The 366,957-nt window shown below is 65.7% G+C and carries 299 protein-coding genes, 14 pseudogenes and 2 riboswitches; of the genes and pseudogenes, 123 read left to right on the top strand and 190 right to left on the bottom strand.

Annotated elements, in window-relative coordinates:
* From AC3WLY_RS13480 to AC3WLY_RS13500, 5 genes are all read left to right on the top strand, one after another.
* The coding region (locus tag AC3WLY_RS13480; RefSeq protein WP_492332676.1) for a thioesterase domain-containing protein at window positions 1-1,176 on the top strand (1,176 nt) is incomplete at its 5' end.
* Complete coding sequence (locus tag AC3WLY_RS13485) at window positions 1,173-1,829, top strand: glycosyltransferase family 25 protein (RefSeq protein ID WP_492332677.1); 657 nt, start codon at window positions 1,173-1,175, stop codon at window positions 1,827-1,829. The genes AC3WLY_RS13480 and AC3WLY_RS13485, both read left to right, overlap by 4 nt.
* 63 nt (window positions 1,830-1,892) lie before the next feature.
* Window positions 1,893-2,372 carry a hypothetical protein gene (locus AC3WLY_RS13490; protein WP_492310761.1) on the top strand — a complete coding sequence of 160 codons (480 nt, stop codon included), beginning with the start codon at window positions 1,893-1,895 and terminating at the stop codon, window positions 2,370-2,372.
* A gap of 16 nt (window positions 2,373-2,388) precedes the next feature.
* Window positions 2,389-4,089, top strand: coding sequence for a cyclic peptide export ABC transporter (locus AC3WLY_RS13495; protein WP_492310762.1), 1,701 nt, complete (start codon window positions 2,389-2,391; stop codon window positions 4,087-4,089).
* 390 nt (window positions 4,090-4,479) lie between these two features.
* On the top strand, window positions 4,480-5,382 hold the full coding sequence (locus AC3WLY_RS13500; RefSeq protein ID WP_492310763.1) for a helix-turn-helix transcriptional regulator: 903 nt from the start codon (window positions 4,480-4,482) through the stop codon (window positions 5,380-5,382).
* 312 nt (window positions 5,383-5,694) lie between these two features.
* Here AC3WLY_RS13500 and AC3WLY_RS13505 read toward each other — a convergent pair whose 3' ends face one another.
* Both AC3WLY_RS13505 and AC3WLY_RS13510 read right to left on the bottom strand, forming a co-directional pair.
* Entirely contained in the window at window positions 5,695-6,507 is an 813-nt protein-coding gene (locus tag AC3WLY_RS13505; protein ID WP_425130880.1) for a helix-turn-helix transcriptional regulator, read from the bottom strand.
* A 176-nt stretch (window positions 6,508-6,683) separates the two neighbouring features.
* Window positions 6,684-6,878 (bottom strand): hypothetical protein, encoded by a 195-nt coding sequence (locus AC3WLY_RS13510; RefSeq protein WP_175962965.1) that lies wholly within the window; start codon window positions 6,876-6,878, stop codon window positions 6,684-6,686.
* Between the two features lie 213 nt (window positions 6,879-7,091).
* Between AC3WLY_RS13510 and AC3WLY_RS13515 the strand changes: the two genes are divergently transcribed.
* The 5 genes from AC3WLY_RS13515 to AC3WLY_RS13535 all read left to right on the top strand — a co-directional run bounded on the left by AC3WLY_RS13515 (window position 7,092) and on the right by AC3WLY_RS13535 (window position 15,851).
* Entirely contained in the window at window positions 7,092-7,394 is a 303-nt protein-coding gene (locus AC3WLY_RS13515; protein WP_492310764.1) for a hypothetical protein, read from the top strand.
* A gap of 465 nt (window positions 7,395-7,859) precedes the next feature.
* A complete protein-coding gene (locus AC3WLY_RS13520) occupies window positions 7,860-9,608 on the top strand; it encodes a cholesterol oxidase substrate-binding domain-containing protein (RefSeq protein ID WP_492310765.1) in 1,749 nt (582 codons plus the stop codon).
* 464 nt (window positions 9,609-10,072) lie between these two features.
* Complete coding sequence (locus tag AC3WLY_RS13525) at window positions 10,073-11,272, top strand: efflux RND transporter periplasmic adaptor subunit (protein WP_492310766.1); 1,200 nt, start codon at window positions 10,073-10,075, stop codon at window positions 11,270-11,272.
* On the top strand, window positions 11,269-14,460 hold the full coding sequence (locus tag AC3WLY_RS13530) for an efflux RND transporter permease subunit (RefSeq protein WP_492310767.1): 3,192 nt from the start codon (window positions 11,269-11,271) through the stop codon (window positions 14,458-14,460). Before AC3WLY_RS13525 ends, AC3WLY_RS13530 begins: the two co-directional genes overlap by 4 nt.
* Window positions 14,457-15,851 carry an efflux transporter outer membrane subunit gene (locus tag AC3WLY_RS13535; protein WP_492310768.1) on the top strand — a complete coding sequence of 465 codons (1,395 nt, stop codon included), beginning with the start codon at window positions 14,457-14,459 and terminating at the stop codon, window positions 15,849-15,851. Before AC3WLY_RS13530 ends, AC3WLY_RS13535 begins: the two co-directional genes overlap by 4 nt.
* A 123-nt stretch (window positions 15,852-15,974) precedes the next feature.
* Here AC3WLY_RS13535 and AC3WLY_RS13540 read toward each other — a convergent pair whose 3' ends face one another.
* From AC3WLY_RS13540 to AC3WLY_RS13555, 4 genes and pseudogenes are all read right to left on the bottom strand, one after another.
* Window positions 15,975-16,877 carry a LysR substrate-binding domain-containing protein gene (locus AC3WLY_RS13540; protein WP_310136518.1) on the bottom strand — a complete coding sequence of 301 codons (903 nt, stop codon included), beginning with the start codon at window positions 16,875-16,877 and terminating at the stop codon, window positions 15,975-15,977.
* Between the two features lie 261 nt (window positions 16,878-17,138).
* A pseudogene (locus AC3WLY_RS13545) lies at window positions 17,139-17,269 on the bottom strand (IS3-like element IS407 family transposase); the annotation flags it as partial.
* Window positions 17,270-17,306: 37 nt separating this feature from the next.
* Complete coding sequence (locus AC3WLY_RS13550) at window positions 17,307-18,512, bottom strand: MFS transporter (protein ID WP_492332678.1); 1,206 nt, start codon at window positions 18,510-18,512, stop codon at window positions 17,307-17,309.
* 159 nt (window positions 18,513-18,671) lie between these two features.
* On the bottom strand, window positions 18,672-19,391 hold the full coding sequence (locus AC3WLY_RS13555; protein WP_425130885.1) for an autoinducer binding domain-containing protein: 720 nt from the start codon (window positions 19,389-19,391) through the stop codon (window positions 18,672-18,674).
* A 10-nt stretch (window positions 19,392-19,401) separates the two neighbouring features.
* Between AC3WLY_RS13555 and AC3WLY_RS13560 the strand changes: the two are divergent.
* Window positions 19,402-19,569: pseudogene (locus AC3WLY_RS13560) on the top strand (IS110 family transposase); the annotation flags it as partial.
* A 254-nt stretch (window positions 19,570-19,823) separates the two neighbouring features.
* Window positions 19,824-21,101 carry an alpha-hydroxyketone-type quorum-sensing autoinducer synthase gene (gene cqsA, locus AC3WLY_RS13565; RefSeq protein WP_175962973.1) on the top strand — a complete coding sequence of 426 codons (1,278 nt, stop codon included), beginning with the start codon at window positions 19,824-19,826 and terminating at the stop codon, window positions 21,099-21,101.
* A gap of 43 nt (window positions 21,102-21,144) precedes the next feature.
* Here the strand turns inward: cqsA and AC3WLY_RS13570 are convergent, their stop codons facing one another.
* The 3 genes and pseudogenes from AC3WLY_RS13570 to AC3WLY_RS13580 form a co-directional block, all read right to left on the bottom strand.
* Window positions 21,145-22,170 carry a response regulator gene (locus tag AC3WLY_RS13570; RefSeq protein WP_492310771.1) on the bottom strand — a complete coding sequence of 342 codons (1,026 nt, stop codon included), beginning with the start codon at window positions 22,168-22,170 and terminating at the stop codon, window positions 21,145-21,147.
* Complete coding sequence (locus tag AC3WLY_RS13575) at window positions 22,170-23,540, bottom strand: sensor histidine kinase (protein WP_244137389.1); 1,371 nt, start codon at window positions 23,538-23,540, stop codon at window positions 22,170-22,172. The genes AC3WLY_RS13570 and AC3WLY_RS13575 overlap by 1 nt, the downstream gene beginning before the upstream one ends.
* Window positions 23,541-24,043: 503 nt before the next feature.
* A pseudogene (locus tag AC3WLY_RS13580) lies at window positions 24,044-24,275 on the bottom strand (ISNCY family transposase); the annotation flags it as partial.
* A 473-nt stretch (window positions 24,276-24,748) separates the two neighbouring features.
* Here AC3WLY_RS13580 and AC3WLY_RS13585 point away from each other — a divergent pair.
* The 5 genes from AC3WLY_RS13585 (at window position 24,749) to AC3WLY_RS13605 (ending at window position 31,349) form a co-directional block, all read left to right on the top strand.
* A complete protein-coding gene (locus AC3WLY_RS13585; RefSeq protein ID WP_175962975.1) occupies window positions 24,749-26,446 on the top strand; it encodes a M4 family metallopeptidase in 1,698 nt (565 codons plus the stop codon).
* A gap of 38 nt (window positions 26,447-26,484) precedes the next feature.
* Entirely contained in the window at window positions 26,485-26,763 is a 279-nt protein-coding gene (locus AC3WLY_RS13590; RefSeq protein ID WP_492332679.1) for a hypothetical protein, read from the top strand.
* 243 nt (window positions 26,764-27,006) lie between these two features.
* Window positions 27,007-28,497 carry an L-asparagine permease gene (gene ansP, locus AC3WLY_RS13595; protein ID WP_310136449.1) on the top strand — a complete coding sequence of 497 codons (1,491 nt, stop codon included), beginning with the start codon at window positions 27,007-27,009 and terminating at the stop codon, window positions 28,495-28,497.
* A 318-nt stretch (window positions 28,498-28,815) separates the two neighbouring features.
* Window positions 28,816-30,171 (top strand): nitrate- and nitrite sensing domain-containing protein, encoded by a 1,356-nt coding sequence (locus AC3WLY_RS13600; protein ID WP_492309548.1) that lies wholly within the window; start codon window positions 28,816-28,818, stop codon window positions 30,169-30,171.
* Window positions 30,172-30,506: 335 nt separating this feature from the next.
* Window positions 30,507-31,349: a formate/nitrite transporter family protein gene (locus AC3WLY_RS13605; protein ID WP_072439687.1), complete on the top strand. Its 843-nt coding sequence runs from the start codon at window positions 30,507-30,509 to the stop codon at window positions 31,347-31,349.
* A 63-nt stretch (window positions 31,350-31,412) separates the two neighbouring features.
* Here AC3WLY_RS13605 and AC3WLY_RS13610 read toward each other — a convergent pair whose 3' ends face one another.
* The 6 genes from AC3WLY_RS13610 to AC3WLY_RS13635 all read right to left on the bottom strand — a co-directional run bounded on the left by AC3WLY_RS13610 (window position 31,413) and on the right by AC3WLY_RS13635 (window position 40,438).
* Window positions 31,413-32,327, bottom strand: a complete 915-nt coding sequence (locus AC3WLY_RS13610; protein ID WP_175963040.1) for an ABC transporter ATP-binding protein — start codon at window positions 32,325-32,327, stop codon at window positions 31,413-31,415.
* Between the two features lie 45 nt (window positions 32,328-32,372).
* Window positions 32,373-33,347 carry an ABC transporter permease gene (locus AC3WLY_RS13615; RefSeq protein ID WP_425130890.1) on the bottom strand — a complete coding sequence of 325 codons (975 nt, stop codon included), beginning with the start codon at window positions 33,345-33,347 and terminating at the stop codon, window positions 32,373-32,375.
* Between the two features lie 48 nt (window positions 33,348-33,395).
* Complete coding sequence (atzF, locus tag AC3WLY_RS13620) at window positions 33,396-35,342, bottom strand: allophanate hydrolase (RefSeq protein WP_492309547.1); 1,947 nt, start codon at window positions 35,340-35,342, stop codon at window positions 33,396-33,398.
* A complete protein-coding gene (gene uca / locus AC3WLY_RS13625; RefSeq protein ID WP_492309546.1) occupies window positions 35,339-38,935 on the bottom strand; it encodes an urea carboxylase in 3,597 nt (1,198 codons plus the stop codon). Before uca ends, atzF begins: the two co-directional genes overlap by 4 nt.
* 82 nt (window positions 38,936-39,017) lie before the next feature.
* A complete protein-coding gene (locus AC3WLY_RS13630; protein WP_492309545.1) occupies window positions 39,018-39,671 on the bottom strand; it encodes an urea amidolyase associated protein UAAP2 in 654 nt (217 codons plus the stop codon).
* A gap of 11 nt (window positions 39,672-39,682) precedes the next feature.
* A complete protein-coding gene (locus AC3WLY_RS13635; protein ID WP_131946307.1) occupies window positions 39,683-40,438 on the bottom strand; it encodes an urea amidolyase associated protein UAAP1 in 756 nt (251 codons plus the stop codon).
* A 58-nt stretch (window positions 40,439-40,496) separates the two neighbouring features.
* Window positions 40,497-40,632: riboswitch (guanidine-I (ykkC/yxkD leader) on the bottom strand.
* Window positions 40,633-41,089: 457 nt separating this feature from the next.
* Window positions 41,090-41,212, top strand: a riboswitch (guanidine-I (ykkC/yxkD leader).
* A 136-nt stretch (window positions 41,213-41,348) separates the two neighbouring features.
* On the opposite strand from AC3WLY_RS13635, the gene AC3WLY_RS13640 reads away from it, so the two are divergent.
* The gene (locus AC3WLY_RS13640) at window positions 41,349-42,380 is read left to right on the top strand and encodes an ABC transporter substrate-binding protein (protein WP_175962985.1); all 1,032 of its coding nucleotides are present in this window, start codon (window positions 41,349-41,351) and stop codon (window positions 42,378-42,380) included.
* 301 nt (window positions 42,381-42,681) lie between these two features.
* Here AC3WLY_RS13640 and AC3WLY_RS13645 read toward each other — a convergent pair whose 3' ends face one another.
* Both AC3WLY_RS13645 and AC3WLY_RS13650 read right to left on the bottom strand, forming a co-directional pair.
* On the bottom strand, window positions 42,682-42,870 hold the full coding sequence (locus tag AC3WLY_RS13645) for a CsbD family protein (protein ID WP_310136426.1): 189 nt from the start codon (window positions 42,868-42,870) through the stop codon (window positions 42,682-42,684).
* 177 nt (window positions 42,871-43,047) lie between these two features.
* Complete coding sequence (locus AC3WLY_RS13650; RefSeq protein WP_492309544.1) at window positions 43,048-43,473, bottom strand: PRC-barrel domain-containing protein; 426 nt, start codon at window positions 43,471-43,473, stop codon at window positions 43,048-43,050.
* Window positions 43,474-44,389: 916 nt separating this feature from the next.
* Between AC3WLY_RS13650 and AC3WLY_RS13655 the strand changes: the two genes are divergently transcribed.
* The 5 genes from AC3WLY_RS13655 to AC3WLY_RS13675 all read left to right on the top strand — a co-directional run bounded on the left by AC3WLY_RS13655 (window position 44,390) and on the right by AC3WLY_RS13675 (window position 51,878).
* Window positions 44,390-44,941 (top strand): DUF1003 domain-containing protein, encoded by a 552-nt coding sequence (locus AC3WLY_RS13655; protein ID WP_492309543.1) that lies wholly within the window; start codon window positions 44,390-44,392, stop codon window positions 44,939-44,941.
* Between the two features lie 593 nt (window positions 44,942-45,534).
* Entirely contained in the window at window positions 45,535-46,254 is a 720-nt protein-coding gene (locus tag AC3WLY_RS13660; RefSeq protein WP_175962989.1) for a Crp/Fnr family transcriptional regulator, read from the top strand.
* Between the two features lie 912 nt (window positions 46,255-47,166).
* Entirely contained in the window at window positions 47,167-47,952 is a 786-nt protein-coding gene (locus AC3WLY_RS13665; RefSeq protein ID WP_006755498.1) for a PRC-barrel domain-containing protein, read from the top strand.
* Window positions 47,953-48,045: 93 nt separating this feature from the next.
* On the top strand, window positions 48,046-50,121 hold the full coding sequence (tkt, locus tag AC3WLY_RS13670; protein ID WP_492309542.1) for a transketolase: 2,076 nt from the start codon (window positions 48,046-48,048) through the stop codon (window positions 50,119-50,121).
* Between the two features lie 467 nt (window positions 50,122-50,588).
* Window positions 50,589-51,878 carry a cation:proton antiporter gene (locus AC3WLY_RS13675; RefSeq protein WP_492309541.1) on the top strand — a complete coding sequence of 430 codons (1,290 nt, stop codon included), beginning with the start codon at window positions 50,589-50,591 and terminating at the stop codon, window positions 51,876-51,878.
* A 127-nt stretch (window positions 51,879-52,005) separates the two neighbouring features.
* On the opposite strand, the gene AC3WLY_RS13680 is transcribed toward AC3WLY_RS13675, so the two are convergent.
* On the bottom strand, window positions 52,006-52,164 hold the full coding sequence (locus AC3WLY_RS13680) for a DUF3309 family protein (protein WP_089448652.1): 159 nt from the start codon (window positions 52,162-52,164) through the stop codon (window positions 52,006-52,008).
* Between the two features lie 494 nt (window positions 52,165-52,658).
* Between AC3WLY_RS13680 and AC3WLY_RS13685 the strand changes: the two genes are divergently transcribed.
* Complete coding sequence (locus AC3WLY_RS13685; RefSeq protein ID WP_175962993.1) at window positions 52,659-52,838, top strand: hypothetical protein; 180 nt, start codon at window positions 52,659-52,661, stop codon at window positions 52,836-52,838.
* A gap of 302 nt (window positions 52,839-53,140) precedes the next feature.
* Here the strand turns inward: AC3WLY_RS13685 and AC3WLY_RS13690 are convergent, their stop codons facing one another.
* Both AC3WLY_RS13690 and AC3WLY_RS13695 read right to left on the bottom strand, forming a co-directional pair.
* Window positions 53,141-53,287: a DUF3096 domain-containing protein gene (locus AC3WLY_RS13690; RefSeq protein ID WP_072439647.1), complete on the bottom strand. Its 147-nt coding sequence runs from the start codon at window positions 53,285-53,287 to the stop codon at window positions 53,141-53,143.
* A gap of 202 nt (window positions 53,288-53,489) precedes the next feature.
* Window positions 53,490-53,732: a lipid-binding SYLF domain-containing protein gene (locus tag AC3WLY_RS13695; protein ID WP_425130900.1), complete on the bottom strand. Its 243-nt coding sequence runs from the start codon at window positions 53,730-53,732 to the stop codon at window positions 53,490-53,492.
* A gap of 271 nt (window positions 53,733-54,003) precedes the next feature.
* Here AC3WLY_RS13695 and AC3WLY_RS13700 point away from each other — a divergent pair, with 271 nt between their 5' ends.
* A complete protein-coding gene (locus AC3WLY_RS13700; protein ID WP_175962994.1) occupies window positions 54,004-54,180 on the top strand; it encodes a CsbD family protein in 177 nt (58 codons plus the stop codon).
* Between the two features lie 113 nt (window positions 54,181-54,293).
* Here AC3WLY_RS13700 and AC3WLY_RS13705 read toward each other — a convergent pair whose 3' ends face one another.
* On the bottom strand, window positions 54,294-54,629 hold the full coding sequence (locus AC3WLY_RS13705) for a hypothetical protein (protein ID WP_492309540.1): 336 nt from the start codon (window positions 54,627-54,629) through the stop codon (window positions 54,294-54,296).
* Window positions 54,630-55,173: 544 nt separating this feature from the next.
* Between AC3WLY_RS13705 and AC3WLY_RS13710 the strand changes: the two genes are divergently transcribed.
* Together AC3WLY_RS13710 and AC3WLY_RS13715 are read left to right on the top strand one after the other, a co-directional pair.
* Window positions 55,174-55,446, top strand: a complete 273-nt coding sequence (locus AC3WLY_RS13710) for a hypothetical protein (RefSeq protein ID WP_347063624.1) — start codon at window positions 55,174-55,176, stop codon at window positions 55,444-55,446.
* 66 nt (window positions 55,447-55,512) lie between these two features.
* Window positions 55,513-55,692, top strand: coding sequence for a hypothetical protein (locus AC3WLY_RS13715; protein WP_492309539.1), 180 nt, complete (start codon window positions 55,513-55,515; stop codon window positions 55,690-55,692).
* A gap of 64 nt (window positions 55,693-55,756) precedes the next feature.
* Here AC3WLY_RS13715 and AC3WLY_RS13720 read toward each other — a convergent pair whose 3' ends face one another.
* From AC3WLY_RS13720 to AC3WLY_RS13735, 4 genes are all read right to left on the bottom strand, one after another.
* On the bottom strand, window positions 55,757-56,938 hold the full coding sequence (locus tag AC3WLY_RS13720) for a DesA family fatty acid desaturase (RefSeq protein WP_175962996.1): 1,182 nt from the start codon (window positions 56,936-56,938) through the stop codon (window positions 55,757-55,759).
* Between the two features lie 88 nt (window positions 56,939-57,026).
* The gene (locus AC3WLY_RS13725; RefSeq protein ID WP_072439846.1) at window positions 57,027-57,245 is read right to left on the bottom strand and encodes a YMGG-like glycine zipper-containing protein; all 219 of its coding nucleotides are present in this window, start codon (window positions 57,243-57,245) and stop codon (window positions 57,027-57,029) included.
* A gap of 161 nt (window positions 57,246-57,406) precedes the next feature.
* Window positions 57,407-66,040 (bottom strand): GH36-type glycosyl hydrolase domain-containing protein, encoded by an 8,634-nt coding sequence (locus AC3WLY_RS13730; protein WP_492309538.1) that lies wholly within the window; start codon window positions 66,038-66,040, stop codon window positions 57,407-57,409.
* Window positions 66,041-66,090: 50 nt separating this feature from the next.
* On the bottom strand, window positions 66,091-66,543 hold the full coding sequence (locus AC3WLY_RS13735) for a type II toxin-antitoxin system HicB family antitoxin (RefSeq protein ID WP_492309537.1): 453 nt from the start codon (window positions 66,541-66,543) through the stop codon (window positions 66,091-66,093).
* Between the two features lie 569 nt (window positions 66,544-67,112).
* Between AC3WLY_RS13735 and AC3WLY_RS13740 the strand changes: the two genes are divergently transcribed.
* Window positions 67,113-68,483 carry an MFS transporter gene (locus AC3WLY_RS13740; protein ID WP_310136382.1) on the top strand — a complete coding sequence of 457 codons (1,371 nt, stop codon included), beginning with the start codon at window positions 67,113-67,115 and terminating at the stop codon, window positions 68,481-68,483.
* A gap of 169 nt (window positions 68,484-68,652) precedes the next feature.
* On the opposite strand, the gene AC3WLY_RS13745 is transcribed toward AC3WLY_RS13740, so the two are convergent.
* On the bottom strand, window positions 68,653-71,412 hold the full coding sequence (locus AC3WLY_RS13745; protein ID WP_492309536.1) for a UPF0182 family membrane protein: 2,760 nt from the start codon (window positions 71,410-71,412) through the stop codon (window positions 68,653-68,655).
* A 326-nt stretch (window positions 71,413-71,738) separates the two neighbouring features.
* Between AC3WLY_RS13745 and AC3WLY_RS13750 the strand changes: the two genes are divergently transcribed.
* Window positions 71,739-72,158 (top strand): DUF1810 domain-containing protein, encoded by a 420-nt coding sequence (locus AC3WLY_RS13750; protein ID WP_175963000.1) that lies wholly within the window; start codon window positions 71,739-71,741, stop codon window positions 72,156-72,158.
* A 228-nt stretch (window positions 72,159-72,386) separates the two neighbouring features.
* Here AC3WLY_RS13750 and AC3WLY_RS13755 read toward each other — a convergent pair whose 3' ends face one another.
* Complete coding sequence (locus AC3WLY_RS13755; RefSeq protein ID WP_175963001.1) at window positions 72,387-75,980, bottom strand: YadA-like family protein; 3,594 nt, start codon at window positions 75,978-75,980, stop codon at window positions 72,387-72,389.
* A 1,145-nt stretch (window positions 75,981-77,125) separates the two neighbouring features.
* On the opposite strand from AC3WLY_RS13755, the gene AC3WLY_RS13760 reads away from it, so the two are divergent.
* Window positions 77,126-77,932 (top strand): response regulator transcription factor, encoded by an 807-nt coding sequence (locus AC3WLY_RS13760; protein WP_175963044.1) that lies wholly within the window; start codon window positions 77,126-77,128, stop codon window positions 77,930-77,932.
* A gap of 21 nt (window positions 77,933-77,953) precedes the next feature.
* Here AC3WLY_RS13760 and AC3WLY_RS13765 read toward each other — a convergent pair whose 3' ends face one another.
* From AC3WLY_RS13765 to AC3WLY_RS13775, 3 genes and pseudogenes are all read right to left on the bottom strand, one after another.
* Window positions 77,954-80,146, bottom strand: a complete 2,193-nt coding sequence (locus AC3WLY_RS13765) for a TonB-dependent siderophore receptor (protein WP_175963002.1) — start codon at window positions 80,144-80,146, stop codon at window positions 77,954-77,956.
* A gap of 449 nt (window positions 80,147-80,595) precedes the next feature.
* Window positions 80,596-80,808 carry a hypothetical protein gene (locus tag AC3WLY_RS13770; protein ID WP_492309535.1) on the bottom strand — a complete coding sequence of 71 codons (213 nt, stop codon included), beginning with the start codon at window positions 80,806-80,808 and terminating at the stop codon, window positions 80,596-80,598.
* Window positions 80,809-81,815: 1,007 nt separating this feature from the next.
* Window positions 81,816-81,929, bottom strand: a pseudogene (locus tag AC3WLY_RS13775) (autotransporter outer membrane beta-barrel domain-containing protein); the annotation flags it as partial.
* A gap of 97 nt (window positions 81,930-82,026) precedes the next feature.
* On the opposite strand from AC3WLY_RS13775, the pseudogene AC3WLY_RS13780 reads away from it, so the two are divergent.
* Window positions 82,027-82,317: pseudogene (locus tag AC3WLY_RS13780) on the top strand (xanthine dehydrogenase family protein molybdopterin-binding subunit); the annotation flags it as partial.
* Window positions 82,318-82,679: 362 nt separating this feature from the next.
* Here the strand turns inward: AC3WLY_RS13780 and AC3WLY_RS13785 are convergent.
* The 15 genes from AC3WLY_RS13785 to AC3WLY_RS13855 all read right to left on the bottom strand — a co-directional run bounded on the left by AC3WLY_RS13785 (window position 82,680) and on the right by AC3WLY_RS13855 (window position 95,662).
* A complete protein-coding gene (locus AC3WLY_RS13785) occupies window positions 82,680-83,654 on the bottom strand; it encodes a type II secretion system F family protein (protein ID WP_492309534.1) in 975 nt (324 codons plus the stop codon).
* Window positions 83,655-83,691: 37 nt separating this feature from the next.
* On the bottom strand, window positions 83,692-84,669 hold the full coding sequence (locus AC3WLY_RS13790) for a type II secretion system F family protein (RefSeq protein WP_175963006.1): 978 nt from the start codon (window positions 84,667-84,669) through the stop codon (window positions 83,692-83,694).
* Between the two features lie 33 nt (window positions 84,670-84,702).
* Window positions 84,703-86,070, bottom strand: a complete 1,368-nt coding sequence (locus AC3WLY_RS13795) for a TadA family conjugal transfer-associated ATPase (protein ID WP_175963007.1) — start codon at window positions 86,068-86,070, stop codon at window positions 84,703-84,705.
* 18 nt (window positions 86,071-86,088) lie between these two features.
* Window positions 86,089-87,297, bottom strand: a complete 1,209-nt coding sequence (locus tag AC3WLY_RS13800; protein ID WP_492309533.1) for a CpaE/TadZ family protein — start codon at window positions 87,295-87,297, stop codon at window positions 86,089-86,091.
* Between the two features lie 22 nt (window positions 87,298-87,319).
* Entirely contained in the window at window positions 87,320-87,763 is a 444-nt protein-coding gene (locus AC3WLY_RS13805) for a TadE/TadG family type IV pilus assembly protein (protein WP_175963009.1), read from the bottom strand.
* Window positions 87,760-88,293, bottom strand: coding sequence for a TadE/TadG family type IV pilus assembly protein (locus AC3WLY_RS13810; protein WP_175963010.1), 534 nt, complete (start codon window positions 88,291-88,293; stop codon window positions 87,760-87,762). Before AC3WLY_RS13810 ends, AC3WLY_RS13805 begins: the two co-directional genes overlap by 4 nt.
* Window positions 88,294-88,305: 12 nt before the next feature.
* Window positions 88,306-89,571 (bottom strand): pilus assembly protein TadG-related protein, encoded by a 1,266-nt coding sequence (locus AC3WLY_RS13815; protein ID WP_175963011.1) that lies wholly within the window; start codon window positions 89,569-89,571, stop codon window positions 88,306-88,308.
* Window positions 89,572-89,596: 25 nt separating this feature from the next.
* The gene (locus AC3WLY_RS13820) at window positions 89,597-89,899 is read right to left on the bottom strand and encodes a hypothetical protein (RefSeq protein ID WP_175963012.1); all 303 of its coding nucleotides are present in this window, start codon (window positions 89,897-89,899) and stop codon (window positions 89,597-89,599) included.
* A 21-nt stretch (window positions 89,900-89,920) separates the two neighbouring features.
* Window positions 89,921-91,861 carry a type II and III secretion system protein family protein gene (locus tag AC3WLY_RS13825; protein ID WP_492309532.1) on the bottom strand — a complete coding sequence of 647 codons (1,941 nt, stop codon included), beginning with the start codon at window positions 91,859-91,861 and terminating at the stop codon, window positions 89,921-89,923.
* A gap of 104 nt (window positions 91,862-91,965) precedes the next feature.
* Window positions 91,966-92,811: a Flp pilus assembly protein CpaB gene (gene cpaB, locus AC3WLY_RS13830; protein ID WP_492309531.1), complete on the bottom strand. Its 846-nt coding sequence runs from the start codon at window positions 92,809-92,811 to the stop codon at window positions 91,966-91,968.
* 35 nt (window positions 92,812-92,846) lie between these two features.
* Window positions 92,847-94,247, bottom strand: a complete 1,401-nt coding sequence (locus tag AC3WLY_RS13835) for a DUF8689 domain-containing protein (RefSeq protein ID WP_175963015.1) — start codon at window positions 94,245-94,247, stop codon at window positions 92,847-92,849.
* A 32-nt stretch (window positions 94,248-94,279) separates the two neighbouring features.
* Entirely contained in the window at window positions 94,280-94,819 is a 540-nt protein-coding gene (locus AC3WLY_RS13840; RefSeq protein ID WP_175963016.1) for an A24 family peptidase, read from the bottom strand.
* Between the two features lie 28 nt (window positions 94,820-94,847).
* Entirely contained in the window at window positions 94,848-95,057 is a 210-nt protein-coding gene (locus tag AC3WLY_RS13845; RefSeq protein WP_105390944.1) for a Flp family type IVb pilin, read from the bottom strand.
* A gap of 80 nt (window positions 95,058-95,137) precedes the next feature.
* Window positions 95,138-95,329, bottom strand: a complete 192-nt coding sequence (locus AC3WLY_RS13850) for a Flp family type IVb pilin (RefSeq protein WP_492309530.1) — start codon at window positions 95,327-95,329, stop codon at window positions 95,138-95,140.
* Between the two features lie 141 nt (window positions 95,330-95,470).
* Entirely contained in the window at window positions 95,471-95,662 is a 192-nt protein-coding gene (locus tag AC3WLY_RS13855) for a Flp family type IVb pilin (protein WP_175963017.1), read from the bottom strand.
* Window positions 95,663-96,708: 1,046 nt separating this feature from the next.
* Between AC3WLY_RS13855 and AC3WLY_RS13860 the strand changes: the two genes are divergently transcribed.
* The 5 genes from AC3WLY_RS13860 to AC3WLY_RS13880 are packed head-to-tail and all read left to right on the top strand — an operon-like array spanning window position 96,709 to window position 101,152.
* A complete protein-coding gene (locus AC3WLY_RS13860; RefSeq protein ID WP_492309529.1) occupies window positions 96,709-97,947 on the top strand; it encodes a glycosyltransferase family 87 protein in 1,239 nt (412 codons plus the stop codon).
* The gene (locus AC3WLY_RS13865; protein WP_492309528.1) at window positions 97,944-99,323 is read left to right on the top strand and encodes a glycosyltransferase family 87 protein; all 1,380 of its coding nucleotides are present in this window, start codon (window positions 97,944-97,946) and stop codon (window positions 99,321-99,323) included. Before AC3WLY_RS13860 ends, AC3WLY_RS13865 begins: the two co-directional genes overlap by 4 nt.
* 24 nt (window positions 99,324-99,347) lie before the next feature.
* Window positions 99,348-100,394 carry a glycosyltransferase family 2 protein gene (locus AC3WLY_RS13870; RefSeq protein WP_175963020.1) on the top strand — a complete coding sequence of 349 codons (1,047 nt, stop codon included), beginning with the start codon at window positions 99,348-99,350 and terminating at the stop codon, window positions 100,392-100,394.
* Between the two features lie 16 nt (window positions 100,395-100,410).
* Entirely contained in the window at window positions 100,411-100,794 is a 384-nt protein-coding gene (locus tag AC3WLY_RS13875) for a GtrA family protein (RefSeq protein WP_175963021.1), read from the top strand.
* Between the two features lie 43 nt (window positions 100,795-100,837).
* Window positions 100,838-101,152: a fucose-binding lectin II gene (locus tag AC3WLY_RS13880; RefSeq protein WP_492309550.1), complete on the top strand. Its 315-nt coding sequence runs from the start codon at window positions 100,838-100,840 to the stop codon at window positions 101,150-101,152.
* A gap of 34 nt (window positions 101,153-101,186) precedes the next feature.
* Here the strand turns inward: AC3WLY_RS13880 and AC3WLY_RS13885 are convergent, their stop codons facing one another.
* Both AC3WLY_RS13885 and AC3WLY_RS13890 read right to left on the bottom strand, forming a co-directional pair.
* Window positions 101,187-102,125, bottom strand: coding sequence for an ABC transporter substrate-binding protein (locus tag AC3WLY_RS13885; protein WP_492309527.1), 939 nt, complete (start codon window positions 102,123-102,125; stop codon window positions 101,187-101,189).
* A 110-nt stretch (window positions 102,126-102,235) separates the two neighbouring features.
* Entirely contained in the window at window positions 102,236-103,357 is a 1,122-nt protein-coding gene (locus AC3WLY_RS13890; RefSeq protein WP_425130913.1) for a TauD/TfdA family dioxygenase, read from the bottom strand.
* A 461-nt stretch (window positions 103,358-103,818) separates the two neighbouring features.
* Here AC3WLY_RS13890 and AC3WLY_RS13895 point away from each other — a divergent pair, with 461 nt between their 5' ends.
* Both AC3WLY_RS13895 and AC3WLY_RS13900 read left to right on the top strand, forming a co-directional pair.
* The gene (locus AC3WLY_RS13895; RefSeq protein ID WP_492309526.1) at window positions 103,819-105,252 is read left to right on the top strand and encodes an MFS transporter; all 1,434 of its coding nucleotides are present in this window, start codon (window positions 103,819-103,821) and stop codon (window positions 105,250-105,252) included.
* 52 nt (window positions 105,253-105,304) lie between these two features.
* A complete protein-coding gene (locus AC3WLY_RS13900) occupies window positions 105,305-106,573 on the top strand; it encodes an ATP-grasp domain-containing protein (protein WP_175963025.1) in 1,269 nt (422 codons plus the stop codon).
* 40 nt (window positions 106,574-106,613) lie between these two features.
* Here the strand turns inward: AC3WLY_RS13900 and AC3WLY_RS13905 are convergent, their stop codons facing one another.
* Entirely contained in the window at window positions 106,614-107,489 is an 876-nt protein-coding gene (locus AC3WLY_RS13905) for a LysR family transcriptional regulator (RefSeq protein ID WP_492309525.1), read from the bottom strand.
* Window positions 107,490-107,656: 167 nt separating this feature from the next.
* Between AC3WLY_RS13905 and AC3WLY_RS13910 the strand changes: the two genes are divergently transcribed.
* Together AC3WLY_RS13910 and AC3WLY_RS13915 are read left to right on the top strand one after the other, a co-directional pair.
* On the top strand, window positions 107,657-108,601 hold the full coding sequence (locus AC3WLY_RS13910) for a hypothetical protein (protein ID WP_175963027.1): 945 nt from the start codon (window positions 107,657-107,659) through the stop codon (window positions 108,599-108,601).
* A 42-nt stretch (window positions 108,602-108,643) separates the two neighbouring features.
* Complete coding sequence (locus tag AC3WLY_RS13915; RefSeq protein ID WP_310136303.1) at window positions 108,644-109,852, top strand: ATP-grasp domain-containing protein; 1,209 nt, start codon at window positions 108,644-108,646, stop codon at window positions 109,850-109,852.
* Between the two features lie 220 nt (window positions 109,853-110,072).
* Here AC3WLY_RS13915 and AC3WLY_RS13920 read toward each other — a convergent pair whose 3' ends face one another.
* Window positions 110,073-111,842, bottom strand: coding sequence for a histidine kinase (locus tag AC3WLY_RS13920; protein ID WP_492309524.1), 1,770 nt, complete (start codon window positions 111,840-111,842; stop codon window positions 110,073-110,075).
* Window positions 111,843-111,924: 82 nt separating this feature from the next.
* Complete coding sequence (gene nosR, locus AC3WLY_RS13925) at window positions 111,925-113,337, bottom strand: response regulator c-di-GMP phosphodiesterase, NosR family (protein ID WP_175963030.1); 1,413 nt, start codon at window positions 113,335-113,337, stop codon at window positions 111,925-111,927.
* A 463-nt stretch (window positions 113,338-113,800) separates the two neighbouring features.
* Between nosR and AC3WLY_RS13930 the strand changes: the two genes are divergently transcribed.
* A complete protein-coding gene (locus AC3WLY_RS13930; protein WP_492309523.1) occupies window positions 113,801-115,333 on the top strand; it encodes an FAD-dependent monooxygenase in 1,533 nt (510 codons plus the stop codon).
* Window positions 115,334-115,452: 119 nt separating this feature from the next.
* Here AC3WLY_RS13930 and AC3WLY_RS13935 read toward each other — a convergent pair whose 3' ends face one another.
* Together AC3WLY_RS13935 and AC3WLY_RS13940 are read right to left on the bottom strand one after the other, a co-directional pair.
* Window positions 115,453-116,508 carry an aldo/keto reductase gene (locus tag AC3WLY_RS13935; protein WP_492309522.1) on the bottom strand — a complete coding sequence of 352 codons (1,056 nt, stop codon included), beginning with the start codon at window positions 116,506-116,508 and terminating at the stop codon, window positions 115,453-115,455.
* Between the two features lie 72 nt (window positions 116,509-116,580).
* A complete protein-coding gene (locus AC3WLY_RS13940) occupies window positions 116,581-117,171 on the bottom strand; it encodes a flavodoxin family protein (RefSeq protein WP_310136291.1) in 591 nt (196 codons plus the stop codon).
* 118 nt (window positions 117,172-117,289) lie between these two features.
* Between AC3WLY_RS13940 and AC3WLY_RS13945 the strand changes: the two genes are divergently transcribed.
* Window positions 117,290-118,195: a LysR family transcriptional regulator gene (locus AC3WLY_RS13945; protein WP_492309521.1), complete on the top strand. Its 906-nt coding sequence runs from the start codon at window positions 117,290-117,292 to the stop codon at window positions 118,193-118,195.
* 225 nt (window positions 118,196-118,420) lie between these two features.
* Here AC3WLY_RS13945 and AC3WLY_RS13950 read toward each other — a convergent pair whose 3' ends face one another.
* Window positions 118,421-118,633 (bottom strand): DUF1059 domain-containing protein, encoded by a 213-nt coding sequence (locus AC3WLY_RS13950; RefSeq protein WP_072439835.1) that lies wholly within the window; start codon window positions 118,631-118,633, stop codon window positions 118,421-118,423.
* Window positions 118,634-118,987: 354 nt separating this feature from the next.
* On the opposite strand from AC3WLY_RS13950, the pseudogene AC3WLY_RS13955 reads away from it, so the two are divergent.
* The 3 genes and pseudogenes from AC3WLY_RS13955 to AC3WLY_RS13965 form a co-directional block, all read left to right on the top strand.
* A pseudogene (locus AC3WLY_RS13955) lies at window positions 118,988-119,200 on the top strand (aldo/keto reductase); the annotation flags it as partial.
* 89 nt (window positions 119,201-119,289) lie between these two features.
* A complete protein-coding gene (locus AC3WLY_RS13960; RefSeq protein ID WP_175963476.1) occupies window positions 119,290-120,195 on the top strand; it encodes a helix-turn-helix transcriptional regulator in 906 nt (301 codons plus the stop codon).
* A gap of 243 nt (window positions 120,196-120,438) precedes the next feature.
* Entirely contained in the window at window positions 120,439-121,596 is a 1,158-nt protein-coding gene (locus AC3WLY_RS13965) for a DUF4382 domain-containing protein (RefSeq protein ID WP_492309520.1), read from the top strand.
* Between the two features lie 658 nt (window positions 121,597-122,254).
* Here AC3WLY_RS13965 and AC3WLY_RS13970 read toward each other — a convergent pair.
* The 4 genes from AC3WLY_RS13970 to AC3WLY_RS13985 all read right to left on the bottom strand — a co-directional run bounded on the left by AC3WLY_RS13970 (window position 122,255) and on the right by AC3WLY_RS13985 (window position 124,951).
* Window positions 122,255-122,716 carry a MarR family winged helix-turn-helix transcriptional regulator gene (locus tag AC3WLY_RS13970; protein ID WP_175963474.1) on the bottom strand — a complete coding sequence of 154 codons (462 nt, stop codon included), beginning with the start codon at window positions 122,714-122,716 and terminating at the stop codon, window positions 122,255-122,257.
* Between the two features lie 162 nt (window positions 122,717-122,878).
* Window positions 122,879-123,592 carry an SDR family oxidoreductase gene (locus AC3WLY_RS13975; RefSeq protein WP_425132481.1) on the bottom strand — a complete coding sequence of 238 codons (714 nt, stop codon included), beginning with the start codon at window positions 123,590-123,592 and terminating at the stop codon, window positions 122,879-122,881.
* Window positions 123,593-123,664: 72 nt separating this feature from the next.
* The gene (locus AC3WLY_RS13980; RefSeq protein WP_492309519.1) at window positions 123,665-124,039 is read right to left on the bottom strand and encodes a hypothetical protein; all 375 of its coding nucleotides are present in this window, start codon (window positions 124,037-124,039) and stop codon (window positions 123,665-123,667) included.
* Window positions 124,040-124,069: 30 nt separating this feature from the next.
* Entirely contained in the window at window positions 124,070-124,951 is an 882-nt protein-coding gene (locus tag AC3WLY_RS13985; RefSeq protein WP_492309518.1) for an NmrA family NAD(P)-binding protein, read from the bottom strand.
* Window positions 124,952-125,358: 407 nt separating this feature from the next.
* On the opposite strand from AC3WLY_RS13985, the gene AC3WLY_RS13990 reads away from it, so the two are divergent.
* Window positions 125,359-126,282, top strand: coding sequence for a recombination-associated protein RdgC (locus tag AC3WLY_RS13990; protein ID WP_492309517.1), 924 nt, complete (start codon window positions 125,359-125,361; stop codon window positions 126,280-126,282).
* 447 nt (window positions 126,283-126,729) lie between these two features.
* On the opposite strand, the gene AC3WLY_RS13995 is transcribed toward AC3WLY_RS13990, so the two are convergent.
* A complete protein-coding gene (locus AC3WLY_RS13995) occupies window positions 126,730-127,683 on the bottom strand; it encodes a DUF1176 domain-containing protein (protein WP_492332680.1) in 954 nt (317 codons plus the stop codon).
* 279 nt (window positions 127,684-127,962) lie between these two features.
* On the opposite strand from AC3WLY_RS13995, the gene AC3WLY_RS14000 reads away from it, so the two are divergent.
* The gene (locus tag AC3WLY_RS14000) at window positions 127,963-128,655 is read left to right on the top strand and encodes a formylglycine-generating enzyme family protein (RefSeq protein ID WP_076476802.1); all 693 of its coding nucleotides are present in this window, start codon (window positions 127,963-127,965) and stop codon (window positions 128,653-128,655) included.
* Window positions 128,656-128,976: 321 nt separating this feature from the next.
* Window positions 128,977-129,066: pseudogene (locus AC3WLY_RS14005) on the top strand (class II aldolase/adducin family protein); the annotation flags it as partial.
* 57 nt (window positions 129,067-129,123) lie between these two features.
* Here the strand turns inward: AC3WLY_RS14005 and AC3WLY_RS14010 are convergent.
* From AC3WLY_RS14010 to AC3WLY_RS14045, 8 genes and pseudogenes are all read right to left on the bottom strand, one after another.
* Window positions 129,124-130,443 (bottom strand): MFS transporter, encoded by a 1,320-nt coding sequence (locus AC3WLY_RS14010; RefSeq protein WP_072439550.1) that lies wholly within the window; start codon window positions 130,441-130,443, stop codon window positions 129,124-129,126.
* 55 nt (window positions 130,444-130,498) lie between these two features.
* Window positions 130,499-131,707: a tricarballylate utilization 4Fe-4S protein TcuB gene (gene tcuB, locus AC3WLY_RS14015; RefSeq protein ID WP_492309515.1), complete on the bottom strand. Its 1,209-nt coding sequence runs from the start codon at window positions 131,705-131,707 to the stop codon at window positions 130,499-130,501.
* The gene (tcuA, locus tag AC3WLY_RS14020; protein ID WP_425132486.1) at window positions 131,694-133,103 is read right to left on the bottom strand and encodes an FAD-dependent tricarballylate dehydrogenase TcuA; all 1,410 of its coding nucleotides are present in this window, start codon (window positions 133,101-133,103) and stop codon (window positions 131,694-131,696) included. Before tcuA ends, tcuB begins: the two co-directional genes overlap by 14 nt.
* Before the next feature lie 63 nt (window positions 133,104-133,166).
* Window positions 133,167-134,120, bottom strand: coding sequence for a LysR family transcriptional regulator (locus AC3WLY_RS14025; RefSeq protein ID WP_310136269.1), 954 nt, complete (start codon window positions 134,118-134,120; stop codon window positions 133,167-133,169).
* 634 nt (window positions 134,121-134,754) lie between these two features.
* A pseudogene (locus AC3WLY_RS14030) lies at window positions 134,755-135,128 on the bottom strand (IS3 family transposase); the annotation flags it as partial.
* Window positions 135,129-135,287: 159 nt separating this feature from the next.
* Window positions 135,288-136,601, bottom strand: coding sequence for a dicarboxylate/amino acid:cation symporter (locus tag AC3WLY_RS14035; RefSeq protein WP_492309514.1), 1,314 nt, complete (start codon window positions 136,599-136,601; stop codon window positions 135,288-135,290).
* A 46-nt stretch (window positions 136,602-136,647) separates the two neighbouring features.
* A complete protein-coding gene (locus AC3WLY_RS14040) occupies window positions 136,648-137,529 on the bottom strand; it encodes an ornithine cyclodeaminase family protein (protein ID WP_256260677.1) in 882 nt (293 codons plus the stop codon).
* Window positions 137,530-137,558: 29 nt separating this feature from the next.
* Complete coding sequence (locus AC3WLY_RS14045; RefSeq protein WP_492309513.1) at window positions 137,559-138,497, bottom strand: PhzF family phenazine biosynthesis protein; 939 nt, start codon at window positions 138,495-138,497, stop codon at window positions 137,559-137,561.
* Window positions 138,498-138,791: 294 nt separating this feature from the next.
* Between AC3WLY_RS14045 and AC3WLY_RS14050 the strand changes: the two genes are divergently transcribed.
* On the top strand, window positions 138,792-139,616 hold the full coding sequence (locus AC3WLY_RS14050; protein ID WP_244096983.1) for an AraC family transcriptional regulator: 825 nt from the start codon (window positions 138,792-138,794) through the stop codon (window positions 139,614-139,616).
* 496 nt (window positions 139,617-140,112) lie between these two features.
* Window positions 140,113-140,379 (top strand): hypothetical protein, encoded by a 267-nt coding sequence (locus AC3WLY_RS14055; RefSeq protein ID WP_492309512.1) that lies wholly within the window; start codon window positions 140,113-140,115, stop codon window positions 140,377-140,379.
* Window positions 140,380-140,544: 165 nt separating this feature from the next.
* Here AC3WLY_RS14055 and AC3WLY_RS14060 read toward each other — a convergent pair whose 3' ends face one another.
* The 8 genes and pseudogenes from AC3WLY_RS14060 to AC3WLY_RS14095 all read right to left on the bottom strand — a co-directional run bounded on the left by AC3WLY_RS14060 (window position 140,545) and on the right by AC3WLY_RS14095 (window position 148,041).
* Window positions 140,545-141,528: an aKG-HExxH-type peptide beta-hydroxylase gene (locus AC3WLY_RS14060; protein ID WP_492309511.1), complete on the bottom strand. Its 984-nt coding sequence runs from the start codon at window positions 141,526-141,528 to the stop codon at window positions 140,545-140,547.
* Window positions 141,525-142,832, bottom strand: coding sequence for an MFS transporter (locus AC3WLY_RS14065; RefSeq protein ID WP_492309510.1), 1,308 nt, complete (start codon window positions 142,830-142,832; stop codon window positions 141,525-141,527). The genes AC3WLY_RS14060 and AC3WLY_RS14065 overlap by 4 nt, the downstream gene beginning before the upstream one ends.
* 1 nt (window position 142,833) lies before the next feature.
* Entirely contained in the window at window positions 142,834-143,211 is a 378-nt protein-coding gene (locus tag AC3WLY_RS14070) for a carboxymuconolactone decarboxylase family protein (RefSeq protein WP_310133246.1), read from the bottom strand.
* A 367-nt stretch (window positions 143,212-143,578) separates the two neighbouring features.
* Window positions 143,579-144,282 (bottom strand): annotated as a pseudogene (locus AC3WLY_RS14075) (IS66 family transposase); the annotation flags it as partial.
* 27 nt (window positions 144,283-144,309) lie between these two features.
* Window positions 144,310-144,495, bottom strand: a pseudogene (locus AC3WLY_RS14080) (transposase domain-containing protein); the annotation flags it as partial.
* Between the two features lie 40 nt (window positions 144,496-144,535).
* The gene (locus AC3WLY_RS14085; protein WP_492309509.1) at window positions 144,536-145,795 is read right to left on the bottom strand and encodes an IS256 family transposase; all 1,260 of its coding nucleotides are present in this window, start codon (window positions 145,793-145,795) and stop codon (window positions 144,536-144,538) included.
* A gap of 56 nt (window positions 145,796-145,851) precedes the next feature.
* Window positions 145,852-146,829: pseudogene (locus AC3WLY_RS14090) on the bottom strand (IS30 family transposase); the annotation flags it as partial.
* A gap of 321 nt (window positions 146,830-147,150) precedes the next feature.
* Window positions 147,151-148,041: a hypothetical protein gene (locus tag AC3WLY_RS14095; RefSeq protein WP_244137414.1), complete on the bottom strand. Its 891-nt coding sequence runs from the start codon at window positions 148,039-148,041 to the stop codon at window positions 147,151-147,153.
* A 195-nt stretch (window positions 148,042-148,236) separates the two neighbouring features.
* Here AC3WLY_RS14095 and AC3WLY_RS14100 point away from each other — a divergent pair, with 195 nt between their 5' ends.
* Complete coding sequence (locus AC3WLY_RS14100; RefSeq protein WP_492309508.1) at window positions 148,237-148,941, top strand: Crp/Fnr family transcriptional regulator; 705 nt, start codon at window positions 148,237-148,239, stop codon at window positions 148,939-148,941.
* 162 nt (window positions 148,942-149,103) lie between these two features.
* Here the strand turns inward: AC3WLY_RS14100 and AC3WLY_RS14105 are convergent, their stop codons facing one another.
* From AC3WLY_RS14105 to AC3WLY_RS14115, 3 genes are all read right to left on the bottom strand, one after another.
* Window positions 149,104-149,841 carry a transporter substrate-binding domain-containing protein gene (locus AC3WLY_RS14105; RefSeq protein ID WP_175963465.1) on the bottom strand — a complete coding sequence of 246 codons (738 nt, stop codon included), beginning with the start codon at window positions 149,839-149,841 and terminating at the stop codon, window positions 149,104-149,106.
* Between the two features lie 238 nt (window positions 149,842-150,079).
* Entirely contained in the window at window positions 150,080-151,108 is a 1,029-nt protein-coding gene (locus AC3WLY_RS14110) for a hypothetical protein (RefSeq protein WP_310136258.1), read from the bottom strand.
* A 1,097-nt stretch (window positions 151,109-152,205) separates the two neighbouring features.
* The gene (locus tag AC3WLY_RS14115; RefSeq protein ID WP_175963463.1) at window positions 152,206-153,114 is read right to left on the bottom strand and encodes a LysR family transcriptional regulator; all 909 of its coding nucleotides are present in this window, start codon (window positions 153,112-153,114) and stop codon (window positions 152,206-152,208) included.
* Window positions 153,115-153,235: 121 nt separating this feature from the next.
* Between AC3WLY_RS14115 and AC3WLY_RS14120 the strand changes: the two genes are divergently transcribed.
* The 3 genes from AC3WLY_RS14120 to AC3WLY_RS14130 are packed head-to-tail and all read left to right on the top strand — an operon-like array spanning window position 153,236 to window position 155,660.
* Window positions 153,236-153,949: a type 1 glutamine amidotransferase domain-containing protein gene (locus tag AC3WLY_RS14120; RefSeq protein ID WP_204421081.1), complete on the top strand. Its 714-nt coding sequence runs from the start codon at window positions 153,236-153,238 to the stop codon at window positions 153,947-153,949.
* Between the two features lie 20 nt (window positions 153,950-153,969).
* Window positions 153,970-154,812 carry a type 1 glutamine amidotransferase domain-containing protein gene (locus tag AC3WLY_RS14125; protein ID WP_310136254.1) on the top strand — a complete coding sequence of 281 codons (843 nt, stop codon included), beginning with the start codon at window positions 153,970-153,972 and terminating at the stop codon, window positions 154,810-154,812.
* Window positions 154,813-154,868: 56 nt separating this feature from the next.
* Complete coding sequence (locus AC3WLY_RS14130) at window positions 154,869-155,660, top strand: SDR family NAD(P)-dependent oxidoreductase (protein WP_175963461.1); 792 nt, start codon at window positions 154,869-154,871, stop codon at window positions 155,658-155,660.
* A 257-nt stretch (window positions 155,661-155,917) separates the two neighbouring features.
* Here AC3WLY_RS14130 and AC3WLY_RS14135 read toward each other — a convergent pair whose 3' ends face one another.
* Window positions 155,918-156,082 carry an FmdB family zinc ribbon protein gene (locus AC3WLY_RS14135; RefSeq protein ID WP_175963460.1) on the bottom strand — a complete coding sequence of 55 codons (165 nt, stop codon included), beginning with the start codon at window positions 156,080-156,082 and terminating at the stop codon, window positions 155,918-155,920.
* Window positions 156,083-156,281: 199 nt separating this feature from the next.
* On the opposite strand from AC3WLY_RS14135, the gene AC3WLY_RS14140 reads away from it, so the two are divergent.
* A complete protein-coding gene (locus tag AC3WLY_RS14140; RefSeq protein WP_492308734.1) occupies window positions 156,282-157,016 on the top strand; it encodes an ABC transporter substrate-binding protein in 735 nt (244 codons plus the stop codon).
* Window positions 157,017-157,091: 75 nt separating this feature from the next.
* Here AC3WLY_RS14140 and uvrA read toward each other — a convergent pair whose 3' ends face one another.
* The 3 genes from uvrA to AC3WLY_RS14155 all read right to left on the bottom strand — a co-directional run bounded on the left by uvrA (window position 157,092) and on the right by AC3WLY_RS14155 (window position 167,919).
* A complete protein-coding gene (uvrA, locus tag AC3WLY_RS14145; RefSeq protein ID WP_492308726.1) occupies window positions 157,092-162,995 on the bottom strand; it encodes an excinuclease ABC subunit UvrA in 5,904 nt (1,967 codons plus the stop codon).
* A 251-nt stretch (window positions 162,996-163,246) separates the two neighbouring features.
* On the bottom strand, window positions 163,247-163,909 hold the full coding sequence (locus tag AC3WLY_RS14150; protein ID WP_492308725.1) for an OmpA family protein: 663 nt from the start codon (window positions 163,907-163,909) through the stop codon (window positions 163,247-163,249).
* Between the two features lie 89 nt (window positions 163,910-163,998).
* Window positions 163,999-167,919, bottom strand: a complete 3,921-nt coding sequence (locus AC3WLY_RS14155; protein ID WP_492308724.1) for a YadA-like family protein — start codon at window positions 167,917-167,919, stop codon at window positions 163,999-164,001.
* Between the two features lie 1,467 nt (window positions 167,920-169,386).
* Here AC3WLY_RS14155 and AC3WLY_RS14160 point away from each other — a divergent pair.
* Window positions 169,387-170,220 (top strand): response regulator transcription factor, encoded by an 834-nt coding sequence (locus tag AC3WLY_RS14160; RefSeq protein ID WP_175963455.1) that lies wholly within the window; start codon window positions 169,387-169,389, stop codon window positions 170,218-170,220.
* Window positions 170,213-172,558 (top strand): sensor histidine kinase, encoded by a 2,346-nt coding sequence (locus AC3WLY_RS14165; RefSeq protein ID WP_492308723.1) that lies wholly within the window; start codon window positions 170,213-170,215, stop codon window positions 172,556-172,558. The genes AC3WLY_RS14160 and AC3WLY_RS14165 overlap by 8 nt, the downstream gene beginning before the upstream one ends.
* A 213-nt stretch (window positions 172,559-172,771) precedes the next feature.
* Here the strand turns inward: AC3WLY_RS14165 and AC3WLY_RS14170 are convergent, their stop codons facing one another.
* The 12 genes from AC3WLY_RS14170 to AC3WLY_RS14225 form a co-directional block, all read right to left on the bottom strand.
* On the bottom strand, window positions 172,772-174,049 hold the full coding sequence (locus AC3WLY_RS14170; protein ID WP_492308722.1) for an NAD(P)/FAD-dependent oxidoreductase: 1,278 nt from the start codon (window positions 174,047-174,049) through the stop codon (window positions 172,772-172,774).
* Window positions 174,050-174,451: 402 nt separating this feature from the next.
* Window positions 174,452-175,354 (bottom strand): GNAT family N-acetyltransferase, encoded by a 903-nt coding sequence (locus AC3WLY_RS14175; protein ID WP_492308721.1) that lies wholly within the window; start codon window positions 175,352-175,354, stop codon window positions 174,452-174,454.
* 373 nt (window positions 175,355-175,727) lie between these two features.
* A complete protein-coding gene (locus AC3WLY_RS14180) occupies window positions 175,728-176,912 on the bottom strand; it encodes a M20 aminoacylase family protein (RefSeq protein WP_492308720.1) in 1,185 nt (394 codons plus the stop codon).
* Window positions 176,913-176,981: 69 nt separating this feature from the next.
* Window positions 176,982-178,439 carry an aldehyde dehydrogenase family protein gene (locus AC3WLY_RS14185; RefSeq protein WP_492308719.1) on the bottom strand — a complete coding sequence of 486 codons (1,458 nt, stop codon included), beginning with the start codon at window positions 178,437-178,439 and terminating at the stop codon, window positions 176,982-176,984.
* Entirely contained in the window at window positions 178,436-179,713 is a 1,278-nt protein-coding gene (locus AC3WLY_RS14190; RefSeq protein ID WP_310136230.1) for an FAD-dependent oxidoreductase, read from the bottom strand. Before AC3WLY_RS14190 ends, AC3WLY_RS14185 begins: the two co-directional genes overlap by 4 nt.
* A gap of 133 nt (window positions 179,714-179,846) precedes the next feature.
* A complete protein-coding gene (locus tag AC3WLY_RS14195) occupies window positions 179,847-181,172 on the bottom strand; it encodes an NAD(P)/FAD-dependent oxidoreductase (RefSeq protein WP_492308733.1) in 1,326 nt (441 codons plus the stop codon).
* 2 nt (window positions 181,173-181,174) lie between these two features.
* Window positions 181,175-181,909, bottom strand: a complete 735-nt coding sequence (locus AC3WLY_RS14200) for a cupin domain-containing protein (RefSeq protein WP_492308732.1) — start codon at window positions 181,907-181,909, stop codon at window positions 181,175-181,177.
* Window positions 181,910-182,217: 308 nt separating this feature from the next.
* Complete coding sequence (locus tag AC3WLY_RS14205) at window positions 182,218-182,673, bottom strand: helix-turn-helix domain-containing protein (RefSeq protein WP_310136225.1); 456 nt, start codon at window positions 182,671-182,673, stop codon at window positions 182,218-182,220.
* Window positions 182,674-183,141: 468 nt separating this feature from the next.
* Window positions 183,142-185,013, bottom strand: coding sequence for an ABC transporter ATP-binding protein (locus AC3WLY_RS14210; RefSeq protein ID WP_492308718.1), 1,872 nt, complete (start codon window positions 185,011-185,013; stop codon window positions 183,142-183,144).
* Window positions 185,013-185,969, bottom strand: a complete 957-nt coding sequence (locus AC3WLY_RS14215) for an ABC transporter permease (protein ID WP_072440664.1) — start codon at window positions 185,967-185,969, stop codon at window positions 185,013-185,015. Before AC3WLY_RS14215 ends, AC3WLY_RS14210 begins: the two co-directional genes overlap by 1 nt.
* 30 nt (window positions 185,970-185,999) lie before the next feature.
* Window positions 186,000-186,953, bottom strand: a complete 954-nt coding sequence (locus tag AC3WLY_RS14220; RefSeq protein WP_425131547.1) for an ABC transporter permease — start codon at window positions 186,951-186,953, stop codon at window positions 186,000-186,002.
* Window positions 186,954-187,032: 79 nt separating this feature from the next.
* On the bottom strand, window positions 187,033-188,619 hold the full coding sequence (locus tag AC3WLY_RS14225; RefSeq protein ID WP_175963444.1) for an ABC transporter substrate-binding protein: 1,587 nt from the start codon (window positions 188,617-188,619) through the stop codon (window positions 187,033-187,035).
* 496 nt (window positions 188,620-189,115) lie between these two features.
* Here AC3WLY_RS14225 and AC3WLY_RS14230 point away from each other — a divergent pair, with 496 nt between their 5' ends.
* Window positions 189,116-189,460: a cupin domain-containing protein gene (locus tag AC3WLY_RS14230; RefSeq protein ID WP_492308717.1), complete on the top strand. Its 345-nt coding sequence runs from the start codon at window positions 189,116-189,118 to the stop codon at window positions 189,458-189,460.
* Between the two features lie 54 nt (window positions 189,461-189,514).
* On the opposite strand, the gene AC3WLY_RS14235 is transcribed toward AC3WLY_RS14230, so the two are convergent.
* Window positions 189,515-191,053 carry a methyl-accepting chemotaxis protein gene (locus AC3WLY_RS14235; protein ID WP_175963492.1) on the bottom strand — a complete coding sequence of 513 codons (1,539 nt, stop codon included), beginning with the start codon at window positions 191,051-191,053 and terminating at the stop codon, window positions 189,515-189,517.
* Window positions 191,054-191,262: 209 nt separating this feature from the next.
* Entirely contained in the window at window positions 191,263-191,931 is a 669-nt protein-coding gene (locus AC3WLY_RS14240) for a haloacid dehalogenase type II (protein ID WP_492308716.1), read from the bottom strand.
* A 444-nt stretch (window positions 191,932-192,375) separates the two neighbouring features.
* Between AC3WLY_RS14240 and AC3WLY_RS14245 the strand changes: the two genes are divergently transcribed.
* The 7 genes from AC3WLY_RS14245 to AC3WLY_RS14275 all read left to right on the top strand — a co-directional run bounded on the left by AC3WLY_RS14245 (window position 192,376) and on the right by AC3WLY_RS14275 (window position 202,133).
* Window positions 192,376-193,236: a GNAT family N-acetyltransferase gene (locus tag AC3WLY_RS14245; protein ID WP_175963442.1), complete on the top strand. Its 861-nt coding sequence runs from the start codon at window positions 192,376-192,378 to the stop codon at window positions 193,234-193,236.
* 12 nt (window positions 193,237-193,248) lie between these two features.
* On the top strand, window positions 193,249-194,175 hold the full coding sequence (locus AC3WLY_RS14250) for a 2-hydroxyacid dehydrogenase (protein WP_175963441.1): 927 nt from the start codon (window positions 193,249-193,251) through the stop codon (window positions 194,173-194,175).
* A gap of 160 nt (window positions 194,176-194,335) precedes the next feature.
* Entirely contained in the window at window positions 194,336-195,736 is a 1,401-nt protein-coding gene (locus AC3WLY_RS14255; RefSeq protein ID WP_175963440.1) for an aspartate aminotransferase family protein, read from the top strand.
* Window positions 195,737-195,833: 97 nt separating this feature from the next.
* Window positions 195,834-196,325: an Lrp/AsnC family transcriptional regulator gene (locus AC3WLY_RS14260; RefSeq protein ID WP_034182400.1), complete on the top strand. Its 492-nt coding sequence runs from the start codon at window positions 195,834-195,836 to the stop codon at window positions 196,323-196,325.
* A gap of 88 nt (window positions 196,326-196,413) precedes the next feature.
* On the top strand, window positions 196,414-197,886 hold the full coding sequence (locus AC3WLY_RS14265; RefSeq protein WP_492308715.1) for an NAD-dependent succinate-semialdehyde dehydrogenase: 1,473 nt from the start codon (window positions 196,414-196,416) through the stop codon (window positions 197,884-197,886).
* A gap of 448 nt (window positions 197,887-198,334) precedes the next feature.
* The gene (locus tag AC3WLY_RS14270) at window positions 198,335-199,855 is read left to right on the top strand and encodes a sensor domain-containing diguanylate cyclase (protein ID WP_492308714.1); all 1,521 of its coding nucleotides are present in this window, start codon (window positions 198,335-198,337) and stop codon (window positions 199,853-199,855) included.
* Between the two features lie 319 nt (window positions 199,856-200,174).
* Window positions 200,175-202,133 carry an autotransporter-associated beta strand repeat-containing protein gene (locus tag AC3WLY_RS14275; protein ID WP_492308713.1) on the top strand — a complete coding sequence of 653 codons (1,959 nt, stop codon included), beginning with the start codon at window positions 200,175-200,177 and terminating at the stop codon, window positions 202,131-202,133.
* A 186-nt stretch (window positions 202,134-202,319) separates the two neighbouring features.
* Here the strand turns inward: AC3WLY_RS14275 and AC3WLY_RS14280 are convergent, their stop codons facing one another.
* The 5 genes from AC3WLY_RS14280 to AC3WLY_RS14300 all read right to left on the bottom strand — a co-directional run bounded on the left by AC3WLY_RS14280 (window position 202,320) and on the right by AC3WLY_RS14300 (window position 207,836).
* On the bottom strand, window positions 202,320-203,195 hold the full coding sequence (locus tag AC3WLY_RS14280; protein WP_425131540.1) for an amidohydrolase family protein: 876 nt from the start codon (window positions 203,193-203,195) through the stop codon (window positions 202,320-202,322).
* The gene (locus tag AC3WLY_RS14285) at window positions 203,192-204,208 is read right to left on the bottom strand and encodes an aldo/keto reductase (RefSeq protein ID WP_492308712.1); all 1,017 of its coding nucleotides are present in this window, start codon (window positions 204,206-204,208) and stop codon (window positions 203,192-203,194) included. The genes AC3WLY_RS14280 and AC3WLY_RS14285 overlap by 4 nt, the downstream gene beginning before the upstream one ends.
* Before the next feature lie 73 nt (window positions 204,209-204,281).
* Window positions 204,282-205,229, bottom strand: coding sequence for an ABC transporter substrate-binding protein (locus AC3WLY_RS14290; RefSeq protein WP_175749198.1), 948 nt, complete (start codon window positions 205,227-205,229; stop codon window positions 204,282-204,284).
* Between the two features lie 38 nt (window positions 205,230-205,267).
* Window positions 205,268-206,299 carry an ABC transporter permease gene (locus AC3WLY_RS14295; protein ID WP_072440573.1) on the bottom strand — a complete coding sequence of 344 codons (1,032 nt, stop codon included), beginning with the start codon at window positions 206,297-206,299 and terminating at the stop codon, window positions 205,268-205,270.
* Complete coding sequence (locus AC3WLY_RS14300; RefSeq protein WP_492308711.1) at window positions 206,292-207,836, bottom strand: sugar ABC transporter ATP-binding protein; 1,545 nt, start codon at window positions 207,834-207,836, stop codon at window positions 206,292-206,294. The genes AC3WLY_RS14295 and AC3WLY_RS14300 overlap by 8 nt, the downstream gene beginning before the upstream one ends.
* 233 nt (window positions 207,837-208,069) lie before the next feature.
* Here AC3WLY_RS14300 and AC3WLY_RS14305 point away from each other — a divergent pair, with 233 nt between their 5' ends.
* The gene (locus AC3WLY_RS14305) at window positions 208,070-208,771 is read left to right on the top strand and encodes an FCD domain-containing protein (protein WP_310136510.1); all 702 of its coding nucleotides are present in this window, start codon (window positions 208,070-208,072) and stop codon (window positions 208,769-208,771) included.
* A 71-nt stretch (window positions 208,772-208,842) separates the two neighbouring features.
* Here AC3WLY_RS14305 and AC3WLY_RS14310 read toward each other — a convergent pair.
* Window positions 208,843-209,109: pseudogene (locus AC3WLY_RS14310) on the bottom strand (bifunctional 3-(3-hydroxy-phenyl)propionate/3-hydroxycinnamic acid hydroxylase); the annotation flags it as partial.
* Window positions 209,110-209,424: 315 nt separating this feature from the next.
* Between AC3WLY_RS14310 and AC3WLY_RS14315 the strand changes: the two are divergent.
* Window positions 209,425-211,530, top strand: a complete 2,106-nt coding sequence (locus AC3WLY_RS14315) for a TonB-dependent siderophore receptor (RefSeq protein ID WP_492308710.1) — start codon at window positions 209,425-209,427, stop codon at window positions 211,528-211,530.
* 190 nt (window positions 211,531-211,720) lie between these two features.
* Here the strand turns inward: AC3WLY_RS14315 and AC3WLY_RS14320 are convergent, their stop codons facing one another.
* The 3 genes from AC3WLY_RS14320 to AC3WLY_RS14330 all read right to left on the bottom strand — a co-directional run bounded on the left by AC3WLY_RS14320 (window position 211,721) and on the right by AC3WLY_RS14330 (window position 214,877).
* Window positions 211,721-213,136, bottom strand: a complete 1,416-nt coding sequence (locus AC3WLY_RS14320; RefSeq protein WP_492308709.1) for a sensor histidine kinase — start codon at window positions 213,134-213,136, stop codon at window positions 211,721-211,723.
* Between the two features lie 192 nt (window positions 213,137-213,328).
* Window positions 213,329-214,021: a response regulator transcription factor gene (locus AC3WLY_RS14325; protein WP_492308708.1), complete on the bottom strand. Its 693-nt coding sequence runs from the start codon at window positions 214,019-214,021 to the stop codon at window positions 213,329-213,331.
* A gap of 10 nt (window positions 214,022-214,031) precedes the next feature.
* Window positions 214,032-214,877, bottom strand: coding sequence for a MipA/OmpV family protein (locus AC3WLY_RS14330; RefSeq protein ID WP_492308707.1), 846 nt, complete (start codon window positions 214,875-214,877; stop codon window positions 214,032-214,034).
* A 250-nt stretch (window positions 214,878-215,127) separates the two neighbouring features.
* On the opposite strand from AC3WLY_RS14330, the gene AC3WLY_RS14335 reads away from it, so the two are divergent.
* Both AC3WLY_RS14335 and AC3WLY_RS14340 read left to right on the top strand, forming a co-directional pair.
* Complete coding sequence (locus AC3WLY_RS14335; protein ID WP_492308706.1) at window positions 215,128-216,039, top strand: DUF72 domain-containing protein; 912 nt, start codon at window positions 215,128-215,130, stop codon at window positions 216,037-216,039.
* Window positions 216,040-216,098: 59 nt separating this feature from the next.
* Window positions 216,099-216,269 (top strand): hypothetical protein, encoded by a 171-nt coding sequence (locus AC3WLY_RS14340; protein WP_175963431.1) that lies wholly within the window; start codon window positions 216,099-216,101, stop codon window positions 216,267-216,269.
* Between the two features lie 50 nt (window positions 216,270-216,319).
* Here the strand turns inward: AC3WLY_RS14340 and AC3WLY_RS14345 are convergent, their stop codons facing one another.
* From AC3WLY_RS14345 to xylA, 5 genes are all read right to left on the bottom strand, one after another.
* Window positions 216,320-217,528 carry a sugar ABC transporter permease gene (locus tag AC3WLY_RS14345; protein ID WP_175963430.1) on the bottom strand — a complete coding sequence of 403 codons (1,209 nt, stop codon included), beginning with the start codon at window positions 217,526-217,528 and terminating at the stop codon, window positions 216,320-216,322.
* A complete protein-coding gene (gene xylG / locus AC3WLY_RS14350; protein ID WP_310136187.1) occupies window positions 217,525-219,084 on the bottom strand; it encodes a D-xylose ABC transporter ATP-binding protein in 1,560 nt (519 codons plus the stop codon). Before xylG ends, AC3WLY_RS14345 begins: the two co-directional genes overlap by 4 nt.
* A gap of 60 nt (window positions 219,085-219,144) precedes the next feature.
* Window positions 219,145-220,173: a D-xylose ABC transporter substrate-binding protein gene (xylF, locus tag AC3WLY_RS14355; RefSeq protein ID WP_072440550.1), complete on the bottom strand. Its 1,029-nt coding sequence runs from the start codon at window positions 220,171-220,173 to the stop codon at window positions 219,145-219,147.
* A gap of 93 nt (window positions 220,174-220,266) precedes the next feature.
* Window positions 220,267-221,757 carry a xylulokinase gene (xylB, locus tag AC3WLY_RS14360; protein ID WP_492308705.1) on the bottom strand — a complete coding sequence of 497 codons (1,491 nt, stop codon included), beginning with the start codon at window positions 221,755-221,757 and terminating at the stop codon, window positions 220,267-220,269.
* A gap of 4 nt (window positions 221,758-221,761) precedes the next feature.
* Window positions 221,762-223,084, bottom strand: coding sequence for a xylose isomerase (xylA, locus tag AC3WLY_RS14365; protein WP_492308704.1), 1,323 nt, complete (start codon window positions 223,082-223,084; stop codon window positions 221,762-221,764).
* Window positions 223,085-223,357: 273 nt separating this feature from the next.
* Between xylA and AC3WLY_RS14370 the strand changes: the two genes are divergently transcribed.
* Both AC3WLY_RS14370 and AC3WLY_RS14375 read left to right on the top strand, forming a co-directional pair.
* Entirely contained in the window at window positions 223,358-224,551 is a 1,194-nt protein-coding gene (locus AC3WLY_RS14370) for a XylR family transcriptional regulator (RefSeq protein ID WP_425131528.1), read from the top strand.
* 27 nt (window positions 224,552-224,578) lie between these two features.
* Complete coding sequence (locus AC3WLY_RS14375; RefSeq protein ID WP_492308703.1) at window positions 224,579-225,667, top strand: aldose epimerase family protein; 1,089 nt, start codon at window positions 224,579-224,581, stop codon at window positions 225,665-225,667.
* Between the two features lie 119 nt (window positions 225,668-225,786).
* Here the strand turns inward: AC3WLY_RS14375 and yjfF are convergent, their stop codons facing one another.
* The 6 genes from yjfF to AC3WLY_RS14405 all read right to left on the bottom strand — a co-directional run bounded on the left by yjfF (window position 225,787) and on the right by AC3WLY_RS14405 (window position 231,238).
* A complete protein-coding gene (gene yjfF / locus AC3WLY_RS14380; protein ID WP_492308702.1) occupies window positions 225,787-226,875 on the bottom strand; it encodes a galactofuranose ABC transporter, permease protein YjfF in 1,089 nt (362 codons plus the stop codon).
* Window positions 226,872-227,912, bottom strand: a complete 1,041-nt coding sequence (locus tag AC3WLY_RS14385; RefSeq protein ID WP_105393297.1) for an ABC transporter permease — start codon at window positions 227,910-227,912, stop codon at window positions 226,872-226,874. Before AC3WLY_RS14385 ends, yjfF begins: the two co-directional genes overlap by 4 nt.
* Window positions 227,909-229,423 (bottom strand): sugar ABC transporter ATP-binding protein, encoded by a 1,515-nt coding sequence (locus AC3WLY_RS14390; protein ID WP_492308701.1) that lies wholly within the window; start codon window positions 229,421-229,423, stop codon window positions 227,909-227,911. The genes AC3WLY_RS14385 and AC3WLY_RS14390 overlap by 4 nt, the downstream gene beginning before the upstream one ends.
* A gap of 52 nt (window positions 229,424-229,475) precedes the next feature.
* Window positions 229,476-230,438 (bottom strand): ABC transporter substrate-binding protein, encoded by a 963-nt coding sequence (locus AC3WLY_RS14395; RefSeq protein ID WP_034182440.1) that lies wholly within the window; start codon window positions 230,436-230,438, stop codon window positions 229,476-229,478.
* Between the two features lie 296 nt (window positions 230,439-230,734).
* Window positions 230,735-230,944, bottom strand: coding sequence for a hypothetical protein (locus tag AC3WLY_RS14400; protein WP_492308700.1), 210 nt, complete (start codon window positions 230,942-230,944; stop codon window positions 230,735-230,737).
* A 15-nt stretch (window positions 230,945-230,959) separates the two neighbouring features.
* Entirely contained in the window at window positions 230,960-231,238 is a 279-nt protein-coding gene (locus tag AC3WLY_RS14405; RefSeq protein WP_492308699.1) for a DUF4148 domain-containing protein, read from the bottom strand.
* Window positions 231,239-231,509: 271 nt separating this feature from the next.
* Here AC3WLY_RS14405 and AC3WLY_RS14410 point away from each other — a divergent pair, with 271 nt between their 5' ends.
* From AC3WLY_RS14410 to AC3WLY_RS14420, 3 genes are read left to right on the top strand one after another with little or no spacing between them, the layout of a single operon-like run.
* The gene (locus AC3WLY_RS14410) at window positions 231,510-234,740 is read left to right on the top strand and encodes an efflux RND transporter permease subunit (RefSeq protein WP_492308698.1); all 3,231 of its coding nucleotides are present in this window, start codon (window positions 231,510-231,512) and stop codon (window positions 234,738-234,740) included.
* Between the two features lie 49 nt (window positions 234,741-234,789).
* The gene (locus AC3WLY_RS14415; RefSeq protein WP_175963421.1) at window positions 234,790-236,151 is read left to right on the top strand and encodes an efflux RND transporter periplasmic adaptor subunit; all 1,362 of its coding nucleotides are present in this window, start codon (window positions 234,790-234,792) and stop codon (window positions 236,149-236,151) included.
* A gap of 31 nt (window positions 236,152-236,182) precedes the next feature.
* Window positions 236,183-237,733, top strand: coding sequence for an efflux transporter outer membrane subunit (locus tag AC3WLY_RS14420; protein WP_492308697.1), 1,551 nt, complete (start codon window positions 236,183-236,185; stop codon window positions 237,731-237,733).
* Here AC3WLY_RS14420 and AC3WLY_RS14425 read toward each other — a convergent pair.
* A complete protein-coding gene (locus AC3WLY_RS14425; RefSeq protein WP_425130670.1) occupies window positions 237,714-239,195 on the bottom strand; it encodes a heavy metal sensor histidine kinase in 1,482 nt (493 codons plus the stop codon). The genes AC3WLY_RS14420 and AC3WLY_RS14425 overlap by 20 nt on opposite strands.
* The gene (locus AC3WLY_RS14430) at window positions 239,192-239,869 is read right to left on the bottom strand and encodes a heavy metal response regulator transcription factor (protein WP_175963418.1); all 678 of its coding nucleotides are present in this window, start codon (window positions 239,867-239,869) and stop codon (window positions 239,192-239,194) included. The genes AC3WLY_RS14425 and AC3WLY_RS14430 overlap by 4 nt, the downstream gene beginning before the upstream one ends.
* 200 nt (window positions 239,870-240,069) lie before the next feature.
* On the opposite strand from AC3WLY_RS14430, the gene AC3WLY_RS14435 reads away from it, so the two are divergent.
* The 4 genes and pseudogenes from AC3WLY_RS14435 (at window position 240,070) to AC3WLY_RS14450 (ending at window position 242,044) form a co-directional block, all read left to right on the top strand.
* Entirely contained in the window at window positions 240,070-240,327 is a 258-nt protein-coding gene (locus AC3WLY_RS14435; RefSeq protein ID WP_072440524.1) for a DUF4148 domain-containing protein, read from the top strand.
* A gap of 196 nt (window positions 240,328-240,523) precedes the next feature.
* Window positions 240,524-240,754 (top strand): annotated as a pseudogene (locus AC3WLY_RS14440) (ABC transporter permease); the annotation flags it as partial.
* Between the two features lie 304 nt (window positions 240,755-241,058).
* Window positions 241,059-241,754 (top strand): annotated as a pseudogene (locus tag AC3WLY_RS14445) (FAD-linked oxidase C-terminal domain-containing protein); the annotation flags it as partial.
* Between the two features lie 32 nt (window positions 241,755-241,786).
* Window positions 241,787-242,044 (top strand): hypothetical protein, encoded by a 258-nt coding sequence (locus AC3WLY_RS14450; RefSeq protein ID WP_175963416.1) that lies wholly within the window; start codon window positions 241,787-241,789, stop codon window positions 242,042-242,044.
* Window positions 242,045-242,190: 146 nt separating this feature from the next.
* Here the strand turns inward: AC3WLY_RS14450 and AC3WLY_RS14455 are convergent, their stop codons facing one another.
* From AC3WLY_RS14455 to AC3WLY_RS14470, 4 genes are all read right to left on the bottom strand, one after another.
* The gene (locus AC3WLY_RS14455) at window positions 242,191-243,543 is read right to left on the bottom strand and encodes a TRAP transporter large permease (protein WP_072440514.1); all 1,353 of its coding nucleotides are present in this window, start codon (window positions 243,541-243,543) and stop codon (window positions 242,191-242,193) included.
* A gap of 4 nt (window positions 243,544-243,547) precedes the next feature.
* On the bottom strand, window positions 243,548-244,120 hold the full coding sequence (locus AC3WLY_RS14460) for a TRAP transporter small permease (RefSeq protein ID WP_310136152.1): 573 nt from the start codon (window positions 244,118-244,120) through the stop codon (window positions 243,548-243,550).
* On the bottom strand, window positions 244,117-245,103 hold the full coding sequence (locus tag AC3WLY_RS14465; RefSeq protein ID WP_175963414.1) for a TRAP transporter substrate-binding protein: 987 nt from the start codon (window positions 245,101-245,103) through the stop codon (window positions 244,117-244,119). The genes AC3WLY_RS14460 and AC3WLY_RS14465 overlap by 4 nt, the downstream gene beginning before the upstream one ends.
* Window positions 245,104-245,562: 459 nt before the next feature.
* Window positions 245,563-246,537 carry a helix-turn-helix transcriptional regulator gene (locus AC3WLY_RS14470; RefSeq protein ID WP_244137411.1) on the bottom strand — a complete coding sequence of 325 codons (975 nt, stop codon included), beginning with the start codon at window positions 246,535-246,537 and terminating at the stop codon, window positions 245,563-245,565.
* A 92-nt stretch (window positions 246,538-246,629) separates the two neighbouring features.
* Here AC3WLY_RS14470 and AC3WLY_RS14475 point away from each other — a divergent pair, with 92 nt between their 5' ends.
* Both AC3WLY_RS14475 and AC3WLY_RS14480 read left to right on the top strand, forming a co-directional pair.
* Window positions 246,630-247,016, top strand: a complete 387-nt coding sequence (locus tag AC3WLY_RS14475) for a hypothetical protein (RefSeq protein ID WP_492308696.1) — start codon at window positions 246,630-246,632, stop codon at window positions 247,014-247,016.
* A gap of 122 nt (window positions 247,017-247,138) precedes the next feature.
* Window positions 247,139-248,296 carry a histidinol-phosphate transaminase gene (locus tag AC3WLY_RS14480; protein ID WP_492308695.1) on the top strand — a complete coding sequence of 386 codons (1,158 nt, stop codon included), beginning with the start codon at window positions 247,139-247,141 and terminating at the stop codon, window positions 248,294-248,296.
* A 97-nt stretch (window positions 248,297-248,393) separates the two neighbouring features.
* Here AC3WLY_RS14480 and AC3WLY_RS14485 read toward each other — a convergent pair whose 3' ends face one another.
* The 3 genes from AC3WLY_RS14485 to AC3WLY_RS14495 form a co-directional block, all read right to left on the bottom strand.
* The gene (locus AC3WLY_RS14485) at window positions 248,394-248,645 is read right to left on the bottom strand and encodes a hypothetical protein (RefSeq protein ID WP_425130679.1); all 252 of its coding nucleotides are present in this window, start codon (window positions 248,643-248,645) and stop codon (window positions 248,394-248,396) included.
* Window positions 248,646-249,117: 472 nt separating this feature from the next.
* Entirely contained in the window at window positions 249,118-250,170 is a 1,053-nt protein-coding gene (locus AC3WLY_RS14490) for an ankyrin repeat domain-containing protein (RefSeq protein WP_492308694.1), read from the bottom strand.
* 96 nt (window positions 250,171-250,266) lie between these two features.
* Complete coding sequence (locus AC3WLY_RS14495; protein WP_175963486.1) at window positions 250,267-250,755, bottom strand: RidA family protein; 489 nt, start codon at window positions 250,753-250,755, stop codon at window positions 250,267-250,269.
* A 281-nt stretch (window positions 250,756-251,036) separates the two neighbouring features.
* Here AC3WLY_RS14495 and AC3WLY_RS14500 point away from each other — a divergent pair, with 281 nt between their 5' ends.
* On the top strand, window positions 251,037-251,336 hold the full coding sequence (locus AC3WLY_RS14500) for an H-NS histone family protein (RefSeq protein ID WP_034182467.1): 300 nt from the start codon (window positions 251,037-251,039) through the stop codon (window positions 251,334-251,336).
* Window positions 251,337-251,499: 163 nt separating this feature from the next.
* On the opposite strand, the gene AC3WLY_RS14505 is transcribed toward AC3WLY_RS14500, so the two are convergent.
* The 6 genes from AC3WLY_RS14505 to AC3WLY_RS14530 all read right to left on the bottom strand — a co-directional run bounded on the left by AC3WLY_RS14505 (window position 251,500) and on the right by AC3WLY_RS14530 (window position 256,382).
* A complete protein-coding gene (locus tag AC3WLY_RS14505; protein ID WP_175963409.1) occupies window positions 251,500-251,832 on the bottom strand; it encodes a cupin domain-containing protein in 333 nt (110 codons plus the stop codon).
* Window positions 251,833-251,892: 60 nt separating this feature from the next.
* Window positions 251,893-252,210 (bottom strand): hypothetical protein, encoded by a 318-nt coding sequence (locus tag AC3WLY_RS14510; RefSeq protein WP_492332681.1) that lies wholly within the window; start codon window positions 252,208-252,210, stop codon window positions 251,893-251,895.
* 245 nt (window positions 252,211-252,455) lie between these two features.
* Window positions 252,456-252,944 carry a MipA/OmpV family protein gene (locus tag AC3WLY_RS14515; RefSeq protein ID WP_492332685.1) on the bottom strand — a complete coding sequence of 163 codons (489 nt, stop codon included), beginning with the start codon at window positions 252,942-252,944 and terminating at the stop codon, window positions 252,456-252,458.
* 171 nt (window positions 252,945-253,115) lie between these two features.
* A complete protein-coding gene (locus AC3WLY_RS14520; protein ID WP_310136138.1) occupies window positions 253,116-253,973 on the bottom strand; it encodes an alpha/beta fold hydrolase in 858 nt (285 codons plus the stop codon).
* 53 nt (window positions 253,974-254,026) lie between these two features.
* On the bottom strand, window positions 254,027-255,049 hold the full coding sequence (locus AC3WLY_RS14525; RefSeq protein WP_492308692.1) for a MerR family transcriptional regulator: 1,023 nt from the start codon (window positions 255,047-255,049) through the stop codon (window positions 254,027-254,029).
* 409 nt (window positions 255,050-255,458) lie between these two features.
* A complete protein-coding gene (locus tag AC3WLY_RS14530; RefSeq protein WP_175963406.1) occupies window positions 255,459-256,382 on the bottom strand; it encodes a LysR family transcriptional regulator in 924 nt (307 codons plus the stop codon).
* Between the two features lie 67 nt (window positions 256,383-256,449).
* On the opposite strand from AC3WLY_RS14530, the gene AC3WLY_RS14535 reads away from it, so the two are divergent.
* A complete protein-coding gene (locus AC3WLY_RS14535; RefSeq protein ID WP_492308691.1) occupies window positions 256,450-257,067 on the top strand; it encodes a LysE family translocator in 618 nt (205 codons plus the stop codon).
* A gap of 81 nt (window positions 257,068-257,148) precedes the next feature.
* Here AC3WLY_RS14535 and AC3WLY_RS14540 read toward each other — a convergent pair whose 3' ends face one another.
* A complete protein-coding gene (locus AC3WLY_RS14540; protein WP_492308690.1) occupies window positions 257,149-257,781 on the bottom strand; it encodes an FMN-dependent NADH-azoreductase in 633 nt (210 codons plus the stop codon).
* Window positions 257,782-257,913: 132 nt separating this feature from the next.
* On the opposite strand from AC3WLY_RS14540, the gene AC3WLY_RS14545 reads away from it, so the two are divergent.
* Window positions 257,914-258,792 (top strand): LysR substrate-binding domain-containing protein, encoded by an 879-nt coding sequence (locus tag AC3WLY_RS14545; protein ID WP_492308689.1) that lies wholly within the window; start codon window positions 257,914-257,916, stop codon window positions 258,790-258,792.
* A 252-nt stretch (window positions 258,793-259,044) separates the two neighbouring features.
* On the opposite strand, the gene AC3WLY_RS14550 is transcribed toward AC3WLY_RS14545, so the two are convergent.
* Together AC3WLY_RS14550 and AC3WLY_RS14555 are read right to left on the bottom strand one after the other, a co-directional pair.
* Window positions 259,045-260,289 (bottom strand): saccharopine dehydrogenase family protein, encoded by a 1,245-nt coding sequence (locus tag AC3WLY_RS14550; RefSeq protein WP_492308688.1) that lies wholly within the window; start codon window positions 260,287-260,289, stop codon window positions 259,045-259,047.
* A gap of 120 nt (window positions 260,290-260,409) precedes the next feature.
* Complete coding sequence (locus tag AC3WLY_RS14555; RefSeq protein ID WP_310136508.1) at window positions 260,410-261,087, bottom strand: glutathione S-transferase family protein; 678 nt, start codon at window positions 261,085-261,087, stop codon at window positions 260,410-260,412.
* Window positions 261,088-261,226: 139 nt separating this feature from the next.
* On the opposite strand from AC3WLY_RS14555, the gene AC3WLY_RS14560 reads away from it, so the two are divergent.
* Window positions 261,227-262,207: a helix-turn-helix transcriptional regulator gene (locus AC3WLY_RS14560; protein ID WP_492308687.1), complete on the top strand. Its 981-nt coding sequence runs from the start codon at window positions 261,227-261,229 to the stop codon at window positions 262,205-262,207.
* A 90-nt stretch (window positions 262,208-262,297) separates the two neighbouring features.
* Here the strand turns inward: AC3WLY_RS14560 and AC3WLY_RS14565 are convergent, their stop codons facing one another.
* The gene (locus AC3WLY_RS14565) at window positions 262,298-262,942 is read right to left on the bottom strand and encodes an HD domain-containing protein (RefSeq protein WP_492308686.1); all 645 of its coding nucleotides are present in this window, start codon (window positions 262,940-262,942) and stop codon (window positions 262,298-262,300) included.
* Window positions 262,943-263,097: 155 nt separating this feature from the next.
* On the opposite strand from AC3WLY_RS14565, the gene AC3WLY_RS14570 reads away from it, so the two are divergent.
* Window positions 263,098-263,505: a DUF3224 domain-containing protein gene (locus AC3WLY_RS14570; protein WP_175963400.1), complete on the top strand. Its 408-nt coding sequence runs from the start codon at window positions 263,098-263,100 to the stop codon at window positions 263,503-263,505.
* A gap of 140 nt (window positions 263,506-263,645) precedes the next feature.
* Here the strand turns inward: AC3WLY_RS14570 and AC3WLY_RS14575 are convergent, their stop codons facing one another.
* Window positions 263,646-265,211: a methyl-accepting chemotaxis protein gene (locus AC3WLY_RS14575; RefSeq protein WP_492308685.1), complete on the bottom strand. Its 1,566-nt coding sequence runs from the start codon at window positions 265,209-265,211 to the stop codon at window positions 263,646-263,648.
* A 183-nt stretch (window positions 265,212-265,394) separates the two neighbouring features.
* Here AC3WLY_RS14575 and AC3WLY_RS14580 point away from each other — a divergent pair, with 183 nt between their 5' ends.
* From AC3WLY_RS14580 to AC3WLY_RS14595, 4 genes are all read left to right on the top strand, one after another.
* Entirely contained in the window at window positions 265,395-265,640 is a 246-nt protein-coding gene (locus tag AC3WLY_RS14580) for a hypothetical protein (RefSeq protein WP_492308684.1), read from the top strand.
* Between the two features lie 68 nt (window positions 265,641-265,708).
* On the top strand, window positions 265,709-267,154 hold the full coding sequence (locus AC3WLY_RS14585) for a DEAD/DEAH box helicase (protein ID WP_492308683.1): 1,446 nt from the start codon (window positions 265,709-265,711) through the stop codon (window positions 267,152-267,154).
* Between the two features lie 559 nt (window positions 267,155-267,713).
* Entirely contained in the window at window positions 267,714-267,917 is a 204-nt protein-coding gene (locus AC3WLY_RS14590) for a cold-shock protein (protein WP_105392005.1), read from the top strand.
* 282 nt (window positions 267,918-268,199) lie between these two features.
* Window positions 268,200-268,424 carry a hypothetical protein gene (locus AC3WLY_RS14595; RefSeq protein ID WP_034182480.1) on the top strand — a complete coding sequence of 75 codons (225 nt, stop codon included), beginning with the start codon at window positions 268,200-268,202 and terminating at the stop codon, window positions 268,422-268,424.
* Window positions 268,425-268,522: 98 nt separating this feature from the next.
* On the opposite strand, the gene AC3WLY_RS14600 is transcribed toward AC3WLY_RS14595, so the two are convergent.
* From AC3WLY_RS14600 to AC3WLY_RS14610, 3 genes are all read right to left on the bottom strand, one after another.
* The gene (locus AC3WLY_RS14600) at window positions 268,523-269,650 is read right to left on the bottom strand and encodes an aminotransferase class V-fold PLP-dependent enzyme (protein WP_492308730.1); all 1,128 of its coding nucleotides are present in this window, start codon (window positions 269,648-269,650) and stop codon (window positions 268,523-268,525) included.
* A gap of 106 nt (window positions 269,651-269,756) precedes the next feature.
* Window positions 269,757-270,248, bottom strand: a complete 492-nt coding sequence (locus tag AC3WLY_RS14605) for an AAA family ATPase (RefSeq protein ID WP_310136120.1) — start codon at window positions 270,246-270,248, stop codon at window positions 269,757-269,759.
* 48 nt (window positions 270,249-270,296) lie between these two features.
* Window positions 270,297-271,001: a TetR/AcrR family transcriptional regulator gene (locus tag AC3WLY_RS14610; protein WP_492308729.1), complete on the bottom strand. Its 705-nt coding sequence runs from the start codon at window positions 270,999-271,001 to the stop codon at window positions 270,297-270,299.
* 53 nt (window positions 271,002-271,054) lie between these two features.
* On the opposite strand from AC3WLY_RS14610, the gene shc reads away from it, so the two are divergent.
* On the top strand, window positions 271,055-273,109 hold the full coding sequence (shc, locus tag AC3WLY_RS14615) for a squalene--hopene cyclase (protein ID WP_492308682.1): 2,055 nt from the start codon (window positions 271,055-271,057) through the stop codon (window positions 273,107-273,109).
* 54 nt (window positions 273,110-273,163) lie between these two features.
* Complete coding sequence (locus AC3WLY_RS14620) at window positions 273,164-273,535, top strand: cupin domain-containing protein (RefSeq protein ID WP_096476259.1); 372 nt, start codon at window positions 273,164-273,166, stop codon at window positions 273,533-273,535.
* Window positions 273,536-273,565: 30 nt separating this feature from the next.
* On the opposite strand, the gene ampC is transcribed toward AC3WLY_RS14620, so the two are convergent.
* Window positions 273,566-274,735: a class C beta-lactamase gene (gene ampC, locus AC3WLY_RS14625; RefSeq protein ID WP_492308681.1), complete on the bottom strand. Its 1,170-nt coding sequence runs from the start codon at window positions 274,733-274,735 to the stop codon at window positions 273,566-273,568.
* Between the two features lie 593 nt (window positions 274,736-275,328).
* On the opposite strand from ampC, the gene AC3WLY_RS14630 reads away from it, so the two are divergent.
* The 3 genes from AC3WLY_RS14630 to AC3WLY_RS14640 are packed head-to-tail and all read left to right on the top strand — an operon-like array spanning window position 275,329 to window position 279,385.
* On the top strand, window positions 275,329-276,606 hold the full coding sequence (locus tag AC3WLY_RS14630; RefSeq protein WP_492308680.1) for a hypothetical protein: 1,278 nt from the start codon (window positions 275,329-275,331) through the stop codon (window positions 276,604-276,606).
* On the top strand, window positions 276,600-277,382 hold the full coding sequence (locus AC3WLY_RS14635; protein ID WP_425130650.1) for a DUF1266 domain-containing protein: 783 nt from the start codon (window positions 276,600-276,602) through the stop codon (window positions 277,380-277,382). Before AC3WLY_RS14630 ends, AC3WLY_RS14635 begins: the two co-directional genes overlap by 7 nt.
* A 14-nt stretch (window positions 277,383-277,396) precedes the next feature.
* Window positions 277,397-279,385 (top strand): DUF4034 domain-containing protein, encoded by a 1,989-nt coding sequence (locus AC3WLY_RS14640; protein ID WP_492308679.1) that lies wholly within the window; start codon window positions 277,397-277,399, stop codon window positions 279,383-279,385.
* 55 nt (window positions 279,386-279,440) lie between these two features.
* Here the strand turns inward: AC3WLY_RS14640 and AC3WLY_RS14645 are convergent, their stop codons facing one another.
* Together AC3WLY_RS14645 and AC3WLY_RS14650 are read right to left on the bottom strand one after the other, a co-directional pair.
* The gene (locus tag AC3WLY_RS14645) at window positions 279,441-280,253 is read right to left on the bottom strand and encodes an alpha/beta fold hydrolase (RefSeq protein ID WP_492332682.1); all 813 of its coding nucleotides are present in this window, start codon (window positions 280,251-280,253) and stop codon (window positions 279,441-279,443) included.
* 89 nt (window positions 280,254-280,342) lie between these two features.
* Window positions 280,343-280,786: a hypothetical protein gene (locus AC3WLY_RS14650; RefSeq protein WP_310136105.1), complete on the bottom strand. Its 444-nt coding sequence runs from the start codon at window positions 280,784-280,786 to the stop codon at window positions 280,343-280,345.
* 401 nt (window positions 280,787-281,187) lie between these two features.
* On the opposite strand from AC3WLY_RS14650, the gene AC3WLY_RS14655 reads away from it, so the two are divergent.
* A complete protein-coding gene (locus tag AC3WLY_RS14655) occupies window positions 281,188-281,322 on the top strand; it encodes a hypothetical protein (protein WP_492308678.1) in 135 nt (44 codons plus the stop codon).
* Between the two features lie 75 nt (window positions 281,323-281,397).
* Here the strand turns inward: AC3WLY_RS14655 and AC3WLY_RS14660 are convergent, their stop codons facing one another.
* The 8 genes from AC3WLY_RS14660 to AC3WLY_RS14695 form a co-directional block, all read right to left on the bottom strand.
* Window positions 281,398-282,585, bottom strand: coding sequence for a YncE family protein (locus AC3WLY_RS14660; protein WP_492308677.1), 1,188 nt, complete (start codon window positions 282,583-282,585; stop codon window positions 281,398-281,400).
* 122 nt (window positions 282,586-282,707) lie between these two features.
* Window positions 282,708-284,216: a M81 family metallopeptidase gene (locus AC3WLY_RS14665; RefSeq protein ID WP_492308676.1), complete on the bottom strand. Its 1,509-nt coding sequence runs from the start codon at window positions 284,214-284,216 to the stop codon at window positions 282,708-282,710.
* On the bottom strand, window positions 284,213-285,511 hold the full coding sequence (locus tag AC3WLY_RS14670) for a Zn-dependent hydrolase (RefSeq protein WP_492308675.1): 1,299 nt from the start codon (window positions 285,509-285,511) through the stop codon (window positions 284,213-284,215). The genes AC3WLY_RS14665 and AC3WLY_RS14670 overlap by 4 nt, the downstream gene beginning before the upstream one ends.
* A 34-nt stretch (window positions 285,512-285,545) precedes the next feature.
* Window positions 285,546-286,247 (bottom strand): ABC transporter ATP-binding protein, encoded by a 702-nt coding sequence (locus AC3WLY_RS14675; RefSeq protein ID WP_425130645.1) that lies wholly within the window; start codon window positions 286,245-286,247, stop codon window positions 285,546-285,548.
* The gene (locus AC3WLY_RS14680) at window positions 286,244-287,011 is read right to left on the bottom strand and encodes an ABC transporter ATP-binding protein (RefSeq protein ID WP_072440446.1); all 768 of its coding nucleotides are present in this window, start codon (window positions 287,009-287,011) and stop codon (window positions 286,244-286,246) included. The genes AC3WLY_RS14675 and AC3WLY_RS14680 overlap by 4 nt, the downstream gene beginning before the upstream one ends.
* Window positions 287,008-288,051, bottom strand: a complete 1,044-nt coding sequence (locus AC3WLY_RS14685; protein ID WP_425130644.1) for a branched-chain amino acid ABC transporter permease — start codon at window positions 288,049-288,051, stop codon at window positions 287,008-287,010. Before AC3WLY_RS14685 ends, AC3WLY_RS14680 begins: the two co-directional genes overlap by 4 nt.
* A complete protein-coding gene (locus tag AC3WLY_RS14690; protein WP_072440443.1) occupies window positions 288,048-288,908 on the bottom strand; it encodes a branched-chain amino acid ABC transporter permease in 861 nt (286 codons plus the stop codon). Before AC3WLY_RS14690 ends, AC3WLY_RS14685 begins: the two co-directional genes overlap by 4 nt.
* A 69-nt stretch (window positions 288,909-288,977) precedes the next feature.
* Window positions 288,978-290,186: an ABC transporter substrate-binding protein gene (locus AC3WLY_RS14695; protein ID WP_492308674.1), complete on the bottom strand. Its 1,209-nt coding sequence runs from the start codon at window positions 290,184-290,186 to the stop codon at window positions 288,978-288,980.
* A gap of 229 nt (window positions 290,187-290,415) precedes the next feature.
* Here AC3WLY_RS14695 and AC3WLY_RS14700 point away from each other — a divergent pair, with 229 nt between their 5' ends.
* Window positions 290,416-291,270 (top strand): FadR/GntR family transcriptional regulator, encoded by an 855-nt coding sequence (locus AC3WLY_RS14700; protein WP_425130643.1) that lies wholly within the window; start codon window positions 290,416-290,418, stop codon window positions 291,268-291,270.
* Window positions 291,271-291,289: 19 nt separating this feature from the next.
* Here AC3WLY_RS14700 and AC3WLY_RS14705 read toward each other — a convergent pair whose 3' ends face one another.
* From AC3WLY_RS14705 to AC3WLY_RS14715, 3 genes are read right to left on the bottom strand one after another with little or no spacing between them, the layout of a single operon-like run.
* Window positions 291,290-292,729 (bottom strand): aldehyde dehydrogenase family protein, encoded by a 1,440-nt coding sequence (locus AC3WLY_RS14705; protein WP_492308673.1) that lies wholly within the window; start codon window positions 292,727-292,729, stop codon window positions 291,290-291,292.
* 29 nt (window positions 292,730-292,758) lie between these two features.
* Window positions 292,759-294,156, bottom strand: a complete 1,398-nt coding sequence (locus tag AC3WLY_RS14710) for an aspartate aminotransferase family protein (RefSeq protein ID WP_175963383.1) — start codon at window positions 294,154-294,156, stop codon at window positions 292,759-292,761.
* Window positions 294,157-294,206: 50 nt separating this feature from the next.
* On the bottom strand, window positions 294,207-295,598 hold the full coding sequence (locus tag AC3WLY_RS14715) for an APC family permease (RefSeq protein WP_492308672.1): 1,392 nt from the start codon (window positions 295,596-295,598) through the stop codon (window positions 294,207-294,209).
* Between the two features lie 252 nt (window positions 295,599-295,850).
* On the opposite strand from AC3WLY_RS14715, the gene AC3WLY_RS14720 reads away from it, so the two are divergent.
* Window positions 295,851-296,999: an AraC family transcriptional regulator gene (locus AC3WLY_RS14720; RefSeq protein WP_425130641.1), complete on the top strand. Its 1,149-nt coding sequence runs from the start codon at window positions 295,851-295,853 to the stop codon at window positions 296,997-296,999.
* Between the two features lie 207 nt (window positions 297,000-297,206).
* Here the strand turns inward: AC3WLY_RS14720 and AC3WLY_RS14725 are convergent, their stop codons facing one another.
* On the bottom strand, window positions 297,207-297,581 hold the full coding sequence (locus AC3WLY_RS14725; protein ID WP_492308671.1) for a sugar ABC transporter ATPase: 375 nt from the start codon (window positions 297,579-297,581) through the stop codon (window positions 297,207-297,209).
* A gap of 335 nt (window positions 297,582-297,916) precedes the next feature.
* Here AC3WLY_RS14725 and AC3WLY_RS14730 point away from each other — a divergent pair, with 335 nt between their 5' ends.
* Window positions 297,917-298,897, top strand: coding sequence for a bifunctional helix-turn-helix transcriptional regulator/GNAT family N-acetyltransferase (locus tag AC3WLY_RS14730; protein WP_492308670.1), 981 nt, complete (start codon window positions 297,917-297,919; stop codon window positions 298,895-298,897).
* Window positions 298,898-298,900: 3 nt separating this feature from the next.
* Here AC3WLY_RS14730 and AC3WLY_RS14735 read toward each other — a convergent pair whose 3' ends face one another.
* The 9 genes from AC3WLY_RS14735 to AC3WLY_RS14775 form a co-directional block, all read right to left on the bottom strand.
* Window positions 298,901-299,524, bottom strand: coding sequence for an SLOG cluster 4 domain-containing protein (locus tag AC3WLY_RS14735; protein WP_492308669.1), 624 nt, complete (start codon window positions 299,522-299,524; stop codon window positions 298,901-298,903).
* Window positions 299,525-299,602: 78 nt separating this feature from the next.
* Entirely contained in the window at window positions 299,603-300,850 is a 1,248-nt protein-coding gene (locus AC3WLY_RS14740; protein ID WP_072440423.1) for an MFS transporter, read from the bottom strand.
* A gap of 336 nt (window positions 300,851-301,186) precedes the next feature.
* Window positions 301,187-301,516, bottom strand: a complete 330-nt coding sequence (locus AC3WLY_RS14745) for an H-NS histone family protein (RefSeq protein ID WP_072440422.1) — start codon at window positions 301,514-301,516, stop codon at window positions 301,187-301,189.
* A gap of 1,029 nt (window positions 301,517-302,545) precedes the next feature.
* A complete protein-coding gene (gene cuyB, locus AC3WLY_RS14750) occupies window positions 302,546-304,045 on the bottom strand; it encodes a cysteate racemase (RefSeq protein ID WP_492308668.1) in 1,500 nt (499 codons plus the stop codon).
* Entirely contained in the window at window positions 304,042-305,331 is a 1,290-nt protein-coding gene (locus AC3WLY_RS14755) for a dicarboxylate/amino acid:cation symporter (protein WP_175963912.1), read from the bottom strand. The genes cuyB and AC3WLY_RS14755 overlap by 4 nt, the downstream gene beginning before the upstream one ends.
* A gap of 180 nt (window positions 305,332-305,511) precedes the next feature.
* Window positions 305,512-306,426 (bottom strand): LysR substrate-binding domain-containing protein, encoded by a 915-nt coding sequence (locus tag AC3WLY_RS14760; protein ID WP_175963913.1) that lies wholly within the window; start codon window positions 306,424-306,426, stop codon window positions 305,512-305,514.
* 223 nt (window positions 306,427-306,649) lie between these two features.
* Window positions 306,650-307,999, bottom strand: a complete 1,350-nt coding sequence (locus tag AC3WLY_RS14765; RefSeq protein ID WP_492308667.1) for a reverse transcriptase family protein — start codon at window positions 307,997-307,999, stop codon at window positions 306,650-306,652.
* 399 nt (window positions 308,000-308,398) lie between these two features.
* Complete coding sequence (locus AC3WLY_RS14770; RefSeq protein WP_492308666.1) at window positions 308,399-309,364, bottom strand: dTDP-4-dehydrorhamnose reductase family protein; 966 nt, start codon at window positions 309,362-309,364, stop codon at window positions 308,399-308,401.
* 251 nt (window positions 309,365-309,615) lie between these two features.
* Window positions 309,616-310,029 (bottom strand): DoxX family protein, encoded by a 414-nt coding sequence (locus AC3WLY_RS14775; RefSeq protein ID WP_175963915.1) that lies wholly within the window; start codon window positions 310,027-310,029, stop codon window positions 309,616-309,618.
* A gap of 1,078 nt (window positions 310,030-311,107) precedes the next feature.
* Here AC3WLY_RS14775 and fliD point away from each other — a divergent pair.
* Window positions 311,108-312,619, top strand: a complete 1,512-nt coding sequence (gene fliD / locus AC3WLY_RS14780; protein WP_492308665.1) for a flagellar filament capping protein FliD — start codon at window positions 311,108-311,110, stop codon at window positions 312,617-312,619.
* A gap of 68 nt (window positions 312,620-312,687) precedes the next feature.
* On the opposite strand, the gene AC3WLY_RS14785 is transcribed toward fliD, so the two are convergent.
* From AC3WLY_RS14785 to rbsK, 4 genes are all read right to left on the bottom strand, one after another.
* Window positions 312,688-313,335, bottom strand: a complete 648-nt coding sequence (locus tag AC3WLY_RS14785; RefSeq protein WP_492308664.1) for a hypothetical protein — start codon at window positions 313,333-313,335, stop codon at window positions 312,688-312,690.
* Between the two features lie 474 nt (window positions 313,336-313,809).
* Complete coding sequence (locus tag AC3WLY_RS14790; RefSeq protein WP_204420979.1) at window positions 313,810-314,757, bottom strand: dihydrodipicolinate synthase family protein; 948 nt, start codon at window positions 314,755-314,757, stop codon at window positions 313,810-313,812.
* A 42-nt stretch (window positions 314,758-314,799) separates the two neighbouring features.
* Window positions 314,800-316,119: an MFS transporter gene (locus AC3WLY_RS14795; protein WP_492308663.1), complete on the bottom strand. Its 1,320-nt coding sequence runs from the start codon at window positions 316,117-316,119 to the stop codon at window positions 314,800-314,802.
* Window positions 316,120-316,179: 60 nt separating this feature from the next.
* Complete coding sequence (gene rbsK, locus AC3WLY_RS14800) at window positions 316,180-317,106, bottom strand: ribokinase (RefSeq protein ID WP_492308662.1); 927 nt, start codon at window positions 317,104-317,106, stop codon at window positions 316,180-316,182.
* A 241-nt stretch (window positions 317,107-317,347) separates the two neighbouring features.
* On the opposite strand from rbsK, the gene AC3WLY_RS14805 reads away from it, so the two are divergent.
* Window positions 317,348-318,433 (top strand): LacI family DNA-binding transcriptional regulator, encoded by a 1,086-nt coding sequence (locus AC3WLY_RS14805; protein WP_492308661.1) that lies wholly within the window; start codon window positions 317,348-317,350, stop codon window positions 318,431-318,433.
* 34 nt (window positions 318,434-318,467) lie between these two features.
* Here the strand turns inward: AC3WLY_RS14805 and AC3WLY_RS14810 are convergent, their stop codons facing one another.
* From AC3WLY_RS14810 to AC3WLY_RS14820, 3 genes are all read right to left on the bottom strand, one after another.
* Window positions 318,468-319,538, bottom strand: coding sequence for a lysozyme inhibitor LprI family protein (locus AC3WLY_RS14810; RefSeq protein ID WP_492308660.1), 1,071 nt, complete (start codon window positions 319,536-319,538; stop codon window positions 318,468-318,470).
* Window positions 319,539-319,834: 296 nt separating this feature from the next.
* Window positions 319,835-320,956: a Fic family protein gene (locus tag AC3WLY_RS14815; RefSeq protein WP_425130674.1), complete on the bottom strand. Its 1,122-nt coding sequence runs from the start codon at window positions 320,954-320,956 to the stop codon at window positions 319,835-319,837.
* 93 nt (window positions 320,957-321,049) lie between these two features.
* The gene (locus AC3WLY_RS14820) at window positions 321,050-321,967 is read right to left on the bottom strand and encodes a LysR family transcriptional regulator (RefSeq protein WP_425130629.1); all 918 of its coding nucleotides are present in this window, start codon (window positions 321,965-321,967) and stop codon (window positions 321,050-321,052) included.
* A 128-nt stretch (window positions 321,968-322,095) separates the two neighbouring features.
* Here AC3WLY_RS14820 and AC3WLY_RS14825 point away from each other — a divergent pair, with 128 nt between their 5' ends.
* A complete protein-coding gene (locus tag AC3WLY_RS14825; protein ID WP_175963925.1) occupies window positions 322,096-322,821 on the top strand; it encodes a pirin family protein in 726 nt (241 codons plus the stop codon).
* Between the two features lie 61 nt (window positions 322,822-322,882).
* On the top strand, window positions 322,883-323,485 hold the full coding sequence (gene wrbA / locus AC3WLY_RS14830) for an NAD(P)H:quinone oxidoreductase (protein WP_175963926.1): 603 nt from the start codon (window positions 322,883-322,885) through the stop codon (window positions 323,483-323,485).
* Window positions 323,486-323,605: 120 nt separating this feature from the next.
* Here the strand turns inward: wrbA and AC3WLY_RS14835 are convergent, their stop codons facing one another.
* The 6 genes from AC3WLY_RS14835 to AC3WLY_RS14860 form a co-directional block, all read right to left on the bottom strand.
* Window positions 323,606-323,911 carry a hypothetical protein gene (locus tag AC3WLY_RS14835; protein WP_175963927.1) on the bottom strand — a complete coding sequence of 102 codons (306 nt, stop codon included), beginning with the start codon at window positions 323,909-323,911 and terminating at the stop codon, window positions 323,606-323,608.
* A 226-nt stretch (window positions 323,912-324,137) separates the two neighbouring features.
* A complete protein-coding gene (locus AC3WLY_RS14840; protein WP_034182521.1) occupies window positions 324,138-324,872 on the bottom strand; it encodes an LrgB family protein in 735 nt (244 codons plus the stop codon).
* Window positions 324,869-325,240 (bottom strand): CidA/LrgA family protein, encoded by a 372-nt coding sequence (locus AC3WLY_RS14845; RefSeq protein WP_034182620.1) that lies wholly within the window; start codon window positions 325,238-325,240, stop codon window positions 324,869-324,871. Before AC3WLY_RS14845 ends, AC3WLY_RS14840 begins: the two co-directional genes overlap by 4 nt.
* Before the next feature lie 350 nt (window positions 325,241-325,590).
* Complete coding sequence (locus AC3WLY_RS14850; protein WP_492308659.1) at window positions 325,591-326,625, bottom strand: alpha/beta hydrolase; 1,035 nt, start codon at window positions 326,623-326,625, stop codon at window positions 325,591-325,593.
* A 57-nt stretch (window positions 326,626-326,682) separates the two neighbouring features.
* Window positions 326,683-327,108: an organic hydroperoxide resistance protein gene (locus AC3WLY_RS14855; RefSeq protein ID WP_034182523.1), complete on the bottom strand. Its 426-nt coding sequence runs from the start codon at window positions 327,106-327,108 to the stop codon at window positions 326,683-326,685.
* 223 nt (window positions 327,109-327,331) lie between these two features.
* Window positions 327,332-327,898, bottom strand: a complete 567-nt coding sequence (locus AC3WLY_RS14860; RefSeq protein WP_072440392.1) for a TetR/AcrR family transcriptional regulator — start codon at window positions 327,896-327,898, stop codon at window positions 327,332-327,334.
* Window positions 327,899-328,188: 290 nt separating this feature from the next.
* Here AC3WLY_RS14860 and AC3WLY_RS14865 point away from each other — a divergent pair, with 290 nt between their 5' ends.
* Window positions 328,189-330,045: an ABC transporter ATP-binding protein gene (locus tag AC3WLY_RS14865; RefSeq protein WP_492308658.1), complete on the top strand. Its 1,857-nt coding sequence runs from the start codon at window positions 328,189-328,191 to the stop codon at window positions 330,043-330,045.
* A gap of 214 nt (window positions 330,046-330,259) precedes the next feature.
* Entirely contained in the window at window positions 330,260-331,432 is a 1,173-nt protein-coding gene (locus AC3WLY_RS14870) for a porin (RefSeq protein ID WP_492308657.1), read from the top strand.
* Window positions 331,433-331,566: 134 nt separating this feature from the next.
* Here AC3WLY_RS14870 and AC3WLY_RS14875 read toward each other — a convergent pair whose 3' ends face one another.
* The 4 genes from AC3WLY_RS14875 to AC3WLY_RS14890 form a co-directional block, all read right to left on the bottom strand.
* Window positions 331,567-332,058: a hypothetical protein gene (locus tag AC3WLY_RS14875; protein WP_492308728.1), complete on the bottom strand. Its 492-nt coding sequence runs from the start codon at window positions 332,056-332,058 to the stop codon at window positions 331,567-331,569.
* Between the two features lie 223 nt (window positions 332,059-332,281).
* A complete protein-coding gene (locus tag AC3WLY_RS14880; protein ID WP_175963932.1) occupies window positions 332,282-332,743 on the bottom strand; it encodes a sodium:proline symporter in 462 nt (153 codons plus the stop codon).
* A 112-nt stretch (window positions 332,744-332,855) separates the two neighbouring features.
* Window positions 332,856-333,518 carry a nitroreductase gene (locus AC3WLY_RS14885; protein WP_175963933.1) on the bottom strand — a complete coding sequence of 221 codons (663 nt, stop codon included), beginning with the start codon at window positions 333,516-333,518 and terminating at the stop codon, window positions 332,856-332,858.
* 169 nt (window positions 333,519-333,687) lie between these two features.
* Entirely contained in the window at window positions 333,688-334,674 is a 987-nt protein-coding gene (locus AC3WLY_RS14890; protein ID WP_492308656.1) for a LysR substrate-binding domain-containing protein, read from the bottom strand.
* Between the two features lie 57 nt (window positions 334,675-334,731).
* Between AC3WLY_RS14890 and AC3WLY_RS14895 the strand changes: the two genes are divergently transcribed.
* The 3 genes from AC3WLY_RS14895 to AC3WLY_RS14905 all read left to right on the top strand — a co-directional run bounded on the left by AC3WLY_RS14895 (window position 334,732) and on the right by AC3WLY_RS14905 (window position 337,812).
* Window positions 334,732-335,631, top strand: coding sequence for a DMT family transporter (locus tag AC3WLY_RS14895; RefSeq protein ID WP_175963935.1), 900 nt, complete (start codon window positions 334,732-334,734; stop codon window positions 335,629-335,631).
* A gap of 636 nt (window positions 335,632-336,267) precedes the next feature.
* On the top strand, window positions 336,268-337,422 hold the full coding sequence (locus AC3WLY_RS14900) for a branched-chain amino acid ABC transporter substrate-binding protein (protein ID WP_175963936.1): 1,155 nt from the start codon (window positions 336,268-336,270) through the stop codon (window positions 337,420-337,422).
* 87 nt (window positions 337,423-337,509) lie between these two features.
* Window positions 337,510-337,812 carry an XRE family transcriptional regulator gene (locus AC3WLY_RS14905; protein WP_175963937.1) on the top strand — a complete coding sequence of 101 codons (303 nt, stop codon included), beginning with the start codon at window positions 337,510-337,512 and terminating at the stop codon, window positions 337,810-337,812.
* Window positions 337,813-337,905: 93 nt separating this feature from the next.
* Here AC3WLY_RS14905 and ydiJ read toward each other — a convergent pair whose 3' ends face one another.
* Window positions 337,906-340,956 carry a D-2-hydroxyglutarate dehydrogenase YdiJ gene (gene ydiJ, locus AC3WLY_RS14910; protein ID WP_175963938.1) on the bottom strand — a complete coding sequence of 1,017 codons (3,051 nt, stop codon included), beginning with the start codon at window positions 340,954-340,956 and terminating at the stop codon, window positions 337,906-337,908.
* A 152-nt stretch (window positions 340,957-341,108) separates the two neighbouring features.
* Here ydiJ and AC3WLY_RS14915 point away from each other — a divergent pair, with 152 nt between their 5' ends.
* Window positions 341,109-341,999, top strand: a complete 891-nt coding sequence (locus AC3WLY_RS14915; RefSeq protein ID WP_492308655.1) for a LysR substrate-binding domain-containing protein — start codon at window positions 341,109-341,111, stop codon at window positions 341,997-341,999.
* A gap of 22 nt (window positions 342,000-342,021) precedes the next feature.
* Here AC3WLY_RS14915 and AC3WLY_RS14920 read toward each other — a convergent pair whose 3' ends face one another.
* Window positions 342,022-342,873 (bottom strand): LysR substrate-binding domain-containing protein, encoded by an 852-nt coding sequence (locus tag AC3WLY_RS14920; protein ID WP_175963940.1) that lies wholly within the window; start codon window positions 342,871-342,873, stop codon window positions 342,022-342,024.
* 106 nt (window positions 342,874-342,979) lie between these two features.
* Here AC3WLY_RS14920 and AC3WLY_RS14925 point away from each other — a divergent pair, with 106 nt between their 5' ends.
* Window positions 342,980-343,627: a LysE family translocator gene (locus AC3WLY_RS14925; RefSeq protein WP_310135972.1), complete on the top strand. Its 648-nt coding sequence runs from the start codon at window positions 342,980-342,982 to the stop codon at window positions 343,625-343,627.
* A 60-nt stretch (window positions 343,628-343,687) separates the two neighbouring features.
* Here the strand turns inward: AC3WLY_RS14925 and sfnG are convergent, their stop codons facing one another.
* The gene (sfnG, locus tag AC3WLY_RS14930) at window positions 343,688-344,791 is read right to left on the bottom strand and encodes a dimethylsulfone monooxygenase SfnG (RefSeq protein WP_492308654.1); all 1,104 of its coding nucleotides are present in this window, start codon (window positions 344,789-344,791) and stop codon (window positions 343,688-343,690) included.
* A 35-nt stretch (window positions 344,792-344,826) separates the two neighbouring features.
* A complete protein-coding gene (gene msuE, locus AC3WLY_RS14935; protein WP_310135966.1) occupies window positions 344,827-345,387 on the bottom strand; it encodes an FMN reductase in 561 nt (186 codons plus the stop codon).
* Window positions 345,388-345,616: 229 nt separating this feature from the next.
* Between msuE and AC3WLY_RS14940 the strand changes: the two genes are divergently transcribed.
* The 3 genes from AC3WLY_RS14940 to AC3WLY_RS14950 all read left to right on the top strand — a co-directional run bounded on the left by AC3WLY_RS14940 (window position 345,617) and on the right by AC3WLY_RS14950 (window position 349,070).
* Entirely contained in the window at window positions 345,617-345,895 is a 279-nt protein-coding gene (locus tag AC3WLY_RS14940) for a hypothetical protein (protein ID WP_492308653.1), read from the top strand.
* An 85-nt stretch (window positions 345,896-345,980) separates the two neighbouring features.
* Window positions 345,981-347,138 carry a sigma-54 interaction domain-containing protein gene (locus tag AC3WLY_RS14945; protein WP_492308652.1) on the top strand — a complete coding sequence of 386 codons (1,158 nt, stop codon included), beginning with the start codon at window positions 345,981-345,983 and terminating at the stop codon, window positions 347,136-347,138.
* 231 nt (window positions 347,139-347,369) lie between these two features.
* The gene (locus tag AC3WLY_RS14950) at window positions 347,370-349,070 is read left to right on the top strand and encodes a dihydroxyacetone kinase family protein (protein ID WP_492308651.1); all 1,701 of its coding nucleotides are present in this window, start codon (window positions 347,370-347,372) and stop codon (window positions 349,068-349,070) included.
* Window positions 349,071-349,258: 188 nt separating this feature from the next.
* Here AC3WLY_RS14950 and AC3WLY_RS14955 read toward each other — a convergent pair whose 3' ends face one another.
* Window positions 349,259-349,546 (bottom strand): DUF1330 domain-containing protein, encoded by a 288-nt coding sequence (locus AC3WLY_RS14955; protein WP_175963947.1) that lies wholly within the window; start codon window positions 349,544-349,546, stop codon window positions 349,259-349,261.
* Between the two features lie 372 nt (window positions 349,547-349,918).
* Here AC3WLY_RS14955 and AC3WLY_RS14960 point away from each other — a divergent pair, with 372 nt between their 5' ends.
* Window positions 349,919-350,851 (top strand): MBL fold metallo-hydrolase, encoded by a 933-nt coding sequence (locus AC3WLY_RS14960; RefSeq protein WP_492308650.1) that lies wholly within the window; start codon window positions 349,919-349,921, stop codon window positions 350,849-350,851.
* Between the two features lie 101 nt (window positions 350,852-350,952).
* Here AC3WLY_RS14960 and AC3WLY_RS14965 read toward each other — a convergent pair whose 3' ends face one another.
* The gene (locus AC3WLY_RS14965) at window positions 350,953-351,813 is read right to left on the bottom strand and encodes an HTD2 family dehydratase (RefSeq protein WP_175963949.1); all 861 of its coding nucleotides are present in this window, start codon (window positions 351,811-351,813) and stop codon (window positions 350,953-350,955) included.
* Window positions 351,814-352,132: 319 nt separating this feature from the next.
* Here AC3WLY_RS14965 and AC3WLY_RS14970 point away from each other — a divergent pair, with 319 nt between their 5' ends.
* The 8 genes from AC3WLY_RS14970 (at window position 352,133) to AC3WLY_RS15005 (ending at window position 359,181) form a co-directional block, all read left to right on the top strand.
* On the top strand, window positions 352,133-352,612 hold the full coding sequence (locus tag AC3WLY_RS14970; RefSeq protein ID WP_175963950.1) for a MarR family winged helix-turn-helix transcriptional regulator: 480 nt from the start codon (window positions 352,133-352,135) through the stop codon (window positions 352,610-352,612).
* Window positions 352,609-354,732 carry an FUSC family protein gene (locus tag AC3WLY_RS14975; RefSeq protein ID WP_175963951.1) on the top strand — a complete coding sequence of 708 codons (2,124 nt, stop codon included), beginning with the start codon at window positions 352,609-352,611 and terminating at the stop codon, window positions 354,730-354,732. The genes AC3WLY_RS14970 and AC3WLY_RS14975 overlap by 4 nt, the downstream gene beginning before the upstream one ends.
* 34 nt (window positions 354,733-354,766) lie before the next feature.
* The gene (locus AC3WLY_RS14980; protein WP_175963952.1) at window positions 354,767-354,979 is read left to right on the top strand and encodes a DUF1656 domain-containing protein; all 213 of its coding nucleotides are present in this window, start codon (window positions 354,767-354,769) and stop codon (window positions 354,977-354,979) included.
* Window position 354,980: 1 nt separating this feature from the next.
* Window positions 354,981-355,958, top strand: coding sequence for an efflux RND transporter periplasmic adaptor subunit (locus AC3WLY_RS14985; protein ID WP_492308649.1), 978 nt, complete (start codon window positions 354,981-354,983; stop codon window positions 355,956-355,958).
* Window positions 355,955-357,454 carry an efflux transporter outer membrane subunit gene (locus AC3WLY_RS14990; protein ID WP_175963954.1) on the top strand — a complete coding sequence of 500 codons (1,500 nt, stop codon included), beginning with the start codon at window positions 355,955-355,957 and terminating at the stop codon, window positions 357,452-357,454. The genes AC3WLY_RS14985 and AC3WLY_RS14990 overlap by 4 nt, the downstream gene beginning before the upstream one ends.
* Before the next feature lie 189 nt (window positions 357,455-357,643).
* A complete protein-coding gene (locus AC3WLY_RS14995; protein ID WP_175963955.1) occupies window positions 357,644-358,069 on the top strand; it encodes a TOBE domain-containing protein in 426 nt (141 codons plus the stop codon).
* Window positions 358,070-358,153: 84 nt separating this feature from the next.
* Window positions 358,154-358,756, top strand: a complete 603-nt coding sequence (locus AC3WLY_RS15000; RefSeq protein WP_175963956.1) for a nitrogen fixation protein NifQ — start codon at window positions 358,154-358,156, stop codon at window positions 358,754-358,756.
* Window positions 358,757-358,815: 59 nt separating this feature from the next.
* A complete protein-coding gene (locus tag AC3WLY_RS15005; RefSeq protein WP_175963957.1) occupies window positions 358,816-359,181 on the top strand; it encodes a bleomycin resistance protein in 366 nt (121 codons plus the stop codon).
* Between the two features lie 132 nt (window positions 359,182-359,313).
* Here AC3WLY_RS15005 and AC3WLY_RS15010 read toward each other — a convergent pair whose 3' ends face one another.
* Window positions 359,314-360,375 (bottom strand): DMT family transporter, encoded by a 1,062-nt coding sequence (locus AC3WLY_RS15010; RefSeq protein ID WP_175963958.1) that lies wholly within the window; start codon window positions 360,373-360,375, stop codon window positions 359,314-359,316.
* Between the two features lie 501 nt (window positions 360,376-360,876).
* Complete coding sequence (locus AC3WLY_RS15015; protein ID WP_175963980.1) at window positions 360,877-361,539, bottom strand: ProQ/FinO family protein; 663 nt, start codon at window positions 361,537-361,539, stop codon at window positions 360,877-360,879.
* A gap of 764 nt (window positions 361,540-362,303) precedes the next feature.
* On the opposite strand from AC3WLY_RS15015, the gene AC3WLY_RS15020 reads away from it, so the two are divergent.
* Window positions 362,304-362,888, top strand: a complete 585-nt coding sequence (locus tag AC3WLY_RS15020) for a DUF2889 domain-containing protein (RefSeq protein WP_492308648.1) — start codon at window positions 362,304-362,306, stop codon at window positions 362,886-362,888.
* A gap of 99 nt (window positions 362,889-362,987) precedes the next feature.
* Here AC3WLY_RS15020 and AC3WLY_RS15025 read toward each other — a convergent pair whose 3' ends face one another.
* Both AC3WLY_RS15025 and AC3WLY_RS15030 read right to left on the bottom strand, forming a co-directional pair.
* The gene (locus tag AC3WLY_RS15025) at window positions 362,988-363,479 is read right to left on the bottom strand and encodes a flavodoxin family protein (protein WP_175963960.1); all 492 of its coding nucleotides are present in this window, start codon (window positions 363,477-363,479) and stop codon (window positions 362,988-362,990) included.
* A 198-nt stretch (window positions 363,480-363,677) separates the two neighbouring features.
* Complete coding sequence (locus AC3WLY_RS15030) at window positions 363,678-364,331, bottom strand: TetR/AcrR family transcriptional regulator (protein WP_175963961.1); 654 nt, start codon at window positions 364,329-364,331, stop codon at window positions 363,678-363,680.
* Between the two features lie 83 nt (window positions 364,332-364,414).
* On the opposite strand from AC3WLY_RS15030, the gene AC3WLY_RS15035 reads away from it, so the two are divergent.
* Entirely contained in the window at window positions 364,415-365,542 is a 1,128-nt protein-coding gene (locus AC3WLY_RS15035) for an MBL fold metallo-hydrolase (RefSeq protein WP_492308647.1), read from the top strand.
* Window positions 365,543-366,731: 1,189 nt separating this feature from the next.
* On the opposite strand, the gene AC3WLY_RS15040 is transcribed toward AC3WLY_RS15035, so the two are convergent.
* The coding region (locus AC3WLY_RS15040) for a hypothetical protein (protein ID WP_492332683.1) at window positions 366,732-366,957 on the bottom strand (226 nt) is incomplete at its 5' end.

The raw sequence follows: 366,957 nt of genomic DNA on the forward strand, positions 1-366,957 counted from the left end.
GCGGCGGCCGCGCCGCGCGGCGCGGCCGCCGCTGGCGTCGAACCCGCCGCCGGTGCGGCCACGACGGCCCGCACCGGCGCGCCGACGGCGGACGAAAGCACGTTGCTGGAGATCTGGCAGCGGATCTTCAAAAGAAACGACATCGCGGTCAGCGACAATTATTTCGACCTCGGCGGACACTCGATCATCGCGATCCAGCTGATGGCCAATGTCGAAAAAGCGTTCGATCGCCGGCTGCCCATTTCCTGTCTGTTCGAGAATCCGACCGTCGAGAAACTGGCGGCGGCATTGGCCGGGAAAGCGCCGGCCGCCCCCGCCGGCGGACTCGTGCCGATCCGGGACGGCGGTCCCGCCGCGCCGCTTTTCCTCCTTCCGGGCGCCGGCGGGAACGTGGTCTACTTCCACCCGCTCGCGAACCACCTGAGCGAAGCTCACGCGGTGCACGGCCTGGAAGCGCTCGGCCTCGACGGCTCCTGCCTGCCGCTCACCCGCGTGGAAGACATCGCGGCCCGTCATATCGAATCCATCTGGCCGCTGGTGGGCGCCGGTCCGTACTACCTGGCGGGCCACTCGTTCGGTGCGCAGGTGGCGCTCGAAATGAGCCGGCAGCTCGTCGCCAAGGGCGCGGTCGTCGAACTGCTGGCGATCTTCGACGCTTCCGCGCCCATCGACAGCCCGGCCGCAACCTACTGGCAAGACTGGGACGACACCGAATGGCTGGTCGCGATCGCCCACGAAATCGGCACCTTCCTCGGGGCCGACCTTCAGGTGACGCGAGAAGACCTCGTCCAGCTCGACCCCGACGGCCAGGCCGGCTTGATCCTCGCCAGAATCGGCGACCGTGGCAACTGGTTTGCGGATGCCGGATCCGACCGCCTGCGCGCCTATCTGCGTGTCTATCAGGCCAACTTCAAATCGCGCTACGCGCCGCAAGCCGACCCGCTTCCCGTGCCGATCGCCTTGTTCCGCAGCACCGAGCGGGATCCCGGCGACTACGATCCGTCGCCCGAGATCGCGCAGCTCCGCCTCGACCCGACCTGGGGGTGGTCCCGCTTCTCGGCGCTGCCCGTCGAGGTGATGGACGTACCCGGCGACCACCTGACCATGCTGCTCGACCCGCACGTCGCCATCCTCGCTACCCGCGTCAATCAGTTTCTGGAAAAAAAACGCTCATGAAATCAGCACAGACGATCGACAACGCTTTCGCCCGCAAGGTCTGCATCAATCTGGACCGGCGCCCCGACCGCTGGGAAGCGATGCAAAGAAAATTCGCCGAACAGAACATCCTCACGGTGGAACGACTGCCCGCCGTCGATGCAAGGCTGGTGACCGTGCCGCCATCCTTGAGCCATATGCGTCCGCAGGACTACGGCTGCACGATGAGCCATCTTGCCGCCGTGAAGCAGGCCAAGGCCGCGGGCGCGAGCGAAGTCCTGATCTTCGAAGACGACGCCTTCTTCGACCCCGACTTCGCCGCGCGCTTCCCCGAGTTCATCGCGCAAGTGCCGAATGACTGGCACATGCTGTTTCTGGGCGCCTATCACTTCACGCCCCCCATTCCCGTCGCGCCGAACATCGTCAAGGCCGTGGAGACGCTCACCGCGCACGCCTACGTCGTCAGGGACTCGCTTTACGACGCATTCATTGCGATCAACGAAAACCCGCCGGCGATCAACGACCGCAACAACCTCATGCTGCAGCAGAAGTTCAATTGCTACTGCTTCGAACCCAATCTGGTCGGACAGGAGTCCGGCTACTCCGACATCATGGACGAAGTCATGCCGGAAAAGCCGCTGACCTATTCCTTTCCGATTCCGGATGGCTGGTAACGCCTGCGGCCGGCGCGCGCTGCGATCCCTTGCGGTCCCTATCTCAACAGGCCATTGAAGCTCATGAAAACCATCACCGTTGACCTCGAAACGGAGTTCGTAAAGTCCGCGCTCGATTCGCTCCACCGGGACTGCAAGCTCGGCGAGGCAATTTCGCTGGCTTATGGGAAATGCGAATCGATCGACGACGTGATCGATCTGATTTTTCCGTTGATCACGAAGACACGGCGGGTTGATTACATCCTGATGTACAGCATAGAAAGGAATCCCCGCATCCTCCTGCAGTTTCTTCGACTGATCGAAGCGCGGTTGACACGGAACGATAGCTGGACAGTCGCGTCGGTCGAGGCTGCGTTGCGTAGCGTGGCCGATTCATCGGGCCTCGGTTGGGACCGTGCGCAGCGCTTGCTGAAGTGCTGCATCCTGTTTTCCGACTCGCCGCTGGAAATCGTGGAAAGCATCGCGTTCCTCGGCAAGCACGAAACCTCGTCGAGATTGAGATCAGCGGCACAAAACGTCGAACTCAGCCACCTGATCAACTGAACGATATTGGCGACTCATGGATTCCGCTCAAAGTAAATCGCCGCCGTGGCATTCGGCCGTCACCCTGATGTGGCGCAGTCATCCCTGGTTGACCCTGGGCACGGTCCTTACGGGCCTCGTCAGCGGCATTGCGTCGATCGTGGGCGTCGGATTGATCAGCAGGGTGCTGCATGACCAGGACGACCGACAGACGCTGCTGACGATATTCATTGCGGTGAACGTCATCGCGGTTTTCTGCAGGAGCAGCGCCGCCGTGATGCCCTCCTATGCCTGCATGAAAGTCATGACGAGACTGCGCGTCAATCTATGCAAAAGGATTCTGGCGACCCCACTGGATGAAATTGACAGACGCGGCGCCCCGAATATCCTGACCATGCTGACGCAGGACATTCCGCAGTTGAGCCAGACCCTGCTCACCATCCCGACGATCATCGTTCAGTCCGTCGTCCTGGTATGCAGCATCGCGTATCTCGCCTATCTGTCGTGGATCGTTTTCGCTTCGACAATCACCCTGACAATCGTTGGCCTGGCGCTTTATCTGTTTTTCTATCGAAAGGCGGTCAATTTCACGGAAAGAGTTCGCGATGAATTTGTCCAGTTCAATGAATATACCCATGGCCTCGTGTTCGGAATCAAGGAACTCAAGCTCAACAGGACCAGACGACGTTGGTTTACCAGGGCTGCGATCGAATTATCATCGAAGCGCGTGGCAGGATTCAATTACATAGAACGCTTCTGGTTCATGAGCGGCGACAGCATTGGCCAGATCACGGTAGCGGTCCTGCTCGGATTTTTGCTTTTCGGCGTACCTTCGTTCGGCGTCGTGGACCCCTCCGTACTCACGGCGAGCATTCTGGCCGTTCTCTACATGATGGGGCCTTTGACCATGCTGATCAGTATTCTGCCGATCGTGGCCGAAGGCAAAACCGCGCTCGCCCGGCTGGCGGAATTCGGTTTCTTGATCGATGACAGCGAGGATTCGCGCAAGGAACCGCCCCATCCGCGCACCAGGGAATCCTCGGCGAATCCATGGCAACTCATTGAGCTGAAAGATGTGACGATGAACTATCGTGACAACGATTCGTCGGTCGATTTCGTGCTCGGCCCCATCAATATGTCGATTCATGCCGGAGAGCTCGTCTATGTCATCGGTGGAAACGGCAGCGGCAAAAGCACGTTGGGCAAAGTCCTCAGCGGCCTCTATGTGCCTACCGAAGGCCATATTGCCCTTGATGGAAAAGTCGTTGACGACGATGCCAGGGAACGGTACCGCAATCTGTTTTCCGCCGTCTTTACCGATTTCCATTTGTTCAATCGCATCATAGGGCCGGACCGCGAAAATTCAAGCATCGAGCTTGCCCGCAAATATCTTGAAACACTGAAATTGGCGGACAAAATAGAGATTGATGGCAAGAATTACTCGACAACCCGGGCCTTATCGACAGGGCAACGCAAGCGATTGGCGTTGCTTTGCGCCTATATCGAGGATCGTCCGATTTACATCCTGGACGAATGGGCTGCCGATCAGGATCCGGTGTTCAAGAGATTTTTCTATGAAGTGCTGGTTCCCGATCTGAAATCCCGCGGGAAATGCGTCATTATCATTACCCACGACGATCAGTACTTCAAGCTCGCAGATCGGGTCATTCGCCTGGATAGCGGCCGCATCTTCTCCGATACGGCCATGTGTGCCGTCCGGGCCGAAGTTGCAGGATGAGCAGCGATCCGGATGCAGTGCGCGCGTTGCAGCTCCGCGCAGATCCGATCCGCCGCACCGTCCCGCGACCGAATGGCCGGCGTTCATCGATCCCGGGCAACTCGATCTGCAATCGCGACGCCGGCCGATCGCTCTTCGCATTATTTAAAGAATCGGCATCAATACCAAAATAATTCAATCAATCAGGGTCAACCGATTTTCCTTTCATCAAGCGGCATTCAGCCACTGCCGAGATCTCGCCGCGCGTCGACAGCGCGGCGAGCTCGCGAACGCCACCGCAATTCGCCTGTCCCGGCTATCCGTTACAGACGCGTTCGCCACCGGGTGTTTAAATCATGTCGGTAACCATGCGCACAAGCGCAGCTTCAACGTCTCACCAGGAATCCGTTCATGGAGTTCAGCAGATTGTTCGCACACGTCGGCGAAGCGATCTCAAGCAGCGGGAGCCGACGCTTTCCCCGAGTGATGTACAGCCTGATCTCTGCGGCCGTCCCCGTCGACGAGATCCGCATTTCGGAGCTCGCGGTCGACGCGACGCCTGACGGCGATCTCGCGGTGCGCAGCCTCGGCGCGGTCGGCGCGGCGCTCGCGAAGGCCGGCCCGGCAGCCGCCTGTTACGGGCCGCAGATGCCGCCGCGCTCGGGCGCGAGCTGCGTGCACGTCGATGACACGCTCGCGGGCCACGGCCCGACCCACGCGCTGCTCCATCGCTTCGTCCTCATGCAGGCTGCGATCGTGCCGCCGCGTTGCGCGCAGTTCCATCTCTTGACCCGCAAGCGGGGCCACTATTACCTGATCTCGCTGTATCGCACGAACACGTTCGACGACTTTTCGTCGCGGGAGCAGGCCGTCCTCAAGGAGCTCTCGCACGTGCTGTTTCCAATCGTCGAGACCCATGTCGCGGCGCTCGATTCGGCTCCGCCGCCCGCCCACGCGGCCGCCGCCGCGCCGCCGGCGACCCAATCGGGCCGGGAGCGCGTGGCGCGGCGGTTCGCCGACCGTCTGCGGCAAGCCGGCGTCAAGCTGTCGACGCGCGAGATCGAGGCATGCACGGCGCTGCTGGCCGGCGACACGGTGCCCGCCATCGCCGTGCGTTTCGCGCTGCGCGAAAGCACCGTCGAGACCTACCTGAAGCGGGCAGCCGTCAAGCTCGGCTTCGGCGGGCGCCATGGTCTCACGCGCTGGATGCTCGACGAGGCGGCAGGGGCCGCGGGCGAGGTCGCGACTGAAGCACGCCGAGACGGCACGAGAAGCGTGCGGCGCGACTGCGCGTCGCCATACATCGGCACCTGAAGCGTCGGCACCCGAAGGCTAGCGGTCCGAAAGCGCGTGCCGGTGCCGCGGCGCGCCAGGAGCTGCAGCCCGCGCGACGCCGACGCGGGCTGCGTGCAAAACAGCATCGGATAGCTGCCGCCGGCCACCACCTCGAGCCGCACGTCGGCAATCAGGCCGACGACGAAGGCCGAGCCGCCGCACCCGGTGACATCGTCGTCATCGCCCGCGACGAGAGCGCCGGCGCGCGCACGCGCGCCAGCAATCCCGGCACGCCGGCCGGCGGCGCTGGTTGCGCGTCGGGTATCGGCGCCCGCGCCCGGCGTGACGGCATCACGCCGCCGACGCGCACGGCACGTAATCGTCGATCATCCATTTCGTGAGCCCGTGCCGGCCGCTGATGCCGAGCTTCACCGCGGCGCGCTTGATGTACGTCTCGACCGTACTCTCCTTCACACCGAGCTCGCCGGCCAGTTCTCGCAGCATCTTGCCCGCGAGCAGGCCGAGGCACACTTCGCTTTCGCGCGCCGACAGCACGACCGCCGCGCGCGCAAGCCGCGATTCGAACTCCTGGCGCAGCGCCTCGACGGCGGGCATCGTCGTGCCTTCGAGGTCGCCGTGCCGGCGCGTCGACGCATGCCACTCGACGAGCGGCAGCAGCGTATCGGCGAAATTCTTCAGGAACGACATCTCGTGCAACGAGAAGTCGCAATGCGACGCTGTTCGATGCAGCGAGATCACGTAGCGGCGATTCGCCTTGCACGACACGAGATGGCACTGAAATCCCCCTTCCGGTCCACGCGGCGGCGCGACTTCGCGGTCATTGCCGCTCCGCATCAGCGGATTGATGTGAATGAGCTGCCGGTCGCAAGCGGCCACGATCCGGTTCAACAGCGAATGCGCTGCCGGCGGCCGCTCGCCATGCGCGGCCGGCCCGCTGCCGCGGCCGTCGTCACCCGGCGCGCCGAACGCGCCGAGCGATTGCACGTGGACGACTTCGCCCGCCGGCTCGTCGAGCGTCCATTCAGTCATCCGGGTGATCGCGAGCGGAATCGATTCGACCAGCAATGCATGCATGTCGGATGCGAACCGCTCACTGCCGGCGCTCGAAATCACCTTCCCGAGCTTCGAGAACATCGCGAACATCTGACTCTCCTTGTTTCCTTGTTGTGCGTGCTTGAGGACGGCGGCGCAACGCCGGCGCGGGCGCGCCGGCGCGGTTTGCGCGGCGCGCGTTTCGGCACGCGCCGTCATGCGTTCTCGCGTTGCGGTGCGCGCCGATGTGTTCGGCTCACGCGAAACGGCGGCGCGCCGTGCTCTGTTCAGTTCGATGCGAGATCGCCCCCGCGAGAAGCTGAAACGTCCATTTCAGTCATCGAGCGTTGCTGATTGAAAATGGGCTGCCGCCGGACGCGCTGAAGGCCTGAATCGGAAAACCCGGCGCCGGCCAGGAGCGGGTGCGTTCCCGATGAACTCAACGAAAAATCATGAACAAAAAGCGAGATGATCCTTTCCATTGAATTTGATCCATGAATATCCCAGCCGCGTATGATAGCGACGATTTAAAATATCTGCAGTTATCGTGGCATTCGTTTTCTTAAATCGCCCCGCTTGCAGACCAAAAATCGATCAACTTGCAAGCCGCTCATGAGCAAAATTATGGTAGATCAATATAAATCGATATTTATTTACCACGAAATTTTGTAATAGTCGCCCGGAAACCGCCTACCATGGATTTTCGTCCAACAGGTCTTGTTCGAGAGAAGAATCGGCGAATTTCATCACATCGCTCCCGCTCGCCACGCAGCCCCAAGCACTTTTCTCCGGATATTGTTTCGATTCGATCAACGATCGATTCAATCTGCGCGACGGAAAAGCATAATTATTTTGCTGCCTACTTGCGGCAGCGCCGTCGATTACACCTTCAGGCGATAAAAATCGCCGCAATCAACATATACAGCGCCGCCGATACGGGCGTTGCAAAATATCAACAAATCGCGAAATCATCGTCCGTCACAAAATATCCATATTGAATCGCACGTAATTTACCCACCCCACCGCTTGCCGCCCGACAGATAAATTGCTACGCTTTTCCGGCGAAATAAACGACAAACCGTCGCCCGATTTTGAACTACAAGCGGGTTTATTTAAAAAAATGAAACATGAAAATTAATATGCACGTTCAATCATCTTTTATCGATCGTCGCGGCTAGCGTTTCGTCACACGCTATTCAGTCGAATCTCCATATCCACCTGCCGGCAGGACAGGCCGAGACGGCCAGTTGCAAAAGTCGTCGGCGGTTTTTCGATTCCCTTCCAGACGTCCGTGATGACGCGCGGCCGCGCATTGTCAAACGCACCGTCCTCTTTTCAATCCCGGCCCGCCAACGCGCAACGCTTCCCGCGCGTCACGCCTGCTTGAATCACCACACTGGCCTCAACGCGTCATTTGTCGTCTTTCCAATCTGTCAAACAATTCCGAGAAATTGGAGCACACCATGAGTCACGACTTTCGAGACGAACCTGCGCCGCGTCGCGCCTTCCTGGCCAACATGGCGAAACTCGCGGCGGCCGGCGTCGTCACCGGCTGGACACCGGTCTACCAGATTGCGGCGCACGCGCTGACGGCCGGCGCGACACCGCCCGGCTTCCCGGCCGACATCCCGCTTTACAAGCAGGCATTCCAGAACTGGAGCGGCGAGATCGCCGTGCAGGACGTATGGACCGCCGCGCCACGCTCCGCCGACGACGTCGTTGCGACGGTCAACTGGGCCCGCGCGAACGGCTATCGGGTACGTCCGCGCGGCTACATGCACAACTGGTCGCCCCTGACGCTGGACCCAAGCGCCGGCGCCGCGAACCTCGTGCTGCTCGATACGACGAAGTCGTTGACGGCCGTCTCCGTCGACACGTCGGCGAGCCCGGCGCGCGTCACCGCGCAAACGGGCGTCTCGCTGGAGTCGCTGCTCGCGACGCTCGAGCAATCTGGCCTCGGCATGGTCGCCGTGCCTGCGCCGGGCGGCATCACGCTCGGCGGTGCGCTTGCGATCGACGCGCACGGCACCGCCGTACCGGCGGCCGGTGAAACCTTGCAACCGGGCCACACCTACGGCTCGCTAAGCAATCTCGTGGTCGCGCTGACCGCCATCGTGTTCGATCCGGCCCGGCAGCAATACGTGCTGCGCCGGTTCGAGCGCAGCGATCCCGAGATCGGCGCGCTCCTCGCGCACATCGGGATGGCGTTCGTCGTCGAAGTTACGCTGACGGCAGGCCCGAACCAGCGGCTGCGCTGCCAGAGCTTCGTCGACATTCCGTCTTCCGAACTATTTGCGCCGGCCGGCACGCCCGGCCGAACGATCGCGTCGTTTCTCGATCGAGCGGGCCGGATGGAAGCGATCTGGTTCCCGTTCACGACGTGCCCGTGGCTCAAGGTCTGGACGCCGACGCCCAGCAAGCCGTTCCTGTCGCGCACCGTCACGCAGCCGTACAACTATCCGTTCTCCGATTCGATCTCGCAGTCCATCTCGGATCTCGTCAAGCGGATCGTGATCAACGGCGAAGGCGCATTGACGCCGTTGTTCGGCCAGACGCAGCTGGCGATCACGACCGCCGGCCTCGCGCTCACGCTCAGCGGGGACATCTGGGGCTGGTCGCGCACCGTACTGCAGTACATTCGGCCGACGACGCTGCGCGTCACCGCGAACGGCTACGCGGTACTGGCGCGACGTGCCGACGTGCAACGCGTGATCAGCGAATTCGTGCAGTTCTATCAGAATCGCATCGACGCATACAAGGCGCGCGGCGAGTACCCGATCAACGGTCCCGTCGAGATCCGGGTCACCGGTCTCGACAAGCCGGCCGATGCCGGCGCCGGCGCGGTCGTTCCCACGCTGTCCGCGCTCAAGCCGCGCCCCGATCATCCGGAATGGGACATCGCCGTATGGTTCGATATCCTGACGTTACCGGGCACGCCTGGCGCCGATCGCTTCTATCGCGAGATCGAGCAATGGATGCTCGCGAACTACACCGGTTCGTATGCAACGCTGCGTCCCGAATGGTCGAAGGGCTGGGGCTATACCGACACGGCCGCCTGGCAGGATGGCACTATGCTCGCCACCACGATCCCGAACCTGCATCGTGAAGGCCAGCCGCCGTCGAGCAGCTGGGATGCGGCGCGCGCGACCCTCGAACGCTACGACCCGCACCGGATCTTCCGGTCGCCGCTGCTCGATCGGTTGATGCCGTAGCAATCCCTACGGAAGCCGGCGCGGCGCGCTGCCATGTGCGCAGCGCGCGAGAACTCTTTTGAACATGGCGGGAAGATTCCGGGCCCCTCTCGACCGGTTCAGGTATCTGTCGGTGCATCGTTTCCGCCCCTACCGGGGTTGCACCGATTCTTTCCGTACCTGTCTTCGCCTTCCCGCAGCAGGCGGACCATCAGCCGCCTCTTCTTCACTTCCTCCAAACCGGCAGCCCGAATTGCCTGAGCAGGCATCCGGGCCGCTCGCCGCAGCAGCACGCCCCCGCGCACCGCCATTTCCTGCCGAACCCGCTCACACACCGCCGACAAACGGCGATTCGTGACTGCGGAGTACAAGTTCTTATGCCGTTTTGTCCGTTTATCGGCCGCTCGCCACACACGATACTGCGCACCATCCGGCGCGTGGCGCCTCACTCGACAATTCGCACGAATATGAACCGATACCCAGGATTGAAGCGCGTCGCTCGACGGGCCGCGCTTGCGGCCGTTCCGATGGCCGCGCTCGTCGCGTTGTCCGGCTGCCAGTCGGACGACAAGGCGGCGGCCGCGACGCCGAGCGTGATCGTCAGCCCGCCCGTCGCCCGCGACGTCAACGACGTCGACGTCTATACCGGACGCTTCGAAGCCGTCGATACCGTCGACGTGCGCCCGCGGGTGAGCGGCTATCTCGACAAGGTAGCGTTCCAGGACGGTGCGAACGTTCGGAAGGGCGACCTTCTGTTCGTCATCGATCCGCGCCCGTATCAGACGGCCGTCACGGCCGCGCAAGGCGCCCTCGAACGCGCGCAGTCGCAACTGAAGCTGAGCCGGCAAGATTTCGAACGGGCCAGCGTCCTGATCAAGACCGACACGATCGCACAGAGCCTCTACGACCAACGCCGCCAGGCCGTGCAAAGCGCACAGGCTGAGGTAACGAGCGCACAAGGCGCGCTCGAGCGCGCACGGCTCGACCTGTCCTTCACGCGCATCGTCGCACCCATGTCCGGCCGCATCAGCCGCAAGCTCGTCAGCGAAGGCAACCTCGTGAAAGGCGGCGACAGCGACGCGACCGTGCTGACGACGATCGTGTCGCAGGATCCGATCGATATCTATTTCGACGTCGATGAAGAAAGCTACCTGCGCTACACGCGCGAAGCGCAGAAAAGCGGTAGCAATGCGTCGTCGCGGCGCGTTGCGATCGCACTGCCGGGCGACGCACAACCGTCGCTGACGGGCACGATGGATTTCGTCGACAACCGCCTCGACAACTCGACCGGCACGCTGCGGCAACGCGCGCGCGTCTCGAACCCGGACCGGCGCCTGAGCCCCGGCCAGTTCGGCCGCGTCTACCTGGCGAGCCGCGTCGCGCATCATGCGCTGCTGGTACCCGATTCGGCCGTCGCGACCGACGCGACGAATCGCGTGCTGTATTTCGTCGACGCGAAGGGCACCGTCGCGATCCGCCCGGTGACCCCCGGCCGCCTGCACGGCAACCTGCGCGAAATCGACGCCGGGCTGAACGCCGGCGACCGCGTGATCGTCGACGGCTTCCAGCGCGTGCAGGCCGGCGACAAGGTCAAGGCCGTGCCGCGCGCGATCGATGCAACGAATACAGCCACGTTGGCCCAGACAACCGACAAGGCCAGCGGCACGACCGGGAGCGCGCAATGAACCTCGGCCGCTTGTCCGTCCAGCAGCCGGTGCTCGCGATCGTCCTGTCGATCGTACTGACGATCGCCGGTGCGTTGGCCTATTTCTCGCTCGCGGTGTCCGAGTACCCGGACATCGCGCCGCCGACTGTCGTCATCCAGGCAACCTATCCCGGCGCGTCTGCGGAAACCGTGTCGCAAACGGTATCGACACCGATCGAGCTCGAAGTGAACGGTGTCGAGGACATGCTGTACATGTACAGTCAGGCGACGTCGGACGGCAGCCTCAACATCACCGCGACGTTCAAGCCAGGCACGGATGTCGACAAGGCGCAGGTGCTCGTGCAGAACCGCGTCGCGCTGGCGACGCCGCGCCTGCCGGAGCCGGTGCAGCGTAGCGGCGTGTCGGTGCGAAAATCGTCGCCGACGCAGCTCGGCACGATCTTCCTGTACTCGCCGGACCAGCGCTACGACCCGCTGTACGTGTCGAACTACGCAATCCGCAACGTCGCGGACGTGCTGAAGCGTATCGACGGCGTCGGCGACATCAACCCGCTCGGCGCGCGCGAATACTCGATGCGCATCTGGCTCGATCCCGAGCGCGTCGCGTCGTTCGGCCTGAGCCCGAGCGACCTGATCGCCGCGGTGCGCGCGCAAAACACTCAACTCGCGGGCGGCGTGGTCGCCCAGGCGCCGATCACGAACCAGGCGTTCCAGCCGAACCTGATCTTCGAAGGGCGGCTCAAGCGCCCCGAGGACTTCAGCAGCATCGTCGTCAAGCAAGGCAAGGACGGGCGGCTCGTGCGGCTGAAGGACGTCGCGCGCGTGGAAGTCGGCGCACTCGCATACGCGACCGACAGCTACATGCTGCGCCACCCGACGATCGCGCTGCAAGTGCTGCAGCAGCCCGGCGCGAACGCGGTCGCGACGATGGACGCGGTCGAGAAGAAGATGGCGGAACTGAGCAAGGACTTCCCCAAGGGCATCGTCTACAACATCGGCTACAACCCGACCGCGTTCATCGGCGACAGCATCCACGAACTGGTCAAGACCATCTACGAGGCCGTCGTGCTCGTCGTATTCGTCGTGCTGCTGTTCCTGCAGGGCTGGCGGCCGTCCATCATCCCGATCCTGTCGATTCCGGTGTCGCTCGTCGGCACATTCGCGGCAATGGCCGCGCTCGGTTATTCGATCAACAACCTGACGCTGTTCGGCCTCGTGCTCGCGGTGGGGATCGTCGTCGACAATGCGATCGTCGTCGTCGAGAACGTCGAGCGACACCTGTCGACCGGTGCAGGGCCGCGCGACGCGACATTGTTGACGATGAAGGAAGTCGGCGGCGCCCTGTTCGCGATCACGCTCGTGCTTTGCGCGGTGTTCGTGCCGACCTCGTTCATTCCCGGCATCTCGGGCCAGTTCTTCCGCCAGTTCGGCGTGACGATCGCCGTGTCGACAGCGATCTCGTTCTTCACATCGGTGACGCTCGCGCCTGCGCTATCGGCCATGATCCTGAAAGCGCATGCCGACGAACACGATTCGGCCGCGCCCGTGTCGCGGATTGCCGCGTTGTTCGCGCCTGCAATGCGCGTCGTGCAGCGCTTCGCGAACGCGTTCAATCGCGTGTTCCAGCGCCTGTCCGATGCGTATGGCAGGCTGGTCCGGAAAGTTGTGCGAATTATCCCTGCGATGGCCGCACTGTACGTCGTCCTGATCGCCGCGACCGGCTATCTGCTCGTATCGAGCCCGAAGGGCTTCATTCCGGCGCAGGATCGCGGCTACCTGGTCGTGCTCGTGCGGATGCCCGACGGTGCGACGCTCGAACGCACGAGCGCGGTCGCGCGCAAGATCGAGGACATCGCACTGTCAGTGCCGGGGGTCGCCCGCGTGCCGGTTTTTTCCGGCGTCAATGCGGCGACCGGCACGAATTCGTCGAACAGTGCCGGGTTGTTCCCGGTATTCAAGCCGTGGCCGGAACGCAAGACGCAGGGACTGACGATCGAGAAGATTGCAGCCGAGATGCGTCAACGGCTGGCAAGCGTCACGGAAGCGTCGATCGTCGTCGCGATGCCGCCGCCGGTGCAGGGCCTCGGCAGCACAGGCGGCTTCGCGATGCGACTCGAAGACCGCAACGGCCTCGGCACCGCCGCGCTCGCCAAGGCGACGCAGGAGCTCGTCGCCGCCGCCAACCGCACGCCCGGCATGGTCGGCGTCTATACGCCCTACTCCGCAACGAGCCCGCAGGTGCATGTCGAACTCGATCGCGAGAAGGCCGAGATGCTCGGCGTGCCGAGCCAGGAAATCAACGACGCGGTCGAAACGTATTTCGGCTCGACCTACGTCAACGACTTCAACATCGTCGGGCGCACCTATCGCGTCACCGCGCAGGCCGACCTGCCATTCCGCGTCGACGCATCCGATCTCGCTCGGCTGAAGGTGCGGAACCGCGACGGCGACATGGTGCCGATCGGCAGCGTGACACGCATCGACGATACGCTCGGCGTCGATCGCGCGCCGCGCTACAACCTGTACCCCGCCACGGAAATCAATGGCGATACGGCACCGGGCCTCGGCTCCGGCTTCGCGATCAAGACGATGGAGACGCTCGCCAGACAGGTGCTGCCGCCCGGCATCTCGTTCGAATGGACCGATCTGTCGTACCAGGAGACCACGGCCGGCAACACGGGGCTGCTCGTGTTTCCGCTGTGCGTGCTGCTCGTGTATCTGGTGCTCGCCGCGCAGTACGGCAGCTGGAGCCTGCCCGCATCGATCCTGCTGATCGTGCCGATGTGCCTGCTTGCCGCATCGCTCGGCGTGCGCGGGCTCGGCCAGGACGTGAACATCCTCACGCAGATCGGCTTCATCGTGCTGGTCGGGCTTGCCGCCAAGAACGCAATCCTGATCGTCGAGGTCGCGCGGCAGCTGGAAGCCGACGGCATCGAACTCGTCGACGCCATCGTCGAAGCGTGCGTGCAGCGGCTGCGCCCGATCGTGATGACGTCGCTTGCGTTCATTCTCGGCGTCCTGCCGCTCGTGATATCCGAAGGCGCCGGCGCAGAAATGCGGCAGGCGGTCGGCGCGGCCGTGTTCTTCGGCATGATCGGCGTGACGTTCTTCGGGCTGCTGTTTACGCCCGTCTTCTATGTAATGGTTCGCCGGCTCGCGATGCGCAAGACCGCTGTCGCGGCCGTCGCGACGGAGGTGGTGCAATGAAGTTCATTCGACTTGTGGCCGTGCTGTCCGCGGCGGCCGTCCTGACCGCGTGCACCAGCGCGCCGGTCGCCGACGTCACACCGCCGCCGCTGGCTTCGACGTATGCGAATGCGGATCTGTCGGCCGGCGGCCCGGCGGCCGACACCGTCGCATGGTGGCACGGTTTTCACGATCCGATTCTCGACCGGCTGGTCGACATGGCGCTCGCGAACAACCTTGACCTGAAGGCCGCGGTCGCGCGCATTGACGCGGCGCGCGCGGTACGGATCGGCGCGGCGTCGCAGTGGCTCCCGTCACTCGACCTGAATGCGAGCGCCGGCCGCCAGCGGCAATCGGCATCGCAAGCGTTCCCGACCGATACGCCGACGACCGGCAACGCGTTCGATCTCAATGCAAGCCTTGCATGGGACATCGATATCTTCGGGCGCATCCGTCAGGGTGTGTCGGCCGCCGACGCGGACATCGCGTCCGCGCAGAACGATGCGGCGGCCGTGCGGATCGCGACGATCGACGAGACCGTGCGTACCTACGTGACGGTGCGCGGCCTCGAGCAGCGCCTGGCACTGGTCGAGGCCAACGCGCTGAGCCAGCGCAGCACCGAGGAATCGACGCGGCGCCTGTTCGACGCGGGCGTCGTACCGATTGCCGACGTCGACCGCGCCGCCGCGCAGACGGAGACGACGCTGGCCGAACTGCCCTCGCTGCAACTGCAGCGACAGGCAGCGATCCACCGGCTGTCGATCATCAGCGCATCGACGGTGCAGGACACCTACGCGCAACTCGATCCGCCCGCGCCATGGCCGGCATGGTCGGCCCCCGCGCCGGGCATCGGCACGCCAGCCGATCTGCTGCGCCGGCGACCGGACGTCCGCGCAGCCGAGGCGCGCGTCGTCGCGGCCTATGCGCGGATCGGCGTGGCGGAGGCCGACTTGAAACCGCACTTGCAACTGATCGGCGTGATCGGTGCGGCAATCGATGGCTTCTCGGGCGCCACGCTCGCGCGTTCGCTGGCATGGATGGCCGGCGCCGGCGCCAGCGCGCCGCTGTTCGACGGCGGGCGGCGGCGAAGCGTGGTCGCGTTGCGCCGCGCAGAGGCCGATCAAGCGGTCGCCGCCTATCGCACGGCGGTGCTGACGGCAGTCAGCGACGTCGAGACGTCCGTCGCGGCGACCGCCCGCAATCACGGTCGCACCGAACGCCTCGAACGCGCGGTGGCGAATGCGCGCGGTGCGTATACGCAGATCAACCGGTCGTGGCGCAGCGGTGAATCGGCGTTCATCGATACGCTGGAAGTGCAGCGCTCGCTGCTCACGGCCGAGGATGCGCTCGCGCAGGCACGGACCGACGAAATGCTCAGCAGGGTCAGGCTGATGGGCGCGCTGGGGCAATAAGTGTATGCGGCAGGATCGATCGATGCCGCACATTGACCGGTATACGCAAAGGGCGACGGATTCGATCGAAGCCGAACCCGTCACCCTTTATTTCCTGCGTGACCGATCACGCACGGGCCATGCTCAGTCGATGTCGCCGACGCCCTTCAACTCCGCGCTGACGTAGTCGAGAAAGCTGACGATCCGCGACGATAGCGTCGCGTTGCGATAGAAGACTGCATGGATCGGCTGGCGGAATTCGATGGTGTCGTCGACGAGCAATTCGACGAGGCTGCCGTCGCGACGATGGGCGCCTGTCATGTAGTCTGCCAGGCACACGATACCGGTGCCGTTAAGCGCCAGCGTCAGCAGCGTCTCTCCGCTCGACGCCTGCAACGCCGGCTGAATTCGATACACGTCGCCGTCCGCGTTACGCAACGGCCAGTGGTTCAGCGCCTCCGGCTGCACGAAACCGAGCACGGTATGGTTCGCGAGGTCAGCCACGCCGGCAGGCACGCCGGCCTTCTCCAGATAGCCCGGGCTGGCGAGAATGCGTAACCGGCTGCCGCCGAGCTTACGCGCGTGCAGCGTCGAATCGCGCAACTCTCCGATCCGGATCGCGACATCAGTGCGCTGTTCGAGCAGGTCGATGATCTCGTCGCTGGTATGAAGTTCAACCTCGATCGCCGGATACGCGTCGCGAAACCCCGGCATCATCGGTGCGATCACATGCTGCATGAATGGCATCGCAGCATTGATCCGCAGACGGCCCGCCGGCATTTCGTGCTGCCGCGCGATTTGGTCCTCGGCAAACTCGACCGATGCAATGATGTCTCGCGCATAGTCGAGAAAAACGTTGCCCTCTTCCGTCAATTCCAGCCGGCGTGTCGTGCGTCTGATCAGCGTCGTATCCAGTTTATCTTCGAGACGCCGCAAAACGCGGCTCATCACAGAGGTCGGCTGATGCAATCGGTCCGCTGCACCGGTCAGCGAACCAATGTCCGCGATCGTCACGAACGCGAGCATTTCGTCTAGTGTGGTCTTCATGGGAGGAGAATCAGGCACCAATCGTAAACCACTACGATAGTGTGGCTTTGTTCCGCTGATAACCATAAATTGGAGCGAATCACATTTGATTTCCAGTCAACAAACTCGATGAAACCCGGATGTCCGAGGTGTATGGAGTTTGTGATCGACGTGCATGCCTTCGCGTTCCGCCAGGGCGTCCAGGCGGAGCTAGCCGTACCGACGACGCTCGTGCGCCAGCGCCACCAGACGCGGCGCCAGCAATTCGTTCTCGTGGTCCGGCTGCTTGTTGTCGTGCAATACGCGGCGAGAAAGCCCGGCGGGCCGGCGGCGCGGCGCTCGGAGATGTCGACCTTCTCCCGAATCGCCGCGACCGCCTCCCCTTTGACCTGCGGGCTCAGTGCTTTCCCTTGACGACTCCGGCTGGCCCTGTTTGCCGGGGCCAGGTCACTAGGCGTCCAGCCCCTTCTGTACGTACCGCGATAACGGGAGTGTCAGCAGCAGGATTGACGCCAAGGCGAGCAGCGCGGTTGGGACACCCGCAATGTCACCCAGACGGCCGAACAGGACCGGCGACAGAGCGCCACCGCCGATAGTGCCCGTATAGAACAACGCGAACGCCTGCTCGCGCTTGCCGGCACCCGCCAGCTCAGGCACGACCCCGTAGAGCACCGACGACGTCCCGTTCAGCGCGAGTCCCAGCAGCGGCAGAATCGCCATCATTGCGAAGAGTGGCGAGAACACCGCGACCACGATCAGCAGCGACGTGGCAGACTCCGTGAGCCACACTGTCTTCATCATCCCGATCCGCACGCCCAGATAGCCGCAGAACAGCTTTCCGAATGCACCGCCCACGAACAGCAACGTCAGCGCGAGACCGATACCGGCGGTGCCGGCACCCTTGCTTTTCAGCAGGAACGGCAGGAACGTCAGAAAGCCCATCCGCACGGCACTGTCGAGGGTGCCGGTCGCGAGCAGCGCGCGCAAGCCGCCGGACGAACCGCTGCCGATGGCCGCTTTCGGTATCGTCTCGCGCGCCGCATGCGGCGCGCCGCGCGACGGAATCAGCCACCACAGCAGGCCTGCCGAAACCACGCCAAGCACACCGATCAGCGTCGCGCCCGTGCGCCACGTCACGACCGTCAACAGAAGGCCGATCAGGCCTGGTATCAGCGTCTTGCCGATGTCGCCGGAGAAGTTGTACTGGGCCAGCGCCTCCTTCACGCCCCCGCCTGCCTCGTAAGAATCGGTGACCATCGAGGACGCGAGCGGGTGCTGCGTGCTCGCGCCCAGTCCGCCCAGTACCAGTGCGACCAGCAGCACCGCCAGCCCGGCGGCCTGACCGGCGATCAGGTAGGCAACGCCTGCGAGCGCGGTCCCCGCCACCAGCATGCGCTCCCGCCCCCATCGCCGCGCTGCCCGACTCGCGAGCAACTGAAAACCCGCCATCGTGCCGGAATAGAGCCCGCGTAATAGGCCGATCTGCGCGTAATTGATAGCGAACTGCACTTGCCAGATGGGCAGCAGCACGTAGATGACGTCCGTCAATCCGTCGTGTACGGCGTGCGCGACGCATGCGGCCACCAGCGAGCGGCGACGGGACGCATCGGGGTGATGCTGGGTCCCAAGAAAGGCTTCGCTTTTCAAATCGCTCATTTCGTCTATTGTTGTGCGGAATGTCGGTTGCAGTGCGCTGTAACTCGTGGGGGTGATCTGCTTGAACAATACTGCTGCTTGAACGGGTCGGGCGTCAGGTATGACGGACTCGAATGCGGTCGGACGGCATTGCAGTGACACCCAGGCGCCTCGCCTCCATCAGAGCATATCGATGAGCCCCGCCGAGACCGCCTTGACGACCGCCTGCACCTTGTTGGTCGCGCCAAGTTTCACGAGGATGTTGTTGATGTGAAAGGTCACCGTCCGCTCCGCGATGCTGAGGATCTGACCGATCTCGCATGCCGTCTTGCCTTCGGCGGTCCAGCACAGCACTTCGCGTTCCCGCGCCGTCAGGACGACGCTTGCCGCTGGCGCGAGCTTCGGCACCATGAAGCCGCTCATCAGCGAATGTGACAGGTTCGCGAGCCAGTGGGTCTGCAGCGTGAGCATGTCGATTTCGGCAGGCGTGAGGCGATCCGCATGGCGCGCGAGGCTCAGCAGGCCGAACGCGCCGCGCGCGGCCCAGCTCGACTGCGCGATGCCGACCGACAACCCGGCCTCGCGCGCATCTTCCCACAAAGGGGATGGCGCGACCTCGTCAACGTCCGGCCAGACGATCATGTTGGTGGTGAGGGCGCCATCGCGGACCGTCGAATCGATCTTGATATAGTCCTGCGCCTGATAGTGCGCCATCCAGCCGTCCGGATAGGTGTCGAAGATCGCGACGGCCGACTTCGACACGGGCAGCGGCACCCGGATTCCGTAACAGCAGTACTCGAAGCCCAGGCGCTTCGAATACGCGGCGATCCGCTGGAAGAGCTGCTGCTCGTTCTCCGCGTCGCTGAATTGATGGTAGGCGTCCTGCCAGCGCAGCTCCATTCGTTCTCCGGCTAACTCGCCCATCCGAGGCGAACATCCATCCCGACGCGGCAATAAGGTGCTCAAACGCGCCCTGCTCCTCTCCACCTACCCAGCCTTGCGAGACCCCGTCTCATGGGCTAATTGCACGCGCGAGATCCAGCAAGGGCAACGCCACACCAAGCGCTCATCGGCAATTATCGCCGAATCCGGCGCGGCGATCGCCAGGCCCGACTGCCTCACATAGATATTCCAGATATCTCGGCGAACGATATTTACCAGCCCATCACTTTCTTACAAAAAAAATGAAAAATCCTTTATTGGTATAAATTTTACGATACGGAAAGGATAGACGGCATCTCTCTGTCAAGATTATCGCGATTTTTTTATAACAAGCAGGTGGCTCATTATGCAGCGCTGCACAACCGTGCAGTTGACCATAAGGAGCTTAAAGTGTACGAACATTACGAAGGAAAATCCAAGTCGAACGTTGGCGAAGTCTCGCTTCCGGCATTCGTTGCCGAACGTGTCACACGCTATTATCGCGAACGCGTTCAAGGGAACTGGAACGGTGGCCATATTATGCGAGGACGTTTGCCTGGCCCCGACGCGTTGCATTTGTCGAGCAACGATTATTTGTCGATCGCCCGACACCCCGATATCCTCGAATCGATGTGCGCAAGCATAAAGTCGGAGGGCAATGGGATGCTGATGTCTGGCATATTTCTGCACGGTGCATGTCCGTTGCTTGAGCTCGAAGACAGGTTCGCCCGCTTCATGGGCTCGGAATCAGCCATTCTTTGTCAATCCGGCTATGCAGCGAATACCGGCTTGCTGCAGTCAATCGCTTCCGCCGAAACGCCCGTCTACCTCGACATGATGGCCCATATGTCGCTATGGGAAGGCGTGCAAAGCTCAGGCGCGAAAGCTGTCGCCTTTGCCCATAACGATGCTGACCATCTCGCGCGGCAAATCCGTCGTCATGGACCTGGCATCGTAGTCGTCGACTCGATCTACAGCACGAACGGCAGCGTTTGTCCGTTGGCCGACGTCGTCGACGTGGCAACAACGGCCGGCTGCGTGCTAGTCGTCGACGAATCCCATTCGCTCGGCACGCATGGGCCGGATGGCGCAGGGCTCGTCGTCGAGTTGGGGCTGACCGATCGTGTGCACTTCCGCACGGCGAGTCTCGCAAAAGCGTTCGCTGGCCGCGCGGGCGTGATCAGTTGCTCGAGCCGATTTCAGGAGTATTTCAAGTTCGAATCGCGTCCGGCGATCTTTAGCTCGACATTGCTTCCGCATGAAGCCGCCGCCTTGGAGGCCACGATCCTCGTGATCGAAAAGGAAGCGTGGCGGCGCACGCAGGTCGCAGAAAATGCACGGTACCTGCGCGAGCAACTCACGCGACTCGGTTATAACCTTAACGGGAGTGAAACTCAAATCATCGCACTCGAGTCCGGCACGGAGCAACGGACGATCAAACTACGCGACGCGCTCGAGTCGCATGGCATTTTCGGCTCGGTCTTCTGCGCGCCTGCCACGGCGAAAAACCGCGCGCTAATCCGGCTCTCCGTTCATGCGGCACTTACTCACGACGAGTTGCGGCGGATCGTCCAGGTCTGCGAAGCGATTCGCGATGAGGTCGAGCTCGATGACTGGCCGTCAACACAGCGGATGTACGCCAGCGCACGCGCGATCGACCGGATAGCGGCCATCAGGCAAGCAGTGTAAGCAACATGAACGCCTAAGCGTCAATCACATTGATGCGGGGGATTCACGCCAGTGAATCCCCTTTTTCATCTATCTGTCGATCAAGACGGTCGAGATAGTCGTCGTAGGAAACGACGGAACCCAGCTCGAGGCCAGGCGGATTCTTGATGACGCTGCACGTATAGACTTGCTGGCCTCGCACGACCGTCGCGGAATGCATGTACGGCTGCCACGACGTGCACCCGATCGGATAGTATCCCTCCGAATCCGGAAAGTAAGGCGCACGATGGCCATTGTCCAGCTCGGCGAGAAACGCGGCGGGCGCGCCGCGCTCGACGGCGATTTCGCGGGTCGCGCGCAGCGCATCCTCGGTGTGCACGAGAAGCAGATAAGGTGCGCCTGCACTATCGAGCATCACGAGCCCCGTCGGGCGCGTTGACAGGTAGTGCTCGACAATGCCGAGCTCGCGAAAGATCTCCGTCGCCTTCGCGGCGAATGCTGGATCAACCAGAAACCGGTACTCGGACAAGCCGAGCGCTTCGATGACCGTGCGTTGCGTCTGGTGCAGATACGCGCGCTTCAGCTCGTCGATCGCTTCATTGAGGACGGGAACGACGTGAACATCCTGTTTGCGAATGAACCGGTCAATGAGGCCTTCGTTGAAGCTCTTAACGGCCAGCTGTTCATTGGCCTTCCCGGTAAGAATGATCTTCTTGATGGCCGGATTGACGATGCGTCGGCAGACCTCCAGGCCGTTCATGCCCGGCATGTCATAGTCGACGACGACAACCGACGTCCTCTCGAATCGCCGCGCGTTGTGCATTTGGCGTCGGATCGCGTCGATCCGAATTGCGATCACCTCGTGGGCGTCACTCTGTTCCGTCCGATCGTGATAGCGGCAGAGGAAGTCTTCGGCGGCGAGCGGCTGGATCGCTTCGTCGTTGATAATGCTGATCGCGCGCTTTGCCGAATGGAAGAAGCGAAATGCCAATTGTGTGTCGAGCTGCAAGCTCAGATTGGCGAGAAAGGATGCACTGTCGTCAATGAAGCCGACCGTGGTCGGGAATGCGAAGGGTTCGATCATGATCATTAGGGCAACGGAAAGGTCAGTACAAACTGGGTGTACGCGTTCTTTGTCGACGTGCACTCGATCGTCCCACCGATTGCCCGCATGACATCGCGACAGAAGGCCAATCCGATCCCGGCACCGAGCGAGACATCATCGTTGATCACCGAAGAGGTGCAAAAACGCGTAAAGATGTGAGGCAGCGCGTCGGGCTCGATTCCTGACCCGTTGTCGCGAAACACAAGACGGTTCGCTCGCTCCGAGGGGTGGAGCCGAATCGAAATGTTGCCATTGTCGATGCCGCTCAACGAGCGCAGCGCATTTTTGATGAGATTGAACAGCACGTGTACTATCAGCGTCTCCGAACCTTGAAACTCGAAGTCGTCAACGAGATCACAGCGGATTTGGTCGCGCTCGACTCCGCGGAACGGGTAGCGATGCAGGGTCGTTTCAACACAGCGCGCGATTGAGCAGCGCTCGGCCCCTTGATTGAAGCCGCCGGTAAAACGCGCATTGACGAGTAACATGTCGATCACCGAATTCGACAGCAAAGCCTCTTGTTCGATCCGTTCAAGCACGCCGTGCATCGACGACAGATGCGCGAAGCGGATTTTCGGAATGTGAAGGCCGCTGCGCTGCGCGAGGTCGTAGCTGGCGAGAAGCTGAGGCAGAAAGCGGCTTAGTCCCGCTGCGCCGGCACGGATCGCCAGGAGCGGCGTGCGAAGCTCATGCGCGACGCTGCCCGCGGTGGCGACCATCGCGCGCTCTTGCTCGAATCGAATGCGTGCCGTGTCGTAGTTGGCTACGGCACCGATGATGATCGCGAACGCAAGGATAGCGAGATGCGCGAAATATGGCGTATCGAGATGAACCGGCGTCGTAGTTAGGCAATAGGCGACGACGGCCAAGCCGACGCCCGCGACGAAGCTAAGCAGCAGCATGAGCCAGTCAAGCAGCAGCACCGCCACGAACGCGGCGATCAAGCTGCTCTCGACCCAAACCTGCGAGCCATCATTTTTCAACAACATGAACGTGAAGAAAAATGGTAGCGCATAGAGAATAATGGCGTACCAATAGTAGGGCAGAAACCCGCGCACGGCAGCCGGCCAGCGATGATGAAACAAGACGGGCAGAAAGAGTATCGATCCGATGAGCCGCAGCGATAGGTTCTCGTAGCGTTGCGGAAAGACTTCGTGCCAGATGTAGTAATAGAGCGGGAAGCCGATAATGGCGACGATCGCGAACGGACGCAGGCGCCCCTCGACATATTGCATATTGCGCAATGCCGGTTCAAACGCTTTATGGATGCTGCGCTGCATCGAATTGCTTCGGCGCTGAACATGCATGCTGCTTCTCTCTCCAAATTTGTGTTTTTGATATGCCTTCAGCCCCATTCGTCCCTCGTCGAAATTTGAAGAATTCAGGCATTGGCAAATACACTAGCTTCCTGCAGTTCTCTCGCCAGCATGCTATCAGCAAAACCTCGCCACAAACGCCCCTCGCGGCTGATTGGTCTGGGCCGGCAGAGCTTCTGCTTTGGCCGACGAGTGTTGTTGCCGATTGATTTTAGAAGCCAGCGGCGCTTTTACCCTTCGACCCATTTTAGCGTGGGTATCTCGATGGCCTACAGGTTACGCCACGGTCCCGGCGAATGCCAAGCTGCGTGAGGATTAATTGACACACTCGTATTGACTCAGATCGGCAGCTTCGCGGCCAGGCTTGCCACATGTGGCCACGATGGCGCTACCCGGTCAGCTTCGTTTCCTTGTCCGCATGCTCGCCCGACAGGCAGGCGTCGCCGCGTTGCGCTTGCCAGTGCGCATGTCCGCGATCGTCTGCAGGCGCTCATGAGTATGCGAAGCTTCGCATATTGCAGAGGTTTTTTTGGTTAGCGGTCGCGGCAACACTCGAAGTCGCTGAAGGTCGATTCGGTCTGCGTGAAGTGCAGCATCATCAGTCGGATCGTCGCATCGTCCACATACACCAGCAGCGTGCAGGCCGGCGTCCGTTCCTCGAACCATCGATGATCGCTGCCAGTCGATCTGGCTCAACTCGCCCAAGCATGCCCGGCGCGCCCTCGGCTGGTAAACCTTGGATGGACGCTGCCGGCGCGGAATCCACAGGCCGGAAGCCATCACCAGCGTACGAATCGATCATTGCGCATCCAAAGACACTCGCCGTCACAAATGATAAACACATCGCCATTAATCAACGGCATTACAACAGCAGCGACAGCAACAATCAAGTCGAGTATTTAATAAATTAAATTATTGCCGTCGTTGTCGCTCCGCTCCACATCGCCCGTTCCGCTCGAGCGGCGCCCCGCCCCGCCGTGTCACCCGCCCCCTCTCCCCAAGCGCACTTCGCCAGCGCGATGTCACCGATGCCGCCCAATCGACCGACAAGATCATTTCATATTTCTCACCAAATCCCGACTTGATTAACATCGAAATAATAAAAAATTAATCCATCAGAAAATATCTTGTAATTACAAAAACGACCTTCTAGCATGCCCCTGCGGTTCGCGACATGTCTCATATCAAAGTTTGTCCTTGATGCATTCCTCGAAAATCACGCTTTTATTCATAATCTGGGGGATTACATGAAGAAACTGTCTCGTCTGCTGTCCATCACCGCGATTACCCTCGCCAGTCTCAGCGCTTTTGCCCAAGCCGGCGACCAGCCGGCCGCGGTCGACAGGGCGCTGCAACTGATTCAGCAGAACCCGTCCGCCTTCAGCCTGGCTACCGGCAGCGCCGCTCGCACCTTGAAGTTCGCGGCGCCGCAGGCGAGCGCGCCGACGGACGGCGACCAGTTCCAGGTACGCGACGTGATCGTCGATCCTGACGGCACCGAACACGTGCGCTTCGACCGCTTCTACGCGGGTCTGCCGGTGATCGGCGGCGACGTCGTCGTCCATTCGAACCAGGGGCAGCTGAAACAAGCGAGCCTGACCCAGCCCGCGCCGATCGATCTCGCCGGCAAGATCGGCAAGGTCGGCGACCGCTTCGTGGTGCGCAACGCGCCCGACGTGGGCGCGACCAGGGTCAAGCGCATCGCGGCCGCGCGTTTCAACTCGGACGTGCGCCGCATCGATGACGCGGAGCTCGTCGTGTTCGCGCGCGACGTCACGCCGACGCTGGCCTACGCGGTGCGCGTATACGGCAAGGCGACCGACGCGCACGGCGACGCCGTGCTGTACTACGTCGACGCGCGCACGGGCACCGTGCTCGACGCACAGGACCTGATCAAGACCGCCGCCGCGACCGGCACCGGCCGCTCGCTGTACTACGGCAACCTGACGCTGACCACCGACCAGACCGGCACGAACGCGTACCGGATGCTCGATCCGACCCGCGGCAGCGGCTCCGTCTACGACGGCCGCGGGCTGATCGCGGAGGACGTCGAGCAAGCGACCGACCTGCCGATCTTCACGAGCAGCACGAACGTGTGGGGCAACAGTTCGACCACCGACCGGCAAACCGTCGCCGCCGACATCGATTACGGCCTCGCGTTGACTTGGGACTACTACAGGACCACGCACAACCGTAACGGCATCTTCAACGACGGGCGCGGCGTGAAGAGTTTCGCGCACGTGGTGTTCGACACCGGCAGCGGCACGACCGGCGCGAACGCGGCATGGATGCCGTCGCACATCATGGTGTACGGCGACGGCCAGTCGGGCACGCGCCTGCCGAAGCCGGTCGTATCGGTCGACGTGGCCGGGCACGAGATGAGCCACGGCGTGACCGAGGCCACCGCCAACCTGAACTATTCGAGCGACGCGGGCGGCCTGAACGAATCGACGTCCGACATCTTCGGCACGCTCGTGAAGTTCTACGCGAACAATCCGAACGATCCCGGCAACTACGTGATCGGCGCACGCGTGGTGAGCGGCGGCCTGCGCAAGATGTACAAGCAGGACCTCGATGGCCGCTCGTTCAGCTGCTATCCGTCCGGCGGTTTCTCGTGGTCGAATCCGCGTCACGATCCGCACTTCACGTCGGGCGTGGGCAACCGCTTCTTCTACCTGCTGTCGGAAGGCCCGGCGGTGCCGTCGACCGACACCGGCCTGTCGAGGACGCAGCTGGTCTGCAACGGCGACACGACCTTCAGCGGCCTGGGCCGCGAGAAGGCCGGCAAGATCTGGTACCGGACGCTGACCGTGTACCTGAACGCCAACTCGAGCTACCCGAGCGCGCGGCGTGCGTCGATCCAGGCGGCGAACGACCTGTATGGCGCGAACTCGGCCGAGAGCGCAACGGTCGCGCGCGCGTGGAGTGCGGTCGGGGTGAATTGATCGCGCTTGGGTGGGCGTATTGAACGCCGGAAGGTCGCGTGGCGGTCCTTCGCTTCGGAGGAAAGCGAACCGATCGAGCTCACGCGGCGCTCGGGCATGAGAAAGGCAAGTGTCGATCGGCCGCCTGCGATTGCAGGCGGCCGATTGGCTTCGGACTCGGCCCGACGCTGATTGCGCTCGTCGCCGATCGCGTGTTCGGCCATCCGATGATGATCGCGGCCGCGCTCGCCATCGAAGTTGCGGTTGACGAAATTCGGCGCACAAGCCGAAATGGTGCACCGTCGAAGTCAACGCACCCAAAACGGGAAGCCATATGACGAAAAGCTTTCCATCAAACCCTATGCACGGATTCGAACAGGTTCAGTCCAAATTTGCATGCTGTTTGTGAGCGGAATTACGGCTGAATACTTTCGTGTCTGACCGTGCCCCTCGCTGTTGCCGGCGAGCCGCGACCAGGATGCCCGACGTGTCTCTACGCGTCGTGGTCGCAGGTGCCGGTGGGTCCTGATCGTCACGCGATCCGGATGAAAGCGATCACGCAAATGCAAGAGGGTGCAGCCATGGCATCGATTCCTGAACCGTCGCCGACCGGCGAAACCAACAAACGCAGCTGGCTCGAATCCCACGAGGCCGGCTATCACAAGACGCTCGGCAATCGACAGGTACAGATGATCGCGATCGGCGGTGCGATCGGCACGGGGCTTTTCCTCGGGGCCGGCGCGCGACTGCAGGCTGCGGGGCCGTCGCTCGCTATCGTCTACCTGGTGTGCGGCGTGTTTTCGTTCCTGATCCTGCGTGCGCTCGGCGAGCTGGTGATGCACCGGCCGAGCAGCGGCAGCTTCGTGTCGTACGCACGCGAATTCCTCGGCGAAAAAGCGTCTTTCGTCGCGGGCTGGATGTATTTCCTGAACTGGGCAATGACCGGCATCGTCGACATCACCGCGGTCGCGCTCTACATGCATTACTGGACGCCGTTCGCCGGTATTCCGCAATGGATCTTCGCGTTGATCGCGCTGTGCATCGTCGCCACCATGAATCTGATCGGCGTGAAGTGGTTCGCCGAAATGGAGTTCTGGTTTGCGTTGATCAAGGTCGCTGCGATCGTGCTGTTTCTCGGCATCGGTTCCGTGATCCTGGGCACCGGCGGACACGTCGCGGGCCATGACACGGGCATGCACCTGATCACCGACAACGGCGGTTTCTTCCCGCACGGACTGATGCCGGCGCTCGTGCTGGTGCAGGGCGTGGTGTTCGCGTTCGCGGGCGTCGAACTGGTCGGCACGGCCGCAGGCGAATGCAAGGATGCGCGCAAGGTGCTGCCGCGCGCGATCAACAGCGTGATTTGGCGCATTGCGATCTTTTACGTCGCGTCGGTCGTCCTGCTCGTCTGCCTGCTGCCCTGGAGCGCGTATAAGGCAGGGCAAAGCCCGTTCGTCACGTTCTTCGGCGCGCTCGGCGTTCCCGGTATCGGCTCGATGATGAATCTGGTGGTTCTGACGGCGGCGCTGTCGAGTCTCAACTCGGGGTTGTATTCGACCGGGCGCGTGCTGCGTTCGCTGTCGATGGGCGGCTCGGCGCCTGCGTTCCTCGGGCGGATGAGCGCGCAATCCGTGCCGTACGCGGGCATTCTCGTGACGGTCGCGATCTACGTGATCGGCGTGCTGCTCAACTATCTCGTGCCGTCGAGCGTGTTCGAGATCGTGCTGAACATCGCGTCGCTCGGCATCATCAGCACGTGGGGGTTCATCATCGTCTGCCAGATGAAATTCCGGGCGGCCGTCAAACGCGGCGAAGTGGGCGACGTGCCGTTCAGGATGCCCGGCGCGCCGGTGACATCGTGGCTCACGCTGCTGTTCCTGCTCGGCGTGCTGGTCCTGATGGCATTCGACTACCCGAACGGCACGTGGACGATCGCGTCGATTCCGCTGGTCGCACTGCTGCTCGTCGCCGGCTGGAAGTGGTTAAGCGGCCGCGCGCGCCGTGCGTCGCTCAAACCGACGATTCCGTCGGTCACGCTCACGCAGAGCGTCCTCGAAAAGGGCGACGACTAGGCGACGCCCGATAGCGGGTGGCGACGGGCCCGAGGGCGGCGGCCACCCCGCACGGCTCAGGGCAATCCCACGACACCGTTTGACGAAATGCTGGCGGGGGCGCAGGTTCGCCCGCGCGACTCGCAAGTCAAGACCTGGCTCGACACGCAGAATCCCGCGAGCCTCGCCCGGAAAGCCCACGACGGGGAGGACGTGTTCCGCGAGGCGGAACCCAAACTCGTCGGTGGAGCCCGGCACAGCGACTCCGCCCTCCCACGACACCAACATTTATTGTCCGCACTACACTGCACTTAGCCCCTGCCGCCGTTCAACGCCGCCATGTCCGCCACCGCCCTGCAATTCGCGCTGCTCGCCAAGCAGCAGGAAATCGCGTCGCTGCGCCGCGTGGCCGAACAGATCGAGCTGATCGACCTGCTCGGCCGCCTGATCCACGCGCTGCAGCGCGAGCGCGGCGCGACCAGCATCTATCTGGCGTCGCTCGGCAAGCGTTTTGTCGCGGAACGCGCGGCGGCACGCGACGAATCCGCACCGCTCGTCGCGCAGCTGCGCGAGCGCCTGGATCTGGAACTCGCGCCCGCGCGCGGCTCGACCTCGCGCCTGCTGTCGCTGATCGCATGGGTGCTGCTCGACCTGGAATCGCTGGATGCGCTGCGGGAACGGATCGACCGCATCGCGCTGTCCGCGCCGGACTCCGTCCAGGCGTTCAGCACCGTGATCGGGGGCCTGGTGGAGCTGATTTTCCAGCTCGCCGACAGCGCGGCGGATCCGTCGGTATCGCGCATGCTGATCGCGCTCGTCCACGTCGTCGAAGGCAAGGAGGAAGCGGGGCAGGAACGCGCCGTCGGCGCGCACATGTTCGCGGCGGGCGCGTTTTCGGCGGACCAGCAGCAGCGCCTGCTGTATCTGATCGCGGCGCAGGAGCGCAGTCTCGAAGTCTTTGCGAATTTCGCGAGCGCCGAGCAAAACGCATGGCGGGAGACGCGCATGACGGGGCCGCACGTGGCGGCGCTCGAGAAGCTGCGACGCATACTGTGCACGGCGCAGGCCGGCGACACGCTCGATGCGGGCCTGAGCGAAGCCTGGTTCGACGCCGCAAGCGCCCGCATCGACGATCTCTGGCACCTTCAGATCGCGCTGACGCTGCAGGTGCAGGAAACGTGCGACGCGCGGATCGACGACGCGCATCGGACGCTGCGCGACTCCGAGCGCCTGATGGCGCAATTGCGGAACAACCCGCCGCCGCATATCCAGGCGCTCGCCCATTTCTTCGCCGGCGATCCGCTGTCGGCGCGCGCGGCGGTTCACGAACTGCCGGAGCGCCTCTCCGGCGCCGATCCGTCGACGCTCGCCAGCCTCAAATCCCTGCTGGAATCGCAATCGGCGCGACTGGCCGGCGCGGAGGTCGAACTCGACGCCGCACGTCGCGCACTTTACGAACGCAAGCTCGTGCAGCGCGCGAAAAACACGCTGATGACGCGCTTCAAGCTGCGGGAGGACGAGGCGTACCGGATGCTGCAGAAAGCGTCGATGGACCGCAACCGGCCGCTTGCCGATATCGCGGAAGACGCGCTGACGTCGCCCGAGCGATTCGTCGACGAGCACGCGCAGCCCGCCGCGCGGCGACGTGCGCAGCGAAGCGCGCCGAAGGCACCGCGCGACGACGGCACGACCTGACCTGTCCGGAGCGCGCGCCGCGCCACGCACCGCGGTAGCGCCCACAGCGCGTGCAGGAGGCGCGAATTGCACCGCGCGAGTGCGATTCGCGGCGATCGGCTCGCGAGCGCTGCCCCCGGCATGTCGCGCCCGGCCTGCCTGCAGCGCGATTCCCCCGCCACTGGTATGAAAGTTGCGAACAACACATTCGTCGGGCTAATGGCGGCCTGACGGTCGCGCCATGTCGAACCATGGCGGACGATCACGTGGATAACAGCGTCCGCGCCGGGCACTCGCATGTCGAGCGAGTGCCCGGCGCGGTTTTTTTTGCCCGCCCAACCTTACGAGCGCACACCATGGCCTACCTCACGCCCAACGAGTTCGTCACCAAGATGGTCGACGCCGGCGAATCGAAACTGTCGATGTCGACCCGCGATACGCTGATCCGCGCGTACATGGCGGGCGCGATCCTCGCGCTCGCGGCCGCGTTCGCGGTCAGCATCACGATCAACACCGGCAACGCGCTGGTCGGTTCGCTGCTGTTTCCGGTCGGATTCTGCATGCTGTACCTGCTCGGCTTCGACCTGCTTACCGGCGTCTTCACGCTCGCGCCGCTCGCGGTGATCGACCGCCGGCCCGGCGCGACCTGGGGCGGCGTGTTCCGCAACTGGACGCTGGTGTTCTTCGGTAATTTCGCGGGCGCGCTGACGGTCGCGCTGTTCATGGCGATCATCTTCACGTTCGGTTTTTCGGAGGCGCCGAACGCGATCGGACAGAAGATCGGCGGCATCGGCGAAGCGCGCACGCTAGGCTATGCGGCGCATGGCGCCGCCGGCATGCTCACGCTGTTCGTGCGCGGCGTGATGTGCAACTGGATGGTGTCGACCGGCGTGGTCGCCGCGATGATGTCGACGTCCGTTCCCGGCAAGGTGATCGCGATGTGGATGCCGATCCTCGTGTTCTTCTACATGGGCTTCGAGCATTCGGTCGTGAACATGTTCCTGTTCCCGTCCGGCCTGATGCTCGGCGCCCACTTCACGATCGTCGACTATCTGCTGTGGAACGAGATCCCGACGGTGCTCGGCAACCTGGTCGGCGGGCTGCTGTTCGTCGGCGCGGCGCTGTACAGCACCCACTACAAGACCGCGCCGAAACGCGTGCCCGCTTCGCCGGTGGGTGTCGTCGCGCGCAAGGCCTGATCGACCCGGGCAAGCCGCAACAGTCCGCCCCGGTGCCGTGGTCGCGCACCGGGGCGGCATTCGTCATTCGACGTTGTCCGTCACGTCCGTCATCCGGATCATGTGCGGACGCACCGCGTCTTCGTCCGACGCGTCGCCCGTCGGCTCCGGATGGATCAGCGCTTCGAGCCGCGCCTTGGTCGCGATGAATTCCGGCGTGTTGAACTGCGAATAACCGCGCGGGCGCGGCACCGGCACCTCGATCAGCTCCTGCACGTTGCCCGGATTGGCCTTCAGCACGAGAATCCGGTCCGCGAGCAAAATCGCCTCGTCGAGATCGTGCGTGATGAACAGCACCGTCACGTCGATGTTGCGCCAGATGTCGAGCAGGTGCGCCTGCATCTTCGCGCGGGTCTGCGCATCGAGCGCGCCGAACGGTTCGTCCATCAGCAGGATGCGCGGCCGGTTCGCGAGCGCGCGGGCAATCGCGACGCGCTGCTTCATGCCGCCCGACAACTGGTGCGGATACACGTCCGCGAAGCGCGTGAGCCCGACGAGGTCGAGCCACTGCAGCGCCTCGCGCTCCGCCTCGCCGCTGCTGCTGCCGTTGCGCTTCAGGCCGAACATCACGTTCTTCTTCACGGTCAGCCACGGAAACAGCGTATAGCCCTGGAACACCATCCCGCGATCGGCGCCGGGGCCCTGCACGGGCTTGCCGTCGAGCAGCACGTCGCCGCTCGTCTGGGACTCGAGCCCGGCCAGGATGCGGATCAGCGTCGACTTGCCGCAACCGGACGGCCCGATCACGCAGACGAACTCGCGCCGGTGCGTGCGGAAGCTGATGTCGTCGAGCGCGACCACTTCGCCCTGCGGCGACCGGAAGCGCTTGCCGAGATGGCGCACGTCGAGGATCACGTCGCGCGCCTTCAGGCGTGCGAAGCGTTCGCTCACGGCGTCTGACTGAAGCAGGTAGTCGGGAAGGCTGTGCGGATTCTGCATGATCGTTTCTTCCGAAAGGATGCGGTAGGTCATCGTCTTCAGCCGTCACGCCTTCAGCGTGCGGTCCCATGGAAACAGCCGGCGGCCGAGCAGCGCGAGCACGATGTCGGTCCCGAGGCCGATGATCCCGATCATCAGGATCGCTGCATAGACGTTGTCGAAATGCTGGTAGCGCGCCTGCTGGCTGATGTACCACGTGATGCCCGAACTGGTGCCGACCAGCTCGGCGACGATCAGGTAGGTCCACGCCCAGCCGAGCAGGATCCGCTGGTCGCGATACAGGTCGGGCAGGATGCCCGGCACGACGACGTGCGCGATCAGCCCCGGCTTCTTCGTACCGAGCGTCAGCGCCGCCTCGAACAGCCCGTACTCGAGCTTGCGCGTGGTGTTCGCGACGATCAGCACCTGCTGGAAGAACGTCCCGATCACGATGATCGCGATCTTCGGCGCATCGTAGATGCCGAGGATCGCCACCATCAGCGCGCCGAACGCCGGTGCGGGCAGATAGCGGAAGAACTCGAAAAACGGCTCCTGCAGCCGCGCGAGCGCGCTGAAGGTGCCGCACACGATGCCGACCGGCACGCCGATCGCCGACGAGATCACGAAGCCCCAGAAGATGATGCGGATGCTGTGCCACAGGCTTTCATGAAGCCATACGCCGTCGCGCGATGCCGGCGGCGTCGTGAACGCCGTATAGAACGCGCGCAGCACCTGATGCGGCGCGGGCAGGTACACGGGGTTCGCGCGCTCGCCTTCGGGCACGGCCGCATGCGTCGCTCGCGCATGCGCGAGTTCGTCGTCGAACACGTCGCGGTCGATCTGCATGCCGGGCTGGAAATAATCGACGCTGCCGGGGTTCGTGATGCGCACCTGCGGATGCCAGACGAACGGCACGTAGCTGAGCACGCACCAGACGGCGAGCGGCAGCAGGAAGGACGCGACGCCGAGCGTCCACTTGCCGCGGGTCGACAGCTCGCGGCGCACCGCGAGCCAGTCGGTCGTATTGCGGGTCACTGACATGGTGAATCTCCGTATCGTGTTGCTTGCCGGTCGCGGGCGACCGGGCGTTCAGCGCGGCGCGCCGTTCGCACGGTAGGCACGCCAGCCGCCGAAGCGCGTGATGTCCACGGCGCCGTCGAGCGCGGCGGGTTCGCAGAGAAAGCCCTGCACCTGCGCGCCGTCCGCGAGCGTCAGCGTGCCGATGCCGAGCGGCGCGCCGATGCCGGCGACGAAGCCGCCGTAGGCCGCGACCGGCATCTCCCAGATCTCGACCGCGATCGCCGCGCCGTCCTCCGGCACGCGCACGAGGCCGGGCTTCGCGACGCCGCCCGACACGGCCTCGCTCAGCTCGTAGAGGCGGTAGGCGGGCGCGGTGGTCGTCGCGACGACGAAGCGCGCGCCGCGCTGCGTGAGCTGCCCGTTCAGCGGCTCGCCGCGCAGATGCGCGCCGACCACGGCCACGTGCACGACGCCCGCCGGCGCGGCGAGCGGGAGCGCGATCGCACCGGAACGCTTGTCGCGCACGGCGGCATGACGTTCGTTCGCACCTGCGTTTGCATGATCGTCTGCCTCTGCATTGGCGTTGCAAGCGCCCTCGCCCGCCACGGCATCGCCGTGCTGCGCAGCGCCCCACGCGTCGGCCAGATCGAGCAGCATCGCGTCATCGTGCGCGCGGCCGACGAACGTGATGCCGAACGGCAAACCCGCATGCGGCCCGGTTTCGCAGACGCCCGCCGGCACCGCGATCGCGGACAGGTCGAGCAGGTTCACGAAGTTCGTGTAATAGCCGAAGCGCGCGTTGACGCCGATCGGATCGGCTTCCAGTTCGTCGACGGTCGCGGTCGTCGCCGACGTCGGCATCACGATCGCGTCGATATCGTCCCAGGCGCGGGCCGCGTCGACGCGCAGCGCCGCGAGCCGGTCGAACGCCGCGAACGCGTCGGCGGCGCTGAACCGCGCCGCGCCGCCGACGATCTCGCGTATCACCGGATGCAGCGCGTCGGGCTGTTCCGCGAAGAACGCGCCGATCGCGGCGCGCCGCTCGGCGACCCACGGCCCTTCGTACAGCAGCCGCGCGGTCGCGAGGAACGCGCTGAAATCGATCTCGACGATTCGTGCGCCGGTCGCCCGCAGGCGTTCGACGGCCGTCTGCCACGCGGCCCGATACGACGCGTCGCCGAAGAACTCGAGCTGATCGGCGCGCGGCATGCCGAAGCGCATGCCGGCGAGCGGCCGAGCGTGCCGCGCATGACGGCCGCTCGCATCGAGCAACGGCTGCCACGCGCGGCCGTACGGATCGCCGTCCGTCACGCCGTGCGCAACGGCGAACACCGCGCGCGCGTCGCCCGGCGCATGCGCGAACACCGACACGCAGTCGAGCGACCGGCAGGCCGGCACCACGCCGAGCGTACTCAGCACGCCCTTGGTCGGCTTGAGCCCGACGAGCCCGTGAAACGCGGCCGGCACGCGGCCCGATCCGGCCGTGTCGGTGCCGAGCGCGAACGCGGCGACGCCGAGCGCGACGGCCACGGCCGATCCCGAACTCGATCCGCCCGACGCATAACGCGGATCGAGCGCATTGCGGCACGCGCCGTACGGCGAGCGCTGCCCGGACAGCCCCGTCGCGAACTGGTCGAGATTGGTCTTGCCGATCGGGATCGCGCCGGCGGCGATCAATCGCTCGACGACCGGCGCGCTGCGCGACGGCACATACGCGTAAGCAGGACACGCCGCCGTCGTCGGGATGCCGGCCAGGTCGATGTTGTCCTTGATCGCGAACGGCACGCCATACAGCGGCAGCGCGGCGATGTCGCGTCCGGCCAGCGCATCCGCGTAGCGCGTCATTTCGTCGTGCGTCAGCGGCCGGATCCACGCATGGTGCGGATCGCCCGCGTCGAAGTGCGCGGCGATCGCGTCGACGAGCGCATGCGGCGTCAGGCTGCCGGCCTCGTACCGCGCGCGCAGCGCGGCGATCGAGCGCAGCTCGGGTAGCGGATGACGATCGAAGGGCTTCATGCGACCTCCTCGGCCGCGCCGGCCTTCATCACCATCAGCCGCTGCCCGGCGACAACCGCCGCGCCCGGCACGCAATCGACCGTCTCGATCACGCCGTCTTCCATCGCCACCACGGACACCTCCATCTTCATCGATTCGAGAATCACGACGACCTGCCCCTCGGTCACCCGCGCACCGGTTTCGACCAGCACCTTCCATACGCTGCCCGACACGTCGGCGGTAATGCCGCGCTGTGCGTCGGCGAGCGTGTCGCCGGCCGCCGCCGTACCGGCACCGGCATCGCCCTGCCCGGCTTCGCCTGCAAATTCGGCGTGGCCGGCGGCCCGCCAGCGCTCGCGCTCGTCATCGAACGCGGCCTGCTGCATCGCCTTGAACGCGGCGATCGAGTCGGCTTCGTCGCGCAGGAAGCGGTTGTACGCGCCGAGATCGAACACGGATTCCTCGATCTTCAGCCCGGCACGGCCCGCGATGAAATCCGCGCGCAGTTCGGCCAGCTCGGCTTCGCCGACCTCGTAGAAACGGATTTCGTCGAAGAACCGCAGCAGCCACGGCTTGCCGGGCTCGAATGCGCGCGTCGTCCGGTGACGGTTCCACATCTGCACCGTGCGGCCGACGAACTGATAGCCGCCGGGCCCTTCCATCCCGTACACGCACAGGTACGCGCCGCCGATGCCGACCGCGTTCTCCGGCGTCCACGTGCGCGCCGGGTTGTACTTGGTCGTCACGAGCCGGTGCCGCGGATCGAGCGGCGTCGCGACCGGCGCGCCGAGATAGACGTCGCCGAGCCCCATCACCAGATAACGCGCGTCGAACACGATGCGCTTGACGTCGTCGATGCTGTCGAGGCCGTTGATCCGGCGGATGAACTCGATATTGCTCGGGCACCACGGCGCATCCGGCCGCACCGACTGCATGTAGCGCTCGATCGCGACGCGCGTCGACGGATCGTCCCACGACAGCGGCAGATGCACGATCCGGTTCGGCACGCGCATGTCGGCGACGTCGGGCAGCTCGCGCTCGGCCGCCTGCAGATGCGCGAGCAGCGCATCGAGCGGTAGCGCGTGCGCATCGAAATGCACCTGCAGCGAACGAATGCCGGGCGTGAGGTCGAGCATGCCGGGCAGCCGGTGCGCATCGAGCCAGCACATCAGCGCATGCACGCGAAAACGCAGGTTCAGGTCGAGCACGAGCGGGCCGTATTCGATCAGCACGTTGCGGTCGCCCGAGCGCCGGTAGACGACGCCGATGCCGTTGCCGGCCGAGGGATCGCGGTACAGCACGCAGTCGTCCGGCGCAGCCGTGTTCGACCAGGAAGCCGGTGCCGACGATGCGCGCTCGGGAGCCGCGGCCACGCGCGCGAACTGCACGGTGTCGCCCGGCCGCAACTGCCCGAGCTTCCACAGCTCGTCGCGCACGACCGTCACCGGGCACACGAAGCCGCCGAGGCTCGGCCCGTCGGGCCCGAGTATCACCGGCATGTCGCCGGTGAAATCGACCGCGCCGATCGCATACGCGTTGTCGTGGATGTTCGACGGATGCAGGCCCGCCTCGCCGCCGTCCGCGCGCGCCCATTGCGGCTTCGGGCCGATCAGCCGCACGCCCGTGCGGCTCGAGTTGTAATGGACCGTCCAGCGCGTGTCGTACAGCATCGCGATGTCGTCCGCGGTGAAGAAATCCGGCGCGCCGTGCGGGCCGTCGAGCACGCCTAGCGTCCATGCGTGCATCAGCGCGGGCCGGTCGGCTTCGGCCAGCGTCTTGCCGGCTTCGCCGCGCCCCGCATCCGCATGCAGGTGCAGCACGTCGCCCTTGCGCAGCGCGCGGCCCGCGTGGCCGCCGAACTGGCCGAGCGTGAAGGTCGCCTTGCTGCCCAGATAGTCGGGCACCTGCAGCCCGCCCTTCACCGCAAGACACGCGCGCACGCCGGCGCCCGTCACGCCGCCCAGCTTCAGCACCGCGCCGGGCGCCGCGTGCAGCACCTGCCAGAACGGTGCGGATGCGCCGTCGAGCGTCGCGGCGAGCGGCGCGCCGCCGAGCACGAACAGCGTGTCGGTGTTGAAGCGCAGCGTCGCGCCGACCATCGTGAACTCGAGGCCGGCGGCGTCATGCGGATTGCCGAGCAGCGCATTCGCGAGATCGAACGCGCGGTCGTCCATCGGCCCGGACGGCGGCACGCCGACGGCCCAGTAGCCGACGCGGCCCGGCGTCTGCTGCACGGTCGTCTGCACGCCGCCGTCGAGCACGTCGATCGTGTGCGGTGCGAATGCGAAACGCGACAGGAACGCGGTCGTTTGCGCACCGCGCGCGAACGTGTCGGAACCGGCGATCGCGCGCAGGTAGTCGAGATTGGTCTCGATCCCGTACAGCTCGGTGGCGGCCAGAGCGTCGCGCAATGCCGCGAGCGCATCGCGGCGCGTGTCGCCGCGCACGATCAGTTTCGCGAGCAGCGGATCGTAATGGGCGCTGACCTCGGTGCCCGCATCGATCCACGTATCGACGCGCACCGCGTCCGGAAACGCGACATGCGTGAGCACGCCCGCGCTCGGCCGGAACTGCTGGTGCGGGTCTTCCGCATAGAGCCGCACCTGGATGCTCGCGCCGCGCGGCGCGACGGCGAGCGTATCGAGCGGCGGCAGGTCGCCTTCGGCCTGCAGGATCATCCATTCGACGAGATCGATGCCGGTCACGGCTTCCGTCACGCAATGCTCGACCTGCAGCCGCGTATTCACCTCGAGAAAATAGCAGCGGCGCTCGCGCGCATCGAACACGAACTCGACCGTGCCGGCCGACGCATAGGCGACCGCGCGCGCGAGCCGCACCGCGCTCGCGTGCAGCGCGGCGCGCTCGCCGTCGGCGAGATCCGGCGCGGGCGTTTCCTCGATCACCTTCTGGTTGCGCCGCTGCACCGAGCAGTCGCGCTCGCCGAGCGCGATCACGCCGCCGCGCCCGTCGCCGAAGATCTGCACCTCGATGTGCCGCGCGTGCTCGACGAACTTCTCGAGATAGACGCCCGCATGCGCGAAGTTCGCGCTGCCGAGCCGCACGACGGATTCGAACGCCGCCGCGAGCTGCGCGGCGTCGCGGCACAGCGACATGCCGATGCCGCCGCCGCCCGCCGTGCTCTTCAGCATCACCGGATAGCCGATCGCATCGGCTTCGGCGAGCGCCGTCGCGACATCCGCGAGCAGCCCGGTGCCCGGCAGCAGCGCGACGTCGTGCTCGCGTGCCAGTTCGCGCGCGGTGTGCTTGAGGCCGAACGCGCGCATCTGCGCGCCGCTCGGCCCGATGAATCGCAGGCCGGCGGCCTCGCATGCGTCGGCGAACTCGGCGTTCTCCGACAGAAAGCCGTAGCCGGGATGCACCGCCTGCGCACCGGTCGCGCGCGCCGCAGCGAGGATCGCGGCGACGTTCAGGTAGCTGTCGGCCGCCGGCGCGGCGCCGACGCAGACGGCTTCGTCGGCGAGCGTCACGTGGCGCGCATCGCGATCGGCTTCCGAGTAGATCGCGACCGACGCGATGCCGAGCCGCTTCAGCGTGCGGATCACGCGGCAGGCGATTTCGCCGCGGTTCGCGACGAGGACTTTTGCGAATCTCATGTTGCCTCCCGCTGGGCCGCCCCGAGGCAGGCAACCGCCCTCTTGGAGGGCAGCGAAAAACAGTAAGCGTGGGGGTCGTTCATCATGCCTCCCAGATCGTCAGCCGCACCGGCGTCGGGTTGTAGCCGTTGCACGGGTTGTTGAGCTGCGGGCAGTTCGAGATCAGCACCGTGACGTCCATCTCCGCGCGCATCTCGACATACTTGCCGGGCGCGGAAATGCCGTCCTCGAACGTCAGCCCGCCGAGCGGCGTGACCGGCACGTTCATGAAGAAATTGACGTTGCCGACGAGATCGCGCTTGGTCAGCCGCGCGCCGGCGCCGCATGCGCAGTGCGCGATCGCGTTGAGGAAGCTGTCGCGGCAGTTGTGCATGTGGCGCTTGTCGAGCGCGTAGCGCACCGTGTTGCTCTCGGCCGCGCACGCGCCGCCGAGCGTGTCGTGGCGGCCGCAGGTGTCCGCAACGATCGTCACCATCGGATTGCCGAGACTGGACAGCAGCACGCTGCCCGCGCTCAGGTACAGGTTGCGCTGCTCGCGGATCGTGTCCTGCGCGCTATAGCGCTCGTCGGGCGCATCGGTGCGATAGAACAGCGTATCGACGGCCTGGTTGCCTTCGAGATCGAGGATGCGCAGCACCTGCCCGCGCTTCACGTCGTGCAGCCACGGTTCGCCGGCGTTCAGCGTGGTGTCGTAGATCGCGTGCCGCGGGTCGAGGCGGCTTTCGATGATCGGCATGTCGGGGCTCCTTACGCGAACAGTCGGTCGGTGTTGACGAAGCCGCGCGTGTTCTCCGCGCACGCGGTGCGGCACGGATCGTCGTCCGGCGCGGCGCCGTCGGCGGGATACGCGCGGTATGCGATCAGCTTCACGGGTTTCGGCGCATAGGCCGGCTGCGGATCGAGCGGATGCGGCGCGGTCGAGAACGCGGCGAGCGTATTCATCTCGAAGCGCAGGTCGAACGCGCTGCCGGCCGGCGAGTGGCCCGCGACGAAGTCGAACGACCCATCGTCGCGCGGCGCGAGCTTGCTGAAGAAATTGACGTTCGCGACGAGATCGCGCGCGGACAGTCCGTATTTCGCGAGTTCGAGCACGAGGCTGTCGCGGCCGTTGCGGATCATCGCGTTGCGATCGGCCTGATACGACGACGGGCCGTACTTGCGCGCGAACAGCCGCGCATCGCCGATGCCGCCGAGCGGATCGTGCCAGCCGAGCGTGTCGGCCGTGATCGATGCGATCACGCGGCCCATGTCCGTATACAGCGCGTGGCCGCGCGTCAGGTGCGCGGTGTGTTGCGCCTTCAGCGTATCGGCCATGTTGTAGCGTTCGAGCGGATCTTCGTGACGATGAAACACGGCGGACAGGTTCGCGCCGCCGTCGAGATCGACGACGCGCAGCGCGAGGCCGCGGCGCAGGATGCCGGACCAGTGGGTTCCGGCGGGAACGACCGTTTCCCACACGACGTGCGGCAACGGGGCAAGCGGGGCTTGGGGGCTCGGCGACATGGCGGCTCCTCGGATCGGTTGGACAAAAGGCGTGAGAGGGCGACCGAACGACATCGCGACCTCCCGGGCTTTTGTCCCTCCGTGGAGCCTCGCCGGATCCTCGCAACAAGGCAGGCGGCAAGACCGGATTGCTCTCGGACCAGGCATCGCACGGCGTGTGACGCCGCGCGACCGGAACCCTAGCGATCCTGAAGATGATGCAAATTGCTTCGCACCTCTCGGACGGTGAATAAGCGAGTTGCATGCCAGCGCGTGCATCCGGGCACGCGCGGCCCCGTTCGACGGGGCATGGGAGGGCGAACGGCACGCCATGCACGCGCATCGACCCGCCCTCCCGTTGGGCAGCGTGCGCACCACTCGAACGCGGCCGGCACCAGCGCGGGGCAGCGATACGCACGCGCACCGCGTGCGATCGCAATGGCACGGCCATTGCTGAATACGCACACCGTCACTCTGTCCACCGATCGCTCATGAACAAACTCGACCTGCTTCGGCGCGCGCTGGCCGCGCTCTTCTCCGCGCGTTTCATCGAACTGCAGCGTGCCGCGCGCGGTCGCTGAGCGGCGCGTTTCCGACACGCGTCAGCCGCCGGTTCACACCGCTGGCATGCTTCTCGCTCGCTCCGATGCCGAGAGGTGCGGCGGTGTCGCATCTTAGGGATGCTAGGGTTCCGGTTCGTCGAACGTCTGGTCCGAGAGCAGCCCGGCGTCGGTGCGTACGGTCGTCGGACCGCGCGCGCATGGCGCTACACGGCGGGACAAAAGCCCGGGAGATTGGCGATGGCGACGGCCGTCGCGCCTCTCCGTGGCCGGTCGTTCGTCCCGCATCCGCAGGAACCGGTCACGCGGCCGGATCGCGCATGGGCGCGACCCGTGCCGACGATCCCGATCCCGGTCTCCTGGAGAAAACGATGACCCGCCTCGCCTCGCCGTTCCGCCGCCTGCTGTCCTCCCGGCACCTCCGTTCCGTCCGCCATGCGCTCGCCGCCGTCGCCGTCACGACGTCGCTGTTCGCCGCGCCCGCCGCGCATGCGGCCCCGCCGCTGAAAATCGGCTACAGCGACTGGCCCGGCTGGGTCGCGTTCCAGGTCGCGCTCGACAAGGGCTGGTTCAAGGAAGCCGGCGTCGACGTCGATTTCGAATGGTTCGATTACTCGGCGTCGCTCGACGCGTTCTCCGCCGGCAAGCTCGACGCGGTCGCGGTCACCAACGGCGATGCGCTCGTCACGGGCGCATCCGGCGCGAAGAACGTGATGATCCTGCTCACCGACTATTCGGCGGGCAACGACATGATCATCGCGAAGCCGCCGCTGCGGACCGTCGAAGGCCTGAAGGGCAGGAAGGTCGGCGTCGAGCTCGGGCTCGTCGATCACCTGCTGCTCGAAACCGCGCTGCAGAAGCACGGGCTGAAGGACGGCGACGTCACGCTCGTCAACGCGAAGACCAACGAACTGCCGCAGGTGCTCGGCGCGTCGTCCGACATCGCGGCGGTCGCGGCGTGGCAGCCGAATGCCGGCGAGGCGCTGAAACGCGCGCCGGGTGCGCGCGCGATCTTCACGTCGGCGGATGCGCCGGGGCTGATCTACGACGCGATCACGGTGACGCCGACCAGCCTCGCCGCGCGCCGGGCCGACTGGGCGAAGGTCGTCAAGGTCTGGTATCGCTGCGTGGCCTACATCAACGATCCGAAGACGCAGGCCGACGCGGTGAAGATCATGTCTGCCCGCGTGGGCCTCACGCCGGCGCAATATCTGCCGCTGCTGAAGGGCACGCACCTGCTCGATGCCGCGGCAGCGAAGCAGGCGTTCCACAAGGGCGACGGCCTCGATTCGATCTACGGATCGACCCGCAACGCGAATGCATTCAACGTGCGCAACGCGGTCTACAAGCAGTCGCAGGATATCGACGCGTATATCGACCCGCGTCTCGTCGAATCGCACTGACGGCGGCGGGCGGGGGGCCGCCCGGAACGATGTCGTTTGTCGATATCGAGCGGCAGCCGCCGGGGTTCGAAAGATGTCGAGGATCCCGGCGGAAGCATGAAGGCGGTGTTCATGCTTGAAAGTGGCTTCCGGCTGAATGACGACACGCTTGTCGCGACGATTCAACGCCCAATGCTTGCGCGTCGACAACGGATTCACCGGATTGAATATCTGCGATACGGGTAACGATGGACACCGGCAAGTGCGCCGCGATCGGATGCCGCACCATCGCGGCATCCCTCTGTCGAGACTGACGCGGAGATCAATGCCCCTTCTTCGCCTGCTTCTTGACCGCTTCCTTGGCGTCACCGTATTTCTTCTGTACTTCGCCGGCTACCTGCTGGGCATCGCCTTTGATTTCCTGCTTCACGTTACCCGTGGCCCGGCCAATCACCTCGTTGACCTTGCCCTTTGCCTTTTTCGCGACACCCTTGACTTGATCCTTGTTCATGATGAATGCTCCGGTCACACCTGCTGGCTGGATAACCTGCCGCCCGTCGAGATCAGCGCGTTGACCGATGCACGCGATACGGCAGAATCTGAAAAAGCAGCAATCGCTCACCGCATTCCGCAGTCACGCTGACGCGTGCATGGCGGAAAACCGGCCGAGCCTCCTGCTGACGTGTCACTACATCGGCGGCGTGTTACCCAAATGAAGCGTGCCGCCCCATTGCGAATCCGCCATCGCAGGCCAATGGTCCTTGTCGAATCCGGAGGCGCTCTTCATCCGCTCTTCCGTTGCGTCGAGCCGGAAGCATTTCTCGTCGGTATCCAGGGTGAACGCTCCCCAAGGCACGGCAAAAAGTTTGTCGCCCATCCCGAGAAAGCCGCCACACGACAGCACGACGTACGCAATCCGGCCGCTGCATACGTCCAGCATGATGTCGATAACCTTTCCGATCTCCTTGCCATCGGACGATAGAACCTTGTCGCCAGTCAGCGTGGTGGCCGCCATGACGTTGGGGCCGGCCCCGCCTGTGCTGGTTGCGTGACCGATGATCCGGGCGCCGCTGCTATTGCTCGGCGGCTGATTGCCGGGAGAAACGAGTGTCATGACCTGCTCCTGCGTTCATTGCGAGAAATGCCGGCGAGCGTCGCCGGCCAACGTGACGGTGCGAAGCGCGCGCCGATCCGGCTCTGTTCCGGGCAAGCGCGCCGCGCGCTTCGCCTGCAATCGCCCGCCGTCATGCGGGCCGAAAGACATGCTCGATTCGAGTGTTTCGTGCTGGCATGCGCGCTCGTTGACGCGACATGCGTTCCAATCAGGCCAACTCACGCTACGCGCGACCAGCCGGGAAGTCGGTACGCTGCCGTACCCATGAGGGAACGGGTGTGAGGCGGGTCGCATCGCGTCGCCAGTGTGCCCTCGGCACGACTCACGGCTCGATTTGAATCGCGGTCAGGCCGTCGCCGCGCTGACGAAAAGGGGGGACCTTCCGAAGCCGGGTACGGCACCGTACCGACTTCGATCCAGACTGCGAACATCGTATGCCGTACGCTCGAAGTGCCTGTTTTAGCGCGTTCGATACGCACCGGTCCGAAAGCACCACCAGAATGGACGATATCGCGGGCATTAGCCGTCATGTTCGATTTCAAGGAATCGCGCCCCGCGAGACCACCACCGGCATCAGTGGGATCACGGCAATCGGCAGGCTTATCGACATCCGGGCAATGACTATCGTCGCGGCGACTACTACGACAATCAGGACTATGTGTATGCGCCACCACCCGTGGTCTATGCCCCTCAGTCGACGCCAGGCATCAACCTGTTCATACCGCTTCAGTTCCGATAGGGTGCGAGATCGCACGGGGCTTTGTCCGCTGGGTCGGATGGCAACGAAACCGGGAGAGGCCGCTGTTCGGGCTGTTTCGGTTTCTTTGCTTCGCGATTGTTGCGCAACCAGCCTTTTGTCATGGCCTTACCGAGGTTCTATTCTGTTCCGATTGTGCGACCGCGCGCGGAGGGCAACATGCATAAACCTGCGGAGCTTGCCGAAAAATTCTTTGGCATACCCTATGAATCATTGGACGAGCGCGCGAAGAATGTTGCACGTCTCATCTCGGAACGAAAGCACATAGCGAGAGACGCCACGAAAGAGCTGGATGCAACGGCGACGCGCGGCCAGCGCGCAGCAGATGCCGTTGCCGCCTTCGGCGGGTCGTGGATATTCATCACGTGCTTCATGGTCGTCATGGTCGTCTGGGTCAGCCTGAATTCGCTGATTCTGGCAACGTACAGCAAAGCCTTTGATCCTTACCCGTATATCTTGCTCAACCTGTTTCTCTCGATGCTGGCAGCTATCCAGGCACCCATTATCCTGATGGCGCAGAACCGGCAGTCATACAAGGATCGGGTCTCTGCCGAGCACGACTACGAAATCAATCTGAAGGCCGAACTCGAAATCATGTTGCTCCATGAAAAGCTGGACGGGTTGCGCGAGGAGCAATGGAATGAATTGCTGAACATGCAGAAGGAACAGATGGCGGCGCTGAAGAACCTGCTCGAGTCTGGCAGGACGTAAGCAACGGGGCATCAGGGTCGCCAGCTTCGCGAAACGACGCGATCGAATCACGACGACACGTGCCGGAAGGACGCTGACCGGCCATTTTCAAGTGATGACCGTAGCCGACTTACCATCCTTCCCGTTGCCCCGGCCTATGCGCCCCCTGGTCATCGGGATGCCAGGAACGATTCATGTGATCGCGGGACGTGTCGCCTCGATTCCATCCGCTTTCGTGACCACCGCCATACGCGCCGCCATACCGCCGTTTCGTGCTTCGCTGGATCGACCGGAGACGAATGACGGAATCATTCACCACTGATGTGAACCACGTCGATGTTCGTCAATAGCGCCGTGAAATATCGGCTCCGTATCGAGCGCGCGTGATTGCGCACACCTTGATGAGACATGTGCCGGCACTATAATTTTTGAAGGGTGATTCGCATTCGAACGGTCATTCCGAACTCGGCTGGAAAAAGGGGCATATTGCCGTCACCATCCCGTCCGGTCGTCGGATCGGTAAGGTATGATGGTTGACCCTCTCGCCGATTCCCGCTGCGCCCACATCGGCCGGATTCTCCATCGTCAGCCGAGCGCAAGCGTAGGAGCCATGCATGCAGGACAACCCGCCCCTTACCGAAAATCACCTGCTTGCCGCGCTGCCGGAAAACGAACGCGCGCACGTCGCTGCGCACCTGACGCTCGTCGAGATGCCGCTGGGAAAAGTGCTGTACGAGTCGGGCGGCCAGCTTCATCACGTCTATTTTCCGACCACGTCGATCGTTTCCCTGCTTTATGTGATGGAGGACGGCTCGTCCGCTGAAATCGCGATCGTCGGGCATGAAGGCATGATCGGCGTATCGCTGTTCATGGGCGGCGAGACGACACCGAGTCGGGCCGTCGTGCAAAGCGCGGGGCATGCCTACCGGCTCGACGCGAGCATCCTGAAAGAGGAATTCCGACGCGGCAACGCGATGCAGCGCCTGTTGTTGCGCTATACCCAGGCGCTGATCACGCAGATGGCTCAAACCGCGGTGTGCAACCGGCATCACTCGATCGATCAGCAACTGTGCCGCTGGCTGCTGCTCAGCCTCGACCGCCTGCCTTCGAACCAGCTGCGCATGACGCAGGAGTTGATCGCCAACATGCTGGGCGTGCGCCGATCGGGCGTGACGGAAGCGGCATTGAAGCTGCAGGACGCGGGCCTCATCCGCTACAACTACGGCCATATCGAGGTGCTGGACCGGCCGGGGCTCGAAAAACGCGTGTGCGAATGCTACAGCGTGGTCAAACTTGAATTCGATCGCCTGCTTCCCGATCTGAAGCGGCTCTAGCCGCTACCGCGCCGCGCAATTTGCGTTAACGGTGCTTGATGTGCGACGACTTCCGGTGATGCTTTCGGTGGGCCGGTCTGGAAATCATCCTGGTGACACCGCCGATCGACGGCGGATCGCTGGCGGGGAACGTCCCCTCCACCGCGTCGTCGACATTGCGCTCGCTCTTGCCGCCGTTCGTATGCTGCTCTCGATACCTGCTGCGCATAACCGCCTCCATGGAGCTGATGATCGGACCGGGCCGGCCCGGATTCGACTGTCCGGCGTGTGTACGGCACGCCAGCGTGTAAGGCCGTCGGTCACGACCAGCATAGACCCGATCCGGACACCCCGCCGGGCACGAGCGTGATTCGCCGCAAAACGCCGGACATCGCGCGACGAGCCCGCCGATGACGTCGAAATCAAGGTCGGGACCAGGGCAATCACGCGCGCATGACGCATCAGGGCGGTCGCCACTACGACCATCACCAGTATGGAAGCAAACGGCTATTGCGGTGGCGAGGAGGATGCCTATGGCGCGCCTCCGATGGTGTACGCACCGGTGCCGGACCTGTCGCTGTTCATACCACTGCGACTGCGTCGAGGCGCGAACCGAATCCGGCCGCCCCGTTTACCCGGCAGCCCGTCGACAGGGGCGATCCACACTGCTTCGCGATCCTGATGACGATGCTCGGGAGGATGTCTCGCGACATGCCGGGAGGGAGCCGCCCGATCGCCCCCTTGCGCGCTTTGTACGGTTTCGTACCGCATCGGCCGTTCGTCGCGTGTAGCGTCTCAAACATGCCGGCCATCCGAGGGGACGCGATCGGCAGGAATCGTTCCGCATCGGCGGACGAACGGCTGGATGCCACCGCACGGCAGGCATGTCAGCAGAATCACCGACGTGCCGGGCATGGATCTGGCGAGGACATCATGTTGCGAAGCATCCGCAGGTTGCATGGAGACACGGTTCGAGCGAAGGACGGCGATATCGGGCGCATCCATCAGGCTTACTTCGACGACGACAACTGGTGCATCCGTTACCTCGTCGTCGAGACGGGGGACTGGCTGCACGACAGGCAGGTACTGATCTCGCCGTATTCCGTCACGCATGCCGATCCCGAAACGCGCACGCTATACGTCAGCCTCACGCAACAGCAGGTGAGGGACAGCCCGAATCTGGACACGCACAAGCCGGTATCGCGCCAGCACGAGATCGAGTACCTGCGTTACTACAACTACCCGACTTACTGGGGCGGCCCGAACCTTTGGGGGATGGGCGCTTACCCGGCTTTCGATCCCGCGGGGCCGTCGCAGGATCCTGAAGCAGGCGACCCGCTTTTCTCGCACACCGCGCCGGCCAGCGCACCGGCGGATACGCATCTGCGCAGCACCGGCGAGGTCGACGGATATCGGCTCGAAGCCACGGACGGCCATATCGGTCACGTGTCCGACTTCATTTACGACGATCAAGCGTGGGTGATCCGCTATCTGGCGATCGACACGTCGAGCTGGTGGTCGACCGGCAAGGAAGTGCTGATCGCGACTCACTGGCTCGACCAGGTGGACTGGTCGACGAAAACGGTATCGACCACGCTCGCGCGCGATGCAATCCGCCGGAGCCCTCTATACGACGACTCGCAGCTCGTTCATCGAAGCTACGAAATCGAGTTGCATGAGTTCTACGGCAAGCACGGATATTGGAACGGAGACCGATAACGGAGACCGATAACGCAGCCCCGCGCAATCGGCAGCCAACGCAACCCGATCCCGTGCGGGATATGGCGTGACCGGACGCCAAGGAGCATCCGCATGACCTCAATCTGTTTCCCGTCGACCGAAGATTCGACACTCGATGCGCTCTGTGTCAATACGCTGCGCTTCCTGTCGATCGATGCCGTGCAGAAAGCGGCGAGCGGCCATCCGGGCTTGCCGCTCGGCGCCGCGCCGATGGCCTACGCGTTATGGACGCGCCATCTCAAGCATCACCCCGCCAATCCGGCATGGCTCGATCGCGATCGCTTCATCCTGTCGGCCGGACATGGTTCGATGCTGCTGTACAGCCTGCTTCACCTGACTGGCTACGATCTGGCACTCGACCAGATCGAGCGCTTCCGACAATCGGGCAGCCTCACGCCCGGTCATCCGGAGCGCGGCCTCACGCCGGGTGTCGAGACGACGACCGGCCCGCTCGGCCAGGGCTTCGCCAACGCCGTCGGCATGGCGATAGCGGAAGCGCAGCTCGCCGCGCGCTACAACCGTCCCGGCTTCGAGATCGTGGATCACCACACCTATGCACTCGTCAGCGATGGCGACCTGATGGAAGGCGTCGCAGCGGAGGCGGCATCGCTTGCCGGCCATCTCCAGCTCGGCAAGCTGATCTGCCTGTACGACGACAATCGAGTCACGCTGTCCGCCGGCACCGCGATCACCTTTACCGAAGATCGCGCGCGACGGTTCGACGCCTACGGATGGCATACCGAAACGGTCGACGACGGCAACGACCTGGCCGCCATCGACGCGGCGCTGGTCAATGCACGTGCCGAGCAGTTGCGTCCATCGTTGATCCTCGTGCGCACGCATCTCGGCTATGGCTCGCCCAACCGGCAAGACACGTACCAGGCACACGGATCGCCGCTCGGCGACGCCGAGGTGCGCCTGACCAAGCATAACCTCGGCTGGCCGCCCGACCCCGCGTTTCATATCCCCGCACCGGCGCTCGCGCATTTTCGTCGCGCGCTGACGGAGGGACGAGTACGGGAAGAGCACTGGAACGCGCGGTTCGCAGCCTATGCGCGCGCGTTTCCCGAGCTGGCGGAGATGCTGCTGAATACGGCGCGCGGCAAGCTGCCCGACAGGTGGGACCGCGATATCCCGGTCTTTCCGGCCGATCCGAAAGGCATGGCGACGCGAGTCGCATCCGGCAAGGTGCTGAATGCCCTCGCCTCCCGCGTACCTTCGCTGGTCGGCGGATCCGCCGATCTGAATCCATCCACCTTCACCGCACTGACCGGGCTCGGCGATTTCGAGGCCGCCGGCATGAACGCGCTTGACCGGCAGGGCTCCGAAGGCGGCGGCTGGAGCCGCAGCGGCCGCAATCTGCATTTCGGCGCGCGCGAGCATGCGATGGGCGCGATCCTGAACGGCCTGGCGACCCACGGCGGCATCCTGCCGTTCGGCGCGACCTTCCTGATCTTTTCCGACTACATGCGTCCGCCGATCCGGCTTGCCGCGTTGATGCGCCTGCAGGTGATCTATGTGTTCACGCACGACAGCCTCGCGGTCGGCGAGGACGGTGCGACGCATCAGCCGGTAGAGCAGCTCGCCGGCCTGCGCGCAATCCCGGGCCTGCTGGTGATTCGACCGGCGGATGCCAACGAGACAGCCGTCGCGTGGCGTGTGGCGCTCGAAGCCCGCGAGCGGCCGACCGCGCTGGTCCTGACTCGCCAGGACGTGCCGACCATCGATCGCCTCCGGTTCGCGCCGGCCGAAGGCTTGCAGCGCGGCGGCTACGTGCTGGCCGATGCCCCCGATGGACGCCCCACGCTGATCCTGATCGCGACGGGCTCGGAAGTCGGGCTCGCGCTGGCGGCGCACGCCGAGCTGCTCGCGCGCGGCGTGGCGGTTCGGGTCGTGTCGCTGCCCTGCTGGAGATTATTCGACGCTCAGCCGCAGCCGTATCAGGATGCCGTGCTGCCGCCGTCGGTCGGTGCGCGGCTGGCGATCGAAGCGGGCGTGTCGCAGGGCTGGCACCGCTATGTCGGCGATCGTGGCGACGTGCTCGGCGTCGCATGCTTCGGTGCGTCGTCCCCGGGCACCGAGCTGATGCGCGATTTCGGCTTCACCGTCGAGAACGTCTGCGACCGCGCGCTGAAACTGCACGCGTGATCCGCGGGCGGCCGGTGCGCATATCAGGCGCTCGGGCCGCCGCCGGCACGGCGCATACCGGCTTCGAGCACCGCGTCGACCATCGACTGCGCATCGGACACGATGCGCGCCATGTGATCCTCTCCGGCGAATCCCGGCGTGCCGTCGAGTAATCCGCCGACGAACCACTTGAACCCGACAGGCACATCGTGGACTTCGCGATCGCGCGCGCGGGCCACTTCGACCGATGTGCAGACAGATAATCGACGAGCACCGCGAGACAGTGATTTTTTTCGGCTCGCGGCGAACGTGATGCGACCGACGTATCGCCATCCCGTGACGCCCCTCGCCGACCGCCGCCGGTACGCGCCACCCTGCCAGGGACGATCGGCGCGATACTAGGCGATGAGTGCAGGGGCGTCGACGCCACATGGCGACCTGCGCTCGACGCGCGGCGAGCGCGACGTTATCCATGCAAGGGATTCAACGTGACCGAAACCATCGGATGCCTCATCTTCGGAGCCCTGCTGATTTTCATGGGACTCATCGGATCGTCGCTCGAGCGCCTGCCGCTTAGCGCGGCCATGGTGTATCTCGGGATCGGCTTTCTGATCGGACCGGCCGGTACCGGTTTCCTGTCGATGACATTGCCGGACGACGTCACGCGCTTGCGCATCGCCGCCGAAATCGGCTTGCTGATCTCGCTGTTCGCGATCGGCCTGAAGCTGCGTGTCCCGCCCGCCGATCCCCGCTGGATGCTGCCGCTGCGGCTTGGCGTCGTCGCGATGATCTTCACCGTCGCGTCGATCGCCGCGCTCGGCGTGCTGGTGTTGCATTTGAGTCTCGGCGTCGCGGTACTGCTGGGCGCGATGATCGCGCCGACGGACCCGGTACTTGCTCATGACGTCGGCGTGCGCGACGCGGGCGATGTCGAGCTGGTGCGTTTTTCGTTGTCCGGCGAAGGCGGGATCAATGACGGCACGGCCTACCCGTGCGCGGTGCTCGGCCTGCTTTTGTGCGGCTCCGGCACGACGTCGGCGCTTCACTGGAGCATGGTCGGCGGCATTGCATGGGGCATCGCATCCGGCGTGGGCACCGGCTGGCTGTTCGGCTTCGCCACCGCCCGGCTCGTCGCATTCCTGCGCAGCCGTCACGGACAGGCGCTCGGCTTCGAAGGGTTCTTCGCGCTGGGCCTGATCATGCTGTCGTACGGCGTGACGCTCGCCATTCATGGCTACGGGTTCCTGGCCGTATTCGCCGCGGGCGTCGCGATGCGGCGCGTCGAGCATCGAACGAGCGGCCGGAAGACGCCGAAGGAGACGGTCGGCGTCGTGGACAGCGAGGATGTCGAGGCCACCGCCACCGATCCCGACAAAGCCCATGCGTTCGTCGCGGAATCGGTCATGGGATTCACGATCGAGCTGGAACACATCGCCGAAGCCGTGCTGATCCTGCTGATCGGCGCGCTCGTCTCCCGCTATTGGGCCGATATGCTCACCTGGACGGGCGCGGCCGTGGTCGCGACACTGCTGTTCGTCATCCGGCCGGCCGCCATCCAGCTCGCGCTGATCGGGTCCCGCGCGTCGCACCGCCAGCGCCGGTTGATCAGCTGGTTCGGCATTCGCGGCGTGGGCTCCCTGTATTACCTGATGCTCGCGCTCGAGCAAGGGCCGCGCGCGGAACTGTTGCCGCTGGTTCCGTGGGTACTGGCCATCATCGCCGTGTCGATCGTGCTGCACGGCATTTCAGCGGCGCCGCTCATGCGTCGTTATGCGTGAGATCCATCGCGGGCGCAGTGGCACGATGCGTGCCTCGGTCGAACGGTTTGGCGCGATGCCACCCCCGACACGCAAGGTGCCGGGCGGCCGTCTTTCCATGAACCTGCAGCATCGATGATGTCCCGCGTCACAGCCTGCCCAGCAGCATCAGGATGAGCAACACGACCAATACCAAGCCCAGTAATCCGCTTGGTCCATAACCCCAGCCGTTGCTGTAGCGCCAGGTCGGGATCACCCCGACCATCAACAGCACGACAACGATCAGTAGAAGAAGTCCCAATGACATGTTGTCTCTCCTCAATCAATCCGGCCGGCCATGTCGCGATGCGTCCGCACCGATGGCCGCCGAATGCAATCGAACCGATGTTTCCGTCGATACGCTCCCGTGCGCTCACGCCTCGACGCGCGCACGCGCCGTTCGTCGCCTGTCGCGTCGAATTGGCGGTTCCGCATCTCGAATGCCGGAGTAGCCGGGACGTCAGTCGTCCTGCTCCTTCATGCAGGACGCGTGCTCGATGCACCCGGTTCGGAACGTGCATCGGCTCTTTCGATATCAAGGTAGACGGACGCGGGCGTGGAGTCTGTCCGGCAACGTACCGGACGCACGCGGGCCCTCGCGGACATCGCCGCACATCACCTGCCTGCCGATCTGGAGTGACGCCAACCGCCACTGCACGGCATCGTACCGACTTCCCCCTTTCGCTCGCCCATTCTGTGTCGGCACGCATTCGCGGCAGTGGTCGATATCGATACGCAGTACGCTCCAGATCAGGAGGATCTATGAAACATCATTCAGGCACAACACTTGATCAACGCGATCAGGCTACTTGGCAAAAGCAACGGGAAGATCTCGCCCGCGCCGACATCGAACGGTCCGAAAAGCGCATCCGCGACGCCGCCGGCATCAACTCCAATGCGAGCAAGTGGCGTTATTCGCGTCCCGACAATCGGGCGAGATAAGCGGCGCGCGGCGCAACGCGCCTCACGGCCTCCACGAGGCCAGGCCGGCGTTCAGCCGCCATATCGCGAACGGTGCGTGGCCAGTGGGCTAGCTCGTCACGTTGTGCAGCACGTTGCCGCCCGCCACAATCGCCGACGACCACGAGAACGGGGTTACCTGGAACATTGCCGCAGATATGCGACGGACTCCGCGGCAAAATAGGACGAACAGCACCGCGCCACCGATCGACCTGTCAACGGGCCGATGATCGCGGGTGCTGCGTGAAATGTTCGCCACCCTGCTTTTTCGTGAGGATCCCGGTTCAGTGGAGATGTCCTCCGAACAGCCCGAGCAACCCGATGACGATCAGGTAGATCGCAACGATGTAATTCAACAGACGCGGCACCACCAGAATCAGAATGCCGGCAATCAGCGAAACCAGCGGGCCCGCGCTCGTGAGAATGTTCATACGCCCTCCGCAAGATTGAAAACAACACACGAATACAAAACCGCCCGGCCTCCGCCGCTGATTACGGCGACCTGAGCCGGGTGACCTTCGTGCCTTCGAGCGTCACGCCGGCCATTCACCCGTTGTGCGTCAGCCCGATCGAACCGGTCGTGGTGCTGTCTTACCCTACGGTACTGCCGCCGACGCGCAGCGAGCCTTCACCCTACCGGCCGCCGACGAAAAGACCGGCCGCGATGACTGATGGGAATACCAGCACGTTGCGTGCCTTGCCGGCGAGTTCGCACGAGTCTTTGGCTGTCGTGTAAAGGCGAGCAAGGGTCGATGCGACGCCTGCATCAATGGTGCGACGTTCGTCGATCTGGTGGCCACGGGCGTCGGATGCGTCGCCGGTCAGACCGATAGCCAGGAACGATCCCGGCGTACATCCCATAGAAATATTCGTCACACCATGATTCGCCCCAGGTGGTTCGTGAATACCCTGATGCCGTACATGGGCGAATACGGGACGAAAGCGTCCCAAGCGTGTAAAAAAGACAATATGTACAACCCATCTTCGCGGCGATTCGCGTACGGCATCGTACCGACTTCCGTCACGATGGCGCGCAGTGTGTCTTCGGGCACCCTGATTTTCCGGCGCTAAAGCGCCCGATACGAAGCTTCGATGGTTCCGGGTTTCGTACCGGTGAAACAGGCGACCAATGTCAAGGAGCAGTGTCATGAACAGGGATCAGGTGAGAGGCCGCATCGCGGAAGCAAAAGGCAAACTGAGGGAAGTGGTCGGCAAGGTCATCGGAAATCGAGTGACCAGAATGCAGGGCAAGGTCCAGCAGGTCGTCGGAAAGACACAAGCGTCGTTCGGCGACGCGAAAGAGCAATTCAAGAAGCGGCCGTAGGGTATTCGCGCGAACCGCTCCGAAGCGCCGCGCGATCGAGCAAGGTGCCGCGGACTCGCCGGGTGTTGATGGCGCACGTACGCGTCCGGCGAGATCCGTTTCCCAGCCGACCGTCACGATCCTTCATTGGGTCGGGTGTCGTCGCCGTGCGCGGCGGCAAGTGGTTTGTGCTGCTCTGCTCCCACGCCGGGAAAGAACGCATCCCACGCATCCCGGACACCTTTCGCTGCGGTCGCATCCGCGGCAATCGTCTCCTGGTCGGCCGACTTGGCCGGATCGGAGCGCAAGCCTCGCCAATGCGTAAAGGTGAGCACCGGCTTTTCCGCCCATTCGCCGGCGCCAAACTTCGCAAATGCCGTGTCTCCGCTCACCAGTCGCACCTCATACCATCCGTCGCGAACAGGCGCATATCGGTTCAGCGTAAACCATCGTGTAGATTGGATTTTCATCATTGCCTCCATTGCCTCACTTGTCCATGGAGCGTTGTACGCGACAAAACTCCCGTCTCGTCCGGTCGACGCGTGCGCGCTTCTTAATAATCGGCGCACCGATTCAGCCACAGCCGGCCTGCGGCCGTCATATTGATCGAACCGCCGGTGCGCGACTCGTATGCGAGCCCGTGATTCAACAGTTCATTGGCTATGGCGCGTGGTATATCGGCTTGGGAATCCGGAATTCGATCAAGCGATTTGAGGGTCTCGACGACCTCGGGTGAAAGTGGGATGCACATGGCGGCCTCCTCGGTATCGAGTTCATCCTGAACCGGACGACACGCGCGGGTCTGTACGGTATCGACTATTTGGAAGTCTCACTCTTCAGAAACCGCATTGCAGCCGGGCCATTTTCCCGCATCGAAAATATGATTCGGTATCCGATGTTTTGATTGCGTAGCCGGTATCGGACGCGCACACTACAGATACATGCCCGTCTTTTTCGAAGCATCGGCGCCCTTGAATCCTTCGGCGCCAACGATTGCTCTGTCAGGAGCAAATCATGACCATCCCCACTCTCGAATATCGCGGACGTGAACTGCGTGTCTATTCGCAAATCCTGTTCCCGCCGTTCGGCGATCCCCACGCCCCCGGTCCGAAGCGCTTCGGTTCGATCGTGCGCATCGATACGATCCCGGCGACCTCGGCAACGGCGCCGCGTTACTCGACCATTTTCGAGCATGGCGCTCCGCAGACGGCGGCGCTGGCACTCGACCTGGCGATGCAATTCGGCAAGGACATCGTGGACGGCAAGATCGCTCCCGCAGCGATCTGATTCGTCCGCCGCATCCGGCTCGACGCCGCGTCTCGCGACGCGAGCACACCTCACTCCGGAGGATCCATGAAATATCATTCAGCCACCTCGATCGATCGGCGCGATGACGCGACCCGGCAAAAGCAGCGGGACGATCTGGCCCGTGCCGACGTCGAACGCGCCGAGAAGCGCATCCGCCAGAATGCCGGCATCAATTCCAATGCGAGCAAGTGGCGTTATTCGCGTCCAGACAATCGGGCGAGATGAGCGGCAGATGCACCGAGCACTGTTGCACGTCGGTCGCGCATGACAGGCCACCGGCGTGCCGGGATCACGCATACCGGCGCAGGCGCATCGAGAAATCGGCGATCGCCTTGATGCCGCTCTGCTCCGCGCAACGGCACCAATCCTGCAACTGAACCAGCAATTGCTCGTGCGACGCGTGCGACCACGTCCATAGCTCGAGCAATGTCTCGTACATATCCACGTACACGCGTATTCGCCGGTTCGCATTGGGGCTCGTCAGCGCCCGCAGATCGGGCTTGTCCCGATGGCCCCAGGCCTGGCGCAGCCAGCGTTTCATGCCGAGTGCGAACGCGCGCTTGTCGTCGCGGCTCATGTCCTTGATGCGGCGCAGCTCCCGCCGGCAGGCGGGCTCGAGCATGCGCGCATAGGCGGCCAACACTGCATGCCGGTTGCGGATGACCGCTTGCAGCGTCGCGTCGTCGGCCACTGCCTTGTTCGGGAGCAGCCGCGGCTTCGTCGCGACTCGCCGAATCGTCGCGAGTCTCAACGTCGCCAGCAGGCGGATGTACAGCCAGCCGATGTCGAACTCGAACCAGCGGTTCGACAGCCTGGCGGACGTCACGTATGCGTGGTGATTGTTATGCAGCTCTTCTCCGCCGATCAGGATGCCCAGCGGGAATAGGTTGGTGCTCGCATCGGGCGTCGCGAAATTCCGGTAACCGCTGAAGTGGCCGCAACCGTTGACCACGCCGCCGGCCCAGAACGGAATCCACATCATCTGGACCGCCCACGCCGCCACACCGGGCAGCCCGAACAGCCCGACGTCGAGCACGGCCAGCAGCCCGACGCCGAGATTCGGATAGCGGGCATACACGTGGCGTTCGAGCCAGTCGTCCGGCGTGCCCGATCCGTATCGGCGCAACGTTTCCTCGTTCCGCACTTCCGCGCGGTACAGTTCCGCGCCGCGCAGCAGCACGGTCGCGAGGCCGCGGGTGCGCGGGCTATGCGGATCTTCCGGGGTCTCGCTTCTTGCGTGATGCTTGCGATGCACCGCGACCCACTGCGTGGTCTGCATGCCGGTCGTCAACCACAGCCAGAACCGGAAGAAGTGACTGACGCACGGGTGCAGTTCCAGCGCCCGGTGCGCCTGGCAGCGATGCAGGTACACCGTCACGCTGATGATCGTGACATGCGTGAGCGCGAGCACGACCCACGCAAGCTGCCACCAGGACAGCCTCAGCTCACCGTTCAGGAGAAATGCCGACATACCGGTCGCGCTCCGGGTCACGCTCGTATCCGCACGCGCTTCGTCGTGACGGCGCGTGCGCGTGCCGATTCCCTGCCCTTCGGCCGGCCTATTTCCCGACCTGATTGCCGACCACCCCGCCGACGGCCGCGCCGCCCACCGTGCCCAGCGCACTGCCGCCCGTCAGGACCGCACCGGCGACGCCGCCGACACCCGCCCCGATCACCGTATCCGTTCCGCGGCGAGACATACCGCCGCAACCCGCCAGCACGACAATCGCCATCGTGACTATCGCCATCTCGACTGCCACTGAATGTAGCTTTCTCATGATCATCTCCTCGGGTTGCCGCTGCGCCGTCCGATCCGGCCCGACGCATGGAAGCCCATGCGCTGACGTCTCGATGGAATTCGAAACATCGGTTCATGATCGGACGTAATTCGCGCGCAGTCCGTCCGCTAACGTACCGGCCCGAGCGCCAGCCTGCCGCCTCACGGCAGCACCGCCTGCGCGGCCCCCAGCGTCACGACCACGCTGTGACGCCGACCGTCGTCCACGAGCCGCACCGCCGCTTCGCCGGTGGCGAGCCGCACGCCATCCACGACGAGGCGCGACACGCCGCCGCTGACGTCGTCCGGATTCTCGACGACGATGTCGTAGTGCGACGCCCCGTGGCGCAGCGTTGCCCTGAAGCCCGGCCAGGATCGCGGGATGCACGGTTGAATGGACAGCATGTCGCCATGCCTGCGCAGGCCGAGCAAGCCTTCGACGCCCGCGCGATACAGCCAGCCCGCCGAGCCGGTGTACCAGGTCCATCCGCCGCGACCGACATGCGGCGCGACCGAATAGACGTCGGCCGCGACCACGTACGGCTCCACCCGATAGCGATTCGCGCCGCTGCGCGTGCGACTGCGATTGACCGGATTGAGCAGCGCGAACAGCTTCGCGGCGCGATCGCCGTCGCCCATTTGCGCGAACGCGAGCACCGACCACGTGGCCGCATGCGTATACTGGCCGCCGTTTTCCCGGATGCCCGGCGGATAACCCTTGATATAGCCGGGATCGACCGGCGAACGATCGAACGGCGGCGCGAACAGCAGCGCCAGGCCATCGTCGCGGCGGATCAGCCGCGCGTCCAGCGCGTCCATCGCCTGCGCGGCGCGCGCCGGGTCCGCCGCGCCCGACAGCACGCTCCACGACTGCGCGATCGCGTCGATCGAACATTCGGCGTTGCCGGCCGAGCCGAGCGGCGTACCGTCGTCGAAGTAGCCGCGCCGATACCACTCGCCATCCCATCCCGCATCGGCGAGCGCGTCGCGCAACGCGCCGGCGCGCGTCGACCAGCGCGCCGCCAGTTCGCCCAAGCCGCGCGCCGTGGCGAGCGGCGCGAACGCCGTGAGCGTCGCATGCAGGAACCACCCGAGCCACACGCTTTCGCCCCGCCCGGCCTCGCCGACCCGGTTCATGCCGTCGTTCCAGTCGCCGGTGCCGATCAGCGGCAGGCCATGCTCGCCGAAATGCGCCAGACTGGACTCCAACCCGCGCGCGCAATGCTCGAACAGCGAGGCGCTCGTTTCCGAGATGCGCGGAATGAAGAACGCGTCCTGCTCGTCGGCGCCCAGCGCCCGCCCGTCGATGAACGGGATCGACGCATCGAGAATCGCCCGGTCGCCGCTGACGTCGACGTAGTGCGCAGCCGCATGGGCGAGCCAGACGCGATCGTCGGAGATTCGCGTGCGTACGCCGCTGCCGCTTTCCGACAGCCACCAGTGCTGCATGTCGCCCTCCGGAAACTGGCGCGCCGCCGCCCGCAGCAGATGCTCGCGCGTCAGCGCCGGGCGGGCGGCCGCGAGCGCCATGCCGTCCTGCAGCTGGTCGCGAAAGCCGTACGCGCCGCTGGCCTGATAGAAGCCCGCACGCGCCCAGATCCGGCACGACAGCGTCTGGTACAGCAGCCAGCGGTTCAGCATCAGATCCATCGCGCGGTCCGGCGTCTCGACCTGGAGCGCGCCGAGCGTCTCGTCCCAGAACGCCGTCACGGCGGCGAATATCGCGTCGAGATCCGCCTGACGGTATTGCGCGATCAACTGTCGCGCCGTTGCCGCATCGGCGCCTTCGCCGAGCAGCAAGACGATTTCGACGCTACCGCCGGGTTCGAGACCGACCGTGGTCTGCAACGCGGCACACGGGTCGAGCCCGGCGCCGACGCGGCCCGACAGCGGCGACGCGCCGACGCGGCCCGGGAAACCGGCGGGATCGCCCAGGACGCCATTGCGGCCGATGAACTCGCGCCGGTCCGCGCTCCAGGAAGTTTGCAGGCCGCACAGATCGGCGAACGCCACCCTGCCGCGATACGCCTGGCTCCAGTCGTTGCGGGCAAACAGCGCGCCGGTGGGCGGATCGATCTCGCTCGCGGTGTGCGGCGCCGCGACGCTGCGCGACGCGCCCAGCGCCCACTCCGCATAGGTTGCGACGGACAGCCGGCGGGGCCGGTCCGACAGGTTGCGCAAGGTCAGGCGGGAAATCTTGACGGGATCGGCCAGCGGCACGAACTGCAGCAATTCGACGGCGACCTCGGCGGCGGTATGCGCAAACCGGCTGTAGCCCTGGCCGTGACTCGCGACGAAAGCGGTCGCACCCGGCGCGTCGTCGCCGATCGAGTTCGCCTGCGGCCCCCAGCGCATGCCGGTCTCGTCGTCGCGGACATAGAACACCTCGCCGGGCGGATCGGTGACCGGGTCGTTCGACCATGGCGTCAGCGGATGCTCGCGGCTGTTCGTCACCCAGGTATAGCCGCCCCCTTCCGCCGAGCTCAGGAAGCCGCACGACGGGTTCGCGACGACGTTGACCCACGGCATCGGCGTGCATTGACCGGGCTGCAGGGTCACCACGTATTCGCGGCCGCCGCGCGCGAAACCGCCGATGCCGTTGAAGTATTCGAGACCGGCGCCGGCCTGCGCCCCCTTCGGCGGCAGTAACGCGGGCAGCGGCAGCGGCGGGCGCGCGGCATCCGCGCGGGCGGGCAGCGGTGAACCCGCGAGCCGTCGCAACTGGTCCACCAGCCGGCCGTTGCGCGCGGCGAGCACGGCTCGCGCGACCGACGGAAACAGCGCGCGCGCCGCCGCCGCCATCAGGTCGTCGCGCAGCACGAAAATACTGCCGCGCCCGGCTTCGCCCGGCTGCTGCCGGGCCCGCACCAGCCCCTCGAGCGCCGCCTGCAAATCCTGCACATACGACGCCGCGCGCTCGTTGACGATGACCAGGTCGACCTCGAGCCGCTTCGTCCGCCAATACTCGTGCGCGCGGATCAGCTGCCGCACCATGGCGATGTGCTCGATGTCGTCGATCCGCACCAGCAGGATCGGCAGATCCCCCGATACGCCGTGCGTCCATAGCGGCGACGCGCCCACGCCGCCCGCCGCCGACACCGCCGCCGCATGGCGCAGCAGTGCGGCGGAACCCGGCCGCATCGACGCATCGCTGTAGAGCATGTATCCGGCCAGCTGCTGGAACAACGCGGCCTCGTCGAGGCTCACCGCGCTATGCCGCAGTTGCACCTGCGCCTGGGTCCACGCGAGCATCGCCGCACGCGCGAACGATTCGCCGTCGCGATGCTTGTCGACCAGGTCGAGCAGCTGCGCGCGCGAATCCGCGACGATGGTCCAGTAGGCGATGCTCGCCTTCGCGCCCGGCTCGATGCGCAGCCGCCGCCGCAACGTGAACGCCGCGTCCAGCACCGCGCCTTCGCAAGCGCCCAGCGCACGCCGTTCGGTCAGCGCGAGCGGCAGTCGAACGCCGCGCCCGCGCCCGATGAAGCGCAATCGATCGGTGTCGAATTCTTCCGCGCCGACGGTTTCGCCGGCGGTCACCGCCAGATGGGCGGCCCAGACCTCCGCCTCGTTCGGCGCGCGCTTGCGCCGCGTCGCCAGAATCGCGCCGGACGCCGGCACGTACTCGGTCTCGATGAACAGTTTCGAGAACGCGGGATGGGCGTGATCGGCGGCGGGCGGCGCGAGCACGATTTCCGCGTAGGACGTGAATTCGATCACGCGGGCCCGGGCGCCCGCATTGGCCACCGACACCCGCCGCACCTCCGCGTCGTCCTCGGCGGATACCACCACCTCGAGCGACGTCGTCAAGGTGCCGTCGCGCCGCACGAACTCGGCGCGATCCTCGGTGAACGTCACTTCGTAGCTGTCCGGCACCGCGCCGGTGGGCTGCCATGCGGCCGACCAGACGTCGCCGCTGTCGACGTCGCGCAGATACAGATAGCTGCCCCAATCGTCGCGCGTCGCGTCTTCCCGCCAACGCGTGACGGCCAGATCGTCGCGGCGGCTGTAGCCGGAACCCGCGGCCGTGAGCATCACGGCGTAGCGGCCGTTGGACAGTAGATGCGTGACGGGCGCGGGATCGTCCGCCGACAGCACGCGCCGCGCGACGCCGGCATCGATGCCATGCATTCTGCCGGCCGGGCTCGCGTCGCCCCGCGGCCGCCCGGCCGCGACCCGGCCCGGTACCCGCTCCTGCAACAGCAGCTCGGTGGCGCGGACGGCCGGCTCGCCGTGGAAGAACGCGCGAATGCGCCCGCCCAGCAGCGCATTGGCGATCGACACGATCGACATGCCCTGGTGATGCGCCATGAACGCGCGCACGATGGCCACCGGCATGCCTTCCGGCACGCGCGCGGGCGTGTAGTCGAGCGCTTCGTAGAAGCCGAAGCGCCCGCACGCGCCGGCCGCGCGCAGCCGCTCGAAGTTGCGTGCGGCGGCGTCCGGCGCGACCATCGCCGCGAGTGCGGTCGCATAGGGCGCGACCACCAGGTTCTGGTCGAGATCGCGCTTGAGCCCCAACTCCGGCACGCCGAAGCTCGAATACTGATAGGTCAGCTCGATGTCGCGCGTGTTGTACGCCGATTCCGACATGCCCCACGGCAGGCGCAGCCCGTCGCCATAGGCGATCTGCCGCCGCACCACCAGGTGATTGGTACGCGCGAGCAGGCTGCTGTCCGGCGCGCGCATCACCAGCGACGGCATCAGGTATTCGAACATCGATCCCGACCACGAGATCAGCGCCGCGCCGTGCCCGATCGGCGTCGCCAGGCGGCCGAGCCGGAACCAGTGCCGCGCCGGGATATCGCCCTTCGCGATCGCGACGAAACTCGCCAGGCGAGCCTCCGACGCCAGCAGATCGTAGTTGCCCGGATCGAGCCGTCCGTCGGCCACCGCATAACCGATCGACAGCAGATTGCGCACCGGGTCGAGCAGAAAGCCGAACTCCATCGCATAGGCCATCTGCAACGCGGTATCGGCCAGCGCATGAAGACGCTTGTTCAACACGTCCGCTTCGTCCGGCGTGCGCGTTGCGTCGCGGCAATGCCCTTGCACCGCGTGCTCCAGCGCCTGCGCCCAGAACAGCACGTCGTCGACGTCGCCGCCCCGCACCCGGCCGACCTCGTCCATCAGCGCGCGCGCGACATCGGCGACCGTCGCGGCGAGGACCGTAATCGCGGGCCATTCCGGCGCGGCGCGGCCGTCCGGTGCGCCGTCGTCCCCGGCCGGCGCGGCGAGCGCCTCCTCCAGCTCGGTCGCGGCTCGCTCGAATTCGCCGTGCAAGGCCGTCCGGGCGTCGCCTTCCCGGCACACGGCGTTGTGCAACAGCGCGAGCGTATCGCCGATCCCTTCATACGCGGCCTGCCGCCCCACGCCGGCGGGCTGATTCGCCCACGCGCGGCAACCGTTGCCGAGCGCGATCAGGTGGCCGGCGAGATTGCCGCTGTCGACCGACGACACATACCGCGGCTCGAGCGGCCGCAGGTCGCGCGTGTCGTACCAGTTATAGAAATGGCCGCGATAGCGCGACATCAGCCGCATCGTCGCAAGGGTCGCCTCCAGCCGCGACACCGCGTCCAGCGTGCCGAGCCAGCCGAACTCGCGGGCGCTGACGGCGGACAACAGGTACAGCCCGATATTGGTGGGCGAAGTCCGGTGCGCGCCAACGGGCTTCGGGTCCTCCTGGAAATTGTCCAGCGGCAGCATCTGATCGTCGGCCGTCACGAAGGTCTCGAAATAACGCCAGGTCCGGCGCGCGTCGCGCCGCAGCTGGCGCGCATCGTGCGGCGCCACCGCCAGCTCGCCAGCCGGCCGCGGTGCGCGGCTCAGCCAGTAGGCGATCGCGGGCGCCGCGAGCCAGACCAGCGCGAACGGAGCGGCCAGCCAGCCCGCATGACGATCGAAGCGCCAGCCCGCCAGCAGGCTGGCGGCCGCGGCAAGCAGCGCGAGCGTCACGCCGCCGCGCATTTGCAGATAGGTGAGCGCGAGGGTCCGCCGGTCGCGCGCGCCGGCTTCGGCCGCCGTGGTCCATTCGAGCAGATGGCGACGGCTGATCCCCACGCGAAACAGCGTGCGCGCGATCGCGTCGCCCATCGACCATGTCTGCTGCGGCAGCATGACGATCGACAGGCCGAACCGCGTCAACGCGAACTGCAGCTCCGTCGACCACGCATGGAGCACGCTGCGCGTGGTCATCTTCACATGCGTGCGCCGCCAGCGTGGCACCAGCCCGCTCAACACGGGCAACAGGAACGGCAGCGCGATCGTCACCAGCACGAACGCGCTCCACGCGAGCGACACGGGCAGCGGCAGCACCCATCCGGCCAGCAGCGCGACCAGCATGGCGGGCGCAGTGAGCGTGCGGCGCAGGTTGTCCAGCATCTTCCAGCGGCCGACCGCCGTCAGCGGTTCGCGGCCGAATATCAACCACGGCAGGAGTTGCCAGTCGCCGCGCGCCCATCGGTGCAGGCGTCCCGCCGCGACGTCGTAGCGGGACGGCGATGCTTCGACGACCTCGATATCCGACGCCAGCCCGGCCCGCGCGAATATGCCTTCGAACAGATCGTGACTGAGCACCGTGTTCTCCGGCACGCGGCCGGCGAGCACCGCCTCGAACGCATCGACGTCGTAGATGCCCTTGCCCGCATACGAGCCTTCGTCGAACAGGTCCTGATAGACATCCGATACGGCCGACACGTAAGGATCGATGCCGTGCGCGCTCGACGACACGCGCTGGAACAGCGAGCCCTCGTCGCCGCTCGCGAGGGACGAAGTCACGCGCGGCTGGAGCACGCCGTAGCCCTCGACGATGCGCCGGCTCGCCGAGTCGAATACCGGCCGGTTGAGCGGGTGCGCCATCTTGCCGACCAGGCGGCGCACCGTATCGCGCAGCAGCCGCGTATCGGCATCGAGCGTGATCACGTAGCGCACGTCCGGCGGCACGTGCGGCGGCCGGCCTTCCGGTGCGATGAACGACGTGTCCGACGCCCCGCGCAGCAAGCGGTTCAGCTCGTGCAGCTTGCCGCGCTTGCGCTCCCAACCCATCCAGCACCGTTCGCCGTCGTTCCACACGCGCTTGCGGTGCAGCAGCAGAAAACGCTCGCCTTCGCCCGGCGCCGCCGGATAGAGGCCATTCAACCGGTCGATGCCCGCCGCCGCGGACGCCAGCAGCCCGTCGTCGCTGTCGGCGTGCGGAGTGGGCGCGTCCACCCAGTCGGAGAGCAATGCGAAGTACAGCGCGCCGTTGGGGCTCGCCAGATGATGAATTTCCAGTTGCTCGATCTGCTCGGCGAGCGCCGCTTCCGTCGTCAGCAGCACCGGCACGGCGACCATCGTGCGCAGGCCCGGCGGGATGCCGTCGAGCAGCGCGAGGCCGGGCAGGATGCTTGCGCCGATATCCCTCATTACCGCGCGATTGACGAGCGCGAGCGCGGCATCGAGCGCGGGCAGCAGGCCGGCCAGACCGAGCCAGATCAGCCAGTGGCCGGGCGGTTCGACGCGCGCGAGCCACGCCATCATGCCCGCCAGCAGCAGTGCGGCGATCAGCCCGGTACGGCCGAGATAACCGCCGAGACCGGCGTGGCGGGTCAGGCGCCGCAACCACAGCGCAACGGGCGGCCGATAGCCGATCTCGGCTTCGAGCGCGGCGCGGCCGTCGGCCAGCAGGTAGTAACCGGGGTCGGTCTCGCGGCCCGGTACCGCGCCGGCGGCCGGTGCGCGGGCTGCCGCATCGGCGACGACGCGCCGCGCAATCTCGAGCTCGCTGACCGGCGCGCCGCGCGCAAGCGCTTCGACCGCGTCGCGATACAGGTTGCGCGTGGGGAAATCCATCTCCGCGAAGCCCGGGTGGCTGCGCAGCACCTGATCGACCAGGCTGATGCGCTCGAACAGATCGGTCCAGTCCACCTCCGAAATCAGCCGCATGCTGGTGATCACGTTGCGCACGGTCAGGCTGGCGGCGCCCTGCTGATGGTTGACGGACGCAACGATCTGGTCCGGCGTCGCGCCGCGCGCCGCCAGGTGCCGATGCAGCCACGCCAGTGCCGGCGCGACGGCCGGATCGGGATCATGCAGCCGCTGAATCAGCTGCACCGCGAACGCATCGTGCAATACGGCCTGCTCATAACGGGCGACGAGCGGCGCCGTCTCCAGCCGCGCCTGCCCGCCTTCGCCGAGCAGGCGATCCGCGAGCGCGTCGGCATCGAGCCGCGCGCGCCGGTCGTCGATGATCTGATCCGCGAGCCGCCGCAGGTTTTCGATCAGCACGATCCGCAGCGTGATCGCCACCGCCCACAGTTCGCCGATCGTCAGCGGTTCCACGGCCTGATAGGCCAGCATGAAACGGCATAGCGCATCGGGATCGAAACGACTGTCGGTATGGGCTACGAATGACCAGTTGATCCCGAACACGCGCGGATAACCGGCGAACGGGCCGTTGCTCAGTTTGGGCAGTTGCCGGTAATAGCGAGGGGAAAGATCGTCGCGGATCTGCCGCACCTGTTCCGCGACAAGATAGTAGTTGTCGAGCAGCCACTCCGCCGCGGGCGTGATTTCTTCTCCGCGCGCGTCCGCGGCCACCGTGTTCCGGTAGGCCTTCAGCAGATGATCCGCGTTGTCCTTCAGCCGTGCGGCCAGCGAGGGGCCCGACGCCGCACCGGGCAACACCTTCTGCGCGCGAGCCAGGCTGCCCGCGTGCTGCGCGAGTCGCTCGTCGCCGAAGAACTCCTCGCGAATCGGCCGGGCATTGCTCCATGGCGAGGTCCGGCGTCGCGAAACACGCGCGACATGAATCTTCAACAGACGTCCTCCCAGATGGCCGCACCGCTCGGCCACGCGTGCCCGGGCCGTCAAACCGCTTCCGACAGCGATGTCGCGACGGGTTCGCCACGCAAGCCGCCGTGCTGCGCGGACCGGTCGGCGGCGTGCTCGCACGCCATCGACACGAACGCATCGCGAGTCGTATGCAGCGCGCCCGCCGTCCGATCGATGTCGTGCACGATGCGCTTCGGCAGGCACAGCTCGATCCGCACGGAACTCGACGTCACCTGGGTCAGGTCGATGTCGAAGAAGCGCCAGATCCCGTCGCCGGCATCGACCGCCGACGCCTGCAATACCGACATGTCCGTGGTCGGCGGCGGAACGAGACGCGCGGACCGGTCATAACGGGCCATGACCCGTTGCGCGACGGCCGCCTGCAGCTCGCCATACGAGTCGCCCTCCACGTCGACTTCGGGAAAATCCGCAAGCGCGCCGCGATAGCGGGGATTCCCGTGCCGCGTGATATAGATCGGATATTTCATGAACCGCTCCAGACAGAAGAATGCGACGAACGTCATCGTGCATCGCGACGGCCCGATGAGTCGGTACGCTGAAGAACAGTCTTCGGAGCAGGTTTCGTGGTGACTTGCCCGCCTTGCACGCACCGGAGCCCCGCGAATGCAACGCGATCGATCCACGTACGGCACCGTACCGATGATTTGCACGGTAATCGAGCGCGTTGCTCGCATCAGGCGCGCCGGCCTCCTCTGTTGCCGGCACGCCCGGGACGCCCCGGGATGCGGCGCGTTTCATCACACATGCGCCAGGTCGTTGCCATCGAAGCGGGGCGTCACCGTGAATCCCGTCACACTCGTTCGATCTGCCGCGCTCATCCTCGCGGCATTGCCGTCGGCGCGTGGGGCTGTCTGTATCTCGCCCCCTACGCGTCATCGTCGTGGTCCTCGTCGCGCTCGTGCTGTCCACGCGGGTCGCCAACGTCCGGCATAAGTTCGCAATCCTTCTGATTGGAAAGCTGCAGAGCGACTTGCCGGAACCAATCGCGGGGCGTATGGTTTATTTCTCTGTCGCCCTTTTTTCGGGAGATATCAAAATGGCTGCCATGCAATCCGCGGCCACGCCCCTCTCCGACGAGGAAGCCCGGCGCCAGTTGCGCCGCGCCGTCATAGCCAGCACGATCGGCACCACGATCGAATGGTATGACTTTTTCCTCTACAGCACGGTCACCGGCCTGGTCTTCGCAAAGCTGTATTTCCCGCAGTCCCACCCTCTCGTCGGCACGCTGCAGGCATTCCTGATCTATGCCGTCGGCTTTGTCGCGCGGCCGGTCGGCGCCGCGATCTTCGGCCATTACGGCGACCGCATCGGACGCAAGGCCACCCTGATCGTGACCCTGCTGCTGATGGGGCTCGCCACGTTCGCCGTGGCCTTCGTCCCGACTTACGCGACGATCGGCATCTGGGGCGCCGTTTTCCTCACGGTGCTGCGCTTCATCCAGGGCGTCGGCGTCGGCGGCGAATGGGGCGGCTCGGTCCTGATGTCGATGGAGTGGGCGCGCACCAATGCGCATCGCGGCTTCGTCGCGTCGTGGCCGCAGTTCGGCGTGCCGGCGGGATTGTTCCTCGCCAACCTCGCCGTGCTCGCCATGAGCTGGTTGTCCGGCAGCGGTTTCCTCGCGTGGGGCTGGCGCGTGCCGTTTTTCCTCAGCATCCTGCTGGTCGCGATCGGGCTCTATATCCGCCTGAATATTCTCGAGACGCCGATCTTCGCGAAGCTGCTGGCCGAGCGCCGGATCGAGAAGACGCCGATGCTCGAAGTGCTGCGCAAGCAGCCGAGGGATATCGTGCTGTCGGCGTTTGCGCGGATGGCCGAGCAGGCGCCGTTCTATATCTTTACGGCGTTCGTGTTCACTTACGGGATCACGGCGCTCGGCGTCACGCGCGAACTGTTGCTGACGGCGGTGCTGGTTGCATCCGTGGTCGAATTCGTCACCATCCCGCTGTTCGGGCACGTGTCGGATCTGATCGGACGGCGGCGGATGTACATGATCGGTGCGGCTGCCGTCGGTGTGTTCGGATTCCTCTACTTCGCGATGGTCGACAGCCGGAATCCGGTATGGATCTTCGCGGCCATCGTGCTGTCGCTGGTCCCGCATTCGATGATGTACGGGCCGCAGGCTGCGTTGATTGCCGAGTCGTTTACCGGGCGGTTGCGATACAGCGGTGCGTCGATGGGTTATCAGCTCGCTTCGGTCATCGCAGGCGGCCCGGCACCGCTGATCGCGACGGCGCTGTTTGCCTACTACCATTCGGGGTATGCGATCGCGGTGTACGTGCTGGTATGTGCGGTGCTGAGCCTGGTCGCCGCATCGAAGCTCGGCGACTACACGAACAAGGATATTTCGCGGGAATACGACGAAGCGCGGGATCTGGGGGATCATGGGCACGCGCCGCCGGTGACCTGACGGGTTGGCCGGCGATCGCGCCATCGACGATGCATAGGGCGACGAGGCGGCTGCCGGCCCGATTTCCGCACCCGGTCTCGGTTCAGGACCATCCATGCGCGCGCTCGGAAAACGCGACGACTTCTCGATGACGGGCAGTCGAGCTCACACCCGTTCCGCCGCGCGCCATTCACTTCTTGTTGTCCGCGCGAACGGCGCCCAGCGCTTCGAGCAACGGCCGGAGCGCATCGAGTTCCGCGCCGAAGCCGGCCCAGTCCCCCGCCTTCATCCGCTCGATCGCGCGGTCGTAATGGGCCAGCGCTTCGCGGGCGCGCGCATCCGCCGCGCCGCGGGCCGGCGCCGCCACCGGCCCCGGCCCCGTCTCCTTGAAGAGCGCTGCGAGTGCTTCGCTCAGGTTTTCCTCCATCACGACGCGATCGCCGTAGGCCGCAATCACCCGCTTCAGCTCGGGCAATTGGCCCGACGCCGCACGCAGATAAAGCGGCGACACGTAAAGAATCGAATTCTCGATCGGCACGACCACGAGATGGCCGCGGATCACGCGTGAGCCCATCTGGTTCCACAGCGAGATCTGCTGCGAGATTTCCGTGCTCTGCTGGATGCGCGCCTCGATCTGGTACGGCCCATAGATCAGCTTGTCCTTGGGGAACGCGTAGACGATCAGCTTGCCGTACCCGGGCGGATCGCAACGCGCGGCCAGCCACGCGATCATGTTCTCGCGCTGGCTCGGCACCATCGGCAGCATCAGCACGAAGCCGGCCTGCGCATCGCCGGGCAGCCTCATGATCGTGTAGTACGGCGCCATCTGCGCGTTCGCTGCGTCGCCCCCGTCGATATCGCCCAGCGCGCGAGGAAACTGCCAGAGGTCCTCGCGGTTATAGAACACTTCCGGCGCATCCATGTGATAGGCGCGGTAGAGGTTCGCCTGGATCAGGAACAGATCCTCGGGGTAGCGGATATGCTGTCGAAGATCCGGCGGCATCGCGTCGAGCGGCTTGAACATGCCGGGGAAGATGCGCGCGTAAGTCCGCACCAGCGGATCGGAAGGATCGCTGACGTAGAAGTCGACCGTGCCGTGGTACGCGTCGACCACCACTTTCACTGCGTTGCGAATGTAGTTGGCGCCGTCGCCGACACCGGGCGGCGCATACGGAAACCAGCGGCTGGTCGTATAGGCGTCCTGCATCCAGAACAGGCGTCCGTTGCTTGCCACGACATACGGGTCGTGGTCGAGCGCGAGAAACGGCGCAATCGTGCGTATCCGGTCCCGGATGTTGCGGTGAAACAGGATCCTGCTGTCGTCCGTGATGTAGTGCGTCAGCAGGATGTTGGGATCGCTGAACTGCCATGCGAAGAGGCTGCGCCGCGCCGCGCCGCCGATCGCGACACCGTCGCGCCCGCTGTAGGACGTGTAGACGTTGCTGTCGCCCTTCGGGTAGTCGAATTCGGGCACGCTGCCCTTCACGATCGCATAACCCTGCCCGCCTTCGCCGAAGTAGATGCGCGGTTCGTGGATCGCCGGCCCGCCGTCCGCGGCAGGCGGAATGTCGCGCAGATAGAGCGACGGCAGGCCTTCCGTGGATTTCTCGGTGACCGGCGACATCACGACGCCGTTGCCGTGGGTAAACAGCAGATGCAGGTTCACCCAGGTTCGGGCGTTCTCCGGCAGCATCGTCTGCTCCAGTTCGCGCGCCGACAGCATGACCTGCCGGTAGCCGGAGTCGAGCCGGTAGCGATCGATATCCACGGAGAAGAACTTGTAGTACGTCCTGATCTCCTGCAACTGCGCATAGGTATCCATCAGCGGCTGCACATCCCACAGCCGGATGTTGTCGACGGTCGCGCGATTGGCCTGCAGCGCCGCGAGATTCAGGCCCTGCCCGGCCGCAAACGGCTTGACCTCGATCTGCGCAAGACCGTAAGCCAGCCTCGTCAACGCGATGTTGTGCTGGATATAGGGCGTCTCGAGCTGCAGCTCGCTCGGCTTGACGTAGAAGCGCTGGAACAGCGCGGGATAGACGATACCGAGCGCAAACGAAGTACCGAACACCAGCAGCACCGCAGCGGCCGGCAGCCGATAGCCGGGCCGGCGCAGGTTGACCAGCATCGCAACGGCCGACGCAACGGCGAGGCCGACGAGCAGCCACAGCACCGGCAGCATCACGTGGACGTCCGTATAGCCGGCGCCGACCACGACACCGTTGTTGTCGTAGAGCAGCAGAAAGCGTTCGAGCCACCAGGACCAGGCTTTCAGCAGGAAGAACAGCGCCAGCAGCGCCGAACCGTGAACGGCGGCAGCCGACGAAAGCCCCTTCGGCGGGCGCAGCATGATGTCGCCGCGCAGCCAGTAGACGCTGCCTGCGACGATCGCGCAGCAGACGACCACTTGCAGCAGCAGGTTCTTCAGTACGATCCAGACGGGCAGCGCGAACAGATAGAAACCGATGTCCTTGCCGAAGATCGGATCGCGCACGCCGAACGGCACCCGATGCAGAAAGCGCAGCGCAACATCCCAGCTCGACATCGCACCGGCGGCGATCGCAAGCCCGAGGAAGACGGCACCCGCGGCGATGACCGCGCGCCATGGAACGCGCGATGCGACCTCCGCTGCGAGCGCCCGAAGGACATCCTCCGCACGCGTCGACGAAGCTTCCTCTACCTGCCAGACATCGACGGACCTTGCAAAACGATGCGCGAGCAACCCCGACGCACCGATCGCGGCCGCCGACACGGCGAGCACCGCGACGAACAGCAGCACCCTCGCGGACAGGATCGTCCAGAACACGCCGGCATAGCCGATCGACGAGAACCAAAGCCAGTCGACCAGGATACCGGTGATGCGCCCGGTGACGATCAGGCACGCGACGACGACCGCAGCCATGATCCCATAGCGCCTCAGGCGCGAGACGGACGTTGCTTGCGAGCGCATCGAGGCTCCTTTGCCGGGCCGTCATGCGAGGCCGGCTGCGGCCGGATCGGGGTGTGCCGCCAATCCGTCGGTCGGGATCGCGGCCGGCCGCATGTCTGAATGCTACGCTCGTTGCCGGCACGTCGCCATCCAACGGCATGCGCGACGTCACTTGCGGGCGATCGATCGCAGTGCACTGCACTGCAGCAAATCCGATCGCTCCCACTCGCGGGACGCGATGCGAAGCCGGGTGAGCACACGGTCGACGGGGCGTTTGCACACCATCCGGGTCACGCTCACAATGAGTGCTCGGGTGGCTTGCCGCACCGGAACGGACGGAGGGCGAAATGGACGATCCCCATGATCTTCAGCGTTTTGTCGACGCACAGGATTCGGTGTATGCGCAGGTATGCGACGAGCTGAAGAACGGACACAAGCGAAGCCACTGGATGTGGTTCGTGTTTCCGCAGATCGAAGGGCTTGGCGACAGCGCGATGGCGCAACGGTATGCGATCACGACACTGGCCGAAGCCGTCGCGTATCTTCAGCATCCGCTGCTCGGCGAAAGGCTGCGGGAATGCACACGGCTGGTCAATCAGGTCGAAGGCAGTTCGATCCAGACGATTTTCGGGTATCCGGATTACCTGAAATTCCGGTCGTCGGTCACGTTGTTCGCGCATGCGACTGCCGATAACGCGGTGTTCGTGGAGGCGCTCGAGAAATATTTCGGCGGTGAGGCCGATCACAGCACGCTCGCGAGAATCTAGGCGGGGGCGGGCCGAATAAACCTCCACGTCAAGACGGGTCGTTGGTCTTCCGCCCACGTGTATCCGTTGAGGAGATTCGACATGTCCTGATGCGTTGATTTCAGGCAACGCGTCGAACAACGATGGCCCGGGATCAACCGACAGACCCCGGGCCACGGATTTCCCGCTGTACCCGGCATCACCACCATTGCCAGGCACCACCGGTTGCTCGACGCGTCGCGAACTACATCAGAACTGATACCCCGCGCCCACCACCGCGCCGAAGTCCGACCGGCTGTTGCCCGTCACCGACGCCTTGACGACCCAGCGATTGCTCTCCGTCACGTACGAGTAGCCGGCGGCAAACCCCTGCTGACCGTGATAGTTCGCGGTCGCCGCCGACACCATCGAGCGGCCCGCACCCGTCGGCTGCGGCAGGCCGGCCACCGCCATCGCCGACGCGACGCCGCCGTACATGTCCTTCTTCAGGTCGTTGAACGAGTTGTACACCTGCCCGATGCGCTGGTCGGTGTAGCTCTTCGCCTGCGTCGAAGCGGCCGTGAGGTTGTCGTTCAACTGCTGCACGTTCACCGCGTCGGTCGGCGCCGTTCCGGCCGCGACGTTCGTGATCTGGCGCTCGCTGCCCTTCGCGCCGACCGAGAACGAATTGTCGCGATCGGCGACGGAGCCCTGGCCGACCGCCACCGCGTTCTTGCCGGTCGCGGTCGCCGTCGATCCGATCGAACCCGCATCGGCACGCGCGATCCACGTCGTGTTCGCATCGGTCGCCGCCGTGCGGATCCTGTCGTTGGCCGCCACGCTCTTCATCGCGTTGTTGAACTGGCCGACGTTGACCGCATCGTTGTCGTTCACGCCCGCCGCGACACCGGTCAGCGTGCGGTCGCCCGCCGTGCCGGAGAAGTTCACGCTGGTGCCGCCCGAGTCCTTCCCGACCGTGATCGCGCCGTTCGGGTCCTGCTGCTGCACGAGGCCGGCCTTGCCGTTCGCGATGTTGGTCACGCTGCCCTGCAGGTTCGAGATATCGGTCGTGTTCTTCGACACCTGCTGGTTGGTCGCATAGAGCTGCGAGCCGTTCACCGCATCCGTGCTGGTGGCACTGAGCGTGCCGGCCTGCACGTTGGTGATGCGCGTGCCGCCGGCGCCGCCGAGCGTGATCGTGCTCTTCGAGCTGTCGTCGTACTGCACCGCGAGTGCGCCGAGCTGGTTGAGATTCGACTGCACGTCCTTCAGTTGCTTCACGTTCACCGCGTCGGTATCGCTGGTGCCCGCCGCGACGTTCTTGAGCACGACGGCCGAGTTCGTGTCGCCGCCGACGAGAGAAACCGAATTCAGCCGGTTGCCGTTCGCGTCGACATCGTATTTGACGACGTTCTTCACCGCCTCGCCGGTCTGATTGGACACCTGCGTGATCTGCTGTTCGAGAGCGGATTTCACGCCCGACAGCTGGCCGCCGTTCACCGCGTCGGTACTGCCCGCGGCGACGTTGCCGTCGGCCACGTTCGTCAGCTTCGTCGGAGCACCGCCGCGCGCCGCGCTGTAGGCACCGAGTTTCGGGTCGAACTGCAGCGCGTCCTGCTGCAGCCCGGCAATCGCGGCCGTATTGCCGGCGATGTTCGTTTCGGCATTGCCGAGGCGCGTTTCGTGATTCTCGAGCGTCGTCGTGTTGCTGCCGACGCGGCCGTCGAGGTTCGTGAGCGCGTCGCCGACATTGTTGAACGAGCCGCCGCCAACCTTGTAGGCCGGCGCGGTGATCGAGCCGTCCGGGTTCGCCGTGGCGCCGCCGCCGAGCGCGGCCGCGGTGCCGTCGATCGCGCGGCGCAACTGCGCACCGTTCACCGCGTCCGTGCTGCCGGACGCCACGTTGCCTTCCGCGACGTTGGTCACGCGCACCGGGCTGCCGCCGTTGCCCGCGCCGAGCGAAACCTGCCGCTTGCTCGCATCGTCGTACTTCACGGCCAGCGCATCGAGCTGGCTCGTGCCGTCGTGAATCGCTGCGGTCAACTGATCGACGTTGACCGCGTCGGTTCCGTTCTTGCCGGCCGCGACGTTGCTGATGAGTTGCGGGCCGTTGCCGCCGTGGCTCGCATCGTACGCGCCGAGGCCCGCGTTCCACTGGAGCGCATCCTGCTGGAGCGCGGCGATGTTGCCCGTGTTCGTCGTCACCTGGTTGCCGACGGTCGCGATCGACTGATTGAGCGTGTCGGTCGCCTTGCCGAGCTGGCCGACGTTCACCGCGTCGCCCGCGGCAATGCCGTCCGCGACGTTGTGCAGGCCGACCGGCGCCTGCGCGCCCTTCCCGCCGAGCGTGACGCCGCCGTGCGCGTCGTCGTCGTACTGCACGGCGTTCTTCGTCGCAGCGCCGATCTGGCTGGTGATCGACGTGCTCAGGTTGCCGAGCGTCGTGCTGAGGCTGTTCGTCACGCTCGTGCTGAGCGATGCGAGGCCGCCGTTCAGTTGGCCGACGTTGACGGCGTCGTGCATGTCCTTGCCGTCCGCGACGTTGTGCAGCGTGGTGCCGTTGGTGCCGGCGAACGTCACCGAATCGAACCCGCTCGCGCCGTCGTACTTCACGTTGCGCGTATCGGCCGCCTGCAGGTTGCCGATGTTCGAGGCGGCCGTGCTCAGCGACGTGTTGATGCCGGAGACGCTGTTCTGCAGGTTCGCGATGTTCGAAGCTGCCGTCGAAATGGACGTTTGCAGCGGCGCGACGCTGCCCTTCAACTGGCCGACGTTCACCGCGTCGGTATCGGCCACGCCGGCCGCGACGCCGCCGATCGTGGTGCCGTTGCTGCCGTCGAGCGCGATCGCCGCATGCGAATCGTCCGTGTATTTCACGACGTTCTGCGTTGCCGACACGATGCTCGTGCTGAGGCTGTTGCCCACATTGGTCACACGCTGGTCGACGTTCGTGATTGAAGTCGACAACGAATTGCCGACCGACGTCACGCGTGCGTCGACGTTGCCGATGCCCGTGCTGAGCGTGCTGTTCACGTTCTTCAACTGCTGGACGTTGACGGCGTCCGTATCGGCCGCGCCTGCCGCGACGTTCCTGAGCTGGCGTTCGTTGCCGAGCGCGCCGAACGACACCGCGCCGCCGACCGGCGCGGCCGTGCCGCCGAATACCGGCGTGCCGCCGTTGTTCGCGCCGACGCTGCCCGAGCCGATCGCCACCTGGTTGTTGTCGTTCGTCTGCGCGCCCGCACCGATCGCCACGGATTGCGTGCCGCCGGCGCGCGTCTGCGTCGCCGCGTCGTACGCGGCGCCGTTCGATACGCCGTCGCTCGACGTCGGGTTGGCGCCGCCGATCGCGATCGAGCGATCGCCGCTGGCCAGCGCCGAGTGGCCGAGCGCGATCGAGCTCGTGCCGTGCGCATCGGCGACGTTGCCGAGCGCCATCGAGAAATCGCCGATTGCGGCCGACTGGCGGCCGACCGCGAGCGACGTATTGCCTTGCGCGACCGCCACCGTGCCGATCGCCGTGGCCGAGTTCGCCAGCGCCTGCGAGCCGACGCCGATCGCAATCGCGCCGCCGCTGCCGCTGCCGCCCTTGCTGCTCGCATTCGACTGGTCGCCGATCGCGATACCGCTGGCACCGGCCTTCGCATTCGTGCCCTGCGTAACGTTCGTGGTGCTCACCGCGACGAAACTCCCGCTTTTCGTCGCCACGCAAAGCGGGTTGGTCCCGTCGATGCACTGGCCGTTCAGCGCGTTGTCCGGGTTGCCGCGGTCGACGAAATTGTCCGCGTGCGCGACGCCCGCGATCAGCACACCTGCACCCGTGAACATGGCGGCGGCAAGCGCCGAAATCTGATTCCTCTTCATGCTGTTCTGCTCCGTTTTGTAGCGTCTGGTTTGAATATGGACTACTTACTTTTATTGACAGCTTCGACTTCGACTGCGATTGCGACTTCAGTGCGGAACCTGTTCCCGATGCCCGGCCCGGGCGTGTCGAACGCGACACGCACCGACCGCTCAAATCGACAGGGCGTCCGATAGCCTGGGCACGCCGTCTCTTTGCGGCCCGTTCCGTTAATCCGTTACCTACATTAGGAATACGTAGTGTTATTTATGGACGAGCTCTCCCCCGACTGAATCCGGAGATTCAACCCGTCTTTATAACTACCCCGAATCCGACGTCGCGCCGACCGCGACCAACCTCGTCTCTTTTATTTCATCTCCGGCAACCGGATTTCCGCTTCGATGCTCGGGACATCCGCTCAGACATGCATCGACTGATGCTTCGGACTCGAATCGCGCAACGTCCGTCGCGGTTCGCCGAGCCTTCGGTTGTTCCGTGCTATCCGGCGCTCAAAGTTCGGACGAATTATGAGACACGATCGAAGATTATCAAAGGCGACATTGTTTATAGATTGCAAAATTCAATATATTCAATGAGTTACTTAAAATATCGCCGTCTCGCAAACGATTGCGCCTCATTGCGATTAATGGAAATGTTTTTTGCGGCAGATAAATACTTTGCCGAAGCGGATTTGAATTAAATGCAATCGAACGACTCGCGACCGCGGAGTCGACTCGACCGAGCCATTACGTGCCGGACACACATGGAGTCCGCGCACTTTGACGAACATCAACATGGCGACACTGCAGGCGAAAACCGCAGCACATCCTTAAAATGCGTAAAACGACATGACGCGAATATCGACGAGCCATCTGGCGGGATTCGAAATATGCTCCTACAATTCCGCTCGCATCGATACCGGCGGCCGCGACCATTCACGACGCGACCACGGCAATCCTCCGCGCCTTTACCGGCTCAGCGATCAAAACAACGAACGCCGGGTATTGCGCCGAGCGGTTGCCTAACGCGCAGTCCGGCCCAATCCGATTGTCGATGCGAGCGTGCGATGCGTTTTGCGCGTCGTCATAGAGCGGCTTCCGACGATTCCCCGCACCGGGCAGGCCACCCGCGGGATCACAGCCAGCCGCCTTTCCAGAACAGGTGCACGATGCCCCCATCGATCTCCGCATTGAGCGACGCCCATCTCCTGATCGTCGACGATCAGCCCGACCAGCTGCGTTTGCTGATCGACATCCTGCGCAGCACCGGCTGCCGGATCAGCATCGCATTCGACGGGGCGCAGGCGTGCGAGCGCGCGCAGGCGCTGATACCCGACCTGATCCTGATGGATGTCCGCATGCCGCGCATGGACGGTTTTACCGCGTGCCGGCTGCTGGCCGCCGATCCGCTGACGAGCGCGATTCCGGTCATCTTCCTGACCGTGGCAAGTGAATTGCACGAGCGCCTAGAGGGGCTCGAAATCGGCGGCGTCGACTACGTGGTGAAGCCGTTCGAGCCTGCCGAAGTGCTCGCGCGAATTCGCGTGCAGCTCGCACGGACCCGGCGTGAGCGGCCTGTCGACACGGAGAGTCCGTTACCGGACGGCAAGGACGACGACATCATCGTGCGCGCGGCCATTCGCCACCTGTCGCGCACATTGAACGATCCGCCGACGGTCGAGCAACTGGCGCGCGCGGTCGGCACGCATGAAAAGCGGCTGTCACGCGCGTTTCGCGACAATCTCGGCCAGACGGTGTTCGAGTATCTGCGGCACGAGCGGCTGCGGATCGCGCAGGACCTGCTGGATTCGACGTCGCTCAGCATCGCCAGCATCGCGAAGGAAATCGGCTTTTCCACGCCGGCGAACTTCGCGACCGCCTTCCGCGAACGTTTCGGCATCACGCCGACCGAATGGCGGCGCCAGCGCCACGCGGGCCGGCGCGCGGCGACCCGCGAACCGCAACGCGGCGCATAGGCCGGGGCGGCGCGAGCGCGATTACCAGTTGTATTTCGCGCTGGCCAGCACGGTCCGCTCGTTGCCGAACACGCACACCGTGTACGACGTGCAGCCGCTGACGTAACGCCGGTCGAACAGGTTCGCGACGTTCAGCGCGAACCGCCAGTGGCGCATCTCGTAGTGCATCGCCAGGTCGTACAGCGTCGTGCTCGGCACCGTCAGCGAGTTGTCGGGTGCACCGGCCGACGCGCTCTGGTAGCGCACGCCGGCGCCGATCCCGAGGCCCGACAGCGCGCCCGTATGCCAGGTCCAGTCGGCCCACATCGACGCCATCTGCCGCGGCAGCGGCACGGACACCGGCCAGTGGTTCAACGACGCGTCGTTCGCCTGCACGTTCTTGACGTCCTGATACATATACGACGCGACGACCGACAACTCGCGGGTCACCTTGCCGACCGCGCTCAGCTCGATGCCGCGCGAGCGCACCTTGCCGGTCTGCACGGATGTCGTGCCGGTGGGATCGAGATTCAGCGGTGCCGGGGTCACGACGTTGGTCTGGTCGATCTGATAAATGGCCGCGTTCAGCATCAGGTTCTGGCCGGGCGGTTGCCAGCGCAGCCCGGCTTCCGTCTGCGTGCCGCGCGTCGGCTTCGGCAAGCCGCCGCCGGCCATCCGCACGCCGATGACCGGATCGAACGACGTCGAATAACCCACATACGGCGACAGCCCCGCATCGCCCTGATAGGTGAGCCCGACGCGCCCGGAGAACGCACTGACGTCCTGCCGCGTCTGCGTACCGGCCGTCCGGTTGTCGAACCGCGCATTCACGCGGTCCTCGCGGCCGCCGAGCGTCAGCGTCCAGCGCTGCCAGCGGATCTGGTCCTGCGCGTACACGCCGACCGCGTTCATCGCCGTGTACTGGTCGACGTGGCCGAGCGACGTCGGGCCGGAGAAGATCGCGGCCGTCACGGGCCGATAGACGGGGTGGTACAGGTTCAGCGACGGCGCCAGCGCGAGCCACACGCTGTTGGTCGTCGTCTGCCGGTCGAACTGCAGGCCGAACAGCAGCGTGTGTTCGAACGGCCCCGTGCCGAAGCGCGCCTGCGCGCGGTTGTCGATATCGAGCCGGCTGTAGTTGAGCTGGAACAGCCCCGCGAAACGCATCATGTTGGTCGTGCTGCGGGGCGCCAGGCCGATGCCGAACACCGTCGCGTCGTCGAGCGACAGGTGCGACCAGCGCACGTCCTGGTGCAGCGTCCAGATCGCATTCACGCGATGCTCCAGCGCGTAGCCGAGCGACCATTGCTTCTTCCGGTAGTCGTTGAACGCAGGGTCGCCCATGTAGATGTCCTGCGACAGGCGACCGTTCGGGTTCGGCAGCACCGTGCCCGACGCGGGCAGGAAGTTCGACGAGATGTCGCCGCTGTCCTGCAGGAACGACGCGGAGAACGTCAGCGACGTATCGGCGTTCGGCCGCCATCGGAACGACGGCGCCAGCGCGACGCGCCGGTCGCCGTTCGGGCCGGTCACCGCATTGCCGTCGCGCGCAACGCCGACGAAGCGATACGCATACCGGCCGTCCGGGTCGAGCCGGTCGCCGACGTCGAACATGAACTGCTTGCGCGCATCGTTGCCGATCTGCACGCCGGCTTCGCGCACGCGCTCGCCGTCGGCGAGTTTCGTGTGCGCGTCGACGATCGCGCCGGGCTCGCCCGCGCCGTACAGCACCGACGTCGGCCCGCGCAGCACCGCGATCGAGTCGATCGTGTACGGGTCGACGCGCCAGTTCGCGATCACGGCCGTATTCGGCGTCGGCACGCCGTCGACGTACAGCGTCGGCGTGAAGCCGCGCAGCGCCGCATACCAGTCGGTCCGGCTGTCGGCGCCGAACGTCGCGAAACCCGGCACGTAGCGCAGCGCCTGGTTCAGGTCGGCCGCGCCGGTCATCTCGATCTGTTGCGCGGTCACGATGTTGGTCGTCTGCGGGATCTCGGCCACCGGCGTGTCGGTCTTCGTGCCGGCCGTGGTGCGCAGCCCGACGAGCCCGACGGACGATCCGCCGGCCGTTCCTGTCACGCCGATCGGCGGCAGCACGGCCGCTGCCGTGCCGGCCTGCTGCGGCGCCGCTGCGTTCGACGCCTGCGCGTGCGCACCGCCCGCTGCGGCCACGCACAACGCTCCCCCGGCGGCGATCGCCCATGCGCGCCGCACCGCCCCTGTCTCCGTCAACATTGTTTCAATACTCCATCATGCTGTCTCGGCCCGTTCGGCCCCGGCGACGAGCGGTGCGTCGCCGGCGGCCGTCCTGTGTTGTCGTGCTCGTGATGTCGGTTGCGCGCGGGTCGACATGCACCGGCCTGCACTGACCAATGGCGCCGTTCGCGAGCGCAGCGATCATACCGGTCGAACGTGGCGCGGTCTTTAAAAAAATAAACGGGCGTTCGAAAGTACGCACGCTTCGAGTCATGCCGTCGCCGATCGCGGCATGACGTCATGCGAGGCCGTATATCGCGAACGTTCCGAGCCAATTGAAAATGCGCATCGAAACCGATCCGCCGTCACGCGCCGGCACCTGGAATGCCGCGCAGCCGAAAGCGTAACGGGCCCGTTCGACGGAGAACATGCCAAACGGGCGGCGGGTGCGCCACGCCATCGCCGGCGTGGCGTGCATGCCGGCCGGATCACATCGACGAAGTCGGCGCGACGGATTTCAGCGCCGTGAATGCGGCGCTGCAGTCGTGCCGCGTGGACGTGCCCGGCGTGCCGGTGACCGTCACGTCGTTCGCGTTCGACGTGACGACCGAGCCGGAGAGCGTGACCTTTCCGCCGCCGAATTTCGCGCTGCCGACGTCGTGAAAGTCCTGGACCGCGATGTTCGCGAAATCCGGATACAACGTGCCGGTCGATGTGCTGTAGAACCTACCGCGTGTCGCGCGAATCCATCGTCAAGGACTGCGATCCTGCTCGTCATCGTGTCATTCTCCGGTTTTTTCATACGTCGAGCGACGCCGGCGTTGCTGCGCCGGCATGAAGTCGTATCGGCCCGCGAACCGACATGAGATACACAGAACATCGCTAGTTGTCAGTTGTATGACAACACTAAAAATAGTGCACCTCCATCGATCCGCACACGTGAAGCGCCTCCTGCTCGCGGAGCCGGCGACGATAATATCTCTCAAACGTATCAATCGCCACTTATTCTCATTTTTATTAGCATGTTAAGCAATTGACCTGTAGCAATCACTATCCGATCGACGAGTTGTTTCGTGACAACTTTTTATTCCGAAACAGTGACGCGCCCGCTACACTCCGCTTCATTATGCGATGACTGACTTCTACCGCGCTCAAGATGACGCTCGGCGGTCGGTCGCCCACAGCAGCCAGAGCGCCGCGGGGGCCCGCGTCGGTTCGCTGATTTTCATGCGTATCTCCGGCAATCGAGGATCCGCCATTCGTCCTAGCGCCGCGACGCGCGCCGATGGCCAGTTTCCCTATGAGCCGAGGCGGCATCGTCCGGATTCCTGGCGCTCTATCCGGCCTCGTATCGAGGCCTGAAATTTAGGCGCTTAAAAATTTGAAGCCGACGGCCCCATGCCCGACGGGGTCCATCGCATGGAGGATGACGACGAACAGACGATGAACCCCGCCGACCGAACGACGGCGAGAATCGTTTGCGGATTGCCCGAATCGGACGCAGAGAACGAATGAATTGCCCGATTTAAAAATGCGTTGGAACAGGCTGAAACGCGCCGGTCCGGCAAGACGCGTCGCATGACGCGACATCGCTCATTCGATTCGCATCACGAATCTTTCGAAATGCAAACCAGTCAATCATCTCCATCGGACCATCGATCGGCGATCGGTCGCTCGCGACAACCGCAACGCCCCCCCCCGACTCCCCTTAGAACTTCCACAACAGATTCGCGTACAGCGCATGGTCGCTGAGACTTCCGCCGAGCTGGCCGCTATACGACAACCCGAGCGACAGGTTCTTCGTGACGGCCGCATCGACGCTCCGCACTGCCGGGAGCCCGGCGAACACCGACGCTCCAAACCCCGTCGCCGGAGCCGGTTCCCCGGCGCTGGATCGGCGCGGCTTCCTGAAACTCACGATGGCCGCGGGCGGCTGCCTCGCACTGGGTATCGCGCCGAAACAAGCCCGGGCCGACGCCAACCGCCCCGTTCCGAGCTCGCCACCTCAAGCATTCCTGATCATCTCGCCGGACAACACGGTGACGGTTGCCGTGAACCGGACGGAATCCGGCCAGGGCGTCAGCACGGCGCTGCCGATGGCGCTGGCCGACGAACTGGATGCCGACTGGCGCAACATGCGCACCGTGCTCGCGCCGGCCGGCGAGCCGTACAAGGATCCGGTGACGGGGATTCAGATGACGGGCGGCACGCTGTTCGGCCTCGCGATGACGAAGCCGGGCTTCGTGATCGACGTCGAGCATGGCGCGGCCCGCAACGCCGGTTTCGCCGACTATCCGCCCGTGCGCATGCAGGAGGCGCCGCCGGCGCAATGCCGGCAACGGGGCCTTCAGGGTTAGCAGTAGGGGGCAGCCGATGAGGGCGGTGGACTACGGCTTGCTCCATGGCCGACCATGGGTCCGGGTTGCATTGACGCCGCTATGGTCGACCTGTCTCGCGGCGCCGCCTGGGGAGGGAGCCTCCATGAAGCCTGTTGCCGTGCCGGCCGGCGCGTGTGTCGGGGCCGGCACGCAAAACCTTTAGCTGCACTGGCGAAGCCGCACGTGCCCGCCGCTCACGGTGCGATGCTGACGAACGTCGGCAGCAGCACGCGATAGACGTGAATCATCGCCGGCCCGAGCAGCACCAGCATCAGCGCGGGAAAGATGCAGAAGATCAGCGGGAACAGCAGCTTCAGCGCGATCTTCGCCGCACGCTCTTCCGCGCGCATCCGCCGCCGCGTGCGCAGCATGTCCGACAGCACGCGCAGCGATTCGCTGATGCTCGTGCCGAAGCGATCGGCCTGGATCAGCATCGCGCAGAACGACTCGATGTCCTCGACGCCGGTGCGCAGCGCGAAATTGCGCAGCGCCGTCTCCTTCGTGAAGCCGGAGCGCATCTCGAGCAGCAGCAGGTCGAGTTCGTTCGCGACCACGTCGCTGCGAAACCGCAGTTCCTCGCTCACCCGCATCAGCGCCGCGTCGAGCCCGAGCCCCGCTTCGACGCACACCGTCAGCAGGTCGAGCGCGTCCGGAAAATCCTCGAAGATCGTCCGCTGTCGCACCTTGACCCGCTGCGACAGCACGATGTTCGGGATGTAGTAGCCGATTCCGGCGAGCGCCACGAGGATGGCCGACAACAGCGCGCGCTCGTCGCCGAGCTTGGTCGTGACCAACCCCAGCAGCGCCGCGCACGGCAACGCGAGCGCCAGCACCGTCTTCGCGGTGAAATACAGCGCGGCCGCGCTCTGGTTGCGCCATCCGGCATTCATGAGCCGGATGCGCAACGGCGAATTCTCCCAGCCCTCCTTCGGCACCGACAGCTTCGAGATCGGGGTGGACAGATCGACCAGCTTCGCGACCCAGCGCGACGCCAGGTCGTCCCCGTCGCCCGGGCCCGCGACGGCACCCGCACCGGCCCCGCCGGCCTGCTGGAGCCGGCGCTGGATGCTGCGCGGCGCGAACAGCAGCATCGCGACGAGCACGCCGCCGGCCACGAATACGAACAAGCCGCCCAGCATCACGACCTGGACCACGTTCAGATTTTGCATGACAGCCTCGCAAACGGTTCGTTATTCGACTCGCGCGTCAGACGCGAATGCGGACAATGCGGCGGATCCAGAACAGGCCGAAGAGCATCGACACCAGCATCCCGCCGACCATCCTGATCCCTGCCGGATCCTCCCAGAGCACCGACAGGAACTCGCGGTTCAGCAGCGCCATCGCCGCGGCGGTGCCGAACGGCAGCAGCCCGAGAATCCACGCCGACAGCCGCCCTTCCGCCGACAGCACGCGCACCTTGTCGAACAGCTTGAAGCGCTCGCGGATCAGCGCGGCGATGCTGTCGAGCAGCTCGGCCAGGTTGCCGCCCGTCTCGCGCTGGATCAGCACCGCGATCACGAAGTAGCGCAGGTCCTGCACCGGCACGCGCGTCGCGAGGTTCATCAGCGCGTCGTGCAGCGACACGCCGTAGTTGACTTCGTCGAACGTGATCCGGAACTCGCCGCCCATCGGATCGGGAAACTCTTCGCCGACCATCCCGAGCGTGCCCGTGAACGAATGACCGGAGCGCAGCGCGCGCGCGATCATGTCGCAGATGTCCGGCAACTGCCGCTCGAGCTTGAGCATCCGGCGCGCACGGCGGCGCATCACGTACATCGTCGGCAGGCACGCGGCAAACAGCGTGCCTGGCAGCGCGGCCAGTTGCGGCAACGTGGCGAGGCTCAGCGCGAGCCAAGTGAACGCCGCGAACACAGCGCTGAGCACGATCAGCTTCGGCAGCGTCCAGTCGAGGCCCGATTGCTGGATCACGAGATCGAGCGAGTGCACGCGCGGCAAGCGCAACAGCAGCCGGTCGAACGGCTTCGAATCGTCGAGCATCCGCTTCTTCAGGATCGACAGCCGCTCCTGCTGCACGTTGCCGCCGGCCGACATCGCGCGAATGCGCGCTTCGATCCGGCGCGCGGCGGCGCCGTGCCGCGCGTTCCACCATTGATAGGCGCCTTCGATCGCGAGCACGACCGCGACGAAGGTGAGAATCACAAAACCGTAAAAGATCGTGTTCATGAAGCCTCCCCGAATGCAAGCGCCGACAGGCCGTCAGTTCGTCTCGTAACGCTGGGACGGGTCGTACAGCGAATCCGGCAGGTTGATGCCGAATGCCTGCAGCCGCTCCACGAACTTCGGCCGTACGCCGGTCGCGCAGAAGTGGCCGCGTACCGTGCCGTCGCGATCCACGCCGGTGCGCTTGAACGTGAAGATCTCCTGCATGTTGATGATGTCGCCTTCCATCCCGGTCAGCTCCTGGATGCTGACGATCTTGCGCTTGCCGTCCGTCAGCCGCGCCGCCTGCACGACCACCGAGATCGCCGACGCGATCTGCTGGCGCATCGTCTTCGGCGGCAGCGACAGGCCGGAGACGCTGATCATGTTCTCGAGCCGCGTCAGCGCATCGCGCGGCGTGTTCGCGTGGATCGTCGCGAGCGAGCCTTCGTGGCCGGTGTTCATCGCGTTGAGCATGTCGAGCGCTTCGGCGCCGCGCACTTCGCCGAGGATGATCCGGTCCGGCCGCATCCGCAGTGCGTTGCGCACCAGCGTGCGCTGCGTGATCTCGCCCTTGCCCTCGATGTTCGGCGGGCGCGTCTCGAGCCGCAGCACGTGCGGCTGCTGGAGCTGCAGCTCGGCGGCGTCCTCGATCGTCACGATCCGCTCGTTGCGCGGAATGTAGCCGGACAGGATGTTGAGCAGCGTCGTCTTGCCGCTGCCCGTGCCGCCCGACACGAGCACGTTCACCTTCGCGCGCGACAGCGCGTCGAGCAAATCGGCCATCGGCGGCGTCAGGCTCTGGTAGCGCACCAGGTCGTCCATCTTCAGCGGGTTGACCGCGAAGCGCCGGATCGACATCAGCGGCCCGTCGATCGCCGACGGCGGGATGATCGCGTTCACGCGCGAGCCGTCCGGCAGCCGCGCATCGACCATCGGGCTCGATTCGTCGATGCGGCGCCCGACACGCGACACGATCTTCTCGATCACCTTCATCAGGTGCGCGTCGTCGTAGAACGTCACGTCGGTCAGTTCGAGCTGGCCGAAGCGTTCGACATAAACCTGCCGGTACGTGTTCACGAGGATGTCGGAGATGCTCGGGTCGCGCAGCAGCGCCTCGAGCGGGCCGAAGCCGAACATCTCGTCGTACACGTCGATCGCGAGCTGCCGCCGCTCGATGTCGTTCGCTGGCGTCCGCTCGTCGTCGAGGATGCGCGAGATCAGCGAGGAGATTTCCTGGCGGACCTGCTCCTGCGGCATCCGCGACAGGCGCTCCAGCTCGACGCGTTCGAGCACGGTCTGGTGAATTTCGCGGCGCAGCTTCTGGTATGCGTCGCGTACCGACGAATGCGCCGGGCCGGCCGGCTCGCTGCCCGCCGCCATCGGCTGGGCCCGGTGCAAGGACATCTGTTCGCGCAATGACATGACGGTTCCCCGAGAGATTTACATGGACTTGAGCTTCGGCGTGGCCTTGCGGCCAAACAGCCGGGACATCAGCGGTTCGCTGCGCGTCGCGCTGCGTCCGGCGCGCACTTCGCCTTCGACGACTTGCTTCGCGCAGCCCTGCAATGCACGCGCGACTGCGGTACCGCGCGCGAGCCGCGATACCGGATGCCCCTGGTTGATCGCTTCGAGCACGGTGTCGGCGTCGTCGGGAATCATGCAGGCGGCCTGCAGGCCGAGCACTTCCTCGAGCGCGGTGCGGGTCCGGTCGCTCGCGCGCGTCGCGCGGTTCACGATCAGACGCATCTGATCGGTCGAGTAGCCGAGCGACACGAGGATCTCCAGCAGCCGGCGGCCGGCGCGCACGTGCGGCATCGCGGGCTGCAGCACGATCTGGATCTGGTCGCTGCGATCGAGCGCGACCATCGACAGCGGATTGATGCCGACGCCGATGTCGAAGATCACGAAGTCGTAGCGCGGCGCGGCGACGCCGAGAATCCACTCGAGCGCGTCCTCGCGCATCTCGGCGGCCTTGACCGGGTCGCCCGCGCCCGCGAGCACGTGGAAGTTCTCGGTCACGTGCGCGACGCTCGCGTCGAGGAACGCGCTGTCGAGCCGCTCGATCTGCGCGCAAAGCTGCGGCAGCGTCGACGGCGGGGTTTCGTCGCTGACCAGGAACGCCGCGTCGGCGAACTGCTGGTTCAGGTCGATCAGCAGCACGCGGCGCTTGAAGCCTTCGGCGATCTCGAACGCGACGTTGCTGGCGACGAAGCTCGTGCCGGCGCCGCCCTTGCACGACATGAACGACACGATCCGCGTATCGTCGGTGTCGCTCCGCGTGCTTTGCGCGGCGGCACGCTCGAGCGCGTTGCCGAGCGCCTGCCGATCGAGCGGCCACTGCAGCACGTCTCGTGCGCCCGCGCGCATCGCGTCCAGCAGCAGTTGCGGGGACGCGTCAGCCGTCACGAGGATGCAGGTCAGGCCCGCGTGAGCGCGGCAGATTCGCTCGATCGCCGACAGTTCCGACGGGTCGAACGACGAGCCGTCGACCAGCAGGATGTCGAACGCGTCGAGCCCGTCGGTGCGATGCTCGATCTGCGAAGGGCGGCCGGTTGCGCGCGTTGCGCGATAGCGTCCGCAGTCGGTGACGAGTCGCGCGATCTGCGTGAGCCGCGCGGTATCGTCGGAAGCTACGAGGATATTGATCATGTCGTGTGCCTCGTCTGTTCGATTAATTGCAGGCAGTGCCGCCGGTCGCGGAAGTCAGGCTTTCGCGCGGCAGCGTTGTCGTGAACGGCGGCATCTTGATCGTCACGTTCACGAACGGGATCATCGTCTTGACCGTGACGTTCTTGACGCTCACGGTCACGAACGAGCAGGTGGTCACGTCGCAGCTCGCCGGCGAGTAGTCCACCGACACGTTCGCGCTCGACAGCAGCGGCAGCAGCTTCGTCACGCGCTTCGCGACGCCGGCGGCATCCACGTCGCAGACCACCGCCGTGCGCGCGCCGAGACGCACGGCCTCGCTCGCGGTGTTCCAGTAAAACAGCACGCGGCCGAATTCGAAGATGCCGATCAGCAGCATGATCAGCACCGACGCGATGAGCGCGAACTCGACGATCGTCGAACCGCGCTCGCCGCGCCGGCGCGACAGCGGAAAATGGCGCGCATTCATGACACTTGCCTCATCACGGTGACGATGTTGCCGAAGGTGATCGACTTCAGCCCCGGGTACGCGGGGATCGGTTGGTACTGGTAGCCCTTGATCTTCACTTCGACGACGTTGATGCTGCCCGTCGCCGTGCCGCTCGCCGCGTTGTTGTCCGCGTCGTAGGTCGGCAGGTTCGAGAACTGCGCCGGGTCGGACGCATCGCCGCAGCCGGTCGTATGCGACGCATCGCAGATGGTCACCATCGACGTGGTGAGCCCCGGCACCAGCTCGGTGCCGGCCGAGCCGCACGTCGTGCTGCCGTACACGACGAGACACTGCGCCGCCGCCACCGGATACGCGCTGTCGGTCGGCAGCCAGATCGACAGGTAGCGCGCCGCGTCGCGCGTCGCCTTGGTCAGCGTCTCGTACTGGTAGATCGCGCGGCCGAACTCGGCCACGCCGGTCGCGAGCATGATCATCGGCATCAGTACGAGCGCGAACTCGACGGCGGCCACGCCACGGGTGCGCGAACGGCGAAACGGGGACCTTTTCATGATCGCCTCTCCCTATTGAACGAGCATCGGCACCTGGACCCCGGACGCGCTGCCGTCGCCAGGCAACCCGTGCGTCGCGCACGGACTGTTGCCGGACACCGACGAGCCGAGGTATTCGAGGTGCGCCACGACACCGCCTTTGCCGGGGCTGAACGGCAACGGATCGAGCATCAGCACGCAATCCCATTGCGTGATGTGCACCTTGCCGCTGCTGCCGCTCAGCGCCGAACAGTCGCCTTCCGGCGCGAGCGCGACACGGCGGTCGCCGCCAAAGGTCTGGTAGTTGCTCGCCGTCGCGGTGCCGTTGGTTGAGATCCCGCTGCCCGCCGGCGGCGCGCCGTCGCCCTGGTAGGACTTGAAGGTCGTGCGGTCGGTCACGAACTGCGTGTATGCGTCGCCCTTGATGCCCGGCGTTCCGGGCGGCCCGTAGTTCGGGCCGACATACGCGTAGCCGGTGAAGTCGGGCTGGCCGCTGGACCCGTTCGCGCCGCTCGTATAGATGCCGAAGCGCGTATTCCAGGCGCGCAGCGACGCCGACTTCAGGCCGGTGCTGCCGAGGTCGGGCGGGCTCTTGATATTGCAGGTATTGCCCGACAGCTCGCCCGCGATGGTCGTTTCGTTCGTCGAGCCGTCGAGCGCCGCCCAGCCGAAGTTGCCGGGCCCGTAGGTCGAACCGGACGGCGACGTGATCCAGTCGCCGACGTTGTAGGGCGGCGCGCCCGTCGCGCGGCACACGAACACCGGGATCGCGCAGGTGGTCTGCCCGCCGCCGACCGTCGCGATCGCGCTCGCCGACACTTCGGCCGCGTTCGCGAGCTTGGTGCCCGGCAGCACGTTCAGCACCTCGATGAACCAGTGTGCAATGTTGCTCAGCGACGCGACGCACTTCACGTACTTGATGTTCGCCGGCGTCGTGACCGAGTTCTTCGTCAGGAACGGATTGGACAGCGAGTCGCTGAACGTGATGTTCGAATTCGTCAGCATCTGCACCGACTGGTTCTGGAAGAACACGAAATTCAGGTGGCCGGCAGCGATGCCGTTCGCCTCGGCGACCGACAGGCTGATGGCCGAAGTCAGGTCGCGCGCAGCCGACAGCGCGCACGCATCGGCGCTGTTCTGCAGTTCGCTGCGCGTGACGTACAGCTTGCCGAGGTCCAGCGCGAGACCGACGAACCCGATCATCACCGCCAGTGCGAGACCGACGATGATCGCGACGGCGCCGCGCTGGCGATGGAGGCCGCGACGCGTGACTTTCGGATAGCGAGCTGCGCTGGACATGGCGTTCTCCCTGAGCGTGCCGTTGTTATTGGGTCGCCTTGCCGATGCCGATCACGAACGCATTGGCAGGCGGCTGGATCTGCTTGAACGACTTGTCGTAGTTGTCGAGCGCAGCCGCGGCGGCGCCGCCGTCGATGCCCGACGCCGACGCCGATGCCGCGTGTTCGGCGGCATGCGGGTCGATGATCTGGGCCTGCATCACGGTGCGGACCGAATCGCCGAAGCGGCTGTCCCACACCGGGGTCGACGACATGCAGCCGGCAAGCGCGAACGCGAGCGGTGCGGCGAGCGCCGCGCGGCGCACGAATACGAGGTAGGCGGATTTCATGGAGCTTCCCCTTGGATAGCTTCAACGATCGGTGGAATGGGGTTCCGAGCGCGCAACCTGCGCCCGGGCAACCGCGGGCACTCGTTGCTTCGGTCGCGCCGCCGGCTGGGCCGGCGTGCCGGGGCCGGCTGCCGCGAGGCGCGCGGCGGCGGCTTCGATACGCGCGACCCGGGCTGCATTTGCCGCGTTTGCCGCGTCTGGCTGCGGCGCGGTGGCCGCTACCGGTGCGGGCGTCTTCTGTGGCTCGGCCGGCACCGGCGGCTGTGCGTCCGTGCCCTGCGGCGCGCGCGGCGCGGGCAGTGCGGCGGCCGCAGCGGCGGGCGCTTCCGATTGCGGTGCAGGTGCAGGTGCCTGAGCCGGTGCCTGGGCCGGTGCCTCCTGAGGTGCAGCAGCCGCGCCGCTCGCGGGTTGCGCGCCCGGCTTGCGGACCCCGCGGCGGCCTTCCATGTTGCCCGTCGCGTACACGTCGAGTTCGTGCGGCTTCGAGAAGCTGTCGGTCGGCAGCGGCACGTCCGCGGTCTGCAGCGGCTTCACGAGGTGCGGCGTGATCAGGAAGATCAGCTCGGTGCGATCCTGCTGGAACGACGTGCTGCGGAACAGCGCGCCGAGCACCGGCACTTCGCCGACGCCCGGGATCGCCTTCAGCGCGCCGCTCGCGTTGTCCTTGATCAGCCCGCCGATCGCGAACGATTCGCCGTCGCTCATCTGGACCGTCGTCGAAGCACGCCGCGTCGTGATCAGCGGCAGGATCGACGTGCCGCCGATGTTGGACGCACTCAGCGTGACGCCCGTCTGCGACAGCTCCGATACTTCCGGTGCGACCTTCAGGCTGATCCGGCCGTTCGCCAGCACCGTCGGCGTGAACTTCAGCGCGACGCCGAACTCCTCTTCCTGCAGCGTGATCGACGAGATGCCGTTGCCGCTGCTCTGCGGGATCGGGATGAAGATCTTGCCGCCGGCGAGGAACGTCGCTTCCTGGCCGCTGATCGTCACGAGATTCGGCTCCGCGAGGATCTTGACGAGGTTGTCGGTGTTCTGCGCGTCGGCCGCGATGCTGAACGGCTTGTTGTTCGCCTTGTTGAAGATGGCCCCGCTCGCGACGCCCGCGAGCAGGTTGCTGACCAGCGCGCCGCTCCACGAACCGAACCCGCCCTGGATGTTGAACGCGCTGCCCATCTGGTTGATCAGCGTCTTCGACACCTCGGCCACCTTCACCTCGAGCATCACCTGCTGAGGCGACGTGACGCTCAGCATGTTCAGCACGCCGCCGCCCTGCTTGCCGCCCCCGGCGGGGTCGCCGGCGCTGTCGCCGTACGCGCGTGCGATCTGCATGGCCTGCTGCGCGGCCTGCGAGTTCGACACGCTGCCCGCCAGCACGATCGTGCCGGCGGCTGTCGACACATGGATGTCGCGTTCTCCCGGCAGCAGTTGCTGCAGCGATACCTGCAGGCCGGCGGCATCCGCTCCGACCGCGACGTCGATCACGCGGCATGCGCCGCTCTTGCCCTGCACGATCATGTTGGTCGTGCCGACCGACAGCCCGAGGATGTACAGCGTCTGCGGCGACACCATCGTCGCCTGCGCGACGGCCGGGTTGCCGATCGTCCGATTGCGGACCGGCTCCGGCATCGGCACCAGCAGCGACTTGCCGAGCGGCACGCTGACGCTGGTCGACTCGCGCACGGCACCGACGCAGTTCGGCCCGCGCAGCGGCCCCGCCGCAGCGGCGGCCGCGGCGACCGGCGCCGGCGCCATGCTGATCGTCATCTGCACGGGCCCCTTGCCGACCGCGGCCGGCGCGCTGGCGCCGCCCTTCGTCAGCACGCCCGCCTCGATGCCTTCCTGGGCCAGTGCGCCATAAACGGTCAGCCATCCCGAACAAAGGATCGCGGCCATCATCGTGCCCCGTGCCACGCGCGTCCGCAGTGGGCCGGTACCTGTGCATTGCGGTTTGAGCTTCATTTTGTCTGATCCCCCGAGAGACCGGCGCCGTGCCGGTTGTCGACTTCCGAGGCCGCTGTGTCCTGCTGGCGGCCGATCTGTTTATCTGGCTGTGTTGATCTGCTTCAGAAACATTCGACGCTGCCCTTCACGCCCGCCAGCACGCCGACGCAGTCGCGCCGTGCTGCCGGCGCCGCGTGCGACGCGGTGTGCACGCGCACCGTCCGCACTTGTGCGGGAGCGGGAAGCGGCGGCAAATCGGGTACGGGCAGCTTGCCGAGCAGCGTCATCTTGGTCGCGCCATCCGTGTTCATCGTCTTCTGGTCGACCTGGTTGCGCAGCACGAGCGACAGCGTGCCGACGCTGCGCGCGAGGTCGAGCCGTTCGGCCTGCTCGGGCGTGACTTCCAGCGTGACCGCGTTGACGACCTTCGGTGCGGTGTCGTCGCGGCTGACCTGCTGCGCGACGGCGAGCACGAGGATGTGCTCGAGCACGATCTTGGAGATGCTCTGGCCGTCGGTCTTGCCCTGCTGCTCCTGCGTGTTGACGATCACGTCGACGTAGGTGCCCGGCAGCGCGAAGCCCGCAACGCCGACCACGTCGTTCACGCGCACCGTGATCGCGCGGCTGCCGTCGGCGATCACCGCGGACAGCCCGCCCTTCGTGCCGAGCGGCGCCAGCTTCGACTCGATCACCGGCTCGCCGCGCGCGAGGCTGGTGCGCACCACCCGCCCTTCGAGCACCTTCGTATCGGTGAACGCGCCGGGCGGCACGCTGCTCGACGGCCAGCTCACCATGTGGATCTGGTTCGCCCCGAGCGGCTCGCCCAGGTTCAGGTCGGCGGCCGCTACCGCGACGGGCGTGACCGAGTTCGTGGATGTCTGCACCAGCCAGTGGGACGCGAACACGACCGCGGCAAGACCCGCGACCATCGCGACGGCCAGCATCATGAGCGCTCGACTGTTTTTCATGGCAATGCTCCTCGACGATTCGTGAAAGAAACGGCTCAACCGGTGATGAACGTACGTCCGCCTCGCTCGATGGGCGGCGGATGGCTGCCGTCCCGTTCGGGTGCTGCGCCGAAATAGCTCGCCCATGCGTCGTACAGTGCGTCGTGCGTCACCTCGAGCGGATCGCCGCGGTAACGCGCGCCGGCGGCCACGAGGCGCAACAGGTCCGCCGGAAAGCACGCGAGAAACGCCTTGCCGGTCGGCAGATGCAGCCGGTGCAGCAGGAACTCGAACGCATCGTGCGCCGATACGAGACCGAGCGATGCGCAGGCCGCGTCGTACACGGCACGGTAGTCGTCGATCGACAACGCGCCGACGTGAAGCTTCGAGCCGAGGCGACGCATGAACGCGTCGTCGCAGAACTGCTCCGGCGCGAGGTTGCTCGAGAACACCGGCCACACGTCGAACGGCAGCACGAAGCGGTTGCCGGATTCGAGCGTCAGGAAATCGACGCCGCGATCGAGCGGGCGCAGCCAGCGATTGAGCAGGTCGCGCGGCTCGACGCGCTGGCGGCCGAGATCGTCGACGACATACATGCCCATGTTCGCCTTCATGTGCGGCGGCGCCTGGTAGAAGCCGGCCGCCTCGTCGCGGCGCAGATCGAGCTCGTCGAGCGTCAGTTCGCCGCCGGACGTCACGACCGGCCGCTTGCACAGGCGCCAGCGGCGATCGACCGACTGGCCGCCGGATTGCGGTTCCGCGTCGACATGCACGAGCGGGTCGTAGATCTGGATCACTTCACCGGCCGCGCAGATCGCGTGCGGCACCGGCACGCGGCCGTGCATCAGCGCGCCGAGCCGCTCGGCGAGGAAGGTCTTGCCGCTGCCGGCCGGGCCGTAGATCAGCAGCGGACGGCCCGCGTTCAGCGCCGCGGCCGCCGCGTCGAGGACCGACGTGTCGATCACGAAGCCTTCGAACGCGGCCCACACATCGCCCTGGCCGATGTGCAGCTTGCGCACCGAATGCGCGCTCACGCATTCGAGATACGCGTCGAGCGTGACCGGCGCGGGCCCGCTGTAGCCGCTGCGCGCGCGTTCCTCGAACGCGAGCACGCGGCCCGCGTCGGTCAGGCGGAACGTCACGTCGAGATCGGTCGCGCCGCGATGGGTGAGCTCGACGAGATGCTCGCGCACCAGGAACGCGAAGACATCGTCGAGCACCGCGAGCGGCAGGCAGTGCCGCTCGACCAGGTCGCCGTACGACGGGCGGCCGAGCATCAGCGTCGACTTCAGCACGAGCCCGGCGACGAACGTCATGCTCAGCCCGGTTTCGTCGAGCGAGCGCGGCGCCGCCGGCAACTGCGCGCCCGGCTTCGTATTGGCCTCCCGCGACGGCAACGGATCGGGCAGTTTGGATACCTGCGCGTCGCGTCTCGGTTCGGTGTGGTTCGTGTTCATGATGGTTCCATCCTCGTTGCGGGCTCGTCGCGCTATGCGCACGACGCGAACAGCATGCCCAGCGTGCCGGCCGCGATCGCCACGCCGTACGGCAGCGTGCCGACCGACGCGATCTCCGCGGGGCCGTCGGCTGCCCCTGCGCGCGCCCCTTGCGAACGGCGCGCGATCAGCGCGCGGACGTTCGCCCACATCTGGCGCATCCGCCCGCGCAACAGCGCGAACGCGATGGCGCCGATCCCGCCGGCCACGAAGGTGGCCAGCACGATGTAAAACGTCATTTCCGCACCGACCCATGCGCCGATCGCGAGCATCAGCTTCACGTCGCCGGCCGCCATCCCGCGCAACAGGTAGAACGGCAGCAGCAGGCCGAAGCCGGTCGCTGCTCCCGCGAGCCATCCGAGTGCGCCTGCCAGGACGCCGTGCAGCATGCACTGGGCCACCAGCGCACCGACGAGGCCGACCGCGACGAGGCGGTTCGGAATGCGGCGGGCCGCGATGTCCGTGCTTGCCGCGGCGACCGCGAGCAGCGTCACGCACAACGGAACCGGGTAAGGCGGCGCAACGAGTAACATGGCGAACCTCGCGGAGCGAATCGATGGATCAGGAAACCATGGCCAGCGCGGTGGTCACGGCCGCCGTCACGGCTGTTGCGATCACCTCGTACGTATCGGCCAGCGAGCCTCTCAGCGTGACGACGCTGCCCAGAACCGCGACGGCGAACATCGCCCCGAGCAACGCATATTCGATCGACGTCACGCCCTGCTCGTCGCCGATCCAGCGGCGACATACGGCACGCACCCTGGCTTGCATGATGGTCTCCAGTTCCGGTTGATCAGATGACCGGGACGGCTCGAGCACTGCACCAGCCGAGCCGTCCGCGGTACGGTCCATCAGAGGCCTGCCACCGCCGAATCCAGGTCGGCCGCGATCGTGCTGAACACGGTCTTGAGGTCCTTCCCGATCGTCGACAGCGCGAGGATGATGCCTACCGCGATCAGTGCGGCGATCAGGCCGTATTCGATGGCGGTCACGCCGTCTTCATCGCGGACGAAGCGGCTGGCTTGTTGAACGAACTTGGACATGGTTATCTCCTTGCGTGATGACTTTCAAAGCCCTCGCGTACCGGCTGGATCGATCGATCTGGCATCGATACGTCGAGGAAAGTTGTTAATGCCGTGTGGTGCCGGCGAACGATTCGGACGAGCCGCCCGCCGTACCGTCCATCAAAGACCTGCTACCGCCGAGTCCAGATCCGCGGCGATCGTGCTGAACACGGTCTTCAGATCCGTACCGACCGTCGCCAACGCGGCGACGATGCCGATCGCGATCAGTGCGGCGATCAGGCCGTATTCAATGGCCGTCACGCCGCGCTGATCCCGAGTGAACCAGGCGATCTTTTCGATGACTCTTGACATGAGTACTCTCCTTTCGGACTGCTATTAAATTCCCTTCGTCGATCATGACGTCGGGGACGGGCACCACCGGCACTACAAGAAAATCGAAACGTGACGCTCAGCTGCGGGGACAGGGATGCGCACACCTGTCCGTGAGAACGGATTTCAGTGAGAAGGAACGCGAGAGATGCGCGTACGGTTCGATCAGCCGGATAAACCGGGCTGGACGATCGACCTGAACGGCGTGACTGCCGTTCGACGCATGGAATCCAGTTGAACGGGAGACAAACTCCCGGCGGTGCGGTAATTCGTTTTCAACGCGGCCAGCCGGCCGCGAAGTGCTGTGGTCTTTCATTTTTATTCCCCATGTGCTGCGATGCCGATCTTCTTGTTGCCCTGACGCTATCGGGTCTCATCGGTCGATCGGCGACGATTCTCGCGGTTCATCGACCTGGAGCTGCGTGTTCCCCGACGCGCTCCGGCCCTCTTCTCCGCAGGTGATTCCGAAGCCGGTTCCGTCTGTTCCCGGAACAGCCCGGTCGTCACTTCGCCGACTGCCGTGCCAACGCTGACGCAAAGAGCAGGCCACCTCGAGCGAAATCCAGGCGTATCAAGGGTTCCGGCGATCCACGGGTTCTCGCGCCAATGGTGCGACGAACGAAATGTTTCAACTTTGATATATGCATTCCCGCGAGCGAGGTACGCCGGAACGCTCGCCGCCGCGCTGCACAAAGGATCCAAAATTTTTTCTCGGGATTTTCCCGGACGCGGGCAGCCGGTTGCATTTCATGGGATCGGAGGGACGCGACACCGCTCAAAAACACGGAATGTTTCAAGCCAGCAACATGAAACCCGACCGGGTCGTTTTCTCATACCAAAAAACGCGGTTTTCACGCCTGTCACTGATTAATCGGGATCCCGGCTTCCAGTGCGCGGTTTGCAACATGCGATTTTTTCTTCAACAATGCATTCACCGGACAACGCCATTCAGAGCGATTCGATCCGGTGGCACGACAACATGAAACGGCTGCGACAGACCAAGCAGCCTCCACCACAAACGGGGCATCATGTACACAGCCAATCGTGGAACGCGCGATCGCGCAATACGCTGTGCTCAATGGTTGACAGCGGACCGGATCGTTCCGTACAGCTGCATCATGCTGATGCTCTTCGCCGCGCTGCTCGCCGTCTGGGGCATCGTGACGGACGGCTTCACGTCGAATGCCACCGCCCGCCCGGGCGCCGACTTCTCGGTCTTCTGGACCGCATCGAACCTCGTATTGCAAGGCCATGCCGCAGCGGCCTACGACTCTTCGTCATTCCTGCAGGCCGAGTTCGCGCACTTCGGTGCGTATCTGCAGCACCGGCCGCTTCCCTGGCTCTATCCGCCGACGATGTTGCTGTTCATCGCGCCCGTTGCCCTTGTGCCTTTCCTGCCCGCATATTTCCTCTTTTTCGCGGGCAGTCTTTTATGCTACGCGTTCGCCGTCTCGCGGTTGTCGGGATTGCGCGCGCATCTTCCGCACCCGCGCGCCGCGGCGCTCGTCGCGGCCGCGTATTCGGCGGTGTGCATGTCCGCGCTGTTCGGCCAGAACAGCATCCTGACCGCCGGCATCGCCGCGCTCGCGCTGCATCTGCTCGGCAAGCGTCCGGTTGCGGCCGGCGTGCTGATCGGGCTGCTCGCGATCAAGCCGCAACTCGCCGTCGTGTTCCCGTTCGTGCTGATCGCGGCGCGGGCGTGGCGCACGTTCGCGGCGGCGGCGATCAGCGCAACGCTGTTCGCGGCGGCCGGCATCGCGCTGGCCGGGCCCGGCGCGATGCACGGCTTGAGCCACGCCATGTCGACGGTACGCGACCAGCATTTCATGCTCGCGTCGTACTGGCTCGCGTCGCCGACACCGTTCGCCGCGTTGCGGCTCGCGGGTGCGCCGGTGGCTGCCGCGCTGGCCGCGCAAGCGGCGGTCGCGCTGCTGGCGATCGCCGCGGCCGTCGACGTGTGGCGCCGCACGCGCGACATGCGCCTGCGCGCCGCGGTGCTGGCCGTCGCCACGCTGCTTACGACGCCGTATCTGTGGAACTACGAACTGACCTGGCTCGGCATTGCGATCTTCTGCCTGATCGCACACGGCCTCGACGAAGGCTGGCTTCCCGGCGACCAGGGCATCCTCGTGCTCGCGTGGCTGCTGCCGATCTTCGAGATGTTCAACCGGCTGATGAAGCTGCCACAGATCGGGCCGGTCGTGCTGCTCGCGGTGCTGTTCGTCGTCGTGCGCCGCACGGCGCTCGCGTCACGGAGCAAGCAATGAAAGCGCCTTCGTTCGCCCGCCAAGCGCATTCCGCCGTCGATCTGCATCCGGAACTCCCGATCGCAGGCCCGCGCCGCTATCCGCACTGGCTCAATCGCGATCGCGTGCGCCTCTATGCGGCCGCCGTGCTGCTGACGGAACTGCTGTTCATCGTCATCTACGTGACCCGCGTGCTCCTGTCGCACAACGGTGCACTGGAACAGTTGTCGCAGGATTTCTCGCCGATCTGGAGCGCCGCGCGGCTCGCCGCGCACGGGCACGGTGCCGACGCGTGGCATTTCCCCGCGCTGTTCGCGGTCCAGAAGCTGGCAGTCCCGACGATGACGCTCGCGGACGGCGCGCTGCCGTGGCTCTATCCGCCGACGATGCTGCTGCTCGTGCTGCCGCTCGGCTGGCTGCCGTACATGCTGGCACTCGTGCTGTGGCTCGGCGTCACGTATGTGATGTTCGCCGCGACGATCCGCGCGACCGTGCAGCGCGATGCCGCGTGGCTGTGCGCGCTCGCGTTCCCCGGCGCGTTTCTCACCGTGATCGTCGGTCAAACCAGCCTCTTTACCGCGATGCTCGCGGGCATCGGCCTGCTCGCGCTGAACCGCCGCCCCATCTGCGCCGGGATCTGCTTCGGCTTGCTGACGATGAAGCCGCAGCTCGCGGTGCTGTTCCCGCTCGCGCTGCTGTGCGCGGGCCAGTGGCGCGCGCTGGCCGCGTGGGCCGCGACGATCGCCGGCTGCGCCGCGCTCGCGACGCTCGCGTTCGGTGTCGGCCCGTGGGTCACGTTCGCGCATGTGATCGGCAACGTCTACGCGATCGTCGGCACCGGTCACGCCAAGCTCGCCCGCATGCCGACCGTGTTCGCGCTCGCGACGATGGCCGGCTGGCCCGCGATCGTCGCGCGCGGCCTTCAGCTGCTGTCGGCCGCGGCCGCCGCGATCGCCGTCGTCTACGCGTGGCGCGGCGCATGTTCCTATGCGCTGCGCGCCGCGACCCTCGCATGCGCATGCCTGCTCGTCAGCCCTTATCTGTACGACTACGACCTGACCTGGTACGGCATCGTGATCGCGTGGTACGCGCGCTATGCATGGACGCACGGCTGGCGGCGCTTCGATCGCGAATGGCTGATGCTGCTGTGGACGATGCCGCTCGCGGGCCTCGCGGTCGTCTCGCATCTGTCGTTCCAGTTCATGCCGCTCGTGACGCTCGCATCGCTCGCGCTGCTCGTCAGCCGGATCGCGCAGGAAAGACACGACGTGCCGTCAATGCCCGACGCACGCGACGACTCGACCGAGACCGGCTTCGCACATCCGGTTCGACCGCACCACCGCCCGGCGCTCGGAATGCGCCGCACCGGCCGCCCGACGCTCGGCGCCGGCCGGTGAAGCGACATCACAAGGGGAATCATCATGCGGGAACCACTCTACACGCCGCTCGTTTCGCTGGTCGTGCCGTTCTATAACGAAGGCGAGGCCGTCGAGCGCTTCTTCGACGTCGTGATTCCGCTGCTGACGGCCATCGACGCGATCCGCTTCGAGATCGTCTGCGTGAACGACGGCAGCCGCGACGACACGCTCGAACGCCTGATCCGGATCAGCACCGGCGAGCGGCGCGTGCGCGTGATCGATCTCACCCGCAACTTCGGCAAGGAAGCGGCGCTGACGGCCGGCCTCGACGAAGCCGCCGGCGACGCGGTGATCCCGCTCGACGCCGACCTGCAGGATCCGCCGAGCCTGATTCCGGTGATGATCGAACACTGGCGCGCCGGCGCGGAAGTCGTCGCGGCGAAGCGCAGCAACCGCGCATGCGATTCGTTCGCGAAGCGCACCGCGGCCGCGATCTACTACCGCGTGCACAACCTGCTGTCGGATGTGAAGCTGCCGGAGAACGTCGGCGATTTCCGGCTGATGGACCGCAAGGTCGTGAACGCGCTGCGCAACCTGCCCGAGCGGCATCGCTTTATGAAGGGGCTGTTCGCGTGGGTCGGCTTCAAGACCGTGATCGTCGAATATCAGCGCGACCCGCGTAGCGCCGGGCACTCGAAGTTCTCCGGCTGGAAGCTGTGGAATTTCGCGCTGGAAGGGATCACCAGCTTCAGCACGGTGCCGCTGCGCAGCTGGACCTACATCGGCGTCGGCATCGCCGCGCTCGCGTTCCTGTACGGCTCGTTCATCATCTTCCGCACGCTGCTGTTCGGCAATCCGGTGCTCGGTTACGCGTCGCTGATCTCGGTCACGCTGTTCATCGGCGGCATCGAACTGATCGGGATCGGTGTCATCGGCGAATACATCGGGCGGATCTACGACGAGTCGAAACAACGGCCCGTCTACCTGATCCGCCGCCGCTACCAGGCGCACGGCAAGGTGATCGAACTTCCGGTCGCGCGCGATGCGCGCCGCCAGATCGCACGTCGGCGCGTGCAGTTGCCGAACCGTGCGCGGATCGACGTACGCTGAACGCGCGCAGACGGCCATGATCGACCTGCTCCATGCCGAGCGCACGCGGCTCGTGCGCTTCGGCTTGTCCGGGCTCGGCTCGACCGCGCTCCATACGCTGGTCGCGTCCGCGCTGTTCGCGCTGTTCGATGCGACGCTGGTCGCCGCGAACGCGGTCGCGTTTCTCTGCGCGACGGCGTTCTCGTATCTCGCGAATACGCTGTGGAGCTTCTCGTCGACGGTACGCACGCGCAACGCGCTGCGTTTTCTCGTCGTTACGCTGGCCGGCTTCATCGAAACGCTGCTGCTCGCGCGTGCCGCCGAAATGCTCGACGTGTCGCGCGCGATGAGCATCGTCGCGATCGCACTGCTGATCCCGCCGACGACGTTCGTGCTGCATCGGCTCTGGACCTACCGGTAAGCATTGGATAGCCGGCCGCCCGGCGGCCCGATAGCAGTCGCGAATCGCGCCCTTCCCGCTCCCGAAACGTCATGCCGCCGGCCGGCAGGACCTGAAGCTGTTCATCGACGATGCGCCCGAACCGGCCGCGTCGTTCGCCGGCAACGGCAACGACGACGTCAGGCAGTTCACGCTGAACTCGAAAGGCGGCAAGATCCGGATCGACGCATCGGCCAACGGCAGGAAGTCCGCGACCGATGCGCGCCTCGCGCCGCTGTTCGCGGGCGATCAAGTGTGGCTCGGCTGGCTCGGCGCCGAGGACGGCGCCGACCGCGACTACAACGACGGGATCGTCATTCTTCAGTGGCCGATCACCTGAGCGGCGCCGCGTTCGCACGCGCGCCGTACCGCGCTCAGGTACGCGGCAGCCCCGGCGGATTAGTCCGCGACCGGTCGATCGCTTCGGCATCGAGGCTCCAGCGGCCGAGCACTTTCCGGTAGCTGCCGTTCGCGATCAGCGCATTGATCGCGAGCGTCAGCGGCTCGGCGAGGCCGCTGCCCTTGCGCGTGGTGATCGCGATGTCCGCGGTGCGCGGCCAGCCGCCGCTCACGGTGCCGATGAGCTTCGCATCGCCGCGCAGCGACGCCTGGTACGCGAGCATCGAATTCACGCTGAAGATCGTGTCGACACGGCCCGACTGCAGCGCGACCCAGCGCTCCGCCGCATCGGCGTAGTACTGGATCTCGACCGGCGCGAGGCCGCGCGCGACGTTCTGCCGGTTCCATTCGAGCAGGATCTTTTCCTGGTTCGTGCCCGAATCGGTCACGACGCGCAGCCCGGCCACGTCCTTCGGCTCGCGGATCGCGGCAATCCGGCTGCTGGTCTTCACGTAAAAGCCGAGCTGATCCTTCCGGTAGGTCGAGAAGTCGAACTTCTCCTTGCGCTGCTCGGTGACCGTCACGTTCGAGATCACCGCGTCGACCTTGCCGGACTGCAGCGCGAGCGGCCAGTCGGCCCACGCGAGCGGCACGATCTTCAGCTTGCGCCCGACGCTGTCCGCGATGAGCTGCGCGAGATCGGGATCGAAGCCGACCACCGTCCGCGCATCGGTCGCATACGTGCTGAGCGGCGGCAGGTTCGGCGCGATGCCGATCGTCAGCGCGTTCGCTTCGGCAAACCTGAAGCCGCCCGGCAATGCCTGCTCGACCGCCGGGTTCGCGGTGCCGCGCTGCCGGCCGGGTTGCTCGGGGCTCAGGTCGAACGTCGCGGCCTGCGCGGCGAAGCTGCCGCCGATCAGCACCGCGGCCAGCATGCGAACGACACGCGCAACGGGGAATGCTGTTCTTGTCATGTTTTCCGGATTCCTTCCTGTTCGATGACGCATGGGGCGAACGCAAGCGCGGGCAGCGCGATGGTCGGCGCTGGAATACGTCGGTGCGCCGCGCTGCGTTCCCGGCACGCTCAAGCGGGCGTCGCTTCGAGTTCGGCTGCGGCAGTGCGCCGAGGCGCCGGCTGCGCGACAGGCGACGGGCGATTCGCCTGCGACGATTCGCCCGCATACAGCGCCTTCGGATCGAACACACGTGCCTGCAGCGGCGTGAACGCGCGGAAATTCCACAGGCTGCGCGCGACGAACACACGCTGCACCCAGCGAAACGCGCGGTCGTTCTCGTCGTATTGCGGATCGAAGCGGTCGCGCGAATGCAACGTGAAATGGTTGTTGATCAGCACCAGCTTGCCCGGCGACACCTGCACCCCGAACGACACCTCGCGCACCGCGCGATACAGGTTCGCCAGCGCTTCCTGCGCGCGCGTGTTGACCGCCAGCACCATGTCCGGATAGAACGCGACCGTCACGCGCGGCGCGTCGAGCGGCCCCGACAGCACGGCGCTCAGGTCGGTGTTGTCGCGCGGCGTCGGCGTGGCGCCGCGCCACCGGTACGGCACGCGGATGATGTAGTGCTCGCCGTAGAGCTGCGCGATATCGTCCGGCGACAGCAATTGCAGCGCACGGCGCGCATCCGCGAGCCGCGTATACGGGCCGCCGCCGGCTTCGCTGCGCACGCCGAGCAGCAGCAGCGCGAACGGCGACGTGTCGCCTTCCGGCATGTGCGCCTGCGCGGCGTTCTCGATATGGAAATCCAGCTCGACCTCGGAGCCGAGGCCCGTGTATTCGCGCGCGGTCGTCTTGTGCGGCGTCAGGTTGTTCACGAGCTCGCGGCCTTCGTGCGCGATCGAATACGGCTCGCCGGCCAGCGTGCTCAGCGCGACCAGCACGTTCTCGCTCAGCACGCCAGCCTTGAACGAGCGGCCGGTTTCCTCGAACCTCGGGCTGCCGTTCACGTCGTCGTCGATCGGCAGGTTGTCGATCTCGATCGACCCGTGCGCGTCCGCGGTCGGCGCCTTCGCGCGGTCGAACGCGTCGACGATCCGGTCGGGAAATGCGTTGTAGGCGAGCTTGCGTACTGCGCTGATATAGCCGGCGCCGCCAGCGGGATCGTAGGCCAGCGCGCCGAGCGTCTTCCGGATGTGACCGGACTCCACTGCCGTCAAGACGATGCGTTCATCTGCGAGATAGGTCATAGGTCTCTCGTATAAAGATCTTGGGTCGAAGAGCGGTATGGCACCACCGCTGCGCTTTGCCTTCCTCGGTGCGAAGCGCTCGACAAGACTAGAAGACCGTCGTTGCATTGCGAAATGATATTAAATCGATTGCAAACAAAAATTGTCGATATAAGTTCAGCAACGCGGCTAGCGTCGGGCCGCATCGATTGCGCCGGTCTTTAACACTAATTCTTGTTAAAAAATCGCTGGTTATTATTTGTATTCGCTGGCGGGTCGATGCTAGTTTTCTGTCGGATTCGACGATGCGGCCGGCTCTCGACCGGCAGCCGCCCCATCACCCGCCACACGGAAAACCGCCAGATGAACCGATACCCACTGCTGCGCTGCTTGTTCGGATACTTCGGATACTTCGGATACGCCGGATGCGACGCTTCGTCGCCGACGGGCCGCCTCGCGACCTACGCGGCACGGGGGCAGCGATGAGCGAACGCGCTCCGGCGCTCGACTGCGCGCTAACCGCCGCCGCGCCGCCGCACCGCACGTCGCTGCGCGCGATCTTCCCGGCCATCGCGGCCGCGAGCCTCGGCTTCGCGATCGTCCAGCTCGACGTGACCGTCGTCAACGTCGCGATTCCTAGCCTCGGCCACTCATTCGGATCGAGCGTCCACGGGCTGCAGTGGATCGTCGACGCGTACACGCTGTCGTTCGCCGCGCTGCTGCTGACGTCCGGCACGCTGGCCGACCGCTTCGGCAGCCGCCGGCTGTTCGCGTACGGCCTCGCGCTGTTCCTGCTCGCGTCGCTCGGCTGCGCGCTCGCGCCGTCGCTCGCGGCGCTGATCGCCGCGCGTGTCGCGCAGGGCGTCGGCGCGGCGATGATCCTGCCCACGTCGCTCGCGCTCATCACGCATGCTTGCGCGAACGACGCCGCCGCGCGCGTGAAGGCCGTCGCATGGTGGAGCGCGACCGGCGGCGCGATCAGCGCGGCCGGGCCGACGCTCGGCGGGCTGCTGATCGATTCGCTCGGCTGGCGCGCGATCTTCTTCATCAACCTGCCGATCTGCGCGGCCGGGCTGTGGCTCACGCTGCGCCGCGTGCAGGATTCGGCCGCCGCGCGCACGCGGCTGTTCGATCCGGCCGGGCAGATCGTCGCGGTGCTCGTGCTCGGTCTGCTGACGGGCGGCATCATCCGGGCCGGCGCGCACGGGCCGGGCGACCCGTATGCGGCCGGCGCGCTGATCGCATCGGTCGTGCTCGGCGCGCTGTTTGTCGCGATCGAGCGGCGCGTGGCGGCACCGATGCTGCAGCTCGCGTTCTTCAGGATCGCGCGCGTACCGGGCGTTCTCGCGATCGGTGCGATCACGAACGCCGCGTTCTACGGGCTGATCTTCTCGCTCAGCCTCTATTTCCAGAACGCGCGCGGCTTCACCGCGACCGAATCGGGGCTCGCGCTCGCGCCGCTCACGATCATCATGCTCGCCAACATCGCGAGTGCGCGCCTCGCCGTCCGCTACGGATTCCGCGCGACCGTCATCGTCGGCCTTGCCGTATCGCTCGCGGGCTACGTGTGGCTGTGGCAAACGCTCGCCGCGCACACGCCATACGCGCTGCTGGTGCCGGGGCTCGCGGCGATGGCGATCGGCGGCGGCATCGCGATTCCCGCGCTGACGTCGACGATGCTCGGCAGTGTCGACGCTGGCCGCTCGGCCACCGCGTCCGCGATCCTCAATACCGCGCGCCAGGTGGGTGCCGCCGTCGGCGTCGCGGCGCTCGGCGCGCTGGTCGCGGGCCAGCGCGCAGCGATCGTGGCCGGCACGTCGCGCGCGTTTGCCGTCGCGGCCGCGCTCGTCGCCGTCTGCATCGTGCTGGCCGCGCGCTGGCCCGGCGGCGCACCGGATGCCGTCGCGCGGGCCTGAGCACGTGCCGCCCGACTCCCTTCAACCGATCCCATAGCCGAGCGAGGAATCCATGCAGCATCGCTTCATCGATACCGTCCTGATCGTCGACGGTGCGTCGACGGCCGCCTATCTGGCGCCCGCGTTTCGCGCGTACGGCATCCGTTGCGCGCACGTGGTCAGCGACCCCGATTTGCCGGAAATCTACCGGAACCAGTTCGTCCCGTCCGACTACGTCCGCCAGGTCCAGCATCGCGGCGACATCGACGCGACGCTCGCGCAACTGAGCGACCTGCGGATCGGCGCGGTGCTGCACGGCCTCGACGCGGCGCTCGAACTCGCCGACACGCTGGCCGAACGGCTCGACGTGCCGTATCGCAATCCGCTCGCGACGTCGGCCGCGCGGCGCGACAAATTCGTGATGAACGAGCGCATCCGCCAGGCCGGCCTGCGCGCACCGGCGCATTTTCACAGCACGTCGGTCGACGAAGCGCTCGCGTGGGCGCGCGCGCACGGCACGCTGCCGCTCGTGGTGAAGCCGGCTCGCAGCGCAGGCGTGGCAGGCGTGAAGATCTGCCGGACGCTCGCGCAGGTCGAGGCCGCCGCGCGCGACGTGCTGGCCACCCGTTCGCTGTATAACCAGCCGAACGACGACATCGTGATCCAGAGCTATTCCGAGGGGCAGGAATACATCGTCGATTCGGTGTCGTTCGAGGGCCGCCATCGCGTGGTCAGCCTGTGGGAAGTGCATCGCGACCGCACGCACGCGCCGCGGCTCGACAAGATGCTGGTGCTGAACCATGCCGACCCGCGCTACGCGCCGCTGCTCGACTACGCGGCCGACGTGCTCGACGCGCTCGAAGTACGCTTCGGGCCGACCCATCTCGAACTGTTCGACACGGCCGACGGCCCGACGATCGTCGAGCTGAACGCGCGGCTGCACGGCAGTCTCGATCCACGCTTGACGAGCGCGGTCAGCGGCGAAAATCACGTGTCGGCCGCCGTCGAAGCCGTGCTGCATCCGGAGCGGCTGTTCGGCGAAGCAGCCGCGCCGACGGATTTTCGCGGCTACTGCGGGCACGTGCTGCTGCTGTCGTCGCGCAACGGCGTGCTCGCGCAGGACTTCACATGGCAAGCGATCCAGGCGCTGCCGTCGTTCGTCGGGCTCAAGCAGTGGATCAAGGTGGGCGACACGCTGCGCGTGACCACCGACCTGCAGACGGCGCTCGGCACGGTCGGCCTCTACAGCCCGACGTTCGAGCGGCTGCTCGACGATTGCCGGCGCATCCGCGAAATCGAGGCCGATTTCTTCGCGGACGAACGCGCTGTCGCGCCGGCATAGCGTTATTGGCACCGCGCGCTCGCGCTCCGGCTCTCCGGCACTAGCGTGCGAGCAGCGCACCCGCCTGCCGGCCCAGCACCGCGCGCAATGCATCGAGTTCGGGCAGCGCGGGCACTTCCTCGGGCGTGACGAGGTAGGTCGTCACGCTGTCGAGATCGTCGAACGCGTGCGTGCGCAGTTCCTTGCGCGCCACGTGCTCGGTCGTGATCCGCTTCGGCAGGATCGCAACGCCCATGCCGGCCGCCACGCATCCGAGGATCGCGCCGAACGTGCCGAACGACGACACCGATTCGATCGCGAAGCCGCGCGCCTTCAGCCAGTGCTCGGCGACCGCCCGATACGGGCAGCCGTCGCGAAACGCCAGCAGCCGCACCGTGTTGTCGGCCAGCAATTGCCGGCGCGTGACCGTGACCGCGCTCGCCAGCACCATGTCCTCGGCAAACGCAGGCTCGTAACGCAGCCCCGGCCGGACGACCGCGCGTGCGGTGAGCGCGGCGTCGATCCGGCCGCGCAGCAGCGCGTCGGCCAGTTCCGGCTCGCTGCCGATCTGCACCGCGAGGCCCAGCGCCGGATCGTGCGCCTTCAATGCGGCGGCGAGCGCAGGCAGCCGCGTGGCCGCCGTGCTTTCCATCGAACCGAGCCGGAAGCTGCGCGCGACCGGCGTCTCGCGCACCACCTGCGTCGCTTCGTCGACGAGCCGCAGGATCCGGTCGCAATACGGGATCAGCCGGCGCCCGGCGTCGTTCAGCACCAGCCGCTTGCCGTGCCGGTCGAACAGCGGCGCGTCGAGCGACTCTTCGAGCTGGCGCAGCCGCGCGGTCACGTTCGACTGCGTGCAGCCGAGCCGTTCGGCTGCGCGCAACGCGCTGCCTTCCTGCACGACGGCCCGGAAGGTTTCGAGCAGAGGTATGTTCATATCACTTTCTCTTGTTACTGATCCAGTTTATATCATTTTACTTCGCACATCATCGGGATTAGCCTGACGGATATCCCGACCCGGCCGGCCCGCTTACGAGGAATCCGCATGCCATCCGCTGTCTGTTCCGGCTTCACCTCCGCTCGCCGTCGGCGCGCGGCTCGCCCGTGCGCGCGCTGATCGCCGCGCTGGTGCGGCGCGGCCCGACCGTGCTCGCGTGCGGCGTCGGCCTCGGGCTGCTGGTGCCGCCGCTCGCGGATATGGCGCGGCCGCTGATGCCAGTCACTGTGTTCCTGTTCGTACTCGGTACGCTGCTGCGCGTCGAGCCCAGCGCCGTGCGCGCGGTCGCGCGGCGGCCGGCCGTGTCGCTGCTGCTGCCTGCAGTGACGATGATCGTGTGCCCGGTCGCGCTCGGCATCGCGACGCGGCTCGCGGGCATGCCGTACGACTGGGTCGTCGCGCTGGTGATCGCGTACTGCGCGCCGCCGTCGAGCGGCACGTCGACGATCGCGCGGATGCTGTCGCTCGACGCGAGCGTCGCGCTCGTCGCGACCCTTGCATCGATGGCGTTCGTTCCGCTTACCGCGCCGCTGCTGACAGCCTGGTTCAGCCACGATGCGGCCGTGTCGATCTCGCCCGTGACGCTCGCATTGCGGCTTGCGCTGCTGATCGGCAGCGCCGAAGGCGTCGCGCTGCTCGTGCGGCGGTTTGCCGGTGCCCGGCTCGATCGCTATGCGACACCCATCGACGCGATCGTCGTCGTCGCGCTGCTGGTATTCGCGCTCGGCACGATGGCCGGCATGCAGCAGTCGATCATCGACGCGCCGCACCGCGCGTTGACCTCGATCGCACTCGCGTTCGCCGTCAACGCCGGCTTCCAGATCGTCGCGTACGGTCTCACGCCCGGCGACGTCCGCACGCGGCTCAATGTCGCGCTGATCGTCGCCAATCGCAACGTCGGCCTGATGTGGGCCGCGCTCGGGCTCGCGGCCACGCCGACCATGGCGCTCGTGTTCACGTGTGCTCAATTGCCTATCTACACGCTGCCGCGCGTCGTCCAGCACCTGCTGCCGCGCCTCGAAGCGCAGCGCCTGCGCAGGCGCGCACGCTAGCCGGCACCGCCCCGCTCTCCCGTCCTCGATCAAGGATCCAGCATGAAGCGACTCATCGTGATCGGCGCACGCGCCACCGGCAGCAGCCTCGCGCTCGTGCGCGCCGCGCTCGCGCGCCAGGTGGCCGTGACCGTCGTCACCGCGCCCGGCCATCGTCTCGCCGGCGCGTTTCCCGACGGTGTCGAGACGATCAACCTCGAACCCGACGCCGGCCAGCTCGCCGGCTGGCTGCGCGCGCGTTTTCCGGACGAGATCGACACGCTGCGCGTGACGACCGCTCACGACACCTATGCGCGCACCGCCGCGTGGGTCGCCGACGCGCTCGGCCTGCCCGGCCCCGATGCGCGGCACGTCGCGCACGCGGTGTCGAAGTCGAACCAGAAGGCATTGCTCGCCGCGCACGGCATCCCGGCCGCGCAATTCGTCACGGGCACGCTGGGCGCGCCGGCGGCACTCGCCGCCGCGGCCGACCCGTTGCGTTTTCCGGTCGTCGTCAAGCCGTCGGAGGGATCGGCGAGTGACGGCGTCCGACGCTGCGAGACTATCGCCGAAGTGCGCGCGCAGCTCGACGCGCTCGCCGCCGCGCGAGTCGATGCGCAGTCGCTCGCGATCGAGCGCGTCGTCGTCGAGGAATTCCTGAGCGGCAGCGAATACTGCGTCGAGTATTTCGACGGCCGCTACATCGGCGCGCTGCGCAAGCTGAAGCGGCATGGCGCCGGCTTTCTCGAACGCGGCTATACGTCCGAACTCGATCTCGATGCCGACACGCTGCGCGCGCTGATCGACGTCGGCACGCGCGCGACCGCGGCCGCCGGGCTCACGTGGGGGCCCGTGCATCTCGACTGCATCGTGCACGACGGCGTGCCGCACGTGATCGAACTGAATCCGCGCATCGCGGGCAGCTTCATTTGCGACATCGTGCGCGACGGCTATGGCTTCAACGTGGTCGACGCGTTGCTCGACAAGCTCGACGGACGGACGGTGACGATTCCCGAACTGTTCGAGCCGCACGCGTATGCGCGCGCCGAATTCCTGCTCGACAGCGATCCGGGCGCGTGGCGTTTCGCGCAGGCCGGCGAGATCGACGACGGCAAGGTCGCGATCAGCTACGGGCCGCAAGTGCTGCCCGATCGCGAACGGCGTGCGTTTCTTTATGTGCGTGTCGCGTTGCCTGTCGCGGATGATGCGGCGGAGAAGCCGGGTTCGTCGACCGATAGCCGCGACGTCGCGCAGCCGACGCCGACCGGATAGCGCGTCGGACAGCGTGTCGTGACGGGAACGGCGCGTGCCCTCCCGTCGCGGCGACGGCGTTCCCTGCCGGCGGCGTGCAGCCGGTTCATCAGCCGTGTGGTCGAGCACCTGAACGAGCTGCCGGGCACGACGCTCAGCGCGTCGAGCGATACGTTGCTGGATCGGCGGGTGCGACGGTCTGAGTCGCGCTCATCTTTTTGCCGAACCCGGTTCGCGCACCTCATGCCCGCTGTTCCAGCTCCGCCACGTCCGCGTTGTCGCGGGCCCGCCGGACCGGCAGCCGCACACAGAACGTCGTGCCGCGCCCGGGTTCGCTCGTCACGTCGATTGTGCCGCGATGGCGCTCGACGATGCCGTGCGATACCGACAAGCCAAGCCCGGTCCCCTGCCCGACCGGCTTCGTCGTGAAGAACGGATCGAAGATCCGCCGGACGACGTCGGGCGTCATGCCCGTTCCGGTATCGCTGATCGCGATCGACACCTGCTCGCCATCGCTCGACGTGCGGATCGTGATCACGCCGCGCTCGGGAATCGCCTGCGCCGCGTTGACCAGCAGGTTCATGAACACCTGGTTCAACTGCGACGGCAGGCATTCGACCTGCGGCAGGTCGCCGTAATCGCGCACGATGTCGGCCTTGTACTTCAGTTCGTTATGGACGACGTTGAGCGTGCTCTCGAGGCCCGCATGGAGATCGACCACGCTCCACTCGTCGCTGACCGGGCGCGAGAAATCGCGCAGGTCCTGCACGATGCGCCGCACCCGCACCGCGCCATCGATCGATTCGTCGATCAGCGTCACGATCTCGTCGCGGACGTAGTCCAGATCCACGGCGCGGCCCATCGCCGTCAGCGCGTCGCGCGCGGCCGGGTCGAGCTGCGGCAGCGCCGCTTCATGCGCCGCGACCACATCGAGCAGGCTTCGCACCCATGTCTTCAACGTATTGAGGTTCGCACTGACGAAGCCGATCGGATTGTTGATCTCGTGCGCGACGCCCGCCGCGAGCTGGCCGATCGACGCGAGCTTTTCCGACTGCAGCAACTGCACGTGGGTTTCCTCGAGCACATGCAGAAGGCGCCGCTGCTCTTCCTTCTCCTGTTCGAGCCGTGCCTGCGCGGCCTTGCGCTCGTCGATCTCGGTCGCCATGTTCTCGCGCGTGCGCTGCAGCATCTCCGTCGTCTGCTCGTAGCGGTGCAACGCACGTTCGAGTTCCGCGGTACGCATTCGCACGAGCCGCTCGAGCGTGTCGGCCATCCCGCGCAGAAAGGTTGTGCGCGCATCGAAGCGGCTGAGCAGCAGCGTGACGATCAGCGTCGCCATCGTAAACAGCGCGACGGTCGTTGCGAGCCACGGCGCGTCGATCCCGTTCGCCGCGCCGCATCGCGCATCCGGCGCGAAATGGGCCGCCGCCATCCCCGTATAGTGCATGCCCGTGATGGCAATGCCCATGATGCAGGCCGCGCCGACGCGTTGCGCGGTCGCATGACGCGCCTGCCGCACGCGCAGCGCCTGCGCGATCCATAGCGCGGCAGTCGACGCGATCACCGCGATGCCGATCGATGCGGCGAACAGCGCGGGATCGTAGCGAATGCCGGGCTGCATGTGCATCGCGGCCATCCCCGTGTAATGCATGCCGGCAATCCCGCCGCCCATCAGCGCACCGCCCGCGAACAGCCGCCGCCAGCCCAGCCGTGCGCGCGTGACGACGTTCAGCGCGAAATACGACACGAGCACGGCAATCGCCAGCGACGCGCCGGTATCCGGCAGCGCATAGCCGAGCGGGATCGGCAGCGAAAACGCGAGCATGCCGACGAAATGCATCGACCAGATCCCGGTTCCCATCGCGGCCGCGCCGCCGCCCAGCCACGCACGCTTGAGCTTCGGGTTGTCGAGCAGCGAAATGAACGCGGCCAGGTCGAGCGTCGTATACGAGGCCAGCGTCGCGATCGCAAGCGATAGCAGGACGAGCGGGAGGTCATAGGTGCCGTGCATGATCGAGCGACCGAATCGGTGTGAAGGCGTTGCCGCCGCGCGATCGAGCGCGCGCAGCGTCCATCAGGCCATGTATCCTGCGTCAGCCGGGCGGCGCGCCTGCGTTGTGCGCCTGCGTCGACGCCGCCGCGCCGGCCAGAACGAGGATGTCGAACGGCGTCCCTTCCCGCGTCTCGAAACGGCGCACGAGCTCGATCTGGTGCGCCGACATCACGCTGCCCTTCGTCATCAACAGCACGCCGCGATGCGTGCGCAGATCGTCGGCGAGCTGCATCCCTTCGCGCAGCTGCGCGGACTTGATCTCCGCGACGGACGCCGCGATACCGAGACTCGCCGGGTCACGCATCAGCTCGATGCAACGTTCGACGATCTGCGGGTCGTATCGCACGCTGGCCTGCGAGCGCAACGCATCGAGCGCCTGTTCGACCGAATGCGGCACACCGATTTCGCCATTGCGCAGCCCTTCGAAATCGCGTGCGATCGCAACGATCCGCGAGCCGAGCGGAATCGCGTCGCCGGTCAGCCCGTCCGGCGTGCCGCGTCCGTTGAAGCGCTCGTACTGGTGCAGCACGATCGATGCGACCTTGTGCAATTGCGCGACCGGCGTCAGCACCATCTGCGCGCGCAGCGGATGCTGCTGGAACAGCCGGTGTTCGTCCGTCGTCATCCGCGCGAGCGGCTTGTGCAGCAATTCGTCGGGCAGCGACAACTTGCCGATGCCGTGCAGCAGCCCCGCGAAATAGACGTCCTGCGCGTGCAGCTCGCTCATCCCCGACGCCAGCGCGAGCCGGCGCGCGATCTCGCCCACGCGCATCGCGTGTCCGCCGGCGGTCCCGCAACGCAGCTCGATCATGCTCGCGCAGACCTGGACCATTGCCGTGAAACTGCTTTTCAGGTCGCGTTGCGCCGCTTCGAGGAACATCACGGTCTGGCCGAGTTCCTCGGTGCGTGCGCGCACCTGCGTTTCGAGTTCCGTGTTGAAACGGCGCAGCGCCTCGTTCTGCGCTTCCGTCAGCGCGGTCAGCCGGGCCGCTTCGCGGCGCAAGCGCCGCTGCTCCAGCGCCTGTTCGAGGGTCATCAGCAGATCGTGATCGTCCCACGGCTTGTTCAGGTAGCGATACACGCCGCCTTCGTTGACGGCCTGCACGACCGATGCGATATCCGCATAGCCGGTCAGCAGGATGCGCATCGTGTCCGGGTACAGTGCCCGCGCGCGGGCCAGAAATTCCGCACCGCTCATGCGCGGCATCCGCATGTCGGACACGATCAGGTCGACCTCGGTCGACGCCAGTATCTCGAGCGCGGCCTCGCCGCTGTCGGCGGTCAGGATGTCGTAGCCCGCGGGTCGGAACACGCGCTTGAGCGCCGACAGCACGTTCGGCTCGTCGTCGACCAGCAGGATCGACGGTGCACGGCACGCGTCGTCGGATGCCGTTGCCGCTTCGGGCGTTTCAGGCAGTGCGTCGTTCGGCCCGTTTGTTGCGGATGTCGTCATAATTGGCCTCGGATCAATTATTCACACAATATCTCTCTGCAACATCGGCTTGTACGGCGCTTTCCTATATCGGGGGAAACGCTAATACGTCCTTTCGTGAACGCGAATGAAGAACGTCAAAAACATGAGTCGGTTGCACAACTGCCGTCGAGACCCATTCCGGTTCTTGCCAACCAGGCGTTTCGTGCATGGTCGACGTAACACGCCGGCGCGCCATCGCACTGCGGTGGGCGAACCATCGCCGCCATTTACGCGTCTTCGCTGCGGTGTTATAACGCGGTGTCGGAAAAGGCAGACTTGGTTTGGTAAGCCCAAGTCCTTTCGTTAGCGAAAGCTCTGGTCTTTGCCCCGTGCATGAGATCCCCACGACGAACATCCGACGCCGACCAGGCGTCCAAACGTTCGTCCGTGTGGCGCTCAACCTGAGAAACGCCCCGGTCGAACATCGACACAGGAGTGGTTCATGCACGAGCACCATCAGGATATTTACGACGTCGTGATTGCCGGGGCTGGCCCCGTCGGTCTGTTTCTCGCCTGCGAGCTTCGCCTGTTCAAGCTGTCGGTCCTCGTGCTCGAGCGCGCCGAAACACCGCACTCTTCGTTAAAGCGCCTGCCGTTCGGCATGCGCGGCCTTTCGGCCCCCACCCTCGAAACGCTTGACAGGCGCGGGCTGCTGGACGAGGTAATCGAGGCCGGGCGTGCCGACCCTATCGCGGACAAGACTGCGACGATCGCGCACTGGAGGCAGCAGCCGCGCCGGCCCGCCGGTCATTTCGCCGGCATTCCGTTCCATCACGACGACATCGATCCCTCGAAGTGGCCGTATCGCCTGTCAGGCTCGGCCGACACCAGCATGGCAGTGGCAGTGGAGACACTCGAAACGGTCCTGGCTCGTCGAGCCGGCGCGACGGGATGCGAGATCCGGCGAGGCCTGAGCGCCGACGCATTCCACGAGTCGGATGGAGCGGTGACCGTTCATGCGGGTGGGAACACTTTTCGCGGGCGCTGGCTCGTCGGCTGCGACGGCGGCCGCAGTGCGATCCGCAAAGCCGGCTGCTTTGATTTCGTCGGTACTGGTCCGGAGTTCACCGGCTACTCCGTCGAAGTCGACATGGCTGAGCCGGACGCACTTCCCGCCGGCCGACACTACACATCGACGGGCATGTACACCTATGCGCGACCCGGCACGATTGCGATGGTGGAATTCGACGGCGGCGCGTTTCACCGCCTTCACCCCGTCACGCTGGAGCATGTGCAGGCGGTGCTGCGCCGCGTGTCCGGCACTGAAATCACGCTGACCAGGCTCAGGCAGGCTTCCACGTGGACGGATCGTGCCTTCCAGGCAACGACCTATCGGAACGGACGAGTGCTGCTCGCGGGCGATGCGGCGCACATCCACTCTCCTTTGGGCGGTCAAGGGCTCAATCTTGGACTCGGAGACGCGATGAACCTCGGCTGGAAGCTGGCAGCCACCATCCGTGGCGATGCGCCGGCCGGTCTGCTCGACAGCTATCAACAAGAGCGGCATCCGATAGGGGCACGCGTTCTCGATTGGTCGCGTGCGCAAGTCGCTCTTATGCGACCTACCCCCGGCACGCGCGCGCTGGAAGCGATCGTTCGCGATCTCATCGAGACCCGGGATGGCGCAACGTATTTCGCCGAGCGCGTCTGGGGTGTTTCGCTTCGCTACGATCTTGGCAGCCCTCATCCGCTGGTGGGCCGCAGCGTACCCGATTTCGAACTGGTCGACGGAACCAAGGCAGGCCGCCTGTTGCGCGACGGGCGGGGACTCCTGCTGGACTTCGATTCAGGCGCATCGCTTCAGGCGCTTGCGAACCGTTGGCGCGAGCGCCTCGCCTATGTCGCAGCCGACGCCAAGGATCGGTTAGGTGTGCGCGCTATATTGGTGCGTCCCGACGGGATCGTCGCGTGGGCATGCGAAGCCGCTCCCGACCATGAAGAAGTCGCCCACGCCATCTCGCGATGGTTTGGCTAAACCTGGCGTGCAGGTGATTCGCCTCGTCGATAGCAACGTCAGATAACCTTTTGGCATGCTTATCTCTCTTTCAGTGGGCGCATTCGGACAACCGCCCTATGGGTGTGCGGTAACCGGTTCTAATTCGACGCAACGGGCCTGAACGGCAACGGACGCCTGCTCGCGTCCTGACGATCGATCATCCAGCCTGGATAACAACTAGGCAGCGCACTCACGGCTTCAAGACGCGCAAGCTCGTCCTCGGTGAGAACGACATCGACCGCGCCGAGATTGTCTTCGAGCTGTTCGACCCGTTTGGCGCCGATAATGACGCTCGTGACATGCGGCCTGGCGAGCAGCCAGGCGAGCGCTATCCGGGCGACCGAGATACCGCGCGCGTCGGCGATGGCGCGCATCTCCGCAACGCACGGCCAGGCCCGATCAAGATCGACCGGCGGAAAATCGAAATGGCTGCGCCGCGAACCTTCTTCGGCTGGTGCCCCGGGACCAAACTTCCCGGAAAGCAAGCCGCCCGCGAGGGGCGACCAGACAAGCAGCCCCATCTGCTCGTCGATCACGAGCGGCACCAGTTCGCGCTCCACGTCGCGTCCGGCGATCGAATAGTAGGCCTGCAGCGTTTCGAAGCGCGTGGCATGAAGCGCCGCACTCAGTCCGAGCGCTTTACCGATCTTGCCTGCGCGCCAATTCGACACGCCGACATAACGAACCAGCCCCTGCCGCGTAAGGTCGTCCAGGGCCCGCAGCGTTTCTTCGATTGGCGTGACAGAATCGCTGGCGTGTATCTGGTAAAGATCTATATGGTCGACCTGGAGCCGTTCCAGGCTTCTCTGCACCGAATCCATGATGTGACCGCGCGACGCCCCCTGATCGTTGGGTTTCGGGCCCATCACGCCGGCTGTCTTCGTCGCCAGCACGATTTCGTTGCGTGGTACTCCGATGTCTTTCAGTGCCTGTCCGACGAGTCGTTCGGACTGGCCAAAGGAATAAATGTCGGCGGTGTCGATGAAATTGATTCCCGCGGCAAGCGCGCGGGCAATCAACCGGTTCGCGTCGTCCTGACCGACTGCGCCGATCGCCTTCCACATGCCCGCGTCGGCATTGCCACCCAGCGTCATCGTGCCGAGGCACAGCTCCGAGACATACAGGCCGGTGCGGCCGAGTTGCTTGTATTTCATGGCCATTCCTTTCAAGAGTGGCTGGATGACAGGTGGCGGCGTCCGTTTCGTCGCGTCGCGCGCGCCAGGATTTCAGTTGCGTTGAGCGTGTCCGGACCGAAACTGTCCGGCGATCATCGCGACGCGTGCGCCGTAGCGGCGCGCCGTCTCGAGATCCCCTGGCGACATCTCGTCAGGCGACGCATCGGCAGGCGTCTGCGCCATCGGCGCGATATAGGAGCCCATGCGATTCAGGTCGTCACGCATCGAAGCTTTCACGTTCGCCGGCTTGATATCCATGCTGACCCAGATGCCGCCGTGCTGCCCGGCGAGCAGAAAGAAGTATTCGAGCGTATTGAGCTTGTCGCCGTTGATACTCGCGCTGTTGGTAAAGCCGCCGAAAATCTTGTTTTGCCACCCGCCTTCGAACCAGGCTTTCGAGGACGCGTCCGCGAATTTCTTGAACTGCCAGCTGGGGCCGCCCATGTAGGTCGGCGAGCCGAACAGGATCGCATCCGCGCCGGCCAGCGCATCCCACGCATCCTCGGCAAGGTTTCCGTCGGTGTCGATTGCGACGAGTACGGCGCCGGCGCCTTCGGCGACGGCTGTTGCCATACGCTCGGTATGCCCATAGCCGGAGTGGTAGACCACGACCGTTTTGATCGCAGAGGTATGTTGTGTCATGGCTGCTCCCTTTCGTTCAAGTTGTCCTCCGTGGACGACATGGGAAGCCACTCTACTGAGTCGTAACTGAGTTATAAATGATGACAAATTGAACGTTCCGTTACTCCCTGGGTGAACAATGCAAAACCTCGACGCGCTTTTGATCTTTGCCCGTGTCGCCGAAATGACGAGCTTCACGCGTGCGGCCGAAAGCCTTGGAATTCAGAAGGGGCGTGTGTCGATGGTGATCCGCGGACTCGAGCGGGATGTCGGCGTGGCGCTGTTGCATCGGACCACGCGGAGCGTGCAGCTTACTGAAGACGGACGCGCCTTTTATCTGCGCGCACGGGACCTGCTGGCCGAAGTACAGGAGTTGCAATCGATGTTCTCGGGTCATGGCACACCGCTGCGGGGCAGGTTGCGCGTCGACATGCCCACCGAGTTGGCACGAAGCGTCGTGGTTCCCGCCCTGCCGCAACTGATGGCGGCACATCCGGAGTTGGAACTGGAACTTTCCAGCACCGATCGGCGTGTCGATCTCGTCCAGGAAGGGTTCGATTGCGTGATCCGTCTGGGTCCGATCGTCGACGAGACGCTGATTGCCCGACCGCTGGGCAAGCTGCGCATGACCAATGCGGCGAGCCCGAGCTATCTGGCACGGTACGGCATACCGCATACGCTCGACGATCTGCGCAGCCAGGGGCATCGGATGGTTCACTACACGCTGACACTCGGCGCCCGGCATGCCGGATGGGAATACCCGGACGGCGACGGCTATGCGTCGCTTCCGTTGCCGAGCGCGATGCAGGTCAACAGTGTGCAGACCTATCATGCCGCCGGGCTTGCGGGCATCGGGTTGATCCAGGCGGGATATTCGGCGCTCGCGCATCACATCGAAAGCGGCGCGCTGGTGGAGGTTCTGCCCGACTTGCGTCCCGAGCCCCTCGCCGCATCGCTCGTCGTGGCCCATCGGCGCAACCTGTCGCCACGCGTCCGGGCTTTCATGGATTGGATCGAGGGGGTATTGGAGCCGTATTTCGATTAACCGTCAGGTGTAGCGGCTCAACGGGGCAGAAAATGGCCGAACGCGGAAGTACGGGTTCGGCCCGGCAGCGAGGTATTCGCACGACAGCCGAACTCCGATAGCCGCCCCATGGACCACATTCAGAAGAAGATTTCGGCAAGATGCGCAGCTACGGTCAACACCAATACGTGGTTGGCAGATGGCCGTCGTGAGGTGGTCGCTGCTCTTCGATCCGTCGCGCCGGCATTACGCTTGACGCGGTGTTTCAACGGGTGGTGTGCCGTCATGAAATAGCGCTTTCAGCTGTGAACGCAGCTCCGGCGAATCGGCATGCTTGTGAACCGCGACCGCATGCTGTACGGCCGCCTCGAGCAACTCGTTTTCGGAATCCGCGGATAGCGCAACGGAACAATTCATTTCGCTCGGGAATTCCCGGCAATCGATGTATTTGCGCGTCATGATGTCCTTCCTCATACGACAGTAGTCATGGGTCTTGCGTGGATGACCGCGCGGGATGCCGCGCGAAGCATATAGGCACGATTGCGCCTCCTTGTCGCGGACGAAATGACTTTGAAAGTATAGGTCGCGTGCAATGAATTCGCGGCAACGCATCGAAATTCACGACGTTCCGCGGGCGTCGCCCGCACGCCGTGCCGCAGGTGCCGTCTGCGGCCGGGAATGAAGCAGGGATGTAATCAACGGCCGACTACATGACTGACGAAATCCGCACACGAAAGTCCACGGTCCGGGCGGAAGCGACGTTTGAATGGCAGTCCGAAAGTGCGGGTCGATGGCCGTAGATGGCCGGGTGGCGTGCAGCGCTGGCTGGTACAGCGTGGCATCGTCGCTCCGGCGAAGTCCGTGCGAAAGGAGCGGATGCTGGAAAACCTGGCCGTCTTCGACTTCGAATTGTCCGAGGAATACATGCAGGCCATCGCCACGCTGGAGGCCGGCACGAGCAGTTTCTTCTCCCATCGCGATCCGGCGATCGTGAAGTGGATGAGCGAACGGAAACTCGGCCTCTGATGCGCAATCGCGGCGGCCGTCTGGCCAGTCAACCGTAATTTCGATTGGGTAGACTGCAGGGTCTCATCCTTGACCTTCTCACCGATTTTATGGCTACTGCACCGTCGGACAACGCCTCTTCCGAGTTCATTCCGGCCGACGTGAGGCAGACCGTCGTCACCCAAACATTGCCGTCCGCGCAGATCGGTATCAGTCGGCTGAAGACGGCACGAAGAAATATGGGCCGGACCGCGCCCTATGACCTCGAAGATGCCGATCTCGTCGTGTTGCAATTGCGCGCTTTCGGCGAACAGGAATTGTGGCTTGACGGACGTGCTGCTCGCTTCGTCCCCTACAACGCAGGGACCGTGACGATTCACGACCTCGACCGCAGGTGGGTGGCGGATCTGAAAGGGGCGTTCGACTGTCTCCACTTCCATCTGCCTCGCCGAACGCTGGAGGAAACGGCCGATGAAATCGGCGGCCGGCGACGACCGCAGCTTTATTTGCCGCCGCACTTGAGCGCAACCGACCCGATCGTCCATCACCTCGGACAATCATTGCTGCCCGCGTTGGCGCAGCCCGAGCATGCGTCGCAACTCTTCATCGATCATGTCGCGCTCGCTTTCCAGACGCATATCGCACGTCAGTACGGCGGTATCGGCGAGCGGCGGGAAAGGCAGACCGGCAAACTCACGCCGTGGCAGGAGCGTCAGGCAAAAGGACTCCTGTTCGAACACCTCAACGGAAAAATTTCGCTTGTCGATGTGGCGAAAGCCTGCGGTCTGTCTCGCAGTCATTTCGTCAAGGCCTTTCATCAGACCACGGGACTGCCTCCGCATCGCTGGCTGATCAATCAACGCGTAGAGCTGGCAAAAAAGTACATGCGCACGTCCCCCATGCCTCTGAACATGATCTCGGATTTGTGTGGCTTTGCGGACCAGAGCCATTTCACGAGGACATTCATGCGCCTGACCGGTGTCACACCTCGTCAGTGGCGTGCGGACAATCGTTGATTTAAGCACCGCGATACTAACTACTTCCGCGTCGCAATCGCTTTGTCCCGTGCCGCCTGCATTGCGCACGCTCCCTCGATAATCGCCGCCCTGTTCCGCTTCACTCCCCTGACGCGACATCAATCTCGCGGACGATTTACCGATAGAACCAAAAGTTACCGTTCGTTGCAAAGATGCCCAAAATAGTAGGCTGAAGCGACGCTATTCTTCGGTTACCCACAATAACACCCATGGGGGGTGACAATGAATAAGCTCTTTAAAAGTGCCCTTTGCGCTGCAATCGTGCCGTTCGTTCTTGCCGGCTGCGGCGGCGGAGACGACGGCGGCAGCGTGCAGAACGGCACGCTGCATGTCGCGATGACCGACGCACCGTCGTGCGGCTTCGATCATGTGTTCGTCACCGTGTCGCAGGTGCGCGTAAACGCCAGTTCGAACGCGGGCGACAACGACTCAGGCTGGTCGACGATCACGCTGCCGGCACCGCAGAAGATCGACCTGTTGTCGCTGACCAACGGCGCACTCGCCGATCTCGGCCAGACCGCGCTGCCGGCCGGCCAGTACCAGCAGGTCCGCCTCGTGCTCGCGCAGAACCAGGGCAACACGCTCGCGAACTCGGTCGTGCCGACGGGCGGCAGCGAGCAGGCGCTCGCGACGCCGAGCGCGACGCAAAGCGGCTACAAGATCATCTCGCCGTTCACGGTCCAACCGAACACGCTCGTCGACCTCGTGCTCGATTTCAATGCGTGCAAATCGATCGTGCAGCGCGGCAACGGCACCTATGCGCTCAAGCCGGTCGTGACGGCAACGCCGACGGTCGTGAGCGGCGCGATTTCCGGCTACGTCGCACAGGCCGAAGCGGGCGCAACGGTCTATGCCGAGCAGCGTGGCAAGGTCGTGCGCGGCACGGTGGCCGATAGCAGCGGCAAGTTCGTGCTGTCGCCGCTGATCCAGAGCTCGACGCAGGGCAATTACGACGTCGTGATCGTGCAGAACAACGTCGCGTCGGGTGTCGTCCGCTCGGTGCCGGTTGTCGTGAACACGAGCACGGCCGTGTCGACGTCGAACCTGCCGATCACGCTGCCTGCTTCGACGATGAGCACGGTCAGCGGCACGGTGACGGCGAGCGCGAACGCGCTGGTGCGCGCACTGCAGACGATCGATGCAAACGCATACGAGATCACGTCGATCAACGCAAACCTGGACACGGGCGCGTACGCGCTGTCGGTGCCGACGGCCGCGCCGATCGTCGGCACGTACTCCGGTTCGCTGCCGGTCACGCTGGCTGCGACGCCGGCGTCGGCGGGCCAATATACGATCGAAGCGGACGCAGCGTCGGGCGCAACGCAATCGACGAACGTCAATGCAACGACTAGCCAAACGAACGTCAATTTCAATTTCTGACGGTTCAACGGCATAACGGAAAGGGCCGAACGGCCCTTTCCCCTCAAACGGGAGAACGAAGTGAAAAAAGGGGTTATCGCGTTGCTTGCTGCGGCGAGCATGATCGGTGCACTCAGCGGGTGCGTGGCTTACGTTCCCGGTCCGCCGGTAGTGGTCGCGCCGCAAGGTGGTCCGGGGAACGGTTTCTGCCCGCCCGGACAAGCGAAGAAAGGCAATTGCTGATACGAGGCCCGCACAACGCGGGCCTTTCTTTTATCCGCTGTGCGCCGATGGACCGGATCAGAGCCGCAGATAAACTCGGGAAGCCAAAGCAGCTTTACGTCTGACCGATGACTATCCTGTTACCCGATACACTGCAAGCCACTCGCGATTAATGCGGCAGTACCTGCGGCCTCTCCGACAAGGCTCGGCGCACAAACCTACGCCAATACCTAAGCTCACCCTTTTGGGGATCGGCCGGTACCGCCGCCGGCTGCCGACGTCTGCGAGAGGCGACCTCCGCCCCACTCCGGACTCTCGACCCAGTACGAAATCAGCGGCTGCAAGCAAGTGCGGATTCAATCCGTCCATGCCCCATTCGTATTTGTCGACGCCGCGTCACTTCCTATCGTCCCGGGCAGCGGCGGTCTCGTGCGTTTGCGGCAATTCTTGTGGACCGTCAGTCCCCGGGGGGGCGTACCGTCACATCGCCGACGACCACTCCTCTAAGCCCCTCCCGTAGCGCCGCGACATTCTCTACGCCGTTCAACTGCTCGAACTCCCGCTGCGCTTCCCGCCATAGCGGGGCCGCTTTTTTGTGCAGGCGCCGTCCTTCTTCGGTGAGCTCGACAACGCGGCTTCGACCGTCCGTGGGCGAGGGCTTGATCGCGACGAAGCCGTCGCGCTCAAGGAAGCCAACCATCTTCCCCATCGCCGTCCGTTCGATATCGAGCCGTTCGGCAAGGGCGTTGACCGCGGCACTTCCCACCTCGTCCAGTGCGGCCAGGGTGAGGAATTGCGTAATGCGCAGGCCCGCCGGCTCGAGATGGCTATCGTAGAGGCGGGATATCTGCCTGCTCGCCTTCCTCACTGCGAAGCAGTTGCATTGATCGATTCCAAGCGGCTGGTCGAACGGCAACATCTGGTTCCACTCCTCATTTCTTTTGATTGCCGGAATGCTACGCGCACGCGCGAAGGTACGGCGGTATCTTTCGATGAAAGTCGACACTGAAAACGTTGGCGCCCCGGCAATCTGCGCGCCTCAAGTCTCGCCCCCGTAGCCGACTCTCGTCATCTGCGGCGTTTAAAGCCCTTCCGGCGGAGTAATGTAGCCCGGCACCTCAGCCGCTAGCGTACTCTTTAGCACCGCTGTACCCTCGTCGGCCATAACCTCGCTCTTGCCGGCGGCGAGAGCATCATAGGTCCGCCGCACAACATCCTCGGGGCTGGCTTTAGGCACGTCAATGCCATTGGTCAGGTCGGTATCCACGAATCCGACGTGCAGGCCGAGAACCTGAATGCCACGCTCATGCAGATGAAAGCGAAGCTGGTTCGTATAACTCCATGCTGCTGCCTTTGACGCCGCATACGGCGTCAGATACGGCCGCGGAAGCCACACGATGTCGGAAAGCACGTTGATGATCGCCGCATGCCGCTTGGCCGCCAATATCTGCTCGAAGGCCTGCGTGACGCGCACTACGCCGTAGTAGTTGGTATCGAACATGCGAGTGGATTGCGCTTCGACGTCGGCCGCCATGGGCCCGTCGATCAGCGCAGCTATGCCCGCATTGTTGATCAGCAGAGTCGTATCCGCCGCCTGTTTCGCAGCTGCAGCGATCGACGCCGTATCCGTAACATCGATCTTGACCGGCACAATGCCCGGCTCTTCAAAGCCATTCGTGTTGCGCATGCCCGCGTACACTTTCGTCGCCCCGCGACGACGTGCCTCTCGTGCAAAAGCCAGGCCCAGGCCGCGATTGGCGCCGGTGATAAAGACGGTGGCGTTCTTGATTTCCATGACAAGCTCCTTTTTTAAAGCCGCGCGCTCCGGGGAGATGCATCTTCCTCCGCTGGCCTGCGGGCGCCTGGTTCAAAGAAAAAGGTTTTCCGGAAGCTGCTTTGAAAGTGCCATCCGCAGATGGGCAGCGAGAGTCAGCACAGCGTCAAGCGGGCTCATCCGTACGCTAACGCGCGGCACTGATCCGTCGGAGTTGTGGTCGACGACGACGACCGCACTCAGGTTCTCGCCGCTCGTCAGAACGGCCTCGTACTCGAGAAAGAGCCGCGAACCGACAGCCTGAACAAATGTGGGCGTCTGCGAGGCGTAGAACGTTCCGACGGTGTTGACTGCCAGCCGGATTTCGTCGCGCCCTGATACGGGGCCACGCAACACCGAACTGACCAACTCTGCATCAGTTGTTAGATCGTCCAGAAACGGGTGACGCTCGTCTTGAGTGTGTGCCATTTTCAAACCTCGACTCGTTTGGGGTCGTGCTCACGCGAATACGGCTCGATTCTGAGTAATGAACTGCTGGACCGAGAGTGGCGGCTTTCCGGTAATTTTCTCGATGACATCGTTGGTACCCGCGAATACGCCGTCACGGTAGTTCTGAGCAACCTCGACCAGATGCTGCGTGAGGAACGGTGGAAATTTGTAGAGATTTTCCATCTTGATCCGAAACTCCTCGATGGAACTTGGCTCGTATTCGATCCGGGCACCGAGAGCCTCACTCATCGCCGCGGCGATCTCGGTATGGTTCATCTCGACGGGACCATGGAGCGCATAGATCTTGCCCTCGTGGCCTTCGGGGTTGGCCAGGACATGGGCGATAACCCGCCCCTGATCATCAGTGGCGATGGGTGCGTGACGGCCATTGCCAAAGGGAAATTCAATCTTTTTCCGGGCCCAGATCTCCTTCGCAAAATGCGGATAGACGAGCCAATCGGCAAAGAACGTGGGGCGCAGATGTGTAGTCGGAACGCCCGACCAGTCGAAGACCCGCTCGGAAACCCAGTGATCCTGGGCCGCGTGGCTTTTCGACTCCCGGCGCGCGGAAATCTGCGACATGTTGACGATCGCCTTGACGTCCGCCTCCTTTGCGGCCTGCGCGAAATAAGCTGCAGCCCCGATGATTCCTGGCGCGATCGGATGGAGAAAATAGGCCGATCGGATTCCTTCCATCGCTGCACGGATGTCATTGATGTCGGTGAAGTCTCCAACGGCGATATCGACTCCGCGCTGCCTCAGGGCGGCTGCCCGATCGTCGTCCGTGCGCACATATGCGCGCACGCGCCTGCCCATCTTGAGCAATTCGTCGATAGCGATACCTCCGGTCCGTCCGGTTGCACCGCTCACAAGTATTTCGGCCTGGTTCATGGCTTGGCTCCATTTGGAAATAAGAGCATATGCTCTCTTGCAGCCAAGATAGGAGCATATGCTTCAATTGTCAAGGCATTCTTTTCTTGTCTGCGCTGGACGCGACGATGTCGCGCCCCCTGGGAACGCTATGCTTTATCGGGCCGAAGGCATTGGGGGGACGGATCGACGGGCTGTCTGGCTACCGCCATGCCCCGAAGTTGCGGGCAAAGCACGTGAGCCTCGCGCACGGCGACAGCCGAACGTCCGCCATGGCCGACGACGCAACGCACATCGTTCACGGTCGAACGGCGGTTCACAGGGGCGGAGCGGACGCACGAATATCCACGTGGCGGCCTGGATGAATGGCGCTTCATGACCTGGAAGCATCACCGTCATATAGAATGGTGCGCTTTGCCCGTACTCCTATGTGGTTCAAAAATCTTCAGCTTCATCGTCTTCCGGCACCTTGGGCCGTTACCCCCGATCAGATGGAAAAATGGCTGGCGCCCCACGCGTTTCAGCCGGGCAGCAGCGTCGAGATGCAGAGCGTCGGATGGGCGTCGCCGCGTGACGACGGCGCGCTTGTGTATTCGATCAACCGGCAGATGCTGCTGCTGTTCCGTGCCGAAAAGAAGCTGCTCCCGGCGTCGGTCGTCAATCAGGTGACCAAGGCCCGGGCGCTTGAAGTCGAGGAGCAGCAGGGCTTCAAGGTGGGGCGAAAACAGCTGCGCGAACTCAAGGAGCAGGTTACCGACGAACTGCTGCCTCGCGCGTTCACCATTCGCCGCGATACCCGCGTGTGGATCGATACGGTGAACGGCTGGCTCGTCATCGATGCGGCTGCACAGGCTCTTGCCGACGACGTTCGCGGCCTGCTCGTCAAATCGATCGATCAGTTGCCGCTCGCCGGCGTTCATGTGGCGCTTTCGCCGGTCGCCGCGATGACGGATTGGCTGCTGTCCGGCGAGGCGCCGGGCGGATTCACCGTGGACCAGGACGCCGAGTTGCGCTCGAGCGGCGAAGGCGGCGCCACGGTGCGATACGTCGGCCACGCGCTGGAAGCGAACGACATGCGCCGGCACATCGAGGCCGGCAAACAATGCATGCGCCTCGCGATGACCTGGGATGACCGGATCTCCTTCGTGCTGACACCGTCGCTGACGATCAAGCGTGTCACGCCGCTCGACGTGATCAAGGAGGCGACGGATCCCACCGCGCAGAACGACGATGAACGCTTCGACTCGGATGTCACGCTGATGACAGGTGAATTGGGGCGGATGCTGACCAGTCTCGTCGATATCCTGGGTGGCGATCAGCACGACTCGATTCATAAGGCGGCGGCAGCCTGAACTCCGTCGGCGGTCGAGGATCATCGCGCCGCGACGGCGAGGCTTCGCGCTGACGCGACATTTCGAGGAGGACCGTCGCCGCGCTGGCGGCGGGTCGCGGCTGGGCGCTCGCGACTCGGAGCGGCCCTTCTCGTCAAACTTCCAGATCCATCGACCGCGCCACCTTAGCGCCACCTCCGGCCATCAATCGCGAAACTTTGCCGTCGTCAATGTCGAGCACACTTTGATGACGTCTGGAGACGGTGGTTGCATCAACCGCTCCTGTTCGATGACGATCTCCCGGTCTTTGATATGCCCATGTTCATGGAGAAAGTACGCCAGAGGGCCAGCAGCCGTTCGTGCCGCTGATGCCTCACTGATGCCTCACTGATGCCAGATCGTGGCGCGAACATACGCGCCGCGCTCGCAACCGAGATCGAAGGCGCCTGCGGGAACATAGGTGTTTCTTTACCTCTTTCGCGACCGATAGAGTGTGGGCCAGTCACCGGGCCCAACACCACCACAGGTATTCTGCTGCGACGCAGCCGAAATCTGAAATGCCTGACCATCCCAGATCCATTCGGCCCGAAAACCGCAATCAGCCAGCCCGCGACCCTTGGCAAAAGTCGATAGGACGCCAGTAGCAGGGTCAAAGCTCGGTTCGAACAGTGAGGAGTCTAAAACTTCCCCCGCAGGATCTCTCAGCTTGATGGGCTCCGGTGCTCCTCCACCAATGCGCGGCGCGATAAACACGTCCGATGATCCTTGGTAGGTTCCCTGAATGCATGGGAGAAAAACCAACGCCTTCTGTGTGTTGAGCGCATACGCCGCTTCTTCGAGATACTTTGACGCATTGTTCTCGCAACTACTGGCGTCCCGGATATGTTTCGTGCGCGTGATCAGGCTCTTTTCCTCTTGATCGGGCAACTGCGAAACGATCTTCCGTGTCGGTACGACCGGTAGTGACGGTGCGAGTGTGACTCGGGAGGCCGGTGCAGGGCCCTTGCGGATCAGTGCGGTAACACCCCCGATTCGTCCCTGTCGATCATCGATGCGCAACAGCGCGGCGACCATGCAATCGAGAGGAATATAAGCGCTTGCTTCCGAACCGACTTGAAGCTTTGTGCCATTGCGAAGCCGGGATACGAAGGCTGCCACGGCCGCCGGCCGCGTTGCCGACAAAGTCGCCACATTATTGGCGTAGTCGACACGCCAGGCCGACTCGTCCAGCCGCAGTGGCTCTCCATCGACACGCAGGTCACCGAGATCGATGCTGTCGTTGGTTACGACATTTAGCCGTGCTTCGAGCGAGCTGCTTGGCCCGGCCGCGCGAATGAAGCGCAAGTCTGCGCTGGATTCGCCACCGTCTGCGAAACCCTTCGCCTCGCAGGTCAAGCTCAACGCCGTAGCCAGACGGCTCAATGAGCGTCCGCGAAAAACACTAAACTTCGATACACCGGCTGAGCGATTTCATCAATTCGTTGCATTGACGGGTTGAATCCGCAAACATACAACAGTCGCTCGCGCGACGTCAGCTTCGTCCGACTATCGAACGCGCGCGCTTTTGATCCAACGCATCCTTCGTTTTGGCGCACCTCGCTACCCACTCATGCTGCTTCCGTTAACGCGAGGTAAGCCCTTGTGAGATACTGCATTGGAGGCCTTTGCCGCTGTAAGCAGCTTCTATTGTCATGAAGAAAAATGGAACATCTGTCTGAAACACTCGATATACAAACGATACGCGTTCCCGCAGGAACGATTGCATTGAGGGACGACAGAATTGGCCGTAGATGGTCTGTCGACCTACCGCACTTTTTGATCGGCCGCTATCCCGTCACTCAGGCGCAATATGCTGCGGTAACCGGACAATGGCCATCGTCATATGTCGCCGCGCAATGTCCAGTAGTCAACGTATCCTGGATTGATGCCGCCCAGTTCTGCAACATGCTTTCAAAGGCGGCCGGCCTTCTCGACTGTTATGAATTTCATGGCGATGGAACGGGGGCTTCTCTTGTCCCAGAAAGTAACGGCTATCGCCTGCCCACCGAAGCTGAATGGGAGTACGCTTGCCGCGCCGGAACAAATGGTCCGAGATACGGCAAACTCGGCGATATAGCCTGGTATAGAGAAAACTCGGGGGGGCACACGCATGAGGTGGGTCAAAAGCAAGCAAATGACTGGGGGCTTTTCGACACGCTAGGAAACGTTTGGGAGTGGTGCGCCGATCTATACGACCCAGAAGTCTATGGTTCGTATCGCGTGTTTCGTGGCGGTGGTTGGGCTGATGCCGAACGAGGCTGCCTTGCTACGAATCGACGTCGTAGCCATCCGACATTTGCAATCGATGATCTTGGCTTTCGGGTTGCCCGATCGCTTGACGCTCGTGATGGGTAATCGCGAGCACATCCGGCTTTGTCGACCAGCAGTGTTGGACGAATCTGGGGCTTGCCCGACAGCGGGCTGTTGAAGCACATCAAGTAGCAACGCGACCGAGGGAACATCCGTTATCTAAGTGCGGATTCAGGCGCTCAGCCATTGGCATGTGAGCCGGTAAAATCAGTCCGTCAACAGGTGATCGATATATGCGGCCAATGCCAGCCGCACGTTCCGATGATCGTTTGCCGACATGCAGATGAAAAATTCCCGGCAAGCCCACTCGTTGGTCAGTCGAATAGGCCGTCAGCCCATAATCTGCGCGCCGGGCACATGAGCAATCAACCACAGACGCGCCGCTCTTACGGCAAGATGGAGTGGCCTGCGTTGCTGCGCAAGCTGGACCGCATCGACCCTTCTTGTCGCCGCTGAAAACGCGAAAGCCCGGTGCAACGCCGGGGTTACGTAAACGGGCCGATGCAATCGCTATCAGGCCGACGATGCCGCCGACGCGTTGCTGCCCGCGCGGCGACGGTACAGCCTGAGCGTCGCGCACAAGCTGCAGAGCGCAGCGAAGCTCAGCCAGTAGCCTGGTGCGGCCTTGTCATGCAGGACCTGAATCAGATACGTCGATACCGCCGGCGTAAAGCCGCCGAACAGCGCCGTCGCGAGACTGAACGCCAGCGAGAAGCCCGCGACGCGCACTTCGACCGGCATCACTTCGGTGAGCGCGGCGACCATCGCGCCGTTATACATACCGAAGAAGAACGAGAACCACAGCAGAACGATCAGCATGCGCGCGAAGCTCGGTGCATCGGAGAGCCAGGACAGCGCCGGATAAGACGTGAAGATCGCCAGCATGGAAATGGCGAGCAGCAGCGGCTTGCGGCCGATGCGGTCGGAAATCATGCCACCGATCGGCAGCCAGACGAAATTCGATGCAGCCACAAGCAGCGTGACCATCAGGCTGTCGGAGGTGGACAGCTTCAGCACCGACTTCCCGAAGGTCGGCGTATAGACGGTGATGAGATAGAAGGTGGTGGTGGTCATCGCCGTCAGCAGCATGCCGCCGATGACGGTGCGCCAGTTGCCGAGCAGTATCGCAAAAATCTCGCGCGCCTGCGGATGATGCCGCCGCGCTTCGAACGCTGCGGTCTCCTGCAGCGAACGGCGCAACATGAACAGGAACGGCACGATCGCGCAGCCGATGAAAAACGGCACGCGCCAGCCCCATGCACCGATCTGCTGCGCGGACAGCCACTGGTTCAGCCCGTAACCGATGGCCGCCGCCAGGACGATGGCGACCTGCTGGCTCGCCGACTGCCAACTCGTGTAAAAGCCCTTGTTATCGGGCGTCGCCATTTCCGCGAGATAGACAGACACGCCGCCCAGTTCCGCGCCCGCCGAGAAGCCCTGCAACAGACGCCCGAGCAGCACGAGCGCCGGCGCGAGCAGGCCGATCGTCGCGTACCCAGGCACGCAGGCAATCAGAATGGTGCCGCTCGCCATGATCGACAGCGTAACGATCAGCCCGGTGCGCCGTCCGACCTTGTCGATATACGCGCCGAGAAAGATCGCACCGAGCGGACGCATCAGAAAGCCCGCGCCGAACACCGCGAAGGCGAGCATCAGCGAGGCGAACTCGCTGGTGGACGGGAAAAAGATCTTCGAGATCGATGTCGCGTAGAAGCCGAACAGAAAGAAATCGAACTGTTCGATGAAATTGCCGCTGGTCACGCGCAACACGGCGGCGGCCCTCGTCATGGGCGAAACGCCGGAGGTAGCGGCGATCGATTCTGTGCGGTTCATTGCGTCTCCTGCTTCTTATCTATAGTGATGGGCGCCCAAGGCGCCCTAGTGACTGCTAATCCGAACTGAGGCTCAGTGTGTTGCGTTGCCGCTTCTCTATCGACGATTTGAGCAACGCCGCCGAGCGGAAGATGCCGTGCGCGAACTTGCCGTAAGGCAGCGTGGCGAACAGCGCCATCACGATGCCAAGATGAATCGCGAGCAGCGACGGCATCGCCAAGGTCGTGCGGAGCGCGAGCAGCGCGAGACCGGATGCGCTCGTCAGAAGCAGGAGCGCGATGAAGCCGCGGTCCATCGGACGCTGACGGGCATCGCCCCGCTCCGGAACGCGTTTCAGGTTCAGCCACAGCAGTCCCGCCGCCCCCGCAATCAGCCCAATGCCGCCCGCGGTTCCCAGCAGCACCGGCACGCTCAGAAACGGATACGGCGCTTCCAGACCAAATGCATAGTGATAGAGCGTCGCAACTGCGGTTGCTGCAAAGCACAGCATGAAGCCGTAGAACGTCAGGTGATGGAAACGACGCCGCGCCAGTGTGAAGGCATCGCTCTCTTCGTTGCAGCCGTCGCCGTGGCCGCCGTCCAGGTACTTGAGCGTCAGCGCGTTCTTGGCCGCTTCCGCGACGGCTGGCGCGCTCGCCGTTCCTGCCGACACGTCGCGCCAGAAACGCGTGACGCCCACGCCGAGCGCGAGAATGGCGAACAGGAAAACGATGCCAAACATCGCCGCGAGCAGGTTGTGCGGGAAGATCGCGTAGAAGTTCGCTGGCGCGACATCGCCCGACAAGCCGCCGTGTAATGCCGTACCGAGCAGCAGAAACAGCGCGAGTCCGGCCGCCAGTGCCACCGACAAAGTCAGGCCGTTGCGTTTGTACAGCGCGCCGAACGACGCGGGAAACGCGTATTCGGTGTAGGTTTCGAGCCGGACTTCGGCCATCGCTTTCGGCACGTTCACGCCGAATTCGTGCGGCGGCGCGTATTGGCACGCGTGATAGCACGCGCCGCAGTTGTGGCAGAGATTCGCCAGATAGTTGACGTCCGACTTGCCGAATTCCAGGCGGCGCGTCATGGCCGGGAACACGGCGCAGAAGCCTTCGCAGTAGCGGCAGGCGTTGCAGATCTGCATCTGTCGTGCCACTTCGGTTTCGCCGGCGCTCATCGGCACAATGGGGATCACGCGCGCCGTGCTGCCGTGCGACGTTTTTTTCGTATCGACCGATAACGCCGTGCGCATGCGTTCGGGCGCGAGCGGGTCAGACTGCTGCACTGGTTGCCTCCGTCGTTTTGAGTACGGCGCGCGCGGCCTGCGTCCCGGCGATGCGCCCGAAGGCCGTGCCGATCGACATGCCGACGCCCGCTGTATAGCCCTTACCGAGCACGTTGCCGGCCATCATTTCGCCGGCCACGAACAGGTTCTCACTGGCTTTGCCGCCAAAGTGAACCTGCGCACGGTCATTGGTCTTTAGTCCGAGATACGTGAACGTGATGCCTGGCCGCAACGCATAACCGTAAAACGGCGGCGTCTCGATGCGGCGCGCCCAGTGCGTCTTGGGCGGCGCGAGACCTTCGGTGTGGCAGTCGTCGAGCGCGGTGTGGTCGAAGGTACCGTCGCGGCATGAGTCGTTATAGCGCGCGAGCGTTTCCATGAAGCGCGCTTCCGGCAGCCCGAGCTTGCGCGCGAGTTCCGGCAGCGTATCGGCCTTTTCGCCCGGAAACACCGGCGGCATGAAGCGGCCGATTGCTTTCGAGTCGATGATCGAATAGCCGATCTGCCCCGGTTGATGCGCAACGAGCCGTCCCCAGATTGCATAGCGCTTCGGCCAGAAATCCTCGCCTTCGTCGTAAAAGCGCTCGGCGTCACGATTCACCACGACGCCCAGAGACACGCAGTCGATGCGCGTGCAGATGCCGCCGTCATACAGCGGCGCGCGTGCATCGATGGCGACGCAGTGTGACTGCGACGGGTCGCCGATCATGTCCGCACCGGCGTCGGTCATATGCTTGATGAGCACGCCCTTGTTGAAGCGCGTGCCGCGAATCAGGAAGTTGTCGGCGGGCCATTCGCCGCGCTCGTTTTGCCCCCACGCTTCGCGCAGCCATTCGCGATTTGATTCAAAGCCGCCTGCCGCCAGCACGCAGGCGCGCGCCTCAAAGCGCTGGCTGCCGCTGCGCGCCGCGATGAAGAGGCTGCCGTCAAGTTCAAGCGAATCGACGGGTGTTTCATAGCGGATATCGACGCCGAGCGCTTCGGCGCTGCGGTAATACGCGTTGACGAGCGCCTTGCCGCCACCCATGAAGAACGCGTTGGTGCGGGCCACGTGCAGCGCGCCGGACAGCGGCGGCTGGAAGCGTACGCCGTGCTTCTGCATCCACGGCCGGCACGACGACGACGCGCGGATCGTCAGCCGCGCGAGATGCTCATTCGTGATGCCGCCGGTGACTTTCAACAGGTCCTGCCAAAATTCCTCTTCCGGATAGGCATCGACGAGAACGTCCTGCGGCGCATCGTGCATGCAGCGCAGATTGCGCGTGTGTTGCGAGTTGCCGCCGCGCCATTCGCGCGGCGCGGATTCGAGAAGCAGGACCGAGGCGCCCGCTTCGCGCGCCATCAATGCGGCACACAGCGCGGCATTGCCTCCTCCGATTACGAGCACATCGACCATCAGACTTGTCTCCTTTTGGACAAATCGTAAAGGTCTCGTGCCCGCGTCGCTACCAGCCAGCCGTCAAGGGGTCTTCACTTTTTGTGAAGGCCGAGGCTCCCGCAGCCGCGCACCGGGCCAGCGCCCCTCCTGCACCAGTTGACGGGCGACATCGGCGAGCACCACGCGCGCAGCGAGACCGGCGGGAGACAGTTCGTCGTCGGAGATGCTGGCGAGCATGTTGTGCCGTGTGGCGTATTTATCCGCGACGGGCACGCTCGTCAGTATCACGTTCTCGGGCCTTGCGAGCGCCGCGCCAGGCTGTATGGTCGCGCCGATGCCGGTGCGGACGAAGTCCATCAGGAGTGCAAGGCCGTCGACTTCGGCGACGATGTTCGGCTCGTATTCGGCGCGCCTGAACGCTGATAACAGCAGCGAACGCAGCCCATGCGTGCCGCTGGGAAGAACGAGCGGAAGCCTGCCGAGATTTTTCAGCCGGACGGATGCGCTCGTCGGCATGCCATCGAGATCGCCCGCGCCGATCAGGAACAGCCGCTCGTCCAGCAGCGGCAGCACGCTCCAGCGTTGTGCGGACTCCTCGCGGAACAGCACGGCGAGATCGATCTGACGCGCGCTCAGCATGGATGCAAGATAGCCGGAGAGACTTTCGACCATGTGCAGCCGCACATCGGGATAGCGCGAGCGCATGGCCTGCATGAATGCGACACCTAGCACGCTCGCCGTGCTCGGCGCCATGCCGACGCTGACATGGCCCGACAGACGGGCTGAGCGTGCAGCGAGCGCGGCATCGTCGATATGACGCAGCGCGAGTTGCGCCTGACGCCAGAACGCCAAACCTGCGTCGGTTGGAACGACGCCGCCCGAGGTGCGTTGCAGCAGACGTGTGGACAGTTCACCTTCGAGACGGCTGATCTGCTGACTCAATGCCGAGGTCACCACGCCGAGTTCCAGCGCTGCCTTGCCCATGCTTCCGTGTTCCACGGCGCTGAGAAAATAGCGTAGTTGTCTGAGTTCCATTCCGCGATCAGTCAGGAGGAGTAAGCGGGTATTTTGACAGAACGTCGTCGGACCATCCTCGGCATAGGCGCCGCAACGCGTCCCCTATAGCGTCTGCGACCGGCGTGAAAACGGACTCTCGAATGACCTTCCAACGGCCCGGTTGAATCCGCCACCCTCAACAGCCGTTCAGGCTCCCTCTACCGCAACGACCGCTTCCAAGCCGCACCCGCCGCTCGCCTGACCGAGTTGGCCAGATAGGCGTCCTGCGAATATCCTGCGCTATCAACCACGCCTGAAATCGCAAAGGCTTCGTCTTGATCGTGTATCGTTTGTCAATAAAGTTGAGCGGCATATGTGAATAAAATCAATGGCTTGAAAAACATTCTGCCATGATTGCTCGCTTCATTTTGCCATACAAGTTGAGCAAAATCCGCTGAATTGACACGAAATACGAGCACTCGCTAATAGGCTTGATTCTTCCCAAGATGTGGCGGTCTATCGATCGATTTTCGTCAAGATAGGCCGAGCACTATAGCGGAAGTGGCCTCCCACGCCACCTCCGCTCACAACTCTAGTCGGCGGGACTAGCATTGACGGGAGCCATCATCAAATGCGTCAGGGCTTCCGCCACTTGTCCGGCTTCCCGGCACGCCGCAGCCTGCTCGGACACCAATGAAGCAGCTGGTCGGCCGGCCTTGCCAACCACGCATTTCCTGGCCTCCGGATAGCGCTCGCGAACCCACTTCGACAGTTTCTGGCGACAGGGATAGCCCAATCTCCTGAGGATGAAGGCGAAGCAGCGCCCGTGGTTGACGTAATGCCCGAGTGCTACTTTCATTCTTCGGAGTACATCGGCATTACGCGAACATACCCCCGCCGCAGATCGCCGCTCTTCTCGAGTTCGTTACACCACGCCTTCAGAGAATTCTTCGTCAAATAACCCAACGGGCGAATGGTCGCCTTGCTTCGCCCCCCGAGTTGCAGATACAACTCGACCGCCCGAACGCGTTCTTGGTATGAATACATGGACTACCTCCAAAGTAGTCCACGATTTTGTCCGCATCCCCGGTGGGTTAAGACTCGGTGAAAATCAACACTCTAGCCACTGCGGAAGGCGAGCGTCACAGCAGATCACAACGCAGCCTTTTCGGCAGCCTACGCTTATAGAGTGGTTGGAGCAGCACCTCACACTCCCGCAATAGCCCCTTCGTCGTCCGAGCGAGTCCCGTCCTTGTGATGTCCGCCGGCATCATCGACCGAAACATCCGCGGACGACGGCGCGAGCACGTTTTCCCATTTCGCGACGGCGGCCGAGGCGACCGCATTACCCAGCACATTGGTCGCCGTGCGCCCCATGTCCAGGAAATGATCAACGCCGATGATAAGGAGCAGCCCGGCCTCGGGGATATTGAACTGGCCCAGTGTCGCGGCGATGACGACCAAGGAGGCGCGCGGCACCCCGGCCATGCCTTTGCTGGTCAGCATCAGGATGGCAAGCATCGACAACTGCTGCACGAACGACAGATGAACGCCATACGCCTGCGCAATGAACAGCGTGGCAAATGTGCAGTACATCATCGTGCCGTCGAGATTGAACGAATAGCCGATCGGCAAAACGAAGCTCGCGATACGTTCGGGGACACCGAAACGGACCAGTTGTTCCAGCATCTTCGGATAAACGGACTCGCTGCTGGCCGTACTGAAGCCGATCAGCATCGGCACGCGCATGAAACGCACAAGCGAAAATACCCTGCGCCCGAACAACACGCCACCGGCCAATACCATCAGAAGCCATAGCACGATCAGGCTTCCGTAGAATTCGCCCATGAACCGGCCAAAGGTTACGAGAACCGACACGCCGCGCGTCGTCACGACGTTCGCGATCGCACCGAACACCGCGAAAGGCGCGAGCGCCATCACATAGCCGGTCACTTTCAGCATGACGTGAGCGACCTGGTCGAGCATGCGAACGACGAGTTGCGCCTTGTCGCCCAGCGTCGTAAGCCCGACGCTGAAGAAGGCGGCGAACACCACGATCTGCAGGATTTCGTTGTTCGCCATCGCCCCCACAATGCTGCTGGGCACTAGATGCACCACGAATTCCTTGGGCGACAGCCCGCTCGTGCTCAACCCGGTCGAGGCGTTGATCGCGGGCAACGGCAGGTTGAGCGCGCTGCCGGGCTTCAACCAGTTGGCGATCAGCGCGCCCAGCGCGAGCGAGATGAACGACGCGAAGAGAAACCAGCCCAGCGTCCTGATCCCGATGCGGCCCACCGCGCGCACATCGCCGATCTTCGTCACACCGATGACGAGTGAGCAGAACACGAGCGGCGCGATGATCATCTTGACCAGGCGCAGAAACACGTCGGCGAGAAGCGAGAAATAGCCGCCGACCTGGTTGGCTGCATCCGCGTTGGGCAGCATCGCGTGACAGGCAACGCCGATCGCGATGCCGAGCACCATCCCGACAACAATGCGTGCAGCAAGAGGAAATCTCATGATTGTCTCCAAGCGTATCTTTGACAAACGACATTGACGAGAGGCGTCACGCGCCAAGCCGCAGGTAAGCCATATGCGCGACGGCCGCGTCCTGCAGGGCGATGCCGACTGCCTTGTAGATCACGATGTCGGGGGCGTCCCGTGCGCGCTGCTCGTCGGCGCCGATGACGGTCGAAAGGTCCACCATCGTCCTGCTGTCGATCACGGCACGCGACGGGCGCAGCAGGTCACCCGTTTCGAACGGCGTCTGCTGCATCCAGTCCACGACGATGCGCGAGGCCGCGAGCAACGACGCGTCGTCGAGTTCGCGTTGATCGGGACGCGTCGCGCCGATACTCGCGACGAATGCACCCGGTCGTAGCCACTCGCCGCGTATGACCGGTTCGGATGCACGCGTTGCGACGACAACGATGTCGGCCGCGGCGCACGCTTCGGCATCGACCACCGATACGTTGAGACCGAACCGATGCCCGAGGCTGTCGGCAAGTGCATGCGCGGATACGGCATCGCGGCTGTGAATCATCACTGCGCGCAATCCGGCTCGTCCGGCCAAGGCCTCGGCATGAGCCCGCGCCTGCACGCCACTGCCGAACAGTCCGAGGCGTCGGCTCCCCGGACGCGCCAGATGTCGGGCCGCAAGCGCGGTGGTCGCGGCCGTGCGCACGCCCGTGATCGCATCGCCCTCGAGCATCGCGAGGAGCCCGCCATCGACGAGCGAAAACAGCGCGATGTAAAAGCGGAACTGGCCGTCGATCGTCGTGTACATCTTTATCGCCGCGACCTTGGCCAGGCCCAGCATTGCGCTCATTGCGCTGAACTTCACGTCGGACAAGCCGATGCGTGCGCGAGGCTGAACGGCCGCTGTGCCGTTCTGCAGGTCAAGATAGGCATCGCGAATGGCGTCCGATGCGAGGCGCACGTCGAGCACTGCCGCGATCTGGTCGTTGGTAAAGATCTTCATTGCTGCGGCTCCAGCATCATGCTTTCGACTGCGCCGCTGATCCAGCAGCCCGCGTCGGCGTTGTCGGGGTCTCGCATTTCGACCCGGATGCTGGACGGCTTGCCCATCGCGTACCCTTGATGCACGGTCATGCCCGACGCGCCGTGCGCGAGCAGGCCGTAGTGCAACGCACCGTAGAGGGTCGCGGCCGCGGCGATACCCGTCGCCGCATCTTCCGGATACCCGGACGAGCGCGGAAACTGGCGCGCGTGCACCTCGAGAGGTTGTGTACGCTCGACCGCAAACGGATAAAGGCCCGTCGATTCGAGCTGGTCACATAGCGCCTGCACCTTTTCGAAGGACGGCGTCAGTGCATGAAGTCGCTGCACCGAGCGAATCGGTATCAGCGTCTTGGTCCGGCTCGTCGTGGCGTTGACGATGCCGAGAGCATCCAGATCGTCAGCATCGATGCGCAGCACATCGCATATCGCGGCGTGCAGCCGCGCGTCTTCGATCGATTGCACGATGCCTTTGGGCTGGCTCACTTCGATGGATTGCGTGCTTTCGTCAAAGCGAGCGTCGACGATGCCGCTCAACGTCTCGAGCGTCGCGACGCGGGATGTCCAGCGGCCAAGCCGCCGCAGAAGCCACAATGCGCCGAGCGTCGCATGACCGCACATCTCCATCTCGTGCTGGGGGACGAAGAAGCGCAGACGATACGTGCTGCCCGTATCACGCGGTGCGCACACGAATGCGCTTTCGTGACCGTAGCGCGCGGCGATCGCCATCATCTCGTCCGCCGACAGCGAATCCGCATCCAGTACGACGGGCGCGGGGTTGCCGCCGCCCTGCCCTGCGGGAAAGACGCGCACGAAATGCATGCCACCGTGCGGGGGTAACCGGGATGTGGCATTGGGGGAATGAGGCAACAAGGACGGGACATTCTCGACCGACATGAACTGGCTCCAGCGTGTAAGTGACGCCAGCATGCCGAACGGGAACCAAAGTTTCGCCGCCTATTGGGCCACGACAAGCACACAACCGGGCCAATCGGGCGTCCGGCCCACCGCGCGGGAGTCCGCGCACACCCGTGTTTTCCCTGAGAACCGGGCTTGGCTGGCTGCGTGAGTGCCCGGCTACGTGCACGGAAGGTTGTACCGCTATACTGGGACATCCCATTGATACAGCGGTCCACAAGGCCCGCTATGGCCAGTCGCTACCCACCGCATGGAGCGCCCAAGGGTAAATTCGTGAAGCACTATCCGACCGCCAATACCCACTTGTCCGAAAATCGCATTGCCGATGTTCGGCAGGTTTCGATCGGCGATTACCGCACGCAGCCCCACGAACATGACGAGTACATGTTCTTGCTGCCGCGCACCGGCCAACTGATCCTGAACGTCGAATCGAACGCCTCGCCCTTGCGCCTGGCGCCCAAGTCGTTTGTCGTGGTGCCGCCGCAGCGCCTGCACGATACGCACGGCTATCGGAAGGAGCAGGAACACGTCGCCGTCTATGTGGCGAGTGATTTCGTCGCGTTCTGCGAGCGCAAGGCGCAAAGAAGCCTGTCGTGCGCGAAGATTGCCATCCGGTCCGCGCCGTTGGCGCTGCTCAACGCGGTGCGTCTCGCCACCGACACCGGTCAGCACGACGTCGGCGAACTCGCGGCCTATCGGCGGGAACTGACTAACAAGACGTTGGCGGCCACGTGCGTCGAAGCGGGACTGATCGCGGGCCATCTGCCGTTGACACCCATCGACGCGCGCCGTGAACTCGTGAAAGACATTCGGGGATTTCTCGACGCGACACTCGATCAATCGATGGGGCTCGATCGCATTGCCTACGAGTTCGGTCTGTCACGGCGCACGTTGACGCGCCTGTTTCGCGACGTCACTGGCGAATCCATCGTCGACTATCAATCGCGGCAGCGTGTGCATCACGCCACGCAGCTATTGCAATCACCCGGCATGACGGTCGTTATGGCGGCGGCAGCGGTCGGTCTCGATTCACCGTCCTATCTCGCCCGCCTGTTCCGGAAGCACGGATTGGCGCTACCGCGATCCTTCAAGGCGTAACCTCGAAGTGCACATGCCCGAAGCGCCGATGGCGACGCGGCATCCCCGGATCTTCTGAAGGCTGAAATGTGCCAGCCTCAGTACTCGGGCGCGAGGAGGACGTATCGTCAGTCTAGAATTTGCCATCTATTTCCCTGACCTGCCTTATTTCTTCGGGCCATTTCAATCTTGGATAACGGCCCCGGTTGAATCCGCAATCGACCCGGAGCTGCCGGTCGCGGATGCAAGGTAGCTTGCCAGGAAGCCGCCGTCCGACACTGCTCGTCGGCAACGCACACTCACGCCCAATCTGCTCTTTCGCCAAGTTCGATTCGACGCCCGAATTCAGTCGTTCGACTCCTGGGATTCAACGGCCTAAGAACACTGTAAACCGGTGATTGCATGGGCCGGGAAGCGAGAGGGCCGCGATCTTTTGGGCCAGCGGAATGTCCGTTTCCGCACTGCATGGCGGACATCGGTATCATTGCGCCAGATGCATACTGGTAAAGGATGCGATATGAAACACGCTGGCCCCGACGCGCTTGATCGACTCGAAAGTGTGTTGCGTCGATTGCGCGAGATACCGAAACTGACTGAAAGGTCGCGAGGAGTATTTTATTGCAGCAGTAAAGCATTCCTTCATTTTCACGAAGATCCGACCGGGCTCTACGCCGATTTGCGCCGGACCGAATGGTTCGAGCGATTCCCGATGAATTCGAGGACAGAGAAAGATGAGTTTTTGCGTCTGGTTAGTCTTGCAGTGGCGAAACCGGGGGAGCGTTGAATTCTCAGTCGTTAACCGACCGCATCAACCGGAGCACGCGGTGGCGACTGCACGTCTGTCCCGATGCGCGCAAATCCACCGTGACTTTGCAGTAGCGTCTTTGCCTTCCCGCAACAGCCCTGATTTGCGGTCGAGCAGCTTGGGCGCTTTGGCACGCAGCCTCAATCAGCAGGACGCCAGCGATTTCGCACAATCCTGCCCCTCATGAATCAATTCCCGCGCGACGTCGGACAAAACGCCATGACGCTCGATCGTCGAGAAGCCGGCATCGAGCCGGGCATGGTACAGCCCGAGCATCTCCTTGATCGTGGCCCGATCGGCGTCAGATAGCACCGCACGCTCAAGAATGCGCGTAAACGCAACCAATAGGCGTTGTATGACAAACGTCGCGTGATAGATCGCAAGCATGTCGCGGGCATCCCGACGCAGCGGAGACGCATACTTTGTTTCCGGGCTGTTGTGAACGAGTTCCTCGCGCAGATTGATGCCATATAGGTAGGTATGCGCCGCCTCGTGAACCAGCTTGTCGAGCAGGAAGATCCAGCTCAGGTCGATCTCCCCGTTCACGAGAATCATCGATTGAAGCTTGTCACCCGTTAGCGATAACGCACGCTCGCTGGTCGCACCGGCGGATTCAAAAAAGACGATCGAGCCGGCGAGGATCTCGATCTCCGCGGCGAGTTCCGCATAAGCGGCTTCAAGCACCCGAACGCCGTGTGTCATGGCCGCTTCCGCGAGTTGCTCCTTTTCCCGGGGCAGAGGCCGCAAGACAATCTCCGTATAGGAGGTGCCGCCCGAGATTTCGTCCAGCACCTCACGCAGCAACTCGCGATCGATGCGCGACGCCGGCGTGAATCGAGGCAGCGTTTCGTATCGGTCGCGCGCCATGACCATGAGCAGGCGCGACGCTTCCGGCAACTTGTTCAGCTCCGCCAAGCGGATCACATAGTGGTAAGCGAAGCTGTGAAATCCATTGAATCCGGCGGGCTGCAAGGCTGCGAAGTGCGCGTGGACGCTGTCGGGAAACAGCGCCGGCGCGTGGGCCGTGAGCTGTTCGAGCAGATCCTCGTACGCGGACTTCAGTTGGGATTTGAACCCCGTCGACAGCGACGAAGCCACACCCGCCAGCGGAAGAAAGGGATAGGTCATGACAGTGATTGAAGGTCGAACAGTTCTCGATTGGTTTGGAGATAGTGGGGCAAGCCACTATCTCCGGAATTGAGCATGAGCCTCAACGGCCTGGAAAAGACGATGCAGAGGAGTGCAAGCACGAAAAGTTCGCTGCCGTAGATGATGACGGCGTCGGGCGACAGTGTCTTGAGGGCCACGCCCGATATCCAGATGCCGAAAGGAGCGGCAGCGGTGCAAAGAAACATCAGGCTCGATTCCATGCCGGTGCGGTGTCCTTCCGGAATCGCCATCGCCCGCTTCGAATTGACGGTAACGTTGAACGTCGTCAACCCGACACCCAATGCGAAACCCAGCACGCACCAGGTGACGAGATGGTGCGTGCAACCGAACGCAAAAATGGAGGCGCCGATCATTCCGATGCCGACGCTCGAAATTGCATGATCGGAAGCGATGCGCCGGGCTTGCTGGATCAGCAAGGCAGAAGCCCCCAATACGCCCGCGCCCAATGATAGCTCGATGCAGGCCACGTTCAGCATCGTGCCGCCCTCCGCGAGAACCTTGGCTGGCAACAGGAAGAATACGAACGGGACGAACAGCATGTTGGCGAGCAGCGACGCCGCCGCGATCGCCCGCTCGGCTCGAATGCCGAGTACCCGTTGCATCCCGTGGCGCAGGTCCCGGAAGAACGACGGTGCCGGCCCGGCACGCGTTCGCACGGGCTGCACCGCACTGAACGACATGTGGAAGACGAGCGAGGCCACGACGCCGAGACAACTGCTCGCGGCACTCAGCCAGAGCGCGGACTCGCCTCCGAACGCCCCGATCATGAAGCCCGCCAGCGTCGGGCCGAACAGGATGTTCAGGATGAAACCCGATGCCTTCAGGCGCAAGCCGCTGCGAACCTCGTCGGCATCGGGCGAAATCTCGGGTATCAGCGGGGTGCTCAGCGGCATCAGGGCCGCCACGGCGATGCTCGAGGTCACGCTGGCGATGACGATAACGACGACAAGCCAATTCGCGTGGGTGGCGTGAAGCGTACGTGCGCCGCCGACGACCGGGATCACCGATGCAAGTGCGAGCAGCGATGCACCCAGCAACACGGTACTCTTGCGGATTCGCTCGGCGACAACGCCCACGAATGGAAGGAACAGCAAGGTCGTCGCCCACGTCGCGATCAGCGTCAGCGTGAGCGCCGACGGGCTTGCGATGTCCTTCAGCAAAAGCCACGTGGCATAGAACTGCAGGATGCGCGACGAAACCGTCACGGCCGCGTCGGCGAACACATAAGTCACGATCAGTTGCCATCGGGTCGAGGGCATCATGCTATTCGCTCTTCTGAAACTCGTCGGCAACGGATTTGAAAATGGCTGCCGCGTTGAACGCCCGTGCGTTCCCGGCAAAAACCTGCACCTGAATGAATACCTCGCGAATTTGTTCGATCGGTATGCCGAGGTGCAGGGCGGCGCCAAGTTGAAAACGCAACTGATTCTCGCAGCCGCCCATGGCGCTGATTACCCCGAGCGTGACGAGGTGCCGTGTCTTCAGATCAAGGCCGGGTCGGCGATACGCGTATCCGTAAATGTCGGAAGCCAGTTTATCGACGAGATCGGGAAATACCGGCCGAACGGTCTCGTTGGCCAGCCGGACGCCGTCTGGATTGAACATCTGAAGCAGGTCGCCGTTCTGTTCGATGGGGCTCATCGGTCGCCTCGGTCCGATATGGCGGATCCCGGGATCCGCCGTCGACAATTCACTACGCTGCCGTCACTTCAGGGCAGTGGTAATCGCGTGGACGATTTTGCTTTGTGCACCTTTCATGATCATCTTGTTTTCGATCTTCATCTGAAGCTCCATGTATGGAAAATTAAGGAGATCCGAAAGAAATGTTCGGAATCCATGCAGTTCTTCTCGAACCGCGGAGTAATGCTTGCAGGTAAACAAATTTAGGTAAAGCAAAAAAATATTAGATGAATTGCCGGGAATTTGATGAATTCAATCGTATGCGATCCATCAGCGACGCCCCTCAGAGTGAGATGGCGAGGCGCGTGAGATGTGGCAGGAACGTGGGTCAGCGGAGATCGGCGGGCATCATCCAGGGCAACAGCGCGTCGTAGTCGTCGACGCTCTTTGCCAGCGGCAGACGCTGGAACAGCCAAGTGAGGTAGCGGTAGGGATCAATGCGATTCGCGCGGCACGTCTCGACCAACGAGTAAAGGTTCGCGCTCGCCTCGACGCCATGAACGGTGTCGGCGAACAACCACGAGCGGCGTCCAACGCAGAACTGGCGAATCGAGTTCTCGCAGGGATTGTTGCTGATGGGCCAGTTGCCGTTCTCGACGTAGCGGATCAGCTTCGGCCATTGCTCACGCAGATAGGTCAGCCCCTTGCCGAGCAAGCTTTTCGGCATGACGCCCGGCGATTGCTCGAGTGCAAGCGCATGGATGGCATCGAGTACACGGACGCTGTATCGCCGTCGCAAACGCTGTCGGCGCTCGACCTCCCACGTTTCGGTGCGCGCCTCCGCGGCGAACAGCCTGCCAATCAGCTTGATGAAGCGCGACGCGAGTAGATCCGATTTGCGCGCGGCTTTCGGTACGCTGTCCTCCGCCTTGACGAAGTAGCGTTTCACGTGCTCCCAAGGTGTTCGAGCTCGTAACGCTGCGCGATGTCGTTGTAGGGTTCGTAGCCGTCCGTCATCAGGACCGCGCCCTTGCGGATGCCGGCGAACAGTTTGTCAGCGAGCTTGGTACCTCGTCCGGGCGTATAGGTGAAGCGTATGCGGTCTTTTAACGACGCCCATCAGAGGTTTGGAGTGGCAGGCATGCTCCATAGCATGAGGGCCGCGTAGTCGTCGGCGGTTGCAGCGAGAGGCAGCTTCGTGAACAGCCAGACGAGGTAGCGATACGGTTCGATGCCGTTCGCCTTGCAGGTTTCGACGAGCGAGTAGAGATTGGCGCTGGCCTGCGCACCGGCAACCGTGTCGGCAGGAGGTATCCGGAATTTCGTGTGTGAGGCGGGTTGAGATTCAGACTCCAATGTTGAATCGTTCCGGGTAAAGCAGCGCAAACTGGGTCATGGCGTTCTTCCAATCGTGCCGGGAGCCGGTCCACTTGGCAACGACGTTGCGCAGGGCCAGCCAGATCAGTTTGAGCGCGGCCTCGTCCGACGGGAAGTGGCCGCGCGCCTTGATGATCTTCCGAAGCTGCATGTGCAGCGACTCGATCGCGTTGGTCGTATATACAATTTTCCGGATGTCGGGCGCGAAGGCATAGAACGGAATCACCTGATCCCAGGCCCGGCGCCAGAGTGCGGCAATCGGGGGGTATTTCGTACCCCACGGGCTCGTATCGAACGCATCCAGCGCCACGGCGGCTGCTTCGGCCGACGGTGCCCGGTAGACCTCCTTGAGCGCCGCTGCGACCGATTTCCTGTCTTTCCAGCTGGCGAAGTCCAGCGAGTTCCGGATCAGATGCACGATGCAGGTCTGGACCGTCGTTTCCGGGAACACCGTGTTGATCGCTTCCGGGAAGCCCTTCAGGCCATCGACCACGGCGATCAGGATGTCCTGCACGCCGCGCAGCTTCAGGTCGTTCACCACCCGCAGCCAGAACTTAGCCCCCTCGGTCTGCTCGATCCAGAGGCCCAGCACGTCACGTGTGCCGTCGCGGCGCACGCCCAGTGCCAGGTAGATCGCTTTGTTGCGCACGACGCCTTCGTCGCGGATCTTGACTCGCAAGGCGTCGAAGAACACGACCGGGTACATCGGCTCGAGCGGCCGCTGCTGCCATTCGCGCACTTCGTCGATCACGGCATCGGTCACCGTGCTGATGAAGTCCGGCGACACCTCGATGCCGTACATCTCCAGCAGGAAACCCTGAATCTCCCGCACGCTCATGCCGCGTGCGTACATCGCGATGATCTTGTCGTCGAAGCCGGTGAAGCGTCGCTCGCCCTTGGCGATCAGCACCGGATCGAAGGTGCCTTCGCGGTCGCGCGGAATCTCGACGTCGAGCAGGTCGTCGTCGGTCGCGATGCGCTTGCGGCTGGTGCCATTGCGATGGTTCGTGCGGCCTACCGGCTTGGCTTCGCCCTTCTCGTAGCCCAGGTGGTGCGTCAACTCGCCGCCCAGCGCGCGCTCGAAGATCGCCTTCTTGAGCGCAGCGAGCTGCTCGTTGATCGTTGCGCGGTCCAGCGTCCCGGGCACCAGTTGCTTGATCAGTTCCGGGTCCAGGTTCAAGCCCTTGCCCGGCTCAATCGTCACTTCTTCCTTGCGTTTGCGTGGCATAAAGTGGCTCCTTGGCCATCAGTTTATGCCTCACACACAAAGGTTCGGATAGGCTCGCGTTGCCAGGGATGCTGGGGATCGCAGAAGTAGACCTTGATGTCCGTCGCGACAGTGAAGCGCTTGTGGCCAGCCATCTCCGTGCCCCGATCCCACGTCAGCGATTTATACAATTCCTGTGGTAGCTTGCCGGCGTGTCTTATCAGAGCATTGACGACAGCCTCAGAGTCCTTGCTGGAGATCTTTACCAACATCACGAACCGAGTCTGGCGTTCGACGAGTGTTGCAATCTGACTGTTGGCGTTGCCGAACAGCAGATCGCCTTCCCAGTGCCCGGGTATTGCTCGGTCCTCGGCAGTGCCCGGGCGTTCACTGATTGATATGGCATCGCGGATGTTCGTACGATCCTCGCTCTTCAGTGTGTGTTGACGCGATCGACGCATGGCCCGAGAACGGCGCAGGTGTTCCAGCAGCTCTCTTTTCAGCGCACCACGGGCCTGGATATAGAGGCTCCGATAGATAGTCTCGTGCGACACCTGATAGTCCTTGTTGACCGCATACACGTGCTTGAGCCAACCCGCAATCTGCTCCGGCGACCACTGCAATCGGAGCTTGCTTGCCACAACCTGGGCGAGTGTCCGATTCCTGACCAGCTTACATGTCTTTGGGCGCCGTGCGCGGTCCCAGGCGAGCGCGTCGGCCTGGCTCGCCCGATAGTCCTGCCTTCCGCCATTTCGCTGCACCTCGCGGCTGATCGTAGATGGTGCACGTCCTAATCGCGCCGCTATCGATCGAATCGACTGGCCGGCGACGACTGCGCGCGAGATTTCCTCGCGCTCGGCAAGCGTCAAGGCAAGCTGGGAGCGGTGTCGAGGCGCTGGCTGTATTCCGCCAGTTCTGGCAAGAATCCCCTGAATAGAGGAATGGTGGCGATCGAACAGTTGGGCAATCTGATGGAGCGTGTCACCTTTGCGCCACCGCTCCCACATCAGTGCCTTTTGAGTCTCAGTGTAGTAGATCCTGCGCCGCTGCTTCATTTGCAACACCTCCACTGCTTACGCAGCGTCTAGTGTGTTGCATCGACCGGTTGAATCCGCCGCCGGACTCGGCCGGCCGCAGTCCCGGCGGACTGCGACTGGCTCAACCCGACCCCGAGCGGCCCTTGGCATCGTTCGCGCCGATGACCCTTGTTTGCCATGAACCAGCCCCCCGATGTTGAGCCGCCGCAGTCTCCCCTTGGTTTTGGGGCAGCGCTTGTTCTTCAGGAAACCAACGACCAAATGACCAGGAGGATATCTCGACCGCCGATATGCTTGCTCGACGTGTACACACCGGCTACGGCGCAAACGAAGCGGATCTTACTGTTCGTGAGCGCTTGTGGCTCGTCTCCATACGCCTTCCAGCATCGCAGGCACCCATTGCTCGGCCGGGCAGCGACTCCAGGTGTCGGCAAGAAAAATCATCGATTCGTCACCACCCGTCTGCCGAGCCTTCTCTAGTTCCAACAGCAGAAGCGTACCCGCAGAGTAGGGGCAGCCACCGACCGTTCCCCCCTCTGTCGCTTGACGAAGGACCACGGCCGGGGCGAAAAGGCAGCGACGGCTAGCCATCTCGGGCGTGAGTGTCTGCCGCACCGCGGCGTCGAGATAAAGATCACGCATTTGATTCAGGCCTTTTACGACATTGTGTATTGCTACGCCGACCGCGTGGACGCCTGCAAGGTCACCACCGACCATCGAAGCGAGTAACGCCTTGGCACGCGTCACCTTACCGGTCACTTGCCAGACCAGATTGCGCAGCGCATTCCCCGGCGCAAGCGATGCAGCAATCACTTCAGCGGCGGCCCAGGTGGCCTCGCCAGCTTCAAAGGTGGGACTGAATAAACGGCCTATGACCTGTTGCACAAGCGGCCCGACTGCAACGTCGGTGTTTGTGTCGCGAACCCACGCTGCCAATGGCTCCAGGTCGGCAGGAGCGGTGCGGATATCCGGTGCGATGGCATTGAGTCTTTGCCACAACGCGTCCTGTTGGATCTCGCGTCCAGTTGCCTTTCTCGCGCTCATCGTCGGGAATCGATGACCTTTGAGGGACAGCACCCCGAGTATGCGGCGGACCAACAGACTGTTGAGAAACGGCTTGCCCGTCCCAAAGGCGCGGTCTAGCGTGCCATCACGCGCGATTTGAAGGATGTCGGCAGGCTGATCCACCTTGATGACATCGACAAGACCCGGAATATGTTTATGTTCCACGACTATGTTCCTCGAGGGAGTCATTCGTTCAGCTCGCGTGTGACGGCATACCCAGGCGTTTTGCCATCGCTGCCACTCGGGCCGCTCGAACAGGGCTGACGCCCGCGATCACCTTCCCGCGCCGTCAGATATGAGCCCCGATCATGTCGTCAAAGCAGGCTAATATCTATCAGCTACCCGACAGATTGGGATCGTATGAATTCCGATGTACAACGCTATCGACCACAACTTGCAACAACACCGTGGTTCAAGGATTTGCCGATCGAGCTTCAGGACTATCTTGTCGCTCGCTCTGATCTGGTCCGATTAAAGAAGGGGCAACCGCTCTATCGGCGAGGAGAACGGTCGTTCGGCCTGTACGCGATTCTCGATGGTGCATTGTCGATCGGCACCGTCGGAGCGGATGGAAAAGAAGCGTTGCTCGCCGTACTTGGCCCGACCGCCTGGATTGGGGAAGTCTCAATGTTCGATGGACTGCCTCGCCCGCACGATGCCTCAGCAATCGGTAAGACTCTTGTGCTTCACGTACCCGGTCCCGCATTGGAAACCCTGCTTGGAGCTCATCCTACTTACTGGCGACATTTTGGCTTGTTGATGGCGCAAAAAATCCGGATCTCCTTTGAGAACAACGAAGCCATGATACTGTTACCCGCCGCCCAGCGCCTGGCAAGTCGCCTATTGCTGATCGCTTGTGGCTACGGAGGGATTAATGCGGAACAGAGCAGGATAAGGCTCTCGCAAGATACCTTGGCTTCAATGGTTTCGCTTACTCGGCAGACGACGAACCAGCTACTCAAGAACCTTGAGAGTCAGGGTATCGTCGATCTGAAGTTCGGGGAAATCGTTATTCTTGATTTTGATCGCCTGCGCGCTGCCAGTGCCGGAGATCCCGTTCCTTGAGGCGCAATCCGGCTGCCTAGACCGGGCGGTTTCCAGTGCGTCACTTCGAATCGCGCACGACGAAAGCGTGTCAGAGGCTGTTCAGCCAATTTGTCCGTCAGGCGTCCCATAGCGGTCACCTGCGGGTCAATACCGAGGGTCCCCTCGTGGCCGAAAGCCGACCTATCCTGCGTTCAAGACAGCTGGATCGATCTCACTATCTGTCAGCCCAAATCTCGCCATGCGAGCGCGATGATCTGGCGAACCGAGATATGAACGAAGTTGCTGATTAACCGCTTTTAAAAGATCCCCGTTCTCTCGGTTAAATGAAAACGCTCCCAGCGGAGGCGTCCGCTGTCTGCCGTTCATTTCCGGCTCGTGCGCAACGGCCTCGATCACCGAGTTGCCCATCCGGCTCGCAACAATTCGATTTCCCAAGGCCGTACTCGCATATGCGTCAATCGCGCCAGAGAGAACGGCCACGATCGCGTCGGCTTGTTGCTCGAAGATGACGATTTGCTCCTGACTTACGCCTGACGCCGTCGCCGAATCATGCTGTACCTGTCCGGCAATGATGCCGAGGCGCGCATCGGGACATTCGGCGATTGAGGAATAGCTACTGAGCGCTCTCGGGTTTCCTGGTCGAACCAGAAAGCCGTCCTCGATTCCCCACACCGGCACGCTGAACGCCACAGTATTGGCACGCTGCGGCGTCACAAAGAGAGGAACGTTCATGTCCCAACGACCTTCTTCAACGCCGGATAGCAATTCGCTGAACGTCGTCAGGCAATGCTCGATCCTGGTGACGCCGATCTGTCGCAGGATCGTCCCAGCGAGCTCGATATCTGCACCGGTAGCGGTGCCATCCGCTTCGGTCCAGCCGAACGGAGGTTCTTCGATGTACGCAATCGTTACCTTCATCGCTTCGTCTCGCAAACCGAAAACGGCCGCCAGACCTGGCGGCCGATTGTTGACGATTTTACTCCCATGCATAAATGTCTCTTCCCGGACTCGGCCAGCTGCGGTCCCGGCAGCACGGGACCGTCTCAAACCGACCCTCAGCGGTCAGTTATTTCGTCTACAGCCCAGTGTCGCTTTTGGATGTGCAGCGGTCGTACGCTGGCTGGCGTTGTCGACGCTTCCCAGTCAATGCTCCCGTTCAGTGCGTTGACTTCACCGTCGGGCTTCCGACTGCCGCGAGGTGGGCGACCAAACGGTCAGCTGTCCATTGTGGCAGCAGTCTTTCTTCAAGTTCGGTGCGAGCCGTACTCCGTCCGTTTGCGGGGATGCTTTCAGTTCGCTTTTCAGTCTCGGAATAGGCCACGAGGCGTCCGTGGTCGGATACGCGAAGGGACAAGGTGGGATGAGGCTTACCCTCCGCCAGAGAGGAACGAACGAGTTCTCCATGGAAGGAAAGAAAATCGCCAACAGCTCGCGCTAGTTGCTTGACCTTGTTTCGCTCTAGCGAGACGCGCGTTGAAGTGGCCGCGGTTGTCACGCCAAAACCTGGAGGCATATAGACTTTACCGGCGATTTCTAGCAAACCAGCGACACCACCAGCGCGAAGAGACTTGATCGAATTTGCATCAGAAGCAGGAGGGCGTGCAAGTCCAGCTACACCTTTCAATCTATACATCTCAAAATGGTCGGACCAGGACTCGATCGCCTTCTCCACTAGGTTCACCGCTTGAAATATTCCAGGTTCATTGTGAGAACGTACGTCGATAAGGCCAATCTGAGTAGGTAATGCGATAAAGAACAATAGCCAGTCGGAGCGATCAGAGAACTCCGCGCCAGCTGCCAATGGCGTTTCCGTTAGATGAGCGTGATGAATATTCCAGTCAGCCCACAAACCATCGGTTCGTATTTGACGCTTTGCGCCGCTCGAATCATTGCTCTTAACGGTCTTTGTGACATAGGGGTTAAGATCGCCGCCGGTTTCCGCAATGCGAATAAAATTGGAGAGCGCTTGGTTTGCTTCGGCCGGTACACGACTGTCGAACCCGATCGAACGTACAATCTCTCGGGGTTTCGGATCAATGTAACGAAGGCGATAGTCAAGCCAGCGAATGAGCGAGTCGTTGAGTTTCGCGGCGGCTCCCTCGAATTTCAGGGAAAATGCTTCGATCAACTTCTCTGCGATCCTGTCAACGTCAGACTCAAATGTATGCAGCATGATCTGGTCCATAGTCGCCTACCTTTTCTTTGGTCGCATGTGGTGGCGCAAATGATAAACGAGGACAGGGTCATTTTTTTTGCTTGAGATGATACTTCTCGCCGATAACCTGACTAGGGCTTCGCGGCATCTGACGTCTCCAGCCAGTGCGTTGCCATCGGCTGCGACTAAAGCGGCACGATACTCGACCGCTATTTGGGGCTTGACGCCGTTCGGGGCCAAGGAGGGAAACGGCCAGTAACGGAGCGATGCCGACATCTGAGTGTCGGGCCTTCTTTGACATTGACAAACGACGCTTCATGGCCGCACTCAGCCTCATGAGGTCCAGCATCCCTCGCAAGCGTCTCTATGCAAAAAAGCAATATTACCTTTTCTGAGTAACCGGAAGGTGCAGCCAGCGAACTACAACAATACAAATAAGGACGCCACCACCGATGATGGCAGCCAATGCGAACCACCCTTTCTTCGATGTTGGCAAGTCCGCTCCAGGCGCTGCCACTGCCGTCGCGAGTAACAAGACAATGCTTAAGAGACCGAATATTCCCCGACCTAGCCACGAGAACAGCATGGTCGCACGATTGACCATACTTCCTTCGCGATACGGACTCGGCGGTCGGCGTCGAAATTCGGGTCTTTTGTTAAACAGCATTTGCGAGAGTGTTTTATTGATGGTCCGCGGGATGGGCCACCTTTGTTGTCGGCATTAAGAACTAGGCTGGTTGCTCGGATTGTCGACGATTCACGCACTCTTGTCGACCGGCCGCTCCTGGCCGACTGCCGCCTGATGCGGTCGGCCGAAGCCGACCCACAACGGGCTCTCAAGCCAATGCAAGTACGATGGGCGGTTGCAAGCTGAAACGGTTACGCCGAGCGCCTCTTTGCGGTGCGCCTCCAGTGGTCCATGCAAAAGGGGATTCAGCCTGGGCTGCTGTATTGCGGATTGTCCATGCTTCGCGCGGCCGTGCTAACCGCTGTCAGCTTCGAATCAGACGTGCCCTTCCTGCGTATCTCGGAGGAGGCGGCGCAGTCGAACAGTGCGATGCGCTCACGGCTGCCAAGCAGGATGAATCGCGATGCGATGTCGTTGGTGGACCCGTGTCGCAATCGGGTCAAGCGGCGGCGGCTGACGCGATCAGCATGTCGATCAGCGCACGGGAAGCGGCAGACAGGCGGCGATGCGGCGCATAGATGACCGAGAACGGCCGTGTGCGCCCTCGCAGACGGGGCAGCACTTCCACGAGCTTGCCATCCCGGATTCGGTCCTGAACGATGAAGTCATAGGTCTGGCAGATGCCGGCGCCGCTCAGCGCCATCGATACGACACCCAGTACGTCGTCGGAGACCGCGACATTCGAAGGCGGTAGCCAATCCACGTCGTGATCGCCTTCCCGGAACACCCATGGCGCAATACGGCCGCTGCTGGGCAGCATGAAGGGCAAGCAAAGATGCTGCTCGAGGTCGGCCACGTTTTCCGGCATGCCGGCCGCGGCCACGTACCCGGGCGACGCGACGAGGCACAGCGCCGCGTCCTCGAGCTTGCGCGCGACGAGGCCGCTGTCCGGCAATTCGCCCAGGCGAATCGCGAGGTCGAAACCTTCGGCCACCAGATCCACGTTCCGGTTCGCGATATTCAGCTCCACGCGAACGTGAGGATGTTCCTGGGTAAACCGTCTAAGCACCGGCGGCAGACGATAGTGTCCGTACGTCGTCGGTACGCTGAGCCGGACATGACCTGTCAACGTGCCGCCATGTCCCTGGATGGCCCGTTCGGCGTCGTCGATCAGCGCAAACGCCGCCCGCGATTGCTCCAGATAGAGCCGCCCATGCTCCGTCAGGCTCAACCGTCGAGTCGACCGGCGCAGCAACTGCACGCCCAGCCGGGTCTCCAGACGCGTAATGGCCCGGCTCAGGACAGAAGGCGTGCTGCCGAGTGCAACCGCGCCCGCGGTCATGGAACCTTTTTCGATCACCGTGACGAATGCTTCCACATCACCGAGATGGTCGAATCTTCTCGCCATCTTGTCCTCCGAAGAACAAAAGATTTACTTTCAACCAAGTTTATCTCCTTGATTGATCCAAATACAGTGGCGGCATTGTGACTGCGTCGTTGGGTCATCCACGCAAATCAAGGAGCAGACCATGAATGATGAACACCGTGACCGCGACGATCTGTCGGTGCTGTTCGTCCTCACGAGCCACGCGACGAAAGGCTCGACCGGCGAGCCGACCGGCTTTTACCTCGGCGAAGTAACGCATCCGCTCGCTGAACTCGACGTGGCCGGCATCCCGGTCGAGTTCGCGTCGATCCAGGGCGGCGAGCCGCCCGTCGACGGTCTCGACCTGACCGATGAAATCAATGCGCGCTATTGGAACGACCGTGATTTCCGCGACGCGCTCCGCCATACGCAGCGGCTGGGCGACGTCGATGCGTCGAAATATGCCGCTGTCTTCTTTGCCGGCGGCCACGGCGCGATGTGGGACTTTCCAGGCAATCCCGACGTGCAGAAGGTGACTCGCGAAATCTATGAGGCGGGTGGCGTCGTGGCCGCGGTATGTCATGGACCGGCCGCGCTGGTCGACTTGAAGCTCGGCGATGGTACTTACCTCGTCGCAGGCAAGAACCTCAGCGCCTTCACGGATGAAGAAGAGCGGGCGGTCCAGCTCGATCGCGTCGTGCCCTTCCTGCTCGCAAGCACCTTGATGCAGCGCGGCGCGCTTCACCATCCGGTACCGAACTGGACCGCGAAGGTCGTCGTCGACGGATGCCTCGTGACCGGCCAGAACCCGCAGTCGGCCGCCGGTGTCGGGGCGGCCATTCGCCACCTCTTGCTGAACCGTTCCGGCAAGGCCTGACATTCCCCATGGAGACAACCATGCATTCGATGCGCAAGCTCGCCGTGGCCGCCGTGCTCGGCATGACGGCATACGGCGCTCACGCTGCCAACGTGCTCGTGGTGCTGTCGGATTCCGACCACCTCGATCTGAAGGACGGCAAGGTCTTCACGACGGGCTTCTACCTGAACGAACTCATGCAGCCCGTGAAAGCGCTGCTCGATGCCGGCCATCAGGTGACCTTCGCCACGCCGCAGGGCAAGGCACCGACGATGGACGCCACGTCGGCCGACAAGATGTACTTCAACGGCGACGACAAGGCGACGCGCGACTACCGGGCGTTGCTCGACAAACTGCAAATCACGTCGCGCACGCATTCCCCGGTGATCAGCCTGGCGCGGGTGGAGCAAATCGGTTACGCGCACTTCGATGCCGTCTATGTTCCCGGTGGCCACGCGCCGATGCAGGACCTGTCGACCAGCGCCGCCGTGGGCAGATTGCTGGCCGATTTTCACGCGCGCGGCAAGACCACGGCGCTCGTCTGCCACGGCCCGATCGCGCTGCTGTCGACGCTGCCCGATGCGCAGGGCTTTACACGCAAGCTCGCGGCCGCAAACGTGGGCGATGGCGATCCGAAATGGCTCTACGCCGGTTATCGGATGACGGTGATCAGCAACGCGGAAGAAGAGCAAGCCAAAGGACTGCTCGGCGGCGGCATGATGAAGTTCTATCCGCAAACTGCATTGCAACGCGCAGGTGGAATCTACAGCAGCAACGAGGTGCCGTTTACCGCTCACATGGTGGCCGATCGCGAATTGATAACCGGCCAAAACCCGGCGTCAGCACTCGACGTCGCCAATGAAATGCTGAAGCGGCTGAAGTAACGCCGCGCAACGGACCGGCATTGCTGGTTCCTCGATGAATAAAGGAGAAGCAAACCATGGATCTGCAACTTGAAGGAAAAACTGCGATCGTCACCGGCGCCACTGCCGGCATCGGCATGGCGATCGCGCGAACGTTGGCCGGCGAAGGCGTGGCGGTGACGATCACCGGGCGGCAACGCGACAAGCTCGATGCAGCCGCAGCCGAGATCTCGGCTGCGCGTCGCGGCAGTGTGCGTGCAATCGTCGCAGATGTGAGCTGCGAGCGAGGTGTCGCAGAACTGATCGACGCACAGCCTGATACGGATATTCTCGTGAATAACCTCGGCTACTACGAAGCCAAGCCGTTCGCGGAGATCACCGATGACGACTGGCTGCGAATGATCGACGTCAACGTGATGTCCGGTGTCCGGCTGTCACGTCACTACTTTCCCCGCATGCTTGCGAAGAACTGGGGGCGTGTGATCTTCATGTCCAGCGAAGTCGGTGCATTCACGCCACCGGACATGGTGCACTACGGTGTCAGCAAATCGGCGCAACTCGCAGTCTCGCGCGGAATGGCGGAGCTGACGAAAGGGACGGGCGTGACCGTCAACAGCGTACTGCCGTCCGCTACGCGCTCTGAAGGCATCGTGGCGTATCTCCGGCAGACCGCGCCGCGACCCGATATGACCGATGCGGAAATTGAAGCGCACTTCTTCGACACGTATCGCCCTAGTTCCCTCATCGCCCGCATGATCGAGGCCGACGAAATTGCCGCGATGGTGGCGTTGCTGGCCAGTCCGCTCGGCGCGGCATCCAACGGGGCTGCGGTGCGCGTCGAGGGCGGCACCTATCGGTCGATTCTCTGAGCCGGCACCACACTCGCGGGCGTGCAAGCGGGCCGGAAAGTGAGGTCAAATGCGGTACGGGGGAACGAGACGGTTAATGGCAAATCCAATTGTGTCAACGATCGGGGCGCTAACGTCAAGTGTCCGTTTCTGGCCGAACTCAGCCAATTTAGCCAGCGAACAAGTTTTATACGCCGCCGTTAATCCCCCGGGCAGGCGTCTCTCGCCTCGGGAAGGATCACCGCACAAAAAAGTGAATTGATGCTGGCGGACCGGGCTCAACTCTTGCTCGACGTCTTAGCTACAAATGACGTGGGCGCATGCTGAACCTGTTCGCTTCCACATTTTGGACAGGGCGGGTGAGCGGTTTCATGCTCCGCGAGATGTTCAACATGTTCGAACGTCTCGCCACACTTCTCACAACGGTATTGGTAAGTAGGCACGGCATCCCTCCGGCACGAAGCTTGCAAGTGTCGCCACGGACGAAGCCCGGACGGCGTCCAGCACCCCAGATGAGGAATTGTAGTGCAGGACATGTGCAGACACTAATCCTCCATCACCACAACACGCTGCTCCCCCACGGCCCGGTGATAAGCTCAACGTCGATGCACCATCGCCCATCCGCCCCCAAACGAGCCCCTCATGCCCCTCGCCCCTGCCATCCTCTCCGCCTTCACCCCAACCGGCAAGCTGCGCGCGTCGATCAATCTCGGCAACCCGATCCTCGCGAACCGCGATCCGGCCACCGGCGAACCGTTCGGCGTGTCGATCGATCTGGCGCGCGCGTTCGCCGAGCGCCTGTCGGCCGAGCTGGAACTCGTCGTGTTCGACGCCGCCGGGAAATCAGTGCAGGCGCTGACCGAAGAGCGCGCCGATTTCGGCTTCTTCGCGGTCGATCCGCTGCGCGGCGAAACGGTCGCGTTCACCGCGCCGTACGTGCTGATCGAGGGTTTCTATCTCGTGCGCGACGCTTCGCCGATCCACACGAACGAGGACGTCGACCAGCCGCACAACCGCGTGACCGTCGGCAAGGGCAGCGCATACGACCTGTTCCTCACGCGCGAACTGAAGGCCGCGCAGATCGTGCGCGCGCCGACGTCGCAGGCCGTCGTGCAGACGTTCGTCGAACAGCAACTCGAAGTGGCGGCCGGCGTGAAGCAGCAACTCGAAGCCGACGCCGCGAAGACAACGGGCCTGCGCCTGCTCGACGAGCGGTTCATGGTGATCCGGCAGGCGATGGGCGTGCCGAAGAGCCGCGGCGAGGCGGCCGCGGCGGCGCTGAACGAATTCGTCGAGGACATGAAGGCGTCGGGCTTTGTCGCGGATTCCCTGCGGCGGCACGGCATCACCGGCGCGTCCGTCGCACCGCCAGCCTGACCGAAAAAACGCGTGAAATAAAAACGGCCCCGGTGTCTGAACCGACACCGGAGCCGCTCATCCGAAGCGCCGCATTCAACCGACCCGCGCTTCCCCCTGCCGCTCGGCTTCCCCCTCATCCGCCGCTGTGCGCGCGAGCACCGGCTTCAGCGCTTGCCCCGTGTGGCTCGCGCCCACCTTCACGAGCGCTTCCGGCGGCGCCGCCGCGACGATCGTGCCGCCGCCCACGCCACCCTCCGGCCCGAGATCGATGATCCAGTCGGCTTCCGCGATCACGTCGAGGTCATGCTCGATCACGACGACGCTATGCCCCGCGTCGACCAGCCGATGCAGCACGCGAATCAGCTTCGCGACGTCCGCCATGTGCAGGCCGACCGTCGGCTCGTCGAGCACGTACAGCGTATGTGGCGCCTTCTGGCCGCGCCGCGTGATGTCGTCGCGCACCTTCGTCAGCTCGGTGACGAGCTTGATGCGCTGCGCCTCGCCGCCGGACAACGTCGGCGACGGCTGGCCGAGCGTCAGGTAGCCGAGGCCGACATCCTTCATCAGCTGCAGCGGATGCGCGATGTTCGAGATCGGCGCAAAGAACTCCACTGCCTCGTCGATCTCCATCGTCAGCACGTCGCCGATGTTCCGGCCGCGCCACGTGACGGCAAGCGTCTCCGGGTTGAAGCGCTGCCCGTGGCACACGTCGCACGGCACCTTCACGTCGGGCAGGAAGCTCATGCCGATCGTGCGCACGCCTTGCCCTTCGCACGCGGGGCAGCGTCCGTCGCCGGTATTAAACGAGAAACGCGACGCCGTATAGCCGCGGGCGCGCGCTTCCAGCGTGTCCGCGAACAGCTTGCGGATCGTGTCCCACACGCCGATATAGGTGGCCGGGCACGAACGCGGCGTCTTGCCGATCGGCGTTTGATCGACTTCGAGCACGCGATCGATCTGCTCCCAGCCGCTCAACGACTCGCAGCCCTGCCACGCATGCGTAACGTTCAGCGACGGCCGCGGCGCGCTGCGCGCGAGCACGCTCGAGCGGCGGTTGGCCGCCGGCGCGTCCTGCTGCGCGGCCTTGCGCGCGCGCCGCGTGGCCGGCGACGACAGCACCGAGCGGCCGACCGCGTCGAGCAGGTTCGTCATCAGCACGTCGCGCGCGAGCGTCGACTTGCCCGACCCGCTGACGCCCGTCACCGCGACGAGCCGCGCGAGCGGAATGCCGACCGTGACGTCGCGCAGGTTGTGCAGCCGTGCGCCATGCACGGTCAGCCAGGCCTCCGGCACCGCCGGCCCGCCCTTCCTGCCCGGCAGACTCACGGCACGGCGCGGCTGCAGCGGATGCGTCATCGGCTGCGCGAGCAGGCGCCCCGTCACCGAATCGGACTGCGCGGCGAGATCCGCGACCGCGCCCTGCGCGACCAGCGTGCCGCCGCGCTTGCCGGCGCCCGGGCCGACGTCGATGATGTGATCGGCGCGGCGGATCGTGTCTTCGTCGTGCTCGACGACGACCAGCGTATTGCCCTTGTCGCCGAGCTTGCGCAGCGCGTCCAGCAGGATCTGGTTGTCGCGCGGATGCAGGCCGATCGTCGGCTCGTCGAGCACGTAGCAGACGCCCTGCAGGTTGCTGCCGAGCTGCGCGGCGAGCCGGATGCGCTGCGCTTCGCCGCCCGACAGGCTCGGCGCCGCACGGTCGAGGCTCAGGTAGCCGAGCCCGACTTCCTCGAGAAACGCGAGGCGGCTGCCGATCTCGCTGACGATGTCGCGCGCGATCTGCGCGTCGCGCCCGGTGAGTTCCAGCCCGTCGATCCAGCGCCGCGTATCCGACACCGTCCACTGCGCGACCTCGACGATCGGATGCGCGTCGAACGTGACCGCGCGCGCGGACGGGTTCAGCCGCGTGCCGCCGCAATCCGGGCACGGCTCGTTGCCGACGCCTTCCGGTTCCTGCTCGTCCGACGGCAGCGTCTGCTCGCGGCCGCGGCCGTCCTCGGCAAGCACCGTGTCGTCGTACGCGGCGCGCTGTTCGCGCGTGAGCGTGACGCCGGTGCCGACGCAGGTCGTGCACCAGCCGTGCTTGCTGTTGTACGAGAACATCCGCGGGTCCAGCTCCGGGTAGCTCGTGCCGCACACCGGGCACGCACGCTTGACCGACAGCACCTTGACCGCGCCGACGCGCGCGGTCGAATGGTCGTTCTGCATCGCATCGTGCAGCCCGTCGAGCGGCGCGAGCAGATGCATCACGCCCTTGCCGAGTTCGAGCGTTTCGTCGAGCACGCGCCGCAACTCGGCCTCGTTGTCCGGCGATACGACGATATCGGCGACCGGCAGCTCGATCGTGTGCTCGCGGAAGCGGTCGAGCTTCGGCCACGGATCGACCGTGACGAACTCGCCGTCGACGCGCAGATGCGTGCTGCCGCGCGCCTTCGCCCACTTCGCGAGATCGGTATACACGCCCTTGCGGTTGACGACGAGCGGCGCGAGCAGCCCGACGTGCTCGCCGCGATGATCGCGCAGCAACTGCGCGGCGATCGATTCGACGGATTGCGACGTGACCGGCGTGCCGTCGTGGATGCAATGCTGCAATCCGAGCTTCACATACAGCAGCCGCAGGAAGTGCCAGACTTCGGACGTCGTCGCGACCGTGCTCTTGCGGCCGCCGCGCGACAGCCGCTGCTCGATCGCGACGGTCGGCGGAATGCCGTACACCGCATCGACTTCGGGGCGGCCGGCCGGCTGCACGATCGAGCGCGCATACGCATTCAGCGATTCGAGGTAGCGGCGCTGGCCTTCGTGGAACAGGATGTCGAACGCGAGCGTCGACTTGCCGGAACCCGACACGCCGGTGATCACGTTGAACTTGCCGTGCGGGATATCGACGTCGAGCGACTTCAGGTTGTGCTCGCGCGCGTTGACGATCCGCACGACATCCTCGCCTTCGACCGCGCGCCGTTCGCGCGCGGCGTTCAGCACGGCCTGCAGCGGCACGCCTTCGTCGCCGAGCGGTGCTTCGGCATCCATCGCGCGGTCGTACTGCAGCAGCGCCACGCCCGTATGCGATTCGGCACACGCCTTCACATCGTCGGGCGTGCCCGCGCACAGCACGAGGCCGCCGCCGTCGCCGCCTTCCGGGCCCAGATCGATCAGCCAGTCGGCCGCGCGAATCACGTCGAGGTTGTGTTCGATCACGATCAGCGAATGGCCGGCCGCAAGCAGCTTGCCGAACGCCTGCATCAGCTTCGCGATGTCGTCGAAGTGCAGCCCGGTGGTCGGCTCGTCGAACATGAACAGCCGCGCACGCGCGACGCGCGCCTCTTCCGTGACGACCCGGCGGCCGTTGACCGCCGCCGCGGATTCGGCGAGGAAGCCGGCCAGCTTCAGGCGCTGCGCTTCGCCGCCCGACAGCGTCGGCACCGGCTGGCCGAGCTTCACGTATTCGAGCCCGACATCGACGATCGGCTGCAGCACGCGCAGCACCTCGGCGTCGGTCGCGAAGAACGCGGCCGCTTCGCTGACGGTCAGGTCGAGCACGTCGGCGATGTTCAGCGCGCGGCCGTCGCGCTCGATGCGCACCTCGAGAATCTCGGCGCGGTAGCGGCTGCCGTCGCAATCCGGGCAACGCAGGTACACGTCGCTCAGGAACTGCATCTCGATGTGCTCGAAGCCCGAGCCGCCGCAGGTCGGGCAACGGCCGTCGCCCGAGTTGAAGCTGAACGTGCCGGCGCCGTAGCCGCGTTGCAGCGCGAGCGGCGCCTTCGCGAACAGCTTGCGGATCTCGTCGAACGCGCCGACATAGCTCGCCGGGTTCGAGCGCGTGGTCTTGCCGATCGGCGACTGGTCGACGAATACGACGTCGCCCACCTGGTCGGCGCCCGTCAGGCTGCGGTACGCGCCCGGCGACTCGGTCGCCTTGCCGTGGTGCCGCGCCATCGCCGGATAGAGCACGTCCTGCAGCAGCGTGGATTTGCCGGAACCCGACACGCCCGTCACGCAGACGAGCCGTTGCAGCGGAATCTCGACCGTCACGTCGCGCAGGTTGTGTTCGCTCGCGCCGTCGAGCACGATCCGCGGCGTATCCGCGTCGACCGGCCGGCGCGCCCAGTTCGACGCATGCGCGACATGCTTGCGGCCGCCGAGGTATTCGCCCGTCAGCGTATGCGCCGAACGGATGTCGGCCGGCGTGCCGTCGTAGACGATCGTGCCGCCGCGCTCGCCCGGGCCGGGGCCCATGTCGATCAGCCGGTCGGCCGCGAGCATCACCGACGGATCGTGCTCGACGACGACCAGCGTATTGCCCGCGTCGCGCAGCCGCTGCATCGCCTCGACGATCCGCGTGAGATCGCGCGGATGCAGCCCGATGCTCGGTTCGTCGAGCACGAACAGGGTTTTCGTGAGCGACGTGCCGAGCGCCGTCGTCAGGTTGATCCGCTGCACCTCGCCGCCCGACAGCGTGCGGCTCTGCCGGTCGAGCGTCAGATAGCCGAGCCCCACGTCGCACAGGTATTTCAGGCGCGTACGCACTTCGGCGAGCAGCAGCTTCAGCGCGTCGTCGAGCAGCGCGCTCGGCAGGCTGACTTCGTCGAAGAAACGGCGGATGCGCTCGATCGGCAGCAGCATCAGATCGTGCACGGTCAGGCCCGGCAGCGCTTCGAGCTGCGCGCGGCTCCAGTCGACGCCGCGCGGCATGAAACGATCGGCCGGCGCGAGCACGCCGTCGGCATTCTCTTTCGAGCCGAGCCGCCATTGCAGCGATTCCGTCTTCAGGCGCGCGCCGCCGCACACGTCGCACGGCGTGTAGCTGCGGTATTTCGACAGCAGCACGCGGATATGCATCTTGTACGCTTTCGATTCGAGGTAGCCGAAGAAGCGCTTCACGCCGTACCACTGGCTCTGCCACTTGCCGTTCCAGTCCGGCGAACCGTTGACGACCCAGTCGCGCTCGGCGTCCGTCAGCTCGGCCCACGGCACATCGCGCCGGATGTCGGCCTTCGCCGCGTAGCGCATCAGGTCGTCCTGGCACTCCTTCCACGCGGGCGTCTGCATCGGCTTGATCGCGCCGCCGCGCAGCGTCTTGCGCGCGTCGGGAATCACCAGGCCGAGATCGACGCCGATCACGCGGCCGAAGCCGCGGCAGGTTTCGCACGCGCCGTAGGCCGAGTTGAACGAGAACAGCGCCGCCTGCGGCTCCGCGTAGCGCAGGTCGCTGTCGGGATCATGGAGCCCGGTGGAGAAGCGCCACACCTGCGGCTCCGCGGGCGCGCCGACCGCGTTTTCCGGCTCAGCCGCGAGCACGTAGACGTTCACGCGCCCGCCGCCGCGCTTCAGCGACGCCTCGATCGCCTCGACGACGCGCACCTTGTCGGCCTGCTGCACGCGGAAGCGGTCGGCCACCACGTCGAGCACCTTGCGCGGCCCGGTGGGCGACGCGACTTCGCGCTGCGCCTGCACGCGCGTATAGCCGCTCGCGGACAGCCATTGCGTGACTTCTTCATCGGACGCCGAGTCCGGCAGCTCGACCGGAAACGTGACGACGACCCGCGGATCGTCCGCCTGCGTGCGCGCGACGAGCTCCGCGTAGATCGTCTCCGGCGTGTCGTGCCGCACCCGCCGCGCGGTCTTGCGGTCGAACAGCTCGGCCGCGCGCGCGTACAGCAGCTTCAGGTGATCGTTCAGCTCGGTCATCGTGCCGACGGTCGAGCGCGAGCTGCGCACCGGGTTGGTCTGGTCGATCGCGATCGCGGGCGGCACGCCGTCGACGCGGTCGACCTGCGGGCGGTCCATCCGGTCGAGGAACTGCCGCGCGTACGCGCTGAAGGTTTCGACGTAGCGCCGCTGGCCTTCCGCGTACAGCGTGTCGAACACGAGACTCGACTTGCCGGAGCCCGACGGGCCGGTGACGACCGTCATTTCGCCGGTGCGCAGGTCGAGATCGATATTCTTGAGGTTGTGCTGACGTGCTCCGCGAATGCGGATCAGATTGCTGGATGACAATTTGCCTGCCCGTCGAATGAGTTAGCCAGGGTTCACGGTGCCGGAACGCTGCGGCGAATGCCCGCAGGCGCGGCGCGCGAGCCGCACCGGTCATGCCTGTGCGGCTCGAGTTCGACGGATACTATACTGTATATTCATACAGTTTTCCATGGCGGGATCGCGATCCCGCCACCGGGCAGGCCGGCAAAGCGGCGGCGGCACGCGCGCCGCCGGTTGCGACGCTCGCGCGTGCCGATGCCGTGTCGCCGCGGCTACTTCTGCAGCAGGATTTCCACGCGGCGGTTGCGCGCGCGCCCTTCCGCCGTATCGTTCGACGCCGCCGGATCGGCCTCGCCGCGCCCCGTCGCCGCGAACGAATCCGCCTTCAGCCCATGCTCGCGCAAATAGGCCGCGACCGCCTCCGCACGCCGCCGCGACAGCGACAGATTGTGCGCATCCGAGCCGGTCGAGTCGGTATAGCCGGTCACGTCCACGCGCGAGTAATGCTTGTCGCCCTGACGATTCAGCAACGCGTCGAGCGCAGCCTGCGCGGTGGGCGTCAGCGCGGCGGAGTCGGTCGCAAAGTACGCATCGCCCGTCAGGCTGACTTTCTCGGCGGCCGCCGGTGCGGCCGGCGCGGCTGTCGGGGCCGGCGCGGCGGGCGCGCCGCACTGGAACACGAGCGAGCGCGGATCGGCGCCTTCGCGGAACGGCGCCGTGGAATCGACCGTGCGCACGGCGTCGCTGCCGCACATGCGCGTCGCGACTTTCATGCAGGTCTTCTCGCTCGACAGGATGCCGTGGCAGTCCACCCGGAAGGTTCGAATGCCGTCGCGCGGCTGCAGTTCGTACGCGTTGAACGTCGGCCCCGATGCGCTCGAACACGCAGTCAGGGAAACGACGGACGCCAGCAATGCAAGATGGTGTTTTTTCACTTGATGACTCCGAAAATGCGATGGGCGCAGCGAATGCGGTGCGCGCGGCACAGCCGCATTCGCGTGCGTTCCGTGTGGTTCGCGCTCGCTCACTTCCACTGATACAACATACCGGCGCCGACGACGCGCTGGCTGCCGGCGAAACCGCCGTTCAGCGTCGCCTTCAGGTTCTCCGTGATGCGCGCCTGCACGCCGACCGCCATGGCCTTCTGACCGAGGAACGTCGAAGTACCGACCCCCATCGCGAAATTGGAGTCGCGGTCCATGTGCGGAATCGACGCGATCGCGGCGGTTGCGGCAATCCCTTGGCGCGCCATCGAGTCGGTCTGCTGGATCTGCTGCTGCATCTGCGTGAGCTGGTTGTTGACCGTGTTCAGCGACTGCGTGAACTGGTTCGATACGGCATTCAGCTGATTGACGTTCACCGCGTCGGTGCCCTGCGTGCCCGCCGCGACGTTGGCGACCTGCCGCGGCGCATCCGCCGAGCCGACCGCGACCACGTTCGACCGGCCGCCGTCGTTGCTGCCGGCGCCGATCGCGGTCGAGTTGTTGCCCGACGACACCGCGCCGACGCCGATCGCGGTCGAGCCGTTGCCGGACGCCGTCGAACTGTTGCCGACCGCCGTGCTGTTCGAGCCCGATGCCACCGCACCCGAGCCGCCCGCCGACGAATTCGAGCCGGCCGGCAGCGGCGCGGTCTTCGTGCCGGTCGGATTCGTCGAATACGAGCCGTTCGCGGTGCGCTGGTCGATCAGCGTCGTCAGCTGGTTCGCGACCGCATCGAGCTGCGACACGTTCACCGCATCGGTGCCGCTCTTGCCTGCCGCGAGACCGGTGATCTGCCGGTTGCCGACGTTCACTTCGCCGGCCGACGATTGCGGGCTGCTCAGGCCGTACGCGATGTAGTTCGTCAGTGCGCCGACCGTCGTCAGCGAACCGGCGCCGAGCGCGACGCTGTTCGCGAACGTCGACGTCGCGCCGGCCCCGAGCGCGAGCGCATCGGTCGCCGAGCTGCGCGCGCCCGAGCCGAGCGCGACGCTGCCGACGCTGACCGCGACCGCATTGGCGCCCTGCGCGACGGACTGCGCGCCGGTCGCCGTCGCGCCGCTGCCGAGCGCGATCGCGTCGGCCTGCGCGGAATGCGCGGCCTGCCCGATCGCAACACCGCCAGGAGCGGTCTGGTCGACGATCGCGCCGTTGCCGATACCCACGCCGTTATCGCCGTTCACCACCGTCGTCGGCCCCACCGCGACCGATTCCGCGCCGACCGCGAGCGAATCCGCCGCAGTCGAATTCGCGTGGAAGTACTTCTGGGGCGTGACCGCGAACGACTGCAACGCGCCGGTCAGCTGCCGCACCGTCACCGCGTCGTGCTGGTCGGTGCCGTCCGCGACGTTGGTGATCTGGCGATAGGAATTGCCCGTCGCACTGCCGACGGATACCGCGCCGAGCAGCGTCGCGTCGGTCGTATCGAACGGAATCGACGCGCTGCCGTTGCGCATGGTCCCCGACGTCGGCACGACCGGGCGATCGGCCACCGAACCCGAGCCGAGCGCGATGCTGCCGTCCACGCGCGCGATCGCATTCGGGCCGATCGCGACGCTGTCGAGGCCCAGCGCCTGGCTGTCCGGCGCGGTCGAGTTCGCGTGGAAGTACTTGATGCCGTTCGCGTTGATGTTGTCGATCGCCGAGCCGACGTTGTTGTTGATCGTCGTCGAGCCGTCGCGGTTGTACGTCACGTACGACGGCGCCGAGATCGTGCCGGTCGTCGGATCGTAGGTCGAACCGCCGCCGATCGCGCCGGCCGTGCTGTTGCCGAGGTTGTTGTTGTTCGACGCGATCGAGCTGAGGCCCGTGGACAACGAGCTGAGGCCCGTCGACGTGGCCGTCGACAGCGACGTCAGGTTGCTGTTGGTGCTGGACAGGCCGGTCGACAGCGAGCTGAGGCCCGTCGACGTCGATGTGGACAGCGACGTGATCGTGCTGTTCGTCGAGCTCAGACCGGTCGACAACGAGCCGATGCCCGTCGACGTCGACGTCGACAGCGACGTGATCGTGCTGTTCGTCGAGCTCAGGCCAGTAGACAGCGAGTTGATCCCCGTCGAAGTCGACGTGGACAGCGACGTGATCGCGCTGTTGGCCGACGACAAGCCGGTAGACGTGGACGTCGACAAAGATGTCACGGAACTGTTGGTCGAGCTGAGGCCCGTCGACAACGAGCTGATCCCCGTCGAAGTCGACGTCGACAGCGACGTGATGCTCGACAACGTCGACGTCGACAGCGACGTCACCGCCTGGTTCGTCGCATCGAGCTGCGAGCCGTTGATCGCGTCGGTGCTGGTCGAGCTGATCCGCCCCGCCGCGACGTTGGTGATCTGGCGCTCGCTGCCCGGCGCGCCGACGCTGACGACGCTGGTCGGATTGACGCCGTTGAACGTATACGTGACGCCGCCGATGGTGCCGGTCGCGGTCGGATTCGGCGCGGCCGTCACCGAGCCGGAGCCGAGCGCGACGTCGTTCGTATTGTTCGCCACCGCCGATGCGCCGAACGCCACCGCGCCCGCTGCCGCCGCGGTCGACGTATTGCCGAGCGCGACCGAGCCGGTGCCCAGCGCATTGTTCGTGTTGCCGATCGCCACCGCACCGTTGCCGTTCGCGGTGTTGTTCGAACCGGCCGTCACCGCGCCGGTGCCGATCGAGGTGCTCGGGTCGCCGATAGCCACCGCGCCGTTGCCGCTCACGGTCTGACCGAAGCCGAGTGCCACCGCACCGATGCCGCCCAGCACCTTCGAGTTGTTACCGCCGGCGATCGACCCCGCACCCGCCGTGGCGGCCACCGAGTTGCTGTCGCCGATCGCCACGGTGGATCCCGCCGCCGCGACGCTGTTGATGCCGATCGCCGTCGAATTGATGGCCGACGCCGTGGCCCCGGGGCCCAGCGCCGATGCCGATATGCCGCTGGCGAGCGCGAGATTGCCGAGCGCAACGCCATACTGCTGCGTCGCGCTCGCTTGAACGCCCATCGCGATCGAACTGAGGCCCGACGCACCGGTGTTCACACCGAACGCCATCGCATTGGCGGCACCGGCCGTCGTATTCGAACCCATCGCGATCGAACTGGCGCCGAGCGACTGCGTGCCCGAACCGGGCACGCCCGCCACGCCGCCCCAGCCGATCGCGATCGACGCGCTGCCCTTCGCGCCGCTGTTGACGCCCATCGCAACACCCGAATTTCCGGAAGCCAGCGCGCCGCTGCCGACCGCAACGCCGGCCGCGCCCGAACTCGTCGACTGGTTGCCAAGCGCGACCGAGCCCGTATTGGTTGCATTCGACGCATAGCCGAGCGAAACGCTTTGAGCTCCCACCGCGCTCGCCCCGAGACCGAGCGCGGCCGCATACTGGCCGGACGCCAGCGCATTGTTGCCGAGCCCGACAGCCGACACGCCGGTCGCGGCCGCGCCGCTGCCGATCGCCACGGTACCGCTCTGGGTCGCGCTCGACAGATTGCCGACGGCAACCGAGTAAGCGCCGCTGCCGATCGCCTGCACGCCCAGCGCCGAGCTATTGACGCCGGTCGCCTGCGAGTTGATGCCGATGGCCGTCCCGCCATCACCCATCGCATGCGCGCCCGGCCCGATCGCGGTGGACGACAGGCCGGCCGCCGTCGACAGGTTGCCGTATGCGGTGGCATTCACCTGCGACGCTACCGAACCGTTACCGATCGCGACCGAACTGGCGCCGCCGGTCGCGGAGCCGCCGCCCGCCGAATATTGCGCATGCGCGCCGGCCTGAAACAGCCCCAGATACGCGGCCGCCATCATCATGACGAGTCGTCTGGGCGACAGCGCCGGCGGCGTTGCCCCGCCCGCGGCGGAGCCCGCGTCCGTCGCATGCGCGGACGCGCTTGTTCTCGACGACGCAACCCGCTTGCCGCGCGCACGATCGAGCTCCGACGCCGCGACCCACGCGCCCAGTGCTTCGTTCCAGATCGACTTGAACGACTTGTTCATCTTGTTTTCCCTCGGTTCACATGTGCTGGATGACGCAACAGCGAACGCGGCCGGGCGAAGACTGTCTCCGTCTCCGTTTTCACCCGCCCCGCGACGCTCCGCAACCTACTTCGGACTTCTAACTTGACTGCCGGACGGCTCTGCACGACACACGCGACACACGTCGCGATCACGCGACCGTACGCGGCCCGTGTCCGGACGACACGAGGCACGACAACGATCACGGTTTATCGAATCATGGAAGCCGGGTGCCCGGATCAGGCGGCACGCTGCGCGCCGTTCCGGGAACGAGCGCGTGCGCACGCCGTCGCGCCGAAGCGCGGGCGACCTCGAATCTCATGAGAGGGCGTCGTTCGACGCCGGATGGACGGACGTCGCGCCGAATCGACGCGCCGCCCGCGCAGTGTCATTCGGGGGGAGGATGACCCCGCGTGGCCCCCGGAGCAGATGCATGCGCCGCCGGCCCGCGGCCGCTGACAGCCGACAACGGTTCGGGAGAACCGCTGCTTTGATCTGCCATGCTTTTGATGTTCATGTTTTTTCGTGCCCGCCTGATTCGAGAGTGCGTTCCGCGCAACCGCCGCTCGAAAGATCGAACCGCCCGGCGATCGACGCGAACCCACTCACTCTTTCCATCCTGGCGCGCATCTTCGATTCCGGATTTCCGGAATGGAAGATGACCGCCGGATGACCCCTGCACTCAATTAATCTACTGACTTTGTTTGACGATTTTTTGTTGCCTGATGTGCCAAACTCGCATCTGCTTCATGATTCATCGGTAATTTTTCATATCGGTGCATTCGACGAACGATGAAGCTCGCATTACCTCGTGCCAACCTTCGCCGCATGACCGTCGTCCCGAAAAGTGGGACCGCCAGCATTCAATGTCACATTGAATGCCGCATCCTCGAAAAGACGGCAGCGGCAGAAAATTTCGCGTAGAACCGGGTCATGTCAAAGAACCGATTCCAGCCGCGTCCTGCCTAGTGTGCCGGGCTTCTTCCGTTCAAACCTTTTCCGGAGCGGACAAATTGTTTTCCGTAGCGGAAGCTATTTACATTCATACAATCCGGCGCGACGAGCCGGATATATGTGAAAGTATTTTTAACGGATAAATAAAACCTTAATCGCGGAGACAGTGAATTGATGAACCCGATCCGCCGCCGTGCCGGCCACCTTCTCGACGCAAGGAACGGCAATTCATCGTCCGGGCCAATTCGATGTAGCGGCCATTCGATCGGAAATAAAATCCGATATTTAATATCGGAATCGGAATTTTTTTCCACCCGATTTTCACCCCCGGGTTGCGGTGATTGCAACAGACCGGGGCGCTGTCAAACATGCCCACACACATCGCACGGAATCCTCACCGCCCGTGTCTTTGTCGGCATATAATTTTTTGCAACAATCGTGCACAAAGATGCATCGAGTCCGCCCCCCCGGCCTACCCCCTAAGCTTTCGCAACCATGTCATCCCGCTCGTCCAGTCCGGCGTCGCTTCGCGCCACGCCGGATCTCGTTGGCGCACACATTCTCGTCGTGGACGACCGCCCGAACGACCTGCGGCTCCTGACGGAAATCCTGCGCGCCGCGCGGTGCCGGATCAGCGTCGCATTCGACGGCCTGCAGGCGTATCACCGCGCGCAGGCCATCGCACCCGACCTGATCCTGATGGATGTGCGAATGCCGCGCATGGACGGTTTCGCCGCGTGCCGGCTGCTGGCGTCCACGCCTTCGACACAGAACATTCCCGTCATCATCCTGACCGCCGCGGGCGATCTCGAGGATCGGATCGCGGGGCTCGAAACCGGTGCGCTCGACTACATCGTGAAGCCGTTCGAACCGGCCGAGGTGATCGCCCGAATCCGCAATCACCTGAAGCGCGCGCGGCGCAGCCAGCCGTTTGCGCACCTGCCCGAACTGCCCGATCATCCCGACGCCGCGCTGGTGCGCGCGGCCAGCGAGATCCTGCTGCGCGAGCTGCGCAACCCGCCGGCGCTCGACGAACTCGCGCGGCAGGTCGGCACGCACGAGAAGCGCCTGTCCCGCGTGTTCCGCGATCACCTTGGCCAGACCGTGTTCGAATATCTGCGCGATACGCGACTGCGCGCGGCGAAGCACTTTCTCGCGGAGACGTCGATGGGAATCGGCGACATCGCCGAGGAAATCGGTTTTTCGACGCCGGGCAATTTCGCCACGGCGTTTCGCGAGCGCTTCGGCATCACGCCGTCCGACTGGCGGCGCCAGCGCCCGATGGTCGACGCACCGCCCCCGTCGCATGAACACCCGCGCGATGCATAGGCACCGCGCGTCGGGCTGGCTCGCCGTCCTGCCGCTCCTGCTGGCGCTGGTCGCCGCGTGCGCGGCGCCCCGCGCCGACGCGACGGAGCCATCCGGACGCTCCGCGCGCGTGGAAGCGGTGTCGATCGTCGAGGATCCGGGCGCGGCGATGTCCGTCGGCGAGGTGGCCGCGCGGCTTGAAGGTTCACCACGCGGCGCGCCCGCGGCAGCGCAACCGTCTTTCAACATCGAGTTTTCCCGCTCTGCGTGGTGGGTGGGCGCGACGCTGGCCAATCGCGACAGCGTCGAGCGCGCGCTGGTGCTCGCGATTCGCGACGCACGCGTCGACCGGGCAGACTTTTATGTCGAACGCGGCGGCGCGTGGACGCTCGCCGCCCGATTCCCCGCGGATAACGGCGACGCGAACCGTGCGGCTTCCCGATATCCGGTGCTCGACATGACGCTGCGCGCGGGCGAACGACTGCCCGTGCTGATCCGCGTCACGTCGCGCAAGGAAATGCGGCTCGCGCCGGCCGCGTTCACCCGCGACGCGTGGAACGCGCAGGAACTTCACGCCGCGATGTGGAACTTCGGCTTCTTCGGCGGGCTGCTCGCACTCGTATGGTGCGCGCTGCTGATCGGTTTCTTTTCGCGCAGCGGCATGTTCGTCGTGCTGGCGGTGCTGGCCCTGAGCACGACGCTGTTCGAAGCGACGTACCGCGGCTATACCGCGATGTATCTGTGGCCCGGCGCCTACGCGTGGTCCGCGCGCGGCGAGATGATCTTCGCGTATCTGTCGGTGGCATGCTTCATCGCCTTCATCCTGATGGTGGCGCACCGCGAGAAGGCCGGCATGCCGATGCGGGCGATCTACGTTGCGTTCCTCGCGCTCGAATGCGTCGGCATGGCCGGCGCGGCGTTCGGCGACCTGCTGACGTTCACGTGGTTCTGCCTGTGGCTGAACACGGTGATGGGGATCGTGAACATCAGCGTCGCGCTGATGCTCGCGATCCGCCGCACGCCGACGAGCCGCGTGATGCTGATCGCCGTCACGTTCGCCACCTTCAACATCCTGCTCCGGATGCTCGACGGCATGAACGCGATGCCGGCCTGGCTGTTCTGGCTGAAATCCGACCTCTATCCGAACCCCGTCATCGCGATCATCGGGCTCGCCACGCATCTGCTGGTGCTGGCCGCATGGATCGACCACGTGGGCCGCCAGCGCACCGACGCGCGCAAGCGGCTCGAGCACTGGCAGCTCACCGAACAGGATCGGCTGCGCGACGAAGTGGCGAGACGCACCGTCGCGCTCAACGATGCGCTGCAGCAGGCGAAGACGCACATGCAGCAGAAGATCGAGACGCTCGGCTATGTCAGCCACGATTTGCGCGCACCGCTGTCCACGATCAACGGCTACGCAAAGCTGCTGCTGCAAAGCGCAACGCGCGGCCAGGCGCGGCTGATCCGGTCGATCGACCGCAGCATCCGCTACCAGCTCGCGCTGATCGACGAATTGCTCGCGTTCACCAAAGCCGAGCTTCTGCCGCTCGGCATTTCGCCCGACGTGACCGACCTGCCCGGCCTGCTGAACGATATCGGCGACTATGCGGTCGCGCTGTGTTCGCAGCAGGGCAACCGGTTCGACTATCGGCCGCTGACGCCATTGCCGCGCAAGCTGTCGATCGACGGCATCCGGCTGCAGCAGGTGCTGCTCAACCTGCTGTCCAACGCATCGAAGTTCACGCGCGACGGCACGGTCACATTGTCGGTCCGCGCATCGCGGGAAGGCGATGCATGGCGCCTGACGTTCGAGGTCGCCGATACGGGCATCGGGATCGACATCGCCGGAACGGCCGACATCTTCCGTGCGTACCAGCAGGTGCAGGCCGTCAACGGAGGAACGGGGCTCGGCCTGTTCATCGCGCAGCGTATCGTCGCCGCGATGGGTGGCGAACTGGCCGTTTCCAGCCGGCCGGGCGTCGGCACGTCGTTCTCGTTCCCGATCGTCGCGCCGGCCGTCGGGCACGCGCTCGTGCCGGCGTCGTGGCTCGTCCGGCGGTTTCAGCCGATGCGCGACGCCGAACCGGAAAGCGCCGCACCGATACCGCACGGCCCGTCCGACGATGCGCTCGACGAACTGATCCAGCTCGCCGGCGAGGGCCGGCTCACCGATATCGAGGAATGGCTCGGCCGGTTCGCTGACGCGCCGGACCATGCGGCCTTCGCGCAGGCGACGCGCGAGCACCTCGACGCACTCGATCTGCATGCGATCGAGAAGCTCGCCGGCTCGCTGAAACGCGCGCGTGTCGCGGATGCATCGTTCGACGTGGAGACGGATACGGTCGGGCCGACCCGATAGCGGGGCAATGTGCCCGCTCCCCGTCCAGCGGGGCACATCGTTCGACCGCCGTTCGACGCCGCCGACAATCGGCCCGCTCGACGGCCCGGGCGACGCGAATGACAGCGGTCAGCCCGGATTCGCCGGAAGCCGTGCGCGAACGACCGCACGCCGGCTTCCATCAGCGTCTGTGCGCAGCGCACGCGGCCGGCCCGGCGCGCGTCTTTTCATCGTTCAGTGCAGGATGTCCTGCAGCCGGTAATACGCGCCGACGAACGGCAGGAACCACGCGTGCCCGAAATGGCCCGGCATTGCCGGCCAGTCGAGCTCGCGCCACGGATTCGACGCGGCCGCGCCATACATCACGTCGGCCATCACGCGGCCCATGTGCACCGACATCTGCACGCCGTGGCCGCTGTAGCCCATCGAGTAATAGACGCCGTCGTGCTGGCCGGCACGCGGCAGGCGGTCGGCGGTGATGTCGACGAGCCCGCCCCAGCAATAGTCGAGCCGCACGTTCGCGAGCGCCGGGAAATAATCGGCCATCCCGGCGCGCAGGATGTCGCCGCTTTTCGCGTCGGAGCGCGGGCTCGACATCGCGAAGCGCGCGCGGCCGCCGAACAGCAGCCGATTGTCGGGCGTCACGCGGAAGTAATTGCCGATCTGGCGCGACGTCACGTATGCGCGGCGGTGCGGAAGCAGCCGGTTCAGTTGTTCGTCGGGAAGCGGCTCGGTCACCACGATGAAACTGCCGACCGGCGCGATGCGCCGCCGGAACCACGCGAACGGCCCGTGCTGCGATGCGCCGGTCGCCACCAGCACGCGATCGGCCACGATCGTGCCGCGCGTGCTGGTGATCGCGTGGCGCTCGCCATCGAGCCGCTCGAGCTGCGTGACGGCCGCACGCTCGTAGATGCGCGCGCCGGCCCGCTCGGCCGCTTGCGCGAGCCCGACGCCGAACTTGCCCATGTGCATCTGCACGCCATTGCGCTGCAGCAGGCCGCCGTAAAAGCCGTCGGAGCCGACCTCATCGCGAATCCGCGCCGGCTCGATCAGTTCGATATCCGGATCGACGTCGCGCCGCAATGCGTCGAAGGTCTTCGCGAGCCCCGCGAAATGTTGCGGCTTCGCGGCCAGCTTCAGCTTGCCCGCACGCCGGAAGTCGCAGTCGATCGCGTGTTCGGCAACGATCGTTTCGACGGTTCGCACCGCGCTCTCGTAGGCACGGTAGAACTGCTTCGCCTGCGCGGCGCCGATCCGCGCGGCGAGCGACGCGTAGTCCTGCGCGACGCCGGTGTTGCATTGGCCGCCGTTGCGGCCGGATGCCTCGGCCGCAACCTGTGCGGCTTCGAGCACCACGACCGACACGCCGCGCTGCGCGAGCGCCAGCGCCGCCGACAACCCGGTAAAACCACCGCCGATCACGACCACGTCGGCACGCCCTTCGACGGGCCCTTCGCTGCCGGCGCGAAAGTCGGGGCGGGTATCCAGCCAGTACGATTCGAATTTCATCGGATCCTTCGTGAGCATTCGGGCGCCGCGAATGACGTGCATGCGGAGCGCCTGCCCGCCTGTCGCCGCAGGTTCGTGATCGGGCGATGGCCGCCCGATGAATACCATTTAAGCATCGCCAAAAAGCGCAGTTGCCGCGTATTGGCGCATGGCGCGCGCATCATCCGCTGTTTTGCGCAGCCGCGGCAGCACAACATGCGCAAGCCGCGCGGCAGCCCGCGCACCGGCCGAATGCCGTCCGATCGCTTCATGGCAGGCGCCGGCGCCGTGCGTCACGCCCCCACCGACATGTCGATCAGGACGCGCTTGAAGCGCGGGTTCGCGTCGCAAGCGTAGCGGCCGAGATCGCGATCAGCGGCCTGGCTGGACGTCGACCGCCGCCGCCGGGCGCGCGGCCGTGACCTACATCATCGCCTGGCTGACGAGTCCGTATAGCCCGCATGCCGGATCGGGCGCTCCGCCGTGTGCCGCGGCGGGCGCGTTGCGAACCATCTTCGAGCAGGTGTCCACCCGCTTCAATCCCTGCGTATCGAGCCAGTCCGGCAAGCTCGTTCCCGAAGGTACGTCGATGCGGACGAATTCGTTCTCCAAGCCGCTCAACCAATAGCCGATCAGCGCCCTCGCACGCGCGTCGCCGGTCGAACGCGGTGCGACCACCGGGCCGATCAGGTAACCGCGGCCGAAGCGGCGCAGCACCGAAAATCCGACGATTTCGCCGTCGCGCTCGAGCACGACGCTTTCCCCGCGCGTCAGCAATGCCGACAAAAGCGCATCGCGCTCGAGGCTGGAAGCGCGCGCGTCCAGTTCGACGAGACAACGCAAATCGGCAGGCGTCCCGGCCCGCAGTCGCTCGCCATCGGGCAGTGCGACCGCGGCAGGCCGGCTCACGTTCCCTTGATACTGGTCCAGCGATCCGCACACGTCGAAACCGAGCTTTTCGTAGAGCGGCAGGCCAGCCGGCGTCGCATGCAGGAACGTGATGCGCGGCCCCAGTTCTTCGAGGAGCGTCTCCATCAGCTCGCGGCCGATACCCCGGCCCTGGTGTGCGGACGACACGATGACGTGCCCGATGGACGCACGGTCCGCGCCGAACTTCCAGCACATCGCCGTACCGATGACCGCACCGCTCTCCTCGGCCGCGAACGCGATCGACGTGTCGGCGGAAAACTGCCAGTCTTCCAGCCTGAATGGCCAGCGAAGCGCCATGGAGAGCGCGTGGGCCGCGGGTATATCGGCCGCGGTGAACCTTCGATAGCGAAGCTCCGTCATCGAGCGAGAATCGTTCATCACGTGTTCCTGTTTCATCAAGCGATCCTTCCAAAGGGCACCATTCCGCAACCGGGCGCGAACGCCGGCGCGCCCCCGTCTCACGGGATGTTCGACGAGCCCGCATCGACGCCCGGGCGTTCGCGGCATACGCGTCGTACCGGCAAGTTCATGGAGTCGACTATAGGAAATAATGACTTCGTCATGCTTAACAACCCGTAAATCGGCTGTTAACGCGTCTTTAATGTTCAGCCCGCACATTACCGTTCGATGCGGCTCGGCTACCGACTTGTTCGGCATCGAGCATACGTCCCCGGCGAACGCCTGTCGTGACTGCTTCGCATGCGCGATACGGGCACCGCGCCCTGATCGCGCGACGAATCCGCCGGGCACGATCGATCGAACCGCCGCGTCATACGGTCGCGAAGTAATGCTGCGCCAGCGCGACCCAATACCGGACGCCGGCCGGAATGATGTCGTCGTTGAAATCGTATTTCGGGTGATGCAGAGCCGGCGCGGCCGTTCCGGCCTGCGCATTGCCGATCAGCACATACGCGCCGGGCCGCTCCTCCAGCATGAAGCCGAAATCTTCGGACGTCATGTTCGGCGGCACGTCGCGGTTAAGGCGTTCGGCGCCGAACGTCTCGCGAATGACCGCTTCGCAGAGTGCGGTCTCGGCCGCCGTGTTGACCGTCGCGGGGTAGTACTGGAAAAACTCGACGTCCACTTGCGCGCCGTAGGCACGGGCCAGCCCCTCGCACATGAGCTGGACGTCGCGCTGCAACGTCTGCTGCAATGTCGACGACAGCGTGCGGATCGTCCCGCGCAACTCGGCGCTATCCGGAATGACATTGTCCGTCGTTCCCGCATGGAACATGCAGACGGAAATGACGGCGGGATCCACGGGATCCTTGTGCCGCGCGGCGATTGTCTGACACTGCAGCACCATCGAACACGCGAGCGGGACGGGGTCGATGCCCAGATGCGGCTGCGCCGCATGCGCGCCCTTGCCCGTTACCGTGATCCTGAATCGGCAGCCCGCGGCCATGATCGGGCCGGTACGCAACCCGAAATGCCCGGCAGGCAAACCCGGCCAGTTGTGCATGCCGAATACCGCCTCCGTCGGATAGCGCTCGAACAGCCCGTCGTCGATCATCTTGCGCGCGCCCGCGCCCCCCTCTTCCCCGGGCTGAAACACGAAATGAACCGTGCCAGGCAACTGCGGCAGTTCCTTCAGGATGCGCGCAGCCCCCAGCAACATCACGGTATGCCCGTCATGCCCGCACGCGTGCATGACCCCTTGGGCGCCCGATGCGTGCGCAAAGTCGTTGGCTTCCTGGATCGGCAACGCATCCAGATCGGCACGGAGCACGATGCCGCGGCCCGGGTCCGCACCGGGCAGGCTCGCGACGACGCCCGTGCCTCCGAGCCCGCGCGACACCGCATAGCCGAGAGCTTCAAGCTCGCGGGCGACGACGTCGGCCGTCCTGTGCTCTTCGAAGCGCAACTCGGGATGCGCATGCAGATCGCGGCGCAACGTCGCCCAGTGCGCGTAATGTGCTTTCAGCGACGCGTCGGGGATCACGGGGTTTTCCAATTTCGGCACCTTTACAAGGCAAGCGGATTCAAATCAGGACTGCCCGCCGCATCGCGCGCAGCAGCGGCTTCAATCATGGAAACCCAGGATCGACTTGATTTCCATGTACTCTTCCATGCCTTCGATCCCGTACTCGCGACCGTTCCCCGACTGCTTGTATCCGCCAAACGGAGCCTGCGGGTCCCATGCCGGATAGTTCAGATGCACCTGACCCGACCGGATGCGCGCAGCCACCGCGCGCACGTGTTCCTTGTCGGTGCCCTGCACATGTGCGCCAAGCCCGTAGACCGTATCGTTCGCGATCGCGATGGCTTCGTCGACGGTATCGTAAGGAAGGATGGCGAGAACCGGGCCGAAGATCTCCTGCTGCGCGATCGTCATGTCGGTGCGGACCTCGGAAAAGACGGTCGGCCGCGCATAAAAGCCTCGATCGAAACCCGCGGGCCGTCCGGGCCCGCCGGCGATGAGCTTCGCCCGTTCGTCGATGCCCGCGTCGATCATCTGCCCGACGCGCTCGAACTGCGCGCGATTGGCCAGCGGGCCGTGCGTCGTCGCTTCGGCGAACGGATCGCCGACGACCATCCGTTCCGTTGCCGCGACGGCCAGCTCTTCGACGCGGCCCAGAACGCCGCGCGGGACGATCAGACGGGTCGGCGCGCTGCACGACTGGCCCATGTTCCGGAACGCGGCGGCCACGCCCGGCGCGACGGCACGCGACAGGTCCGCATCGGGCAACACGATGTTCGGCGACTTGCCGCCCAGCTCCTGCGCGACGCGCTTGACGGTCGGCGCCGCCGCTTGCGCGACCAGTACGCCCGCACGCGTCGATCCCGTGATCGAAACCATGTCGACTTCCGGGTGCGACGCGAGCGCCGCGCCCACTTCCGTTCCGCTGCCGCTCACCAGGTTGAATACGCCCGCGGGCACGCCCGCATCGGCGATCACTTCCGCAAACAGCAACGCGCTGAGCGGCGACAGCTCGCTCGGTTTCAGGACCACCGTGCAGCCTGCCGCGAGCGCGGGGCCGACCTTCGCGGTGATTTGATAGATCGGCCAGTTCCACGGCGTGATCAGCGCGCACACGCCGATCGGCTCGCGCACGACCGCGGTCGTCCCCCGCCGCGTGACGAACGGGTAGCTCGCCAGGTTATCGCGCGCGACCCGGACATGTTCGGCCGCGAGCGGCACATGGGCGCCGCGCGCATAGCTGATCGGCGCGCCCATTTCCATCGCGAGCGCGGTGGCGAACAGTTCGGCACGCTCCAGTATCAGCGCATGAACGCGGTCGAGCAGCGCGGCGCGTTGCTGCGGCGACGTCGCGGCCCAGCGTTCGAAAGCATTGCGCGCGGCCCGCACCGCGCGGTCGGCGTCGCGTGCGTTGCCGAGCGGGATGTCGCACAGCGTGTCTTCGGTGGACGGGCAGACGACCGCGAACCGGTCGCCGCCGTCGGGCATGACCCAGTCTCCGTCGATGAAGAACCGGTCCAGCCTTCCGGCTTGCATCAGGTGACGCACAGGTGAATTCATTGCAGGGTGTCCTTGAGTCGGTACCACGCGCCCACGAACGGCAAAAACCATGGTTTGCCGAAGTGGCCGGGAATGGCGGGCCAGTCGAAGTTTTTCCACGGGTTGAGATCGGCTCGCCCGTCCATGATCTCCGCCATCAGCGTGCCCATCAGCGTGGCCATGTGCGTGCCGTGGCCGCTATAGCCCATCGAGTAGTAAACGCCTTGTCGCTGGCCCGCGCGAGGCAGGCGGTTGGCCGTCATGTCGACCATGCCGCCCCAGCAATAGTCGATGCGCACGCCGGCCAGCTCGGGAAACACGGCGGCCATCTGCCGTCGCAGGATCAGCCCGCTCTTTTCGTCCGAACGGGGATTCGACGCCGCGAAACGCGCACGCCCGCCGAACAGCATCCGGTTGTCGGGCGTGACGCGAAAGAAATTGACGAAGTTCTTCGTGTCGGTGACCATCCGGCGCGTCGGCAGCAATCGGTCCAGGAGCTCGCGCGGCAACGGCTCGGTGACGATGATGAACGCGCCGACCGGCACGATCCTGCGCCGGATCCAGCCGAACGGCCCCACTTGCGAAATGCCGCTCGCGAGCAGCACCTGGCGCGCACGAATCTCGCCGAGCGGCGTATGCACCGCGTATGCGCCGCCCGCGTCCCGCTTCAAGCCGAGCACGGGCGCATGCTCCAGAATGTGCGCGCCGCGCGCTTGCGCGGCGTTCGCCAGACCGCGCACATAGCGGCCGACGTGCATCCCGGCGCTCTTCTCGAAGATCAACCCGCCGTGATAACGGCTCGAGCCGATCTCGTCGCGCAGTTCCGCCTTCGTCACCACGCGCGTGTCGGGGTCCACGCTCGCGGCGAGCAGCGCCTGACTTCGCACCAGCTTGTCGTAGTGCTCCGGTTTCGCCGCGAGCTTGAGCTTGCCGCGGCGCGCGAAATCGCAGTCGATCGACTCCTCGCTGACCAGCCGCTCGACCGTGTCGACACCCGCATCGAACGCGAGATACAACCGGTTGGCCAGTTCGGTGCCGATGCGCTGCGACAGTGACGCGTAATCCTGCGCGAAGCCGTTGTTGCACATGCCGCCGTTGCGTCCCGACGCCGCCTGCCCCACGGTGCCCGCTTCGCAGACGACGACGCGTGCGCCTTTTTTCGACAGCGCCAGCGCAGCCGCCGAGCCCGTGATCCCGCCGCCCACCACGACCACGTCGCAACTTCCGTCAGGCAGCTCCGGCGAGCTGCCCACGAATGGCTCGGACGTATCGAGCCAGTAGGAACTGAAACGCATCACACACTCCAAAGCTGACGTACCAGGCCGGAAAGCCGGCGGACATTCGCCGCACCGATCCCGCCGGTCGCTCGAACCGAACCGAAGCGCATCGTTCAAGCGCCGCCACCGCCTTCCGCGTCACGACCGTCAACTAGAAATCGGCGACCTTGCCCCACGCGGAATCGCCGAATCGGCTGGGCCGATACGGCAGCGGGTCCACGATCGGTTGCGCACCGGTGGCGAGATCCGCGATCAAGTGACCTGCGCCCGGGCCGATGCCGAAGCCGTGCCCGGAAAAGCCAGCGGCCAGAATCAAGCCCGGCAGGCCCGGCACTTCGCCGATACCCGGCACGCCGTCCGGCGTGCTGTCGACGAACCCGGCCCATGCGTGCGTGATCGTTGCTTCGCGAAGTTCGGGCAGCAGTTCGACGGCACGGCGGTACGTTTCGGTGACGGTCGGCATATCGGGCTTCGGATCGAGAATTCGCACCCTCTCCATCGGTGTCGGCGCATCGAGCCGCCACCGCTTCAGCGTTTCGTGGCCGCCGCGCATGCCTTCGAGGCCGCCCGGAAGAAGGCTGCGCCAGCGCTTCGCGAACATCGGCACGAAATACGGCGCGAATCGCAGGAACTGCGGCGTCACGTCCACGCGCGCGCGGCCGCTGATGGCCAGTGCGTAGCGTCCGTCGCTGCGGCGCGTAATGGACACGCCGGAGGTGTACAGCGCATCCGGCAAGCGCTGTTCGACCGGCGACACGCTCAGGATCGACTGGCGGATCGACGCCTGGGGAAACCGGATGCCGAGCTGGCGGCAGAACGACGACGCCCACGCGCCGCCGGCGAGCACGGCCGTCCTGGTCTTGATCACCCCGGCTTCCGTGACGACGCCGGAAACGCGCCCGCCCTCGAGTTCGATGCCGCGGGCCGCGCACTGCTGGATGACGCTGCCGCCGAGCTTCATCAGTGCGGCGGCCACGGCCGGCGCGGCCTTCGCCGGATCGGCGGTGCCGTCGGTCGGCGAAAAGACGCCGCCCTTCCAGGGGCGCCCGGTGGGCTGCCCGCGCTCGCTCGCCTGCCGGCTGTCGAGCATGTAGGTCGTCACGCCCGCGGTCTTGGCGAACTCGCCCCAACTGGACCAACGCGACAATTCGGCTTCGTCATTGCTCAGATACAACAGCCCGCAACGATGAAAACCGGTGTCTTCGCCGGATTCGGCGGCAAATCGTTCCCAGAGATCGAGGCTCTTGCTTGCCATCGGCAACTCGCGCTCGTCGCGGTTTTGCTGTCGGCACCAGCCCCAGTTGCGGCTCGACTGCTCCGCTCCGATCCTGCCCTTCTCGACCAGCGCGACCGACACCCCGCGCCGGGCCAGGTAGTAGGCGGTAAAGACACCGATGATCCCGCCTCCGATCACGACGACGTCGGCCGCGGCCGGCAGCGTGGGCGAAGTTTGTATGTGCTGCAGTGGAGGTGACATGATCAATGTTGCTCGGTTGAAACCTGGACGTTTTGCACGACGTAGAACTTCGCCACGCGATCGCTGCTTTCCCACCCGACCGGTGCGCCCCGCGGTACGAAAAGCGCGTCGCCGGCGCCGAGCGACAGCACGCTGCCGTCAGGCGCGGCGAAGCGTACGCTGCCGGCCAGCAGCTGCATGAACTCGTTCACGCGATGCGGGCGAACGATCCGATGATACGGCGTCGAATCCCACGTACCCGCGCAGTAATCCGCGCCGTCGTCGACGAAGACGTTGTCGCTGCGGCATTGCGGAGCGGGACCGAGCAGCACGTCGGCCGGCAGCGATGCGGACGGCTTGAAGTCGGCGTCGGCGCGCAGCGCGAAGAGGCCGCGCTTCGTCGGGTTCGTGCAAGCCGCCGCGCAGAACATCAAAAGCACGGGCGATGCCGCGTTGACGCGAACCTTCGTGCCGCTGCCGATGACCGCCCCCGCTTGCGGACCGAGCACCAACGGCGCCGCTCCGGGCACTTCGAGCGTCAGCTCGCCAGCCACGACGACGATGGTTTCAATGTGCGGAAAGCTCGGTACGTCGAGTTCGCCGACGAAGCCGATACGGCCCGCGGCCATCGAGTCGGGGCCTTCCCATGCGATTTCACGATGTGGCCCGAAAGGGTCGTTCTCGCCGAACGGCTTCCTGCGGAAAACAGTCGACAAAGGCGTGCCGTCGGCACGGTGCAACACGAACGCTACGGTCATTTCTGCTCCTGCGCATGGCGCGACGATCTTGTTGAGTGTCCTGGGCGATCCCGGAAATCGTCGTTCTCGCGACTTCTCATCCGGCAACCGTCAGGAGTATTGATTTGTTCGATAACGTGTGTTCGTTGCGAAATAATTGAATCGCGCCGCTGGTGGTTCGTGCCTGCAATTATGCGGCGCAGGTCTTCCCGATTGATTAACCTCCAGCAAAGCGATCGTTAAGTACGGTTTAATGACCACGCCACGGCCGGCAGGCGTCTTCACCGGGCAAGCCAGGGCCGGTCGCAGCCGCGTGCCCGCGCTTGCGCTTACGCGGCGTGACAGGACGCGTCCCGGCGTTCGGCGCGCGTACGCATCGACGTGGTTCGCCCCGGCGCCCCACCCGAGCGCGCGCTCACGTAATCGCGCGGCGTAATCCCGAGCACCCGCCGGAAATGCCGGCACAGATGGCTCTGGTCGAAGAAACCGACCTCGGTCGCCACGACCGACGGCGCCACGCCGCCGCGCAGCAAGTCCTGCGCACGCCGAACCCGTACCAGACACAGATACCGATGCGGCGACAGCCCGATTTCGCTGCGAAACCGCGCGGTGAAACGCGACACGCTCAACCCGGCCACCGCCGCGAGCGTATCGAGATTCAACGGCTGCGCGAACGACGCATCGATCGTGCGCAGCACGTCGTCGATGGCCGTCGATACGGGGCGCCCGACGCCGGCAGCGCGGAGCACCGCATTTTCGACCGGCTCGCGGAACAGATCGATCATGTTCTCCATCCTCATGCGGCCGCCTGCGCGGCAGTGGCCATTGCGACGCAGCGCGCGATCGCGAACGGCTCGATCGGCGTGTCGGCCGCGCCGGTGTCGATCAATTGCGCCATGGTGTCGCCGATGCCGGGTGCGAACCGGGAGCGATGTTCGCGGACCCCGAACGCACGATAGAGGCGACGGCCACGTCGGCGCGCCCTTCGGCGGGCCCTTCACGGCCGGCGCGACACGCGCGGCGAATATCCAGCCAGTACGATTCGGGTTTCATCGGATCCTTTCCAAGCCTTCCGGCGACGACGATCGGCGATCGCTCATTGAAAACCATTTAATCACCATCAAGAAGCGCAGTTGCCGCGTATTCGGGTACGGCGCACGCACAATCCACCGTTTTTCGCGACCGCCGCGGCAGCCTGTGCGGAAAGCCGATCGCCGGCGCACGCGAGCACGGAAAACGAACGGTGCGACACGCTACAGGCGCACCGGCTGCACCGGCGCGACGACCGCCGCCGGCTCCGCCTGGAAGCGCGTCAGGTCGTCCTCGCTGCGATGGCACAGTACCTGCGCGCCGTTGTCGAGGGTGCGCAGCACGGGTGCCGTTTGATTGCATACGCCGTCGATCCGCATCGGGCAGCGCGACAGGAACGGGCACAGCTGCGCATCGTCCGCGCTCGCGCCGATCGGCACCAGCGGCCGGTGGCAACGCTCGGCCGCATCGTCGAGCCAGCCCGCGCGCAGTTCCGGCGCCGACGACACGAGCAGGTGCGAGTACGGGTGGTAAGGCGGCGCGCACAGCGCGTCGCGGCTACCCGTCTCGACGCGGCGGCCCGCATACAGCACGACGATGTCGTCGCTGATCGCGCGCACCTTGGCGATGTCGTGCGTGATGAACACGTACGACACGCCGAGTTTCGCCTGCAGTTCGCGCAGCAGGTCCATGATCGCGGCGCCGACCACGGTATCGAGCGCCGACGTCACCTCGTCGCACAGGATCAGGTCGGGCTCCGCCGCGAGCGCGCGAGCGAGGTTCACGCGCTGCTTCTGCCCGCCGGACAGCTCGCCGGTGCGCCGCCCCGCGACCGCCGGCGGCAGCCGCACGAGCTCGAGCAGCTCCGCGACGCGCTGCCGCGCACGCGCGCCCTTGACCCCGTGGTAGAACGCGAGCGGCCGCGCGAGCGTGCGCTCGACGGTATGCACCGGATTGAGCGCGGTATCGGCGTTCTGGAACACGATCTGCACGCGGCGATGCTGCTCCTTCGTGCGCTTGCCGATATCGAGGGCGAGCGGCTCGCCGTCGAGCAGGATCTGCCCGCCGTTGGCCGGCACGAGGCCCGCGATCACCTTCGCGAGCGTCGTCTTGCCCGAGCCCGATTCGCCGATCACGCCGACCGTCTGCCCGCGCCCGATGCGCAGGTCCACTTCGTGCAGGATCACTTTCGCGGGCAGGCCCTTCGCGGTGCGGGCGCCGTATCCGGCGACCGCGCCGCGCACGTCGAGCAACGGCGCAGGCGCGGCGGCCGCGGGTTTCGCGTCGCGTTCGGCGCCGTTCGGCGTGACCGCCGCGATCAGGCTCTGCGTGTACGGGTGCGCGGGCGCATGCAGGATCTGTTCGGTATCGCCCGCCTCGCGGATCACGCCGTCGCTCAGCACGACGATCCGGTCGGCCATCTGCGCGACGACCGCGAGATCGTGCGACACGTATACCGCGCTCATGCCGTAGCGCCGGATCACGCTCTTGAACGCCTGCAGCACGTCGATCTGCGTGGTCACGTCGAGCGCCGTGGTCGGCTCGTCGAGGATCACCAGTTCCGGATCGGTGATCAGCGCCATCGCCGCCATCAGCCGCTGCAACTGGCCGCCCGACACCTGGTGCGGATAGCGCTTGCCGATCGTTTCCGGCTCCGGCAGCGCGAGCGCGCGGAACAGCTCGACCGCCTTCGCCTGCGCGTCACGCTTCGACATCGTCCGGTGAATCAGCGCGCTCTCGATCACCTGGTCGAGGATCGTACGCGACGGGTTGAACGCGGCGGCCGCGCTCTGCGCGATGTACGCGACCTTGCGGCCGCGCAGCGCGGTCAACGCCGGCGCGGACAGCGCGCATACGTCGGTGCCGGCGAGCTTCACCGAGCCGCCCGCGATCCGGCAGCCGGCGCGCGCATGGCCCATCAACGCCAGCGCGATCGTCGTCTTGCCGGAGCCGGACTCGCCGATCAGCGCGAGCACCTCGCCGCGCCGGATCTCGAAGTCGACGCCGTGGACGATCGTCGTTTCCGCGCCGCCCGGGCGGCCGCCGACGACACGCAGCCCGCTGACCTCGACGAGCGGAGTCGATTCATGTCGCATCAGTGTTCTCCCGCGGCGGCCGCCGCGCCCTTGCGGCGGCCGCGATGCGGCAGGCCGTCGATCAACAGGTTGACGCCCACCGTCAGGATCGCGATCGCGACCGCGGGCATGATCGCGACGGCCGAACCGTCGCCGAGGCTCGCGATGTTCTCGCGCACGAGCGAGCCGAGGTCCGCGTACGGCGGCTGCACGCCGAGCCCGAGAAAGCTCAGGCCGCTCAGCAGCAGCACGACGAACGTGAAGCGCAGCCCGGTATCGGCGAGCATCGGGTGGATCATGTTCGGCAGCATCTCGACGCACGCGATGTACAGCGCGCTCTCGCCGCGTGCCCGCGCCACCTGCACGAATTCGAGCGTGCTGATGTTCACGGCCAGCGCGCGCGCGATCCGGTAGGAGCCCGGCATGTAGCTGACCGCGGCGGTCAGGATCAGCAGCGGCAGCGACGAGCCGAACGCGGCGACGAACATCAGCGCGAACATCTTCGACGGAATCGACGTGAGCGCGTCGAGCAGCCGGCTCATCGTCTCGTCCACCGCGCGGCCCGACACCGTCGCGAGCAGCCCGAGCGTCGTGCCGGTCAGCGCGGCGAGCAGCACCGCGGCCAGCGCGAGCAGCACGGTCAGCCGCGTGCCGTACAGGATACGGCTCAGCATGTCGCGGCCGAGGAAGTCGGAGCCGAACGGCAGCTTCGCGCTGAACGGCGCGAACACGTCCGGCGTCACGATCGAGCCGACGTCGTGCGGTGCGAGCAGCGGCGCGAACACCGCGACGAACAGCATCAGGCCGGCCATCGACAGGCCGATCCAGCCGCCGGTGGTCAGTGCCGGGCGCATCGCGCGGCGCTTGCGCGGCTGCTCGGGGGAAGGTGCGGCAGGCGGCGTGTCGCCCCACGACGGGCGCGGGTCGCCGGGCGGCGGCAACGCGCTGCTGCGTTGTACGGGTTCGGTCGGGTGCATGTTCGGCATCTCGGGAGAAGGACGGGACGCTCAGGTCCGCAGTCGCGGGTTCGACACGATCGAACACAGGTCGGCGAACAGCACGAGCATCAGGTACGCGACGCAGAAGATCAGCGTGCACGCCTGGACCAGCGGGAAGTCGCGGTTGCCGACCGCATCGACCATCAGGCTGGCGAGGCCCGGATAGTTGAAGATCGTCTCGACGACGATCACGCCGCCGAGCAGATACGACAGGCTCAGTGCGACCGCGTTGGCGATCGGCCCGATCGCGTTCGGCAGCGCATGGCGCAGCACGACACGCGCGGGGCTCGCGCCCTTGAGCACGGCCATCTCGACATACGACGCGCTCAGTTGCTCGATCACCGCGGCGCGCGTCATCCGCGCCATCTGCGCGATCACGACCGCGCACAGCGTGAGCACCGGCATCGCATACGCGCGCAGGAAATCGTGGACGCTTTCGATCGGGCCGCTGTACGACAGCGCGGACAGCCAATGCAGCTTCACGGCCAGCACGAGCACGGCGACCGTCGCGATCAGGAATTCCGGCGTCGCGACGAGCGACAGCGTGCCGAGGCTGATCACGCGATCGACCACCGACTCGCGCTTGACCGCCGCGAGTATCCCGAGCAGCAGCGCGATCGGCACCGATACCGCGGTCGTGATCGCCGCGAGCGCGAGCGACTTCGGCAGGCGCCCGCCGATCATGTCCGACACCGGCATGTCGCCGGACAGCGAGCGGCCGAAATCGCCGTGCAGCAACCCGGTGAGCCAGTGCACGTAGCGCACGTGCGCCGGCATGTCGAGGCCGAACTGCTGGCGCAGCGCGGCGATCGTTTCCGGCGTCGCCGACTGGCCGAGCGCGGCCTGCGCGGCATCGCCCGGCAGCAGGTTCGTGATCGTGAAGATGATCGCGGACACGATCAGCAGCGTCAGCGCGGTGACCGCGATGCGCCGGCCGATCAGCCCGATGAGGATTCGGTTCATGCAGCGGCACTCCCGGAAAGGCCGCGCGCGGCCGGGGCGGTGGCCCGCACCGGCCACGCGGCGGCGGCAGGCGACGGCGTCAGGCGTTCCACCATACGTGTTCGGCGAACATGCCGCCCATCATCGGGCCGGTCGGAATCGAGCCGAGGCCCGCGAGCCGCTTGTCGTACCCGTCGAGGAAACTGATGAACGCGGGAATGCCGACCCTGCCCTGCTGCGCGACGATCGCCTGCATTTCGCCGTACATCTGCTTGCGCTTCGCATCGTCGGTCTCCGAACGCGCGGCGAGCAGCAACTGGTCGAACTTCGCATTCTTCCAGCCCGACTCGTTCCACGGTGCGTCCGACTTGAAGAACTGCGTGAACAGCACGTCGGCGCTCGAACGCGGGTTGATGTTGCCGAAGCCGAGCGGATGCTTCATCCAGTGGTTCGACCAGTAGCCGTCGGGCGACACGCGGTTCACCTGCAGGTTCAGCCCGATCTTCTGGCCGGCCTGCTGCAGCAGCACGGCCATTTCGATCGACCCGTTCGCGTCGGATGTCGCATAGACCGGCGGCAGCGCGACGCCGAGCGCGCCCGCCTTGCGGAACAGGAACTTGGCCTTGTCCGGATCGTACGACCGTTGCGGCAGCGACGCGTTGAAGTAGCGATGGCCCGGCGGAATCGGCTGGTCGTTGCCGATCACCGCGTAGCCGCGAAACACGGCCGAACGGATCTGCTCGCGATCGAACAGGTACTTCATCCCTTCGACGAAATCGGGGTTCGCGGTCAGCGGGCTTTCGCTGCGCATGATGAGGTCGGTATAGAGCCCCGACTTGGTTTCCTTCAGCGCATAGCCGGGCGTCGACGCGACGCGCTGCGTCGAGCGCGGATCGATCGCGTTGACCAGGTGCACGTCGCCGGACAGCAGCGCGTTCAGGCGCGCGGCGCTGTCGCTGATGCCGATCAGCTCGATCTCGTCGAGATACGGCATCCCGGGCTTGAAGTAGCTGTCGTTGCGCACACCGACCGTCGACACGCCCGGCTTGAACGCCTTCAGCTTGTACGGGCCGCAGCCGATGCCGGTCGTGAAGTCGGTCGTGCCGTCCTTGACGATCACGAGTTGCGGCGTCGCGAGGATCACCGGCAGATCGGCGTTCGCGCTCGTGAGCGTCAGCGTGACTTCGTCCGGGCCAGTCGCCTTCGCGTCGGCGAACTGGTCGGCGAGCGGCTTGACCTTCGATGCGGTCGCCGCGTTCTTGTGGCGCATCAGCGAGAACACGACGTCGGCCGGCCCGACCGGTTTCCCGTCGTGGAACGTGACGCCCTTGCGCAGCTTGACGATCCAGGTCTTCGCATCGGTCGTCTGCAGCGACTCGGCGAGATTCATCTGCGGCGTCAGGCTCGCATCGAGCTGCGTGAGGCCGCTGTAGAACATGAAGAAGCGGATGTAGTCGGCGCCCGTCGAGCCCTTGGCCGGGTCGAGCGTATCGGCCGTCGAGCTGGATTCGTTGGCCACGCGGATCTTGCCGCCGCGCTTCGGCGCGGGCGCGGCGAACGCCGGCTGCGTCCCCATCAGCAGTCCGCCGGCGCCGGTGGCCATCATGCCGCCCGCCGCCATGATCCGCATCATGTCGCGGCGCGTGAAGCCGCGGTGATCACCGCCGTTGTCGATATCGTCGCTCATCCGAACTGCTCCTGACTGTGGAAAGTGGGTCCTGGGGTCCAGCGTGGTTCGTGGTTCCCGCCGCGCCCGCCTGCTGGTAGCGAGTGCAACGTCGTACGCATTGAGTTCATTTAAGCACCGCCAAAATGGCGGTTGTCGCGATTCGGGGCACCTGCACGACACGATTCGACCGTTTTGGGCCGTCCGCGCAGCATGAATTGCTGCGCGAGCGCGTGTGCCGCCGCCCCTTCCTGATCCATTCGCGACAGATGCGTGACAAACAAAATCGTAAAGCGACGGCCGCCGCAGATTGCACCGACAAAATTGCCCGTTCGGCATCCGAAACGCGTTCGACGGCCCCAAACCGCATGTTTTGCGTCGATTGCACGCTCGCGGGCCGGCGCGGGTCGAAACGAGCGCAATGTCCCGGGCGCCGGCCGCGCGCGCGCGCGACCGTGAGCCGCCCTCGCAGCCGCCGCGCCGGGGCGATTTCCCCCCACCGCGAGGACACCCGCGCATGAAAGTTCAGAAGATTTCCCGCTGCTTCGACACCGACTTGCCCGAAGACCGGGGCACGGCCGGATTGCCCGGCACCGGGCGCGCCCGCGTGTCGAGGCGGCAGGTCGTGATCCCGGGCAGCGAGGCGTTCGACACCGGCGTGTTCGAATGCACGCCGGGCACTTACCGGCGCGGAGTGAAGGAAGCGGAGGTGATGCATTTCCCCGCCGGAGCCGGCACGTTCGCGCCGGATGGCGAGGAAGCGATCGAGTTCGGCGCGGGCGACACGCTGTTCTTCGCCGCGAACACCGAAAGGCTGTGGGACGTGCGCGAGACGATGCGCAAGATGTATGTGATCTTCTGACGCGGGCGGGCCGCGCATGCGCGCCGCGCCCGGTTTCTCCCCCGGGCAGGCCGCTCAGCCGGCCAGCCGGAACACCGCCACCGCGGACCTCAACCGTGCCGCCTGTTCATCCAGCGAGGAAGCGGCCGCGGCAGCCTGCTCCACGAGCGCGGCGTTCTGCTGCGTGACTTCGTCCATTTGCGACACCGCCTTGCCCACCTGTTCGATGCCGGTGCTTTGCTCGGCGGAGGCCGTGGAGATCTCGCCCATGATGTCGGCGACCCGGTCGATCGACCGGACGATCTCCGTCATGCGCACCCCCGCCGCCTCGACAAGCCGGCTGCCGCTGCCGACCTTCTCGACCGACACCTCGATCAGCCCCTTGATGTCCTTCGCCGCCGCGGCGCTGCGCTGGGCAAGCGAGCGGACCTCCGAGGCCACGACCGCGAACCCGCGCCCTTCCTCGCCGGCTCGCGCCGCTTCGACCGCGGCGTTGAGCGCAAGAATGTTGGTCTGGAACGCGATGCTTTCGATCACGACGGTAATGTCGGCGATCCGCACCGACTCTTCGGAAATCTGCCGCATCGTTTCGACGACCTCCTGCACGGCGGCACCGCCGAGTTCGGTCGCCTCCTTGGCCGTGGTGACGAGCGCATTGGCCTGACGCGCATTCTCGGCATTCTGTCTGACCGTCGACGTGATCTGTTCCATGCTGGCGGCCGTTTCCTGCAGCGACGCGGCCTGTTCCTCCGTGCGTTGCGACAGGTCCAGGTTGCCTTGCGCGATCTCGCCGGTGCCGACGGCGATCGAGTGGGTCGTGGTCTGGATTTCGGCGATCGTCTCGGTCAGGCGCGCCTTCATTTCGCCGAGCGCCGCAAGCAGGCTGCCCGGCGCGGCCTTGGCCGCATCGAACTCGACGTCCAGTTCTCCGGCGGCGATGCGCGCCGCGATGTGCGTCGCGTGCGCCGGCTCGCCGCCCAGCGTGCGCCTGACGCTGCGCAGGACGCCCCATGCGATTGCCGCCAGCGTCGCGGCGATGACGAGCGCGATGGCGCCCAGCACCATCGCGAGCCGGGTGAAGGCCGCGTCGATATCGTCGTAAAAGAATCCCGTGCCGATCCACCAGTTCCAGTCCGGAATGGCGACCACGCCCTGCAGTTTCGGCACCGCATCCGCGTCGGGGCTGCGCTTGACCAGCACGTCGACGAGGGCGAAATGCGCCTGCGCCATCCCGGCACGGTAAGCCTCGCTATCGGTCAGGCCGCCGGTCGTGCGGTTGCCCTTGGCCCGCGTGCCGACGAACTTCGCGTTCGGATGAACCAGGTTGACGCCGTCGGCAGTCGTGACCCAGTAGTAGCTTTTCGTATCCGCGTTGAGCGCCGACAGCGCGGCTTTTGCCTGCTGCTGGGCCTGATCCGCGGTGAGCGTACCGCTCGCCTGCAACGCGCGGTACGAATTGACCAGATGTTCGGCCTTCGTCAAGAGAATGACGATCTCTTCGCGACGGCTGTCGATCAGCGCGCCGCGCAGCGTCTGCAGCGACATCGCGGCGAGCAATACGACGCCGAGCAGCGCAGCCGCGACGAGCATCAGCAGTTTCGTGGACAACTTCATGCGGGAGCCTCGCGATATTAACCATTCGGTACATATATCGGCGCTGGCGGCTCTACCTTGAACGTCATCGCATCGGTAATTACCCTTGTTTCGTGCGCCGATCGTACGCGCACGACGAAGCGGCCGGGCCGGCCGCTCCTGGATTCGCCCCGGGTGTGCCAGGGTGGCTGCGCGTCGCACGGCACATTCGCGCGCAGCCGGCGCGGCGCTTACAGGCCGAGCTGCGTCGCGAGATGGCCGATGTCGGACACCTCGTAGTAGTTGTAGAACGGCGTGCCGGGCTCGTGGCCGCGATTGACGAACGCCTTGTGCTTGATGCCGAGATCCTCGGCCGTCATCAGGTCGTAGCGCAGGCTCGACGACACGTGCAGCACGTCCTCGGGCTTGCAGCCGAGCTTGCCGAACATGTATTCGAAGCCCTGCATCCGCGGCTTGTACGACTGCGCCTGCTGCGCGGTGAACACCGCGTGGAACGGCGCGCCGAGCTTGTCGACGTTGCTCATGATCTGGTCGTCCATTGCGTTCGACAGGATCACCAGCTTGTACTTCTTAGCGAGCCGCGACAGGCCGGCCGGCACGTCCGGATGCGGGCCCCAGGTCGGAACCGCATGATAGAAACGCTCGGCCTCGGCTTCGTCGAACGTCGCGCCGATCCGCGCGCAGGTGCGACGGATCGCGTTGACGAGGACGTCGCGGTACGGCTTCCAGGCGCCGAGCACCTCGTCGAGCCGATACGCGGCGAACGCGCGCACGAAGTCCTCCATCGCGACCGGCGACAGCCGATCCGCGTAAATCTCGCGCGCAAGCTCCGCCATCTGGAAACGGGTCAGCGTGCCATAGCAGTCGAACGTGATGTACTTCGGTTCAAATTGGATCATGGTGACGTCCTGTCGGTGTGAAGCCCCGGCAGGGCCGGGGACGGGCTGGGTTCAACGAAATTGAATCAGGGCAAAAAGTCGTTCGCACATCGTTCGGCGCCGCCCAAAACGCACAATCGCCGCGAGTTGCACGGATCGTGCAGCACGATGTGCGGCACGATCCGGCGAGCCTCGCGAAAACCCGGGCAGGCTGCCGGCCGACGCGGCTCGCCGGCAAGCGGCAGCGACACCGTGCCTTCATCGTAGTGGCATTCCCACAGCAGGAGTTGCCGGATCGGCAGCGCGCGCCGGCACGATACGCGTGTTCGTTCGCGCCGATCGAGCGGGTTTGCGTCGATCTGACGCGAGCGGCCGCTGCCGCCGGAAAACAGGCGAATCGTCCTATCCGCGCCGCTGTGCCGCTGGCAGAGTCGAGATGTCATTCCTACCCATCCGGAGTCCGGCGTGTCCGACCTCAATACTTCCCGCACGCTTACCTATCGCCCGTTCGCCGAAACCGACCTGCCCGCCGCGCACCGGCTGTCGGAGGCGGTCAAGTGGCCGCACCGGCTCGACGACTGGCGCTTCGCGCTCCAGCTCGGCAGCGGCTTCGTCGCCGAAGACGAATCCGGTGTCGTCGGCACCGCGCTCGGCTGGCGCTTCGGCGAGTCGCACGCATCGCTCGGCATGGTGATCGTGTCGCCCGAGCGCCAGGGCCGCGGCATCGGCCGCGAACTGCTCGCGCGCGTCGTCGACAGCCTCGGCCCGCGGACCGTGTTCCTGCATGCGACGCCGGCCGGCGAGCCGCTCTACGTGAAGTTCGGATTCGGTGCGATCGGCACGATCGACCAGCACCAGGGCGCCGCGTTCCAGCCGCCGCTGATTTCGCTGCCGCCCGGCGAGCGGCTGCGGCCGCTCGGCACCAACGACGGCCCGCGACTCGCGGCGCTCGCCACGCGCGCGGCCGGCTACCCGCGCGATGCGGTGGTCGATGCGCTGCTCGGCGTCGCCAACGGGATCGCGCTCGATCGCGACGGCGAACTGCTCGGCTTCGCGCTGTTTCGCCGTTTCGGCCGCGGCCACGCGATCGGCCCGGTGATCGCACCGGACGCGCTGCGCGCGCAGGCGCTGATCAGCCACTGGCTCGCGCTGCACGAAGGCATGTTCGTGCGCATCGACGTGCCCGGTGACAGCGGGCTGTCGGACTGGCTGCAGGGGCTCGGCCTGCCGCGCGTCGATACCGTCGTCGCGATGGCGCGCGGTGCGGCGCCCGCGCGCGATCCGGCGCTGCGCGCGTTCGCCATCGTCAACCAGGCGCTCGGCTGAGCGGCACGCACGATGAGCTTCCTCTACAAGGCCGACCCGGTGCGCGGCGCACAATGGGCGCAGCGCTTCGCGCAACAGGCGCCCGATCTCGCGTTCCGGATCTGGCCGGACATCGGCGATCCGCGCGCGGTGCGCTACCTCGCCGCATGGCAGCCGCCCGACGATCCGGTCGCGCTGCTGCCGAACCTCGAGATCGTGTTTTCGGTCGGTGCCGGCATCGATCAATTCGACCTGTCGCGCGTGCCCGCGCACATTCCGGTCGTGCGGATGATCGAGCCCGGCATCGTCGACGGCATGGTCGAGTATGTGACGCAGGCCGTGCTGACGATCCATCGCGACCTGTTCGACTACGCGGCGCAGCAACGCGCGCAGGCATGGCACGAGCGGCCGGTGCGCGCGGCCGCCTCCCGCCGCGTCGGCGTGCTCGGGCTCGGCACGCTCGGGCAGGCCGTGCTCGACACGCTGCGGCGCTTCGGCTTCCCGTGCGCCGGCTGGAGCCGCACGCCGCGCACGCTCGACGGCATCGACTGTTACGCGGGCGACGCGGCGCTCGATGCGTTCCTGGCCCGCACCGACATCCTGATCTGCCTGCTGCCGCTCACCGACAGCACGCGCGGCCTGCTCGGCGCGCGCGTGTTCGACGTGCTGCCGGCCGGCGCATCGCTCGTGCAGGTCGGTCGCGGCCCGCAGCTCGACGCGGCCGCGCTGCTCGCCGCGCTCGGCAGCGGCCGCCTCGACAGCGCGATCCTCGACGTGACGGACCCCGAACCTTTGCCGGCCGGACACCCGTTCTGGGCCCATCCGCGCATCCGGATCACGCCGCACATCGCGAGCGCGACGCGGCCCGATACCGCGGTCGATGCCGTGCTCGCGAACCTCGCGCGCCATCGCGCGGGCCAGCCGATGATCGGCGTCGTCGATCGCATGCGCGGTTACTGACGCGCGCGCCCGGCCCGGCGGGGCGCGCAGCAGAAAATGCCGAAGCGCCCCGTGCAAACGCCGTATCCATACGTTTCAAGCGACAAATTGAAGACGCGTGCGGATTTCCCGCCCGGTAGCATGAACTCACGCTGACACCCGACGAGAGTCCCGCCCTGCCATGACCTACTCCGCGCTGATCGAAGCCGATCGCCAACACCTGATTCATCCGGTCGTCAATTACCGTACGCACGAGGCGCGCGGCGTCACCGTGCTCGACTCCGCCGACGGCGTGTTCCTGCGCGATGCGCAAGGCCACACGCTGCTCGATGCGTTTTCCGGCCTGTGGTGCGTGAACGTCGGCTACGGCCGCGACAGCATCGTGAAGGCCGCGGCCGACCAGATGGCGAAGCTGCCCTATGCGACCGGCTATTTCCATTTCGGATCGCAGCCCGCGATCGAGCTTGCCGAGCGGCTCGCGGCGCTCGCGCCCGCGTCGCTGAACCGCGTGTACTTCACGCTCGGCGGCTCGGACGCCGTCGATTCCGCGGTGCGCTTCATCACGCACTATTTCAACGCGACCGGCCGCCCGTCGAAGAAGCACATGATCGCGCTCGAGCGCGGCTATCACGGCTCGTCGTCGCTCGGCGCCGGGCTCACCGCATTGCCCGCGTTCCATCGCCATTTCGACCTGCCGCGCGCCGACCAGCACCACATTCCGTCGCCCTACCCGTATCGCCACCCGCTCGGCGACGATCCGCAGGCGCTGATCGCCGCGTCCGTCGCCGCGCTCGAAGCGAAGGTCGCGGAACTCGGCGCGGACAACGTCGCCGCGTTCTTCTGCGAGCCGGTACAGGGCTCCGGCGGCGTGATCGTGCCGCCCGCGGGCTGGCTGAAGGCGATGCGCGACGCATGCCGGCGCCTCGGCATCCTGTTCGTCGCCGACGAGGTGATTACCGGCTTCGGCCGCACGGGCCCGCTGTTCGCGTGCGAGACCGAGCAGGTCGATCCGGACTTGATGACCGTCGCGAAAGGGCTGACGGCCGGTTATGCGCCGATGGGCGCGGTGCTGATGTCCGACGAAATCTACGAAGGGATCGCGGGCAGCCGCGCCGACACCGCCGTGGTCGGGCACGGCCACACGTATTCCGCGCATCCGGTCAGCGCCGCGATCGGCCTCGAAGTGCTGAAGCTCTATCACGAAGGCGGGCTGCTCGCGAACGGCCAGGCGATGGCGCCGCGTTTCGCCGCGGGGCTCGATGCGCTGCGCGCGCATCCGCTCGTCGGCGACGCCCGTTCGGTCGGCCTGCTCGGCGCGCTCGAGCTGGTGGCCGACAAGGCACGCAAGACGCGCATCGACCCGGCGCTGAACCTGCCCGACAAGATCGCCGCCGCCGCGTACGCGAACGGCGTGGTGTTCCGCGCATTCGGCGACGCCGTGCTCGGTTTCGCGCCGGCGCTGAGCTTCACCGCGGGCGAGTTCGACCTGATGTTCGAACGCGTGCGCAAGACGCTCGACGACGTGCTGGCCGACGCGGGCGTGCAGCGCGCGCTCGACGCCGCCCACGCGCAGCCGGCGTGACGCGGGCATGAAGCGGGCGAGGGAAAGCCGGACTTGTGGCGGCTACCGTTCGACTCTAAAGTAACCGGACATTCCATTTCTGCCTTCTCACGCGAACATGACGGACAGCAAGCTAGACCGGATCGACCTGCGCATTCTTTCCCAGTTGCAGAAGCGCGGGCGCATGACCAACGTCGAACTGGCCGATGCGGTCGGGCTGTCGCCGAGCCCGTGCCTGATCCGCGTGAAGCGGCTCGAAAAAGCCGGCTACATCGCCGGGTACGGCGCGCACATCCAGCTCGAGAAGCTCGGCGACGTGCAGGTGGTGTTTACCGAGGTCACGCTCGCCGACCACCGGCGCGAGGACTTCGACCGGTTCGTCGCAGCGATCCGCGATGTCGACGAGATCGTCGAGTGCCATCTCGCGAGCGGCGGCTACGACTATCTGCTCAAGTTCGTCACGCGCAGCGTGAGCCACTACCAGACGATCGTCGAAGGGCTGCTCGAGCAGAACATCGGCATCGAGAAGTATTTCAGCTACGTGATCATCAAGTCGCCGTTCGTCAAGCGGCACTATCCGCTCGAATCGCTGTTCGGCGAACGGCACTGACGAGCGGCGGGCGGCGGCCACGCCGTACGCGCGTCGTCGCGACGCGACCGCCTGCCGCCGTCGAGCCGCCCTCATCCAAGGATCTGCCATGTCACTTACCCTCTCCCGCACCGAACTCATTCGCAGTGCAAACCTGATCGACGGCGCGTGGCGCGACGCGCTCGACGGCCGTCGCTTCACGATCACCGATCCGGCGACGCTCGAGCGCGTGGCCGACGTGCCCGACAGCGGTGCGGCCGACGCACGTGCCGCGACCGACGCGGCCGTGCGCGCGCTGCCCGCGTGGCGCGCGACGCCGGCCCGCGAACGCGCGGCGATCCTGCGCGCATGGCATGCGGCGATCGTCGCGCACACCGACGATCTCGCGAAACTGATGTCGCGCGAACAGGGCAAGCCGCTCGCCGAAGCGCGCGGCGAAGTCGCGTATGGCGCGTCGTATGTGCTGTGGTTTGCCGAGGAAGCGACCCGCACCTACGGCGACCTGATTCCGCAACAGCAGCGCGGCAAGCGGCTGAGTGCGGTCAAGGAGCCGATCGGCGTCGTCGCCGCGATCACGCCGTGGAATTTCCCGCTCGCGATGATCGCGCGCAAGATCGCGCCCGCGCTCGCGGCCGGCTGCACGGTCGTCGCGAAGCCGGCCGAGGACACGCCGCTCACGGCACTCGCGCTGGCGTTCCTCGCGCAGGAAGCCGGCGTGCCGCCCGGTGTGCTGAACATGATCGCCGCATCGCGCGAGCACGGCATCGACGCGGTGGCCGACTGGCTCGCCGACGGCCGCGTGCGCAAGATCACGTTTACGGGATCGACGCCCGTCGGCAAGCTGCTCGCACGCGAATCGGCCGCAACGCTCAAGAAGCTGTCGCTCGAGCTCGGCGGCAATGCGCCGTTCATCGTGTTCGACGATGCCGAACTCGACGCCGCCGTCGACGGGCTGATGGCCGCCAAGTTCCGCAACGGCGGCCAGACCTGCGTGTCGCCGAACCGCGTGTACGTGCAGGCCGGCGTCTACGATGCATTCGCCGCGAAGCTCGCAGCACGCGTTGCCGCGCTGAAGGTCGCGCCGGCGACCGATCCGGCCGCGCAGATCGGCCCGATGATCAACGCACGCGCGGTCGACAAGATCGCGCGCCACGTCGGCGACGCGATCGAGCGCGGCGCGCGCGTGCTCACGGGCGGCAAGCGCCTGGTCGAGCTCGGTCCGCACTATTACGCGCCGACGGTGCTCGCCGACGCCACCGCCGACATGCAGCTGACCTGCGAGGAAACCTTCGGGCCGGTCGCCGCGCTGTTCCGGTTCGATACCGAGGATGAAGCCGTCGGCGCCGCGAACGACACGCCGTTCGGGCTCGCCGCGTATTTCTACACGCAGGACGTGCGGCGCATCGCGCGCGTGTCGGCGCGGCTCGAAACGGGTATCGTCGGGATCAACGAAGGTGCGCTCGCGAGCGAAGCCGCGCCGTTCGGCGGCGTGAAGGAATCGGGTTACGGCCGCGAAGGCTCGCGCTACGGCCTCGACGACTACCTGTCGATCAAGTACCTGTGCCAGGGCGGGCTCGACTGATTCCGCGGCGCCGCGTTGCACGCTCGATGCACGGCACGCCGCGATGACGGCCGACGTTTCGCTTCCCGGCCTTGCGCCGCATCGCGCGAACGATACCGGTGCCGACCGCGTCTGCCGCTTCGCGTCCCGCGAGGCCGGCCCGAACGCGATGGGTCGAACGACGTCCCCGTCGCGGCATCGCATGCCGACTGCGTGCTCGTGATGCCGCCGCTGCGGCAATTGGGGCCCGGCGTCACCGTCGTACGGCTCGGGCGGCTCGTCGACGAATCCGGAGCGCCCGCCTGACGGATCGGCTTCAACTCGACCGGCGCGGCGGCCGCACACGTTTGCGGCAACGCCGCGCCGATTCGTTTCGCATGCAGACCTCGATTTCCTCGCTTACCTGCCGTTAACCCGGATTTCAGCGCAGCCTCGGTCATCGCACCTGGCTTCCCCCACGAGCGCGAGCATGTCCGCATCCACTTGCATCGAGAAAATCGCCGACTGGGCGGGACGAAACCATCTTGTCGTCGGCGCGCTCGGCACACTGATGTCGCTCGCCGCGCTGAGCATCAGCGCGATGACGCTGTGGGCCATGAGAAGCGGCGTCGTCGAGCACGCGCACGAGACTTCGCGCAACGTCGCCGCCGTGCTGGTCAGCGAGATCGCGCGGACCGTCGAAACGTCCAACAACGCACTGATCGCACTCGCATCCGATCTCGGCAAGCCGGAAGTCAGGCACATGGACGCCGGGCTTCGGCACGATCTGCTGTTCCAGCGCGCGGCCGCGCAATACGTGACCGGCATGGGCGTGACAGACCAGAACGGCCGCCTGATCGACGGGTGTTGCGGCCCGACTCACCATTGGGACTTCGGCGATCGAGACTACTTCAAGGTCCATCGCGACGCGGCGAACGTCGGCCTTTACGTATCCGAGGCCTATCGCGCGCGCTCGCGCAACGGCACGAAGTCCATCGCGCTGTCCCGGCGCGTCGAACGGCCGGACCACACATTCAACGGGATCGCGGTTGTCGCCATCGACCTCGCGTACTTCGATCAGCTGCTTGCCCGACTGAACGTCGGGCCGAACGGCATCAGCGCGATCCTGCGCACGGACGGCACCATCCTGGCCAGAAATCCGCCGCTGAGCGACCACCAGATGGTCCGCCTGAGCCGATCGAAGGTTTTCGATCGCATGCTGAACCAGGAGTCGGGGTTCTATGCGGCCTACTCGCGCATCGACGGAACCTTGCGGCTCTATACGTTCCAGCGGGTGCCCGGCACCCCGCTGATTGCCGTCGTCGCCCCTGCCGAGCGCGACGTGCTGGCCGGCTTCACGCGCATGTCATGGTCGGTCGGCGTGTCGGCCTCGTTCATCTGCGCGTTCTTCTGCGCGGTCGTCTGGCTGCTCGCATTCGCATTGCGGGACAATCTTCGCAAGCAGACCTTGCTGACCGATCTCACCCGCACCGATCCGCTGACGGGCCTGAACAACCGCCGGGCGCTCGACGTCGCGCTGGCCGACGAATGGAAGCGACTCCAGCGCAGCAATGAAGGCAGCCTGTCGGTGCTGTTCATCGATGCCGACCACTTCAAGCAGTACAACGACAGATACGGGCATGCGCAGGGTGACACGGCACTGAGATTCCTGGCCGAATGCATCCGGACTCACACGCGGCGGCGCGCCGACATCGCCGCGCGCTACGGCGGCGAAGAGTTCGTCGCGGTGCTGCCGGATACGGATGAAAGCGGCACCGCGAAGGTCGCCGAGGCCATTCGCGCCGAAGTGGAACGCAACCAGCTCGCCGGATTCGCCGAGACGGTTCCGGCTTTTACAGTGAGCATCGGATACGCGACCGGGCATCGCGCACGCCCGGCGTCCATCGACACGCTCACGCATCAGGCAGACCTCGCGTTGTATACGGCGAAGCGCCACGGTAGAAACCGCGTGTGCCGCGGCGACACGGGATCGCTTGCGCAATCGGCTTGAGGGCCGTTGCGGTCGACAGCGGGCGCGGTGGCGGCGGGCGTCATCATCGCGCGAGGGCTGACCCGTTCGCTCGGCACGGAGCCGGCCACGCTCAGCGACATCGCGCAGCGCATCGCCGGCGGCGACCTCGCCGGCATCGCACCGTTGCTGACACACACGTTGCTTCCGATATCCGTCCCGTTTAGGAAAGCAGACTAAACGTCATTCCCCGAAAGCGGGACGCGCTCGATCGTGCCGAATGACGTGAAGCGGTTTCGTAACCGTCGCGTCACGATCGGCCACCACAATGCTCCGTCTTCTACCTCAGGATGGAGTTTGCATGCTTGCGTCACCGAGCCGTCTCCCGCTGCACGTCGCAGCGCTGTCGACCGCGATCCTACTGGCTGCCTGCGGCGGCGGCGACGATGTCGTCGCAACGAGCTCGACGAACGCCGCGGTCCCGGCGCCGCCGGCCGACCCCGGCTTCGTCGACAGCGCGCCCGTTCCGAGCGTGCCCGCGTTCGTCGACAACGTCGCGACCAACCAGCGCGGCGACGCTCGTTATGCAACGCTGTCGACCAACGCCGCCGTGCGCGTGGTGAGCCGCTTCCTCGACCTGTGGCAGCCGTCGACGATGCTCGTCGATGCGGGCGTGACCGCGCCGGCCAACGGCGCGTTTCCGGCCATCTCCCCTTCCACCTGCACGGGGCTGCCCGGTAGCGGCACGCCGTGCGGCACGAGCCTGAACGACGCGGTGCTGTCGGCGAACGTGCAATACGTGGTCAACGCGACGACCGCGCGCACGCCGCAGCAAGCCGACGCAGCCTATTACGACGACCGGCGCGGCAAGGGCTACAGCGTGACGGACGGCATGGGCCCGCTCACCGCGGCATGGCGCACCGCCGCCCAGCAGACGACCAGCATCACCGGCGTGCCGGCCGACGCCACGACCGTGCTGTACAACGACACCGGCAACAACGTCGGCGTGGGCAGCAGCGGCAACGCGAGTTTCGGGAAAGTCGTCGACCTGCTCAACGAAATGGGCAACAACGCGTCGACCGAACCCGCGAAGCGCTTTTACAAGTACGCGCGGCCGTACCGCTGGAGCTCGAGCGTCGTCGTCGCGCCCACGCTCGTACCCGCGGAAAGCACGACGCCGGCGACCGACGGCGGCTTCATCAGCGGCCACCAGGCCGAAGCGATGCGCGATGCCGTGACGATGGCGTGGCTCGTGCCCGAGCGCTTCCAGGAAATGGTCGGCCGCGGCCTCGAGCTCGGCGAGAACCGGATCCTCGCCGGCATGCACTCGCCGCTCGACGTGATCGGCGGCCGCATGCTCGCGCTGGCCGTCAGCGCGGCCAACCTCGCCGCATACGCGAGCGATGCGCAGGCCGCGTACGGCCAGGCGCACCAGACGCTGCAGCAGCTCACCGGCACCACCGATGCGACCTTCGCCGCATTCGCGCGCTCGGGCACGACGGCGACCGACCGGTTCGCCGACTACGCGGCAAACAAGGCGGCGTTCACGCGCCGCATGACGTACGGCTTCGGCGCGATCGACGCGACCGGCGCGCCGCCGGTCGTGCCGAAGGGCGCGGAGATCCTGCTGCAGACGCGCTTCCCGTACCTGGGCGCGGACCAGCGGCGCGTCGTGCTGAAGACCACCGAACTGCCGTCCGGCTACCCGGTGATGGACGATGCGGAAGGCTGGGGCCGGCTGAACCTGTTCGCCGCCGCCGACGGCTACGGCGCCCTCAACGGCAACGTGACCGTCGCGATGGATGCGTCGAAGGGCGGCCTCAACGCCGCCGACCTGTGGCGCAACGACATCGCGGGCGCCGGCAAGCTGACGCTGCAAGGCAGCGGCACGCTGACGCTGGCGGGCAACAACAGCTATACGGGCGGCACGCAGGTCAGCGGCGGCACGCTCGCCGCCGCTTCCACGATGGCGTTCGGCAACGGCGACGTGTATGTCGGCTCCGGCGGCGGCATCCGGATCGCGGCCGGCGCGCCCGTCACGATCGCGACCCGCTACACGCAGCTCGACAACACGACGCTCGAACTCGACATCGACGGCAACGGCGGCGGACGCCTGCACGTGGGCGGTGCGTTCACCGTCGCGGGCGGCACGCTGCACGTGAAGTTCGTGAACGGCTATGCGCCGAAAGCCGGCGACACCATCGCACTGATCGACGCGGCAGCAGGCGCCGCGAAGTTCTCGACGGTGACGGTCGACGGCTTCAAGGCGACGCCGGTCTATACGGCGACGGGCGTGTCGATCACGCTGTCGGCGTCATAACCGGCAGCAGGCATCGATCCGTGCGACGGCGCCGGCCGCCGGTTCGCGCATCAGGGTTTGCATCGCGGGTTCTCGTTCGCAGCCCGATTGCGCGGGCGGCCGCACGCCGCCGCGAGTCGCGAGTCGCGAGTCGCGAGTCGCGAGTCGCGAATGGCGGATCAGCATTCGACGAGCGCCTTCACGACGTCATGCACCGCCGCGCGCGGCGTCGATCCGGTAGAAGCGGCGCGCGTTGCCGCCGAACAGGTCGGCAAGCGCCGCGGAGCCGAGCAACTGCGCGCAGTCGTCCTCGCACGCGGCCAGCCAGTCGCCGTAGCCGCCGCACGCCGACGCGACACGCAGCACCGGCCAGTCGCTGCCCCACATCAGTCGCGCCGGCCCGAACAGGTCGGCCAGCGCATGCACATAAGGCCGCGTGCGCGCTCGCACGGCATCCGGGCCGGCCGACGGCCCGGCCTCGGTCCACAGGCCGGACAGCTTGCAGTGCAGGTTCGGCAGGCTCGCGAGGCGGCGCATCGCCGACAGCCACGGCTGCAGCTCGCCGCGTTCGATGAACGGCTTCGCGCCGTGGTCGATCACGATCTGCAGATCCGGGTGGCGCCGCGCGAACGCATGCAGCGCATCGAGATGGCGCGGCATCACCAGCGCATCGAAACGCAGCGCATGCTCGAGCATCGCGGCGACCGCGCGATCGAGCACCGGATCGTCGATCCACGCATCGTCGGGCAGATCCTGCAGCATCGGGCGCAACCCGCGCGCCTTCGGCGCCGACGCGAAGGCCGCGATCCGCGCCGGCGCGTCGGCGGCCTTCAGGTCGACCCAGCCGACCACCGCGCCGACCGTCGGGGTGTCGTCCGCGAGATCGAGCAGGAAGCGCGTGTCGGCGTCGCTCGGCAGCGATTGCACGAGCACGGTGCGGTCGATGCGCGCCGCGTCGAGCAGCGGCGCCAGATCGGCGGGGCCGAAATCGCGGTGAATCGCATCGAGTTCGGCCGGCGGCCAGCAGCCGGCCCGCGCGCCGATCCGCCAGTAGTGCTGATGTGCGTCGATGCGTGCCGTCATGCGCGCGCTCCCGGCACCGGCGCGCGCGCCGCGATCAGCCCTTCGTCGCACAGCGCGGCCCACAGTTCGGCCGGCACGGGGCGCTCGAACCATGCGATGTTCTGTTGCAGCTGGGCCACGCTGCGCGCGCCGACCACGCACGACACGACCGCCGGATGGCCGAACGGAAACTGCAGCGCGGCAGCGGGCAGCGGGACGTCGAAGCGCTTGCACAGCACGCCGAGCCGCGTGGCCTTGTCGATCACGTCGGCGCTTGCGTCCGCATAGTTGAACTTGCCGTTGCCGGCCAGCACACCGGAATTGAACACGCCGCCGACCACGATGGCCGTCCCCGCGCGGCCGCACGCGTCGAGCAACGGTTCGAGCGCCGTCTGTTCGAGCAGCGTGTAGCGGCCGGCCAGCAGCACGGCATCGAGCGCCGCTTCGTTCAGCGCAGCGGCGGCGACTTCCCATTCGTTCACGCCGAGACCGAACCCGCCGATCTCGCCGCCCGCACGCAGCGCGTCCAGCGCGCGAAACCCGCCGCCGCGGGTCAGCTGTTCCCAGTAGTGCGCGTGACGATCGCCGTGCGTCATCGCGCCGATGTCGTGCACGTACAGAATGTCGATCCGCGCGAGCCCGAGCCGCTGCCGGCTGTCGTCGTGCGACCGCATGATGCCGTCGTAGCTGTAGTCGTAGACCGGCCGGAACGGCAGCGGCTCGGCCCAGCCGTCGTCGCCCGGGCGCACGCTGGCGTCGGCGCGCATCAAGCGCCCGACCTTCGTGCTGAGCGTGAACGCGCCGCGCTCGCGCGGGGCGAGCCCCGCACCCACGCGCCGCTCGGACAGCGTGTAGCCGTAATACGGCGCGGTGTCGAAGTAGCGCAGGCCGGCGGCCCACGCGGCGTCGACGAGCGAGCCGGCGTCGGCGGCCGACATCGGGCGATAAAGGCCGCCGAGCTGCGAGCAGCCGAGGCCGAGCGCGGACACCGTCAGCCCGCTGCGCGGCAATGCGCGCGTATCGTTTGCATTCATGAGTCGTGACAGGGTGCGGGAAAGAAGCATGGCCGGCAGCCGCCGCCCGCGCTCGGGCGGCTTGCGCGGCCGCTCAGTACAGGACGTTCCTGGCCGCCTCCGAATCGAGGTTCTGCTTGTCGACCATCACGACGCCGGTATCGATCAGCTTCGGCGCCGGCTTGCGTTCGACGACGTCGAGCGCCGTGCGCACGCCCTGGTTCCCCATCTGCCACGAGCCCTGCACGGCGATCGCCTGCACCGTGCCGTCGCGCACGAAGCCCTGCAGATCCTCGTTGCCGTCGAACCCGATCGCCACCACCTTGCCCGCCTTGCCCGACTGCTTCAGCGCCCGGCCCATCCCGACCGCGGTCGGCTCGTTCGCGCCGAAGATGCCCTTCAGGTCGGGGTTCGCCGACAGCACGTCGGTCGTCTGGTTCAGCGCGTTCGCCATTTGCGACTGCGAGTAGTACGGGCCGACGATCTGCAGCTTCGAATGGCTCGCGATGTACTTGCGGAACCCGCCGACGCGGCTGACTTCGGAACCCGCGCCCGGCACGTACGACATGATCGCGATCTTGCCGGACTGCCCGACGCGGTCGATCAGCGCCTTCGCGCACAGCGCGCCCGCCTTCTCGTTGTCGGTCGACAGGAATGCCTGGTAATACGGCTTGCCGGCGTCCGAGATCGCCGAGTCGATCAGCACGACCGGAATGTGCGCTTCCCACGCCTTCTTGATCGCGGGCACGAGCGCATCGGGATCGGACGGTGCGAGCACGATGCCCGCCACATGACGCGTGACCGCGTTGTCGACCATGTTGACCTGCCCGCTGATGTCGGACTCGGCCGCGGGCCCCTGGAACGTCATCGTGTAGCCCTTGGCGCCGTCGAGCGCCGCCTTCGCGCCTTTCTGCACGTTCTGCCAGTAGTTCGAGTTGACCGTCTTGACGATCACGGCGATCTCGCCGCCCGCCGCGTACGCACCGCTGTTGCATGCCGCGAACAGGCATGCCGATGCTGCCAGCAGGATGGATTTGTTCATGTCTCGCTCCGCTTCTCGTTGGTGGGAACTGCTGCCGGTCAGGGCCGGCGATTGCGCAACTGGTCGATCCAGACCGTGCCCAGGATCACGACGCCGATGATGATCTGCTGGATGAAGCTCGATACGCCGTTCATGTTCAGGCCGTTGCGCAGCACGCCGATCACGAACGCGCCGATCGCCGTGCCGGAAATCGTCCCGACGCCGCCCATCAGCGACGTGCCGCCGATGACCGAACTGGCGATGGCGTCGAGTTCGTACATGACGCCCTCGTTCGGCTGCCCGGTGACGAGCCGCGACATCAGCACGCAGCCGGTCACGCCGGCGAGCGCGCCGGACAGCACGTAGGTGAAGAGCTTCACGCCCTGTACGTTCACGCCCGACAGCCGGGCCGCCTCCGCGTTCGATCCCACCGCATGGATATGGCGGCCGAGCGACGTTCGCGACAGCAGCACGGAAACCACGACGAACAGCACGACCATGATCACGACCGGATACGGAATGCCGGGAAACGTCGTGTCGGGGAACCCGTCCGCGCCGATGCGCGAGATGCGCAGCAGCGCGCCGTTGCCCAGCGCGCCGAACGCGTCGCCGAGATCCGATACCGGCCGTGCGCCCGTGATCTGGAGCGCGATGCCGCGCGCGACGAGCATCATGCCGAGCGTCGCGATGAACGGCGGCAGGCCCATGCGCGTCACGCACATGCCGTTGACGAACCCGCACAGCGCGCCGACCAGGATCCCGGCCGCCATGGCCGCCGGCACCGGCACGCCCGCCTTGACCAGCAGCGCGGACGAGACGCCGGCCAGCGCGAGCACCGAGCCGACCGACAGGTCGATGCCGCCGGTGATGATCACGCACGTGGCGGCCACGCCGAGATAGGCGATGGAGGTCACCTGCAGGCCGACGGTCATCAGGTTGTCGACCGAGAAGAACGCCGCGCTCGATACGGAAAACGCGAACACGAGCACGACCAGGCTGCCCAGCGCAGCGAACTTCTGGATAAGGTCGCGCCGCCGCTGTCGCGCCGCCCGTTCGTCGGCCTGGCTTCGATCCGAGGTCATTTCAAGCATGGGGACGCCCCGACGCATAGTGCATGATCTCCTCCTGACTGGTGTGTTGGGTGTCGAGAAACGCGGTCAATCGACCTTCGTGAAAAACCGCGATCCGGTCGGTCATGCCGAGCAGCTCCGGCAGTTCCGAACTGATCAGCACCACGCCGACGCCGTCGGCGGCGAGCCGGTCCATCAGCCCGTAGATCGCGAATTTCGCGCCCACGTCGATGCCGCGCGTCGGCTCGTCGAAGAACAGGATCTTCGAGCCGCGGTACAGCCATTTGCCGATGACGACCTTCTGCTGGTTGCCGCCGGACAGATTGCGCACGACCTGCTGCACCGACGGCGTGCGAATCGCGAGGTCCTGCACGTAGCGCCGCGCCACGTCGAGCTCGTCGTCGAAGCGCAGGAAGCCCAGGCGCGATGCGATGCCGCGCACGTTCGCGAGCGTGAGGTTCGCCGCGACGGGCATCGGCAGCGCGAGCCCCTCCTTCTTGCGGTCCTCCGACAGATACGCGATGCCGTGGTGGATCGCCTCGCGCGGCGAGCGGATCGTCACGGGCCGGCCGTGCAGCTCGATCGTGCCGCCGTCCGGGCGGTCCGCGCCGAAGATCGCGCGCGCGACTTCGGTGCGCCCGGCGCCCATCAGTCCGGCAAAACCCAGGATCTCGCCCTTGCGAAGCGTGAACGACACCGGCCCGAACACGCCTTCGCGGCGCAGTTCCCGCACGTCGAGCAGCACTTGTTCGGTCGGCGTCGACTGCCGCGACGGATACGCGTAGTCGAGCGTCCGCCCGACCATGCGCGCGACGATGTCGTCGATGCTCACGTCGGCGAAATCGTCCGTCGAGATGTGGCGCCCGTCGCGCAGCACGGTCACGCGATCGACGATCTGCGCCATTTCGTCGAGCCGGTGCGAGATGTACAGGATCGCCACGCCGTCGGCACGCAGTTCCTCGATGATGCGAAAGAGCTGCACCGTTTCCGACTCCGTCAGCGACGAAGTGGGCTCGTCCATGATCAGCACGCGCGCGTCGTGCGACAGCGCCTTCGCGATTTCGACCATCTGTTGCTGCGCGATCGACAGCACGCCGACCTTCGTCGTCGGTGCGACGTTCAGGCCGATCCGCGCGATGCAGCGTGTCGCGTCCGCATTGAGCCGTTTCGTGTCGACGAACGGCCCGCGCCGCGGCTCGCGCGCGAGGTAGAGGTTCTCCGCCACGCTCAGATGCGGCACGAGATTGAGTTCCTGGTGGATGATCGCGATGCCGGCCGCCTGCGCTTCGGAGGCCGAACGAAACCGCACCGGCGCGCCGCGATAGTGGACGACGCCCTCGTCGGGCAGGTACTGACCGCTGATGATCTTCATCAGCGTGGACTTGCCCGCGCCGTTTTCGCCGCACACCGCATGCACCTCGCCGCGGCGCAGGTCGAGGCGAATCCCGTCGAGCGCGAGGACGCCCGGGAAGCGCTTGCGTATCCCCTCCAGGCGCAGGATCTCCCGGTCCGCTTCGCCCTGTGCGGCCTGACCGGGCAGATTGCGAGGCATTGCCATTGCGTCTCCTAGGGAAGGGCCGACCTCGCTTTCGTCTGGTCAGTCCAATTTCGATGAATTACATCAATCCACCCACTTTTGGTCAAGCCAATTTATATATCTACATCCGCTCTTACCAATGGTGAAAACCCGCACATCCGCACGAACGGGTTGCCGTCCAGGGCGACACGACGAGCGTGATAGACTTTGCGACGCGCGCTTGCGCGGAAAGCGCATTGACCAAGATCCATCGGATGAAATCGACAGAACCCAAGCGGCTTTACCAATCGGTCGCGGCCCAGATCGTCGCGTTGATTCGCCAGGGCGAATTCGCGGTCGGCGAACGCCTGCCGCCCGAGCGCGAGCTGGCGCTGACGCTCGGCGTATCGCGTCCGTCGCTTCGCGAGGCGCTGATCGCGCTGGAAATCGGCGGCCAGATCGAGATCCGGATGGGCTCCGGCGTTTATGTGCGCGACACGGCGGCCGACGACGTCGGCACGATGGGCACGCTCGGCGACAGCCCGTCGGAACTGATGCAGGCACGCGCGGCCATCGAAGGCAGCGTCGCCGCGCTGGCCGCGGCGCGGATGACGGCCGCGATGCTCGATCGCCTGCGCCGCACGGTGCAGCGCATGAAGCGGCTCGCGGAGGCCGGCAAATCGCCCGTCGAAGCCGACCGGCAGTTCCATATGCTGATTGCGGAAGCCGCCGGCAATTCGGTGCTCACCCGCTTCGTCGGCGAGCTGTTCGACAGCCGCCACGACCCGATCGCCGCGGCCATGCGCGGCCACGCGGAGAATCCTCAGACCTGGACCGCCGCCGTGCAGGAGCACGAGGACGTGCTCCACGCGCTGCAGGCGGGCGACCCGATCGCGGCCCAGACGGCCATCCGCGCGCATCTTCGCGCGTCCGAAGCGCGATGGATCGACGGTGGCCTGAAATCGGACCCTGATTGACCGGCACACGGGCGCCTTTCGCGCGCCCTGCGCGGCCGGTCCTGCACGAACGTCGCGCCCAGCGCCGCTCAGTACGCACGATCGTCGTCGCTCAGGCACGCCTGCGGATCGCATTGCCAGCCGACGATCGAGAACCACGGGCCCAGCACGTCGTCGAGCTTGCGGCGCACGCCGTCGGCCGTTTCGACGTCGGGCTGCGCGATCATCCTGCCGACCGCATCGCCCGGCGCCCCCGGCAGCACGACGCCCCGCGTATAGCCCGGCATCGGCTTGAAACGCATCTGCAGGATGTAGTCCTTCAGGCCCGGCGCATACCGCGCGAGCCCGAGGAAACGATCGATTCGATCCTCGTTTACCCGATTCATATCCGAATTTTCCGGGAAAACCTCTTGTCTCCCGGCTCGCCACGCCTCGCGTAGGTTTTACGAAATTCCCGCAATTCGGAATTTATCGACATAGATGGCCATACGAGCGCCGACGGCCGACGCCCCGTTGCCGGCCGCTTCACATCCCGCTCGGCAACACCACCAACTTACGATTGCAAATGCCTCTCATTTGCATTAAATTTCGGCGCGAATGTACCGGTTGGAACACAGACGTCGGCGCGCGGCCATCCGCCCTGCCCGAATGCAGACCACATCAAAGGACGGGGTATGAGCAGGAAGAACTGGGCGGCCGCACCGATGGCCATCGTCGTCGGCACGGCCGGCCTGAGCGCCGCCGATGCGCAGGAGTTGTCGCTGCCCGCCATCGAGGTCTCGGGGCAGCGCACGACCGCGCCGTTTCGCGCGCCTGAATCGACGAGCGCGACGCGCACCGAGACGGACGTGATGGAAATCCCGTTCGCGGTCAGCAGCGTCGACGCGAAACTGGCCCAGACCGTCGCCGCGACGCGCGGCGAGGACCTGTACGACTGGGTCGCGGGCGTCGCACGGCAGAACAACTTCGGCGGCCTGTGGGACAACTACGCGGTGCGCGGGTTTGCCGGAGACGGCAACACGTCCGGCACCGACTACCTCGTCAACGGCTTCTCGTGGAACCGCGGGATGAGCGTCCCGCGCGACACCGCCAACCTCGAGCGCATGGAAGTGCTCAAGGGGCCCGCGTCCGCGCTGTACGGCCGCGGCGATCCGGGCGGGCTCATCAGCTACACGACCAAGCAGCCGCAGTTCGCGCGCTCGAACACCATCGGCGTGTCGGCCGGCAGCTACGGCGCGTTGCGCGAGACGCTCGATTCGACCGGGCCCATCACCAAGTCGCTGGCTTACCGCTTCGTCGCGATGAACGAGAACAACGGCAGCTTCCGCGATACGGTGTCGAGCAAGCGCTACCTGTTCGCGCCGTCGTTCACGTGGGACATCGGCGCGGACACGACGCTCCACTACGAGTTCGAAAGCGTGCGCCAGCGCGCGCCGCTCGATCGCGGCGTGGTCGCGGTCAACGGGCAGCTCGGCGCGATTCCGGCATCGCGCTTCCTCGGCGAGCCGCGCGACGGCGACTACGACGTGCGCAACACGGGCCACCAGTTCACGCTCGAGCATCGTGTCGATGCGAACTGGTCGATCAATGCCGGCTTCGCGCAGCGCGACACCGACCTGTCCGGCCGATCTTCCGAAGCGTTCGCGCTGCAGCCGGACGGGCGCACGCTGTGGCGCCGCTACCGGCAAGTCGCGTTTCACTCGAACGACCTGCAAGGCCGCATCGAAACGACCGGCAAGTTCCGCACCGGCGGAATCGGCCACACGCTCGTGATGGGCGTCGATGCGTATCGCTTCAACTACGACCAGTTCGTCGCGCGCTCGACGCCGAGCGCCGCCGCGCCGTATGCGATCGACATCTTCGATCCGGTCTACGGCCAGCCGGCGCCCGCGCTGCGCACCGCGACCAACCTGCTCGAGCGCGACGACGGGCAAGGCGTCTACGCGCAGGACACGCTGGCGTTCGGGCCGCACTGGAAAATCCTCGCCGGGCTGCGCTGGGATCGCTTCCACCAGTCGGTCGAGAACCGCCTGAAGGGCGTGACGAGCAGCCAGCTGCAGACCGCGTTGAGTCCGCGCATCGGTGTCGTCTACGAAATGAGCCCCGCGCTGTCGCTGTATGCGAACACCGCGTATTCGTTCCGGCCGAACAACGGCGCCGATGCCAACGGCCGCGCGTTCGACCCGGAGAAGGGGCACGGCTACGAAGCCGGCGCGAAATGGGCCGGCACGCGCTGGCTCGCGACGGTCGCGGCGTTCTACGTCAACAAGCGCAACGTGCTGACCGCCGATCCGGCGAATGCCGGCTTCTCGCGCGCAGCCGGCGAGGTGCGCAGCCGCGGCGTCGAATTCGAATGGAACGGCGACCTGGGCCACGGCTTGCGCGGCATCGTCAACCTTGCGTACGTCGATGCCGAGGTCACGCGCGATACCGTGCTGACGCCCGGGGCGCGCCTCGTCGATATTCCGAAGCTGAGCGGCAGCGCGCTGCTCATGTACGAAACCGCGCTGCCGTTCGCGGACAAGGCCGGCATCGGCACGGGCTTGATCTATGTCGGGCGCCGCGCCGGCAACACCGCGAACACGCAGGACGGTTTCGAGCTGCCGGCCTATGCGACCGTGCAGCTGAACGGCTATGTGCAGGTCAACAAGCACCTGCGCGCGTCGGTCGTGCTGAACAACCTGTTCAATCGCACGACCTACGTCAGCTCGTACAACAGCCTGTGGGTCACGCCGGGCGCGCCGCGCAGCCTGTTCGCGTCGCTCGCCTACGCGTTTTAGGTCAAACCGGTCGCGTGGCGCGCGTGCATCGCGCGTCACGCGCCGTGCCGCCAGCGCGAGCAGCAAGGCCGGCAACATCACGCATGCGCCGACCGCCAGAAACTCGCCGAAGCCGACCCGCAGCCCCTCGGGCCGGATCGCCGCGAGCGCATTGACCTGGCTGGTCGGGGTGCACGGTGCACGAGCGCCGTCATAACCAGACGGTAAACCGCGTTCCCGTCGCGAGACTGCTCACCGTCAACCGCCAATTGTGCGCCGACGCAATTTCCTTGCATATCGCCAACCCAAGGCCCGCGCCGTCGTGCGTGGTATCGGGCGCGCGCCAGAATCGCTTGAACAGAAACGGAAGATGATCCTTCGGGATACCGCGGCCTTCGTCGCGAACCTCGATCGATGCGTCGTCGATCGTTAACGACACGACGCTGTTGGCAGGCGACGCATGGATCGCGTTTTCGACGATATTCTTGAGCAGGATGAACAGTGCGCCCTTGTCCGCCCAGATCGGCGGCGCTGCGCGACGCTCCTCGATCCGCAGCGTCACCTGCTTTCCATCTGCCTGACGGGCCAGATACTCGACGACATCCTGCATGACATCGAGGGTGCGGACTTCGCCGAAATCGAAATTCTGCGCCTCGCTGACTTCGGCAAGATGCAGTAGCTGCCGAACCTGTCGCGACATCAGATCGATTTCGCGAAACAGCAGGTCTTTTCCTGTGATCTCCGGCTGCAACTCGATCTGGCCGCGGATCAACGTCAGCGGCGTTCGAAGTTCATGCGCGGCAGCCGCAAGAAATTCCTGCTGGACCCTGAAACCGTTCTCCAGCCGTTCAAGCGCGTCGTTGAACGCGTTGATCAACGGCTTGATCTCGCTCGGAACGCCACTGGCCGAAAGGCGTGTCTTGAGCCGGTGCGGCGTTATCCGCGCGGCCGCCCTGGACGCATCTCGTAGCGGCTTGAGCACCCGATAGATCGTAAGCGGCAGCACCAGGCCGGAAATAATGAATATAACGAAGAAAATGACCTTGACCGTGGCCGGAATCGACTTGACTTTCGAACTGACCAGCGCGTTCAGGAAACGTTCGCTGGTTGCGGTCTGCACATAGAACACGGAGCGCCCCCGCAGGACCCGCCGCGTCGCGACGAAGAACAGCTTTCCGTCGATAGTCAGGTAAGCTATCTTTCCGACGGCTGCAGCCGGATCGTCTATCGGCCATTGACCGGCTGTCCTTGCTCCGATCGACGCAAACAGGACTTGACCTTGCCCATCCAGCACACGGTATTTGAGTTCCGCGGGCACGAGATCGAACCCGCCCCCTTCGTCACGATCGGGAAGATCGACGGAATAGGGGCGATCGGCATCGTTGAACCTGAGTCCATTGATTACCCTGTCGACGTTCTCCGTCAGCTCGTGGTAACCCAGCGTCTGCTCCGGATAGCGGTCGAATACGTAGATGACCAGACCGGCGATCGCCGTCAGGCTGATTGCAAGGGCAATGACAGTCGTCGCCCACAGCCGCGCCGACAGACTTCGAATCCAGTGATTGAGCATGACGTCCCCATATTGGAACGGGTGTGGAATGTCGTAGCCGAGCGAAGCGCCGTTCACCGGGCATCTTTGTCGGATGCGCCGCCGGCGACGTGATCCGGCCAATCCTTCCGGTCACACGCACGAGCCTGCCACTCGCGTCCGGGCAGAGCGCACCCTCGTGCACGTATCGTCCTCGTCACCTCTCACGCATCGCGTCTCGTCCCGCCCCAAGACGCCTCCGGCGAGCGTGCTCGAGTGCGGAACGCTCCACTACCGTTGCGGCGGCCCGGAGGCTTCCTCGACGGCGAATCCCACGCCGCGAAGGTTCGTCAGGCGTGTCCTTGTGTCGATCGACGCCAGTTTTTTACGCAACCGGTGCACGGTCACTTCCAGTGCATTCGGTGTTACGGCTTCGGCAAGCCCCCAGGCGGCATGCTCGAGCGCCGCATGCCGCACCGTTCGGCCGGCCGCTTCGATCAGGCAAAGCATGATCTGCAATTCGGCGGGCGCAAGCTGAACCGACCGCGCGCCGCAGCGCATCTCACGTTGCAGCGGATCCACTGCAATGTCCGCGAATGACGCGACAAGCGCGGTCAGCGCCGCTGGCCGACGCATCAGCGTGCGCACCCGCGCAACCAGCTCGCTCATTTCAAACGGCTTGGTCACGTAGTCGTCCGCGCCGCTTTCGAGCCCGTCGACACGATCGTGCAAAGCATCGCGCGCCGTCAGCATGAGGCATGGCGTCATCCGGCCGGCCGCGCGCAACGCGCGCAGAAAGGACAGCCCGTCGCCGTCCGGAAGGCTACGATCGATGATCAACACCGCGTAGTCGAGCTGGCGCACGCCGTAGGTCGCTCCGGAGATATTGCGAAACTGATCGGCTTCGATGCCCACTCGCATGAGGGCCTGGCTCACCATGTCGGCAAGGCGTGCATGGTCCTCGACAATCGCAACTCGCGACATGACGTTGCACTCACTTGAATTGGTACAGGTAGCCGACCCGGATCTCCGGGATGAACCGCTTGCCGACCAGAGGACTATCCGTAATACCGCTGCCGAGATGCGACACGCCGACGTCCAGCAGCAGACGTTGGTGCTTCGCGAAGTTGTAGTCGACACGCGTTCCCAACGAAGTCTTCCAGGTTGCCGTGCCGGTGTACGCGGGACGTCCGGGGCGCACCTCGGCGGGACGCACGCCGTAATAGTAATCGACGTATTTGCCGCTCAACCAGTCCACGCCCACATGCGGAGCAATCGAGAAATCTCCGGCATCAAAAGACTTGCTGTAGTCCAGGCTCGCACGCTGCCCCTTGTTTCCGCCCGCCAGATAGTCTCCCGAAAGCGTGCCGAATGCGGTATGTAAAGCAAGCGCGGGACCGTACCAGAGCGCACCATGTCGGTCTTCCATGCCATTCAGGATTGGTGCATCGGACTGCTTGTAACCATCGCCGAGCGAAAACTTTCCGCGCAGCGCAACGCTTATACCACTCCAGTTTCCGATCTTCACGTCGATCGTGGTGCCGAAAACATGTACCCACTTGTCGTCGAAGTAGACCAGCGGGAGCGGTTCGACTTTCGAGCCGTATCCCTTGTATGGCGATTCCCCGATGCCGACGCCCGCACCCAGCCCCCAGCGGGTCACGTTCGTCGCATTGTTCAGGATCGCCAGACCGGAACGCTGCGCATCGACATGGTCGGCGTCGCCTTCTTCCGCCCACGCCGGCCCGGAACAGAACGCGAACAATGCGGCAGTCAGCAAGATACGGCGAACAGGCAACGGATTTTTTTTCACAATCGATTCCAGGAAGTCGGTGGACAAAGCGGAACCGACTTTATGGGAACCCGACTTACCGGTTACTTACCGTTCAAAAATCGAGATCGTCGATGCACGTCGCCACGTCGGGATCGAAGCGCGGTTGCGGACGTCGTTGCGGTTGGCGCCCGTAAGGATCGGTGCAAGCGGGATACCCCTGCACTTCGGGCCTACGATTTGTCGCCCTCCGACATTGATCCAGGCGGCACGCACCTTGCTAATCACGACGGCATCCACTTGACCTCCGGACATCGACGTGACGAGCAAATCAGGTGAAATTCACATCGGCATTTCAGGCTGGCGCTACGGCGGCTGGCGCGGCACCTTCTATCCGAAAGGGTTGAAGCAGGCCGCCGAGCTGCAGTACGCATCGAACCGGATGCAGACGATCGAAATCAACGGTACGCACTACAGCCTGCAATCGCTCGACAGCTGGCAGCACTGGTACGACGAAACGCCGCCGGATTTTACGTTCAGCGTGAAGGGTTCACGCTACCTGACCCACATCCTGCGCTTTCGCGGCGAAACGGCGACGGTCGCATGCGCGAACTTTTTCGCGCAGGGGCTCCTCGCGCTGAGGGACAAGCTCGGGCCGATCCTCTGGCAGTTTCCGCCGTCGCTGCGGTTCGACCCCGAGCACATGGAGCACTTCCTGGGCCTGCTGCCGACCGACACGGCAGCCGCGCTCGCGCTCGCGCAACAGCACGATCGCAAGGTCGGGACGCCGTATCTGCGGATCGATCGCAAGCGCAAGTTGCGTCACGCCGTCGAAGTGCGTCATGCGAGCTTCGTGGATCCGGCGTTCGTGAAGCTGCTGCGCCGCCACCGCGTGGCGCTCGTCGTGTCGGATTCGACCGAGCCATGGCCGCAGTTCGAAGACCTGAGCGCGGGCTTCGTCTACATGCGGCTGCACGGTACCGAAACGAAGTATTCCGGCGAATACTCCGATGCGGCACTCGAGCACTGGGCGCGCAGAATCGAGTCGTGGCGCCGCGGCGAACAGCCCGCCGATGCCCGTCTCGCCGCACCGGAGCTGCCTGCGCCGCGCGCGCGAACGCGCGACGTGTATTGCTACTTCGACAACGACGTAAAGACGAATGCACCGTTCGACGTCCGGCGTTTGATGGAACGCCTCGGTCTGCGTGCGCACGAAGCGGCGGCCGGATAAAACGGCGTGCCGCGCGGCAGCAGTCTGCACGATGTAACCGAACCGCAAGGAGAGGAACGATGACCCTGCTTATCTACCTGGTCGGATGGATCATTTTCATCGGCGGCGTGGCATGGGGACTGGTGACGCTGCACGTGTCCCAGCACATCGTCGAGATCGTCGCCGTCATTCTGTTCGGCATCGCGGTGATCACGGGCGCGACGCGCGCCCGCAACCGCGACCGGACGTAGCGCGGCCGCGGCATACCGGACGGATGCGGCGCGCGCCAGCGCGCCCCGCCTCACCGCCGGTTCGAGCGCGACACCACGTCGATCCACACCGCCAGCACCAGCACCGCACCCTTGACGATCATCTGCCAGTACGCGTCGACGTCCAGCATCGACATGCCGTTGTCGAGGCTCGCCATCACGAGCGCGCCGATCAGCGCGCCGTAGACGGTGCCCGACCCGCCGCGCATCGACGTGCCGCCGATGAAGCACGCGGCGATCGCGTCGAGTTCGCCCATCGAGCCCGCGGACGGCGAGCCGGCCGCGAGCCGCGCGGTGTTGACGATGCCGGCGAACGCGCACATCAGCCCCATCAGCGCGAAGATCGCGAGCTTCACGCGATCGGTATCGACGCCCGACAGCCGTGTCGCCTCGAGATTCGAGCCGACCGCGTAGATGCGCCGGCCGAACACGGTCTGCGTCGCGATCCACGAGAAGATGCCGAGCAGCGCGAGCAGCAGCAGCACCGGCACCGGAATGCCGCCGTAGCGGTCGAGCGTCGCGACGAACGCGAGCAGCACCGCGCCCGCGCCGGCGATTTTCACGACGTCCTGCCACAGCGGCGCGACCGCGAGCCGGTAGCGGCGCCGCGTGCCGCGCTGCCGCACGACCAGCAGCACGACGAGCGCGAACAGCAGCAGCGCGAGGCCGTCCCCGGCCACGCGCGGCAGATAGCCCTGCCCGAGGAACACGAAGCCGTCCGACACCGGCGCGATCGTCGAGCCGCCCGTCACGCCGAGCAGGATCCCGCGAAACGCGAGCATCCCGCCCAGCCCGACGATGAACGACGGCACGCGCCGGTAGGTCGACCACCAGCCGTTGAAGAGCCCGATCAGCACGCCGAGCGCGAGCACGGCCGGCACCGTCGCGGCGACCGGCCAGTGGCGGTTCACGTCGAGGATCGCCGCGACGCCGCCGAGCAGCCCGAGCAGCGAACCGACCGACAGGTCGATCTCGCCCGCGATGATCACGAACACCATCCCGCACGCGAGCATGCCGGTGATCGACATCTGCCGCAGCAGGTTCGACACGTTGCGCGGCGTGACGAACGCGCCGTCGGTCAGCACCGAGAAGAACGCCCAGATCGCGACGACCGCGAACAGCAGCGCGAGGATCTTGTAGCGCACGAAGACCTGGCGAAGCGGACGGCCAGTTGAACGGCCGCGCGCGTCGGCGTCCGGCGCCGGTGCGGAAGACGAAGAGGAAGAAAGTTCGGTATTCACGTTGCACTCGCTGCAATAGGTTCGGCCGGACGCCGCGCGGGCTTCAGCGCGGCGCCGAGGATCTGTTCCTGCGTGAGGCCATCGTTGACGAAATCGCCGCGCAGCTCGCCTTCGCCGATCACCAGCACGCGGTCGGCGAGCCCGAGCACCTCGGGCATTTCCGACGACACGACGATCAGCGCGACGCCGCGCTTCGCCAGCGCAAAAATCAGCCGGTAAATCTCGGCCTTCGCGCCGACGTCGACGCCGCGCGTCGGCTCGTCGAGGATCAGCACCTGTGGGTCGGCCAGCAGCATCTTCGCGAGCACGGCCTTCTGCTGGTTGCCGCCGGACAGGCTCGAGATCGGCAGGAACGGGTGCGCGGCGCGCACCGACAGCCGCTGCATCTCGGTGCGGATCGCGTCCAGCTCCGCGGCCGCGTCGATCCGCCCGCGCGCCGCGAAGCGCCGCAGCACCGCCAGCGTGATGTTGTGGCCGACGCCGAGCTGCGGCACGATGCCGTGGCGCTTGCGATCCTCGGGCACCATCGCGATGCCGGCGCGGATCGCGTCGGCAGGCGAGCGGATCGTGAGCGGCCGGCCGTTCATCAGCACGGTCGCCGTGCACGCGCCCGGATACGCGCCGAAGATCGCCTGCATCAGCTCGGTGCGGCCCGCGCCGACCAGCCCGGCGACGCCGAGGATCTCGCCGCGCCGCACGCTGAACGACACGTCGTCGACCCGCTTGCGGCGCGTGTTCGTCACGTCGCGACAGGTCACGTGGCGCGCTTCCAGCACGACGTCGCCGATCTCGTGCGGCTCGCGCGGATACAGGTCGCGGATCTCGCGGCCGACCATCATCGAAATGATCCGGTCGGTCGTCAGCGTGCGCATCGGCTCGGTCGCGACATGGCGGCCGTCGCGGATCACGGACACCGTGTCGCACACGGCCTCAACCTCGTCGAGCTTGTGCGAGATATACACGCACGCGACGCCGCGGCGCTTCAGGTCGCGCACGATGTCGAGCAGGATGCGCGTTTCGGAAGCGCTCAGCGACGACGAAGGCTCGTCGAGGATCAGCAGCTTTGCGCGCTTGTTCAGCGCCTTCGCGATCTCGATCAGCTGCTGGTGTCCGCCGCCGTAGTTCATCACCGGCTGCGCGACGTTGATCGAGTCGATCCGCAGCTCGTGCAGCAGTTCCTCGGCACGCTGGACCATCGCCGCGTAGTGCATGCGCCCGCCCGGCAGCGTGATCTCGTTGCCGAGGAAGATGTTCTCGGCCACCGACAGTTCGGGCACGAGCATCAGCTCCTGGTGGATGATCACGATGCCCGCGCGCTCGGTGTCGCGCACGCCGGACGCGATCAGCGGCGCGCCTTCCCAGCGGATCTCGCCGTCCCACGTGCCGTGCGGATAAACACCCGACAGCACCTTCATCAGCGTCGATTTGCCCGCGCCGTTCTCGCCGCACAGCCCCACGCACTCGCCCGGCCGCACCGTCAGGTCGATGCCGTCGAGCGCCTTCACGCCGTCGAAATCCTTGACGATGCCGCGCATCGTCAGCAAGGGTTCGGTCATTCGCTCATGCCTCGCAGTATGCGCGCGGACGCACTGGTGGGCCGTCCGCGCGCCGCGCCGTTACTGGCTCGCCAGCTGCGCCTGGGTATAGAAGCCGTCCTTCACGACGATGTCGACGTTGCGCTTGGTCAGCAGCGTCGGCTGCAGCAGCACCGTGTCGACCTTCTTCTTGCCGTTGTCGTATTGCGCGTTGAACGCGGGCTTCGCGCCCTTCGCGAGATCCACCGCGAGCTTCGCCGCTTCGCTCGCGATCAGCTTGAGCGGCTTGTAGACGGTCATCGTCTGCGTGCCGGCGATCACGCGCTTGACCGCGGCGAGGTCCGCATCCTGCCCGGACACCGGCACCTTGCCGGCCAGATGCTGCGCGGCGAGCGCCTGGATCGCGCCGCCCGCGGTGCCGTCGTTCGATGCGACGATCGCATCGATCTTGTTGTTGTTCGCGGTCAGCGCGTCCTCGACGATCCGCAGCGCGGTCGACGCGCTCCATTCCGGCACCCACTGCTGGCCGACGACCTTGATGTCGCCGCGATCGATCGCCGGCTTCAGCACCTTCAGCTGTCCTTCGCGCAGCATCTTCGCGTTGTTGTCGGTCGGCGCGCCGCCGAGCAGGAAATAGTTGCCCTTCGGCTTCGCGTCGTAGACGCCCTGCGCCTGCAGCTCGCCCACCTTCTGGTTGTCGAACGAGATGTATGCATCGACGTCGGCGTCGAGAATCAGCCGGTCGTACGACACCACCTTGATGCCCGCCTTGCGCGCTTCGGCGACGACGTTGCCGAGCGTCTTCGAATTGAACGGCACGATCACGATCACGTCCACGCCGCGCGAGATCAGGTTCTCGATCTGCGAGATCTGCCGCGCCTCGCTCGCGTCCGCGGACTGCACGGACACCTTCGCGCCGAGCTGCGTGGCGGCGGCCACGAAATAGTCGCGGTCGCGCGACCAGCGCTCGACGCGCAGGTCGTCGATGCAGAAGCCGATTTCCGGCTTGTCCTTGCTCGCATGCGCGAGCGGCGCGCCAAGCGTGAGAGCCGCCAACGTGGCGGCGCCTGCCAGCGCACTCAATACGGTACGACGCGTTACGGATTTCATGTCTCCAACTCCTCTCTTTATTGGACAACCCCACGAACGCCGGGCGGCCGCCGAAGCACGCCGCCCTTTGTCTGGCCACTACACGGCGCGGCGTTATGCGGTATGACCCGCGCCTGCCGAAAACACCGGTTCGAGCGCGCGATACAGCGCGCGAAACGTCGGCCGCCGCGCGTCGCGATACCACGCGTGGCGCGCCATGTCGGGCTCGCGCACGGCCACCACCGGCGGCTGCGGGCACACCGCGTCGAGCGGCGCATCCGGTTCGAGCGCGAGATGCGCGAGCCGCGCGGCGCCGAGCGCCGGGCCGACTTCGCCGCCCGCGCGCAACGTCAGCGCGCGGCCGCTCAGGTCGGCGAGCATCTGCGTCCAGTACGCGCTGCGCGAGCCGCCGCCGATCACCGTGATGCCGTCGGGCGCGAGCCCGGCCGCATGCAGCGCATCGATCCCGTCGAGCAGCGCGAAGCCGACGCCTTCGAGCGTCGCGTTCGCGAGATCCGCGCGCTGCGTGTCGGGCGTCAGCCCGTAGAACACGCCCTTCGCATTCACGTCGTTGTGCGGCGTGCGCTCGCCGCTCAGATAAGGCAGGAACCACGGGCGGTCACGGCGCGCGTTCGCCTCGGCGTCGCCGAGCAGCGCGGCAACGCCGTCGTAGCCGGCCAGCTGCGCGGTGAAATCGATGCAGCCGGCCGCATTCAGCATCACCGACATCAGGTGCCAGGTGCGCGGCAACGCATGACAAAAGCTGTGGACCGCCGATTCCGGATTCGCGCGAAAGCCATCCGACACCGCGAAATAAACGCCTGACGTGCCGAGCGACAGCAGCGCATCGCCGGGCCGCACGATGCCGACGCCGACCGCACCGGCCGCGTTGTCGCCGCCGCCCGCGACGACCGGGATCTCGCGCAGCCCCAGCGCGCGCGCGACTGCCGGCAGCAGCGTGCCGGTGATGCGGTTGCCCTCGAACACGGCGGGCACCTGCGCGCGCGACAGCCCGCACGCGGCGAGCAGCGTGTCGTCGTAATCGCGCTTGGCGACATCGAGCCACAGCGTGCCGGCGGCATCCGAAGGATCGGTCGCGAACACGCCGGTCAGCCGGTAGCGCAGATAATCCTTCGGCAACAGCACGTGTGCGATCCGCGCGAACACGTCCGGCTCGTGCCGGCGCACCCACAGCAGCTTCGGCGCGGTGAAGCCCGGCATCGCGAGGTTGCCGGCGACGGCGCGCAGCGCGGGCGCGAGCCGCTCGAGCTCCGCGCATTCGGCATCGGCGCGGCCGTCGTTCCACAGGATCGCGGGGCGCAGCACCTCGCCGTGCGCATCGAGCAGCGTCGCGCCATGCATCTGCCCGGTCAGGCCAAGCGCGCCGATGTCGTGCGGATCGATGCCGGCCGCACGCGCGTCGGCGACGAGCGCCGCCAGCGCGCCGCACGCCGCGTCCCACCAGTCGAGCGGCGCCTGTTCGGACCAGCGCGGCCGCGGCCGGCTCACCGACAGCGGCCGGCTCGCGCTGGCCCGCACCGCACCGGCGCGGTCGAGCAGCACGGCCTTCACGCCCGACGTGCCAAGATCGAGTCCGATATACATGGCGTCAGCGCAGCCCGTAGATCGCCTGGTTCACGATGTTCTCGAGCCGTTCCTGCGCGCCGCTCGCATGCCGCGGGTTCACGCCGCGCGCGAGCGCGTCGGAGGCGAGCGACTCCAGCGTGTAGCCGCCCGACAGGATCTCGCGGCCGAATGCGCTGTCCCACTGCGCGTAGCGCTGCCGGCGCAGCGTGTCGAGCCGGTCGTTGCCGAGCAGCACGGCCGCGCGCTCGAGCGCGAGCGCGAGCACATCGATCGCGCCGACATGGCCGTAGAACAGGTCTTCCGGATCGACGCTCTGGCGCCGCACCTTCGCGTCGAAGTTCATGCCGCCGGTGGTAAAGCCGCCGTGGCGCAGGATCTCGTAGAACGCGAGCGTCAGTTCCTCGACGCTGTTCGGGAACTGGTCGGTGTCCCAGCCGTTCTGCGGATCGCCGCGATTCGCGTCGACGCTGCCGAACACGCCGAGCGCGAACGCGTTCGCGATCTCGTGATGGAACGAATGGCCCGCGAGCGTCGCATGGTTTGCCTCGATATTCACGCGGATGTCGTTCTGCAATCCGTATTGCGTGAGGAAGCCGTGCACCGTCGCGACGTCGTAGTCGTACTGGTGCTTGGTCGGCTCCTGCGGCTTGGGCTCGATCAGCAGCGCTCCTTTGAAGCCGATCCGGTGCTTGTGCTCGACGACCATCGACAGGAAGCGGGCGAACTGCTCGCGCTCGCGCACGAGATCGGTATTGAGCAGCGTCTCGTACCCTTCGCGGCCGCCCCACAGTACGTAGTTCTCGCCGCCGAGCCGATGCGTCGCGTCGAGCGCATGGCGCACCTGGGTGGCCGCCCACGCGAACACGTCGGGGTTCGGGTTGGTCGCCGCGCCCGCCGCGAAGCGCGGATGCGAAAACAGGTTCGCGGTGCCCCACAGCAGCCGGACGCCCGTCGCCTGCTGACGCTCGCCCAGGTAGTCGGTCATCCGCGCGAAGTTCTCGACGTACTCGTGCAGGCTGTCGCCTTCCGGCGACACGTCGGTGTCGTGGAACGTATAGAACGGCGTGCCGAGCTTCGTGAAGAACTCGAACGCCGCATCCGCCTTCTGGCGCGCGCGCTCGAGCGGGTCGCCCGGCTGCTGCCATGGCCGCTGGAACGCGCCCTGGCCGAAGATGTCGTGGCCCGGCCACACGAACGTGTGCCAGTAGCACACCGCGATCCGCAGGTGCTCCTCGAGCGTCTTGCCGAGCACCCGCTTCGTGCGGTCGTAATAGCGGTATGCAAGCGGGTTGTCCGACTGCGGACCTTCGTAGCGAATCGCGGGAATATGTTCGAAATACGACATGGCGTCTCCGTCCGGTTTCTTGTTGCAGTGCGGCGTGCATCGCGTTGGCGTGCGGGCCGAATTCGATCTGGCTGGATCGTGCCCGCGCGCCCCCTCGCCCGCAATTGCGAAATTGCGCAGCACGCTTAACGTTTCTTGCCAGCGCGCTGCGCACGGCACGCGTTCCGTCCTACAATCGCCGGACGCCAGACAGATCAGACAGCCGCGCGGCGTTGCCCGCGCGCCCGGAGACAACGGCGCGACGCCCCGCACGGCGCGCGCTTCGAGACCGAGATGAACCGCGCCCCTTCCACCCAGACGCCGCACCGCATCGCGCTGCTGTTCAACGCCAACAAGGTCTACGACCGCGAGATCATCAGCGGCATCGGCCAGTACCTGCGCTCGACACGCGTGGTATGGGACCTGTTCCTCGAAGACGATTTCCGCTGCCGGCTCGCCGGCATCGAGCGCTTCGACGGCGACGGCATCATCGCGGATTTCGACGATCCGGCCGTCGCCGACGCGCTCGCCGGATCGCCGCTGCCGATCGTCGCGCTCGGTTCGTCGTACGAAGATCCGGCGCAGTATCCGGACGGCGTGCCGTATATCGCGACCGACAACGCGAAACTCGTGTCGCTCGCGTACACGCACCTGATCGGCGCCGGGCTGCCGCACTTCGCGATGTACAGCCTGCCCGTCGCGCAGCAGAACCGCTGGGCGCAGCAGCGCGAGCTCGCGTTCGACGGCCTCGCGCGCGCGGACGGCGTCGACGCGCCGATCTACCGCGGGCTGTCGACCAGCGCATCGGGCTGGAACCACGCGATCGAGCAACTGATCGGCTGGCTGCACGCACTGCCGAAGCCCGTCGGCGTGATCGCGGTGACCGACGCGCGCGCGCGGCACCTGCTGCAGGCGTGCCTGATCGCTGGCCTCGCGGTACCGGAACAGGTCGCGATCATCGGCATCGACAACGACCCGCTCACGCGCACGCTCACGCGGATTCCGCTGTCGTCCGTCATCCAGGGCACCGAGGAAATGGGCCGCACGGCCGCGCACCTGCTGCACCAGATGCTGGGCGGCGCGCGTTTTCCCGACCGGCGGATTCTCGTGCCGCCCGTCGGGATCAACGTGCTCGATTCGACGCGCCACGAGCCGCTCGCGAGCCCGCACGTGATGCGCGCACGCCACTTCATTCGCCAGTACGCGTGCCAGGGCATCAAGACCGACCAGGTCGCCGACTACGTCGGCGTGTCGCGCTCGCTGCTCGAAGAGCACTTCCGGCGCGAACTGCAGCGCACCGTGCACCAGGAAATCCTGCGCCACAAGCTCGAAGCGGCGCAGGCGCTGCTCGCCGGCAGGCAGGCGTCGAGCGCCGAGGTCGCGATCCGCTGCGGGTTCACGTCGCTCCAGTACATGTACGCGGTGTTCCGGCGCGAGCTGGGCTGCACGCCGCGCGAATACCAGGAACGCGCGATCGCCGCGCACTGAAGCCCGCCGTTCACATCGAATCATCCTATGCACATCGATACCGATTCCTCCCATCTGACGCCCGGCGTCGCACGCGTGCCTTCCGAGCCGTGGGGCACGCTGCCCGACGGCGACACGGTGCGACGCTATACGCTGCGCAACACGCACGGCATGCGCGTCGTCGTCAGCGACCTCGGCGCGACCGTCGTGTCGTGGCTCGCGCCCGATCGCACCGGACGCTTCGCCGATATCGTGCTCGCGCACGACACGCCCGCGGAATATGTCGAATCGGGCGCCTACCTCGGCGCGACGGTCGGCCGCTGGGCGAACCGGATCGCCGGCGCGCGCTTCACGCTCGACGGCGTCGACTACCTGCTCGATCGCAACGAGAACGGCAATCTGCTGCACGGCGGCGCGAGCGGCTTTCACCGGCAGCGCTGGGAAGTCGTCGACGACTGCGGCGGGCTGACGCTGCGACTCGATTCGCCGGAAGGCGACGCGGGTTTTCCGGGCAACGTGAGCGTGCAGGTTCGCTACGCGCTCGACGACGACGGCACGCTGACGATCGACTACACCGGCGTCACCGACGCACCCACGCCGCTCAACCTCACGAATCACAGCTATTTCAACCTCAGCGGCCGCGCGGGCAGCGACGTGCGCGGCCACGTGCTGAGCATCGACGCCGACGCGTTCCTCGAAGTCGACGACGCGCTGATCCCGACCGGCACCGCCGACGTGACCGGCACGGCTTTCGATTTCCGGCACAGCGCGCCGCTCGGCGCGCGCCTCGACTGGCCGCATGCGCAGCTTGCAAGGGCGCGCGGCTTCGATCACTGCTTCGTGCTGCGCGACGGCGCGCGCGCGGCCAGGCCCGTCGCCGGCATCTACGATCCCGAAAGCGGCCGCGAGCTGGTCGTGTCGACCGATCAGCGCGGCCTCCAGCTTTATACCGGCAACTATCTGGACGGCGTGCGCGTGAGGGGCGGCACGCGGTGCGCACAACACGCCGCGCTGTGCGTCGAAGCCGGCGGTTTTCCGGACCAGGTCAACATGGCCGACCTGCGCGACGACGTCATCCTTCATCCGGGCGCCGTCTATCGTCAGACCACTCTGTACCGGGTAGCCGTTCGCGCGTAACGCGCGCGCCGGCCGCCTTCGACAACAAGCACCGGCGGCCAGGCATCAACCACGTCGCGCGTGCCGCTACCCCGTTGCCCGTCACCGCGCGGCGCGCGCCGTGCGCTCCACGACACGCACTACACGCGGCGCATCGTCGACACCAGCGCCGCGTCCTCGCCGGGCTCGGCCGGCCGCGCGTGCGCGGAGTCGCGCTTCGGCTGCTGCGCGCCGAGTCCCGTGCCGCCCGTGCGCCGCCGCGTTGCATGCCGCTCGATAACCCGCTGCAGCACGCAGAACACGCACAGCAGCGCGCCGATCACGATCCGCGTCCACCACGAACTCAACGTGCCGTCGAACGTGATCAGCACCTGGATCGTGCCGAGGATGCCGACGCCGAACACCGAGCCGATCACGTAGCCCACGCCGCCCGTGAGCAGCGTGCCGCCAATCACCGTCGCGGCGATCGCGTCGAGCTCCATCCCCTGCGCCTGCAGCCCGTAGCCCGACAACACGTACATCGTGAACACCACGCCGCCGAGCGCCGAGCACAGCCCGCTCAGCGCATAGACGCCGATCTTCGTGCGCGCGACCGGCAGCCCCATCAGCAGCGCCGAACGCTCGTTGCCGCCGATCGCATACACGTTGCGGCCGAACCGCGTGAAATGCGCGACGTAGATCGCGACGGCCAGCGTCGCGAGCGCGATCAGCGCGCCCGCGCTCAGCGTGCCGCCGCCGACCGGCACGCTGACGCCCGCGATCGCATGAAACGTCGGCTCGTTGATCGTGATCGATTGCGTCGTGATCAGGAAGCATGCGCCGCGCGCGAGAAACATCCCGGCCAGCGTGACGATGAACGGCTGCAGCCGGAAGTAATGAATCAGCGCACCCATCGCCGCGCCGTACAGCGCGCCGAACGCGAGCACCAGCGGCACGATCACCCACACGGGCCAGTGCAGCCGCTCGGCGCCGACCGCGCAGAAGATCGTTGTTAGCGCAACGACCGAGCCGACCGACAGGTCGATGCCGCCCGACACGATCACGAACGTCATGCCGATCGCGACGATCAGCAGGAACGCGTTGTCGACGAGCAAGCCGGTCAGCACCTGCATCGAGAAAAATCCCGTGTACATCACGGATCCGAAGCCGAACAGCGCGGCGAACAGCACGATCGTCACGACGATCGGCAGCGTGCGCGGGTCGGCGAGCCGGCCAAGGAATCGGGTCATCGGGGCGTGGCTCCGGAGGTGGCGCGCGAACGCGCGGAAGGCAGCAGCCGCGACGCGTGCCGGACCACGAGCGCGCGCGCCGCGTCCGACTGGATCAGCGTCACGACGATCACGACGACCGCCTTGACGACCAGCGTCGCCTCCGGCGGCACGCCGATCGAATAGGTCGTGTAGGTCAGCGTCTGGATGATCAGCGCGCCGAGCACCGAGCCGGCGAGGCTGAAGCGGCCGCCGAGCAGCGACGTGCCGCCGAGCGTCACCGCGAGGATCGCGTCGAGTTCGAGCAGCAGCCCCGCGTTGTTGCCGTCGGCGCTGCGCACGTTGGAACTCGCGAGGATGCCCGCGACCGCCGACATCACGCCGGAGCACAGGTACACGCCGAACACGACCGCGCCCGAGCGCAGCCCGACGAGCCGCGTGGCGACCGGGTTCACGCCGATCGCGCGGATGAACAGCCCGAGCGCCGTGCGGTTCACCAGCAGCGCGGTCGCGGCGATCGTCGCGAGCGCGATCCACACCGAGCACGGCACCGTCGCCAGATAGCCGCCGCCGAGCGCGAGATAGCCGGGCGCGCCGATCGGAATGATCTGGCCGCCCGTCAGCAGTTGCGCGATGCCGCGGCCGGCCACCATCAGGATCAGCGTCGCGATGATCGGCTGCATCCCGACGAACGCGACGAGCAGGCCGTTCCACGCGCCCGCGAGCAGCCCGACGCCGAGCGCGGCGGCCAGCGCCGTGCCGACCCGCGACGGATCGGCCTCGAGCACGATCGCCGCGGCCGCGCCTGCGATCGCGACGATTGCGCCGACGGAAATGTCGATCCCGCGCGTCGCGATCACGAGCGTCATCCCGAGCGACACGATCACGAGCGGCGCCGCACGGTTCAGGATGTCGATCGGCGCGCCGAACAGGTGGCCGTCGAGCAGCGCGATCGACAGGAAGCCCGGACGATGCGCGACGTCGAGCGCGAACAGCAGCGCAAGCGTCAGCACCGGCCACGCAAGCGGATGACGAAACAGCGTGCGCACACGCATCATGACTGGCCTCCCGCGATCAGCCGGTAAACCTGCTCTTCGGACGCGTCGGCGCCGGTCAGTTCGGCGGCCTTGCGCCGGTCGCGCAGCACCGCGATCCGGTGGCTCACGCGCACGACCTCGCCGATCTCCGACGAGATGAACAGGATCGCGAGCCCGGTCGCGCACAGCGCGAGCACGCGCTCCATGATGTCGAACTTCGCGGCGACGTCGATGCCGCGCGTCGGCTCGTCGAGAATCAGCAGCTTCGGGTCCGTCGCGAGCCAGCGCGCGAGCAGCACCTTCTGCTGGTTGCCGCCCGACAGCAGCCCGATCGGCTGCTCCGCGTCGCGCGCCTTGATGCCGAGCCGCGCAATATACGTATCGGCGATCTCGCGCTGGCGCGCGCGCCCGATCAGCCGCCACCAGCCGCGCCGCGCCTGCAGCGCGAGGACGATGTTCTCGCGGATCGACAGCGCGGCGACGATACCTTCCTTCTTGCGGTCTTCCGGGCAATACGCGATCCCGTGCCGGACCGCATCGTGCGGCGACGCAAGCCGCTTGCGCGCGCCGTCGATCTCGATCGCGCCGGTGTCGGTGCGCTCCGCGGCGAACGCGAGCTGCGCGGTTTCCGTGCGCCCCGAGCCGAGCAGCCCGGCCAGCCCGACGATTTCGCCGGGCCGCACGTCGAGATCGAGCGGGCTCATCATCCCGCGCCGGCCGACCTGCCGCATCGACAGGAACGGCGAGGCAGTGCCGGCCGCGCGCTCGACCGCGGCGGCGCCCGCCTGCAGCGTGTCGGACATCCGTTCGCGGCCGGTCATCTTCGCGACCAGCACGTCGACCGGCAGGTCGCGCGCCAGGTACTCGCCTTCGCGCTCGCCGTTGCGCATCACGGTGATCCGGTCGGACACCGCATAGGTCTGCTCGAGGAAATGCGTGACGAACAGGATCGCGATGCCCGACGCCTTCAGCCGGCGCAACACGTCGAACAGCCGCGCGACCTCGCCGTCGTCGAGGCTCGACGTCGGCTCGTCGAGTATCAGCACGCGCGCATCGACGGAAACCGCACGCGCGATCGCGACCATCTGCTGCACCGCGATCGGATACGCGTCGAGCGAGCGCGTGACGTCGAGCGACAGGTCGAGTTCGGCCAGCGCGGCGCGCGAGCGCGCATGGATCGCGTTCCAGTCGATCGCGCCGCGCCGCATCGGCTGCCGGCCCGCGAAGATGTTCTCGGCGACCGACAGGTTCGCGCACAGGTTCACTTCCTGATACAGCGTCTGGATCCCGGCCGCCTCGGCCTCGCGCGGTGCGGCGAAGCGCACCGGCTCGCCGCCGACGCGAATCTCGCCCGCGTCGTGCGCATGCACGCCGGTGAGCACGTTGATCAGCGTCGACTTGCCCGCGCCGTTCTGGCCCATCAGCGCGTGGATCTCGCCCGGAAACAGCCGGAAGCTCACGCGCTGCAGCGCGCTGACGCCCGGAAACGCCTTGTCGATGCCGATCATCTCGACCACCGGCGGATGCGTCATGAACCCTCCCTCGAAGCCGTCGCCGTCGCCGGCGCCGCCCGTGCGGACCATGTCAGTATTTGCGGGTCGGCAGCACCTGCGCCGCGACGCTCATCGGGAACACCGTCTCGTTCGTCACGATGCGCTTGGGCAGCGGCTTGCCGGCGACGACGTCCTTCACCGCGCTCATCAGCTGCGGGCCGAGCAGCGGGCTGCATTCGACGTCGACGTTGATCTTGCCGGCGATCATCGCCTGGAAGCCGCCCTTCGTCGCATCGAACGACACGACGCTCACGTCCTTGCCGGGCTTGATCCCGGCTTCCTCCATCGCCTGGATCGCGCCGAGCGCCATGTCGTCGTTGTGCGCGTAGACGACGTTGATCTGCTTGCCGTAGGTCTTCGCGAACGCTTCCATCACCTGCTTGCCGCCGGCGAGCGTGAAGTCGCCGCTCTGCGACGCGATCACCTTGAACTTCGGATTGCTTTTGATCACTTCGAGCAGCCCGGCGCGGCGATCGTTGGCCGGCGCCGAGCCGACCGTGCCCTGCAGCTCGACGATGTTGATCGGGCCCGCGTCGTTCTTGTAGCGCTCTTCCATCCAGTGGCCCGCGCGCCGCCCTTCCTCGAGGAAGTCGGAGCCGATCATCGTCACGTACAGCGACGGATCCTTCACGTCGACCGCGCGGTCGGTCAGGATCACCGGGATATGCGCGGCCTTCGCTTCGGTCAGCACGGGCTCCCAGCCCGATTCGACGACCGGCGAGAACGCGATCACGTCGACCTTCTGCGCGATGAACGAGCGGATCGCGCGGATCTGGTTCTCCTGCTTCTGCTGCGCGTCCGAGAATTTCAGGTTGATGCCGGCGTCCTTCGCCGCGCCCTTCACCGACACCGTGTTCGCGGTGCGCCACGCGCTTTCCGCGCCGACCTGCGAGAACCCGAGCGTGATCGGCTTTTGCTGCGCGAATGCGCCGGGCGCGAGTACCGTCGCCGCGGCGACGATCGCACCGGCCGCCAGCTTCCTGATGAATGTCATGGTCCGTCTCCGATGATGTCGTTGTATGCCGCGGCGCTGTTCTGTTTCTGCTTGGCGCGCGCGGTTCAGGGCTGTGCCGGGCAGCGTGTCCGGCCGGCCCGGCCCGGTATGCATGCCCCGGATCAGTCTAGGAACAAGTCCGATAACCTTCCAATGAAATCTTGGATTGAAGCGATATCGGAATCGGCATACGTATAAACACCTAAGCGCGCGGGGGCGCCAGGAGCGGCGGCGGACGACGCGCCGCCCCCGAAACCGGGAACCAGGACGGCCATCGCCGCGGCGCTCGACGAGACTCAGTTCCGGCGGGCCGCCGCCTTCCTGTCAGTCTCGCCGCTCGAATTCGACGCGACGCCGGCGGCATGCGCCCGCGCCGGATTCAACTCGCGCAGCACGCTGGCGCGACCGCCGTCATCATCGGGCAGTCGCGGCATCCCGCGTGCAAACGCCGGCGCGACCGCCGCCGCGAGCAGCGCGGCGATCGCCAGTCGGGAAAGGAACTTCATCGCCCGACTCCCGTTTCACTGCGCGTTGACGGTCGGCACGGACGCCGATGCGGTCGCGGTGCCTTGCTCGCCGTGTGCGATCGCATACAGCTCGCGATTGCGCGCGATCGTCCGCGTGCTCGGCGGATAGTCCCAGTTCGACGTGGGCACGGTGCCGTCGCGCTGCGCCTGGACCAGATCGGCGATCACGTCGGCGCGCGTCAGGCCCGACGACGACGTCTGTGCGAAAGCGGCGACCGGCGTGCCGATTGCGAGTGCGAGCAGCGCGGCGGCTGCGATCAGTCTGCGATTCATGATGAAACTCCCGAGAACGGTTCGATGAGGACGCATCGTCGATGCGCCGCCGGCGGGACCGCGGATGCGTTTTCGCCGCCTGACGCATTCATTCTGGCGATCGCGGCCGGCGCGACGCTGACCGGCGGATGACAATTTCGAAATCTGCGGCACCGCACGCAGATAACAGCTTCGTAATCTTCGAGTCAGGGCCAGGTCAACGCGGCATCGTCAGACTGCAGGCTCGTCGCATCGAATGCGGCCCCCCTTGCCCTGCTTCGAGGAAAACATCATGTGGATCGTCCGGCTGGCATTACGCAGGCCCTATACGTTCGTCGTGCTCGCGCTGCTGATCTTCATCGCGGGACCGCTCGCGCTCCTGCGCACGCCGACCGATATCTTTCCGAACATCGACATCCCGGTCGTCAGCATCGTCTGGTCGTACAACGGCTTCTCCGCCGAGGACATGGCCAAGCGCATCACGTCGAACTACGAGCGTGCGCTCACGTCCGACGTCGACGACATCGAGCACATCGAGTCGCAGTCGCTGAACGGCGTGTCGGTCGTGAAGATCTTCTTCCACCCCGGCGCGGACATCAATCGCGCGATCGCGGAAGCCGCGAGCAATTCAGCGTCGATCCTGCGGATCCTGCCGCCCGGCACGCTGCCGCCGAACATCATCACGTACAACGCATCGACGGTGCCGATCCTGCAGCTCGGGCTGTCGAGCGACACGCTCGCCGAGCAGCAGCTCTACGACCTCGGCAACAGCTTCATCCGCACGCAGCTCGCGACCGTGCAGGGCGCGGCCGTGCCACTGCCGTTCGGCGGCAAGATCCGCCAGATCGTCGTCGATCTCGATACGCGCGCGCTGCAGGCGAAGGGGCTCGCGCCGATCGACGTCGTGAACGCAATCAACGCGCAGAACCTGATCCTGCCCGGCGGCACCGCGAAAATCGGCACGCGCGAATACAACGTGCAGATGAACGGCAGCACGCAGACGGTCGCCGCGCTGAACAACCTGCCGGTGAAGACGATCGGCGGCAGCGTCGTCTATGTGCGCGACGTCGCGCACGTTCGCGACGGCTACGCGCCGCAGACCAACATCGTGCGCGCCGACGGCAAGCGCGCGGCGCTGCTGACCGTCGAGAAGACCGGCAGCGCGTCGACGCTGACGATCATCGACCAGGTCAAGGCGATGCTGCCGAAGATCGAGGCCGGCCTGCCGAAGGCGCTGCACATCTCCGCGCTCGGCGACCAGTCGGTGTTCGTGAAAGCGGCGATCCAGGGCGTCGTGCGCGAGGCGCTGATCGCCGCGTGCCTCACCGCGCTGATGATCCTGCTGTTCCTCGGCAGCTGGCGCGCGACGCTGATCATCGCGGTATCGATTCCGCTCGCGGTGCTCACGTCGCTGCTCGCGCTCGCCGCGCTCGGCCAGACGATCAACATCATGACGCTCGGCGGGCTCGCGCTCGCGGTCGGGATTCTCGTCGACGATGCCACCGTCGCGATCGAGAACATCACGCATCACCTCGAACGCGGCGCGCCGCTCGAAGACGCGATCCTGACCGGCGCGGGCGAGATCGCGGTGCCGACCTTCGTGTCGACGCTGTCGATCTGCATCGTGTTCGTGCCGATGTTCCTGCTCACGGGCGTCGCGCGCTACCTGTTCGTGCCGATGGCCGAGGCGGTGATCTTCGCGATGGTCGCGTCGTATTTCTTCTCGCGCACGCTGGTGCCGACGCTCGCGATGGCGCTGATGCGCGCGAAGGGGCACGGCCGGCCGCCGCGCGGCGTGTTCGCTCGGATCGCGCGTTTCCAGGCCGCGTTCGAGCATCGCTTCGAGTCGGTCCGGCTGCGCTATCGCGCACTGCTGTCGGCGGCGATCGCGCGCCGCCGCCGTTTCGCGGCCGCGTTCCTGCTCGCATGCGCCGCATCGACCGCGCTGTTCGCGTTCGCCGGGCAGGATTTCTTCCCGTCGGTCGACACCGGCGAGATCCGCCTGCACCTGCGCGCGCCGACCGGCACGCGGATCGAGGAAACCGCGCGCCTGACCGACGAAGTGGAAGCGCGCATCCACGACGTGATTCCCGCGAACGACATCGCGAGCGTGCTCGACAACATCGGCGTGCCGGTGAGCGGGATCAACCTCACGTACGACTCGTCCGACCCGATCGGCACCGAGGACGCCGACGTGATGATCACGCTGAAGCCGAATCATGCGCCGACCGCCGCCTACGTCGCGAAGCTGCGCAACCTGCTCGCGCAGTCGTTCCCCGGCGTGACGTTCGCGTTCCTGCCGGCCGACATCGTCAGCCAGATCCTCAACTTCGGGCTGCCCGCGCCGATCGACATCCAGATCGTCGGCAACAAGCTCGACCAGAACCGCGCGGTCGCGAACGCGCTGCTCGCGAAGCTGCGCGGCGTGCGCGGCCTCGTCGACGCGCGCATCCAGCAGCCCGGCGACGAGCCGGCCATCAACGTGAACGTGGACCGCACCAAGGCGATCCAGGCCGGCCTCGAACAGCGCGACGTCGCGCAGAACCTGCTGATCGCGCTGTCCGGCAGCTCGCAGACGACGCCGAACTTCTGGCTCGACCCGCGCAACGGCGTCAGCTATCCGCTGCTGGTGCAGACGCCGCAGTATTCGGTCGATTCGCTGCAGGCACTCGCGAACGTGCCGCTGCCGGCGGGTACCGCGCGTTCGCCGCAGACGCCGGCCGGCGGCCCGGCGGCCGGCGCGCCCGCGCAGAACCTGCTCGGCTCGCTCGGCAGCTTCTCGCGCGCGACGCAGCAGGCGGTCGTCTCGCACTACAACGTGCAGCCGGTGCTCGACATCTTCGCGTCGGTGCAGGGGCGCGATCTCGGCGGCGTCACGGCCGACGTGACGAAGCTCGTCGACGATGCGCGCGCGCAGTTGCCGCCCGGTTCGTCGATCGTGCTGCGCGGCCAGGTGCAGGCGATGCACGAGTCGTTTGCCGGGCTGCTCGGCGGCCTCGCGCTCGCGATCTCGCTCGTCTACCTGCTGATGGTCGTCAACTTCCAGTCGTGGCTCGACCCGCTCGCGATCGTCGGCGGCCTGCCCGCGTCGCTCGCCGGCATCGCATGGATGCTGTTCGTCACGCGCACGACGCTGTCGGTGCCCGCGCTGACCGGCACGATCCTGTGCATCGGCATCGCGACCGCGAACAGCATCCTCGTCGTCAACGCGGCACGCGAGCTGATGGCGGGCGGCGCGCCGCCTTGGCAGGCCGCGCTCGACGCGGGTTTCAGCCGCTTCCGCCCGGTCGTGATGACCGCGCTCGCGATGCTGATCGGCATGCTGCCGATGGCACTCGGCCTCGGCGACGGCGGCGAACAGAACGCGCCGCTCGGCCGCGCGGTGATCGGCGGGTTGGCGTTCGGCACGCTGTCGACGCTGCTGTTCGTGCCCGTCGTGTTCGGCTTCATCCATGCATGGCTCGACCGGCGCCGCGATGCGGCCGCCGCACGCCGCGCGCAGGAAACGCCGGCATTGCGCTGATCGCGACTTAACCTCGATTCCCTTCGACTCGCCCGACCCGGAACCCATCATGAACGACTCGACCGAACCTCTCGCCCCGCCGCCGGCCGCCGAAGCGGACACGGCACCGTCAACCGCGCGCGACACGGCGCCCGACACTTCGCCGCCCCGTCGCGGCCGCAAGCTGGCCGTCCCGCTCGTCGCGATCGCGGCGGCCGCCGCGCTGCTGGCCGCCGGCATCGTGCCGCGCATCGACGCGCGCGCCGCGCAGCGCGTGCAGGTCGCCGCCCAGCAGGCACTGCCGGTGTCGGTGATCCTGCCGGGCACGGCGCCCACCGACCAGACGCTGACGCTGCCGGGCGCGGTGATGCCGTACGCGGAAGCATCGATCTATGCGCGCACGAGCGGCTATATCGCGCACTGGAGCACCGACATCGGCGCGCACGTGAAAGCCGGGCAGACGCTCGCGCAGATCACGGCACCCGACCTCGACGCGCAGTTGCGGCAGGCGCGCGCCGACGCGGCGACCGCGCAGGCGAACTACGACTACGCGAAATCGACCGCGCAGCGCTGGCAGGACATGCTGAAGACGCAATCGGTATCGCAGCAGGACACCGACACGAAGGTCGCCGACATGAACGCGAAGCGCGCAATGCTGGCCTCCGCGCAGGCGAACGTCGCGCACCTGACCGAGCTGGTGTCGTACGAATCGGTCGCGGCGCCGTTCGACGGCGTGATCACCGCGCGCAACGTCGACGTCGGCACGCTCGTCACCGCGGGCGGCACGCCGGGCAGCCCCGGCCTGTCCGGCGAGCTGTTCCATCTCGAACAGACCGGCACGCTGCGCGTGTTCGTCGACGTGCCGCAGGACAGCGCGGCAGGCGTGACGACCGGGACCGCCGTCTACCTGACCACGCAGCAGTATCCGGGGCGGCGCTTCGCCGCGCGCGTCGCGCGCAGCGCGGGCGCGATCGATCCGGTCACGCGCACGCTGCGCGTCGAGATCGACGTCGACAACGGCGACGGCGCGCTGCTGCCCGGCGCGTATGCGCAGGCGCACCTGCTCGTGCCGAGCGCGGCCCCGGCGTTCGAGCTGCCCGTCAGCGCGCTGCTGTTCCGGCCGAACGGCGTGACGGTCGCGACCGTCGCCGCGAACGGCACCACCGCGCTGAAGACCGTGCAGATCGGCCGCGATTTCGGCACGCGCGTCGAGATCGTGTCGGGGCTCGCCGCGAGCGATCGCGTGATCGACAACCCGGGCGATTCGATTGCCGCCGGCGAAACCGTGAAGATCGTGTCGGCCGCACCGGCGGTGCAGACTGGCCCGGCAACCGGCGCAGCGGCAGCGCCCGGCGCGGCTGCGTCGACGCCTGCCGCCGTCGCGGCGCCGGCTTCGATACCGGCGGCAGCTTCAACGCCCGTTCGCGGCTGATCCGTTCACGAACACTCACGAGATACCCATCATGCGCTTCCTCCGTCCGCTTCCGTTCACCCGCCGCGTCGTCGCGCTCGGCGTCGCCGCCGCGTTGTCCGCGTTGTCCGCGTGCTCGACATTGCCGCCCTATTCGCCGCCCGCCGTCGCCGTGCCCGCGCACTATGCGGGCGTACCGGCATCGGGCATACCGGCATCGGGCATACCGGCTGCGAACGCCCCCGCCGCCCAGCCGGGCTGGAACGTCGCGGCGCCGGCCGATGCCGCGCCGCGCGGCGCATGGTGGACCGTCTTCGACGATGCCGACCTGAACGCGCTCGAAGCGCGTGTCGACGTGTCGAACCAGACCGTGAAGAAAGCCGTCGCCGATCTCCAGCAGGCGCGCGCGATGGTCGACTACCAGCATGCGGGGCTCCTGCCGACCGTCACGGCCGGCGTTGCGCAGAGCCGCGCGCGCCTGTCGCAGAACAAGCTCGGCTCGTCGCTCGCCGGCAAGACGACGCCCGACTATCAGGCCGGCGTGGCCGCGAGCTGGGAACCCGACCTGTTCGGCCGCGTGCGCGACGCGGTGACGGGCGCGCAGGCGAACGCCGACGCGAGCGCGGCCGACCTGCAGGCCGTGAAGCTGTCGGTCACGGCCACGCTCGCGACCGACTATTTCGCGCTGCGCTCGCTCGATACGCAGAAGCAGCTGCTCGACGATACGGTGCGTGCGTATGCGGACGCGCTGACGCTGCTGAAACAGCAGCTCGCGGCCGGCGCGATCGACGCGTCGGCCGTCGCGCAGGCCACGACGCAACTCGAAGCGACGCGCACGCAGGACACCGACATCGATGCGTCGCGTGCGCAGCTCCAGCACGCGATCGCGACGCTGGTCGGCGAAAGCGCGTCGACGTTCGCGCTGCCGCCGCGCGTGCAATCGTTCGACGTGCCGGCGATCCCGGCCGGCGTGCCGTCGCAACTGCTCGAACGGCGGCCCGACATCGCGGCGGCCGAGCGCCGCGTCGCGGCCGCGAACGCGCAGATCGGCGAGGCCCGCGCCGCGTTTTTTCCCGACCTCGTGCTGTCGGCGAGCGCCGGGCTCGAAAGCTCGTTCTTCGCGCCGTGGCTCACCGCACCGAGCCTGTTCTGGTCGCTCGGCTCGCAGCTCGCCGGCACGCTGTTCGACGGCGGCCGCCGCAGCGCGTCGCTGCGCGGCGCGCATGCGCAATACGACAGTACGGTCGCCGATTACCGGCAAACAGTGCTGGTCGCGTTCCAGCAGGTCGAGGATCAGTTGTCCACGCTCGATGCGCTCGCGTCGGAAGCCGGCAGCCAGCAGCGCGCGACCGATGCGGCCGACCTGTCGCTGCGGCTGACGACCAACCGCTTCAACGCGGGTGCCGTCAGCTACCTCGATGTCGTGACCGCACAGACGATCGCGCTGACGAACCGGCGTCTGTCGGATCAGATCGCCGCGCGCCGGATGGAGGCGGCAGTCGGGTTGCTGACCGCGCTGGGTGGCGGCTGGCATACCGGTGCAGATGCGGGTGCGGACGCAACCGCCGCCGCGCACACGGCCACTACGCCGTCGGCGTCTTGATGAACGTCAGGATGAACCGCGTGCCGGCCGCATCGCTCTCGACGCGTGCGGTGCCGCCGTGCAGTTCCATCACCGAACGGACGATCGCGAGGCCGAGCCCGGCCGTGCCGCCCGGCACGCCGCCGCTGCGCGCGGGGTCGCCGCGCACGAAGCGGTCGAAGATGCGCGGCAGCAGCGCGGGATCGATCGGTTCGCCCGGGTTCGAGACGGCCACGTACACCGCGTCCGCCGTTTCGTCGACGCGCAGCACGATCACGCCGCCCGCCGGCGTATAGCGCAGTGCGTTCGCGAGCAGGTTGCTGACCGCGCGGCGGAACAGCTCGAGATCGGCGGTCAGCCGGCCGTGCCCGTCGACGCGCAGCGTCGAGCCGGCTTCGTCCGCAAGCCCTTCGAAATAACCGGCGATGCGCTCCAGTTCGTCGTGCACGTCGAAGGCGCGCTGCCGCGTGACGAAGCCGGGATGCTCGGCGCGCGCGAGAAACAGCACGTTCTCGATCATCCGCGCGAGACGGTCGTATTCCTCGAGATTCGATTCGAGCAGCGCCTGGTATTCGTCCGCGGAACGCGGCCGCGCCAATGCCACCTCGGTCGCGCCGCGCATGTTGTTCAACGGCGTGCGCAGGTCGTGTGCGAGATCCGCGCTGAATTGCGACAGGTGCCCGAACGCCTGCTGCAGGCGGCCGAGCATCGCGTTCTGCGCGTCGACCAGCGCCGTCAGCTCGCGCGGCGCGCGCGATGCATCGAGCCGCGTATCGAGCTTGTCGACGGTGATCCGGCCCGTGTTCGCGACGATCTCGCGCAGCGGCGCGAGCGCCTTGCGGATCAGCCAGTAGCTGAGCAGCATCGCGAACAGCGCGCCCAGGCCGCCGGCGATCTTGAGCTTGTTGCGGTAGCCGTCGAGCAGTTCGGCGCGATCGCTCATGTTGCGTGCGATCGCGATCCGGATCTTCGTCCCGTCGCGCAACGCGGCCTCGGTGACGACGCCGCGCACGGGCGTGCCGCCGTCGGCGGTCCACGTCACGATCCGGTCGGCGGTAATCCGTTCGTTCGCGGGCACCGGCGTCGCGTGCGGCGGAAACAGTTCGGCATCGGGCAGCGCCGGCAGCGCCGGCGACGATGCGCCGGCTGCCGTCCCGGGCAGATCCCCGAGCGCGGTCCGCTCGACGTTGTGGCGCGCGAGTACGCTGCCCTGCCCGTCGACGACGGCCAGCGACAGCGCCTCGTTGCCGAGCACCTGGCTCGTCAGCCGGTCCGCATGCGCGCGCACCGCGTCGAGCGAATCGAGTTCGCCCGCCAGCCGGCGCGTATGCCGCGCGGCGAGCACGATGTCGAGGTCGTCCTGCGTGCTCACCTGCCGCTCGAGGCCGGTGTACACGTATGTGCCGACGAGCGCGAATACGGCAAGCAGGGTCGCGCCGAACCCGAGCGCGAGCGTCGCGCCAAGCGAGCGGCCGAGCGTCATGCGGCTTCCTTCGGTTCGAGCACGTAACCGACGCCGCGCACCGTATGAATCAGCTTGACCGCGAACTCGTCGTCGATCTTCGCGCGCAGCCGGCGAATCGCGACCTCGACGACGTTGGTATCGCTGTCGAAATTCATGTCCCACACGTACGACGCGATCTGCGTGCGGCTCAGCACTTCGCCCTGCCTGCGCGCGAGCAACTGCAGCAGCGAGAATTCGCGCGGCGTCAGGTCGATCCTCGCCGTGCCGCGCTTCACGCGGCGGCGCACGACGTCGATCTCCAGGTCGCCCACCGAAATGCGCTCCGTCTCGCGCGGCGGCCCGCGGCGCGCGAGCGTGCGGATCCGCGCGAGCAGTTCGACGAACGCGAACGGCTTCACGAGGTAGTCGTCCGCGCCGAGTTCGAGTCCGTGCACGCGGTCCTGCACGTCGTCGCGCGCGGTCAGGAACAGCACGGGCGTCGCGTGCGTGTCGCGCAGCCGCTTGAGCACGCTCCAGCCGTCGAGCACGGGCAGCATCACGTCGAGCACGATCACGTCGTAGCTCTCTTCCTGCGCGAGTGTCAGGCCCTCGCCGCCGTCCTTCGCGAGATCGACGCTGAAGCCGGACTCCTCGAGCCCTTTCTTCAGGTACGCGCCGGTCTTCGGTTCGTCTTCGACTATCAGGATGCGCATCATCGGCTCCGTCGCATTCGGTGGTGACATGCGCCGATGTTACCGGGAAACGGGGCGGGCGAACCGCAGCGCGCAAGCGCGCCACGGCCGGATTACGAAACCGTAATCGGCGGGTCAGGGTGGTGACTGCCGCGGCGGCCAGAATTCGAAGCGTGGGCCCATCCCCACTCGCCCGTTCACTCATCCGTCCAGGAGCCATCATGAAACTCGTCGCCGCTTTCGTCGTTGCCACGCTGAGCCTGCCGTTCGGCGCGCAGGCCTTTGCCCAGTCCACGCAGGCGCCGCTCACGCGCGCCGAGGTGCGCCAGCAACTGATCGATGCCGAAGCCGACGGCCTGCTGCCGTCGAACCGGAACGACTATCCGCCGTCGCACGCGGAGATCGCGCGAAATCGCCAGATTTACGCGATCCAGCATCACGACGCGACGCCGATCGCGACGGCTTCGGCCGGAACTTGATCCCGGCATGTCACCGGCATCCGGCCGACAGCCGGATGTCGTGCCGGCCCGCGATGCACGCGCACCCGACGCCAAGGCCGGCGCACTGGCCCGTTTCTTCATCGCCACGCCATCCGAAGGCCAACTGGCGCGCGCCGGTCGAACGATCGCGCCAGGCACGCCGCGGGTTCGACTATGGCGCGTTCTTCGCGACCGGCATCCGCTGCTGTTCTTCAGCGACCTGACGATTCCGATGCACGACGCGCCGGCATGGCTGAAGGCTGTGCTCGCGTTCCTGCCGACCAACCAGTTCGCCGTCGCGCTGCGCGGCGCGCTGGTCGACGGCGCGCCGTACGCGCAACTCGCGCCGCAACTGCTCGGCATGGCCGCGAGCACGGCGCTGTTCCTGTTCGCCGCCGCGCGGCTGTTCCGCTGGCATGACGCATGACGCGTCGCCCGCCGTTTCGACGAAGGCGAAAACCCGGATGAAATCGACCAATCCCATAACCGACTACCTTCTGCACGCGAGCAATTTCCTGCCGGCGATCGTGTTCCTGTTCTACGGTCGGCTCGGGCCCGAACAGCCGGACGTGCGCTGGACGCACGCGTTCCTGATCGGCGGCGTGCTCGCGCTCGTGTCGCCTGCGGGTAGCCGCCTATGGGGAGAGGAACTCGGGCCGGCCGCGATGCTCATCTGCGTGCTGGTGGTCGGCATCGTGCATACCGCTTGGTCGGACGGCGGTTTCGTTGACGGCACGTTCGCGTTCGAGCGCGCGTTCGGCGAGCTGCTGTCGGCGTTCGAATTCATGTCGGCCGCCGCGGTCGGCTGCGTTGTGGCCGCGTTTCCGGCGTTGCGCGCTCCGTTCGCGGCAGACGATGCCGCGTGCTACGCGCTCGTCGAGATCGCGACCGGCATGCCGGGGCTCGATGCGCTGCTCGACGAGCGCACCGTCGCGATGCTCGACGCGCTCGCGAACGAACGCGTGGTGCTCGACGCGGCCTGTGCGCCGGCGGAACGGTTCTGGCGGATCCGCGACGCGCTGCCGGTCGCGGTCGCGCAAGAAGGCATCCCGCTGTCGTTCGACGTGTCGTTTCCGCGCGGTGCGCTGGCTGCATTCGTCGCCGACGCGGAACAATGGCTGGCCGCGGCGCATCCGTCGCTGCGCTGTCACGCGTTCGGCCATTTCGGCGACGGCGGCTGCCATCTCGTCGTATCGATCCCGCACGCCGGCGCGCAACGGTACGGGCCGCTGCAGCAGGTTGCGCTGCGCGGCGCGCTGTACGACCGCGTCGTGCGCGCGGGCGGGTGCTTCAGCGCGGAACATGGCGTCGGGCCGGTGAACGTCGCGTACTACCGCAAACATGTGCCGGCTTCACATCGGCAGGTCGCCGCCGCCGTCCAGCACGCGATCGACCCGCTGGGTCTGATCGGGCGTGTCCGCTACTGACGCGCCGTATCGAGGCGCCATGGAGAATTCAGATGATGTTTCGACGCCCGCCCGGCCCGGGCACCGCTTCCGAACCGGACGCCGATCAACCGTTCTCCGGTATCCCGGCCACGCTGCCCGACTCGGGCGTCGTGGTCAACGTGCGCGGCGTCGCGCATGTGATCAAGTTGCCGCCGCGCGACCACGCGCGCCCGGCGCTGTGGCGCGATCTTGCGCAATGGCGCGACGGGCGGCCGGATGATGGGGCGCCGTGCGATGCGGTCGATCCGGATGCGTCGGTCGACACATAGGCCATGCTCGCGGCGAGCGGCACGACAGCGTGTCGTCGTGTTCATGCGTCTTCAGGTAAAGCCAAGGCAACCGCACATGCAACTGCGGCGCCGGACAACCTCGGTCGTCCGGCGCCGCGACGGGTGAAGACAAGCGCAACGCGCGATCAGAACACCGCGTGCCCGCTGATGACGCTCGGCAGCCAGGTCGAGAAGAACGGCATGTACGTGACGATGTTGATCGCACTGAAGATCGCGAGGTAGTACGGCCACGCCATCTTCGTGGTCTCGCCGATCGACACGTTGCCGATCGCGCACCCGACGAACTGCACCGAGCCGATCGGCGGATGCACGAGGCCGAGCGAGCAGTTCAGCAGCAGCATGATCCCGAACTGCACCGGCCCGACGCCGCACGCCATCGCGATCGGCAGGAACAGCGGCGTCGTGATCAGGATGTGCGCGGCCATGTCGACGAACGTGCCGAGGAACACCTGGATGATGTTGATGTACAGCAGCATCAGCCAAGGCGCTGCGGTCGACTGCTTCAGCAGCCCTTCGATCGCATCCGGGATCTCCAGGTACGACATCTGGAAGCGCAGCATGTTGGACACCGCGATCAGCAGCAGCACGACACCCGTCGTACGCGCCGCATGCGACAGCGCGCGGCGCAGCTTCTCGACCGTCAGCGTGCGGTAGACGATCGCGGTCAGCACGAGCGAGTACACGACGGCGATCGCGGCCGCTTCGGTCGCGGTTGCAATCCCCTTCGCGACGCACACGAGGATGATCGCGATCACCATCAGCCCCGGCACCGCGCCGACGAAGCTGCGCAGCACCGCATACCAGCCGGGAAACGCGGGCAGCGCGGACGAGCCGTCCGCACGGCGCGGATAGCCGTGACGCACGGCCTGCCAGTACGCGGCCGCGAGCACGAAGCCCATCACCCACAGCACGGGCAGCAGCCCCGAGAACAGCAGGTCGCCGATCGACACGCCGCTCACCGGCTGGCCGTGCAGCATCCCCGTGATCCCCTGCGCGGCGAACGCATAGATGATCATGTTGGTCGACGTCGGCATCAGCGCGCCGGCGAGCGACGCATGCGTCGTCACGTTGACCGCGTACGCGGCGCTGTAGCCTTCGCGCTTCATCAGCGGAATCACCACGCCGCCCATCGCCGACGTATCGGCGGTCGGCGAGCCCGACACGCCGCCGAACAGCGTGCACGCGACGACGTTCGCCATCCCGAGGCCGCCGCGGAAATGGCCGACGGTCGCCTGCGCGAAGCGCAGGATCCGGTCCGCGATGCCGCCGTGCAGCATCAGCTCGCCTGAGAAGATGAAGAACGGCACCGCGAGGAACGAGAACGCATTCATCCCCGAGATCATCGCCTGCATCGCGGTCGCGATCGGCAAGCCTTCGACCATATAGGTCAGCACGCAGGCTATCCCGAGCGCGAACGACACGGGCACGCCGAGCACGAGGAAAATCAGAAAACTGACGGACAGGATCGCGAGTTCCATGGCGTTATTGTCCCGACGAAGAACGACGAAGCGCGAGCAGGTGCTCGAGCGAGAAAAGGATGATCGCGACCGCCGCGGGCATCGTGATCAGGTAGCGCACGCCTTCGGGCAGCCCGATGATCGGAATGCGGTCGCCCATCGTCTCGGCGGCCATGCTGCCGCAGCCGACCATGATCGCGATCGCGAACGCGATCAGGCTCAGGTGCTGGATCGCGACGACCACGGTGCGCGCGTTCGGCGGCAGCCGACGCACGAGCGAATCGAGGCCGATATGGCCGCCGTCGCGCACCTTCATCGCCGCACCGAACATCGCGATCACGATCACCAGCAGCAGCGCGATCGGCTCGACGAAATCCGGCGCGTTCTCGAACACATAGCGCATCACCACCGCGTAGAACACCAGCACCGTGAGCACCGCGAGACAGGCCGACGCGATCACGGCCAGCACGCGGAACAGCACGTCGTTCACGCAGCGCAGGAACGGCGCGGCGTGCGGCCGCGCCGGCGCCGCGCCGTCCGGGGCGGCGGCCGGCGAACCAGCGGTGGCCGCGCCGTTCAGGGAAGTGCGACGCGTCACTTGGTCGCCTCGATCTCGTCGACGATCTGCTTCATCTGCGGCGTCTTTTCATACTTCGTCCACAGCGGCTGCATCGCCTTCACGAACGCCGCGCGGTCGATCTGCGCGGCCGGCAGGATCTTCGCGCCACCCTTCGCCACCGCCTGCTGCGCGGACGCCTCGCGCGCGGTCCACAGCTTCTGGTAGTACGGCACCGAATCGGCCGCCGCCTTCCTGATCGCCGCCTGCTCCTGCGGCGACAGCGTGTCCCAGATCTTCTTCGAGAACACCAGCACTTCAGGCGTCATCGCGTGCTGCGTCTCCGAATAGTCGGGCGCCACTTCGTAGTGCTTCGTTTCCTCGTACGACGGCAGGTTGTTTTCCGCCGCGTCGACGAGGCCCGTCTTCAGGCCCGTGTACACCTCGGCGAACGGCATCGGCGTCGGCGTGCCGCCCATCGCCCTGATCTCGTCGACCATCAGGTCGGACGGTTGCACGCGCACCTTCAGCCCCTTCATGTCGGCCGGCGTGCGCACCGGGCGCTTCGCGTAGATCGAGCGCGCGCCGCTCTCGTAGAACGTCAGCGCGATCATCCCCTTCGCGGTGAACGCATCGAGGATCTTCTGGCCGGCCGGGCCGTACATCGCCTTGCGGAAATGATCGACGTCGCGGAACAGGAACGGGAACGACGGGATCAGCGATTCCGGCACGATCTCGTTGAACGACGCGCCGTTCACGCGCGCCATGTCGATCGCGCCGATCCGGACCTGGTCGACCGTGTCCTTTTCGGAACCGAGCGCGCTGTTGCCGAACACCTTGATCGAATCCTTGCCGCCCGTCTGCTTCGACAGCTCGTCGCCCATGAACTTCACCGCCATGTTGGTCGGGAAGTTGTCGCCGTGCACGTCCGCCGAGCGGAACACGCGCGCCTGCGCGGACATCGCGAAGCCGGCCAGCAGCGCGACGGCCAGTGCGGTACGGGAACCGGTGAATCGATGCTTCATGGTGAGTCTCCTTGATGGTCGTTCGTTGTCGTGCGGCGATCCGTCGGCATGCGCGTTCGTCGGCGATGCGCTCTCCCCTGAGCCGCAGAGTCATACGTCGTATGATGTGTTGACGCGAATGTACGTCGGTTAATCGTTTAACTCACTTGGTGCATACCCCTATAACCACTGCCGCCGGGGGTTTTCGGCAGAAGCCGGGGAATCGCGTTCTCTGTTCTAGCGGTTTTCGACGAAACGTTTTCCGGAAACGGGTCCGCGTTTGAATCGGGTACCCGCGTGGCCGGTTTCCCGACGCCGGAAAGCAATCTTTCGTTTCGGTTGTCTTCGTTATAGGATGACTGACCACGACACAAGCACGCCCGCGCGCGGCCAAGCGCACGCGCCGGCACACGCATCGTGTGCGGCGGAACGACGAAGGTTCGGGAGGAATCCGTGCAAGCGCGGGCGCTCGCCGCGCCGTCACGTCTGCATGACCAGCGACGTCAGTTGCGCCGCGCGTGCCACATCCGTCTTCGCGTAGATCGATTTGATCTGCGCGCGGACCGTGCCGATCGACACGCCGCGCAGCGCCGCGCATTCCTGCGGCGACAGCCCGTCGCAGCACAGCAGCACGGCGAGATCGGCTTCGGCCGACGACAGCCCGTAGAACACGCGCAGCCGCTGCGCGCGGGCCGCCGGCGAACGCAGGTCGGCGGCCGTCATCAGTGCCGCGACGCCGGGCCGTTCACGCAGGAGGCGCGACTGTTCGGGAATCGGCATCAGCGCGAGCGACAACGGTTCGCCCGTCGCACGGCGCAGCAGCAACCCGCCGCACGCGAACGCGTGCCGCCATTGCGCATCGTCGACGCAGCCTTCCGGCGCGAAGCGCCCGTTCACGATCCGCATCGCCGGTTCCGCCGCGATCAGTTGATCGGCCGCGCGATTCGTATAACGCAGTTCGCGATGCGCGCCGAGCAGGAACACCGGTACCGGAATCGCATCGAGCGCCGATTCCGCTGCGGCCACGCGCGCCTCGAGTTCCCCGATGCGCGCCTGGATCCGCAGCGCGCGGCTGATATGCGTACCCATGATTTCGATCGTGCGGCGCTGATCGTCGGAAAGACCTTGCGATTCGGGGCCGCTCTGTACGCTGAGGAATGCGCCTGCACCCTGTTGGCGATGGATATACAGGCCCGAGATGCTGCCGAGCCCGTAAGGATGCAGGAATTCCTGATAGAACACGCCGTGTGTGCGCTGTCGCGGGGACAGGTGCTTGACGTCCTCGAACCATCGGCCCGCCGGCCAGTTGCCGGCGACCGGCACGACCGGGTCGTACCGGTAGAACTCGGTGTTGTAGGTGTGATAACACGCGGCGACCCACGACGCGTCGTCGCCGGCCGCCTGCTCGATCGCCGGCACCCTCGCCGCGTCGTCGAACGACAGCAGCGTAGCCATGCGCACGCCGACCGTCGATCGCAGCCCGTCCAGCGCCGTTTCCCATCGTTGATCGCCCAGTACCGCAGCATAGATGTCATCGATCCATGCCGATGGAATCAATCCGTTCCGTTGCATCTGGCTACCCCGCGCCGTGCGTTTTTGTCGAACGTCTTGCGCGCATCTTACTCAACCAGCGGCATTGTTCAAATTACCGCTGCGCATTTGATTCGGAATACCACGTTTGTTACCGCTTATCGTCAGACGTAATGGCCATTCTCGACAAGCTTTCGGTTCCTTTCCGCACCAATGACGGACCCTGGCGCTCGACAACGCCGATCGGGATTGCAACGCGCAACCGCGGAATTCATCACGACGCCGGCTATTCATCAGGGTCGGCGTATGTCATGATGCAGCGCATGAAGATTCGAAACGCGACGACCCACCTGCACCATCACCACGGACGCCCTTTGTTGCGCCGTGGATCGTTTCGCATCTAGCACTTGCATCGGGCGCTGTCCCGATCAAGACGACAACCAAGGCGCCTCTGGCGCCTTTTTTGTTTTTTGTCGCCTTAAAAACTTGCTGCGCCGATCAATCGATAACGTACGGAGTGTTTTCAATGCAACGACCGTGGAAGGAAGTGTCCTTGTCGGAATTGCCGCTCAGGGAGGATCTCAGGTTGCAGCACGCGTACGGGGCGCCGCAGCTCGACGTGCCGGTCTGCCTGAACGTCAACGAGAATCCGTATCCGCCGTCGCCATCGCTCGTCGAGCGCATCGTGGCTGCCGTGGCCGACGCGGCGCGGCAGGCGAACCGCTATCCCGACCGCGACTTTGCCGAGCTGCGAACGCATCTGGCCGCCTATCTGACGCACGACACCGGCGTGACGATCGACGCATCGAGTGTCTGGGCAGCCAACGGTTCCAATGAAGTGATCCAGCAGATTCTTCAGGCGTTTGGCGGCCCGGGGCGAGCGGCGCTGGCCTTTACGCCCGCGTATCCGATGTACGACGAATACTGCCGCACGACCTTCACGCGCCTGCATACGTTGCCGCGTACCGAGGATTTCGCACTGGATCTGCATCAGGCGATCGACAGCATCCGCGCGCATCGGCCGAGCGTGATTCTGCTGACGTCGCCGAACAACCCGACCGGAACCGCGCTTCCCGTCGACGATATCCGCGCCATTCTCGACATCGCGCCGGGCGTGGTGGTCGTCGACGAAGCGTATGCGGAGTTCCGGCGCCAAGGCGTCCGCAGCGCGGTGACGCTGCTGCCCGACCATCCGCGGCTCGTCGTTACCCGCACGCTCAGCAAGGCGTTCAAGTTCGCGGGCGGCCGCGTCGGGTATTGCGCATGCGCGCCTGCGATCGTCGAAGCGCTGAAGCTGGTTCGGCTGCCCTATCACCTGTCCGCCTTTACGCAGGCGGCCGCCTGCGCGGCGCTGGTCGCGCGTGACGAGATGCTGTCGCAGGTCGACGCGATCAAGGCCGAGCGCGACGCAATCGTTTGCTGGCTGCGCAGCCAGGGTTTCACCGTGGCCGATTCGGACGCCAACTTCGTGATGTTCGGCAAGTTTGCCGATCGCCACCGGATCTGGAGCGGGCTCCTGCGCCACGGCGTCCTGATTCGCGAGTCCGGCCCGCCGGAATACCTGCGCGTGTCCATCGGCACCGCGGCGGAGATGGCCGCGTTTCGCGCGGCGTTGCTTGCGGTGACGGCGAACGAACCGGCAGCGGACCACGCGGTCGATGGCGCGATGGAGAGCGACGTTTGATGATCGCGTCCATTCGGGTGCGCCGTGCCGGCCACGTCGCCCGTCGCGGCGGGCCGGCGCGTGTCGGTGCGTGTCGGCGCAATGACCAACGATGCGCTTACTTCATCGCCACGTATCGCGATTCCATCTCGTCGATTTTCGCGAGCACCGTTTCGCCGAGCTTTCTGAGGTGACGCGGCACGTCGGGCGTCGACAGCAGTTCCTCGATCCGCCGTCGCCAGTAACTCGGGTGCCTCACGCGTGCGGCGCCCGACATCGACACGTCGTCAGCGATCGTCTCGCTGTCCAGGAGAGCCACCATTCTCTGGATGTGAGAAAGCTCTCGTTCTACATAGTCTCGTGCCAGCATATTGATTGAAATTCCCCGAAATGCGACATCAGGCGTTCCGTCATCAACGCGCCATCGTGCGGCGATGCAGTGAGGCATTGAGGCATTGATGCACCGCACACGTTGCCCGTCAGCGTATGCCCAGCCTGTGTCAGTCGACTGCGTAGGCATTCCCGGCGTTCGACACGGAATGGCAACCCTGTCCGTGCGTTCCGGTTACATCCATCCCCGATGCGCTGCTGCCAATCGTAGGCGGACTGTCCGGCGCCGGCATCCCCAAAAGTGGGGATGCCGGCCGAAATCGGGGAAGTGGCGGTTTCAGGAAATGACGGGAAGCGGAATGGCCGGCGAGCACGTGGCTGCCCGCCGGCGCCGCGGCGCGATCGCGCCCGACTCGAACGGCCTGCCGCCGGTGCGCTGCGGCCGAGGGAGCCGAAAACAGGGATTTTCAGCGTGCACGAACGGATCTCGCCCCGTGCGCGACGGAGCGCGGTTACCGCCGATAAGGCGGCGGCTCGAGTTTGACCGGATCGGGGTTCAGGCGCACCCATGCGACGGCGAACCGGCACAGTTGCGCCGGATCGCCGGACTGGCGCTTGACGTCGTGCACGACCGCTTCCACGTCCGACAAATCGGCCGACGGCAGCGACGTGCCGGTGCGCACGAATGCCGCGAACGCATCGGCCATCTTCCGGAAGTCCGCGTCCCAGTTGCAGCCGCCGTTGTGGTCGAGTTCGTACGCGATGCGGCCCGAGATCCGGATGAGTTCGCCCTGCACCGTCGCTGCATGCCCGGTCCCCGGCACCAGTTGCGTCCACAAAGCCCGATGCTGCTCCTGCCACGTGCCGGCCGCGACGACGATCGGCCGCCGCGCGTCGTGCAGTTGACGGCGCGGCACCGGCGGCACGTCGAACAGCGTGTAGAGCCGCTCCAGCGCGGCGCTGGCCGCATCGACGGACTCCGGGTTGAAGCGCTCGCGCATGAACTCGAAACGCTCGCCGATCTCCGCGACGCTGGTCTGCATGGGCGGCGTCCTCGCCGCGCCGGCGCCGAGCAGCACCTCGGCGAGCGCGACCATGTGTTCCAGATCCGCATTGCCGCAGGTGCGCAGCGCGCGCTCGAGCGGCGTCTGCCCGTCGCGGTTCAACGCGTCGACGCGGGCACCGTGGTCGAGCAGCACGCGGGCGGACTGCGCATTGCGCGAATCGGCCGCCGCGTGCAGTGCGGTGCCGATCGATGCACCGTCATCGTGAACGTCCGCGCCGAGTTCGAGCAGCACGTCGAAACGACTGCGACGGCTGCGGGCGCGCACGTGCAGCGCGGTGTTGCCGTATGCGTCGGCCGCTCCGATATCTGCGCCGCGCGCAACCAGCCAGCGGGCAAGGTCATCGGGGCAACGGTCGAACGACAGTGCCGTCCGTTTGCCGACCCCGCCGCGCGCATTCACGTCGCAGGTGTCGAACACGGCCTGCAGCTTCGCGAGGTTGCCTTCGTCGAGCAACGTTTCGAAGTCCTTCGGTAGCAGCTTCTTTTTTGCTTTCGGCATTGCAAGTCTCCGCCATCGCGGGAACACGCATCATGCATCGGTTGTCTGAATGTGTTTCGCAAGGCTGCCTGCACGTGAAATCCGGCTCGCGGAGCATTAGCTACCGGCATTGCTACGCTGCAACCGGAAAATGAAATCCGCTTCCACCGAAGCACCTTTCGGCAATTGCAGCACGCCGACCGACGAACGCGTATGAACGCCCGCATCGCCGAGCACCGCATATAAAACGTCGGACGCACCATCGGCCACTTCGCTTTGCATCGTGAAGCCGGGTGCGCTCCGCACGTACACGGTGATGCGCGGAACCGTCTCTATCGCATCGAGCGTGCCGCAGTGCTTGCGAATCAGCGACAGCGCACGCAGCGCCGATATTCCCGCCGCACGGCGACCGTCGTCCAGCGAAACGGATTCGCCCACGACGCCGACGAAGTGCACCACGTCCCCCACCCGCGGAATCTGGCCGGCAATATAGGCCGTCCTCCCGTCGACCAGAACCGGCGTGTACTTTCCGCCGATCCTGATTTCCTCGTCCGGATCGAATCCGAATTCGGCCGCAACCTGTATCAGCTTATCGTCTCTGTTCATCAGTGAATTCCCGGATACTTCCGAAAAAAGATAAAGAATAGTTGAGCCTCCCGAGCTTGCCCCGAAAGAGAAAGTCGGCCGCGAACGGCCAAAGGGACGCGACCGGATCGTCCGGCGCTCCCGGGCAATCAAGTACGAATTCACCGAAGCGACGCACTTTTCAGGTGTTCGAAGCAGTCTTGCGCGCCATATCGCTGGTGGAATTCGTAGTCGGCGAGAATTTCCTCATCATTTCCGATTGAAACCGCTATCATATGTGCACACAACCCAACGAGCGATATATGGCAACTTACAAGGAACTGAAAGCCCAAATGGAAGCTTTGGCCGAGAAAGCCGAAGCAGCGCGCGCCGCGGAATTCCAATCGATCGTCGACGACATCCGCGCCAAGGTCGCGGAATTCGGCATTACCGAGAAGGACATTTTCGGCGTACGTCGAGGCCGGTCGGCCAAGCAAGCGGCCGCCCCCGTGCAGGCAAAGTATCGCGACCCGAAGACCGGGGCAACCTGGTCTGGCCGCGGCCGTGCGCCCGCATGGATCAAGGATGCGAAGAATCGCAATCGATTCCTGATCCAGGAATAAGGTTCTCGACGCGCACCGGCGCGCGGTTCAGCGCGCTGTCCGGCGATATTGGGCATCGATACCGGCGGTATTCAAAGACCGCTCCGGGTTGATGGTGATTTGTCTCATTCAGCGCGTGGCGCGCCGGCTAATCGTCAGATCGCGTCGCGCGCCAATACTTTCTTCACCGTTCGTAATAGATCGCAAGCCAGACGGATTGCTCGTCTTCATGCGTCCACGCGACGCGATGGCGGCAATGCGGCTCGATCAGCACGTAATCGCCGGGGCGCATGTCGTGCCGCGTCGAACCCTCTTCGAACTCGAGCACGGCCGCCCCCGACAGCAGCACGACCCATTCGGCGCGCGAGTCGTCATACCAGAACCCGTCGGGACTCGCGTGCCCCATCGACACGATCCGCTCGACGTTCAGGCGCTGCCCCGTAACGAGGATGTCGATCCGCTCGTCGCCGCCGCGCCGCCCTTCGACGCTGAACAGGTTGCCGGTTTGAAGTTGCATGGTTTGACCTCGTCGTTGGCCTTCGTTTGAAGGAAGCAGGTTCAAGAGTGCCGGGAATGTTCACTGTAGCCTAACGGTCGCGTTGTTTACAAACGCGTCGATGAAAGCACGCAAAAAGATGATGAATGGCCGTTGAAGCACCCGCGCCCATTCATTGCCGGGGTGGAGAGTGCCGAGGCAGTCTTTTAGACAGACGCGTTCGCCAACCGGCAGTTTCTGCAATGCCAGGTCGAAATCCTGTTGGTCTTTGGGGCGCCGATCCCTGGCCTTGAACAGAAGTACTGCGGACGGATTCGGATACGGGATATCGTCGGCGGTTCGCACACCCTTTCGGCACGCGGCCGCTTGAACGACAGATCCCGCTTGTAGGCCCACCATTCGCGCGTTCCAGGTTCGATCGTCATATCGACCCGCCAACATTCAGCTGCACGATCGAATCCCCAACAATGAGTTGGGTGTGCCGGATGGCAGCATTCAGAAATATCAAGTGCAGACGCGAAAGTTCACGGCACCCATTCGGGATCACCAAGCCAAAGTCCCGTTCTGAAACACTTCAGATGACCGCCGGCCACTTTGAGACATTCAACAGCAGTGTAAAAAGCCGGGAAATTTCCCGGCCTCTTTCAGAATCGGAAATTGATGCCTGCATGCAGCGGCGGCACCGCCAGATCGACGTGTCCGGCGAACCCGCGCGATGTGTGCGGATCGGGGCGTCGATCGTCACCGGCAATTCGACGCCCTCTTTGTCGCGCACGCCTGCCCGCCACTAGCGCGATCACCGAACCGGGCACGTTGCCCATGCCCTTCAGGTCATCCGAACCCTCCCCGCTAAAACTGATCGAATCCTTGCGCCCGCCCGCATAGCCGATCGATGCGGACACAAATATGCCGCGCGGCGATGTATAGCGGTAGCCTGCCCCGCCTGTGGAACTGATGAAAAAGCCGTTGGAAAATACGGCGGAAAACGACGGCCCGATGACACCTCGATACTGATTGCTGCCTTGATAGCGTGGCGCGATGCCACCGCCAAGCGAAAGCGTATATTCGTTTTCGGCATGTGCGGTGACAGCAAAGGTCAGGGTGGCGAGCGGAATGCAGTAGCGGCTGAAAATTTAGGACATTATTTTGATTCTTTGACGAAATAGATGGTCTATAAAGCCGTTTCAAACATCCCATGAGGGGACGACGGCAATCCGGGGACGCACGGATCCCCAAGACAGTGGCCTAACCTCGTGGATCTCGACGAGACGATCGAGCCCGGACGTGTGCCGTGAACGCGAAGATCAGGATCGCGGATCGAGCCAGTCCCGGACGAGCCGGGCAACCTGCCTCCGGCGCTCGATCATCACCATATGCCCTTCGCCTGGCAGCGCATGATGAGTGACCGACGGCACCCACGCGGACGTTTCGCGCGCTGCGTCGGCGAAGATCGGGTCGGCGGTGCCGCCGACGATCAACGTATCTGCGCGGATCTGGCGGGGCCACGGCGAACCGTCGTGTGCGTCGTCACGCAACGCGCGCAGGGTGCGGACTATGACGTGTCTTGCGTTGACCGACGACGCGACGCTGCGGCGTCGACCGAGCAACGCTGCGCGCAGGAGCAGGTTGCGCCAGCCTGCGCGGAAGCATCCCGACATCGTATCGAGCAGGCGTACGAACTCGGAGCGGGTCGCGTGAATGATTTGCTGCTCGACCAGCCGGCAGCCGTCCGGAGCCAGGCGATGCGCACTCGAGATCAGCACGAGTCGTGAGACGAGTTCCGGATGGGCGGCCGCAAGGCGAGCCGCGACGACGCCTCCGAACGAGATGCCGATGAGCGTCGTGCACTGCCAATGCGTGGCGATCCCACGCGCGATATGCGCGACGATGTCGATGATCCGGTATTGCGCGCCGGGCTTGTCAGGATACCCGAGCAGTACGAACGGCGTGTCGGGCGGCAGGATGCCGGCAACGCGGCGCAGGTCGCGCCGCAGCCGACGCGGGGTCGCCTTCGAAACGAAGGCTTGTCCGCCATTCAGTACGACGACCGCTGGCGGTCCGTTACCCACCTGCGCGGCCAGGATACCGCCGTCCAGCCGCATCGCTCGAACGGGACGAGCACCGATCCGGAACTCGTTCAGTTCGTCCGGCATGGGGTTCATGCGCTTCCTCCGATGAAAAGACGCCAGCATGAACCCTGACGTCCACGTGAGGGTCAAGCGCCAGACTCATCGTTGCCGTCGTCGGCAATGACGGCTCCCTGACGTTGCAGCCATGCGAATACGTCGGAATCGATCGGATGGCCGGCTTGCAGAATGGGCTCGTCACGCAGTGCCTGTTGCAGCTTGCGGCGTAGCGCGCCGTCGCCGCGCGTCGTTCGTTCGAGCAGCGAGTGCCAGCGGCTCGCGAGCGAGGCGGGATCTCCCTTGTCGGCGCCGCAAGCGATCGCCCGCCTGATGTCTGCACCGAGCGTGATCCATTCGGCCGACAGCGTCTTGTCGAGGCGCTGGAGTTCGTCGTCCGTCAGGTGGCGCCGCCAGGCCGCCAGATGCAGACGGGTCGCCTGTTCGATGTAGGCGATCAGCGTGCGATCGAGCCCTGCATGGTCGGGAGCCGGCGCCGCGCCGGCATGCAACTGCCGCCAGCGCCGCGTGATACCGATGTCGCCGTCCATCCATTTCATCGCGGCGGCAAGCCAGCGATACGCGAGCTTTTGCGCTTCGCGGGAGTCGGGCGGAACATGCCGATCCATTGCGTCGCGCACGTCCGCAAACAATGTCGACAAGGCCGCTTCCATGTCCTTCCAACGCGCAAGGATCGTCGCAATTTCTGACGTGTTGAAGTGTTCCCGATACCGATCGAGCAACGCGAGCGTGTCCGGCCAGTCCGCATCACGCCAGGTCATGCCTGAATCCGAGGCCGCTTGCAGCACCCCGAGCCGCTCGCTTAGCGTATTCAGCCTTGTCAGTTCAGCGTCGATTGCGCGCCGGCTCTCGGCAATCACTTCCGCCAGGGCGAGCTGCCGGTTGCGCAGCATCTGCGCGATCGCATCCAGTGTCAGGCCCAGACCACGCAGCGCCTGGATCGTCCTGATCGTCGACACGCTGGCTTCGTCGTACAACCGATAGCCTGATGTAGAGCGGCCGATCGGCTTCAGTAGACCTGTCTGATCGTAGTAGTGCAACGCGCGGACGGTAATGCCGCAACGTCGGGCAAGCATGCCAACCGTTAATGGCATAGAAATTCCGTCAACAATATAGAGTATGGCGGATAGGGAAGCGGGAATTGCTCAATGCCCGTGACTGGCGCGTTCCGGGCGAATTTCTGCTCCTGAACAAACAGCAACGGCTTTCGGAAATTCGCTGGTGTAGGTGCCAGCGTAGCTTTCTGATTCCAGCCGCGTCACACAAGGCGCAAAGGCCCGCGCATCATTGGAGTGACGTTGGCAGGTGCGTCGGTGCGTTGAGTGCTCATGTGACCGGGAAAAGTTGTCTTGGCCGCCCGAGTTTACCAGCGGCCCGGACGTGCGAGCGCGAAGTTCGCCTTTCGGCCAGGCGCCCGAGGTCACGATCGGTTGAATCTGCAGCCGGACGCAGCCGATCGCGCTCGTCGTTAGCCGACCATCTCCGAGCATCCTTCCGCACCCGTCAAGCCATTGCCTTCAACCACGCAAGCAGATCCGACTGCGCGCTTCCGGCCGTCACGGGTTCCGGCGTCAGCAAGCAGTAGTGCGAGCCGTCTTCCACGAAACCCATCGGCGCGACCAGCACACCGCTTTCCAGATCGTCGCGAACGAGATGCCAGGGGCCGATGGCAACCCCCAGCCCCGCGACTGCCGCCTGCAGACTGAAATAGAAATGGTCGAACATCTGCCGCCGCCCGCTCCCCGCCAGCCGATTCGCGGCCACCGCCCATTCCTTCCACGCGTCCGGCCTGGTCCGCGTATGCAATTGCGGAGCATCCGGCTTCAACAAACAACCATCGCGGCCACTGGAAAACCACGCATCGACTTTGTCCGGCCGACAAACCGGCCCCACCCTCTCGGTAAACAAACGCTCGGCGTGATAACCGGCCGGCCAGGCAAAGTCATTCCGCCGGATAGCCATGTCGATGCCGCTGTCGAACGAAAACGGACCGCCCGCAGCGGCCAGGTGGATATCGACGCCCGCGTATCGGGCCTGGAAACCCGGCCAGCGCGGGATCAGCCAACGCATCAACAGCGTGGGCTCGCACGACAGAACCCAACGCCGCACGCGGGCGGCCTCGGTGCGCAATTCGTGCGCGGCGTGACGCATCAGGCCCAGGCCGTCATGCACCGCCTGGGCCAGCTTGCGGCCCGCGTCGGTCAGGAACACACGACGGCTGCGCCGCTGGAACAGCGCCACGCCCAGGTCGTCTTCGAGCAGACGCACCGCACGGCTGACCGCGCCGTGGGTCACGCACAGCTCGTCGGCGGCACGACTGAAATTCTCGTGACGCGCCGCCGCCTCGAAACAGCGCAACGCCATCAGCGACGGCAGGTTTGCACGGACTTGTTGTGAGTCAATCTCACCATTCTGGTCAGAAATCATCGCTTTTCCCGATGGAATTCAGTCCCTAAGATTGTGCCATGACGACATCAATCGAAAGGACGACGCGATGACGGAACTGATAGTTGTAGTCACCATTACGCTGCTGGCCGTCATCAGCCCCGGGCCGGACTTTGCGATGGTCACGCGCAACAGCCTGATGCTGTCGCGCCGATCGGGCCTGCTCACTGCGCTGGGCATCGGGCTCGGCGTCACGGTCCACGTGAGCTACACGCTGCTGGGCGTGGGCCTGCTGATCCGCCAATCGCTGTGGCTCTTCAATGCCGTCAAGCTCGTCGGCGCGATCTACCTGATCTACCTCGGCGCGAAGATGCTCATGACGAAGGCCAACACCGGGCAACCCACCGTAAATGTGGCGCCGCTGTCCGATCTGGCGGCGCTGCGCACCGGTTTCTTGACCAATGTGCTGAATCCCAAAACCACGGTATTCATCGTCAGCCTGTTCATGCAGGCAGTCCGGCCCGACACGCCGTTGATCGTGCAGATCGGCTACGGCGCCTTCATCGCGTTCGCGCATGCCGGCTGGTTCAGTCTGGTGGCCGCCTGCTTCTCCGCCACGGCCGTCCGCGAGCGATTGCTGTCGCTGCGCCACTGGATCGACCGCACCTTCGGCGGCTTGCTCGTGGGCTTCGGCGTCGCGCTCGCCATCGCGCGTGGCGGCCGCTGATTCGTGTATCCGGTCCGCGCTTCCAGGCGGCCGTCAGGCATGTTCCGCTGACGCGCCGGATGCGAAGCGCGGTTGCCTTATTCAGAACGCGCGCGCAATCGCACGGGCTTCGTCGATCGCACGGCTGCGATCGACCTTTCCGTCCGGACCGAACAACGTGCGCTCGACCACAATGCCGGTGATGTCTTTCACGCCCACGAACTTCAGCCAGGTTTCCATGTACGGGCGCTGAAGGTCGAACTCGGCGGCCGGCGCAAACGAACCCGGCGACTCGTAACTGAGCCCGCGCGCGTAGACGACCGCCGCCTTTTTCCCGGCCAGCTTGCCGGCAAAACCCGAACCGTCGAACGTGAACAGCACGTCCTTCTGCGAGATCGCGTCGATCAGGTGCTTGAGTTTGTACGGAATACTGAAATTCCACAGCGGCACGCCGAACAGGAACTTGTCCGCTTCATGGAACGGCGCCGCGAGCTGCTCGATCTGCTGCCACGCCGCGGCCTGTTCCGGCGTCAACGCGGTTCCGCTCAATCCGGCGTATTTCGCGGCCAGCGCGGCTGCGTCGAACTCGGGCATCGCCAGATCCCAGATGTCGAGCTTCCGGATCTCGTGATCGGGATGTGCGTGCCGGTATGCATCGAGAAATGCCTGACACACGTCGATGGACGCCGAATATGCCTTGTTGGGTGAACCTTCGATATAGAGCACGCGTGTCATGGAGCCTGTCCTCGCCAAGAGTGACGGCGACGCGCGGGATGCGCGGTCGCCCACTGCGATCCGCAGACTATCGAATCGGCCTATAATTTTGAAACGATATTAATTGATTGAATTAACCCGATTCAGTGATCAATGAGCCATCCCCTCGACACGGCGCTGCTTCATACGTTTGTGGCGGTCGCCGACATGCGGAGCTTTACCGGCGCCGGTCGCAGGCTGAATCTCAGCCAATCCGCGGTCAGCGCCCAGGTCGTTCGTCTTGAAGAGCAGGTCGGCCGTGCGCTGCTCGTGCGCAATACGCGCAGCGTCACGCTCACCGCGCATGGCGAGACGCTGCTCGGATACGCTCGCGCGATGCTCAACCTGAGCGAGGAAGCCCGGTCCAGGCTGGGGCACGGCGACGCAGTCGAGATCAAGCTGCGTATCGGCGCTTCGGAGGATTTCGCGGGAGGCTGGCTACCCGACGCGATGCGTCGCTACAGCGCCGCGCGACGCGGCTTGCGGCTCGATCTGACGGTCGACATCGGCGACAGTTTGTTTCGACGGCACGCAAACGGCGAATTCGATCTCGTGATCGGCAGCCGGTGTGCGCACTCGGGCCAGGGCGCGACGTTGTGGCAGGAACCGCTCGTCTGGGCATTTGCGCGCCACGAGCCGCTTCCGGAAGGCGATGTCCCGCTCGCGTGCTTCCCCGATCCGTGTCCGTATCGAGGCGCCGCCATCAAGGCGCTCGCGCTGGCCGGCATGCGCTATCGGATCGCATGCGAAAGCCCGAGCGTCACCGGCATCCTCACGTTCGCGCGCGCCGGCATCGCGATCGCTCCGGTGCCACGCAGTGCGATCGACGACACGCTTCGCGAACTGGCCGGGCCCGTAGGGTTGCCGGAACTGCCGGACACGGAATTCGTGATGATGCATGACGCCCGGATGCCGGCCGCTGTCGAATTCGCCGCGACGATTTCAGATGAAGCGGCGGTTCGCACGGGGGCCGGTAAACGCAACCGGCCGTAGCGAGCTTCCTTCGCGCCTGATGCGCAGGCCGGCGTCGCGAAGAAGGTGCCCTATAACGCCGAGTGGCAGATGGAACAGCGGGGCGCGCTACAGGCCGTACGTTCCGCCAGTGCCCCGATCTTCATGATTCCGGGACTCCCCGGCCGGAGCGCAGCCTGCCATTCGACCCGCCGCGACAGTAAGTTTTTTCCTCACATTGATTCGCAATCCGATCTTTATCCGTTCCTTTCGCATAGCGGACAGGAATCGCGCTCAAATCACCTCGAAACGCAACCCCGCGTGGCGAACCAGACGCTCGACAAAGCGCTCGTCGAACATCGTCGCGGGCGTCCAGAAACCGCCGCCGCGCCCGGTCTTGATGCCGTCCCTGCCGCAATCCAGCGCAAGACTGATCGCGGCCTGGCCCAGCATCTTGCCGGTGGAGCCGTAACCCGGATCGCGGTCGCCGGTGACTTTTACGCGCAAGGTTCGCCCGTCGTCGGTGCGGCCGAAGAAACGCAAGTCGTAGCGGCCGGCCAGTTGAGCCGCGGCGCTCGGACCCTCGCCGGGTTTCGGCAGCAGGAAGCGCTCCATCAGGCTGCGCACCGGCTTGATGACGACGCCCACCATGAACGCACCCAGGCCCGCCACCATCGTCAGCGCGGTCAGACGGCCCTTGAGGCCCGTGCCGGTCATGACGGCTTCGTCATAAGTGAACCGGCTGCCGTACGCATTGCCCGCAAGCGCATTGGAACGATGCACGACACGCTCGTTGATCGCCGCCATCACGAAGGGCGCGATCCACGCGTCGCAGTCGCGATCGAATTCGGCCGATCGAACCGCATGCTGCCGCACCGTGAAGCCATGCCCTTTCGGGCACAGTGAATAAGGATCGAGCAGTTCCCTGCGCAACGCGGGATCGGCCGCGGCTTCCCGGACGACGTTGATCATGCTCGCCACGGTACCGCCCGACGCGCCGCCCTTCAGTGTTCGGACGCGCATCTTCACCTGCCCGGCCGGCATGCCCCACTGTTGCATTGCCTGTTGCTGCAGGAAGAACACGCCCATGTCCGACGGAACCGAATCGAACCCGCAGCAATGAACGATGCGCGCGCCCGATTGCCGGGCCGCGGGCTCGTATTTTTCGATCATCCGCTTGATCCACTGCGTCTCGCCGGTAAGGTCGCAGTAGTCGGTGCCGGTTTCCGCGCAGACTCTGACCAGCGGCTCCCCGTAAAGCGCGTAGGGTCCGACAGTCGATACGACCACCCGCGTTTGCGCACAGAGCGCCCGCAATTGCGCTTCGTCGGCCGCGTCGGCCACGATGATCGGCACCGGCCGTCCCGCCGCGCCGAGCGAATCCCTGACCTGCCTGAGCTTCGTTTCGGAACGGCCGGCAATGGCCCAGCGCAGCGTCTCGCCGGCGCCCGACAGGTATTCGGACAGGTAGCGGGTCAGAATCTGCCCGACGAAACTGGTGGCGCCGAATACGACGAGATCGTGCGTCGGCTGGGTCATGGACGGCTCCTTCGGCGCGGGCGTGTCGCGAGCGTCCGTGCCGTCAACGTTGCTTTCCGGGTTCATCGAAGGCCTTCAAAGGCGTCGGCAGGTTCAGGACCAGTTGCGCGCCTTCTCGCGCTACCGAAGAGGCACCTGATCGAGCCCGCAAAGAAAATCAGGAACCGCTTCCCCGATCGACGCGAGATAGCCGGCCATCGCGCCAGCGACTTTCCGTACAGCGGGACGTGCGGTCATCCGTGCACGCCAGGCCAGCAGGCTGGGTGTCTCTGCCGTCATCGGCGCGCCTTTGCGTGCGCCGAACAACTGCGCCATGTAGAACGCGATGTCGGCGTAAGAATACGTCCCGGCCAGAAATTCCCGATTCTCGAGCACGTGTTCCATGCGTCGATAGTATTCCGATGCTTCGGCGCGTGCAGCCTGCGCCGCCGGATCGTCCGGCGTCGCTTCGAGCCCCATCAGCCGGATAACGTGCGGAAAATAGATTTCGTCGCTGCAATGTTCGAGCTGACGCGCGATGGCGCGCGCCGCCGGATGCGCCGGCCATAACGCGGGATCGGGCTTCAGGTCCTCGAGATATTCGAATATCTGCGTGGAATCGAAGATCTCCAGCGTGCCGTCCATCAGCACCGGCACTTGCCGCTTCGGGTTGATACGCAATACATCCGGATGCTTGGGGTCGTAGCCGCGAAGCTGGCTGAACGGTGCCAGCACCAGTTCGAAATCGATACCCTTCTCGTGCGCTGCAATCTCGACCTTGGCACCGAACATGCTCAGCGGTCCGGAAATTATCTTCATGGCTCGATCTTCCTTTGCTTTCTCGAATGCGCGCGTGAATGTTTTACCTTCGCTTCGATGAAACGAATCAGGCATGCCGCCAAGCATAAGTCCGATAACATGACATCTCATGTCATGTATTTCAGGAAGCGGATCGCTCATGAAAGCCAGTCGCCTGTTGTCGATCATGATGATGCTGCAAGCGCGCGGCCGGATGACCGCACCGGCGCTTGCCGAAGCACTTGAAGTGTCCGAGCGCACGATCCTGCGCGATATCGACCAGCTCTCCACGGCCGGCGTGCCGATCTGGGGCGATCGCGGCCGCAACGGCGGCTTTCAGTTACGCGACGGGTGGAGTACCGATCTCACCGGGCTCACCGAGCACGAAGCGCATGCGCTGATTCTTGCCGGCTTGCCCGGGCCGGCGAGAGAACTGGGCCTCGACGGCATGGCCACTTCCGCACGGCTGAAGATGATGGCCAGCCTGCCGCCCGGCTCGCGCGAGCAGGCCGATCGCGTCGCCAGCCGGCTGCACATCGATACCGTCGACTGGTATCGGGCACAGGAAACGCCGGAGTTTCTGCGCGAAGTCGCCGATGCGGTGTGGGGTTCGTACCGTATCGAAGTGAAGTATCGAAGCTGGCGAGGGGCGTCCCGCCGCGAACTCGAACCGCTCGGCCTGGTGCTCAAGGGCGGCGCCTGGTATCTGATTGCCAAGGTCGTGGGCAAACCGGGCGCACTCACCTTCCGGCTGGCGAATATCTGCGAATTCAGCGCGACGCGGCGCCGTTTCAAGCGCCCTGCGCGATTCGATCTGGCGCAGCACTGGCGTGACGCAATGAGCCGGTACGAGACCGATATTTACCGGCTGACCGCTCATATCGCCGTATCGCCGCGCGGCGAGACCTGGCTGGCCAATGCGCGGATCAAGACCGCGCCGGTTTTGCAGGAGGCAGGCAACACGGAGGTGCCGTCAGGATGGAAGGCGTTCCTGATGCCCATCGAATCCATCGAGCACGGCGCGCGAAAGCTGCTGGGGTACGGCGCGCATCTGAAGATCCTCGGGCCGCAAGCGCTCAAGGATCAACTCATCGAAGAGTTGTCGCAGTTGAAGGCGCTCTATCAATCGGGCGGCGATTGAAGCGTCGCCTTTGGCGTCGATGCGCCGCGTATGCCGTATCGAACCGTGCTTGCCGGCCAATAACGGCATCTGAGGCCACCGTCGGCACAATCAAATCTCGTCGGCAAACTCGTCGAGAAAGCGGCGCAAGCGATCGTGGCGGATGTTCGCCAAACGGGCACCGGTAGCGGTCTGAAATCCCGACGCCAGCTTCAGCAGTTTCGTGCGAAAGTGATCGATCGCGAATCGCGTGTCGTCGAGCTCGCGTGCCGATGCGTGCGGATCGGCCGGGTCATACAGCGCACTGCCCATCCGGCCGGCGACATAAAAACAACGTGCGACACCCAGCATGCCGATCGCATCGAGCCGGTCGGCATCCTGCAGCGTTTTTGCTTCCAGCGTCATCGGCGTAACACCGGCCGAAAAACTATGCGCTTCGACCGCATGCGCGACAGCGTCGATCTTCGCGTCCGACCAATCCAGCGACTTCAGCACCAACCGGGCCTTTTCCGCCGACAACCGCGATGCCTGCGGCCGAAGCGGAGCGTTTTTCTCTACCGACACGCAATCGTGCAGCAGCGTTGCCGCAAACAGCACTTCGGCATCTCCGCCCTCCTCGGCATGGATCGCCGCCGCGTTCTTCCACGCGCGTTGCAGATGCGAAGTGTCATGGGAGCCGTCGCCGTTGGCGTCGTTCCAGTGAGCCAGCAGGGTCTCGGCCAATTCCTGAAAGGGGGCAAACGCAGATGTCGTCACGGGTGCGGGCGATGAAAGACTGAATGCCGATTATCGCCGCAAGCGCGACACGGCACACGATCCGCGGTCCATGCGAGCGCATGAAGCAAACCGTTCCCCCGGCGGAACCCGATTGGCTTATAGTGCGGAGTTCCCATTCGACGAGGAGATCCGCAATGAAACTGCAGGCCAACGGTCCATTTGAAGTGAAGCTGAATCCGGAATCGCTGAGTAGCGTCGCGGAAAACACCGGACTCGGCCGCATGTCGCTCGACAAGCAATTTCGCGGCGACCTGGAAGCCGTCAGCCACGGCGAGATGCTCGCGTTTCGAAGCAGCGTTCAAGGCTCCGCGGGCTACGTCGCGATGGAAGCCGTGCAAGGCACGCTGGGTGGCCGCCAAGGCAGCTTTGTCCTGCAGCACAGCTCCACCATGATCCGTGGGCAGCCGAAACAATCGATCACCGTCGTGCCCGATTCCGGAGCGGGAGAATTGCTGGGGCTCTCAGGCTCGATGATCATCAACATAGATAACGGCCAGCATTCGTACACCTTCGACTACGAGTTGCCCGAATCGCCGCAGTGAATCGCCATGCAAAGGTGCCGCTAGACGATGACGCGCTCCAGCCTCGCGCGCGCCGTACGGAACGCAGCGGCCTCATTCGTCGGCACGTCACGAAAGCAATCGACATCGACAACCCGGCTGCGGTCGCAAACGTCAGCACGTCATGCGGCCGCCTCGTCGCGCAGACGGAACTGCGCGACCGCCGCGCTCAGCCGTGAACCCTGCTCGTCGAGCGACAGCGCCGCGGCCGCCGCTTCCTCGACCAGCGCGGCATTGCGTTGCATCGTCTGCTCCATCTGGATGACCGCGGCGTTCACCTGCTCGATGCCCGACGACTGTTCCTCGAAGGCGTTGCTCGTTTCGCTCATGATCGCGTTCACGCGCTCGACCGCGGCGACGAGTTCGGCCATCGCCGAGCCGGCCAGCGTGACGAGGCCGCTGCCGTCTTCGACCCGTCGCGCGGAATTGCCGATCAGATCCTTGATTTCCTTCGCCGCCGACGCGCAACGCTGCGCGAGCCCGCGAACTTCCGTTGCGACGACCGCGAAACCGCGCCCCTGCTCGCCGGCACGCGCGGCTTCGACGGCAGCGTTCAACGCGAGGATGTTCGTCTGGAACGCGATGCTCTCGATCACGCCGACGATCCCGGAGATCCGCGCGGAGCTGTGCGAAATCTCGGACATCGTCTCGACGACGCGCCGCATCGTGTCGCCGCCGCGCGACGCGATGCCGGCCGCGCCCTCAACGTAAGTGCGGGCATCGCGCGCGTTGTCCGCATTCTGGCGCACGGCCGCCGTCAGTTGCTCGACGCTCGCCGCCGCCTGCTGCAGCGATACGGCCTGTTGCTCGGTACGCGCGGACAGGTCGACGTTGCCGCTCGCGATCGTGCGAACGTCGCCGACGATCGTCTCCGTGCTCGCGCGCACCTGGTTCACGGTGTCGACGAGGCCGTCCTGCATCCGCTTCAGCGCATTCAGCAGATAAGCCATTTCGTTTGCGCCGGGAATGACGACCGTTCCGGTCAGGTCGCCTTTCGAAATCTTTTCGAATTGATCGACCGCGAGATTGATCGGCTCGATGATCGCCTTCGCGAGCACGCGCTGCGCAAAGAAGCCGACGACGAGCGCAAGCACCGCGACCGCCGCCATCCCCCATACGATCCGGTGGAAATTGACACCGGCTGCATCGTAGCGGGCTTTTTCGCGTGCGACCTGGAACGATTCGAGCGCGTCGATCGCATCCTGGTACGCAGCGAACAGCGCCGGTGGCGCCGTGCGCTGCGTATCGAGGAAGTTGAACGCGTCGTCGCCGTCGAGCTGCGACAGCGCCTTCAGGAACACGCGCTCGAGCAGCGCGCGGCGGCGGTTCTGCAGCGTGTCGAACAGTGCCTGCTCATTGGCGTCGCGCACGTGCAGGCGCGTGTAGGCGTCCAGTTCGTCGTTGCTCTGCTTGAGGAGCACGTGCAGTTGCGCGATTTCCGCTTTGCCCGACTGGCCCGCGCTGATGATCTGCGCGACATCGCTCATGCGTTCGCGCAGCACGAGCATCCGCTCGGAGCTGGTCTTCAGGTGCAGCAGCGACGCGGTGTCGTCGCGATACATCGCCTCGAGCGAGCCATTGCTCACGTAGAGGCCGGCGATGCATGCGCCGACCACCAGCACGAGCAGCACGGTATAGCCGGCGATGGTCGCGACGAGTCCGCCACGGATGGTGAATTGTTTTCGCATGACGTTCCCTTGCGCCGACCACGCGCGGCCGGCGGCGGATGTGGATTCCGGATCAAGAAAGACGAGCGTTGCATCGCAACACGCGGCGCGTGGGCTACGAACGGGTTAACGGCGAGGTCGGCGGGAAGGTTTTATCTGCACGCGACGCGATTCTTGACGATTGCGACAAATGGAGCGCGGAAGATGCGTGCAGCCGGGAAGTCTCGCTGGTGCAACTTCGAGCGGGATCGCATTCGCTGCAATCGCTCGCCGACAGGTCGAAGCGGCATCCTCGACATAGACGTACAGAAACGCCGGCATCGGATCGCGCAGACCGTCTCCGCCGCCAACCGTCACGACGGAATCGCCGATCCGGATTTCGGCAGGCAGCCCGGCGCGGCGCGCGGCACTGCTCCGTTTTTCAGCGGCGATCAACGTCGATCATCGTGACCATCGATGTGCGCGGTGCAATCAGCGCGGTAACCGCTAGAATTGCGGTTTTAGCCCGGAATACGCCCATGTCTTTTGCCTCGCTTGGCCTGATCGAGCCCTTGCTGCGTAATGTGCAGGACCTCAATTACCAGACACCTACGCCGGTGCAGGCCAAGGCGATTCCTGCCGTGCTCGGTGGCAAGGACGTCATGGCCGCGGCACAGACCGGCACCGGCAAAACGGCGGGGTTTGCGCTTCCGCTGTTGCAACGGCTGGTGCAACACGGCCCGGCGGTGTCCAGCAACCGCGCACGTGTTCTGGTGCTGGTGCCCACGCGAGAACTGGCCGAACAAGTGCTGCAAAGCTTTGTCGATTACGGCAAAGGCCTCGATTTACGATTTCTGGCCGCCTACGGCGGTGTGAGTATCAACCCGCAAATGATGAAGTTGCGCAAAGGCGTGGATGTGCTCGTTGCCACGCCGGGCCGTTTGCTGGATCTCAATCGCCAGAACGCCGTGCAGTTCGATCAAGTACAAACGCTGGTGCTGGACGAAGCCGACCGCATGCTGGATCTGGGCTTTGCGCGCGAACTCGACACCGTCTTTGCCGCGTTGCCCGCTCGGCGCCAGACTCTGCTGTTCTCTGCCACGTTTACCGACGATATCCGTGCCATGGCGGCGGGCATTCTGCGCAGCCCGGTCAATATCAGCGTCAGCCCGCCCAACGCCACGGCCAGCAAGATCAAGCAGTGGGTGGTGCCGGTGGATAAAAGGAACAAGCCCGACCTCTTCATGCATCTTGTAGCCGAGAACAACTGGGAGCACGCGCTGGTGTTCGTCAAAACCCGCAAAGGCGTGGATTACCTGGCGGCCATGCTGGATGAAGCGGGCTATGCGATCGACACCATCCATGGCGACAAACCGCAACCCGCGCGCCTGCGTGCGCTGGAGCGCTTCAAGACGGGCGAAGTCAATATGCTGGTCGCCACCGATGTGGCTGCGCGCGGGCTGGATATCGACGACCTGCCGCTGGTGATCAACGTTGATCTGCCGATCGTGGCGCAAGACTATGTGCACCGTATCGGCCGTACCGGCCGCGCGGGCGCCAGCGGCGTGGCGGTGTCCCTGGTGTGTGCCGATGAAGCGCCGCAACTGGCCGCGATCGAAGCGCTGATCCGGCAAACGCTGCCCCGTGAAGAAGAGCCGGGTTTCGAAGCCGAACACCGCGTGCCGGAAACCAGCGCAACGGGGCAGATCATCAAGAAACCCAAAAAGCCCAAGAAGCCCAAAGCGCCGCAAGCTGCGTCGGGCGCCATGCAGGCGCCCAGCAAAAAACCGCGCCCGCAAGGTGGCGAAAACAAGCGCAAGCCGGCGGCGCAGCGTGCTGTAGCCGCGAGGAAAGGTACAAGTTCGTCCAGCGGCAACCCATTCAGCACGCAGAAGCCACGCAGCAAACCCGCCAGCAAACCGGCTGCGGGTTCACGCAAGCCGGCTGGCAAACCCGCTGGCGGCCGCGGCAAACGTCAACCCTGATTCGTCGGGATGAGTCACGCCAGCCCCGCAACAGGCCGGCGGTTTGCGGCCCCCGCTGGCAGGCCGCGGCGCGGCTTCGGCGCGCATCGGGTCGGCGGGTAACGGCGCACTGAATCCAGGATTCGCAACAACTTCGGGGCCGAACGGACGTTGAAATCGTGCACAGCGAGCGCCCGATCGCGGTCGTCTCCGGCGAATGTGCCCGCTTCTCACACGAAAGCCGTCATTTGATCGGCATCGCGAACTACCGCTTAGGGTCGTTCGGAATCACCGACCGGCTTACGCTCTGCCTGACCCGCGCGCCATGCCACGCATGGCGCGCAGCCACGCAGGGCCACATCGCTTCACCCGCAAAACGGACCGCCCGGCAACACAGTTACAAGATAATTATTGACGCTGACACTACCCGGCGGTTAGTGTGTGCATCGAAGTTCAAGAAGTTCGATTGCTGTTCATCAATTGCTCGCTCCTCAGCGGTATTCGTTGTCCTCTCCCTCCTTGACGCTTCATGCGCTCTTCAACAGAGCAAATTTCCGTATTTTTTTCTCAAGGATTCTTCATGGATACCGGTATCGTCAAGTGGTTCAACGACAGCAAAGGCTTTGGCTTCATCACTCCGGACAAGGGCGGCGACGACCTGTTCGCTCATTTCTCCGAAATTCGGGCCGACGGCTTCAAGACGCTGGCTGAAAATCAGAAGGTGAGCTTCGAAACGAAGCAAGGCCCGAAGGGTCTGCAAGCGGCTAACATCCAGCCGCTGTAAAGTTTGAAGAACCCGGCCTCCCGAAACGGACGCCGGGTTGCAGCGACACCCTCGCGGAGCTTCGTCTCCCAAAGTTGGCGCGATCGCTCTTAGCTGCATCTGTTTATTCAGCAGCTTGCCAAGCGCCACACGCCTCGTTGCACTTCATTCTCCCCTCTGGCTGCAAGGCCCTTTTTTCGCTTTCCGACTGCTTCAGATTCAGCTCGCAATGGCTTTGAATCGGCGCACCCGTGCATATTTCGCACGGCACGCGCGCATTCGCACATCATTATTAAAATTAAAATGCAGAACAAACGAATTCAACAATACAACGGCTATGCCGTCCAACCCTCGGCGCATCGTTTGCCCGACGGTAGTTTTTCATCCAACCTGCTGCTCGAACGCACCGATAGCTCGCGCGCCGAAGGCCGCTACCAGTTCTATTCGCTCGATTACTTCACGAGCGAAGCGCAGGCGCTGCAGCACTCGACACGCTGGGCACGCAACTGGGTCGACACGCGCGGTTAAAGGCAGCGCCCCAGTGCCGGAAACCCAGCGCATCCGCGGCACCGCGGCGCGCTCGACAAAGCGCGCCCAAACATCACTCGAGCGGATCGAAAGTCGACCTAAAGAACGCGCTCCAGCGCGCCGGCGAACCTTGCAACCGCACCTTCGACGTCATGCAGTTTTTCCAGGCCGAACAATCCGATGCGGAAGGTCTTGAAATCTTCAGGCTCGTCGCATTGCAGCGGAACGCCGGCCGCGATCTGCAGGCCGACATCGGCGAATTTCTTGCCGGATCGAATGCCGTCATCGTCCGTGTAGCAGACCACGACGCCCGGTGCCTGAAAACCTTCAGCCGCCACGCTCCTGAAACCCTTGTCGGCCAGCAGCGCACGAATGCGCTTGCCGAGCTCGAGCTGCTCCGCTCTCACCTTGTCGAAACCGTATGCGTCGGTTTCCTTGATCACGTCGCGCAGCGTCGCGAGACTGTCCGTGGGCATCGTCGCGTGGTACGCGAACCCGCCGTTCTCGTACGCTTCCATGATCTGCAGCCATTTGCGCAGATCGCACGCGAAGCTGGTGCTGGTCGTCGCATCGATTCTTTCGCGGGCGAGCGGGCTGAGCATGACCAGTGCGCAGCAGGGCGGCGCACTCCAGCCCTTTTGCGGCGCGCTGATCAGGACATCGACGCCGCTGGCCTGCATGTCGACCCAGACCGTACCGGAGGCGATGCAATCCAGTACGAACATGCCGCCGACGGCATGCACGGCGTCGGATACCGCGCGCAAATACGCATCGGGCAACATCATCCCGGATGCGGTTTCGACATGCGGCGCAAAGACCAGATCCGGCTTGTGCTCCCTGATCGCGGCGACCACTTCGTCGATCGGGGCCGGTGCATAGGCGGCCTGCCTTCCCGGTTCGACCGGGCGTGCCTTCAGCACCGTCGTTTCGGACGGAATGCTGCCCATGTCGAAAATCTGCGACCAGCGGAAACTGAACCAGCCGTTGCGGATGACCACACACTTCTTGTTCGTCGCGAACTGCCGGGCGACGGCTTCCATGCCGAACGTCCCGCTGCCCGGGACGACGACGACCGACTTCGCGTTGTAGACCTGTTTCAGCGAAGCGGAAATGTCGTGCATGACGCCCTGAAAAAGCTGCGACATATGATTGATCGATCGGTCGGTGTAGACCACGGAATATTCGAGGAGCCCGTCGCGGTCGACATCGGGAAGTAAGCCTGGCATGGTCGTCTCCGGTACAAGATAAACAATGGCGTCGGGGCGAGCAGTATCCGTGAGGGGGTACCGCTGCACCGATGCAAATTCGTTTTTTTCTCGATGAAAGCCGATTCTAACGAAGGCCGCCCGCAACTTGGCGCATATTTTGTCTGGTCTCTCGCGCACGCTTGAAGTTGCGCGGCGGCGGCCGGAGCGAAGCGCCGGCGGCCTGCGAAACGGCGCGCCCCCATGCGCGCGCAGCGACGGTATTGAACGGAAGATCGAGAACCGTCGAGACGCCGGCCTGCAACACGGCGCGGACGTGATCGGCGATCACATCCTTGATGCGCGTTGCACATCGGACATAGTCGTCGATCGACAGAATCTCGCCCGGATAGAGGCGAGCAAGCCAATCGTCTTCGCTGATCGGGATGGTCCGCTCGGCGCTTGCGAGCGTCGCGGTCAGCGTCGATTTTCCGGACGCGATCTTGCCGCATACCCATGTGCAGCGTGACCGCATCGTTCGATGCCGTCGCGCGATGCGTCGTTTCAGTCTGCATTTCCAGGCTCTCCATCGATTGCCCGGAAAGAAAAAACCCGCCTTCCGGGCGGGTTGTGATGACATGCATTCAGTCGATGGCTACCTCGCCGGCAATATTGCGGCGCGTCCACGTCACGCCGCCCCACCACTCTCCTTCGGAAACACCCCCTTGCTCATCGCATCCAGCTGCCGGACGATCTCCGAACGCAACTCGGCCGATACCTCGACACTGTCGAGCAATTCCGAAATCCACAGCCCGTCGGCCGCGAGCCGGCAGATCATCAGCGTCGCCGCCCGCTCCAGCGGCACGGGATCGGGCCGCGTCCATTCCCGCATCGGCACCGACCATCGCGCGCGCGTTTCCTGCTCGGTAATCATCGACGCGACCAGCACGCGCAGCACATCGGTACTCGCCGCCGGATTGGCCGCGTCGAGCACCGCGTGCAGATAGGCCCGCGCCGCCGCGCCGTCGCCGCCGGGATCCGCCGTCGTCCGCGCGGCCATTTGCGCGGCGAACCGCTCGGTCGCCTGCCCGAACAGCGCATCCAGCAGCCCCTGCTTGTTCGCGAAGTGATATTGCAGCGCGCCTTTCGTCACGCCGGCACGCTCGGCCACCGCATCGAGCGTCAACGCAGCCACGCCGTGATGCGTCGCAATCTCGGATGCCGCCGCCAGCAATTGCGCGCGCACCTGATCCGGCGCTTTTTTCCGCCGCACGCCGGCAGCGGCGGCAGCCACCGGCGCCGATGATTCTTCGGATGCCCGCACAGCGGCCGTTCCAGCCGGTTCGACAGGCGCGGACACGTCGTGCGGCGCGGGTTCAAGGCGTTTTTTCATGGTGCGGATGTTAGCACCCGAGGGTCTCGATATAAACATTCCGGCTGGATGGTATGATCCGCCGCATGAACAAACCCGCCCCATCCCCCTGGTCCGCGCTCGACACCGCCATCGCCCGTGGACGCGACGCGCTCGTGCGTCTTCAGCAGCCCGACGGCAGCTGGTGTTTCGAACTCGAATCCGACGCGACGATCACCGCGGAATACATCCTGATGATGCATTTCATGGACAGGATCGACGACGTCCGCCAGCAGAAGATGGCGCGCTACCTGCGCGCGAACCAGCGGCTCGACACGCATGGCGGATGGGATCTGTACGTCGACGGTGCACCGGACGTGTCGTGCAGCGTGAAGGCGTATTTCGCGCTGAAGGCCGCCGGCGACAGCGAACACGCGCCGCACATGGTCCGCGCGCGCGACGCGATCCTGAAGCTCGGCGGCGCGGCGCGCTCGAACGTGTTCACGCGCATCCTGCTCGCGACGTTCGGCCAGGTGCCGTGGCGCGCGGCGCCGTTCATGCCGATCGAATTCGTGCTGTTCCCGAAGTGGGTGCCGATCTCGATGTACAAGGTCGCGTACTGGGCGCGTACGACGATGGTGCCGCTGCTCGTGCTGTGCTCGCTGAAGGCGCGCGCCCGCAATCCGCGCAACGTTTCGATCCGCGAGCTGTTCGTCACGCCGCCGGACCAGGAACGTCACTACTTCCCGCCCGCACGCGGCATGCGCAAGCTGTTCCTCGCGCTCGACCGCACGGTCCGCCATCTCGAGCCGCTGATGCCGAAGCGCCTGCGCCGGCGCGCAATCCGCCACGCGGAGGCATGGTGCGCGGAACGCATGAACGGCGAGGATGGGCTCGGCGGCATCTTCCCGCCGATCGTGTACAGCTACCAGATGATGGAGGTGCTCGGCTACCCGGACGATCATCCGCTGCGGCGCGATTGCGAAAACGCGCTGGAAAAGCTGCTGGTCAGGCGGCCCGACGGCAGCGTGTATTGCCAGCCGTGCCTGTCACCGGTGTGGGACACCGCATGGAGCACGATGGCGCTCGAGCAGGCGCGCGGCGTGGCAGTGCCGGAAGCCGGCGAGCCGGCCGGCGCGCTGCGCGAACTCGACGAACGTATCGCGCGCGCGTACGACTGGCTGGCCGAGCGCCAGGTGAACGACCTGCGCGGCGACTGGATCGAGAACGCGCCAGCCGATACGGAGCCGGGCGGATGGGCATTCCAGTACGCGAACCCGTACTACCCCGACATCGACGACAGCGCGCTCGTCACCGCGATGCTCGATCGCCGCGGCCGCACGCATCGCAACGCGGACGGCACGAACCCGTATGCGCCGCGCGTCGCGCGCGCGCTCGACTGGATGCGCGGGCTGCAATCGCGCAACGGCGGCTTCGCGGCCTTCGACGCCGACTGCGACCGCATGTACCTGAACGCGATCCCGTTCGCCGATCACGGCGCGCTGCTCGATCCGCCGACCGAAGACGTGTCGGGCCGCGTGCTGCTGTGCTTCGGCGTGACGAAGCGCGCGGACGACCGCGCGGCGCTCGCGCGCTGCATCGACTACGTGAAGCGCACGCAGCAGCCCGACGGCAGTTGGTGGGGCCGCTGGGGCACGAACTACCTGTACGGCACGTGGAGCGTGCTGGCCGGCCTCGCGCTTGCCGGCGAGGACCAGTCGCAGCCGTACATCGCCCGCGCGCTCGACTGGCTGCGCGCACGGCAGCACGCGGACGGCGGCTGGGGCGAGACGAACGACAGCTACATCGACCCGAAGCTCGCCGGCACCAATTCCGGCGAGAGCACGTCGAACTGCACCGCGTGGGCGCTGCTCGCGCAGATGGCGTTCGGCGACTGCGAATCCGATTCGGTGAAGCGCGGCATCGCGTATCTGCAGTCGGTGCAGCAGGACGACGGTTTCTGGTGGCACCGCTCGCACAATGCGCCGGGCTTTCCGCGCATCTTCTATCTGAAGTATCACGGCTATACCGCGTACTTCCCGCTGTGGGCGCTTGCGCGTTATCGGCGGCTCGCGGGCGCTGCGTCATCGCCGGGCTCGACCGTGCGCGGTACGATGGCAGTGGAAACAACCGACACGGCAGTCGCCTGAGCGACGCCGCGCCGGCGCGCTCCACTCCACCCAACTCGACGAAGCATGCCGATCATGATCGACGTTTCATCCATTACCGACGCGCTCACCCCGAGCGGCGAGCCGACGCAGTACCGCGTGTCGCCCGAGAAGCTGATTTCGGGCGATCCGCTGCAAACCCTCACGCCCGGCTTCGCGAGCCCGTGCGGCCGTTTCTCGACCGGCATCTGGGAAAGCACGCCGGGTTGCTGGCACGTCGCGTACACCGAAGCGGAATACTGCGAGATCCTGGAAGGCACGTCCGTGATCACCGACCTGGAGGGCAACAGGAAGACCCTGCGTGCCGGCCATCGTTTCGTGATTCCGCCGGGTTTTCGCGGCACGTGGGAAGTCGTCGAACGCACGCGCAAGATCTTCGTCGCGTACGACGAACAACCGCCCGAGTAAGCGGCGGCGCTTCGTCCGCCGCCGGAAGCATTACCGGCCGCCGACGAGCGACTCGAGAATCCGGTATGCCGTCTTCACTCGATCCTCGATCGGGAAGCTGCGGTTCGCGAGCATCACGATCGCGATCCGCTTCGCGGGGACGAACGCGACATACGTGCTGAAGCCGTTGGTCGAGCCCGTCTTGTTGATCCATGTGTCCGGGTTCGGCGCGAGCGGCGGCTTGATCGCGCTGGCCGGCGTCGCATCGAACAGCATCTTCGGCGCGTTGCCTTCGAGCAGCGTCGGCAGCGCGACCGGATACGGATACTGCTCCCAGATCAGGTCCTGCGTCAGCGGCCCTGCACGGAAATAGCCGGTGTGCGTGCGCTCGATCGCGCGCTGCAGCCGCGGCGCCGTTTCGACCAGCCCCAGGTTCGCCTGCACGAAACGCAGCAGGTCGGCCGCCGTGGTCCGGACGCCGTACGCCGGCTGCCACAGCATGCCGCCCGTCATCCGGATCGGCTTGCCGTCCTGCGTATAGCCCTGCGCATAATCGGCCGTGCGCGCATCGGGCACGTTGATATACGTGTGCGTCATCCCGAGCGCGGGAAAGAGCCGCTGCTCCATCAGCACCGAGAAATCGCGATTCATCGCCTTCGCGGTGAGCCGCCCGAGCATCCCGATCGCGACGTTCGAATACGTGCGGCGCGTGCCCGGCGCATACGTAGGCCGCCACGCGTCGAGATAGCGGATCAGGCCGGCATCGTCGCGGATGCTGTCGGGCACCTGCAGCGGCATGCCGCCCGGCGTGTGCGTACCGAGCTCGAGCAACGTCACGCCGCCGAACGGCTTGCCCTGCATTGCAGGCAGGTACTTGGCCGCAGGGTCCGACAGCGACAGCTCGCCGCCCTCCTGCGCATCGGACGCGAGCGTCGCGGTCAGCGTCTTGCTGACGGAGCCGATCTCGAACAGCGTGTCGCCGGTGACGGGCTTGCCGGTTTGCGTCGACATCACGCCGTAGTCGAACACGTAGGGCTTGCCGTCGGCGACGATGCCGATCGCCATGCCGGGAATGGCGTACTGCTTCATCAGCGGCGCGACGTGGCGGGTCACGGTTGCGTGGATGTCGTTCTGCGTGACTGCGGCCGCGCGGCCGGCCATGGCGGTGGCGCACGCGGCGACGAACAGGGTCGCGGCGAAGCGTGTCGCGTTGAATCGCATGGTTGCGGTTCCTTTGATATCGGATGGTTGCACGAACAACAGATTCGGCCGCGCCGCGCGGAAATCGCGTGGCCGGCCTGTCGAAGCAGGACTATCCATTACCGGCCAGCCGCGAACAATCGACGATATGTTGCGCGAGCCTAAAGAAAAACTTATGAGATACGCGAAGCGCCGGATTGCAACGCGGCAATCGCGAGCCGTTCGCCGGCTTGCCGTAAAAACCTGTCGGTTTTAACAGCATTCAATCCGGCAATCGAATGGCGCTGCATCGAAAATCGATGAAAAAGAGATAAGTCTTGTCAGATCGGCAAACGCCGGCGCGCCGCGCGATTGATTAGCCTGCGCGGATCGCAGTAAACTCGCGGCAGCAAAAAATAAAATCCATCCTGAGAGAAACCATGAATCGCCATTCCTCGATCGCCCGCTCCCGCGTCGTTGGCCGCTGCGCGGTCGCGTGATTTTCACGCGTCGACCGACCTGCATCGGGCACCCGCGATACCGCCGCGTATCGCGCCCGCATGCCCTCCAGCACGCAAGCCAAAAACCTCCAGGGTCCCGCCCGCGGACACCCTGCCTGACCGGAGAGTGACCCCGTGACCGAAACCGTCGCCGCGTCCGCCTATCGGCCGCGCGATGTCGTCAACGCGCCCGACATCAAGGCGGCCATCGCGCGCCGCAGCGCCGAGCGCCGCGATCCGGCCGACATCCGCGCGTGGCTCGGCAACCATTTCTTCCGCTGGGTCGTCGGCGCGTTCGAGCAGGCGCAGCCGCTCGATTCGCTCGCCGATTACCGCGCGCTCGCCGGCGCCGACCGGCCGGCGCCCGACTGGCTCGTGCGCCGGTTCCGCGCGCAGCCGGCATCCGGCGGCGTCATCGGCGCGGCGGTCGAGCCGAAGCCGCTCTACTTCATCGATCCCGAGCACATGCTGCTGATCGACCGCGAGCGCGTGCTGGTCGAATTCCTGCGCTCGCGCTCCGGCACGCGGCTCGCGCAGAAACTGCAGCGCATCACGTGCGCGATGGCGCTCGACATGTGGGAGCGCGAACACCAGCGGATGCAGGCGCGCCGCGACAAGGGCTGGGTGCCGAGCAGCGGCCTCGCGCTACGCGAGGTGCTGCGCACGCCGAACGGGATCGTCTTCGAATTCGCCGGCGATCATGCGGCGCTGCGCGAGGAGCTGGCTTACGAGTCGTACTACATGCAGCACTGTCTCGGCCAGTTCGCGGATCGCCGCCGGCTGCGCGGCGGGTACGGCGAGCAGTATGCGCAAGCCGCGCAGGACGGCCGGCTGCGCCTGTTCACGCTGCGCGGCGCGGGCAACCAGCCGCACGTGACGATCAGCCTGTCGGTGACCGGCGACGGCCTGCGCATCGACCAGATCAAGGGCAAGCAGAACCGCCATCCGGTGCGCCGCTATGCGGACGACGTGCGCCAGTTCCTGCGCACGCTCGCGCCGCGCGGCGAGCGTCATCCCGACTGCGAGGGCATGGGCCTCGTGTTCGAGCCGGACACGCCGGGCGCGGCCACCGGCGAATGGACCTTCGTCACCGACGTGCGCTCGCCCGACCATCTGCTGAGCGTAATGAGCGAGAACTTCCACCTGATCGAGCATTTCGCACAGCCGCCGGCCGTGCTGCAATGGCTGCTGCTACGCAACGCGCCCTACGCGCTCGGTCAGCTTCGGCAAATCGACCCGGCCGTCGCGGCGGCTGCGCGCCACGCGTTGCCGGGCAATGCGCTGCCGGCCGCGCGCGAACCTGATGCACCTCGGGCAGCGGCCGCCTTCTCGATCGAGGGCATTCCGATCGATCCCGCGCTGTGCGCGGCGTTCGCGCTGCCGTCAACAGCGGCCGGGAGCCCGTCATGCTGAAACTGCTGATCGGTGCGGCCGTGCTGTGGCTCGTGTGGTACGTGTGGCGTTCGTTGCGGATCGCCGCGCGGATGGTGCGCGAAGTCGACGCCGACCAGGCCGCGGGCACCGACCGCGCGGTGCCGGTCCGGCAGACCGCCGCGGTTTCGCTCGCCCGCACGCTCGCCGACCAGGCGCCGCCGAACCGCCGCCGCTGGTCGCTCGCACTTGCCGACATCCTGCTGATCCGCAACGGGCTGCGCTGTGATTGCGACGACCTCGTGTACGCGCTGCCCGACACACAGCGCGAACAGCTCGCCCGCCAGTTGCGGCGCGAACTCGACCTGCCGGCCGACCTGCCCGAGTGGCAGATCGTGCAGCGCGTTGCGCCGATCCTCGCGGGCTGGATACGCGGTGTCGGCCGCTCGCACGAAGGCTTCTACGAACAGCTTGCGGCCGTTGGGCGCGTGCGCGACGCGCTGGCGTTCGATTGCGCGCGCACCGCGTTTCTCGTGCGCTGCATCGCGCTGCTCGGCTGGGCGTCCGAACAGCAGGCGTGGGTCGTGCTGCTGCTCAATGCGCAGCGCGCGCAGGACAGCTTCGACAGCTGGGAAGACTTCGGGCTCGCGTATGCGCGGGCGCGCCAGCACTGGTTGCGCGGCAGCGGCCAGGACGGCCCCGCGTCGTCGCGCGCCACGCAGGAAGTGCGCGAGCACCTGCGCAATCCGTCCGGAAACTGGCTTTCGCTGCCGTGGAAGCGCTACCGCATCTTCGATCCCCAACCCGTTTCGTCATGACCGCCGACACCGACATGTCCTCTGCTCCCGCCGACCTGATTCCGCCCGCGAAGTCCCGATGGTTCATCTGCGACGTCGACGCGCTGCTGCGCGCGGGCGACTTTGCCGCGCTCGACACGCAGCTCGACGCCGCGCTCGCCGCCAGCTTCGCCGACCGCACGGCCGAGGCGCTGTACGTCGACGCGCTGCCGGCCGACGTGCAGCCGTGCATCGAAGCCGGCGCCGAAGGCCTCGCGCGCCTGCGCGCCTGGCAGGCCGCGAACCCGCAATCCGCGCACGCGTGGCTGTGCGAGGCGCATTACTGGCACCACTGGGCGTACGAGTACCGCGGCTCCGGCTGGGCCGAGACGGTGACAGAAACCGGCTGGATCTGCGCGCATGCGTGCGCAACGCTGACGATCGTCGCCGCGCTGCGCGCGCTCGTGCTCGCGCCGACGATGTGGAGCGCGCCGAAGGTGATCTTCACGAGCGTGTCGTCGTTCGACGAACCCGAGTGGCTCACGCAGCTCGTGCAACAGCGACGCTGGCCCGTGACCGAGCTGCACCTGAACGTCGGCGCCCACGACGAGGCCACTCGCGCCGAACTGCAGGGCATGCTCGCGCGTTCGGGGCTGAACCCCGACGTACCCGTCGCCTGCCCGGCGGCATTTCCGGAAGCGCTGCCCGGCCCCGTCCAGGGCAAGAAGCTGCGCAAGGGCAAGTGGTACTGGATGGAAGCGACGCTGCACATTCACCCGCACCAGTTTTTCCCGATGCGTACGTTCATCTGGTACATGCAGCCGCGCTGGGGCGGCTCGCACGACCACGTCCGCGCGTTCGTCGATTCCGACGCGTGCGCGCACCTCGACGCGGTCGAGAAGGACCGGCTGCGCCACGAGATCTGGCGCGACGACCATATCGGCAATACGCTCGATTCGAATGACGACGACGACGATGCACGCCGCGCGATGGCCGCGACGCTCGCGCGGGCCAGGGCCGCGCTGCATCCGTATCACCGCTGGGAAACGCTGCACTGGCTCGCGCACAGTCATTTCATGCGCAGCGAATACGAGCAGGCTTACGCGCGCCTGCGGGAAGCCGAGCGCGATCAGCCGATCGACGACAACCACGCGATGGCAATGGGCGTACGGCTCGCGCTCGACCTCGATCCGCAGGGCACCTGGCTGACCGGCGCGATCGAGCGCGCATCGGATGCGCGCGCATGCACGTCGGCGATGATCCTGCGCGGCTACGCCCATCGCACCGGCACGTTCGGCTTCGCGCAGGACGACGCACGCGGCGATGCGTGGCTCGAAGCCGCGCGTGTGAACGAGCCGGGCTCGCTCGCATGGAACCAGCTCGCGTCGGCGATGCGCGACGAAGGCCGTCGGCCCGCCGACGCCGTCGCGCTGTGCGAACTCGGCTATGAAGCGGGCGGCGATTCGTGCGGCTACCTGCTCGGCTGCTTCTACGAAGACGGCATGCACGTCACGCAGGATCTGTATCGCGCCGCCCATTACTTCCGCGAGTCGGTCGACGACGGCGGCAACATGGCCGCGTACAAGCTCGGGTTTGCGTACTATCACATCGCGGGCGCCAGCAAGGACGAAGCCGAACGCACGCGCATGCAGGTCGAAGCCGTCGAGGCCGCGCGCATGGCGCACGAGATGGGGCATACCGAGGGCCTCGAGACGATGCTGATGTTCATCGCCGACGTCGACGATCTCCCGTCGCGCCATCGTTACGTCGACGAACTGCGCCGCCACGCGGAAGGCGGCCATCCGGCGGCGATGGCCGCGCTGTCGTCGATCCTGGCCGACAGCCGCGACAAATCGCTCTACAACTATCGCGAAAGCGTGCGCTGGATCATGGGCGCCCAGGCGATCGCGCCGGACGACGAATACGTGCGCAACATCACGCGCCTGCGTCACGAGGACGGCATGCTCGGCAAGCTGCTGTACAAACTGCACCGCAAGCAGATCAAGGCGCACGAGATTCCCGGCAACGACAACGCGATGGTCTGAGCACGAGCGACCAACGCGCGCACCCATCGACGGCGCGCGCGGGCCGCACGAGCGGTCAGCCCGGCAGCCGGTCGAGGAAGGCCAGCATCGCCGCGTTGAATCGCGCGGGCCGCTGCAGCGGCGCGAAGTGGCTCACGCCGGGCAGGATCGTCAGCGTCGCGCCCGGAATCGTGCGCGCCAGATACGCCGCATGCTCGGGCCGGATGAATTCGTCGTGCTCGCCCTGTACGATCGTCACCGGCACCGCGATCGCCGCGAGATCCTGTGCGCTGTAATTCGGTTGCGTGCGCATCATTTCACCGACGGCCGAAACGAATGCATCGAACTGGTCCGGCGTTGCGGACAGTTGCGCGTAGTCCTTCCGGTGGCGCGCGAAGCAGCGGTCGATCAGCGGGCTCGGCACCATCTCCTTCGTGCCGCTCGGGTCCATGTTGCACGCGAAGAAGAACACGCCGGCCGCGCGCTCCGGCGCGCGGGCCGCCAGCACGAGCGCGGTGCATGCGCCGTCGCTCCAGCCGACGAAGCGTGCGCGGTCGACGTGCAGCGCGTCCAGGACCGCAAGCACGTCCGACGCCATGCGTTCATAGGAATACGGTTGGTCGTCGCGCGTGCTGCGGCCGTGGCCGCGGCTGTCGATCAGGATCGCGCGGTAGCCGGCCGCGAGCAGCGCCGGCACCTGGTTGCCCCAGTTGCCGCCGTGGCCGAGGCCGCCGTGCAGCAGCACGACCGGCGGGCCCTGGCCGAACGACGCGTGCCAGATGCGCGCGCCGTCGTGTTCCAGCCATCCTTGCGCATCGGCCGCCGGCAGCGGCGTGCCGCCGTGCGCGTCGAAGCGGACGAGTTCGTCGTCGTCGAGTTCCGCATGCATCGTTCTGCCGTCCTTGCGAGGGAGACGAGCTTGCGATTGTAATGCGTGCGGCCGACGCGGCATTAACGGCCGCGCGCAGCCGGGAACCGTCAGGCCTGCGTCGACACCAGCCCGCCCGCCGACGAGCCGCCCGACTTCTCGATCGCCGCCGCGAGCTGCGAGATCGCCGTCGCCAATGCCGCGGAGATCGCGCTGGCTTCCGCGCTCAGCGACTGCTGTTCGACTGCCGCGGCCGGGTCGTCCTTCGCGCGCTGGGCCGCGCTCGCCATCTGCCGCTCGAGCGTCGCGAGCTGCTTCTGCAGCCGTTCGATCAGCGCCTTCAACTGGCTGACTGCCGGGCTTTCCGACGACGCGCCCGATGCGCCGAGCGTTTCGCCGCTGCCGCCGGTCGAACTCTTCGCGCCGGTGGTACTCGTCGTGCCGGTGGTACCCGCGGTATCCGTTGCGCCGTCGGCGGATGCGCCCGGCGCGTTTGCTGTAACGCTGCCGTCCGCCAGCGGGGTTCGCGCGGTCGTGGAAAAATCGATCTGCATCGTATCGGTCCGTGTGTCGGTAAACAAATCGTGACGGGGTGGCATTGAAATGCCTTCCGACTCGTTTACGACATTCGTCATACCAAACTTGAGTATCGGGGTCGGACGGATTCCGCGGTAGATCGCGGCACTCAAGTCGCGAAAGGGCCAGATTGGCAGCGAAACGGCGCTGGTAAAATTGCCGCTTTGCCGGGCGGATCCGCGCGTCGACGGCCTGCGGGCACGGTCGCGGAACGCCGCCGGGTTCGACTCCCGCCCTTCCGGGCGTGGCACGTGCGCGTGCCGCGCCGCCGTCGCGGCTTCGCGGGTCGCCCTCTCCGTCCGCCTTCGTGCACCGCTCGCCGGGTCGAGCGGTGCACGCCGGGCGGCGCCCACTTCATTACGCATTCGAGGAACACACGATGGCCCGCATCGGCGCCTTCTGCATCGCGACGTGGCTTGCCGCCGCGATTCTCTACTTCGGCCAGCATTCCGTTGCGATGATCGCGCTCAGCGGTGTCGTCGTATTCGGCGGGTTCGATCTGCTGCGGCCGTAACGCGCATCGACAGGCGCCTGGAAAATCCGGGCGCCGCATGAATGCACGGAGGTGAACGAACCGGCGCCCCGCGCGTCAGCGCGGCAACGTCCTCAACGAAGACGGCCCACCGGTCAACGCAATACGCTTGCCCGTATCGCGCAGCTTGCCGCCTTCCACCGCATAGAGCGCCAGTTGCCGTTCGACGTTGAACTGCACGATCACGTGCCGGTTGTCGGCGGTAAACACGATGCCCTGCGCGGCTTCGCCGCCGGGCAACTCGCTGGTCTGCACGGCCTGCCCGTCGCGGATCTCGAACAGCAGCACCTTGCCGAGCTTGCGGCGGCCCGGATTGTCGGGCGTCAGGTTCGAGCCGTCCATCGCCTGCACGGCGATCCATTTCCCGTTCGGCGAAATCGCGACGCCTTCCGGCAGCGACGGCACCGTCAGGTACTGGACCGTCCGGAACGGCACGCGCGACACGTCGATCAGCGCGACCGTATCGGCGTCGCCCGCGAGCGTGCCCGCATAGCCCGGCAGCCCCGCGAGCCCGACGTTGCTGACGACCGCCCAGCGGTTGTCGCTCGACACGTCGATCGTGTAAGGCGCGACGCCCGTGCTCAGGCGCGTGCCGCTGTCGGTCGCCTTGCCGTCGTCGACGTTCAGCACCGCGACGCCCTGCTCGTCGCGCAGCGACACGAGCGCATGCTTGCCGTCGTGCGTGAAGCTGATCCCTGCGAGCCGCTTCTTGCCGATCTTCAGGTTGCCGTCGAGCGTCACGTGCGTGCCGTCGATGCGCAGGATCGATACGCTGCCGTCGACATTGGCGACAAGCGCGAGCCGGCCCGAACGGTCGATCGCGATCCCTTGCGGATGCGTGCCGAGCTCGATGCGCGTGATTGCGGGCGGAGCGGCGTCGAGATTCACGACCTGCAGGAACGTGTCGAACAGGAGCTGCTTCGCGGCCGCGTCGTAGCGCGTCGGCGCGCCGACGAGCGCGAGCTTCGCGTCGGGCGTGATCGCGACGGCCTGCGGCGGCCCCTGAATGCCGTTCTCGACGTCGACCTGCAATGCGACTTTCGGCGGGAACGTGCTGGCGTCGAGCAGCGTCAGCGTGTCGGCGGGAGGTGAGGCGAGGAAGGTGTCGCGGCCCTCGACGCGCTGGTACTTGCCGTCGTTGCCGGACACGATCCAGTCGGCGGCGTGCACGGCGACGGCCGTCGTGGCGAGGGTCAGCGCGGCGAGCAGGCGCGCGCTGCGCAAGCGGAAAGGATTCGAATGCATGGCGGTCGATTCTCCGGATCGGTTGCGGACGCAATGGATTGCACGACCCTGCTGCTCGACGGGCCGCTGCCATCGCATGATGCCCGAAAGCGTGCAAATCCGGCGTCTCGCGCCCCGCTCCGTCAGGCCGCCGGTGACGCGCCCAGCTCCCACCGATCGACGTTGTCGAGCGGATACACGGGCCGCGCAAGCCGCTCGTAGCGAAACAGCCCGTAGTCCGAGCCCGTCACGCCGCGGCTGTCGCATTCGACCAGCGCGGCCGCGATCGGCACGAACACCGGCCGGCAATACATCCGCGATTTCAGCAGCAGGAAGCGCGCACGGCGCGGATCGACGCCGACGCTCTCGAACACGCCGAGATCCCACGGCTCCTGCGTGCGCTCGGTGACGACGAGCGTCGCCGCGCCGATGTCGAGCACGGCCGTGCGGCCCATGTACGCGCGCTGGCCCGTATAGGTCGGCCCCGTGATCACGTATTCGCCGTCGGTAATGGCGCGCACGACACCCGTCGCGCGAAACGGCTCGCGCCGCACGCCGCCGTGCGACGGCAGCCGGTTGCCGACCGGCACCGTGACGGTCGCGCCAACACCCGCATCGATCAGCGCCGCGACGGCTTGCGGGTCGCACAGCGGCCCGCTGACGATCCCGTCGAGCCCCTGCGCAAGCGCTTCTTCGAGCAGGTCCATCGTGTCGCACGGGCCGCCCGACATGCAGTTGTCGCCGTGATCGAGCATCAGCACCGGGCGGTCCGCGCCGCGCGCGAGCGCCGCGGCCTGCGCGACCGACTCCGCGAGCGGCGCGCTGCGGTAGACGAATTCGTCGCGTGCGTCCCAGATCTGCCGCGCAATACGTTCGGCGACGGCATCGGCCACCGCGCGATCACCGTCGCCGACCACGACGACACTGATGCACGGCGCGGGAATGTCCGCGAGCGAGAAACCCGAAAGCACCGACACGGCGAGCACGCCACCGACCTCGGCCTCGGCCGCGTGCGCGGCCTCCACCGCGCGCCGCATCGCGCCTTCGGCGCTCGCGCTGCGCAGCGTCGACGTCATCAGCGGCGGTTGCCGCCACGCAAGCACCGGCCGTGCGCGACCATGAAGCCGGTCGAGCAGCACGCGCGCCGCATGCTCGCCCGTCTCATACATGTCGACATGCGGATAGGTCTTGAAGCTGACAATCACGTCCGCGTGGTCGATCATCTTCTGCGTGACGTTCGCGTGCAGATCAAGCGCGACCGCGATCGGCGCGTCGGGCAGCGCCGCGCGCACGCGCGCGAGCAGGTCGCCCTCGCCGTCCGCGCTCTGCTCGGCGACCATCGCGCCGTGCAGGTCGAGCATCACCGCGTCGCAGCCGGGCGCGGCCGCGACGATCGCGTCGCAGATCGCCGCATACGCATCGGCCGCAACGGGCCCGCTCGGGTTCGCGGCCGCCGACACCGGCGTCACGATTTCAGCGCCTTCACGCGCGGCCGCATCGATGAACGCGGCCATCGCGGTACGCATCCCGTGGTTCGCGCGATACGCGTCGTCGCCCCAGTCGGGGCCGTTGCGGCCGAACGCGGCAAGCGGCGTCGGCACCGGCGAGAACGTGTTGGTCTCGTGGTTCATCCGGGCGATCAGGATTTTCATCGTGCATCACCTTCCACGATCCCGGCAGCGCCCAGCATCGCCTGCAGCAGCACGTTGCAGCCGGCTTCCAGATGCGCCGGATCGGCGTCCTCGATCTCGTTGTGGCTGATCCCGTCCTTGCACGGCACGAAGATCATCGCGGTCGGCGCAACGCGCGCGAGATACACGGCGTCGTGGCCCGCACCGCTGATCACGTTCATCGACGACAGCCCGAGCGCGCTCGCGCCGGCCCGAACCCGCTCGACCAGCGTCGCGTCGAACGGCTGCGGCGGGAAGTACACGACCTGCTCGACGTCGATCCGCATGCCGGCCGATGCGCGCAGGTCGGCGCACGTCGCGCGCAGTTGCGCATCCATCGCCGCGAGCGTCGCGTCGTCGGCCGCGCGCAGGTCGACGGTCAGCGTCACGCGGCCAGGAATCACGTTGCGCGAATTCGGGTACACGTCGACCCAGCCGACCGTGCCGCGTCCGTGAGGCGGATGCGCGCGCGCGATGCCGTTCACCGCGCGCACGAGATCGGCCGCGACCAGCAGCGCGTCGCGCCGCAGCTCCATCGGCGTCGGGCCCGCGTGCGCCTCCATCCCGTGCACGGTGACGTCATACCAGCGCTGCCCGAGCGCGCCCTCGACCACGCCGATCGTCGTGTCGTGCGCCTCCAGCACCGGCCCCTGCTCGATATGCGCTTCGAAATACGCACCGACCGGATGCGCGTCGCGCCCATCGTCCACATCGTCCACATCGCCCGCATAACCGATCGCGACAAGCGCGTCGCGCACCGACACGCCGTCGCGATCGCACTGCGCGAGCGCGTGGTCGAGCGTGAACGCGCCCGCGAACACGCCGGAGCCCATCATCACGGGCACGAAGCGCGAGCCTTCCTCGTTGGTCCAGACGGCGACCTCGAGCGGCGCACGCGTGCGCACGCCCACGTCGTCGAGTGTGCGCAGCACTTCGAGGCCCGCGAGCACGCCATAGTTGCCGTCGAACTTGCCGCCGGTCGGCTGCGTGTCGATATGGCTGCCCGTCGTCACGGGCGGCAGGTCGTCGCGTTCGCCCGCACGCCGCGCGAAGATGTTGCCGATCGCGTCGACACGCACCGTGCAGCCGGTTTCCTTCGCCCATGCGACGAACAGGTCGCGCGCCTCGCGATCGAGTTCGGTGAGCGCGAGGCGGCACACGCCCCCTTTGTCGGTCGCGCCGATCCGCGCGAGGCGCATCAGGCTGTCCCACAGCCGCGCGCCGTCGACGCGCAAGCCGGACGCCGCGACGCCCGGTGTCGAATCCTGAACTTGCATCGATGGAATTCCTCGCAATGAAAGGGCACGGCGCTTACGCGACGCCGACGCCCAGGTAACGGTCCTTCACCTCGTGATCGGCGGCGAACGCCGCGTTGCTGCCTTCGTAGACGATCACGCCCTGTTCGATCACGAAGTGGCGGTCCGCAAGCCGGGTGCACACTTCGAGGTTCTGTTCGACGAGCAGGATCGCGACGCCGGCCGCCTTGATCCGCTTCAACTGCTCGACGATCTCCTCGACGATCACCGGTGCGAGCCCCTCGACCGGCTCGTCGAGCATCAGCAGCCGCGGGTGGTTCATCAGCGCGCGGCCGATCGCGAGCATCTGCTGCTCGCCGCCCGACAGCTGCGCGCCGCCGTTGCGGCGGCGCTCCTTCAGGCGCGGAAAGATCCGGTAGATGTCGTCGAGCTGCCACGGCGAATCGCGGCGCGCGCCGAGCCGCAGGTTTTCCTCGACCGACAGCAGCCGGAAAATCCCGCGATGCTCGGGCACGAAGCACAGGCCGCGCGCGGCGATTCGGTGCGCGGGCTGCCCGGCGATCGGCCGGCCCGCGAACGTCACCGCGCCGCCGGTCGGCGCGACGACGCCCGCGATCGTCTTGAGCGTCGTCGACTTGCCCGCGCCGTTGCGGCCGAGCAGCGTCACCGTCTCGCCTTCGTTCACGTTCAGCGTCATGCCCTGCAGGACGTGGCTCTTGCCGTAGCACGCATGGACCTCCTTCACGTCGAGCATCATGCGCGGCCTCCCGTGATCATGTTGCCGAGATACGCACTGCGCACGCGCTCGTCGCCGCGAATCGCGTCGGGCTTGCCTTCGACCAGCACGCGGCCCTGCTGCATCACCGTGATCGTGTCGGAGATGTCCATCACGATTCCCATGTTGTGTTCGATCAGCACGACCGTGTAGTCGTCGCGCAGGCCACGGATCAGCGCCTTCATGTCGTCGAGATCGTCGATCCCCATGCCCGACGTCGGTTCGTCGAGAAAGATCGCGCGCGGCCGCGCCGCCAGCGCCATCCCGACCTCGAGCCGGCGCTGCTGGCCGTGCGACAGCACGCCGGCCGCCGTGTCGGCGAAGCGCTGCAGGCCGAGCCGCTCGAGCACGTCGTCGACGATGCCGTCGTGCGCGAGCGCACCGCGCGGCGGCGTCCACGGATTCAGCGCGCGCCGCGATTCAACGCCCTGTGCGGCAACCCGCAGGTTCTCGCGCACGCTCAGGTTCGGAAACAGGCTCGTCACCTGGAACGAGCGTGCGATGCCGCGCCGCACGCGCTTGTGATCGGGTTCGCGCGACACGTCGTGACCGTCGAACAGGATCGAGCCCGACGTGATCGGCAGCGTGCCCGTCAGCGTATGGAACAGCGTCGTCTTGCCCGCACCGTTCGGGCCGATCACCGAATGCACGGTGCGCGGCATGATCCGCAGGTCGACGCCGCCCAGCGCCGTGAACTTGCCGTAGCGCTTGACCACGCCGCGCGCCTCGAGAATCGCTTCGCTCATTGCTGCTCCCTGGCTGTAGCCGCCGTGCGTCCGGTGCGCCGAAGCGACGCCGCAACGCGTTCGCCCAGCCCCCACAACCCGCGCTGCATGAACAGGCTGACCGCGATCAGCACGAGGCCGAGCAGCAGCAGCCAGCGCGGCCACAGCGTCGCCAGCCAGTCCGCGAACAGCACGTAGAACGCCGCGCCGAGCACCGACGCGAACAGGTTGCCGGTGCCGCCGATCACCGTCATCACGAGGATCATCTCGCTCGTGTGATAGTCGATGTTCGACAGCGGCGCGATGCCCGTCATCAACGCGTGCAGCGCACCCGCGAGGCCCGTGACCGCACCCGAGATCACGAACGCCGCGAGCTTGAAGCGCTTCACGTCGTAGCCGGCCGCCGCCGCGCGCGCCTCGTTGTCGCGGATCGCGAGCAGCGTACGGCCGAACACCGAGCGCGACACGCGCAGCAGCAGCCAGAACACCGCGACGAACAGCACCGCGACGAAGCCGTAGTAGCGCCACGGCGAATCGAGCGAAACGAGCGGATGCCCGAACGCGGCGAGCGCGGGGCGCGGGATGTCGAGCAGCCCGTTGTCGCCGCCCGTGACGTCCGGCGTCGTATAGGCGAGAAAGTAGAACAGCTGCCCGAACGCGAGCGTCAGCATCACGAAATAGGTGCCGCGCTGCCGGATCGAGAACCAGCCGACGAGCGCTGCCGCGACGGCGCCGAGCGCGGCGGCAGAGAGCAGCGCGACGCTCACCGACGCGACGCCGCGCGTCAGCACGAGCCCCGCCGCGTAGCTGCCGAGCCCGAAGAAGATGCCCTGCCCGAACGACAACAGCCCCGTGTAGCCGAGCAGCAGGTTGCAGCCGAGCGCGGCGAGCGCGAACACCAGCACCTCGGTCGCGAGCGACCCCGAACTCAACACGAGCGGCAGCACGCAGGCCACGGCCACCGCGAGCCAGCCTTCCGGGCGTTGCAACGCGGCGCGCCATGCCGGCGCGCGCTGCGAGGCCGCCGCCCCCGGCGGCAGCGGTTTCGACGATTCGATCATGCGGCCCTCCCCAGCAACCCGTTCGGACGCAGCAGCAGCACGGCCGCCATCGCGACGTAGATCATCAATCGCGCGCCTTCCGGCCACAGCGTGCTCATCAGGCTCTGCACGATGCCGACCAGCAGCCCGCCGACGAGCGCGCCGAGAAAATTCCCCATCCCGCCGACGACGACCACGACGAACGCGACGCCGAGCGCCTCGATGCCCATGAACGGATCGACGCCGCGGATCGGCGCGGCGAGCACGCCCGCGAGTGCCGCCGTCGCCGCGCCGAGCGCGAACACGAGGCTGAACACGCGCGTCACGTTGATGCCGAGCAGCGAGACCATCTCCGTCGATTCGCTGCCCGCGCGCACCGTGCTGCCGAGCCGCGTGCCTTCGAGCACCCACCACAGCAACGCGGCGAGCACGGCCGTGAACGCGATCACGAACAGCCGGTATTTCGGGTAGACGAAGCCGCCCCAGATCACGACGCCGTTCAGCGCGTCGGGCGGCGGCACGTTGTCGCCGAGCGGGCCCCATGCGAGGATCGCGCACTCCTGCAGCACGAGCGCGAGCCCGACCGTCGCCAGGATGTGGAATTCATGCTGCTGCGCGTACACATGACGCAGCACGAGCTTTTCGACGCCCCATGCGAACGCGCCGACGACGAGCGGCACGACCGCGAGCGCGACCCAGAAATTCGCCGACCATTGCAGCGCCTGGTAGCAGAGATACGCACCGAGCAGGTAGAACGCGCCGTGAGCGAAATTCACGAAGCGCAGCAGGCCGAACACGATCGACAGGCCGACGGCGAGCAGGAAATACAGCATGCCCACGCCGATGCCGTTGACGATCTGCAGCAGATAGACGTTCATGGCTTCCGTGTCGGAAAGGAAGGTAACGGACGTCCGCGGCGCACGATGGCCGCGGACGCATGCACGGCGTCACGCGAGCTTGCAGCCCGTCTTGTCGACCGGCAGGAACGACTGGCCCGAGCTGACGATGTCGGCATAGTCGTCCGCGCTCTTCATCCGGCCCTTCGGCTTGCCCTTCAGCAGGTAGTAGTTCTTCAGCACCTGGTGGTCGGCCTTGCGGATTTCCTCCGGGCCCGTAAGGCCGTCGTACTTCATGCCCTCCATCGCCGCGACGACCTTCTTCGGATCTGCGCTGCCGGCCCTCACCATCGCGTCGATCAGGATCTTCGAGCAGATGTACGAACCCGCGAGGCTGTAGTTCGGGTTCGCCTTGAACGCGGCGTTCGCGCGCTTCACCAGGTCGCGGTTCAGCGGCGAGTCGATGCCGTGCCAGTACTGCGCGCCGAAATACACGCCGTCGCAGATGTCGGGGCCGAGCGCCTCGAACTGCTCGAGGCCCGATGCCCACGCGAGCAGGATCGTGCAGTTGCGCTTCATCCCGAAGCTGACGGCCTGGCGCAGCGTGTCCGACGATTGCGAGCCGAAGTTCAGGATCAGCAGCACGTCCGGCTGCGCGGCCGCCGCGTTCGTCAGGTAGCCGCTGAACTCCTTCTCGGCGAGCGAGTGGTAGCTGTTGCCGACATGCTCGATGCCCTTCTCCTTGAAGATCGCTTTCGCGGCCGACAGCAGGCCGTCGCCGAACACGTATTGCGGCGTGATCGTGTACCAGCGCTTCGCCTTCGGCAGCATCTGGATCAACGGGCGCACCGTCTGCTCGATCGCGCCGAAGGTCGGCACCGACCAGCGGAACGTCGCGGCGTTGCAATCCTTGCCGGTGATTTCGTCCGCGCCGGCCGTGGTGATGAACACGCCGTCCGCCTTCTGGACTTCCTTGCCCATCGCCAGCGATTCGGACGACAGGATGCCGCCCGCGAAGAAGCGCACGCCCTTCTGCTGCGCGATCTCCTGCACGCGCCGCACGGCGGTCGCGGGTTTGCCCTCGGTGTCGAGCGCCGTATAGGCAAGCGGCGCGCCGAGCACCTTGCCGTATTGCTTGACGGCGAGCTGCATGCCGAGATCGGCGTACTTGCCGTTGGCGGCGAACGGCCCCGACATCGGCACCGGGCACGCAAGCTGGATGGTCGACCCCTGCGCGAACGCGGCACGGGACGACATGCTGCCGAGCGCACCCGGCACGGCCGACAGTGCGGCCAGTTTCAACAGTTCTCGGCGATTCAAGTTGACGCTCCTGATAAAGGGGGACACACGCGATGCGACCGACTGCCAAACCGTGCCCACGCCCTGCAGGATGCGCGCCGCCGGTTGATCCTATTTATCATGATAAATAGAATGAACCTGATGCTAGAGTTGATCAAAATTGGTGTCAATCAGGCAAAATTCCGTACCCTGCGCCGGAACGGATCGTCGACGATGATGCGGCGCGCAGTCAGACAAAGGAGTCATGAAGATGGTCATGGACCGAGCCAGGGCGGGCCTCGCGGTCGAAATCAAGCAGCCGAAGCGGGCCGACCTCGTCGCCGAGGAGATCAAGCGGCTGATCACCGAGAAGGACCTGAAGCCGGGCGACCGCCTGCCGCGCGAAGCCGAGCTGCAGCAGCTCTATGCCGTGAGCAAGAGCACGATCCGCGAGGCGCTGAAGTCGCTCGAGGTGCAGGGGCTCATCAAGGTCACGACGGGGCCGTCGGGCGGCGGGATGGTCGTCGAGGTGCCGCTCGACCGCACGCTGCAGCTCCTGCAGAACTACCTGTTCTTCAAGGACGTGACGATCGACGACATCTATACGGTGCGGCAGCTGCTCGAACCCGAACTGGCGGCGGGCGCCGTGCCGCACCTGAGCGAGCGCGACTTCGCCGCGCTGGAGTCGAACATCGCGTGTTGCGACGGCGCGTCGGGCGTGCACGACCGCGGCCACATGCTGCGCCAGCGACAGGAGGACACGACGTTCCACGACATCCTCGCGGCCGCGAACCCGAACCCGTTCCTGCGATTCAGCTGCGAGCTGATCAACGAGATGATCCGGCAGTTGATCGAGTTCCGGAACGATACGCCGCTCGTCGAGCACAAGCGCTTCGGCGCAGCGAACGTGTCGATCCACAAGGCGATCCTGCAGGCCGCGCGCGAGCGCGATGCCGAGCGCGTCCGTGCGCTGATGGTCGAGCACATGACCGAGGCGCCCAAGCATGTGAAGCGGATGAAAGGCAAGCTGCGCGGGCGTCTGATCCTCGACTCCGAGATTCGCAGGCGGGCCGCCGCTCCCGTTGCGGGATCCGATGCGGCCGCAACGGATCCCGAAGAGGGCTGATCGTCGGCAAACGCAGACTTTATCGCGCGCCGCCTTCCGTGTACCCCGTCGTGCCCTTCGTCTCCAGATACTCGACGAGGCCGAATTCCGCATACTCGCGCCCGTTGCCCGAGCGCTTGTAGCCGCCGAACGGCGCGGCCGGGTTCCATGCCGGATAGTTGATGTGGACGTTGCCGACACGCAGCCGTGCGGCGATCCGGCGCGCGCGTTCGAGATCCTTCGACTGCACGTAGGCCGCGAGCCCGTAGACCGAATCGTTCGCGAGCGCGACGGCCTCGTCCTCCGTGCGGTAGGTCATGATCGACAGCACCGGCCCGAAGATTTCCTCGGTCGCGATCGTCATGCCCGGCGCGACGTTCGAGAACACCGTCGGCCGCACGTAGAAGCCGTCGCCGAGCCCGGCCGGCCGCCCGGGGCCGCCGGCGACGAGCGTCGCGCCTTCGTCGATCCCGAGCCGGATGAAATGCTGGATGCGGTCGAACTGCGTGCGGCTGACCACCGGCCCGATGCCCGTCTCCTGCGAACGCGGATCGCCGACGACGGTGCGTTCCGCCTCGCGGCGCGCAGCCTGCTCGGCCAGCGCCAGATGATCGGCATGCACGAGCATGCGCGTCGGCGCGTTGCATGACTGGCCGCTGTTGCTGAAGCAGCTGCGCACGCCGCGCGTGACCGCATCGTCGATATCGGCGTCGGGCAGGATCAGGTTCGGGCTCTTGCTGCCGAGCTCCTGGTGCACGCGCTTCACGGTATCGGCGGCGGCCTTCGCGACCTCGACGCCCGCACGCGTCGAACCCGTGAACGACACCATGTCGACATCCGGGTGCCGCGACAGCGCATCGCCCGCTTCATGCCCGTAGCCGTGCACGAGGTTGAACACGCCGGGCGGCACGCCGGCTTCATGCAAAATTTCGGCAAACAGGATCGCGCTGAACGGTGCGATCTCGCTCGGCTTGAGCACCATCGTGCAACCGGCCGCGAGCGCCGGCGCCACCTTGCACACGATCTGGTTGATCGGCCAGTTCCACGGCGTGATCAGCGCACACACGCCGATCGGCTCGTGCGACACCAGCAGCGAATCGGTCTGCGTGCTGAAGCGGAATGACTGCAGCGCGCGGATCGTCTGTTCGAGATGCGCGGTGCCGACCGCGGCCTGCATCGCGCGCGCGAATGCGATCGGCGCGCCCATCTCCTGGCTGATCGTTTGCGCGACCTCATCGTAGCGGCGCCGATAAATGTCGAGCACGCGCCGCAGCAGCGCGACGCGCTCGTCCACGGACCAGCGCGAGTACGTGTCGAAGGCCTGCTTCGCCGTGCCGACCGCGCGGTCGACGTCGGCCGCGCCGCCGATCCCGAGCTGCGCATACGGCCGCGCGGTGGCCGGGTCGATCACGTCGATCGACCGTGCATCGGCCGGGTCGAACCACTGGCCGCCGATATAGGACTGTTGTGACGTTCGCATCGAATGCTCCTGTTGTGACGGATGCCGGCTCAGCGCGTCGCGCGTGCATAGGCGTCGACGAGGATGTCGCGGATTTGCGCGACGAACCACACGATCTCGTCGCGCGACATCACGAGCGGCGGCGAGAACTGCACGATCGGCGTGCCCTCATGATCGACACCCGCACGACACAGCAGCCCCGCGTCGAAGATCGCGGGCGCGAGCAGCGTCGACACGAACGCCTGCGCGCCGATGCCGGCCGACCAGCGACGCGCGGCCTTGTCGGTCACGAGTTCGAGCGAGTAGTGGTAGCCGTCGCCGCGCACGTCGCCGACGCACGGCAGTTCGAGCAGGCCGTCGAGCGTCTGGCGGAACACCGCTTCGTTGGCGCGGACGTTCGCAAGCACGCCTTCGCGTTCCATGATCGCGAGGTTCGCGAGCGCGGCCGTGCATGCGACCGGATGGCCGCCGTACGTCGCGCCGTGCAGGAACATCTGCTGCGGCCCGTCGAGCACGGTGTCGACGACCGCGTCGCTCGCGATCACGCCGCCGAGCGGCACGTAGCCCGACGCGATGCCTTTCGCGAACGTGATGACGTCCGGCTTCAGCCCGTAGCGCGCAGACCCGAAATATTCGCCGAGCCGTCCGAACCCGCAGATGACTTCGTCCGCGACGAGCAGCACGCCGTGCCGGTCGCAGATGTCGCGCAGCCCGGCCGCGTAGCCGGCCGGCGGCGTCAGGCTGCCGCCCGCGTTCTGCAGCGGCTCGACGACGATCGCGGCCACCGTGTCCGGCCCTTCCTGCACGATCAGCGATTCGATCTCGTCGAGCAAGTGGCGCGTGAACTGCGCTTCCGTCTCGCCCGTCGGGCGGCCATAGCGCTTCGTGTTGCCCACATGCCGCACGCCCGACATCAGCGGCTCGAAATGCTTGCGGAAGTTCGTCATTCCGTTCAGCGCGAGCGCGCCGAACGACGTGCCGTGATACGCGACACGCCGCGCGATGAACTTGCGCCGCTGCGGCTCCCCGCGCGACTGGTGATACTGGCGCACCAGCTTGATCGCCGACTCGTTCGACTCCGACCCGCTCGACGTGAAGAACACGCGATTCAGGCCGTCCGGCGCGAGCGCCGCGAGCTTGTGCGCGAGCCGGATCGCCGGTTCGTGGCCATAGCCCCAGTTGGTTGCGAACGGCAGCCGCACCATCTGCTCGCGGATCGCGTCGCCGATCTCCGCGCCGTGGCTGTAGCCGACCTGCACGCAGTACAGCCCGGCCAGCGCATCGAAGTAGCGCTTGCCGTTGCGGTCGACGAGCCAGCAGCCTTCGCCGCGGTCGAACACGGTCAGCGCGTGGTCGCGATACGCATCGGCGTGCGTGAAGTGCATCAGCAGGTGGCGCTTGCCGAGCGCCTGCAGGTCCGCATCGGGATTGACGTCAACGGCGTTCATGGGTCACTCCTCCTTCAGGGTTTCAAAACCGGTATCCGGCGACCGGTCGTTCAGTTCATCGACAGCGTCGGCGCCGGGCGCGTGAAGCCGCGCGTCAGCCACACGAGCTGGCAGAGCCCGAGCGCGAGCCAGCCGATGCCGACGTAGAACGTCTGGCGCGACAGCCCCGACCAGAGCCACACGTTCATCACGAAGCCGATCGCCGGCATCGCGCCGAACGCGATCCAGCCCGCGGCATGGCGGTGCTCGGGCCACCACAGATAGCTGCGCATCACGCACAGGTTCACGATCGCGAATGCGACGAGCGCGCCGAAGCTGATCATCGTCGACGCGAGATCGAGCGTGACGAACAGCGCGGACAGCGACACGACGCCGACCGCGAGCGTCGCGCGCACCGGCGTGCGCAGCCGCGCATGCAGGTGGCCGAACACGCGCTCGGGCAGCACCCGGTCGCGGCCCATCGCGAACAGCACGCGCGTCACGCTCGCCTGCCCGGCCATCGCGCTTGCGAAGCAGCCGGCCACGTACACCGCGACGAACAGTGCCGACAACGTGCCGCCGCCGATACGCCGCATCAGGTCGAGGCTGGCCGAATCGAGATCCTTGAACGCGTGCCAGTCGGGAAACACCACTTGCCCGATGTATGCGATCAGCATGAACAGCAGGCCGCTCGCGAGCGTGCAGAGCAGGATCGCGCGCGGGACCGTGCGCCGCGGCTCGCGCGTTTCCTCCGACAGCGTGGTGACCGCATCGAAGCCGAGAAACGACAGGCACAGGATCGCGGACCCGGCGAAGATCGCGCGCGCATCGCCCGACGACGGCAACGCGACGGCCATCGACAGTCCTTCGCCGCTCGCAACCCGCGCCGATGCGACGACGAAGATCGCGATGAACACGAGCTGGCTCGCGATCAGGATCAGGTTCACGCGATTGACGAGCCGGATGCCGACGATGTTCAGCCCGGTGACCAGCGCGATGCTCGCGACGATCCACACGCTGGCCGGCACGGCCGGGAATAGCTGCTTCATGTAGATGCCGATCGCGAGGTAGCTGATCATCGGGATGAACAGGTAGTCCATCAGCAGCGCCCAGCCGACCATGAAGCCGGCCGACGTGCCGAAGTTGCGGCTCGCGAACGTATAGGCCGACCCGGCGCTCGGCATCAGCCGCGCCATGTGGCCGTAGCTGCGCGCGGTGAACAGCATCGCGACCAGCGTGACCGCATACGCGGCCGTCAGATGCCCGTTCGTCTCGCTCGTGACGATCCCGTAGGTCGTGAACACCGTCATCGGCAGCATGTACGCGAGGCCGAAGATCACCAGCGTGAACAGTCCGAGCGGATGCGCGTTGCGTCGTCCGTTTGCGTCGCATCGATGCGCGCGCGGCTCCGGGTCATTCGTCGAAGCGACCGATGCGGACCGACCTGGCCTGTCGTTGTTCATGCTGTCCTCACGTGAATTGCGTTCATGACGTCAACACCCGTTTCGTCGGCAACGCGTGCATTGCACGATTCGGAAACGAGTGTGGTGCGCCAAAAAATCGACGACGAATGAGAAAAGCGGACGTTATCGAGGGATATTTGCGGACACATCGCCGCGCGTCGCGCCGGCCAGTCATGAATGGTGCTGTGCCGCACTGGCGTTTTGCGGACATTCCGGCTATGTTCTACGCGATCCCGTCGCCGCATCCGCACCATGGACAGCCGCTCCCATCGAAACCAGAGCAGGGCCGAGCGCAGCCTGCGTTCGTCGCTCGGCCTCGCGCGTCCGGCCGGACGCCAGGAAGACATTCCCGCCACCGTCCACGCGATCGCGGTCGCGCTGGACGAGTGCCGCGTGCGGCGCATCGACGGCGCCGCGCTGCTCGAAGGCACCGGGCTCGGCGCGGACGAAGTCGCGTCGCCGAACCTGCACGTGAATCGCGGCCAGGAGCAGCGCTGTTTCCGCAACCTGCTGCGCTGCAGCGGCGTGCCGTCGATCGGGCTGTCGATCGGCGCGCGGCTGCACGTGTCGACGCTCGGCCTCGCCGGCTACGCGATGCTGATCAGCGGCTCCGTGATGCAGGCGTTCCGGTGCATGAGCCAGTTTCCGCTGTTCATGGGGCTGTATTTCGATGTGCGTATCGATGCGCACGCGGAAGGCATGAGCGTGACGATCGGCCGCTACAACGGCGAGCCCGATCTCGAGGTGTTTCAGGTCGACATGTGCCTGTCCAGCCTGCGCCTGATCGTGTCCGATCTCGTCGGCAAGCCGGTCTGGCCCGAGCAGCTGCAGCTCGCGCGCCGCACGCCGCGCAACGCGGCCGACTACACGCGCCACTTCGGCTGCAAGGTCGCGTTCAATGCGGGCAACAACCGTCTCGTGTTCACGTCCGTGAACGGCACGGAAACGCCGCGCCTCGCGAACGAAGTCAGCTTCAACGCGCTGCACTACCAGTGCGAGGCGCTCGAACGTCAGTGGGCCGCGTCGGTCGGCACGCGCTTCGCCGATCGCGCGAAGGAACTGATGGCGCGCGACCTGCCGCGCTTCAAGTCGATGACGTCGCTCGCGGATGCGCTGCACTTGACGGAGCGCACGCTGCGCAGGCGGCTCGACAAGGACGGCATCACGTTTCAGTCGCTGCTCGACGAAGTGCGTCACGACGAAGCGGTGCGGATGCTCGACGACCACACGCTGACGGTCGCGGCGATCGCGGAACGTCTCGGCTACAGCGAGCCGCGCAGCTTCCGTCACGCGTACCGGCGCTGGACCGGCAAGACGCCGCGCGCCGAGCCGGACGTCGACGCGGCATGGGTCGGGCGCGAAGTGCGGCTCAGCGACGGCCGGCTGACGCTGCTCGAATAAGCGCGGCGCGCCGCCTGCCGGCGTGTTGAAGGGGCCGGCGCCGGATGCACTGGAACAGGCGATTGCGGGGATGGACGCGCTGTCGCGGAACGGGCTGCGCTATCCGTTCGCGCAGTACGGCATCCAGCAGGACGTGCGCGCGGGAATGAAAGTCAGCGATCCGAAGACGACGTGACCCGTCGCGGCTGACGGGGCCGGAATCGGCACTCAGCGCTGCGGCGTGCGGACTTTCCCGTCGACCTTCAATATGCGCCTGTCGTGCGCGGCCTCGTATTCGACCGTCTGCGCGGGTGTGACGGCGCCGTACGACCGGCCGTTCACATAGACGGTGCCGTCCCGCAGTTCGACCCGGTCGCCGTCGACCGTCGCGATGGCCCGTTCGCCCTGCAGCACCGCGCCCGAGCAACCGGCGGTCGAAAAGCTGCGGACCGACGTGCCCGAAATCGGGGCGTTGCCGTCCTGATCCGCCGCATGCGCCGCGCTACAGGGTGGCGCATCCATGCTGCCGGCAGCGTGGAGCGTTTCCGCGCTGATACCGCATCCGGCAAGCAACGCAATCGTCATCGGCAACAGCCTGTTCATGGTGCTCTCCGTGGTCCGTGGACCTGGATCGACGACGATGCATCATGTCCGGATGATGGCCCGCGATCGCGCAACCGGATCGACGATCGGTCGGCACTCCTGCCCGCAGGTCGACCAGATGCGTCGAGTATGCATCCACGTCACGACACTCCGCCATCCGCGCCGATACCATTCACGGCCCACAACTGCCGGCTCGTTCGGGCTCCTCGATCGACTTCAACGCCGCTCCCCCGACGGCGACCAAAGGGGGCCACCGCTTCGCCGAAAAGCCACCTTGATCAAGTTGCGACCCGCAACTATTATCGATTGCGACACGCAACCTTTTCGGGCAGACCATGGATCTCATCGACGCTCCCGCCAAGCCTCGCGACGCGACCATCCTCGAGCTTCGCGACTTCTCCCGCAAACTGGTTCGCGAGCTCGGCTTCATGCGCGCGACGCTGGCCGACAGCGACTGGGCGCCTTCGGCCGTTCACGCGATCCTCGAGATCGGGATGGCGCCCGGCATCAACGCCCGGGATCTCGGCAACATCCTGCGCCTGGACAAATCGAACACGAGCCGGCAACTCGCGCGGCTCGAAGCCGCCGGTATCGTGGAGCGCCGCGTGTCGAGCGAGGACGCGCGCGCGACCGAGCTGACCCTCACCGCCGAAGGGAAAAAGCTCCGCAAAAAAATCGACCAGTTCGCGACGGACCAGGTGTCGAATGCGCTGCGCCGCATGGTTCCGGCCGACCAGCAGGCGCTGCTGCGTTCGCTCGCGCTGTATGCCGATGCGCTCGCGCAGGACAACGCCGCCCAGTCGCCCGCCGCGGCACCCGACGCACCGCAGATCCGCGAAGGCTACCAGCCGGGCTGCATCGGCGATATCGCGAGCCTGCACGCGCGCTTCTATTCGGAGCACTGGGGATTCGGCGCCTTTTTCGAAAAACGCGTGGCGACCGAGCTTGCCGAGTTCGCGGGCGCGTTGCCGGCCGAAGGCAAGGCGCTCTGGCTCTGCCAGGAGGACGGGCGGACGCTCGCGTCGCTCGCGATCGACGGCAACCCGGCGACCGGCGTCGCGCATCTGCGATGGTTCATCGTGAACGACGCGTTGCGCGGATCGGGCATCGGGCGCCAGCTGATGACGCAAGCCATGCGCTTCGTCGACGAGCAGCGGTTTCGCGAAACCTGCCTGTGGACGTTCAAGGGCCTCGATTCCGCGCGCCATCTGTACGAGTCGTTCGGCTTTACGCTGACCGGCGAATCCGCGGGCACGCAATGGGGAGCCGAGGTGGTCGAGCAGCGTTTCAGCCGGCCGGGACCGTCCGGCCGCTGAGGTTCAACCGGGATCGACAGCCTGTCGATCGACGGCGTCGTCCAGCGCACCAACATTTCGCGGAGCATGCGCCACCTGCACCTGCACCTGCTCCGGCGCAAACGCGTCTTCCACGAAGCGGATCACGTCGTCGAGCGACGACGTGCATGCGGCGCCGGCAGCCAGCTCCCGAAACGCGCCATCCGGCCCGAAGCAGACGAGCGGCTTGCCCCAGCGCCGCGCGAGCGAAATCTCCTCGGCCGTGCCGTGCCCGCCCGGCAGCGCGACGATCAGGTCGCTGCTCAGCACGTTCACGTAGTTGCGGTTGATCGTCCGCGGATCGGCGCCCGGCTCGCGGCGCGGCAGCGGCGTGAGGATCGGGATGTCGACGAACGGATGCGGATAGCCGTCGAGCGGCACGAAACCCGCGAGCGGATCGGCCTGCGTCGGCAGGATGCCGATCGATCGCCCGGCCCGCCCCGGCACGCCGGCGAACGCGCGCGCGACCGCCAGCATCACGCCCTGCCCGCCGCCCGTCAGCAGGTTGAAGCCGGCCTGCGCGAGCCACGCGCCGAGCGGTTCCGAAAACGCGAGCCACGGTTCCTTGCCCGAGCCCATCACGCCGATCGTTTTGTTCCTTGGTTGCATCGTGGTTTCCGGTGATGTCGTTGCGATGTGTGCGATCGCATCGGGTTCCGACCGCAAGCGGGCCCGCGCCCGCCGCGCTCATTCGAGCTCGACGCCCTTGAGCTCGGGAATCAGGAACAGCGTCGCGACCATGTCGAGCACATAGAGGCCGGCGAGCAACGCGATGGCCGTCTGGAACGAGTAGTGCGCGGCCAGTGCGCCGACCGCGACCGGCCCGAAGCCGCCGACCGCGCGGCCGATATTCCACAGCACGTTCTGCGCGGTCGCGCGTGCGGCCGTCGGATAGCCTTCGGACATCAGCGTCCCGTAGCCGCCGACCATCCCGTTGACGAACATCCCCATCAGCGCGCCGGCCCACAGCATCGCCGTCGGGTCCGACAGCCGCGCATACGCGATGACCGTCGCGACCGAGCCGAGCTGGTACAGCAGGAACGTCGGCTTGCGCCCGATCCGGTCGGCCAGTTGCCCGAACACCCAGACGCCGATCATCATCCCGACGACGGTTGCGGCCGTCCACAGCCCCGACTTCGTCAGCGAGAAGCCCATCTGCTTCGACAGGAAGGTCGGCAGCCAGATCATGATCCCGTAGTAGCCGAAGTTCTGGACCGAACACAGGATCACGATGCCGAGGCTCGTGCGCGCGGTGCGGCCGTTGGCGACGAGCATGCGGAACGCGTTGGACTTCGGCTGCGCCGCGCGCTGCACGAACGCTTCCGGCTCGTGCAGCTTGTTGCGCATGACCCACGCGAGCAGCGCGGGCAGCACGCCGACCACGAACATGCCGCGCCAGCCGATGTGGAGCAGCAGGAACGGCGTCAACAGCGCGGCCAGCAGCACGCCGGCCTGCCAGCCGAGCGCGACGTAACACGACACGCGTGCACGCTTGCTCGCCGGCCATGCTTCGGCCGCGAGCGCCATGCCGATCCCGAACTCGCCGCCCAGCCCGATGCCCGCGATGGTGCGGTAGACGAGCAGATCCGAGAAGCCGCGCGCGAACGCGCACAGGCCGGTAAAGACCGCGAACAGCAGGATCGTCCAGGTCAGCACGCGCACGCGCCCGTAGCGGTCGCTCAGCGCGCCGAACACGATGCCGCCCGCGACGGCGCCGATCAGCGTCCACGTGACCAGCGCGCCGCCCTGCCCGGGCGTCAGTTGCAGCGCCGCCGTGATCGCGGGCAGCATGAAGCCGAGGATCAGCAGGTCGAAGCCGTCCATCGCGTAGCCGATCGCCGATCCGGCCAGCGCTTTCCACGCGTAGGGGCCGACCTGCTCCGCGCGCGGGGCCGACGAGCCGTCGAGCGCCGGGGATTTGATGTTTGCTGCCATGGTGTCCTGCCACGAAAGTCCGGCGACATTCTAAGGCCTGTGCCCGCGCATGACGGGCCGGCGAACGTGCCGATGCGCGGCGGTGCGGGCGCGCGTCCCCCCCCGCTCCCGTCCGTCATGCGCGCATGGTCGGCGACGATTCAGGATGCGCCGCGCGCCCGCTTTCCGGGACGGAGAGCGGGAATCGGCGGGCAATGAACGGGAAAGCGGCGATCCGGTGTCGGCGGCGAGGCCGGCGATGTCGCGATCAGGCCGGACACCGAACGAAAGACATCGTGCTGGCCGGGTGGTGCCGGCCGGCCAGCGTGCGCGAACCGGACGGCGCCGCGGCGGGCTTCAGCCCTGATCGTCCCCGGGCCACCAGGTCTTGGCCTCGCGGTCGACGACGAGCATGTCGAGATCCTTGCCTTCGAGCCATTTCGGCCGCGGGCCGCGGCCCGACCACGAGCGGCCGGTCGTCGGATCGTAGTACTTGGCAGGCGCCTTGCGTTTTCGCTGGACGATATAGCCGAGCGCGCTCAGCACTTCCTGCTGCGTGATTCCCAAAAGCTCGACCTGTTCCTTGAAGGCCGCGAGCGCGGCCTGCTTCTCCTTCTGCTTTGCGTCCGACAGCTTGATGTTCAGGTCCCGAAGTTGTGCTTCGAGTTCCTGCAGGGCCTGGGTCATGTATTCATCCTCTTTGGGCATGTTTTTGCAAAAAACTCCGATGGCCGAACCTACCACGAAGTTCCGCCGATCGGTGCTGTCATATTGGTGAATCGTCTGCCCGAGCCGGCATGGTTTGCGCGACGCGCACTAAACGACGTCGCGCGTCAAAAACAGACACGGAACGGGCCGGCAACGCGCGGCACGCCGCATGCGAATGCACGGCGAACGGCTGCGGCAAGTTATGCGCCGCATCATGGCACGGGCGCGGCATGGCGCGAATGATAGCAGTGCTCGGCATCGCGTTGCAGGAGTTGCAGGCCGGAGCCTGACCGGCGCGACGTTTGCCGGCCGAGGTCAACGCCGGCCCGGCGGCTTACCGGTCGACGCCGCGGGCGTCCCACGCGATCCGGTCGAACAGCGCGCGTCGCGTTCGGCGCGGCCGTATGTGCGACGCGGCTCTGCGACGTTGTGCCGTCAAGCACGAAGTATCCTGAAAATAACGCATGACCTATCCGTCAGGCCAAGGCTGCCGGCGGTTTGTCCTTGATGCGAAAAAGCATGGTTTGGCCAAACGGCACGAAATAAAGCACAAGGTGGCCAAAAGAATATTTTCCTTATAATCAATCGACTATATGATCATCCATCAGAAAATCTGCGGGCTCACATATGGATTGAACAAAAGTTGCGATATTTCGGTGCCTCGAAGCCAGTAAATCGGGGCAAGAATCACCCCGGGCAACCCGCTTCGCCTACGAACTCAACCTTACAGTTTCATTACTCCCAAGACGCACAGATACGCGTCCCGGCCGCTTGGACAGAACTTCGATGCTTTTCACGATTTGCCTGGGCTTAAAACCAGGCACAAGACTACCTCGCATTTTAAAAGATGCCGCGATGACGTCGCCTGTCAATTTCATTACGCAGTACTACTTTTATGCCGGGTCCACGTTCCATTCGATATGTTCGGCGAAGGTCGATTGACCCAGTGGCTGTCCAATACGACCGCCGGACATCCCTACCCTACGTCCGTTGTGTATGCCGCGTCAGTCAGCGAGACTGATCGGGTCGGCCTGCTGACCGGGTAACCGGCCGCTCAGCTGCCGCGGTCGCCAGGGCGACGCATTGCCGTGCAAGAACATCGGTCGGATCGACAAGACTGACGCGTGTGCCCGTCCTTCCCACGAAGCTGCTCTGCGGCAGTAACAGCGGCAATTCGGTACATCCCAATACGATGACTTCGACGCCTTCCGCAATGAGCCCGTCAACGGCGGCGGAGATATCGTCGACGCAACGTCCGGCGGTAAATCCCGCTTTCGCCCCTTCCATGCCGTAGATCGCCTCCATCACCCGGGCCTGCAATTCCGCGCCGGGCACGATTTGCCGCAACCCCTCCGATGCCAGGGCTTTCTCGTAGACGCCGCTTGCGATCGTCCCCGAGGTTGCCAGCACGCCAACACAGGAAATCAGCGGAAACCTCTCCCGGAGATGGCGAACCGTAACGGTCAGCATATTGACGATCGGGATGCCCAGATACGGTTGAATGCGTTCGACAAATGCATGGGCGGTATTACATGGAATGGCGATGATGTCCGCGTCGCCCGACTCGAGCTTCTTGCAGGTCGCGTAAAGCGAAATGGTCGGGTCGGGTCCGTCACCGACAAGGTTTTCCGTGCGGTCGGGAATCTGGGGATTCTGTTCGATCAGAAGCCTGATATGGTCCTGGTCGCGATTGGCCGGCGTGTTGCGTACGATCTTCTGCATGAAGTCCACCGTCGCCGCCGGCCCGACGCCACCGACTACGCCCACTTTGAAAATGGATTCGGGCAAGCCGTAATTGCCCGCTATCACGTACTGCGCATACGCAAGATTCGAATCGACCAACGGCACGCGAAACGGACCCATTTCCTCTGCCACGAGCGCAATTTCCGTCAGGCCCGGCACAATGATATTTGCGCCTTGCTCGATGAGGTCCTCGCACGCGTCGCGCAGCAGCGCGACAGGCCGGCCACACAGGTTGCCGCTCTTGACGCCGTCGGCGCCGTAGACAGCTTCGGTGACGAGATCGATACCGTCACGTGGGCGGGGGTAAATAACCTCGAATTCCGGCGCCGCGAAATATTTTTCAAAGAGCCCTTTTCGACGGGAGTAATCCGAGGTCAACACGCCGATTCGCCGGGCAGCCGGAAACTTCCTTCGAACATGGCTGCGAACGGCTTCCACCATATCGACGATCTGCAACGGCGAGTTGGCCTTCAGCTCATCGATAAACGTGTGACTGATGAAGCACGGGAGCACCACGGTCGTCACGCCGCGCTTCTCGAAGCCGCGGATCATGTCGAAAATGTACAGCTTCCGTTGAGTCGTCGCTTCGCCACCACTGGCCGCCCCTCGAAAGGGATGCTGCTCGAAAATGACGTCGACGTGTTCCGCATCGCTCGATGCAGGCGTCGATTTGACGAGCTTGAAAAAGACATCCGCGCTTGCCAGTGGGCCCAGGCCGCCCACCACGCCGAACTTTTTCCCGCTCAGCACGCTTGCGCCGATCATTTCGCTTCGCCCTGCAATTGGCCCAATGCAACGCTGTTCTCTGCATCGTTCTGCCCGGCGAGCCGCTTCAACTCCCACTTGGCAATGACGGCCGTCGAGATACTGTTGCCAATCACGTTCGTGGCAGTTCGCCCCATATCGAGAATCTGATCGATGGCGAGAATCAGCACCACGCCGGACGGCGGCAGATGAAACATCGGTGCAACTGCGGCGACCACCACCACGGAACCTCTTGCGACGCCGGCCATTCCCTTGCTGCTCAACATCAGGACGAGCAACATCATGATTTGCGTGCCGATCGGCATGTCGATGCCGAATGCCTGCGCGATAAAAATCGCGGCAAACGCCTGGTACATCATCGATCCGTCGAGATTGAACGCGTAGCCGAGCGGCAACGTAAAACCGACGACCTTCTTGTCGATACCGAACGCCTCAAGCTTCTCGGTCAGACGCGGATAAGCGGCTTCGCTGCTCGCGGTCGAAAAGGCGAGCATCGCGGGTTCACGGACAGCTCGCAGCAACTTCCAGATCGGTTTTCCCAAAAAGACGTGACCGACGGCGACGAGGGCGACCCACAGCAGGACGAGGCCTAGGTAGAAGCTGCCAACGAGCTTGCCGTACGTGGTCAGCACATCCAGGCCGTTCACCGTGATCGCGGATGCGAGGGCGCCGAATACACCGACGGGAGCGAGCCGCATCACAAAGTCGGTGAGCTTCAGCATTGCAGGGACGAGCGCATCGATGCCGGCGATCAGCGGTGTGACACGCGGGTCCTTTTTGATGGCACTCAGAACGATGCCGAACAGGACAGAAAAGACGAGGATTTGCAGGATGTCATTTCGAGCCATCGCATCGATGATGCTGGAAGGAAACGCATGCGTGACGAAGTCCTTGAAATTCAGGCCCGCGGTGTTGAGACCGGTTGCCACATCGGAACTGGTCTGCGTCATATGCAGCCCCGCGCCGGGCTGCAGCGCATTCGCAAGGACGAGGCCAAGCGCGAGCGAGAAAAGCGACGCACACACGAACCATCCCACCGACCTGAACCCGATTCTGCGCACGTCGCTCGTTCCTTCCATGCCGGCGAGCCCGGACACCAGAGTGGCGAAGACGAGCGGCGCGATAATCATCTTCACAAGGCGCAGGAAGATATCCGTGATGATCGAGAAGTACCCTGCGATTATCTTGGCTTCTGCAGCACCGGCGACACTCCGATGGCACACGTAACCGACGACGACGCCGAGCACCATGCCAGCCACAATATATAAAGTCAGGCGATTTTTCATTTCCATCAGTCCGAGGAACGCGCACAAGATCCGACGTGACCGCTGTACGCTGGCAGGAGGCAAAAACGTCGTCAGCGGGCGACGCTTCTGTGTATGGGACGGATGATAGAGACGATAAAAAGAAGCTCGATGCGGGTCCTGCATGGGGATATGCGAACCTCACATAACGCGGGATAACCCCTAATCGGCGACCGGCGATGCGGCACGAAGATGGCGCCAAAGCGTGTCCAAAAACTCATTGCGATTCGATGCATCGCGGTAGACGCGAAGTTCGATTTCGAGATTCCATGCGTCCCGCCCCGCCGGAACCAGTTCGCTCGCGTCGAGCTCGGCGACGATCGAACTCTTCGGAAGCCACGCGACGCCTTCGCCTTCCAGCACCAGTTTCTTGACAACCTCCGCCATGTCGGACTCGTAATGCAGTCGCAAGGCCGGGCTCGTATCGACTCGACTCAACAGGAGTGCGAGGCAGCGGCCGAAATAGCTGGTTTCCGTATACGAAATCAACGGCAACGCATGGGTCGCCGTTCCTGGCAACCGGAATGCGGGCGCACCACGCGGATTTGGCCGGCAGACAGGCATCAGTACATCGACGCCAACGGCGAGATGCTCGTACCTGGTCGGGTCGAGATGGAGGGGAAGCTCCGGGTGATGATAGGCAAACATCAGCTCACAGTTGCCGTTCACGAGCATCAGGATCGAGTCGTGGACATTGGTGGGGATCACCCGGGCACGTACATCCCCAAAACGGCCAGTGAGCGCTTTCAACCAGCCGGGCAAGAAGCCTAGCGCGATCGTATGACCTGCCGCAATCCGCAAGCCCTTACCCGCCATGCGTTGGTCATTGCGAATGATGGCTCGCGTATCAAACAGCTTTCCCAGTATGTCTACCGCTGCTTCCCGAAACAGTTGTCCGGCAGGCGTCAGCGTCGGGGGGAAGCTGCTGCGGTCGATGAGATCCGCGCCAACCCACTGCTCGAGCGACTGAATGCGCCTGCTGAACCCCGACTGGGTGACGTTCCGAAATTGCGCCGCCCGCGAGAAGCTCTGATACTGCGAGAGGGCGATGAAGTCCTCAATCCACTTGATTTCCATATCGGGTCCTGTGACAACGCGATCGCTTCCGCGAGATCGATGGATTCTACGCCCGCCCCCTTTCCCGATAACGTCGCAGGACGCGGATGTCATCGGGCCGGGCAGCACCGGTGCGCTCGGCCATCGATGCGTTCAGGTTCCGTTCAACGTTGCGAGGCCCCGCTGAGTGATGCGGATGACGACGTGCCGTTTGCCGGCCGAAGCCGACGCCTGCCAGGACGCCTTACCGGCCGACGCCGTCAGCATCCCACGCGATCCGGTCGAACAGCGCGCGCAGCTTCGCGCCGCGCGCAGCGTTCAGCGCTGCCGCATGCGCGACGCGTCCGGCGAGATGCGCGCGAAAATCCGGGTGTGCGTCGCGATTCTGCGACGCCGGTCCGCGCCGGATGCAGTTGGTCAGGATGGCCTTCAGGAGATCGAACTCATCGCGCGCCAGATTCGGATGACGATTGACGACCACGCCGGCCAGTTGCTGCCGCGTGCCGCGCCGCATTACGCGGGTCTTGCGCAGTTGCAGCGCGAAGCCCTCCTCGAGCGCGATCGCGGCAACCCTGACCTGCAGCCGCTCGACTTCGCGCGCGAGCGTGCCGCCGCCCGAAAACGCGAGATCGTCGGCATAGCGCGTGTAGGTCGCATCGAGCGAACGCGCGAGCGCGGCGAGCCGCATGTCGAACCGGAATGCGCCCAGGTTCGCCAGCGCCGGCGACGTCGGCGCGCCCTGCGGCAGATGCCGGTTGCGGTAGCGCTGACGGCCGATCCAGTCGAGCCGGTCGCGCAGGTCCGGCGCGAGCAGCCGCGCCGACGGCACGCGGTTGGTGCACAGCCCGGTGAGCGTGCGCGCGACTTCGGCCGGATACCCGAGTGCGACGAACAGCGCATGGACCCGCGCGGCGCGCACCGACACGAAGAAATCCGCGAGATCGAAACGGACGACGACGTCGCGATCCGCGTGCGGCGCCGCAAACGACACGATCCCGTGCCCCTTGCGAAAGCCGTGTACCGCGCCGTGCGGCGCAATGCGATCGAGCAGCCCGTGCAGGATGCGGCGCTGCGCTTCGCGCAGCCGTCCCTTCGGGATCTCGACCACGCGGCACCCGCCGCTGCGCTTGTCGATCGCAACGTACGTGTAGTGATGCAGCGGCGTCGTGCCGCCGCGTGCGTCGACGCGCCAGTGGTCGGACAGCCAGTCGAGTTCCGGCACGCTCACGCCGAGCCAGCCGGCGAGATCGCCGGGCGTCGCCCATTGCGGCACGTCGCAGCCGGCAAGCGGCGCCGGCAACGGCCGCTGGACCGGCGGCCGCCGCACGACGCGGATCACGGCCGGGCGGTCGTCGCCGTACCACGCGCGCACGAATCCTGGCGCATCGGCCAGGTCCGCCGCAAGCGCATCGATGTCGGCGTCGGCCCACTTCGAGCCGAAGCGCGCGAGCGCGGCATCCGCGGTTTCGTGCGCCCACGGCGGCGCATCGCCGAGCACGGCCGCCATCCGGGCAACGATGCCGCCGCGTTCGGGCGAACCGGCCAGCATCGCTTCGGCAATCACGCGGACGGTTTCGCGCAGGAATGAGTGCATGGCCAGAGATGGGCGGGACGATGAGTCAACGTGACCGGTACTGCGAGGGGCTGCGTTGCGCGACGCGCAACGGATCCCCTTGCGACGCATCGGGGTGTCGATCTGATCCACGGGGTAGCCCCGTAGTCCTGGAACATCGGCTGCCTGTTCCGGGCGTGTGCTTGACCCACCGCCCCGCGTCGGGACTTTAAAGGCCGGGAAGGCGGGATGTCAAACCCGGCGGGCAGACCCGCGCCGCCGCTGCGCGCGCGAATTCGACGAAGTCTTCGAGCCATTTCAGTTGCATGGCTTGGCGCCTGGATGCGCGGTGAGGTGCTGCGCGGTGTTTGCGATTCGCCCTGCAGCGAATCGGCAGGCCAGCGTCGGGCGTGCGCCGCAGGCCTCGGATGGCGCCCGATCCTACGGCACCCGCGGCGCATCGCGCAGCACCGTGCGCAACGCGATATCGAACGGCGTCGCGTAATCGATCCCGAGTTCGCGCACGCGCGACGCGTCCAGATGGCAGTCGTACGGGCGCGGCGTCGCATCGGTCGGCTGCTCGATCGGCGCGAGCGATGCGTCGATGCCTAGCGCTGCCGCGATCCGCTGCGCGATGTCGTACTTCGTCATCGGCTCCTCGCCCGACCAATGACGGATACCCGTGATGGCCGCGCCCGCGAGATGACGCAGCGTCAGGTCGCGGATGACTTGCGCGACGTCCGGCGTGTAGGTCGGATAGCGGATCGCCCATGCATCCATGCCGACCGCGTCGGCACCCGGGCGCGCGGAAGCGACGATCGCGGGGACGAGGCTCGTGACGGCCGATTCGCTCCAGTCGGCGACCGGGCCGTAAAGCAACGGCAGGCGCAGCACGCACGACAGCGGCGATGCGGCGAGGAGCGCAGCTTCGCCTTCCAGCTTCGTGCGGCCGTAGATGTTCAGCGGGTTCGGCGTGGCGTCTTCACGGTACGGGGCCGCCTTGCCGTCGAATACGTAGTCGGTGGAGATGCCCAGCGTCCATGCGCCATATCGCGCGGCGAGCGCGCCGATGCGGGCCGGCGCTGTGACGTTGATGGCGCGCGCGGCGGCCGGGTCGCGTTCGCAGACGTCGGGGCGGCGTTCGGCTGCGCAGAGGATGACGGCGGCCGGTTTGCGGGTTTCGAACAGGTGTTCGAGGGCCGGCTGGTCGAGCGCGTCGAGTCGGGCGATGTTTTCCGGGGGCAGCGCGAGAAATTTTGCGCCTGCGCTTTGCGGGTTCCGGATGGTCGCGAGCAGCGTCAGCGACGATTCGCGGGCCAGCGACGCGGCAACCGCGCGGCCGAGCAGGCCGGAGGCGCCGATGACGAGGATGGTCGGGAGTTCGGTCGACGAAGTTGGGCTTGGCATGGGCGGCGATTCGGGTGACGTAGGGAGGCGCGAGGTCGCGTTCGGCGTTCGAGCTGCGGTCGTCCGGAGGATAGCGGAAAAGGTGCGCAACCGATCAACGACCAACGACCCTCGAACCGTACCATGCGGAATCGCCACCCGGCGCACGCAATCTCCGGAGCCACCGGTGATTCGCCCGCCACCCCAAAGACAAAGCCCGGCACACTTGCGCGCACCGGGCCTGCCACACTGCACTGAAACTTCGCGCCGCTTTACTTCCGGTCGATCGAATACCGCCCCGGCCCGGTCAGCGCGAGCAACAGCAACCCGCCGATGATGCTGACGTTCTTGTAGAAGTTGATCATCGCCATGTACTGGTCCATGCCCTGCAGCGCCCAGTAGCGATGGCCGATCAGCGCGGTCGCGAGCGTATAGGCGGCGAACACCAGCGCGAGCGGACGCGTATAGAAGCCGATCGCGATCAGCAGGCCGCCGGCCAGTTCGACCGCCACCGCGATCACGGCCGCCAGCTCCGGCGCCGGGTTCCCCGTCGACGCCATGTATGCGACCGTGCCCGAGAAGCCGTTCAGCTTCTGCCAGCCGAACAGCATGAACAGGATCATCAGCAGCACGCGAGCCGCCAGCAGCAGCTCGTCCTTCTTCGACTCCAGCGAAACGTAACGCATAGCAATCACCCTTGAATTGACGGTTCGATGCATCCGGCGCCGATGCGCGCCGAATCGGCACGCCAGGTCGGCAACGGACCACTCCTCGCGCAATCGGACAGCGGACCGGACGGCCCGCCGCCGAAGAATCCGTCCGGTTGCGCCGTTCCTGGCGCGCTCCGGATCGGTTCTGGCGAAGCACGAGTGCAGTCTACTGTCTCACCAGGAATCATCAATCCTCCATAAAGCGATTCGCCGTCTCAATTAAGTAGACAATCGGACGCAACAAGGCCGCTACACAGCGGATGACGGGGCAGCGCAAACGACTCTCGGCCCCGCGCAAATCGCTCCGTTCTCGTGTTTCCAGATCAGGAAAACTGTTCCCCTTCTTCCTGGCCGCCTTATTCAATTGATATTGTCGGCGCCAATTGACACATGCCGGCCACAACAACTCGTCTCGACAGTTAATTGGCGACACGTTCTACGCGTGCTTCATTCGCCATTGATTCGGCGTAGCAATTCGATCGCCTTTACAATCAGCTAGTGATCTTTTTTCGATCAAAGACACACGGACCGGGAATGCAAATTGGTAACCGAAAACGTTTCACGTACGCGTGGCCCGACATCTCACGTAGCGTGATATCGCCTACCTGACAAGGTTTGCGGCTCGATACTGACCAAGCATGGCGCCTGCTCCACGCAGCCGCTCCGCCTGACGTTTAGCGGCATGAACGAAAAATTCCTCATCAAACATTCACGCTTTCAGCAAGTTTTGAACTCCAGCAAAAATCCCCCAATAAATACAATTGCAATCATGCGTTTGCGATAAAAAATCGCAAGCCACCATCCCGCATCCATCTGCCCACCCACCATCTACAATTTTCTCAACAAACATTACAAAAAATTACCAATTAATACCGGTTTAAATATACGATGGCGCACCGATTCGTTCTTACGTTTCCCCGACGCCTCCCGTGAACCCCGGCATGCGTCGCGCGGGAGGCAGCATGCAGGCGAATCGCGACGAGGCCGCCCGGATCACCGCGAGCGGACTCGGCAGCCGTTCGTCGCAGGATCGCCTTTCAACCGGAGCCCACCCATGCCAACGAACACGCCCGTGAATAACAGCGCGAACGCGAACAGCCTGATGCAACAGGCGGCGCAATCGATCATCAACGGCTCGACCGGCAATCCGTCGATGGACGTCGGCACGCTGGTCAAGACGCTGGTGAACGCGAAGACGGCCGGCCGTGCCGCGACGCTTGCCGCGTCGCAAGCGACCGGCAGCACGCGGATTTCCGCATTCGGCGCACTGTCGTCGGCGCTGGGCGCGCTCCAGGCGGGCCTCACATCGCTGACGAACGGCGGGCTGCAGTCGACGTTCAACGCCATCGCGAGCGGCAAGGGCCTGACCGCGACGGCGGGTGCGGGCGCGGTCGCCGGCACCTACACGATCGGCGTCACGCAGATCGCGACCGCGCAGGCGCTGTCGTCGGCCGGTTTCAACGGGACCAAGGCACTCGGCACCGGCACGCTGACGCTGTCGCTCGGCAGCCAGTCGTTCAAGGTCGAGGTCGGCAGCACGAACAACACGCTGTCGGGCATCGCGGCCGCGATCAACGCGGCGTCGAACAACCCGGGGATCAGCGCGACGGTCATCAACGGCACCGACGGCGCGCACCTCGTGCTCGCATCGTCGAAGACGGGCGCGGCGAACGCGATCAGCGTCGCGGTCGGCAACGTGGCCAACGACAACGGGCTGTCGAGCCTCGGCGTCACGTCGACGGCCGACACGGCCGGCGGCGCGTCGAAGATCGAATCGGCGAACAGCGCGGCCGCGTGGCGGCAAAGCGCGGTCGCGCAGGATGCGAAGTTCACGATCAACGGGATCGCGTCGACCAGCGCGAGCAACGCGGTGTCGGGTGTGCTGACGGGCATCACGCTGAACCTGTCGGCGGCCGCGGTCAGCGCGACCGATACGCAGACGCTGACGGTCAGCACCGACACGAAATCGCAGGCGGCGACGATCACGAATTTCGTGAGCCTGTACAACACGGTCGTCAAGACGATGGGCGCGCTGACGAGCTACACGGAAGGCGCGAACGCACAAGGCGCGCTGATCGGCGATTCGACACTGAACACGATCCGCAACTCGCTCGCATCGAGCGTCGCGCGCGGCGTCGACAGCGGCGGCACCGAGAAGGGCAGCGGGCACGCGAACCTGCTGTCGATCGGCATCAAGCTCGAGCGGGACGGCACGCTGAGCGTCGACAGCGCGAAGCTCGGCGACACGCTGTCCGCCAACCCGACGGCGGTCGCGCGCCTGTTCAACCCGACGAACGGGATCGGCACGCGCCTGACCGAGCAGATCACGCAATTTACGAAGAAGAACGGAATGATCGACGTGCGCACGACCGCACTGAACGCCGATCTGAAGCGCATCACGCAGCAGCAGTCCGATCTGTCCGACTACGCTGCGCAATTGACCAAGCAGTATCAAGCGCAGTTCACGGCACTCAACACGCTGATGGCCAGGATGAACTCGAACTCGCAGTACCTGACGCGGTTGTTCGGCGGCGCAAACAGCAACGGCACGCTGGCGAAAAGATGAACGGCCGGGCTCCGCGGTGACCGCTTCAGCGGTTCCCGCGCAATCAATGGTTCGAGCGGGTCGAGCCGTCAGCCGAGCCCCTCGACGCGGTCGGCGAACAAATCGATCGCACGCGACACCTGACGCCCGAAATAGCCTGGCCGTTCGCGCTCGTATGCGCGCAGCAACGTCGTGCATTCGCGCTCGGCCCAGCGCCAGACCGGGCCCTGCTTCGCGAATACGGGATGATCGTGCAACGCCGCCGGCACCGCGTGCTCGTCCTCCCAGCCCCAGAAATACGCCTGGTACGCGCGGGCGAACGGCATCCCCAGATTGTTCGCGACGGTCTCGTCGTGGCGCAGCGTGAAGTCGACGATCTCCTTGCGCACGCGGCCGCCGACATCGTCGTGGCGCGCTTCGATCCAGCAGTGATACCGCGCGAGGTGCGACAGATGCCGCGCGGTACGGCGCCGCTCGCGCGTCGTGCACAGCGCGTACAGGTTGCCGTCGCCGAAATCCATCACTTCGCCGCCCGCGAACGGCCGGTAAGCCTTGCCGGTCAGCAGCGTCAGCACCTGCGCGCCGACGATCGCGTAGTCGGCGCACCGCATGTAGCCGCTGCGCGTCGTCGCTTCCGACACGCTCCGATGGACGACCTCGTCGATCACGGCGTGCAGCCTGGCATCTACCGGCGCCGTCAGGATCGGTGGCTGGCTAGTCGTCGTCACTGGTTGCATCGGAGGCGAATACGGATTCAACGGTTCATCGGTAAAAAACGCTCCGAGGCATAATATTACGAACCATTACAAGAACCGATAGACGGATTGAGCAGATTTGTATGCTTTTGTCGTGCGGTGACGGAGCGTGCCGGACAGGTCACCGGACGCCACCGAAGCAGTACGCAGCGCAGTAGTGGGACGCGCGTCGGCGCCGCGCTCGTGGAGCGCGGGCGGTTCGATTTTGTGATGCGGTGGATGAAGGCCGGACGGCGTGTCTGCGGTGTACCGCCGTTCGTGACAACGGGCATCGTGCCCGTCCCGGCCGGCTACCGTGGTGGTGTGGTCGCGGCAGGCGGCATTGCCGCCACCCATGTAATCGGGAATCCCGATGGTTTCCGTTGCGTTGCGCACCCGGCACGAACACGGCGCCGGGCTTATACCATCCGGGACGTTACAGGCACGCCGTCAGCACCACACGGCGCGCCGCATCCGCTATTGCGCGGCGATCCGCCGGCGAAAATGCTCGGTACCGGCCACGATCTTGTCGAGCACCGCATCGAGCGCCCAGAATCGTTCGCGCACGTCGTAATCGATCGCGCGGCATTTGATCGACCCGAAGGTGCCGATCCGCTGATGGTAGATCTTCGCCAGCGCCGGGTAGCCCAGCGCTTCCGACACCGCCGACACGACCAGGAACGTCGACAGTTCGTCGGCCAGCGCCGGGTTCGCGTCTCCTTGCGTGCGCAACCATCGGTAGAGATCCGGATGGAAGTTGGTGAACACGCCGTTGAAGCCCGCGGACCCCGCCTTCATCGCGTCCCACGCAATCGCGGCGTTCGCGTTCAGGATCTTCAGCGGCGATCCCGCGGCGAGCGCGACCCGCCGCTTCACCGTCTCGAGGTCGCAGCTCACGTCCTTGAGCATCACGAACCGGCCCGTGTCGATGCACGCGCGCAGTTCGTCATCCGAAAGAAGCCGCCGGTAAGGCGCCGGACACTCGTACAGGCCGAGCGGCAGATCCGACGGCAGTCGCGCGAGCAGCCTGTGAAGATGGTCGAGCAGCGCGGCGCTGCCCTTGCGCTGCGGATCGAGCCGGTTGGTCACGAGCACGACGCCCTGCGCACCCGATTCGGCCGCCGCGCACAGTTCGGCGACCTGCGCGTCGAGATCGTCGCTGACGTGCCCCGATGCGACGACGGGCACGCGCCCGGCCACCCGCTCGACCACGAAACGCGCCAGTTCCGCCCGTTCGGCAAGACTCAGGAACTGCATCTCGCTCGATTGCGCGACCGCGAACAACGCATCCGCGCCGTGCGCCAGATACCATTCGATGAGCCGCTCGAGCCCCGCGTAGTCGATCGCGCCGGCATCGTCGAACGGCGTCAGCATCACCGGTACGATCCCCTCGATGGTCACGTTCGCCTGCTGCTGGTGTTGCATCTGTTTCTCCTTCCTTCAGTGAAGCGTGTACAAGCTGCGTGCTCACGCCGGCAATGGTCCGTGCGCGGCATTCGCCGCCTGCTCGGGAATCGGCTTGCGCACCAGCAGCAGGTAAGCCATCGCACCGGCGAACGCGATCGCCGCGGCGGTCAGCAGCGCAGGCACGAACGACCACTTCTGCGCAATGATGCCCGTCAGGATCGGCGCAAGCGCGCCGCCGATGAAACCGCCGAAATTCTGGATCGCGCCGAGTGACGCGACACGGCTCGGCGGCGCGGCCGCCGTCGCGAGCGCCCACGAAGAGGCCGACGCCGCGTTGGCGAGAAAGATCACGACCGAAATGCATGCGAGCGCGACCGCGTTGCTCTGCACGAGCGCGGCCGGGATCGTGAACGCGACCATCCCGAGCATCGCGACCACCACCGCATTGCGCCGGCTCACGACCGGCGAACGGCTGCGACGCGTGACCACGTCCGACAGCCAGCCGGCGACCAGCGAGCCGACGAACCCGCACAGGAACGGCACCGACGCGGCAAACCCGGTGCGGATCAGGCTCATGTGCCGCTCCATCGTCAGGTACCCGGGCAGCCAGGTCAGGTAGACCCAGTTCAGGTACACGGAACCGAAAAAACCGATCAGCATCCCCCAGGTCGTGCCGTGCGAGAACAGGCTGCGCCATTCGCCGAAAGTCAGTTTCGGCGCCGCGACGACGCTCTGCGCATCGGCATCGAGATAGCTGCGCTCGTCCACCGTCAGTTGCGCGCGCACCGGATCGCGGTACAGCGCAAACCAGACGACGGCGACGACAAGACCCGCTGCGCCCGTCGCAATGAACGCCCAGCGCCAGTCGAACGCTGCGACGAGGATCGACAGCAGCAACGGCGCGAGCGCGGTGCCGAGCGGCGACGCGGCGTTGAAGATTCCGGTCGGCGTGCCGCGCGCACGCAGCGGAAACCAGTTGCTCACCACCCGCGCGGCCGACGGGAACTGCGGCGCCTCGCCGATGCCGAGCACGATGCGCGCGACGATGAACCAGCCGAAGGTGGACACGATGCCGCCGGCCGCCTGCGCGAACGACCAGACGATCAGCCCGATGCCGAGCAGCCGGCGCGGACCGATACGGTCGACGAGCCCGCCGACCGGAAACTGGCACAGCGCATAGCTCCACGAGAACGCCGACAGCAGCAGCCCCATCTGCGCGAGCGACAAGCCGAGATCGCCCCGGATCGCCGAGCTCGCGACAGCCAGCGTGCCGCGATCGAGATAATTGACGATCCCGCTCGCCATCAACAGCGCGAGCGCGATGCGTTGCCCGCGCCGGATACGCGGCGGCGCGTGCGGAACAGTCTGGTGTTCGCTCATTACGTGTGTCTCCATGTCTCGGGTATCGGCCGGTTCCAGCCATTCCGTCGCTTGCGGAATTCAGGTATCCATACGTGTCACTTCCTCGCGCGTCGGGATCGAGGTCTGCGCGCCATAGCGCGTGACGCTGATCGCGGCCGCACGCTGACCGAAGCCGATCGCGTCGTCCATCGACGCGCCGCCTGCGCGGGCGGCCGCGAACCCGCCGACGAACGTGTCGCCGGCCGCGGTCGTATCGACGGCCGTCACCGACATCGCACGATGGCGGCCGTTCCCTGCACTGCCGCGCCAGCACACGCCGCGCGCGCCGAGCGTGACCAGCACGTTGCCGACGCCCTTCGCGCACAGCGCATCGGCGGCGCGCACGGCCGACGCATCGTCGCCGACGGCGATGCCGGTCAGCGACTCGGCTTCGGTTTCGTTGACGACGAGGTAGTCGACTCGCGCCAGCAACGCGTCGAACAGCGGCTGCGCAGGCGCGGGATTGAGCAGCACCGGCGTGTGGCGCGCGCTCGCACAGGCAATCGCGTGCGCCACGGTCGCGATCGGCACTTCGAGCTGGCATACCAGCAGCGCCGCCCCGGCGATCGTTTCGCGCGCCGCGTCGATCCGGCCGGCGTCGAGGCACGCATTCGCGCCGGGCACGACGACGATGCTGTTCGCGCCGCCGTCGGCGACCGTGATCGCGGCAACACCGGTCGACGCGCCGCCGATGCGATGCAGGTGCGTCACGTCGATCCGTTCAGCCGCCAGCGCGCCGTGCAGGCGCGCACCGAACGCGTCGTCGCCGACGCAGCCGATCATCGCGACCGACGCACCCAGACGCGCGGCCGCGACCGCCTGGTTCGCCCCCTTGCCGCCGTGAACGGTCTGGAATTCAGTGCCGAGCAGCGTCTCGCCCGGCACCGGCAGGCGCGGCGCACGCGTGACGAGGTCGATGTTCACGCTGCCGACGACAGCGATATGCGGTGAACGGGTGCTGTTCATTTCTCGATGTAATCGCTTACATTTGAGATGGACAAAACGGCCGGGAAGGCCGTCGTCGATGAAAATTCCGCGATGCGGGTGGAATATGTGTCTGACATAATACGGAGCACCATCAAGATAGCGCTTACATTCTCACAGGATCGAATCGGGATGCAAGCGGGACCACCATGAATCGAGGGTAAACAATGACGCTTTTGACAGCGCGCGGCGTCGGCAACACCGCCACGCAGGGAGACGGCCGATGAGCACGCCCCCGTCCCGCGGCGGCGCGTCGCGTGCGCGCCGCGGCAGCGGCCGCTCGGTGCTCGGTGACGTCGCGAAGCTGGCCGGCGTGTCGACCGCGACCGTCTCGCGCGTGTACAACGATCCCGGCAAGGTGTCGGCCGACGTGCAGCAGCGCGTGCGCGACGCGGCGCGCGCACTGAACTGGATTCCGAATGCGGCCGGCCGTGCGCTCGCGTCCACGCGCACCCACATCACCGGCGCGATCATTCCGACGCTCGACGACCAGGTGTTCGCGTCGCAGGTCGCGGGCATGCAGACGGTCATGGCCGAGCACGGCATCACGCTGTTTCTGGGCTGCTCGAACTACGATCCCGCGCAGGCGCTGGCGCAGGTGCGCGCGATGCTGTCGCGCGGCGTCGAAGCCGTCTCGCTGGTCGGCGAAGCGTATCCGCCGGAATTGTTCGAACTGCTTGCGATGCACGGCGTGCCGTACGTCGTCACGTACGCCTATCGCGACGACAGCCCGCACTGCTGCATCGGCTTCGACAACCGCGCGGCGTTCGCGCGGCTCACCACGCACCTGCTCGACCTCGGGCACCGCGATTTCGCGATCATCATGCAGCCGTCGGCCGACAACGACCGTGTGCAGGCTCGCCTGCGCGGCATTCACGACACGCTTGCCGCGCACGGGCTCGCGGTGCGCCCCGTGCATCAGCACGAAGGCGCGGCCACGATCGCGTTCGGGCGGGCGAGCCTGCGCGCGATCGCCGGCAGCGACGCGGCGACGCGGCCGACGGCCGTGATCTGCGGCAACGACGCGCTCGCGCTCGGCGCGTTGCTCGAGGCGCAGGCGCTCGGCATCGACGTGCCCGCGCAATTGTCGATCACCGGGTTCGACGACATCGCGCTCGCGCGCGAGATCAGGCCGCCGCTGACGACGATGTGGGTCGATACCGATGCGATCGGACGGCAGGCCGCGCACGCGTTGCTCGACGCGCTCGAGCACGGCGTTACGGGACCCGGTCGAGCCGTCATGCCCGAATTGCGCATACGGGAATCGGCCGCGCCGCCGGCGCGGGCACGCGCATCGCGCAAAGAATGAAGACGCGTCGAGCGGCTCCGGCCGCCCCGCGCGCTCACTGCATCACGTCGATCGGCAGCGTCCTGTCGAGATTGTCGTGCCACGCCTGGATGGTCTTCGGCACGGTTTTCTTCCACGCCTGCGCGTTCGAGTAATAACGCATCCGGACCTTGTTCTGCGCATCGAACACGAGCAGCCCGATCCACAGATCGGTACCGCGGCTCATCACGATCGCCGCGTTCGTCGTCGCGATACCGCGCACCCAATACGACTTCACGCGCGCATTCAGCCCGTCGAGATCCTTTTCGTCGGCGCTGTCATTGACCAGGTCGACGAGCGTCGGGTAGTCGGCGCCAAGCAGCTTGTGCGCGGTCGCGTTCTGCGTCGCGTCGGTCACGACCTTGAGGCTCAGCAGGTCGGCCTGCGGTTTGGCCTGGAACTGTGACGCGGTCACGTAGTCGCCCGCGTAGACGACGCCCGCGCCGGCGCCGCAATCGAAATCCCCACCCTGTTGCGTGACGCGGATGCGCCCACCCTTCCGGTCGAAATCGAGCCGGCATGTGTCCTTGCGGTAGGTGCCGCTGTCGCCGTGCAGCACGATGTCGCCGTCGAGCCCGCCGGTATTCGCGCCGTTGTTGGCGCCCAGTTCGAAATGCAGCCGAGGTGCGGTGCCGGTCAACGTCAGCACGCCGCCGAACGACGGGTTGTCGCTCGCCAGGTACCACGTCTGCTGCCAGCGGTCCGCGGCAAGCGGCGTGCCGTTCAGGCTCGCGAGCCGTTCGCGATAGCGGTCGCCGAGGCACGGCGCCTCGGTGCCGCACTGGTCGCGCTGCTTGAGCCACTTCAACTGCGCGGCCTTCAGCGCGGCCGTATCCCCGCCTTTCGCGAGCGCCTTCTTCCATGCCGCTGCAAGGTCGCCGTCGAGCTTCGACAGCGCGGCGTCCGCGCAGATCGTCTTCTCGGTCGGCGACGCGGCCTTCGCGCAGTCGAATCCGGCCGCATGCGCGGCGATCGGCAACAGCGTCAGCAGCGCGGCCGCCGCGATGGATCGCACGCGCATGTGCCGCGTATCACATGCGGGAATCGCGGCTTGCCTGCGCGCGTTCGATAGGTTCTGGATGGTCATCGGCTTGGCTCGTCGCTGGGTCGCGCGCCTGTAGAAGCTACCTGCACGCGACATTCAAGGTAAAACGCCCGGCCCGGCATGCGACGCATGCCGTCGCCCGCCGCAGCGTAACCCGAATGCGCGACGCCGATCAATCGACGTTCGATGTCGGCGCAACCGTTCCGGCGGCCACGCTGCATTGCACGACAGCATCGATGATCCCGATGAACCCCAACGCCATCGCGTTCGTGCGCGGGTGCGGTAGGCGGCGCCTGCGCGACATCCAACGTCGAAGCCGGTTACGGTGCGAGCAGCCGTCAGCCGTCGAACGGAACCAGCTCGTAACTCGTACTCCGCCCGCCGGACGACGAGCGAAGCAGCACACCGTGCTCGACGAGTTCCGTGATGTCGCGCAGCGCCGTGTCTTGCGAACACTTTGCGAGAGCCGCCCACTTGGTGGTCGTCAACTTCCCTTCGAAGCCGTCGAGCAAGCGATTCATGACCTTGACCTGACGCTCGTTCATCACGAAGCCCGCACATCGCTGCCAGAAGCGCGCCTTGACCAGGACCGCGTCGAGCGTCGTGTGAGCGTGATCGACGGCCCTGCCGAGCGCATTCAAAAACCACGCGAGCCATTCGGTGACGTCGAGCGAACCGCGCTGCGTACGCTCCAGCACGTCGTAATACGCGTTACGCTCGCGCTGGATTTGCGCCGACAGGCTATAGAAGCGCTGCGGACTCCGATCGGCGCGCGCCAGGACCAGATCCCCGAGCGCTCGCGCGATACGGCCGTTGCCGTCGTCGAACGGGTGAAGCGTGACGAACCACAGATGGGCCAGGCCGGCCCGGATCAGTAAAGGCTCGACCGGCGCGGCATTGAGCCACGCGAGAAAGCGCCCGACCTCGTTCGCAAGACGCGCGGCGGGCGGTGCTTCGAAATGCACGCGCTGTCGACCGATCGGCCCGGACACGACCTGCATCGGCCCGCTCGCATCCGTACGCCATGCGCCGACCGCGATCCGCGACATCCCGGAATAGCCGGTCGGGAAAAGGGCTGCATGCCATCCGAACAGACGGCTTTCGGTGACCGGCGTCGCCGAATGGGTCGTCGCATCCAGCACCATGTCGACCACGCCCTCGACGTGGCGATCGACCGGCGCCAGTGCGCCGATATCGACCCCGAGCCGGCGTGCAATCGACGATCGGACCGATGCGACGCTCAGGTTTTCGCCCTCGATGGCGCTGGTCTTGACGACGTCCTCCGTCAGCGCGACCAGGCTGGCCTCATCGCGCAGCGCCAGGCCGATATCCGCCAGCCGCCCAGCCAGCATGCCTTGCGCACGGCTGACGTCGGCGAGTGAGGTGGCAAGTGCCGGGAGGTCGAAGCGCCACGCGGGCCAGTCGGCCGCCTCCCAGATGAAGGTGTAATCTCCGCTCATGATGCGGAGATTATCCCACCGATTCACCGCATGGCTCAATATTCTCCGCAATTTCTGCGGAGAATAACGCCGCTATTCACCGCACATCGCCCGCTACCGCCGCCTGCCCGCCCCGCCCTTCGTCGCCGGCGCAGTCTCGCCAAGCCGCTCCGCGAGAAACCCGATGAACGTGCGCAGCGTGACGAATCCTTCGCGGTGCTGCGGAAACACCGCATTGAGCGTGATCGGCGACGGCGCATACGCATCGAGCACCGGCACCAGCGCGCCGCTGTCGAGCGCCGCGCCGACGATGAAGTGCGGCAGCAGCACGATGCCGAGCCCCGCGATCGCCGCGTCGCGCACCACTTCGCCGTTGTTCGCGACGAGCGGCCCCTGCACGTCGAACGTGCGCGCCGCGCCATCGACGCGGAATTCCCAGCCGACGCGCCGCTCGCGCCCGTACAGCAGGCACGTATGGCCGGCGAGATCGGCCGGTGTTTCGGGCGTGCCCTGTCGCTTCAGATAGGCGGGGCTCGCGCACGCGATCATCCGCCACGCGCCGAGCGGGCGCGCGATCAGCGTCGAATCCTCGAGCGAGCCGATCCGCAGCACGAGATCGAAGCCCTCGCCGATCAGGTCGACGCGCCGGTCGGTCAGGTCGAGATTCAGCCGCACGGCCGGGTGCGCGGACAGGAATTCGGCGATCAGCGGCGACACATGCGTGATCCCGAACGACAGCGGCGCGCTGATCTTCAGCGAACCGTGCAGCTCGGTGCTGCGCACCGACATTGCCTGCTCGGCGTCGGCGATCTCGGCAAGGATCCGCTGCGCTCGTACATAAAACTCCTGCCCCGATTCGGTCACCGCGAGATTGCGCGTGTTGCGGTGCAGAAGCCGCACGCCGAGCGACGCCTCCAGCGCCATCGTGCGCCGGCTGACGAACTGCTTGGACAGCATCAGCTGGTCGGCCGCCGCCGTGAAGCTGCCCGCGTCGACCGTCGCGACAAAGATCCGCAAGTCGTTGAGTTCCATATTGTCCACTCCATAGCGACAGTCATTATCTCTGCAGCCATTTATTTGTCAAATCGATTGACCTAAGATTCATCTCAACGAACGGCCGGACCCACTTCCGAGGCCCGGCGACTTCAAGGACAGAAATCATGATCGAAATCCGTGCAGCAAACCAACGTGGCCGTGCGGAGCATGGCTGGCTCAGCTCCCGTCATACGTTTTCGTTCGCGAATTACTACGATCCGAAGCAAGTCGGCTTCTCCGACCTGCTCGTGATCAACGACGACCGCGTCGCACCGGGCCGCGGCTTCGGCACGCACCCGCACCGCGACATGGAGATCCTGTCGTACGTGCTCGACGGCGCGCTGGAACACAAGGACTCGATGGGCACCGGGTCGGTGATCGTGCCGGGCGACGTGCAACTGATGAGCGCGGGCACGGGCGTGCGCCACAGCGAGTTCAACCACTCGCCGGAAACGCCAGTCCACTTCCTGCAGATCTGGGTCGGACCGGCCGAAAAGGGTGCCGAGCCGCGTTATCAGCAGACGAACGTCGCGGCCGACGACAAGCGCGGCAAGCTCACGCTGGTCGTGTCGCCGAACGGCGACGCCGGTTCGCTGAAGATCCGGCAGGACACGCGGATCTACGCGGGCCTGTTCGACGGCGATGAGCGCGCGACGCTGGAACTGGCACCGGACCGCTTCGCTTACGTGCACGTTGCACGCGGCAGCGTGACGGTCAACGGCATGACGCTCGGCGAAGGCGACGGCGCGCGCATCCGCGGCGAACAGGCGCTGACGCTCGCCGACGGCAACGATGCCGAAGTGCTGGTGTTCGACCTGCGCCCGGTCGAAGTGACGGCCGAGTGGGCATAACGCCCGCTCGGGAAACCAGGCCCCGCCGAACGCGGGGCCTTTTTAATCGGAGATTCGCATCATGGCCAAGGTACTCGTTCTTTACTACTCGTCCTACGGGCACGTCGAAACGATGGCGCAACACGTCGCGGAAGGCGCGAAATCGGTGCCCGGCGTCGAGGTCGCGCTCAAGCGCGTGCCGGAAACGATCCCCGTCGATCAGGCCAGGGCGATCGGCGTGAAGGTCGACCAGGCCGCACCGGTCGCCACGGTGGACGAACTCCCCGATTACGACGCGATCATCTTCGGCACGCCGACCCGCTTCGGCAACATGGCCGGCCAGATGCGCACGTTCCTCGACCAGACCGGCGGCCTGTGGATGAAGGGCGCACTCGTCGGCAAGATCGGCAGCGTGTTCGCGTCGACCGGCACGCAGCACGGCGGCCAGGAAACGACGATCACGTCGTTCCACACGACGCTGCTGCACCAGGGGATGGTGATCGTGGGCGTGCCGTATGCATGCAGCGGGCTCGTCAACATGAACGAAATCACCGGCGGCACGCCGTACGGCGCGACGACGCTCGCAGGCGCGGACGGCAGCCGCCAGCCGAGCGCGAACGAACTCGAAATCGCGCGCTACCAGGGCAAGCACGTCGCGGAACTCGCGAGCAAGCTCGCGTCGTAACGCGCCGCGCCATCCGGGAATCCGCCGGCCGCACACGGTCCGGCATTCCCGGAAAACCGCACACGAACGGACGGCGCCGGGGCAACCCGGCGCCGTCCGTTCATGCGTGTTTGCCGGCCATTACTGCCCCGAAGCCGGCGCGGCGGGCGCCGCCTTCGTCGCGGGCGCCTTCTGCACGGCGTTCTGCGGATAATTGCTCTGGTCGTTGGTCAGCCGGTAACCGCTGCCGGTGCCGATCGCCTTCAGGTCCGACGCGTGGCGTGCCCGTGCCGCCTTGCGCGCCGCCTTCTTCTGCGCCTTGTCGAGCTGCTTCTGCGTCGGCGCGGACGCCGGGTCCTGCGCGTATGCCGCCGGCGCGGCGGTCAACAGCAGACCGAACGACGCCGTTATTGCTACTGCCACCGAAACCACGCGAGACTTCTTCATGGCCGGATCTCCTTGTCGATCATTGGTTGTGGGTCGAATATCAGCGCGCACGCGACGGCTTGCGACAACGGCGCCGATGCAACGTTAGCCGATCGCTGTGCAAATGTCCGTGTGCGTTCCTGAATTCTCCTGATAACGACAGCGATACATGCGCGCCGGGCACGCCGTCGTGTCGCCATGCCGTCCGCGCCCATCAGGGAAACCGATAACCCGGGGCACACGACGCTCAGACCCAGCGCGACAGCACCGGCAGCAGGATCGGCACGACGAACGCCGTCAGCACGCCGTTCAGCCCCATTCCGAGCCCGGCGAACGCGCCGGCCTCCTCGCTGACCTGGAACGCGCGCGCGGTGCCGATCCCGTGCGACGCGACGCCGAGCGCGAAGCCGCGCACGGCCGGCTCGTCGATCCGCAGCGCGTTGAGGATCCCGCGTGCGCACACGGCGCCGAAGATCCCGGTCGAGATCACGAGCACGGCGGTCAGCGACGGAATGCCGCCGATCTCCGCGGCGACGGCCATCGCGATCGGCGTCGTCGCCGATTTCGGCGCGAGCGACGCGATCGTCTGGTGCGATGCGCCGAACAGCGCGGCGATGCCGACCGCCGACACGATCGCGGTCAGCGAGCCTGCGAGCAGGCCGACGAGCAGCGGCAGCGCGCTGCGCCGCAGCTTCGACCACTGCCGGTACAGCGGCAGCGCGAGCGCGACGGTCGCGGGGCCGAGCAGGAAATGGACGAACTGCGCGCCTTCGAAATAGGTCGGATACGGCGTATGCGTGATCGTCAGCAGCACGACGATCAGCGCGACCGCGATCAGCACGGGGTTCGCGAGCGGGTTGAAGCGCGCCCGTGCATAAACGGCCTGCGCGAACAGATATGCGATCAACGTGATGGTCAGGCCCAGCAGCGGGGTCGCCGCGAGATAGACCCAGATCGCGCCCAGTTTCGGAAAGGCCGTCATTGCGTGCGCTCCGCGGTGCCGTCCGCGCGGCGCTGGCGCCGCAGCAGCGCACGCGTGACGAGCGCCGTCACGGCGATCGCGAGCGTGGTGCTCACCGCCAGCGCGACGACGACCGCCACCGCATCGCCGCGCACGCGGTCGGCCGACACCATGATGCCGACGCCGGCCGGCACGAACAGCAGCGACAGGTGGCGCAGCAGCTCGAGCGCGGTCGGCTCGATCGCGTCGGCCACCTGCGGACGCAGCATCACGAAGCCGAACAGCAGCAGCATGCCGATCACCGGGCCCGGCACCGGCAGGGCGAACAGATAGGACACGCCTTCCCCTAGACACTGGAAGACCAGCAAGACCGCGAACGCCTGCAGCATGAACCGCTTCTCCGGAAGGTGGCCGCGAGTCCGCGCGGCCGCCGGGCCGGCGGCTTGCGGCGCCGGCGTGAACGATATGCGCGATCGTACCAACAATGCCTGCGAGCGGTCGCGACGGCGCAATCGCACGATCGCGCGATCCCGGTTCGGCCGTTTCAATCCGGTCGGATCAGCCAAGAGAGCGGGCGGAACCGGGCGAGACGAAGGAGCGATCGCGCGACGGTCCGGACGCGAGTGGCGTCGTCTTTCACCGCGCCTGTCGTCCGTATGCAAAAACGGCGGGCATGAGCCCGCCGCTTCGTGTTTCGCATTCGAATGCATTCTTTCGAATTCGAATGCCACCCGCCACGTTACTTCAGCCGAGTCGCGATTTCATTCGCCAGCGCCTTCGTCGCGGCCTTCGTCGGTGCATCCGCAGCCAGCGCGTTCAGCAGACCGAAATCATGAATCGTGCCGTCGTAGCGCGTGGTCGTCGCGTCGACACCGGCCGCGTCGAGCTTGCGGCCGTATGCTTCGCCTTCGTCGCGCAGCACGTCGAACTGCGCGACCTGGATCAGCGCGGGCGGCAGGCCCTTCAACTGCGCGGTGCTCGCACGCAGCGGCGACGCGTAGACGTCGTTGCGTTGCGCTTCGTTCTTCGTGTACGCGTCCCAGAACCACTTCATCATCGGCCGCGTCAGGAAGTGGCCCTGCTGATACGCGTTGTACGAGCCCGTATTGAAGTCGTGGTCCGTGACGGGCCACATCAGGCCCTGGAAGCGGATCGCGGGGCCGCCCTTGTCCTTCGCCATCAGCGACACCACGGCCGCCATGTTCCCGCCGACGCTGTTGCCGACCACCGCGAGGCGGCCGCCGTCGACGCCGATCTCCGCGCCGTGCGCGGCCACCCACTTCGTCGCCGCATACGCCTGGTTGATCGCGACCGGGTAATGCGCTTCCGGCGACGGCGTGTAATTCACGAACACCGCGACGGCGCCCGACTGCACGACGAGATCGCGCACGAGGCGTTCATGCGTCGGGAAGTCGCCGAGAATCCAGCCGCCGCCGTGGAAGAACATGAACACCGGCAGCGTGCCCGTCGCGCCCTGCGGGCGAACGATCGTGATCGGCACCGCCAAGCCGTCCTGCTCGATCGTGCGGTTCGACACGTCGATGCCCGACAGGTCGACCTTCGGGCCGTTCTGCGCGTCGACGAGCACCTGGCGTGCCTTCGCGGGGCTCAACGTTTCGAGGCCGGGGCCCTTCTGGCCGTTCAGCGCGGCGAGGAACCCGCTCGTCGCCGCATCGGGCCGGACGGCTTCGGCGCCGGCGGCGAATGCGGCGGACGCGGTGGACAACGCGGCCGCGACGGCGGCGGCGATCAGCAGCGGCTTGACGATCTTCATGATGAAACTCCTTGGCTTAACCGGTGAATGGCGATCAATGGTTCGTAGTACGTGCGATCAGACGAGCGTGAGCGTGACGTCGATGTTGCCGCGCGTCGCGTTCGAGTACGGGCAGACGACGTGTGCACGGTCGATCAACGTCTGCGCGGTGTCGCGATCGAGGCCCGGCAGCGAAATCTTCAGTTCGACTTCGATGCCGAAACCGTTCGGGATCGCGCCGATGCCGACGCTGCCTTCGATGGCGGCATCCGCGGGGATCGCGATCTTGTCGCGGGCCGCGACGAACTTCATCGCGCCGATGAAGCACGCGCTATAGCCGGCCGCGAACAGTTGCTCGGGATTCGCGCCTGCGCCGCCCGCGCCGCCGAGTTCGCGCGGCGTGGTCAGCTTCAGATCCAGGCCGCTTTCGGGCACCGTGGCACGGCCGTCGCGGCCGCCGGTGGCTTTTGCATGGGCGCGGTACAGCACTTTTTCGATCGACATGACAGACTCCTTTTCAATCAGTGAGTGAAACAGCCTTCCAACCCGGGACCGCGCGCCGAAGGCCTTGCCGCCGGCGTCACGCTTGTTTATCTACCCATAGATAGATAAACATCCCCAAAAAATGCAGGCGGGCGATCCACCTGCTCCGATTATCTATCTACCAAAAGATAGATAACAAAACCCGACAAAAGGCGGCGAACCGCCTGACTGCTTGCCCCGTCCGTCAGGACCGGGTCTTCCAGACGGCCTCGACATCCTCGAGACGCGCCCGTGTGTGAAACAGCCGGCTGGCCAGCACGCTGCCCTGGAACGCCGCGTACAACGCGCGCGCCGCCGTTTCGGGCTTGCCGCTGAACTGCAGCGTGCCTTCCTTCGCGCCCTGCGCCAGCAATTCCGCAAGCCAGTTCTCGTTGGCCTTGAAAAATGCCTGCACGGCCTGCCGCACGTTCTCCGGCAACGATTCGATGTCGGCCGCGAGCATCCCGCACAGGCAGATCTGGTTGCCGTCGCCGAGCGTCCGGCCGAACAGCTTCGTGTACAGGCTCAGCTTCACGTCGGCCGGCAACGCCGGATCGATCGCCCGCATGGCCGCGAGGACTTCGTCGCTGTAGGCCGCTACCGCTTCCAGCACGAGGTCATCCTTCGACGGGAAGTAATAGTGGATGCTCGACGTCTTCACGCCCACCAGGTCGGACAGGTCTCGATAGCTGAAGCCGTTGTAACCGCGCAGCATCATCAGCGTGATCGCGTGGTCGAGAATCTGTTCGCGGACGGTCGGTTTCGTTTCCATGGATCGAACTTTATCTACTCATAGATAGACAGTCAAGGACTTTTTTTGGGGCGGGATGAAAAGTCCCGAAAGCCCCGCGGTACAGGCACGCGCCGCCCCGCACGGCCGCTGCTGCTTACAACCGGCCTGCAGCCCGATCGAATCGATGCGACACTCGCAGCCGGGCGACGCGACCACGACGCAATCGTCGGTCGGTACGGAGTGCGCGCCAGCACCCCGACATCGCGTCGCGCCCGGCACCTGCATCACCGGCCCGCCCGCTGCGTCGGACCGAATAAGGAGAACAGTCGATGTACTCGTGGTTTGAACGGCGCCTGCCGACTTTCCCGCTCGAAGATCCCGTCACGCCGCCGAAGGGATTCTTTTCGTTCGTCTGGGCGTGCACGAAAGGCGCACGCAGCTGGATTCTGCTGATCGCGCTGACGTCGGCCGCGCTGGCCGCGTACGAAGCCGCACTGTTCGCGATGATGGGGCGCGTGGTCGACTGGCTGTCGTCGGCGGCGACGCCGGGGGAGTTCGGCGGCCGCCACTTCGGCACGCTCGCCGGCTTCGCGGCGATCCTCGTCGGCAGCGCGCTGCTGATCGCGCTGCATACGATGGTCAAGCACCAGGTGCTTGCGATCAACTTCCCGATGCGGCTGCGCTGGCTGTTTCACCGGCTGATGCTCGACCAGAGCCTGTCGTTCTATGCGAACGAATTCGCCGGCCGCGTGACGACCAAGATCATGCAGACCGCGCTCGCCGTGCGCGATGCGCTGTTCATGTCGGTCGACGTCGTGATCGGCGTCGCTGCTTACCTGATCGGCATCCTCGCGCTTGCAGCGAGCTTCGACTGGCGGCTGATGATTCCGCTCGCGCTGTGGGCGCTCGGCTATGGCGCGGCATGCGCGTTTTTTGTGCCGCGACTCGGCGCCGTCGGCAGCCGGCAGGCCGACGCGCGCGCGCTGATGACGGGCCGCATCACCGACGCATATTCGAACATCACGACCGTGAAGCTGTTCTCGCATACGCGGCGCGAAGCCGACCACGCACGCCGTGCGATGGAAGCGTTCAAGGCGACCGGCGACGCGCAGATGCGGCTCGTCAGCGCGTTCGAGATCGTCAACCACCTGCTGTCGACGCTGCTGCTGGTCGGCTCGACCGGCCTCGCGCTGTATCTGTGGATGCATGGCGAAGCGAGCGCGGGCGTCGTCGCGGCCGTGATCGCGATGGCGCTGCGCCTGTCGAGCTATTCGCACTGGATCATGTGGGAGATGACCGAGCTGTTCGAGAACGTCGGCACGATCCAGGACGGCATCAACACGCTGACGAAGGTGCGCAGCGTGGTCGACGCGCCCGATGCGAAGCCGCTCGCGGTGCAGCGCGGCGGGATCGTGTTCGACAACGTGCAGTTCGCGCACGAGGACAACGACCGCGCGGTGTTCGACGGGCTGAACCTGACGATCCGGCCGGGCGAGCGGATCGGCCTGATCGGCCGCTCGGGCGCCGGCAAGTCGACGCTCGTGAACCTGCTGCTGCGCTTCTACGACGTGGGCGGCGGCACGATCCGGATCGACGGGCAGGACATCGCGCACGTCACGCAGGACAGCCTGCGCAGCGCGATCGGGATGGTCACGCAGGATACGTCGCTGCTGCACCGGACGATGCGCGAGAACCTGCTGTACGGTCGACCCGATGCAACCGAGCGCGAAATGCAGGACGCGGCCGTGCGCGCGGAAGCGTCCGAGTTCATCGACCGGCTGCGCGATCGCCACGGGCGCAGCGGCTACGACGTCGAGGTCGGCGAACGCGGCGTGAAGCTGTCGGGCGGCCAGCGGCAGCGTGTCGCGATCGCGCGCGTGATGCTCAAGGACGCGCCGATCCTGGTGCTCGACGAAGCGACCAGCGCGCTCGATTCCGAGGTCGAAGTCGCGATCCAGCGCAGCCTCGACACGCTGATGAGCGGCAAGACGGTGATCGCGATCGCGCACCGGCTGTCGACGATCGCGGCGATGGACCGGCTGATCGTGCTCGACGAAGGACGCATCGTCGAGGAAGGCACGCACCAGCAACTGCTGCAGGCGGGCGGCATCTATGCGGCGCTGTGGGCGCACCAGAGCGGCGGGTTCCTCGGCGAAACGGCGGAAGCGGAGGGGGCGGAGCAGTAGGCGCCGTGTCGAAACGCCAGGCGTCGTGCCCAATAGCGCAGACGCCTGAAACGGCGTGCCCCTGCCGCATCGGTTGCCAGCACAACCATACGGCGGCAACCGGAGCGTCGCGCCGCCTCATAACGATTCGACAATTTGTTGGTTCCCTCGACGATGCGCTGTCCGTATCGTTCACCGACTCGTCAGACACATCGACCAACGGGGGAATCCGACCATGAAACGAATCCGCTCATTCGCACTGCTCGCGCTGCCGGCCGCGCTCTGCGCCGCCGGCGCGCATGCGCAAAGCAGCGTCACGCTGTACGGCATCGCCGACGCGGGCATCGCATACGTGCACAACGCGCAGAACGCGAGCGGCGGCAACGCGTCGAGCCTCGTCAAGTTCAGCAGCGGCAACCTGTCGGGCAGCCGCTGGGGGCTGCGCGGCATCGAGGATCTCGGCAGCGGGCTGTCCGCGCTGTTCCAGCTCGAGAACGGCTTCAACATCGGCACCGGCGCGCTCGGCCAGGGCCAGCGCGAATTCGGCCGCAAGGCCGTCGTCGGCCTCGCGAGCAGCACGTACGGCACCGTGACGCTCGGCCGCCAGTACGATCCGGTCGTCGATCTCGTGCAGGGCCTCACGCAGGACAACTACTTCGGCGGCGTATTCGCGACGCCGGGCGATCTCGACAACTACGACAACAGCCTGCGCGTCAGCAACTCGGTGAAATACACGAGCCCGCTGATCTCGGGCTTCCAGTTCGCGGCGCTGTACGGCTTCGGCGGCGTCGCGGGCGCCACCGGCAACGGCCGCACGTACAGCTTCGGCGCGAGCTACGCGAACGGCCCGCTGTCGCTCGGCGCCGGCTTCTTCTACGCGAACGGCGGCTCGACGCCCGCCAACGGCGTGCGCACGTGGTCGAGCAGCTCGGACACGCTGTTCAATACCGTGATCAACCAGGGCTTTTCGAGCGCGAAGTCGATCCAGATCGTGCGCGTGGCCGGCCAGTACGTAGCCGGGCCGGCGACCTTCGGCCTCGCGTATTCGAACACGCAGTACGGCGCGGACACGCTGTCGGCGTTCAGCCAGAACGCGAAGTTCAACAACGGCTCGGCGTTCTTCAACTGGCAGTTCTCGCCGGCGCTGCGCGCGGGCGTCGGCTACAACTACACGTCGCTGACGGGCCCGGCTTCCGCGCACTACAACCAGGTCAACCTCGGCGCGGACTACGCGCTGTCGAAGCGCACCGACCTGTACGCGCTGTTCGGCTATCAGAAGGCGAGCGGCAACACGCTCAACGCGAGCGGTGCGACCGTGAAGGCCGCCGCGTCGGTCGGCTCGTACGGCGTGAACTCCGGCACCGATACGCAGGAACTCGCGATCGTCGGGATTCGCCACAAGTTCTGATCGCGACAGCCAGACAGGCGCGCACCATGGTGCGCGCCTGCGCCGTTTACGCTGTTCGCGCTTCCGTGCAAAACGTTCAGCTAAACTTAGTGTTTGAACCGGGCAACGCGGTTGCCGTACGTCGAAACGCAGGCCTAATGGCGCCGCATTCCGCCAGCCCCGCTCATGCCACCGAACCGATGCATGCCGCCGAACCCATGCCCGCCGCCGCCGAGGAACGGGCTACGGTGAAAGCCTGCGCCCATCGGCACGCCGAAGCGGCGATGATCCATCTGATTGAAGTGATCGAAGTGGTGGAAATGACGGAACCGATCGACGAAGACGAAGCTCACGCCCGCGCCGATGAAAAGCGGCGGCCCCCAATACCACGGGTCGGGATACGGATAGGCCGCCGCCGGGTACCACAGCACGCTGCCGTCGTCACTTTGCACGATCCGCCATGTGCCATCGCTTTGCAGGCACGCCCGCCCCACGATTTGCTGTTCCGTGCCGTCGATGTCCGCTTGCGCGACGACCGCGCGGCAGTTTGTGCCGTAGTCCGGTAATTCGTCGTCCATTTGCGCAAGGACGGGCGCGGAAAGGCCAAGACAGACGATGCCTATCCCGAATCGAAACATGTTGCACATGATCGGCTCCTGCATTGTTGCCCCGACCACTTGACCGCCGGCGTCACGGGCGGCGCCCGGCACGCTGGATTGCTTGCGCAAGATTCATCGCGCGGCGGTAACGGGCCACCGCTTCGTATCGGGTCTCCTGACGGCTAAACGAAGCAGCACGCCCGGTTATTCCAGGGGTCGGGATGCGAATGACGGAAGCGGGAGCCGTCGGCAATCGTTGCGGCGGTCACCGTCAAACCGGGCGTTTGACGACATGGTAGATAGCCGCTGCCGTAACCCCGAATACCAGATGGGCCACCAGCGTGATCGCGCCGCGAACCGGGATGAACCACGGGAAAATCGCCGTGAAGGCGTGCAGGTTGACGCCGTACAGGATGAACCCGAACGCGCCGCCGGCGAGAAGCGCGGCCCCGAGCGACATGTTCCGGACCACCTTCGCCAACACGGCTGCATAGGCAAGCGACAGAGCGGCATGCACGAGTGTCGCGACACCCATGACCATCGGATCGAAGCCGGCGGACGTGCCGAGCACGCCGCGCCCCATCACGATCGCTGCCGTCAGGCGCGCGTCGCGAAGCAGGTTCCGAACGGCGTCATCGCCGGCGATCGACCAGAGCAGCAGCTCGATGACGGTCGACCCGACAGCCGCGCCAAACGCTGCCCAGAGAATCGGGACCGGACTGGTTTGTTTCAATTGGCGCCCCCATCGCGACCGGCCGATGCATCGAAGCGGCGTGCGCGCCGTTCGCTCCGATTCCGATCGGGCAGCGTGTGCCCGCGATACCGAACCGGGCGGCCACGCAAAGTCAGGACGCCCCTTCGCAGTCCGTCCAGTACGCAAACGGATCGCGATGTTTGGGATAGTGTTCGTCAAGCCATTTCAGCAATGTCGCGCGGGCATTGTCCATATCGGCTTTCAACGACGAGGTCGTCAATTCGTGCACTTCGATGGACTTTTCCCGATCGATCACGAAGCAGTTCCAGTCGGGACCGTCGAGATCCGGATCGTCGGACGCCTTCGACGACTTTCCCCAGCCGAACCCCTTGCGTGCGTCGATGTAGTACCGCGGGTTCACTTTCAGATACGACATCTCGCCGCCCTGCAGGCTGCTCTCCGCGCGCAGCACATCGTGTCCGTCGACGATCTGCGTGACTTCCGGAAGCCGGCGCGAGCGCCATCCGGCAGGCAGCTTCGCGATGGCCTGAACGCTGTCATACGTCCCCCACTCGAGGCCCCACGCTTCGGCCATGCGCTTCATGAACGCGTCCGCGCCCGGATAGCCGCGCAACTGGATTCTGGTCGACAGCGTCACTTCAACCCGGCCGTCGGCGTCGATGGACACCTCGTCTCCCGCCGCTTCGAACGGATTGCCCGGACGTGACGCACTCTTCGCGTCCGCGGGCGCAAGGCCCGAGAACAACTGATCAAGCGCCGCACGCGCTTTCGACGACTTGTCTGGTCTGTTCATCGTGTACCTCCCGTGCATCCGAACGGCTGCACAATTTCTCGATTTGCGTTCATCTCTCCAACCTCATCGTTTCCGCGGTCGCGTTGTCGACGATCCCGCGGCCCATCTCCATGTATCCAGGCACGGGCCCCGAGCGCGCCGCCGAAGCAGGCCCCCTCGCCCCCACCACCTAACCCTGCTCCGCCAACGCCGCCCGCATCCGCTCCATCAACGCGAGCACCTCCGGCCGACTCTCCCCCTTCGCATGCACGAAGTGGTACGTGAGCAGCGAATCGACCTCGTGGCGGCTCACCCGAACGAGCGCGCTGCGCTTCAGATATGCGTCCGCGAGCGGCGTTCGCGCCAGCGCCACGCCGAGCCCTGCTTCGGCTGCCGCCAGCACCAGGTTGTAATCCTCGAAACGGCGATCCTGCGCCCGCGGCTTGAACGGAATGCCCAGCGACTCGAACCAGGTGCGCCATCCGGTCACGTCGGAATCGTGCAGCAGCGGCATCTCGAGCAGCGCGGCATCGCCGCGCCGGCGGCGCACCTTTGCCAGTTGCGCGGCGAGCCGCGGATGCGCGACCGGATAAAGCCGCTCCGGCATGAACGCGCGGGTTTCGAGCTGACGCCAGTTGCCGCGCCCATACCGGATCGACAGGTCCGCTTCGCCGCCGGCGATATCCACGTTGCGAAGCTCGATGCCGAGTTCGATCCGCAACGCGGGGGCCTCGCTCTCGAGCGCATGCTGCCGCTCGAACAGCCAGAGCTGCGCGAATGCCGGCACCACGCTCATCCTGACCAGTCGCGGCGTACGCGGCGAGCGCCACTGGTCGGCCGCGCTGTCGATGATCGCGAACGCCTGTTCGATCCGGCCGACGAAGCGCTGTCCGTCCGGCGTCAGGCGCACGCCACGCGCATGACGTTCGAACAGCGCCATGCCCAGCCAGTTTTCCACGGCGGCCACCCGCCGGCTGATCGCGCCGTGCGTCACGCCGGAAACGTCGGCGGCCGCCAGGAACGAACCCTGACGTGCCACCGTGCAGACGGTCTCCAGGCTGGCAAGCGGCGGCCGCGGGCCAGGCGCCGACGCTGCAACCGGCAGTGCATCCGCAACCTGACGCGCACGCGCCGGACTATCGGCTCGCCGCCGAACCGAGCTGTGAGCCATGGTCATATCCGGATGTTGATCTGTGCGCTAGCTTAACATCTCGCAACATCGCACCATTGCCGCATGAATACCCTTTCCTCACCGTCGTCGCGCGGCGCGCGACAACCGCTGGTCGCGGCAGGCGCGGTCGCTTTCACGATCGTGTCGTGGGCCTCCGCATTCCCGTTCATCCGGATCGGCCTGCACGGCCTGGCGCCCCTGCAACTCGCAGCGGCGCGCTTTGCCGCCGCCGCGTTGCTCGTGATCGCGTGGCTTGCGTGGCGGCAGCCTACGAGGCCCGCGAAACGCGACGCGTTGCGCTTCCTGGCCTGCGGTTTCCTCGGCATCGCGCTCTATAACGCACTGCTCAATACCGGCGAGCGAACCGTGTCGGCCGGCGCGGCGAGTTTCATCGTGAACACGCTGCCGATCTTCACGGCGCTGCTTGCCGCCGTGTTTCTCGGCGAACGATTCAATCTCCGCGGATGGCTCGGTTCGCTGGTCAGCCTGGCCGGCATTGCGGTGATCGCGCATGGGCAGCCGGGCGGGCTTGTCCTCGGCTCGGGGAGCACGCTGATTCTCGGCGCGGCCCTGTGTTCGGCCAGCTATTTCGTATTGCAGCGGCGGCTGATTCCCGTGTACGGCGCACTGCCCTGTGCCGCGTACACGCTGCTGGCCGGCGCGCTGCTGCTCACACCCTGGTTGCCCGGCGCGCTCCACTCGCTCGGCGGCGCGTCGCACGACACGACGCTGGCGGTATTGATCCTCGGCGTATTTCCCGCGGCACTCGGTTACGCGACCTGGACCTTCGCACTCGGCTACTTCGGTGCGGCGCGCGCCGCCAACTTCCTCTATCTTACGCCAGCGGTCGCGACAGCCCTGTCGACGGTGCTGACGGGCGAGCGGCCGGGCATCGAAACGCTATGCGGCGGCCTGCTGGCGATTGCAGGCGTGGTCTTCGTCGCATTGCGCGGACGTTCGTAGGATCGCGGTTGCACCGGATGGCAATGCCGGCCCGACGATCCGAAAGCGTGGTGGTCCAGGCGAGCCCCCGACATCTGCGAAGCCGGATGCATTGTCCGGGCAGTCGACCCGCGCCAATCCGTCGGCACTGCCGGGCATGACCGTTAGTTGCATATGAAAGGTATCGCGCTCGATGAAACTTTTCCATGAACCCGGATGCGCGATGGCGAGCGTCCAAACTGTGCAGACAAATCGACCGAACAGTTCCCGACTGACCGCGTATCAGTGTCCATGGCTTCACCCCTGCAACCGGCCGAATAATGGATGTGGCCGTAAGGCCATCGACAGCGAACCGCAGCCTGGCCAGCCACGTCGCGCGATTTCCCGGCATCCGGAACCTTCGAAATCCGGGCACCGAATCGGGCCGTGCCCGCCCCGTCACACGGTTCGCTGCAGCGCGCAAAATCGGCTTCGGATATATTCATACGAATTGCATGGCGCCGGGCGATAGCCCGCCCGCTCGCCCGGGCGGCCCGTCACACGGCCGGGCGCGATGCAAGTGAAGCCCATGATGGGTACGGAGACTCGTCCGATCGCCCCGGCCCGCAGCCGGCCGGTCGAGACGTCGAAGAAAGACATTCAATTCGGAGATGGCAGATGGAACGAAGCATTGTCGGCATGCGCTGCAAACCCCTGATCACCGTTGCACTGGCCGCCGCCGCATTCGCGGCCGCGTCGACCGCGATGGCCGATCAGGTCGTGAAGATCGGCAGCGTCGAACCGACCACGGGTGGCATCTCGCACCTCGGCAAGGACAACGAGAACGGCGCGCGCCTCGCGGTCGAGGAAATCAACGCGAAGGGGCTGACGATCGGCGGCAAGAAGGTCACGCTGCAACTCGACGCGCAGGATGACGCGGCCGACCCGCGCCAGGCGACGCAGGTCGCGCAAAAGCTCGTCGACGACAAGGTCGTCGCCGTCATCGGCCACCTGAACTCGGGCACGTCGATCCCGGCATCGAAGATCTACAGCGATGCCGGCATCGTGCAGATCTCGCCGTCGGCCACGAACCCGACCTACACGCAGCAAGGCTTCAAGACGACCTACCGCGTCGTCGCGACCGACGCGCAGCAGGGCCCGGCGCTCGCAAGCTACGCGCAGTCGAAGGGCGTGAAGAGCGTGGCGGTGATCGACGATTCGACCGCATACGGCCAGGGCCTCGCGAACGAGTTCGAGAAGAAGGCGAAGGCGCTCGGCCTGAAGGTGCTGTCGCACGATGCGACCAACGACAAGGCGGTCGACTTCCGCGCGATTCTCACGAAGATCAAGGGCGAGAACCCCGACGCGATCATGTACGGCGGCATGGACGCCACCGGCGGCCCGCTCGCGAAGCAGGCGAAGCAGCTCGGCCTGCGCGCGAAGATCCTGTCCGGCGACGGCGTGTGCACCGACTCGCTGGCCCAGTTGGCCGGCCCGGCAGCCGACAACGTGCTGTGCTCGCAGGCCGGCGCGGCGCTCGAGACGATGCCGGGCGGCGCGAAGTTCGTCGCGAAGTACGAAAAGCGCTTCAACCAGGGCATCAAGTTCGATGCGCCGTTCGCGTACGACGCGGTCTACATCGCCGTCGACGCGATGAAGCGCGCGAACTCGACGGACCCGGCGAAGATCCTCGCGGCGATGCCGGCGACGAAATACGACGGCGTGATCGGCACGACGACGTTCGACGCGAAGGGCGACCTGACGCACGGGATCATCTCGATCTACGGCTACAAGACCGGCAAGAAGACCTTCCTCGACCAGGTCAAGATGTAACCCGCCAGTGCGCCGGCACGACGGGAACGCCACCCGTCGGCGCCGGCGCCGCGCGGGCCGATTTCTGAAACACGGAGACGAAGCAACATGTGTGCAATGGCGTATACCGAATTTCAGCAGGAGTTGAGAAAAGCGCAGCTGACGTCGCGCGAGTTCGCGCGTCTGATCCGGATGAACGAAAGCTCGATCACGAACTATTCGAGCAAGGGCACGGTGCCCTCCCACCTCGCGGTCATCGCGAAGCTGATCGGCGCGCTGGCCGCGCACGAGATCGACTTCCGGCGCGTGATCCGGCAAATGCGGATCGAACCGAAACGGCCGCGCGGCGTCGGCACGTTTCCCGCGGCCGACAAGACGCATGCGCGGAAGGCCGCGAAAGCCGATTCCTGACTGACCCTTTCGCATGCGTCGATGGCGGCACTGAGATTGCCGCGCGACGCGCGACGCCGTCACACGGGCAATGCAGCACGCACCGCCCGATCGTCACCCCGCCGCACGAACGTGATCGAGCAGCGCCTGCAACGGATGACGCAACTGCGTCGACGACATGCGCTTCACCTGGCTGCGACATGAATACCCGGTCGCCAGCGCCTCTCCTTGGTCCCCCGGCGCATCGACGTGCGCGGCCCACGACTGCGAATAGATCGTCTTCGACGTCTGCAGGTTGCGCGCCTCGTGCCCATACGTACCGGACATCCCGCAGCACCCGGTCGCCTGAACCTGCAAACGCAGCCCGCGCCGCGCGAACACCTGCGCCCATTGCTTGCCGCTGTCGGGCGCATTGGTCTTCTCGGTACAGTGCGGCAGCAGCCGGTATGTACGGGACACGCCGTCCGCGCCGGCTTCCGGCAGCGCCTGCAGCAGCCATTCCTGCGGCAGCGCGACCTTCGGCACATCGGTGAGCCCCGTCACCTTCAGGTATTCCTGCCGATACGTGAGCGTCATCGCCGGATCGAGGCCGACCAGCGCGACGCCCGACCGCGCGAGCGCCGCAAGCTGCGCGGCATTGCGGATCGCCGCCTTCTCGAACGCCCGCAGAAAGCCCTGCACATGCAGCGCCTTGCCGTTCGGCGCGAGCGGCGCGAGCCACACCTGAAAACCCACGCGCGCCGCCAGCTCGATCAGCGTCGCAAGTTGCTCGGTATCGAAATAGCGCGTGAACGTGTCCTGCACGATGACGACGCTGCGCGCGCGCTGCACATCGCTCAGCGCCGCGAGCGCATGCGGGTCGGCCGGCTTCACGCGCCATTGCCGGATCACGGCCGCGAGATCGAAGCGGCTCAGCAGCGGGCTGTCGACCATGCCGACCTGCCGCTCCAGCAGCGTGCGCACCCACCCCGCGCGCATCAGCCCGTTGTACAGCGCGGGCGCCCGCGCCATCCACGGCATCGTGAATTCGAGCGAGCCGATCAGGTAGTCGCGCAGCGGCCGCCGATAACGACGGTGATACAGCTCGAGAAAGCGCGAACGGAACTCGGGCACGTTGACCTTGACCGGGCACTGTCCCGCGCACGACTTGCACGCGAGGCACCCGGCCATCGCGTCGTACACCTCGTGCGAGAAATCGGCCGCGCCGCTGCGCGCGGCGCGGCTGTTGCGCCAGCGGGCGGCAACGCCGCTCAGGAACGGCTGCCGCGCGCGCGCCGCCGCGACGACGTCGACACCGGCCTGTCCTTGCAGGCGCAACCATTCGCGCATCAGCGACGCGCGCCCCTTCGGCGAATGCACGCGCTCGCGCGTCGCCTTCCACGACGGGCACATCGCGTCGTCCGGATCGAAGTTGTAGCACGCGCCGTTGCCGTTGCAGTGCATCGCCGTGCCGTAGCTCTGCCACACGCGCTCGTCGATCTGCCGGTCGTGGTCGCCGCGCGTCGGTACTTCGTCGATCTTCAGCAGCCGCATCGCGTGGTCCGGCGGCGTCGCGATCTTGCCCGGGTTGAACTGGTTGTACGGATCGAACGCAGCCTTCAGTTGCTGCAGCGACGGATACAGCTCGCCGAAAAAGGCCGGCGCATATTCGGAGCGCACGCCCTTGCCGTGCTCGCCCCATAGCAGGCCGCCATGCCGCTGCGTGAGTTCGGCCACCGCATCCGACACGGGCCGCACCAGCGCGGCCTGCCGCGGATCCTTCATGTCGAGCGCCGGACGCACGTGCAGCACACCCGCGTCGACATGGCCGAACATTCCGTACTGCAGCCCGTGGCCGTCGAGCAGCGCACGGAATTCGGCGATATACGCGGCGAGGTTCTCGGGCGGCACCGCGGTGTCCTCGACAAACGGCTGCGGACGCGCCTCGCCCTGCACGTTGCCGAGCAGGCCGACCGCGCGCTTGCGCATCGCATATACGCGCTTCACCGCATCGTCGCCGGCCGCGAGCGTATGGCCGAGGCGCTCCACGCTCGTATCGGTGCGCAGGTGGTCGACGAACGCGCGCACGCGCGCATCGACGTCGTTCGCATCGTCGCCGCTGAATTCGATCAGGTTGATGCCGAGCGTCGGGCGCCGGTCGTCGTCCTGCGGAAAATACTCGGCCACGCTGCTCCACACGAAGTCCTTCATCGCGAGCATCAGCACCTTCGAGTCGACCGTCTCGATCGACAGCGGCTTGTGCCCGATCAGCGCGCGCGCATCGCGCAGCGCGTCCATGAAGCCCGCATAGCGCACGTTGACCAGCACCGAATACTTCGGAATCGGCAGCACGTTGAGCTTCGCCTCGACGACGAAACCGAGCGAGCCTTCGGCACCGCACAGCACGCTGTTCAGGTTGAAGCGGCCGTCGGGTTCGCGCAGGTGCGCGAGGTCATAGCCGGTCAGACAGCGATTGAGCTTCGGAAACTTCGCTTCGATCAGCGCCGCCTTGTCGTCGCTGATGCGCCGCGCGGTGCGGTAGACCTTGCCGACGCGATCCTGCCGCGCACAGCGGCGCTCCAGTTCGTCGTCCGCAAGCGCGCCGCTGTGCAGGTGCTCGCCGCCCATCAGCACGAAGTCCAGTTCGAGCACGTGATCGCGCGTCTTGCCGTACGTACAGCTGCCCTGCCCGCTCGCGTCGGTGTTGATCATCCCGCCGACGGTGGCGCGGTTCGACGTCGACAGCTCCGGCGCGAAAAACAGCCCGTGCGGCTTCAGCGCGGCATTGAGCTGATCCTTGACGACGCCCGCCTGCACGCGCACCCAGCGCTGCTCGACGTCGATTTCCAGGATCCGGTTCATGTTGCGCGACAGGTCGACAACCACGCCGTCGGTCAGCGACTGCCCGTTGGTGCCCGTGCCGCCGCCGCGCGCGGCCACCGCGACATCGCGATGCGCGGGTTCCGCGAGCAGCCGGGCCACCAGCCGGACGTCGTCGGCATGCGCGGGACAGATCACCGCTTGCGGCAGGCGCTGGTAGATCGAGTTGTCGGTGGCCTGCACCGTTCGGTTCGCGTGGTCCGCGCGGATTTCCCCGGCGAACCCGGCGGCCTGCAGCGCGGCGAGAAAGTCACGGTACGCGTTCGCGGGCGGGCTGGCGGGACGGGGCAACGGGGCGATCGACATGGGGTAAAGGCGCAAGGTGGGTGAACCGGTGTGCTCGCGTGCTTCGAAACATGAGTTTTGAGCAAGTTTCCACGCAACCGGGAATTGCAGTATCTTGGCAAATTCCGCGAGAAACAAACGAATTCTCGCCCGGCGAATATTGCATAAAACTCATGAATTACCGTCGCCTCACCCCGTCGATGTCGCTGCTGCTCGTGTTCGAGGCAGCCGCGCGGCACGAAAGCTACACGCGCGCAGCCGAGGAACTGTCGCTGAGCCAGAGCGCGATCAGCCGGCAGGTCCAGACGCTCGAGGATCAGCTCGGCGTGCCGCTGTTCCGGCGCGAAGGCCGCTCCGTGAAGTTGACCGAAGTCGGGCGCCGCTACTTCGTCGAGCTGAGCGGCGCACTGGGGCGCATCCGCGGCGCGACGCTGCAGGCCATGTCCCACCAGGCAGGCGCCGGCACGCTGCGGCTCGCGACCTTGCCGACGTTCGGCTCGAAATGGCTGCTGCCGCACCTGCACGACTTCTACGCCGCGCATCCGGGCGTGACCGTGCATCTTCATTCGCGGATCGGCGCGATCGATTTCCTCAATGATGACCTCGACGCGGCCATCACCGTCGGCGCGGACGACTGGCCCGGCCTGCACGCGCATCGGCTGTACAACGAGTTCCTGATCGCGATCGCGAGCCCCGACGTGGGCAGTCGCCGCAAGGCCGAAGCACGCTCGCCGGCCTGGGCCGCGAAACAGACGCTGCTGGGCGTGACGAGCAACCAGCAGGCGTGGGCCGAGTGGTTCTCGCACTATCGGCTCGACCATCGCCAGATGCGCATCGGCCCGAGCTTCGAGCTGACGTCGCACCTGATCCAGGCCGTGCGGGCCGGGATGGGGATCGGGCTGGTGCCGAAGGTGCTGGTAGAAGACGAGTTGAGCCGCGACGAGCTCGTGTCGATCGGCGACGCGATTACGAGCCAGCGCGGCTATTACCTCGTCTACCCGCCGGGAAACGAGACGCTGCCGTCACTCGTCGCGTTCCGCGAATGGTTGCTGAAATCGTGCTGAAATGCCGCCGGCAACGTGCCGGTCACGCGCGCCATTCGCCGAGGATCTGCTCGGCGAGGTAGTCGCACGGCGGGCGCGCGGACTGCGCGCTGCGTGCGAGTACGACCTCGAGTTCGCCCAGCGGCGGCAGCCCGTGACTCTCCGTAAGCTGGACGAGGTGTTCCGGAATGCAGCAGCGCGCCAGCGGCGCGACGGCGAGCCCGGCCTCGACCATGCTGAGCAGCCCGAGGTAGCTCGGGCTTTCGTATGACATCCGGAACGGGATGCGCTGCCGGTTCAGCGCCTTGATCGCGTGATCGCGCGCCATGCTGCCGCCGTGCGTGAAAAACGCCACCGGCAGCGGCCGCTCTTCCCATACGTTCCGCTTCGGCGATCCGGTCCAGACGATCGGCTCCATCCGGATCAGCTCGCCGGTCACGCCCTTGATCCGCGTGAGACACGCGAGGTCGACCGTATTGTCCTTCAGCATCGGCACGAGCGCGCTGCTCGGCTGGCCGATCACGCGCACTTCCACGCGCGGATGCATCGCCGCGAATTTGCCGAGCACCTGCGGCAGCAGCGACGAAATGTAGTCGTCGGGCACGCCGATCGTCACGCGGCCGCGGATCTCCGGGCGCACGACCGATGCCCACGCCTCGTCGCGCATCGCCAGCATCCGGCGCCCGTATTCGGCGAGCGTCCTGCCGTCGTCGGTGGCCGTCACGTTGCGCGTGTCGCGGATGAAAAGCGGCTTGCCGAGCGCGTCTTCCAGCGCCTTGATCTGCATGCTCACCGCCGATGGCGACCGATGCACGGCCTGCGCGCCGTGCGCGAACGATCCGGATTCCGCGACGGCCACCACCATCGCCAGCACATCGAGGTCGAGCTTCTTCATTTCATTCAGATAATCTGATCAATCGATTCAGTTTATCCCGTTTTACTGTTCACCTCCACGGTCGGACAATGAATCCCGTCAGCACTCGTTGCAGGAAGCGGAAAACATGCATACGTCCGGATCGCTCTACGGCTTTCTCGTCATCGGCGGCATGCTCGCGGTCACGCCGGGGCCGAACATGGTCTACGTGATGTCGCGCTCGATCGCGCAAGGGCGCGCGGCCGGGCTCATTTCGCTGGCCGGCGTGATGATCGGTTACCTGTTCTACATGTTCGGCGCGGCGTTCGGCATCACGACGCTGTTCATGAGCGTGCCCTATGCGGGCAGCGTGCTCGGTGCGGTCGGTGCGGCCTACCTGCTGTACCTCGCATGGCAGGCGGTCAGGCCCGGCGGGCGTTCGCCGTTCGAGGTGCGGGCGCTGCCGAACGAGCAGCCGCTGCGGCTGCTGGCGATGGGCGCGACGACCAGCGTGCTGAATCCGAAGCTCGCGATGCTGTTCGTGTCGCTGCTGCCGCAGTTCATCGACTACCGGCAAGGCAGCGTGTTCGGCCAGTCGCTGTTTCTCGGTTCACTGCTGATCGCCGCGTTCGCGTCGGCAAACGGGCTGGTGGCGATCTGTTCGAGCAGCATCGCGAAATTCCTGCACGGGCGCCCGGCGCTGCTGCTCGCACAGCGCTGGGCAATGGGTCTTATCCTCGGCAGCCTCGGCGTGCAGATGGTTGTCGATGCATCGAAGATGGCTGGCGTGGCGTGAGTGCCGCGCTGGCGCGGCGCAGGCTCCCGCAATCGCGAGTCGCGCGCCGGCCGGCATCCATCACGCGGCCACCGCCTGCCGCTGCGCCTCGAGTTCGCGCACGAGCGGCAGCACGCGCCGGCCGAAGTACTCGACTTCCTCGATGAAATGCAGGAACCCGGCCAGCACGAGATCGACGCCGATCGCCTTCAGCGCGACGATCCGTTCGGCGATCTGCTGCGGCGTGCCGATCAGGTTCGTGCGGAAGCCGTCGTTGTACTGCACGAGATCCTCGAACGTGGATTTCGCCCAGTTGCCCTCTCCTTCCGGCGACGCCTTGCCGGCCTCTTTCACTGCATCGCCGAACGCATGCACGGCCTCGACGTGCGCGTGCCGGACGATGTCGTCGAGCACGGCCCGCGCCTCTTCCTCGGTGTCGCGTGCGATCACGAACGCGTTGACGCCGATGCGCACGCGATGGTTGTTCGCGGCCGCCTTCGCGCGGATATCGTCGATCTGCGCCTTCAGGTTCTCCGGCGTATTGCCGTTCGTGAAATACCAGTCTGACACGCTCGCCGCGTTGTCGCGCGCCGCGCGCGAGCTGCCGCCCTGGAAGATTTCCGGATGCGGTTTCTGCACGGGTTTCGGGCTCAGCGTGTAGTCGTTGAAGCGGTAGAAATCGCCCTTGAACGTGAAGTTGTCCTGCGTCCAGATGCCCTTCAGCGCCTGGATGAATTCCTTCGAGCGCCGATAGCGCTCGTCGTGCTCGAGCCACGGCTCGCCGATCGCGGTGAATTCGCCCTTGAACCAGCCGCTCACGACGTTGATCGCGATGCGTCCGTTCGAGATGTGATCGATCGTCGAGAGCTGCTTCGCGACCACCGCCGGATTCCACGGCCCCGGCAGGATCGCGGCGAGCACCTTGAGCTTCGTCGTCGCATGCAGCAGCGCCTGGCTGAACGACACCGACTCGTGCTGGTATTCGGCGCCGTAGCCGGCCGTGAAGCGGATCTGGCTCAGCGCATAGTCGAAACCGGCCGCTTCGGCCGTGCGTGCGAGCTGCTGGTTGTATTCGAGGCTCCAGTCGGTGCGCTGCTCGATCGTGCTGACGACGAGGCCGCCGCTGACGTTCGGTACCCAGTAGGCGAATTTGACGCAATCGGCGGAAGAGTCGGTAACGCTCATGAAGGTGTCCTGGTCGAAGGGGAAACGGAAACGGCCTACGCAGCCGCGGCGGAAAGCGCATGCGGGCGCAGTTGCGGCACCGCGCGATCGACGGCGAGCGCGATGCGCGCGCGCAGCGCCGGGTTCGCGATGTCGTATCGGTCGAAATCGCTTTCGGATGCGTACACGCCGATCGGCAGCGTGCGCGCCTGGAAGAAGCTGAACAGCGGCCGCAATTGATGATCGATCACGAGCGCATGACGCTCGCTGCCGCCGGTGGCGGCGAGCAGCACGGGCACGTCGACGAGCGCGTCGTGACGCACGAGGTCGAACAGGTGCTTGAAGAGGCCCGTGTATGACGCGCGATACACGGGGCTCGCGACGACGAGCGCATCGGCCGTCTCGATCGCGCGGATCAGCGCTTCGAGGTCGGCCGGCACCTGCGCGCGCGTCAGCGCGCCGGCCAGCCGGCCGCCGATCTCGCCGAGTTCGATCAGCCGCGTATCGATCGGCAGCGCGGCGCCGAGCGCAGCGACGATCGCGTCGGTCAGCGCCAGCGTGCGCGACGGCCGTTGCAGGCCGCCCGATATCGCGACCACGTTGATGGCATTGCTCATCGGTTGCATTCCCATTGTCGAGTCGGGCGCCAACGCACCCGTCACGTCATGGGTCCGCAAGGAGCGTGCCAATGCGGAGATCGCCATGAAAAGCGATCGTCTGCATGACGAAATGCGTCGCAATCGACGTCCTGTCGCGGCATATTCGCCGATCGCCGCATGTCGATAAGCGTGCCAGCCGGCGCATCACATCCATATTCCGCAGCGAGATGAATCGCGGGAAACAGCTGTGCTGATTCGCTGCTTCCTGATCAGCAGCACGGTGTATGTTGTGGGCGTCTTTCCGTTTCGGCGTGGAATCCGCAACGCACGCGGCACCCGTTCGCAGCGATCGCGCGCCGCCGCGACTCGGCACATCGATGCAGCCGTGTCGAAACCGATGCTTTATCAACGTCCGCGCGCCACAATTCGCTTCACCGAACGACATCGCATTGCGCAACTGCGTCCAGCGCAGCAATCCGGCATTGGTTATAGAAATCGATGCTTCCCGCGTGGCGCAAAACGTTGAACACTCCGCTGAATACGCAGCACCCGGGCAGCAATGTCCATCGTGGCCTGACCGACCCGTGCAGCGACCCGATGCCTACACAGCCATGACATCCCATTCCGTATCGCCTCGCGCGGCCGACCTGCGCGTCGTCACGCCGTCCCGCGACGAACCGGGCGCGTCTGACGCCCGGCAAACAACCGAACGCCTCGCGCCCGTCCTCACGCTGCCCGACCGGCCTGCGCTCGCGACGTCGATCCGCGCCCGCGCGCAGGTGTTCGTCGATCCGCGCTCGGTCGCGCTGCTCGAACGGATTCGCCTCGTCGCGCCGAGCGACGCGAACGTGCTGATCGTCGGCGAGACGGGCACCGGCAAGGAACTGATCGCCCGACACGTGCACAGCCTCAGCCGCCGCAACGACGGGCCGTTCGTTGCCGTGAACTGCGGCGCGTTCTCCGAAACGCTGGTCGAGAGCGAACTGTTCGGCCACGAGAAAGGGGCGTTTACGGGCGCGTTCAGCGCGAAACCGGGCTGGTTCGAAGCCGCGAACGGCGGCACGCTGTTTCTCGACGAGATCGGCGACCTGCCGCTGCCGATGCAGGTCAAGCTGCTGCGCGTGCTGCAGGAGCGCGAGGTCGTGCGGCTCGGTTCGCGCACGAGCATGCCGATCGACGTGCGCGTGGTCGCCGCGACCAACGTCGACCTGCAGCAGGCGGTCGCGACCGGGCATTTTCGCGGCGACCTGTTCTACCGGCTCAACGTCGTGCAGCTCGCGGTGCCGACGCTGCGCGAGCGGCCGGGCGACATCCTGCCGCTCGCGCGCCACTTCTTCGACGACTACCGCAGCCGCCTCGGCTACGGGCCGCGCAGCATCGATCCGCGCGCCGAGCGCAGGCTCGAGGCGCACGGCTGGCCCGGCAATATCCGCGAACTGGAGAACGTGATCCATCATGCGCTGCTCGTAAGCCGCCACGATTCGCTGCAGGACACCGACCTGCACATTGCATCGCCGTGCACGCCGGCGGCCGCCGCGCGCGCGCCGGATTCGTCCGCCGCCGCGCAGGACGCGCTCGAACGCGCGCTGCGTGACCTGTTCGACGACGGGCACGGCAACCTGTTCGAACGCATCGAGGACACCGTGATGCGCGTCGCGTTCGAGTTCAGCCACCGCAACCAGATCCAGGCGGCGCGGCTGCTCGGCATCAGCCGCAACGTGCTGCGCGCGCGGCTGATTCGCGCGAAGGAGATCGCGGCGGCGAAGTAGCAGCATCCGGGGCGGGCCACCGTCCCGGCACGGCACGATCGCGCCCGCGATCCGTGCATCGAGGTTCCGACCTGATGTATCGTGGCGCGAAGCGCGCGCCCGTCGTCGCATGCGCCGGCGATGCCGACCCTGCCTGCGACAGGGCACCCGCACGAACATCCGCTGCACGAAAGCCGTCCGGCGCCCGCGCGGGCCCGGCCGAGCCCCGTTCACCCGTCAGGAACCGTCGTCATGAAGAAGCTTGTGAACCGCCCGTCCGATGTCGTGCGAGAAATGCTGGAAGGCATCGCGCGGCAGTCGCCGCATCTCGCGATCCTCGGCGACGAGCTCGTGCTCGTCCGCCAGCCGCTGCCCGAGCCGTCGCAGCGGCCCGTCGCGATCCTCTCCGGCGGCGGCAGCGGCCACGAGCCCGCACACGGCGGCTACGTCGGCGAAGGGATGCTGAGCGCGGCCGTGTGCGGCGAAGTGTTCACGTCGCCGTCCACCGACGCCGTGCTCGCCGCGATCCGCGCGAGCGCCGGCCCGAACGGCGCGCTGCTGATCGTGAAGAACTACACGGGCGACCGGCTCAATTTCGGGCTCGCCGCCGAGCTCGCGCGGGCGGAAGGCATTCCGGTCGAGACCGTCATCGTCGCCGACGACGTGTCGCTGCGCGGCCGTGTCGAGCGCGGCCAGCGGCGCGGGATCGCCGGCACCGTGCTGATCCACAAGCTCGCCGGCGCGGCCGCCGCGCGCGGGCTGCCGCTCGCCCGCGTCGCGGGAATCGCGCGCGACGCGGCGGCCGAACTCGGCACGATGGGCGTCGCGCTCGACGGCTGCACGATCCCGGGCGCCGACAAGTCGGGCTTCAGCCTCGCCGATCACGAAATCGAGCTCGGCCTCGGCATCCACGGCGAGAAAGGTGTCGAACGCCGCACGCCGCTGCCCGCCGACGCGCTGGTCGACACGTTGCTGTCGAGCATCGTCGCCGATCTCGTGCTCGACGGCGGCGAACGCGTCGCGCTGTTCGTCAACGGTCTCGGCGCGACGCCGGACATGGAACTCGCGATCGTGCTGCGCGCCGCGTACGACAACCTGAGCCGGCGCGGCATCGTCGTCGCGCGCGCGTGGGCCGGCACGTTCCTGTCGGCGCTGAACATGCCCGGCTGCTCCGTCTCGGTGCTGCGGCTGAACGAGGAACGCGCGGCGCTGCTCGACGCGCCGACGCAGGCGCGTGCATGGCCGGGCGGCGGCGCCGTGAATACGCACATCCGTGTAGCCACGGCCGACTCGCACGACGCACCGCTGCCGCCGCTCGACGCGGCCGGCCGCGCGTGGGCCGCGCGCCTGCAGCCGGCACTGCACGCGGTCGCGCAGACCCTGATCGATCACGAGCAGACGCTGACCGACCTCGATGCGGCAGCCGGTGACGGCGATCTCGGCGCGAGCATGCTGCGCGCCGCACAGGCGATTCTCGAATTGCCCGAAGCCGTGTACCGCACGCCGACCGGTGCGCTCGCGGCGCTTGGCGCCGCGTTGCGCCGTGCCATTGCAGGCAGTTCGGGACCGTTCTATGCGACCGCGCTGCTGCGCGCGTCGCGCCGGCTGGCCGATATCGCGGAGCCGTCGGCACGCGACTGGGCCGTGGCGTTCCGCAGTGCGGTGGATTCGATCAGCGAACTCGGCGGCGCGCACGCCGGCGACCGGACGATGCTCGATGCGCTGGTGCCGGCTGCCGATGCGTTCGACCGAGCGCTCGACAGCGATCGCGATCCCGCGAGCGCATGGGCGGCAGCCGTCGAGGCCGCCGAACACGGCGCGCGGGAAACGGCGCGCATGACGCCGCGCGCGGGGCGTGCGAGCTATCTCGGCGAACGCGCGATCGGCACGCCGGATGGCGGCGCGGTTGCGGTGTCGTACTGGTTGCGGGCGTTGCAGGCGCACGTCGGGTGAATGCGAAAGGCGCGGCTTCGACGCATCGTCGCGCATCGTCGCGCATCGCTGCACGCCGCGCGCCGATGTGCGCTGCCATTGCGATGCCGGCCGGATTCACCGCCATCGACTTCGACCCCGACACGCCGGAATCAGCGCATCTTCGCCTGCCATGCATCGTGTCGGGGGCAATACCTGCGGTGCCGCGCTCAGACGCCTTCGACCAGCACCGCTCGATAGCGCGCGCCCTTGAAGCGGTGCTGGACGACCGTCTGGTATTCGGGGCCGTGGTACCACGCGTGCGCGGCTTCCTTCGACGGAAACTCGACGATCACGACGCCTTCCGGGCCGTCGCCCTCCAGCGTTTCCTGCGGCCCGTAGGCGGCGAGCACCTTCACCGGGTGGCCGGCGAGCGTCGCGCCGACCTGGCTCTGGTAGACGTCGAGTTCGTGCTGGTCCTGCGTGCTTTCCCGTGTAAACACAATATAGGTGGCCAAGATGCGTGCTCCTGATGCGATGCGTGAAAGGGACGGCTGCGCTGCTCGACAAACCGCATGCGGCCTGCACGCAGCTTACAGGTGTTCGCCGAAAAACGGCGCGGCCTGCCCAAGTCCGAGCCCGACCGGCTCCGGCTTGCCGTACAGGACGAATACAGGTCGAAATGCGGCCGCCCGTCGTCGATTGTCGCCATTCGGACAACATGGTGTACGCATTCGCGATGCTACTGGCGCTCGCACCCCCTGACTACAATCTGTCTCACGCTCGGTCGGAAAGCGAGCAAAACGAAACGCGCCGAATTGGTGGTCGCGCTCGTGGACCGCGGCGCGCAGTACGCGCTTACCCCCATTTAATCAACCGGACTATCGAAGATGAGCCAGACAACCCGCAATGTGCAGCCAGTTATCGCCAACCTTGGCAAAGAAGGGTCGGGCGAACTCGTGCCTTCCCGCTACGCCGTGCGCGTGGGCGACGTCGATGTCGTGCTGATCAGCGATGGCGTGCTGCCGCTGCCGACCTCCACCATGTCCACCAACGTGAGCGAAGCGGACCGCAACGAATGGTTCGATGGTCGTTTCCTGCAACGCGACATGTTCGACTGGGCGCTGAATATCGCGCTGGTGCGCAGCGGCGATCGCCTGATCCTGATCGATTCGGGCGTCGGCGACGGTTTCGAATACTTCACCCGCGCCGGGCAGTCGGTGATGCGCCTGGAATCGGCCGGCATCGACTTGGCTACCATCACCGATATCGTGATTACGCATATGCACATGGATCACGTCGGCGGGCTGAACGTCGACGGCGTCAAGGCCAAGCTGCGCCCGGACGTGCGCATTCACGTATCGGCCGCGGAAGTGGCGTTCTGGAAAAATCCGGACTTCAGCAAGACGGTGATGCCTGAAACGGTGCCCCCCGCGCTCCGCAAGGCTGCTGCAAAGTTCGTGGAGCTCTACGGCGAGAACATCGTGCAGTTCGATCAGACCGTGGAAGTCGCAGCGGGCGTATCGGCGCGCGTGACGGGCGGGCACACGCCGGGGCACTGCGTCGTGGACGTCGCATCGAACGGCGAGAAACTGACGTTCGTAGGCGACGCGATTTTCGAAGTCAACTTCGATAATCCCGAGTGGCAAAATGGCTTCGAGCACGATCCTGAAGCGTCTGTGGACGTGCGTATCGCGCTGCTCGACGAAGCCGCCGAAACCGGCGCTCTGCTGGCCGCGGCACATGTCGCGTTCCCGTCCATCGGCCACATTGCAAAAAACGGCAAAGGCTTTCGCTTTGTTCCGGTTCTGTGGGACTACTGATTGATCTCAACGATCGGCGACGCCGCCATCCAGCTGCTGACGCGCAGCACGCTCTGGATGCGCAACGCCAGCGGCATCGGCAACGTCGGATAGCCGGTGCGTCAGGCGAGCGTCGCGGTAGCCTGCATCGTCAACCAGCCATCCTGATCCTTCGCCCACAGCTCGATCGTGCCGCTGTCGTCCGACGGCTTGCCGCACAGCGTGAACGGCTGCCCGTCGAAGGTCGGGCGCGCCGCGCGGAACGCGAAGCTCGCGAGCGTCGCGTCGGGCCGTTCGCGATGCACGAGATCGACGAGCAGCGTCGCGATCAGCGGGCCGTGCACGACGAGCCCCGGATAACCTTCCTCCTGCGTCACATAGCTGCGGTCGTAGTGGATGCGGTGACCGTTGAAGGTCAGCGCCGAATAGCGGAACAGCATCACGGCGTCGGCGGTGACGATGCGCGACCACGTTTCGCCCGCGGGCGTCGCGATCGGCTCCGGCGCACTCGCGCCCGGCTGCGGCGCGTCGCGATAGACGATGTCGTGCTCTTCCTCGACGCACAGCGCGCCGTCGCACTCGATCCGGTGCTGCACCGTCACGAACACGAGCCGGCCGCTGCGGCCCGTCTTGTCCTCGATGTTCGCGATCGTCGATTCACGCGTCGCACGACGCCCCGCGCGCAGCGGCGCATGGAACGTCAGGCGGCCGCCGGCCCACATGCGGCGCGGCAGCGGCACGGGCGGCAGGAAACCGCCGCGCTTCGGGTGGCCGTCGGGGCCGATCTCGGCCAGCGGCGCGACGGGCAGGAAATACAGCCAGTGCCACAGCGGCGGCACGACATCGCCGGGCGACGGGCGGTCGAGCGTGGCGGCCAGCGCGTTCAGCGGGAACACGGCGATGTCGTCGCCGAGCGTTTCGGTCTTGCCGAGCCACGCGTCGATCGACGCCGCGTCGGCGGGCTGGGAAGATGAGGTCGACACGTGCGAAGTCTCCGATGCGATTGCAATGCTCCTAATATGCGCGCCGCGCGCCGTTTCGCGAAGTCGGCTTTCCCGAACCCTTGCCCCGCATTTTCCTGATGCACGGCCCTTCCCTTTCCGACCGATCTCGCCTGACCATTCAATATAGTCGCCGCGCGACCGCATGCGGCTCCCGGACACCAACCTTACAGCTTGACCATCGCCGGCACGCCGCCTAAATTGCTTCAAACGGGCCGGCAGGGCCACGCGCGACATGACACGCGGGTGACAACAAACCGATAGTTTGCTATCGAATGTTTTTGCCCCTATCATCTCGCCCATGACCAATCTGCACGACCTCCGCCTCGCCGTCAGCAGCCTGCTCGTGCTGTCCGCGCGCAAGTGGCGCCGTACCAGCGACGGCGTGCTGAACGCGTACAACGTGTCCGAAGCCTGCGCGACGCCGCTGCTGATCGCCGGCCGCCTCGGCGAAGGCGTACGGCAGGGCACGCTCGCCGAACACGTCGGCATCGAAGGGCCGTCGCTCGTGCGCCTGCTCGACCAGCTGTGCGCGGCCGGCCTCGCGCGCCGTGACGAGGATCCGCACGACCGGCGCGCGAAAACGATCTCGCTGACGGCCGCCGGTCGCGCGGTCACCGCGAAGATGGAGGAAGACCTGCGCGTGCTGCGCGCACAGGTGCTCAAGGGCGTCACGCGCGCCGATCTCGAAACGACGCTGCGCGTGCTGAACGCCTTCAACGCGTCCGACGCGACGCAGCCCACGCCGCACCCGCCCCACGCCGCCGATTCCGCGTCATGACCTATCCGAGCCTTCGCGACTGGCTGTTCTCGGGCAAGACGTTCGCCGCGTCGATGCTGGCGCTGTACCTCGGCCTGTATTTCCAGCTGCCGCGCCCGTACTGGGCGATGGCGAGCGTCTACATCGTGTCGAACCCGTTCGTCGGCGCGACGCGCTCGAAGGCGCTGTATCGCGCGCTCGGCACCGCGCTCGGCGCGGCCGCCGCGATCTTCTTCGTACCACCGTTCGTCGAAACGCCGATCCTGTTCAGCATCATCGTCGCGACGTGGTGCGGCACGCTGCTCTACCTCGCGATCTCCGACCGCACCGCACGCAGCTACGTGTTCATGCTCGCCGGTTATACGATGCCGCTGATCGCGCTGCCGACCGTGACCGATCCGTCCACGGTATTCGACGTCGCGATCGCGCGCACCGAGGAAATCGTGCTCGGCATCGTGTGCGCGAGCGTGGTCGGCAGTGCCGTGTTCCCGAACCGGCTCGCGCCGACGCTGATCGAGCGCACCGACGCATGGTTCAAGGACGCCGCGTTCTACGGTCGCGAGACGCTGTCCGGGCATATCGCCGGCAAGGCGCTGTCCGCGTGCCGGCAGCGCCTCGCGACGACGATCACCGGCCTCGAATTCCTGCTGAGCCAGTTGGGTTACGACCATGCGCATCCGAGCATCCTCGCGCGCGCGCAGGCGCTCGCGGGCCGGATGCAGTTGTTCCTGCCGCTGATGTCGTCGCTCGCCGATCCGCTGATCGCGCTGATGCGCGACCTGCACGTGCGCCCGCCCGCGCTCGACGCGCTGCTGGTCGACGCCGCGAAGTGGTTCGACGCACCGCTGCCGGCCGTGAAATCCGGCGCCGACGGCGACATGGCGCACGATCCGGTCGCGGACAACCTGCGCGAGCGCATCGCCGCGCTGCAGCCCGCCGACAGTGCGCTGACGAGCTGGGACGGTGCGCTGCTGTCGAATGCGCTGTGGCGGCTGCGCCAGGTCATCGACATCTGGCAGGACTGCCGCTCGCTGCGCGCGCTGATCGCGAACGAGTCAGGCGTCTGGCAGCCGCGCTACCGGCACTGGCGGCTCGGCGGCACCGAACGCTTCTTCGATCGCGGGATGATGCTGTTCTCCACGCTGACCGTCGTGCTCGCGATCGTGTTCGCGTGCTGGCTGTGGATCTCGTCCGGCTGGCACGACGGCGCGGCCGCCGTCACGCTCGTGGCCGTGTCGTGCAGCTTCTTCGCCGCGCTCGACGAGCCCGCGCCGCTGGTGTTCAAGTTCTTCCTGTCGACGGCCGCGAGCGTCGTGTTCGCGGGCCTGTACCTGTTCGTCGTGCTGCCGCACGTGCACGACTTCGCGATGCTCGTGCTGATGTTCGCGGGCCCGTTCATCCTGATCGGCACGCTGCTGCCGCGCCCGCAGTTCAACATGGTGACGATGCTCGTCGCGGTGAATACGGCCACCTTCATCAGCATCCAGAGCGCATACGAAGCCGACTTCTTCGTGTTCCTGAACAGCAATCTCGCCGGCGTTGCCGGGCTGTTGTTCGCATACCTGTGGACACGCGCGACGCGGCCGTTCGGCGCGGAACTCGCGGTGCGGCGCCTGCTGCGCTCGGGCTGGGAGGACGTCGTGCGCTCCGCATCGACACAGCCGCTCGACGACCAGCGCAACCACGCATCGCGGATGCTCGATCGCGTCACGCAACTGCTGCCGCGTCTCGGCGCATCCGACGACCACCGCCACCCGTCGATCGAAAGCTTCCGCGACCTGCGCATCGCGCTGAACGCGCTCGACCTGCGCCGCTCGCGCCGCCGGCTGTCGGGCGACGTGCCCGACGCGATCGATCGCGTGCTCGCCGGCGTCACCGACCACTACACGCGCTGCGCGGCCGCGAACGCGCGCCAGCCCGCGCCGCCGGCGCTGCTCGCGTCGATCGACGATGCGCTGCACCGCGTGGCCGGCCGCAACCTGCCGGGCACCGCACCGGCCGACGGCGGCACGGCGCCGGCCACGCCCGCCACGCATCGCCGGCTGCGCGACACGCTGCACGCGCTCGTCGGCCTGCGCCTGTCGCTGTATCCGGCCGCGGCCGCACAAGCGCCGCAGGCACCGGGCGGAGCACGCGCATGATCCGGCTTTCCAACCTGTCCTTCCGAGCGCGACCATGATCGGCGAAATCGACATCTTCGGCGTATTCGTGCCGGCTCCGCTCGTGCTGATGCTGATCGCCTACCTGATCAACATCGCCGTGCGCGCGGTGCTCGAGCGCGTCGGCTTCTACCGCCTCGTCTGGCACCGTTCGATCTTCGACCTCGGCATCTACGTGTTCGTGTTTGCCGCCGTCGTGATCGTTTCCCACCATCTCGCGGCTACCTAACGTGAAAAAATCCTGGCTCTCGGCAGGGCAAATCCTGCTCACCCTGATCGTCGTCGTCGTGGCCGGCCTCGTGCTGTGGCGGATCATCAACTACTACATGTTCTCGCCGTGGACGCGCGACGGGCACGTGCGCGCCGACGTGATCCAGGTCGCGCCGGACGTGTCGGGCCTCATCACGTCGGTGCAGGTCGCCGACAACCAGGAGGTCAGGCGCGGCCAGGTGCTGTTCGTGATCGACCAGGCCCGCTACACGCTCGCGGAACGGCTCGCCGAAGCGACGCTCTCGCAGCGCCGCGCGACGCTCGCCCAGGCGAAGCGCGAATACGCGCGCAACCTGCTGCTCGGCAACCTCGTCGCGAGCGAGCAGGTCGAGGAAAGCCGCACGCGCGTCGAACAGGGCGAGGCCGCCGTCGCCGATGCGCAGGTGTCGCTCGACACCGCGAAACTGAACCTGCAGCGCACGACGATCGTGAGCCCGGTCGACGGCTACCTGAACGACCGCGCGCCGCGCGTCGGCGAATACGTGCCGGCCGGCCGCGCGGTGCTGTCGGTCGTCGACCGCAATTCGTTCCGCGTCGACGGCTACTTCGAGGAAACCAAGCTTCGCGGCATTCATATCGGCCAGCCGGTCGACATCGTCGTGATGGGCGAGCCGCATGCGCTGCGCGGCCACGTGCAAAGCATCGTCGCCGCGATCGAGGACCGCGACCGCACGCAGGGTGCGAACCTGCTGCCGAACGTGAACCCGGCATTCAGCTGGGTGCGGCTGGCGCAGCGCGTGCCGGTGCGCGTCGTGCTCGACGAGGTGCCCGACGACTTCCGGATGATCGCGGGCCGCACCGCGACGGTTTCGATGCGCGAAGCCGACACGCGCCGCCGCGACAACGCGAAGCCGGCTGCCGCCAGCGCGACGTCGGCAGTCGCGCCGGTATCGACGGCTTCCGGTGCGGCCGCAAGCACGGCGGGAGCATCGCGATGAAACGGCACGGTCTGCGCCTCGCGGCGGCACTCGCGCCACTCGCGCTCGCACTCGGCGCGTGCAAGTCCGTCGGCCCCGATTACACGCTGCCGCAGCAGGCGTACGTGAATGCGCCGCTCGCGAACCACGCGCTCGACGACGCGAACGGCATGCTCGTATCGCGTGATGCGGTGCCCGGTAACTGGTGGCAGCTATACGACGATCCCGTGCTCGACGAGCTCGTGCGCAGCGCGCTGAAGTCGAACACCGACCTGCGCGTCGCCGCTGCCAACCTCGCGCGCTCGCGCGCGGCGCTGGAAGTCGCGAACGAACAGGGCGGATTCTCGGGCGGTGCGGAGGCAGCCGTGCAACGCGCACAGGAATCGGCCGAACAGTACCTGCTCGAAAACAAGCTGCCGGTCGTCAACGAAGGCGCGGTCGGTTTCAACGTGTCGTACGAGATCGACCTGTTCGGCAAGCTGCGGCGCGGCGTCGAAGCCGCGCGCGCGGACAGCGAAGCCGTCAGGGCGGCCGGCGACCTGGCACGCATCACGGTCGTCGCCGACGTCGTGCGGGCGTACGTCGAATCGTGCTCGGCCGGCGACGAGCTGGCGATCGCGAAGCAGTCGCTCGCGCTGCAGAAGCAGCGCGTCGCGCTGTCGCAGCGGCTGCGCGATGCCGGACGCGGCAACCAGACCGACGTGACGCGCGGCGTGACGCAGGTGCGCACGCTCGCCGCCGATATCCCGCGCTTCGAAGGCCGCCGCAAGGTCGCGCAATACCAGCTCGCCGCGCTGCTCGCGCGCTCGCCGGCCGACCTGCCGAAGGCCGTCGCCGAATGCGAACGCCTGCCTAAGCTGCGCCAGCCGATTCCGATCGGCGACGGTGCCGCGCTGCTGCGCCGCCGCCCCGACGTTCGCGAAGCCGAGCGGCAGCTTGCCGCGGCAACCGCGCGAATCGGCGTGGCGACCGCCGCGCTGTACCCGTCGATCAGCATCGGCGCGTCGGCCGGCTCGGTCGGCCTCGCCGCCGACCTGTTTTCGTCCACGACCAATCGCTGGTCGTTCGGACCACTGATCAGCTGGTCATTCCCCGTCAACGGCCAACGTGCACGTGTACGCGAAGCCGAGGCTGCGACGGGCGGTGCGCTCGCGCACTTCGACGGTGTCGTGCTGAACGCGCTGCGCGAAACGCAGTCGAGCCTCGCGACCTATGCCGCCGACGTGCAGCGCACCGATGCGCTGCGCACGGCCTACGAATCGGCGCGCCATTCCGCCGACGAAACCCATCGTCTCTACGCGGCCGGCCGCGAGTCGTTCCTTTCCGACCTCGACGCGACGCGCACGCTGACGAGCGTGCAGGCACAGGTCGCGGCGGCCGAAGGGCAGGTCGCCGCCGATCAGGTGCGGCTGTTCCTCGCGCTTGGCGGCGGATGGGACAGCGACAACGCGGCGACCGCGGGGGATGCCCGGCCCACCGCCGCGCGTGCCGCCTCGACACGCGCGGCGAACGAGTAATGGCCCCAGCGTCATAGATCTCGGTATATGGCGCCGGCTTCGTGAAACGCCGTGTGCAAACGGGTTTTCCTGATTCGCGCCATAGCATCCGGAGAACGACGGACACCCGCGTTGACGGTAAACTGCCCGATGCACTTCCATTCATCTTCCGCTGCCGCTCCGGCAGCGGCATCCCCTCGGAGAGTCATCATGCGAACCAGCGCCCGCAACCATTTCGCCGGCCAGATCAGCGCCGTCAAGCCCGGTGCCGTCAACGACGAAATCACGCTCCGCACGCAGGACGGCCTCGACATCGTCGCCGTGATCACTCACGGCAGCGCGGCTTCGCTGGGCCTCGCGGCCGGCACGCAGGCGTTCGCGCTCGTCAAGGCATCGTCGGTCATCGTGATGGTCGACGTCGACAGCAGCAAGGTGTCGGCCCGCAACTGCGTCGCGGGCACCGTATCGTCGGTCGCGACGGGTGCGGTCAATTCGGAAGTCGTGATCCAGGCCGCGGGCGGCGCCGAGATCGTCGCGATCGTCACCAACGACAGCGTCGACCGCCTCGGCCTCGCGAGCGGCACGGCCGCGGCCGCGATCTTCAAGGCATCGAGCGTGATCGTCGGCGTCGAGTGATCACATGACGAGCGCAATCGCGATCCGGTTTGCGCCGCGCATTCGCGCGGGTCGTGTCGCCCGACTGTCACGCAGGTGTGCACGATGACCGCCGCACACGATCGCATCGAACCGTCCTCGCATGAACGGGCGTTGCAGTCGCTGCTGCTCGCGGCGGCCAACGCCGACACTCCCGACGCACGCCTGTTCGGCGCACTCGTTGCGGCACGCGCGCGCCGCAACGAACTCGGGCTGCTCGGCCTGTCTCATGCGCAGCTGGCTGGCCTGCTTGCGCGCCAGTTTCAGCGCCTGCCTTCCCCCGATGCCGCCGCACTCGTGTCGACGGTGGCGATGGCGCTGCTGCCATCCACCCACGCGGCATTCGTCGCGACGCTGCACGCGCGGCTGATGGACGACGCGAATCCCGCTGCGACCCGCGACGACGCCGACTGCCTGGCGTCGATCATCGCGCATGCGTGCCTGCGCCCCGATCATCTGTGGCGCGACCTCGGGCTCGACGGACGCGATGCGGTATCGGCGATGCTCGATCGCTATTTCCCCGTGCTCGCCGCGCGCAACGTCGCTCACCTGCGCTGGAAAAAATTCCTCGCACAGGAAGTGGCGGCATCGCTCGGCATACCACCGGGGCCCGCCCCCGGATGCCCGGGCTGCGAAGATTTCGGCTTCTGCTTTCCTCACGCGCGATAGCCGCCGCGGCGGCTGCGCTGCCCGCGCGTTTCGTCGCATCGCCAACCGGAGAAACCGCCTTGACCGACATTGCGAGCCCCAACCTGCCGTCGCGCGATTTCGAAACCACGTCCCGCTTCTACGAGAAACTGGGGTTCGTCGAAACGTGGCGCGACGACGGCTGGATGATCCTCAAACGCGGTGACCTGTTGCTGGAATTCTTTCCGCACCCCGAACTCGATCCAGCCGCGAGCTGGTTCAGTTGCTGTTTCCGGCTCGCGGATGTCGGCGCCTTCTTCGACGACATGCTCGCAGCCGGCATTCCGGAGCAACGGACCGGCTGGCCGCGTGCGCACCGGCCGACACGCGAAGCGTGGGGCGGCACGGTCGGCGCACTGATCGATCCGGACGGTTCGCTGATCCGGTTGATCCAGACGGAAGACTAGGCACGCCCCCTGTCGCTGCCGCGATCGAGCGACGATGGAAATACACGGGCGCGCGATTCGACGCATGCCCCATAAACGGTCACCTTGCGATGCGCATCGCATGCGTCGGGCCGTTCACCGCTTACGACGCAGTCAATGCCGATGCCGGTGATGAATGTCCGGGAAATGTGCGTGACTATGCGTGATCGGCAGATGCACATGCGGATGCGTGTGCGGTTCGTTGCCATCGTACGGAAAGTCGTGCGTATGCTGGTGATGTTCGTCGTGCCGATGCCGGTGAGTATGCTCGAGCCGCTCGTGCGCATGCGTGTGTTCGTGCCGTTCGCGCACATGCAGCCAGATGCCGAGCGCCATCAGCGCGGCGGCGATCCAGAACGTCGCGGACGGCAGCGCGGGCCAGATCAGCAGCGACAGCACCACGCCGAACAGCGGCGCGATTGAAAAATATGCGCCCGTACGCGCGCTGCCGAGATGACGCAGCGCGACGACGAACAGCACGAGGCTGATCCCGTAGCCGCCGAGCCCCGTCAGCATCGCGGCGGCCGTGACCGGTACGGCGGGCAGCGTTGCACCGGTCGCCAGCGCGATGCCGATGTTCACGGGCCCGGCGATCAGCCCTTTCACGCACGCGATGACCATCGCGTCGTTCGCGGCGACCTTGCGGGTCAGGTTGTTGTCGATCGCCCAGCACAGGCATGCGCCGACGATCAGCAGCGCGCCGACCGGCACGCCTGCCCGGCCCGGCATCCACGACAGCAGCGCGCCGCCGGCGACGATCGCGACCATTCCGAGGAACACCTGCACATCCACGTTCTCGCGAAACACGACCCACGCGATGATGGCCGTCAGCACGCCTTCGAGATTGAGCAGCAGCGCGCTCGTCGCAGCCGGCGTGCTCGACAGCCCGAGCATCAGCAACGCCGGGCCGGCCACGCCGCCCGCCGCGATCGCGCCGGCCAGCCAGGGCAGGTCGGCGCGCTGCGGCGACGCGGCATCCGCGGCCGATGCGCGGCGGTTGCGCAACCCGCGCAGCAGGATCCCGATGCCGAGCCCGACGCCGCTGCCGAGATAGAACAGGCCGGCGACCATGAACGGCGACATTGCGCCGATCAGCGCCTTGGCGAGCGGTGTCGCTGCGCCGAACAGCGCGGCCGCGGTGAGCGCGACGAGAATCGCGGAATGTCTCTGGTTCATGATCCGGTTTGAATTGACGTAAAAAAAACGGTGCCCGTGGCTTCGGGTCGGCTCGTGTCGGAGCAAGCCTCCCGCACCTTTCGAAGTGCAAGCCGCATCGCGCTGAACAACCTGCGCGTGGTGTCACGATCCAGCCGGGATTATCGCTCGTCATCATGTCACGATGGCCGGACGGAGTCGTTCACATGCCGATCGACGATCCCGATATCACTATCTTAGGAAACCGAATTATGTGATTGAAGTGCCATCGCAATCAGGCATGCGTACTATCCATGCGCAAACTTCAAAGTCGAAGCATCGCGGATGCAGCGCCGATTGACGGAATCTGTTCGTCCGGTTGCGTTGCCGGTCTGATGTCGCAGGGGGAGTGCCGGCGAGTCAACCGCCGGTGGAGGCAGTCCTGACCTGCCCCTTTCGAGGCAGGTCAGTCTGTCGTGTGATTCGCCGCATGCGGCATGCATGCGGGTGAGCGCCGTACAGTCGACGGCGACGCGGTGCGTGTTACTCGTTTCCGGCCGTTTGCTGCTCGATCTGCTGCGCAACGTCGGTCTGAGCTTCCGCGTTCGCCGGTTCCGGCGCTGCTGCTGCGGCCTCGGCCTGCTGCTCGGCCTTCGGCTGCTGCTGCGCGCCCTTGGACGATTGCGCCGCACCCTTGCCGGGACGGCGTGCCTTCAGCCGACGCGCCCGCGCGGCGTCGTCATGCGTCACGCGCCCTGCTTCGTTGCCCTGCAGATCGACCCGCACCGCGTCTTCGACAAGGCACGACCAGTAGCGGTTGCCGCGGCACCACGTCGACATCGCTTCACGCAGTTCGGCTTCGTTGAGGCCCACGGCCTGAGCCTCGCGTGCGAGGTCGTCCCAGATGCCGACCTTGAGCGGTACTTTGGGGGCCGGATTCTTCGGGAACGCGCGCGGAAACTTCCGCTGCAGTTTGCCGATCGCAACGATGACCGGATCGACCGGCGCCGACGGCTTCGCCGAAGCGGGCTTCGCGCGGTGCTGCGCTTTGGAGCCGGCACCCGGTTTGGCCCCGCGGGCCGGCTGGTCGCCGGACTTCGGCTTCGCGCCGGCGTCCGTCGGCGCCGCAGGTCGCTTCGCGTTGCGCTCCTGCTTGGCCTTCGCTGCGAGCTGCGCCCGCAATTCGGCAAGTTGTTCAAAACCCATAAATTCAATCCACCAGGAATATAAGGTGTGGTTCGTGCGGCCATTCCGCGCGGCGCAAAAAGCTTCGCCGCCACGCGTGCGACCCGTCTGCCGCCGATGCGGAACACTACGGGGCCGCATCGCGCACGCCACTCTGTTTTCAGGCACCCGGCCACGATGCCGGACAAGGCAGGAGGGAAGTATACCGGTACGCGCGACGGCCGGCTGACTCGCCGGTCTGCATTTGCCCGATCCAGCGTGCGGAAAATGCGTCCGCGCGGCCGCGTTGCGCATTATATGTATACGTTTCCGGAAGTCACGTCGTTCACAACCGTCATCGAAAATCGGGCCAGTTGTGAGCGAAACGGTCGGCCCGACGGCGTCCGCTGATCGATACCCGGCGCGTGGTGTTGCGTGTTGCGCGTTGCGGAGCCGAAAAAGATCGTGCCGCGCGGGCGCATCGCCGGCCACGGCGACGATTCCGGATCGCGGACGGCGCCCCGTCGGCTGCATGCGAATCGGCGATCGCGACAACGGGACGCACATGACGATGGATCGACGCAGCCTGTCGTGACATCCCGGTACGCCCATCGATTGCACCGGACCCGTACACGACTCGTTGCGTCCGCATCGATCGTGTGGCGTACGAAGATACCGGAACATGCGTAGTATGGCCGGGTCAACGTCGTCGGCAGCGTACCTTGGCCCATTTTGCGTCGCCCCGGTCGGCCGGCAGCATCCCTCTTGCCTGCTAAAGAACCGGTTGTACGAAGCGGAGCGGATACATGGTTCTCCCACACGACATCTCGCACGACGGCATCACGCGCGAGGAGATTCACCATCGGCAGATCGACATGCGCGGCTATCGGCGCAGCGACGGCCTGTTCGAAGTGACGGCCTGCCTCGCGGACCGCAAGACCAGCGATTTCACGCCACCGGGCGGCACGCGGACGGTCGCTGCTCTGTCTCCGATCCACGATCTCGGCGTGACGCTGGTCTTCGACGCCGACATGGTCGTACGCGCCGTATCCACCTTCATCCGGTCGCATCCGTATGCGCAGTGTCCCGGCGGCGGCGACTCGCTGCAGGCGCTCGTCGGACTGAGCATCGGTGCCGGCTGGAACAGCGAGATCCGCAAGCGTCTGCCGTCCTGCGATACGTGCACGCATCTGAAGGAATTGCTCGGCCCGGTTGCAACCACGGCCTATCAAACGATGGTCGGTATGCGGCGGTCGTCGCTCGACGCCCGCGACCGCGAAGGCAAGCCGCTCAAGATCGACAGTTGCCATGCGTATGGCGCGTCGCGCGATCTCGTGAAACGTCTTTGGCCCGAATACCACCGGCCTGAGCCGACGGCAAAAGGCAGCTAAGGTCCCGGCATTCGGCCGGTTCGGCGTCTGCAGGATCGGTGACGCACATGGATGCGTGCGTTGTCTGCGCGGACCAGCGCGAATGCTGCCGGTCCGAAATCAGAAGACACCCAGTGCGAGTCCGGCGGCAAGGCCCGCGCCAAGTTCAGCGCAGCGCGCACGATCATCGTCGTCGATCGTCTTCGGCGCGAGGATGCGCTCAGGCGTCTGCGCGTGAGTACAGACGATCAGGCCGGGCGCCACGCTCTTCAATCGCCATCCGGTCGCGATCCGGTCGATCTGGCGCAGCGCGTTCTGCCCATCGCTTCCCGCGCAGATCATTGCCGCGTATGGACGGCCGTTCACGCGATCGAGCGCCGCGTAGTAGCAGCGATCGAAAAAGTCCTTCATCAGCCCGGACATCGACGCAAGATTCTCGGGCGTCGCAAACAGGTATGCGTCGGCGGCCAGCACATCGTCTGCGCTCGTCGCGTCCGCGCGCTGCAGCCTGACATCGACACCGGGTTGCTCGCGCGCCGCGTCGGCCGCCGCTTCGGCCATCTGTTGCGTGCCTCCGGTCATCGTGTGATAGACGATCAACAGCGTCTTCATTCGTAGTCGCTCGTGTCAGGCTTCAGGTGGGTCGGCGTATCGCCGGTTTCCGTTGGATGGCCAGTCATCACGTGTGTGGGGGCGGTTGTGCGTTCGCTCTTGCGGATCAGTCGGTTTGCCGGCTCAGCGATGCCAAGCGTGCATCGATCGCGTGCATGACATCGACTTCGATTCGCGCATGATCTTCCTGATGTGCGGTCAATCCGGCGCGACGCGTAATGCGTCGCCGTCGTCCGGACGCGCGTAGTACGCGAGAAACATGTCGGCGGCCGATTCCGCGACTTTCTGTTGCTCCGGCGCCGTGAGCGGCGGCTGGCCCATCGTCACCTGCGGCCAGAATGCAAATGCCTTCACGACACCATGCAACTGATGCGCGGCAAACACCGGATCGGTGACCGACAGGCGGCCGGCCAACGCTGCCGCACGCACCCAGACCGTCAGGTCTTCCTCGCGCTCGCCGAGGCGTTCGACCATGTCGCGCGCACGCTCCGGCGAATGGATGGCCGCGCCGATCGCGACGCGCGCAAGTGCGAGAAACGCATCGTCGTTCAGCAGGCGCAATTTGCGCTCCAGCAAGGCGAGCAGCTGCTCGCGCAGCGGCACGTCGGTGCGATAAGTCGGTGAGCTACCGGTTTGGGTCGCATCCCACAGCTTGTGCAGGATCGCGGCGAACAACGTTTCCTTGCCGGGAAAGTGGTTGTAGACCGTACGCTTCGACACGTCCGCGCGCGCAGCGATGCGATCCATGCTGGTTGCATCGTAGCCTGCAGCGAGAAATTCCTCGATCGCCGCGTCGATGATGGCCGCACGCTTTCGATCGGTCAGGCGTTGAGGGAGAGTGCTGGTATCCATACCGAAATTTTACACCGGGCAGTTTACTTATCTCAGAAATAAATTACACTACTTAGTGTACTTTTATCCTCGGACGAACCGACATGGCATCGCCTCTTGTTTTGATTCACCGCATTCTGGGTTTTGCAGCCGCCAGGCGCGGACGCGCGCTGTCCGGCGGTTCGCCGCAGCACAATGGCGAGCGCTTCAGCAATGTCGCGCCGCGTCCTGCCGAAGGTATCGGCAAGACGCTCGGGATTGCCTGGAACATGCTGTTCAACAAGCCGCACAATACCGTGCCGGCTGGCGCGCTGCCCGTCGATTTGCTGACCCGTGCACAGCTCGACGCGGCGCCCGATCGCAGCCTGTACCGGCTTGGCCATTCGACGCTGCTGCTCAAGTTGCGTGGAGAATTCTGGCTGACCGATCCCATGTTTGCCGAGCGTGCATCACCGTTTCGGAATGTTGGCCCCAAGCGCTTCCATGCGCCGCCGATAGCGCTTGAAGATCTTCCGCCGCTACGCGGTGTGATCCTGTCGCACGATCACTACGATCACCTCGACCGCGATACGGTGCTCGCGCTCGCGGCCACCACCGGCGTGTTCGTGACAACGCTGGGCGTCGGCGACCGTCTGATCGAATGGGGCATCGACGCGAAGAAGGTCCGTCAGCTCGACTGGTGGCAGAGCGTCGACGTGGCCGGCCTGACGCTGACCGCAACACCCGCGCAACACTTCTCCGGGCGCAGCCTGTTCGACGGCAACAGCACGCTGTGGGCGTCGTGGGTCATCGTCGACGACGACCTGCGCGTGTTTTTCAGCGGCGATACGGGCTACTTCGACGGGTTCCGTACGATCGGCGAGCGCCTCGGGCCGTTCGACGTGACGCTGATCGAAACGGGCGCATACGATGCGCAATGGCCGTACGTGCACATGCAACCGGAAGAAACCGTTCAGGCGCATATCGATTTGCGCGGACGCTGTCTGATCCCGATCCACAACGGTACGTTCGATCTCGCGATGCATCGCTGGCACGAGCCGTTCGAGCGAGTAACGGCGTTGTCGATCGTGCGCGGCATCGAGTTGTCCACGCCCAGAATGGGCGAGCGCCTTGATCTCGACGAGCCGCATCGAGGCGAGCGGTGGTGGCGCACGGTAGACGAGCACGCGAACGCGGCGGCAGCAACGAAATCGCGCAGGTGGCAATTTTGCGCGTCGCAAGCGACGAAATAGGTTCGCCTGTCATTACGTCTTTCGTGCGGAAGCGCGGCGGTGCCGCGTTTCCGGCCATCGCGTTTTCGGGGCAGTTGTTCGTTGGCGGCTTGTCTGCCGATACGATCACCTGAATCGGAAATGATGCACGCGGCGCCGCCCGATAGCTTCATTCAACAATACGGGGCACCGGTTGACCGACCGCGACAGCAGGCTTCGGCAAACGCCGGCGGATCGCATCTGCAAATTCGCACGAAACCGGCGAGTGCCTAGCTGCTGCCCCTTTCGAATCTACGTTTCCATCGAAGGAAAGCGCCTACACATCCGATAGGCTGCATGGTTGCCCACGGCTTCGGCCTCGTCGTCCTGGGCAAGAATCGGGTAATTCGTGGGCGCTGACCTTATCTCGACCAGTTCAATCGCCTTATGTTCGACAGGGCGTCACGAGTCGATGGGTTCGCACGCAAGTTTAGATAGGCGGCTCAACCTTCCATTATTACTTCCACCAGCTCACCGACATGAGCCTGCAGAAGAATAGATGTGACCTTGCTGTTCAACCGATTTGCAACGGCAAATGAGCCGTCGGTCGACCCCAAGAATTCCACAACCCTTTGTAGTATCGCGCGATCGGTGAAAAGCGTTGTCACGTGACAACTCGCGTTGAATGTTAGCGCGCTGGACATCAGATCAGTGACTCGACGAGCGATCGTCATGCACCGGACCAACACTCACTGGACGTTGTCTACGATAGCATTCGGCGCGAAATGTATCAAATACTACCAATCACGTATCAATTACAACACAATTCACCACCCAACTCCTGGATGACGTCAGTAGCCCATGAAAAATTCATACGCCCCCAATTCCAAGGAGGATCAGGCGTGTTTTGCGTGAAACAACATGAAGAATATGGCGCAAACCATTGCTGGATAAGGATTTCCGGCGGCGCCCCACTTTTTTTCGAATGTTTCACGATTCGACTTGGTTGGACCGGCAGGCGACCTTTGGCGTAGGGATTTGCCCTCACCCCTGTGCCGACCGTTGTCACGACTGCTAATAGATATGGAATGCGGGATACGGCATTGCGCCGGTTGTAGCGCTGGAAGATATAGCGAAACCTCGCACCCCTCCCCTGCCGGACTATGCACGCACCACGTCGGCGATAGCCATATCATTAAATGGGGCCGTATCATAATGCGTTAATAATCATCTACCCTTGAGCGCGACTCACCAAGCGATCAGGGCATTCAGCCACCACGAGAATGCGGGCATCGCCGCCGTCGGTCCTGACGGCCGGGACGAATACCGCCTCGATCATCGGCGAAGACACTTGCCTCTGACGACTGCGACGGCCGTTCTGCCGTTCTGCCGTTCTGCCGTTCTGCCGTTCTGCCGTTCTGCCGTTCTGCCGTTCTGCCGTTCTGCCGTTCTGCCGT

The organism is Burkholderia sp. FW306-1C-G01B (genome assembly GCF_058781685.1).

Excerpts from the sequence above, each read along its gene's own strand:
- AC3WLY_RS14810 (WP_492308660.1), bottom strand. The coding sequence starts at position 319,538 with ATGACCATCCAGAACCTATCGAACGCGCGCAGGCAAGCCGCGATTCCC.
- AC3WLY_RS14390 (WP_492308701.1), bottom strand. The coding sequence starts at position 229,423 with ATGACGCATCCGCCGGTGGTCGAGATGATCGGCATCGACAAGGCGTTT.
- AC3WLY_RS15020 (WP_492308648.1), top strand. The coding sequence starts at position 362,304 with ATGGTTCTCCCACACGACATCTCGCACGACGGCATCACGCGCGAGGAG.
- AC3WLY_RS14710 (WP_175963383.1), bottom strand. The coding sequence starts at position 294,156 with ATGAACGCCGTTGACGTCAATCCCGATGCGGACCTGCAGGCGCTCGGC.
- AC3WLY_RS14140 (WP_492308734.1), top strand. The coding sequence starts at position 156,282 with ATGCCCCTCGCCCCTGCCATCCTCTCCGCCTTCACCCCAACCGGCAAG.
- AC3WLY_RS14235 (WP_175963492.1), bottom strand. The coding sequence starts at position 191,053 with ATGAAGTTGTCCACGAAACTGCTGATGCTCGTCGCGGCTGCGCTGCTC.
- ansP (WP_310136449.1), top strand. The coding sequence starts at position 27,007 with ATGGCATCGATTCCTGAACCGTCGCCGACCGGCGAAACCAACAAACGC.
- AC3WLY_RS13575 (WP_244137389.1), bottom strand. The coding sequence starts at position 23,540 with ATGGGGCTGAAGGCATATCAAAAACACAAATTTGGAGAGAGAAGCAGC.
- AC3WLY_RS14815 (WP_425130674.1), bottom strand. The coding sequence starts at position 320,956 with ATGAGCGGAGATTACACCTTCATCTGGGAGGCGGCCGACTGGCCCGCG.
- AC3WLY_RS14205 (WP_310136225.1), bottom strand. The coding sequence starts at position 182,673 with ATGATCGATCTGTTCCGCGAGCCGGTCGAAAATGCGGTGCTCCGCGCT.
- AC3WLY_RS14110 (WP_310136258.1), bottom strand. The coding sequence starts at position 151,108 with ATGGACCAGATCATGCTGCATACATTTGAGTCTGACGTTGACAGGATC.
- AC3WLY_RS14520 (WP_310136138.1), bottom strand. The coding sequence starts at position 253,973 with ATGAACCCCATGCCGGACGAACTGAACGAGTTCCGGATCGGTGCTCGT.
- AC3WLY_RS14715 (WP_492308672.1), bottom strand. The coding sequence starts at position 295,598 with ATGAACAACGACAGGCCAGGTCGGTCCGCATCGGTCGCTTCGACGAAT.
- AC3WLY_RS14855 (WP_034182523.1), bottom strand. The coding sequence starts at position 327,108 with ATGTCGATCGAAAAAGTGCTGTACCGCGCCCATGCAAAAGCCACCGGC.
- AC3WLY_RS13510 (WP_175962965.1), bottom strand. The coding sequence starts at position 6,878 with ATGGAAAGGATCATCTCGCTTTTTGTTCATGATTTTTCGTTGAGTTCA.
- AC3WLY_RS13605 (WP_072439687.1), top strand. The coding sequence starts at position 30,507 with ATGGCCTACCTCACGCCCAACGAGTTCGTCACCAAGATGGTCGACGCC.
- AC3WLY_RS14905 (WP_175963937.1), top strand. The coding sequence starts at position 337,510 with ATGTGTGCAATGGCGTATACCGAATTTCAGCAGGAGTTGAGAAAAGCG.
- AC3WLY_RS14395 (WP_034182440.1), bottom strand. The coding sequence starts at position 230,438 with ATGACATTCATCAGGAAGCTGGCGGCCGGTGCGATCGTCGCCGCGGCG.
- AC3WLY_RS13490 (WP_492310761.1), top strand. The coding sequence starts at position 1,893 with ATGAAAACCATCACCGTTGACCTCGAAACGGAGTTCGTAAAGTCCGCG.
- AC3WLY_RS14785 (WP_492308664.1), bottom strand. The coding sequence starts at position 313,335 with ATGCAACCAGTGACGACGACTAGCCAGCCACCGATCCTGACGGCGCCG.
- AC3WLY_RS14660 (WP_492308677.1), bottom strand. The coding sequence starts at position 282,585 with ATGCATTCGAATCCTTTCCGCTTGCGCAGCGCGCGCCTGCTCGCCGCG.
- AC3WLY_RS14675 (WP_425130645.1), bottom strand. The coding sequence starts at position 286,247 with ATGATGCTCGACGTGAAGGAGGTCCATGCGTGCTACGGCAAGAGCCAC.
- AC3WLY_RS13725 (WP_072439846.1), bottom strand. The coding sequence starts at position 57,245 with ATGAGAAAGCTACATTCAGTGGCAGTCGAGATGGCGATAGTCACGATG.
- AC3WLY_RS14705 (WP_492308673.1), bottom strand. The coding sequence starts at position 292,729 with ATGCGAACGTCACAACAGTCCTATATCGGCGGCCAGTGGTTCGACCCG.
- AC3WLY_RS14220 (WP_425131547.1), bottom strand. The coding sequence starts at position 186,953 with ATGAACCGAATCCTCATCGGGCTGATCGGCCGGCGCATCGCGGTCACC.
- AC3WLY_RS14155 (WP_492308724.1), bottom strand. The coding sequence starts at position 167,919 with ATGAACAAGTCGTTCAAGTCGATCTGGAACGAAGCACTGGGCGCGTGG.
- AC3WLY_RS14530 (WP_175963406.1), bottom strand. The coding sequence starts at position 256,382 with ATGATTTCTGACCAGAATGGTGAGATTGACTCACAACAAGTCCGTGCA.
- AC3WLY_RS15010 (WP_175963958.1), bottom strand. The coding sequence starts at position 360,375 with ATGAACCAGAGACATTCCGCGATTCTCGTCGCGCTCACCGCGGCCGCG.
- AC3WLY_RS14820 (WP_425130629.1), bottom strand. The coding sequence starts at position 321,967 with ATGGAACTCAACGACTTGCGGATCTTTGTCGCGACGGTCGACGCGGGC.
- AC3WLY_RS15030 (WP_175963961.1), bottom strand. The coding sequence starts at position 364,331 with ATGGATACCAGCACTCTCCCTCAACGCCTGACCGATCGAAAGCGTGCG.
- AC3WLY_RS14405 (WP_492308699.1), bottom strand. The coding sequence starts at position 231,238 with ATGAATCGCAGACTGATCGCAGCCGCCGCGCTGCTCGCACTCGCAATC.
- AC3WLY_RS14070 (WP_310133246.1), bottom strand. The coding sequence starts at position 143,211 with ATGAGCCCCATCGAACAGAACGGCGACCTGCTTCAGATGTTCAATCCA.
- AC3WLY_RS14770 (WP_492308666.1), bottom strand. The coding sequence starts at position 309,364 with ATGCCAAGCCCAACTTCGTCGACCGAACTCCCGACCATCCTCGTCATC.
- AC3WLY_RS14920 (WP_175963940.1), bottom strand. The coding sequence starts at position 342,873 with ATGAAGAAGCTCGACCTCGATGTGCTGGCGATGGTGGTGGCCGTCGCG.
- AC3WLY_RS13715 (WP_492309539.1), top strand. The coding sequence starts at position 55,513 with ATGAAATATCATTCAGCCACCTCGATCGATCGGCGCGATGACGCGACC.
- AC3WLY_RS14500 (WP_034182467.1), top strand. The coding sequence starts at position 251,037 with ATGGCAACTTACAAGGAACTGAAAGCCCAAATGGAAGCTTTGGCCGAG.
- AC3WLY_RS13485 (WP_492332677.1), top strand. The coding sequence starts at position 1,173 with ATGAAATCAGCACAGACGATCGACAACGCTTTCGCCCGCAAGGTCTGC.
- AC3WLY_RS14325 (WP_492308708.1), bottom strand. The coding sequence starts at position 214,021 with ATGTCGCGAGTTGCGATTGTCGAGGACCATGCACGCCTTGCCGACATG.
- AC3WLY_RS15035 (WP_492308647.1), top strand. The coding sequence starts at position 364,415 with ATGGCATCGCCTCTTGTTTTGATTCACCGCATTCTGGGTTTTGCAGCC.
- AC3WLY_RS14045 (WP_492309513.1), bottom strand. The coding sequence starts at position 138,497 with ATGTCGGTCGAGAATGTCCCGTCCTTGTTGCCTCATTCCCCCAATGCC.
- xylF (WP_072440550.1), bottom strand. The coding sequence starts at position 220,173 with ATGAAATCCGTAACGCGTCGTACCGTATTGAGTGCGCTGGCAGGCGCC.
- AC3WLY_RS14740 (WP_072440423.1), bottom strand. The coding sequence starts at position 300,850 with ATGGCAGCAAACATCAAATCCCCGGCGCTCGACGGCTCGTCGGCCCCG.
- cuyB (WP_492308668.1), bottom strand. The coding sequence starts at position 304,045 with ATGATCGGCGCAAGCGTGCTGAGCGGGAAAAAGTTCGGCGTGGTGGGC.
- AC3WLY_RS14775 (WP_175963915.1), bottom strand. The coding sequence starts at position 310,029 with ATGCGTTACGTTTCGCTGGAGTCGAAGAAGGACGAGCTGCTGCTGGCG.
- AC3WLY_RS14730 (WP_492308670.1), top strand. The coding sequence starts at position 297,917 with ATGGATCTCATCGACGCTCCCGCCAAGCCTCGCGACGCGACCATCCTC.
- AC3WLY_RS14105 (WP_175963465.1), bottom strand. The coding sequence starts at position 149,841 with ATGAAGGTAACGATTGCGTACATCGAAGAACCTCCGTTCGGCTGGACC.
- AC3WLY_RS13980 (WP_492309519.1), bottom strand. The coding sequence starts at position 124,039 with ATGGCACACACTCAAGACGAGCGTCACCCGTTTCTGGACGATCTAACA.
- AC3WLY_RS13650 (WP_492309544.1), bottom strand. The coding sequence starts at position 43,473 with ATGACACTCGTTTCTCCCGGCAATCAGCCGCCGAGCAATAGCAGCGGC.
- AC3WLY_RS14495 (WP_175963486.1), bottom strand. The coding sequence starts at position 250,755 with ATGAACAGAGACGATAAGCTGATACAGGTTGCGGCCGAATTCGGATTC.
- AC3WLY_RS14755 (WP_175963912.1), bottom strand. The coding sequence starts at position 305,331 with ATGAAAAATCGCCTGACTTTATATATTGTGGCTGGCATGGTGCTCGGC.
- AC3WLY_RS13845 (WP_105390944.1), bottom strand. The coding sequence starts at position 95,057 with ATGCAAGCCAGGGTGCGTGCCGTATGTCGCCGCTGGATCGGCGACGAG.
- AC3WLY_RS14250 (WP_175963441.1), top strand. The coding sequence starts at position 193,249 with ATGAGCTTCCTCTACAAGGCCGACCCGGTGCGCGGCGCACAATGGGCG.
- AC3WLY_RS13745 (WP_492309536.1), bottom strand. The coding sequence starts at position 71,412 with ATGCGCTCGCAAGCAACGTCCGTCTCGCGCCTGAGGCGCTATGGGATC.
- AC3WLY_RS14055 (WP_492309512.1), top strand. The coding sequence starts at position 140,113 with ATGAAACACGCTGGCCCCGACGCGCTTGATCGACTCGAAAGTGTGTTG.
- AC3WLY_RS13555 (WP_425130885.1), bottom strand. The coding sequence starts at position 19,391 with ATGGAGCTGCGCTGGCAGGACGCCTACCATCAATTCAGCGACGCGGAG.
- AC3WLY_RS14285 (WP_492308712.1), bottom strand. The coding sequence starts at position 204,208 with ATGAATGCAAACGATACGCGCGCATTGCCGCGCAGCGGGCTGACGGTG.
- AC3WLY_RS13570 (WP_492310771.1), bottom strand. The coding sequence starts at position 22,170 with ATGATCATGATCGAACCCTTCGCATTCCCGACCACGGTCGGCTTCATT.
- AC3WLY_RS13985 (WP_492309518.1), bottom strand. The coding sequence starts at position 124,951 with ATGAACCAGGCCGAAATACTTGTGAGCGGTGCAACCGGACGGACCGGA.
- AC3WLY_RS13800 (WP_492309533.1), bottom strand. The coding sequence starts at position 87,297 with ATGATCAATATCCTCGTAGCTTCCGACGATACCGCGCGGCTCACGCAG.
- AC3WLY_RS14895 (WP_175963935.1), top strand. The coding sequence starts at position 334,732 with ATGAATACCCTTTCCTCACCGTCGTCGCGCGGCGCGCGACAACCGCTG.
- xylB (WP_492308705.1), bottom strand. The coding sequence starts at position 221,757 with ATGTATATCGGACTCGATCTTGGCACGTCGGGCGTGAAGGCCGTGCTG.
- AC3WLY_RS14280 (WP_425131540.1), bottom strand. The coding sequence starts at position 203,195 with ATGACGGCACGCATCGACGCACATCAGCACTACTGGCGGATCGGCGCG.
- AC3WLY_RS13855 (WP_175963017.1), bottom strand. The coding sequence starts at position 95,662 with ATGTCAAGAGTCATCGAAAAGATCGCCTGGTTCACTCGGGATCAGCGC.
- tcuA (WP_425132486.1), bottom strand. The coding sequence starts at position 133,103 with ATGGTCGATGTGCTCGTAATCGGAGGAGGCAATGCCGCGCTGTGTGCC.
- AC3WLY_RS13885 (WP_492309527.1), bottom strand. The coding sequence starts at position 102,125 with ATGACAAGAACAGCATTCCCCGTTGCGCGTGTCGTTCGCATGCTGGCC.
- AC3WLY_RS14490 (WP_492308694.1), bottom strand. The coding sequence starts at position 250,170 with ATGCCGAAAGCAAAAAAGAAGCTGCTACCGAAGGACTTCGAAACGTTG.
- tkt (WP_492309542.1), top strand. The coding sequence starts at position 48,046 with ATGACCTCAATCTGTTTCCCGTCGACCGAAGATTCGACACTCGATGCG.
- rbsK (WP_492308662.1), bottom strand. The coding sequence starts at position 317,106 with ATGAACAGCACCCGTTCACCGCATATCGCTGTCGTCGGCAGCGTGAAC.
- AC3WLY_RS14190 (WP_310136230.1), bottom strand. The coding sequence starts at position 179,713 with ATGCGTTTCAGTTCCTACTGGCTCGATACGTCCGAGCCATTCGTGGGC.
- AC3WLY_RS13815 (WP_175963011.1), bottom strand. The coding sequence starts at position 89,571 with ATGTCCAGCGCAGCTCGCTATCCGAAAGTCACGCGTCGCGGCCTCCAT.
- nosR (WP_175963030.1), bottom strand. The coding sequence starts at position 113,337 with ATGACGACATCCGCAACAAACGGGCCGAACGACGCACTGCCTGAAACG.
- AC3WLY_RS14385 (WP_105393297.1), bottom strand. The coding sequence starts at position 227,912 with ATGATGCGTGTGCGCACGCTGTTTCGTCATCCGCTTGCGTGGCCGGTG.
- AC3WLY_RS14480 (WP_492308695.1), top strand. The coding sequence starts at position 247,139 with ATGCAACGACCGTGGAAGGAAGTGTCCTTGTCGGAATTGCCGCTCAGG.
- AC3WLY_RS14060 (WP_492309511.1), bottom strand. The coding sequence starts at position 141,528 with ATGACCTATCCCTTTCTTCCGCTGGCGGGTGTGGCTTCGTCGCTGTCG.
- ydiJ (WP_175963938.1), bottom strand. The coding sequence starts at position 340,956 with ATGTCGATCGCCCCGTTGCCCCGTCCCGCCAGCCCGCCCGCGAACGCG.
- AC3WLY_RS15025 (WP_175963960.1), bottom strand. The coding sequence starts at position 363,479 with ATGAAGACGCTGTTGATCGTCTATCACACGATGACCGGAGGCACGCAA.
- AC3WLY_RS14835 (WP_175963927.1), bottom strand. The coding sequence starts at position 323,911 with ATGAAGAAGTCTCGCGTGGTTTCGGTGGCAGTAGCAATAACGGCGTCG.
- AC3WLY_RS13615 (WP_425130890.1), bottom strand. The coding sequence starts at position 33,347 with ATGTCAGTGACCCGCAATACGACCGACTGGCTCGCGGTGCGCCGCGAG.
- xylA (WP_492308704.1), bottom strand. The coding sequence starts at position 223,084 with ATGTCGTATTTCGAACATATTCCCGCGATTCGCTACGAAGGTCCGCAG.
- AC3WLY_RS14175 (WP_492308721.1), bottom strand. The coding sequence starts at position 175,354 with ATGAAACAGGAACACGTGATGAACGATTCTCGCTCGATGACGGAGCTT.
- xylG (WP_310136187.1), bottom strand. The coding sequence starts at position 219,084 with ATGACCGAACCCTTGCTGACGATGCGCGGCATCGTCAAGGATTTCGAC.
- AC3WLY_RS14720 (WP_425130641.1), top strand. The coding sequence starts at position 295,851 with ATGGACAGCCGCTCCCATCGAAACCAGAGCAGGGCCGAGCGCAGCCTG.
- AC3WLY_RS14690 (WP_072440443.1), bottom strand. The coding sequence starts at position 288,908 with ATGAACGTCTATCTGCTGCAGATCGTCAACGGCATCGGCGTGGGCATG.
- AC3WLY_RS13665 (WP_006755498.1), top strand. The coding sequence starts at position 47,167 with ATGTTGCGAAGCATCCGCAGGTTGCATGGAGACACGGTTCGAGCGAAG.
- AC3WLY_RS14550 (WP_492308688.1), bottom strand. The coding sequence starts at position 260,289 with ATGACCCAGCCGACGCACGATCTCGTCGTATTCGGCGCCACCAGTTTC.
- AC3WLY_RS14885 (WP_175963933.1), bottom strand. The coding sequence starts at position 333,518 with ATGAACAGACCAGACAAGTCGTCGAAAGCGCGTGCGGCGCTTGATCAG.
- AC3WLY_RS14585 (WP_492308683.1), top strand. The coding sequence starts at position 265,709 with ATGTCTTTTGCCTCGCTTGGCCTGATCGAGCCCTTGCTGCGTAATGTG.
- AC3WLY_RS14295 (WP_072440573.1), bottom strand. The coding sequence starts at position 206,299 with ATGCTTGAAATGACCTCGGATCGAAGCCAGGCCGACGAACGGGCGGCG.
- AC3WLY_RS14265 (WP_492308715.1), top strand. The coding sequence starts at position 196,414 with ATGTCACTTACCCTCTCCCGCACCGAACTCATTCGCAGTGCAAACCTG.
- AC3WLY_RS14670 (WP_492308675.1), bottom strand. The coding sequence starts at position 285,511 with ATGCAAGTTCAGGATTCGACACCGGGCGTCGCGGCGTCCGGCTTGCGC.
- AC3WLY_RS14420 (WP_492308697.1), top strand. The coding sequence starts at position 236,183 with ATGCGCTTCCTCCGTCCGCTTCCGTTCACCCGCCGCGTCGTCGCGCTC.
- AC3WLY_RS13765 (WP_175963002.1), bottom strand. The coding sequence starts at position 80,146 with ATGTTGACGGAGACAGGGGCGGTGCGGCGCGCATGGGCGATCGCCGCC.
- cpaB (WP_492309531.1), bottom strand. The coding sequence starts at position 92,811 with ATGAAAAACAGTCGAGCGCTCATGATGCTGGCCGTCGCGATGGTCGCG.
- AC3WLY_RS14475 (WP_492308696.1), top strand. The coding sequence starts at position 246,630 with ATGGAATCAATCCGTTCCGTTGCATCTGGCTACCCCGCGCCGTGCGTT.
- AC3WLY_RS14340 (WP_175963431.1), top strand. The coding sequence starts at position 216,099 with ATGACCCTGCTTATCTACCTGGTCGGATGGATCATTTTCATCGGCGGC.
- AC3WLY_RS14845 (WP_034182620.1), bottom strand. The coding sequence starts at position 325,240 with ATGCTGCAGGCGTTCGCGGTCTTGCTGGTCTTCCAGTGTCTAGGGGAA.
- AC3WLY_RS13645 (WP_310136426.1), bottom strand. The coding sequence starts at position 42,870 with ATGAACAAGGATCAAGTCAAGGGTGTCGCGAAAAAGGCAAAGGGCAAG.
- AC3WLY_RS14225 (WP_175963444.1), bottom strand. The coding sequence starts at position 188,619 with ATGAGCGACGATATCGACAACGGCGGTGATCACCGCGGCTTCACGCGC.
- AC3WLY_RS13585 (WP_175962975.1), top strand. The coding sequence starts at position 24,749 with ATGAAGAAACTGTCTCGTCTGCTGTCCATCACCGCGATTACCCTCGCC.
- AC3WLY_RS13610 (WP_175963040.1), bottom strand. The coding sequence starts at position 32,327 with ATGCAGAATCCGCACAGCCTTCCCGACTACCTGCTTCAGTCAGACGCC.
- AC3WLY_RS13495 (WP_492310762.1), top strand. The coding sequence starts at position 2,389 with ATGGATTCCGCTCAAAGTAAATCGCCGCCGTGGCATTCGGCCGTCACC.
- AC3WLY_RS14850 (WP_492308659.1), bottom strand. The coding sequence starts at position 326,625 with ATGAAGATCGTCAAGCCGCTGCTGATCGCCGCCGCCGTCGCGGCCGCG.
- AC3WLY_RS13965 (WP_492309520.1), top strand. The coding sequence starts at position 120,439 with ATGAATAAGCTCTTTAAAAGTGCCCTTTGCGCTGCAATCGTGCCGTTC.
- AC3WLY_RS14600 (WP_492308730.1), bottom strand. The coding sequence starts at position 269,650 with ATGCCAGGCTTACTTCCCGATGTCGACCGCGACGGGCTCCTCGAATAT.
- AC3WLY_RS14415 (WP_175963421.1), top strand. The coding sequence starts at position 234,790 with ATGAACGACTCGACCGAACCTCTCGCCCCGCCGCCGGCCGCCGAAGCG.
- AC3WLY_RS14595 (WP_034182480.1), top strand. The coding sequence starts at position 268,200 with ATGCAGAACAAACGAATTCAACAATACAACGGCTATGCCGTCCAACCC.
- AC3WLY_RS14680 (WP_072440446.1), bottom strand. The coding sequence starts at position 287,011 with ATGAGCGAAGCGATTCTCGAGGCGCGCGGCGTGGTCAAGCGCTACGGC.
- AC3WLY_RS14950 (WP_492308651.1), top strand. The coding sequence starts at position 347,370 with ATGAAGAAGCTTGTGAACCGCCCGTCCGATGTCGTGCGAGAAATGCTG.
- AC3WLY_RS14305 (WP_310136510.1), top strand. The coding sequence starts at position 208,070 with ATGAAATCGACAGAACCCAAGCGGCTTTACCAATCGGTCGCGGCCCAG.
- AC3WLY_RS14725 (WP_492308671.1), bottom strand. The coding sequence starts at position 297,581 with ATGAACAGGCTGTTGCCGATGACGATTGCGTTGCTTGCCGGATGCGGT.
- AC3WLY_RS14645 (WP_492332682.1), bottom strand. The coding sequence starts at position 280,253 with ATGCATGCGGAACTCGACGACGACGAACTCGTCCGCTTCGACGCGCAC.
- AC3WLY_RS14555 (WP_310136508.1), bottom strand. The coding sequence starts at position 261,087 with ATGAAGATAATTTCCGGACCGCTGAGCATGTTCGGTGCCAAGGTCGAG.
- wrbA (WP_175963926.1), top strand. The coding sequence starts at position 322,883 with ATGGCCAAGGTACTCGTTCTTTACTACTCGTCCTACGGGCACGTCGAA.
- AC3WLY_RS14975 (WP_175963951.1), top strand. The coding sequence starts at position 352,609 with ATGACCTATCCGAGCCTTCGCGACTGGCTGTTCTCGGGCAAGACGTTC.
- AC3WLY_RS13805 (WP_175963009.1), bottom strand. The coding sequence starts at position 87,763 with ATGAATGCGCGCCATTTTCCGCTGTCGCGCCGGCGCGGCGAGCGCGGT.
- msuE (WP_310135966.1), bottom strand. The coding sequence starts at position 345,387 with ATGAGCAATGCCATCAACGTGGTCGCGATATCGGGCGGCCTGCAACGG.
- AC3WLY_RS14450 (WP_175963416.1), top strand. The coding sequence starts at position 241,787 with ATGATGTTTCGACGCCCGCCCGGCCCGGGCACCGCTTCCGAACCGGAC.
- AC3WLY_RS14990 (WP_175963954.1), top strand. The coding sequence starts at position 355,955 with ATGAAACGGCACGGTCTGCGCCTCGCGGCGGCACTCGCGCCACTCGCG.
- AC3WLY_RS14000 (WP_076476802.1), top strand. The coding sequence starts at position 127,963 with ATGGAACATCTGTCTGAAACACTCGATATACAAACGATACGCGTTCCC.
- AC3WLY_RS14435 (WP_072440524.1), top strand. The coding sequence starts at position 240,070 with ATGAAACTCGTCGCCGCTTTCGTCGTTGCCACGCTGAGCCTGCCGTTC.
- AC3WLY_RS13795 (WP_175963007.1), bottom strand. The coding sequence starts at position 86,070 with ATGTCATTGCGCGAACAGATGTCCTTGCACCGGGCCCAGCCGATGGCG.
- AC3WLY_RS13935 (WP_492309522.1), bottom strand. The coding sequence starts at position 116,508 with ATGAAATACAAGCAACTCGGCCGCACCGGCCTGTATGTCTCGGAGCTG.
- AC3WLY_RS13840 (WP_175963016.1), bottom strand. The coding sequence starts at position 94,819 with ATGTTACTCGTTGCGCCGCCTTACCCGGTTCCGTTGTGCGTGACGCTG.
- AC3WLY_RS14240 (WP_492308716.1), bottom strand. The coding sequence starts at position 191,931 with ATGATCCAATTTGAACCGAAGTACATCACGTTCGACTGCTATGGCACG.
- AC3WLY_RS13690 (WP_072439647.1), bottom strand. The coding sequence starts at position 53,287 with ATGAACATTCTCACGAGCGCGGGCCCGCTGGTTTCGCTGATTGCCGGC.
- AC3WLY_RS14425 (WP_425130670.1), bottom strand. The coding sequence starts at position 239,195 with ATGACGCTCGGCCGCTCGCTTGGCGCGACGCTCGCGCTCGGGTTCGGC.
- AC3WLY_RS14805 (WP_492308661.1), top strand. The coding sequence starts at position 317,348 with ATGAGCACGCCCCCGTCCCGCGGCGGCGCGTCGCGTGCGCGCCGCGGC.
- AC3WLY_RS13740 (WP_310136382.1), top strand. The coding sequence starts at position 67,113 with ATGGCTGCCATGCAATCCGCGGCCACGCCCCTCTCCGACGAGGAAGCC.
- AC3WLY_RS14575 (WP_492308685.1), bottom strand. The coding sequence starts at position 265,211 with ATGCGAAAACAATTCACCATCCGTGGCGGACTCGTCGCGACCATCGCC.
- AC3WLY_RS14255 (WP_175963440.1), top strand. The coding sequence starts at position 194,336 with ATGACCTACTCCGCGCTGATCGAAGCCGATCGCCAACACCTGATTCAT.
- AC3WLY_RS14605 (WP_310136120.1), bottom strand. The coding sequence starts at position 270,248 with ATGTCATCACAACCCGCCCGGAAGGCGGGTTTTTTCTTTCCGGGCAAT.
- AC3WLY_RS14650 (WP_310136105.1), bottom strand. The coding sequence starts at position 280,786 with ATGCAGATCGATTTTTCCACGACCGCGCGAACCCCGCTGGCGGACGGC.
- AC3WLY_RS13990 (WP_492309517.1), top strand. The coding sequence starts at position 125,359 with ATGTGGTTCAAAAATCTTCAGCTTCATCGTCTTCCGGCACCTTGGGCC.
- AC3WLY_RS14085 (WP_492309509.1), bottom strand. The coding sequence starts at position 145,795 with ATGCCACGCAAACGCAAGGAAGAAGTGACGATTGAGCCGGGCAAGGGC.
- AC3WLY_RS14735 (WP_492308669.1), bottom strand. The coding sequence starts at position 299,524 with ATGCAACCAAGGAACAAAACGATCGGCGTGATGGGCTCGGGCAAGGAA.
- AC3WLY_RS14535 (WP_492308691.1), top strand. The coding sequence starts at position 256,450 with ATGACGGAACTGATAGTTGTAGTCACCATTACGCTGCTGGCCGTCATC.
- AC3WLY_RS14875 (WP_492308728.1), bottom strand. The coding sequence starts at position 332,058 with ATGTGCAACATGTTTCGATTCGGGATAGGCATCGTCTGTCTTGGCCTT.
- AC3WLY_RS13680 (WP_089448652.1), bottom strand. The coding sequence starts at position 52,164 with ATGTCATTGGGACTTCTTCTACTGATCGTTGTCGTGCTGTTGATGGTC.
- AC3WLY_RS13520 (WP_492310765.1), top strand. The coding sequence starts at position 7,860 with ATGAGTCACGACTTTCGAGACGAACCTGCGCCGCGTCGCGCCTTCCTG.
- AC3WLY_RS13530 (WP_492310767.1), top strand. The coding sequence starts at position 11,269 with ATGAACCTCGGCCGCTTGTCCGTCCAGCAGCCGGTGCTCGCGATCGTC.
- AC3WLY_RS13540 (WP_310136518.1), bottom strand. The coding sequence starts at position 16,877 with ATGAAGACCACACTAGACGAAATGCTCGCGTTCGTGACGATCGCGGAC.
- uca (WP_492309546.1), bottom strand. The coding sequence starts at position 38,935 with ATGAGATTCGCAAAAGTCCTCGTCGCGAACCGCGGCGAAATCGCCTGC.
- AC3WLY_RS14130 (WP_175963461.1), top strand. The coding sequence starts at position 154,869 with ATGGATCTGCAACTTGAAGGAAAAACTGCGATCGTCACCGGCGCCACT.
- AC3WLY_RS14170 (WP_492308722.1), bottom strand. The coding sequence starts at position 174,049 with ATGAAATTCGAATCGTACTGGCTGGATACCCGCCCCGACTTTCGCGCC.
- AC3WLY_RS13835 (WP_175963015.1), bottom strand. The coding sequence starts at position 94,247 with ATGAACACGAACCACACCGAACCGAGACGCGACGCGCAGGTATCCAAA.
- AC3WLY_RS14635 (WP_425130650.1), top strand. The coding sequence starts at position 276,600 with ATGCTGAAACTGCTGATCGGTGCGGCCGTGCTGTGGCTCGTGTGGTAC.
- AC3WLY_RS14825 (WP_175963925.1), top strand. The coding sequence starts at position 322,096 with ATGATCGAAATCCGTGCAGCAAACCAACGTGGCCGTGCGGAGCATGGC.
- AC3WLY_RS14065 (WP_492309510.1), bottom strand. The coding sequence starts at position 142,832 with ATGATGCCCTCGACCCGATGGCAACTGATCGTGACTTATGTGTTCGCC.
- atzF (WP_492309547.1), bottom strand. The coding sequence starts at position 35,342 with ATGAAGCCCTTCGATCGTCATCCGCTACCCGAGCTGCGCTCGATCGCC.
- AC3WLY_RS14640 (WP_492308679.1), top strand. The coding sequence starts at position 277,397 with ATGTCCTCTGCTCCCGCCGACCTGATTCCGCCCGCGAAGTCCCGATGG.
- AC3WLY_RS13945 (WP_492309521.1), top strand. The coding sequence starts at position 117,290 with ATGCAAAACCTCGACGCGCTTTTGATCTTTGCCCGTGTCGCCGAAATG.
- AC3WLY_RS14960 (WP_492308650.1), top strand. The coding sequence starts at position 349,919 with ATGAGCCAGACAACCCGCAATGTGCAGCCAGTTATCGCCAACCTTGGC.
- AC3WLY_RS15015 (WP_175963980.1), bottom strand. The coding sequence starts at position 361,539 with ATGGGTTTTGAACAACTTGCCGAATTGCGGGCGCAGCTCGCAGCGAAG.
- AC3WLY_RS14410 (WP_492308698.1), top strand. The coding sequence starts at position 231,510 with ATGTGGATCGTCCGGCTGGCATTACGCAGGCCCTATACGTTCGTCGTG.
- AC3WLY_RS13660 (WP_175962989.1), top strand. The coding sequence starts at position 45,535 with ATGCAGGACAACCCGCCCCTTACCGAAAATCACCTGCTTGCCGCGCTG.
- AC3WLY_RS14505 (WP_175963409.1), bottom strand. The coding sequence starts at position 251,832 with ATGCAACTTCAAACCGGCAACCTGTTCAGCGTCGAAGGGCGGCGCGGC.
- AC3WLY_RS13760 (WP_175963044.1), top strand. The coding sequence starts at position 77,126 with ATGCCCCCATCGATCTCCGCATTGAGCGACGCCCATCTCCTGATCGTC.
- AC3WLY_RS14900 (WP_175963936.1), top strand. The coding sequence starts at position 336,268 with ATGGAACGAAGCATTGTCGGCATGCGCTGCAAACCCCTGATCACCGTT.
- shc (WP_492308682.1), top strand. The coding sequence starts at position 271,055 with ATGATCCGCCGCATGAACAAACCCGCCCCATCCCCCTGGTCCGCGCTC.
- AC3WLY_RS14545 (WP_492308689.1), top strand. The coding sequence starts at position 257,914 with ATGAGCCATCCCCTCGACACGGCGCTGCTTCATACGTTTGTGGCGGTC.
- AC3WLY_RS14375 (WP_492308703.1), top strand. The coding sequence starts at position 224,579 with ATGCACATCGATACCGATTCCTCCCATCTGACGCCCGGCGTCGCACGC.
- AC3WLY_RS13915 (WP_310136303.1), top strand. The coding sequence starts at position 108,644 with ATGAAGCGACTCATCGTGATCGGCGCACGCGCCACCGGCAGCAGCCTC.
- AC3WLY_RS14980 (WP_175963952.1), top strand. The coding sequence starts at position 354,767 with ATGATCGGCGAAATCGACATCTTCGGCGTATTCGTGCCGGCTCCGCTC.
- AC3WLY_RS14870 (WP_492308657.1), top strand. The coding sequence starts at position 330,260 with ATGAAACGAATCCGCTCATTCGCACTGCTCGCGCTGCCGGCCGCGCTC.
- AC3WLY_RS13655 (WP_492309543.1), top strand. The coding sequence starts at position 44,390 with ATGCATAAACCTGCGGAGCTTGCCGAAAAATTCTTTGGCATACCCTAT.
- AC3WLY_RS14270 (WP_492308714.1), top strand. The coding sequence starts at position 198,335 with ATGTCCGCATCCACTTGCATCGAGAAAATCGCCGACTGGGCGGGACGA.
- AC3WLY_RS14315 (WP_492308710.1), top strand. The coding sequence starts at position 209,425 with ATGAGCAGGAAGAACTGGGCGGCCGCACCGATGGCCATCGTCGTCGGC.
- AC3WLY_RS14945 (WP_492308652.1), top strand. The coding sequence starts at position 345,981 with ATGACATCCCATTCCGTATCGCCTCGCGCGGCCGACCTGCGCGTCGTC.
- AC3WLY_RS14455 (WP_072440514.1), bottom strand. The coding sequence starts at position 243,543 with ATGGAACTCGCGATCCTGTCCGTCAGTTTTCTGATTTTCCTCGTGCTC.
- AC3WLY_RS14700 (WP_425130643.1), top strand. The coding sequence starts at position 290,416 with ATGGTCATGGACCGAGCCAGGGCGGGCCTCGCGGTCGAAATCAAGCAG.
- AC3WLY_RS14620 (WP_096476259.1), top strand. The coding sequence starts at position 273,164 with ATGATCGACGTTTCATCCATTACCGACGCGCTCACCCCGAGCGGCGAG.
- AC3WLY_RS14765 (WP_492308667.1), bottom strand. The coding sequence starts at position 307,999 with ATGCACTCATTCCTGCGCGAAACCGTCCGCGTGATTGCCGAAGCGATG.
- AC3WLY_RS14925 (WP_310135972.1), top strand. The coding sequence starts at position 342,980 with ATGCATACGTCCGGATCGCTCTACGGCTTTCTCGTCATCGGCGGCATG.
- AC3WLY_RS14165 (WP_492308723.1), top strand. The coding sequence starts at position 170,213 with ATGCATAGGCACCGCGCGTCGGGCTGGCTCGCCGTCCTGCCGCTCCTG.
- sfnG (WP_492308654.1), bottom strand. The coding sequence starts at position 344,791 with ATGAGCGTTACCGACTCTTCCGCCGATTGCGTCAAATTCGCCTACTGG.
- AC3WLY_RS14485 (WP_425130679.1), bottom strand. The coding sequence starts at position 248,645 with ATGCTGGCACGAGACTATGTAGAACGAGAGCTTTCTCACATCCAGAGA.
- AC3WLY_RS14970 (WP_175963950.1), top strand. The coding sequence starts at position 352,133 with ATGACCAATCTGCACGACCTCCGCCTCGCCGTCAGCAGCCTGCTCGTG.
- fliD (WP_492308665.1), top strand. The coding sequence starts at position 311,108 with ATGCCAACGAACACGCCCGTGAATAACAGCGCGAACGCGAACAGCCTG.
- AC3WLY_RS13785 (WP_492309534.1), bottom strand. The coding sequence starts at position 83,654 with ATGCAAAATCTGAACGTGGTCCAGGTCGTGATGCTGGGCGGCTTGTTC.
- AC3WLY_RS14430 (WP_175963418.1), bottom strand. The coding sequence starts at position 239,869 with ATGCGCATCCTGATAGTCGAAGACGAACCGAAGACCGGCGCGTACCTG.
- AC3WLY_RS14760 (WP_175963913.1), bottom strand. The coding sequence starts at position 306,426 with ATGGAAATCAAGTGGATTGAGGACTTCATCGCCCTCTCGCAGTATCAG.
- AC3WLY_RS13865 (WP_492309528.1), top strand. The coding sequence starts at position 97,944 with ATGAAAGCGCCTTCGTTCGCCCGCCAAGCGCATTCCGCCGTCGATCTG.
- AC3WLY_RS13860 (WP_492309529.1), top strand. The coding sequence starts at position 96,709 with ATGTACACAGCCAATCGTGGAACGCGCGATCGCGCAATACGCTGTGCT.
- AC3WLY_RS13975 (WP_425132481.1), bottom strand. The coding sequence starts at position 123,592 with ATGGAAATCAAGAACGCCACCGTCTTTATCACCGGCGCCAATCGCGGC.
- AC3WLY_RS14100 (WP_492309508.1), top strand. The coding sequence starts at position 148,237 with ATGAATTCCGATGTACAACGCTATCGACCACAACTTGCAACAACACCG.
- AC3WLY_RS13600 (WP_492309548.1), top strand. The coding sequence starts at position 28,816 with ATGTCCGCCACCGCCCTGCAATTCGCGCTGCTCGCCAAGCAGCAGGAA.
- AC3WLY_RS14115 (WP_175963463.1), bottom strand. The coding sequence starts at position 153,114 with ATGGCGAGAAGATTCGACCATCTCGGTGATGTGGAAGCATTCGTCACG.
- AC3WLY_RS14540 (WP_492308690.1), bottom strand. The coding sequence starts at position 257,781 with ATGACACGCGTGCTCTATATCGAAGGTTCACCCAACAAGGCATATTCG.
- AC3WLY_RS14290 (WP_175749198.1), bottom strand. The coding sequence starts at position 205,229 with ATGAACAAATCCATCCTGCTGGCAGCATCGGCATGCCTGTTCGCGGCA.
- AC3WLY_RS13685 (WP_175962993.1), top strand. The coding sequence starts at position 52,659 with ATGAAACATCATTCAGGCACAACACTTGATCAACGCGATCAGGCTACT.
- AC3WLY_RS13920 (WP_492309524.1), bottom strand. The coding sequence starts at position 111,842 with ATGCACGGCACCTATGACCTCCCGCTCGTCCTGCTATCGCTTGCGATC.
- AC3WLY_RS13825 (WP_492309532.1), bottom strand. The coding sequence starts at position 91,861 with ATGAAGCTCAAACCGCAATGCACAGGTACCGGCCCACTGCGGACGCGC.
- AC3WLY_RS13890 (WP_425130913.1), bottom strand. The coding sequence starts at position 103,357 with ATGACCTATCTCGCAGATGAACGCATCGTCTTGACGGCAGTGGAGTCC.
- AC3WLY_RS14560 (WP_492308687.1), top strand. The coding sequence starts at position 261,227 with ATGAAAGCCAGTCGCCTGTTGTCGATCATGATGATGCTGCAAGCGCGC.
- AC3WLY_RS14525 (WP_492308692.1), bottom strand. The coding sequence starts at position 255,049 with ATGCCATTAACGGTTGGCATGCTTGCCCGACGTTGCGGCATTACCGTC.
- AC3WLY_RS13705 (WP_492309540.1), bottom strand. The coding sequence starts at position 54,629 with ATGAAAATCCAATCTACACGATGGTTTACGCTGAACCGATATGCGCCT.
- AC3WLY_RS14300 (WP_492308711.1), bottom strand. The coding sequence starts at position 207,836 with ATGGCAATGCCTCGCAATCTGCCCGGTCAGGCCGCACAGGGCGAAGCG.
- AC3WLY_RS14400 (WP_492308700.1), bottom strand. The coding sequence starts at position 230,944 with ATGAAGTTCCTTTCCCGACTGGCGATCGCCGCGCTGCTCGCGGCGGCG.
- AC3WLY_RS14860 (WP_072440392.1), bottom strand. The coding sequence starts at position 327,898 with ATGGAAACGAAACCGACCGTCCGCGAACAGATTCTCGACCACGCGATC.
- AC3WLY_RS14195 (WP_492308733.1), bottom strand. The coding sequence starts at position 181,172 with ATGTCACCTCCACTGCAGCACATACAAACTTCGCCCACGCTGCCGGCC.
- AC3WLY_RS14590 (WP_105392005.1), top strand. The coding sequence starts at position 267,714 with ATGGATACCGGTATCGTCAAGTGGTTCAACGACAGCAAAGGCTTTGGC.
- AC3WLY_RS14580 (WP_492308684.1), top strand. The coding sequence starts at position 265,395 with ATGCGTGCAGCCGGGAAGTCTCGCTGGTGCAACTTCGAGCGGGATCGC.
- AC3WLY_RS13630 (WP_492309545.1), bottom strand. The coding sequence starts at position 39,671 with ATGCCGATCATCGAAAGCCGCCTCGACCCGCGGCACGCGATCTACGAC.
- AC3WLY_RS13875 (WP_175963021.1), top strand. The coding sequence starts at position 100,411 with ATGATCGACCTGCTCCATGCCGAGCGCACGCGGCTCGTGCGCTTCGGC.
- AC3WLY_RS14570 (WP_175963400.1), top strand. The coding sequence starts at position 263,098 with ATGAAACTGCAGGCCAACGGTCCATTTGAAGTGAAGCTGAATCCGGAA.
- AC3WLY_RS13720 (WP_175962996.1), bottom strand. The coding sequence starts at position 56,938 with ATGTCGGCATTTCTCCTGAACGGTGAGCTGAGGCTGTCCTGGTGGCAG.
- AC3WLY_RS14865 (WP_492308658.1), top strand. The coding sequence starts at position 328,189 with ATGTACTCGTGGTTTGAACGGCGCCTGCCGACTTTCCCGCTCGAAGAT.
- AC3WLY_RS14185 (WP_492308719.1), bottom strand. The coding sequence starts at position 178,439 with ATGAATTCACCTGTGCGTCACCTGATGCAAGCCGGAAGGCTGGACCGG.
- AC3WLY_RS13735 (WP_492309537.1), bottom strand. The coding sequence starts at position 66,543 with ATGAAATATCCGATCTATATCACGCGGCACGGGAATCCCCGCTATCGC.
- AC3WLY_RS13930 (WP_492309523.1), top strand. The coding sequence starts at position 113,801 with ATGCACGAGCACCATCAGGATATTTACGACGTCGTGATTGCCGGGGCT.
- AC3WLY_RS14655 (WP_492308678.1), top strand. The coding sequence starts at position 281,188 with ATGGCCCGCATCGGCGCCTTCTGCATCGCGACGTGGCTTGCCGCCGCG.
- AC3WLY_RS13755 (WP_175963001.1), bottom strand. The coding sequence starts at position 75,980 with ATGAAGAGGAATCAGATTTCGGCGCTTGCCGCCGCCATGTTCACGGGT.
- AC3WLY_RS13940 (WP_310136291.1), bottom strand. The coding sequence starts at position 117,171 with ATGACACAACATACCTCTGCGATCAAAACGGTCGTGGTCTACCACTCC.
- AC3WLY_RS13820 (WP_175963012.1), bottom strand. The coding sequence starts at position 89,899 with ATGAAATCCGCCTACCTCGTATTCGTGCGCCGCGCGGCGCTCGCCGCA.
- AC3WLY_RS14840 (WP_034182521.1), bottom strand. The coding sequence starts at position 324,872 with ATGACGGCCTTTCCGAAACTGGGCGCGATCTGGGTCTATCTCGCGGCG.
- AC3WLY_RS14200 (WP_492308732.1), bottom strand. The coding sequence starts at position 181,909 with ATGACCGTAGCGTTCGTGTTGCACCGTGCCGACGGCACGCCTTTGTCG.
- AC3WLY_RS13535 (WP_492310768.1), top strand. The coding sequence starts at position 14,457 with ATGAAGTTCATTCGACTTGTGGCCGTGCTGTCCGCGGCGGCCGTCCTG.
- AC3WLY_RS13960 (WP_175963476.1), top strand. The coding sequence starts at position 119,290 with ATGGCTACTGCACCGTCGGACAACGCCTCTTCCGAGTTCATTCCGGCC.
- AC3WLY_RS13550 (WP_492332678.1), bottom strand. The coding sequence starts at position 18,512 with ATGAGCGATTTGAAAAGCGAAGCCTTTCTTGGGACCCAGCATCACCCC.
- AC3WLY_RS14510 (WP_492332681.1), bottom strand. The coding sequence starts at position 252,210 with ATGGTGGGCCTACAAGCGGGATCTGTCGTTCAAGCGGCCGCGTGCCGA.
- AC3WLY_RS13500 (WP_492310763.1), top strand. The coding sequence starts at position 4,480 with ATGGAGTTCAGCAGATTGTTCGCACACGTCGGCGAAGCGATCTCAAGC.
- AC3WLY_RS14025 (WP_310136269.1), bottom strand. The coding sequence starts at position 134,120 with ATGGAACTCAGACAACTACGCTATTTTCTCAGCGCCGTGGAACACGGA.
- AC3WLY_RS13635 (WP_131946307.1), bottom strand. The coding sequence starts at position 40,438 with ATGTCGCCGAGCCCCCAAGCCCCGCTTGCCCCGTTGCCGCACGTCGTG.
- AC3WLY_RS14010 (WP_072439550.1), bottom strand. The coding sequence starts at position 130,443 with ATGAACCGCACAGAATCGATCGCCGCTACCTCCGGCGTTTCGCCCATG.
- AC3WLY_RS14120 (WP_204421081.1), top strand. The coding sequence starts at position 153,236 with ATGAATGATGAACACCGTGACCGCGACGATCTGTCGGTGCTGTTCGTC.
- AC3WLY_RS13905 (WP_492309525.1), bottom strand. The coding sequence starts at position 107,489 with ATGAACATACCTCTGCTCGAAACCTTCCGGGCCGTCGTGCAGGAAGGC.
- AC3WLY_RS14665 (WP_492308676.1), bottom strand. The coding sequence starts at position 284,216 with ATGAAAATCCTGATCGCCCGGATGAACCACGAGACCAACACGTTCTCG.
- AC3WLY_RS14685 (WP_425130644.1), bottom strand. The coding sequence starts at position 288,051 with ATGATCGAATCGTCGAAACCGCTGCCGCCGGGGGCGGCGGCCTCGCAG.
- AC3WLY_RS13700 (WP_175962994.1), top strand. The coding sequence starts at position 54,004 with ATGAACAGGGATCAGGTGAGAGGCCGCATCGCGGAAGCAAAAGGCAAA.
- AC3WLY_RS14465 (WP_175963414.1), bottom strand. The coding sequence starts at position 245,103 with ATGAAGCATCGATTCACCGGTTCCCGTACCGCACTGGCCGTCGCGCTG.
- AC3WLY_RS13790 (WP_175963006.1), bottom strand. The coding sequence starts at position 84,669 with ATGAACACGATCTTTTACGGTTTTGTGATTCTCACCTTCGTCGCGGTC.
- AC3WLY_RS13970 (WP_175963474.1), bottom strand. The coding sequence starts at position 122,716 with ATGTTGCCGTTCGACCAGCCGCTTGGAATCGATCAATGCAACTGCTTC.
- AC3WLY_RS13895 (WP_492309526.1), top strand. The coding sequence starts at position 103,819 with ATGAGCGAACGCGCTCCGGCGCTCGACTGCGCGCTAACCGCCGCCGCG.
- AC3WLY_RS14370 (WP_425131528.1), top strand. The coding sequence starts at position 223,358 with ATGAACCGCGCCCCTTCCACCCAGACGCCGCACCGCATCGCGCTGCTG.
- AC3WLY_RS13810 (WP_175963010.1), bottom strand. The coding sequence starts at position 88,293 with ATGAAAAGGTCCCCGTTTCGCCGTTCGCGCACCCGTGGCGTGGCCGCC.
- AC3WLY_RS14215 (WP_072440664.1), bottom strand. The coding sequence starts at position 185,969 with ATGCACCCGACCGAACCCGTACAACGCAGCAGCGCGTTGCCGCCGCCC.
- AC3WLY_RS15000 (WP_175963956.1), top strand. The coding sequence starts at position 358,154 with ATGACCGCCGCACACGATCGCATCGAACCGTCCTCGCATGAACGGGCG.
- AC3WLY_RS14210 (WP_492308718.1), bottom strand. The coding sequence starts at position 185,013 with ATGCGACATGAATCGACTCCGCTCGTCGAGGTCAGCGGGCTGCGTGTC.
- AC3WLY_RS13515 (WP_492310764.1), top strand. The coding sequence starts at position 7,092 with ATGGATTTTCGTCCAACAGGTCTTGTTCGAGAGAAGAATCGGCGAATT.
- AC3WLY_RS13750 (WP_175963000.1), top strand. The coding sequence starts at position 71,739 with ATGGACGATCCCCATGATCTTCAGCGTTTTGTCGACGCACAGGATTCG.
- AC3WLY_RS13900 (WP_175963025.1), top strand. The coding sequence starts at position 105,305 with ATGCAGCATCGCTTCATCGATACCGTCCTGATCGTCGACGGTGCGTCG.
- AC3WLY_RS14790 (WP_204420979.1), bottom strand. The coding sequence starts at position 314,757 with ATGCAACACCAGCAGCAGGCGAACGTGACCATCGAGGGGATCGTACCG.
- AC3WLY_RS14915 (WP_492308655.1), top strand. The coding sequence starts at position 341,109 with ATGAATTACCGTCGCCTCACCCCGTCGATGTCGCTGCTGCTCGTGTTC.
- AC3WLY_RS13870 (WP_175963020.1), top strand. The coding sequence starts at position 99,348 with ATGCGGGAACCACTCTACACGCCGCTCGTTTCGCTGGTCGTGCCGTTC.
- AC3WLY_RS14470 (WP_244137411.1), bottom strand. The coding sequence starts at position 246,537 with ATGGCTACGCTGCTGTCGTTCGACGACGCGGCGAGGGTGCCGGCGATC.
- AC3WLY_RS14260 (WP_034182400.1), top strand. The coding sequence starts at position 195,834 with ATGACGGACAGCAAGCTAGACCGGATCGACCTGCGCATTCTTTCCCAG.
- AC3WLY_RS14125 (WP_310136254.1), top strand. The coding sequence starts at position 153,970 with ATGCATTCGATGCGCAAGCTCGCCGTGGCCGCCGTGCTCGGCATGACG.
- AC3WLY_RS13850 (WP_492309530.1), bottom strand. The coding sequence starts at position 95,329 with ATGTCCAAGTTCGTTCAACAAGCCAGCCGCTTCGTCCGCGATGAAGAC.
- yjfF (WP_492308702.1), bottom strand. The coding sequence starts at position 226,875 with ATGACCCGATTCCTTGGCCGGCTCGCCGACCCGCGCACGCTGCCGATC.
- AC3WLY_RS13710 (WP_347063624.1), top strand. The coding sequence starts at position 55,174 with ATGACCATCCCCACTCTCGAATATCGCGGACGTGAACTGCGTGTCTAT.
- ampC (WP_492308681.1), bottom strand. The coding sequence starts at position 274,735 with ATGCGATTCAACGCGACACGCTTCGCCGCGACCCTGTTCGTCGCCGCG.
- AC3WLY_RS13950 (WP_072439835.1), bottom strand. The coding sequence starts at position 118,633 with ATGACGCGCAAATACATCGATTGCCGGGAATTCCCGAGCGAAATGAAT.
- AC3WLY_RS14745 (WP_072440422.1), bottom strand. The coding sequence starts at position 301,516 with ATGACCCAGGCCCTGCAGGAACTCGAAGCACAACTTCGGGACCTGAAC.
- AC3WLY_RS14275 (WP_492308713.1), top strand. The coding sequence starts at position 200,175 with ATGCTTGCGTCACCGAGCCGTCTCCCGCTGCACGTCGCAGCGCTGTCG.
- AC3WLY_RS14035 (WP_492309514.1), bottom strand. The coding sequence starts at position 136,601 with ATGAGATTTCCTCTTGCTGCACGCATTGTTGTCGGGATGGTGCTCGGC.
- AC3WLY_RS14995 (WP_175963955.1), top strand. The coding sequence starts at position 357,644 with ATGCGAACCAGCGCCCGCAACCATTTCGCCGGCCAGATCAGCGCCGTC.
- AC3WLY_RS14795 (WP_492308663.1), bottom strand. The coding sequence starts at position 316,119 with ATGAGCGAACACCAGACTGTTCCGCACGCGCCGCCGCGTATCCGGCGC.
- AC3WLY_RS13640 (WP_175962985.1), top strand. The coding sequence starts at position 41,349 with ATGACCCGCCTCGCCTCGCCGTTCCGCCGCCTGCTGTCCTCCCGGCAC.
- AC3WLY_RS14160 (WP_175963455.1), top strand. The coding sequence starts at position 169,387 with ATGTCATCCCGCTCGTCCAGTCCGGCGTCGCTTCGCGCCACGCCGGAT.
- AC3WLY_RS13505 (WP_425130880.1), bottom strand. The coding sequence starts at position 6,507 with ATGTTCGCGATGTTCTCGAAGCTCGGGAAGGTGATTTCGAGCGCCGGC.
- AC3WLY_RS14610 (WP_492308729.1), bottom strand. The coding sequence starts at position 271,001 with ATGAAAAAACGCCTTGAACCCGCGCCGCACGACGTGTCCGCGCCTGTC.
- AC3WLY_RS14890 (WP_492308656.1), bottom strand. The coding sequence starts at position 334,674 with ATGACCATGGCTCACAGCTCGGTTCGGCGGCGAGCCGATAGTCCGGCG.
- AC3WLY_RS14230 (WP_492308717.1), top strand. The coding sequence starts at position 189,116 with ATGAAAGTTCAGAAGATTTCCCGCTGCTTCGACACCGACTTGCCCGAA.